At 67.6% G+C, this 461,373-nt stretch carries 385 protein-coding genes, 8 tRNA genes and 1 pseudogene (2 of these 394 running past the window's edge); 190 read left to right on the plus strand and 204 right to left on the minus strand.

What is annotated here, in order from left to right; translation table 11 throughout:
* Positions 1–1,446, minus strand: partial view of an ATP-binding protein gene (locus JI752_RS00285; protein ID WP_216957875.1) — the 5' portion only. The gene continues 750 nt to the left of window position 1, outside the view; the window shows 1,446 of its 2,196 coding nt (coding positions 1–1,446); it begins with the start codon at positions 1,444–1,446; its stop codon lies beyond the left edge, outside the window.
* A gap of 263 nt (positions 1,447–1,709) precedes the next feature.
* On the opposite strand from JI752_RS00285, the gene JI752_RS00290 reads away from it, so the two are divergent.
* The 14 genes from JI752_RS00290 to JI752_RS00355 all read left to right on the plus strand — a co-directional run bounded on the left by JI752_RS00290 (position 1,710) and on the right by JI752_RS00355 (position 18,867).
* Positions 1,710–2,090 carry a response regulator gene (locus tag JI752_RS00290; RefSeq protein ID WP_216957877.1) on the plus strand — a complete coding sequence of 127 codons (381 nt, stop codon included), beginning with the start codon at positions 1,710–1,712 and terminating at the stop codon, positions 2,088–2,090.
* On the plus strand, positions 2,087–2,674 hold the full coding sequence (locus JI752_RS00295) for a DUF3302 domain-containing protein (RefSeq protein ID WP_216957879.1): 588 nt from the start codon (positions 2,087–2,089) through the stop codon (positions 2,672–2,674). Before JI752_RS00290 ends, JI752_RS00295 begins: the two co-directional genes overlap by 4 nt.
* A 3-nt stretch (positions 2,675–2,677) precedes the next feature.
* Positions 2,678–3,859 (plus strand): HlyD family secretion protein, encoded by a 1,182-nt coding sequence (locus tag JI752_RS00300; RefSeq protein WP_216957882.1) that lies wholly within the window; start codon positions 2,678–2,680, stop codon positions 3,857–3,859.
* A 7-nt stretch (positions 3,860–3,866) separates the two neighbouring features.
* Positions 3,867–5,339 (plus strand): efflux transporter outer membrane subunit, encoded by a 1,473-nt coding sequence (locus tag JI752_RS00305; protein ID WP_216957884.1) that lies wholly within the window; start codon positions 3,867–3,869, stop codon positions 5,337–5,339.
* A gap of 13 nt (positions 5,340–5,352) precedes the next feature.
* The gene (gene cax / locus JI752_RS00310) at positions 5,353–6,450 is read left to right on the plus strand and encodes a calcium/proton exchanger (protein ID WP_216957886.1); all 1,098 of its coding nucleotides are present in this window, start codon (positions 5,353–5,355) and stop codon (positions 6,448–6,450) included.
* A 2-nt stretch (positions 6,451–6,452) separates the two neighbouring features.
* Positions 6,453–7,127 (plus strand): potassium channel family protein, encoded by a 675-nt coding sequence (locus tag JI752_RS00315; RefSeq protein ID WP_216957888.1) that lies wholly within the window; start codon positions 6,453–6,455, stop codon positions 7,125–7,127.
* 26 nt (positions 7,128–7,153) lie between these two features.
* The gene (locus JI752_RS00320; protein ID WP_216957889.1) at positions 7,154–7,969 is read left to right on the plus strand and encodes a porin family protein; all 816 of its coding nucleotides are present in this window, start codon (positions 7,154–7,156) and stop codon (positions 7,967–7,969) included.
* Positions 7,970–7,978: 9 nt separating this feature from the next.
* Complete coding sequence (locus JI752_RS00325) at positions 7,979–9,625, plus strand: mechanosensitive ion channel family protein (protein ID WP_216957892.1); 1,647 nt, start codon at positions 7,979–7,981, stop codon at positions 9,623–9,625.
* A 197-nt stretch (positions 9,626–9,822) separates the two neighbouring features.
* On the plus strand, positions 9,823–12,579 hold the full coding sequence (locus JI752_RS00330) for a hypothetical protein (protein ID WP_216957894.1): 2,757 nt from the start codon (positions 9,823–9,825) through the stop codon (positions 12,577–12,579).
* Positions 12,580–12,609: 30 nt separating this feature from the next.
* Positions 12,610–14,310: a hypothetical protein gene (locus JI752_RS00335; protein ID WP_216957895.1), complete on the plus strand. Its 1,701-nt coding sequence runs from the start codon at positions 12,610–12,612 to the stop codon at positions 14,308–14,310.
* Between the two features lie 9 nt (positions 14,311–14,319).
* Positions 14,320–15,699, plus strand: a complete 1,380-nt coding sequence (locus JI752_RS00340; protein WP_216957897.1) for an OprD family outer membrane porin — start codon at positions 14,320–14,322, stop codon at positions 15,697–15,699.
* 30 nt (positions 15,700–15,729) lie between these two features.
* Positions 15,730–17,418, plus strand: coding sequence for a hypothetical protein (locus tag JI752_RS00345; RefSeq protein WP_216957899.1), 1,689 nt, complete (start codon positions 15,730–15,732; stop codon positions 17,416–17,418).
* Between the two features lie 138 nt (positions 17,419–17,556).
* Positions 17,557–18,099, plus strand: coding sequence for a hypothetical protein (locus JI752_RS00350; RefSeq protein ID WP_216957901.1), 543 nt, complete (start codon positions 17,557–17,559; stop codon positions 18,097–18,099).
* Positions 18,100–18,213: 114 nt separating this feature from the next.
* On the plus strand, positions 18,214–18,867 hold the full coding sequence (locus tag JI752_RS00355) for an alternative oxidase (protein WP_216957903.1): 654 nt from the start codon (positions 18,214–18,216) through the stop codon (positions 18,865–18,867).
* A 15-nt stretch (positions 18,868–18,882) separates the two neighbouring features.
* On the opposite strand, the gene JI752_RS00360 is transcribed toward JI752_RS00355, so the two are convergent.
* The 3 genes from JI752_RS00360 to JI752_RS00370 form a co-directional block, all read right to left on the minus strand.
* Positions 18,883–19,635, minus strand: a complete 753-nt coding sequence (locus JI752_RS00360) for a cyclic nucleotide-binding domain-containing protein (protein ID WP_216957905.1) — start codon at positions 19,633–19,635, stop codon at positions 18,883–18,885.
* Between the two features lie 135 nt (positions 19,636–19,770).
* Complete coding sequence (locus JI752_RS00365) at positions 19,771–20,922, minus strand: MFS transporter (RefSeq protein WP_216957907.1); 1,152 nt, start codon at positions 20,920–20,922, stop codon at positions 19,771–19,773.
* Positions 20,919–22,238 (minus strand): hypothetical protein, encoded by a 1,320-nt coding sequence (locus JI752_RS00370; RefSeq protein WP_216957909.1) that lies wholly within the window; start codon positions 22,236–22,238, stop codon positions 20,919–20,921. Before JI752_RS00370 ends, JI752_RS00365 begins: the two co-directional genes overlap by 4 nt.
* A gap of 352 nt (positions 22,239–22,590) precedes the next feature.
* On the opposite strand from JI752_RS00370, the gene JI752_RS00375 reads away from it, so the two are divergent.
* A complete protein-coding gene (locus tag JI752_RS00375) occupies positions 22,591–23,211 on the plus strand; it encodes a hypothetical protein (protein ID WP_216957911.1) in 621 nt (206 codons plus the stop codon).
* A gap of 86 nt (positions 23,212–23,297) precedes the next feature.
* On the opposite strand, the gene JI752_RS00380 is transcribed toward JI752_RS00375, so the two are convergent.
* Positions 23,298–23,939 carry a response regulator transcription factor gene (locus tag JI752_RS00380; protein ID WP_254200115.1) on the minus strand — a complete coding sequence of 214 codons (642 nt, stop codon included), beginning with the start codon at positions 23,937–23,939 and terminating at the stop codon, positions 23,298–23,300.
* 156 nt (positions 23,940–24,095) lie between these two features.
* Here JI752_RS00380 and JI752_RS00385 point away from each other — a divergent pair, with 156 nt between their 5' ends.
* From JI752_RS00385 to cueR, 5 genes are all read left to right on the plus strand, one after another.
* The gene (locus tag JI752_RS00385) at positions 24,096–24,500 is read left to right on the plus strand and encodes a CopL family metal-binding regulatory protein (protein ID WP_216957916.1); all 405 of its coding nucleotides are present in this window, start codon (positions 24,096–24,098) and stop codon (positions 24,498–24,500) included.
* A 95-nt stretch (positions 24,501–24,595) separates the two neighbouring features.
* The gene (locus JI752_RS00390; protein WP_216957918.1) at positions 24,596–26,410 is read left to right on the plus strand and encodes a copper resistance system multicopper oxidase; all 1,815 of its coding nucleotides are present in this window, start codon (positions 24,596–24,598) and stop codon (positions 26,408–26,410) included.
* Positions 26,407–27,312 carry a copper resistance protein B gene (locus tag JI752_RS00395; protein ID WP_216957920.1) on the plus strand — a complete coding sequence of 302 codons (906 nt, stop codon included), beginning with the start codon at positions 26,407–26,409 and terminating at the stop codon, positions 27,310–27,312. Before JI752_RS00390 ends, JI752_RS00395 begins: the two co-directional genes overlap by 4 nt.
* A 140-nt stretch (positions 27,313–27,452) precedes the next feature.
* Complete coding sequence (locus JI752_RS00400; RefSeq protein WP_216957922.1) at positions 27,453–29,855, plus strand: heavy metal translocating P-type ATPase; 2,403 nt, start codon at positions 27,453–27,455, stop codon at positions 29,853–29,855.
* 18 nt (positions 29,856–29,873) lie between these two features.
* Entirely contained in the window at positions 29,874–30,374 is a 501-nt protein-coding gene (gene cueR, locus JI752_RS00405) for a Cu(I)-responsive transcriptional regulator (protein ID WP_216957924.1), read from the plus strand.
* A gap of 126 nt (positions 30,375–30,500) precedes the next feature.
* Here the strand turns inward: cueR and JI752_RS00410 are convergent.
* The 4 genes from JI752_RS00410 to JI752_RS00425 form a co-directional block, all read right to left on the minus strand.
* Positions 30,501–30,576: transfer RNA gene (locus JI752_RS00410), tRNA-Glu, on the minus strand.
* Positions 30,577–30,618: 42 nt separating this feature from the next.
* Positions 30,619–30,694, minus strand: a tRNA-Ala gene (locus JI752_RS00415).
* Positions 30,695–30,739: 45 nt separating this feature from the next.
* Positions 30,740–31,258: a DUF1249 domain-containing protein gene (locus tag JI752_RS00420; protein WP_216957926.1), complete on the minus strand. Its 519-nt coding sequence runs from the start codon at positions 31,256–31,258 to the stop codon at positions 30,740–30,742.
* A 125-nt stretch (positions 31,259–31,383) separates the two neighbouring features.
* Positions 31,384–32,205 carry a pyruvate, water dikinase regulatory protein gene (locus tag JI752_RS00425; protein ID WP_216957928.1) on the minus strand — a complete coding sequence of 274 codons (822 nt, stop codon included), beginning with the start codon at positions 32,203–32,205 and terminating at the stop codon, positions 31,384–31,386.
* A 157-nt stretch (positions 32,206–32,362) separates the two neighbouring features.
* Here JI752_RS00425 and ppsA point away from each other — a divergent pair, with 157 nt between their 5' ends.
* Together ppsA and JI752_RS00435 are read left to right on the plus strand one after the other, a co-directional pair.
* Complete coding sequence (gene ppsA, locus JI752_RS00430) at positions 32,363–34,744, plus strand: phosphoenolpyruvate synthase (RefSeq protein ID WP_216957930.1); 2,382 nt, start codon at positions 32,363–32,365, stop codon at positions 34,742–34,744.
* Between the two features lie 140 nt (positions 34,745–34,884).
* On the plus strand, positions 34,885–35,877 hold the full coding sequence (locus JI752_RS00435) for a mechanosensitive ion channel family protein (protein WP_216957932.1): 993 nt from the start codon (positions 34,885–34,887) through the stop codon (positions 35,875–35,877).
* A 3-nt stretch (positions 35,878–35,880) separates the two neighbouring features.
* On the opposite strand, the gene orn is transcribed toward JI752_RS00435, so the two are convergent.
* The gene (orn, locus tag JI752_RS00440; protein WP_216957934.1) at positions 35,881–36,456 is read right to left on the minus strand and encodes an oligoribonuclease; all 576 of its coding nucleotides are present in this window, start codon (positions 36,454–36,456) and stop codon (positions 35,881–35,883) included.
* An 81-nt stretch (positions 36,457–36,537) separates the two neighbouring features.
* Between orn and JI752_RS00445 the strand changes: the two genes are divergently transcribed.
* Complete coding sequence (locus JI752_RS00445; RefSeq protein ID WP_216957936.1) at positions 36,538–37,023, plus strand: DUF2721 domain-containing protein; 486 nt, start codon at positions 36,538–36,540, stop codon at positions 37,021–37,023.
* Between the two features lie 6 nt (positions 37,024–37,029).
* On the opposite strand, the gene tadA is transcribed toward JI752_RS00445, so the two are convergent.
* Positions 37,030–37,545 (minus strand): tRNA adenosine(34) deaminase TadA, encoded by a 516-nt coding sequence (tadA, locus tag JI752_RS00450; RefSeq protein ID WP_216957937.1) that lies wholly within the window; start codon positions 37,543–37,545, stop codon positions 37,030–37,032.
* Positions 37,546–37,751: 206 nt separating this feature from the next.
* Here tadA and acnD point away from each other — a divergent pair, with 206 nt between their 5' ends.
* The 3 genes from acnD to prpF all read left to right on the plus strand — a co-directional run bounded on the left by acnD (position 37,752) and on the right by prpF (position 42,238).
* Positions 37,752–40,361, plus strand: a complete 2,610-nt coding sequence (gene acnD, locus JI752_RS00455; RefSeq protein ID WP_216957938.1) for a Fe/S-dependent 2-methylisocitrate dehydratase AcnD — start codon at positions 37,752–37,754, stop codon at positions 40,359–40,361.
* 45 nt (positions 40,362–40,406) lie between these two features.
* Positions 40,407–40,856: an SRPBCC family protein gene (locus JI752_RS00460; protein WP_216957939.1), complete on the plus strand. Its 450-nt coding sequence runs from the start codon at positions 40,407–40,409 to the stop codon at positions 40,854–40,856.
* Positions 40,857–41,050: 194 nt separating this feature from the next.
* Positions 41,051–42,238: a 2-methylaconitate cis-trans isomerase PrpF gene (prpF, locus tag JI752_RS00465; protein WP_216957940.1), complete on the plus strand. Its 1,188-nt coding sequence runs from the start codon at positions 41,051–41,053 to the stop codon at positions 42,236–42,238.
* A gap of 164 nt (positions 42,239–42,402) precedes the next feature.
* Here prpF and JI752_RS00470 read toward each other — a convergent pair whose 3' ends face one another.
* From JI752_RS00470 to folD, 4 genes are all read right to left on the minus strand, one after another.
* Positions 42,403–42,903 carry a hypothetical protein gene (locus JI752_RS00470; protein WP_216957941.1) on the minus strand — a complete coding sequence of 167 codons (501 nt, stop codon included), beginning with the start codon at positions 42,901–42,903 and terminating at the stop codon, positions 42,403–42,405.
* A gap of 84 nt (positions 42,904–42,987) precedes the next feature.
* Positions 42,988–44,553 carry a glutamine-hydrolyzing GMP synthase gene (gene guaA, locus JI752_RS00475; RefSeq protein ID WP_216957942.1) on the minus strand — a complete coding sequence of 522 codons (1,566 nt, stop codon included), beginning with the start codon at positions 44,551–44,553 and terminating at the stop codon, positions 42,988–42,990.
* Positions 44,554–44,675: 122 nt separating this feature from the next.
* On the minus strand, positions 44,676–46,133 hold the full coding sequence (guaB, locus tag JI752_RS00480; RefSeq protein WP_216957944.1) for an IMP dehydrogenase: 1,458 nt from the start codon (positions 46,131–46,133) through the stop codon (positions 44,676–44,678).
* Positions 46,134–46,305: 172 nt separating this feature from the next.
* Entirely contained in the window at positions 46,306–47,208 is a 903-nt protein-coding gene (folD, locus tag JI752_RS00485; RefSeq protein WP_216957946.1) for a bifunctional methylenetetrahydrofolate dehydrogenase/methenyltetrahydrofolate cyclohydrolase FolD, read from the minus strand.
* A 166-nt stretch (positions 47,209–47,374) separates the two neighbouring features.
* Here folD and JI752_RS00490 point away from each other — a divergent pair, with 166 nt between their 5' ends.
* Both JI752_RS00490 and JI752_RS00495 read left to right on the plus strand, forming a co-directional pair.
* Positions 47,375–47,686: a DUF1244 domain-containing protein gene (locus tag JI752_RS00490; protein ID WP_216957948.1), complete on the plus strand. Its 312-nt coding sequence runs from the start codon at positions 47,375–47,377 to the stop codon at positions 47,684–47,686.
* Positions 47,687–47,689: 3 nt separating this feature from the next.
* Complete coding sequence (locus tag JI752_RS00495; RefSeq protein ID WP_216957950.1) at positions 47,690–48,460, plus strand: alpha/beta hydrolase; 771 nt, start codon at positions 47,690–47,692, stop codon at positions 48,458–48,460.
* A 213-nt stretch (positions 48,461–48,673) separates the two neighbouring features.
* Here the strand turns inward: JI752_RS00495 and moeB are convergent, their stop codons facing one another.
* The 10 genes from moeB to ndk all read right to left on the minus strand — a co-directional run bounded on the left by moeB (position 48,674) and on the right by ndk (position 58,809).
* On the minus strand, positions 48,674–49,798 hold the full coding sequence (moeB, locus tag JI752_RS00500; RefSeq protein ID WP_216957952.1) for a molybdopterin-synthase adenylyltransferase MoeB: 1,125 nt from the start codon (positions 49,796–49,798) through the stop codon (positions 48,674–48,676).
* Between the two features lie 28 nt (positions 49,799–49,826).
* On the minus strand, positions 49,827–51,044 hold the full coding sequence (glp, locus tag JI752_RS00505; protein ID WP_216957954.1) for a gephyrin-like molybdotransferase Glp: 1,218 nt from the start codon (positions 51,042–51,044) through the stop codon (positions 49,827–49,829).
* A complete protein-coding gene (locus JI752_RS00510; protein WP_216957956.1) occupies positions 51,041–51,640 on the minus strand; it encodes an NTP transferase domain-containing protein in 600 nt (199 codons plus the stop codon). The genes glp and JI752_RS00510 overlap by 4 nt, the downstream gene beginning before the upstream one ends.
* Before the next feature lie 250 nt (positions 51,641–51,890).
* Positions 51,891–53,291 carry a ribosome biogenesis GTPase Der gene (gene der, locus JI752_RS00515; RefSeq protein ID WP_216957958.1) on the minus strand — a complete coding sequence of 467 codons (1,401 nt, stop codon included), beginning with the start codon at positions 53,289–53,291 and terminating at the stop codon, positions 51,891–51,893.
* A 197-nt stretch (positions 53,292–53,488) separates the two neighbouring features.
* Positions 53,489–54,688 (minus strand): outer membrane protein assembly factor BamB, encoded by a 1,200-nt coding sequence (bamB, locus tag JI752_RS00520; protein WP_216957960.1) that lies wholly within the window; start codon positions 54,686–54,688, stop codon positions 53,489–53,491.
* The gene (locus tag JI752_RS00525; protein ID WP_216957962.1) at positions 54,688–55,320 is read right to left on the minus strand and encodes a tetratricopeptide repeat protein; all 633 of its coding nucleotides are present in this window, start codon (positions 55,318–55,320) and stop codon (positions 54,688–54,690) included. The genes bamB and JI752_RS00525 overlap by 1 nt, the downstream gene beginning before the upstream one ends.
* Positions 55,321–55,424: 104 nt before the next feature.
* Entirely contained in the window at positions 55,425–56,231 is an 807-nt protein-coding gene (locus tag JI752_RS00530; RefSeq protein WP_216957963.1) for a RodZ domain-containing protein, read from the minus strand.
* Positions 56,228–57,064, minus strand: a complete 837-nt coding sequence (gene pilW / locus JI752_RS00535) for a type IV pilus biogenesis/stability protein PilW (RefSeq protein ID WP_254200119.1) — start codon at positions 57,062–57,064, stop codon at positions 56,228–56,230. Before pilW ends, JI752_RS00530 begins: the two co-directional genes overlap by 4 nt.
* 19 nt (positions 57,065–57,083) lie before the next feature.
* A complete protein-coding gene (rlmN, locus tag JI752_RS00540) occupies positions 57,084–58,247 on the minus strand; it encodes a 23S rRNA (adenine(2503)-C(2))-methyltransferase RlmN (RefSeq protein WP_216961669.1) in 1,164 nt (387 codons plus the stop codon).
* Positions 58,248–58,383: 136 nt separating this feature from the next.
* Entirely contained in the window at positions 58,384–58,809 is a 426-nt protein-coding gene (gene ndk / locus JI752_RS00545) for a nucleoside-diphosphate kinase (RefSeq protein WP_216957966.1), read from the minus strand.
* A 249-nt stretch (positions 58,810–59,058) separates the two neighbouring features.
* Here ndk and JI752_RS00550 point away from each other — a divergent pair, with 249 nt between their 5' ends.
* The 4 genes from JI752_RS00550 (at position 59,059) to JI752_RS00565 (ending at position 64,077) form a co-directional block, all read left to right on the plus strand.
* Positions 59,059–59,679, plus strand: coding sequence for a TetR family transcriptional regulator (locus JI752_RS00550; protein ID WP_216957968.1), 621 nt, complete (start codon positions 59,059–59,061; stop codon positions 59,677–59,679).
* 29 nt (positions 59,680–59,708) lie between these two features.
* Positions 59,709–62,084 (plus strand): 3-hydroxyacyl-CoA dehydrogenase/enoyl-CoA hydratase family protein, encoded by a 2,376-nt coding sequence (locus JI752_RS00555; protein ID WP_216957970.1) that lies wholly within the window; start codon positions 59,709–59,711, stop codon positions 62,082–62,084.
* A gap of 114 nt (positions 62,085–62,198) precedes the next feature.
* On the plus strand, positions 62,199–63,407 hold the full coding sequence (locus JI752_RS00560; protein WP_216957972.1) for an acetyl-CoA C-acyltransferase: 1,209 nt from the start codon (positions 62,199–62,201) through the stop codon (positions 63,405–63,407).
* Between the two features lie 217 nt (positions 63,408–63,624).
* Positions 63,625–64,077: a glycine zipper 2TM domain-containing protein gene (locus tag JI752_RS00565; protein WP_254200121.1), complete on the plus strand. Its 453-nt coding sequence runs from the start codon at positions 63,625–63,627 to the stop codon at positions 64,075–64,077.
* 67 nt (positions 64,078–64,144) lie between these two features.
* Here the strand turns inward: JI752_RS00565 and JI752_RS00570 are convergent, their stop codons facing one another.
* The 10 genes from JI752_RS00570 to cmk form a co-directional block, all read right to left on the minus strand.
* The gene (locus tag JI752_RS00570) at positions 64,145–64,480 is read right to left on the minus strand and encodes a tRNA-binding protein (protein ID WP_216957974.1); all 336 of its coding nucleotides are present in this window, start codon (positions 64,478–64,480) and stop codon (positions 64,145–64,147) included.
* Complete coding sequence (locus JI752_RS00575) at positions 64,477–65,823, minus strand: FAD-binding oxidoreductase (protein ID WP_254200123.1); 1,347 nt, start codon at positions 65,821–65,823, stop codon at positions 64,477–64,479. The genes JI752_RS00570 and JI752_RS00575 overlap by 4 nt, the downstream gene beginning before the upstream one ends.
* Before the next feature lie 40 nt (positions 65,824–65,863).
* Entirely contained in the window at positions 65,864–66,763 is a 900-nt protein-coding gene (gene galU, locus JI752_RS00580) for a UTP--glucose-1-phosphate uridylyltransferase GalU (RefSeq protein WP_216957976.1), read from the minus strand.
* Positions 66,763–68,673 (minus strand): nucleoside-diphosphate sugar epimerase/dehydratase, encoded by a 1,911-nt coding sequence (locus tag JI752_RS00585; RefSeq protein WP_216957977.1) that lies wholly within the window; start codon positions 68,671–68,673, stop codon positions 66,763–66,765. The genes galU and JI752_RS00585 overlap by 1 nt, the downstream gene beginning before the upstream one ends.
* Positions 68,674–68,713: 40 nt before the next feature.
* Complete coding sequence (locus tag JI752_RS00590) at positions 68,714–69,682, minus strand: lipopolysaccharide biosynthesis protein (RefSeq protein WP_216957979.1); 969 nt, start codon at positions 69,680–69,682, stop codon at positions 68,714–68,716.
* Between the two features lie 4 nt (positions 69,683–69,686).
* A complete protein-coding gene (gene lapB / locus JI752_RS00595; protein ID WP_216957982.1) occupies positions 69,687–70,865 on the minus strand; it encodes a lipopolysaccharide assembly protein LapB in 1,179 nt (392 codons plus the stop codon).
* A 3-nt stretch (positions 70,866–70,868) separates the two neighbouring features.
* Entirely contained in the window at positions 70,869–71,132 is a 264-nt protein-coding gene (locus JI752_RS00600; RefSeq protein WP_216957984.1) for a lipopolysaccharide assembly protein LapA domain-containing protein, read from the minus strand.
* A gap of 97 nt (positions 71,133–71,229) precedes the next feature.
* Positions 71,230–71,550 (minus strand): integration host factor subunit beta, encoded by a 321-nt coding sequence (locus JI752_RS00605; RefSeq protein WP_216961677.1) that lies wholly within the window; start codon positions 71,548–71,550, stop codon positions 71,230–71,232.
* A 93-nt stretch (positions 71,551–71,643) separates the two neighbouring features.
* Positions 71,644–73,332, minus strand: a complete 1,689-nt coding sequence (gene rpsA, locus JI752_RS00610) for a 30S ribosomal protein S1 (RefSeq protein ID WP_216957986.1) — start codon at positions 73,330–73,332, stop codon at positions 71,644–71,646.
* A gap of 182 nt (positions 73,333–73,514) precedes the next feature.
* On the minus strand, positions 73,515–74,192 hold the full coding sequence (gene cmk / locus JI752_RS00615; RefSeq protein WP_305799227.1) for a (d)CMP kinase: 678 nt from the start codon (positions 74,190–74,192) through the stop codon (positions 73,515–73,517).
* A 186-nt stretch (positions 74,193–74,378) separates the two neighbouring features.
* Here cmk and ykgO point away from each other — a divergent pair, with 186 nt between their 5' ends.
* The 10 genes from ykgO (at position 74,379) to JI752_RS00665 (ending at position 82,041) form a co-directional block, all read left to right on the plus strand.
* Positions 74,379–74,504: a type B 50S ribosomal protein L36 gene (gene ykgO / locus JI752_RS00620; RefSeq protein ID WP_010342887.1), complete on the plus strand. Its 126-nt coding sequence runs from the start codon at positions 74,379–74,381 to the stop codon at positions 74,502–74,504.
* A gap of 206 nt (positions 74,505–74,710) precedes the next feature.
* On the plus strand, positions 74,711–75,040 hold the full coding sequence (locus tag JI752_RS00625; RefSeq protein WP_216957990.1) for a hypothetical protein: 330 nt from the start codon (positions 74,711–74,713) through the stop codon (positions 75,038–75,040).
* Between the two features lie 4 nt (positions 75,041–75,044).
* Positions 75,045–76,082 carry an agmatine deiminase family protein gene (locus tag JI752_RS00630; RefSeq protein WP_216957992.1) on the plus strand — a complete coding sequence of 346 codons (1,038 nt, stop codon included), beginning with the start codon at positions 75,045–75,047 and terminating at the stop codon, positions 76,080–76,082.
* 120 nt (positions 76,083–76,202) lie between these two features.
* A complete protein-coding gene (locus JI752_RS00635; protein WP_216961680.1) occupies positions 76,203–77,090 on the plus strand; it encodes a carbon-nitrogen hydrolase in 888 nt (295 codons plus the stop codon).
* 80 nt (positions 77,091–77,170) lie between these two features.
* Positions 77,171–78,028, plus strand: a complete 858-nt coding sequence (locus tag JI752_RS00640; RefSeq protein ID WP_216957994.1) for an SDR family oxidoreductase — start codon at positions 77,171–77,173, stop codon at positions 78,026–78,028.
* Between the two features lie 38 nt (positions 78,029–78,066).
* Positions 78,067–78,633, plus strand: coding sequence for a GNAT family N-acetyltransferase (locus JI752_RS00645; protein WP_216957996.1), 567 nt, complete (start codon positions 78,067–78,069; stop codon positions 78,631–78,633).
* Positions 78,634–78,840 carry a hypothetical protein gene (locus JI752_RS00650; RefSeq protein ID WP_216957997.1) on the plus strand — a complete coding sequence of 69 codons (207 nt, stop codon included), beginning with the start codon at positions 78,634–78,636 and terminating at the stop codon, positions 78,838–78,840.
* Positions 78,841–79,131: 291 nt separating this feature from the next.
* The gene (locus JI752_RS00655; RefSeq protein WP_216958000.1) at positions 79,132–79,740 is read left to right on the plus strand and encodes a TetR/AcrR family transcriptional regulator; all 609 of its coding nucleotides are present in this window, start codon (positions 79,132–79,134) and stop codon (positions 79,738–79,740) included.
* Between the two features lie 21 nt (positions 79,741–79,761).
* Entirely contained in the window at positions 79,762–80,688 is a 927-nt protein-coding gene (locus tag JI752_RS00660; RefSeq protein ID WP_342315330.1) for an alpha/beta fold hydrolase, read from the plus strand.
* Between the two features lie 147 nt (positions 80,689–80,835).
* Positions 80,836–82,041: a TraB/GumN family protein gene (locus tag JI752_RS00665; protein WP_216958002.1), complete on the plus strand. Its 1,206-nt coding sequence runs from the start codon at positions 80,836–80,838 to the stop codon at positions 82,039–82,041.
* A gap of 78 nt (positions 82,042–82,119) precedes the next feature.
* Here JI752_RS00665 and JI752_RS00670 read toward each other — a convergent pair whose 3' ends face one another.
* Genes JI752_RS00670 through JI752_RS00680 form a run of 3 tightly spaced genes read right to left on the minus strand, consistent with a single transcriptional unit; the run spans position 82,120 to position 89,872 of the window.
* Positions 82,120–85,230, minus strand: a complete 3,111-nt coding sequence (locus JI752_RS00670; protein WP_216958004.1) for an efflux RND transporter permease subunit — start codon at positions 85,228–85,230, stop codon at positions 82,120–82,122.
* Positions 85,231–85,243: 13 nt separating this feature from the next.
* Positions 85,244–88,720: an efflux RND transporter permease subunit gene (locus JI752_RS00675; protein ID WP_342315328.1), complete on the minus strand. Its 3,477-nt coding sequence runs from the start codon at positions 88,718–88,720 to the stop codon at positions 85,244–85,246.
* A gap of 15 nt (positions 88,721–88,735) precedes the next feature.
* The gene (locus JI752_RS00680; protein ID WP_216958006.1) at positions 88,736–89,872 is read right to left on the minus strand and encodes an efflux RND transporter periplasmic adaptor subunit; all 1,137 of its coding nucleotides are present in this window, start codon (positions 89,870–89,872) and stop codon (positions 88,736–88,738) included.
* Positions 89,873–90,173: 301 nt separating this feature from the next.
* On the opposite strand from JI752_RS00680, the gene JI752_RS00685 reads away from it, so the two are divergent.
* Complete coding sequence (locus JI752_RS00685) at positions 90,174–90,551, plus strand: cytochrome c (protein ID WP_216961687.1); 378 nt, start codon at positions 90,174–90,176, stop codon at positions 90,549–90,551.
* 8 nt (positions 90,552–90,559) lie between these two features.
* Complete coding sequence (locus JI752_RS00690; RefSeq protein WP_216958008.1) at positions 90,560–91,003, plus strand: cytochrome c; 444 nt, start codon at positions 90,560–90,562, stop codon at positions 91,001–91,003.
* A gap of 131 nt (positions 91,004–91,134) precedes the next feature.
* On the opposite strand, the gene JI752_RS00695 is transcribed toward JI752_RS00690, so the two are convergent.
* The 12 genes from JI752_RS00695 to JI752_RS00750 form a co-directional block, all read right to left on the minus strand.
* On the minus strand, positions 91,135–91,851 hold the full coding sequence (locus JI752_RS00695; RefSeq protein ID WP_216958010.1) for an OmpA family protein: 717 nt from the start codon (positions 91,849–91,851) through the stop codon (positions 91,135–91,137).
* 92 nt (positions 91,852–91,943) lie between these two features.
* The gene (locus JI752_RS00700) at positions 91,944–93,362 is read right to left on the minus strand and encodes a wax ester/triacylglycerol synthase family O-acyltransferase (RefSeq protein ID WP_254200125.1); all 1,419 of its coding nucleotides are present in this window, start codon (positions 93,360–93,362) and stop codon (positions 91,944–91,946) included.
* Between the two features lie 114 nt (positions 93,363–93,476).
* Entirely contained in the window at positions 93,477–94,916 is a 1,440-nt protein-coding gene (locus JI752_RS00705; protein ID WP_216958014.1) for a deoxyribodipyrimidine photo-lyase, read from the minus strand.
* Between the two features lie 101 nt (positions 94,917–95,017).
* A complete protein-coding gene (gene alr / locus JI752_RS00710) occupies positions 95,018–96,148 on the minus strand; it encodes an alanine racemase (protein ID WP_216958017.1) in 1,131 nt (376 codons plus the stop codon).
* A gap of 186 nt (positions 96,149–96,334) precedes the next feature.
* The gene (locus JI752_RS00715; RefSeq protein ID WP_216958019.1) at positions 96,335–96,703 is read right to left on the minus strand and encodes a glycine zipper 2TM domain-containing protein; all 369 of its coding nucleotides are present in this window, start codon (positions 96,701–96,703) and stop codon (positions 96,335–96,337) included.
* A gap of 58 nt (positions 96,704–96,761) precedes the next feature.
* Positions 96,762–96,995: a KTSC domain-containing protein gene (locus JI752_RS00720; RefSeq protein ID WP_216958022.1), complete on the minus strand. Its 234-nt coding sequence runs from the start codon at positions 96,993–96,995 to the stop codon at positions 96,762–96,764.
* Between the two features lie 45 nt (positions 96,996–97,040).
* A complete protein-coding gene (locus JI752_RS00725) occupies positions 97,041–98,456 on the minus strand; it encodes a replicative DNA helicase (protein ID WP_216958024.1) in 1,416 nt (471 codons plus the stop codon).
* Positions 98,457–98,664: 208 nt separating this feature from the next.
* Positions 98,665–98,979 carry a hypothetical protein gene (locus JI752_RS00730; protein ID WP_216958026.1) on the minus strand — a complete coding sequence of 105 codons (315 nt, stop codon included), beginning with the start codon at positions 98,977–98,979 and terminating at the stop codon, positions 98,665–98,667.
* A gap of 155 nt (positions 98,980–99,134) precedes the next feature.
* Positions 99,135–99,587 carry a 50S ribosomal protein L9 gene (rplI, locus tag JI752_RS00735; protein ID WP_216958028.1) on the minus strand — a complete coding sequence of 151 codons (453 nt, stop codon included), beginning with the start codon at positions 99,585–99,587 and terminating at the stop codon, positions 99,135–99,137.
* A gap of 151 nt (positions 99,588–99,738) precedes the next feature.
* On the minus strand, positions 99,739–99,969 hold the full coding sequence (gene rpsR, locus JI752_RS00740; protein ID WP_216958031.1) for a 30S ribosomal protein S18: 231 nt from the start codon (positions 99,967–99,969) through the stop codon (positions 99,739–99,741).
* 11 nt (positions 99,970–99,980) lie between these two features.
* On the minus strand, positions 99,981–100,409 hold the full coding sequence (rpsF, locus tag JI752_RS00745) for a 30S ribosomal protein S6 (protein ID WP_216958033.1): 429 nt from the start codon (positions 100,407–100,409) through the stop codon (positions 99,981–99,983).
* 190 nt (positions 100,410–100,599) lie between these two features.
* Positions 100,600–102,399 carry a DUF885 domain-containing protein gene (locus JI752_RS00750; RefSeq protein ID WP_216958035.1) on the minus strand — a complete coding sequence of 600 codons (1,800 nt, stop codon included), beginning with the start codon at positions 102,397–102,399 and terminating at the stop codon, positions 100,600–100,602.
* A gap of 137 nt (positions 102,400–102,536) precedes the next feature.
* On the opposite strand from JI752_RS00750, the gene xth reads away from it, so the two are divergent.
* The 5 genes from xth to JI752_RS00775 all read left to right on the plus strand — a co-directional run bounded on the left by xth (position 102,537) and on the right by JI752_RS00775 (position 108,306).
* Positions 102,537–103,388: an exodeoxyribonuclease III gene (gene xth, locus JI752_RS00755; RefSeq protein WP_345777306.1), complete on the plus strand. Its 852-nt coding sequence runs from the start codon at positions 102,537–102,539 to the stop codon at positions 103,386–103,388.
* A 351-nt stretch (positions 103,389–103,739) separates the two neighbouring features.
* On the plus strand, positions 103,740–104,351 hold the full coding sequence (locus JI752_RS00760; protein WP_216958037.1) for a BON domain-containing protein: 612 nt from the start codon (positions 103,740–103,742) through the stop codon (positions 104,349–104,351).
* A 210-nt stretch (positions 104,352–104,561) separates the two neighbouring features.
* Positions 104,562–106,427: an ABC transporter ATP-binding protein gene (locus JI752_RS00765; protein WP_216958038.1), complete on the plus strand. Its 1,866-nt coding sequence runs from the start codon at positions 104,562–104,564 to the stop codon at positions 106,425–106,427.
* A gap of 76 nt (positions 106,428–106,503) precedes the next feature.
* Entirely contained in the window at positions 106,504–107,700 is a 1,197-nt protein-coding gene (locus JI752_RS00770; RefSeq protein ID WP_216958039.1) for a PQQ-dependent sugar dehydrogenase, read from the plus strand.
* Between the two features lie 171 nt (positions 107,701–107,871).
* Positions 107,872–108,306, plus strand: a complete 435-nt coding sequence (locus JI752_RS00775; protein WP_216958040.1) for a nuclear transport factor 2 family protein — start codon at positions 107,872–107,874, stop codon at positions 108,304–108,306.
* A gap of 77 nt (positions 108,307–108,383) precedes the next feature.
* On the opposite strand, the gene JI752_RS00780 is transcribed toward JI752_RS00775, so the two are convergent.
* Positions 108,384–108,929 carry a DUF488 domain-containing protein gene (locus JI752_RS00780; protein ID WP_254200126.1) on the minus strand — a complete coding sequence of 182 codons (546 nt, stop codon included), beginning with the start codon at positions 108,927–108,929 and terminating at the stop codon, positions 108,384–108,386.
* A gap of 105 nt (positions 108,930–109,034) precedes the next feature.
* On the opposite strand from JI752_RS00780, the gene JI752_RS00785 reads away from it, so the two are divergent.
* Positions 109,035–109,844: a ferredoxin--NADP reductase gene (locus JI752_RS00785; RefSeq protein ID WP_216958042.1), complete on the plus strand. Its 810-nt coding sequence runs from the start codon at positions 109,035–109,037 to the stop codon at positions 109,842–109,844.
* Positions 109,845–109,859: 15 nt separating this feature from the next.
* Here JI752_RS00785 and JI752_RS00790 read toward each other — a convergent pair whose 3' ends face one another.
* The 5 genes from JI752_RS00790 to JI752_RS00810 all read right to left on the minus strand — a co-directional run bounded on the left by JI752_RS00790 (position 109,860) and on the right by JI752_RS00810 (position 119,288).
* Positions 109,860–112,988, minus strand: a complete 3,129-nt coding sequence (locus JI752_RS00790; protein ID WP_216958043.1) for a hypothetical protein — start codon at positions 112,986–112,988, stop codon at positions 109,860–109,862.
* Positions 112,989–113,191: 203 nt separating this feature from the next.
* Positions 113,192–113,584, minus strand: a complete 393-nt coding sequence (locus tag JI752_RS00795) for a hypothetical protein (RefSeq protein ID WP_216958044.1) — start codon at positions 113,582–113,584, stop codon at positions 113,192–113,194.
* A gap of 19 nt (positions 113,585–113,603) precedes the next feature.
* Positions 113,604–114,086 (minus strand): glutathione peroxidase, encoded by a 483-nt coding sequence (locus tag JI752_RS00800; RefSeq protein WP_216958045.1) that lies wholly within the window; start codon positions 114,084–114,086, stop codon positions 113,604–113,606.
* Between the two features lie 316 nt (positions 114,087–114,402).
* Positions 114,403–116,742, minus strand: a complete 2,340-nt coding sequence (locus tag JI752_RS00805; protein WP_216961689.1) for a TonB-dependent receptor — start codon at positions 116,740–116,742, stop codon at positions 114,403–114,405.
* 482 nt (positions 116,743–117,224) lie between these two features.
* Positions 117,225–119,288, minus strand: a complete 2,064-nt coding sequence (locus JI752_RS00810) for an amidohydrolase family protein (protein ID WP_216958046.1) — start codon at positions 119,286–119,288, stop codon at positions 117,225–117,227.
* A 164-nt stretch (positions 119,289–119,452) separates the two neighbouring features.
* Here JI752_RS00810 and JI752_RS00815 point away from each other — a divergent pair, with 164 nt between their 5' ends.
* Positions 119,453–121,654 carry a M3 family metallopeptidase gene (locus JI752_RS00815; protein ID WP_216958047.1) on the plus strand — a complete coding sequence of 734 codons (2,202 nt, stop codon included), beginning with the start codon at positions 119,453–119,455 and terminating at the stop codon, positions 121,652–121,654.
* 259 nt (positions 121,655–121,913) lie between these two features.
* On the opposite strand, the gene JI752_RS00820 is transcribed toward JI752_RS00815, so the two are convergent.
* Positions 121,914–123,230 carry a glycerophosphodiester phosphodiesterase family protein gene (locus JI752_RS00820; RefSeq protein ID WP_216958048.1) on the minus strand — a complete coding sequence of 439 codons (1,317 nt, stop codon included), beginning with the start codon at positions 123,228–123,230 and terminating at the stop codon, positions 121,914–121,916.
* A 382-nt stretch (positions 123,231–123,612) separates the two neighbouring features.
* A complete protein-coding gene (locus tag JI752_RS00825) occupies positions 123,613–128,136 on the minus strand; it encodes a DEAD/DEAH box helicase (protein WP_216958049.1) in 4,524 nt (1,507 codons plus the stop codon).
* Between the two features lie 194 nt (positions 128,137–128,330).
* Between JI752_RS00825 and JI752_RS00830 the strand changes: the two genes are divergently transcribed.
* Positions 128,331–129,182: an NAD-dependent protein deacetylase gene (locus JI752_RS00830; RefSeq protein WP_216958050.1), complete on the plus strand. Its 852-nt coding sequence runs from the start codon at positions 128,331–128,333 to the stop codon at positions 129,180–129,182.
* 168 nt (positions 129,183–129,350) lie between these two features.
* On the opposite strand, the gene JI752_RS00835 is transcribed toward JI752_RS00830, so the two are convergent.
* Positions 129,351–130,790 carry an amino acid permease gene (locus tag JI752_RS00835; RefSeq protein WP_216958052.1) on the minus strand — a complete coding sequence of 480 codons (1,440 nt, stop codon included), beginning with the start codon at positions 130,788–130,790 and terminating at the stop codon, positions 129,351–129,353.
* A 354-nt stretch (positions 130,791–131,144) separates the two neighbouring features.
* On the opposite strand from JI752_RS00835, the gene JI752_RS00840 reads away from it, so the two are divergent.
* The 3 genes from JI752_RS00840 (at position 131,145) to JI752_RS00850 (ending at position 133,599) form a co-directional block, all read left to right on the plus strand.
* Entirely contained in the window at positions 131,145–132,314 is a 1,170-nt protein-coding gene (locus JI752_RS00840) for an MFS transporter (protein ID WP_216958054.1), read from the plus strand.
* Positions 132,315–132,416: 102 nt separating this feature from the next.
* A complete protein-coding gene (locus JI752_RS00845) occupies positions 132,417–132,974 on the plus strand; it encodes a DUF2939 domain-containing protein (protein WP_216958056.1) in 558 nt (185 codons plus the stop codon).
* A 109-nt stretch (positions 132,975–133,083) separates the two neighbouring features.
* Positions 133,084–133,599: a CHRD domain-containing protein gene (locus JI752_RS00850; RefSeq protein WP_216958058.1), complete on the plus strand. Its 516-nt coding sequence runs from the start codon at positions 133,084–133,086 to the stop codon at positions 133,597–133,599.
* Here the strand turns inward: JI752_RS00850 and JI752_RS00855 are convergent.
* Entirely contained in the window at positions 133,596–134,501 is a 906-nt protein-coding gene (locus tag JI752_RS00855) for a 5'-nucleotidase (protein ID WP_216958060.1), read from the minus strand. The genes JI752_RS00850 and JI752_RS00855 overlap by 4 nt on opposite strands.
* Before the next feature lie 157 nt (positions 134,502–134,658).
* On the opposite strand from JI752_RS00855, the gene JI752_RS00860 reads away from it, so the two are divergent.
* Positions 134,659–136,119 (plus strand): DUF1254 domain-containing protein, encoded by a 1,461-nt coding sequence (locus JI752_RS00860; protein ID WP_216958062.1) that lies wholly within the window; start codon positions 134,659–134,661, stop codon positions 136,117–136,119.
* A 579-nt stretch (positions 136,120–136,698) separates the two neighbouring features.
* Here the strand turns inward: JI752_RS00860 and JI752_RS00865 are convergent.
* The 4 genes from JI752_RS00865 to JI752_RS00875 form a co-directional block, all read right to left on the minus strand.
* Entirely contained in the window at positions 136,699–137,472 is a 774-nt protein-coding gene (locus JI752_RS00865) for an NAD kinase (protein ID WP_216958064.1), read from the minus strand.
* Between the two features lie 286 nt (positions 137,473–137,758).
* The gene (locus JI752_RS00870; RefSeq protein ID WP_216958066.1) at positions 137,759–142,792 is read right to left on the minus strand and encodes an NAD-glutamate dehydrogenase domain-containing protein; all 5,034 of its coding nucleotides are present in this window, start codon (positions 142,790–142,792) and stop codon (positions 137,759–137,761) included.
* 60 nt (positions 142,793–142,852) lie between these two features.
* Positions 142,853–142,978 carry a hypothetical protein gene (locus JI752_RS19405; RefSeq protein ID WP_256448094.1) on the minus strand — a complete coding sequence of 42 codons (126 nt, stop codon included), beginning with the start codon at positions 142,976–142,978 and terminating at the stop codon, positions 142,853–142,855.
* Between the two features lie 27 nt (positions 142,979–143,005).
* Positions 143,006–144,211: an acyl-CoA dehydrogenase family protein gene (locus JI752_RS00875; RefSeq protein ID WP_342317273.1), complete on the minus strand. Its 1,206-nt coding sequence runs from the start codon at positions 144,209–144,211 to the stop codon at positions 143,006–143,008.
* Between the two features lie 178 nt (positions 144,212–144,389).
* On the opposite strand from JI752_RS00875, the gene JI752_RS00880 reads away from it, so the two are divergent.
* From JI752_RS00880 to JI752_RS00895, 4 genes are read left to right on the plus strand one after another with little or no spacing between them, the layout of a single operon-like run.
* Complete coding sequence (locus JI752_RS00880) at positions 144,390–145,355, plus strand: metalloregulator ArsR/SmtB family transcription factor (protein ID WP_216958070.1); 966 nt, start codon at positions 144,390–144,392, stop codon at positions 145,353–145,355.
* Positions 145,355–146,452: a homocysteine S-methyltransferase family protein gene (locus JI752_RS00885; RefSeq protein ID WP_216958072.1), complete on the plus strand. Its 1,098-nt coding sequence runs from the start codon at positions 145,355–145,357 to the stop codon at positions 146,450–146,452. Before JI752_RS00880 ends, JI752_RS00885 begins: the two co-directional genes overlap by 1 nt.
* Positions 146,453–146,486: 34 nt before the next feature.
* On the plus strand, positions 146,487–149,177 hold the full coding sequence (gene metH / locus JI752_RS00890) for a methionine synthase (RefSeq protein WP_216958074.1): 2,691 nt from the start codon (positions 146,487–146,489) through the stop codon (positions 149,175–149,177).
* A 2-nt stretch (positions 149,178–149,179) separates the two neighbouring features.
* Positions 149,180–150,328, plus strand: coding sequence for a prephenate dehydrogenase (locus JI752_RS00895; RefSeq protein WP_216958076.1), 1,149 nt, complete (start codon positions 149,180–149,182; stop codon positions 150,326–150,328).
* 79 nt (positions 150,329–150,407) lie between these two features.
* Here the strand turns inward: JI752_RS00895 and JI752_RS00900 are convergent, their stop codons facing one another.
* The 7 genes from JI752_RS00900 to JI752_RS00930 all read right to left on the minus strand — a co-directional run bounded on the left by JI752_RS00900 (position 150,408) and on the right by JI752_RS00930 (position 157,650).
* The gene (locus JI752_RS00900; protein WP_216958078.1) at positions 150,408–151,103 is read right to left on the minus strand and encodes an alpha/beta hydrolase; all 696 of its coding nucleotides are present in this window, start codon (positions 151,101–151,103) and stop codon (positions 150,408–150,410) included.
* Positions 151,104–151,109: 6 nt separating this feature from the next.
* Complete coding sequence (locus JI752_RS00905) at positions 151,110–153,221, minus strand: acyltransferase family protein (protein WP_216958080.1); 2,112 nt, start codon at positions 153,219–153,221, stop codon at positions 151,110–151,112.
* A 43-nt stretch (positions 153,222–153,264) separates the two neighbouring features.
* Positions 153,265–153,939, minus strand: a complete 675-nt coding sequence (locus tag JI752_RS00910; RefSeq protein ID WP_216958082.1) for a DUF2058 family protein — start codon at positions 153,937–153,939, stop codon at positions 153,265–153,267.
* A 136-nt stretch (positions 153,940–154,075) separates the two neighbouring features.
* Positions 154,076–154,321, minus strand: a complete 246-nt coding sequence (locus tag JI752_RS00915) for a SlyX family protein (protein ID WP_254200128.1) — start codon at positions 154,319–154,321, stop codon at positions 154,076–154,078.
* Positions 154,318–155,658, minus strand: a complete 1,341-nt coding sequence (locus tag JI752_RS00920) for a UDP-glucose/GDP-mannose dehydrogenase family protein (protein ID WP_216958085.1) — start codon at positions 155,656–155,658, stop codon at positions 154,318–154,320. Before JI752_RS00920 ends, JI752_RS00915 begins: the two co-directional genes overlap by 4 nt.
* A gap of 128 nt (positions 155,659–155,786) precedes the next feature.
* Complete coding sequence (locus JI752_RS00925; RefSeq protein WP_216958087.1) at positions 155,787–156,575, minus strand: FKBP-type peptidyl-prolyl cis-trans isomerase; 789 nt, start codon at positions 156,573–156,575, stop codon at positions 155,787–155,789.
* Between the two features lie 139 nt (positions 156,576–156,714).
* Positions 156,715–157,650 (minus strand): FKBP-type peptidyl-prolyl cis-trans isomerase, encoded by a 936-nt coding sequence (locus JI752_RS00930; protein ID WP_216958090.1) that lies wholly within the window; start codon positions 157,648–157,650, stop codon positions 156,715–156,717.
* 457 nt (positions 157,651–158,107) lie between these two features.
* On the opposite strand from JI752_RS00930, the gene JI752_RS00940 reads away from it, so the two are divergent.
* The 6 genes from JI752_RS00940 (at position 158,108) to JI752_RS00965 (ending at position 162,640) form a co-directional block, all read left to right on the plus strand.
* A complete protein-coding gene (locus tag JI752_RS00940; RefSeq protein ID WP_216958094.1) occupies positions 158,108–158,518 on the plus strand; it encodes a hypothetical protein in 411 nt (136 codons plus the stop codon).
* 3 nt (positions 158,519–158,521) lie between these two features.
* Positions 158,522–158,890 carry a GntR family transcriptional regulator gene (locus JI752_RS00945; protein ID WP_216958097.1) on the plus strand — a complete coding sequence of 123 codons (369 nt, stop codon included), beginning with the start codon at positions 158,522–158,524 and terminating at the stop codon, positions 158,888–158,890.
* Positions 158,887–159,777, plus strand: coding sequence for an ABC transporter ATP-binding protein (locus JI752_RS00950; RefSeq protein ID WP_216958099.1), 891 nt, complete (start codon positions 158,887–158,889; stop codon positions 159,775–159,777). The genes JI752_RS00945 and JI752_RS00950 overlap by 4 nt, the downstream gene beginning before the upstream one ends.
* Positions 159,774–160,832, plus strand: coding sequence for a hypothetical protein (locus JI752_RS00955; RefSeq protein WP_342315298.1), 1,059 nt, complete (start codon positions 159,774–159,776; stop codon positions 160,830–160,832). Before JI752_RS00950 ends, JI752_RS00955 begins: the two co-directional genes overlap by 4 nt.
* Positions 160,833–161,157: 325 nt before the next feature.
* Positions 161,158–161,928: a DUF4097 family beta strand repeat-containing protein gene (locus JI752_RS00960; protein ID WP_216958101.1), complete on the plus strand. Its 771-nt coding sequence runs from the start codon at positions 161,158–161,160 to the stop codon at positions 161,926–161,928.
* Positions 161,929–161,965: 37 nt separating this feature from the next.
* Positions 161,966–162,640: a YggN family protein gene (locus JI752_RS00965; RefSeq protein WP_216958103.1), complete on the plus strand. Its 675-nt coding sequence runs from the start codon at positions 161,966–161,968 to the stop codon at positions 162,638–162,640.
* Positions 162,641–162,778: 138 nt separating this feature from the next.
* Here JI752_RS00965 and JI752_RS00970 read toward each other — a convergent pair whose 3' ends face one another.
* Entirely contained in the window at positions 162,779–164,203 is a 1,425-nt protein-coding gene (locus tag JI752_RS00970) for a class II fumarate hydratase (protein ID WP_216958105.1), read from the minus strand.
* A gap of 153 nt (positions 164,204–164,356) precedes the next feature.
* Between JI752_RS00970 and purB the strand changes: the two genes are divergently transcribed.
* From purB to JI752_RS01030, 12 genes are all read left to right on the plus strand, one after another.
* Positions 164,357–165,727 (plus strand): adenylosuccinate lyase, encoded by a 1,371-nt coding sequence (purB, locus tag JI752_RS00975; RefSeq protein WP_216958107.1) that lies wholly within the window; start codon positions 164,357–164,359, stop codon positions 165,725–165,727.
* 100 nt (positions 165,728–165,827) lie between these two features.
* Positions 165,828–166,229, plus strand: a complete 402-nt coding sequence (locus tag JI752_RS00980; protein WP_216958109.1) for a VOC family protein — start codon at positions 165,828–165,830, stop codon at positions 166,227–166,229.
* Entirely contained in the window at positions 166,226–167,488 is a 1,263-nt protein-coding gene (locus JI752_RS00985; protein ID WP_216958111.1) for a cupin domain-containing protein, read from the plus strand. The genes JI752_RS00980 and JI752_RS00985 overlap by 4 nt, the downstream gene beginning before the upstream one ends.
* On the plus strand, positions 167,485–168,399 hold the full coding sequence (locus JI752_RS00990) for a GNAT family N-acetyltransferase (RefSeq protein ID WP_216958113.1): 915 nt from the start codon (positions 167,485–167,487) through the stop codon (positions 168,397–168,399). The genes JI752_RS00985 and JI752_RS00990 overlap by 4 nt, the downstream gene beginning before the upstream one ends.
* 304 nt (positions 168,400–168,703) lie before the next feature.
* Complete coding sequence (locus tag JI752_RS00995; RefSeq protein ID WP_216958115.1) at positions 168,704–171,535, plus strand: 2-oxoglutarate dehydrogenase E1 component; 2,832 nt, start codon at positions 168,704–168,706, stop codon at positions 171,533–171,535.
* Positions 171,536–171,617: 82 nt separating this feature from the next.
* Positions 171,618–172,835 carry a dihydrolipoyllysine-residue succinyltransferase gene (gene sucB / locus JI752_RS01000; protein WP_216958117.1) on the plus strand — a complete coding sequence of 406 codons (1,218 nt, stop codon included), beginning with the start codon at positions 171,618–171,620 and terminating at the stop codon, positions 172,833–172,835.
* A gap of 98 nt (positions 172,836–172,933) precedes the next feature.
* Positions 172,934–174,376 (plus strand): dihydrolipoyl dehydrogenase, encoded by a 1,443-nt coding sequence (gene lpdA / locus JI752_RS01005; protein WP_216958119.1) that lies wholly within the window; start codon positions 172,934–172,936, stop codon positions 174,374–174,376.
* A gap of 146 nt (positions 174,377–174,522) precedes the next feature.
* Complete coding sequence (locus JI752_RS01010; RefSeq protein WP_216958121.1) at positions 174,523–175,116, plus strand: TIGR00730 family Rossman fold protein; 594 nt, start codon at positions 174,523–174,525, stop codon at positions 175,114–175,116.
* 154 nt (positions 175,117–175,270) lie between these two features.
* Entirely contained in the window at positions 175,271–175,582 is a 312-nt protein-coding gene (locus JI752_RS01015; RefSeq protein ID WP_254200130.1) for a GIY-YIG nuclease family protein, read from the plus strand.
* A 28-nt stretch (positions 175,583–175,610) separates the two neighbouring features.
* A complete protein-coding gene (locus JI752_RS01020) occupies positions 175,611–176,606 on the plus strand; it encodes a YhdH/YhfP family quinone oxidoreductase (RefSeq protein ID WP_216958123.1) in 996 nt (331 codons plus the stop codon).
* A 90-nt stretch (positions 176,607–176,696) separates the two neighbouring features.
* On the plus strand, positions 176,697–177,062 hold the full coding sequence (gene pilH, locus JI752_RS01025; RefSeq protein WP_216958125.1) for a twitching motility response regulator PilH: 366 nt from the start codon (positions 176,697–176,699) through the stop codon (positions 177,060–177,062).
* 232 nt (positions 177,063–177,294) lie between these two features.
* Entirely contained in the window at positions 177,295–177,816 is a 522-nt protein-coding gene (locus JI752_RS01030; RefSeq protein ID WP_216958127.1) for a hypothetical protein, read from the plus strand.
* A 61-nt stretch (positions 177,817–177,877) separates the two neighbouring features.
* Here the strand turns inward: JI752_RS01030 and JI752_RS01035 are convergent, their stop codons facing one another.
* On the minus strand, positions 177,878–178,777 hold the full coding sequence (locus tag JI752_RS01035) for a DnaJ C-terminal domain-containing protein (protein WP_216958130.1): 900 nt from the start codon (positions 178,775–178,777) through the stop codon (positions 177,878–177,880).
* A 232-nt stretch (positions 178,778–179,009) separates the two neighbouring features.
* Between JI752_RS01035 and JI752_RS01040 the strand changes: the two genes are divergently transcribed.
* Entirely contained in the window at positions 179,010–179,495 is a 486-nt protein-coding gene (locus tag JI752_RS01040; protein WP_216958132.1) for a peroxiredoxin, read from the plus strand.
* 22 nt (positions 179,496–179,517) lie between these two features.
* Here JI752_RS01040 and pbpC read toward each other — a convergent pair whose 3' ends face one another.
* Both pbpC and JI752_RS01050 read right to left on the minus strand, forming a co-directional pair.
* Entirely contained in the window at positions 179,518–181,866 is a 2,349-nt protein-coding gene (gene pbpC, locus JI752_RS01045; RefSeq protein WP_345777307.1) for a penicillin-binding protein 1C, read from the minus strand.
* 110 nt (positions 181,867–181,976) lie between these two features.
* Positions 181,977–186,926 (minus strand): alpha-2-macroglobulin, encoded by a 4,950-nt coding sequence (locus tag JI752_RS01050; protein WP_216958135.1) that lies wholly within the window; start codon positions 186,924–186,926, stop codon positions 181,977–181,979.
* 211 nt (positions 186,927–187,137) lie between these two features.
* Between JI752_RS01050 and JI752_RS01055 the strand changes: the two genes are divergently transcribed.
* Positions 187,138–187,938, plus strand: a complete 801-nt coding sequence (locus tag JI752_RS01055) for an MOSC N-terminal beta barrel domain-containing protein (protein WP_216958138.1) — start codon at positions 187,138–187,140, stop codon at positions 187,936–187,938.
* Positions 187,939–188,022: 84 nt separating this feature from the next.
* On the opposite strand, the gene gyrA is transcribed toward JI752_RS01055, so the two are convergent.
* The 9 genes from gyrA to ugpC all read right to left on the minus strand — a co-directional run bounded on the left by gyrA (position 188,023) and on the right by ugpC (position 203,156).
* Positions 188,023–190,683 carry a DNA gyrase subunit A gene (gene gyrA / locus JI752_RS01060; protein ID WP_216958139.1) on the minus strand — a complete coding sequence of 887 codons (2,661 nt, stop codon included), beginning with the start codon at positions 190,681–190,683 and terminating at the stop codon, positions 188,023–188,025.
* A 409-nt stretch (positions 190,684–191,092) separates the two neighbouring features.
* Positions 191,093–192,154: an S-methyl-5-thioribose-1-phosphate isomerase gene (gene mtnA, locus JI752_RS01065; RefSeq protein ID WP_216958141.1), complete on the minus strand. Its 1,062-nt coding sequence runs from the start codon at positions 192,152–192,154 to the stop codon at positions 191,093–191,095.
* A gap of 57 nt (positions 192,155–192,211) precedes the next feature.
* Positions 192,212–192,979, minus strand: coding sequence for a DUF3011 domain-containing protein (locus JI752_RS01070; RefSeq protein ID WP_216958144.1), 768 nt, complete (start codon positions 192,977–192,979; stop codon positions 192,212–192,214).
* Positions 192,980–193,067: 88 nt separating this feature from the next.
* Positions 193,068–193,790 carry a DUF3011 domain-containing protein gene (locus JI752_RS01075; RefSeq protein WP_216958146.1) on the minus strand — a complete coding sequence of 241 codons (723 nt, stop codon included), beginning with the start codon at positions 193,788–193,790 and terminating at the stop codon, positions 193,068–193,070.
* An 87-nt stretch (positions 193,791–193,877) separates the two neighbouring features.
* Positions 193,878–194,849, minus strand: a complete 972-nt coding sequence (epmA, locus tag JI752_RS01080) for an EF-P lysine aminoacylase EpmA (RefSeq protein ID WP_216958148.1) — start codon at positions 194,847–194,849, stop codon at positions 193,878–193,880.
* A 4-nt stretch (positions 194,850–194,853) separates the two neighbouring features.
* Entirely contained in the window at positions 194,854–197,205 is a 2,352-nt protein-coding gene (gene ligA / locus JI752_RS01085) for an NAD-dependent DNA ligase LigA (RefSeq protein WP_345777308.1), read from the minus strand.
* A gap of 316 nt (positions 197,206–197,521) precedes the next feature.
* Positions 197,522–198,262, minus strand: coding sequence for a cell division protein ZipA (gene zipA / locus JI752_RS01090; protein WP_216958152.1), 741 nt, complete (start codon positions 198,260–198,262; stop codon positions 197,522–197,524).
* Between the two features lie 111 nt (positions 198,263–198,373).
* Entirely contained in the window at positions 198,374–201,877 is a 3,504-nt protein-coding gene (gene smc, locus JI752_RS01095; protein WP_216958154.1) for a chromosome segregation protein SMC, read from the minus strand.
* A 178-nt stretch (positions 201,878–202,055) separates the two neighbouring features.
* Complete coding sequence (ugpC, locus tag JI752_RS01100) at positions 202,056–203,156, minus strand: sn-glycerol-3-phosphate ABC transporter ATP-binding protein UgpC (RefSeq protein ID WP_216958156.1); 1,101 nt, start codon at positions 203,154–203,156, stop codon at positions 202,056–202,058.
* A 141-nt stretch (positions 203,157–203,297) separates the two neighbouring features.
* Here ugpC and JI752_RS01105 point away from each other — a divergent pair, with 141 nt between their 5' ends.
* The 3 genes from JI752_RS01105 to pgl all read left to right on the plus strand — a co-directional run bounded on the left by JI752_RS01105 (position 203,298) and on the right by pgl (position 206,738).
* Positions 203,298–204,683: a GH1 family beta-glucosidase gene (locus JI752_RS01105; protein WP_216958157.1), complete on the plus strand. Its 1,386-nt coding sequence runs from the start codon at positions 203,298–203,300 to the stop codon at positions 204,681–204,683.
* A 284-nt stretch (positions 204,684–204,967) separates the two neighbouring features.
* Positions 204,968–205,957: a glucokinase gene (glk, locus tag JI752_RS01110; RefSeq protein WP_254200132.1), complete on the plus strand. Its 990-nt coding sequence runs from the start codon at positions 204,968–204,970 to the stop codon at positions 205,955–205,957.
* A gap of 40 nt (positions 205,958–205,997) precedes the next feature.
* Positions 205,998–206,738 carry a 6-phosphogluconolactonase gene (gene pgl, locus JI752_RS01115; RefSeq protein ID WP_216958160.1) on the plus strand — a complete coding sequence of 247 codons (741 nt, stop codon included), beginning with the start codon at positions 205,998–206,000 and terminating at the stop codon, positions 206,736–206,738.
* A 7-nt stretch (positions 206,739–206,745) separates the two neighbouring features.
* On the opposite strand, the gene JI752_RS01120 is transcribed toward pgl, so the two are convergent.
* Both JI752_RS01120 and JI752_RS01125 read right to left on the minus strand, forming a co-directional pair.
* Complete coding sequence (locus tag JI752_RS01120) at positions 206,746–207,318, minus strand: hypothetical protein (protein ID WP_216958162.1); 573 nt, start codon at positions 207,316–207,318, stop codon at positions 206,746–206,748.
* A 180-nt stretch (positions 207,319–207,498) separates the two neighbouring features.
* A complete protein-coding gene (locus tag JI752_RS01125) occupies positions 207,499–208,437 on the minus strand; it encodes an AraC family transcriptional regulator (protein ID WP_216958164.1) in 939 nt (312 codons plus the stop codon).
* A 264-nt stretch (positions 208,438–208,701) separates the two neighbouring features.
* Here JI752_RS01125 and JI752_RS01130 point away from each other — a divergent pair, with 264 nt between their 5' ends.
* On the plus strand, positions 208,702–211,911 hold the full coding sequence (locus JI752_RS01130; RefSeq protein WP_216958166.1) for an efflux RND transporter permease subunit: 3,210 nt from the start codon (positions 208,702–208,704) through the stop codon (positions 211,909–211,911).
* Positions 211,908–213,047: an efflux RND transporter periplasmic adaptor subunit gene (locus JI752_RS01135; protein ID WP_216958168.1), complete on the plus strand. Its 1,140-nt coding sequence runs from the start codon at positions 211,908–211,910 to the stop codon at positions 213,045–213,047. Before JI752_RS01130 ends, JI752_RS01135 begins: the two co-directional genes overlap by 4 nt.
* 357 nt (positions 213,048–213,404) lie before the next feature.
* On the opposite strand, the gene JI752_RS01140 is transcribed toward JI752_RS01135, so the two are convergent.
* From JI752_RS01140 to JI752_RS01180, 9 genes and pseudogenes are all read right to left on the minus strand, one after another.
* On the minus strand, positions 213,405–216,581 hold the full coding sequence (locus JI752_RS01140) for a discoidin domain-containing protein (protein ID WP_216961697.1): 3,177 nt from the start codon (positions 216,579–216,581) through the stop codon (positions 213,405–213,407).
* 41 nt (positions 216,582–216,622) lie between these two features.
* Positions 216,623–217,444: a carbohydrate ABC transporter permease gene (locus JI752_RS01145; protein WP_216958169.1), complete on the minus strand. Its 822-nt coding sequence runs from the start codon at positions 217,442–217,444 to the stop codon at positions 216,623–216,625.
* A 1-nt stretch (position 217,445) separates the two neighbouring features.
* Positions 217,446–218,342 carry a sugar ABC transporter permease gene (locus tag JI752_RS01150; RefSeq protein WP_216958171.1) on the minus strand — a complete coding sequence of 299 codons (897 nt, stop codon included), beginning with the start codon at positions 218,340–218,342 and terminating at the stop codon, positions 217,446–217,448.
* Positions 218,339–219,598, minus strand: a complete 1,260-nt coding sequence (locus JI752_RS01155) for a sugar ABC transporter substrate-binding protein (protein ID WP_254200248.1) — start codon at positions 219,596–219,598, stop codon at positions 218,339–218,341. Before JI752_RS01155 ends, JI752_RS01150 begins: the two co-directional genes overlap by 4 nt.
* 82 nt (positions 219,599–219,680) lie before the next feature.
* Positions 219,681–221,159 (minus strand): annotated as a pseudogene (locus JI752_RS01160) (glucoamylase family protein); the annotation flags it as partial.
* Between the two features lie 237 nt (positions 221,160–221,396).
* Complete coding sequence (locus JI752_RS01165; protein WP_216958174.1) at positions 221,397–224,366, minus strand: TonB-dependent receptor; 2,970 nt, start codon at positions 224,364–224,366, stop codon at positions 221,397–221,399.
* Positions 224,367–224,455: 89 nt separating this feature from the next.
* A complete protein-coding gene (locus tag JI752_RS01170) occupies positions 224,456–225,472 on the minus strand; it encodes a LacI family DNA-binding transcriptional regulator (protein ID WP_342315274.1) in 1,017 nt (338 codons plus the stop codon).
* A 166-nt stretch (positions 225,473–225,638) separates the two neighbouring features.
* A complete protein-coding gene (locus tag JI752_RS01175; protein ID WP_345777309.1) occupies positions 225,639–225,932 on the minus strand; it encodes a BolA family protein in 294 nt (97 codons plus the stop codon).
* A complete protein-coding gene (locus JI752_RS01180; RefSeq protein WP_216958178.1) occupies positions 225,929–226,228 on the minus strand; it encodes a YciI family protein in 300 nt (99 codons plus the stop codon). Before JI752_RS01180 ends, JI752_RS01175 begins: the two co-directional genes overlap by 4 nt.
* Before the next feature lie 358 nt (positions 226,229–226,586).
* Between JI752_RS01180 and JI752_RS01185 the strand changes: the two genes are divergently transcribed.
* From JI752_RS01185 to JI752_RS01225, 9 genes are all read left to right on the plus strand, one after another.
* Positions 226,587–227,501 (plus strand): ScpA family protein, encoded by a 915-nt coding sequence (locus JI752_RS01185; RefSeq protein ID WP_216958180.1) that lies wholly within the window; start codon positions 226,587–226,589, stop codon positions 227,499–227,501.
* 148 nt (positions 227,502–227,649) lie between these two features.
* Complete coding sequence (gene scpB / locus JI752_RS01190) at positions 227,650–228,672, plus strand: SMC-Scp complex subunit ScpB (protein WP_216958182.1); 1,023 nt, start codon at positions 227,650–227,652, stop codon at positions 228,670–228,672.
* Positions 228,665–230,404, plus strand: a complete 1,740-nt coding sequence (locus JI752_RS01195; protein ID WP_216958184.1) for a pseudouridine synthase — start codon at positions 228,665–228,667, stop codon at positions 230,402–230,404. The genes scpB and JI752_RS01195 overlap by 8 nt, the downstream gene beginning before the upstream one ends.
* A gap of 264 nt (positions 230,405–230,668) precedes the next feature.
* Positions 230,669–230,971 carry a hypothetical protein gene (locus JI752_RS01200; protein ID WP_216958187.1) on the plus strand — a complete coding sequence of 101 codons (303 nt, stop codon included), beginning with the start codon at positions 230,669–230,671 and terminating at the stop codon, positions 230,969–230,971.
* 51 nt (positions 230,972–231,022) lie between these two features.
* The gene (locus JI752_RS01205) at positions 231,023–231,529 is read left to right on the plus strand and encodes a spore coat U domain-containing protein (RefSeq protein WP_216958189.1); all 507 of its coding nucleotides are present in this window, start codon (positions 231,023–231,025) and stop codon (positions 231,527–231,529) included.
* Positions 231,530–231,533: 4 nt separating this feature from the next.
* On the plus strand, positions 231,534–232,079 hold the full coding sequence (locus JI752_RS01210) for a spore coat U domain-containing protein (RefSeq protein WP_216958190.1): 546 nt from the start codon (positions 231,534–231,536) through the stop codon (positions 232,077–232,079).
* A gap of 51 nt (positions 232,080–232,130) precedes the next feature.
* Positions 232,131–232,850: a molecular chaperone gene (locus JI752_RS01215; protein WP_216958192.1), complete on the plus strand. Its 720-nt coding sequence runs from the start codon at positions 232,131–232,133 to the stop codon at positions 232,848–232,850.
* A 73-nt stretch (positions 232,851–232,923) separates the two neighbouring features.
* Positions 232,924–235,371, plus strand: coding sequence for a fimbria/pilus outer membrane usher protein (locus JI752_RS01220; protein WP_216958195.1), 2,448 nt, complete (start codon positions 232,924–232,926; stop codon positions 235,369–235,371).
* Positions 235,344–236,357: a spore coat protein U domain-containing protein gene (locus JI752_RS01225; protein ID WP_216958197.1), complete on the plus strand. Its 1,014-nt coding sequence runs from the start codon at positions 235,344–235,346 to the stop codon at positions 236,355–236,357. Before JI752_RS01220 ends, JI752_RS01225 begins: the two co-directional genes overlap by 28 nt.
* A 138-nt stretch (positions 236,358–236,495) precedes the next feature.
* Here JI752_RS01225 and JI752_RS01230 read toward each other — a convergent pair whose 3' ends face one another.
* From JI752_RS01230 to JI752_RS01250, 5 genes are all read right to left on the minus strand, one after another.
* Positions 236,496–238,754 (minus strand): hypothetical protein, encoded by a 2,259-nt coding sequence (locus JI752_RS01230; RefSeq protein ID WP_216958198.1) that lies wholly within the window; start codon positions 238,752–238,754, stop codon positions 236,496–236,498.
* A gap of 135 nt (positions 238,755–238,889) precedes the next feature.
* The gene (locus JI752_RS01235) at positions 238,890–239,354 is read right to left on the minus strand and encodes a YbaK/EbsC family protein (RefSeq protein WP_216958199.1); all 465 of its coding nucleotides are present in this window, start codon (positions 239,352–239,354) and stop codon (positions 238,890–238,892) included.
* 205 nt (positions 239,355–239,559) lie between these two features.
* The gene (locus JI752_RS01240; protein WP_254200134.1) at positions 239,560–240,153 is read right to left on the minus strand and encodes an OmpA family protein; all 594 of its coding nucleotides are present in this window, start codon (positions 240,151–240,153) and stop codon (positions 239,560–239,562) included.
* A gap of 399 nt (positions 240,154–240,552) precedes the next feature.
* On the minus strand, positions 240,553–241,383 hold the full coding sequence (locus JI752_RS01245) for an amidohydrolase (RefSeq protein ID WP_216958201.1): 831 nt from the start codon (positions 241,381–241,383) through the stop codon (positions 240,553–240,555).
* 80 nt (positions 241,384–241,463) lie between these two features.
* Entirely contained in the window at positions 241,464–242,612 is a 1,149-nt protein-coding gene (locus JI752_RS01250; RefSeq protein WP_216958202.1) for a pyridoxal phosphate-dependent aminotransferase, read from the minus strand.
* 136 nt (positions 242,613–242,748) lie between these two features.
* Between JI752_RS01250 and JI752_RS01255 the strand changes: the two genes are divergently transcribed.
* From JI752_RS01255 to JI752_RS01330, 16 genes are all read left to right on the plus strand, one after another.
* Entirely contained in the window at positions 242,749–243,219 is a 471-nt protein-coding gene (locus JI752_RS01255; RefSeq protein ID WP_216958203.1) for a DUF3293 domain-containing protein, read from the plus strand.
* Positions 243,220–243,333: 114 nt separating this feature from the next.
* Positions 243,334–243,984 carry a heme ABC exporter ATP-binding protein CcmA gene (ccmA, locus tag JI752_RS01260; protein WP_216958204.1) on the plus strand — a complete coding sequence of 217 codons (651 nt, stop codon included), beginning with the start codon at positions 243,334–243,336 and terminating at the stop codon, positions 243,982–243,984.
* A complete protein-coding gene (ccmB, locus tag JI752_RS01265; RefSeq protein WP_216958206.1) occupies positions 243,981–244,673 on the plus strand; it encodes a heme exporter protein CcmB in 693 nt (230 codons plus the stop codon). Before ccmA ends, ccmB begins: the two co-directional genes overlap by 4 nt.
* 142 nt (positions 244,674–244,815) lie before the next feature.
* Complete coding sequence (ccmC, locus tag JI752_RS01270) at positions 244,816–245,583, plus strand: heme ABC transporter permease CcmC (RefSeq protein ID WP_216958208.1); 768 nt, start codon at positions 244,816–244,818, stop codon at positions 245,581–245,583.
* A complete protein-coding gene (locus JI752_RS01275; RefSeq protein WP_216958210.1) occupies positions 245,580–245,747 on the plus strand; it encodes a heme exporter protein CcmD in 168 nt (55 codons plus the stop codon). Before ccmC ends, JI752_RS01275 begins: the two co-directional genes overlap by 4 nt.
* Before the next feature lie 63 nt (positions 245,748–245,810).
* Positions 245,811–246,290, plus strand: coding sequence for a cytochrome c maturation protein CcmE (gene ccmE, locus JI752_RS01280; RefSeq protein ID WP_216958212.1), 480 nt, complete (start codon positions 245,811–245,813; stop codon positions 246,288–246,290).
* Entirely contained in the window at positions 246,291–248,258 is a 1,968-nt protein-coding gene (locus JI752_RS01285; RefSeq protein ID WP_216958214.1) for a heme lyase CcmF/NrfE family subunit, read from the plus strand.
* A 50-nt stretch (positions 248,259–248,308) separates the two neighbouring features.
* The gene (locus tag JI752_RS01290) at positions 248,309–248,851 is read left to right on the plus strand and encodes a DsbE family thiol:disulfide interchange protein (protein WP_216961702.1); all 543 of its coding nucleotides are present in this window, start codon (positions 248,309–248,311) and stop codon (positions 248,849–248,851) included.
* Complete coding sequence (locus JI752_RS01295) at positions 248,851–249,300, plus strand: cytochrome c-type biogenesis protein (protein ID WP_254200136.1); 450 nt, start codon at positions 248,851–248,853, stop codon at positions 249,298–249,300. Before JI752_RS01290 ends, JI752_RS01295 begins: the two co-directional genes overlap by 1 nt.
* Positions 249,301–249,311: 11 nt before the next feature.
* Positions 249,312–250,319 carry a tetratricopeptide repeat protein gene (locus tag JI752_RS01300; protein ID WP_216961706.1) on the plus strand — a complete coding sequence of 336 codons (1,008 nt, stop codon included), beginning with the start codon at positions 249,312–249,314 and terminating at the stop codon, positions 250,317–250,319.
* Positions 250,320–250,651: 332 nt separating this feature from the next.
* A complete protein-coding gene (locus JI752_RS01305; protein WP_216958215.1) occupies positions 250,652–251,785 on the plus strand; it encodes a homoserine O-acetyltransferase in 1,134 nt (377 codons plus the stop codon).
* A 46-nt stretch (positions 251,786–251,831) separates the two neighbouring features.
* Complete coding sequence (locus JI752_RS01310) at positions 251,832–252,428, plus strand: cysteine dioxygenase family protein (RefSeq protein ID WP_216958217.1); 597 nt, start codon at positions 251,832–251,834, stop codon at positions 252,426–252,428.
* Positions 252,429–252,518: 90 nt separating this feature from the next.
* Entirely contained in the window at positions 252,519–252,977 is a 459-nt protein-coding gene (locus JI752_RS01315; protein WP_216958219.1) for a DUF2214 family protein, read from the plus strand.
* A gap of 43 nt (positions 252,978–253,020) precedes the next feature.
* Positions 253,021–253,104 (plus strand) — tRNA-Leu (locus tag JI752_RS01320).
* A 99-nt stretch (positions 253,105–253,203) separates the two neighbouring features.
* Positions 253,204–254,613 carry a DUF6538 domain-containing protein gene (locus JI752_RS19480; RefSeq protein ID WP_345777310.1) on the plus strand — a complete coding sequence of 470 codons (1,410 nt, stop codon included), beginning with the start codon at positions 253,204–253,206 and terminating at the stop codon, positions 254,611–254,613.
* 411 nt (positions 254,614–255,024) lie between these two features.
* The gene (locus JI752_RS01330; protein ID WP_216958222.1) at positions 255,025–255,600 is read left to right on the plus strand and encodes a hypothetical protein; all 576 of its coding nucleotides are present in this window, start codon (positions 255,025–255,027) and stop codon (positions 255,598–255,600) included.
* A gap of 66 nt (positions 255,601–255,666) precedes the next feature.
* On the opposite strand, the gene JI752_RS01335 is transcribed toward JI752_RS01330, so the two are convergent.
* A complete protein-coding gene (locus tag JI752_RS01335) occupies positions 255,667–256,686 on the minus strand; it encodes a hypothetical protein (protein WP_216958224.1) in 1,020 nt (339 codons plus the stop codon).
* 292 nt (positions 256,687–256,978) lie between these two features.
* Between JI752_RS01335 and JI752_RS01340 the strand changes: the two genes are divergently transcribed.
* From JI752_RS01340 to JI752_RS01350, 3 genes are all read left to right on the plus strand, one after another.
* Positions 256,979–257,758, plus strand: coding sequence for a recombinase family protein (locus tag JI752_RS01340; RefSeq protein WP_216958226.1), 780 nt, complete (start codon positions 256,979–256,981; stop codon positions 257,756–257,758).
* Between the two features lie 18 nt (positions 257,759–257,776).
* A complete protein-coding gene (locus JI752_RS01345; protein ID WP_216958227.1) occupies positions 257,777–258,913 on the plus strand; it encodes a hypothetical protein in 1,137 nt (378 codons plus the stop codon).
* Between the two features lie 645 nt (positions 258,914–259,558).
* Complete coding sequence (locus tag JI752_RS01350) at positions 259,559–260,053, plus strand: hypothetical protein (protein WP_216958228.1); 495 nt, start codon at positions 259,559–259,561, stop codon at positions 260,051–260,053.
* Positions 260,054–260,150: 97 nt separating this feature from the next.
* Here JI752_RS01350 and JI752_RS01355 read toward each other — a convergent pair whose 3' ends face one another.
* The 4 genes from JI752_RS01355 to JI752_RS01370 all read right to left on the minus strand — a co-directional run bounded on the left by JI752_RS01355 (position 260,151) and on the right by JI752_RS01370 (position 261,987).
* Positions 260,151–260,546 (minus strand): hypothetical protein, encoded by a 396-nt coding sequence (locus JI752_RS01355; RefSeq protein ID WP_216958229.1) that lies wholly within the window; start codon positions 260,544–260,546, stop codon positions 260,151–260,153.
* Positions 260,539–260,883: a heavy-metal-associated domain-containing protein gene (locus JI752_RS01360; protein WP_216958230.1), complete on the minus strand. Its 345-nt coding sequence runs from the start codon at positions 260,881–260,883 to the stop codon at positions 260,539–260,541. Before JI752_RS01360 ends, JI752_RS01355 begins: the two co-directional genes overlap by 8 nt.
* Before the next feature lie 8 nt (positions 260,884–260,891).
* Positions 260,892–261,545 carry a hypothetical protein gene (locus JI752_RS01365; RefSeq protein WP_216958231.1) on the minus strand — a complete coding sequence of 218 codons (654 nt, stop codon included), beginning with the start codon at positions 261,543–261,545 and terminating at the stop codon, positions 260,892–260,894.
* 70 nt (positions 261,546–261,615) lie between these two features.
* On the minus strand, positions 261,616–261,987 hold the full coding sequence (locus JI752_RS01370) for a hypothetical protein (protein ID WP_216958232.1): 372 nt from the start codon (positions 261,985–261,987) through the stop codon (positions 261,616–261,618).
* 102 nt (positions 261,988–262,089) lie between these two features.
* On the opposite strand from JI752_RS01370, the gene JI752_RS01375 reads away from it, so the two are divergent.
* The 9 genes from JI752_RS01375 to JI752_RS01420 all read left to right on the plus strand — a co-directional run bounded on the left by JI752_RS01375 (position 262,090) and on the right by JI752_RS01420 (position 272,516).
* The gene (locus JI752_RS01375) at positions 262,090–262,707 is read left to right on the plus strand and encodes a cation transporter (protein ID WP_216958233.1); all 618 of its coding nucleotides are present in this window, start codon (positions 262,090–262,092) and stop codon (positions 262,705–262,707) included.
* A 949-nt stretch (positions 262,708–263,656) separates the two neighbouring features.
* On the plus strand, positions 263,657–264,841 hold the full coding sequence (locus JI752_RS01385; protein WP_216958237.1) for an integrase arm-type DNA-binding domain-containing protein: 1,185 nt from the start codon (positions 263,657–263,659) through the stop codon (positions 264,839–264,841).
* A complete protein-coding gene (locus tag JI752_RS01390; RefSeq protein ID WP_216958239.1) occupies positions 264,838–265,347 on the plus strand; it encodes a hypothetical protein in 510 nt (169 codons plus the stop codon). The genes JI752_RS01385 and JI752_RS01390 overlap by 4 nt, the downstream gene beginning before the upstream one ends.
* A gap of 94 nt (positions 265,348–265,441) precedes the next feature.
* Positions 265,442–265,720 (plus strand): AlpA family phage regulatory protein, encoded by a 279-nt coding sequence (locus JI752_RS01395; RefSeq protein WP_216958242.1) that lies wholly within the window; start codon positions 265,442–265,444, stop codon positions 265,718–265,720.
* A gap of 1 nt (position 265,721) precedes the next feature.
* On the plus strand, positions 265,722–267,284 hold the full coding sequence (locus tag JI752_RS01400) for a DUF3987 domain-containing protein (protein WP_216958244.1): 1,563 nt from the start codon (positions 265,722–265,724) through the stop codon (positions 267,282–267,284).
* An 873-nt stretch (positions 267,285–268,157) separates the two neighbouring features.
* Positions 268,158–269,249 carry a patatin-like phospholipase family protein gene (locus JI752_RS01405; RefSeq protein ID WP_216958246.1) on the plus strand — a complete coding sequence of 364 codons (1,092 nt, stop codon included), beginning with the start codon at positions 268,158–268,160 and terminating at the stop codon, positions 269,247–269,249.
* Positions 269,246–270,307 carry a cyclic GMP-AMP synthase DncV-like nucleotidyltransferase gene (locus JI752_RS01410; RefSeq protein WP_216958247.1) on the plus strand — a complete coding sequence of 354 codons (1,062 nt, stop codon included), beginning with the start codon at positions 269,246–269,248 and terminating at the stop codon, positions 270,305–270,307. Before JI752_RS01405 ends, JI752_RS01410 begins: the two co-directional genes overlap by 4 nt.
* An 80-nt stretch (positions 270,308–270,387) precedes the next feature.
* Positions 270,388–272,007: a ThiF family adenylyltransferase gene (locus tag JI752_RS01415; RefSeq protein ID WP_256448095.1), complete on the plus strand. Its 1,620-nt coding sequence runs from the start codon at positions 270,388–270,390 to the stop codon at positions 272,005–272,007.
* A complete protein-coding gene (locus JI752_RS01420) occupies positions 271,995–272,516 on the plus strand; it encodes a Mov34/MPN/PAD-1 family protein (RefSeq protein WP_216958251.1) in 522 nt (173 codons plus the stop codon). Before JI752_RS01415 ends, JI752_RS01420 begins: the two co-directional genes overlap by 13 nt.
* Before the next feature lie 344 nt (positions 272,517–272,860).
* Here JI752_RS01420 and JI752_RS01425 read toward each other — a convergent pair whose 3' ends face one another.
* Together JI752_RS01425 and JI752_RS01430 are read right to left on the minus strand one after the other, a co-directional pair.
* Positions 272,861–274,354: a dihydrolipoyl dehydrogenase gene (locus JI752_RS01425; RefSeq protein WP_216958253.1), complete on the minus strand. Its 1,494-nt coding sequence runs from the start codon at positions 274,352–274,354 to the stop codon at positions 272,861–272,863.
* 80 nt (positions 274,355–274,434) lie between these two features.
* Positions 274,435–274,875, minus strand: a complete 441-nt coding sequence (locus tag JI752_RS01430; RefSeq protein WP_216958255.1) for a carboxymuconolactone decarboxylase family protein — start codon at positions 274,873–274,875, stop codon at positions 274,435–274,437.
* Positions 274,876–275,482: 607 nt separating this feature from the next.
* On the opposite strand from JI752_RS01430, the gene aceE reads away from it, so the two are divergent.
* From aceE to JI752_RS01475, 9 genes are all read left to right on the plus strand, one after another.
* On the plus strand, positions 275,483–278,182 hold the full coding sequence (aceE, locus tag JI752_RS01435) for a pyruvate dehydrogenase (acetyl-transferring), homodimeric type (RefSeq protein ID WP_216958257.1): 2,700 nt from the start codon (positions 275,483–275,485) through the stop codon (positions 278,180–278,182).
* Positions 278,183–278,193: 11 nt separating this feature from the next.
* On the plus strand, positions 278,194–279,516 hold the full coding sequence (gene nuoF / locus JI752_RS01440; RefSeq protein WP_216958259.1) for an NADH-quinone oxidoreductase subunit NuoF: 1,323 nt from the start codon (positions 278,194–278,196) through the stop codon (positions 279,514–279,516).
* A gap of 88 nt (positions 279,517–279,604) precedes the next feature.
* On the plus strand, positions 279,605–280,177 hold the full coding sequence (locus JI752_RS01445; protein WP_216958261.1) for an NADPH-dependent FMN reductase: 573 nt from the start codon (positions 279,605–279,607) through the stop codon (positions 280,175–280,177).
* Positions 280,178–280,383: 206 nt separating this feature from the next.
* Positions 280,384–280,749 (plus strand): hypothetical protein, encoded by a 366-nt coding sequence (locus JI752_RS01450; protein ID WP_216958263.1) that lies wholly within the window; start codon positions 280,384–280,386, stop codon positions 280,747–280,749.
* A 121-nt stretch (positions 280,750–280,870) separates the two neighbouring features.
* On the plus strand, positions 280,871–282,313 hold the full coding sequence (locus JI752_RS01455; protein ID WP_216958265.1) for an aldehyde dehydrogenase family protein: 1,443 nt from the start codon (positions 280,871–280,873) through the stop codon (positions 282,311–282,313).
* A gap of 109 nt (positions 282,314–282,422) precedes the next feature.
* Positions 282,423–283,340: an NAD(P)-dependent oxidoreductase gene (locus tag JI752_RS01460; RefSeq protein ID WP_216958267.1), complete on the plus strand. Its 918-nt coding sequence runs from the start codon at positions 282,423–282,425 to the stop codon at positions 283,338–283,340.
* Between the two features lie 620 nt (positions 283,341–283,960).
* Positions 283,961–284,449 (plus strand): DUF202 domain-containing protein, encoded by a 489-nt coding sequence (locus JI752_RS01465; RefSeq protein WP_216958269.1) that lies wholly within the window; start codon positions 283,961–283,963, stop codon positions 284,447–284,449.
* Positions 284,450–284,459: 10 nt separating this feature from the next.
* The gene (locus JI752_RS01470) at positions 284,460–285,131 is read left to right on the plus strand and encodes a MarC family protein (protein ID WP_216958271.1); all 672 of its coding nucleotides are present in this window, start codon (positions 284,460–284,462) and stop codon (positions 285,129–285,131) included.
* A gap of 72 nt (positions 285,132–285,203) precedes the next feature.
* Positions 285,204–285,428, plus strand: coding sequence for a hypothetical protein (locus tag JI752_RS01475; RefSeq protein WP_216958273.1), 225 nt, complete (start codon positions 285,204–285,206; stop codon positions 285,426–285,428).
* A 9-nt stretch (positions 285,429–285,437) separates the two neighbouring features.
* Here JI752_RS01475 and JI752_RS01480 read toward each other — a convergent pair whose 3' ends face one another.
* Together JI752_RS01480 and JI752_RS01485 are read right to left on the minus strand one after the other, a co-directional pair.
* Entirely contained in the window at positions 285,438–285,947 is a 510-nt protein-coding gene (locus tag JI752_RS01480) for a DUF1579 family protein (RefSeq protein ID WP_216958275.1), read from the minus strand.
* A gap of 36 nt (positions 285,948–285,983) precedes the next feature.
* Positions 285,984–286,190: a hypothetical protein gene (locus JI752_RS01485; RefSeq protein ID WP_216958277.1), complete on the minus strand. Its 207-nt coding sequence runs from the start codon at positions 286,188–286,190 to the stop codon at positions 285,984–285,986.
* Positions 286,191–286,383: 193 nt separating this feature from the next.
* Here JI752_RS01485 and JI752_RS01490 point away from each other — a divergent pair, with 193 nt between their 5' ends.
* Positions 286,384–287,172: an NRDE family protein gene (locus tag JI752_RS01490; RefSeq protein WP_216958279.1), complete on the plus strand. Its 789-nt coding sequence runs from the start codon at positions 286,384–286,386 to the stop codon at positions 287,170–287,172.
* Between the two features lie 109 nt (positions 287,173–287,281).
* Entirely contained in the window at positions 287,282–288,199 is a 918-nt protein-coding gene (locus JI752_RS01495) for a rhodanese-like domain-containing protein (RefSeq protein WP_216958281.1), read from the plus strand.
* Positions 288,200–288,203: 4 nt separating this feature from the next.
* Here JI752_RS01495 and JI752_RS01500 read toward each other — a convergent pair whose 3' ends face one another.
* The 8 genes from JI752_RS01500 to JI752_RS01535 all read right to left on the minus strand — a co-directional run bounded on the left by JI752_RS01500 (position 288,204) and on the right by JI752_RS01535 (position 295,169).
* Entirely contained in the window at positions 288,204–288,641 is a 438-nt protein-coding gene (locus JI752_RS01500; RefSeq protein WP_254200138.1) for a hypothetical protein, read from the minus strand.
* 75 nt (positions 288,642–288,716) lie between these two features.
* On the minus strand, positions 288,717–288,914 hold the full coding sequence (locus tag JI752_RS01505) for a PspC domain-containing protein (RefSeq protein WP_216958285.1): 198 nt from the start codon (positions 288,912–288,914) through the stop codon (positions 288,717–288,719).
* Positions 288,915–288,961: 47 nt separating this feature from the next.
* A complete protein-coding gene (locus tag JI752_RS01510) occupies positions 288,962–289,285 on the minus strand; it encodes a DUF5329 domain-containing protein (RefSeq protein WP_216961708.1) in 324 nt (107 codons plus the stop codon).
* Positions 289,286–289,349: 64 nt separating this feature from the next.
* The gene (locus tag JI752_RS01515) at positions 289,350–290,084 is read right to left on the minus strand and encodes an SGNH/GDSL hydrolase family protein (RefSeq protein ID WP_216958287.1); all 735 of its coding nucleotides are present in this window, start codon (positions 290,082–290,084) and stop codon (positions 289,350–289,352) included.
* Positions 290,085–290,252: 168 nt separating this feature from the next.
* The gene (locus tag JI752_RS01520; RefSeq protein ID WP_216958289.1) at positions 290,253–291,329 is read right to left on the minus strand and encodes a class III poly(R)-hydroxyalkanoic acid synthase subunit PhaC; all 1,077 of its coding nucleotides are present in this window, start codon (positions 291,327–291,329) and stop codon (positions 290,253–290,255) included.
* Positions 291,329–292,372, minus strand: coding sequence for a class III poly(R)-hydroxyalkanoic acid synthase subunit PhaE (gene phaE, locus JI752_RS01525; protein WP_216958291.1), 1,044 nt, complete (start codon positions 292,370–292,372; stop codon positions 291,329–291,331). Before phaE ends, JI752_RS01520 begins: the two co-directional genes overlap by 1 nt.
* 73 nt (positions 292,373–292,445) lie before the next feature.
* Positions 292,446–293,063: a phosphatidylcholine/phosphatidylserine synthase gene (locus JI752_RS01530; protein WP_216958293.1), complete on the minus strand. Its 618-nt coding sequence runs from the start codon at positions 293,061–293,063 to the stop codon at positions 292,446–292,448.
* Positions 293,064–293,351: 288 nt separating this feature from the next.
* Positions 293,352–295,169, minus strand: coding sequence for a D-(-)-3-hydroxybutyrate oligomer hydrolase (locus tag JI752_RS01535; protein ID WP_216958295.1), 1,818 nt, complete (start codon positions 295,167–295,169; stop codon positions 293,352–293,354).
* Between the two features lie 95 nt (positions 295,170–295,264).
* On the opposite strand from JI752_RS01535, the gene JI752_RS01540 reads away from it, so the two are divergent.
* Positions 295,265–295,930: a response regulator transcription factor gene (locus tag JI752_RS01540; RefSeq protein ID WP_216958298.1), complete on the plus strand. Its 666-nt coding sequence runs from the start codon at positions 295,265–295,267 to the stop codon at positions 295,928–295,930.
* Between the two features lie 403 nt (positions 295,931–296,333).
* Here JI752_RS01540 and JI752_RS01545 read toward each other — a convergent pair whose 3' ends face one another.
* Together JI752_RS01545 and JI752_RS01550 are read right to left on the minus strand one after the other, a co-directional pair.
* The gene (locus JI752_RS01545) at positions 296,334–299,687 is read right to left on the minus strand and encodes a PAS-domain containing protein (RefSeq protein ID WP_216958300.1); all 3,354 of its coding nucleotides are present in this window, start codon (positions 299,685–299,687) and stop codon (positions 296,334–296,336) included.
* A gap of 267 nt (positions 299,688–299,954) precedes the next feature.
* A complete protein-coding gene (locus JI752_RS01550; RefSeq protein WP_254200140.1) occupies positions 299,955–302,201 on the minus strand; it encodes a TonB-dependent receptor in 2,247 nt (748 codons plus the stop codon).
* Positions 302,202–302,537: 336 nt separating this feature from the next.
* Between JI752_RS01550 and JI752_RS01555 the strand changes: the two genes are divergently transcribed.
* On the plus strand, positions 302,538–303,935 hold the full coding sequence (locus JI752_RS01555) for a GntP family permease (RefSeq protein ID WP_216958302.1): 1,398 nt from the start codon (positions 302,538–302,540) through the stop codon (positions 303,933–303,935).
* Positions 303,936–304,086: 151 nt separating this feature from the next.
* On the opposite strand, the gene JI752_RS01560 is transcribed toward JI752_RS01555, so the two are convergent.
* Positions 304,087–306,795 carry a bifunctional acetate--CoA ligase family protein/GNAT family N-acetyltransferase gene (locus JI752_RS01560; protein ID WP_216958305.1) on the minus strand — a complete coding sequence of 903 codons (2,709 nt, stop codon included), beginning with the start codon at positions 306,793–306,795 and terminating at the stop codon, positions 304,087–304,089.
* A gap of 123 nt (positions 306,796–306,918) precedes the next feature.
* Here JI752_RS01560 and JI752_RS01565 point away from each other — a divergent pair, with 123 nt between their 5' ends.
* On the plus strand, positions 306,919–307,284 hold the full coding sequence (locus JI752_RS01565) for an HPF/RaiA family ribosome-associated protein (protein ID WP_216958307.1): 366 nt from the start codon (positions 306,919–306,921) through the stop codon (positions 307,282–307,284).
* 286 nt (positions 307,285–307,570) lie between these two features.
* On the plus strand, positions 307,571–308,680 hold the full coding sequence (dinB, locus tag JI752_RS01570; protein WP_216958309.1) for a DNA polymerase IV: 1,110 nt from the start codon (positions 307,571–307,573) through the stop codon (positions 308,678–308,680).
* Here the strand turns inward: dinB and JI752_RS01575 are convergent.
* The 3 genes from JI752_RS01575 to JI752_RS01585 all read right to left on the minus strand — a co-directional run bounded on the left by JI752_RS01575 (position 308,677) and on the right by JI752_RS01585 (position 312,834).
* Positions 308,677–310,176 carry a helix-hairpin-helix domain-containing protein gene (locus JI752_RS01575; protein WP_216958311.1) on the minus strand — a complete coding sequence of 500 codons (1,500 nt, stop codon included), beginning with the start codon at positions 310,174–310,176 and terminating at the stop codon, positions 308,677–308,679. The two genes, dinB and JI752_RS01575, sit on opposite strands and share 4 nt — an antisense overlap.
* Before the next feature lie 151 nt (positions 310,177–310,327).
* Positions 310,328–312,007, minus strand: coding sequence for a phosphoethanolamine--lipid A transferase (locus JI752_RS01580; RefSeq protein ID WP_216958313.1), 1,680 nt, complete (start codon positions 312,005–312,007; stop codon positions 310,328–310,330).
* Positions 312,004–312,834 carry a phosphatase PAP2 family protein gene (locus JI752_RS01585; protein ID WP_216958315.1) on the minus strand — a complete coding sequence of 277 codons (831 nt, stop codon included), beginning with the start codon at positions 312,832–312,834 and terminating at the stop codon, positions 312,004–312,006. Before JI752_RS01585 ends, JI752_RS01580 begins: the two co-directional genes overlap by 4 nt.
* Positions 312,835–313,039: 205 nt before the next feature.
* Between JI752_RS01585 and JI752_RS01590 the strand changes: the two genes are divergently transcribed.
* Positions 313,040–313,747 (plus strand): response regulator transcription factor, encoded by a 708-nt coding sequence (locus JI752_RS01590; protein ID WP_216958317.1) that lies wholly within the window; start codon positions 313,040–313,042, stop codon positions 313,745–313,747.
* Entirely contained in the window at positions 313,744–315,015 is a 1,272-nt protein-coding gene (locus JI752_RS01595; RefSeq protein WP_216958319.1) for a HAMP domain-containing sensor histidine kinase, read from the plus strand. Before JI752_RS01590 ends, JI752_RS01595 begins: the two co-directional genes overlap by 4 nt.
* Positions 315,016–315,060: 45 nt before the next feature.
* Here the strand turns inward: JI752_RS01595 and JI752_RS01600 are convergent, their stop codons facing one another.
* The 29 genes from JI752_RS01600 to tpiA all read right to left on the minus strand — a co-directional run bounded on the left by JI752_RS01600 (position 315,061) and on the right by tpiA (position 344,080).
* Positions 315,061–315,510 carry a carboxymuconolactone decarboxylase family protein gene (locus JI752_RS01600; protein WP_216958321.1) on the minus strand — a complete coding sequence of 150 codons (450 nt, stop codon included), beginning with the start codon at positions 315,508–315,510 and terminating at the stop codon, positions 315,061–315,063.
* Between the two features lie 91 nt (positions 315,511–315,601).
* On the minus strand, positions 315,602–316,471 hold the full coding sequence (locus tag JI752_RS01605; protein WP_216958322.1) for an RNA polymerase sigma-70 factor: 870 nt from the start codon (positions 316,469–316,471) through the stop codon (positions 315,602–315,604).
* A 110-nt stretch (positions 316,472–316,581) separates the two neighbouring features.
* Positions 316,582–317,001 (minus strand): hypothetical protein, encoded by a 420-nt coding sequence (locus JI752_RS01610; RefSeq protein ID WP_216958324.1) that lies wholly within the window; start codon positions 316,999–317,001, stop codon positions 316,582–316,584.
* Positions 316,998–317,636: a DUF5671 domain-containing protein gene (locus JI752_RS01615; protein WP_216958326.1), complete on the minus strand. Its 639-nt coding sequence runs from the start codon at positions 317,634–317,636 to the stop codon at positions 316,998–317,000. Before JI752_RS01615 ends, JI752_RS01610 begins: the two co-directional genes overlap by 4 nt.
* 158 nt (positions 317,637–317,794) lie before the next feature.
* Complete coding sequence (gene pnp, locus JI752_RS01620; RefSeq protein ID WP_216958328.1) at positions 317,795–319,903, minus strand: polyribonucleotide nucleotidyltransferase; 2,109 nt, start codon at positions 319,901–319,903, stop codon at positions 317,795–317,797.
* Between the two features lie 262 nt (positions 319,904–320,165).
* Positions 320,166–320,426, minus strand: a complete 261-nt coding sequence (rpsO, locus tag JI752_RS01625; RefSeq protein ID WP_216958330.1) for a 30S ribosomal protein S15 — start codon at positions 320,424–320,426, stop codon at positions 320,166–320,168.
* 193 nt (positions 320,427–320,619) lie between these two features.
* A complete protein-coding gene (gene truB, locus JI752_RS01630) occupies positions 320,620–321,576 on the minus strand; it encodes a tRNA pseudouridine(55) synthase TruB (protein ID WP_216958332.1) in 957 nt (318 codons plus the stop codon).
* A gap of 156 nt (positions 321,577–321,732) precedes the next feature.
* Complete coding sequence (gene rbfA, locus JI752_RS01635) at positions 321,733–322,104, minus strand: 30S ribosome-binding factor RbfA (protein WP_216958334.1); 372 nt, start codon at positions 322,102–322,104, stop codon at positions 321,733–321,735.
* Between the two features lie 102 nt (positions 322,105–322,206).
* Complete coding sequence (infB, locus tag JI752_RS01640; RefSeq protein WP_216958336.1) at positions 322,207–324,843, minus strand: translation initiation factor IF-2; 2,637 nt, start codon at positions 324,841–324,843, stop codon at positions 322,207–322,209.
* An 89-nt stretch (positions 324,844–324,932) separates the two neighbouring features.
* Positions 324,933–326,420, minus strand: a complete 1,488-nt coding sequence (gene nusA, locus JI752_RS01645) for a transcription termination factor NusA (protein ID WP_216958338.1) — start codon at positions 326,418–326,420, stop codon at positions 324,933–324,935.
* Between the two features lie 60 nt (positions 326,421–326,480).
* Complete coding sequence (rimP, locus tag JI752_RS01650) at positions 326,481–327,056, minus strand: ribosome maturation factor RimP (protein ID WP_216958340.1); 576 nt, start codon at positions 327,054–327,056, stop codon at positions 326,481–326,483.
* 300 nt (positions 327,057–327,356) lie between these two features.
* Positions 327,357–327,433 (minus strand) — tRNA-Met (locus tag JI752_RS01655).
* Positions 327,434–327,515: 82 nt separating this feature from the next.
* Positions 327,516–328,964 (minus strand): NADH-quinone oxidoreductase subunit NuoN, encoded by a 1,449-nt coding sequence (nuoN, locus tag JI752_RS01660; RefSeq protein WP_254200142.1) that lies wholly within the window; start codon positions 328,962–328,964, stop codon positions 327,516–327,518.
* A gap of 18 nt (positions 328,965–328,982) precedes the next feature.
* The gene (locus JI752_RS01665; RefSeq protein ID WP_216961713.1) at positions 328,983–330,479 is read right to left on the minus strand and encodes an NADH-quinone oxidoreductase subunit M; all 1,497 of its coding nucleotides are present in this window, start codon (positions 330,477–330,479) and stop codon (positions 328,983–328,985) included.
* Positions 330,480–330,530: 51 nt separating this feature from the next.
* The gene (gene nuoL, locus JI752_RS01670) at positions 330,531–332,714 is read right to left on the minus strand and encodes an NADH-quinone oxidoreductase subunit L (RefSeq protein ID WP_216958344.1); all 2,184 of its coding nucleotides are present in this window, start codon (positions 332,712–332,714) and stop codon (positions 330,531–330,533) included.
* Between the two features lie 13 nt (positions 332,715–332,727).
* Positions 332,728–333,030 (minus strand): NADH-quinone oxidoreductase subunit NuoK, encoded by a 303-nt coding sequence (gene nuoK, locus JI752_RS01675; RefSeq protein WP_216961719.1) that lies wholly within the window; start codon positions 333,028–333,030, stop codon positions 332,728–332,730.
* Positions 333,031–333,050: 20 nt separating this feature from the next.
* Positions 333,051–333,689 carry an NADH-quinone oxidoreductase subunit J gene (locus JI752_RS01680; protein WP_216958346.1) on the minus strand — a complete coding sequence of 213 codons (639 nt, stop codon included), beginning with the start codon at positions 333,687–333,689 and terminating at the stop codon, positions 333,051–333,053.
* A 13-nt stretch (positions 333,690–333,702) separates the two neighbouring features.
* Entirely contained in the window at positions 333,703–334,191 is a 489-nt protein-coding gene (nuoI, locus tag JI752_RS01685; RefSeq protein ID WP_216958348.1) for an NADH-quinone oxidoreductase subunit NuoI, read from the minus strand.
* A 12-nt stretch (positions 334,192–334,203) separates the two neighbouring features.
* On the minus strand, positions 334,204–335,286 hold the full coding sequence (gene nuoH / locus JI752_RS01690) for an NADH-quinone oxidoreductase subunit NuoH (protein WP_216958350.1): 1,083 nt from the start codon (positions 335,284–335,286) through the stop codon (positions 334,204–334,206).
* A gap of 15 nt (positions 335,287–335,301) precedes the next feature.
* Positions 335,302–337,530: an NADH-quinone oxidoreductase subunit NuoG gene (gene nuoG, locus JI752_RS01695; protein WP_216958352.1), complete on the minus strand. Its 2,229-nt coding sequence runs from the start codon at positions 337,528–337,530 to the stop codon at positions 335,302–335,304.
* Positions 337,527–338,894 (minus strand): NADH-quinone oxidoreductase subunit NuoF, encoded by a 1,368-nt coding sequence (nuoF, locus tag JI752_RS01700; protein WP_216958354.1) that lies wholly within the window; start codon positions 338,892–338,894, stop codon positions 337,527–337,529. Before nuoF (JI752_RS01700) ends, nuoG begins: the two co-directional genes overlap by 4 nt.
* 11 nt (positions 338,895–338,905) lie before the next feature.
* Positions 338,906–339,433, minus strand: coding sequence for an NADH-quinone oxidoreductase subunit NuoE (gene nuoE, locus JI752_RS01705; RefSeq protein ID WP_216958355.1), 528 nt, complete (start codon positions 339,431–339,433; stop codon positions 338,906–338,908).
* 29 nt (positions 339,434–339,462) lie between these two features.
* Positions 339,463–340,755, minus strand: coding sequence for an NADH-quinone oxidoreductase subunit D (locus JI752_RS01710; protein WP_216961721.1), 1,293 nt, complete (start codon positions 340,753–340,755; stop codon positions 339,463–339,465).
* A gap of 8 nt (positions 340,756–340,763) precedes the next feature.
* Positions 340,764–341,492 carry an NADH-quinone oxidoreductase subunit C gene (locus JI752_RS01715; RefSeq protein ID WP_216961727.1) on the minus strand — a complete coding sequence of 243 codons (729 nt, stop codon included), beginning with the start codon at positions 341,490–341,492 and terminating at the stop codon, positions 340,764–340,766.
* A 1-nt stretch (position 341,493) separates the two neighbouring features.
* Positions 341,494–342,066 (minus strand): NADH-quinone oxidoreductase subunit B, encoded by a 573-nt coding sequence (locus JI752_RS01720; protein ID WP_216958356.1) that lies wholly within the window; start codon positions 342,064–342,066, stop codon positions 341,494–341,496.
* Positions 342,057–342,413, minus strand: coding sequence for an NADH-quinone oxidoreductase subunit A (locus JI752_RS01725; RefSeq protein ID WP_216958357.1), 357 nt, complete (start codon positions 342,411–342,413; stop codon positions 342,057–342,059). Before JI752_RS01725 ends, JI752_RS01720 begins: the two co-directional genes overlap by 10 nt.
* A gap of 164 nt (positions 342,414–342,577) precedes the next feature.
* A tRNA-Leu gene (locus JI752_RS01730) sits at positions 342,578–342,662 on the minus strand.
* A 125-nt stretch (positions 342,663–342,787) separates the two neighbouring features.
* Positions 342,788–343,270 (minus strand): preprotein translocase subunit SecG, encoded by a 483-nt coding sequence (secG, locus tag JI752_RS01735; protein ID WP_216958358.1) that lies wholly within the window; start codon positions 343,268–343,270, stop codon positions 342,788–342,790.
* A 57-nt stretch (positions 343,271–343,327) separates the two neighbouring features.
* Positions 343,328–344,080: a triose-phosphate isomerase gene (gene tpiA, locus JI752_RS01740; protein ID WP_216958359.1), complete on the minus strand. Its 753-nt coding sequence runs from the start codon at positions 344,078–344,080 to the stop codon at positions 343,328–343,330.
* A gap of 92 nt (positions 344,081–344,172) precedes the next feature.
* Here tpiA and JI752_RS01745 point away from each other — a divergent pair, with 92 nt between their 5' ends.
* Positions 344,173–344,724 (plus strand): DNA-deoxyinosine glycosylase, encoded by a 552-nt coding sequence (locus JI752_RS01745; protein ID WP_216958360.1) that lies wholly within the window; start codon positions 344,173–344,175, stop codon positions 344,722–344,724.
* A 4-nt stretch (positions 344,725–344,728) separates the two neighbouring features.
* Here JI752_RS01745 and JI752_RS01750 read toward each other — a convergent pair whose 3' ends face one another.
* Positions 344,729–345,679: a 2-oxoglutarate and iron-dependent oxygenase domain-containing protein gene (locus JI752_RS01750; RefSeq protein ID WP_216958362.1), complete on the minus strand. Its 951-nt coding sequence runs from the start codon at positions 345,677–345,679 to the stop codon at positions 344,729–344,731.
* A 173-nt stretch (positions 345,680–345,852) separates the two neighbouring features.
* On the opposite strand from JI752_RS01750, the gene JI752_RS01755 reads away from it, so the two are divergent.
* Positions 345,853–347,703 carry a sulfatase-like hydrolase/transferase gene (locus JI752_RS01755; RefSeq protein WP_216958364.1) on the plus strand — a complete coding sequence of 617 codons (1,851 nt, stop codon included), beginning with the start codon at positions 345,853–345,855 and terminating at the stop codon, positions 347,701–347,703.
* A 129-nt stretch (positions 347,704–347,832) separates the two neighbouring features.
* On the opposite strand, the gene glmM is transcribed toward JI752_RS01755, so the two are convergent.
* The 4 genes from glmM to trpB form a co-directional block, all read right to left on the minus strand.
* The gene (glmM, locus tag JI752_RS01760; protein ID WP_216958366.1) at positions 347,833–349,173 is read right to left on the minus strand and encodes a phosphoglucosamine mutase; all 1,341 of its coding nucleotides are present in this window, start codon (positions 349,171–349,173) and stop codon (positions 347,833–347,835) included.
* Positions 349,170–350,072 carry an acetyl-CoA carboxylase, carboxyltransferase subunit beta gene (gene accD / locus JI752_RS01765; RefSeq protein WP_216958368.1) on the minus strand — a complete coding sequence of 301 codons (903 nt, stop codon included), beginning with the start codon at positions 350,070–350,072 and terminating at the stop codon, positions 349,170–349,172. Before accD ends, glmM begins: the two co-directional genes overlap by 4 nt.
* 97 nt (positions 350,073–350,169) lie before the next feature.
* Positions 350,170–350,985, minus strand: a complete 816-nt coding sequence (gene trpA, locus JI752_RS01770; protein ID WP_216958370.1) for a tryptophan synthase subunit alpha — start codon at positions 350,983–350,985, stop codon at positions 350,170–350,172.
* A 115-nt stretch (positions 350,986–351,100) separates the two neighbouring features.
* On the minus strand, positions 351,101–352,309 hold the full coding sequence (gene trpB / locus JI752_RS01775; protein WP_216958372.1) for a tryptophan synthase subunit beta: 1,209 nt from the start codon (positions 352,307–352,309) through the stop codon (positions 351,101–351,103).
* An 80-nt stretch (positions 352,310–352,389) separates the two neighbouring features.
* On the opposite strand from trpB, the gene JI752_RS01780 reads away from it, so the two are divergent.
* Positions 352,390–353,280, plus strand: coding sequence for a LysR family transcriptional regulator (locus JI752_RS01780; protein WP_216958374.1), 891 nt, complete (start codon positions 352,390–352,392; stop codon positions 353,278–353,280).
* A gap of 12 nt (positions 353,281–353,292) precedes the next feature.
* On the opposite strand, the gene JI752_RS01785 is transcribed toward JI752_RS01780, so the two are convergent.
* From JI752_RS01785 to prmB, 8 genes are all read right to left on the minus strand, one after another.
* Entirely contained in the window at positions 353,293–353,937 is a 645-nt protein-coding gene (locus tag JI752_RS01785; protein ID WP_216958376.1) for a phosphoribosylanthranilate isomerase, read from the minus strand.
* Positions 353,934–354,737, minus strand: a complete 804-nt coding sequence (gene truA, locus JI752_RS01790; RefSeq protein WP_216961729.1) for a tRNA pseudouridine(38-40) synthase TruA — start codon at positions 354,735–354,737, stop codon at positions 353,934–353,936. Before truA ends, JI752_RS01785 begins: the two co-directional genes overlap by 4 nt.
* Positions 354,738–354,962: 225 nt before the next feature.
* A complete protein-coding gene (locus JI752_RS01795) occupies positions 354,963–356,837 on the minus strand; it encodes a FimV/HubP family polar landmark protein (RefSeq protein ID WP_216958378.1) in 1,875 nt (624 codons plus the stop codon).
* Between the two features lie 152 nt (positions 356,838–356,989).
* A complete protein-coding gene (locus JI752_RS01800) occupies positions 356,990–358,015 on the minus strand; it encodes an aspartate-semialdehyde dehydrogenase (RefSeq protein WP_216958380.1) in 1,026 nt (341 codons plus the stop codon).
* A 72-nt stretch (positions 358,016–358,087) separates the two neighbouring features.
* A complete protein-coding gene (locus tag JI752_RS01805; protein ID WP_216958382.1) occupies positions 358,088–358,447 on the minus strand; it encodes an NIPSNAP family protein in 360 nt (119 codons plus the stop codon).
* A 159-nt stretch (positions 358,448–358,606) separates the two neighbouring features.
* Positions 358,607–359,611 (minus strand): D-glycerate dehydrogenase, encoded by a 1,005-nt coding sequence (locus JI752_RS01810; RefSeq protein WP_216958384.1) that lies wholly within the window; start codon positions 359,609–359,611, stop codon positions 358,607–358,609.
* Positions 359,611–360,708: a chorismate synthase gene (gene aroC, locus JI752_RS01815; protein WP_216958386.1), complete on the minus strand. Its 1,098-nt coding sequence runs from the start codon at positions 360,706–360,708 to the stop codon at positions 359,611–359,613. The genes JI752_RS01810 and aroC overlap by 1 nt, the downstream gene beginning before the upstream one ends.
* Before the next feature lie 333 nt (positions 360,709–361,041).
* On the minus strand, positions 361,042–361,986 hold the full coding sequence (gene prmB, locus JI752_RS01820) for a 50S ribosomal protein L3 N(5)-glutamine methyltransferase (RefSeq protein ID WP_216958387.1): 945 nt from the start codon (positions 361,984–361,986) through the stop codon (positions 361,042–361,044).
* An 89-nt stretch (positions 361,987–362,075) separates the two neighbouring features.
* On the opposite strand from prmB, the gene JI752_RS01825 reads away from it, so the two are divergent.
* Both JI752_RS01825 and asd read left to right on the plus strand, forming a co-directional pair.
* Complete coding sequence (locus JI752_RS01825; protein ID WP_216958389.1) at positions 362,076–362,723, plus strand: SCO family protein; 648 nt, start codon at positions 362,076–362,078, stop codon at positions 362,721–362,723.
* A 69-nt stretch (positions 362,724–362,792) separates the two neighbouring features.
* Positions 362,793–363,638, plus strand: a complete 846-nt coding sequence (asd, locus tag JI752_RS01830; protein ID WP_216958391.1) for an archaetidylserine decarboxylase — start codon at positions 362,793–362,795, stop codon at positions 363,636–363,638.
* 164 nt (positions 363,639–363,802) lie between these two features.
* Here the strand turns inward: asd and JI752_RS01835 are convergent, their stop codons facing one another.
* Genes JI752_RS01835 through JI752_RS01845 form a run of 3 tightly spaced genes read right to left on the minus strand, consistent with a single transcriptional unit; the run spans position 363,803 to position 366,707 of the window.
* Positions 363,803–364,471, minus strand: coding sequence for a lysoplasmalogenase (locus JI752_RS01835; protein ID WP_216958393.1), 669 nt, complete (start codon positions 364,469–364,471; stop codon positions 363,803–363,805).
* Entirely contained in the window at positions 364,447–365,103 is a 657-nt protein-coding gene (locus JI752_RS01840) for a hypothetical protein (RefSeq protein ID WP_216958395.1), read from the minus strand. The genes JI752_RS01835 and JI752_RS01840 overlap by 25 nt, the downstream gene beginning before the upstream one ends.
* 56 nt (positions 365,104–365,159) lie before the next feature.
* A complete protein-coding gene (locus tag JI752_RS01845) occupies positions 365,160–366,707 on the minus strand; it encodes a transglycosylase SLT domain-containing protein (RefSeq protein ID WP_216958397.1) in 1,548 nt (515 codons plus the stop codon).
* Positions 366,708–366,892: 185 nt separating this feature from the next.
* Here JI752_RS01845 and JI752_RS01850 point away from each other — a divergent pair, with 185 nt between their 5' ends.
* The 6 genes from JI752_RS01850 (at position 366,893) to JI752_RS01875 (ending at position 372,381) form a co-directional block, all read left to right on the plus strand.
* The gene (locus tag JI752_RS01850) at positions 366,893–368,419 is read left to right on the plus strand and encodes a helicase HerA-like domain-containing protein (protein ID WP_216958399.1); all 1,527 of its coding nucleotides are present in this window, start codon (positions 366,893–366,895) and stop codon (positions 368,417–368,419) included.
* A gap of 134 nt (positions 368,420–368,553) precedes the next feature.
* A complete protein-coding gene (locus JI752_RS01855; protein ID WP_216958401.1) occupies positions 368,554–369,054 on the plus strand; it encodes a copper resistance protein NlpE in 501 nt (166 codons plus the stop codon).
* Positions 369,055–369,238: 184 nt separating this feature from the next.
* Positions 369,239–369,664 (plus strand): hypothetical protein, encoded by a 426-nt coding sequence (locus tag JI752_RS01860; RefSeq protein WP_216958403.1) that lies wholly within the window; start codon positions 369,239–369,241, stop codon positions 369,662–369,664.
* Between the two features lie 73 nt (positions 369,665–369,737).
* Positions 369,738–370,253 carry a transcription elongation factor GreB gene (gene greB, locus JI752_RS01865; protein WP_216958405.1) on the plus strand — a complete coding sequence of 172 codons (516 nt, stop codon included), beginning with the start codon at positions 369,738–369,740 and terminating at the stop codon, positions 370,251–370,253.
* Positions 370,234–370,707, plus strand: a complete 474-nt coding sequence (locus JI752_RS01870; protein ID WP_216958407.1) for a GNAT family N-acetyltransferase — start codon at positions 370,234–370,236, stop codon at positions 370,705–370,707. Before greB ends, JI752_RS01870 begins: the two co-directional genes overlap by 20 nt.
* A 435-nt stretch (positions 370,708–371,142) precedes the next feature.
* Complete coding sequence (locus JI752_RS01875) at positions 371,143–372,381, plus strand: DUF4010 domain-containing protein (RefSeq protein ID WP_216958409.1); 1,239 nt, start codon at positions 371,143–371,145, stop codon at positions 372,379–372,381.
* A 120-nt stretch (positions 372,382–372,501) separates the two neighbouring features.
* Here the strand turns inward: JI752_RS01875 and rimO are convergent, their stop codons facing one another.
* A complete protein-coding gene (gene rimO / locus JI752_RS01880; protein ID WP_216958411.1) occupies positions 372,502–373,851 on the minus strand; it encodes a 30S ribosomal protein S12 methylthiotransferase RimO in 1,350 nt (449 codons plus the stop codon).
* Positions 373,852–373,995: 144 nt separating this feature from the next.
* On the opposite strand from rimO, the gene JI752_RS01885 reads away from it, so the two are divergent.
* From JI752_RS01885 to JI752_RS01930, 10 genes are read left to right on the plus strand one after another with little or no spacing between them, the layout of a single operon-like run.
* Positions 373,996–374,664, plus strand: a complete 669-nt coding sequence (locus JI752_RS01885) for a dienelactone hydrolase family protein (RefSeq protein WP_216958413.1) — start codon at positions 373,996–373,998, stop codon at positions 374,662–374,664.
* Positions 374,661–375,089, plus strand: a complete 429-nt coding sequence (locus JI752_RS01890) for an HIT family protein (protein WP_216958415.1) — start codon at positions 374,661–374,663, stop codon at positions 375,087–375,089. The genes JI752_RS01885 and JI752_RS01890 overlap by 4 nt, the downstream gene beginning before the upstream one ends.
* On the plus strand, positions 375,086–375,817 hold the full coding sequence (pxpB, locus tag JI752_RS01895) for a 5-oxoprolinase subunit PxpB (RefSeq protein WP_216958417.1): 732 nt from the start codon (positions 375,086–375,088) through the stop codon (positions 375,815–375,817). The genes JI752_RS01890 and pxpB overlap by 4 nt, the downstream gene beginning before the upstream one ends.
* Positions 375,814–376,758 carry a biotin-dependent carboxyltransferase family protein gene (locus tag JI752_RS01900; RefSeq protein ID WP_216958420.1) on the plus strand — a complete coding sequence of 315 codons (945 nt, stop codon included), beginning with the start codon at positions 375,814–375,816 and terminating at the stop codon, positions 376,756–376,758. The genes pxpB and JI752_RS01900 overlap by 4 nt, the downstream gene beginning before the upstream one ends.
* Positions 376,759–376,800: 42 nt before the next feature.
* Positions 376,801–376,965 (plus strand): DUF5668 domain-containing protein, encoded by a 165-nt coding sequence (locus JI752_RS01905; protein ID WP_199244485.1) that lies wholly within the window; start codon positions 376,801–376,803, stop codon positions 376,963–376,965.
* A 20-nt stretch (positions 376,966–376,985) separates the two neighbouring features.
* On the plus strand, positions 376,986–377,741 hold the full coding sequence (locus JI752_RS01910) for a 5-oxoprolinase subunit PxpA (protein WP_216958422.1): 756 nt from the start codon (positions 376,986–376,988) through the stop codon (positions 377,739–377,741).
* Positions 377,738–378,469: a DUF969 domain-containing protein gene (locus JI752_RS01915; protein WP_254200145.1), complete on the plus strand. Its 732-nt coding sequence runs from the start codon at positions 377,738–377,740 to the stop codon at positions 378,467–378,469. Before JI752_RS01910 ends, JI752_RS01915 begins: the two co-directional genes overlap by 4 nt.
* Positions 378,456–379,421 (plus strand): DUF979 domain-containing protein, encoded by a 966-nt coding sequence (locus JI752_RS01920; protein ID WP_216958424.1) that lies wholly within the window; start codon positions 378,456–378,458, stop codon positions 379,419–379,421. Before JI752_RS01915 ends, JI752_RS01920 begins: the two co-directional genes overlap by 14 nt.
* A complete protein-coding gene (pcp, locus tag JI752_RS01925) occupies positions 379,418–380,077 on the plus strand; it encodes a pyroglutamyl-peptidase I (protein WP_254200147.1) in 660 nt (219 codons plus the stop codon). The genes JI752_RS01920 and pcp overlap by 4 nt, the downstream gene beginning before the upstream one ends.
* A gap of 14 nt (positions 380,078–380,091) precedes the next feature.
* Positions 380,092–380,385, plus strand: coding sequence for a hypothetical protein (locus tag JI752_RS01930; RefSeq protein WP_216958426.1), 294 nt, complete (start codon positions 380,092–380,094; stop codon positions 380,383–380,385).
* A gap of 67 nt (positions 380,386–380,452) precedes the next feature.
* Here the strand turns inward: JI752_RS01930 and JI752_RS01935 are convergent, their stop codons facing one another.
* The 3 genes from JI752_RS01935 to apbC all read right to left on the minus strand — a co-directional run bounded on the left by JI752_RS01935 (position 380,453) and on the right by apbC (position 383,069).
* Entirely contained in the window at positions 380,453–381,214 is a 762-nt protein-coding gene (locus tag JI752_RS01935; RefSeq protein ID WP_216958429.1) for a M48 family metalloprotease, read from the minus strand.
* A gap of 133 nt (positions 381,215–381,347) precedes the next feature.
* Positions 381,348–381,917, minus strand: a complete 570-nt coding sequence (dcd, locus tag JI752_RS01940) for a dCTP deaminase (RefSeq protein ID WP_216958431.1) — start codon at positions 381,915–381,917, stop codon at positions 381,348–381,350.
* A gap of 75 nt (positions 381,918–381,992) precedes the next feature.
* Entirely contained in the window at positions 381,993–383,069 is a 1,077-nt protein-coding gene (gene apbC, locus JI752_RS01945; protein ID WP_216958433.1) for an iron-sulfur cluster carrier protein ApbC, read from the minus strand.
* Positions 383,070–383,272: 203 nt separating this feature from the next.
* Here apbC and JI752_RS01950 point away from each other — a divergent pair, with 203 nt between their 5' ends.
* From JI752_RS01950 to rnfB, 4 genes are all read left to right on the plus strand, one after another.
* Positions 383,273–386,095, plus strand: a complete 2,823-nt coding sequence (locus JI752_RS01950; RefSeq protein ID WP_216958435.1) for a TonB-dependent receptor — start codon at positions 383,273–383,275, stop codon at positions 386,093–386,095.
* A 136-nt stretch (positions 386,096–386,231) separates the two neighbouring features.
* Positions 386,232–386,678, plus strand: a complete 447-nt coding sequence (locus JI752_RS01955) for a DUF2147 domain-containing protein (protein WP_216958437.1) — start codon at positions 386,232–386,234, stop codon at positions 386,676–386,678.
* Between the two features lie 122 nt (positions 386,679–386,800).
* Positions 386,801–388,882: a methionine--tRNA ligase gene (gene metG / locus JI752_RS01960; protein ID WP_216958439.1), complete on the plus strand. Its 2,082-nt coding sequence runs from the start codon at positions 386,801–386,803 to the stop codon at positions 388,880–388,882.
* A gap of 77 nt (positions 388,883–388,959) precedes the next feature.
* A complete protein-coding gene (rnfB, locus tag JI752_RS01965) occupies positions 388,960–389,397 on the plus strand; it encodes an Rnf electron transport complex subunit RnfB (protein WP_216958441.1) in 438 nt (145 codons plus the stop codon).
* 20 nt (positions 389,398–389,417) lie between these two features.
* Here the strand turns inward: rnfB and JI752_RS01970 are convergent, their stop codons facing one another.
* The 6 genes from JI752_RS01970 to JI752_RS01995 form a co-directional block, all read right to left on the minus strand.
* A complete protein-coding gene (locus tag JI752_RS01970; RefSeq protein ID WP_216958443.1) occupies positions 389,418–390,425 on the minus strand; it encodes a TraB/GumN family protein in 1,008 nt (335 codons plus the stop codon).
* A 19-nt stretch (positions 390,426–390,444) separates the two neighbouring features.
* Positions 390,445–391,404: a DUF1684 domain-containing protein gene (locus JI752_RS01975; protein WP_216958445.1), complete on the minus strand. Its 960-nt coding sequence runs from the start codon at positions 391,402–391,404 to the stop codon at positions 390,445–390,447.
* On the minus strand, positions 391,405–393,267 hold the full coding sequence (gene mutL, locus JI752_RS01980; protein WP_216958447.1) for a DNA mismatch repair endonuclease MutL: 1,863 nt from the start codon (positions 393,265–393,267) through the stop codon (positions 391,405–391,407).
* 133 nt (positions 393,268–393,400) lie between these two features.
* Positions 393,401–395,026: an N-acetylmuramoyl-L-alanine amidase gene (locus tag JI752_RS01985; protein WP_216958450.1), complete on the minus strand. Its 1,626-nt coding sequence runs from the start codon at positions 395,024–395,026 to the stop codon at positions 393,401–393,403.
* A gap of 87 nt (positions 395,027–395,113) precedes the next feature.
* Positions 395,114–395,590 carry a tRNA (adenosine(37)-N6)-threonylcarbamoyltransferase complex ATPase subunit type 1 TsaE gene (tsaE, locus tag JI752_RS01990; RefSeq protein WP_216958452.1) on the minus strand — a complete coding sequence of 159 codons (477 nt, stop codon included), beginning with the start codon at positions 395,588–395,590 and terminating at the stop codon, positions 395,114–395,116.
* Positions 395,587–397,104: an NAD(P)H-hydrate dehydratase gene (locus tag JI752_RS01995; protein WP_216958454.1), complete on the minus strand. Its 1,518-nt coding sequence runs from the start codon at positions 397,102–397,104 to the stop codon at positions 395,587–395,589. Before JI752_RS01995 ends, tsaE begins: the two co-directional genes overlap by 4 nt.
* 82 nt (positions 397,105–397,186) lie before the next feature.
* Here JI752_RS01995 and queG point away from each other — a divergent pair, with 82 nt between their 5' ends.
* Entirely contained in the window at positions 397,187–398,218 is a 1,032-nt protein-coding gene (gene queG / locus JI752_RS02000; RefSeq protein ID WP_216961736.1) for a tRNA epoxyqueuosine(34) reductase QueG, read from the plus strand.
* A gap of 396 nt (positions 398,219–398,614) precedes the next feature.
* Here the strand turns inward: queG and pgi are convergent, their stop codons facing one another.
* The 6 genes from pgi to pcnB all read right to left on the minus strand — a co-directional run bounded on the left by pgi (position 398,615) and on the right by pcnB (position 404,310).
* Positions 398,615–400,252 (minus strand): glucose-6-phosphate isomerase, encoded by a 1,638-nt coding sequence (gene pgi / locus JI752_RS02005; protein ID WP_345777311.1) that lies wholly within the window; start codon positions 400,250–400,252, stop codon positions 398,615–398,617.
* Positions 400,140–400,520 carry an aspartate 1-decarboxylase gene (gene panD / locus JI752_RS02010; RefSeq protein ID WP_216958458.1) on the minus strand — a complete coding sequence of 127 codons (381 nt, stop codon included), beginning with the start codon at positions 400,518–400,520 and terminating at the stop codon, positions 400,140–400,142. Before panD ends, pgi begins: the two co-directional genes overlap by 113 nt.
* A gap of 141 nt (positions 400,521–400,661) precedes the next feature.
* A complete protein-coding gene (panC, locus tag JI752_RS02015) occupies positions 400,662–401,510 on the minus strand; it encodes a pantoate--beta-alanine ligase (protein ID WP_216958460.1) in 849 nt (282 codons plus the stop codon).
* A 92-nt stretch (positions 401,511–401,602) separates the two neighbouring features.
* Entirely contained in the window at positions 401,603–402,421 is an 819-nt protein-coding gene (panB, locus tag JI752_RS02020; protein WP_216958461.1) for a 3-methyl-2-oxobutanoate hydroxymethyltransferase, read from the minus strand.
* Positions 402,422–402,451: 30 nt separating this feature from the next.
* Positions 402,452–402,985 (minus strand): 2-amino-4-hydroxy-6-hydroxymethyldihydropteridine diphosphokinase, encoded by a 534-nt coding sequence (folK, locus tag JI752_RS02025; protein WP_216958465.1) that lies wholly within the window; start codon positions 402,983–402,985, stop codon positions 402,452–402,454.
* Positions 402,982–404,310, minus strand: a complete 1,329-nt coding sequence (gene pcnB / locus JI752_RS02030; RefSeq protein ID WP_216958467.1) for a polynucleotide adenylyltransferase PcnB — start codon at positions 404,308–404,310, stop codon at positions 402,982–402,984. The genes folK and pcnB overlap by 4 nt, the downstream gene beginning before the upstream one ends.
* 115 nt (positions 404,311–404,425) lie before the next feature.
* Between pcnB and JI752_RS02035 the strand changes: the two genes are divergently transcribed.
* Both JI752_RS02035 and fdxA read left to right on the plus strand, forming a co-directional pair.
* Positions 404,426–404,501, plus strand: a tRNA-Glu gene (locus JI752_RS02035).
* A gap of 147 nt (positions 404,502–404,648) precedes the next feature.
* Positions 404,649–404,972: a ferredoxin FdxA gene (gene fdxA / locus JI752_RS02040; RefSeq protein ID WP_115840725.1), complete on the plus strand. Its 324-nt coding sequence runs from the start codon at positions 404,649–404,651 to the stop codon at positions 404,970–404,972.
* A 107-nt stretch (positions 404,973–405,079) separates the two neighbouring features.
* Here the strand turns inward: fdxA and JI752_RS02045 are convergent, their stop codons facing one another.
* On the minus strand, positions 405,080–405,580 hold the full coding sequence (locus tag JI752_RS02045) for a hypothetical protein (protein ID WP_216958468.1): 501 nt from the start codon (positions 405,578–405,580) through the stop codon (positions 405,080–405,082).
* A 19-nt stretch (positions 405,581–405,599) separates the two neighbouring features.
* A complete protein-coding gene (dapA, locus tag JI752_RS02050) occupies positions 405,600–406,505 on the minus strand; it encodes a 4-hydroxy-tetrahydrodipicolinate synthase (RefSeq protein WP_216958470.1) in 906 nt (301 codons plus the stop codon).
* 242 nt (positions 406,506–406,747) lie between these two features.
* Here dapA and JI752_RS02055 point away from each other — a divergent pair, with 242 nt between their 5' ends.
* The 7 genes from JI752_RS02055 to JI752_RS02085 all read left to right on the plus strand — a co-directional run bounded on the left by JI752_RS02055 (position 406,748) and on the right by JI752_RS02085 (position 413,892).
* Entirely contained in the window at positions 406,748–407,308 is a 561-nt protein-coding gene (locus tag JI752_RS02055; protein ID WP_216958472.1) for a glycine cleavage system protein R, read from the plus strand.
* A gap of 71 nt (positions 407,309–407,379) precedes the next feature.
* Positions 407,380–407,862 (plus strand): peroxiredoxin, encoded by a 483-nt coding sequence (locus tag JI752_RS02060; RefSeq protein ID WP_216958474.1) that lies wholly within the window; start codon positions 407,380–407,382, stop codon positions 407,860–407,862.
* A gap of 175 nt (positions 407,863–408,037) precedes the next feature.
* Positions 408,038–409,435, plus strand: coding sequence for a PhoH family protein (locus JI752_RS02065; RefSeq protein WP_216958476.1), 1,398 nt, complete (start codon positions 408,038–408,040; stop codon positions 409,433–409,435).
* A gap of 115 nt (positions 409,436–409,550) precedes the next feature.
* Positions 409,551–410,231, plus strand: coding sequence for a YoaK family protein (locus JI752_RS02070; protein WP_216958477.1), 681 nt, complete (start codon positions 409,551–409,553; stop codon positions 410,229–410,231).
* On the plus strand, positions 410,228–411,049 hold the full coding sequence (gene thiD / locus JI752_RS02075; RefSeq protein ID WP_216958479.1) for a bifunctional hydroxymethylpyrimidine kinase/phosphomethylpyrimidine kinase: 822 nt from the start codon (positions 410,228–410,230) through the stop codon (positions 411,047–411,049). The genes JI752_RS02070 and thiD overlap by 4 nt, the downstream gene beginning before the upstream one ends.
* A 10-nt stretch (positions 411,050–411,059) precedes the next feature.
* The gene (locus JI752_RS02080) at positions 411,060–411,908 is read left to right on the plus strand and encodes an alpha/beta fold hydrolase (protein ID WP_216958481.1); all 849 of its coding nucleotides are present in this window, start codon (positions 411,060–411,062) and stop codon (positions 411,906–411,908) included.
* A 229-nt stretch (positions 411,909–412,137) separates the two neighbouring features.
* Positions 412,138–413,892, plus strand: coding sequence for a sulfatase-like hydrolase/transferase (locus JI752_RS02085; RefSeq protein WP_216958483.1), 1,755 nt, complete (start codon positions 412,138–412,140; stop codon positions 413,890–413,892).
* 78 nt (positions 413,893–413,970) lie between these two features.
* Here the strand turns inward: JI752_RS02085 and galE are convergent, their stop codons facing one another.
* Entirely contained in the window at positions 413,971–415,056 is a 1,086-nt protein-coding gene (gene galE, locus JI752_RS02090; protein ID WP_216958484.1) for a UDP-glucose 4-epimerase GalE, read from the minus strand.
* Positions 415,057–415,328: 272 nt separating this feature from the next.
* Here galE and JI752_RS02095 point away from each other — a divergent pair, with 272 nt between their 5' ends.
* The 11 genes from JI752_RS02095 (at position 415,329) to JI752_RS02145 (ending at position 427,564) form a co-directional block, all read left to right on the plus strand.
* Entirely contained in the window at positions 415,329–415,949 is a 621-nt protein-coding gene (locus JI752_RS02095; protein ID WP_216958486.1) for an XrtA/PEP-CTERM system exopolysaccharide export protein, read from the plus strand.
* Between the two features lie 11 nt (positions 415,950–415,960).
* Positions 415,961–417,559, plus strand: coding sequence for an XrtA system polysaccharide chain length determinant (locus JI752_RS02100; RefSeq protein ID WP_216958488.1), 1,599 nt, complete (start codon positions 415,961–415,963; stop codon positions 417,557–417,559).
* Positions 417,556–418,326, plus strand: a complete 771-nt coding sequence (locus JI752_RS02105; protein ID WP_216958491.1) for a CpsD/CapB family tyrosine-protein kinase — start codon at positions 417,556–417,558, stop codon at positions 418,324–418,326. The genes JI752_RS02100 and JI752_RS02105 overlap by 4 nt, the downstream gene beginning before the upstream one ends.
* 88 nt (positions 418,327–418,414) lie before the next feature.
* On the plus strand, positions 418,415–419,704 hold the full coding sequence (locus JI752_RS02110) for an outer membrane beta-barrel protein (RefSeq protein ID WP_216958494.1): 1,290 nt from the start codon (positions 418,415–418,417) through the stop codon (positions 419,702–419,704).
* Positions 419,705–419,717: 13 nt separating this feature from the next.
* Positions 419,718–420,875, plus strand: a complete 1,158-nt coding sequence (locus JI752_RS02115) for a glycosyltransferase (RefSeq protein ID WP_216958496.1) — start codon at positions 419,718–419,720, stop codon at positions 420,873–420,875.
* A 7-nt stretch (positions 420,876–420,882) separates the two neighbouring features.
* Entirely contained in the window at positions 420,883–422,037 is a 1,155-nt protein-coding gene (locus tag JI752_RS02120; RefSeq protein WP_216958499.1) for a glycosyltransferase, read from the plus strand.
* Positions 422,018–423,373, plus strand: coding sequence for an O-antigen ligase family protein (locus JI752_RS02125; protein ID WP_216958502.1), 1,356 nt, complete (start codon positions 422,018–422,020; stop codon positions 423,371–423,373). The genes JI752_RS02120 and JI752_RS02125 overlap by 20 nt, the downstream gene beginning before the upstream one ends.
* Positions 423,370–424,404 carry a polysaccharide deacetylase family protein gene (locus JI752_RS02130; RefSeq protein ID WP_216958505.1) on the plus strand — a complete coding sequence of 345 codons (1,035 nt, stop codon included), beginning with the start codon at positions 423,370–423,372 and terminating at the stop codon, positions 424,402–424,404. Before JI752_RS02125 ends, JI752_RS02130 begins: the two co-directional genes overlap by 4 nt.
* A gap of 10 nt (positions 424,405–424,414) precedes the next feature.
* On the plus strand, positions 424,415–425,179 hold the full coding sequence (locus tag JI752_RS02135) for a polysaccharide deacetylase family protein (RefSeq protein WP_216958508.1): 765 nt from the start codon (positions 424,415–424,417) through the stop codon (positions 425,177–425,179).
* Positions 425,176–426,306 carry a glycosyltransferase family 2 protein gene (locus JI752_RS02140; protein WP_216958511.1) on the plus strand — a complete coding sequence of 377 codons (1,131 nt, stop codon included), beginning with the start codon at positions 425,176–425,178 and terminating at the stop codon, positions 426,304–426,306. The genes JI752_RS02135 and JI752_RS02140 overlap by 4 nt, the downstream gene beginning before the upstream one ends.
* 10 nt (positions 426,307–426,316) lie before the next feature.
* Positions 426,317–427,564 carry a glycosyltransferase family 4 protein gene (locus JI752_RS02145; protein WP_216958514.1) on the plus strand — a complete coding sequence of 416 codons (1,248 nt, stop codon included), beginning with the start codon at positions 426,317–426,319 and terminating at the stop codon, positions 427,562–427,564.
* A gap of 323 nt (positions 427,565–427,887) precedes the next feature.
* On the opposite strand, the gene JI752_RS02150 is transcribed toward JI752_RS02145, so the two are convergent.
* Entirely contained in the window at positions 427,888–428,631 is a 744-nt protein-coding gene (locus tag JI752_RS02150) for a YdcF family protein (protein ID WP_216958517.1), read from the minus strand.
* 121 nt (positions 428,632–428,752) lie between these two features.
* On the opposite strand from JI752_RS02150, the gene JI752_RS02155 reads away from it, so the two are divergent.
* On the plus strand, positions 428,753–430,588 hold the full coding sequence (locus tag JI752_RS02155; protein ID WP_216958520.1) for a right-handed parallel beta-helix repeat-containing protein: 1,836 nt from the start codon (positions 428,753–428,755) through the stop codon (positions 430,586–430,588).
* Positions 430,589–431,390: 802 nt separating this feature from the next.
* Here the strand turns inward: JI752_RS02155 and JI752_RS02160 are convergent.
* Genes JI752_RS02160 through JI752_RS02185 form a run of 6 tightly spaced genes read right to left on the minus strand, consistent with a single transcriptional unit; the run spans position 431,391 to position 448,256 of the window.
* Positions 431,391–432,887 carry an oligosaccharide flippase family protein gene (locus JI752_RS02160; protein ID WP_216958523.1) on the minus strand — a complete coding sequence of 499 codons (1,497 nt, stop codon included), beginning with the start codon at positions 432,885–432,887 and terminating at the stop codon, positions 431,391–431,393.
* A 4-nt stretch (positions 432,888–432,891) separates the two neighbouring features.
* A complete protein-coding gene (locus JI752_RS02165; RefSeq protein ID WP_342315193.1) occupies positions 432,892–433,773 on the minus strand; it encodes an alpha/beta hydrolase in 882 nt (293 codons plus the stop codon).
* Positions 433,770–434,579 carry a hypothetical protein gene (locus JI752_RS02170; protein WP_216958530.1) on the minus strand — a complete coding sequence of 270 codons (810 nt, stop codon included), beginning with the start codon at positions 434,577–434,579 and terminating at the stop codon, positions 433,770–433,772. Before JI752_RS02170 ends, JI752_RS02165 begins: the two co-directional genes overlap by 4 nt.
* Entirely contained in the window at positions 434,576–440,704 is a 6,129-nt protein-coding gene (locus JI752_RS02175; protein ID WP_216958532.1) for a non-ribosomal peptide synthetase, read from the minus strand. The genes JI752_RS02170 and JI752_RS02175 overlap by 4 nt, the downstream gene beginning before the upstream one ends.
* Positions 440,701–448,002, minus strand: coding sequence for a polyketide synthase (locus tag JI752_RS02180; RefSeq protein ID WP_254200151.1), 7,302 nt, complete (start codon positions 448,000–448,002; stop codon positions 440,701–440,703). Before JI752_RS02180 ends, JI752_RS02175 begins: the two co-directional genes overlap by 4 nt.
* Positions 447,999–448,256 (minus strand): hypothetical protein, encoded by a 258-nt coding sequence (locus tag JI752_RS02185; RefSeq protein ID WP_216958535.1) that lies wholly within the window; start codon positions 448,254–448,256, stop codon positions 447,999–448,001. The genes JI752_RS02180 and JI752_RS02185 overlap by 4 nt, the downstream gene beginning before the upstream one ends.
* A 153-nt stretch (positions 448,257–448,409) precedes the next feature.
* On the opposite strand from JI752_RS02185, the gene JI752_RS02190 reads away from it, so the two are divergent.
* On the plus strand, positions 448,410–449,105 hold the full coding sequence (locus JI752_RS02190; RefSeq protein WP_216958538.1) for a DnaJ domain-containing protein: 696 nt from the start codon (positions 448,410–448,412) through the stop codon (positions 449,103–449,105).
* A 268-nt stretch (positions 449,106–449,373) separates the two neighbouring features.
* Positions 449,374–449,643 (plus strand): hypothetical protein, encoded by a 270-nt coding sequence (locus JI752_RS02195; protein WP_216958541.1) that lies wholly within the window; start codon positions 449,374–449,376, stop codon positions 449,641–449,643.
* Between the two features lie 107 nt (positions 449,644–449,750).
* On the opposite strand, the gene JI752_RS02200 is transcribed toward JI752_RS02195, so the two are convergent.
* Together JI752_RS02200 and JI752_RS02205 are read right to left on the minus strand one after the other, a co-directional pair.
* Positions 449,751–451,145, minus strand: a complete 1,395-nt coding sequence (locus JI752_RS02200; protein WP_216958545.1) for a TIGR03013 family XrtA/PEP-CTERM system glycosyltransferase — start codon at positions 451,143–451,145, stop codon at positions 449,751–449,753.
* Between the two features lie 136 nt (positions 451,146–451,281).
* Entirely contained in the window at positions 451,282–452,112 is an 831-nt protein-coding gene (locus JI752_RS02205; RefSeq protein WP_216958548.1) for a 4'-phosphopantetheinyl transferase superfamily protein, read from the minus strand.
* Positions 452,113–452,373: 261 nt separating this feature from the next.
* Between JI752_RS02205 and tviB the strand changes: the two genes are divergently transcribed.
* Both tviB and JI752_RS02215 read left to right on the plus strand, forming a co-directional pair.
* Positions 452,374–453,642, plus strand: coding sequence for a Vi polysaccharide biosynthesis UDP-N-acetylglucosamine C-6 dehydrogenase TviB (gene tviB, locus JI752_RS02210; protein WP_254200301.1), 1,269 nt, complete (start codon positions 452,374–452,376; stop codon positions 453,640–453,642).
* Between the two features lie 2 nt (positions 453,643–453,644).
* The gene (locus JI752_RS02215) at positions 453,645–454,706 is read left to right on the plus strand and encodes an NAD-dependent epimerase (RefSeq protein WP_216958554.1); all 1,062 of its coding nucleotides are present in this window, start codon (positions 453,645–453,647) and stop codon (positions 454,704–454,706) included.
* 226 nt (positions 454,707–454,932) lie between these two features.
* Here JI752_RS02215 and JI752_RS02220 read toward each other — a convergent pair.
* The 8 genes from JI752_RS02220 to JI752_RS02255 all read right to left on the minus strand — a co-directional run.
* Positions 454,933–455,009, minus strand: a tRNA-Arg gene (locus JI752_RS02220).
* Positions 455,010–455,214: 205 nt separating this feature from the next.
* Positions 455,215–455,307, minus strand: a tRNA-Ser gene (locus JI752_RS02225).
* A 66-nt stretch (positions 455,308–455,373) separates the two neighbouring features.
* Positions 455,374–455,580 carry a carbon storage regulator CsrA gene (csrA, locus tag JI752_RS02230; RefSeq protein ID WP_216958557.1) on the minus strand — a complete coding sequence of 69 codons (207 nt, stop codon included), beginning with the start codon at positions 455,578–455,580 and terminating at the stop codon, positions 455,374–455,376.
* A gap of 138 nt (positions 455,581–455,718) precedes the next feature.
* Positions 455,719–458,352 carry an alanine--tRNA ligase gene (gene alaS, locus JI752_RS02235; RefSeq protein WP_216958560.1) on the minus strand — a complete coding sequence of 878 codons (2,634 nt, stop codon included), beginning with the start codon at positions 458,350–458,352 and terminating at the stop codon, positions 455,719–455,721.
* A gap of 209 nt (positions 458,353–458,561) precedes the next feature.
* Positions 458,562–459,065, minus strand: a complete 504-nt coding sequence (recX, locus tag JI752_RS02240) for a recombination regulator RecX (protein ID WP_216958563.1) — start codon at positions 459,063–459,065, stop codon at positions 458,562–458,564.
* A gap of 40 nt (positions 459,066–459,105) precedes the next feature.
* Positions 459,106–460,143, minus strand: a complete 1,038-nt coding sequence (recA, locus tag JI752_RS02245) for a recombinase RecA (RefSeq protein ID WP_216958566.1) — start codon at positions 460,141–460,143, stop codon at positions 459,106–459,108.
* Between the two features lie 215 nt (positions 460,144–460,358).
* Entirely contained in the window at positions 460,359–461,015 is a 657-nt protein-coding gene (gene lexA / locus JI752_RS02250) for a transcriptional repressor LexA (RefSeq protein ID WP_216958568.1), read from the minus strand.
* A gap of 75 nt (positions 461,016–461,090) precedes the next feature.
* Positions 461,091–461,373: the 3' portion of a CinA family protein gene (locus JI752_RS02255; RefSeq protein ID WP_216958571.1), read on the minus strand. It continues 218 nt past the right edge of the window; 283 of the gene's 501 nt are visible here — the last part of the coding sequence; its start codon lies beyond the right edge, outside the window; it ends in the stop codon at positions 461,091–461,093.

A 461,373-nucleotide genomic window follows, 5' to 3' on the forward strand; every position in this document is an offset into this window, starting at 1 on the left:
CACCGAGGCCACGACGTGCGGCTGGTTCGCCAACGTGAGCGGGCTCAATCCGACCTCGATGGGAAACTCCGTGCCATCGCGGCGCACGCCCACCGGGTCGATCTCATGCCCCATTTCGCGTGCAATCGGATGCACCGCGTCATGTCGATGGTGCTCGCACTTGCGCAGGTCCGGGCACGTTGGCAACAGCGCATCGACATGCATGCCCACCATGTTCGCGTCTTCATAGCCGAATACGCGCGACGCCTGCAGGTTGGCGTAGCGAATGATGCCCTGCGCATCGGCGAGCAGCAGCGCGCTCGGTGCGGCTTCCAGCAGGATGCGCAGCACTTCCTGCTCGTTCTTCAGCCGCGTCACGTCGCGGGTGACGCCGCGCACCAGCGTCGGCTGACCGTCCGCGGTGGCTTCGACACTGCCGGTTACGCTGACCCAGCGCCGTTCGCCGTCGTCGCGCACGATGGGATACTCCAGCTCCCAGGAAGGCCGGCGCATCGCCTCGGCGAAGCGGCGCTCCAATGCCTCGCGCCCCGGTGAGCCGGTGCGGCCGAACAGCGCCCTGCGCACGTCGAGATCGCCCGGCGCACCGCCGAGAATCTCGCGATTGCTTGCGTTCTCCACGTAGCCGTCGACCGCCACGTCCCACGACCACAGCCCCAGCCCGGGCGCGGACGCCGCCAGTTCCAGGTCCTTCTGCACGCGCTGACGGCGGACTTCGCTCTCCTGCAGCAGATGGGTGAGGCGCTCGGACTTGAACAGATCACGCCCGAGCTGCCAGCTCATCGCCAGCACGACGATGACGAAGCTCGGCGTGGCGGTCAGCGGAATGCGCGGCACGCCCAGCGCCATCAGCAGGGCCGACGACATCATCACCACGATCAGCAGCAACCAGCCGCCGCAGATCACCAGCACCGAGCTGCGGGTCTCCTCGGCGGCCCGGATGCCGCGGAAGATCGTCTGGAGCAGATAGACCAGGAGCAACGCGTTGCTCGCCTGGCTCAGCAGCACCCAGGGGTTGAGCTCACCGATCGGATAGTGCACGGACGCCTGCCACCACTCGGTGCGCGCCACGGCGGTGATGGAGCGGAAGTTGAGGTTGACCGGGCTGGCGAAGTTGACGGCCAGCGCGGCGACACGCAGCGACACCGCGCCCAGCGCCAGCCAGCGCGAGCCCAGCCCGAACGACACATGCACCACGTACACCATCGCCACGACCATCACGGCCACCGGCAGGTGCATCCATCGGATGAGTTCGCCCATGCGCTGGGGCGAGGTGGCGTACAGCGCCGCCATTTCGAGCAGGATCAGCGCGGCGACCGCCACAGCGGCGATGGCGAAGGCCAGATGCACGCCCAGACGCTTCTGGGTCAGCCATACCAGCCCGTGCACGAGTCCCAGCACCAGACTCGCGGCCGCGAGCATCGGCCATGTCAGGGCGACCCAGTTCATCGTCATCCTTGCCTGGAGGGGACGTCGCCGTTTCCTGCGTATCCGCACAACGCGGACGCGACGCGAAAACGGCCACGCAACGCGAGGGCGCGGGTCGGCACGCTTCTTGCCGCGCGGACACTTGATCCGTTTGGGGCAGATGCGCCGAACAATGTACTCCTGTGCGCAATGAAGGGTGTGTTGGGCCAAGGGCCAATTGCGGGGGAAGGACGGCTCGCGCGAGGTTTGCGGCGATGCTCGGACGATCGCTCACCATTGCCGTGGTGGATGACGAAGAAGACGTGCGCCGTGCGCTGCACCGCCTGCTTCGGTCCGCCGGATTCGAGGTCCTGGTCTATGCATCAGGCAACGAATTCCTGCGCCACGCGCAAGACAGCGCGCCCGACTGCGTGGTCCTGGATCTTCACATGCCGGGGCTGAGCGGCTTCGACGTGCAGGACGCGCTCCAGCAACGCAAGCTCAGCGTGCCCGTGGTGGTGCTGACCGGAAACGACACGACCGAGGGCCGCCAGCGTGCGCTCAACGGAGGCGCCGAGGCCTACCTGTGCAAGCCGGTGGACGACGAGTCGCTGATCGGCGCGATCCTGGGAGCGGTGGAACATCGCGGCGGCGTGGCGCCCCGCGACGCGGGGAAAGAGCCATGAATCCGGATAACCGCCATGTCCGCGGGCGCGCTTGCGCGCCGCATTTCGTCCTGCTTGCGCTTGCGACGGCGCCGTCCCTGGCGCACGCCTCGTTGTTGAGCGGCGACGCCCTCGACGCCGCCGCCAATGTCGTCGCCTGGCTGGCGCTGATCATCGTGCCGGTGGTGCTGATCGCGGTGTTCTGGATCGTGCACATCCTGCCGGAGAAGATCGCAGAGAAACGCCGCCATCCGCAGCTGGACGCGATCAAGACGCTGTGCCTGCTGTCGCTGTTCTTCGGCGGCCTGCTGTGGCCCTTGGCCTGGCTGTGGGCCTACACCAAGCCGGTGCTGCACCGCATGGCCTACGGAACCGACGTCGACGACCGCCACGGCCACGGCGGCGATGCGCTCACGCCGCTGCAGGATGCTGAACGCGCCGCGCCACCGGAACCGCAGGCGCCCGTCGTGGATGCTCGCGCCACCGAATCGCAGGCCGAAGTGGATGAATTGCGCCGCCGCATCCGATCGCTGGAGATGGCGATGGCGATGGGCAATGCCAACGCGAAGCCGCAACGGCCCGCTGTGGCCGGCGACGAGGAGTGAATCATGGAGATCATCCTGCTGCTGATCTACTCGTTCTTCGTCTGGCTGATCTTCTTCAAGTTCAAGTGGCTGCCGTGGAATTTCGTCTCGCAGATCATCGTGGTCTCGCTGCCGATCTTCGCGCTGACGGCGATGATCCTGATCCTCAACGTGGTCGCGCCCTCCTCCTCCGACGTGCGCGTGATCAACTACGTGGTGCAGGTGGTGCCGCGCGTGAGCGGGCGCGTGATCGCCGTTCCGCTGGAGCCCAATCGCCCGGTGAAGAAGGGCGAGGTGCTGTTCCGCATCGACCCGGTGCCCTTCCAGCAGGAGCTGGCGGCGCTGGAGGCCAAGCTGCCGGAGATGGAGGCCAAGCTCGATACCGCGCAGGCGTACCAGCGTGAACTGAACGAGCAACTGCGCCAGGCCAGCTCCACGCGCGATGCGCTCAATTCGCGTCTCGCCCTGGCGATCAAGCGCGAACGCCAGACCGCCGAACTCGCCTCCACCGGCGCCGGCTCCAAGTTCGACCACGAGCAGGCGCAGACCGAAGCGGCCAGCCTGCGTTCGGAACTGACCTCCACCACCGCGCAGATGGCGCAGGTGCAGCAGAAGATCTCGGCGAAGACGCCCGGTGGTCAGCTGTCGGAAGTGGCGCAGGCGCGCGCGGCGGTGGAACAGCTCAAGGCGCAGATCATCCAGGCGCGCTGGCAGCTGGAGCAGACCACGGTCTACGCGCCGGCCGACGGCACCGTCATCAACCTGCAACTGCGTGAAGGCTCCTTCGCCGCCAGCCTGCCGCTCACGCCGGTGATGAGCTTCGTGGAGAAGGAGCAGATCGTGCTGGCGATGTTCTCGCAGAACGAACTGGCCAACGTCGCCCCCGGCAACGAGGCGGAGATCGCGCTCAAGACGCACCCCAACCGGATCATCAAATGCGCGGTGGATTCGATCGTCTGGGCCTCGGCCACGGGCCAGCTGCCGATCAGCGGCATGATTCCGCAGAGCGGAACGACGCCGCTTCCGCTGGGCCGCATCGCCGTGCGCCTGCGTCCGACCGGGCGCGACGCCGACACCTTCATCGCGATGGGCGCGCAGGGCCAGGGCGCGATCTACACCGAACGCGGCAAGCTGCTGCACATCATCCGCAAGGTGATCCTGCGGGTGGGCAGCAAGCTCGACTGGCTCGTGCTGAAACTGCACTGAGGCGACGATGAGCCCGCGCCCGGCGAGCCACTGCGCGACCAAGGCGATTCCGCTGGGGCTCGCCTGCGTGCTCACGCTCGCCGCCGGCTGCGCGGTATTGCCCGAGCCCACCGGCGATGAGGTGCGAGAACAGGCGCTGGGCCAGGTCGCCATTCCGCCGAACTGGTCCGCGCAGGTCAGCGCCGCGCGCATCGACGAGGACTGGCTGGCGAGCTTCAACGATCCCACGCTCACCCAGCTCGTGCACGAGGCGCTGGCGAAGAACCCGGACCTGATCATGGCGGCCGCGCGCGTGGAGCAGGCGAACGCGCAGGTCGACATGGCCGAGGCCAACCTCAAGCCGGCGATCGGGCTGATCGGGCGCGGCGGCTCCAAGCCGATCTCCGACCTGGTGCCCCTGCTCAGCGGCGTGATGCTGCGCCTGAGCTGGGAGATCGACCTGTGGGGCCGCATGCGCTACGCGCGCAACGCCGCCCGCGCGGCGCGCGATGCCAGCAGCGCCGATTACCGCTATGCGCAACAGTCGCTGGCCGCGAGCGTGGCACGCGCGTGGTTCGTGGTGAACGAAACGCGCATGCAGGTCGCGCTCGCCGGCGAGATGGCCGATGCCGGCCAGCGGCTGGTCGATCTGTCGGGCGATCGGGTGCGCGTCGGTGCGGGCACGCAGAGCGAGGTCATGATCTCCCAGGCCAACCTCGCCACGTACCAGGACGCGCAGCAGCAGATGGAGCTCGCGCATCGCCAGGCCTTGCGTGCGCTGGAGCTGCTGCTGGGCCGGTATCCGGGCGCGACGCTGGCCGCGCGCGGCACGTTGACGCCCTTCCCTGCGCCGGTGCCGGTGGGGATTCCGATGGACGTGCTGGACCGTCGTCCCGACATGATCGCCGCGCAGCGCCGTGTCGCGGCCGCGTTCGACCGCGTCGGCGAAGCGAAGGCGGCGATGCTGCCCACGCTTTCGCTTTCCGCCGGGTACGGGCGCATCAGCAACAAGGTGGTCGAGACGCGCCAGGATCTGGAAAAGACCATCAGCAGCACCTCCGCCACCGTGATCGCGCCGATCTACACCGGTGGTGCGCTGACGGGCCAGGTGCACCTTCGCACCGCCGAACAGAAGGAAGCCGTGGCCGACTACGCGCGCCGTGCGCTCATCGCGCTGGACGAAGTCGAAGACGCGCTCAACGCCGAACGCGTGCTGGCCGAGCGCGAACGCATCCTGAGTGAGGCCACGCAGGCCAACCGAGACATCACGCGCATGGAGGAATCGGCCTATCGCATCGGCCGCTCCGATCTGCGCGCGGTGAGCCAGCGCCAGCTCGCGGCCTGGTCGGCCGAGATCGCCCTGCTGAGCGTGCAACGCGAACGCCTGAGCCGGCGCGTCGACCTGCACCTCGCCCTGGGCGGCAGCTTCGGTCAGATGCAGGACGTGGCCGCGAACGAAGCGCTACCGAACGAGTCCGCCACACCCGCCACCACCCAGTGAGGAGTCGGTCGAGATGAAATGGCTGCTCATCCTCATGCCGATCGCGATCGCATTGGAGCACTTCGCTCCGGAGCGCTCGCTGCTGATCTTCCTCGTCGCCGGTGCCGGCATCATCCCGCTGGCCTCGCTGATGGCGCAGGCCACCGGCTCGCTTGCCGTGCGTCTCGGGCCGGGCATCGGCGGGCTGCTCAACGCGACCTTCGGCAACGCGGCCGAGCTGATCATCGCGCTGGCGGCGCTGCGCGGCGGCCTGCACGACATGGTCAAGGCGTCCATCGCCGGCACGATCATCGGCAACATCCTGTTCGTGCTCGGCGTGGCGATGGTGGTGGGCGGTGTGCGCCATGGTGAACAGCGTTACGACGCCCGCTCCGCGCGCACGCAGGCGACGATGCTGACGCTGGCGGTGATCGCGCTGATCATGCCCGCCGGCTACGGCGCCATCGTGCCCGACGCCGGGGAAGCGCTGAACTCCATCAGCGCCTGGATCGCAGTGGCGCTGCTGCTGGTCTACGTCGCCAACGTGGGCTATACGCTGGCCGCCGGTCGCGCCGCCAACGCGCGCAAGGCGGCGCAGGCCGCCGATACGGCGTCGTCATCGCACGCAGACGCGGCCCACGCCCATCACGGCCCGTTGTGGAGCCCGAAGAAGGCGGTCATCGTCTTGGCGGCGGTGAGCCTGGGCATCATCTGGCTGAGCGAGATCCTGGTCGGCGCGGTGGAACCGGCGAGCGAGGAACTGGGGCTGTCGGACGCCTTCACCGGCGTGTTCGTGCTGGCGGTGATCGGCGGCGCGGCCGAACAGGCCACGGCGATCGTCTCCGCGCGCCAGAACCGCATGGACCTGGCGATGTCCATCGTGATGGGCGCCAGCGTGCAGCTCGCGCTGCTGGTGGCGCCGCTGCTGGTGCTGCTGAGCTACGTGATGGGGCCGCATCCGATGGGGCTGGTGTTCGGGCCGGGGCTGGTGCTGACGATCGTGTTCTCGGTGCTCATCACCGGGCAGATCACCAGCGACGGACGCACCGACTGGCTGCGCGGCGTGCAGCTGCTGGCGGTGTACCTGATCCTGGCGGCGGTGTTCTTCTATGTGCCGGATGCGTCGGGCTGAGGATGGACACGCCGATCTCCCGCAGCCCGTCCTCATTGCGCCAGCACCGTTACGCGATGCTGTTCTTCTCGCTGCTGCTGACCATCGCCATCGGCCCGTTGCTGGAGGCGATGCGGTTCGGGCGCACGCTCATGGAAGCCTTCCTGGCGGTCAACCTGGTCGCCGCGGTCTTCCCCTCCCTGCTGCTGGGCGAGCGCCGCGTGCTGTGGGGCCTGATCGCCGTGGCCCTGGCCCTGCGCTGGATCTCCACCACCCTGCCCGGCACCGCCCTGCAGGTGGCGGCGGCGATGGCGTGGGGCGCGATCGCGCTGATCGCGGCCTACCGCGCGGTGCGCTATTCCCTTGCCAGCGTGCGCATCCGGGCCGAACGCCTGTACGCGGCGCTCAGCGCCTACCTGCTGATCGGCGTGTGCTGGGGCGTGGTCTATGCGGCGGTGGCGCGGCTGGACCCGGGCTCGCTGTTGGCCGGCGGACTGGTGCCGCCCCGTGGAGTCTCCATGGGAGACGCGATTTATTTCAGCTTCGTCACATTGGCGACGCTAGGCTACGGCGACTTCGCGCCGGCCACGCCGGTGATGAGGGGGTTGGCGGTCTTCGAAGCCATCATCGGGCAGCTCTACCTGGCGATCATGGTCGCGCGCCTGGTCGGGCTGCGCACGGCGGCACAGTCACGTTGAACCACACAATGTCGATGGGAGGCACCATGAACACCCGCATTGCCCTTCCCCTGGCAGTCCTGCTGGCGATGACCTCGATGCAGGCCCGCGCGATCGAGCCGCTGGACACCTTCAGCGCCCGCATCGGCGGCTACATCACCGAGTTCGACACCGAAGTGCGGGCCGACGGCGAGACCGAGTCGGGCACGCGCATCGACCTACAGCGCGACCTCGGCCTGGACGAAAGCAATACCGTCGCGGTCGTCGGCGTCACCTGGCGGCCGTTCGACAACCACGAGTTCGGCCTGTCCTACTACCAGGACGACGCGTCGGCCTCGCGCACGACCAACCGGTCGATCACCTTCGAGGACACGACGTTCGAGGCGCAGAGCACGCTGCGCGCCGAAGTGGACCTGGACGCGTACGACCTCTACTACGTCTGGTGGGGCGTGAACAATGACCGCTGGGCGCTGGGCCCGCGCGTCGGCCTGGTCTGGTACCGGATGAACCTGGAGCTATCGCTGCAGGTGGACGCACAGGGCAACCGCATCGACGGCGCGATCCGCGAGGACGTCGACGCCGACCTGCCCGCCCCCAGCATCGGCGGCAGCTGGCGCTGGGCACCGCTGGACGACTGGCGGTTCTCGGCGGACGTGGGCTATTTCTCGGCCGACATCGACAACATCGATGCGGACATCACCTTCGGCCGCCTGGGCGTGGAGTGGTTCCCGTGGGAGCGGGCCGGTTTGTCGCTGGACTACACCGTGCGCAGGATCGAAGCCGACTCGCGGCGCGATGACTTCATCGGCAACCTCGACTTCACCGACAGCGGCATTCGCCTTGGCGCCGTCTACCGGTTCTGACGACAGCCCATGGAGGCCGGCCACCGCCACGTGATGCGGCATCTCGCGGGGACGATGCTCGGCATCGCCCTGGCCGCGTTCGCCTGCGCCGCGAGTGCGCGCCAGCCCGCCCCCGAGCCCGCACCGCCACCGGCCGCCGCCGCCCCGCCTGCCCACGCACCGGCGACGCTGCGCTACTTCAACCGCGACATCGTGACCTTCCGCGTGCCGTTCTTCGGCAACTCACCGACGCGGCGCGCGGAGGTGGCGCAGGCCAACATCGCGCGCATCGTCGATGAACCCGGCATGGCGAAGGTCGGCTACCAGGCGGTGCCGCAGGGCGTGGCGATCCTCCTGTCGGGACAACTGGTCACGGTGATCGTGCCGGCCGACCGCGACGTGCTGGGCGGCCAGAGCCTGGATCAGCTGCGCGCGCAGACGATCACGCGCCTGGACACCGCGGTGCGCGCGGGCGAACAGGCCCGCATGCCGCAACGCGTTCTGCAGGGCCTGCTCTGGGTGGCGGTGGCCACCGTGGCCGCCATCGCGCTGCTGTGGCTGTTGTACCGGCTGGTGCTGCGCGTGCGCCATCGGGTCGACGCCTGGGTCGTCGCGCGGCTGGCGCAACTCAAGAGCGAATCCGCACGGCAGATGCTCGCCGGGCTCATCGCCAGTGCGCGCGGGCTGGCGCGATTGGCGATGTGGCTGATCGTCGCCCTCACCTTCGAAGAATGGCTGCGTTTCGCCTTCGGCCGCTTCCCTTACACGCAGCCGTGGGCGGCGGCGATGACGGGCTGGATCACCTCGCGCACCGTAAGCCTGGGCAATGCCATCGTTTCCGCGCTGCCGGGGCTGTTCAGCGCGTTCCTCATTTTCATCCTCGCCCGACTGGTGTCGCAGGCGCTGCGCGTGACCTTCCACGGCGTGGAAGCCGGGCGCTTCCAGTTGCTGGGGATCGACCAGCAACTGGCCGAACCCACGCGCAAGATCTTCACCGCGCTGATCTGGCTGTTCGCGCTGGCGATGGCCTACCCGTACCTGCCTGGCGCCGAAACGGATGCGTTCAAGGGCCTGAGCGTGTTCGTCGGCCTGATGATCTCGCTGGGCGCCTCCAGCATCGTCAGCCAGGCGGCGGGCGGCCTGACCCTGCTTTATTCGCGCACGATGACGCCCGGCGACGTGATCCGCATCGACGACACCGAAGGCACCGTGCAGCAGATCGGCCTGTTCACCACGCGCCTGCGCACGCCGCTGGGCGTGGAAGTGAGCTATCCGAACAACGTCGTGCTCGGCGGAAAGTTGCAGAACTTCTCGCGCAATCCCGATGGCCCGGGCATGTGGATCGAGGCCAAGGTGACCATCGGCTACGACGCGCCGTGGCGGCAGGTGCACCGGCTGCTGCTCGATGCCGCGCAGCGCACGCCGGGCGTGCAATCCACGCCGGCCCCGTTCGTCGCCCAGGCGGCGTTGTCCGACTTCTACGTGGAGTACGTGCTGCGCGCGCGCATTCCCGATGTGCAGCAGCGCCTGATCGCACGCAGCACGCTGCACGCCAACATCCAGGACGCCTTCAACGAAGCCGGCGTGCAGATCATGTCGCCCAACTACGAAGCCGACCCGGAGTCGCCAAAAATCGTGCCCAAAGCGCATTGGGACGGGCCCACGCAGGGCGGTTAGCCGACGGGAGGCGGCCGCAGCGCCTTCACACGCACGGCGGTTGTTGGGCCAAGGGCCAATTTTCCCTGCATTTTTCCGGGCATAGGCTTTGGCGAGGATTGCTTTCACTAGCCTGAGCCGTCGTGCTCCACGTGAGCCGCCCGGTCCTGGCCTGCACTGCCAGAAGCTTGTCGCCGCCATGCGTACGGAGCACGGGTATGAACCAGGATCCTTCCCAGAAAGAATCGCCGCGACTTGCCAACGTTCTTGTCGCCGCTTCGCTGCGCGCCGACCAGTGGCGCCACCTCAACGCCGCTGCTCGCGCGTGGGCCGGTGGCGGGGCCAATGCCGCGCAAGGCCGCGAGCGTTGCACCAAGCAGTTCGCTGAAGCCATGCGGCTTGAACAATGCTGGGCCTACCCTGGCGAACGGCTGCTGGCCGCGCTGCGCCAGGCGCTGGCCGACGGCGATGCCGCCCTGTTCGCGCGGCTGGTGCAGAAGGTGTCCTCGGCGATCCTGTCGGGCGATTACCGGCGCGACGAGAACGCCTGGGAGCTGGACGACGATCTGGACCGCAACGTGCTCGATGCGCTGCCGCCCGACATCCTCGGCGTGCAGGACAAGCCCTACTTCGAAGTACTGGTGGTCACGCCGGCCGATCCCGCGCAGTGGTTGCGCTCCAAGGACGAAATGCGGCGCATGCGGCGAGCGGAAGATCCCTTCCACTATGCCGTCGTGCATGCCGGCAGCTTCGAAGACGCTGCGCTGGCGATGATCGTCAACCACGACCTGCAGGCCGTGGTGCTCGTCGACGGCTTCGGATTCTCCTCCCATCACGACATCCCCGATCTCAAGGACTTCGTCTCCCGGCACGTGTCACTGGATGCCGACGACGTGCGGCCGGGCACGATGTCGCTCACGTTGGCCCGCACGATCAAGAACTCGCGGCCCGAACTGGACCTGTACCTGCTGACCGATCGCGCGCCCGAATCGGTCGCCGGCAGCGACGAGGCCGCGCCGCTGCGGCGCGTGTTCCACCACGTCGAAGAGCCGATGGAGATCCATCTGTCGATCATCGACGGCGTCAACGACCGCTACGAAACGCCCTACTTCGACAACCTCAAGAAGTACGCGATGCGGCCCATCGGTACGTTCCATGCGCTGCCCATCGCACGCGGCAAGTCCATCTTCGGATCCAACTGGATCCGCGACATGGGCCACTTCTACGGCACCAACATTCTGTTCGCCGAGTCCTCCGCCACCACCGGCGGGCTCGACAGCCTGCTGGAGCCCACCGGCAACATCAAACGCGCACAGAATGCCGTGGCGCGTGCGTTCGGCGCCAAGCGCGCGTACCTGGGCACCAACGGCACCTCCACGTCCAACAAGATCGTCGTGCAGGCGGTGTGCAAGCCGGGCGACATCGTCATCGTCGACCGCAACTGCCACAAGTCGCACCACTACGGATTCGTGTTGAGCGGCGCGCAGCCTTACTACGTCGAGGCCTTCCCGCTGACGCAGTACTCGATGTACGGCGCGGTGCCGTTGCGCACGATCAAGCAGGCGCTGCTGGACTGCGCCGCCGGCGGCAAGCTGGACCGCGTCAAGGTCGTCGACATGACCAACTGCACCTTCGACGGGCACATGTACAACCCGCGCCGGGTGATGGAGGAATGCCTGGCGATCAAGCCCGACCTGATCTTCCTGTGGGACGAAGCCTGGTTCGGTTTCGCCCGCTTCAACCCGATGCACCGCCGCCGCACCGCGATGGGCGCGGCCGCCGTGCTCACGCAGCGTTACCACAGCCAGGCCTACCGGGACGAATACGCCGCGTGGAAGGCCAAGCGCGGCGAGTTCGACCCGGCCGATCCGGCGCTGCTGGACGAACGCCTGCTGCCGGACCCGGACCGCGTACGCATCCGCGTGTACCAGACCAATTCCACGCACAAGTCGATGTCGGCGTTCCGCCAGGGCTCGATGATGCTGGTGTGGGACGAGGACTTCCATCACGTGGAAGGCCCCTTCGAGGAGGCGTTCTTCGCGCACACCTCGACCTCGCCGAACCTGCAGCTGATCGCGTCCCTCGACCTTGCGCGGCGCCAGATGGAACTGGAGGGCTACGGCCTCACGCTGCGCATGACCGACCTGGCGCTGAAGATCCGCCGTGCGATCAACACGCACCCGCTGATCTCGAAATACTTCCGCGTGGCCACGCCGGAGGACATGATCCCCGCGGAGTTCCGCGAGTCGGGACTGCGGGATTACGGCCCGCCGGATTCGAGCTGGCTGGACGCGATCGAGGCACTGGATCACGACGAGTTCGCGCTCGATCCCACGCGCCTAACGCTGATCTGCGGCGCGGCCGGGTTCGATGGCACGCAGTTCAAGGGGCTGCTCGCCGAACGCTTCGACATCCAGATCAACAAGACCTCGCGCAACAGCGTCCTGGTGCAGACCAACATCAACAACACGCACAGCGATGCGGCGCTGCTGATCAAGGCGCTGGCCGACCTGTCGCGTGAGATCGAATCGCGCCTGGCGCAGGGCGGCGCGCTCGACCGGACGGTGTTCGACGACCGTGTCCGCGCGTTGATGACCGACGTTCCGGACCTGCCGAACTTCAGCCGTTTCCACGACGCGTTCCGCGACCAGCCCGACGGCGCCAGCAACGAAGGCCACATGCGGCCCGCGTTCTTCATGGCCTACGACGAAGACAACTGCGAGTACGTGCGACTGGGCAGCGAGGACATCGACAAGCGTCTGCGCGACGGTCCGGAAATGGTGTCGGCGAACTTCGTCATTCCCTACCCGCCCGGGTTCCCGATCATGGTGCCGGGCCAGGTCATCGGTGCCGACACGATCGCGTTCATGCGCAAGCTGGACGTCAAGGAGATCCACGGCTACCACGCCGCGCAGGGCATCAAGCTGATCAAGCCGTCTGCACTGGCCGGCCGTCGCGCCGGCTCGCTGCACTGACCGACTCAAGGACGCAAGGAGACTGCCGCCATGCAAGGGTTCTTTCAGTTCCTCGCCGACAATCCGTACATCCTGCTGTTCTTCACCGTCGGCATGGCGGTGCTGGTCGGAAAGTTCTCGGTCAAAGGCTACGGCCTGGGCATGGTCGCCGCGGCCGTGGTGGTGGGTGCTGCGCTGGCAACCTGGGCGTCCACTTACGGCGTGAAGCTGCAGCTGGACAACTTCGCCAAGTCGCTCTTCTACTACCTCTTCATGTACGGCGTGGGCCTGCGCGTGGGCCCGGCGTTCTTCAACAGCCTGAAGAAGGACGGCATCACCTTCACCATCCTTGCGGTCATCTGCGCCGTCCTCGGCCTGGTGCTGGTGGTGATCGCCTCGAAGATGCTCGCCCTGCCGGCCGGCGCGGCGGGCGGCATCCTGGCCGGCTCGCAGACGATGTCGGCCGCCATCGGCACCGCCGAGATGGCCGTGGAGCAAGGCGCGTACAAGCTGCCTGCGGGCGTCACGGCCGAACAAGTGTCGGGCATGATCGCCCTCGGCTACGGCGTGACCTACATCTGGGGCACGGTCGGCATCATCCTGATCTGCAAATACCTGCCGCGCTGGTGGGGCGTGGACGCGCGCAAGGCCGCGCGCGAGTACGAACTCAAGCACGGCGTGCGCAACGTCGATGACGCCGCGCTCACCGGTTACCGTGGCGGCGGCCTGCGCGCCTACCGGCTGGACAATGCGCAGACCGCGGGCCAGAGCATCGCCCAGCTGCGCAAGACGTACCCGCAGTATCGCGTCGCCAACGTGCGGCGCGGCGATGAGGTGCTCGGCGCCGCGCCGGACCTCGTACTGCAGCAGGGCGATGTCATCGCACTGGGCGGACGTCTGCAGGACCTCACCGACAACCTGGGGCTCATCGGCGCCGAAGTCGACGACCCGAAGGCCTTGAGCGTGCCGCTCGACCAGGCCGAGATCCTCGTGACGGAGAAGAAGTTCGACGGCCAGCCGCTGCGTGCGCTGGCGGCGGAGGACTTCGCCGGCCAGGTGCAGGTGACGCGCGTGGAACGCTCCGGCGAGCCGCTGCCGTTCGGCGCCGATACGCCGCTCAAGCGCCTGGACGTGATCTTCGTGACGGGCCTGAGGAGCGCTGTCGACAAGGCCGCCGGGCTGCTGGGCAAGGTCGCGCGGCCGAGCACCTCGACCGACCTGCTCACGCTGTCCGCGGGCATGGTGCTGGGCCTGCTGGTGGGCAAGATCAATGTGCCTGTCGGCGATTTCTCCGTGGGCCTGGGCAACGCGGGCGGGTTGCTGCTGTCGGGCATCCTGGTGTCGTCGGTGGTTTCGCGCCTGCGCTATTTCGGCAGCACGCCCAACGCCGCGCGCAACATCCTGGAAGACCTGGGGCTGGTGACCTTCATCGCCATCGTCGGCATCAACGCCGGTGCGACGCTGCTGGAGCAGCTCACCGGTTCGATCGCGGTGAAGATCTTCCTCGCCGGCTTCATCGCCAGCACCATTCCACCGTTCATCACCTGGGCGATCGGCTACCACGTCTTCAAGATCAACCCGGCCGTGCTGATGGGCGGCGTGGCGGGATCGCGTTCGCACTCCGGCCCCGCACGCGAGGCGGCGAAGGAGATCGACAGCACGGTGCCGTGGGTCGGATTCCCCGTGGGCTACGCGGTGTCCGGCGTGCTGTACACCGTGTTCGGTTACTTCGCGATGGTGCTTTCGCAATAAGGAGGAGCCATGGAGGCTTACCGTCTTGTCGCGCGCGCAGCTCCCATGGCGACCTGTGGGCTGCTGTCGATCGCATTGGCCTGCTCCGCGCATGCGCAGACGCAGGCCGCGCCGCCTGCCAGCGTGGAAGACGACGAGTACGTCGAGGCGGAGCCGTCGTCCACCGAACAGGGGCAGACGCCGCTCGACGAGGCGTTCGCCCCGCGCGACCGCGCGGCGTGGATACGCGAGACGCGCCGCAAGGCGTGGCAGGACACCAAATGGGACGTGCAGGCGCGCACGTTCTACCTGGGTCGCGACAAGTACGACAACACCGAAAGCGAAGCGTGGGCGCTGGGTGGCTCGGTCGGCTTCAAGACCGGCTACTTCCGCGAGCGGTTCGCCTTCGGCGCGACGGGTTATACCTCGCAGAAGCTTTACGGCCCCGAGGATAAAGACGGGACGCTGCTGCTGAAACCCGGCCAGGAAGGCTACACCGTGCTGGGCGAGGTCTACGGCGAATTCCTGATCAACGACGACACCCGGCTGAGCCTGGGCCGCCGCGGCATCGACACGCCCTACATCAACCGCAACGACGCGCGCATGACGCCCAATACCTTCCAGGCCATCACCCTGCAGGGCCTCTACGGCGGCGACGAAGGGCGTCCGGAGTGGCGCGTGGGCGGCGGGTATTTCGATGAGATCAAGGAGCGCAACTCCGACGAGTTCGTCTCCATGGCGCAGGACGCGGGCGCGCCGGACGGCGTGGAGCGCGGCGTCTACGCGCTGGGCGCCAACTTCAAGAAAGGCGCCTTCTCGGTGGGTGCGATCGGCTACTACAGCGATGACATCATCCAGATCTTCTACACCGAGGCCCGCTATGGAATTCCGCTGGCCGAGAAGCTGAAGCTGCAGTTCGCGTTGCAGTACTCCGACCAGTCGAGCGCCGGCGACGACCTGTTGCGCGGCACGGACTTCTCCTCAGACCAGTGGGGCGCGAAGGCCGAACTGGGCTACGGCGGCGCGCTGTTCACTGCGGCTTACACGCGCGCTGGCGGCGACACCAACATGCAGAACCCCTGGAGCGGTTACCCCGGTTACACCAGCGTCCAGGTCGAGGATTTCAACCGCGACGGCGAGGACGCCTGGCTGCTGCGCGCCGGCTACACCTTCCAGACCATCAAGGGCGCCAGCGTCTACGCGCTGTACGTGGACGGCTCCGATCCGCAATCGCCGACCGAATACGCCAAGGACGAGTACGACTTCAACTTCCAGTGGGCCATCGGCGATGGCTTCCTGCAGGGCCTGCTGATCCGCCTGCGCTACGCGCACGTGCGACAGGAAGGACCCGTCGAGTCCGACCTGGACGACGTCCGCCTGATGGTGTTCTACGACCCACCGAAGCTGTAAGGGCGCCGCCGCGCGACCGGGGGAGGCCGAATGGAGTGGTTCTCGTCGATCCTGTCGCGCTATCCGGAACTGGCGGTGTACCTAGCGCTGGGCATCGGCTACGCCGTGGGCGGCGTGCGCGTGCGAGGTTTCGTGCTCGGCGGCGTCACCGGATCGCTGCTGGCCGGCATGCTGCTGGGCTGGGCGTTCGAGGTGCCCGTCTCGGCGACCGCGAAGTCGCTGGTGTTCCTGCTGTTCCTGTTCGGCATCGGCTACGAAGTCGGTCCGCGCTTCCTCTCGGCGATGAAAGGCGACGGTTGGCGATTCGCGGCGCTCGCCGTGTTCATGCCGACCGTGGGGTTGCTGGTCGCGTGGGGCGTGGCGAGCGCGCTGCAGCTGGATCCCGGGCTGGCCGCCGGCATGCTGTCGGGGGCACTGACCGAATCGCCTGCGATGGGCACGGCGACCGAGGCCATCCAGGCCTTGCCCATCGACGCGGAAACGAAGGCCCGCTACGTGGCGCATGTCGGCGTCGGCGACGCGCTGTGCTACGTGTCCGGCGCGCTCGGCGTGATCCTGACCTGCACCGTGATCGGGCCGTGGCTGCTGCGAATCGACCTGAAGGCGCACGCGATCGCGCTGGAGGCCCGTTACGGCATCGTGCGTCAGCGCGCCGGCGTCGCATCGGCCTGGCAACCCTTCGAGACACGCGCCTACCGCGTGCCCGCCGACGCGCCCATGGCCGGCCTGGCCATTGCCGCCGCCGAACGCCTGATCGAAGGCGCGCGGCTGTTCGTGTATCGCCTGCGACGCGACGACGTACTGCTGGACGCCGATGCCTCCACCATCGTGCACGCCGGCGACGTGGTGGCCGTCGGCGGCCGGCGCGAGGTGCTGGTGGGCATCCTGGGAGAGCGCGGACGTGAAGTGGATGACGCCGACCTGCTCGACATTCCGATGGCCGCGCACGAGGTCTTCGTGTGCAAGGCGCGCTGGATCGGGCACACGCTGGCGCAGATCGCGCAGTGCGACGAGGTCCGCGCCGTCTTCCTGCGGCGCATCCTGCGCAACGGGCAGCAAATCCCCATCGGCACCGGCACGACGATCGAACGCGGCGACATGGTGCAACTGGTCGGCCCGGAGCAGGCGGTACTGCGCGCGGCCGGCGAACTGGGCGAGATCGTGCGCGCCAGCGACGCCACCGACTTCATCGTCGTGGGCTTCGCGATCTTCCTGGGCGCGGTGTTCGGCCTGCTGGCGGTCGTGCCGGTGGGGCGCATCGACGTCAGCATCGGCACCAGCGTCGGCGCGCTGCTGGCGGGGCTGGTGGTCGGCCACGTCCGCGCGCGTCGCCCGCTGTTCGGCCGCATCCCCGACGCCGCTGTGAAGCTGATGCAATCCTTCGGGCTGGCGGCCTTCGTCGCGATGGTCGGCCTGGGTGCGGGGCCGCATTTCCTGCTGGCCCTGCGCGAGTCGGGCGTGGGGCTGTTCTTCGGCGGCGTGCTGGTCACGATGACGCCGCTGCTGCTGGGGCTCTGGTTCGGCCGGCGCGTGCTGCGGATCGACCCGTTGCTGCTGCTGGGTGCGATCTCCGGCGCGCAGACCTTCACCGCCGCCCTCGCGGCGCTGCAGGAGAAGTCCGACAGCCCGATCGCGGTGATCGGCTATACCGGGTCGGTGGCCGTCGCGCACGTGCTTCTGACCACCTGGGGCACCGTGATCGTGCTGGCGATGGCGTGACTGCGATGGACGTCCGTGCGTCGCCTGCATCGCCCCCCGCCACCACGCGACGGACGCCACGACAACCGGACAGCCGGCAAAGCCAACGCAGGGTGCGCGCGTAGACTGGCTGCGGCCGGCACTCATCCGGAGGGGACCATGCTCACCGCCCTGCCCTTGCTGGACGATGTGCTCGAGCATCATGCCGCGCAGCTCGGCCGCGACTTCGCCGCCTATCGCAACCACGCCTACCGTGTCGCCAATTTCTGCTGCGTGCTGGCGGAGATGCACGGCCGGCGCGTGGACGACGACGTGCTGCGGGCCATCAGCATCGCGGCGGCGTTCCACGACCTGGGGATCTGGACGGACGGCACCTGGGACTACCTGCCGCCGTCGCGCCGACGCGCGCACGATTGGGTGCACGCGCACGGCCACGGCCATTGCGATTGGCAGGTGGACGAGATGATCGGCCAGCACCACAAGCTCACCGCGTACCAGGACGACACGCTGGTGGAGACCTTCCGCTTGGCCGACCTGGCCGACGTCTCGCGCGGCCTGGTTGCCGGCGGCATTCCGCGGGCGTTCCGGCGCGAGGTGTTCGCCCACTATCCCAACGAGGGCTTCCACCGTCGGTTGCTGCACTTCTCCTGCCGGCACCTGCTGCGCCACCCGCTCAATCCCATGCCCATGCTGCGCTGGTGAGACGGCGCCGCCGCCGGCTATCGAAGGGCGGGTTGATGTAGATCAACCGGGTGCCTTGGGCGAGGCGGATCATCACGCCATCGGCCGGCACCCCGCCCGGCCCGGAAGCCCGCCATGAAAGCCGACGTCACCCCGGCGATCCCGATCGAACTCCACCATACGGTGGCCGGCCTGTCCGACCGCATCGCCTACGGCATCACCCGCACCCTGCGTTTCTTCGCCGACACCCTGTTCGCCAAGCGCTACGGCAATCGCGCGATCGTGCTGGAAACGGTCGCCGCAGTCCCGGGCATGGTCGGCGGCGCGCTGCTGCACCTGCGCTGCCTGCGCTGGATGCGCGACGACGAAGGCTGGATCCGCACGCTGCTGGAAGAAGCCGACAACGAGCGCATGCACCTGATGACCTTCATGGAGATCGCGCGGCCGAGCTGGTTCGAACGCATGATGGTGCTGATCGCGCAGGCGCTGTTCTTCACGTTCTACCTGGGCCTGTACATCGTCTCTTCCCGCACGGCGCACCGGTTGGTCGGCTACTTCGAGGAAGAGGCCGTCGTGAGCTACACGCGCTACCTGGAAGAGATCGACGCCGGACGCATCGAGAACGTCGCCGCGCCGGCGCTCGCCATCGACTACTGGCAGCTGCCGCGCGATGCCCGCCTGCGCGACGTCGTCATCGCCGTCCGCCAGGACGAGGCCGGCCATCGCGATGTGAACCACGCCATCGCCAGCCAGTCTTCGAGTGAAGTGCCGGCCACGCATCGGTTGTAAGCGGCCATCGCCGCCTCAGTGATCCAGCAGGGGCGCGGCCAGTTCGTCCATCGGTGCACGGTCGAGCAGTTCGACCTCACGGCCGTGCACCTGGATCCATCCATTGCCCTGCAGGCGCCGGAAGATGCGGCTGAGTGTTTCCGGCGTCATCCGCAGGTGGTTGGCGATGTCGGCGCGCTGCATCGACAGCTGGAAGCGGCGCGGCGAGAACCCGCGTGCTTCGAGCCGGCGCGACAGTCCGATCAGGAACGCCGCGACGCGTTCGTCGGCGCTGGAATCGCCGGCGAGCATCGAGGCATGGCCGATGTCGCGGCTCATCAGGCGGAACAACTGCCGCTGCAACCCCGGCAGGCGCCCGGCCAGCATCGACATCTTCGGGAACGAGAAGCGGCACAGCATGACCGTATCCAGCGCGACCGCGCTGCACGGATAGGTGTTGCCGTCGATGGCGTTCAGGCCGATGACTTCGCCCGGCAGATGGAAACCGAGCACCTGCTCCCGTCCGCTGCGGTCGATCGTCGTGGTCTTCACCGTGCCGGCGCGAACGGCGGCGATGGCGTCGAACGGATCGCCCTGGCGGAACACGAACTCGCCCTCCTGCAAGGGACCAACGTGCTCGACCAGCACGTGCAGTTCCGCCAGCGCGCTCTTGTCCATTCCCTCGGCCAGGCAGGCCTGGGAGAACGCGCAGGTCGTGCAGAACTGCAAGTCGGTTCCATCGTTGGAGAACACCCGCGGGTTCAGCCGGGGAAATACGCTTTGTTCCATCGTCCACACCGGAAGGGATGGCGTGCGCGCGGCGCGCCGTCAGGGATCGTATTCAACCATGCCCGGGCCCATCGCACGACGATAGGACGCTGATGCGCGGCGTGAAGGCGCGCCTGATGCCCTGCGCCCGCACGATCAGGCCGGCGCCCGGCTCCTCCACGCGAACAGCCCGAACGCGGCGCACGCCGCGGCAGCGAACCACGCAAGCCCATCGCGCGAGAGGTGCATCGCCGCACCGGCCAGCAACGGCCCCAGCAGTGCGCCGATGCCGAACGCCACCGACATGCCGGCGTACACCTGCACCAGCTGGCCTTCCGAATAGCGGCTGCCGACGATCGTCACCACCAGCGTGTAGATGCCGACGAACACACCGCCCCACACGAACAGCAGGGCATGCCCGAGCCAGGCGACGCCGATCGCGAACGGCCACAGCAACGCGCCCAGCGCCGACAGCGCACTGAACGCGAGCACCAGGCGGCGACGATCGAACCGATCGCCCAGCCAGCCGATCGGCAACTGCAGCACGATGGCGCCGACGAGCAATGTCGCCACGAGCGCGGTCGCCCCCTGCTCGCTCCAGCCCAGCCGCATCGCGTACATCGGCAGGAACGTGAGGCCGGAGGTTTCCAGCGCGGCATTGAGCGCCGTCGCCGCCATCGCCACGGGCGCATGCCGCAAGAGCCCGACGACACCGCCCGACAACGGCCGATGCGCGAACTGCGGCGACGGCGCGCGGTCGAAGACGACGAACGCACAGGCCGCCATCGCCAGCGCGGCGCCGATCAGGAACGGCACCGCATCGCCGGAGCCCACATGGCCCAGCAGCAGCGGACCGATCGCCAGGCCCACCGACACCGCCGCGGTGTAGATCGCCATGTTCGTCGTGCGCGATGCCTCGTCGCTGAGATGGCTCGTCCAGCTTTCGGTGGTGACCAGCACGCCTTCGGAGCCGATGCCCAGCACGTAGCGCAAGGGAAACCACAGCCATACCCATGCGCTGGCCGGAAACAGCATCAGCACGACACCGACCAGCATCAGCGCCACGATGAGGATCCGCCGCATTCCCCACCGGCTGGCGGCGCGCGGCAGCATCCACGCGACCGTGAGCACGCCCAGCGCATGCATCGCGGCATTCAGGCCGATGAGCACTTCGCCGTGGCCTCGGCGTTGCAGTTCCAGCGCGATCAGCGGAGACGACAATCCGTACGTGATCCCGAACATCGACGCCGCCGCGACGATCGCGATGGCGGTGCGGCGTCGCGAGGGCACGCTGTCCTGCGCCGTCATGCCGCGCGGGCTCCGCGCTGGCGCAGCGCGCCCTGCAGGCGCAGGCGCAGCGGAAGACGGTTCGTGCGGCCCAGGTGCTCGCGTTCGACGACCCGCTTGAGCGCGCGCCCGTAGTCCAGCACGAGGCCGGGCGTCCAGGCCATCGTCACGCCTCGATGGCGCAGCATCGCCGCCAGCCAGAGGTAGGGATCGAGCAGGAGCAGGAAGAACGCGCGCCAGGGATGGCGGTGGCCGACGCTGCCTTCCAGCGCGCATTCCAGTGCGAGCGAAGCCGCGGTGGAGCAACTGCGGCTGGTGAGGTTGTAGGTGCTGTCCTGGCGGTAGTCGAGCCAGAAGCGGCGCAGCGAGGCTTCGTTGTAGCGGCGGAACTTGACGCGACGATCGGGGGCGCGCCAGTTCGCGACCTCGATCTCGTGGGTTTCGTTCCAGCGGCCGGGCACGTCGTTCTCGGTGCCCGCACGCAACAGGCGGGCGAAGTCGTCGGGCGAGTGGTCGATGTCGACCGCCGGGTACAGACTGATGTAGACGTCAGGGTGCAGTTCGAGTGCGGCATGCCCGGTCGATACCACGCCGTTGCGGTCCACCGCCGCGATGTAACGGTTCACCACCGGACGCGGCACGGGCGACTCGATGGAACCCGTCGCGGTCCACACATACAGCGTGAGTTCGCCCTCGCCTACGCGCTGCTCGCCGTCGCGCAGAACGCCTCGCGAATGCCATGGCCGGGACTGGAACATCGGCAGTTCGGTGATCGACGCGCCCGCCGGCAGGTTGCGGAGCTGCAGCCCGAGCCGCACCAGCGTCAGACCCGAGATGATGAGTGCGACGCTCATGCAGTACGGAATCACGTAACGGTGCGGCCAGGGCCAGTCGGTGAGGATCAGCACGGCGAGCACGATCTCGATGCACGCAGCGAAGATCGCCACCGGCCAGCGCCGGAAGCGCACGACCCAGGCCGATGCGATGCGCAGCAATCCATCGGCGCAGAACACCAGGCCGAACAGCACGCTGTCGGAAATGCCGTGGTCGAACGGCACGTCCATGATCATCAGACCGAACAGCAGGAAGGCGAGCGCGCGCGCGACCAGCGGGGCCTTCGCACGGCGCGAGCTGGCCCAGACGCTCGCCAGCACGAGGACGCTTTCCACCACGAACAGGCCGCCGAGCACATCGGTGGCGATCGCGAGCGCGCCGCTGGATACATCCAGGAACACCAGCGCGCCCAGCGCGATCCACAGCGCGCCCAGCAACGGCAGCAGGCGCCATTGGCGCTTCACTGCCTGGGTTCCGATCAGCAGGATGGCGAGCCGGACCATGCGCGTTTCCCGGGGCGTGCAGGCGTCTCCCGCGCCTGCGGCCGACTGTACACGGCCGCGCGCGATGCGACATGGGCCCTGCGGCGTCCGGGCACTCACCGTTGACGCAGACCGAGCGCGCCAGGGCGCCGTTGGACTGACACCGCCGCCCCTCCCCTGCGCGTCGCGCGCAAGGGCCTCCACGATTTCACGCCACGCGGACAGCCCCGCGCGGGATTGGAAACCTGAACATGGCGCAGCGTACATCCCGCCGCGACGCTGCTGCGTTGACGAATCATTGCGCGGTTCTTCACGCGCGCCGGCATGCCCGATTCCTATAACAAGGTCACACCACACGACAGGAAACGAGCACATGGCACGCACGTCGAAGTTCGATGCAGCCCAGGTCCACGAGTTGCTGCTGCAGGCGCTGGAAACCGAGCGTGGCGGCATCCAGATCTACACCGCCGCGATCAAGGCGGCGCAGAACAAGGACCTTCACAAGGAATGGAAGGAGTATCTGGACGAGACACGCACGCACGAGCAGGTGCTCACGCGTGTGTTCGAGCAATTGGGCATGGACACCGAGGAGCAGAGCCCCGGGCGGGCGATCGTCGCGCAGTTGGGCAAGTCGCTGGTCGAGGCAATCGAAACGGCGATGAAGACCGCCGAGCCGGCCGCCGCCGAACTGGTCGCCGCCGAATGCGTGGTGCTGGCCGAAACCAAGGACCATGCGAACTGGGAACTCATCGGCCAGGTCGCGCAGCAGGCGCGCGCCGACTACGCCGGCATTCTCAAGCAGGCGCACGAGGCGGTCGAGAAGGACGAAGACCATCACCTCTATCACACCAAGGGATGGGCACGTGAGCTGTGGATCCAGTCGTTGGGTTTCCCGGCGGTATTGCCGCCGCCCGAAGAGGTGAAGCAGGTGGAAACCGCCATTGGCGCGTCGCGCGCCGAGCAGTCGCGCGAGGAGATGCTCAAGCGCCACTGATCGCGGAGTGCGCATGCGCCGAAACGACGAAGGCGGCCGGTATCGGCCGCCTTCGCATGGATCACAGGGACAGTGATCGGGAAAAGTTACGAACCCAGCCCGTGTTCGCGTGCGTAGGCGTAGAACTCCAGATCGCTCTTCACACCGAGCTTGCGCATCGCCTCGACCTTCTGGCTGCTCACGGTCTTCACGCTGCGGTTGAGCTGCCGGGCGATCTCCGACACCGTATGACCCAGCGCGAACAGACGCATGACCTCGCCCTCGCGTTTGGACAGCGTGGAGGTGGCATCGGCCGCGTCGCCCTGCGCGGATTCAATCTGCTTGCGAACCGTGGAGCTGAGGAAGCTGCGGCCTGCCGTGGCAGCGGTCACGGCCATCGGCAGTTCCTTCATCGCGTCGGACTTGCTCACCACGCCGCGTACGTTCTGCAAGCGCGAAATGTTGTTGAGCACGCCGGGGTTGGCGAGTTGGGTGAGCACGACGACGTGGCGCTCCGGCCAACGCCGGCCGAGCAGCTGCAGCAGGCTCAGGCCGTCCGCGGCCTGTTCACCGGGCATGTTGAAATCGGTGACGACCACTTCGCAGTCGGTGCTTTCCAGGACACGAAGCAGCTCATCGGGCGATGTCGCCTCGGCAACGACACGCAGCCCCGGATGCTGTTCCAGAAGCGCCCGCACGCCACTGGAGACGATGGGGTGGTCATCGGCGAGAACAATCTGGAATACCAAGTGGGCTCCTTGCATCATTCCTGGAATACGGTGGCTTCGCCGCCGCATTCGATGCCGGCGGGGGCCGGCCACTTGCATACGCTGGAGTATATACCTGCCCGTTCAGACAACCGTGAGTGGCTCCCCCCCTCTATTCAGACACGTTAGACTATGAAAATGTCGCATCTCGTACTCCGTGCGCTGCTCTGCTTGATGCTGGTTCTCAACGGAACCGGTTACACGGCGGCTGCCACGCAGATGGGACTTGCGCATCTGGCAATGAGTGCGCCCGGCGAACAGGCCGCCACACCACCTTGTCATGGCGAATCGTCACACGATGAAGTGGCGGCCATGCATGCGCACGCCGATGACGATTGCGCGACCGCGGGCATGGATGATGGTGCTCCGGACTGCTGCCAATCCTCGCACTGCAACTGCGACTGCCTGCAGCATGCGACCGCCGCCATCGCCATTTTTTCCGTTCCGGCCGGTCTTCCGCCGGAGCGCCATAGGGCACAGCCGCGTCAGATCGATCGCCCGTCTCCGCCGCTGCCGCATCTGCTCCGACCACCTATCGGCTGACTCCGTGCACACCGCAAAGGTGTGCTGATCCGACGTTGCGTTCCCGGCCGCCTCGCGGTCGTGGACCGCATCCTCATGATTCACGGAGCCATCCCATGAAGTTCGATCCACTTCGCCAACGCGCGGCCTCGCCGTCGCGTCGACGTTTCGTCACAGGCCTGGCGGCCGGTGGCGTCGCCACAGGCGCGGGCCTGTGGCATTTGCCCGGCTCGGCCGCTGAGTTCCGGGGGCCCCAACCTCAGACTCTTTCCGGCACGCAGTTCGATCTCGCCATCGATGCAGCGCCGGTCAACCTCACCGGGCGCACGCGACCGGCGGTGACCGTGAACGGCTCGCTGCCGGCGCCCGTGCTGCGCTGGCGCGAAGGCGACACCGTCACCCTTCGCGTCGCCAACCGTTTGCCCGTGGCCAGTTCCGTGCATTGGCACGGCATCCTGCTGCCGGCCAACATGGACGGCGTGCCGGGCCTGAGTTTCGACGGCATCCATCCCGGCGAGACGTTCACGTACCGCTTCGACATCCGTCAGTCCGGTACGTACTGGTATCACAGCCATTCGCTGTTCCAGGAGCAGGCCGGGCTCTACGGCGCCATCGTGATCGATCCGCGTGAACCGGCGCCCTTTGCTTTCGATCGGGAGCACGTGGTGCTGCTGTCCGATTGGACCGACCTGGATCCGGCATCGCTGTTCCGGCGCATGAAGAAGATGGCCGAGCACGACAACTTCTACAAACGCACCGTCGGTGACTTCATCGACGACGTCGCCCGCGACGGCATGTCGGCGACGCTGCGGGACCGCGGCCAGTGGGGGCGCATGCGCATGACGCCCACCGACATCTCCGACATCAACGCACACACCTACACCTACCTGCTCAACGGCCATGCGCCGGCGGGCAACTGGACGGGTCTGTTCCGCAGCGGCGAGAAGGTGCTGCTGCGCTTCATCAATGGCTCGGCGATGACGTATTTCGACGTACGCATCCCCGGCCTGAAGATGACCGTCGTCGCCGCCGACGGCCAGTACATCCATCCGGTCACCGTGGACGAGTTCCGCATCGCCGTGGCGGAAACCTTCGACGTGATCGTCGAACCTTCGGGCCAGGACGCCTACGCGATCTTCGCGCAGGACATGGGCCGCACCGGCTATGCACGCGGCACCCTCGCGGTGCGTCACGGACTGGAAGCGCCGCTTCCCGCGCCCGATCCGCGCCCCATCCTGACGATGGACGACATGGGTCATGGCGGCATGAATCACAACGCGCACGGCGCCAAGGGCATGGAGGGCGGCTGCGGCGCGAACATGGGCATGAAAGGCATGGAAGGCGGTTGCGGCGCCAACATGGGGCACGGCACGCACGCGATGGCCGACGGCATGAACGCCATGCCGTCGCATCCGGACAGCGAGCGCAACAATCCGTTGGTGGACATGCAGACGATGTCGCCGGCACCGAAGCTCGACGACCCCGGCATCGGCCTGCGCGACAACGGCCGCACGGTGCTCACCTATGCGGCGATGAAGAGCCTGTTCGACGATCCGGACGGACGCGAGCCTTCGCGCGAGATCGAACTGCACCTCACCGGCCATATGGAGAAGTTCGCCTGGTCGTTCAACGGGCAGAAGTTCATGGATGCCGAGCCGGTCCGTCTCAACTATGGCGAGCGCATGCGCATCGTGCTGGTCAACGACACGATGATGACGCACCCGATCCACCTGCACGGCCTGTGGAGCGACGTCGAGGACGAACAGGGCAACTTCCACTTGCGCAAGCACACGGTCGACATGCCTCCCGGCACCAAACGCAGCTACCGCGTGCGTGCCGACGCGCTGGGCCGCTGGGCCTATCACTGCCACCTGCTGTACCACATGGAAGCCGGGATGATGCGCGAAGTGCGCGTGGAGGAGCGCGCATGAGGCGAACGCACACCCTGCTCGCATTCGTGCTCGCCGCCGGTGCACCGACCGCGTGGGCGCAGCATGCATCCCATGCGCCCACGCCACCGCCGACGACGCACGATCACGATGCGCATCCGGCACCGACCACGCCACCGGCTGATGCGCACGATCACGCGCAGATGGGGCACGCAATGGACGCGCCGCGCGAGCCTGTCGAGCCCATTGCGCCGATCACCGACGCCGATCGCGCCGCTGCGTTTCCTGCGCTCCAACACGACATGCACCATGCCAGCGAGTGGAACAGCTTCGTGCTGATCGATCGGCTGGAAGCCGTCGATCTCGACCACGGCCGAGGCGAAGCCTGGGAAGCACAGGCGTGGGTCGGCACCGATACCGACCGACTGTGGCTGCGCAGCGAAGGCGAACGAGCGCGCGGCGTGACCGAATCGGCCGACCTGGAGGTGCTGTACGGACGCAGCGTCTCGGCATGGTGGGACGTGGTGGCCGGCCTGAAGCACGACTTCAAGCCGGGCGACGCGCGCGACTGGGCGGCGATCGGCGTGCAGGGCATGGCGCCGTACAAGTTCGAAGTATCGGCCACGGCCTATGTGGGCGAGCGCGGCGCCACAGCGGCCCGGCTGGAAGCGGAGTACGAACTGCTGCTGACGAACCGCCTCATCCTGCAGCCGCGCGTCGAGGCGACGCTGTACGGGAAGGACGATCCGGACCGTGGAATCGGCTCGGGGCTGTCCTCGCTGGAAGCGGGCCTGCGACTGCGCTACGAGGTGACCCGCCGCTTCGCGCCCTACGTCGGTGTGGGCTGGGAGCGCGCCTACGGCGACACCGCCGACCACCGCCGCGAGGAAGGCGAGCCGGTCGAGGACACACGCCTGCTCGCCGGCCTGCGGCTCTGGTTCTGACCGATGCCTACCACGACGCGCCACCGGCTTCCCACGCCACCCGCCCCAGGCGGGCGGCGGGGAGTTCGGTGGCGCGTTGACCTTCCCATGGTGGGAAGCCAGATCCTTCGCCCATCCGGACCGATTCCGATGGAGCGAGCATGAATCCCGTCGCCGTATCCCCCGCCCCGCTGCGCCTGCCGATTGCGGGCATGACCTGCGCCTCGTGCGCGGGCCGTATCGAACGCAGCCTGGCCGCGCTGCCGGGCGTGCTGCGGGCCAGCGTCAACCTGGCCACCGAGAGCGCCGACGTCATCACCGACGGCAGCGTCGCCCTGCCCCAGCTCACCGAGGCGGTGGTGCGCAGCGGCTATGCGATCCCCGAGCAGTCGATCGAACTGGCCGTCGGCGGCATGACCTGTGCCTCGTGTGCAGGCCGCATCGAGAAGAGCCTGCGCGCCGTACCCGGCGTGATCGAGGCGAGCGTGAATCTCGCCACGGAGCGCGCGCGTGTCCGCGTGCTGCGACACGTGACCGTCGAAAGCCTCGTCGCGGCCGTGGAGGCCGCCGGTTATCGCGCCCAGCGGCCCGATGCGACCTCCGCCGACGCGACGCCCGCACATGCGCACGGCGACGCGGACGCACGCGAGCGCCGCCACCTGTGGCTCGCCGTGGCGCTCTCCCTGCCGCTGGTGCTACCGATGCTGGCGACGCCGTTCGGCGTCCACTGGATGCTGCCGGGCTGGGTGCAGTTCGCGCTGGCGACGCCGGTGCAGTTCTGGCTCGGCGCGCGTTTCTACCGCGCCGGTTGGCGGGCACTGAAGGCCGGCACCGGTAACATGGACCTGCTGGTGGCCCTCGGCACCAGCGCCGGCTACGGGCTGAGCCTCTACCACCTGCTCACTGGCGGTCCTCACGCAGCGCTGTACTTCGAGGCCTCCGCCGTCGTGATCACGCTCGTGCTGCTGGGCAAGTGGCTGGAAGCACGCGCCAAGCGCCAGACCACCGAAGCGATCCGCGCCCTTCAATCCTTGCGCCCCGCCAACGCACGCGTGCGTCGCGATGGCGTTGAAACGCAGGTGCCGATCGGACAGGTCCGCATCGGCGATTTCGTCGTCGTGCTTCCCGGCGAGCGCATCCCGGTGGACGGCCGCATCGTCGAAGGCCGCACGCATGCGGACGAATCGATGATCACCGGCGAATCGCTGCCGGTCGCACGCTTCGAGGGCGATCGCGTGACCGGCGGTGCGATCAACGGCGAAGGCCGCATCGAAGTCGAAACCACGGCGATCGGCGCGGAAAGCGTGCTGGCGCGCATCATCCGCCTGGTCGAGGACGCACAGGCGAAGAAGGCGCCGATCCAGCGGACGGTCGACCGCATCAGCGCGGTGTTCGTGCCGATCGTGGTCGGGATCGCGCTGCTGGCGCTGCTTGGCTGGGGCCTGTCGACCGGCGACTGGAACCGGGCCATTCTCAACGCGGTGGCGGTGCTGGTGATCGCCTGCCCCTGCGCGCTCGGGCTGGCGACGCCGACGGCGATCATGGCCGGCACCGGCGTCGCCGCGCGCGCCGGGATTCTGATCAAGGACGCCGAAGCGCTGGAAACCGCGCACGGCATCGACGTGGTCGCCTTCGACAAGACCGGCACGCTGACCGAAGGCCGTCCCGTGGTCAGCGAGGCGATCGCGCTGGATGGCGACACGAACGCCCTGCTCGCGCAGGCTGCGGCCGTGCAGCGCGGCAGCGAGCACCCACTGGCCCGCGCCGTCGTGCAGGCCGCGGTCGAACTCCCGCAGATGACCGCGCAGGACGTGCAGGCCCTCCCCGGCCGCGGCCTGCGCGGAACGCTCGAACGCCAGACGGTCCTGATCGGCAGCGCCCGGATGATGCACGAAGCCGGCATCGATACCTCGCCGTTGTCCTCGCGCAGCGAGGAGCTGCTGGCGTCGGGAAACACGCTTTCCTGGATCGCGACGGCCGCGCGCGATGAGCCCCCTCGCCTACGCGGCGTCCTCGCTTTCCGCGACACGCCACGCGCCGGTGCCCGCGAGGCCATCGAACGGCTGCATGCCCTGGGCGTGCGCACCGTGATGATCTCCGGCGACAACGCCGGCGCGGCCCATGCGGTCGCCACGCAGCTCGGGATCGACTCAGTGCGCGCCAACGTCTTGCCGGAGGAAAAGGCAGAGGTCATCGCCACGCTGCGCAGCGATGGCACCGTGGCGATGGTGGGCGACGGCATCAACGACGCCCCCGCGCTGGCGGCGGCCGATGTCGGCATTGCGATGGTCAGTGGCACCGACGTGGCCATGCACGCCGCCGGCGTCACGCTCATGCGTGCGGAGCCGGGCCTCGTCGTCGATGCCATCGCGATCTCGCGCCGGACCACACGCAAGATCCACCAGAACCTCTTCTGGGCCTTCGCCTACAACGTCGTCGGAATTCCGCTGGCGGCGTTCGGCCTGCTCGATCCGGTGATCGCCGGCGCTGCCATGGCGCTGTCGTCGGTCAGCGTGATTTCCAACACTTTGCTGCTGCGCCTATGGCGCGCGCATCACCACTGACGCCGCAAGGAGCCACCGATGCCTCGAATGCCACGACCCGAACTCGCCGACGCCCGGCAACAGGGCCTGCACAACATCGGCGAAGCCGCGCAGCTCAGCGGCGTCAGCGCGAAGATGATCCGTCACTACGAAAGCATCGGCCTCATTCCGCCGCCGAGCCGCACGTTCGCCGGCTATCGCCTCTACAACGAAGCCGACGTGCATCGCCTGGGTTTCGTCCGTCGCGCGCGCAGCCTGGGCTTCTCGATCCGGCAGATCGAAGCCTTGCTCGGCCTCTGGGACGACCGCTCGCGCGCAAGCCTGGAAGTGAAGCGGCTCGCGCAGTCGCATGTGGACGAACTCAGCGCAAAGATCGCCGAGATGCAGGCGATGCAACGCACACTGCAGGAGCTGGCCCGCCGCTGCCATGGCGACGACCGACCGGACTGCCCGATCCTCGACGATCTGGCCAAGCGCGCGCACGAGGCCACCGTCGAGCGCACGGCGCCTGCATCGAAGAATGCGAAGCCCGCACGATGAGCGCCCGGCCCGCCATGCGTCACGCAGAAAGTCGGGCATGCGCCTGGCGGACGTGTCGTTGCTGAAACACGGGCACACAAAACGCAACAGGGCCCCGTTTCCGGAGCCCTGCTGCGTTTCACTATTTGGCGTCCCCACGGGGATTCGAACCCCGGTCGCTACCGTGAAAGGGTAATGTCCTAGGCCTCTAGACGATGGGGACAAAACTGGTTTGTAACTTTGCAGCGGCATCTCCGTGAGGAGATGGTGGAGCCAGCCGGGATCGAACCGGCGACCTCCTGCATGCCATGCAGGCGCTCTCCCAGCTGAGCTATGGCCCCACGTGCTGGAAAGACGAAAATTCTAGCGGGCGTTCAGCGATGTCGTCAAGCGTTCGCTGCCAGATTTTTTTCGTCGGTGCCGCCGGAAATGGTCCCGGCGTCAACGGGGCGCAATGTTGCCACACCATGTCCCCGCTCCGCTAGATACTCGAGCCACTTTCCGAGAAACGTGTTCATCCGCGTGCGGTGATCGAGGACTTCCGCCGCCGGCGGGTACATGCCGATGACGTCCTGCCAGCGGCGGCCGACGTAGCAGTTGGTGACTTCCAGCTGGCGCGCATCGTGATAAAGGCGCAGGAACGCGGAAGGGTCCTGCTGGCCGGTGACCGGATCGCGCAGCGCGTACGTCAAACGCAGCTCGGTCGTGTACGGGTGGCGCTCGATCACGTCCAGTTGCAGATCCAGGCCATCACCGACGCTGGAGTGGTAGCTGCCGACCGCCAGCGCCGCGGACGGGAAAAGCCGCTCGAAGCGGACATGGTTTTCAGCGTACAGCCCCATCAGCCAGCCGAAGCGGCTGATCCTGGGAATGCGTGCGCGGCGGGTGGCGAGAGACTGGGACATGAGCATCGATATGGAGACGATGCTACACGGCACAACCTCTTCGCGGCAGCGTTGACGGGGGCCACGGGTCGGCCTACGGTAAGCATTCCCCGCGACGGTTTTTCCAGGCCTTCCGGCCCGGCTGTTCAGAACATCTCGCGGTGGATCCCCAACGTCGTCAGGACCTTGCTCGAGATCTCCTCGATCGAGGTGTTCGTCGTGCTCAACGTCGAGATGCGCTCGGCACGGAACATCGCTTCGGCGGCCGCAACTTCGCGCTTGCAGGTCTCGAACTTCGCATAGCGCGAGTTCGGCCTGCGCTCCTGGCGGATCTGCTGCAAACGCACCGGGTCGATGGTCAGGCCGAACAGCTTGTTGCGGTAAGGCCGCAGGCGCGGCGGCAGGCGGTCGTGCTCGAGGTCTTCCTCGGTGAGCGGGTAATTCGCCGCACGCACCCCGTAATGCAGCGCCAGGTACACGCAGGTGGGCGTCTTGCCCGCGCGCGACACCGCGACCAGGATCAGGTCGGCTTCGTCGTAATCGATGCTCTGTCCATCGTCATGGGTCAACGCGAAGTTCATCGCATTGATGCGGCGATGGTAGGTGTCGAAGTCCGCCATGCCGTGCGCCTGGCCGATGCGGCGCTCGCGGGTCTGGTGCAGCTCGCGCTCCAGCGGTTCGATGAAGGGCGCGAACACGTCCAGCATCAGCGCCCCGCTCTCGGCCAAGGCCGTGCTCACTTCGGCGTCCATGCAGGAGTTGATGACCACCGGTCGCACGCCGTAGGCCTCGGCTGCGGCCCGGATCTTCTCGCCCACTTCACGCGCCCGCTCCACGCTGTCCACGAACGGGATGCGGTCGGTCACGAAGCGCGTCTGGGTGAACTGGGTCAACAGGCTGTGGCCGATGGTCTCGGCAGTGATACCGGTACCATCGGAGACATAGAACACGGGACGCACGCCTGCCATCGGGTTTTCTCCTGAACTCGCCGTTCACAATACAAAAAACGCCGATGAATCAAGCTTGTATGCCCTCGGCGTGCAGGCGATCATATCCGGATCGCCGCGCACCACGCGCCCGGGTGCGTTGCCGTCCCTCTTACCAGATCGTCTGGAGATCGCCCGCTTGAACGAGAACATCCTCTGGCTGCACGCGTTGCGGCTCACCGATCTGGCCCGCGTCGGCGGCAAGAATTCTTCGCTGGGCGAGATGATCGGCAACCTCGCCGGGCTCGGCGTCTCCGTTCCCGGTGGCTATGCGACCACCGCCGAGGCCTTCAAGTCCTTCATCGACCACAACAACCTGCACCAGCGGATCTACGACAAGCTGGCCACGCTGGACGTCGAGGACGTTCCGGCGCTGACCGCCGCCGGCGCGGAGATTCGCGGCTGGGTCATCGACGCCCCGCTGCAAGCCGACCTCGACGCCGACATCCGCAAGGCCTACAAGCAGCTGTGCGACGAGAACGGCGGCGGCGACGTCGCCGTGGCCGTGCGCTCCTCGGCGACCGCCGAGGACCTGCCCGATGCCTCGTTCGCCGGCCAGCAGGAGACCTTCCTCAACGTCACCGGCGCCGACGACGTCGTGCACAAGGTCAAGGAAGTCTTCGCCTCGCTCTACAACGACCGCGCGATCGCCTACCGCGTGCACCACGGCTTCAAGCACGAGGACGTGTTCCTGTCCGCCGGCGTGCAGCTGATGGTGCGCTCGAACGTCGGTTCGTCGGGCGTGCTGTTCACGCTGGACACCGAATCGGGCTTCCGCGACGTCGTCTTCATCACCTCCAGCTACGGCCTGGGCGAGATGGTCGTGCAGGGCGCGGTGAATCCCGACGAGTTCTACGTCTACAAGCCGACGCTGCTGCAGGGCAAGCAGGCCATCCTGCGCCGCGGCATGGGCGCCAAGCAGCTGCGCATGGTGTATTCCGACCAGCCCGGCGAGCGCGTGCGCACCGAAGACACGCCGGCCGAGCTGCGCAACACGTTCTCCATCAGCGATGAAGACGTGCACGAACTCGCCCGCCAGGCGCTCACCATCGAGAAGCACTACGGCCGCCCGATGGACATCGAGTGGGCGAAGGACGGCGTCAGCGGCAAGCTCTTCATCGTGCAGGCGCGCCCGGAGACGGTGAAGTCGCGCGGCCATGCCACGCAGATCGAGCGCTACCAGCTCACCAAGCGCGGCGACGTGGTGTGCGAAGGCCGCGCCATCGGCCAGAAGATCGGCACCGGCGTGGCGCGCGTGGTGCGCTCGCTGGCTGACATGAACCGTGTGCAGCCCGGCGACGTGCTCGTCGCCGACATGACCGACCCCGACTGGGAGCCGGTGATGAAGCGCTCGGCCGCCATCGTCACCAACCGCGGCGGCCGCACCTGCCACGCGGCGATCATCGCGCGTGAGCTGGGCGTGCCGGCCGTCGTCGGCACGGGCAACGCACTGGACACGATCCAGGACGGCCAGGAAGTCACCGTCAGCTGCGCCGAAGGCGACACCGGCTTCATCTACAACGGCACCCTGCCCTTCGAGCGCCACGTTGCCGATCTCGACAAGATGCCCGAAGCCCCGCTCAAGGTGATGATGAACGTCGCCAACCCCGAGCGCGCGTTCGATTTCGCGATGCTGCCCAACGCCGGCGTCGGCCTGGCGCGCCTGGAAATGATCATCGCCAGCCACATCGGCGTGCATCCCAAGGCGCTGCTCGAATACGACCAGCAGGACGCGGCGACGAAGAAGAAGATCGACGAGAAGATGGCCGGCTACAGCAGCCCGGTCGATTTCTACGTGGATCGCCTGGCCGAAGGCATCGCGACCATCACGGCGTCGTTCGCGCCGCATCCGGTGATCGTTCGTCTGTCGGACTTCAAGTCCAACGAATACGCCAACCTCATCGGCGGTTCGCGCTACGAGCCGCATGAAGAAAACCCGATGATCGGCTTCCGCGGCGCCAGCCGTTACGTCGATCCGAGCTTCAGCGAAGCCTTCGCGCTGGAATGCCGCGCCGTGCTCAAGGTGCGCGAGCAGATGGGCCTGACCAACTGCTGGGTGATGATCCCGTTCGTGCGCACGCTGGACGAAGGCCGCAAGGTCGTCGAAGTCCTGCGCGCCAACGGGCTGGAACAGGGCAAGGGCGGCCTGAAGATCATCATGATGTGCGAAGTGCCGTCCAACGCGTTGCTGGCCGACGAGTTCCTCGACATCTTCGATGGTTTCTCCATCGGTTCGAACGACCTGACGCAGCTCACGCTGGGCCTGGACCGCGACTCGGGCATCGTCGCCAAGCTGTTCGACGAGCGCGATCCGGCGGTGAAGAAGCTGCTGTCGATGGCGATCAAGGCCGCGCGCGCCAAGGGCAAGTACGTCGGCATCTGCGGACAGGGCCCGAGCGATCATCCGGACCTCGCCGAGTGGCTGATGGAGCAAGGCATCGAGTCGGTGTCGCTCAATCCCGATACCGTGGTCGACACCTGGCTGCGATTGGCGAAGGCAAAGGCGAAGGCCGCCGCCTGATGCCGAACGGCGCCATCGCGACCCGCGCCTGAACCATCTGCGACGCCGCGACGCCCCGCTTATGCGGGGCGTCGTATTTTTGAAGGCCTGTATCGTTCACATCGCGCGCCGAGCGGGCGCGTTTGCAAGGAGGTCCCGTTTTGTCCGCGAATCCCAGCCCCCAGCCTCTGCTGCAGGATGCATTGCCCGACTTCACCAAGGAACTCGCGCCGCCGGCCCACATCAGCACGCTGACGGCCGACCAGTTCTGGACGTGGGCGATGGACGTCGGCATCAAGATCGGCGGCGCGCTGCTGGTGTTCTACATCGGCCACCATGTCGCGAAATGGGTCGTGCGCGCGACCGGACGCGCGTTGACGCGGGCGCACGTGGAAACGACCTCGCAACAGTTCATCAGCCGAGTGCTCTACATCGTGCTGGTGATCGTGTTGCTGCTGGCGATCCTGCAGGGATTCTTCGGCCTCGCGCCCACGTCGTTCATCGCCATCCTCGGCGCCGCCGGCCTCGCCATCGGCCTTGCATTGAAGGATTCGCTGTCGAACGTGGCCTCGGGCGTAATGCTGGTGACGCTCAAGCCGTTCCGCGTAGGCGATGTCGTGCAGATCGGCGGCAGCAGCGGCACGGTGGAACAGGTGAGCATCTTCCAGACGCGGCTGCGCGGCGCGGACAACCAGACCATCGTGCTGCCGAACAACCTCATCACGACGGCGCCGATCGTCAACCTCACGCCCGACACCCGCCGGCGCATCGAGCTGATCATCGGCATCGGCTACGAGGACGACATCGACACCGCGCGCGAGGCCATCATGGCCATCATGCGCGCCGACAAGCGCATCCGCGACAAGCCGGCGGCCGACGTGGTCGTGTACGAACTGGCGGACGTGGCGGTGCGCCTGGGCGTGCGCTGCCATGTCAGCAACGCGGACCACTTCGCGACCAAGTGCGATCTCAACGAGCGCATCAAGAAGGCGTTCGACAAGGCGGGCATCAGCATCCAGGCGGCGCAGCGCGACATCCGCGCGCAGCGGCGCATCACCGAGGCCGCCATTCGTAACGATGCATCCAACGACCCTTCGCCGCCACCGGCGCAGTCGCCTTCGCCCGAGCAGCAGACGCCGCCCGAGCTGCGCTGAGCCTCAGGCGTCCGGCAGGCCGCCCAGGCGGCCCATGGAGACGCGGTAGTGGCGCAGCTCCGCGATGGAGTCGCGCACGTCGCTCAGTGCCGTATGGCGGGCGTCCTTGTTGACGCCGGCCAGCACGTCGGGCGCCCAGCGACGGGCGAGTTCCTTGATCGTGCTGACGTCCAGGTTGCGGTAATGGAAGTGCTTTTCCAGCCGCGGCATCAGGCGGTGCAGGAAGCGGCGGTCCTGGCAGATCGAATTGCCGCACATCGGCGATTTCCCCGCCGGCACCCACTGCAGCAGAAACCCCACCGTGCGGGCCTCGGCCTCGGCCACGCTGACATTGCTGTCGAGCACGCGCTGCCACAGGCCCGAGCGACCGTGCTGATTGCGGTTCCATTCGTCCATCGCTTCCAGGCGCGCGAGCGAATGCGAGATGGCGAGCTCCGGCCCTTCGGCAAGCACATTGAGCTGCTTGTCGGTCACCACCGTGGCGATCTCCAGGATGGAGTCGCGGTCGGTGTCCAACCCGGTCATTTCCAGGTCGATCCAGATCAGGTGTTCGTCGTTCGAAGAAGGGACGGCCGCCATGCGCTCGCACTGGAATGAGGTCCGGAGCATCATACAGGCAGCCCATCCCGCGGCTTCGCACCGCACTCACGGAACCCATCGATGCCCTCGCCCGTTCCGATCGACCCTTCGCATTACGCCGTCGTCTCGGCCATGATCACCCCGGCCTTCTTCCTGACGGCCGCCAGTTCGTTGCTGATCTCGTCGAACAACCGCCTGGCGCGCGTGGTGGACCGGATGCGTTCGGACATCGAAGTGCTGCGTGGCCTGCCGCAAGGGCCGGCGCGGGTCGAACAGGAAGCGCGCATCGCGATCCACCGCCGCCGTTCGTACCTCGTGCTGGCCTCCGTGCGCATGCTCTACGCGGCGATCAGCGCCTTCGTCGGCACCAGCCTGGGCATCGCCGTGGATGCGTTCTTCGGCTATCGGCTCGACCTGCTGCCGACCGGACTGGCGGTGATCGGCGTGCTGTTGATGTTCGGCGCGTCGGTCTGCCTCGGGCACGAGGCGAAGCTCGGCCTGCGCATGCTGGACCGCGAGCTCAACGAACAGCTGGCGAAGGACAGGCTGGACGTGCGCGGGGAGTAAGGCGGCCTAGCCGGCCGGCGGAACGTCCACCTTGCCCCGCTTGCGCCGGAAGTACGCCGTCAATCGCGCCCCCGCCTCCTCGCCCAGCACGCCGCCGTCGACGCGCACACGATGGTTGTGGCGCGGATCGGCGAGCAGGTCGAACACGCTGCCGGCGGCGCCCGTCTTGGGATCGCGCGCGCCGTAGACCACGCGGGCGATGCGGGCGTGCACCATCGCCATCGCGCACATCGCGCACGGCTCCAGCGTCACGTACAGCGTCGAACCCAGCAGGCGGTGGTTGCCCAGGCGCTGGCCGGCCTCGCGCATCGCCACGATCTCGGCGTGGGCCGTGGGATCGCGCAGGGTGATATTGCGGTTCCAGCCCTCGCCGAGCACGTCACCGCCGGCCGAGACCAGCACGGCGCCCACCGGGATCTCGTCGTCCTCACGCTCGGCGCGCTCGGCCAGCGCGAGCGCGTGGCGCATCCAGCGCACGTCGTCGTCGCTGATCGGGGCCATGTCGGGCGTTTCCTGAACCATCGCGACAGGATGCCCGACGCGACGCGGCCACGCCACGCTCGACGCGTCCGGGCCGCGTTCCCGCCCCATCCGATCAGCCGGCGAGCGGTCGAAAATGGCAAAATTGGCGTTCCCCGCGTCGAAGCGGACAGCCAGCCACCGACGGCCCCGCGCCACGGCCGCCCGCCAATCTCCAGGACCAGGTCCCCGAACCGATGTCGTCGTCCATGAACACCCAACACCGCAAGCCGCTCCCGGGCACTTCTCTGGAGTATTTCGACGCGCGCGCAGCGGTCGAGGCGATCCAGCCCGGCGCCTACGACGCCCTGCCCTACACCTCGCGCGTGCTCGCGGAGAACCTCGTGCGACGCTGCGATCCGGCCACGCTGGTGGATTCGCTGAAACAGCTGATCGAACGCCGCCGCGACCTGGACTTCCCGTGGTTCCCGGCGCGCGTGGTCTGCCACGACATCCTCGGCCAGACCGCGCTGGTCGACCTGGCCGGCCTGCGCGACGCGATCGCTGATCAAGGCGGCGATCCGGCCAAGGTCAACCCGGTCGTGCCGGTGCAACTGATCGTCGATCACTCGCTGGCCGTGGAATGCGGCGGCTTCGATCCCGATGCGTTCGCGAAGAACCGCGCCATCGAAGATCGCCGCAACGAAGACCGTTTCCACTTCATTGACTGGACCAAACTGGCGTTCGAGAACGTCGACGTGATCCCGCCGGGCAACGGGATCATGCACCAGATCAATCTGGAGAAGATGTCCCCGGTGATCCAGGCGCAGAACGGCGTCGCGTATCCCGACACCTGTGTGGGCACCGACAGCCACACGCCGCACGTCGACGCGCTGGGCGTGATCGCCATCGGCGTCGGCGGCCTGGAAGCGGAGAACGTGATGCTCGGCCGCGCCTCGTGGATGCGCCTGCCGGACATCATCGGCGTCGAACTCACCGGCAAGCGACAGCCGGGCATCACCGCCACCGACATCGTGCTGGCGCTGACCGAATTCCTGCGCAAGGAGAAGGTCGTCGGCGCGTACCTGGAGTTCCGCGGCGAAGGCGCCTCCAGCCTCACGCTGGGCGACCGCGCGACGATCTCGAACATGGCGCCCGAGTACGGCGCGACGGCGGCGATGTTCTTCATCGACGAGCAGACGCTGGACTACCTGCGCCTCACCGGACGCGAAGACGCGCAGGTGAAGCTGGTGGAAACCTATGCGAAGACCGCCGGCCTGTGGGCCGATGCGCTGAAGAACGCGCAGTACGAGCGCACGCTCACGTTCGATCTGTCGAGCGTGGTGCGCAACATGGCCGGCCCGTCGAACCCGCACAAGCGTTTGCCGACCTCCGACCTCGCAGAGCGCGGCATCGCCGTAAACCTGGACGCGGCGAAGGCGCAGGAAGCCGAAGGCCTGATGCCCGATGGCGCGGTGATCATCGCCGCCATCACCAGCTGCACCAACACCAGCAACCCACGCAACGTCATCGCCGCCGCACTGCTGGCGCGCAACGCCAACGCGCACGGTCTCACGCGCAAGCCGTGGGTGAAGTCTTCGCTGGCGCCGGGCTCCAAGGCCGTGCAGCTGTACCTGGAAGAAGCGAAGCTGCTGCCAGAGCTGGAGAAGCTCGGCTTCGGCATCGTCGCGTTCGCCTGCACGACGTGCAACGGCATGTCGGGCGCTCTGGATCCGGCGATCCAGCAGGAAATCATCGACCGCGATCTGTATGCGACGGCGGTGTTGTCGGGCAATCGCAATTTCGACGGACGCATCCATCCTTACGCGAAGCAGGCTTTCCTCGCCTCGCCGCCGCTGGTGGTGGCCTACGCCATTGCCGGCACCGTGCGATTCGACATCGAGCGCGATGTGCTCGGCATCGACGCCGACGGCAAGCCCGTCACGCTGAAGGACATCTGGCCGAGCGATGAGGAAATCGACGCTATCGTTTCCCAGAGCGTGAAGCCCGAGCAGTTCCGCAAGGTCTACGGGCCGATGTTCAATGTGCGCGTCGAACAAGGCGAGCGCGTGAGCCCGCTGTACGACTGGCGCCCGCAGAGCACCTACATCCGCCGTCCGCCGTACTGGGAAGGCGCGCTGGCCGGCGAGCGCACGCTGCGCGGCCTGCGTCCGCTGGCGGTGCTGGGCGACAACATCACCACCGACCACCTGTCGCCGTCCAACGCCATCCTGCGCAGCAGCGCGGCCGGCGAATACCTGGCGAAGATGGGCCTGCCGGAAGAAGACTTCAATTCCTACGCCACGCACCGCGGCGACCACCTCACCGCGCAGCGCGCCACCTTCGCCAACCCGACGCTCGTCAACGAGATGGCGGTGGTCGACGGCGCGGTAAAGAAGGGATCGCTGGCGCGCATCGAGCCGGAAGGCGAAGTGGTGCGCATGTGGGAAGCGATCGAAACCTACATGGACCGCAAGCAGCCGCTGATCATCATCGCCGGCGCCGATTACGGCCAGGGTTCCTCGCGCGACTGGGCCGCGAAGGGCGTGCGTCTGGCGGGCGTGGAGGCCATCGTCGCCGAAGGTTTCGAACGCATCCACCGCACCAACCTGATCGGCATGGGCGTGCTGCCGCTGGAGTTCAAGCCGGGCACGAACCGCCTGACGCTGGGCATCGACGGCACGGAGGCCTTCGACGTCGTCGGCACGCGCAAGCCGCGCGCGGACCTCACGCTCGTCATCCACCGCAGGAATGGCGAGCGCGTCGAAGTGCCCGTCACCTGCCGTCTCGACAGCGACGAGGAAGTGTCGATCTACGAAGCCGGCGGCGTGCTGCAGCGCTTCGCGCAGGATTTCCTGGAGTCCTCCCGCGCGGCGTGAAGCGGCGCCGCGCTCGTTCGTTCCGCACCCAAAAGGAGTAACGACATGCCTGGAACCGTCACCCTGCACCGCGTCATCCGCGCGCCCGCCGACCGCATCTACCGCGCCTTCCTCGATCCGGATGCGATGGTGAAGTGGCTGCCGCCGCACGGTTTCACCGGCAAGGTGCATTCGATGGACGCGCGCGTGGGCGGTGGCTACAAGATGTCGTTCACCAACTTCGGCACCGGTGGAAGCCATTCCTTCGGCGGCACGTACCTGGAACTCGAACCCGGCAAGAAGCTGCGCTACAACGATCAGTTCGACAATCCCGATCTGCCGGGCGCGATGGAAGTCGAAGTCACGCTGACGTCCGGCATGGTCGGCACCGAACTCAACGTCGTGCAGAAGGGCATTCCCGATGCGATCCCGGTGGAGTTTTGCTACCTGGGCTGGCAGGAGTCGCTGGAGATGCTGGCCAAGCTGGTGGAGCCGGAGATTCCGGACGGCGCGTGATCTAAAGCCGTCTCCGTCCTCGCATCCTATGCCGTCATTCCCGCGAAGGCGGGAATCCAACGCGACGCGACATCACCTCTTCCGGAAGGCGTGACACCACGGATGGCTGGATCCCCGCCTTCGCGGGGATGACATCAAACAGCGCGGCAGCTTCAACGACACAACCTCAAACAGAAGCACGGAACGAATACGCCATGCCCCACGCACCCCAGATCCGCATCCCCGCCACCTACATGCGCGGCGGCACCAGCAAAGGCGTGTTCTTCCGCCTGGACGATTTGCCGGACGTCGCGCGCGTAGCGGGCCCCGCGCGCGATGCCTTGCTGATGCGCGTGATCGGCTCGCCCGACCCCTACGGCAAGCACACCGACGGCATGGGCGGCGCGACGTCGAGCACTAGCAAGTGCGTGATCATCTCCAAATCGTCCCAGCCCGGACATGACGTCGACTACCTCTACGGCCAGGTGTCCATCGACACCGCGTTCGTCGACTGGAGCGGCAACTGCGGCAACTTGTCCTCGGCAGTGGGTCCGTTCGCGATCGCCAACGGATTCATCAACGCCGAACGCATTCCGCACGACGGCCACGTCACCGTGCGCATCTGGCAGGCGAACATCGGCAAGACCATCGTCGCGCATGTGCCCGTGAGCAACGGGCAAGTGCAGGAAACCGGCGATTTCGAGCTGGACGGCGTGACCTTCCCGGCGGCGGAGATCGCGCTGGAATTCCTCGATCCGTCCGACGACGGCGAGGACGGTGGCGCGATGTTCCCCACCGGCAACCTCGTCGACGATCTCGAGGTGCCCGGCGTGGGCACGTTCAAGGCGACGATGATCAACGCCGGCATCCCGACGATCTTTCTCGACGCCGCGGAGCTGGGCTTCACCGGTACCGAATTGCAACCGGCCATCAACGACAACCCGAAGACGCTCGCGATGTTCGAAGCCATCCGCGCGCACGGCGCGGTGCGCATGGGCCTCATCGCCGACGTCGCGCAGGCCGCAACGCGACAGCACACGCCGAAGGTCGCCTTCGTCGCGCCGCCGCAGGATTACGTGTCGTCCAGCGGCAAGCGCATCGCGGCCGGCGACATCGACCTGCACGCTCGCGCGTTGTCGATGGGCAAGCTGCACCACGCGATGATGGGCACGGCCGCGGTTGCCATCGGCACTGCGGCGTCGATCCCGGGCACGCTGGTGAATCGCGCGGCCGGTGGCGGCGAACGCGAGGCGGTGCGCTTCGGCCATCCGTCGGGCACGCTGCGCGTGGGCGCGCAGGTGCGCAATGTCGACGGCCAATGGACCGTGACGAAGGCGATCATGAGCCGCAGCGCACGCGTGCTGATGGAAGGCGCGGTGCGCGTGCCGGGCGATTCGTTCTGAGCGCTGCGTAGCGCCCAGCTCTTCGCAAGATGGGTGACCCGCCGCTTCGCGGCGGCGCCCCCTCCCCAACCCTCCCCTGCACTCAGGGGAGGGAGCAACCGGCAACAAAGCAAAGCCCCGCTATTCGCGGGGCTTGCTTGTTCGGCCGGCAACTCGCGTCGCGGTTACTCGCCGCCGTACACCCAGGTCTTCGACTCGCCGCCCTGCGACAGGATCTTGCCGTTACGGCGGATCAGCGTCTCGGTGAAGCGGCTGCGGACCATCGTCATGTCGCCGATCTTCCCGATCGACACGCCCTTCACCGTGGCGCGCTTGTTGCCGTCGCTCAGTTCGATGGAATCGATCTTCTGCTCGAACATGGGATGCAGGATGCCGCCGCTCGCGTTGGAGAGCTTGCCCAGCACGGTCAGCGACTGCTTGATGTCGGCGCAGGCCTCCTCACGCCGCTTCTCGCTGCGCTCGGTAGCGGAACCGTTGAACGACACGTCCTTCACCAGATAGTCGTCGGTCATGAGCTTGCACAGCGGCTCGCCGTCGAGTTCCGCCAGCAGGAGGGTCTGGTCCCCATAGAACTTGCGGACGGACGACTCGTTCATCGTGCGCCCGAAATGGAAATACCACGCTGCCGCGGCGATCAGTGCGACCGCCAGTACGATCTTCTTCATTGTTTCCCCCTGTTGATCCGTCCTGGTTCAACCGACGCATGGCGGGCTTTTCCCCTGCCCGCCAACGCCGTCACGCGAAGCCGCTCATTCCCACTCGATCGTGGCCGGCGGCTTCCCGCTGATGTCATACACGACACGCGACACGCCGCGCAACTCGTTGATGATGCGGTTGGAGACGCGACCGAGGAAATCGTACGGCAGGTGCGCCCAATGCGCGGTCATGAAGTCGATGGTTTCCACCGCGCGCAGCGCGATCACCCATTCGTAGGCGCGCGCGTCGCCCACCACGCCCACCGACTTCACCGGCAGGAACACGGCGAACGCCTGGCTGGTGCGGTCGTACAGATCGGCCTTGCGCAGCTCTTCGATGAAGATGTGATCGGCGCGGGCCAGCAGTTCGGCGTGTTCGCGCTTCACCTCGCCCAGGATGCGCACGCCCAGGCCCGGGCCCGGGAACGGATGGCGGTAGACCATCGCGCGCGGCAGGCCGAGTTCGACGCCCAAGCGACGCACTTCGTCCTTGAACAACTCGCGCAGCGGCTCGACCAGGCCGAGCTTCATGTCTTCCGGCAGGCCGCCCACGTTGTGGTGGCTCTTGATGACGTGCGCCTTGCCGGTCTTGCTGTCGGCGGACTCGATCACGTCGGGGTAGATCGTGCCCTGCGCCAGCCACTTGGCGTTGGCGAGCTTGGCGGACTCTTCGTCGAAGATCTCGATGAAGAGGTTGCCGATGATCTTGCGCTTGGCTTCCGGGTCTTCGACGCCGGCCAGCGCCTTGAAGTAGCGGTCGGCGGCATTCACGCGCACGACCTTCACGCCCATGTGCTCGGCGAACATCGCCATCACCTGGTCGCCTTCGTTCCAGCGCAGCAGGCCGGTGTCGACGAATACGCACGTCAGCTGCGTGCCGATGGCCTTGTGCAGCAGCGCGGCGACGACGGACGAATCCACGCCACCGGACAGGCCGAGGATCACCTCGTCGCTGCCGACCTTCTCGCGCACGCGCTCGATCTGGTCTTCGATGATGTTGGCCGCGGTCCACAGCGTCTTGCAGCCGCAGATGTCGGCGACGAAGCGGCGCAGCAGCGTCTGGCCCTGCTTGGTGTGCGTGACTTCCGGGTGGAACTGCACGCCGTACCAGCGCTTGTCCTCGCGCGCCATCGCGGCGACGGGAATGCGGTCGGTGACGGCGGTGACGGTCCAGCCCGGCGGCGCCTTGGCGACGTGGTCGCCGTGGCTCATCCACACATCGATGCGCGGTTCGCCGTCGTGGTCGGTCAGCCCGCCCAGCAGCGTGTCGTGCGCGACCAGCTCGACTTCGGCGTGGCCGAACTCGCGCGCGTCGGCGGCTTCGGTTGCGCCGCCCAGCTGCGCGGCCAGCGTCTGCATGCCGTAGCAGATGCCCAGGATCGGCAAGCCGCTGTCGAAGACTTCCTGCGGCGCCTTGGGCGCGCCCTGCTCCGTGGTCGACTCCGGGCCACCCGACAGGATGATGCCCTTCGCGCCGAACGCCGCGATCTCGGCCGGATCGTGGTCCCAGGCCCAGATCTCGCAGTAGACGCCGATCTCGCGGATGCGGCGGGCGATCAGCTGCGTGTACTGCGCGCCGAAATCGAGGATGAGGATCTTGTCGCTGTGGATATTGGTCATGGAGCCGGGATTCGGGATTGGAGATTGGAGATTCGCAACAGCGAAGACGATCGTCACCGGACTGGAACCCGGCGGGCTTCTACGAATCCCGAATCCCGAATCCCAAATCCCGTGGGCTAGCGTCAGCCAGCCCGATAGTTCGGCGGTTCCTTCGTGATCTGCACGTCGTGCACGTGGCTCTCGCGCGCGCCGGCGTTGGTGATGCGCACGAAGCTGGGCTTCTTGCGCATGTCCTCGATCGTCGCGCAGCCCACGTAACCCATCGTCGCGCGCAGGCCGCCGGCAAGCTGGTGCACGACGCCGCGCAGCGGGCCGCGGTACGGCACGCGGCCTTCGATGCCTTCGGGCACGAGCTTGTCGGCGTCGCTCGCGTCCTGGAAATAACGGTCCTTGGAGCCCTGCTCCATCGCGCCCAGCGAGCCCATGCCGCGGTAGCTCTTGTAACTGCGGCCCTGGAAGAGTTCGACTTCGCCCGGGGCTTCCTCGGTGCCGGCGAACAGGCCGCCGACCATCACGGTCGATGCACCAGCCACCAGCGCCTTGCCGATGTCGCCCGAATAGCGGATGCCGCCGTCGGCGATCAGCGGGATGCGGTCCTGCAGCGCCTCGGCGACCATCGCCACGGCGGTGATCTGCGGCACGCCGACGCCCGCGACGACGCGCGTGGTGCAGATCGAGCCCGGGCCGACGCCGACCTTCACCGCGTCCGCGCCGTGGTCCATCAGGGCCAGTGCGGCATCGCCGGTGACGATGTTGCCGCCGATGACCTGCAACTGCGGGAAGTTCTTCTTCACCCACAGCACGCGTTCGAGCACGCCCTGCGAGTGGCCGTGCGCGGTGTCGACCACCACCACGTCCACGCCGGCCGCAGCCAGCGCTTCAATGCGCGCCTCGGTGTCGCCGCCCACGCCGACGGCCGCGCCGACCAGCAGGCGTTCGCTGCTGTCGTAGGCGGCGTTGGGGTTGTCGGACTTCTTCTGGATGTCCTTCACGGTGATCAGGCCGCGCAGCTCGAAGCCGTCGTTGACCACCAGCACCTTCTCGATGCGGTGCTTGTGCAGCAGGCTCAGGACCTCCTCGTCGGCGGCGCCTTCGCGCACCGTCACCAGGCGGTCCTTCTTGGTCATGATGTGGCGGACCGGATCGTCCAGCTTCGTCTCGAAGCGCATGTCGCGGCTGGTGACGATGCCGACCAGCTGGCCGCCATCCACCACCGGCACGCCGGAGATGTTGCGTGCGCGGGTGAGCTTGAGCACTTCGGCGATGGTGGTGTCGGGGCCGACGGTGAACGGCTCCTTGATCACGCCCGCTTCGAACTTCTTGACCGAGGCGACCTGCGCAGCCTGGGCCTGCACGCTCATGTTCTTGTGCAGGATGCTGATGCCGCCCAGCTGCGCCATGGCGATGGCCAGGCGGGCTTCGCTGACGGTGTCCATGGCCGCCGACAGGATCGGCAGGCGGATGGTCAGGTCGCGGGTGAGGCGGGTCGAGAGCGAGACGTCCTTGGGCAGGACCGTCGAGTGGGCCGGGACGAGCGAAACGTCGTCGTAAGTCAGTGCTTCAGCCTGGATGCGCAGCATGGGCGGGGGCCGGAGAGGGTGAAGCAAGATATTGTAGCGCGAACAGGCATTCACACGCGCGTTGCGGTGTCGGGACGCGGCGTTCCATGCGCCCTGCCCGTGGCTCGTCGTATCCGCGAAAGCGGGAATCCAGCGACTTCAGCCGCGGTCGACCCGCGGGCCGAAGCCCGCCTCAGCGCGCCTGGGTCCAGCCGCGCCCCGTATCCGCCGCCTCGGCGGCTTCCAGCGTGTTCTGCATCAGCGTGGCGACCGTCATCGGGCCGACGCCGCCGGGGACCGGGGTGATCCAGCTGGCCCGCTGTGCGGCGGCCTCGAAGCCCACGTCGCCCACGAGGCGGCCGTCATCCAGGCGGTTGATGCCCACGTCGATGACGACGGCGCCCGGTTTCACCCATTCACCCGGGATCAGGCCCGGCCGGCCCGCCGCGACGACCAGGATGTCGGCATTGCGGATCGAGGTTTCCAGCACCTGCGGCGGAGTGAACTTGTGGCAGCTGGTGACGGTGCAGCCGGCGATCAGCAATTCCAGCGCCATGGGGCGGCCGACGTGGTTGGAGACGCCGACGATCGTCGCGCTTTGCCCGCGCACCGGGCGGTCGGTATAGGCCAGCAGCGTGGTGATGCCGCGCGGCGTGCACGGGCGCAGGCCGAACTGGCGCAGGGCCAGGTGGCCGACGTTCTCCGGGTGGAAGCCGTCCACGTCCTTGCGTGGGTCGATGCGGTGGATCAGCTCGGTGGCGTCGCGGCGGTCGGGCAGCGGCAGCTGCACCAGAATGCCGTGCACGTCCGGGTCGGCGTTGAGTGCGTCGATCAGCGTCAGCAGCTCGGCGTTGCCGGTGTCGGCCGGCAGGTCGTAGTCGATCGCCCGGATGCCCACTTTCTGCGCTGCACGCCGTTTGTTCTTCACATAGACGCTGGAGGCCGGGTCATTGCCGACCAGCACCACCGCCAGGCCCGGGCGCGACTTGCCCGCCGCCACGCGCGCATCGACCCGGCTCTTGAGGTTGTCGAGCAGGTCCTCGGCAATGCGCTTGCCGTCGAGGATGCGAGCCGGAGGGGTCATGGGTGCAGTCATGCCGTGGCGTGGGGCTGAAGGCGACTGGAGTACAGTCGGGCCGTGCATTATCGCTCAGATGCGGGATTGGGGATTCGGTATTCGGGATTCGCAAAAGCAACGCGCTCCCTTCACGGCAAGGCGCATACGAATCCCTGATCCCGAATTCCCAATCCCAGAGAACCCCATGACCGACACCGATTTCGAAACCACCCAGATCGAAGCCGCCGCATTCCGGCGCCTGCTCCAGCACCTCATGCACGAGCGGCCCGACGTGCAGAACATCGACCTGATGATCAACGCCGGCTTCTGCCGCAACTGCCTGGCCGACTGGTACCGCGAGGCCGCCGAGCAGCGCGGCATCACGATGACCAAGGACGAAGCCCGCGAGGCGATCTACGGCATGCCCTTCGCCCATTGGAAGGCGCAGCATCAGCGCGAGGCCACGCCGGAACAACTCGCCGCATTCGAGGCGGCGCAACGCAAACACGCGGGGTAGCCGATGCGTAAACAGCTATTGGGCTGGGCTGCGTTGCCGATCCTCGGTTACGCAGGGGTGTGCGCGTGGTTGTTCTCCAAGCAGCGCGAGCTGATCTACCTGCCCGAGGGCACGCGGACCGACGTGCCGCAGACGGACTTCGCGCTGGCGCGCGACGACGTGCAACTGCACGGCTGGGTGCTGCACCCGCATGCAGGGCGGCCGGTCATCTACTTCGGCGGCAACGCCGAAAGCATCCACCACCGGCGCGACATGCTCGACCGCCTGCTGCCCGAGCGCAGCGTCTACCTGGTGTCGTACCGCGGCTACGGCGCCAGCGGAGGGCAGCCGACGGAAGCGGCGCTGTTCGCCGATGCCCTTGCCGTCTTCGACGAAGTGAGCTCGCGCCATCCGAACCAGCCGATCTCGGTGATCGGCTCCAGCCTCGGCAGCGGCGTGGCGAGCTACGTCGCCAGCCAGCGGCCGGTGTCGCATCTGGTGCTGGTGGCGCCGTTCGACAGCCTGGCGGCGGTGGCGCAGGTGCACTACCCCGTCCTGCCCGTGCGCTGGATCGTGCGCGATCGCTTCGATTCCGTCGGTCGCCTGCGCGGTTATCAGGGCGAGGTGATGGTCGTGCGCGCCGCGCTCGATACGGTCGTGCCGCCGGCCAACACGAACCGCCTGATCGCCGCGCTGGGCAAGCCACCGAAAGTGGTGGAATTGCCCGGCGCCGGGCACAACACGATCAGCGGTGATCCGGTATTCGAGCAGGCGCTGGCGGATTTCCTGCGCTGACGCGAGTGGTTACCCCTCTCCCCTTGCGGCGACCGAAGGGAGTGCAGAGCTGAGAGGGACAGGCCGCCGAAGGCGGCCAGGGGAGAGGGGTGGGACGTTCGAAGTACGCGCGAAATACGCGCTGCGAGCGTCCCTCTTCCGCCCCCCTCGGGGGCGCCTTCTCCCGCAAGGGGAGAAGGGAACGGCGCGATCAGGCCAGACCGCTCGACAGCCTCACGCCGCGCAGAACTTCGCGTAGTCGATGTAGCCCGGAAACTCCCGTCCCGCCGCGCACACCGGGCAGTCCGGGTCCGCGGGCAGGCGCGTCTCGCGAAAACGCATGCCCATCGCATCGAAATGCAGCAGCCGGCCGGTGAGCGGTTCGCCGGCGCCGAGGATGAGCTTGATCGCCTCCGTCGCCTGCAGCAGCCCGATCACGCCCGGCAGCACGCCCAGCACGCCGGCTTCGGCGCAGTTGGGCGCGGCTTCCGGCGGTGGTGGTTCGGGGAACAGGCAGCGGTAGCACGGCGCGTGGCCGCGCTGGCGGCCGGCATCGAACACGCTCACCTGCCCTTCGAAGCGATGCACGGCGCCGTAAACCAGGGGCTTGCCGAGCTTCACGCAGGCATCGTTGAGCAGATAACGCACCGGGAAGTTGTCGGCGCCGTCGATCACCACGTCGGCGCCTTCGATCAGCCGCTCGACGTTGGCCGCCGTGATGCGCTCGGGGAAGGTCTCGATCGACACGGTGGGATTGAGCGCCGACAGCGCGATGCGCGCCGACTCCACCTTGGGCACGCCGATGCGGTCCTCGGTGTGCAGGATCTGCCGCTGCAGGTTGCTGCGATCGACCACGTCGTCATCGGCCAGCACGATCGTGCCCACACCCGCGGCGGCGAGATAGAACGCGGCAGGCGACCCCAGCCCGCCCGCGCCGACCATCGCGATGCGCGCGGATTGCAGCCGACGCTGCCCCGCTTCGCCGACTTCGGGAAGGCGCAGATGTCGCGAGTAGCGATCGTAGAAATCCAGGTCGCCTTCGGCGCGCGCGATCGGCAGGCCCTCGTCGATCCAGCGCGTGGTGCCGCCCTCGACCGATGCGAGTCGGCGGTAGCCCATCGTCGCCAGCGCCTCCGCGGCCTGCAGCGATCGCCGCCCGCTCTGGCAGATCAGCAGCACGTCGGCATCCAGGTCCGGGAGTGCGGCGCGTGGATCGGCTTCCAGCTCGCCACGGGCGATGCCCAGCGCACCTTCGGCGAATCCGGTGGCGCGTTCGTGCGACTCGCGCACGTCCACGATGAGCGCGCCCTGGCGCTGGCGGCGCAGGGCCTCGGCAGGCGCGATGAGTTCGATGTCCATGCGGGGATTATCGCCCCTCATGCCCGTCTCAGGCGTACCGCAGGACCTCGACCACGGCACCGGCCGCCAAACGCTGTGGTCCATCGGGGATCACGATCAGCGCATTGGACTCGCCCACTGCGCGCAGGCGGTGCGAACCGACGGCGGGGTTCGGGTCGGCGCGCAGGACGCCATGCTCATCGCACGTCACCTGCGCGCGCACGAACTCGCGCCGCGCATGCGACTTCTCCACCGGCGCGACCAACTGCGCACGCTCGACCTGACGCGGCTCGGTGTGGCCCTGCAACGCGTCGATCAAGGCACGGCCGAAGCCGAGGAAGGTCGCAAACACCGACACGGGATTGCCCGGCAGCGCCAGCACGCGGGCCTGGTCGAGGCTGCCGAACAGCACCGGCATGCCCGGCTTCATCCGCACTTTCCAGAAATGCACCTGGCCGAACTGCGCGATGACGGCCGGAATGTGGTCCTTCTCGCCGGCCGAGACCGCGCCGCACGTGATGATCAGATCGAACGCGCAGCCGGCGTCGCGAAGCGCAATCTCAACCTGCTTAGGGTCGTCCGGCAGGCGTGGCCACGCGGTGGGTTCCAACCCTTCGGCGCGCAGAAGACCCATCAGCAGTTCGCGGTTGCTGTCGTAGATTTCGCCCGGTGCCAGCGACAGACCCGGCTCGACCAGTTCGTCGCCACTGCTGAACACCGCCACCGTCGGCTTGCGCACCACCGTCAGTGACGACAGCCCGAGCGACGCGGCGAGCGACACGCGTGCTGGCGTCAATCGCACACCGGCGTGCAGCACGCGTTCGCCGGCCTGCACGTCCTCGCCTGCGCGGCGCACGTTCGCCTCCACTTCCGGCGGCGTGACGACGATGACGCGATCGCCTTCGACGCGCGTGTTCTCCTTGATGACCACCGTATCGGCGCCCGCGGGCATCGGCGCCCCGGTGGTGATGCGCACGCATTCGCCCTCGCCCACCGCGATGTCCCGCGCTCGCCCGGCGAACTGCTCGTCCACCAGCCGCAGTGCGGTTTCGCCCTCCATCAGATCGTCGTGCCGCAGTGCGAAGCCGTCCATCGCGCTGTTGTCGAACGGCGGCAAGGCGATCGGCGCGTCGACGTCGCCGGCCAGGATGCGGCCATGGGTGCGCGAAAGCGGCAGCGTTTCGTTGTCGAGGCGGTGCCGGGCGGCGACGTCGCGAATGATCGCGACGGCATCGTCGAAGAGAAGCTGGATCGGGAAGTCGCTCATGCCTGGGGTTTCGTCTGCGCGACGACGCCGGCTGCGGCGAGGTCGTCGGGCGTGTTGAGGTTGCCGAAGCGTACGCCCTGCAGGCGCACGGATGCCATGCCCAGATCGCGCTGCAATGCATGCACCGCGCCGTTGCCGGCGAGCGCATCGGGCATGGCCCGGCGCAGCGCATCGACGCGCCACAGGGCGACCAGCGGCTGAGGACCGTCATCGTCGACGGCGAAGGCGCCCAGCTCGTGCGCGGCGGCGATGAGCGTGGGCAGCAGGCATTCGTTTACGCCGACCAGGTCGACAGGGAGCGTGAGCAGCCACGGGGTCTCGCATGCGGCCGCGAGCGCGTCGAGGCCGGCGAGCGGGCCGATGTCGCGCCCCGTCCTGTCGGTTACGGCGCGCAGGGTTGCGGCCTCGTAACGGTGCAGATCGCGATTGGCGCTGACAAGCAACGCGGCGGTTTCGTGAGCGAACCGCCGTTGCCAGCGCACGACCTGCGGTACGCCGTCGCGTTCGAGCCAGGCCTTGTCGATGCCGCCGAGCCGCGTCGCTCGGCCACCGGCGAGGAGGCCCAGGGTGATGTCGCTTACGGGAATGGGCGGCATGGGGGCAGTTTACGGCGTCGGCGCGAAGGGACCCGCGCAGGCGCAGACCAACCAGGTCATGGGCGACCAATCACTTCGTCATCCCGGCGAAGGCCGGGACCCAGGCTCGCGTCGCATCAGAAAGATGACGGACACCGGCGAGCCAGTTCTGCGGGAATGTGTCGTCAGGCGGTACGGGCCTGGATCCCGGCCATCGCCGGGATGACGCAGCGGCCAAGGCGCTCGCGTGATGCGCGAGCGCGCTGCTGCGTTACTTGCCCTTCTTCACGTGCCGGATCATGCGCCGCTTCTTCGCGACCTGACGCTCGGTCAGCACGTTCTTCTTGCCTTCATACGGGTTGGTGCCTTCCTTGAAGACGAAGCGTACCGGCGTGCCCACCAGCTTGAAGCGCTTGCGGAAGAAGTTCTCCAGATAGCGCTTGTAGGTGTCGCTGAGCGTGCGCAGGCGCGTGCCGTGCACGACGAAGGTCGGCGGATTGTTCGCCGCCGGATGCGCATAGCGCAGCTTGGCGACGTGGCCGCGCACTGTCGGCGGCGGGTTGGTTTCGTACGCGACTTCCAGCGCCTTGTTGACTTCGCTGGTGCTGAATTCGTGCGTGGCCGACGCGTGCGCGCGGTGGATCGCGCGGAACAGTTCGCGCAGGCCCGAGCCGTGCTTGGCGCTGATGCGCACCGCTTCGGCCCAGTCCACGAAGCCGAGCTTGCGCGCCAGCAGCGCCTCGGTCTGCTGGCGCTGGTAGTCGGTCTGTCCGTCCCACTTGTTCACGGCAACCACGAGCGCGCGGCCTGCGTCCAGCGCATAGCCGAGCACGGTGGCGTCCTGGTCGGTGATGCCCTCGCCGGCGTCGAGCATGATCACGGCGACCTGGCACTGCTCGATCGCCTGCAGCGTCTTGACGATGGAGAACTTCTCCACCGCCTCGTCCACGCGCGACTTGCGGCGCAGGCCGGCAGTGTCGATCAGGCGATACAGGCGGCCGTCGCGCTCCATGTCGATGGAAACCGAGTCACGCGTGGTGCCGGGGACTTCGGAGGCGATCATCCGCTCCTCGCCCAGCAGGCGGTTGACCAGCGTCGACTTGCCCACGTTCGGGCGGCCGATGAAGGCCACGCGGATGCGCGCGGGATCGGCATCCAGTTCGGTGGCCGTGCCTTCTTCCGGCACGCGCGCCAGGACGCTGTCGATCAGCGTGTCGATGCCCTGGCGGTGCGCCGAGGACACGGCGACGACGTCGGTGATGCCGTAGCGGGCGAATTCGTTGATCGCGGACTGCGCGTCGAGGCCGTCGGTCTTGTTCACCACCAGCATCGCCGGGCGCGCGGTCTTGCGCAGCCAGGCCAGGATGTCGTCGTCCAGCGCCGAGGCGCCTTCGCGGCCATCGACCACGAACAGCACCAGGTCGGCTTCCTCTGCCGCCGCGCGCGCCTGCCGCGCCGTGGCGCCGGCCAGCCCCTCGTCCTCGCCGGCGATGCCGCCGGTGTCGACGACGGCGAAGGCACGCTTGCCCTCCGGCCGGGCCACGCCGTAGTTGCGATCGCGCGTGACACCGGGCTGGTCATGGACCAGGGCGTCGCGGGTGCGCGTGAGCGCATTGAACAGAGTGGACTTTCCGACGTTGGGACGGCCAACGAGGGCGACGAGCGGAAGCATGGTGAAAGAGCCGGATTGGAGATGAGGAGTGGGGATTCGCCGGGCGTGGCGCCCTGGATGGCGAATCCTCCGGCGCGCATCGGGACCGATGAGCACCGGGCCGGGGCGGCCATGATGACGGCCCGGGCGTGAAAAGGGAAACGGCCCGGGTTCGTCACCCGGACCGTTGCGTGCCCCGCCGTGCGCCGAGGGCGCGGTTACTGCAGGCGGAAGGCGGTCAGCTCGCCGTTGACGTTCTGCACGATGGCGATGCCGTCGGCGACCACCGGGGCGGCCTTCACCGCCTTGCCGCCGACGCGCTGGCGTGCGGCGAACTCGCCGTTGTCCAGCTTCAGCCAGTGCACGTAGCCATCGAAATCGGCGACCACGGCGAAATCGCCCTGCACCGCCGCGCCGGTCACGTTGCGGCGAACCAGCCCGGGCTGCTGCCACAAGGCGCCACCGCTGTTCTTGTCCAGGCCGAAGACAGCGCCGGTGGAGTCGGTGACCACGATGCGGTCGCTGCCCAGGCCGACGCGGCCGGCGCCACCGTGCTCGGCCGACCACATCGGGCGGCCGCTGGGCGCATCGATCGCCACGGTCTGCTTCTTGAAGCTGGTCGCGAAGAGCATGGTGCCTTCCAGCACCGGCGTTCCGTCGACGTCGGCCATGCGATCCAGTTCGGTTCGACCTTCCGGCTGTGCGACGGCCTGTTCCCACATCGGGCGGCCGTCGGTGGCCGACAGCGCCGAGACCGTGCCGTCATCGTTGCCGATGAAGACATAGCCGGGGCCGAGCACCGGGCCATCGTTGCCGCGTACGGACAGCATCGGCACTTCCTGCACCCAGAACCAGCGGCGTTCGCCGTTGGCGGCGTCGAAAGCGGTGACGCGGCCGTCGTTGGAGCGCACGAACACCGAGCCCATGCCGATGGCCGGCGCCGCGATGACCTCGTTGGGCACCTTGGCCTGCCACTTCAGCTCACCGGTGTTTTCGTCGAGGGCGATGACCTCGCCGTCCAGCCCGCCGATCACGACCAGCCCCTCGCCCACGCCGGGACCACCGGACAGGCGCACGTTGCTCTTCTTTTCGGTGCGGTACTCCCAGACCTGCTTGCCGGTCTGCAGGTCGAAGGCGTGCACGCCGCCTTCGATGGCCGCCGCGAAGACGCGCCCATTGGCCACGATCGGCCCCTGGCGCACGCCGATCCGGCCCTCGCCCTTGCCCGCATTCGCCGACCAGATCTTGGACACCGTCACCGAAGGCGTGATGTCGGTCAGTTCGGTCGGCTCGTTGGGCTTGCCGTCGTCCTTCTTCTTGTCGCCGCCGAACCAGCCCTTGATCGTCGAGCAGCCGGCGAGCGAAGCAGCGCACAACAGCACGACGGAGGTACGCAGCAGCATGGAGCGGTGCTTCATCAGGACTTGGCCTCGGGCTTGGCGGGCGTGCCGCCGACTTCGGTGAGCTTGAGTTCGAGCAGGCGGCGGTGCGGCGAAGCCACGTCGAGCTTGGCCATCGCCTCGGTGTACGCCGTGCGCGCCTGTTCCTTCTGTCCGAGCGCCAGATGGGCGTCGCCGCGAACTTCGATGCCGGACGCGGTATCCGCGTCGGCGACCAGCTTCAGTGCTGCGTCGGCCTGCTTGCTCTCGATCAGCAAGCGTGCGATGCGCAGGTTGACGATCTGCATGATCGCCGGGTCGTTGCTGTGGATGCCGCGCAGCGTGGCCAGGGCGGCGTCGTTCTGCTTCGCGTCGACCTGCGAGCGCGCCAGTTCCAGCGAGGCCAGCGCGTGGTAGCTGCTGCCGTCGGCCAATGCCTTGACCTTGGCATCGGCGCCCTTGTCCTTGGCTTCGATCGCATCCAGCGCGGACTGGTACTGCGTGGCCGTGTCCATGCGCTGCTGCTCGCCGCGGTGTTCCCACCACTTCCAGCCGCCGATCGCCGCCAGACCCAGCGCGATACCACCAATCAGGCCGGCGCCGTTGTTGCGCAGCCACTGCAGGACGCGTTCGCTTTGTTCGTGTTCGTCGAGAAGATCGTCAATCGCCATTCGCTGGCTGCCATGCTCTGTCGCCCGCCACGAAGGCGGGAATCCAATGAGGAACACCGGCCCGCGATGCAGGCCGGTGCGGTGAGGATTTCCCGCGGTGCCGGTCAGTCGCCCGGCGTGAGGGAACCGTCAGAGGATAGCGTAAAGCGCGCCACGTTCGCTCGGCTGAACGGCGTCAGATCGACGGTGCGGCCGGCCTGGCGGACTTGGACCGCCGAAGAATTGCCGAGCACGATGCGCGAGACTTCGCCGACCGTGTAATTGCGCTGCTGACCCGTGCCCAGCTCACCGCTCTCAAGCACGCGGCCGTCAGCGCCACGCACTTCGACCCAGCTGTTGCCGGTGAAAGTGAGCGACAACGCCGGCTGCGTGGCGGCGGGCTGGCTCGGCAACGTCGCCATGGAGGCGACCAGCGGCGTGCGATGTCCCGGCGTCGGCGCGGCCGGCTGGGCATTTGTCGCGTCACCTGCGGGAGCGGTCGCCACGTCCAGCGTCTCGACCTGGGTGTCGTCCTTCTTGAGTTCGCGCGAGGCCATCCAGATCGGCACCGCGATGGCCGCCGTCAGCACGATATAGATCGCGCGCCGGGTGGCCTGCTCGAACACGCGGCGATAGCGTGGCGTGTGCGTGTGGCTGACCAGTTCGGACGGTGCGATCGGGCGGGCGGCCTGCCCCAGCTCTTCCTCGAGGGTGACCCCGAGCAGGCGGGCATAGCTGCGCAGCTGACCACGGACAAAGACCGGTGCGCCGAGCTGACTCGAATCCCCCGATTCGAGTTGCCGGATCACCTTGACCGGAATCTTCAGACTGGCAGCGACGTCCTCCTGCGACAGCCCCGCCTCTTCGCGGGCCTGCTTCAGACGCACGCCTATGCTGGCGCCCATCTCAGGCGCGAGTTGGTTCGAGTTCATCGCTTTCCGTCATCCCCCATGCCGGAGCCCTGCGTCTGCGGGAACTCCGCCCTCATTCGCTGAACGTATCTTGCGGCGGCTACCGTGTCGCCGAGTTTCTCTTCGATCTGTGACGCAAGCTGCAACGCAGCGCGATCGGCTGGTGCAGCCGACAAGCGGCGCTCGGAGAATGCACGCGCTTCGAATGCGTTTCCTTGACGGAACTCAAGCTCCGCGAGCGCCCCGAGCGCAGTCGCGTTCTGCGGGTCGAGCGCGATGGCGCGGCGCAGGTCGCGACCGGCGCGGGCATCCTGGCCGGCGCGAGCTGCGCAACTGCCGGAATTGGCCAGCGCCACCGACGGTGTGGTGTAGCGGGTGTCGGTGAGGGCCTTGTCGAACCAGGCCAGCGACTCGGCGGCCCGGCCCTGGCGGCACAGCCACACGCCGTAGTTGTTCTGCACGGCGCCGTTGCCCGGGGCCAGCTCGGTCGCGCGCAGGTAGTGGCGACCGGCTTCGGCCTGGTCCCCGCGGCGGGTGGCAGCGGCAGCCAGTACGGTCTCGGCGTCGGCGGAATTCGGATCCAGCTTCAGCGCCTTGAGCGCTTCCTTCTCGGCAGCGGCGTAGTCGCCCGCGATCAGTCGCATCTGCGCCAGCTCCAGCGAGCGCGCGGCGGTCACGGCCCCCTTGGTGCGCTCGGTGCCGCTGACGTTGACCTCCGGCGAGGTCCGCTCGAAGTCCTGCCGCTTGAAGTCCTGCTTGATGTACGGCGTGCGGCTGCACGCACCGGCCGCCAGCACTGCGACCGCCATGACGGTCGTGATCGTGAGGTTCAGCGGTCGGCCGCGGACATCCATGCTTAGCGGGCTCCTGACATCACGCCGCCTCGTTGCCGAGGCCCTGCGCCTTCAGTTGTTTCTGGAATTCCGCCTGGCGCCGGGTGCGGTCCATGACCTGCCCCTTGAGCTGACCGCAGGCGGCATCGATGTCGTCGCCGCGGGTGCGGCGCACCGGGGCGATCATCCCGGCCTCGTTGAGCAGCTTCTGGAAGGCACGGATGGCCGCGTCGTCCGGGCGCTCGAAACGGGTGCCGGGGAACGGGTTGAACGGGATCAGGTTGACCTTCGCCGCGTCCTTCATCTGCACGGCGTTGTCGAACTGGCGCAACAGGCGCAGCAACTGGCGCGCGTGCTGCGGCTGATCGTTCACGCCCTTCATGAGCGTGTACTCGAAGGTGACCGACGTGCCGCGCTTGCGCAGCGCATAGCGCACGCAGGCGTCCATCAACTGCTCGATCGGGTACTTCTTGTTGAGCGGCACCAACTCGCTGCGCAGCTCATCGTTGGGCGCGTGCAGCGAGACGGCGAGCGAGACGTCGCTCTCCAGCGCGAGGCGGTCGATCATCGGCACCATGCCGGCGGTCGAGAGCGTGACGCGCTTGTTCGCCAGGCCGTAGCCCAGGTCGTCGCGCATGATGCTCATCGCGCGCACGACGTTGTCGAAATTCGCCAGCGGCTCGCCCATGCCCATCATCACTACGTTGGTGAGTCGGCGCTGCTGATGCGGGACGTTGCCCAGGTGGCGCGCGGCGACCCACACCTGGCCGATGATCTCGGCGGTGGAGAGGTTGCGGTTGAAGCCCTGGGTGGCGGTGGAACAGAACTGGCAGTTGAGCGCGCAGCCCACCTGCGAGGACACGCACAACGTGCCGCGCCCCTTGTCGGGGATGTACACGGTTTCGATGGCGTTCTTGGGATCCATGCCGAGCAGCCACTTGTGCGTGCCGTCGGTGGATGCCTTGTCGAACACCACCTGCGGCACGCGGACTTCAGCGTGCTGCTCGAGCTTGGCGCGCAGCGCCTTGCCCAGATCGGTCATGTCGGCGAAATCGGTGACGTAGCGGTGGTGGATCCACTTCATCACCTGGTGCGCGCGGAACTTCTTCTCGCCGAGCGTCTCTTCGAAGAAACGCTCGAGCGAGGCGCGGTCGAGGTCGAACAGGTTGGTCCGCGCGCCGGCCGAGGCCGGCGCGGGATTCATCGTCGACTCGACCGCGTGCTTGGCGGCCACGCCCGCTTCGACGCGCGCGGCCGAATCCATTGCCGGCGTGTCGCCAGCAAGCTGGAGGTCGATGCGTTCGCGTTGCGTGGTCATGGCCGTTGTCGCGGGATGCGCCTTAGCGACCGAACACGTCGGTGGCCGGGAAGAAGTACGCGATTTCGATCGCGGCGTTCTCCAGGCTGTCCGAACCGTGCACGGCGTTGGCGTCGATGCTGTCGGCGAAGTCGGCGCGGATCGTGCCCGGCGCGGCGTCCTTCGGATTGGTGGCGCCCATCAGGTCGCGGTTCTTCAGCACCGCGCCCTCGCCTTCGAGCGCCTGGATCATCACCGGGCCCGAGATCATGAACTCGACGAGTGCGTTGAAGAACGGACGCTCGCGGTGCACGGCGTAGAAACCTTCGGCTTCCTGCTTCGACAGGTGCTTCATCTTCGAAGCGACGACCTTCAGGCCGGCCTTCTCGAAGCGGGTGTAGATCTCACCGATGACGTTCTTCGCGACGGCGTCGGGCTTGATGATCGAAAGGGTGCGCTCCAGCGCCATGGAATCTCTCCGGGTAGGCGGGCCGCCGAACCAGCCTGGTTCGCGCCCGAGGATAACAGAAAAACCCGCGTCAGGACGCGGGTTTAGCCCACAAGGCTCCGGTAATTCTACCGGATCGCGCGGCGGATTTGCACGGACTTCCGGCGCCTCCGGGACGGGTGTGCGTTGACGGTTCAGGCCATCAAGCACTAGCATCAAACAAGCGTTTGATTCACCCTCCGTCACCACCGCAGCCCCACCGCAGGACCCATGGCCACGACCGCCCATTTCTCCACCAAGGACCGAATTCTTGGCGCTGCCGAAGAGCTGTTCGCCCAGTTCGGCTTCACCGGCACCTCCCTGCGCCAGGTCACCAGCCGCGCGGACGTCAACATTGCCGCGGTCAACTACCACTTCGGCAGCAAGGAGAACCTTGTCAACGAGGTGTTCCGCCGCCGCATGGACGACATGAGCGCGCAGCGCCTGGGCGCGCTGAAAACCGCGCTGGAACAGCATCCGGGCGAACTCGAGCCGATCCTGGCCGCCTTCGTCCAGCCCGCGCTGGCGATGGCCCAGGACCGCCACGGCGGCGGCGCCTTCGTCCGCGTCGTGGCCCGCGCCTATGCCGAAAAGAACGACCGCCTGCGCAAGTTCCTGTCGGACCACTACGGCCACGTGCTGCGCGATTTCGCCAAGGCGATCGCCGGCTGCGTCCCGGGCCTGACCAAGGAAGAGCTGTACTGGCGTTTGGACTTCCTCGCCGGCGCCCTCACCTATGCCATGGCGGATTTCGGGCTGATCAAGCGCCCCGCCGGTGTCAGCGAGGCGACCCATCGCGAACGCGCGGCACGCGAGCTGATCCGCTTCGCCGCGGCCGGTTTCAAATCTTGATTTCTTGCTAAACCAAGGACTTGCATACCATGTCTAATAAACTGCTTGCACGGCGCGTCGCCGTGCTCGGCGCCGGCGTGATGGGCGCGCAGATCGCTGCCCACCTGACCAACGCGGGCGTCGACACCGTCCTGTTCGACCTTCCGGCCAAGGAAGGCGACCCCAACGGCGTGGTCGGCAAGGCCATCGCCAATCTGGCCAAGCTCAGCCCCGCTCCGCTGGCCAGCAAGTCGCTCGCCGAGCGCATCACGCCGGCCAACTACGAGACCGGCCTGGAACAGCTGCGTGGCTGCGACCTGATCATCGAGGCCATCGCCGAGCGGATGGACTGGAAGCAGGACCTCTACAAGAAGATCGCGCCGTTCGTGGCCGAGCACACGATCCTGGCCAGCAACACCTCGGGCCTGGGCATCAACAAGCTGGCCGAAGTGCTGCCGGAACAGCTGCGCCACCGCTTCTGCGGCGTGCACTTCTTCAATCCGCCTCGTTACATGCACCTGGCTGAGCTGATCCCGGCCAAGACCACCGACGCCGATGTGCTGACGGCGCTGGAAACCTTCCTGACCACCACGCTCGGCAAGGGCGTGGTGATCGCCAAGGACACCCCGAACTTCATCGGGAACCGCATCGGCGTGTTCTCGATGCTGGCCGCCATGCACCACACCGAGCAGTTCGGCCTGGGCTTCGACACGGTCGACGCGCTGACCGGCCCGGCCATCGGCCGCCCGAAGTCCGCCACCTACCGCACCGCCGACGTGGTCGGCCTGGACACGATGGCGCACGTCATCAAGACCATGGCCGACACCCTGCCGGACGATCCGTGGCACAAGTACTTCAAGGCGCCCAAGTGGCTGGCGGCGCTGATCGAGAAAGGCGCGCTGGGCCAGAAGACCGGCGCCGGCGTGTACACCAAGCGCGGCAAGGACATCCTCGTGCTCGACCTGGCCGCGCAGGACTTCCGCGCCTCGGCCGGTGAGCTCGATGCCGGTGTCGCCGCCCTACTCAAGGAAAAGGATCCGGCGAAGAAGTTCGCCGCCCTGCGCGCCAGCGAGCATCCGCAGGCGCAGTTCCTGTGGGCGATCTTCCGCGACAGCTTCCACTACAGCGCCTATCACCTTGAATCAATTGCCGAAACTGCGCGCGATGTCGACTTCGCCATGCGCTGGGGTTACGGCTGGTCGCTGGGCCCGTTCGAGACCTGGCAGGCCGCGGGCTGGAAGCAGGTTGCCGACTGGATCGCCGAGGACATCGTGGCCGGCAAGGCCATGAGCAGCGCACCGCTGCCGGACTGGGTGTTCGACGGCCGCGACGGCGTGCACGACAAGGACGGCAGCTACAGCCCCGCGCGCAAGGCGCAGGTGCCGCGCTCGTCGAACCCGGTCTATGCGCGCCAGCGTTTCCCCGACCCGGTGCTCGGCGAGAAGTTCTCGCAGGGCCGCACGGTGTTCGAGAACGACGGCATCCGCATGTGGGCCGACGAAGGCGACGACATCGCCGTCGTCAGCTTCAAGACCAAGATGCACACGGTCAACGACCACGTGCTCAACGGCCTGCAGGAAGCCGTCTCCATCGCCGAGCGCGATTTCGCCGGCCTGGTGATCTGGCAGCCGAAGGAACCGTTCTCCGCCGGCGCGGACCTGGCCGGTGCGCTGGGCCTGTTGCAGGCCGGCGACGTGAAGGGCTTCGAGGCGATGGTCGCCAACTTCCAGGCCACCAGCCAGCGCATCAAGTATTCGCTGGTGCCGGTCGTCGCGGCCGTGCGCGGCCTGGCGCTGGGCGGCGGCTGCGAGTTCCAGATGCACGCGGCCAAGTCCGTGTTCGCGCTGGAAAGCTACATCGGCCTGGTCGAAGCGGGCGTCGGCCTGCTGCCGGCCGGCGGCGGCCTGAAGGAATTCGCCGTGCGCGCCTCCGAAGCGGCCGGCCCGGGCGGCGACGTGTTCGCGCAGCTCAAGACCGCGTTCGAAAGCGTGGCGATGGGCAAGGTGTCCGCGTCCGCGTTCGAGGCGAAGGAACTCAAGCTCGCGCGCGAGGGCGACGCCGTCGTGTTCAACGCCTTCGAACTGCTGCACGTCGCCAAGGCACAGGCGCGCGCACTGGCCGAATCCGGCTACCGCCCGCCCCTGCCCGCACGCCGCATCCAGGTCGCCGGCGACGTCGGCATCGCCACGTTCAAGATGATGCTGGTGAACATGCTGGAGGGCTACTTCATCTCCAAGCACGACTACGAGATCGCCACGCGCATCGCCACCGTGCTGTGCGGCGGCGAAGTCGATCGTGGCGCGCTGGTGGATGAGGAATGGCTGCTCAAGCTCGAACGCGAACACTTCGTCGCGCTGGCGCAGATGCCCAAGACGCAGGAACGCATCGCGCACATGCTCAAGACCGGCAAGCCCTTGAGGAACTGAGATTCGGGACTCGAGATTCGGGATTCGCAATAGCGGCTCCCGAAACTCGCACTTCCCGCTTTCATCGAATCCCCAATCCCGAATCTCGAATCCCGTCACGGGAGAAATCAGACAATGACCAAGCAAATCCAAGACGCCTACATCGTCGCCGCCACCCGCACCCCGGTCGGCAAGGCGCCGCGCGGCGTGTTCCGCAATACCCGTCCCGATGAAATGCTCGCCCACGTGCTCAAGTCCGTGGTCGCGCAGGCACCGGGCATCGACCTGGGCCGCATCGACGACGCGATCATCGGCTGCGCCATGCCCGAAGGCGAGCAAGGCATGAACGTGGCGCGCATCGGCGCGCTGCTGGCCGGCCTGCCCAACACCATCGCCGCGCAGACCATCAACCGTTTCTGCTCGTCCGGCCTGCAGGCCGTGGCGATGGCGGCCGACCAGATCCGTCTGGGCAACGCCGACCTCATGCTCGCCGGCGGCACCGAGTCGATGTCGATGGTGCCGATGATGGGCAACAAGGTCGCGCTCAGTCCGCAGGTCTTCGCAAAGGACGAGAATGTCGCCATCGCCTACGGCATGGGCATCACCGCCGAGAAGGTCGCCGAGGAATGGAAGGTCTCGCGCGAGGAGCAGGACGCGTTCGCGCTCGCTTCGCACCAGAAGGCCATCGCGGCGATCCAGGCCGGTGAGTTCAAGAGCGAAATCACGCCGTATGAAGTGATCTCGCGCATTCCCGACCTGGCCGGCAACCTCGTGCGCGTCAAGAAGTCGATCGTCGAGATCGACGAAGGCCCGCGCCCGGATTCGTCGATCGAAGGACTCGCCAAGCTGCGCCCGGTGTTCCGCAACGGCCAGTTCGGCGGCAGCGTCACCGCGGGCAACAGCTCGCAGATGAGCGACGGCGCGGCCGGCGTGCTGCTGGCGTCGGAACAGGCGATCAAGGACTACGGCCTGACACCGCTCGCGCGCTTCGTCAGCTTCTCCGTCGCCGGCGTACGGCCGGAAGTGATGGGCATCGGCCCGATCGCGGCGATTCCGAAGGCGCTCAAGCAGGCGGGTCTGACGAAGGATCAGCTGGACTGGATCGAGCTCAACGAAGCCTTCGCCGCGCAGGCGCTGGCGGTCATCCGCGACAGCGGCCTGGATCCGTCCAAGGTCAATCCGCTGGGCGGCGCGATCGCACTGGGCCACCCGCTGGGCGCGACCGGTGCGATCCGCACCGCGACCATCGTGCACGGCATGCGTCGCCGCCAGCAGAAGTACGGCATGGTGACGATGTGCATCGGCACCGGCATGGGCGCGGCGGGTATTTTCGAAGCGCTCTGACGCCGCACGCATGCAGTACCCGAACGGGCGGCCGCGAGGCCGCCCGTTTGCGTTGCGGCCTTCTCGCCCTCTTCACGTCGCTGTCGCACCGCTGAGCCGAGCATCACGATGCGCCGTCTCGTTGAAGTCGTGTCGCAGGCAGGCGCCGGGGGCCCCCCTTCCCACGCCGGGAGTCATACGCCCTCGCCCCCGCTCGACCTTCGACAAGGAGAACTCCATGTTCAAGCGCAATCCCGCACGTTCCATGTTGATCGCCATGTTGCTGACGCTGCTCGCGGCGTGCGCCACGACCACACCCGGCTCCATGCAGGGCGCCGTGGAAGTCCGCTCCGGCGTGATCGAGCAGATCACCGACGTCCAGATCTCCAACACCAAGACCCGGGGCCTGGGAGCAGTGGTCGGCGGCGCACTCGGCCTGGGCGTTGGCAGCCTGATCGGCGGCGGCACCGGGCGCGATGTGGCGATGGTGCTCGGCACGATCGGCGGCGCGGTCACCGGCAACCAGGTCCAGCGGCGCAACCAGCAGCCGATTCCGGGTCACGACATCATCGTGCGACTCACCAACGGCGTGCTCGTGTCGGTGACACAGGAGCCGACCAACCTGCGCGTCGGACAGAAGGTCTTCATCCAGGGCAGCGGCGAAGACGCCCGCGTGACGCCGGCGAAGTAAGTCCACTGACGACGGAACGAAAGAAGGCGGCCGCGGCCGCCTTCTTTGCTTGCGGGTCTGCGTGATCTCAGGCCATGCGGGTTCCGTTGGGGACGGGTCGCTCGATGGTGGTGATCACCACGCCCTCGTCCGTCGGGAATCCGGTCAGCAGGAATTCCGAGATGAACGGTCCCACCTGCTTGGGCGGAAAATTGATGACGCCGACGATCTGGCGGCCGACGAGATCTTCGGCGGAGTAAAGATGCCTGACCTGCGCGCTGGTCTTGCGCACGCCATGCGGGCCGAAGTCCACCCACAGTTTCCACGCGGGCTTGCGTGCTTCGGGGAACTCCTCCACGCGCTGCACCGTGCCGGCGCAGAGCATCACCTTCTCGAAGTCGCCCCAGCTGATCGTCTCGCTCATCCTGCCCTCGCCCGCTCCACGCGGTCTTTCCATTCGTCCTGGAGTTCGGCCCACCAGTAGCTCAGTTGCGCGCCGATGAAGCCGACGGGCTTCATCGCCGATACCAGCCCATAGTGGCTCAGTTCGCGCCAGCGTTCGTCGCCCTGCGCGATTGCGCTGGCCAGCAGTTCGCCCGCGAACGTCGTCGGTGCGACTCCGTGCCCACCGAATGCCTGCGCCAACCACAGCCCATCATCGATCGCGCCCAGTTGCGGCATCTGGTGCCGCGCATAGCTCATCAGCCCGGACCAGGCGTGATCGATGCGCACGCCATCCAGTTGCGGGAACACCTTGAGCATGTCGGCGTAGAGCAGCTTCTCCACTTCCGCTGGGGAACGGTCGCGCACCGAAATGCGCCCGCCCCACAGCAGCCGCGTATCGGGCAACGGGCGGTAGTAATCGAAAGCGAAGCGCGTGTCATAAACGGCCGCGCGCATGGTCATGATCTCGTCCAGACGCGCGTCCAGGGGCTGCGTCACCATCACGTAGGTCGCGATCGGCAGCACGCCGGCATCCACTTCCTCACGCAATCCGGCCAGATAGCCGCCACAGGCGAGCACGACCTGATCCGCCTCCACCGCACCATCAGGGGTGCGCACGCGCCATCCCCGACCATTGCGTTCCAGCGCGATGGCGGGCGACTGTTCGTGGATCGCGACACCCTGCGCCATCGCCGCACGGGCAATCCCACGTGCGTACTTCAGTGGGTGGAAATGGAACGCCTGGGGCTCGAAGAGGCCATCGTGGTAGCGCTGCGTCCGCACCCGTGCGCGCAGGTTTTCAGTCGCAACCCATTCCCAATGCACGTCGTAGTTCCGCTGCAGCAGCGCCTGTCGCTCACGCAGCACGCGAGGATCACGGAACCAGTTGGCCCACAGCACGCCCGCGTCGACGCGGTCGCAATCGATGGCGTAACGATCGGTGCGGGCGCGGATCAGTTCGACCGCCTGCGTGGTACCGGTATAGAGGCGGCGCGCGCGATCGGGCCCCAGCTCACGCATCAGGCTGTCCTCGCCGCGCGAGAACCCGCCGAACACGAAACCGCCGTTGCGCCCCGACGCGCCAAAGCCCACCCGGTGCGACTCCAGCAGGACGACATCGCGCACCCCGCGTTCGACCAGGCCCAGCGCGGTGTTGAGGCCGGCGAACCCGCCTCCGACCACGCACACGCTCGCGGAACTCGCGCCACGCAGCTGGCCGAACCCGAGCTCACGCTCGGGGACGGTCGCGGTGTAGTAGTTGGAACTCAGGCCGGTCATCGCCATGGACACCTTCGCGGCCGGCGGATACGCGGCCGCTTGCATCCACACAGTCTAGCGACGCGACGGGCCTTCCTGCGCGGGCTCAGCCCAGCTCTTCGACGCCCAGTTCGGACAGCGCGTTCTGCATCAGCTGACGCGCCGAATCGCTCAGCTTCTCGTGGTCGAGCGCATAGCGGATCGTGGCTTCGATGAGGCCAATGTGCGTGCCGCAGTCGAAGCGCGTGCCCTGGAAGCGGTACGCGTTGACCGCCTCTTCCTGCAGCAGCGCCGCGATGGCGTCGGTCAGCTGGATCTCGCCGCCGGCACCGGGCTGCGTGGACTCCAGCAGCGAGAAAATGCGCGGATTGAGCACGTAGCGGCCTACAACGGCGAGGTTGCTCGGTGCCACTTCGGGCTTGGGCTTCTCGACGATGCCGCGGATGCGACCCTGGCGCGACTGGAACGGGTCGGTAGCCACGATGCCGTAGCTCGCGGTCTGCTCATGCGGAACATCCTGCACGGCGATCATGCTCGCGCCCGTGGCTTCGGCCGCGTCCGCCATCTGCTTGAGTGCACCCGGGCCGCGATTCCAGATGAGATCGTCCGGCAGCAACACGGCGAAGGGCTCATCGCCCACGACCGGCTTCGCGCACAACACGGCATGGCCCAGGCCCAGCGCTTCGGCCTGGGTAACGAACACTGCGCGCACGCCTTCGGGGAGCACGTTGCGCACCAGTTCCAGCTGTTCGGTCTTGCCGCTGCGCTCAAGCTTCTGCTCAAGCTCGTAGGCCTTGTCGAAGTAGTCCGCGACGGCGTGCTTGTAGCGGTTGGTCACGAAGATCAGCGTGTCGCAACCGGCCTCGATGGCCTCATCGACCGCGTACTGGATCAGCGGCCGATCGATGATCGGCAGCATTTCCTTCGGAACCGTCTTGGTGGCCGGGAGAAAGCGGGTCCCCAGACCGGCGACCGGGAAAACAGCCTTGCGAATGCGTGCGGACATCAAACCTTCCTGGCGTTACGTGCGGGAAACGCCACCACGGTGGCCGATTCCTGGTAATCAGGATGTGCACCCACCGGCTGGAACTCCGGCACGGCCATCCGCAGAAGGTGGCCGAGCAGGTCCAGGTCGTAACGGACACTCGCGTCGCGCAGCTGCCCGATCGCGTTGTCGATATGCGCGGCCGAAACATCTCGCGGCTCGGCCTGCAGGATCTTGGGATGTGCCGTTTGACGGTAGCGCTCATCCGCGTGGAAAAGCGTCTCGTGCAATTTTTCACCGGGCCGCAGACCGGTGTAAACCACGGCAATGTCGCGCCCAGGATGCTTGCCAGCCAAGCGGATCATCTGCTCTGCGAGCAGGCGGATCGGCACGGGCTCGCCCATGTCGAGGGTGTAGATGGCTTCATGCGTGCCGATCGCCGAGGCCTGCAGGATCAGCTGGCAGGCTTCGGGGATGGTCATGAAGAATCGCGTGACCTCCGGATCGGTCACGGTGACCGGGCCACCGGCGCGGATCTGTTCGCGGAACAGCGGCACGACGCTGCCGGCCGAATCGAGCACGTTGCCGAACCGCACGGTCACAAAGCGCGTGGCGCGCTGGCCGGCCAGCGACTGGCAGGCCATCTCGGCAAGCCGCTTGGTCGCACCCAGCACGTTGACCGGATCGACCGCCTTGTCGGTGGAGATGAGGACGAAGGTGCCCACGTCCGAGTTACGGCAAGCGCGGGCGACGGTCTCCGTGGCCAACACGTTGTTGCGCACCGCCTCTCGCAACTGCAATTCGAGCAACGGCACCTGCTTGTACGCGGCAGCATGGAATACGGCATCGGGCTCGGCGAGCTTGAGCGCGTGCGCGATCACGGCCGGATCGCCGCAGTCACCGAGGACGGAGATGTACTCCAGGTCCGGGAAGTCGCGCTTGAGCGCGGCCTCGGTCGTGGTCAGCGCAAGTTCGTCGATCTCGATCAGGGCGATGCGACGCGCGCCGTGACGAGCGCACTGACGGCAAAGCTCCGAGCCGATCGAACCACCGGCACCGGTGACCAGCACCGAGCGCGCACCGAGCCAGCCGCGAATCGCCTTCCAGTCCGGAAGCACGGGCTTGCGGCCGAGCAGGTCTTCGATCGCGACTTCCTTGAGCTCGCCCGGCAGCGAACGGCCTTCGAGCACATCCTGGAGCTTGGGCACCATGCGGAACGGCAGGCCGGTGCGTTCGCAGGCGACCACGACGCGCTGCAGCGCATTGGCATCGGCGGACGGCATGGCGATCACCAGCAGCTTCGCCGCGGTTTCGCGGGCGATCTCGGCAACGTCCTGCACGCGGCCCAGCACGGGCACACCTTGCACCTTGCTCCCACGCAGACGCACGGCGTCGTCGAGGAAACCCACCGGCTGATAGGTACCCGAACGGCGCAGGTCGCGCACCAGCGCCTCACCCGCATGCCCGGCGCCGAGAATGAGGATGCGCACCGATGCCTTGGTGGCCGATTCGACGCGGCTGTCCTTCCATGCGCGGTACAGCAGTCGCGGCGCGCCGAGCATGCCCATCAGCACGAGCGGATACAGCACCAGGACGGTGCGCGGGACGGTTCCCAGACGGTTGTAGAGGAACAGGCCCAGGACGATGGCGAACAAGCCCAGGACCGATGCCTTCAGGATGTTCCAAAGGTCGGGAACGCCGGCGAAGCGCCAAAGCCCTCGATACAGGCCGACCTGCCAGAACACCAGGCCCTGGGCCGCGAGGACCAGGGCGATCTCGGCCGACCACAGCGGGATCGCAGGCGCATTGGCCTCGATGCCCCAACGCAGACGATGCAGGGCCTGCCAAACAACCCAGACCATCGCGAGATCGTGCGCAACCACCGCAACGCGCGGCAGGCCGCCTTTCAACCGATCACGCCATGAGCTCATCCTTCGCCCCTTCTTCGTCTTTCGAACTGCCAATATTCAATCAGGAAGCTGCGCCCGAGAATTTCTTCTGCAGGGCAAGCCAAAAAAAAGCGCAGCACATATACCACGCAGCTGTGGTACCGGCGATGAAGAACGCATCACGCGGTGCTACCCCCCAGCCCAGAAGTATGACCAATAGCAAAATGGCTGCATAGGCAAGGGTTACGCGACTGTGACCGGTGCCTCGAGCCCAGGCCTGATAGGCATGCTGTGTATGAGGGGTCCACCAACGCTCGCCTCGCAGGAGGCGACGCAGGAGGGTCAAGCCGGCGTCGACCAGGAACACCGAGACCGGGAGCAGGACCAGTGTCGCCTTGTCGCCAAGGCGCGCGCCCGCCACGGCGCACAAGGCGCCCAGGGCAAAGCCGATCGCACCGCTGCCTACGTCGCCCATGAAGATGCGCGCGCGCGGGAAATTGAAGGGAAGAAAGCCCGCGCAGCCTGCCGCCAGGGCCAGCGCCAACAAGCTCCAGGCCCCGCCGGCCAGTGCGGCCAGTCCCAGGGCCGCGATCAGCGCCTGGCTCGCGGCCAGGCCGTTGATACCGTCCATGAAGTTCCAGACGTTGGTCAGCACCAGCGTTCCGGCGAACGCGGCAACGCCCACCAGCACCGAGTCGTACACATCGCCGATGACCAGCGCGAAAAGCGCCGATGCCAGGACATGGACGCCCAGGCGCAACCACGGTGACAACGGCCGGTGATCGTCCACCCAGCCAATGCCCGCCACGAGCAGCAGCCCGATGCCGAAGGCGAGCATCAAAGGCGCCTGATCCGGATGGCGCACTCCCAGCGCGGCCGCCGCGACCAGCAGCGAGATCACGATCGCGATGCCACCGCCGCGCGGCGTCGCCACGGTGTGGCTGCGCCGCTCACCGGGCTGGTCCACCAGCGCTTGCCGGATCGCGTAACGGCGCGCGAGCCACGTGCCCGCCACCACGATGCAGAAATGCAACACCAGCCATTCGAGCATGCGATCAGACCACCGCGTAGTTCAGCAGCGGCTTGATCGTGCCCCACTCCTTGCAGCTCGGGCACTGCCAGTGGTGGCTGCGCGCACCGAAACCGCAACGGTTGCACCGGTAGCTCGGATTGCGCACGAGCAACTGGTCGGTGATGTGCTTCAGATCGTGCAGCGTGGCCGCAGGATCGGCCCCCTCGGCCAGGGTCAGGTCGATCAGCGCCGCTTCGCCTCGCACCGAAGGACGATCCTTCAGCTGGCGCGCCAGGTATGCGCGTGCCGCCGGCACACCCTCTTCGCCTTCGACCATGCGCGTAAGCGCAAGCACCGGCGCGATGCCGCGGTAGTGCTCGGTCATTTCGGCCAGGAACGCGCGCGCGCCGGTGGCATCGCCCACGCGGGCATAGCAATCCAGCAGCGACGGCAGGATCTCCGGCAGGTAGTCCGGATCCACACGCGCCACGCGTTCGAATGCGCGGATCGCGCCGGCGTCGTTGCCTGCGTCCACTTCCAAACGCCCCTCGATCATGCCGGCACGAACAGAGTTGGCATCGGCCTCGTAGGCGCGCTTGACCGCTTCGCGCGCGGCGTCGGTGTCGCCTGCAACACGATGGCGATCGGCCAGCTCGCATTCGAACTGGGCGATGAGCTTGCCCATGGGCTCGCCCGTGGCCTCTTCGTAGCGGCGAGCATTCTCGATCGCCTTGTCCCAGTCGCGCTCGGACTGGTAGATGCCGATGAGATGACGCAGTGCCAGCGGCGCGCGCATGTCCAGCGCGACCAGATCGGAGAAGACGGTCTCGGCGCGATCGAGCAGACCCGAGCGCATGTAATCCTCGCCCAGCGCGAGCAACGCCTGCACGCGCTGCTGGTCGCTCAGGCCCGGACGCTGCACCAGCGCCTGGTGCAGACGGATCGCGCGATCGACCTCGCCGCGACGACGGAACAGATGGCCGAGCGCGACCTGGGTTTCGAAAGTGTCCTTGTCGAGTTCGGCGATGTGCAGGAATAGCTCGATCGCTTTGTCGGGCTGTTCGTTGAGCAGGTAGTTCAGGCCGCGGAAGTAGGTCGTCGAGAGCCGGCTGACCTGTGTGTCGCTATGCCGCTCGCCGCCACGACGGCCGATGATCCAGCCACTGACCGCCGCGATGGGCAGCAGAAGAAAGAACCAGAACCACTCACTGATGAAAGCCATGCATCAACTTCCGGAAGTGGGCGCGATGTTCGCACCCGGACGTTCGGCGCGCGCCAGGCGACGGCGCAACGGCAGGACCACGCTGGCGCTGATCGCCAGACCACCGATCAGCACGCCCAACAGCAGTGCGACCAGCAGCGACACGCCGAGGTTGGTCGACAACCGCGAGAATCCCAGATCGACCATGACCGGCGCGCGATTCAACGCGCCCACGATGGCACCTGCCGCCAGACACGCGATCGCGATGAGGAAACGGAGCAGGCGCATGACGGCCTCCAGGGACCGCGTTGGTCTGCGTTAGCTTAACGGACCTTGTTCGCAGGTCCAGAGGAAGGACGGCGCCAGGGCGCCGCGATGCCCTGCCCTACTCGGCTTCGTCCAGCGGCACCACGCCGCTGACGCGCTCGCGCAGTTCCTTGCCGGGCTTGAAGTGCGGGACGTGCTTGCCCGGCAGCGCGACGGACTCGCCCGTCTTCGGGTTGCGGCCCAGGCGCGGCGGACGGTAATGCAGGGAAAAACTGCCGAAGCCGCGGATTTCGATCCGCTCTCCGGTGGCGAGCGAGCCTCCCATCATTTCCAGGAGCGCCTTCACCGCCAGATCCACGTCCTCGCCCTTCAGATGGGCCTGACGCTGGGAGAGGATCTCGATGAGTTCGGACTTGGTCATGCACGCTCGGGCTGGAATCGCCGCGCGAAGGCGGCCGGTTGCGAGGGGCTCGTATGTCGAAGGCGGCCCGGACGAGCCGGACCGCCTTCGTTTGCAACGCTACAGCGGGTATTACTCGGACTTGTTGCCCAGCTGCTCGCGCAGCAGCGCGCCCAGCTTGGTCGTGCCGCTGGAGGCATCGGCCGAGGCGCGGTTGTAATCCGCCAGGGCTTCCTGCTGCTCGGCTTCGTCCTTGGCCTTGATCGACAGCTGCATCGAACGGCCCTTGCGGTCCGTGCCGATGATCTTGGCTTCGATTTCCTGGCCGACCTTCAGGTACTGCGAAGCGTCTTCGACGCGCTCCTTGGCGATGTCGCGGGCGGCGATGTAGCCCTCCACGCCATTGTCCAGTTCGACGGTCGCGCCCTTGGCGTCGACTTCCTTCACGGTGCCCTTGACGATGGAGCCCTTGGCGTTGGACGCCACGTACTGGCCCATCGGGTCCTGCTCAAGCTGCTTGACGCCCAGGCTGATGCGCTCGCGCTCCGGGTCCACGGCAAGAACAACGGCTTCCAGCGTGTCGCCCTTCTTGAAGTTGCGGACCACGTCTTCGCCGGTGGTGTTCCAGCTGAGGTCGGACAGGTGCACCAGGCCATCGATACCGCCGTCCAGGCCGATGAAGATGCCGAAGTCGGTGATCGACTTGATCTGGCCCGACACCTTGTCGCCCTTCTTGTGGATGGCGGCGAAGGTTTCCCACGGATTGCTGGTGACCTGCTTCATGCCCAGCGAGATGCGGCGACGCTCCTCGTCGACGTCCAGGACCATGACCTGAACCTCGTCGCCGACCTGCACGATCTTGGACGGGTTGACGTTCTTGTTGGTCCAGTCCATCTCGGACACGTGCACCAGGCCTTCCACGCCCGGCTCGATCTCGACGAACGCGCCGTAATCGGTGACGTTGGAGACCTTGCCGAACACGCGGGTGTTAGCCGGGTAGCGACGGGCGATGTTGTCCCACGGATCCTCGCCCAGCTGCTTCAGGCCGAGGCTGACGCGGTTGCGCTCGCGGTCGTACTTGAGCACGCGGACGTCCAGCTCCTGGCCGACTTCCACGACTTCCGACGGGTGACGCACGCGCTTCCACGCCATGTCGGTGATGTGCAGCAGGCCGTCGATGCCGCCCAGGTCCACGAACGCGCCGTAGTCGGTGAGGTTCTTGACCACACCCTTGAGGATCGCGCCTTCCTGCAGCTTCTCGAGCAGCTGCTCGCGCTCAACGCTGTACTCGCTCTCGACCACCGCACGGCGGGAGACGACGATGTTGTTGCGCTTGCGATCGAGCTTGATGAGCTTGAACTCGAGTTCCTTGCCCTCGAGGTAAGCCGAGTCGCGCACCGGGCGCACGTCGACCAGGGAGCCCGGCAGGAAGCCGCGCACGTCCTTAATGTCGACGGTGAAACCGCCCTTGACCTTGCCGCTGATGCGGCCGGTGATGGTCTCGTTCTTCTCGAGCGCCTGCTCGAGTTCGTCCCACACCATGGCGCGCTTGGCCTTCTCGCGCGAGAGCACGGTCTCGCCGAAGCCGTTCTCGATCGAGTCGAGTGCGACCTTGACTTCGTCGCCCACGCCCACGTCGATCTCACCGGCGTCGTTCCGGAACTGTTCGATCGGCACGATGCCTTCAGACTTCAGGCCGGCGTTGATCACCACCACGTCGCCGCGGACTTCCACGACGACGCCGGTGACGATGGCGCCCGGCTTCAGCTTGGCCAGATTGGTCTGGCTCTGTTCAAACAGTTCGGCAAATGATTCGGTCATTGTTGAAATACTCGGTTGAACACACGGGCCGCACCGGCTGTCAGGGCCATCCACGTTGGAAGGCATCAAGCAGCGCGTGGTCGACCCACCCGTTGTGTGGCGCGATGAAGCCACGCCATGTGTTGTGGTTGAACCATCGCGGGATTGCGATGGCACTTGCTTCTGCAGCGGTCGAAACGCACTCAGCGCGCAGGCAGCAATGCCAGCACGCGTTCGACGACGTCTTCAATGCCGAGACCGGTGGTGTCGATGCGAACGGCGTCATCGGCCGGTCGCAACGGTGCCACCGCGCGACTGGCATCGCGGGCGTCGCGGGCGAGGATCTCCCGCAGCAGACCGTCTAAATTAACGGAAACTCCCTTGTCTTTCAACTGCTTATAGCGCCTTTCCGCTCTTTCTTCGGCGCTGGCGGTCAGAAACACCTTGTAGGGGGCGTCCGGGAAGATCACCGTGCCCATGTCCCGCCCGTCGGCCACCAGGCCCGGGGGCTGCCGGAAGACGCGCTGGCGGTCCTTCAGGGCGGCCCGCACCTCGGGAATGGCCGCAATGGCGGACGCGGCCGCCCCGGCCGTCTCGGTGCGCAGTTCGTCGGTGGCGTCCACCCCGTTCACCACGATCCGCAGCTCGCGGGTGGACGGATCCTCGATGAACTCGATCTGGGTATCGAAGGTGCAGCGCACCAATGCCGCCGGATCGGCCAGATCGACGTCCGCCCAGCCGGCGGCCACGGCGACCGCGCGGTACAGGGCCCCGGAATCCAGGTAGTGCCAACCCTGGCGGGCGGCGACGAGACGGCTGATGGTGCCCTTGCCGGAGCCGGAGGGGCCGTCGATGGTGAGGACGGGAACGCTGTTTTGCAGGTTTGGGCTGTTCATACGAACATTATGCAGCCCCGCCTGCGCGACCCGAAAAGCGGGCGTGCGCCCTGCCTCGACGGCGGGCCACGACAATTCTTTCGTGCAACCACTTGATCGATCGGGAATTTACCGGCTAGAATCGCGGGCTTCGTTCCGTATCCACCTATTTACCTGTAGCCGAGGTCTGTCATGAAGGTCCTGTCCTCTCTGAAGTCGGCGAAGGCCCGTCACCGCGACTGCAAGGTCGTTCGCCGCCGTGGCAAGGTCTTCGTGATTTGCAAGTCGAACCCGCGTTTCAAGGCGCGTCAGCGCTGATCCATCCGTTCGGCGCCCAGGCGCCGGACTGAAACGCGAAGCGGAGGCCGCCCCCGGGCGGCCTTCTGCTTTGTGGCGTCCCCGCGCGAAGAACGGCTCTCGCCGCTTCGATCCAAACCTCCAAAACGTGACGGCCGCGCGCTGCCGGGCCGTCGGGGGTTGTGCGTACAATCCCGCACTACCAAGGGGATTCTAGGGGGCTCGTCATGAAGCATCGCATCGTCGCCGTTCCGCTGTTCGCTGTGCTCGCCCTGTCCGGTGTCGCCTCGGCCGACACCTTGCTGGTCGAGCGCGTCCAGGAAGAAAACCAGGCCGTCCTGCCTGCACGTGGCCAGACCATGGCGCAGGTGGAAGCCAGCTACGGCGCGCCCGCGCAGAAGCTGGAGGCCGAGGGTGGACAGAAGCGCCAGTGGCCGACCATCAATCGCTGGGTCTATCCGTCCTTCACCGTGTACTTCGAGAAGAACAAGGTGATCGACGTGGTGGCCAACAAGGCGAGCGCCGAGGAAATCGGGCCCAAGCCGGCCATCCGATGAGGCTATGAACCAGACCGCACACGCACGCTTTCCCGCCGAGTGGGAACCCCAGTCGGCCGTCCTGATCGCCTGGCCCAATGCCGACACCGACTGGGCCGATCGCCTGGGCGAAGTCGAGGAAACCTACATCGCCTTAGTCGCGGCCATTACCCGCTTCCAGGACGCGATCGTGTGCGTGGCGGACGAGGACGTGGAGGCGTACGCGCGTGCGCGCCTGTCCTCGGCCCGGATCGACATGTCGAAGGTGCGCTTCGTCGAAGCGCCCTACGACGATACGTGGCTGCGCGACTCCGGCCCGATCACCCTGCGCGAGGCCGACAGCTTCCGCCTGCTCGACTTCCGCTTCACCGGCTGGGGCGGGAAGTTCGATGCCAGCCAGGACGACCTGCTGGTCGAGCGCCTGACCGACGCGGGACTTTTCTTCAAGAGTTCGCGCCAATCCATTGATTTTGCTCTGGAAGGCGGCGCGATCGACACCGACGGCGACGGCACGCTGCTGACCACCTGGCAGTGCCTGCACGAGCGCCACCCCGAGGCGTCCCGCGAAGAGCTGACCAGCAAGCTCGCGGACTGGCTCCAGCAGGACCGCGTTCTGTGGCTCGACCACGGCTACCTGGAAGGCGACGACACCGACGCCCACGTCGACACCCTCGCCCGCTTCGCGCCGAACGACGCCATCGTGTTCCAGGCCTGCGACGACGCGTCCGACTCGCACTACGCCGAACTCAAGGCGATGGGCGAAGAGATCGCCGCGCTGCGCACGAAGGACGGCAAGCCGTACCGCCTGTTCCCGCTGCCGTGGGCTCAGCCCATCGTCGACGAAGGCCGCCGCCTGGCCGCCAGCTACGCCAATTTCCTGATCGTCAACGGCGCCGTGCTGATGCCCGCCTATGGCGACGCGGCCGACGCCAAGGCGCAGGCCGTGCTGGCCGAAGCCTTCCCGGGCCGCGAAATCGTGCCGGTGCCCTGCCGATCGCTGATCTGGCAGAACGGCAGCCTGCACTGCATCACGATGCAGTTGCCCGAGGGCGTCGTCGCCTGACCATCTACGGACGGCCCCGCCGTCCGCAGCGTTCCATCCACGTTTTCACGTGCGTCATGCGCGCGGCCTACAATTGCGGGCCGCAGCGCCCTGCGCGCGAACCACGATTCCGGGATGAAGATGAAGAAAACCACCCTCCCCGTAGCGCTGATCCAGGAGCGCAACCACGGCGACGCCGAAGCGAACCTGTCGGTGATCGAGCAGCGCGTGGCCGAGGCCGCCAAGCGTGGCGCCAAGCTCGTGCTGCTGCAGGAGCTGCACAACGGCCCGTACTTCTGCCAGCACGAGGACGTGCGCGAATTCGACCTGGCCGAAACCATCCCCGGCCCGAGCACGCAGCGCCTGGGCCCGCTGGCCAAGCAGCATGGCGTGGTGCTGGTCAGCTCGCTGTTCGAGAAGCGTGCGACCGGTCTGTACCACAACACCGCGGTGGTGTTCGAAGCCGACGGCAGCGTCGCCGGCAAGTACCGCAAGATGCACATTCCGGACGATCCGGGCTTCTACGAGAAGTTCTATTTCACGCCGGGCGACATCGGTTTCGAGCCGATCAACACCTCCGTCGGCCGTCTCGGCCTGATGGTGTGCTGGGACCAGTGGTACCCCGAAGGCGCGCGCCTGATGGCGCTGGCCGGGGCGGAGCTGCTGCTCTACCCGACCGCCATCGGCTGGGACCCGGACGACGAACAGGCCGAGAAGGACCGCCAGCGCAATGCCTGGATCCTCAGCCATCGCGGCCACTCCGTCGCCAACGGGTTGCCCGTGCTCAGTTGCAATCGTGTGGGCCACGAAACCTCACCGCTGGGTACGTCCGGCATCCAGTTCTGGGGCAGTAGCCATGTGCTGGGGCCGCAGGGTGAATTCCTCGCCGAGGCGAAGACGGACGAGCCCGAGATCCTGATGGCCGAAGTCGACATGGAACGCAGCGAACACGTGCGTCGCATCTGGCCGTTCCTGCGCGACCGCCGCATCGACGCGTACGGCGACTTGCTCAAGCGCTATCGCGACTGACCGCCTGCGTGCCGCCTCCACGAGGCGGTCACCCCAGGGTCGCTAATTTCGCCGCTCCAATCCTGATGGGAGCGGCGGGCATGATCTGCATCACCGGTGCCGGTGGCACGCTCGGCAGCGAAGTCCTCGCCCAGTTGCAGGCCGCCGGCGCGCCGATCCGCGCCGCCTTCCATTCCGACGACAAGGCCGACGCCGCCCGCGCCCAGGGCATCGACGTCGCGCTCATCGACTTCGAAGACCCCGATTCGCTGCGCGAGGCGTTCGCCGGCTGCGAGTCGCTGTTCCTGCTCGGGCACAACGCCGTCGACCAGACGGAACTGGAACTGGCCGCCGTCGACGCGGCGCGTTCCGCAGGCATTCGCCACATCGTCAAGCAATCGGTGATGGGCGCGCAGGGCGAGGACTACAGCCTGGCGCAGGTGCATCGGCCGATCGAGATGGCGATAGAGGCCAGCGGCATCGGCTGGACGTTCCTGCGCCCGAACAGCTTCATGCAGAACGTCATGACCTTCATGAGCCCGACGATCCGCACCGAATCGGCGTTCTACAGCGCCAGCGACGACGCGCGGATCAGCCACGTCGACGTGCGCGACATCGCGGCTGTCGCGGTGCAGGCGCTGCTGCACCCCGGCCAGCACGCGGGCCATGCCTACACGCTCACGGGACCTGACGCCTTCACGTACGACGAACTCGCCGAAACGCTATCGCATGCACTCGGCCGCACGATCACGCACGTCGCCCTGCCGCCCAACGAGCTGCGCTACGGCATGGCCGACTGGGGCCTGCCCGACGAGATCGCCGATCGACTGATCGACCTGGAACGCTACTTCCGCAGCGGCGAAGCGGCCCTGGTCACCGGCGACATCGAACGCATCACCGGCCGCGCGCCGCGTCGCTTCGCCGATTACGCACGCGAGGTCGCACCGCTGCTGGGCTGACCAGGCAACCGGCGCCCGCGCCGGTTAGGCTTGTCGGCATGCCCACGCCCGCCTCCGAGTCCGCCGCGCCGCAAGCCGACCTGCGCATCCGCGCTGCAGTCGTCGCCGACCTGCCGGCCATCACCGCGCTGTACGCGCAGGAAGTCCGCGACCACGTCGCCACCTACGAATACGACGAGCCGGACGCGGCAGAGATGGCGCGTCGCTGGCAGGCCGTGGTCGCGCAGGGCTATCCGTATCTGGTGGCGGAGCGCAACGGCGTGTTCGCCGGCTATGCCTACGTCAGCAGCTATCGCACACGCGAGGGCTATCGCTGGACCGTCGAGGACACCGTCTACGTGCACCCCGACCACGTTGGACGCGGCGTCGGACGCGCACTGCTGCAGCGGCTGATCGACGACTGCACGGCGCTCGGCCTGCGGCAGATGGTCGCGGTCGTGGGCGACGTGACCAACCTGGCTTCGATTGCCCTGCACGAGAAGCTTGGCTTCCGTACCGTCGGCGTCTTCCAGGGACTCGGCCGCAAACACGGGCGCTGGCTGGACACGGTGCAGATGCAACGAGCGTTGGGGAAAGGCAACGAAAGCGCCGTCGAGGACGCCTAGATGCGCGAGCGCGTCTTGCGGGTGGCCGTCGTTCTGGCGGCGGCGTTGGCGGCGTCGGGCTGTATCGACGACATGGTCCAGGACGCGTTCTATCCGTCGATGTCCGATGCCGTCGCCGACGGCGCGATCCGCCGCGGCTGGATTCCCGACTGGGTGCCGGCGGGCGCTACCCGCTGCGCGAAGTGCACGAGGTCGACACGAGCATGAGCGCGCTGGCATTCGACCTGCCCGCCGGAGCGGAGGCCGCTTCCGCCTCATTGCAGGCCGATCCATGCCTCGCAGGCCGCTCCGCAACGGCTGGAGCGCCCCTGGTGGCCCGAGCCCCAGGAGATGGCCCGGGACCATGATGTCTTCCAGTGCCAGGCCCCGCCGGGCTCGACCTATGACGAATTCGTCGCCCGCCGCCGGGACGGCGCAGGCGGGCTCCACTGGCGAGGCTGGTCTCCCGGGCCCGACGAACGGTCAAAATAAAACGAACGGCCGTGCTATTTTCCCGCCATGACTGTTCTGACCGCCACCAGCAAAGGCGCCGCCACCCGTGAGGCCATCATCGACCGGGCCTACGGCATCGCCTGCGCGGCCGGGCTGGAAGGCCTGTCGATCGGACCATTGGCGCAGGCGGTGGGCATGTCGAAGAGCGGCGTGTTCGCCCACTTCGGCTCCCGCGAAGACCTGCAACTGGCCGTGCTCGATGCCGCTGGCGAGCGTTTCGTCGACTTCGTCCTGCGCCCCGCGCTGAAGCAACCGCGCGGGCTGGCACGCCTGCGCGCGGTCCTCGAGGCCTGGTACGACTGGGTCCGGCAGTCCGAAGGCAGCTGCCTGCTGCTCAGCGCCGCCAGCGAGTACGACGACCGTCCCGGCCCGCTGCGCGATCGCCTCGTCCAGCATGAACGTCGCTGGCGGGTGGAAGTCGCCCGCGCCGTGGGCCTGGCGATCGAGACCGGCGAGCTTTCCGCCGACACCGACGCCGACCAGATGGCCTTCGAGTTGTACGCCCTGGCCCTCGCCGTCCATCACGATGCCGGCCTGTTCGGTTTCGATACTGCCGCCGACCACGGCCGCCGCGCGCTCGAGCGGCTGTTCCGCTCCTACGCCCCCACCGCCTGACTCCCCCACGGAGGCCCCACCGTGTACCCGCTCATCGCCAAAATTAGCACGACCGTTCGTAAAGTAACCGGATTGTATGGACTGAGGCTGTGGTTCGCGGTCGGCAGTCTGGTGGCGCCGCGGGCGACCCTCGTCCGGGCCGCCCGCCTGTTCTGCACGCCGCTGCCCTCCTCCCGCAGCCGCGCTCTGGCAGCGCCCACCTTCGGCGCGCGCGAGGACAGCATCGAGGTCGACGGCCACACCGTGACCGCCTACGTCTGGGGCGATCCGCGCCGCCAGCCCTACGTGCTTTTCGCGCATGGCTGGTCCAGCCACGGCACGCGCGTCGCCGCATGGCTGCCGCGCCTGCGGCAGGCCGGTTACGCCGTGGTGGCCTTCGATCAGCCCGCACACGGCCGCAGCCCCGGCGATCAGGCGACACTGCCCTGCTTCACCCGTCATCTGCTCGCGGTCGGCGCGCACTTTGGACCGGCGGCAGTCGTGATCGGACATTCGCTCGGCGGCGCGGCGACGGCGAACGCCCTCGCGCGCGGGCTGCAGGCCGAACGCGCCGTCTTGATCGCGCCAGCGGCCGACCCGGTGGCCGCGGCGGAGCGTTTCGCGGACCTGCTGTGGATCGGGCGTTCACTCGTGCAACGCATGTTCGACTACTTCGAAAGCCGCATCGGCCTGACATTCGACGAACAGCAGGCGCACCACACCGCGCCGCTGATCGGCCGGCCCGCGCTGATCGTGCACGACCTGGAGGACCGCGACGTGCCCTGGTCCGAAGGCGAGCGTTATGCCCGTTACTGGCCCGACTCGCGCCTGCTGACCACCCGTGGCCTGGGTCACCGGCGCGTGCTGGAAGACGATGCGGTGATCGCCGCCGTGATGCGCTTCCTGCGCGGCGAAACGGTCGGCGACCGCCTGGTTTCCACGCCGAACCTGCCCTTCGGCGTGGCCTGAGACGCGGGTTCATTGCCCGGTCCCGAATGAGGCCCTAAGCTTCCTGCAACCGATTTCCACCGACGGCGCCCCCGGGGCGCCGTCTTGCTGCAGGACCGCTGATGCACATCCCCGCTCTGCCCTCCACCCGTTCCGTCGGGCGGCCCGATGTCTGAGTCGCTGCAGGCGTTGCTCGAAAGCCAGCCCCACGCCATCGTCGAACGCGACGGCGTCCGCTACACCCTGCTGGGCACCGCACACGTCTCGCTGGCGAGCGTGGAGGCCGTGCGCGATGCCGTGGTCAGCGGCGCCTTCGACGCGGTGGCGGTCGAACTGGACCCGCAGCGCCTGCAGGCGCTGACCGACCCGGATGCGATGGCGCGGATGGACCTGGTCGAGGTCATCCGGAAAGGCAAGACCGCGTTGTTCGCCGCCAACCTCGCGCTGGCCGCCTACCAGCGACGCCTGGCCGAGCAGTTGGGCATCGAGCCCGGCGCCGAGCTCAAGCGCGCCGTGCTGGAAGCGCGCGAACGCGACCTGCCCGTGCACCTGATCGATCGCGACGTCGGCCTGACCTTCAAGCGCGCGAGTGCGGGGCTCGGTTTCTGGGGTCGCATCAAGCTCGCCTCGGGCCTGATCACCGCGCTCTTCGTCGATGAGGAAGTAGGCGAAGCCGACATCGAGAAGCTCAAGCAGGGCGACATGCTCGAATCGAGTTTCAGCGAATTCGCCAGCGACAGCCCGGAACTCTACGAAGCCGTCATCGCCGAGCGCGACCGCTACATGGCCGCGCGCCTGCGCGAAACGCACGGCGACGCGCGCGAAGTATTGGCGGTGGTCGGCGCCGGCCACCTGCAGGGACTGGCCCGTCACCTGCGCGAAGAAACGCGCGATCCCGAAGCGATCCGCACCGAACTGGAATCCGTTCGCAAGAAGAGCCGCACGCCGTGGCTGGGCATCATCGTCGTGGCGCTGATCGCCGCCGGCATCGGCGTGGGCATCTGGCGCGGCGGTTTCGCCATGGGCGCCGATCTGCTGCTGCAATGGGTCGCCTGCACCGCCGGCTTCGCTGCCATCGGCTGCGCGCTGGCGACGGCGCATCCGCTGAGCATCCTGACGGCCGCGGTGTTCGCGCCGCTCAAGCCGTTCCGCCTGGGCGTGCCCACCGGCACCTTCAGCGCACTCACCGAGGCGCGCATCCGCAAGCCGACCTATGCCGACTTCATGTCCCTGCGCGACGACGTGCAGAGCGTGCGCGGCTGGTATCGCAACCGCGTGGCGCGCGTGCTGGTGACGTTCCTGCTGACCAACCTGGGCTCGGCGATCGGCGCATGGGTGGGCGTGTTCCGCATTGGCGGGCGCTTGCTGGGCTGATACGACGCCGCAAGGCTTGCAAGAAAAAGGGCCGGAGCTTCCACTCCGGCCCTTTTCATTTCCGTGCCACTGCGCGAATCAATCCACCGAGAGTGCGGTGATCGTCGCGCCACCGGTCGGACCTTCCACCTGCTTCCCCCGCGCGCGACGGACCATGCGCGCGGTATTGGTGCGCAGATCGTCGAGCATCGCGTAGATCGTCGGCAGGAACAGCAGGCTCACCACGGTGGAGAACGCCAGACCGCCGGCAATCGCGCGCGCCATCGGGTAGTACGCCGGACCGTCGCCACCGATCTGCGTCTGCGTCAGCGAGATCGGCACCATCGCCAGGATCGCCGTGCCCATCGTCATCAGGATCGGGCGCAGGCGTTCCTTGCTGCCTTCCACCAGCGCGTCGGTGCGCGACAGGCCGCGACGCCGCAGGTTGTTGATGTGCTCGATCATCACGATGCCGTTGTTCACCACCACGCCCATCAGCACCAGGATGCCGATGAAGGCCATGATGTTGAACTCCGTGCCGGTGAGCCAGAACAGCCAGAACACGCCGAACACCGAGAACAACACGCCGCTCATGATGGCCGAGGGGAACAGCAGCGACTCGAACACCGCCGCCATCACCACGTAGATCATGATCAGCGCGATCAGCAGGTTGAACATCATCTGCTTGTTCGCTTCGGCCTCGTCCTCGAAGGCGCCGGACTCGAAGGTGAAGTTGTAGCCGGCCGGGAACGCCACCGACTTGAGCACTTCCTCCATCGCCTTGCGCGCTTCGGGCACGGTGACCTTCTCGCCGAGGTTGGCCTGGATGGCGACCGTCGTCTGCCGGTTCGCGCGCTGGATCTGCGTGGCCGACGGTTTGATCGCCACGTCCACCATCGCCAGCAACGGAACGGTGCGGCCGTCCGGCGCGCGCACGGTGAAGCTGGCGACGTCTTCCATGCCGAACTTCTCGGCGCCGGCGAAACGGACCCACACCGGAACCTCGGTGTCGCCGCGACGGAACTCGCGCAGCGGTGCGCCGCGCAGTGCCAGGCCGACGAAGCTCGCCACTTCCTGCGCGCTGAAGCCGAAGGACGCCGCACGCTCACGATCCACGCGCACCGACAGCTCGCTGTTCTGGTCGCCGATGTCCACGCGCACATCGCGCAGTTCCTTGCGCTTGGCGAGAATGGGCACGATGTCGTTGGCCAGCTCGACCAGCGTCTCGGTCGAATCGCCCACCAGCTGCACCTGCACGTTCTGGCCGGGACCGCCGCCACCGCCGCCACCGCCCTGGTTGCCGATGCCGATGTTGGCGCGGGCCGACTTCGGCAGGTCCTTGCGAAGCTGCTCGATGATGCCCTTGGACTCGCTGATCTTGGCGACGTCGAAGGTGATGCGCGTACCACCCCAACCCTGCTCGCTGTAATACGAGTAGATCTGGGTGATGTTGTACTTCTTGCGGTTGCCGTCGAGGAACTTCTCGATCTTGAGGATCTCGTCCGACATCTGCTCCTTGGTGTACGCGCCCTTCCACTGGTAGAAGATGTTCGTCTCGGTGCCGTCGTCGCCACCGAACATGTTCTTCTTGGTCAGCATGAACGGCACGATGCTGACGGCGATGATCAGCAGGATGCCGAGCACGGCCTTGCCGCGGTGTTCCAGCGTCCAGCGCAGGAACGTCGCATAGCGCTTCTGCATGCGCGGGATCAGGCCGTGTTCCGACCTCACCGCCGGCGGCGTCTTCAGTCGCGCGGAGATCATCGGGATCAGGCTCACCGCCACCAGCCACGAGGCCAGCAGCGACACCGAGATCGTGATCGCGATCTGCGACAGGTAGATGCTCAGGAAGTTGCGCTCGCCGAACAGGTTCGGCAGGAACACGATGCAGTGGCACAGCGTGCCCGCCGACAGCGCGATGGCGACGTGCTTGGTGCCCAGGATCGACGCACCCACCGGGTTGTCCGGCATGCGCTCGCGTTCCTGGTAGATGCTTTCCACCACCACGACCGCGTTGTCCACCAGCATGCCCACCGCCAGCAGCAGGCCCATCATCGACAGGATGTTGAGCGTGACGCCGGTGAAGTACATGAAGCCCAGCGTCATCACGAAGCAGATCGGGATGGCCAGGGTCACCATCAGCGTCGACGGCCAGTGGCGCAGGAAGAAGAACAGCACCGCGATCGACAGCAGCAAGCCGATGCCGCCGGCCTCGGCCAGTTCCAGCAGCGACTTGGTGACGTTATCGCCCTGGTTGTCGATGATGATGATGCGGATGTCGCTCAGCTCGGGCTGCTTGCGGATCGCCTCCACTTCCGCCAATGCCTTGCTGGACACATCGACCAGGTTCGCGTTGCGTTCCTTGAAGATGTCCAGGCCGATCGCCGGACGGCCGTCGAGACGGCGCCCGTAATTCATGCGCTGCGGCTTCAGGCGCACCTGTGCGATGTCGCCCAGGCGAACGCCGGCGTTGTTGATGACCAGGTCGCGCAGCTGTTGCAGGTCGGCGATCTCACCCACCGGCTGCACGCGCAGACGGCGACCGCCATCGTCGATCTGGCCGGCGGAGATGGAGAAGTTCACCGCCTTCAGCCGCTCGTTGAGCTCGTTGAGGCTGAGGTTGTGCGCGGTCAGGCGATCGGGATCGATCGCGATCTCCACCTCGTTCGGCGCCGCGCCGGTCACGTCCACGCGCGCCACGCCCGGAATGCGCTCGATGCGGCGCTTGAATTCGCGCTCGATCATGTCGTACGAGCCGGTCAGGTCGCTCTTGCTGGCCAGGCGTACGCGCAGGACCGGCTCGTCGGTCGTGGAAAACTTGAAGACGTTGTAGCGCTGCAGGTCCTCCGGCAGGTCGTCGCGGATCGCGTCGATGCGCTCGCGCGCCTCCGACGCCGCGATCGCCACATCGCGGTTCCAGTCGGAGAACTGCATGAAGATCTCGGCGCCGTCGGCACGGGCGTTCGCGTCCATGCGCTTGATGCCGGTCATCGTCGACAGGGCTTCCTCCACCGGACGCAGCAGCGTGCGCTCCACCTCCTCGGGGGTGGAGCCGGTGTAGGGAACCTGGACGAAGATGAAGGGCGGCGAGACTTCCGGGAAGGCTTCAAGCGGCAGGCGGATCGCCGCGATCAGGCCGATCACGAACAGCGACACGAAGAACATGATCGCCGTGACCGGCCGCTTGATGCTGAGCTCCGCAATGGTCATGTCGGCATGCTCCTCAGACCGGCTCGACCTGGCCGCCGGCGCCTTCCGCCGACTCGCCCGAAGGGACGTGCGTGCGCTTGGCACGCTTGACGTAGTACTCGTCCGGGCGGCGATCCAGCAGGTCGTACACCACCGGGATCACCACCAGCGTCAGCAGCGTGGAGACCAGCAGGCCGCCGATCACGGTGATCGCCATCGGCGAACGCACTTCGGCACCCTCGCCCATGGCCAGCGCCAGCGGCAGGAAGCCGAACAGCGTGCACGTCGTGGTCATGATGATCGGGCGCAGTCGGGAACGCGCGCCTTCCACCAGCGCCTCGCGCTTGGGAACGCCCGCCTCGCGCAACTGGTTCACCTTGTCGACCAGGATGATCGCGTTCTTCACCACCAGGCCGACCAGCAGGATCAGGCCGATGAACACCACCACCGACACCGGCGAGTTGGTGATCAGCAGCGCGAGCACCGCACCGACCAGCGCCAGCGGAATGGTGAACAGGATGACGAACGGATGCAGCAGCGATTCGAACTGCGAGGCCATCACCAGGTACACCAGGAAGACCGCCAGGCCGAACGCGAACAGCAGCGCGTTCACCGATTCGGCCAGTTCCTCGCCCTGCCCGCCGATGTGCATGGTGACGCCGGCACCGATGGGCTGCTTGGACACCATGTCCTGGACTTCGCGCACGGCGGTGCCCAGGTCGATGTCGCGCAGGTTCGCCGAGACGATCGCCACACGCACCTGGTCGGCGCGATGGATTTCGCTCGGGCCTGTGGTCGCGACCACGTCCGCCACCGAGTCCAGCGTGACCGGACGGTTGCTGCCCGGGTTCACGATGAGGCGGCGGATGCTGTCGACGGAGGCACGGTCGGTTTCGCGTGCGCGCACCAGCACGTCGATCTTGCGATCGCGGAAGCTGTAGCGCGTGGCGACGTCGCCGCGCACCTTCTTCACCACCACGTCGGCGATCTGGCGCGTGGTCAGGCCGAGCGCACCGGCGCGGTCCTGGTCGAAGCGGATCTGGATCTCCGGGAAGCCCTCTTCCACCGTCGACTTCACGTCGGCGTAGTGCGGGTTGGCGCGCAGCAGTGCGGCCATGCGCTGGCCGGCCTGCTGGATGCCTTCCAGGTCCTGACCGCGCAGCTCGATTTCCAGCGGCGTGGAGAAGCTGAAGAGCTCCGGACGGGCGAAGTCGACCTGCGCGCCCGGATGCGACTGCATCGTCGTACGCAGGCGTTCGGTTTCGGCCGCTTCCACCGCCTTGCTGCCGCCGTTCTCCATCACGACGGTGAGCTTGCCGATGTTCTCGCCGCTTTCGGTCGGATTGGCGTCCAGTCGCGTGCCACTGCCGCTCACGCCGTACAGCGCGCGGATGCCGTCGTCCTTGGCGTGCTTCTGCTGCAGTTCGCGCACCAGTGCATCGGTGTCGCGCAGCGGCGTGCCGGGCGGGAGCTTCACGGTCATCTCGAAGCGGTCCTGCGCCAGCTGCGGGATCAAGTCCGCGCCGAGCAACGGCACCGCCAACAGCGTCAACGCGAACGCCACCGCGGCAGAACCCAGCACCAGCGTCGGACGCTTCAACGCGCTCGGCAGCAGCTTCAGATAGCCGCGTTCGGCGCGGCCGTACGGCGCCATCGCCAGATCGCTCGCGGCGCGCATGACCGGGCCGACCACGGCGACCAGGCCACGCCACGCGCGCACGATCAACCACGCGATACCGAAGAAGAACGTGCGCAGGGTCCAGCCGATGCCGCGCTGCGTGTAGGCCAGCGGCATGCCGATCTTCGACTTGGGCTCCCAGCGCGGATGCGGCGCTTCCTCCGGGAAGGCCATCGGCGGACGTCCCTTGAGCGCGCTCAGCATCGGGATCAACGTCATCGACACGATCAGCGAGATGCCGATCGCGAGCGCCACGGTCAGCGCCTGGTCGCGGAACAGCTGCCCAGCGATGCCCTGCACGAACACCAGCGGCAGGAACACCGCGATGGTGGTCAGCGTGGACGCGACCACGGCCATGCTCACTTCACGCGTGCCGGCGATGGCGGCTTCCAGCACGCCCAGGCCGCGTTCGCGCGCCTTGGCGATGCTTTCCAGTACGACGATGGAGTCGTCCACCACCAGGCCGGTCGCCAGCGCCAAGCCGCCGAGCGACATGACGTTGAGGCTCAGGCCCATCTGGCCCATGAAGAAGAACGTCGTGATGATCGACACCGGCAGCGACAGGCTGATAACGAACGTGCTCCAGCCATCGCGCAGGAACAGGAAGATGATCAGGATTGCCAGCGCGCCGCCGATCACCGCGTCGAACTTGACGTCGCTGATGGCGTGACGGATGAAGGTCGACTGGTCGTCGATGGTCGTCAGCTCGACGTCCGGCGGCACCTGTTCCTTGATTTCGTCCAGGCGCTTCTGGATGGCGTCGGCAGTGGCGACGGTGTTCGCATCGCCTTCCTTGTAGATCGCCAGTTCGACCGCTTCCTTGCCCGCCAGGCGGATGATCGCCTCGCGTTCCTTGAAGCCCTGGCGCACGTCGGCGACGTCCTTCAGGCGCACGGGCATGCCACCGGCGACAGTCGCGCCGCCGGCGGAGTTGGCGCTCTGCACCGAGGCCGCCGCGGCCATCGCTTCGGCCGAACCGGTCTGCGCCGCGATCGCGGCCATCTGCGCCGCCGCGCTCGCGGCCGCGCCGTCGCCGCCGCTCTGCGTGGTGACGAGCATCTCGCGGATCTCGGGCACGTTGGCGAACTGGTTCACCGTGCGCACGAGGTAACGCTGCGAGCCTTCTTCCAGGCGGCCGCCGGAGATGTTGATGTTCTCCTGCTGCAGACGCTGGATGACGGTGTCGATCGGCAGGTTCAGCTGCGCGATCTTCTGCTGGTCGATGTCGACCTGGATTTCATCTTCCAGGCCGCCGCCGACCTTCACCGCAGCCACGCCCTCGACCGGCTCGAGCTTCTTCTTCAGGTCGTCGTCGGCATAGCGGCGCAGCGCGGTGAGCTGGCGCATGGCTTCGGTGTCGCTCGTCGCCTCGGTCTTGGGCGACAGCGCGATGCGCAGAATCGGCTCGGTCGACGGATTGAAGCGCAGCAGCACCGGGGCCTTGGCCTCCAGCGGCAGCTGCAGCACTTCCATCTTGTCGCGGACTTCCAGGCTGGCCTGGTCCATGTCGGTGCCCCAGGCGAACTCGAGCACGACATCGCTCTGCCCGGTGCGCGAAACCGACTTGAGCTTGCGCAGCCCCTTGACCACGCCGACGGCCTCTTCGACCGGCTCGCTGATCAAGGTCTCGATTTCCGACGGCGCGGCACCGGTGTATTCGGTGCGCACCGTCAGCGTGGGGTAGCTCAGGTCAGGCAGCAGGTTGACCTTGAGGTCGCCCAACGCGATGAATCCGAAGAGCACGAAGGTGAGGGTCACCATCATCACCGTCACTCGACGGCGCGTGGAGAACTCCACCAGGTTGAAACCAGGTGTGTGCGCAGGTTGCGTCACGTTCGCTCTCCGCGATTACTGCTTGTTGTCGGACTTGGCGACCGAGGCGACTTCGGGCTTCTTCGCCTGCGGCTGGCCCAGCACCTGCACCACCGAGCCGTCGCGCAGCGCGGTCTTGCCCGCGATCACGACCTGCTCGCCTTCCTTCACGCCTTCGCGGACTTCGGCCCACGAACCGTCCATGTAACCCAGCTTGACCGGCACGCGCTTGGTCTTGTCGCCGGTGACCACGAACACCGCCGGGTCGCCGTCGTCTTCCAGCAGCGCCACGCGCGGTACGACGAGGGCGTCGGCGCGCTGGTCGTAGTCGATCTTGATGCGGCCGAACATGCCCGGCTGCAGGATGCCGTCGCCCTTGAACGCGCACACGACGCGGAAGGTGCCGCTGCCCGAATCGACCACCGGCGAAACGCGATCCACCGTGCCCTGGAAGGTCTTGCCCGGCAGGGCGTCGACGACCAGCGCGACCGGGAGGCCGGCCTTGAGCGTCACCAGCTCGCGCTCGGGCACGTTGAGCGTGGCCTCCAGGCGCGAGGTGTCGACGATGCGGAAGATCGGCGTGTTGATCTGGACGAAGTTGCCGGTCTTGATCGAACGCGAGGCGATCACGCCGGAGATCGGCGCTTCGACGCTGGCGTAGGACAGCTCCAGGTTCGCCATGCGATTGGCGGCGCGGGCTTCTTCAAGATCGAAACGGAGCTGGTCGTTGTCGTTGGCGCTGAGCAGCTTCTGGTCGGCCATCTGCTTGGCGCGGGCGTAGTTGGCCTCGAGCTTGCGCATCTGCGCGGCGGTCTGCGCGGCGGCCAGCTCGGAGCGGGCCGAATCCAGACGCACCAGGCTCTGGCCGGCGCGGACCTGCTGACCTTCCTCGACCATCACGTTGAGGGCAACGCCCGAGGTCTTGGCGACCACCTGCGACTCGGCCACCGGCTCCAGCGGCGCGGTGCCGGTGTAGCTGGCGGCGACGGCGCGACGGGAGGCCTTGGCGACCTCGACCGGCACGGCTTCGGGACCCTTCTTGTCCTCCCCGGCCTTGGCCTGGGCCTCGCCTTCGCCCCCGCCCTTGCAGGCGCTGAGCAGCAACAGGCACGGCAACAGGACGACAGCGGCGCGGGCGAGACCACGGCTGCGATTTCGGGTGAAGTGACGCATGAATTGGACCCCAAGGTGGCTGATGACCGGCCTTTGTGCCGGTGTTGTATATAGGTATATCACCGCCCCAGAAACCCTCCATCCGCCGAAGGTCATGGTGACTGGAGCCACGTCGTGCGTTAGCCGATCGAACATCGCAATGCGGCACGCACCCATCTTCGATGCAGTAAGGGGCGACTTCGTTGCAATGGGATCGCAGGCTATACTTGCCGACTTATGTGCGGCAGGCTTAACAGGGCGCCGCGCGCAGCCAGCTTCAGAAACCTTTCGCTAGCCATTCGAGATTGCGGACTACGACATGATGCGACCGCTGATGATCGCCGCCTGCTTCGTCCTGACCACCGCCGCGTTCAGCGCGTCGGCACAGGATGCCCAGGCTCCCGCCGCTGCTGCCGCTCCGGCCGCGACGACGACCCCGGCCCCGCTCAAGGGCGACGCTGCCAGGGGCAAGCAGTTGACCTATACCTGCCAGGGCTGCCACGGCGTCACCGGCTACAAGAACGCGTATCCGAACTACCACGTCCCGAAAATCGGCGGGCAGTCGGAGCTGTACCTGACCAACGCGCTGACCGAATACAAGAAGGGAACGCGCAAGCATCCGACGATGCAGGCCCAGTCGCAGAGCTTCTCCGACCAGGACATCGCCGACATCGCCGCTTTCCTTTCGACCGTGAAGTGAGCACGACCATGACGAACAAGATCCTCGCCATCGCCCTGCTCGCTTCCATTGCGCTCGTCGGCTGCTCCGGCGGCGACACGCCGGCCGAGCATTCGGCGGCCGACCGCGCCGAAGGCCACACCTCCTCGTCCGCCGGCCTGCCGGCCGGTCATATCGCCTCCGGCGAGAAGCTGGCCCAGACCAAGGGCAAGGCCACCGGCCAGTCCTGCGTGGACTGCCACGGCGCCGAAGGCAACGCCCCGATCGACGAGACCTACCCCAAGCTCGCCGGCCAGTACTACGACTACATCGCGCACTCGCTGCAGGCCTACCGCGACGGCGACCGCGAACACGCGCTGATGTCGAGCCAGGCGAAGGAACTGACCGACCAGCAGATCGCCGACCTCGCCGCCTACTTCGGCTCGCGCGAGAGCAAGCTGCGCGATCTGCACGACGTGCACAGCCACAACTGATCGAACGCTCCACCGTTCGAATGAAGAAGCCCGCGAAAGCGGGCTTTTTCTTTATCGCCGGACCGCTCCGCCCCCGCACAAAGAAAACGGGCCGCTCGTGCGGCCCGTTCCTTGTTCGATTGCGGTTCGGATCAGGACTGGATCGGCACCAGCGTGATCTCGACGCGGCGGTTCTGCGCGCGGCCGGCTTCGGTGTCGTTGCTGGCGATCGGACGGGTCTTGCCGGCGCCGACGACGATGAAGCGCTCGCGATTCAGGCCGCGGCTCTGCAGGTAGCTGGCGACCGAGTTGGCGCGCTGCTCCGACAGCTTCTGGTTGTAGGCATCGCTGCCGATGCTGTCGGTGTGGCCGGCGACCTCGATGACGGTCTGGTTGTATTCCTGCAGCGTGCGCGCGACGTTGTCGAGCACCGGATAGAACTCCGGCTTCAGGTTCGACTTGTCGAAGTCGAAGGTGATGCCGCTGGGCATGTTGAGCGTGATGTTGTTGCCCTGGCGGACCACGTCGACGCCGGTGCCGGCGGTCTGCTGGCGCAGCGCGGCTTCCTGGCGATCCTGGTAGTTGCCGATGGCCGCACCGGCCAGGCCGCCGACGCCTGCACCGACCAGCGCGCGTTGACGACGCTCGGTGGCGTCATCGCCGCTGAGCAGGCCGGCGGCGACACCGGCGAGCGCGCCGATGATCGCGCCCTTGCTGGTCTTGCTCATGCCCTGCTGCTGACCCTGCGGCTGCGGCTGCTGTTGCTGCGGATACGGCTGACCGTAATAGCCGCCACCGCCGGTGGCACAGCCCGCGAGCAGCGCAGTGGTGACGACGGCGACGCAGGCGGCCTTGAGGAAATTCTTCATATGTCGATCCTTGGAAGACGAATGGTGGAACTGAACGCGGCACAAGCTAACCACGTTCACGTCTTTTAGGAGTGATCGACCGCACAGCTTATTCAGTTTGCGGCAGGCATCAATGCTTCGGCGGCGTCGGCATCCAGGCGCGTGTCCCAGTTCCCCATCAGCGACAGATACAGCAGCTTCTCGAATTCCGCACCGAAGCGGCGAATCACTGCGTCGGGATCGGGGATCAATCGACCATCTGCGATCAGACCAAAATGCACGCGACCGTTGTAGCTCAGGATCGAAATGCCCACGCCGATCGAACCGGTCTGCGGCACCCAGAACATCATCTCGCGCAGCATGCAGCCGGCCAGATAAAGCGGCTGCTGCGGGCCAGGCACGTTGGTCGCTACCGCCGTGGCCTTGCGGCTGAAAAGCTCCAGCGCGAGCCCCTGCACCGACGCCGGCGCCATGCCCAACGCGGCGAGCAGCCCGTAGGCAACGATGGCCTGGCGCGATTGTTTGAGGTCTTCCATGCACTGCGCGACCCGTTCCAGTCGACGGATCGGATTGCCCTCGCCCACCGGCAGGTCGAGGAACACCAGCCCGAAGTGATTGCCCAGCTTGCGTGCATGTTCGAGCGGCCGCAGGTTCACCGGCACCGTGGCGCGCAGCGTGAGGCCATCGACGTGGTCACCTCGCTCGATCATGTAACTGCGCAGCGCGCCGGCGGCGGTGGCCATCAGCACATCGTTGACGGTGCAGTCACACGCGCGTCCGACGGCTTTCACTTCCTCCAGGTCCAGCGGCTCGGCCCAGGCCACGCGCTTGCTCACGCCCAGGCGACCGCGCAGCAACGACGGTGGATCGTCCGAAAGCGCCAGCGCATTGAGCAGCTCGCGTGCGATCTCGCCGCCTTCCTTCGCCAGCACCGCGGCGAGGGTCGGATCGCGGTACATCTCCAATCCCTTTTCGACGACCTTGCTTCCCAGTTGCACGTAGCGGTCCACGGCACCGACGCGACGCGCCACCCCGGCATGCTGCTGCTTGAGCCAGGTGCGCGGCAGCTCGGTGCCGTCGTCGGCATCGGGGCCGGTGTCGGTCAGCGAGAGCAGCACCTGCACCAGCGCGATGCCGTCGGCATAGCTGTGATGGATGCGCGCTACCAGCGCCGAGCCACCACCCTCATAGCGTTCGACCAGATGAAACTGCCAGAGCGGGCGATCGTGGTTGAGCGCCGAAGACGCCAACTGGCTGACGAACCGTTCCAGCGTGCGCTTGTCGCCCCGGCCCGGCAACGCGGCATGCTGGACGTGCCAGTCCAGGTTGAAGTTCAGATCGGTTTCCCACTGTGCGCCGGACGGGGTGACCACGGCCTTTTGGCGGAAGCGCCGGTACGACAGGAAGCGCTGCTTCACCACGCGCTTGAGGCGCTCCAGCGACATCGGCTCGGCGAACATCAGCACGCCGGTGATCATCATCGGATTGGTCGGCCGCTCCATGCGCAGCCAGGCGGTATCCACCCGCGACATCGGTTCCCGGCGACCGCGCCGGCGTGCCCTTGCTCGCGTCTGCGCCATGGCCATCCGTTCTCCTGTGCGTCCTCGTTCGAGTGAATCACGCCCCTGCAAGCAGCGTCAACGCGATCATCCGGCGCGCAGCTTGCGATAGGCCGCCAACGCCGCGTCGCGACCGGCGCCCATGTCCACCAGTGGTTGCGGCGGATAGTCCGGGGCGACGCGCCGAAGGGCCGCCGGGTCCTGCCACGGTGCGAAGCGCAGTGGCACCGGCAGCCCGGCCAGTTCGGGCAGCCAGCGCGCGATGTAACGGCCATCGGGATCGAACTTCGACGCCTGCAGCACCGGATTGAACACACGAAAGTACGGCGCGGCATCCGCTCCCGTGCCGGCGACCCATTGCCAGCCGAGCGTGTTGTTGGCCAGATCCGCGTCGACCAGCGTGTCCCAGAACCAACGCGCGCCGTGCCGCCAGTGGTAGCGAAGGTGCTTGGTCAGGAAGCTCGCCACGATCATGCGCACGCGGTTGTGCATCCAGCCGGTGGCCCACAGTTCGCGCATGCCGGCATCGATGATCGGAACGCCGGTGGCCCCGCGTTGCCAGTCGGCCATGCGGGCCTCCGATGCGTTGGCCCACGGGAAGTCGTTGAACCGCGCGTCGAAGTTGTGATCCGGCGTTTCCGGGAAGTGGTGCAGCAGGTGGTAGGCGAATTCGCGCCAGCCCAGTTCGCGCAGGTAGGCGTCGACATCGCCGCCATTGGCGGCGCTGCGCTCGCGCTCCAGCACGGACGCCACCCGCCAGGGCGCGATCTCGCCGAAGTGAAGGTGCGGCGACAGGCGCGACGTGCCGACGCGGTCCGGGCGATCACGCTGCTCGCCGTAACCGCGCAGCGCGCCGTCGACGAAGGTTTCCAGCGCGGCGCGCGCGCCCTCCTCGCCCGGCGTCCATTCGTTCCAGAAGGCGCGATCCCAGTCGCGTTCCGGGGCCAGGTGGAGCGCATCCAATGGCACGCCGGACGGCCCCTCTTCGCTCGAGGGCAGTCGGCCCGCCGCATCGGAGCACAAGCCCAGCTGCCACTGCGCCAGCAGCGCCTTCCAGAACGGCGTGAACACCTTGAACGGCTGCCCCTGCTTGTTGCGCACCATCCACGGCTCGAACAACAACGCGGCATTGAAGCTCTCCGCGCGCAGGCCCTGCTGGCGCAGCGTGGTCTTGATGTTCGCATCGCGGCGCTCGTAGGCCGGTTCGTAGCGACGGTTCCAGAACACCGCCTCGGCACCCGTGGTCGCGATCAGCGACTGCAGCGTCGCCAGGCTCGGACCGAAGAAGTAGCGCAGGTGCGAGCCGCGCTTGCGCAGCGCGCCGTCCAGCGCGGCCAGCGAGCGATGCCGCCATGCGTCGGAGGCCGCACCGGGCTTCCAGTCGCCGCCTTCGTCCGGCGCATGGATGTAGACCGGGATCGGCACGTAGCCGTTGTCGAGTGCGGCCTGCAAGGCGGGGTTGTCGTCCAGCCGCAGGTCATTGCGGAACCAGACCAGCGCCAGCGCTGTCGACTCGCTTGCGGACATCACGGCACCCGGGATCGGAAGGCGACCTCGCCGCGATCAGTATGCCCAAGGCCGGCGTGAATGCAGCGGCGATCGCGCTGCATCCCCGGCTTGCCACGGGGTCAGCCCGGCCCGCCCCGGTACTCGCGCGGAATGCGGTCGTTGAGGCCGACGAGGATTTCGTAGGGGATGGTCCCGGCCAGCGCAGCGACGTCCTCGGCACGGATGGCCTCGTCGCCCTGCCGGCCGATGAGGACGACTTCGTCCTCGTTCCAGGCGCTGTCTTGACCGATGTCGACCATGAACTGGTCCATGCACACGCGCCCGACGATGGGATAACGCTGCCCGCGGATCAGCACCTCACCGCGCGAGGACAACGAACGCGGGAAACCGTCGCCATAGCCGATCGGCACGGTGACCACGCGGGTGTCGTGGTCGCAGCGCCAGGTCGCCCCGTAGCTGACGGTGTTGCCCGCCTTCACCACCTTGAAATACACGACCTGCGAGCCGAGCGTCATCGCCGGCTTCACATCAATGGTGCGTTGCGACGCCGGGTCGGGCAGCACGCCGTAAAGCACGATGCCGGGACGCACCATGTCCAGCCAGGTCTGCGGGAAATGCAGCACACCGCCGGAGTTGGCCAGGTGCCGCAGCGGCATCGGCGCGCCGGCGCGTTCGATGTGCGAGCAGGCGTCGTGGAAGCGCTCGACCTGCTGCAACGTCATCGGCGAAGCCGGGTCGTCCGAGCATGCCAGGTGCGAATAGATGCCCTTGAGCTCGCACCACTTCGAACCCACCGCCGCCTCGATGAACGGCCGCGACGAATAGCTGTGCACGCCGATGCGCTCCATCCCGGTGTCGATCTTGAGATGGATCACCGCACGGCGCTCCATCGCCTCGGCCGCGGCTTCGACCTGACGCAGCTTGTCGAGCGAGGAAACGGTGATCTCCAGATCGTGCGCGATGAACTGCGCCACCTGCGGGCCGAAGATGCCGCCCAGCACCAGCACCGGCGCGGTCACGCCCGCACGTCGCAGGGCGATGCCCTCCTCCACGAACGCCACGCCCAACTGCTCCACCCCCTGCGCCTGCAGATGCAGCGCCACCGGCACGAGCCCGTGGCCGTAGGCGTTGGCCTTGACGATGCCCATGACGGGCACGCCGACGTGCGCACGGATGGTGCGCAGGTTGTGGGAAAGGTGGTCCAGGTCGACCGTGATGCGAGTCGGACGCTCGCTGACGGCCGGGGGCATGCCGGGCGTTTGCTGCACTTCGGTCCCGATGCGGAGGGGATGCGGGGCTTCATTCTAAGCAGAAGCAGCGCCCACGAATGCGCTACGGGCGCAATGCAAGGCGCCGTTCCCGCTCGGCCGGCATCACGCGGACGTCCGGGGATTCCGGCCTAAACGCGCGAGACGGGACTGGCAGGATGCCGGGCGCTATGGATCGCAGCGCCGCTCGACCACCGTTTCGGTCTTCTTCTGCTGGTTGTCCTGGATCTTGCGACCGGCGAACGCGCCGCCGACGGCACCGGCCGCCGTGGCGATCTTCTTGCCGCTGCCCCCGCCCACCTGGTTGCCGAGCAGGCCGCCGGCGAGGCCACCGACCACCGTGCCGGTGATCTTGTGCTCGTCCTTGACCTCCTTGGGCTTCTCGACTTCGACGTCGTAGCAGCGCGGTTGCTTGGTGCTCGCGCTGCTCTTGGCGGCAGTGGAACTCTTGGTCTGCCAGGCGGCAGCGTTAGACGTCAGCGCCAGGCCGAGCGCGCCCAGGATCAGGGCGGGAACGAATGTGCGGGAACGACGCATGGTGACGACTCCGATGGGACCATGCCCCAACGCTGCACCGTCGTTCGTTAGGGCGACGTCAATCCGCGCCTTCGTCGCTGTCCATGCGGATGTAGTCGAATCCCGCGTCGCGCAGGTACTGCGCGAAGAACCGACCTTGCGACGGTGCCGTCATCATCCCGGCATGCAGTTCGGGGGGCACATCGAAGTAACGGTAGACGGCGCCGCCTTCGAACTCGACCTCCAGCAGCCGCCGGTCCGGGTCGTAACCGACGCTGACGATCGCCTGAGATTCCACATGCTCGCGCTCCATGCGGCGCAGCGTAGGTGCTGCGCCGTGAGCCGTGCGTCGTCGCGCTTACTCGAAACTTCCGACCGAATCGTGCGAGAGGTTGTCGAAGCGCGTGTACTCGCCGAAGAACTTGAGCTTGCACGAACCCGTCGGGCCCGAACGCTGCTTGCCGATGATGACCTCGGCCAGTCCCTTGTCCGGCGAGTTCTCCTTGTTGTAGTAGTCGTCGCGGTAAATGAACATGATCATGTCCGCATCCTGCTCGATGGCGCCCGATTCGCGAAGGTCGGCCATGACGGGGCGTTTGTCGGTACGCGTTTCCAGCGAGCGGTTGAGCTGCGAGAGCGCGATCACCGGCACCTGCAGTTCCTTGGCCAGGCCCTTGAGCGAGCGCGAGATCTCGGAGATTTCCGTCGCGCGGTTTTCGCTGTTGCCAGGCACGGACATCAGCTGCAGGTAGTCGATGACGATCAGGCCCAGGCCGCCGTGCTCGCGCTTGAGGCGACGCGCCTTGGCGGCCAGCTTCACCGGCGACAGGCCGGGCTCGTCGTCGATGAAGATCTTCACCTCGCGCAACTGGCGGATCGCGCCGGTGACGCGGCTCCAGTCCTCGTCTTCCAGCTGGCCCGTACGCAGGCGCTGCGCGTTGACGCGACCGACCGAGGAGATCAGTCGCATCGCCAGCTGCGAGGCCGACATTTCCATCGAGAACACCGCCACCGGCAGCTTGCTGCGGAAGGCGGCGGTCTCGGCCATGTTCAGCGCGAGCGTGGTCTTGCCCATCGCCGGACGCGCCGCGAGGATGATCAGGTCGGTCTTCTGCAGGCCGGCCGTCATCATGTCGAGCTCGGTATAGCCGGTCGACAGGCCCGTCACGCCGCCGCCGTTGGTGTAACGCGTCTGCAGGGTGTCGAAGGCCTCCGACAGCGCCTTGGTCACCGGAGTGAAATCGGTCTTGCCGGTCGAGCTGGCCTGGGCAATCGCCAGCACCTGGCGCTCGGCCTCTTCCAGGATCTCGCTGGAGTCGCGGCCGTCGGGCTGGAAGCCGTCGTTGACGATGCCCGTGCCCACGTCGATCAGCTGCCGCAGGATCGCCTTGTCGCGGACGATCTCGGCGTAGGCGACGATGTTGGCGGCCGAAGGCGTGGTGCTGGCCAGCTCGATCAGGTAGGCGCCACCGGCGACCTGTTCGCTCAGGCCCTGCGATTCGAACCATTCGCCCAGCGTGACCGCGTCGAACGGCCGGTTCTTGTCGGCCAGTTCGCGGATCGCGCGGTAGATGAGCTGGTGGTCGCGACGGTAGAAGTCGTTGTCGTGAAGCTGGTCGGCGATCCGGTCCCAGGAATCCGGCGCCAGCATGAGGCCGCCGAGCACCGCCTGCTCCGCTTCGATCGACTGGGGCGGCACGCGCAACTGGTCGACCCGCTGCTCGCTGCGCGTCTCGAACCGCTTCTCACCGCGAAAACCAGTTCGTGCGCTCATGCCCTCAGTCACCCCTTCCCTGCGCCGTGATGGCGGACATGTCGTTGTCGCGGGTCGGGCATCGTAGACGCGGAACGCGTCGGAGCGTTGCAGATAAGTCTGTGGATATCGCGTGGATACTCATGCGCCGCATGAGCGCACAGGCGTGTCGCACACGATGAGACGACGGACGGTAGGCAAGCTGCGCCCCACGCAAGGGCGCAGGGACTCAGTTCGCGCTGGCCTGCGCCCCGATGCGGGCGCACAGGCCGGGCGAGATGACGGAGAGCAGCTCGTCCAAGGCCTCGTCGCGCCAGCGGCCGACACGTCGCGTCTGGCCGGTGCCGGCGATGTGCTGGTCGATCAGGCGGGCGATGATCGGAAAGAGCGCGTCGCCATCCGCCTCGCAGGCTTCGCGCAGGCTGGCGGCGATCAGGTCGGGGAAGGACGGCGCGACCTGGCGGGCGGGTGTGCAGGTCTGCAGGCCGGAGGGAGTCAGATCCAGTGACGGGTCGAACGAGAAAACGTCAAGGCTCTGGTCCATGGCGGCAACGTCAGGGTGGGTAGCGCGACTCTGTCACGCACGCGCCCACTACCCTATCGGAAGAATCCGAAAACGCTCCAGACCTTTCCGAACGCCTCAAAGAGAAAGGGCGCCCTGGGGCGCCCTTTCCATGAAGCCTTGGTGCAGTAACCGGATCAGGCGACTTCGCCGACCACGATGACCTTGACGGTGGCTTCGATGTCGGCGTGCAGGTGCACAACGACTTCGTGCTCGCCGGTGCGACGCAGCGGGCCTTCGCCCAGCACGACTTCCGACTTCTCGACCTTGTGGCCCAGCTTGGTCAGCGCCTCGGCGATATCGCGCGGGCTGATCGAGCCGTACAGCTTGCCTTCGGTGGAGGCGTTGGCCGAGATGGTCACCTCGACGCCGTCCAGCGCGGCCTTGCGGCCTTCGGCACCCTCGAGGGAGGCCTTGGCCTTGGCTTCGTACTCGGCGCGGCGCGCCTCGAACTCGGCCAGGTTGGCCGGGGTCGCCGGGGCGGCCTTGCCGTACGGGATCAGGTAGTTGCGGCCGAAGCCCGGCTTGACGCTGACCTTGTCGCCGAGCTTGCCGAGGTTCTGCACGTTCTGCAGGAGGATCAGTTGCATGGTGTTGCTCCGTATTCGTTAGCGAGCCTCGAGGCCCGCAGCGGGTTGCGCTGTCCGAAGACCGCGGCGTCTTTCCCTCGCCCCTGCCCTCTCCCGGCAGCGGGAGAGGGGGACAAGGTGTTTCCTCCCAGCGGGAGGAAACGACGTCGCCTTAGGCGTTGTGGTTGTCGGTGTACGGGATCAGAGCCAGGAAGCGGGCGCGCTTGACGGCGGCCGACAGCTGGCGCTGGTACTTCGACTTGGTACCGGTCACGCGGCTCGGCACGATCTTGCCGGTCTCGGTGAGGTACTGGCGCAGGGTGTTGAGATCCTTGTAGTCGATCTCCTTCACACCCTCGGCGGTGAACTTGCAGAACTTGCGGCGACGGAAGAACTTGGACATTTGGGTGATCCTCAGGCGGCTTCGGCGTTGTCGTCGGCGTTGTCATCGGCGGTGCCGACGCTCTCGCCTTCCTCGTCACGGCGACGGCGTTCGCCGCGCTCGGGCTTGTCGCCCTTCTCGTCCTTGTACTTCATGATCAGCGACTGCTCGGTGTCCGGGCCGTCGCGCTTGATCACGAGGTGGCGCAGGACGGCGTCGTTGAAACGGAAACCGTCGACCAGCTCGTTGAGCACGTTCTGGGTGCACTCGATGTTGAGCAGGACGTAGTGGGCCTTGACCAGGTTCTCGATCGGGTAGGCCAGCTGACGGCGGCCCCAGTCCTCGAGACGGTGGATCTTGCCTTCGCCGCCTTCGATCAAGCCCTTGTAGCGCTCGATCATGGCCGGCACCTGCTCGCTCTGGTCCGGATGGACCAGGAACACGACTTCGTAATGACGCATGGTGTGATTCCTTGTGGATGATGGCCGGGCGGGAACGTCATTCACCGCGCGTCCGGATCAGCCCCCCGGGCCCGGAAGTGGGCGCAGTGGAGCAAGGTCTCCCGGCGGCCGGAGCCGCGGGAGCCGGAAATTATGGCCGATTCAATGGCTTGGGCGCAAATGTGCGTGCGCCCTGCCCCGCGGCCCCGCCTCAGGCCGCCTTCTGGGCCTCGATCCAGGCGTCGATGTGCGCTTCCAGGGCCTCCAGCGGCACGGACCCGGTCTCCAGCACCGCATCGTTGAAGGCGCGCAGGTCGAACTTCGGCCCCAGCTGCTTCGTCGCCTTCTCACGCAGTTCGGAGATCTTGAGCTGGCCGATCTTGTAGGCCAGCGCCTGGCCCGGCCAGCCGATGTAGCGGTCGATCTCGTTGACCACGTCCTGGCGGGTCTTGGGCGCGTTGTCCATGAAGAAGGCGATGGCCTGGTCCCGGCTCCAGCCCTTGCTGTGCATGCCGGTGTCCACCACCAGGCGCACCGCGCGCCACATGTCGTAGGCGAGCTGGCCCATGCGGTCGTAGGGATCGTCGTACAGGCCCATGTCGTAGCCCAGGCGCTCGGCATACAGACCCCAGCCCTCACCGTAGGCGACGAAGTAACCCACGCGACGGAACATCGGCACATCCGGCAGTTCCATGCCACGCGCGAACTGGAAGTGGTGCCCGGGCACGGCTTCGTGCAGCGACAGCGCCATCATTTCCCACTTCGGCCGGACCTCGGGCTTGTAGAGGTTCACGTAGTAGAAGCCGGCGCGGGTGCCGTCCACGGCGCCTGGCTGGTAGTAGGCCGTCGTGGTGTCGGGGGCGATGTTGTCCGGGATCGGCCGCACGCCGTACGGCAGGCGCGGGATGGTCTTGAAGACCTTCACCAGTTCCGGGTCGATCCGCTTGGAGATCGCCTCGTACCCGGTGAACAGCTCCTGCGGTGTCTTGTAGAAGAACTTGGGATCGGTGCGCAGGTGGTCGAAGAACTGCGCCAGCGTGCCCTTGAAGCCGACCTCCGCCTTCACCTTCCCCATCTCGCCACGAATGCGCGCGACTTCCTTCAGGCCGATGTTGTGGATCTGGTCGGCCGTCAGGTTCGTCGTCGTGAAATAGCGGGCCACGAAGTCGTAGTACGCCTTGCCGTCGGGCAGATCGACCGCAGCGATCGACTCGCGCGTCTTGGGCAGGTAGTCGTTCTTGAAGAAGGCGTCGAACTGACGGTAGGCCGGCACGACGCTCTCGGCGATGACCTGCTTCGCCTCGCTCTGCAACGCCACGCGGTCGGCCTCGCCGATCGCGTCCGGGAATTTCGCAAACGGCTTGTAGAACGGACTCTTCGTCGGATCGTCGACCAACTGGGACTGGATCTGCGCCGGCACGCGCTCCATCAGCACGCGCGGCGGCGTGTTGCCGGCGGCGATGCCTTCGCGCATCAGCGCCTGGTTCTGTTCGAGCAGCGCCGGCAGGGCGCGCATGCGTGCCAGCCAGTCGCGATAGTCCTTGACGCTGGCGAACGGCAGCACCTCGGCGATGCCCTCCGCGTTCTGCACGCCACCGCGCTGGCTGATCGGGCGCAGGTATTCGCGGTACTTCTGCCGCTCGACGGCCTTCTCCAGATCCCAGGCGAAGACGTCGTAGTTCAGTCGATCCGCTTCGCTCAGTGCATTGCGGTCGATCGCCTTCAAGCGCTGCAGCGCCTGGCGGTCGCCGTCCATGCGCTGCTGGATCGCGGCCATCGACATGTCGGTCCAGCGATCGTTGTAGCGCTTGTCGCCGCGCCAGCTCGCCTCCTCCGGGTTTTCGCGCATGCCGCGTTCCCATTCCTCGGCAAACAACGCGTGCAGCGCCTGCGCGGCCGAACTGGCGGGTTGGGCCTGCGTGGACGGCGTGCGGGTGGGCGCCTGCGCCCATGCGAGCGGCGCGGACAGACCGGCGGCGACGACCGCGGCGAGCAGTGCGTGACGGAGCATCGTGTCGTTCCCCTGGAAAGCGGAAGCCGAGTCTAGCCGTCGGCGCGCGGATGCGGGACCTGTCGGACGTCGGGAACCGGGCCTTCACGAGTGCCGGGATAGCGTGGCGCCTTCGTGCGGACGGAGCCCGATGCGGCGTGAAGATCGCCACGTTCAACATCAACGGCGTGAACACCCGGCTGGACGCGCTGCTCGCGTGGCTGCGCAAGGAACAGCCGGATGTGGCCTGCCTGCAGGAACTGAAAGCCCCGCAGGACGCCTTCCCCGCCCAGGCCATCGCCGACGCCGGCTACGGCGCGATCTGGCACGGCCAGAAATCGTGGAACGGCGTGGCGATCCTCGCCCGTGACGCGGAACCGGGGGAGATCGGCCGCGGCCTGCCGGGCGATCCCGAGGACAGCCAGAGCCGCTACATCGAGGCGGCCGTGGATGGCATCGTCGTGGTCTGCCTGTACCTGCCCAACGGCAATCCGCAGCCCGGGCCGAAGTTCGACTACAAGCTGGCGTGGATGGACCGCCTGTTGGTGCGCGCGCAGCAGTGGTACGACAGCGGCCAGCCGGTGGTCATCGCCGGCGACTACAACGTCGTGCCCACCGACGAGGACATCTACGACCCCAAGTCCTGGCGCAAGGACGCGCTGCTCCAGCCGGAAAGTCGCGAGCGTTACGAACGGCTGCTCGCGATGGGGTGGCTGGATTGCCTGCGGCACGTCTTCGGCGAGGAGCGCGTGTACACGTTCTGGGACTACTTCCGCCAGCACTGGGAACGCAACGCCGGGCTGCGCATCGATCACCTGCTGCTCAACGCGGAACTGGCCCCGCGCTTGCGTGCGGCCGGCGTGGATCGATGGGTCCGGGGACAGCCCAAGCCCAGCGACCATGCGCCGACTTGGATTGAGTTGGGGCCGGGGAAGGCGGTGAAGAAGCGAGTGAAGAAGGCAGTGAAGACGGTGAAGAAGCCCGGAAAGCCCTCCACCAAGACAACCTGAGCCACAGGTTGATTGCAGCTCTTCCCGTTGCCGTCATCCCGGCGAAGGCCGGGACCCAGGCTGTCACGCTGTCGCGGACACATCCCGTCATTCCAGCGAAAGCTGGAATCCATCTTGCTCTATGGAACCGACGCCGCCGCCTCAGACAGAAGCCAAATGGATTCCAGCTTCCGCTGGAATGACGCGGTGAAGTGCGATCACGGGCGAATGCGCGATTGGCCTGGATCCCGGCCTTCGCCGGGATGACGGAGTAGGAAAACACATCGGAACAAAGCGATCACAACCCGTTGCCACCCCGCTAACCGCGACTTCCCCAGCATCGTGGTCCCCACACGACTCCCGGAGCCCGCCATGGCCAGACACCGCGACGACGACCGCGACCGCGAACAACGCCACCGCGACGAGCTCTACCGCGGCCTGCCCTCGGTCACCAACCGCGTCTGGGGCCCCACGCGCGAAGACGACGGGTTCGGCTATCCGGGCCAGGGCGGCTTCGGCGATTTCCGGCAGCCGCCCCGCGACACCGTCGCCAGACCCGAACACGCGCCCCGCATCGGCGGGCATCGCGGGCGCGGCCCGCGCAACTTCACGCGCTCTGACGAGCGCATCGCCGACGACCTGATCGAACGCCTCACCCGCGACGACGACATCGACGCGCGCGAGATTCTCATCGCCGTCGAGTCCGGCGTCGTCACCCTGACCGGCGAAGTGCCCGAGCGTCGCATGAAGCATCTGGCCGAAGACCTCGCCGTCGCCGTGCAGGGCGTGCGCGACGTGCACAACCGCCTGCACGTCGATCGCGGCGCGCATTCGTTCGGCCCGCCCGGCCAGGCCGTGCGCAGCGGTTTCGATCAGCAAGGCAGCGGTTTTTCCAGTTCCTCGTACGACCAGCGCGACGACATCGAAGACCGCGATCGCGACGAGAATCGCCGACGGCCCATGCGGCAGCCGCGGGAGCATTAGGCGCACTTCCTGCTGTCATGCCCTTCCCGCTGTCATCCCCCTTCTTGCCGTCATCCCCGCGAAGGCGGGGATCCAACTCTTCGCTTCATCACCCTTCGCCAGGCATGCAACGCCTGAAAGATGGATCCTCACCTTAGGCGGAGATGACAACCGGGACGTCATCGCCCCCGATGACACCGGCTGCGCACGCACTCAGGGCACAATCGCCACATGAGCGATCCCCACGCGGCCCGTCCCGCCTCCCACCCCAGCCTGCGCGAACGCTTCGACGCGCTGCGCAATCTGCCGCCGTTTCTGCGGCAGATCTGGGCCACCAGCCCGGGACTCACGCTGGCGACGATCTCCCTGCGCGTCGTGCGCGCGTTCCTTCCGGTCGCCACGCTCTACGTCGGCAAACTCATCATCGACGAAGCGGTGCGGCTGGTCGCGGCCGGCAAGGGCTTCGACTCCATCGCGCAGGCCTGGCACGGCGGGCAGCTGGACACGCTGTTCGCGCTGCTGGCATTGGAGTTCGCCCTGGCCATCGGTTCGGACCTGTTGGGCCGCATCGTCAGCTACGGCGATGCGCTGCTGTCGGAGCTGTTCACCAACGCCACCAGCGTGCGCCTGATGGAACACGCGGCGATGCTCGACCTGGAGGACTTCGAGGACCCCGACCTGCAGGACAAGCTCGATCGCGCACGTCGCCAGACGATGGGCCGCATGAACCTGATGAGCCAGTTGTTCGGCCAGGTGCAGGATGCGATCACCGTCGTCAGTTTCGCCGCCGGCCTGCTCGTCTTCGCGCCGTGGCTGATCGTGCTGCTGGCGATCGCGCTGGTGCCGGCGTTCGTCGGCGAAGCGCATTTCAACGCGCTGGGCTACTCGCTCAACTTCGCCTGGACGCCGGAGCGCCGTCAGCTCGAGTACGTGCGCCAGATGGGCGCCAGCGTGGAAACGGCGAAGGAGGTGAAGATCTTCAACCTCCACCGCTTCCTCATCGCCCGCTATCGCGAACTGGCCGAGAAGTTCTTCCGCGCCAACCGCGCCCTCGCCCGCCGCCGCGCCTTCTGGGGCACGCTGCTGGCAGCGCTGGGCACGCTGGCGTACTACATCGCCTACGCCTACATCGCCTGGCGCACGGTGAAGGGCGATTTCAGCATCGGCGACCTCACCTTCCTCGCCGGCAGTTTCCTGCGCCTGCGCCAACTGCTCGAAGGTTTGCTGGTGGGCTTCTCGCAGGTCGCCGGACAGGCGTTGTACCTGGACGACCTGTTCTCGTTCTTCGAGATCGAGCCGGAGATCGTCTCCCCGCCCGATGCGTTGCCGGTGCCGCGCCCGATCGCGCGCGGGTTCGTTTTCGAAAACGTCGGCTTCCGTTATCCGGACGCCGAGAAGTGGGCGCTGCGCGGGCTCGATTTCGAACTGCGCGCCGGTGAAGTGCTGGCGTTGGTCGGCGAGAACGGCGCCGGCAAGACCACCCTGGTGAAACTGCTCGCACGTCTGTACGACCCGGACGAAGGCCGCATCCTGCTCGACGGCCGCGACCTGCGCGAGTACGACCTGGACGACCTGCGCGGCAACGTCGGCGTGATTTTCCAGGACTTCGTGCGCTACCACCTCACCGCCGGCGAGAACATCGGCGTGGGCCGCATCGAAGCGATGGACGACGCCGCGCGCATCCGCGAGGCCGCGCGCCGCGCGGCGGCCGACGAGATGATCGAAAGCCTGCCGCTGCGTTACGACCAGTTGGTCGGCCGGCGCTTCAAGACCGGCGTGGACCTGTCCGGCGGGCAATGGCAGAAGATCGCCATTGCGCGCGCCTACATGCGCGATGCGCAGGTGATGATCCTCGACGAGCCGACGGCGGCGCTGGATGCGCGCGCCGAGTTCGAGGTTTTCCAGCGCTTCAAGGACCTCTCGCGCGGCAAGACCGCGGTGCTGATCTCCCACCGCTTCAGCAGCGTGCGCATGGCCGACCGCATCCTCGTGCTCGCCGAAGGCCGGCTGGAGGCCAGCGGCACCCATGCGGAGCTGCTGGCGCAGGGCGGCCGCTATGCGGAATTGTTCGAACTTCAGGCGGCCGGTTATCGTTGAGCCCCCGGCCGCGACTTTGTCGCTGCGCCCCTCGCCCCATCCTTCGACTGCACATCCGGACAGGAGCCCTGCCCCCATGCGCCATGCCCTGCACTGCACCACGCTCGCCCTCGCCCTTTCGATGACGCTCGTCGCCTGCCAGGCGCGCCAGGGCGAAGGCGACGCCGCCCCGGCCAAGCCCGCCACCGCCGCACCCAAGGCGCTGTCGACGCAGACCGTCGCCAGCCAGAACGGCCAGGTGACGGTCACCACCCTCGCCGGCGGGCTGGAGCACCCGTGGAGCGTCGCCCTGCTGCCCGACGGCGGCTTCCTCGTCACCGAGCGCCCGGGCCGCCTGCGCCATGTCTCTACCGACGGCGCGGTATCCGCGCCCATCACCGGCGTGCCGACCGTCTGGGCCGAAGGCCAGGGCGGCCTGCTCGACGTGGTGCTCGCGCCCGACTTCGCCACCAGCAAGCGCCTCTTCCTGAGCTATTCCGAACCCGGCCCGGACGGCAGCGCCGGCACGGCGGTCGCCACCGCCACGCTCGGCGACGGCGCGCTCACCGACGTGAAGGTGTTCTATCGCCAGGAGCCCAAGCTGGTCGGGCCGAACCACTTCGGCTCGCGCATCGTCTTCGACGGCAAGGGCCATGTCTTCATCAGCCAGGGCGAGCGCAACGACCGTCCGACCTCGCAGAAGCTGGACATGCTGCAGGGCAAGCTCGTGCGCCTGAACCTGGACGGCAGCGTTCCGGCCGACAACCCCTTCGTCGGCCGCAAGGACGCGCGTCCGGAAATCTGGAGTTACGGCCACCGCAACATGCAGTCGCTGGCGCTGGATCCGCGCACCGGCAAGGTGTGGGAAGCCGAACACGGCCCGAAGGGCGGCGACGAGATCAACATCCCCGAGCCGGGCAAGAACTACGGCTGGCCGATCATCACCCACGGCATCAACTACTCCGGCCTGAAGATTCCCGAAGCCGTCGGCACCTCGGCGCCGGGCATGGAGCAGCCGTATCACGTGTGGGAAGTGTCGCCGGGCCTGTCGGGCATGGCCTTCCTCACCGGGCAGCCGGGTTCGAAGTGGAACGACAGCCTGTTCCTGGGCGCATTGGCGGATGGCAGCCTGATCCGCCTGTCGCTCAACGGCGACACGATCACCGGCGAGGAGCGTCTGCTTAAGGACGTCGGCGCGCGCATCCGCGACGTACGCGTAAGCGCCGACGGCAAGGTCTACGTGCTCACCGACGAGACCGACGGCAAGCTGCTGCGACTGGATCCGCCGAGGTGATGGTTCCCTGCTGAATCCCGGCCCCTCTCCTGCTCAGGAGAGGGGTTCGATCAGCCATGTCGCCTTTCCCGTACCCAAGTGCTGTCATTCCCGGATCCCCGCCTTCGCGGGGATGACGGCTTCAGATGCCGCACGATGTTTCGGCGGCCGATCCACACGCAGGGCCACGCCATGATCCGGACGATCCTCCTCACGCTCGCGCTGCTCGCCTCACCGACGGCCTTCGCGTTCGAACGCGATGCCGACCTGCTCGCCATGGACGCCACCTGGAACGAGATGCGCATGAAGCCCGATGTCGAAGGGCTCGAACGCATCCTCGCCGAAGACTGGATGCTCACGCACTCCGACGGCCGCGTGCAGCACAAGGCCGACTATCTCGACGAACTGCGCACCGCCACACGCCGCAACCAGGGCATCGGCAACGAGGACCTGCGTGTCCGCCGCTACGGCGATACGGTCGTGGTCACCGGCACGAGCGTGCAGTCGGGCATCAGCAACGGCCAGCCGTGGAGCGGCCGCTTCCGCTTCACGCGCGTGTGGGTGCAGCGCGATGGCGCGTGGAAGATGATCGCCTCGCACTCCTCGCGCATCGCCGAGGCGAAGTAGCCATCAGTAGGTAGCCCGGGTAAGCGAAGCGCACCCGGGGCACACCTCGCCGCACCGTCCGAACCTGTCGCCTCCGCTTAAAACAGGTCGCCCTGCGCCGTTACCTCATCGGCGCCGTAATCGAGCCGACCGTCGCGGATGCGCGCCGCCTTCGTGTATGGATGCACCTCGCTGCGATCGGGCGCGATGAGGTGGATCACCTCCCTGCCGCGAGATTTCAGGTTGTCGCTGATGAGCGCTCGGTGGCACTGCGTCCAGTGCGCCTCGGCGCACATCACCGCCGTGCGTCGTTGCGCAGCCAGACGCTCCAGGCGATCGCGCGCGTGCTGGAACTCGTCCGTTTCCATGTAGTCCGCGTAGCCGCGGAAGGACGCATTGCGCCATGCAGTGTTGTGCGAATTCGTGCGCGCCGTACGCCGGCCGCCGAGTTCCACCATCGGCACGTACTCGATGCCCGCCTCCAGTAACGCGGCCGCGAGGTACGCGGCGTCGAACTGCGGGTGCCGACGCGAGGCCGGATAGCGCCGCACGTCGGCCACGGCCTGGATTCCGGCCGGCAGCAGCAGATCGACGAAATCGCGCCATTCACGCGTGGAATGGCCCACGGTCCATACGGTTCGCATGGGCCGGAGCATAGTCCGCGCCCGGTCGCCCAGATGAGAATCAATATTGGGTGAAGCCCCCTGGGCTACAATGGCGCCCGATTCCGCCGCTGCCCCACTCCCCCGATGTCCTCCGCGTTTGGCACCGAGACGGTGCTGGATGTCCGTCACTGGACGGACGACTACTTCAGCTTCACCACCACCCGCGATGACGGCTTCCGTTTCGAGAACGGCCAGTTCGTCATGATCGGCCTGCAGGTCGAACAGCCCGACGGTTCGCACAAGCCCTTGCTGCGTGCGTATTCCATCGCCAGCGCGAACTGGGAAGAGCAGCTGGAGTTCTTCAGCATCAAGGTGCCGAACGGCCCGCTGACCTCGCGCCTGAAGTCGATCCAGCCCGGCGATCAGATCCTGATCGGCCGCAAGCCCACGGGCACGTTGCTGATCCACGACCTGCATCCGGGCCGCAACCTGTACCTGCTGGGCACCGGCACGGGACTGGCGCCGTGGCTGGCGGTGATCAAGGATCCGGAAACGTACGAGCGTTTCGACAACGTCATCCTCACGCACGGCGTGCGCAATGCGCAGGACCTGGCTTACCGGGATTACTTCCTCAACGAGTTGCCGCACCACGAGTTCCTCGGCGAGCAGATCGCCGCCAAGCTCAAGTACTACCCGGCGGTGACGCGCGAGGCGTTCGAGTTCGACGGTCGCGACCAGCGCGGCCGCCTCACCGAGCTGTTCGACAGCGGCCGGATGATGGAACACCTGGGCCTTCCATCGCTGGATCCCGAGCACGACCGCGCGATGATCTGCGGCAGCCCGCAGATGCTCGCCGACTTCCGCACGATCCTCGACGGCCGCGGATTCACCGCCGCACCGCGCATCGGCACGCCGGGGCATTACGTGTTCGAGCGGGCGTTCGTGAAGAAGTGAGGACTACGTGGGTCTTCAACCAAGCGAGTTGATCGATCGCACCAGGGTGTGGAGCGCGGTCCATACGTCCGGCAGCACCAGCGGGAGCAGCACCGCGCCCATCGCCAGGAACTTCGGCCATAGGGCCCGCAACGCGCCGCCGAAGCTGAGGTCATCGCCATGCCGGGTGAACATCGCGCCGAGCATCGGGTCCTTCTCCAGGCGCAGCACCGCAACGACGATGATGGCAAAGCTCGCCAGGAGCAGCCCGATCGACATCGTCCTGAGCCAGCGCTCGTATATCGGCGGGTACGCCGTCATCGCCAGCAGAACCGCCAGCGGCGCGGCCAATGCGCACCAGGCCGAGAACCGGATGGCGACCACAAGCAGCTTGAGCTCGGCGACCAGCTGACGTTGCCACGCATCGAACGTGGAAGCATGGGGTGGATACACGCCGTTTCCGTCGATGATGAGCCTCCCTTCGAGGATCCACGCCCGCAGCGGTCGCGACTTCAGGGCCGCAACGTCCTTTCGCCGCAACTCCAGGTTGAACGGCGTCTGGATGGTCTCCTGCAAGGCCTGCGGCGAGGGCCAGTCCTTCATGCCCTTGCGCGCCTGGACGGACGGAATGCTTCTGGACAGCCACAGCGTGACGCGGCCGAGTTGGCGCAGGTGCGAAGCCAGCGTCACCAGGAAAGCCACGCTGCACAACAGGGCAAGCATCGCGAACAACCAGGGATTGCGCGCATCCACGCTCACCGGCCGGGTGTCGGTGAAGTAGAACGTGAAGACCACGATCAGCAGGATGCCCACCGGAATCAGCCAGGGCCGCCTGCTCTGCACGGCATCGGGCCAGTCGAGGGACCGGCCATACACCTCGTAGCGTCGTCCCGCGATGCTCAGGCGCACCACGCCCACGATCGCGAAACAGGCATAAAGACCCCACAGGCAGTACACGGCCCACAGATCGCGGCCATGGGCCAGGTCGAAGGACGCGTCCAGACCGCCCCACCGACCGATCTGACCCAAACGCACCACCGCGACCAACGCCACCACACCGGCGATGACGGTCAGCCCCCAAAGCAGCGCGCGTCCAAGCGTCGCGAGAGACTCCACGGCCTCCGGGTCCTCCACGGGCGCCGGCCGCGAACGGTCCGAAGACGTCGTATCGCGGGCCAGGAACCAGCGGGTGAGCCATCGCGAGTCGGTGACGAGGTGTCCGGCGAAGTTCGACATTACGCTCCCGCCCGGCGTGCCGCGCACCATCCAGACACCGGCCGCGAAAAGGAAGATCGCCAATAGCGCCATCGCCAGGTACCAGGGCCGCTGCAACGCCATGCGCGAATCGGCGGCGACCATGGTGCTTCGGCGCTCCTCGTCCAGGCTCGCGAATCCGGCCAGGGTCGCCACGTACAGCTTGGGATCGCAGGGGCCGCCGGGGCACATCGCACCCATGACGTATTCGGAAAGACCGCCGTCGCGATAACCCGCGGCCCGTTCGCGATAACCGACCATGAGGTGAACGGCGCGAAGCATGTTGGCGGCGTGGTCGGTCGAGAACGGGATGCGCATCGCCTTGTCACGCGCCTCGCCCCGTTGCTTCAGGTTGGAACGGTCACTTCCGCGCCGTCGTGCGCAAGCGTCCACTTCGCCGTCCCGCAAGCAGACGATGGGGTCCAACGCGGGCACGATGACGGCGCCACGACTGGTCGCGCGGTAGTCGGGATGCACCATGAGATAGTCCATTTCCAGCATCACCGGCAACGCCGCCGGCAACGCCTTGCGCACTTCACTGAGCAGGAAGAGGCGGTCGCGCACATCGGTGGCGACGATCACCACCACATCCGGCTTTCCCCATACCCGCATCGAATCGAACATGCGGTGCAGCATGAGTTCGTCAGAGCGGGAGCTCAGCGCCGGCTGGTACGGAGGCGGACGGTCGACGCCCGCCTCCGTGCTGGCCATGTCCAGTTCCAGCAACCGTCCCGAACTACCCGTCGCCTGCTGGCGCGCCGCCAGTTCCGCCTTGCGCAGACGCGAGTGCTCGGCACGTATGGACGAGATGTTCGGCGAGAACGGTTTGACCTGGAACCTAAGGCTTCCCTTGCCCGGGCAACGCGGAGGGTCGTCGTCCAGTCGGTTCGCAAGGTCCCGGGCCCCTCGTCCGAAGGTGGATTCCTCTGCCAGAAACACGATCCTGCGCTCGTGCAGCAGGTCGTTGTCGCACAGGTATCGGGTGAGCGACTGCATCTGCCTGTCGAGCGTCCAGGCCAGTGAGCCGTACTCCACCTTGATGCCGTGGACAAAGCCATGTTGAACGATCCACTGATTGGTCGACACCGACGCCGTGGGACTGATCAGGTTCACTTTGAGATCGCCCGGCCGCCCCGAGCCGTCGCACGTTTCGCCCCCACAGCCGAGCCGGCCTATGGCGACCGCCAGCGACTGCATCGAACCGGAAAAGGAAGGCCCGATCACGTTCAAGGTCTTGCTGCCTGGCGATGGTCGCCGGTTGCAGGGCTCCGCGGGCGACAACGCACTCACCGTCGCCCTGACGTCGTTGAACAGCAGCGCGCACTGGGCAGCCACCGCGAACGCACGCGGCTGGACCCCGTAGCTTGGCGAGTCGCCGACCAGATAGACCAGGTCGTACGCGACGTCGGCGGCGCCCAGGGCCAGTTCGCGACCACGCGCTGCCTCGGCACCCGGTTTTCCGTGTTCCCGCCACACATCCTTTCGGAACAGAAGCAGGCTGGGCATGCCACGATGCTTGCCATCGTAGCTGGCGGTCCCCTGCACGCCTGCAGTGGGCAGAGCATCGGGCTTCCTCGGTTCCCACGAGAAGGCGAAACCGTCCAACTCGTAACCCTTTGCCTGGTAGGCACTCAGCACCGCCGCCACGGCCATGTCGAACGATTTGCCCATCGTCGTTTCGACCGGGTCGGGCACCGTGACCACCGACGCGTGCAGCACGACCTCGCCATCGGGCGGCAGATGGCGCAGGGGTGTGAGCGCGTTCTGCAACTGCGGCGTGGTGATGAAGTACGGGTTGCTCGGGGGTGACACGAGTGCAGGTGCGGATGCGGATGCAGGCTCACCAGGCGCAGGCGCGGCCGAGGATAGGCCGAGCTGGCAGGCCAGGGTCAGTCCAGCCATCCAGTTCATGATGCGGTGGCATGAGCGCTCTCCCGCCGCCATGCGCTGTACGCAGCCTCGCGACCATCCCCGCCCCGAATTCACGTCCCTGCCCATCGGATACCTCCGACGGTGCCAACGCCGGCCTTTCCGGTGACCGGCCAGCGACACGACGATCGCCGGTCGTCAGCCCACGTGAAATCCCAGCGCGACGTGACGATCGTGCGTCGGGATCAGTCGCTGCCTTCGCGCAACCACCTCTGAGCGGCGACCACGTCAACGAACACGCGCGCATCGATCCCGTGGGCGCGCGCGTAGAGTTCGCAATACTCCACTTCCTGCAAGCCGCGAGGCTTCACGTGTGCGATCTTCAGGCGGCGCATCTGCTCCGGATCTGTGCGCACGACCAGCTCAAGCCATTGCGCTTCCGACAGCGGCCCTCCATGCAACTCGTCGACAAGCAGCACCGCACTGGCTCCCGTCTCATGCGCCGCGCGAAGGATCACATGCCAATATGCGATGGCATTGCCCAGGGTTTCCGCACCATGGACGTCCACGCGCAAGCCCAGCGCATGCGGCGCGACCTCGACCTGCAGCGACGACTCGGAGGAAGTGTCGTGCGTCATGGCGGGCTCGGCGGTCGGCTCAGCTCAGCGCGGCCTCGATATCCTTCGCGATCGATTCCGGCTTGTCGGTGGGCGCATAGCGCTTGAGCACGCGGCCGTCTCGGCCGACCAGGAACTTGGTGAAATTCCACTTGATGCCGTCGATGCCGAGGAACCCGCCCTTCTCGTCCTTCAACCACTTCCACAGCGGATGCGCGGCGTCGCCGTTGACGTCGATCTTGGCGAACATCGGGAAGGTCACGTCGTAGGTGAGCGAGCAGAAGTTCTTGATCTCCGCTTCATCGCCCGGCTCCTGGTGGCCGAACTGGTCGCAGGGGAAACCCAGCACGTCGAAGCCGCGATCGGCGTAGTCGCGCTGCAGCTTCTCCAGGCCCGTGTACTGCGGGGTGAAACCGCACTTGGAGGCGACGTTGACGATCAGCAGCGCCTTGCCTTTGAACTCGTCCAAGGGACGCGGTGCGCCGTCGATGTCGGTGGCGGTGAAGTCGTAGGCGGTGGTCATGGCGGTGCTCCGGTGACGGGTTCAAGGAAGGATAGCGCGGACCGGTGAACGACCCGCGCGCGCCGGAGCCGTCATCCCGGCGAAGGCCGGGACCCAGGCCAATTCACCTTCCGAAGGGCGGCGGCGTTGCCTCAAGAACCTGCGATACGGGCCTGGGTCCCGGCCTTCGCCGGGATGACGGTGTGGATTCGTCTCGATGACGGCTTCGGATTTGCTGCCACGACGGCATCGAAACCGCGACCACGATGCCCACCGCACAAACAACAACGCCGGGACAAGCCCGGCGTCGTCGCTCATGCGTTGGAACAGGCAACCATCAGAACGAAGCGCGGAACTCCATGCCCAGCGTGCGCGGCTCGTTGATCATGCCGGTGAGGTTGTTGAAGTCGATCGCGCCCACCACCTGCACTTCGTCGGTGATGTTGCGGCCGAACAGCGCCAGGTCGTACTTGCCGTAGTCCCAGCTGTAGCCCACGCGCAGGCCGCCTTCGGTCAGCGACTTGCCGGTGAATTCCACCGAGTCGTACAGGAAGAAGTTCACGTCGCTGCGGTACACCCAGTCGGTGAAGACGTAGAACTCGTTGCCGTCGTTCATCGGGATGCCCCAACGCGCGGTCAGGTTATGCGTCCACTTCGGCGCCTGCGGCAGGGCATTGCCGTTGATGTTGGCGCTGAACGAGCCGGTGACGGGGTTGAACGTGGTCGGATCGGTCACGGTGCAGTTCGGACGCGCCGGATTGATGCTGTTCGCGCAGGTGGCCACGATCAGGTTCGGATCCTTGATTTCCGTGTCGTTGTAGCTGCTGCCCAGCGTCACCAGCACGTTGTCGGTCACGTAGGCCTGGAAATCCATTTCGAAGCCCTGGCCACGGGTTTCGGCGGCATTGAGCAGGATGTTCGCGTTGCCCTGCGCGCCGCCGACGGCGGTGAGCTGCTGGTCGTCGACCTCGTAGTAGAAGACGTTCGCGTTGATGCGCGCGCGGTTGCCCCACAGGTCGGCCTTCACGCCGAACTCGTAGGAGGTCGAGGTTTCCGGCGTGGCGACGGACTTGGCGTTGAACGCGCCGGCGGACTGGATGCTGCTGCCGCGATAGCCGGTGGCGACGCGCGCGTAGAGGTTCACGTCGTCGTTGATCTCGTACGTCGCCGCGAGGTCCCAGCTGAACTTCTTGTCCTTCGGCGAGGCCGACAGATCGCCGTCGGGCTCCTGCGCCGCCAGCTGCTCCAGCGTGCACTTGCCCAGCAGGACGCACGGCACGAAGCCGGTGTTCCAGTATTCCTCGACGGTCAGTTCCTTCTCGTCCCAGGTGTAGCGCGCGCCGGCGCGCAGTTCGAGCGCGTCGGTGGCCTGCCACGTCGCGGCACCGAACACCGCCCACGAATCGTTGGTCTGGCGAATGCGCTGGTAGCCGTCCGGCGTACCGCCGGCCAGGGAGTCGTAGCTGAAGCTTTCGACGTCGTAGTCTTCGTTGAAATAGAACACGCCGCCCTGCCAGTTCCAGGCAGTGCCGGTGTTGGACTCGATGCGGAATTCCTGCGTGTACTGCGCGTGGCTCGGAATGCCGTCGGCCGTTTCCGAGGCGAACGGAATCACGCCCGGACCGGACAGGCCCGGCGGCAGGAACACGGCGCCGTAGCCGCCGTCGATGTCGCCGCGGCTGTAGGTTTCCACCGACTCGTAGCCGGTGATCGCATACAGCGTGTAGGTGTCGCTGAGGTTCCAGCTCAGGCGCGCGCTGGCACCCTTGCTGTCCAGCTCGGAATGGTTGAGGCCGTCGAGGGTGACGCTGTCCTCGTCGAAGCCGTCGACCAGGTCGTTGGTGCCCGGCTTGATGATGTTGGCGCGGAACAGGCGCGCGGTGCCGTTGAGGTGGCGCGCGTGGACGTTGAGCAGCAGGTCCCAGTCGCCGCCGTCGTACAGGGCCTGCACGCGGGCCGCGGACTCGTCGTAGCCTTCGAAGCCGTCATTGGGGCCGTCGAAATCGTTGGTGACCCAGTCGTCGCGACGCTGGAACAACGCCGAGGCGCGCGCCGACCAGTTCTCGCTGATGCCGCCGCCGACGGCGCCTTCGAAGTTCACCATGTTGTCGGTGCCGACGCCGAGCTTGCCGTAGCCGCTGAACTCCTGCGCCGGACGCGCCGACTCGAACTTCACCACGCCCGCCGGGCTGTTACGGCCGAACAGCGAACCCTGCGGGCCGCGCAGCACTTCCACGCGGTCCAGGTCGAACACCGGGAAGCCCTTCAGGATCGGGTTTTCCTGCACGACGTCGTCGTACACCAGCGACACCGGCTGCGAGGTATTGAGGCGGAAGTCCGTGTTGCCGTAGCCGCGGATGTAGAAGCGCGGGAACGCGCGGCCGAACGAGGATTCGATGTTCAGGCTCGGCACGCGGCCGGACAGGAAGCGCACGTCGGTGCCGCCGGAGCCCAGGACATCCAGCTCCTGCGCGTTGATCGTGCTGACCGAAACCGGCACGTCCTGCAGGTTCTCGACCCGGCGCTGCGCGGTCACCTGCACGGTGTCCAGCGTGGTGGCGGAGGATCCGGTCGTCGTGGGCTGCGCATCCTGCGCGAAGGCGGCCTGGCCCGGCAGCATCAGTGCGATGGCGACGGTCAGGGCGTGGCGGGGAAGCTTGCGCGAAGCTTGCGGCATGGAAGGCATGGAAACGGTCTCGATGGGTGGCGCCAGGCGATAGACGGCGCCAAGGGTTCGAAGGCCGACGCATCGATGCCCCTCTCCGACATGCGATGCGGCGATGCAAAGGGTCAGACCGTCCCTTGACGGCCTCGGCGCGGACCCGGTCCCGCGCCATGGCAGCTCGACATGACGGGCGAATGTTACCAGAGTGTTAAAGGCCCGTACCGGGCCGTATTTGGCGCTGTCCGTTCCTTGCCTTCTCCCCATGCGGAAGAAGGTGCCCGAAGGGCGGTTGAGGGGAGCACGCCAGCATCGTAGCCCGGGTAAGCGCAGCGCACCCGGGGTGCGGTCGCATTCCCGGAGGTCGCGTTCCCGGGTGCGCTGCGCTTACCCGGGCTACGCGGCTGGCGTGCTCGACAGGCACCACCGCCGTCCATGGCGATGCGCCTGGGCTCCGGATCGCCCTGCCCGGCCCTCCTTGGCCGGTCGCCGCAGGCCTAGCGGCCCACCTTCACCGCCGGCGCGAACGGCTTGATCCCCAGCGCCTCATGGATCTCCGCCGGGTAGTAAGCCGTGTCGCCCTTCAGCACCAGCGCCACCTTGCGGATATCGGCGATGTTCTTCGTCGGATCGCCGTCGATCAGCACCAGGTCCGAACGCTTGCCCGGCGTGATCGAGCCCCGCTCGGCCAGCGTGCGGCTGTACTTGGCGCCGTTCCAGGTCGCGACCTGCAGTGCCTGCGCCGGCGTCAGGCCGGCCTGGACATACAGCTCCAGCTCGCGCTGCAGGGTGAAGCCAACCATCTCGTCGGTGCCCGCCACCATCGGCACGCCGGCCTTGTAGGCGCGACCGACGAACTCGACCATCTTCGCGTACGAGCGGTTGTACTTCGCCGCCGTGGCGTCGTCGGGGATGTTCATCTCCGCCGCGCGGCGACCGCGCTGCACGTCCGGCGGCAGGTGGTCGGCGACGTCGGCCACGATCGGCGACATCTCGCCCTCGCGCTGGTGCAGGAACTCGAACGTCGCCAGCGTCGGGTCGATCACCACCTGCTTAGCTGCCAGCGTCTGGATGAAGTCCTGCACCGGCTTGCTGTCCAGGTCCAGGCCGTCGGTCTTGTCGGCGGGCAGGTAGAAGCGCGCCAGCGTGCGCGTGTCGGTCTTGTCGTCGACGAAGAAGTTCAGCATCAGCTGATTGATGTGCTGGATCTCGTCGAAGCCGTCGTCCACCACGTCCTGCGCGCGCAGGAACGCCGGCACGTGGCCGCTCACCCGCATGCCCTTGGAATGCGCGTAGGCGACGGTGTCCTTGAGGATGTCCTTGGGGAACGAGTTGTAGATCTTGATCTGCGGATAGTGGTGCGCCGCATACCAGTCCACCGCCTTCTTCGCGTCGTCCAGGTTCTTGACCACGAAGCCGTTGCGCGCGGAGAACTTGCTCTCGCCTTCGATGAAACCGGCCGGCACGACATCCGGCGACATCAGCGTGCCGTCCTTGATCTCGCCCATCATCTGCTGGAGCGTGGCGTTGTCGTTGCCCATGTCGCGCACGGTGGTGACGCCGGCGGCGAGGTTGAGCCCACCGTCCCAGCGGCCGACATGGCCGTGCATGTCGAACAGGCCCGGCAGCAGCACCTTGCCGTTGGCGTCGATGACGTGGTCGGCGGCCGCAGCCTTCTTCGAGGCGGGAATGATGGAGACGATCTTCCCGTCCTTCACCAGCACGTCGCTGGCGGCGCCGAGCGTGGCCTTCTCGCTGTCGAACACACGCGCATTGCGGATCAGCGTGGTGCCCGCGAGCGGATGACCCAGGCGCTGGGCCAGTTCGACCAGCGCCTGGCCTTCGGCCTTCTTCTGGCGCGTTTCCAGATCGTTCGCGGCGGCCTGGCAGCCGTCCTCGATCAGCTGCAGGAAGCCCGGATAGATGTAGGCGAACAGGCGCGGGTTCTCCCCGGTCGTCGCCCAGGCGAACGTCGGCACCAGACCGACGCCGGTCATCGCCACCAGTTGCACGTCGCGCGTCTGGGTCCCGCACTGCACCTGCGTCTGTTCCACCTTGCGCGAGGTGAGCGTGCCGCTGGGGATCATCGGCAGCTTGCCGTCCGGCCGCTGCGAGAGCGCGTTGAAGGCGACCGAGAAGCTCGCCGGTGAACCGCCCAGCGGCTGGTAGAGCGCCGTGCCCGTGACCGTCTGCGTGCCCTGGTCGGAGGTGGACTTCCACTGCGCCTGATCGCCGTCGCGGCGGAAACTCTCGTTGATCTTCGCGCCGAAGGTGGACGTGCCCTGCACCTGATAGGTCTGGTACGTGCCGTCGGGCGCGAGAGTGAACGCCTCCTTCAGCTCCGGCCCGCGGCCGTTGTCCTTGAAGATGAAATCGACCTTGGTCGTGCCGTCGGCCTCACGGGTCACGATCTGATGGCCGGCCTGCTTGCCCCCGTCCACCAGGGCGACATAGCGCAGCGTCTCCGCCGCCAAAGCATGCGGTGCGAGGGCCAGCAGCCCCAGGGCCAGCGATCCGGCCAGCGCGGCGCGCGCCCGCGTCTGGCGAGTAGTCGTGTTCATGTCCATCTGTGTCCCGGTGTGGCCCGGACCGGCGGTCCGGTGTTCCCGGAGTGTAGCCAGCCTGTGCCCGTACAGGCCGTTCATCTCCCCATGCCTTTCGTCATGGGTCCGCCCGAGGCCCTTCGGGTAGGCTTCGGGCTCCCTTTGACGAGGTTTCCGTACCCATGAAGCACCCTCTCGCCCTGGCGTTGGCCGTGGCTTTGGCCGCAACCGCCCCCACCTATGCCAAAACCCCCAAGGCAGACACCGCCGTGAGTGCGCAAGCCGCGAACCCGTTCTTCGCCGATAGCCCGCTGTCCCTGCACTACCCGCAGTTCGACAAGATCAAGGACACCGATTTCGCCCCCGCCTTCGACGCCGGCATGGCCGAGCAGTTGAAGGAGATCGACGTGATCGCCAACAACACCGCCAAGCCGACCTTCGACAACACCATCATCGCGATGGAGAAGTCCGGCCGCACGCTGAGCCGCGCGACGGCGGTGTTCTACAACCTGGTCGGCACCGACACCAATCCCGCGCGCGAGAAGCTGCAGGGCGACTACGCGCCGAAGTTCTCCGCGCACCGCGACGCGATCAACCTCAACGGCAAGCTGTTCGCCCGCGTGAAGGCGCTGTACGACACGCGCGACTCGCTGGGCCTGGACGCGCAGGGCGTGCGCCTGATCGAGCGCTACTACACCGACTTCGTCCGCGCCGGCGCCAACCTGTCCGACGCCGACAAGACCAAGCTCAAGCAGATCAACTCGCAGCTGGCCGCGCTGGGCACCAAGTTCAGCCAGAACGTGCTGGCCGAAGTGAATGCCTCCGCCGTCGTGGTGGACACGAAGGAAGAACTCGACGGCCTGTCCGACGAGCAGATCGCCGCCGCCGCCGAAGCGGCCAAGGCGCGCAAGCTCGAGGGCAAGTACGTCATCGCCCTGCTCAACACCACCGGCCAGCCGCCGGAGTCCTCGCTGACCAACCGCGCCCTGCGCGAGCGCATCCACAAGGCGTCGGTCGCCCGTGGCGCGCGCGGCAACGAGTTCGACAACACCGGCATCGTCGCCCAGGTCACCAAACTGCGCGCCGAGCGCGCGAAGATGATGGGCTACCCGAACTACGCCGCCTACGTGCTGGAAGACGAAACCGCCAAGACGCCGCAGGCCGTCAACGCGATGCTCGGCCAGCTCGCCCCGCCGGCCGTGGCCAACGCCAAGCGCGAAGCCGCCGACCTGCAGGCGATGATCGACGCCGAGCAGAAGGCCAAGGGCCAGCCGACGTTCAAGCTGGAGCCGTGGGACTGGTCGTTCTACACCGAGAAGGTTCGCCAGCAGAAGTACAGCTTCGACGAGTCGCAGCTCAAGCCGTACTTCGAGATGAAGAACGTGCTGGAGAACGGCGTGTTCTTCGCCGCCGGCCAGCTGTACGGCCTGAAGTTCAAGGAGCGCACCGACCTTCCGAAGTACCACCCGGACACCTGGGTGTACGACGTGTTCAACGAGGACGGTTCGCAGCTGGCGATCTTCATCTTCGACCCGTATGCGCGTGCGTCCAAGCGCGGCGGTGCGTGGATGAACTCCTACGTCGACCAGTCGGGACTGATGGGCTTCAAGCCGGTCGTGGCCAACCACCTCAACGTTCCCAAGCCCAGCGACGGCAAGCCGACGCTGCTGACCTGGGATGAAGTGACTACCGCGTTCCACGAGTTCGGCCATGCGCTGCACGGCATGTTCTCGAACGTCGAGTACCCCTACTTCAGCGGCACCAGCGTCCCGCGCGACTTCGTCGAGTACCCCTCGCAGGTCAACGAGATGTGGGCCGACTGGCCGTCGATCCTGGCCAACTACGCCAAGCACTACCAGACCGGCGCGCCGATGCCGAAGGAACTGCTGGACAAGGTGCTGGCCAGCTCGAAATTCAACCAGGGCTTCGCGACGACCGAGTACCTCGGCGCGGCGATGCTCGACCAGAACTGGCACCAGGCCACCGAAGGCCAGCTGCCGGCCGCCAACGGCGTGATGGGCTTCGAAGCCACCGCGCTGAAGAAGGACGGCGTGGACTTCTACGCGGTGCCGCCGCGTTACAAGACGCCGTACTTCAGCCACATCATGGGCGGCTACGCGGCCGGCTACTACGCCTACATCTGGTCGGAAGTGCTCGACGCCAACTCGGTGCAGTGGTTCAAGGAGAACGGCGGCCTGACCCGCAAGAACGGCGACCACTTCCGCCAGTCGCTGCTCTCGCAGGGCGGCAGCACGGATGCGCTGCAGCTGTTCCGCAACTTCGCCGGCCACGATCCGAAGATCGAGCCGCTGCTGGAGAAGCGCGGCCTGACCGCCGCTCCGGCCGCTGCGCAGCCGACGGGCAAGGCGGCTTCGAAGAAGTAAGCGCTTCGAAGCTCGCGTGAAACGAAAGGCCGCCCGGGAAACCGGGCGGTTTTTTTATGGCTGTCGCATCGACCCGCCATTGCCACCTGGCACTGCCACCTGCCGCCGTTCGCCCTGAGCGTAGCGGCGCAGCCGCGAAGTCGAAGTGTGAGCGGGCCGCAGCGCCCAGCCCGTCCATCCTTCGACTTCGCTTCGCTACGCTCAGGACGAACGGTGACAGGCTGGCGTCGTCCCACTCCGGGTCACGGTGGGGCGTTGCTCACCTTCCCCGAACCCCATTCACCTCAAGAAAAATCTCCCGCGCGAGCACGCCCTGATCTGGCTGGTCGATGAAGAACCCCTGCGCGCCGAGCCCATACAACTGCAACGCTTCGGCAACGACCGACTGCGGCACGCCACCCGGCGTCTGCGCGAGGTAGGTTTCCTCCGCGCGCAAGGTATACGGATGCACCTGCAGCCCTGCCTTCAACGCCCAGCCCAGCATCGGATGGACGATCCCCGTGCCCTGCCCCGTCAGTTCCGCCTTGCCGTCGCCGTCGGCGTCCACCGGCGCGGCCAACGTCGTGCGCGGCAACAGACTGCCCTTCCACGGGCCGACGCCGCTGGCGTAGTTCGCCTTCATCCATGCGAGCACGGCTTCGTTCGCGAACGCACCGTAACGCGTGGCGGCATTCAATCCGCCCGGCACCTGCTGCGCGAGGCCGCCGTAGAGCGCCGCGAGATCGGCGCCGTGGGCCACGTTGTAAGCCACGTCGTAGGGCGTTGCACTGACGAAGTCGTCGTAGAGCTGCACCAGCGGCAGGTCGATGCCCGCCGCCGGCATCAGTTTCGTCTTCAGCTCGATCAGGTTCTCGAACTCGAAGCTCTGCACGTAGATGCGACGCGGGTCGGTGAAGCCTTCGGCGACCAGCGTCTCCACCAGCTTCGCGCCGAGCGAGGTGTGGATCGGCGTGCCGTCCAGACGCCGACCTTCACGCGCGAAGTACGTTGGATGCTTGGTTTCCGGATAGATGCCGATGCGACGTCCGTTGCGGCTTTCGCGCTTCACCAATGCGATGACTTCGGCCAGTGTGGGAATCGCATACAGCCCGTCGAAGCGCGTGTTGCCCGGGCGTATCGCCGGGATCCGCTCCTTCGCACGCAGCGTCTTCAGCTCGGCGAGCGTGAAGTCCTCGGTGAACCAGCCGGTCATCGTCACGCCGTCGATGGTCTTGGTCGCGCGGCGATTGGCGAACTGCGGATGCGAGGCGACGTCGGTGGTGCCGGAGATTTCGTTCTCGTGACGCGCCACCAGCACGCCGTCCTTCGTGGCGACCAGATCGGGCTCGATGAAATCCGCACCCTGGCGGATCGCCAGGCGATAGGCCTCCAGCGTGTGTTCGGGCCGGTAGCCGCTGGCGCCGCGGTGGGCGATGACGATCAAGCCCTGGCGGCCGGGTGGGTCCGACGGACGGTGGCGGTCATGGGTCATCGCCGCATCATCGGCGAAAGCGGTGGGCGTGGCGATGCAGCAGGCAAACAAGGTGACGGTGACGGCGGCGACACGGGCCAGGCGCCCGGACAACAACGTATGCATGGTGCGCTCCTTGCGTTCAGGGGACGCCGGCTCCCCCGTGCAACCGGCCGCGTCATGCTCGTCGTTCAAGATTGCGTGACGTTGACGGTGGTGCGTCAGGCGAATGGTCTTGCATCGGCGCGGCAAAGTGCGTGACGACGTCGCTACTTCCCGCCCGCCAAGCACAGCGGACATTCTCGCGAAGGCGGGAATCCAACGGTCGGGCGCGTCACGTCCTTCGAAGGCCGTGCAGGCTCGCATGCATGGATCCCCGCCTTCGCGGGGATGACGGCATTGGGGCGGATGACGAGATGGCCTGGGTCCCGGCCTTCGCCGGAATGACGGGCTGTTGCCAGAACGAGGGACTGCTCCCCAGCTGTCGGCCCGGAACCTGCGCGCCAGCTCAATGCGTCGTACGCACCACCGGCGCCAGCGACGGCAGCGTGACCGGCGCGGCGAAGCCAGCGATCGAACGCTCCGGTTCGCGCAACAGCACGCGGCGGACCGTGGCTTCCTCGTCGTTGGGCAGTTCGGCGAGCAGGTTCACCTCGCCCGACACCAGCGTCGCCAGCGGCACGCCGTCGCGATACAGGACGCGCGCCCCCGCCAGCCGCGGCACCTTTTCGCCGGACACGACGGTTCCGACGAGATTGAGCGGATCCACCGCCGAGACGACCACCATCGCCCCGTCGTGTGCGCGCTGGCGCACCTGGCGCATCAGGCCGATCGCCTCCGGCAGCGCGAACTGCTCGCCCGACAGGCCCGAGATGAAGCGACCACCGCGAATCTCGCCGCGCGCTTCGAGCCGGTGGTAGACGCGCACCAGATCGCGCCACGCCGGCAGCCACGGCGCTTCGCGTTCGAGCAGGCGCCAGCACACCACGCCGTAGCGGCGCAGCAAGGTGCGCGCGACGTGTTCGACATCCTCCGGCGTGCGCGCTGCATCGCCCGATGCGTTGCGGCGGATCAGCGCCCAGCGGCCCGCATCCTCGATGCCGAACAACGCCGCGCGACGGCGTCGGCCCGGGTTCGCACTCGGGCGCTTCGACGCGGGCACCAGCAAGGCGCGCAATCCGGCGTAGCTGTCGCAATGCACACGGCCGCGCGCGACGAGTTCGGCCAGCACGTCCTCCAGTTCGGTTCGCAGCAGGTGCGCGCCGATGACCAGTTCATCGAAGAACGAAGCGCCGTGCTCGCCGAGGTAGTCGACCACCTTCTGCGCGCGCGAAGACAAGGCCTCGTCGGCCGCGGGCGGCGGCGCGAGCCGTGTCCACACGCCGGCATCGCGGCGCGGCAGCAACACGACCGGCGTGGCGCGCACCGGCGTGCTGCCACGCGTGTTCGTGCTGTCGGCAGTGCCGGCGCGCAGACGCGTCCACAGCGTGCGGCCCGCGGTGCACAGGTCGTCGAGCCAGGTGATCGAATAGTCGTTCACGCGCGCGGGCAGCAGCTCGCTTTCCCACGCGGCGGCCGGTGCTTCGAAGCCTTCCATCTGCGCAAGCACGCCGGCCAGCGCCTCCGGTCCGTTGACGCGCGCCAAGGGCGCCACGCGCTGCCAGTCGAACAGGAAGCGCATGAAGTCGCGCGGCGCGACCGGTTCGATCTCGCGGCGCAGGCGCTTGAGCGTATAGCGATGGATGCGCGCCAGAAGGTGCCGCTCGCACCATTCGTCCACGCCGATGCCGGGCGTGAAGCGGCCCTGCATCACGTAGCCTTCGTTCTGCAGGCGCAGCAGCGCCAGCTCGACATCGGCCTTCGTCAGCGACAGGTCGTCCGCGATCACCTGCGCCGGCAGCGGCCCAAGTCCCGTCAGGCGCGAGCGCAGCAGTTCGACCAGCGCATCCTCGCGATCCCACGGCTGCGCGGCGTATTCGGCAGGCGCTTCGATCGGCGGGTGCATCGCGACATCGGCGAACACCGCCTGCAACTGCGGCAACCGCTCGGCCGCGACCCACAGGCCGTTGCCGTCGGGATTGCGCTGACCCACGGGCTTGTCGAGCGCCGGCGGTTGCAGCTGCGTGGCGCGGTGCGCCTTGACCAGCCGCTGCAGCCAGTCGGCCCAGCCGTTCTCGCGCACTTCGCGGATCGTGACCACGCCCAGGCCCATCAGCGCTTCGTGCATCTCGTCGGCGCTGCGCACCTGCGGCCAGCATTCCTCGCGCACGGCATCGATGGCGTCTGCGTCCAGGCGGCCCAGGTCGTCGGCGCTTTGCGCGTCGGTGTAGCGGCGCGTCTGCACGGCCTGCGTGCGGCGCTCTTCCAGAGGCGCGTCATCGAGGAAGGCGTAGGGCCGCGCGTTGAGGATCTCTGCCGCGAACGGCGACGGCGCGCTGAGATCGCGCGCGACCACCTGCACTTCGCCGGCCTCCATCGCACGCAGCACGTCGAGCCAGCCGTCGAGGTCCATCGCTTCGTGCAGGCAATCGTGCAGGGTCTGCGCGACCAGCGGATGATCGGGGACTTCGCGCTCGCCGACGAGGTTCTCCGCGCACGCGACCTGGTCCGGGAAGACGGTGGCGAGCAGGTCTTCGGACTTCATGCGCTGCAACTGCGGCGGCACCTTCTTGCCGCCCACGAAGCGTGGCAGCGCCAGCGCGGTGGTCGCCACCCAGCGCCAGCGCACGCCGAACAGCGGCGCATCGAGCAACGCCTGGATCAGCACGTGCTCGGCGGAGGACGAATGCAGGTAGCTGGCCACTTCGATCAGCGGGAAGCTGTGGCTGGTCGACAGCGAGAGGATGATCGCGTCTTCCGTCGCCGCCGCCTGCAGTTCGAAGTTGAACTTGCGGCAGAAGCGCTTGCGCAGCGCCAGGCCCCAGGCGCGGTTGATGCGGCTGCCGTAGGGCGTGTGGATGATGAGCTGCGTGCCGCCGGACTCGTCGAAGAAGCGCTCCAGCACGAGCGTGTTCTGCGTCGGCATCGCGCCGAGTGCGGCGGCGGTGCTGGCAAGGTACTCGATGATCTGTCGCGCGGCTTCGGGAATGAGCTTCACCTCGTCGGTGAGCCAGGCGAAGGCGCCGCTGCCTTCGATGTGCGCCAGGTGCTGCGCACGCGCCTGCTCCTCCTCCGGGGTTGCCTCGATGGGGTCGTCCTGCATCGGCGATGACGCCAGCATCGGCGCCACGCGCGCGGTGACCTCCTCGCGCAGGCGCGATACCGCGAAGGACAACTCATCCGTCCGGCCCGGCGCTTCGCCCAGCCAGAACGGAATGCTCGGCGGCTGGCCCTGCGCGTCTTCCACGCGCACCTTGCCGGGCTCCACGCGCAGGATGCGGTAGCTGGCGTTGCCGAGCTGGAAGATGTCGCCGGCCATGCTTTCGACGGCGAAGTCCTCGTTCACCGTGCCGATGAACACCGACTCCGGTTCCATGACGACCGAGTAATCGGCCGTATCCGGAATCGTGCCGCCCGACATCAGCGCGGTGGTGCGTCCGCCCTTGCGGCCGCGCACGACGCGATTGACCGCATCGCGATGCAGATAGCCGGCGCGGATGCCGCGCCGCGTGGTGAAGCCGTCGGCGAGCATGCGCACGATGGCGTTGAAATCCTCGCGCTTGAGCTGCGCATACGGCCATGCGCGGCGGACCCAGTCGAACAGCGCGTCCTCGTCCCACTCGCGGCAGGCGGCCTCGGCGACGATCTGCTGCGCCAGCACGTCCAGCGGCGCGTCTGGCATGACCAGCGCGTCGAGTTCGCCGCGCTGCACGCTGTCGAGCAACGCCGCGCATTCGATCAGTTCGTCGCGTGTCTGCGGGAACAACCGACCCTTCGGCGTACCGCCGACGGCATGGCCGGAACGCCCCACGCGTTGCAGGAAGGCGGCGATCGAACGCGGCGAACCGAGCTGGCACACCAGGTCCACGTCGCCGATGTCGATGCCCAGCTCCAGCGATGCGGTGGCGACCAGCACGCGCAGTTCGCCGCGCTTGAGCCGCTGCTCCGCGTCCAGGCGCAGCTCTTTCGACAGGCTGCCGTGGTGCGCGGCCACCGCGTCCTTGCCGAGCTTCTCGCCCAGGTGGTGCGCGGCGCGCTCGGCCATGCGGCGCGTGTTCACGAAGACCAGCGTGGTGCGGTGCTGCTCGACCAGTTCGGCCACGCGCGTGTAGACCTGCTCCCACTGGTCGCTCGACATCACCGCGCTGAGCGGCGTGGGCGGCAGTTCCAGGGCGAGATCGCGCTTGCGGGTGTAGCCGATGTCGACGATCTCGCAGTCGGGCGTGCCGTCGCTGGCGACGGCGGCGGAACCGACGAGGAATCGCGCGACCTCTTCGATCGGCTTCTGCGTCGCCGACAGGCCCACGCGCGTGAGCCTGCGCCCGCACAGCGCTTCCATGCGCTCCAGCGAGAGCGTCAGGTGGCTGCCGCGTTTGCTTGCGGCGACGGCGTGGATTTCATCGACGATGACCGTGCGCACGGTTGCCAGCATCGCGCGGCCGGACTCGGAGCCCAGCAGCACGTACAGCGATTCGGGCGTCGTGACGAGGATGTGCGGCGGCTTGCGGCGGTTGGCGGCGCGCTCGGCCTGCGGGGTGTCGCCGGTGCGCACGGCGGTGCGGATGTCCACGTCCGGCAGGCCCATCGCGGCCAGTTCCTCGCGGATGCCGGCCAGCGGGGCTTCCAGGTTGATGCGGATGTCGTTCGACAGCGCCTTCAATGGCGAGATGTAGACGACGGAGGTTTCGTCCGGCAGGCCCGCGGGGGCGTCGAACAGGGCATCGCCGCCGGCATGCTCCAGGCCCTGACGGACGAGCGTGTCGATCGCGGTCATGAACGCGGTGAGCGTCTTGCCCGAGCCCGTGGGCGCGGCGACCAGCGTGTTGCGGCCGCTGCGGATCGCCGGCCATGCCTGCACCTGCGCCGCCGTGGGCGCGGGGAAGGCCTTGGCGAACCAGGCCGAGACGGCGGGATGGAAGGCGCTCAGGGGCATCGGAGGATGGTGATGGGGCGGTGTCTCATTCCGTGAGACGAGGATGGGGCACGTCGCGCGCGTTTATCGCGACTGTTCATTGGGGAACGCAAAACGGGGGTCTTGTCCCTCTTCCGCAGGCGCCGGGGCCGCCTTCGTTCATCTTGCCGCAGCCCCTTGCGACGCGGCATTCGGTGCATACCTAAGATGGGGTCATGTCCGCCCTCGCCAACTCCCCTGCCCCTGCCCCGTCCCCGGCCGCCGAGCGCCTGCGCGCCTGGCTGGCGCCGTTCCGACGCGTGTTCGTGCTCACCGGCGCCGGTTGCAGCACCCGTTCCGGCATTCCCGATTACCGCGATGCCGACGGCCAGTGGAAGCGCACGCCGCCCGTCACCTACCAGGCCTTCACCGGCGATGCGCGCGTGAACGCGCGTTACTGGGCGCGCAGCTTCATCGGCTGGCCGCGCATCGACGAAGCGCAACCGAACGCGGTGCACCACGCCTTGGCCGATTGGGGTGCGCGCGGCGGCATCTCCGCGCTGCTCACGCAGAACGTCGACGGCCTGCACCAGCGCGCCGGCAGCCAAGGCGTGATCGACCTGCACGGCCGGCTGGACGGCGTGGTCTGCCTGTCGTGCCGCTCGCATTCCGCGCGCGCCGACCTGCAAACGCGGCTGGCCGATGCGAACCCCGACTGGGCCGGGCTGGAAGCCACCACGGCGCCCGACGGCGACGCGGACCTGGACGGCCTGGACTTCACCCGCTTCCACGTGCCGGCCTGCGAAATTTGCGGCGGCATGCTGAAACCGGACGTCGTGTTCTTTGGTGAAAACGTGCCGCGCGAACGCGCCGTGCAGGCCGGCGATGCCTTGAAGGCTTCCGACGCGATGCTGGTCGTGGGTTCGTCGCTGATGGTGTATTCGGGCTTCCGCTTCGCGCGGATGGCGGCGGAAGCGGGAATCCCGCTGGCGATCCTCAATCGCGGGCGCACGCGGGCGGATGAGCTGGCTGCGTTGAAGGTCGAGGACGAGGCCGGCGCGGCGCTTGCTGCGGCGCTGGGCGGTTGAGGCAGCGGCGCGCCGGTACCAATACCGTCATTCCCGCCTTCGCGGGAATGACGACTGAAAGCGTGATGGCTGGACGGGCGATTCAAACGCTGGAAGGGCGAAAGTGCATGGCCCAAAAAACGAAAGGCGCCACCCGGCGCCTTTCGCAATTCAAGCGTGGACGAAAGATCAGGCTTCCTGTCCCTTCGCCAGCAGGCTCGCGCGGCGGCTGTAGGCCAGGTACACCACCACGCCCACGACGTTCCACGCCAGGAACCACAGTTGCGTCTTGTGCGGCAGGCTCCAGAACAGATACAGGCAGCCCAGGATCGCCAGCGGCCCCACTACCCACGCCATCGGCGTGCGGAACGTGCGCGGACGGTTCGGATCGCGCACGCGCAGCACGAGCAGGCACACCGCGACCGCGATGAAGGCCACCAGCGTGCCGGCGTTGGCCAGCGCGGCGATCTCGTCCAGACGTGCCACGCCCGCCAGCGCCGCGACCAGCACGGCGGTGAACACGGTGATGGCGACCGGCGTGCCGGTGCGCGGGTTCACCTTCGACAGGCTGCGCGGCAGCAGGCCGTCGCGCGACATCACGAAGAAGATGCGGCTCTGGCCGTAGAAGAACGCCAGCAGCACGGTCGGCAACGCGATCACCGCGACGATACCGATCACCAGCGCCGCGGTGCCGTGGCCGAGCTCGCGCATGATCAGCGCCAGCGGTTCGGCGCTCTTGCTGAAGACGCTGAAGCTCATCGCGCCCACGGCAGCCAGCGCGACCAGCACGTAGATGATCGTGCAGCCGATCATCGAGCCGATGATGCCGATGGACAGGTCGCGGCCGGGGTTCTTGGTTTCCTCGGCGGCGGTGGAGATCGCGTCGAATCCGTAGAAGGCGAAGAAGATGATGGCCGCCGCCGCCATCACACCGCGCTCCATGCCGTCGGCGCCGGTGGACTTGGAGAAGCCATACGGCATGAACGGCTGCAGGTTGCTGCTGTCGAACGCCGGCAGCGCCACGGCGATGAACACGCCCAGCGCGATCAGCTTGAACACCACCAGGAATGCGTTGAGCGTGGCGCTCTCGCGCGTACCGGCGATAAGCATGCCGGCGACGAGGAAGGTGATGACGATGGCCGGCAGGTTGATCACGCCGCCCGCGTGCGGCCCGGCGGCCAGTGCCGCGGGCAGGGTCACGTCCCAGCCTGTGTTTTGCGATACCCATTGCAGGAAGCCGGCAAAGTAGCCCGACCAGCCCACCGCCACGGTGCTCACCACCAGCGAGTACTCCAGGATGAGGCTCCAGCCGACGACCCAGGCGATGGCTTCGCCCAGCACCGTGTAGCTGTAGGTGTAGGCGCTGCCGGCCGCCGGCATCATCGTCGACATCTCGGCGTAGGCCAGCGCGGCGCAGGCGCAGACCATGCCGGCGACGATGAAGGACAGCAGCACGGCCGGGCCCGCCTTGTCCGCGCCCACGCCGATCAGCGTGTAGATGCCCGTGCCGACGATGGCGCCGATGCCCAGCGCGACCAGGTGCGGCCACCCCAGGGTGGGCACCAGCCGCCGCCCTTCCTCATGGACGGTGACCTTGTCGATGTCCTTGCGCCGGAGCCATGACTGCATGGAAGTACCTCGTGTGGAGCGGCTGGGAAGGCGCACATACTGAGCCATCGCACGGTCGGATGCGATGTGCGGTGCAGCTTGCGCGGGAACCGCCCGATGGTGCACGGCACGCCTCGGGCGCGCCGGCGCCGCGAAACGCTCGCAGTTGGAGCCCCGCTCCCGTTCGGGAGAGAGGGGGTGGGGTTAGGGGCGACGTTGCGGCAAGGTCCCTGCCCTCATCCGCCTGCCGGAGAGGGTGCACGAGCCCTCTCCCGCGAGCGGGAGAGGGGTTGGGGTGAGGGCCGACGTTGCGGCAACGTCCGCACTCTCACGCGCGCCCTCATAATCCGCGTTCCCACGCCGCAGGCCGCTCGTTTGTCCCCCGCCGATTTCCGCCGCTACGCGCTGTTCTATCTGGGCTACTACGGCGCGTTGGGCGCCTACACGCCCTACATCGGCCGCTGGGTCGCGGCCAACGGTCACGGCGGCTACGTTGTGGGCGCGATGCTGGCGCTGTGGTACGGCGGGCGCATCGTCGCGCCGCCGACCTGGGCGCGCATGAGCGCGCGCAGCGCCACGCCGGGCCATTGGCTGGTCGCCGGCTGCGCGCTCGCGCTGCTGGGCTTCGCGGCGTTCGCCGGCTTCGACCATGGCGTGATGCTGTTCGTGGCGATGGCGTGGTTCGGCGTGTTCTTCAACGCGGTGATGCCGCAGTTCGAGGCGATGACGCTCTCCGCGCTGGGCGCGCGCAACCACGACTACGGCCGCATCCGCATGTGGGGCTCGATCGGCTTCCTCGTGGTCGCCGGCACCTACGGCTGGCTGCTCGATCGCCTGGGCAACGACGCCTTCGTCTGGCTCACCCTGCCCTGGCTGGCGCTCACGGTCGCGGCGGCCTGGCTGCACCGGGAAGATCGCCCGGTCCCGCAACCGGCCGCGGAAACCACCGTGCGCGGCGAACTGTGGCGCCGCCCCGGCGTGCGCCACCTGCTGGTGACGGCGCTGCTGATGCAGCTGGGCTTCGGGCCGTTCTACGTGTTCTACACCCTGCACCTGCAGGCCCACGGCCACGACGGCTTCGCGGTCGGCGTGCTGTGGGCGATCGGCGTGAGTTGCGAGATCGCGATGTTCTGGCTTGCCCCGCGTCTGGTGCAGCGCTACGGCGCGCACCGGCTGATGACCGCCTGCCTGCTGGCGACCATCGCGCGCTGGACGATCGTGGCGCTGTTCGGCGGCTCGTTCGCGTGGATGGCGCTTGCACAGAGCGGCCATGCGCTGAGCTTCGCCGCCTTCCACGCCGGCTGCATGCGGCGCATGGCCGAGCTGTTCCCACAGCGTCGCGACATGGCCGCCGCGCAGGGGTTGCTGTACGGCTTCAGCGGCGGCATCGGCGGCGTGGCCGGTGCGGGCGTGGCGGCGGTCATGTGGCAACTGGGCGCGGGGCGTTGGGCGTTCCTCGCCGGTGCGGCCATCGCCTGCGTCGCGCTTGCGGCCCATGTGCTGCCGGCACGCGAGCGGCGCGAGGCCGCGGTCGGCGACGCCTGATCGAAGCAAATCTGCCATGCAAGCCACCGCGGTGAGGGCGGCTTCATCCACGCGCGCGCCACCGCCCGTACCATCGCGCTTCGTCCCGTCGAGAACGCACGCATGAAGAAGTGGATCGCCCTGGTCGTCGTCGTGCTGCTGGCCTTGGCGGGTTGGATCGCGGCCGGTCCTTTCCTCACGATCAATTCGATCCGCGAGGCGGTCGCGCAGGAAGACACGGCGGCGCTGTCGCGGCATGTGGATTTCGACGCCGTGCGCAGCAGCCTGCGCGCGCAGGTGGAAGACACGCTGGCGCGCAATGCGGGCGCCGGGATGCAGGACAACCCGCTGGGCGCGTTCGCGCTGGGCCTGGCGAACCGCGCCGCCGGTGGCATCGTCGACATGCTCGCCACGCCCGCCGGCATCGGCGCGGTGCTGCAGGGACGGGGGCTGCTCCATCGCATCAGCGGCGGCGGTGTCGATCCCAACGACGGCCTCGCGCACACCCCGCCTCCCGATCCGCTGCGCGATGCCCGCTATCGCTTTGAATCGCCCTCGCGTTTCACCGCCACGGTGCACAACGCCGACGGCGACCCGGTGGTGTTCGTGCTGACGCGCGACGGCTTGCGCTGGAAGCTGACCGACATCCGCCTGCCGCTGCAGGCCCTGATCGGGCCGTGACCGCCCGTCGCCCGGGCGCGGCGCCAGGGCCGGATTTCACCGTCCGATAACCGCGCCGGGACCACCGTCCGCTCGGCGTGATCCGCGCCGCGTTCCGCAGGTGAACGTCATGATCCGCACCGCACTGCTCGGAGTGGCCGTGCTCTTGTCGGCGGCCGCATTCCCCGCGTCCGATGCCCGCGCCGAAAACCGTCAGATCCGGGCCGTCCTGGAAGGCAGCGAAGAAGTCCCGGCCCTGTCCACCGACGGCCGCGGCAGCTTCCGCGCCCGCATCGCACCCGGCGGCGGCGCGATCCACTACGAGCTGGCCTACGCCGACCTGGAAGGCACCGTCACCCAGGCGCACATCCACATCGGCCAGAAGGGCGTGAACGGCGGCATCGCCGCGTTCCTGTGCACCAACCTCGGCAACGGCCCGGTCGGCACGCAGGCCTGCCCTGCAGCCCCGGGGCGCATCACCGGCGTGATCGTCGCCTCCGATGTCATCGGTCCGAACGGCCAGGGCGTGGCCGCCGGCGAACTGGACGAAGTGGTACGCGCGCTACGCGAAGGCTATGCCTACGCCAACGTGCACAGCACGCTCTATCCGGGCGGCGAGATCCGCAGCCAGCTCGGCGACGACTAGCGGTTGGCGATCCCGTGCGGCACGTGCCCGGCGGCGACGTGGTCGCGCGCCGACAGGATGTTGTGCTCGGAATCGTCGAAGAAGATGTCCGCGCCGAAGGCGTCCAGGAACGGCCCCTTCGCGCGGCCACCGAGGAACAGCGCCTCGTCCAGGCGGATGTCCCACTGGCGCAGCGTGCGGATCACGCGTTCGTGCGCGGGGATCGAGCGCGCGGTGACCAGCGCGGTGCGGATCGGCGAGCCCTGCCCGGTCGGGAAGGCCTGCTGCAAGCGGTGCAGCGCGTCGAGGAAACCGCGGAACGGCCCGCCCGACAGCGCCTGCCCGGCGTGGCTGCGCTCGTGTTCGGTGAAGGCCGCCAGGCCGCCTTCGCGCGAGACGCGCTCGCCTTCGTCGTCGAAGATCACCGCGTCGCCGTCGAAGGCGATGCGCAGTTGGTCGTGGCGCTTTTGTGGCGCCTTCGCCGGCAACAACGTCGCCGCGGCGACGCCGGCGGCCAGCGCGCTGCGCACGTCCTCGGCGTTGGCCGAGAGGAACAGGTCGGCGCCGAACGGACGGATGTACGGATACGGCGGTGCGCCGTTGCTGAAGGCCGCACGCTTGATCGCCAGCCCGTGGTGGGCGATCGAATTGAAGATGCGCAGGCCGCTGTCGGCGGAGTTGCGCGAGATCAGGATGACCTCCACGCGCGGCGCGTCCGGCGGCGCGCCCTCGTTGAGCGCAAGCAGCTTGCGCACCAGCGGGAAGGCGATGCCGGGCGCGAGCAGGTCGTCCTCGTGGGCACGCTGGAATTGCGCGTAGGAATCGATGCCCTCGCGCTCGAACAGCGCGTGGCTTTCTTCCATGTCGAACAGGGTTCGCGAGGAAATCGCGACGATCAACGGATCGGCATCACGGTCGGGCATGGGCCTATTGTGCCCCAAGCCGCCACCGCGGACCGGGCCCGGTCCGCCTTGATGCATCCCTTGCATCCGGGGGAGTAGTGTCCGCGGCAACGGGTCACGCGACGCGGTCCGGCGCGGGGCCGCCGGCTTGTGCCAGTCGAACCGCAAGGAGGACACCATGTCCGCCAGGCCGATCCAGAACGCGGTGCTCCTGGGTGCGCTGCTGCTCCCCGCGTTCCTGCTGCCGGGTTGCCGGCGCGATGCGCCCGATCCCGCTCCCGCATCGGGCACCGCCGTCACCGCCACGCCGGAGGAAGCGCGCAAGATCGCGCGCGATGCCTACGTCTACGGGTATCCGATGGTCGAGATGTACCGGATCATCCACGCCTACAGCATCGACAAGGCGAACCCGCTGTATCGCGGGCCGTTCAACACGCTGCTGAACTTCGATCGCGTGTTCACGCCGGACGACACCGCCATCGTCACGCCCAACGCCGACACGCCCTACACGCTGGCCAACCTGGACCTGCGCCGCGAACCGGTGGTGTTGAGCGTTCCGCAGATGGACCCGAAGCGCTACTTCGTGTTCCAGCTCATCGACCTGTACACGTTCAACTTCGATTACATCGGCAGTCGCGCCACGGGCAGCGGCGGCGGCCACTTCCTGATCGCCGGCCCGGACTGGGAGGGCCAGCCGCCGCCGGGCATCGACAAGGTGATCCGCTCCGAGACGCAGCTGGTGATGATCGGCGGGCGCACGCAGTTGTTCGGCGCGGACGACATGGCGAACGTGCGCAGAATCCAGGCCGGTTACCAGTTGCGGACGCTGTCGGCCTTCACCGCGACTACGCCGCCGCAACCGCCGCCGAAGATCCAGTGGATCGCGCCGTTGTCGCCGCAGGAGACGCGGACCTCGCCGGAGTTCTTCAACCAACTCGCCTTCCTGCTGCAGTTCGCGCCGGTGCATCCGTCCGAGCAGCATCTGCGCGATGGCTTCGCGCGGATCGGTGTCGTGCCGGGCGGCACGATCGATATTGCGGCGCTGGCGCCCGCCGTGCGTCAGGCGCTGGCCGACGGCATGGCCGACGGGCAGAAACAGATCGACTCGCGCCGCGCCGCGGCGACGGGCCGCGCCGACCAGATGTTCGGCACGCGCGAGGAGTTGAACAACGACTACATCGCCCGCGCCACCGCCGCGCAGGTGGGCATCGGCGGCAACTCGCGCGCCGAGGCGATCTACCGCCGGTACGAGATGGACAGCAACGATGAGCTCCTCGACGGCAGCCGCAACCGTTACGTGCTGCGTTTCGCCAAGGGCCAGCTGCCGCCGGTGAACGCGTTCTGGTCGGTCACCGCGTACACGCTGCCGCAGCAGTTGCTGGTGCGCAATCCGAAGGAGCGCTACCTCATCGGCTCGACGATGCTGCAAGACCTGAAGACCGACGCCGACGGCGGCATCACGATCCACCTGCAGAAGGACTCGCCGGGGCCCGCGCTGGAATCCAACTGGCTGCCCGTCCCGGACGGCCCCTTCATGCTGGTGCTGCGCAGCTATTGGCCGCAGAAGGCGATGCTGGAGTACGAGTGGTCGGCGCCGAAGGTGGAGCGGGTGCGGGGTGGAGCGGGTGCGCAAGGGTGATGGCGTCGTAGGCGGGCATGCGATCGCCTCGCACGATTCGCCATTCCGGCGAAGGCTGGGATCCAGGCCGTCATCCGATCTGCTGCATCACGCCTCATGAATCCTGTCATCACGGCGAAGGCCGGGATCCAGGCCGTCACCCGGTCTGCTGCATCACGCCCCATGAATCCTGTCATCCCGGCGAAGGCTGGGACCCAGGCCGTCATCCGGTCTGCTGCATCACGCCCCATGAATCCTGTCATCCCGGCGAAGGCCGGGATCCAGGCCATCACGCGCTCCGCGTCTATCGCGTCATTCCAGCGGAAGCTGGAATCCATTTGCTGTTGCTGTGCCGCTGACAAGCCACTGGTGAAAACGTGAAACGTCCCGGGATTCCCGCTTTCGCGGGAATGACGGGATGGAAAGGCATGAAGGGAATCGCGAAGCTGTGACACGCGTGTCAACGTTTGCAAGCGCTACGTCAGCAGGCGTCGACATGCCATCCATGGCGCAACGCAATCGGCTTCGGAACGCCCGGCCCGGCCATCCATGGCCGGGCGTTCGGCAGGCCGCGCGGCAGTGCCGCGCAAGCGGCCTGCCTCACCCAGCGATGAACTGCTCCGCCAGCATCCGCTCTTCCAGGTTGTGCTCCGGATCGAACAGCAACGTGACCGTGCGGTCGTGCGATTCGCGGATGGTCACTTCGACCACGTCGCGCACTTCGTGCGAGTCGGCGGTGGCGCTGACCGGGCGCTTGTATGGATCGAGCACGCGGAAGCGCACTTCGGTGTCGGCCTTGAGCACGGCGCCGCGCCAGCGACGCGGGCGGAATGCGGCGATCGGCGTCAGCGCGACCACGTTCGCGCCCAGCGGCAGGATCGGCCCGTGCGCGGAGAAGTTGTAGGCGGTGCTGCCGGCCGGCGTGGCCAGCAGCACGCCGTCGCAGATCAGCTCGTCCAGACGCGTCTCGCCGTTGAGGTCGATGCGCAGGTGCGCGGCCTGGCGGGTCTGTCGCAGCAGCGAGACTTCGTTGTAGGCCAGTGAGCCGACGGTGGCACCGGACTCGGTCTGCGCGACCATCTCCAGCGGGCGCAGCACGGCCGGTTCGGCCGCATGCAGGCGCGCGTGCAGGCCCTCGCCGTCGTGATGGTTCATCAGGAAACCGACGGTGCCCAGCTTCATGCCGTACACCGGTTTGCCCAGGCCGCCGTAACGGTGCAGCGTGGCGAGCATGAAGCCGTCGCCGCCCAGCGGTACAAGGATGTCGGCGTCTTCGGGTGCGTGCTGGCCATGGCGCGCGGTGAGCGAATGCAATGCGCGCTGCGCCTCTTCGGCGTTGCTGGCGAGGAAAGCGATGCGGGGCGTCGATGTCATCGGCGGCTCCAGGGTGACGGGGGGAGCATAACCGACGAGGCATGACGTTCGGATTGCCTTGGGACGCAGGCGGCCCGTCCATCCTTCGACTTCGGCCCTACGCTCAGCACGAACGGGGGCGGTCGCGTTGGCTCAGGCGGCAGCGATCGAGCATCACCGTCCGTCCTGAGCGTAGGCGCGCAGCGCCGAAGTCGAAGGATGGACGGGCCGGCGCCGCGCGTTCAATCCACGCAAAAGAAAAAGCCCGGCACCAGGCCGGGCTTCTTCATTCCACTGCGACGACGGTTTACGCCGCCGACGCAACCTGCGCCAGGCGACGCACCGCCACCGACAGCGTCGGGTAGTCCAGCGCCTTCTGGCTGTGCAGGTCGGCGAACATCGCCAGCGTGAAGCGCAGCGAGGAATCGTCGCGCTTGAGCCAGGCTTCGACCTTCTGCTCCGCCGGCTTCTTGCCGCCTTCGGCGAGGATCTGCGAGACCAGCGAGCGCGCCTGCGTGGCCAGCTCGTCGCGCAGTGCGCCGCGGGCCAGTGCCTGCCAGCGACCGTCGACCGGCAACTGCTCCACCTGCTCGTACAGCCACGGCAGGCTCAGCGCCGCGCCGAGCGAGAAGTAGGCCTTGGCCACTTCCAGCGGCGAGAGCTTGCGGGCCAGCGAGATCTCCACGACATCGCAGCCGAACTCCAGCAGCGGCAGCGCGGCGAGCTGTTCGGCCAACTGTGCCGGCACGCCCTTGCCCTTCCACTCGGCCACGCGCGCGTCGTATGCATCGCGACGCACGCCCGAGAGCACGCCCGGCAGCGCGGCGCGAACGGCGTTGAGGCCGTCGCTGTAACGCGCCATCGCATGCGTGATTTCCGGCATCTTGCCCGGACGCGACAGCAGCCAACGCGACATGGAGCGCAGCAGGTGCCAGATGACCTGCAGCGCATCGACCTGCACCGACTCCGGCACCTTTCCGTCGAGCGCGTCGATCTGCGCCCACAGGTCGCGCGCATCCACCGCCTCGCGGGCGATGGTGTAGGCCTCGGCGACTTCGGCCGGCGTGCGACCGGTGTCCTCGGTCATGCGCAGGGTGAAGGTCGCGCCCATGCGGTTGACCATCGAGTTGGTCACCGCCGTGGCGATGATCTCGCGCTTCAGGCGGTGGCCTTCCATCGCCTTGGCGTACTTGGCCTGCAGCGGCTGCGGGAAGTAGCGCACCAGTTCCTTCGACAGGTACGGGTCTTCCGGCACGTTGGAATCCAGCAACTGCTGGAACAGCACGATCTTGCTGTACGACAGCAGCACTGCCAGCTCCGGACGCGTCAGGCCCTGACCGCGCGACTTGCGCTCGGCGATCTCGGCGTCGGACGGCAGGAACTCGATCTGGCGATCCAGCAGCCCCTGCGATTCCAGCGTGCGGATGAAGTGCTGCTTGGAGCCCAGGCGATGCACGCTCATCCGCTCCATCAGGCTGATGGCCTGGTTCTGGCGGTAATTGTCGGTGAGCACCAGCTGGCCGACTTCGTCGGTCATCTGCGCGAGCAGCTTGTTGCGCTCGGGCAGCGTCAGCTTCTTCTTCTGCACTTCGCCGTTGAGCAGGATCTTGATGTTCACCTCATGGTCGGAGGTGTCCACGCCGGCGGAGTTGTCGATGAAGTCGGTGTTGAGCAGCACGCCGTGCTGCGCAGCCTCGATGCGGCCCAGCTGGGTCATGCCCAGGTTGCCGCCCTCGCCCACCACCTTGCAGCGCAGGTCGCGACCGTTGACGCGCAGCGCGTTGTTGGCGCGGTCGCCGACGTCGGCGTTGGTCTCGCTCGTCGCCTTCACGTAGGTACCGATGCCGCCGTTCCACAGCAGGTCGACCGGCGCCTTGAGGATCGCGCTGAGCAGTTCCGCCGGGCTGAGCGCGGTGATCGACGCGTCGATGCCGAGCGCCGTCTTGATTTCCGGCGACAGCATGATCGACTTGGCCGAGCGCGGGAACACGCCGCCGCCCTTGCTGATGAGCGACTTGTCGTAGTCGTCCCAGCTCGAACGCGGCAGCTTGAACATGCGCTCGCGTTCCTTGAACGTCTTCGCGGCATCCGGGTTCGGATCCAGGAAGATGTGGCGGTGGTCGAACGCGGCCAGCAGGCGGATGTGCTTGCTCAGCAGCATGCCGTTGCCGAACACGTCGCCGGACATGTCGCCCACGCCGACGACGGTGAAGTCCGCCTTCTGGCTGTCGCGGCCCATGGCGCGGAAGTGGCGCTTGACCGACTCCCACGCGCCGCGCGCGGTGATGCCCATGCCCTTGTGGTCGTAGCCCACCGAACCGCCCGAGGCGAACGCGTCGTCCAGCCAGAAGCCGTGCGCGCGCGCGATGCCGTTGGCGATGTCGGAAAAAGTGGCAGTGCCCTTGTCGGCGGCGACGACGAGGTACGGGTCGTCGTTGTCGTGGCGCACCACGTTCGACGGCGGCACGACCTTGCCGTTCACCAGGTTGTCGGTGATGTCGAGCAGGCCGTTGATGAAGCGCTTGTAGCAGGCCACGCCTTCGTTGAACCACGCGTCGCGGTCGACGGTGGGATCCGGCAGCTGCTTGGCGAAGAAGCCGCCCTTCGAACCGACCGGCACGATGACGGTGTTCTTGACCATCTGCGCCTTCACCAGGCCCAGCACTTCGGTGCGGAAATCTTCGCGACGGTCGGACCAGCGCAGGCCACCGCGTGCGACCGGGCCGAAGCGCAGGTGCACGCCTTCCACGCGCGGACCGTAGACGAAGATCTCGCGATACGGACGCGGCTTCGGCAGGTCCGGAACCTTCGACGAATCGAACTTGAAGCTGATGTAGTCGGCCGGGCCGCCGTCGGCGCGCAGGCCGTCCTTGTACTGGATGTAGTAGCTGGTGCGCAGCGTCGCATCGATCACGCCGATGAAGCTGCGCAGGATGCGGTCTTCGTCCAGGCTGGCGACGCGGTCGAACAGACCCTTGAGCGCATTGCGCGTGGCTTCGACCTGCACGTCGCGCTTGCCGGCGCGGGCTTCGATCGCCGGCTCCAGCGTGGCGAGCGTGGCTTCGTCGCCGTGTGCGAGCGCCTGCAGCTGGGCGCGGAACTGCTCCATGCCGGCCTTGATCTCGGCCTTGGACTCGTTGCCGGTGACCGGATCGAACTTGGCTTCGAACAGCTCCACCAGCAGGCGCGCCAGCAGCGGATAACGGTTGACCGTTTCTTCCACGTAGCTCTGCGAGAACGGCACGCCGACCTGCAGCAGGTACTTGCAGTAGCCGCGCAGCATCGCGACCTGGCGCCACGACAGGTTGGCGGTGAGGATCAGGCGGTTGAAGCCGTCGTTCTCGGCATTGCCGCGCCAGATCTGCGCGAAGGCCTGCTCGAAGTTCTCGTCGAGGTTGGACACGTCCAGGTTCGGATCGTTGGTCTCGACCTCGAAGTCCTGGATGAACACGGTCTGGCCGTTCGCCTGCAGGCGGTACGGGTGCTCGGAGATCACCCGCAGGCCCATGTTCTCCATCATCGGCAGCGCGTCCGACAGCGGGATGTCGTCGTTCTGGCGATAGAACTTGAAGCGCAGGCCGCCGTCGCCGTTGTGCGCGCGGTAGAGGCTCAGGCGTAGGTCGTCCGGACCGCTCAGCGCGGCCAGGTGCTCGACGTCGTCGGCGGCCACGTCGGCGCTGACTTCTTCGATGTAGCCCGCCGGCAATGCGCGACCGTAGGTGTTGGTGAGCGTGAGGCCGCGCTGCTCGCCGTGGCGGGCGACCAGCCTCTCACGCAGGTCGTCCTGCCAGTTGCGCACCAGCTTGGACAGCTCGGCTTCGATCTTCGCGCTGTCGGTCTCGATCGTCTCGCCGGACTTCGGACGTACGATCAGGTGCACCTGCGCCAGCGGCGATTCGCCGCCCAGCGTGACGGAGGAATCCACGTGCTCGCCGTGCAGCTCGCGCTTGAGCATGGACTCGATGCGCAGGCGAACGTCGGTGTTGAAGCGGTCGCGCGGGATGTAGACCAGCACCGAGAAGAAGCGGCCGTAACGGTCGCGGCGCAGGAACAGCTTGCTGCGCACGCGCTCCTGCAGGCCGAGGATGCCGGTCGCGGTGCGCAGCAGTTCCTCTTCGCTGGACTGGAACATCTCGTCGCGCGGCAGCGATTCCAGGATGTGGCGCAGCGCCTTGCCGCTGTGGCTGTCGGGCTTCAGGCCGGACTGCTGCATCACGTAGTTGTGACGCTGGCGCACCAGCGGGATGTCCCACGGGCGACGGTTGTACGCGCTGGAGGTGTACAGGCCAAGGAAGCGCTCCTCGCGCACCGGCTTGCCCTTGGCGTCGAAGCTCAGCACGCCGATGTAGTCCATGTAGCCCGGACGGTGCACGGTCGCGCGCGAGTTGGTCTTGGTCAGGATCAGCGCATCGACCGAACCGGACTGCGGCATGTAATGCGCCGCCAGCGAGGTCAGCAGGCGCGGCTTGCCCACGTCCTTACCACGCAGCAGGCCCATGCCCGAGGACTTCACCGCGCTGAGCACTTCCGCGCCGCCCTTTTCGACGACTTCGTACTCGCGATAGCCCAGGAAAGTGAAGTGGTTGTCGGACGCCCAGCGCAGGAACTCCTGCGCCTCGCGCTTGCCGGCCTCGCTCACGGGCAGGTTGCGCTGCGCCAGTTCTTCGGCGACCTCGCGCATCTTGGCCTGCATCTGCGGCCAGTCGCGCACGGATGCACGCACGTCGGCCAGCACCGCTTCGATCGCCTTGGCGATCTTCGGCATCGCCTCGGCCGGCTGGCGGTCGATTTCCAGATGCATCAGCGATTCGGGCTGGCCTTCGCCGACGGCGAGGATCTTGCCCGTCTTGTCGCGCTGGAACAGCACCACCGGGTGGCCCAGCACGTGCACGCCGATGCCCTGCTCGGCCAGCGCCATCGTCACCGAGTCGACCAGGAACGGCATGTCGTCGTTGGCGATCTGCACGACGGTGTGGGTGGACTCCCAGCCTTCGCCCTTCATCGTCGGGTTGAACAGGCGCACGAGCGCCGAACCGGGCTTGCGTGCGCGGGCGAAGTCGAGGAAATCGGCGGCCAGCTCGGCCCAGCCCTGCGCGTCGTGCTGCGGCAGCTCGTCGCTGCTCATGCGCTTGTAGAAGGCGTTGATGAACGCTTCGGCCTCGGCGTGGCGCGCCTTGGGCAGGTGCTTGCGCATCGCCTCGACGATCGGCGCAAGCGACACGCTGTCGTCCTTGGTGCCGTTCTTCGCAATGGCCTTGGTGGAGGTGCTCTTTGACGACGCGCGTTTGGCCGGCTCGGCCTTGGCGGCAGGTTTGGCAGCAGCGTTACGTTTGGTGCTCATGGCAACGGAAGTTCCAATGGAAGAAGGCCCACGCTCTTCGCGTGGGCCGGGGGATACGGTTCAGTACGGGCTGTTCGCGGGCGCGATCTGGCGCGAGGCCGCGTGTGCGGCGTTCTCGCGCTCACTCCAGTCGCGACCGCGGTCGACAGGGCAGGCGGTGGGACGTGACGATCCGAAACGTTTCATGTCGGTTTCGTGCGTGCCGGCGGCCCGTCAGCGCAGGCCGGTCTCGTTGCGGGCGATCACCAGGCGCTGGATCTCGCTGGTGCCTTCGTAGATCTCGGTGATCTTGGCGTCGCGGAAGTAGCGCTCCAGCGGCATTTCCTTCGAGTAGCCCATGCCGCCGTGGATCTGCACGGCCTGGTGGGTGATCCACATCGCCGCTTCCGAAGCCGTCAGCTTGGCGATGGCCGCCTCGTTGCTGAAGCGCGCGCCGCCCTTGTCGTACTCGCCCTTCTGCCAGGCCGCGCGCAGCGTGAGCAGCGTGGCCGCGTCGAGCTTGCACTTCATGTCGGCGATCTTCGCCTGGGTCATCTGGAACGTGCCGATGGCCGCGCCGAACGCCTTGCGCTCGCGCACGTATTCCAGGGTCCTTTCGTAGGCCGCGCGGGCGATGCCGATGGCCTGGCTGGCGATGCCGATGCGGCCGGCGTCGAGCACGCTCATGGCGATCTTGAAGCCGTGGCCGACGTCGCCGAGCACGTCTTCAGGCTGCGCGACGTAACCGTCGAACTCGATCTCGCACGTGGCCGAGGCGCGGATGCCGAGCTTGGGCTCGGTCTTGCCGCGATGGAAGCCGGCGCGATCGCCGTCGACCATGAACGCGGTGATGCCGCGCGCGCCCTTGTCCGGGTCGGTCATGGCGAACAGGACGAAGTACTTGGCGACCGGGCCGGAGGTGATCCAGCTCTTCTTGCCGTTGATGACGTAGGTGCCGTCGGCCTGCTTCGTCGCCTTGCAGCGCATCGCGGTGGCGTCGGAACCGGACTGCGGCTCGGTCAGCGCGAAGGCGCCGATCTCGCGGCCTTCGGCGATCGCACGCACGTACTTCTGCTTCTGCTCCTCGGTGCCGAACTTGAGGATGCCGTTGCAGAACAGCGAGTTGTTCACCGACATGATGGTGGAGTGCGCGGCGTCGCCCGCCGCGATCTCGATCATCGCCAGCACGTAGCTGATCGGGTCCATGCCGGCGCCGCCGTACTCGGCCGGCACCTCGATGCCCATCAGGCCGTTCTCGCCCAGCGTGCGGATGTTCTCGAGCGGAAACTCGCCCGTCTTGTCGTGGTGCTCGGCGCTGGGAGCAATCTTTTCCTGGGCGATGCGGCGGGCCACATCCTGGATCAACAATTGCTCTTCGGTGAAGCTGAAATCCACGTCGATACCTCGTGCTTGAGTATTTGATCTTGCGAGCCCGCGAATTGTAACTGGCTCGTGTCGGGCGAGGCCATTGCGCGGCGCCGCATGCGCCCCTTCCCGCCCGTTTGCGGAAAACCCCGCTCCCGAACGCGCGGCGTGATACCGCTACCTTCACGTTGCCCTTGACCCTGCGCGCCTTGCGGACGAAACTTATCGCTATATCGCGATAGGTTGATGAAACATGGATCTGGAAGGCTGGTCCTCACGCTTGAAGGTGTTTGCCGACGCCACCCGCGTCCGCCTGCTCGCCCTGCTGGAGCGTGAGGAACTGACCGTGGCCGAGCTGTCCGCCATCACCCGCCTCGCCCAGCCGCGCGTCTCCACCCACCTGGCCAAGCTGAAGGAGGCCGGGCTGGTGCGCGACCGCCGGGCCGGCGTGTCGGCCTATTACCGCTTCGATGACGGCGCCCTGGACCCCGCCCAGCGCGCCCTGTGGCAGACCCTGCGCGAGGGCAGCGACGACCCGCTGCTGCGCCAGGACGCCGAGCGCGTCACTCATGTCCTGGCCTCACGCGCGGCCGACCAGAACTGGGCGGACTCCGTGGCCGGCGACATGGAGCGCCATTACTCGCCCGGCCGCACCTGGGAAGCCATGGCGCGCTCCGCCCTGCCGCTGCTGGAGCCCGGCGACGTGCTCGACGTGGCCTCCGGCGACGGCGTGCTGGCCGAACTGCTCGCCCCGCATTCGAACCGCTACGTCTGCCTGGACTCCAGCACCAAGGTCGTGCTGGCCGCCTCCGAGCGCCTGCGCAAGCTCAAGAACGTCGAAGTGCGTGAGGGCGACATGCACGCCCTGCCCTTCACCGACGCGCACTTCGACCTGGTCGTGCTGATGCACTCGCTCACCTACGCCGAGCACCCCGCCCAGGCCGTGGCCGAGGCGGTGCGCGTGCTGCGCCCGGGCGGCCGCCTGCTGCTGACCAGCCTGGCGCGTCATGAGCACCGCAACGTGGTGGAAGCCTATGGCCACGTGAATCTGGGTTTCAGCGAGAAGGACCTGCTGAAGTTCGCGACCCGGGCCGGCCTCGACGTCACCAGTTGCGAGACCGTGACCCGCGAACGCCGCCCGCCCCATTTCGAAGTGATCGCGCTGATCGGCCGCAAGGGCGGCGACAGTGCGACCCGCAAGACCACGAGGAAGTCCTGATGAGCGCCCTGCCCTGGCTGAACCCCGCGCGTGCCGAAGCGCTGCAGCACCTGCTGCGCGAGCGCATCCTGGTGATCGACGGCGCGATGGGCACGATGATCCAGCAGCACGAGCTGGACGAGGCGGCCTACCGCGGCGAGCGCTTCGCCAGCGGCTACGACCACGCCTACGACCACGTCGAGCACGTGCACGAGGAAAACTGCGGCTGCGCGCGCGACCAGCGCGGCAACAACGATCTGCTCACGCTGACCCAGCCGGACATCATCCGCGGCATCCACGCGCAGTACCTGGACGCAGGCGCGGATCTGGTGGAAACCAACACCTTCAATTCGACGACGGTGTCGCTGGCCGACTACGGCCTGGAGCACCTCGCGCGCGAACTCAACGAAGCCGGCGCGCGCCTGGCCCGCGACGCATGCGACGCGGCCGAGGCGAAAGACCCCTCGCGCCCGCGCTTCGTCATCGGCGTGCTCGGCCCGACCAGCCGCACGGCCTCCCTGAGCCCGGACGTGAACCGCCCCGGCTTCCGCGCGATCACCTTCGACGAACTGCGCACGGCCTACCGCGAGGCCGCCGACGGCCTGATCGACGGCGGCGCCGACGTGCTCATGGTCGAGACGGTGTTCGACACGCTCAACGCCAAGGCGGCGCTGTTCGCCATCGAAGAGGCATTCGATGCGCGAGGCGTGCGCCTGCCGGTGATGGTGTCCGGCACGATCACCGATGCCAGCGGCCGCACGCTTTCGGGCCAGACGGCCGAAGCGTTCTGGTACTCGCTCCGCCACGCACAGCCGCTGGCCATCGGTCTGAACTGCGCGCTCGGCGCAAAGGACCTGCGCCAGCACGTCGACGTGCTCGCCCAGGTCTCCGACGCCTACGTCAGCACGCACCCCAACGCGGGCCTTCCCAACGCGTTCGGCGGTTACGACGAAACGCCGGAGGACATGGCCGCGGTGCTGAGCGAATTCGCGCGCTCGGGGCTGCTCAACCTCGTGGGCGGTTGCTGCGGCACCACGCCGGCACACATCGCGGCGATTGCCCAGGCCGTCGCCGGCGTAGCGCCGCGCGCGTTGCCTGCGCTGGTCGCCGCGGCCTGACGCGCCTGTCGATACACCAAGGAATTCGCAACAGATGAACCTCGCACTACCCCGGCAGACGCGGCTGAGCGGCCTGGAGCCGCTGCAGATCACGCCCGAATCCAACTTCATCAACGTCGGTGAGCGCACCAACGTCACCGGCAGCGCGCAGTTCAAGAAACTCATTCTTGAAGGCCGCCTGGATGAAGCGGTTGTCGTCGCCCGCCAGCAGGTGGAGAACGGCGCGCAGGTCATCGACGTCAACATGGACGAAGGCCTGCTCGATTCCGAGCGCGCGATGGTCGAGTTCCTCAACCTCATCGCCGCCGAGCCGGACATCGCGCGCGTGCCGGTGATGGTGGACAGCTCCAAGTTCAGCGTGATCGAGGCCGGCCTGAAGTGCCTGCAAGGCAAGGGCATCGTCAACTCGATCTCGATGAAGGAAGGCGAAGCCGAGTTCCTGCGCCAGGCGCGACTCGTGCGTCGCTACGGTGCGGCGGTCGTGGTGATGGCCTTCGACGAAGCCGGCCAGGCCGACACGATCGAACGCAAGGTCGAGATCTCCTCGCGCGCCTATCGCCTGCTGACGGAAGAGATCGGCTTCCCGCCGGAAGACATCATCTTCGATCCGAACGTGTTCGCCATCGCCACCGGCATCGAGGAACACAACGACTATGCGGTGGCCTTCATCGAGGCCACGCGCGAGCTGAAGCGGCGCTTCCCCTTCAGCCACATCTCCGGCGGCGTGTCGAACGTCAGCTTCTCCTTCCGCGGCAACGAGCCGGTGCGGCAGGCGATCCACGTCGTGTTCCTGTACCACGCCATCAAGGCCGGCATGGACATGGGCATCGTCAACGCCGGCGCGCTGCCGCTGTACGACGACCTGGACGCCGACCTGCGCGAGCGCGTCGAGGACGTGGTGCTCAACCGCCGCAGCGATGCGACCGAACGCCTGCTGGAGATCGCCGACCGCTACAAGGGCAAGAAGGGCGAGAAGAAGGTCGAGGACCTCGCCTGGCGCGAGAAGCCCGTGCGCGAACGCCTGTCGCACTCGCTGGTGCACGGCATCGATCAGTACATCGAAGCCGACACGGAAGAGGCGCGCGCGCTGTCGACGCGTCCGCTCGATGTCATCGAAGGCCCGCTGATGGACGGCATGAACGTGGTCGGCGATCTGTTCGGCGCCGGCAAGATGTTCCTGCCGCAGGTGGTGAAATCCGCGCGCGTGATGAAGAAGGCCGTGGCCTACCTGCTGCCGTACATCGAAGCCGAGAAGCTCCGCACGGGCGATGTCGGCAAGTCCAACGGCAAGATCGTCATGGCGACCGTCAAGGGCGACGTGCACGACATCGGCAAAAATATCGTCGGCGTGGTGCTGGCGTGCAACAACTTCGACGTGGTCGACCTGGGCGTGATGGTGCCGGCGCAGGTCATCCTCGATCGCGCGAAAGCGGAGAACGCCGACCTGATCGGACTTTCCGGCCTGATCACGCCGTCGCTGGAGGAAATGAGCCACGTCGCGCGCGAGATGCAGCGCCAGGGCTTCCAGGTCCCGTTGCTGATCGGCGGCGCCACCACGTCGCGCGCGCACACCGCGCTGAAGATCGATCCGCATTACAAGTCGCCCACCGTGTGGGTGAAGGACGCCTCGCGCGCGGTCGGCGTGGCGCAGTCGCTGATCAGCCCGGACCTGCGCGGCAACTTCGTCGCCGCCAACGACGCCGACTACGCCGAGATCCGCCAGCGTCACAAGCAGCGCGGCGACGGCAAGCGCCTGGTGTCGCTGGAGAAGGCCCGCGGCCAGCGTTTCGAGGGTGGCTGGAACGATTATGTTCCGCCGGCCCCGAAGCAGCCGGGTCTGCACGTGTTCGACGACTACCCGCTGGCGGAACTGCTCGATTACATCGACTGGACGCCGTTCTTCAACACCTGGGAACTGGCGGGCAAGTTCCCGGCGATCCTCACCGACGAGGTCGTCGGCACGCAGGCCAGCGAGCTCTACCGCGATGCGAAGGCGATGCTCAAGCGCATCGTCGATGAGAAGTGGCTGACCGCGAAGGCGGTGTTCGCGCTGTGGCCGGCCAACGCGATCGGCGATGACGTCATCGTCGATGCGAACGGCACGACCGCCACCCTGCACTTCCTGCGCCAGCAGGTCGACAAGCCGGCCGATCGCCCGGATTTCTGCCTTGCCGATTTCATCGCACCCAAGGACAGCGGCCGCCAGGACTGGATCGGCGGCTTCGCGGTGACGGCCGGCATCGGCATCGAAGAGCACGTCGCACGCTTCGAAGCCGACCATGACGATTACAACGCGATCCTGCTCAAGGCGCTGGCGGACCGCTTCGCCGAAGCATTGGCCGAACGCCTGCACGAGCGGGTACGCAAGCAGTTCTGGGGCTACGCCAGCGCCGAGACGCTCGACAATTCGGCGCTGATCGAGGAAGCCTACGAAGGCATCCGTCCGGCGCCCGGCTATCCGGCCTGCCCGGAACATAGCGAAAAAGGCACGCTGTTCCGCCTGCTCGACGCGGAGCATCATGCGGGTGTGCGCCTCACCGAGAGCTTCGCCATGTATCCGGCCGCTGCAGTCTCCGGTTATTACTTCAGCCATCCGAAGAGCCAGTACTTCGTGGTCGGCCGCGTATCAAAGGAACAGGTCGAGGACTACGCGCGTCGCAAGGGCGTGAGCCTGGCGCAGGCCGAACGCTGGCTGGCGTCTAACCTAGACTACGATCCGGAATAGCCGTGGCGCACGGGCCGTCGCCGGTCATCGGCATCGTGGGCATCCACGGTGCGTACGGCCGCTGGCTGCGCACGTTCTTCGAAGGCCGCATGGGTCTGACGGTCGTGGGCCACGACGTCGTCGGCGACGACACGATGGCGCCCATCGAGTTGGTCCGGCGTGCCGACGTGCTGATCTTCAGCGCGCCCATACGCCGCACGCCGACACTGATCAGCGAGTACGTGACGCTGGCCGACGGTGCCGAGCGTGGGCGTCTGTGGATGGACGTCACCTCCACCAAGGACGCGCCGGTGGCGGAGCTGCTGCGCTCGCAGGCCGAGGTGGCGGGACTGCACCCGATGACGGCGCCGCCGAAGACGCCGACGCTGAAGGGACGCGTGCTGGCCGTTTGCCCGGCCCGCATTGAAGCATGGCGGGAATGGTTCAAAGGCTTCCTTGCGCTGACCGAAGCCGAATGCGTCACCGTCGAACCGGCCGAGCACGACCGCGCCATGGCGCTGGTGCAGGGCCTGGTGCACGCCGCGCACATGGCGCAGGCCGACGTCATCCGTGAGTTCGCCCCGCCGCTGGGCGGTCTCGAACGCCTGCATCCGCTGCGCACGGTCGGATACGAACTCGACCTCACCGTCACCGAGCGTATCCTCTCGGGCAATCCGGCGATCTACGAGGACATCCAGTTCGAGAACCCGCATGTGCTTCCGGCGCTGGATCGCTTCGCGCAGGCCATCGACTTTCTGCGCGCGCGGGTACGTCACGGTGGCGAGGAGGCACGAGGCGAAGTCCGTTCACGCCTGCTCGACGAGGGCGCGGCGTTTTTCGGGACTTCGACCCTGGCGGCCGGCAGCCACGGATTCGAGCGGCTGGGGTATCTGCTTGCCGATCTGGAAAGCCCGAACTATCTCAACGTGTTCCTGCCCGAAGACTGCCCGGGTTCGCTGCGCGCGCTGCTGGCGGTGTTCGAGCGCCGCGGCATCAACCTCGCCTCGATCCACTCTTCGCGCACGCCAGACGGCGAACTGCATTTCCGCATCGGGCTGGATCCTGCGCAGGTTCGCGCGATGTCACCGGACGACGTTTCCACACTCTCCGCCAGCATCCAGGACGAAGGCATCGGCCGTGTTCTGCACGGTCGCGGCTTGCAGCGCGCATAGCGCCGACCGCGGCCAGTACGTCGTCAACGGTCGCGCGTCAGCTGGCGCAAACGGAACGCGAGCCGGCGTTGATCTTCGACTACAACCCGGAGCGAACTTCGCTGACGAAGGTAGCGACCACCTGGGCGCATTCCTCAGCGCGGATCTGCAGCAGGAAGTGCGGCGCGTCGAAGCGATGCACCTGCATCCCGGGCACGATGCCGGCCAGGACCTTCGCCGCAGACTGGCCGATCAGGCGATCCTGGGACGCTTGCAGACATAGAGTAGGCACGGCAACTGTCGCATTGTCGCGTGTCGCATCGACCGATAGCGCCTCGATCGCACGAACGCGGATCACGTCGGAATGCACGTGCGACAGGGCCAGCCTCAACGCGTCTACACGCTCGCGAGTGCGCCAGCGCCCCCATAGCAAGATCGACAGCATGGAAACGGGCGGGCTGCGAAACGGAACGAACGACGCGCAGCGCGACAGCCAAGCCTTGCCGGGCAGGTCTACCCGTGCGAACGATGCGCATAGGACCAGCGCCTTCATTCCAGCGGAGGCCTCACGCGCCAGGGAAAGCGCGATGGGGCCGGAAAAGGATTCCGCGATGAGGACAAACTCGCCCGCCGGAAGCCGGGCTCGCACGAACTCGTGGAGTTGCCGATAGCCAAGCGGCTCGTCCGGCGGATATGCAACCACCTGGACGTCGAAGTGCCGTCCAAGTGATTGCACGAAATCGGAAAGCAACGAGCCCGTTCCATCCATGCCGGGCAGGATGACTGCCTTCAGCATGCGTGCCTACCGGGCCAGATCATCCGGCATCTGGTACTTCTGACCCGCCGAACCAGGCCGCACCGATGACAGGTGCGCCAGAAACGCCGGTGTCAGCTTGCGGTTGGCGTAACCGCTGATGTGGTCCCCGTCGAAGTACAGGGGGCGACCGCCCTCCTCCACGCGGCATGTCGCCTCCGGGCACAGCAGCGGGAATGGATCCCACACGCTCACGCCGGGGACCTGCGCGGCGATCTGCGCGAAGGCATCCATCACCGGCCGGCGCAAGGCCTGCAAGTCTTCGCGCGACATGGTCAGCCCCTCGTTGCACGCCGGATTGCCGCGACTGAACCAGTCGGCGCAACGGTACGGCGGCGAGCGGAAGATCGGCTTGGGCGCCTCGAACACGATGGAGATTCCGCGCTCGCCGAGCGGCTTGAGCAGGCCGCTCGCCATTGCCTCGGCTTCCTGCCGGCTCGCCAAGGCCGCATCGCCGAAGACGGCGTTGCGAACTTCGGCTGGATCGAAACTCGCCCATTGGTCCGCATAACGCGGCAGGCGAAGCGCAGGAAGGAACAGGACGTCGCCCGCCTGCGCACGCCTTTGCACGTCCGCCAGCGCCGCCTCGCCGAATGCGCGGCAATGAGGCAGTCGGTAGTCGCGCGACGGTTGCAGGTTGATGAAGGAACATCCCGCACGCGTATACAGGTAAACGTCGCGCCCGCTCTGCTCGGCGACGCGCGCCATCAAGCCGGCGTACGCCGCCGCGTGCGAGTCGCCGATGACGAACAGCCGCCCGACTTGCGATGGCTGCGCGCAGGATGACTTCGAGTAGATGCGCACGTCGGCATCGGGCACGGTCTCGACGTGACCGACCGCGGCGCAGTCCGGATACACCGGGCGCGTTTCGCGGCCCATCGGGTACCAGTCTTCGGCGTGCCGCGCGATCACGCTCAGCGACAGCTCCGGCTGCATGCGCCCGACTTTCCGGTACACGCCCATGAAGGCGAAGATCGCCACCACACCGACGCCGATGACGGCCAACTTGCGCGCATTGCGGAACACCGCCGCATGACGGAACGGCGTCTCGATGAAGTAGTAGGACAGCGCCGCCATCGCGAACGTGAGTACCAGCGCGAAAGCCTGAATCGACACGGACTCCAGCCCCACCGTCCATCGCAGCAGCACGAACACGGGCCAGTGCCACAGATAGAGGGAGTACGACAGCCTGCCCACCCAGCGAACAGGACCGCTCTGGAGCACGCCACGCAGCGGGCCACCGGCATCGGCCCGATGCAGGAACGCGAGCAGCCCCAGCGTTCCGAGCACGGGCAGCACCGCGTCGGGCCAGGGCGAGTGCCCCGCACGCGCGGTGATCAGTCCATAGCCGAGGGCGAGGAGCGACAGCACCGCGCCGGCCGTGGCAGCCCACGCGGGAATTCGCGAGAGCGCGCCGGGCGCGTTCGAACGCGTGAGCATCTGGAACAGCAGCACACCGGCGGCCAGTTGCCAGAAACGCGTGGTGAGCATGTAGAACGCCAGCGCCGGCTGCGACTGCGCCACCTGCGTGACGTACACCAGCGAAGCCACCAGGCCCAGCGCGAACAGCGCCATCGACCCGTTGCGCCCGCGCCGACCGTAGGCCCAGGCGAAGAACAGCAGCGGGAAGAGCACGTAGAACTGCTCTTCCACGCCCAGCGACCACGTATGCGTATACGGATTGAACTCGACCTTGGGCGAAAAATAATCGCCGTCGGTTCGCAGCAGGACGAAGTTGCTCAGGCCCACGAAGGCCCAGCGACCGACCTCGTTGCTGGTGTCGCTAAGCCATGCCTGCGGAATGAACAACGCGCTCGCCAGCCCGGTGATCATCAGGCACGCCACCAGCGCCGGCGCGATGCGGCGAATGCGACGCGCGTAGAAGTAGCCCAGGTAGTCGAGCAGGCGCGGCCTGTGGAAGTGCGCCATCGATGCGCTCACCACGAAGCCGGAGATCACGAAGAAGACATCCACGCCCGTGAAGCCGCCCGGCAACAGGCGCGGATCGAGGTGGTAGGCGATGACCGAAAGCACGGCCAACGCACGCAGGCCGTCTATGTACGGGAAATAGCGATGGCGCGTGTCGTCCGTGACGTGCATGCGTCGGAAGTTCTCGAAAAATCGTGGGGCCGAATGGCCGCGCCTACCAGACCAGATCGTCGGGCACCTGGTACTGCGGGTCGGCGTAGGGATCGAGCTCGGCAGGCGCGTTCGGATCGATCTTGAGCGCGACGGCCGGCGCGAAGATCGCCTCGGCCTGCGCAAGCAGTTCGGCCGTCACCAGCAGATAGCGTCCGTCCATCTGCAGCACGCCCAGTTCGCCCGCGTTGAGCGCCTTCAGCTGTGCTTCGTTGACGTAGATGCGCTTGATCTTGCCGCCGTACGGAAAATGGCGGGCGATCTCGGCAGCTGCATCGTTCAGCGACTTGTCCTTGACCAGTTCGGCCAGCTTCGAACGCGCCTCGCGACGCTGGCGCGCTTCTTCCTGCTTGGCGGCCTCGGCGGCGATGCGCTCGTCCTTCTCACGCTGGGCGCGGATGGCGTAGGCCTTGGCCAGATCGATGTCCTCGCGGGACTGCGGCCGACCGCCCGGGCGCGGACCGCCGGGCTTGCCACCGCCCGGTTTGCCACCGTGCGGCTTGCGCTGATCGGGTTTGCGAGGATCTGCGCTGCGCGCGTCCGGCCGGCCCTGCGGCTTGCCGGCGTGGCGGTTTTCCGGCTTGCCGCGACGTTCGTCCTTGGCTGGCGCGGTGCGCTCGGGCTTGGGGGCGGGCTTGAAACCCAGGCCCATCAACTGGTCGCGGAGGCTGTTGCTCATCGTGCTACAGGAAGGATGACGGCTGATGCCGAAGTATAGGCAGCCGGCGCCGTCAGCGCTCGGCCGCAGGGACGAATCGTCGGTGTCCAGTCATGCGGCAGCGCCCGGGAAGGCCTCGGCTGCCACCCTGCCCGCCTCAATAATGCGGCGGCGGCGGTTCCTGCGACGCGTCGGCCGAGAACGGGTTGGCCGCCAGCGCGCTGCGCATTTGCTTGAGTTCTTCCAGCACGCGATGCATCACCAGCGCGTTGCGGACTTCCTCGTCGCGCGCGGCAGCCAGCGCGTCGCTCAGCTCGGACAGCGCCTGCTCCTGGAACGCGAGCCGCGTTTCCAGATCGATGATCCGCCGTTCGAGCTCGTCCTGGTTCTGCGCCATCGTCATTCCGACTGGATCGAGCGCCCGCGCCCGATCCCGTAATACGCCAGCCCCGCGGCCTCGACCTCATCGGGGTGATACAGATTGCGCCCGTCGAAGATCGCCGCATCGGCCAGCGATTGCTTCAGTCGCGAAAAATCCGGGCTGCGGAACTGCTTCCACTCCGTCACCACCACCAGCGCATCGGCGTCGGCCAGCGCGGCGCGTGCCGAGTCGCACAGCACCAGGTCGTCGCGATCGCCGAAGATGCGGTGCGCCTCCTCGCTGGCCTCCGGGTCGTACGCGCGCACCTTCGCGCCCGCGTCCCACAGCTGCTGCAGCAGGCGGCGGCTCGATGCCTCGCGCATGTCGTCGGTGTTCGGCTTGAACGCCAGGCCCCACACCGCGAAGGTCTTGCCGGCGATGTCGCCGACGTAATGGCGCTGGATCAGTTCGAACAGATGGCCCTTCTGCCGATCGTTCACGCCTTCCACCGCGCCCAGCAGCTGCGCTTCGTAGCCGTGCTGCTGCGCGGTGCGATGCAGCGCCTGCACGTCCTTCGGGAAGCACGAACCGCCGTAACCCGCGCCGGGATAGATGAAATGCCAGCCGATGCGCGGGTCCGAACCGATGCCCTGTCGCACCATCTCCACGTCCGCGCCCACGCGCTCGGCGATGTTCGCGATCTCGTTCATGAAGCTGATCTTCGTCGCCAGCATCGCGTTGGCGGCGTACTTGGTCAGTTCGGCCGAACGCACGTCCATCACCACGATGCGCTCGTGGTTGCGGTTGAACGGCGCATACAGGCGCTTGAGCCGTTCCACGGCCGTCGTGCTGCTGGCGCCGATGACGATGCGGTCCGGGCGCATGCAGTCGTTGACGGCGTCGCCTTCCTTGAGGAATTCCGGATTGGACGCGACTTCGAACGCCAGGTCGGCGCCGCGCGCGGCCAGTTGCGTCGCGATCTCCGTGCGCACCTTGTCGGCGGTGCCGACCGGCACGGTCGACTTGTTGACGACCACCGACGGCCGCTCCAGGTGCTGGCCGATCGTGCGCGCCACCGCCAGCACGTACTTGAGGTCGGCGCTGCCGTCCTCGTCGGGCGGCGTGCCGACCGCGATGAAGATGACGTCGCCATGCGCGACCGACGCCGCGGCGTCGGTGGTGAAGCTCAACCGGCCCGCGGCGTGGTTGGCCTTCACCATCGGCTCCAGGCCCGGCTCGTAGATCGGAATCACACCGCGGTTGAGGCCGTCGACCTTGGTCTGGTCGATGTCGACGCAGACCACGTCGTGGCCCACGTCCGCCAAACAGGTGCCCGTGACCAGGCCGACGTATCCGGTACCGAAGATGGTGACGCGCATGCGGTTCCTCTGAAGCGAAAGGCGGAGACGGAAAACGGTAGCGACTGGCGGGTGAACGGCATGCGGCCGTCACCCGCCGGAAGCGTCCCTGCGCTATCCGATCGTTCCCGTCGCGCGTTGCGACCGGCTTACTTGCCGGCGCCCGGCTTCACGATGTCGAGCAGTTCGACTTCGAACACGATCGTCGCGTTCGGGCCGATCGGACCGGCACCCTGCTCGCCGTAGGCAAGCTTGCTCGGAATCCAGAAGCGGTACTTGCTGCCCACCGGCATCAGCGGAATGCCTTCCTGCCAGCCCGGCACCATCTGGCTCAGCGGGAAGTTCGCCGGTTCGCCGCGGTCGTAGGAACTGTCGAAGGTCTTGCCGTCGAGCAGCGTGCCCTTGTAATGCGCGGTCACGACATCGTTGACCGTGGGCTTGGGACCCTTGCCTTCGGTGATCACCTGGTACTGCAGGCCCGACGCGGTGGTCACCACGCCCGGCTTCTTGCTGTTCTCGGCGAGGAACTTCTCACCGTCCTCCAGGTTCGTCTTCGCGTCGGCGATCATCTTGTCCATGCGCTTTTGCTGCAGCTTCTTGGCGAAGGCCTCGCGGATCTCGCCGGCCTGCTTCTCGTCCAGCAGCGGCTTCTCGCCGGCGAGCGAGGCCTTGAGCGCCTTGTTCAGCGTGTCCAGGTCGATCTCGTCCTTGACCTGCTCCAGCGAGCGCGCCATGTCCATGCCGATCATGTAGCTGACCTGCTCCTTCTCCGTCGCCAGGCCCGGAATCGCCTTCGCGCCGTCCTTGCCGGCCTGTGCGGCGGCCGCGTCGGTCTTGGCGGCATCGGCCTTGTCGGCGGGCTTGTTGCAGGCGGCGGTCAGCGCGGCGAGCGAGGCGACGGCCAGGACAAGGCCGGTGTGGCGCGGGGTGAACTTCATCGGGCTAAAGCTCCAGTGAGGAAGGATCGCCGGGAGGAATGCCCGTCCCGGCGTTGCGGCCTGACAAACTGCCAGCGCCGAACTGAACCAAAGGCCTACCGCGCGAACTCCGCGCGGCATACCGCGACGCAGTGCCGAATTACAGGATCGCCATCAGTTCGACATCGAACACCAGCGTGGCGTTCGGACCGATCGGGCCACCCGGCGTACCGTTGGCACCGTAGGCGAGATCGCCCGGGATCCAGAAGCGGAACTTGCTGCCCACCGGCATCATGCCGACGCCTTCGGTCCAACCCGCGATGACCTGGTTGAGCGCGAATTCGGCCGGCTGGTTGCGCGCGTAGGAGCTGTCGAACACGGTGCCGTCGAGCAGCTTGCCCTCGTAGTTGACGCGCACGCGGTCGGTGGCCTTCGGACGCGGGCCCGAGCCCTGGCGCAGCACCATGTACTGCAGGCCGGAACCGGTGGTGATCACGCCCTTCTGCGTCTTGTTCTGGGCGAGGAACTTCTCGCCTTCGGCCTTGTTCTTGCCGCCCAGCTCGGCCGCCTGCGCCTGCATCTTCGCCTGCACCTTCTGCTGGAAGGACTGGCGCACGGCGCCCAGCTCGGCCTCGCTCAACAGCGGCTGGCCCTTGTCGAACGAGGTGCGGATCGCCTGGATAACCACCGGCAGTTCAACCTCGTCCTTGATCGGCGCGAGCGAACGACCGACGTCGGCGCCGACCAGATAAGCGACCTTGTCCTTCGGCACGTCCGGCGCCTTGGTGCCGGCCGGCGCCTGGCCGGTGCGCGCGGCGATGCGCTGCATCAGCGCGGGGCCGACGGTCTGCGCTTCGGTCTCGGTGATCAGCGGCTTGCCGCCGTCGAAGGCGTTCTGGATGGCGCGCTGGAATGCGGCCAGGTCGATGTCGGGCGCCAGCGGCGTGAGCGACTGGGCGATGTCGGTGCCCACCATGTAGCTGGTCTTTTCACGTTCGGTCGTCAGCACGGTCTTGTCCTGGGCAGAGGCCGCCGCGCCGATCAGCGTGGCCGCAGTGGTGAGCAACACGGCGGTGCCGCGCAGAAATGCCTTCATCGGGAACCTACTCCGTATGGGTTTGTCGGCCGGCGTTCTGCCGGCAGCTTGCGATGCACGGCACCGACGATAGGCGCGGCGCGCGACACAAGCCGTGCATTGTCGCGGCATGAACGCGTGGCGGCAATCGTCTGCGTGTCTACCCGCGACGTCGGCACAAAGCCGTGAACGCTGCGCCTGGGCGCGACGCAGGTCAGCGCGACGATGCACCTGCACGCATCGCGGGGCGCTGCCGTCCGTCGCCACGCCTGCAATAGACACCCCGGGCAAAGACAAGCCGATCGTGCGGCGGGATGCTGGGAAGTCCGGTGTCTACCTCCGGGCTGAACAGGGACACCCCTCTCCCGAGACCGTTGGTCGGCCTATGCCATCAGTTGGGTAGAAGCCAGTTGACCGGTCGTATTTTGGTGTTATAGTTGCCTACAACACCGGTCTACTAACGAGCAGGACGTTCACCATGAACCGCAGGTTCCAGAACTCGCTCACCGCCCTGCTGGCTTCCGGCTCGGCCCTCGCGCTTTGCCTGGCGCTGGCGATGCCGGCCCCGCACAAGGCGCAGGCCAACCCGGTCGCGCTGCAGTTCGGCCCGATCGACGCCACCTTCACCCCGGCCGACGCCTCGCTCAGCCAGCAGCAGAACATCGACGCGCTGGCCCGCAGCATCGAGCACCGCGCCGACCAGATCGACACCCTTTCCGACGCCGCCACCCTGGCGGCGGAGATCGCCACCGCCGCGGCCTTGGCCCAGGCGGTGAAGGAAGCCCGTGAAACCGCTGATATCGAACCCGAACACAAGGCAAGGACTGCCGCCCGGCATCGCCGGCAAACCCTAGTCATGCCTTATTTCTCATTCGCACCGCGGGGCTGAACCATGACCGCAATCCAATGGAGCGACGGCGCTCCGATCTACCGCCAGCTCAAGGAGCGCGTCATCGCGATGATGCTCGACGGGGTCCTGAAGCCGGGCGACGCACTTCCCTCCGTGCGACAGGTTGCCGCCGAATACCAGCTCAATCCCATCACCGTCTCGCGCGCCTATCAGGAATTGGCGGACGAGGCTCTCGTCGAGAAACGCAGGGGTCTTGGCATGTACGTGACCGAAGAGGCGGCAAAGAAACTGCTGTTCAATGAACGCGAACGCTTCCTGCGCGAGGAATGGCCGCTGGTGCTGGAACGCATCATGCGACTGGGCCTCACGGCAGAAGAGCTGCTGACCCCGGCCCAGGCAGGTACGCAATGAACGCACTCGCCGAAAACATCTCCACCGCCGCGCCGGTCGTCAACGCTCGTGGGCTTCGCAAGGCCTACAAGAACAAGCTTGCCCTGGACGACGCCGCGTTCCAGATCCCGGCCGGCCGCATCGTCGGCCTGATCGGCCCCAACGGCGCGGGCAAGACGACCGCGCTCAAGGCCATCCTCGGCCTGATTCCGTTCGAGGGCGAGCTGCGCGTGCTCGGTCGCGATCCCCGCACCGAGCGCGATGAACTGATGCGCGATGTCTGCTTCATCGCCGACGTGGCCGTGCTGCCGCGCTGGATCCGGGTGAAGGAAGCCATCGAGTTCGTCGCCGGCGTGCACCCGCGCTTCGACCGTGCCAAGTGCGAACGCTTCCTCGCCCACACGCAGCTCAAGCCGCAGATGCGCGTGCGCGAACTGTCCAAGGGGATGATCGTGCAGCTGCACCTGGCGCTGGTGATGGCCATCGACGCCAAGCTGCTGGTCCTCGACGAACCCACGCTGGGCCTGGACATCCTCTACCGAAAGCAGTTCTACCAGCGCCTGCTGGAAGACTACTTCGACGAGGAGAAGACCATCCTGGTCACCACGCACCAGGTCGAAGAGATCGAGCACATCCTCACCGACGTCATGTTCATCCGCGACGGAAAGGTCGTGCTGGACAACGACATGGAGACGCTCGGCGAGCGCTTCACCGAAGTGCTGGTCAACGGCGAGAAGTCCGGCGAAGCGCGCGCGCTCAAGCCGATCGACGAGCGCGCCCTGCCCTTCGGCAAGACGGTGATGCTGTTCGACGGCATTCCGCGCGAACAACTGGCCGGACTGGGCGAGACCCGCACGCCGGGCCTGGCCGACCTGTTCGTCGCCACCATGAAGGGGACCTACGCATGAATGCGATCAACGAATCCCACGAGCTCCCCCGCTCCACCGCCGTGGCCGCGCCGCATCGGACGCATACCTTCAAGATGCTGATGAAGCGCGAGTTCTGGGAGCACAAGGGCGGCTTCCTGTGGGCACCGCTGGTGGCCGGCGGCATCCTGCTACTGCTGACGCTGATGGGCATCGGTGCGGGCGAAGTGCTGCTGCGCAAGGTGCCGGACAAGGCGACGATCAACGTCGAAGGCGGCAGCTTCCAGGTCAACGGCCTGAACCTGTCGCAGCTCACCGCCAACATGAGCCCGAGCGAGCTGCGCGAGTTCGGCGGCGTGATCGACGCCAGCCTCTACATGGCCGCCAGCTGGCCCTTCATCGTGCTGGCCTTCGTGGTGTTCTTCTACTGCCTGGGCAGCCTGTACGACGACCGCCGCGACCGCAGTGTGCTGTTCTGGAAGTCGCTGCCGATCTCCGACCGCGACACCGTGCTGTCCAAGGTCGCCAGCGCGACGCTGATGGCACCGGTCATCGCCGCCCTCGCCGCAATCGCGGTGGTATTCGGATCGATGGTGGTCTACAGCCTGGTCGTGCTGCTGCACGGCGGCAACCCGTACACGATGCTGTGGGGCCCGGCGAGCCCGCTGAAGGTCAGCCTGCACCTGATCGCCTCGATTCCGGTTTACGCACTGTGGGCGCTGCCGACCGTGGGCTGGCTGATGCTGTGTTCGTCGTGGGCGAAGAGCAAGCCGTTCCTGTGGGCGATCATGATCCCGGTCTTCGCCGGCATCTTCGTCAGCTGGTTCGATCTGATGCACCTGTTCGACCTGGAAACCGGCTGGTTCTGGAAGAACGTCGTCGCCCGCAGCCTGCTCAGTGCGGCCCCGGGTTCGTGGTTCGATGCGGCGCAGATCGGCGACATCGACGTCGACGGCCCGCAGGCCATCCACTCGGTCCTGAGCCTGCGCACGATGTACTCGGTGCTGGCGACGCCGCAGCTGTGGGTCGGTGCACTGGCCGGCGCGGCGATGATCTTCGGCGCGATCCGTCTGCGCCGCTGGCGGGATGAGGGGTGAGGCACGCCGCGCGGCACTGCCGCGCGGCGTGCCGAACGCCCGGCCACGGATGGTCGGGCCGGGCGATCCGAAGCCCACAACCTGACGCCACGTACGGCAGCCACAGTTTTTCCGAAGCGGCGCTTTTGAAGATGAAAGCGACCGCAAGCCCCCAGATGGCAGGCCACCCGAGCCTCCACCAAGCACCACAAGCCGCATCCGTCTTCGCCCAAGCAACGCCTTGAAGTCGCAGAACCGAGCCCGCTTCCGCTCGACGCCACGGCCGACGCAACCAACGCCGCCGCGCTTGCATCCAAGTAGGGCCTTTCACGGAGAGACCATCGCAATGCGCACCCTGTCCCTGTTCGCCCTGCCCCTCGTCCTGTTCGCCGGCCAGGCCTTCGCCGACGAATGCAAGCATTCGCAGCCGCACAACCTGCAGCTCGATTTCAACGGCGTGAAGACCATCATGTTCGACATCGGCCCGCACGACCTCGTCGTCAACGCCCAGCGCGGCGCCAAGGGCGGCGTACAGGGCAAGGCCTGCGCGTCCAATCCCGACCGTCTGAAGGAGCTTTCGCTCACCCAACAGCGCGTCGGCGACAAGATCATCGTCAAGGCCGAGCGCGCCGACACCATCAGCATCAGCTTCGGCAGCGCGAACTACGCCTACCTCTCCCTCAACGCGACCGTGCCGGACAACGTGCTGGTGCAGCTGAAGGTCGGCTCGGGCGACGCACGCGTCGTCGGCGCCTCGGCGCTGAGCGCCGACGTCGGCTCCGGTGATGTCGAAGCGCGCGACATCCGCGGCCAGGTCACCGCCGACGTCAACTCCGGCGACATCGAACTGGACACGATCGGCTCCCTGCACATCCTGTCCGTCGGTTCCGGCGACCTGAAGGCGCGTCGCGTCAAGGGCGACGTCGTCATCGGCAGCATCGGTTCGGGCGACGTGGAAGTGCGTGATGTCAGCGGCAGCGTCACGGCCGACAAGATCGGCTCCGGCGACCTCGATGCGCATGCCGTCACCGGCAACCTGACCGTGCGCCGCGTCGGCAGCGGCTCGGTCGATCACAGCGGCGTGTCCGGCCGCGTCGACGTGCCCGTCGACGGCTGACCGACCGCCTTTACTTCCCTTCCAAGGAATCCGCGCCATGAACCTGCGTCCCCTCGCCCTCTCCGCGGTGCTTTCCAGCTTTTGCCTGCTCGCGGCCTGCGGGGCGAATCCCTCCGGCCAGCAGCAGGCGCAGCAGAAGGCCGAACAGACCGGCGGAGTGATCTCCGGCGCGGTGCAGAAGGCCTTGACCGAAGCGAAGAAGGAAATCGCCGAAGGCAACATCAACATCGACAACGGCAAGACCGGCAAGCGCGTCGAACTGTCGCCCAAGGGCGATTTCATCGTCGACGGCAAGCCGGTGCCGGTGACGCCCGAGCAGCGCGCGCTGCTGCTGGAGTACCGCAGCCACGTGGTCGCGGTCGCCACGGCCGGCATGAACATCGGCATGCACAGTGCCGACCTCGCCACGCACGCGGTGACCGAATCGATCAAGAGCGTCTTCACCGGCGGCTCGGACGACATCGACGAGAAGGTGAAGGCGCAGGCGTCGAAGGTGGAAGCGGCGGCGCTGCAGTTGTGCAACGCGCTGCCGGGAATGATGACTTCGCAGGACCGCCTCGCGGCCGCGCTGCCGGACTTCAAGCCCTACGCGAACCTGACGCAGTCGGACATCGACGAATGCGTCGACGAGGCGAAGGAGAAGAGCCACAAGTTGACGGCGGATGCCGCGGCCGAAGCGGCGAAGGCGTCCGAGGCGCCGTCGAAGCAGTAGGTCGGCAAAGCGGCCACGGCATTCGAACACATCGCTGCCGTCCATGGCGGGCCTGGATCGGCCCCGGATCGCCCGGCCCGGCCATCCATGGCCGGGCGTTCGGCAGGCCACGCGGCAGTGCCGCGTAGGCGGCCTGCCTCACCCACCCGCGCCGCCCCCGCCCTCGTGGATCCCGCCCCGCGTCAACGCCGTCGGATCCAGCAGCGCGCGCAGCTGCTTCTCCGATAGCCCGCTGGTTTCCAGCGCCACTTCCAGCACCGGGCGTCCTTCCTTGTAAGCCTGCTTGGCAATCGCCGCCGCTTTCTCGTAGCCGATGATCGGATTGAGCGCGGTCACCAGGATCGGATTGCGGTCCAGCGCCTCACGCACGCGTTCCGGCCGCGCCTTCAGCCCGGCGATCGCGTTGTCGGCCAGCAGCCGCATGACGTTGCCCAGCAGCTGGATCGAATCGAGCAGGTCGTAGGCGATCAGCGGCAGCATCACGTTGAGCTGGAAGTTGCCGCTCTGCCCGGCGACGGTGATCGCGGTGTGGTGGCCCATCACCTGTGCGCACACCATGCAGGTGGCTTCCGGCACCACGGGGTTCACTTTGCCCGGCATGATCGAACTGCCCGGCTGCAGCGCCGGCAATTCGATCTCGCCCAGGCCCGCCAGCGGCCCGGAGTTCATCCAGCGCAGATCGTTGGCGATCTTCATCAGCGCCACCGCCAGCGCACTGAGCTGGCCCGACAGCTCCACCGCGTCGTCCTGCGCGGCGATGCCCTCGAACTTGTCGTCGGCCGATTCGAACTTCGTGCCCGACAACGCCGACAGCGCCTTCGCCATCGCCTTGCCGAAGCGCGGGTCGGCGTTGATGCCGGTGCCGATGGCCGTGCCGCCGATGGGCAGCCGGCGCACGCGCTTGAGTGCGTCCTCGATCCGCGCCTGCGCCGAGGCCAGCTGCGACGCCCAGGCGCCGAACTCCTGCGCGAAGGTCAGCGGCATCGCGTCCATCAGATGCGTGCGGCCGGTCTTGGTGACCTTGCCCAGCGCCCGGCCCTTGCGCTCGATCTCGCGGCGCAGGTGCTTCAGCGCCGGCAGCAGTTGCTCGACGGTGGCGATCTGCGCCGAAACGCGGATCGCGGTGGGAATCACGTCGTTGGAACTCTGGCCGAGGTTGACGTGGTCGTTCGGATGCACCTTCGCCTTGCCGTCGCCGTTGGCGAGCGCGGCGATCACCTCGTTGGCGTTCATGTTGCTGGAGGTGCCCGAGCCGGTCTGGAACACGTCGATCGGGAAATGCACATCGTGCGTGCCGGCCGCCACGTCCAGCGCCGCGGCGCGTATCGCCCGCGACACGCCCTTGCCGAGCAAGCCGAGGTCGCCGTTGACCTCCGCCGCCGCGGCCTTGATCAGGCCCAGCGCGCGGATGAACTCGCGCGGCATCGGCCGGCCGGAAATCGGGAAGTTCTGCACCGCGCGCTGCGTCTGCGCGCCCCACAGCGCGTGAGCCGGGACCTGCAGCTCGCCCATGCTGTCGTGTTCGATGCGGAAGCCGCTGGCGCGGCGGGCCTGCTTCGCCATTGCGTGGTCCTCGGGGGTCGGATGGGCCGAGCTTACGCCCGGCGCATGGCGGGCGTATCACCCGCCCGAGGGAACGCGGTGCGGCATCCGCGACGGGCCGGCCGGGCGTCGGTAGTAGAATCGCGGTTTGCCTTCGCCCCACAGACGCCCGCCATGTCCGTTGAAGCCCAGTTGCTCGCCCTGTCCCCGCTCGATGGCCGCTATGCCGGCAAGGTGGACGCGCTCCGCCCGATCTTTTCCGAATACGGCCTGATCAAGGCGCGCGTGAAGGTGGAGGTGGAATGGCTGCTGGCGCTGGGCGCGGAACCGGGCATCGTCGAGCTCAAGCCCTTCTCCGATGCCGCCGCGGCGCGCCTGCGCGCGCTGGCCGACAAGCTCACGCCGGCCGATGCGGCACGCGTGAAGGAGATCGAGCGCACCACCAACCACGACGTCAAGGCGGTGGAGTACTTCATCAAGGAGCGCCTGAAGGACGACGCCGAGCTCGGCCCGGCGCTGGAGTTCGTGCACTTCGCCTGCACCTCCGAGGACATCAACAACCTCAGCTACGCGCTGATGCTCAACGAGGCGCGCCAGTACGTGCTGCTGCCCAAGCTCGACGAGCTCATCCAGAAGCTGCGCGCGATGGCGCACGAACACGCCGCGCTGCCGATGCTCTCGCGCACGCACGGCCAGACCGCCTCGCCGACCACCGTCGGCAAGGAAATCGCCAACGTGGTCGCGCGCCTGCAGCGCCAGGGCGAAACCCTGGCCGGCGCACGCATGCCGGGCAAGATCAACGGCGCGGTGGGCAACTACAACGCGCACGTCGCCTCTTACCCGGACGTGGACTGGCCGGCGTTCTCCGAACGTTTCGTGCATTCGCTGGGCCTGAACTGGCAGCCGTACACCACGCAGATCGAGCCGCACGACGGCATCGCCGAAGTCTGCGACGCGCAGCGCCGCATCGACACCATCGCCATCGACCTGTGCCGCGACATCTGGGGCTACATCTCGCTGGGCTACTTCAAGCAGGCGGTGAAGGCCGGTGAAGTCGGCTCCTCGACCATGCCGCACAAGGTCAACCCGATCGACTTCGAGAACGCCGAAGGCAACTTCGGCATCGCCAATGCGTTGTTCGAACATTTCGCCGCGAAGCTGCCGATCAGCCGCTGGCAGCGCGACCTCACCGACTCCACCGTGCTGCGTGCGCTGGGCACCGCGTTCGGCCATGCGCTGATCGGTTTCGACGCGCTGCTGCGCGGCCTGGGCAAGCTGAGCGCGAACCCGGACCGCCTGGCCGCCGACCTCGACGCCGCATGGGAAGTGCTAGCCGAAGCGGTGCAGACCGTCATGCGCCGCCACGGCCTGCCGAACCCGTACGAGCAACTCAAGGCGCTCACGCGTGGCCAGGGCATCACCGAGGCCTCGATGCGCGAGTTCATCGGCACGCTCGACCTGCCCGCCGCCGACAAGCAGCGCCTGCTGGAGATGACGCCGGGCTCCTACGTGGGCCTGGCGGAGAAATTGGCGCGCGAGATCTGACCGAAACCGGTCACGGCTTGATCACGCTCAGGCCACGAGCCGCGGCGGAGTGTGAGGATGAGCGCCCGGTGCGTGGTGCGCTGGCCTGGAGACGATGCCCATGAACCTCATGGTCAACCTCGATGTCGACGACCTCGCCCGCGCGCAGGCCTTCTACATCGCCGCCTTCGGACTGACAGCGGCGCGCCGGCTCGGGCCGGACGTGCTCGAAATGCTCGGCGCGCAGGCGCCGATCTACCTGTTGCGCAAGGAGGCCGGCAGCGTGGGCGCCGGCGATTCCAGGCGCGACTATTCCCGCCATTGGACGCCCGTGCACTGCGACGTGGTGGTCGACGACCTGGACGCCGCACTGGCGCGCGTCCTGGCCGCCGGCGCCCGCCAGGAGGGCGAGATTCGCGAAGGCCGATGGGGCCGCACCGTCGCCGTCGCCGACCCGTTCGGGCACGGCTGGTGCCTGGTGCAGTTCCTCGGCCGCGGTTACGACGAGATTGCAGGCACATGACCCGGAAAACCCCCACCCCGACGAAGAAGACCACCGCCTCCAAAAAGGTGCCCGCGCGCAACGCGACGCTGCCGATCGAAATCGACGCGCGCCGCCTGCCGCCGCTGGGCATGCCGCCGGAGGTGTTCCTGCGCGATTACTGGCAGAAGAAGCCGCTGCTGATCCGCAACGCCTTCCCCGACTTCCAGACGCCCGTGCAGCCCGAAGACCTCGCCGGCCTGGCCTGCGAGGAGGCCGCGCTGTCGCGCATCGTCATGCACGATCGCGCCAACGACCGCTGGACGCTGCGACACGGGCCGTTCGAAGAGGACGAGTTCCCCGGCATGCCGCACCAGGACTGGACGCTGCTGGTCCAGGACGTGGACAAGTGGGACGCCGACATCGCCGCGCTGCTGCAGCACTTCCGCTTCCTGCCGCGCTGGCGCATCGACGATGTGATGATTTCCTTCGCCGCGCCGGGCGGTTCGGTCGGTGCGCACATCGACCAGTACGACGTGTTCCTGCTGCAGGCGTACGGCCACCGTCGCTGGCAGATCGACACGCGTCCGAATCCGCCGCTGGAGTTCCGTCCCGACGTCGAGCTCAAGCTGCTGCGCGAGTTCACGCCCACGCACGACTGGGTGCTCGGCCCGGGCGACATGCTCTACCTGCCGCCCGGCGTGCCGCACAACGGCGTGGCCGAAGACGCGTGCCTCACCTTCTCGGTGGGCATGCGCGCGCCGTCGGCGGCGGAACTGCTGGGGGATTTCGTCGACACGCTGGCCGCCGACGCGGACGAGGCTTTGCGCTACCACGACCCGGACCTGACGCCGCCGTCGGATCCCAACGAGATCGACGTCGAGGCGATGAACCGCGCGGTCGAGGCCTTGAACCTGCTGCGCATGAACGATCCGGATCGACTGGGCGACTGGTTCGGTCGCTTCATCACCGTGTATCGCGCGGCCGGCGAAGTGCACGGCGGTGGCGAGGCGCGTTCGCGCATCGAGATCGAATGGGACCTGGACCACGGCGCCGTGCTGCATCGCCATCCGTGGTCGCGCATGGCGTGGCGGCGCGCGCACCGCAAGGGCGAGCCGGCGCGGCTGTTCGTCAGCGGGCAGGACCATCCGCTGCCGCCCGAGGACGCCGCCCGCATCGCCGAGGCGGCGCAACTGGATGGCGAGGCGTATGGCGCCCTGTCCGAAGAAGGGCGCGACCTGGTCCAGAACCTGCTCCAGGCCGGCCACTACAGCCTGGTGCTGCCGGACGAAGAAGAATGAGCGGCCCGGCGGCGACGGAGGCGTTCCAGGTCGAGGCCGTCGCCTTCGACCGGGCCCTGGCCGACCTGCGCGCCGTGCGCGACATCGTGTTCGTGCAGGAACAGGGCGTCCCGGTCGAGCTGGAACGCGACGCGCTGGACCCGCTGTGCCGTCACGTCCTGGCCCGCGACCTGCAGGGCCGGCCGATCGGCACCGGCCGTTTGACCCCAGACCGCCGCATCGGTCGCATGGCGGTGTTGCCGCACTGGCGCAACCGCCGCGTCGGCGAGGCGCTGCTCAAGGCCCTGCTCGTGGAGGCACGCTCACTGGGCTGGCCCGAGGTAAGCCTGCACGCGCAGGTCCCGGCGATGGCGTTCTATGCCCGGCAAGGCTTCCTCCCGTATGGCGAGCGCTTCGTCGAGGCAGGCCTGGACCATCAGTCCATGCGCCTGGCGCTGGACGCGGTCAACCCCGTGCTGCGCCGCGACGGCGGGCTGGCCGCGCTGCTCGGCGTGGCCGAGGGCGCCCGCCGGCAGTTGCTGATCTACAGCCGCGACCTGGACCCGGGCCTGCTGGATCAGCCCGAGGCCCTGAGTGCCCTGCGCCGCCATGGTGTCGGGGGCGGTGAAGTGCGCGTGCTCCTGCACGATCCGGACGCACCCCGGCGAGCGCTCGCGCCGCTGATCGCCCTGGCCCAGCGCCTGCCCAGCGCCTTCGCGTTCCGTGCCATCGAGGAAACGGTGGACCGCGATTACCCGTCCGCCTATGTGGTCAATGACGACAGCGGCTGGTACTTCCGTCCGCTGGGGCACCGATTCGACGGCGAAACGCGCCTGGACGACGGCGCCCGCGCCCGCCAGCTGCGCGCGCATTTTGTGCCCGTTTGGGAACGCGCCCGCCCCTGCACCGAGTATCGCGCGCTGGGCATCTGAGCGACGCCGCGCCGGATTCGTGGCGTGAAGACGCCACGACCACACGCGTTCCCTGCGCCAAACCCCGTGTTTCCGCGCCCGCAACACGCCACCTCTTGAACACGGCGGCGCAGCCCAAACGCTATTCCCGGGCCGCATGACGGCCCACGGGTTTTCGAGATCCGTCCGCTATCCCGTTTCGACGTAAGTGTTAGCCGTTTGCCGGCAGCCAAGGGCTATAATTCCGAATCTTGGCGCCTGAATAGCCGCACGCGTGCAATCCGGGCCCTCTCCGTCTCCCTCACCGAGTTTCCCGATCGCCATCGTGGACAGTCTCCTGAAGCAGTTCTCCCAGTCCTCCCAGCTCGGCGCCAACGCCGCTTTCGTCGAAGACCTGTACGAGCAGTACCTGGTTTCACCCGACAGTGTCGACCCCAAATGGAAGGCGTATTTCGACGGCTTCAAGGGTCGCGAAGCCGGTGACATCCCGCATTCGGCGGTGATCGACCAGATCGCCGAAGCCGGCCGCCAGGCCGCGCGCGGCATGGTGTCCGTGGCCGCCGGTGCCGGCGACGAACGCGAGCGCAACATCGGCCGCCTGATCACGGCCTATCGTTCGCGCGGCCATCTGGGCGCCGACATCGACCCGCTGGGCCTGTGGCAGAAGCCGGAAGCACCGGATCTGGACCTGGCGTTCCACCAGCTCACCAGCAGCGACCTCAACGCCGAGTTCAGCACCGGCGGCGTGGGCGGCTTCGATCGCATGAAGCTCGGCGACCTGCTCGCCCTGCTCAAGGCCACCTACACCGGCCCGATCGGCGCGGAGTTCATGCACATCTCCGACGCCGAACAGCGTCGCTGGATCTACGAGCGCCTGGAGAAGGCCGGCGGCAAGTTCGGCCGCACCGCCGACGACAAGAAGCGCATCCTCGAGCGCCTCACCGCCGCCGATGGCCTGGAGCGTTACCTGGGCACCAAGTACGTCGGCCAGAAGCGCTTCTCGCTGGAAGGCGGCGACGCGCTGATCCCGCTGATGGACACCACGATCCGCCGCGCCGGCGAACAGGGTGCCAAGGACGTCGTCATCGGCATGGCCCACCGCGGCCGCCTCAACGTCCTCATCAACACGCTCGGCAAGCCGCCGCGCCACCTGTTCGACGAGTTCGAGGGCAAGTTCGAGCACGTTCACAGCGATCTGGCCCATCAGGGCGACGTGAAGTACCACATGGGCTTCTCGGCCGACGTCGCCACGCCCGGCGGCCCGGTGCACCTGGCGCTGGCGTTCAACCCGTCGCACCTGGAGATCGTCGACCCGGTGGTCGCCGGCTCCGTGCGTTCGCGCCAGAACCGTCGCGGCGACAAGGGCGCCGAGCAGGTGCTGCCGATCCTGATCCACGGCGACGCGGCATTCGCCGGTCAGGGCGTGGTGATGGAACTGTTCCAGATGTCGCAGGCACGCGGTTTCCGCGTCGGCGGCACGCTGCACATCGTCATCAACAACCAGGTCGGCTTCACCACCAGCGCGATGCAGGACGCGCGTTCGACGCTGTACTGCACGGACGTGGCCAAGATGGTCGGCGCGCCGGTGCTGCACGTGAACGGCGACAACCCGGAAGCCGTGGTGTTCTGCGCCGAGCTGGCGCTGGATTTCCGCAACAAGTTCGGCAAGGACGTGGTCATCGACCTGGTCTGCTACCGCCGCCACGGCCACAACGAGGCCGACGAGCCGGCAGCGACGCAGCCGGTGATGTACCAGGTCATCCGCAAGCACAAGACCCCGCGCGAGCTGTACGCCGCGCAGCTGGCCGCCGAAGGCTCGCTCAGCGCCGACGATGCGCAGGCGCTGGTCGACGGCTACCGCCAGAAGCTGGACGACGGCGTGGTCACCACCGAAGTGGTCGAGGTCAAGCCGGACGAGTTCACCATCGACTGGTCGAAGTACCTGTCGGGCAAGCTGACCGATCCGGTCGACACCACGTTCGACCGCAAGAAGCTCGATCGCCTGGCGACCGTCATCAACGACGTGCCGGCCGATCTGAAGCTGCACCCGCGCGTGGCGAAGATCTACGAAGACCGCCGCAAGATGAGCGCCGGCGAACTCCCGGGCGACTGGGGCTTCGCCGAGAACCTGGCCTACGCCACGCTCGTCGACGAAGGCTACAAGCTGCGCCTGGTCGGCCAGGACTGCGGCCGCGGCACGTTCTTCCACCGCCACGCGATCCTGCACGAGCAGACCAACGACGAGTACGTGTTGCCGCTGCGTCGCCTGGTCAAGAACCCGACCGACGTCACCATCATCGACTCGCTCCTGAGCGAGGAAGCGGTGATGGGCTTCGAGTACGGCTACGCCACCGCCGATCCCATGACGCTGGACATCTGGGAAGCGCAGTTCGGCGACTTCGCCAACGGCGCGCAGGTGGTGATCGACCAGTTCCTGTCCTCGGGCGAAGCCAAGTGGGGCCGTCTGTGCGGCCTGGCGCTGTTCCTGCCGCACGGCTACGAAGGCCAGGGCCCGGAGCACAGCTCCGCGCGCCTTGAGCGCTTCCTGCAGCTGTGCGCGCTGGAGAACATGATCGTCTGCACGCCGACCACGCCGGCGCAGGCGTACCACATGATCCGCCGCCAGATGCGCATGACCACGCGCAAGCCGCTGGTGGTGATGACGCCCAAGTCGCTGCTGCGCCACAAGCTGGCGGTGTCGACGCTGGACGAACTGGCCAAGGGCGAGTTCCAGCACCTGATCCCGGACGCCGCGGCGGACGTGAAGAAGGTCAAGCGCGTCGTCGTCTGCGGCGGCAAGGTCTACTACGACCTGCTGGAAGAACAGCAGAAGCAGGGACTGGACGACGTCGCCATCCTCCGCGTCGAACAGCTGTACCCGTTCCCGCGCGCGATGCTGCAGGCCGAACTCAAGCGCTTCAAGAACGCCACCGATGTCGTGTGGTGCCAGGAAGAGCCGCAGAACCAGGGTGCGTGGTACCAGATCCGCCACCACCTGGCCGCCTGCCTGCAGTCGGGCCAGACGCTGCACTACGCCGGTCGCGCACGTTCGCCCTCGCCGGCCGCCGGCCATCTGGCCGACCACGTCGCCGAGCAGACCTCACTGGTCGCCGACGCTCTGAAGAACCCGCTGCGCGGCGAAATCACTGCCGAATAAGTTGCGTACCTCACGGCCGGCTAACCGCCGGCCGTGGAACCTCACACACGATACGAATCACGTCATCCAGGATGCCCGCCCCATGAGCACCGAGATCAAAGTCCCCGTTCTGCCCGAATCCGTCTCCGACGCCACCATCGCGACCTGGCACAAGAAGGTCGGCGAAGCCGTCAAGCGCGACGAGAACATCGTCGACCTGGAGACCGACAAGGTCGTGCTCGAGGTGCCCTCGCCCGTCGACGGCGTGATCAAGGAAATCAAGTTCAAGGAAGGTGACACCGTCACCAGCCAGCAGCTGATCGCCGTCGTCGAGGAAGGCGCGGCCGCCGCTGCGCCGGCCCCGGCTGCGAAGGCCATCGACGCCAAGAACGATGCCGCCGCCAAGGACGTCGCTGCTCCCGTGCAGCCCAAGGCCGCCGCCGCCGAGGCCCCGAAGGCCGCCGGTGCCGTCGAACAGCTCCCGCCGGGCGCTCGCTTCACCGCCGTCACCCAGGGCATCGACCCGGCGCAGGTGGAAGGCACCGGCCGTCGCGGCGCGGTGACCAAGGAAGACCTCGTCAACTACGCCTCGGGCAAGACCGGCGGCGTCGCCGGCGGCGCGCGTCCGGAAGAGCGCGTTCCGATGACCCGCATTCGCGCCCGCATCGCCGAGCGCCTGATGCAGTCCAAGAACTCCATCGCCATGCTCACCTCGTTCAACGAGGTCAACCTGGGCAAGGTCATGGCCATGCGCAAGGAACTGGGCGAGCAGTTCGAGAAGGCCAACGGCATCAAGCTGGGCTTCATGAGCTTCTTCGCCAAGGCCGCCGCGAACGCGCTGCAGAAGCACCCGGTGGTCAACGCCTCCGTCGACGGCAACGACATCATCTATCACGGCTACGCCGACATCTCGATCGCCGTGTCGACCGACAAGGGCCTGGTCACGCCGGTGCTGCGCAACGTCGAGCGCATGGGCTTTGCCGACATCGAGAAGGCCATCGGCGATTACGCCAAGAAGGCCCGCGACGGCAAGCTGTCGCTGGAAGACCTGCAGGGCGGCACCTTCACGATCACCAACGGCGGCACCTTCGGTTCGCTGATGTCCACGCCGATCGTCAACCCGCCGCAGAGCGCGATCCTGGGCATGCATGCCATCAAGGAGCGCGCGATCGTCGAGAACGGCCAGGTCGTCGCCGCGCCGATGATGTACATCGCGCTGTCCTACGACCACCGCATCATCGACGGCAAGGACGCGGTGCTGTTCCTGGTCGACATCAAGAACCAGCTCGAGAATCCGCACCGCATGCTGCTGGGGATGTGAGCCGGGAATCGGGAATGGAGAGTCGGGAATCGTAGAAAGCCCGCTCCGTTCCCACCCTCCCATTTCCCATTCCCTATCCCCCATTCCCGAGTAGAACCATGAGCGAACAGCAGAACTTCGACGTCATCGTCATCGGCGCCGGCCCGGCCGGTTACCACGCCGCCATCCGCGCGGCCCAGCTCGGCCTGAAGACCGCGTGCATCGACGCCGCGCTCGGCAAGGACGGCAAGCCGGCCCTGGGCGGCACCTGCCTGCGCGTGGGCTGCGTGCCGTCGAAGGCGCTGCTGGACAGCTCGCGCCAGTACTACAACCTGCAACACCTGTTCGGCGACCACGGCATCACGACCAAGGACGCGAAGATCGACATCGGCACGATGATCGGTCGCAAGGACAAGATCGTGAAGCAGTTCACCGGCGGCATCGCGATGCTGTTCAAGGCGAACAAGATCGCCACGTTCTACGGCTTCGGCCAGCTGCAGCCGGGCAACGTCGTCACGGTGAAGCAGCATGACGGCAGCACGGTCGAGCTGAAGGGCACCAACGTCGTGCTCGCCGCCGGTTCGGATTCCATCGAACTGCCGTTCGCCAAGTTCGACGGCGAGAACATCGTCGACAACGTCGGCGCGCTGGACTTCACCGAAGTGCCCAAGCGTCTTGGCGTGATCGGCGCCGGCGTCATCGGCCTGGAACTGGGCAGCGTGTGGAAGCGCCTGGGCAGCGAAGTCACGATCCTCGAAGCGCTGCCGGATTTCCTCGCCGCTGCCGACGCCGAGATCGCCAAGGTCGCCGCGAAGGAATTCAAGAAGCAGAACCTCGACATCAAGCTCGGCGCGAAGGTCAGCAACGCCGAGATCAAGGGCAAGGGCAAGTCGAAGGAAGTCGTCGTCACCTACACCGATGCCGAAGGCGAGAAGACGCTCACCGTCGACAAGCTGCTGGTCTCGGTCGGCCGTCGCGCCGCCACCAAGGGCCTGCTGGCCGAGGGCACCGGCGTGAAGCTCGACGCGCGCGGCATGATCGAAGTCGACGAGCACTGCCACACCGGCGTCAACGGCGTCTGGGCCGTGGGCGACTGCGTGCGCGGCCCGATGCTGGCGCACAAGGGCTTCGAGGAAGGCATCGCGGTGGCCGAGCTGATCGCCGGCCTGCCGGGCCACGTCAACCTCGACACCGTGCCGTGGGTCATCTACACCGAGCCGGAAATCGCCTGGGTCGGCAAGACCGAGCAGCAGCTCAAGGCCGAAGGCACGCCGTACAAGGTGGGCACCTTCCCGTTCGCGGCCATCGCCCGCGCCGTCGCCATGGGCGAGCCGGCCGGCCTGGTGAAGGTCATCGCGCACGAGGAGACCGACCTGATCCTGGGCATGCACCTGGTGGGCGTGGGTGTATCGGAACTGGTGCACGAAGGCGTGCTGGCGATGGAGTTCAAGGGCTCCGCCGACGACCTGGCGCGCATCTGCCACGCGCACCCGACCCTGTCGGAAGCGATCCACGATGCCGCGATGAGCGTGGCTAAGCGCTCGATTCACAAGGTGAACTGAAGGCCGGGATTCGTGAATCGGGATTCGGGATTCGTAAGAGCGGACTCCGATGCCCGACACGCTCCCGCTGCAAGCGACGCCGGGCACGCGCCCGGCGTTTGCTTTTGCGAATCCCGAATCCCGAATCTCCCATCCCGAAAGAAGCCATGAAAACCCTCTGCGTCTACTGCGGCTCCAACCCCGGTTCCCGGCCGATCTACACCGAGCGCGCCATCGCGCTGGGCACGCGTCTGGCGAAGGACGGCATCACCCTGGTCTACGGCGGTGGCAACGTCGGATTGATGGGCGTGGTCGCCGATTCGGTACTCGAGGCGGGCGGTGAAGTGATCGGCGTCATTCCCGAGCAGCTGGTGAACTGGGAAGTCGCGCACAAGGGCCTGACGAAGCTGGAAGTCGTCGGCTCCATGCACGAACGCAAGGCGCGCATGTTCGACCTCTCCGACGGTTTCGTCGCCCTGCCCGGCGGCTTCGGCACGCTGGACGAGATGTTCGAGATGCTGACCTGGCGCCAGCTCGGCATCGGCGACAAGCCCTGCGCGTTCTTCGACGTCGAAGGCTTCTACACGCCGCTGATGGGCATGCTCGACCGCATGGTGGCCGAACGCTTCCTGCATCCCGACCAGCGCGACGATCTGTGGCACGGCGACGACCTCGACGCGATGCTCGCCTGGATGAAGGCCTACACGCCGGCGAAGGCGGACAAGTGGATGGATGAGAAGCGGCGGAAGGCGATGCGGTGAACTCGTGAAGCGGCGGCGGCGTGACACGTTGTGGCGCGTCGCGCGTAAGGCTTCCCTGACTCCTCGAACCGTCATTCCAGCGAAAGCTGGAATCCATTTTCCGCTTTCGGCTTCGCGCACGCGAAAGGCAAGATGGATTCCAGCTTTCGCTGGAATGACGAGCTTCATGCGACGGGAACGAAGTCCTTGCGTTTACCTCCTTGCCAGCGGCCCTCGCGGCACGCTCTACGTCGGAGTGACGTCTGATCTGATCAGGCGCGTCTGGCAACACAAGAGCGCCGAGGCCGAGGGATTCACCAGACGCCACCATGTCCATGTACTGGTCTGGTACGAAGCCCACGAGACGATGGAGTCAGCCATCGCACGCGAGAAGGCCCTCAAGGTTTGGAAGCGGATGTGGAAGATTGAACTCATCGAATCCACCAACCCCCAATGGCGCGACCTCTTCCCGGATATCATCGGCTGACACGAATCGCCGCCCCCAGCGAGGCCCTATGTCCACCGTCCCCGCCACGTTCGACGTCTTCCGCATCCACAACGACGCCAGCGGCTACCGCAGCGGCGTCGAGCAGGTAACGCTCGACGACCTCGCGCCGGGCGAAGTGGTGATCAAGGCCGCCTACTCGTCGGTCAACTTCAAGGACGCGCTGGCCGGCACCGGCGAAGGCAAGATCCTGCGGCGCTTTCCGCTGGTGGGTGGCATCGACGTGGCCGGCCATGTCGTCGCCTCCACCGATGCCGCTTTCAAGGAAGGCGACGAAGTGCTGGTCACCGGGTGCGGCCTGAGCGAAATCCGCGACGGCGGCTACGGCCAGTACGCGCGCCTGGAGTCGAAGTGGGTGATCCCGCTGCCCAAGGGGCTGAGCCTGCGCGAAAGCATGATCCTCGGCACCGCCGGCTTCACCGCCGCGCTGGCGCTGCTGCGCATGCGCGAGAACCGCCAGACGCCCGAGCTCGGCCCGCTGGCCGTGACCGGCGCGACCGGCGGCGTGGGTTCGCTCGCGGTGGACATCTTCAGCCGCGCCGGTTTCGAGGTGCATGCCATCAGCGGCAAGGCCGAACAGGTCGACTACCTCAAGCAGATCGGCGCCTCGCAGGTGCTCGGACGCGACGCGTTGGCCACCACGCGGCCGATGGAATCGGCGCGCTTCGGCGGCGGTCTGGACAACGTCGGCGGGCCGATGCTCGCCAGCCTGCTCGCGCAGACCACGCCCTACGGCAACGTCGCCAGCGCCGGCCTCGCCGCCGCGGCGGACCTGGGGACCACGGTCATGCCCTTCATCATCCGCGGCGTGTCGCTGCTGGGCGTGGCCTCGGCCGGCACCGCACGCGACATCCGTGAAGCCGTCTGGCAGCACCTGGCCGACGACTGGAAGCCGCGCCACCTCGATCGCATCTGCACGCGCGAGGTCGGGCTGGCGCAATTGCCGGACGTCTTCTCCGCCATGCTGGCCGGCGGTTCGCTGGGACGTACGCTGGTCGTGATCTGACGCACGGAATGGAGGCGCGGAAACCGCGCTGCCCGCTGTTGCGGGAACCCTGACGCTGGCTACAATCCCCACACGTTCAGGGGGAAACATATGGCGCGCATTCTCATCGTCGACGACTCGCCGTCGCAGCTCATGGGCATCCGGCGCATCGTCGAGAAACTCGGCCATGAAGCGCTCACCGCCGAGGACGGCGCCGCGGGCGTGGAAGCGGCCAAGCGCGAACTTCCCGACATGATCCTGATGGACGTGGTGATGCCGAACCTCAACGGCTTCCAGGCCACGCGTTCGATCACGCGCGACCCGACCACCTCGCACATCCCGGTCGTGCTGGTCACCACCAAGGACCAGGACACCGACCGCGTCTGGGGCATGCGCCAGGGCGCCAAGGCCTACCTCACCAAGCCCTTCAGCGAGGGCGACCTGTCCGACGTGATCGGCCAGGTCATCAAGCCCTGAGTCGCGCGGTCAGAAGAACAGCCGGTCGATCGCTTCGACCAGGATCGCCACGGCGGTGATCCCGCTCACGCCCCAGAGGAAGCAGATGGCGTTGCGCATCCAGCGCGCGCCTGATGGCAGTTGAGGTCGCATGGGGGAATGGCATCAGAGCCTTCCTCTGCGATCCATCAGAAAACTCTGAAAGCGGCCCACCCCAGGGATGGTCGGACGCCAGTCGAATGCCGGCGCTGGCATGCGCAATTCCGACGAGTCCTATGGAATGCCTCGGGTGCGGCCGAGAGAATCACTGGCTCTCACACCAGTGCCCCTCCCAATGCTTCAGAAAATCCTGTCCTGGCCTGCTGTCCTGCTCGCCTTCGCCGTGGCCGCGATCGTCGGCTTCATGGGCTACACGGAACACTCCGAAATGACCCGCCTGGCCGATCACGGCAAGCAGGCGATCGCGCAGATCGAAGAAGTCGAATGGAAGACGAAGCGCGGCATGGACCGCAACTTCGATCTGACCATTACCTTCGACACCGAGGCGGGCCAGAACGTCAAGGAGAAGCTCCGGGTCGACACCGACACCGGCAAGCGTGCGCGCGACGACGATGAGTTCGTCGAGCTCCCGATCGTCTACCTGCCCGAAAAAACCTCGGTGGTCCGCCAGGCAGGCGAAACCAATGCCTCGATGGGCATGTTCGTGATCGCGGCAATCGCGGCGCTGGCGGGCATCGTCCTGCTGGTCCTGCGACTTCGCTCCAGCAAGGCCTGAGCGGCTTCTCGCCGCTGCGTACCAAGGGGCGCCCTCAGGGCGCCTCTTCGCTTTCAGCGCCTCAGACGCGACGCCAGTCGTCGCCGAACGCCTCGCGCATGCGCTCGTAGGCCTCGCGCTGGTCCTCGTTGTGGATGCGGGGCGCGAGCACTTCCAGCTCGACGAGCTGATCGCCCGGTGGCTGCTTGCCGGTGGGGTCGTTGGGCAATCCGCGCCCGCGCAGGCGCAGCTTCCGACCGGACTCGGAATTGGGCGGGATCTTCAACTCCACCGCGCCGCCCAGCGTCGGCACGCTCACCATGGCCCCCAGCGCCGCTTCCCACGGTGCGATCGGCAGCACGTGGATGACGTTGCGCCCGTCCACTTCGAACTGCGGGTGCGCGGCGTACTCGATCTCCAGCAGCAGATCGCCATGCGCGCCCTGCCCGGCCAGGCGGATCACCTGCCCCGGTCGGATGCCCTTGGGCACGCGCACGTCGAGGGTCTTGTTGTTGACCGAAATGCGCACGCTGCCGCCTTCGTAAACGGTCTCCAGCGAGATGGCGAGCTTGGCGCGCGTGTCGCCGCGCGGCTGCGGCCCCGGGCCGCGCTGGCCGAAGCCGCCCCGACCGAACAGGCTTTCGAAGAAGTCGCTGAAACCGCCACCGGCGCCTCCGCCGGCGAAGATCTCTTCGAAGTCCACACCGCCGTGACCGTTGCCGCCGAAACCGCCCGGCGGCGGCTGCACTTCGTCGCCGGGGCGGTAGCCGCGCGCGCGCAGTTGATCGTAGGCGGCACGCTTGGGCGGATCGCGCAGCGCTTCGTAGGCTTCATTGACGGCCTTGAACTTCTCTTCCGCACCCGGCTCCTTGCTGACGTCCGGGTGGTACTTGCGGGCGAGCCGGCGGTACGCCGTCTTGATTTCGGCATCGCCGGCGCCGGGCTCCACGCCCAAAGTTTCGTAGTAATCCTTGAACTGCATGTATGGTCCGTCCCGAAAGGCTGGCCGGCGGCAGTGCCGCACAGGCCGGGAGGTTAACGCACTCGCGGCGAGGCGGCAGTCTTCGCGAGGAACCTTCGCGCGCCTGCCCGAGCGCGTAGTGATGATCGGAAAGTAGGCGCGCCAGGCAGCGCTTTCAAGCGTGTTGACGCCAGCTTCCCCCGCGCCGTCTAGAATCCGTGAAGGCTTCGACACTCACCCCACAGGAACGGACATGACCATCCAGATCGGCGAACGCATCCCTGAAGTCCCGCTGCAGCGCATCCGCGAGGGTGTCGAAACCATCGACACCAACGCGCTGTTCGACGGACGCCGGATGGTGCTGTTCGCAGTGCCGGGTGCGTTCACCCCGACGTGCTCGGAAAAGCACCTGCCCGGCTTCGTGCAGCACTTCGACGAGTTCCGCAGCCGGGGCATCGAGGTCGCCTGCATGGCGGTCAACGATCCCTTCGTGATGCAGGCGTGGGGCGAAAGCCAGAACGTGCCCGACGGGCTGATGATGCTCGCCGACGGCAACGGCGATTTCACCCGCGCACTCGGCCTGGAACTGGACGCCAGCGCCTACGGCATGGGCCGTCGCGCGCGCCGCTTCGCGCTGTACGCCGACGATGGCGTGGTCAAGCTGCTCAACATCGAAGCGCCCGGCGAGTTCCGCGTGTCCTCGGCCGAACACGTGCTGGAAGAGCTCAAGCACCTGTAAGCGGCTGCGCCCGGCAAATCGCTCAACGCAGGACGCGGAAGCTCAGACGCGACCAGGCACCGCTGTCGGCCAGGGCCGTCAGCGAGTGCTCGCCGGGGTCGGCGAAGTCGTGGACGAAGGCGGCCTCGCCCCGGGATTCGCCGATGAGCCGGCCGTCGAGCAGCCAGCGCACGCGGGCATCACCGCCCAGCGCTCGCAATGACAGCCGAATCGCGCGCTCCCCGCCTGGCGCGGGCGCAAGTGTGGCGCGGTCGGCGACGCCTTCGATGCGCAGTTCCTGCGTGGCCTCGCGACCGTCGGGCGTGCAATCGGACGAAAGCGGCGGCAGTCGCGCCGCCTCGCGTGCCTGGCTCGACAGCCACGGCGAGGCCAGCGCGGGCCAGCGTGCGAGTTCACGGCCCTGGCGCACATGCGGCCGCGTGCAGTCCGCCGATAGTCGCCGTCCGGTTTGCGCGTCCACCTCGAAGCGTTCGATCCCGGCGCTCCACAGCCGTGCATCGCGTTCGGCGAAGGTCGGCGGCACCGAGCCGTCCAGCGTCCACGCCTCGCGCTTCTGGCGGCACAGCTGGGGCGCGGCGGGATCGGGCGGAAGACCCAGCGGCCAGCAGACGTCCGCTTTCGCCACGCCGGCCGGTGGCGGACGCAGGTCGGCGTCGGCGCGCTGGCGCGGCAGGCTGTCGATAACCTCGAACAGCAGCGGCAATGCCGTGATCGCGCCGTACTGGCCCGGCAGCGGCGTGCCGTCCGGGCGGCCGACCCAGACGCCGACGGTGTAGCGCCGCGTACCGCCCAGCGCCCAGGCGTCGCGGAAGCCGTAGCTGGTGCCGGTCTTCCATGCCACGCGCGGCCGACCGCGTGTGTCGAACGTGTCCGCGCTGCTGCCCGGGCGCGGGTTGGCTTCGAGCATCTCGCGCACGATCCATGCCGCGCCGGGCGAAAGCAGGCGCCGGTCCACGCGCGGGGCGTCCGGTGTGTAGCGCACGCGGCCGGCCACGCCCTCGCGATTGAGCGCGGCGTAGGCGCCCACCAGGTCTTCCAGGCGGGCGCCGGTGCCGCCCAGGATCATCGTCAGGTTCGGCGTCGCGCCGCTCGGCCATTGCAGTCGGATGCCGGCATGCGCCAGCCGCGCGGAGAAGCGCGACGGACCGACGCGATCGAGCAGGTCCACCGCCGGCACGTTGAGCGAGAGCCGCAGCGCTTGCGCCGCACCGACCGGCCCGTTGAAAGCGGCGTCGAAGTTGCCCGGCCGGTAATCGCCGAAGGCCTGCGGCGCGTCGACGAGCAGGCTTTCCGAATGGATCAGCCCGTCGTCCAGCGCCAGGCCGTACAGGAACGGCTTGAGCGTGGAGCCCGGTGAACGCCAGGCCTTCACCATGTCGACGTGGCCCAGCCGCGTCGTATCGGCGAACGCCAACGAGCCCACGTATGCGCGCGCCTCCAGCGTGGCGTTGTCGACCACAAGCAGTGCCGCCGAAGTGCGTTCGGGCAATTGCGAGAAGTAGGCGGTGACGCGGTCTTCCAGCGTGCGCTGCAGATCCAGGTCGAGCGTGGACGCCAGCCGCACAGCGTCCGGCCGCTCGAATCGCAGCCGTTGCGCGAGCAATGGGGCCAGCCGCGGCGGTTGCAGCGACCGCGCGACCACGGACTCCACGCGCGCGTCTTCCACCTGCGCGGCCGACCACACCCCCAGTTGCTGCATGCGTGCGAGCACCTTGTCGCGCGCGACGCGGGCGCGCTCGGGCTCGCGATCCGGCCGCAGCCGGCTGGGGGACTGCGGCAGCACGGCCAGCAGCGCGGCCTCGGCGTGCGACAGGCGCGAGGACGGCTTGCCGAGGTAGGCCCAACTCGCCGCCTCCACGCCTTCGACCGTGCCGCCGAACGGCGCGCGATTGACATACAGCGACAGGATCTCGCGCTTGCTCAGGTGCACTTCCAGTTGCACCGCGCGCAGCATCTGCCGCAGTTTGCGCGCGGGTGTGCGCGTGGAGGTGCGTTCATCGGGGTGCGCGTTCGCATCCAGGATGCGCGCGACCTGCATGGTCAGCGTCGAGCCGCCGGACACGACGCGTCCACTGCCGATCCATTGCGCACCCGCCCGCAGCAATGCGAACGGATTGATGCCCGGGTGCCGCCAGAACCAGCGGTCCTCGTAGTTCAGCAGCGCCTGCACGTAGAGCGGCGATACCTGTTCGGGTTCCACCGCGTAGCGCCAGATCCCGCCGGCGTCGGCGAAAGCCCTCAGCGGCGTGCCGTCGGCTGCGGTGACGACGGCGCCACGATCGCGTGCATCGGGCAGCGGAAGCGGGAACGCAAGGTCGGCAAGCATCGCGGCGATCAGCAGCAATTGAGCTGCGAGCAGCGATTTCAGCACCGCTCGGCGGCCTTTCCTGCCGCCCGCAACGGCAGGCAGGATCCCGGCTTGTGCCGGGATGACGACGTTCTTCGCCTGCATTCGCGAGCGCTGCAACACCCCGCCTCCGCCTACTTCGCTCCCGGCTGCACCACCGTCAACGTGGCCGGCGCCACCTTGCCGACGCCCCGCAAGTCCGGTCGGTACATGTCTTCCACCAGCGACGGCGGCACCGTGTACGTGCCCGGCGTGACTGCGCGCACCAGGTAGAACACGCGCGCGGTGTCACCCGGCTCGAGCTTGAGCGCGGCCACGTAACGGTCGTCGCGGAACTCCTCGTGGCGCACTTCGGCCGCGTCGTCGCGATCGCTCAGTTCGATGCCGTCGATCACCACGCCCGCCCACTGCTTGGCGTCGCCGAGGTTGAAGTTCTCGATCTCCAGCCCGGCCGGCAGCAGATCGGTGAGCAGTGCGTCGGGCATCTCCCGCAAGCTGCGCACGCTGACCTGCACGATGAGCGCCTCGCCTTCGGCGAGCGAACCGCCGCTCCACTCCGTGCCCTGGGTCGTGTAGTACTTGCGCACGATGTCGATGACCGAGTTGTCGGGTGCAGGCGCCGTGCGCGGCACGCCGGCCACTTCGAAGCTTGCGTACAGCGGCGGCTCGCCCTTGGGCGCGAAGCTCACACCGCGCGCGACGGCCGCGGCATCGAACAGACGGCCCACCAGCCTCGCCGGACCGGCGTCGCTGGCCGCGTCGCCCACCTTCCATTCGCCCGACACCTGCTTGCCCTGCTCGGCCATCAGCGCCTTGCCCAGACGCGCGAGCGCCACCTGCTCCTGCGTGCTCAGCCACAACCAACCGCTATTGCGACGCGCGTCGAGTTCGCGCCCCAGCGCAACGGCACGCGCGTCGAACTCGGGCTTGTCCAGCTTGTGCTCGTGCACCAGCGCGATCATCAGCGCGTCGTCGCGCAGGCGGCTGCCGTAGTCGCCAAAGTAGCCCGGACGGTCCGCCGAGCCGCGCGTGAAGCCCTCGGCGATCGCCTTCGCGCCGCGCACCTTGTCGCCCTGGAGCGTCAGGGCGATGCCCAGGTGGACCAGCGGCAAACCGGTGAGGGCCTGCTTGCGGTCGTTGTCGTACAGCGCACGCAGCGTGCCCAGCGGCGCGCGGTTGACGCGTGCCAGCGCATAACCCGCGTAGGCCTGATAGGCGAACTTGAGGTTCTCGCGCCGGTCGTAGCCGAAGAACGGCGCGCCGCCGGAGAGGAGATCCTCGTTGAGCACCTTCAACGCCTTCTGCAGCATCGAATCGGGCACGGCGAAACCGGCTTCACGCGCGTCGAGCAGGAACTCCACCACGTACGGCGTGATCAGCGGATTGACGTAGTCGCCGTCGCCCCACATCGAGAAATGCCCGGACCCGATCTGCATCGCCGCGAGGCGACCGAACGCGCCTTCCATGCGCGCGCGCCGCTTGGCCGCGTCCAGGCCGGTCGTGCCGAGCATCTTCGCCGTGGCGTCATCCAGTTCCAGCGCGGCGAAGCCCTTGCTGGTGGTCTGCTCCGCGCAACCGTAGGGATACTCCAGCGCGCCCTGCAGCGCGGTGGCGAACGGAATCGGCGGCAGTGCGCTCACCGACAAGCGTGCGTTGACCGATTCGGGCATCAGGCCCTCGGCCAGCGATTCGTCGAGCGCGATCGTGTCCAGCGAATCGAGCACCCGCGTGCGTGCGCGCACCACCGACGGCCACGCCGGCCGCACCGGCAGGTCATAACGCCGGTCGACCTTGTAGCCGTTTCCGTCCACGCGCACGCGCACCTGCGCCACGGTGTAGCCGGCGCGGGCTTGCAGCGGGAAGGTGTACGTCGTTTTCTCTTCCGCGCCAAGCTGCGCCGTGCGCGCACCTTCGGCGATGGAGATCGGCCCGACTCCCGTCACCTGCACCTTGAACGTGCCGGCGCGTCCGGTGAAGTTCTGCACATCGAGCGTGACATTGCTGCGGTCGCCCGGCGCGAGCACGCGCGGCAGGCTGGCTTCGGCCAGCACGGGCGCGCGCACGATGGTCTCCTGCGCGCGACTGCCGTACGTGTTCGCCGAATACACCAGCGCGGAGACGCGCAGCGTGCCGTTGAAGTCCGGCACCGCCAGGCGCACGCGCGCATTGCCTTTCGCGTCGAGCTTCACGGGCCCGGCGAACAGATCGACCGTCTGTACCTTCGCGGTCGGGCGACGGGCCTGCGGCAGCGCATCTAGCGCCATGTCGCCGCCGAAGCGGATCTTCGCCATCTCGCCTTCGAAGCTTTCGATGACGCGTCCGTACACGTCGTAGGCGTCCACGCCCAGCCGGCGTTGTGCGAAGAAATGCGCCGCGGCGTCCGGCACCGGGAAGCGCGTGATGTTGAGGATGCCCACGTCCACCGCCGACACGGTCACGAACGCCTCCTTCCCCGCAAGCTGCGGCGCGCTCGCGGTTACCGGCAGATCGCGCTCGGGCTGCATCAGCTTGGGAACCGACAGACCCACGGCCACCTTGCGATCGCGCCGATCCATCGACACGAATGCGACACCGACCGCGCGGGCCGGCGTGACCTTGCTCGGCGCGCTGCCGCCGCGGAAGACCAGTGCGGTCACGTAGATGTCGTGGCGCTCCCAGTCCTTCGTCACCGGAATCTCGAACGTGCTCCCCGCCTTGGCGTCGATGTCCTGCACATAGAGCATGCGGTCGCTTTCGACCATCAGCAGGCCCTTGCCCGCGTGCGGCGGCGTCAGCGTCACCTTGAGCATGTCGCCGGCGCGGTACGCGGTCTTGTCGAGCGCGAGCTTGACCTTGTCCGGGCGCGCGTCGAGGCCGCGGTTCTCGTCGTTCCAACTCCAGCCGGCGGTGAAGGGATAACGCGTCGTCAGCTTCGTCGCCGGATCGAACACGTCGAGGCGGTAATCGCCCCATTCGACCGGGAAATCCACGCGCGCGACTGCGGCGCCGGGCTGCACGTTGCGGGTCTGCACGTCTTCGTAGCGACGCGTGAAGTCGTAATCCCAGCCGCCGTCGTCGGAGTGGTTCCAGTGGTAATCGCGATGCTCGCGCACCAGCGTCACGCGCAGCTCCTGGCCCGGGCGCGGCTTGGCGTCGGTGCCCACGCGCGTGATCTCGAAACCGACGGTGGCATTGGCGTCCGCGCCTTCCTTGTCGTCGAACAGCGGGCGCACGCCGACCAGCGCATCGGCCGGCCACAGCACGCGCTTGAGGCTGCGATTGACGCTGCGGCCACCGGTTTCGTACACGCTGCCGGTGACGATGGCGGCGATGGTGCTGGTCGGCTTGGCTTCGGCAGGCAGCGCGATGTCCTGCTGCAATTTGCCTTGCGCGTCGAGCGTGGTGTCGACGACGTCGGCGGCTTCCTTCGGCAGCGTCAGCGTGGGATCACCGAAGAAGTAGCCGGGCAGTTGGTCCAGCGGGTGCTGTTCGACGGCCACCGCGAGCTTCGCGGTGAAACGGTTGCCCGCGGCGGGCGCGCCGTACAGGTACGCGCCGTCCACGCTGAGCTTGAGCGCGTCGCCGGGCTTGAGGACGGGCTGGGCATCCAGGTCGAGCTTGAGCCGTTCGGGCAGGAACTCCTCCACCCGCAGCGTCATGCCCTGCACCGCATCCTTGCTGCCGGGATCGGTGCGGAATTCCACGCGCCAGCGGCCGGTCGCCGCATCCACCGGAATCACCTGGGCATGGCGCACATAGCCCTGAGCGTCGGGCTGCAGGCGCGTTTCGAGGAAGGTCTTGCCGTCCGGCTGCACGTAGCGCAGGAACAGCGGTTGCAGCGACTTGCCCGCCTTCGGCACGACCGGCTGGCCGTCCTGGTCGCGCAGCAGCGCCGACAGGCGCACCGTTTCGCCGGGACGGTACAGGTCGCGGCCGGACCAGGCGAACACATCGAACCACGCCTGCTCGCGCCCGCTCACCGCGAACTCGGACAGGTCCAGCGCGGGCTGGTTGAACGGCAGCATCGACACATCGCGGCCGTGGCTGGCAACCAGCACATGCGCGGCGTCGAGCTTGTAGCGCAACAAGGCGTTGCCGTGCGAATCGGTTTCTCCCTTGAACACCGTCTCGCCCTTGGCATCGAGCACTTTCAGCTCCACGCCCGACACCGAGGCACCGTTGAGCAGCGAAGCGGTGTGGACGAACAGCGTGTCCTTGTACGCGCGCGCATGCAGGCCCAGGTCGCTGACGGTGAAGAACGCCGTCTCGAACTGGTCCTGGAACTGCCCCGCCCGCTTCATCACGGCGAAATAAAGGCCCGGTTCCTGCAGCTCCTTGATGTCCTGCAACGGCAGGTAGGTGAGCACGCGTTCGTTGGGCTTTCCGCCGAGGACGAAGCGGTTGACGTAAACGGGTTCTGCCAGGCGCTCCAGGGGCGTCTTTTCGCTGTACTCGCTGCTGAGTTCCCAACTGCCGCGACGGCCGCCGCGCTGGTACTCGGCGAAGAACTTCGGCAGGTCCTTCTCGCGCACGCGAAGGAACTCGACGTCGACTTCCGGCACGTTGACCGACACGACCGGCAGGCCGCGGCTTTCGCGCGCGGGCAGCACGCTGCCCTGCGAGGCGAAACCGACGACGGGATCGAGCGGACCGGTGTAGACCTGCTTCGTCAGCGGCTGGCCCAGGCGCTCGCCGGACGCGGCGGTGAGGCCGGCCTTGATCGCCACCGAATAATCCTTGCTCGCTTCCACATGCGGAAAGCGCAGCGTCTTCGCATCGTCGGAGAGCACCCAGCTGCCTTTCACCGGGGCGCCGTTCTTGTCGGTGACGGCGATCAGTTCGTCGAACGACTGCGTGCCCACCAGCGGCTTGCTGAAATCCAGCGCGATGGCGAGTTGCTCGTCGCCCTTCTGGTCGGGATACGCGGCCACGAGGGCGAAACCCTTCACCGCCTCGGCCCTCGCCTTCACTGCCTCGCCGCTGGGCGCCGGCAACTGGCCGTCGGCATCGCGCCGGCATCCGGACAACGCCAGCATCGCGATCGCGATGGACGCGATCCAGGTGAGCAGACGGGCGTGGACGATTCCTTCTGCGGCGCGCTTCATGCGATCTCCCCAAGTTTGCGCCGAGTATAGGAGCAGGCGCGCGGGCGCCGCATTGCGAAATTCACGGGGGAAACGGGTTGCGTCATAAGCCGTTGTGCCGCGCGCGGATGAACGTCCGATGGGAGCGCTCACCTTCCGTCCGGGACACCGTCTGTTTACGGCGGCGGCCCGGGCGGTCACGATGACCTGCCCCGTATTCCCGGCCCCGGCCATGACCCTCAGCGAGCTCTACATCTACCCGATCAAGTCCTGCGCCGCCCTGCCCCTCGACGCGACGACCGTCGAAGCGCGTGGTCTGAGCGGCGACCGGCGCTGGATGATCGTCGACGCCGGCGGCCGCTTCATCACCGGGCGGCAGTTCCCGCAGATCACGCTGGTCCAGGCCCGCCCGGTCGACGGCGGCCTGATACTGGAAGCGCCGGGCATGCCGTCGATCCGCGTCGAAGCCCCGCAACCCGCCGCACACGAAACCGTCGAGATCTGGAAGGCGCCGGTCGCGGCCGTCCCCGCCTCCGAGGAAGCCAGCGCCTGGGTCGCCCGTTACCTCGGCACGGACGCGCGACTGGTCTACATGGACGAGTCGGTGCAGCGGCCGGTCAACCCCGTGTACGCGCGGCAGGGCGACATCGTCAGCTTCGCCGACAGTTTCCCGATCATGCTGCTGGGGCGCGGCTCGCTCGACCTGCTCAACACCAAGCTCGACGTTCCGGTCGTGATGACACGGTTCCGCCCTAACTTCGTCGTCGACACGCCCACGCCGCATGCCGAAGACGATTGGGCGCGCGTGGCGATCGGCGAGGTCGAGTTCGACGTGGCCAAGGACTGCACGCGCTGCAATTTCGTCAACGTCGACCCCGCGCTGGGCCGCAAGTCGCACGACGGCGAGCCACTGAAGACGCTGACCGGCTACCGCCGCTTCGACGATGGCGTGACGTTCGGACGGCACCTGATTGCGCGATCGCCGGGCGTCGTGCGGCGGGGCGACGCCGTAACGGTGCTGGCGACGCGGTAACTTTCCCGAACACCGCACGATCACAGCCGCGAAAACAAGAACGCCGCCCGGAGGCGGCGTTCTTGTTCAACACATGGCGATGGCTCAGCTGGCGACCGGACCGGATTCCGTCGCGACCTCGCCCGTCGTGCCGTCCACCGGGACGGCTTCGGTTTCGCTGTCGTCTTCGTCCAGGGAAGCATCGACGCGTTCCAGCGTCTGCAGGCTTTCCTCCGGTGCCATCCGCATCAGCGTCACGCCCTGCGTGTTGCGGCCGACCTGCGAGATCTCCGCCGCGCGCGTGCGCACCAGCGTACCGCCGTCGGAAATCAGCAGCACGTCGTGATGGTCGGACAGCTGCACCGCGCCGATCAGGTTGCCGTTGCGCTCGGTGGTCTTGAGCGCGATCACACCCTGCGTGCCGCGACCCTTGCGCGGGTATTCCTCGAGCGAAGTGCGCTTGCCGTAGCCGCGTTCGCTGGCGGTGAGGATGTCGCCGTCGCCTTCCACCACGATCAGGCTGACCACATGGGCGCCGCCGGTGTTCTTGCCAGCGTCCTCGGCACCCTCTTCGCCTTCCTCGCCCTCGGCCAGGCGGATACCGCGCACGCCGGTGGCCGTGCGGCCCATCGAGCGAACTGCATCCTCGGAGAAACGCACTGCCTTGCCGTTGCTGGCGAACAGCATGATGTCGCGCGAGCCGTCGGTCAGCGCCACGTCGACCAGCGCATCGCCGTCATCGAGATTGATGGCGATCTTGCCACGCTGCAGGCGGAAGGCGAACTCGGTCAGCGGCGTCTTCTTCACGGTGCCGTTGCGCGTGGCGAAGAAGACGAAGCAGTTCTCGGTGTACTCGCGCACCGGCAGCACGGCCTGCACCTGCTCGCCGGCTTCCAGCGGGATCCAGTTGATGATCGGACGGCCGCGCGCGTTCGGGCCGGCGTCGGGCAACTGGTGCACCGGCAGCCAGAACACGCGGCCGGCGCTGGTGAAGGTGAGCAGCGTGTCGTGCGTGTTGACCAGCCACAGGTGGTCGATGAAATCCTCGTCCTTGGTCGCCGCCGCGTTGCGGCCCTTGCCGCCGCGCTTCTGCGCGCGGTAGGTGCTGACCGGCTGGCGCTTGGCGTAGCCGGCGTGCGAGAGCGTCACCACCACGTCTTCCGGCGCGATGAGGTCCAGGATGTCGAGGTCTTCCTCGCTGGCGCGGATCTCGCTGCGGCGCGCGTCGCCGAACTCTTCCTTGACGTTGCGAAGCTCGTTGCGGATCACTTCCAGCAGCACGCGCGGATCCTCGAGGATCTCGATCAGGCCACGGATGGTCTCCAGCAGGAGCTTGTATTCCTCGGTGAGCTTGTCCTGCTCCAGGCCGGTGAGGCGGTGCAGGCGCATTTCCAGGATCTGCTGCGCCTGGGTTTCGGTCAGCTGGTAGCCGCCGTCGACCAGGCCCACGCCCGCCGGCAGGTCTTCCGGACGCGAGGCATCGCTTCCGGCCGCGGCCAGCAGCGCGCCGACCAGACCCGGCTCCCAGCGGCGCGCGAGCATGCGTTCGCGCGCTTCGTTCGGGTTCGCCGAGGTCTTGATCAGTTCGATCATCTCGTCGATGTTGGCCAACGCGACGGTCAGGCCTTCCAACACGTGCGCACGCTGGCGCGCCTTGCGCAGTTCGAAGATGGTGCGGCGCGTGACGACTTCGCGGCGGTGCTTGACGAAGACTTCCAGCAGGTCCTTCAGGTTCAGCAACTTCGGCCGGCCGTCGACGATGGCGACCATGTTGATGCCGAACACCGACTCCATCTGCGTCTGCTGATAGAGGTTGTTGAGCACGACCTCGGCCGACTCGCCGCGCTTGACCTCGATGTAGATGCGCATGCCGTCCTTGTCGGACTCGTCGCGCAGCTCGCTGATGCCTTCGAGCTTCTTTTCCTTCACCAGCTCGGCGATCTTCTCGATCAGCCGCGCCTTGTTGACCTGGTACGGGATCTCGGTGACGACGATCGCCTCGCGGCCGTTGTCGGCCACTTCCACCTCGGCGCGCGCGCGCATGCGCACGCGGCCACGGCCGGTGCGGTAGGCGGTCACGATGCCGGCGGTGCCGTTGATGATGCCCGCGGTCGGGAAGTCGGGGCCCGGGATGTAGTTGATCAGCCCGTCCACGTCGATCGTCGGGTCGTCGATCAGCGCGATGGTCGCGTCGATGACTTCCGACAGGTTGTGCGGCGGGATGTTGGTCGCCATGCCCACGGCGATACCCGCCGAGCCGTTGACCAGCAGGTTCGGCACACGCGTCGGCATGACGGTGGGCTCGAGTTCCTTCTCGTCGTAGTTGGGCTGGAAGTCGACGGTTTCCTTGTCGATGTCGGCCATCAGCTCGTGGCTGATGCGCGACATGCGCGCCTCGGTGTATCGCATGGCCGCGGCGTTGTCGCCGTCGATCGAACCGAAGTTACCCTGGCCGTCCACCAGCATGTAGCGCAGCGAGAACGGCTGCGCCATGCGCACCAGCGTGTCGTACACCGCGGTGTCGCCGTGCGGGTGGTACTTACCGATGACGTCACCGACGATACGCGCCGACTTGTAGTACGGCTTGTTGCTGTGCGCGCCGAGCTCGTTCATCGCGAACAGCACGCGACGGTGCACCGGCTTGAGTCCGTCCCGCGCGTCCGGGAGCGCGCGTCCCACGATCACGCTCATCGCGTAGTCGAGGTAGCTGCGGCGCATCTCGTCTTCGAGATTGACCGGGATGATTTCCTTGGCGAGTTCGGCCATCAGGGTTCCGTTCGTGTGTGTGTCCGCGCAGGTGGCGCGAAGGCATTCCCCAACGAAACCGCCGCCCTGCATGGCCGGTTTCGCGCGCCCTTGGACAGGTCACGAAAACGGCGGGACGGGCCTGTACTGCAGCCCGCCGGAAGCGGCTTCAAAAGGACAGGAAATCATACCACGAAGCGGGGTTTCGAGGCACCCCGATTTTCGGCCAGAAACAAGCACTTGCGGGCGATTTGAACGGCTGTTTCGGAGGCGTTCGCCTGGCGCTCCAGGCCGTCATTCCCGCACAGGCACAATCCGGCCCTCAGGCGTGAAACATCCGCCATGGACGAAGCGATGTCGGCAGGCCTGATCCCCGCCCTTTGCTGGGATTGAAGGGCCGCGCGATGGACCGCAGAGGCTGCGGGAACGCTCAGCCCGCGCCGAACGCGGCCCGCATCGCGGCTTCGTCCGGCCGCTCGATCACGCCGCGCTCGGTCACGATGGCGTCGATCAGCTCGTGCGGGGTGACGTCGAAGACCGGGTTCCAGGCGCCGATCTCGTCGGCCGCCGTGCGCACACCACCGACGGCGAACAGCTCGCCCGGGTCGCGTTCCTCGATGTGGATGGCATCGCCCGATGCTGTCTGCATGTCGACCGTCGACGACGGCGCCACGACCATGAACTTCAGCCCGTGATGGCGCGCGGCGATGGCGAGCTGGTAGGTACCGATCTTGTTGGCGGTGTCGCCGTTGGCGCAGATGCGATCGGCGCCGACGATCACCCACTGCACGTCGCCGGACTTCATCAGATGCGAGGCGGCGGAGTCGGCGATCAGCGTGGGCGAGATGCCGTCCTGCTGCAGTTCCCACACGGTCAGGCGCGCGCCCTGCAGCCAGGGACGGGTTTCGCCGGCGAACACCTTGTCGATGCGGCCTTCGGCCACGCCGGCGCGGATCACGCCCAGCGCGGTGCCGAAACCGGCGGTGGCGAGCGAGCCGGTATTGCAGTGCGTGAGCACGCCGCTGCCCGGTGCGATCATCGCCGCACCCAGCGCGCCCATGCGACGGTTGGCGGCGAGGTCTTCATCGGCGATGGCCTGCGCCTCGCGTTCCAACACCTCACGCCAATCGGCGCCGGCGACTGTCAGGACACGACGCATGCGCGCCAGCGCCCAGGCGAGGTTCACCGCCGTCGGGCGCGCGGCGTTGAGGCGCTGCATCGCCGGTTCCAGTGCGGCTGCGGCGTCCGCGCCGTTGGCGGCTTCGACCGTCCGCGATGCCAGCACCACGCCCCAGGCCGCGGCGATGCCGATGGCCGGCGCGCCGCGCACGGTCAGCGCATGGATCGCCTCGGCGACGGCGTCGCTGTCGGCGCAGGTGACGTACTCGACCACGAACGGCAGCTTGCGCTGGTCCAGCAGTTCCAGGGCCTGCCCGGTCCAGCGGATCGGACGGATGCGGTCGTAGCGGTCGAAATCGATGGCGGTGCTCATTCGGGCGAGTTTACCGGGCGACGTGGACCACGTCGCCCGCCCGTTCCGCCCGGTGGCTCAATACACCTGGAAATCGCCCCGGCAGCCGTTGCTCACCCAGACGCCGTTGTTGTCCCAGCCCCAGCTGCGGCCTTCCACGCACGCGGCCTTCGAGGCCTGCCGCACCAGTCGCGCGTCGCGGCGAACGGTGACGTTGCAGCGGCGCGGGCGATTGTCGTCGGAGCCGCAGTAGAGCGTCTGGCCGGGGTTGTTCCAACCTCCGCCATGGCCGCCACCGTCGCCGCCGCCCCAACCGCCTCCGTTGCCACCGCCCCAGCCACTGCCGCTGGCGAACTCGGCACGGCAACCGTCGTTCACCCACACGAAGCCGCGCCCAACGCCCCAGCTGCGACCTTCGACGCACGGCGACTTGGAGTACTGGCGCACCAGGCGCGCGCCGCGTCCGTCGATGGCGCATTGACGGTAGCGGTTGTCGTTGGAGTCGCAGCGCACGGTGCGGCCATCGCCGCCATTGCCGCCGCCACCGTTCCAGCCGCCGCCGCTGGCGAACTCCGCACGGCAGCCGCCGTTGACCCAGACGAATCCGCGTCCCACGCCCCACGTGCGTCCTTCGACGCAAGCGGACTTGGAGTACTGGCGTACCAGCCGCGCGCCGCGTCCGTCGATGGGGCACTGGCGGTAGCGGTTGTCGTTGGAATCGCAGCGCACGGTCTGCGGCGCGCCGTAGCCTTGCGACTCGTATTGCGCGAAGGCCGACGGCGCCCAAAGCGCAGCCAGCGCCAGCGTCGCAAGAATTCCGAAGCCCCTAAGCGGTTGAGCGGTCATCGCATTCCCCTGTCCGATGAGAGTTTGTCTCAGACTAGCGATGAATCCTTAACGGGCGCCGCACCAGAACGCGTCCGTCCGCGTCGGTTCAGCCGCCGGATTGCTGCCGCTGATGGATCTCGAATTCGGCGCGGCATCCGTCCTGCACCCAGATGCCTTCGTCGTCCACGCCCCAGCTGCGGCCTTCGATGCAGGCCGCACGCGAAAGCTGGCGGAACAGACGCACCCCACCCTTCGTGTCGAGCGGGCAATGGCGATGGCGCTTCTCCACGGAATCGCAGCGGACGATCTCGCCACGCGGCGGTTCGTTGGCGACGTCGACCATCATGCGGAACTCGGCGCGGCACCCGCCGGACACCCAGACGCCGCGCGCGTCGGCGCCCCAGTTCTGGCCGCGCATGCAGGGGTTCTTCGACAGTTGGCGGACCAGTTCGACGCCGGCGCGTGTTTCCGCCGGGCAATGCTGCCAGCGGTTGCTGCGCGACTCGCAGCGGATCACGCGCGACCCCGTGCCGCTGCCCACCGTGCCGCCGTAGCCGAGCACGAAGTCCGCGCGGCATCCGTCCTTCACCCACACGCCCGACGGCGTGACACCCCAGGTCTTGTTCTCGTCGCACTGCGAACGCGAAAGCGTCCGCAACAGGCGCACGCCGCCGCGCACGTCGGCCGGGCAGATGTTGTCGTTCCCGTCCTTGGATTCGCAACGCAGGATGCGATCACCGTAGAAATGCCCGCCCGACTCCTGCGCCATTGCGTCAGGTGCCATCACCGCCCATCCCACCAGCAACGTCGAGACCAACCAGCCGCGCATCATGCACCCCTGTCTTCCAGCCTTCACTGTAAAGGGTCGGGATGTAAACCGGCATCAACGGCCGGCGAAAAGGCGAAAACCGGGACGTCAGGCACGCGCGAAGTCGAACGCCAGCACGTCGGCGATGCGCCCCGTCCCCAGCATGGCCATCATCAGCCGGTCCATGCCCAGCGCGACGCCGGCGCACGACGGGAAGCCCGCCGCCAGCGCCTGCAGCAGGCGTTCGTCGCGCGGCGGTTGCAGGTCCGCGCGCTCGCTGCGGACCTGCAGGTCGCGGTCGAAGCGCGCGCCCTGCTCGGCCGCGTCGGCCAGCTCGTGGTAGCCATTGGCCAGTTCCAGCGGCCCCAGGTAGAGCTCGAAACGTTCCGCCACCGGCACCTCGCCCGTGCGGATGCGCGCCAGCGCGCATTGCGAGGCCGGGTAGTCGTACACGGCCAGCAGCTCATCCGGGCGGAACGAGGGTTGCAGGCGATGCGTCATCAACAGGTCGAGCCAGTCGTCGCGGGTCAGGCCGGTGGGGTCGATCACCACCTCGCCCAGCGCCGCGCGCAACGCGTCGTCGCTCGCGAAGGCGGGATCCAGGCCCAGGCGCTCGCGGTACAGGTCGCGATACGCGATGTACGACAGCGTCGCGCTGCGCCCGACCAGTGCAAGCGCCGCCTGCACCAGCGCCGCCGTTTCCTCCACCAGACGCATGTGATCCCAGCCGAGGCGGTACCACTCCAGCATCGTGAACTCGGGGTTATGGCGGCCGCCGGCCTCGCCATCCCGGAATACCCGACCGAGTTCGTAGCAATCGCCGAACCCCGCCGCCAGCAGGCGCTTGAGCGGGTACTCCGGCGAGGTGCGCAGCCAGCGGGTGCGCGAGGCGCCGTCGGTGCGGCCGCTGAATTCCAGATGGAACGAGGCGATGTTGGGATCGGTGTTGCCGGCCACCGACATCACCGGCGTTTCCACCTCGACGACGTCGCGCTGCGCGAAGAAGGCGCGCACGGTTGCGTTGAGGCGCGCGCGCAGGCGCAGCGCATCGAAGGACGCGGACGGCTGCCAGTCGTTCATGCCGTTACGCGCCATGCTCGGCGAGGAACGCCAGCAGGCGCGCTTCGTCCCACACGTCCACGCCCAGCTCCTGCGCCTTGTCGAGCTTGGAACCTGCGGCCTCGCCGGCGACGACGAAGCTCGTCTTCTTCGACACGCTGCCGGCCACCTTGGCGCCGAGCGCTTCCAGCTTCGCCTTGGCCTCGTCGCGGCTCATCGCCGACAGCGTCCCGGTGAGCACGGCGGTCTGCCCTTCGAGCGGTCCGGTGGCGGCGGTCTCGCCGGCGGGCGTGAGCGCCGCCAGTGTCGCCAGCGACTCGCCCCCGCGCCCCAGCAGGCGCGCATGCTCCGCATCGTCGAGCCATTCGGCCAGCGCCTGCGCGGTGTCGGCCGGCAGGCCGGCGGCGACGAAGTTGTGCTGCGGCGCGTCCAGCAGGGCCTGCGCATCCGGGAACGCGCCGGCGAGTTGGTCGGCCCGCACGCGGGTCACCTTCGGGATTTCCAGGTCGACCAGCAACGTCGCCAAATCCAGGCCGTCGCGCAGCTTCGCGCTGGGCGCATGCGTGTCGGTGATGGTCACGCCGCGCGCGAGCAGGTCGTCGATCACCTGCTGGTTGCCTGGCTGGTCGAAGAAGTGGCCGATCGCGCGGGCCACTTCGCCGCCCACGTCGGGCACGCGCTTGAACAGCGGCCACGGCAACCGGCGGATCAGCGCGATGTCGCCGAACCAGTTCGCCAGCGCTTTGGCCGTGCTCTCGCCCACGTGCTGGATGCCCAGCGCGTAGAGGAAGCGTTCCAGCGTCGTGCTGCGGCTGTGGTCGATCGCCTCGATCAGGTTCTCCGCCCACTTGGTGGCGACCTTGCCGGACTTGACCGTTTCGGGCGTGGTGCCGTCGCGCTCGTCGGCGCGCCGCTTCATCTCCAGCAGGTCGTCGAGTTCGAGCTTGTAGAGATCGGCGACCGATTGCAGGTAGCCCAGGTCCGACAGGTCCTCGATGAAGCGCTCGCCCAGGCCTTCGATGTCCATCGCGCGACGCGAGGCGAAATGGCGGATCGCCTCCTTGCGCTGCGCGGCGCAGGTGAGCTCACCCGAGCAGCGCCAGACCGCTTCGCCTTCCTCGCGCACGATTTCCGAACCGCACACCGGGCACTGCGTGGGCATCTGCCATTCCGGCGCATGCGGATCGCGATACTCGGGAACTACGCGGACGATCTCGGGAATCACGTCGCCGGCGCGGCGCACGATCACGGTGTCGCCGATGCGCACGTCCAGTCGCTTGATCTGATCGGCGTTGTGCAGCGTGGCGTTGGTGACGACCACGCCGGCCACCTGCACGGGCTTGAGCCGCGCCACCGGCGTGGCCGCGCCGGTGCGACCGATCTGGATGTCGATGCCTTCCAGCACCGTGGACTGTTCCTGCGCGGGGAACTTGTGCGCGATGGCCCAACGCGGCGCGCGCGAGACGAAGCCCATCTCGCGCTGGCCTTCGTAGTCGTCGAGCTTGTAGACGACGCCGTCGATGTCGAACGCCAGAGAATCGCGCTTGGCGCCGATCTCGCGGTAGTAACCCAGCAACCCTTCCGCCCCGGAGACGATCGCGTTGAGCGCGCTGACCGGGAAGCCCCAGTCGCGCAGCTTCGCCAGCGTCTGCGAATGCGTCGGCGGCAGCTCGTAACCTTCCACGATGCCCACCGCATAGGCGTAGAACGCCAGCGGCCGCTGCGCAGTCACGCGCGGATCGAGCTGACGCAGCGAACCGGCGGCACCGTTGCGCGGATTGGCGAGCACCTTGCCGCCCTCCTTCACCGCGCGCTCGTTGTAGAGCTTGAACGCGGCCAGCGGCATGTAAACCTCGCCGCGCACTTCCAGCACGGCCGGCCAGTCCTTTCCGCGCAGTTGCAGCGGGATGGCCTTGATCGTGCGCAGATTGGCGGTCACGTCCTCGCCGGTCGCGCCGTCGCCGCGCGTGGCGCCCTGCACGAAACGGCCGTCCTCGTAGCGCAGGCTGATCGCCAGGCCATCGAGCTTGGGTTCCACCGAGAACTTCGGCGCTCTGCGACCGAGTTTCTCCTCGATGCGGCGCTCGAAATCCGCGACTTCCTCGTCGGTGAAGGCATTGCCCAGCGAGAGCATCGGGATCGCGTGGCGCACTTCGGCGAACGTGCCGGACGGTGCGACGCCGACGCGCTGCGTGGGCGAATCCGGCGTGACCAGATCCGGGTGTTCGGCTTCCAGCGACTGCAGTTCGCGCAGCAGCGCGTCCCATTCGGAATCGGGAATGGAGGGATCGTCGAGGACGTAGTAGCGGTAATTGGCGTCGTCGATGCGCTGGCGCAGGTCGGCGATGCGGGCGGAGGGAGTGGAAGTCTTGGCCACGGGCGGTCCTTGGGCCGTCGTCCGGCGGGAGCGCGCATATTCTGCGGGTGTGGGCGTGACGGAGGAAGCGTAGGTCACGTGGCCTTTGCCGAACGCAGCAGGCCGCTCCACGTTATCGGCCGCTCCACACATCAGCCCGCCAGCGCCGTCACTTCTTCTATGCCGTCATCCCGGCGAAGGCCGGGATCCAGGCCATCAACGTTCCCGCGCGACGCTTACTTCCGACGCTACCAGCCTGGATCCCGGCCTTCGCCGGGATGACGGTGATAGATGGCGCCGGCACCGATCAATCAGACGTTCCGCGCCGGAACTGGCCTCACCACCGTGCCGGCTTGGTCAGCGGCGGCGCTTCGCGCTGGCGGTCGTAGGCGCGCAGTTCGTCGCGGATGTGCGCGATGCGCTGGCGGCCGAGCGCGTTGCGCTGTTCGTCCAGCACCACGCCGTCGAGCAGTTCGGCCATGCGCTGCGCGGTGGGCAGCATCATCTCCCACGCGTCCAGCGCGTTGACCGGCGCCGGCAGCGTCAGGAAGAACGCGATCGCCGGCGTCTCCAGGGCCTGGATGTTGGGCATGTCGAAACTGCCCGGCTTCATGATGTTGGCCACGCTGAAGACCGGTCCCCGCTCGGGGTGGTTCTCGACGAGGCGGTGGAACACGCCCATGTGGCCGTAGACCAGGCCGGCCTTCTCGGCGGCGACGACGATGTCCGGACCGTGCAGCTTCTGCCCGGCACGCGCGGCCAGGTAAAGGGTGACGATCTTGTCGAACTCCTCCGTGACGCGGCGGCCGAGCTCGCTGTTGGCGCCGCCTTCCAGCGTGCGGTCGAACAGCTCCAGCTCCGCCTGCGCGGTGGCGTCGCCCGCGGCGCGCCCCTGCGCGGCGTCGCGCTCGATCTGCTCGCCCAGCGTGGGCTCGTGACGGACCGTGTCGCCGGACGGCTCTCGGGTCACCCGCCTGCCCTGCCCCGGCTTGCGCGGGCGGCCGAAGAACACGATCGCGGCGACCAGCACCAGGCCGGCGATCAGGATGCCGATCCGCAGCAGGGTCATGTCGGACATTCGATATCTCCTGAATGATGGGATTGGAGATTCGGGATTCGGGATTCGCAAAGGCGATGACGGCGCGCCGCTTTCATCGAATCCCGAATCTCCATTCCCGAATCCCGGCTCTTACGCCACACCCGCCAGACGCGAGGCTTCGGCCAGGTCGACCGAGACCAGGCGGCTCACGCCCGGCTCGCGCATGGTCACGCCCGACAGCTGCAGCGCGGCTTCCATCGTCGCCTTGTTGTGGGTGACGAACAGGAACTGTACCTGTTCACTCATCTCGCTGACCATCTGAGCAAGTCGCCCGACGTTGGCTTCGTCCAGCGGCGCGTCCACCTCGTCGAGCAGGCAGAACGGCGCGGGATTGAGGCGGAAGATCGCGAACACCAGCGCCACGGCGGTCATCGCCTTCTCGCCGCCGGAGAGCAGCGAGATGTTCGATACGCGCTTGCCCGGCGGACGCGCCATGATCGACACGCCGGTGTCCAGCAGGTCCTCGCCGGTGAGTTCCAGGTAGGCGTGGCCGCCGCCGAACAGGCGCGGGTACAGCTCCTGCACGCCGGAATTGACGCGGTCGAAGGTGTCCTTGAAGCGGCCGCGGGTCTCGCGGTCGATCTTGCGGATGGCTTCTTCCAGCGTTTCCAGGGCGGTGGTGAGGTCGGTGTTCTGGGCGTCGAGGTATTCCTTGCGCTGCTCGGCCTCGGCGTGTTCGGCGATCGCGGCGAGGTTGACCGGCTCCAGGCGGCGCAGCTTCCCGTCCAGTTCGTTGACGGTGCGCTCCCAGACCTGCGCGTCCATGTCGTCGGTGAGCGTGTTGACCACATCCTCCAGCACGAAGCCCGCCTCGACCACGGCCGCGGCCAGCTGCTCGGCCTTGAGCACGAGCGCCTGCTGTTCCAGGCGGCGCTGGCCGATGGCCTCGCGCTGCTGGATGGCCTGGTCGTCGCGCTGGTGGCGGACCTGTTCGAAGCGGCGCAGGTCGTTGTCGATGCCGTCCAGCGTGGTGCGCGCGATGGTGAGGTTCTGCTCGGTGAGCACGCGCTGTTCGAGCGCGACCTGGCGCTGCTCTTCCAGCACGACGACCGGATCGTCGCCGTCGGTCAGCTGCGCGGACAGTTCGCCCAGGCGCGAGTCGAGCTGGCCGCGCTGGCCGCCCATGCGTGCCAGGGCCTGTTCGAGCGCGGTGATCTGGGTGCGCTGCGATTCCAGGGTGAGCGCCAGTGCGTGCGCGGTGTCGCGCGACTCGCGGGCGACGTTGCGCGCCTGCTCGCGGGCCTCGCCGAAACGGCGGCGTTCGCTCTCCAGCGCCTGGCGCGCGTCTTCCAGCTCGGTCATGCGCATGACCGCTTCTTCCTGCAGGTTGCGCGCTTCGCGTGCCTGCTCTTGCGCGGCCTCGAGGTTCTGCGCGATCTGCGCCAGTTCGGTGTCGATCTTCTCGATGCGCGAGCGTGCGCTGTCCAGGCGGCCCTGCTGGCTCTGCAGCTGGCCGGCCAGTTCCGACACGCTGCGATGCGCCATGTACAACGTGCGCTGCGCGTCCTCGCGCAGCTGCTCGGCGGCGAGCGTGCGATCGCGCAGTTGCACCTGCAGCGATTCCAGTTCCTTCTCGCGCGACAGCAGCGTTTCGATCTCGCCGCGCAGCGTCTGGATGTCGCGCTCGCGCAGCAGCGCGCCCTGCTGAGCCGCGCCGGAGCGCAGCACGCGCACCCAGCCGGCGCCCATGCGTTCGCCGTTGCGGGTGATGACGGATTCGCCCTCGCCCAGACGCGCCAGCAGCGCACGCGCCTGGTTCAGATCTTCGGCGGCATGCAGGCGGGCGAGGATGCGGCGGACCGCGATCGGGCCACGCACCTTGGAGGCCAGCGAGGTCGGCGCGAACTCCAACGAATCGTTCTGCGGATCGACCAGCGCCAGCCGCCCTTCGCCGAGTTCGCCGATGGCCTCCACCAGCGTTTCCGGCGACTCCACCAGCACGCCTTCGATCATCTGGCCGAGCGCGCTTTCCACCGCGTTTTCCCAGCCGGCCTCGACCTGCAGCGCCTCGCCCACCCGCGTGGCCGAATCCAGCCCGCGTGCCTTGAGCCAGCTCAACGCCGCGCCCTGCTCCTGGCCGAGCGCGGCGTGCTGCAGGGTTTCCAGCGAGGACAAGCGTCCGCGCGCGGCTTGCGCCTGCTTGCGCACTTCGGCCAGCTCGGTCTGCGTGGCGCGCTGCTGATCCTGCAGATCGCCCAGCGCGCCCTTGCGGGTCTCCAGCTCCTCGCTGAGGCTGTCGATCGAAAACTTCTGCGTTTCGTGCTGTTCCTGCAACGTGGCGAAGGACTCGCTCAGCGCCGTCAGGTCCAGGCCGGAACGCTCGTTGTTGAGCGTCTCGCGGCGGCGGTCGGCGTCCAACACCTGGCGGTCCAGGTGTTCGATGCGCGTGCGTTCCACGTCGGCGGCACGTGCGGCCTCGGCTTGTGCGCGGCTGTGCGCGTCCCAGCGCTGCTGCCAGTCCACGAGTGCGGCTTCCGCATCGCGCAACGCGTCCTGGCGCATTTCATCTTCGTCGCGCAGCTGTTCCAGGCGCGGCTCGGCGTCGGCCACCGCGGCGCGCAGCACGTCGAGCTTGGACTGGTCGCTGCCCATGTGCTCGCCCAGCTCGGCCAGCGCAGCCATCGCCTCGTCACGCGCCTTGTGCAGGCGGTGGGCCATCTCGCGCTGGTGCTGGATCTGCTGCTCGACGCGGGCCAAGGTGCCGCTGACTTCGTAGCTGGCGGCCTGCGCCTTGTTCAGCGCCTCGGCGGCGTCCTCGCGCTTGACGCGGCCGACTTCGATCTCGCGCTCGGCTTCGCGCTGTTCGGCGATGAGCTGCTGCAGGCGGGTTTCCTGCTGGGCCAGCTTCTCGCGCTGGCCCTGCAGCTTCTGGTCCAGTGCGCGATGTTCCAGCGCCTTCCATTCCGCATCCTTGATCTTCCGCTCGGCCTGGATCGCCTGGTACTGCTCGGCCTGACGCGCCTGGCGCTTGAGGTGCTCGAGCTGCTTGCCGACTTCCTCACGCAGGTCGCCCAGACGGTCCAGGTTCTCTCGCGTGTGGCGGATGCGGGTTTCGGTTTCCTTGCGGCGTTCCTTGTACTTGGAGATGCCGGCGGCTTCTTCCAGGTAGACGCGCAGTTCTTCCGGCTTGGCCTCGATGACCTGTGAAATCATGCCCTGCTCGATGATCGAGTAGCTGCGCGGCCCCAGGCCGGTGCCCAGGAACAGGTCGGTGATGTCGCGGCGGCGGCACTTGGCGCCGTTGAGGTAGTACTGGCTGGAGCCGTCGCGGCTGACGGTGCGCTTGACCGAGATCTCGTTGAACGCCGCGTACTCACCGGTGATGGTGTGGTCGGAGTTGTCGAAGATCAGCTCCACCATCGCCTGCGAGACGGGCTTGCGGGCGGAGGAGCCGGCGAAGATCACGTCGGTCAGCGAATCGCCGCGCAGGCGGCTGGCCGAGCTTTCGCCCATCACCCAGCGCACGGCGTCGATGATGTTGGACTTGCCGCAACCATTGGGACCGACGACGCCGGTCATGTTGGTCGGCAAATGCAGCGTGGTCGGATCGACGAAGGATTTGAAACCGGAGAGCTTGATCGTGGACAGACGCATGCGGCGGGCTTGCCTCTGGCGGCGCCTGGGCGCGGCCTTCGAAGTACCAACTGGGATGAGGTTTGTCGTCCAAGTCCTTGAAAGACACGGGCGAGCTACGGCTTTCCAGCCGTTTACAGAGGGAGTATAGCGGGCCGCAACGCGGCGGCGGCCGGGTCTTCGACGGGCGGCTGCGGGTTCAGGCGCGCAGGCTGCGGCCGGTATCCGGGTCGAAGAAGTGCAGGTGGTCGGGGTTGTGGTCCAGGTGGACGGTGTCGCCGACCTTGGGCAGCTTGCGGGGCGGGAGGCGCACGACCATCTCCTCGCCGCCACAGTCCAGATTGAGGAAGGCCTCGTTGCCGACCGGCTCGACCGTTTCCACCCGGGCCGTCAGGCGCCCGGGGCCGGCGTCGGCCAGGGAGAGGTCCTCCGGCCGCAGGCCCACGATCAGCCGCCGGCCGACCTGCCGGCGCAAGGTGCCGAGCAATTCCTCCTCGGCCACCAGAGCGAAGTCCACTCCGTCCTTCAGGCGCAACGCCAGCCCGCCGCCGCGCTCCACCACCTCGCCCTGCAGCAGGTTCATCTTCGGGCTGCCCAGGAACGTGGCCACGAACAGGTTCGCCGGCCGGTTGTACAGCGCCATCGGCGTGTCGATCTGCTGGATGCGGCCTTTGTCGAGCACCACGATCCGCTGGCCCAGCGTCATCGCTTCGACCTGGTCGTGGGTGACATAGATCATCGTCGTGCCGAGCTTGCGGTGCAGGCGCGCGATTTCCACGCGCGTGGATGCGCGCAGCTTGGCGTCGAGGTTGGACAGCGGTTCGTCGAGCAGGAACACCTGCGGCTGCCGCACCAATGCGCGACCGAGCGCGACGCGCTGGCGCTGGCCGCCCGACAGCGCGGCGGGCTTGCGATCCAGCAGCGGTTCCAGTTCCAGCATCTGCGCCGATTCGCGCACGCGACGGGCGACCTCGTCCTTGGACGCGCCGCGCAGCTTCAGTCCGAAGCCGAGGTTCTCGGCCACCGTCATGTGCGGGTACAGCGCGTAGCTCTGGAACACCATCGCGATGTCGCGATCCTTCGGCGCGATGTCGTTCACCACGCGATCGCCGATGCGCAACTCGCCGGAGGTGATCGTCTCAAGCCCGGCGATCATGCGCAGCAGCGTGGACTTGCCGCAGCCGGAAGGACCGACCAGCACCATCAGCTCGCCGTCGCCGATCTCGAAGGTCGCGTCGTCCACGCCCACGTAGCCGTTGGGATACACCTTGCGCAGACGATCCAGCGTGACCTTCGCCATGAATTCCTCGGGAGCCCCTGGGCGGCCTCGACGGACCGTACCGGCATTTTCGACGCGCCGGCGATGCAAATGTCACCGGCGTCCGCTATCCTGCCATGTAACCGTTTTCATGCCTATCCACCCCGTCAGGCCACCGTACCGATGAGTCAAGCGTCCGATCAGTTCGCATTCCCCAAGGGCTTCCTGTGGGGCGCCGCCACCGCCGCCCATCAGATCGAAGGCTCGCCGCTGGCCGATGGCGCCGGCCCGAGCATCTGGACGCGCTTCGCGCACACGCCCGGGATGATGCTCAACGGCGACACCGGCGATGTCGCGTGCGATCACTACAACCGCTGGCGCGACGACGTGAAGCTGATGCGCGAGCTGGGCCTGCAGGCCTACCGCTTCAGCGTGTCGTGGTCGCGCATCCTGCCCGACGGCACCGGCCGCGTGAACCAGAAGGGCCTGGACTTCTATTCGCGCCTGGTCGACGAACTGCTCAACAACGGCATCGAACCGCTGCTCACGCTCTACCACTGGGACCTGCCGGCGGCGCTGGACGATCGCGGCGGCTGGCTCAACCGCGACATCGCCGACTGGTTCGCCGAGTACGCCAGCGTGATGTACCGCGAGCTCGACGGCCGCGTGAAGAAGTGGGTCACACTCAACGAGCCGTGGGTGGTCACCGACGGCGGCTACCTGCACGGCGCGCTGGCGCCGGGCCATCGCAGCAAGTACGAAGCGCCGATCGCCTCGCACAACCTGATGCGCGCACACGGCGCGGCGGTGAAGGCGTATCGCGAGATCGGCAAGCACGAGATCGGCCTGGTGGTGAACATCGAGCCGAAGTACCCGGCGACCGATTCGAAGGAAGACGCCGCCGCCGTTCGCCGCGCGCATGCCTACATGAACGAGCAGTACCTGCACCCCGCCCTGCTCGGCCATTACCCGCCGGAACTGAAGGAGATCTTCGGTGACGCCTGGCCGCAGTGGCCGGCGGAAGACTACGAGCTGATCAAGCAGAAGCTCGACTTCGTCGGCATCAACTACTACACGCGCAGCGTGACCAAGGCCGCCGAGAGCTACCCGCTCAACACCGGCGTCGTGCGCCAGCCGCTGGGCACCTACACCGAGACCGGCTGGGAAGTGTTCCCGCAAGGCCTGACCGACCTGCTGCTGTGGTTCAAGCAGACCTACGGCGACCTGCCGGTCTACATCACCGAGAACGGCGCGGCGTTCTTCGATCCGCCGACCGCGATGGCGGACGACGACGGCAAGCGACGCATCAAGGACCCGCTGCGCACCGATTACCTGCGCAAGCACCTGCGGGCGATCCACGACGCCATCGACGCCGGCGTGGACATCCGCGGCTACATGCTGTGGTCGCTGCTGGACAACCTGGAATGGTCGCTGGGCTATTCCAAGCGCTTCGGCATGATCCACGTGAACTACGCCACGCAGGAGCGCACGCCCAAGGACAGCGCGCTGTGGTACTCGAAGGTGATCGCAAGCCACGGGCGTTCGCTGTCCGATCCGCTGCCCTACTGAGGGCGCGTTTTCGCGACGGGATCCGCTGCCCCATTCCCTCCCTCGGCAGCGGGTCCCGCCGTCTTTGTAGCCCGGGTAAGCGAAGCGCACCCGGGTTCGTCGGCGCATCTGCCCGGATGCGCTTCGCTTCCCCGGGCTACGGGAACCATGTTGCCGCGCGCTGATTTCGTATTCAGTCGCCCGGACATCACCTTGGCGCGCCCGCATCGCAGACAGACGCGTGACGGTCCATTACGCTGCGCGACAACCTGCGCGATGCGCGACGACTCCGCCGTGGTGATGCCTTGAGCGACTCCTCCGCCCCCGAATCCCACGCCCTGCTCGCCGACATCGGCGGCACCAACGCGCGTTTCGCGCTGGCCCGGCACGACGACACCGATCCGCTGCTGATGGACAGCGTGCGCGAGTTCGCCGTCGCGGACTTTCCCTCGCTCGCCGATGCCGCCGCGCACTACCTGGACGTCACCGGCGCGCGTGCGCGCACGGGCGTGTTCGCCGTGGCCGGTCGCGTGGACGGCGATGAGGCGCGCATCACCAACCATCCCTGGGTGATTTCCGCCGCACGCACGGGCGAATCGCTGGGTCTGGAATCGCTGCGCCTGGTCAACGACTTCGCCGCGCAGGCCATGGGCGCCTCGCTGCTGCGTCCGCAGGATGTGGTCGCGCTGGGCGGCATCGGCTGGAATGGACACGATCGCCAGGACCGCACCTTCGCCATCATCGGCGCGGGAACCGGCCTGGGCGTGGGCGGGCTGCTGCGTCGCGGCGGCCGCCATTTCCCGCTGCAGACCGAAGGCGGCCATGTCAGCTTCGCGCCGAACTCGCCGGAGGAGATCGAGATCCTCCAGCAGATGTCGGCCGAGTTCGGTCGCGTGTCGAACGAACGCCTGGTCAGCGGCCAGGGCCTGGTGAACCTGCACCGTGCGCTGAGCAACATCGCCGGCGAAGACCCCGGCCCGCTCACGCCCGCCGACGTCACCGCGCGGGCGAAAGACGGCGACCCGCGCAGCCTGCGCACGATCGACGTCTTTTGCGCGGTATTCGGCGCGGCGGCCGGCGATCTGGTGCTGACGCTGGGCGCATGGGACGGCGTCTTCCTCACCGGCGGGCTGGTGCCCAAGCTGCTGCCGTCGATCGCCCATTCCGGCTTCCGCCAGCGCTTCGAGTACAAGGGCCGGTTCTCGCCGGTGATGGCGCGCATTCCGACCCTGGCGGTGGTGCATCCGCAGCCGGGCCTGCTCGGCGCCGCCGCGCTCGCCCAGGACGTCGCGTAAGCAGACGTCGTCTTGAGGTGGGCTGTGCGAGGATTCGCGCATGGCCGACCGCTCGCCCCTTCCGCGCGACGACGCCGCTGCGGCGTACGTGCTGCACGTGCATCCGAACCACGAGGTCTGGACCTGGGCCGCGGCCGTGGCGATCGCCGCCGAACTGCGCCGCGAACTGAGCCTGCGGCCGCGCGCGCGGCTGCTGCTGTCCGGCGGTGGCACGCCGGGGCCGGTCTATCGCGCTCTGTCGCAGGCACCGCTCGAGTGGGAGCGCGTGGATGTCGGTCTGGTCGACGAGCGCTGGCTGCTGCCCGACGACCCCGACAGCAACGCCTGGCTCGTGCACCGCGACCTGCTGCGCGATCACGCCGCCGTCGCGCATTTCGAACCGATGACGCAGCCCGGCCGCCACATCGAAGGCGCGGTGGCCACCGCCAACGCGCACGCGCGCAACCAGGCGGCCATCGCGGTGCTCGGCATGGGCGAAGACGGCCACGTCGCGTCGCTGTTCCCCGGCATGGAAGGTTTCGACCGCATCCTCGCCAGCCCGCGCGACTACGCGGTCGTGGACGCGCACGATTGCCCGGGCGCGCGCCAGTGGCCGCGCCGCATCAGCCTCACGCCGTACGGTCTGGCGCGCATCCCGCATCGCCTTCTGCTGTTGCAGGGCGAGCGCAAGCGCATGATCTTCGAGCAGGCCGTCGCATCAAACGACCCGCAACGCTGGCCCGTGCTGCTCGCACTGGACAGCAAGCACGGCCGACCCTTGGAAGTGCACTGGTGCGAATGACGCCGGATCAGGCCGGCTCGGAGGCGATCTGCGCCGGTTGCGCCAAGGCAGGCACGGGGCGGCGCGCCATCTCGACCAGCGTCAACGCATAGGCGGCGACCACGACCGCCGCGCAGGCCGTGACCGGCCATTCCGGAAACAGCCACCACGCCGCGAGCAGCCCGAGGGTGCGCACGATCGCGTGCCGGTAACCCAGCGGATGCGCGACGATCCACGAGTACACGACCCAGTGCAGCCCGAGCGCGATTCCCAGGCTCAGCGGCACGAACCGCGGCATCGCGAAGTACAGCGGGATGTGCAGTGCCCACAGCAGGTTGACCATCACCACGCACGCGCCCATCAGCCGTGACAGCGGATTGTCGCGGCCGGTGAGTTCCTCGCCGCGAACGGACGCGACGGCCAGGGCGAGCGGGAAGATCAGCGCCATCGCGAGCACGAGCACGGTGACGCCCGATTTCAGAGGCAGGAACAGTCCGGCGACGCCCGCCACCGACCAGACGATGGTCCCGGCGATCGGCATGGACATGGAACGACGGCTACGGCGTTCGAAATCGATCCTCAGGTCCTGCAACGTGCTCATGGCGCGATCCCCTGTTGGCGTCGGATGCATCGGCGCGTGCCGGCGCGCGTCCAGTCTGACGGCGCCCACGGCCGGCTGTTGTGCCCGAATGAACACAACGCAGCGGGCGCGCCACTCCCCACCGTGGGGATTGGCGCCGACTTCAGGCGGGCGGGCTGGCGCAGCGGCGGCCCGGGAGACCTACACCTGCGGCACACCCCGCGAACGACCCACCTCCGAGCGTGGCGGCGCACCGAACAGGCGCTTGTACTCGCGACTGAACTGCGACGGGCTCTCGTAGCCGACATGGCGCGCGGCGGAGAGCGCCTCCATGCCGCCGGCCATCATCAGGCGCCGCGCTTCGTGCAGGCGCAGATGCTTCTGGAACTGCAGCGGCGACATCGTCGTCACCGCCTTGAACTGGTGGTGGAACGAGGAAGTGCTCATGTGCACGGTGCGCGCGAGTTCATCGATGCTCAGCGGCTCCAGGTAGTCCTCGCGCAGCTTCGCCACGGCGCGCGCGATGCGGCTGGAGCGTGTGTCGGTCATCGCCAGTGCACGCAGGCGGTAGCCGAGTTCGCCGGTGAGCACGCGATAGAGGATCTCGCGCCGCGTCATCGCCGCGAGCATCGCCAGATCGTCCGGCGCGTCGAGCAGGCGCATCAACCGCAACACGGCGTCCATCAGCGGCGCGTTGACGCGCGCGGCGTACAGCCCCGGGTCCACGCCTGAAGGCGGCGGTGCCGGCGACTGCCCGGCGTCCACGAGAAGACTCGCCACGTCGTCCGGGTCGATGTCCAGGCGCAGGCACAGGTACGGCTCATCCGGCGTGGCCTCGATCACCTGCCCCGACACCGGCAGCGTCACCGACACGACGAGGTAGTTGAGCGGGTTGTAGTAGTAGGTCTGCCCCGCCAGCGTCGCGGTCTTGCAGCCCTGCGCGACGATCACCAGACGCGGCTCGTACACGGCCGGCATGCACTCGGTCGGCTGGCTGATGCGGACCACGCTCAGCGGCGCGTACGCGGTGCCATGGACGCCGTCGGACGGCGTCAATCGGGCAATCCGGCCGGCAAGCTCGCGCAGCGCGGGGCAACCGGCATGGTGTTCGGGCGTTGCCGTGGAAACACTGGCATTCATGGCGTTCCGTCACGTTCCTCAACCATGCCGATTATGCCGTCTAGGCCAGAGGTCATGTTGCCGATCCGGTCGATTTGCAGGATCGGGCAATGATTTCGCAGCAATGGACTTTCCAACGCAACCGCCGCGGCGCGACCATAACCGGGACACGAAAGGCCCACGCGTCGTGCCTCACGTCCTGCCGTCCGTCGCGGCGCAGGTCGCGCGGGACGTTGCGGTTGGCGCCGTCTCCAGACGCTTCGCCCCGCAGAGGCCGGCCGCACCATGTGGATTGTCCAGTACGCCCTGAGCCGCCGGTACACCATCGGCGTGCTCGCGATCCTGATCCTGCTGTTCGGCACCCTGGCCGCGCGGCGCATGCCCACCGACATCCTCCCCGAGGTCGGCATCCCCTCGGTCAACCTGGTGTGGACCTACAACGGCCTGCCGGCTGCGGACATGGCCGCCAAGCTCACCTCGTTCTCCGAGGTGGCGATCATGAACACGGTCGATGACCTGAAAGAAGTGCGCTCGGAGACGATCAACGGCGCCAGCATCGTGCGCATCGATTTCCAGCCCACGGTGAGCCTGGATCGCGCACTGGGCCAGATCACCTCGGTCTCGCAGACGATCCTGCGCCGCATGCCGCCGGGCACTTCGCCGCCGCTGGTGATCCGCAACAACGTGTCCTCCACGCCGGTGCTGATGCTGGTGCTGTCCTCGGATTCGCTGACCGAAGCACAGCTGTACGACTACGCGCGCCTGCAATTGCGCTCGCAGATCCAGACGATCCCCGGCATCCGCATGTCGCTGCCCTACGGCGGCGCGGCACGGCAGATCATGGTCGACCTCAACCCGGCGGCGTTGCAGACCTACGGCCTCACGCCGGCCGACGTCACCGGCGCGCTCGAACGCGGCAGCCCCACCCTGCCCTCCGGCGCGATCCGCGAAAACGCGCGCGAGATGCAGATCTCGCTCGACACGAGCCCCGCAACGGCGGCGGACTTCCTCGACATCCCCGTTGCCTCGCGCAACGGCACGCTGGTGTACGTGCGCGACATCGCTTCGGTGCGCGACGGCGGCGCATTGCAGACCAACGTCGCGCGCATGGACGGTTCCAGCGCGGTGGCCGTTGCGCTGATCAAGCTCGGCAACGCATCGGCCGTGGAGCTGGTGCGCTCGGTGCGCGAGCGTCTTCCCGAAATCGAAGCCTCCGCGCCGCCCGGCACGCGCATCCAGCCGATCTTCGACCAGTCGGTGTTCGTCGACAACGCTATCGGCTCGATCCGCCACGAAGCGCTGCTGGTCGGCCTGCTGGTCGCACTGGTGGTGCTGGTGTTCATCGGCTCGTGGCGTTCCAGCCTGATCGTGCTGTCGGCGATTCCGCTGGCGCTGCTCGCCTCCGTCGCGATGCTGAGCCTGCTGGGCTACACCTTCAACGTGATGACGCTGGGCGGCCTGGCGCTGGCGATCGGCATCCTGGTCGACAACGCCGTGGTGGACGTGGAGAACACCAACCGCAACATCGCCCTGGGCAAGGACGTGCGAACGGCGATCCTGGACAGCGCGAAGGAAGTGGTGTTCCCGGAGATGGTGTCCACCATCGCCATCTGCATCGTGCTCACGCCGATCCTGCTGATGACGGGCCTGTCGGCGTGGGTGTTCACGCCACTGGCGCTGGCGGTGATCTTCGCGATGCTCGCCTCGTTCCTGCTCTCGCGCACGCTCATCCCGGTGCTGTGCTACCTGCTGCTGCCGGCGGACATCAAGAGCCGCGCGAACCCGCGCTGGGCGCCCGAGAAGTTGCTGCTCAAGATCAACCACAAGGTCGAGCACACGCTGGATTCGCTGCGCGACCGGCACCATGCGTTGCTGGTGAAGCTGGGCCACCACGGCGGCGTGCTCGCCATTGCCGCGCTGCTGGTGATCGCCATCGGCGGCGTGTCGGCGGTGTCGCTCGGCCGCGAGTACTTCCCGCATGTCGATGCCGGCCAGCTGCGTTTCCAGGTGCGTTTCCCGTCGGGCACGCGTCTTGAGGAAACCGCTGCGCGCGTCACCGACATCCAGCGCGAGATCCGCAAGATCGTTCCGGCCGACGAATTGCAGACCGTCTACGAGCAGATCGGCGTGCCCGACGCCGTGAACCTGTCGCTGGTCGACAGCGCGGTGGTCGGCTCGTTCGAGGCCGAGATCATGCTGCAGTTGAAGACACCGCACGGTCCAAGTCACGAATACCTGTCGAAGATCCGCCACCTCATCGCCCAGAAGTACCCCGACGTGAAGATGTTCGAGCGCCCGCCGGACGCGACCAGCCGCACGCTGGCCGGTTCGGCCGCGGCGGCGTTCGAGGTGCGCCTCATCGGTCGCGACAACGCGGGCAATCTTGCGCTCGCGCGTGAGATCGAACAGCGACTGGGCAAAGTCCCGGGCGCGGTGGACGTCGCGCTGCGCCAGGTGCTCGATCTGCCCGAATACCAGGTGCACATCGACCGCACGCGTGCCGCGCAACTCGGTCTGGATGCGCAGCAGGCCAGTCGCGCCGTGCTCGCCGTGTTGGGCTCCTCCGGCACGGTGACGCCGGTGTACTGGACCGACACCGTCAACGCGCTGGCCTACACCGTGCAGGTGCAGGCGCCGCCGGTGAACATGACCAACATCGACGAACTGCTCAACGCGCCGCTGCGCATCGGCAGCGATGGGCAGGCGGTGCTGCTGCGCAACATCGCCACGGTCACGCCGCGCCGCGTGCCGGCCTCGCTCGCCCGCACGACGCTGGCGCCGACGATCAGCGTGCTGGCCAACGTCGAAGGCACGGACCTGGGCTCGGTCTACGACGCATTGAACGGCATTACCAAGGAACTGGAAGGCCGCCTCAAGCCCGGCAACCGCATCGAGATCGTCGGCCAGGCCGGCGAGATGCAGAGCGCCTACAGCGAACTCGCCGCGGGCCTGCTGATGTCGGCCGCGCTCGTCTTCCTCGTGCTGGTGGTGAACTTCCAGTCGTGGATACAGCCGCTGGTGGCGATGTCCGGCCTGCCCATCGCGATCGCCGGCGCCGCGTTCGCCCTGTTCGTCACCGGCACGCCGCTGAGCGTGCCGGCGCTGATGGGCGTGATGATGGTGATCGGCGTGTCCACCGCGAACAGCGTGCTGGTGACGAGCTTCGCGCGCGGCCTGGTCGCGCAGGGCCACGATCCGGAACTCGCCGCCTACGAATCCGCCGCCGTGCGCCTGCGCCCGGTGCTGATGACCGCAAGCGCCATGGTGCTGGGCATCGTGCCGATGGCGCTGGGCCTGGGCGAAGGCGGCGAGCAGAACGCGCCGCTGGGCCGTGCCGTCATCGGCGGCCTGCTGTTCGGCACGCCGGCCACGCTGATCCTCGTTCCCTCGATCCTCGCGGTGCTCGGCCGGCGCATGCCCGCCGCCGCGCGCCATGCCGCCCATCCCGAAGACGTGCCCGGTGCCGAAGGTGCCGAAGCAGGAGCCACCCCATGACCACCGCCCTCTCCCACGCGCGCTTCACGTCGGCACGGGGTGCCCTGCTCGCCTTCAGCGCGCTGTCGCTCGCGATCGCGCTGACCGGCTGTAACGGCAGCTCGGCCGAAACCACGCCGCCGCAGGTCGTGGCGGAAGTCCTGACCGTGCAGGCCAAGGCCGCCGACAACACCTTCGAACTGCGCCTGCCCGCGCGCGCGCTCGCCGGAGAATCGGCGCAGCTCTTCCCGCGCGCGACCGGCTTCGTCAGCGAACGCCGCGCCGACCTGGGCGACAAGGTCGAAGCCGGCCAGGTGCTGGCGGTGATCTCCGCGCCCGAATCCGACCAGGCCGTGCGCGAAGCCGCCGCCGTGCTCGCCCAGGCCAAGGCCGACCAGGAACTGGCGAAGGTGAACTACGACCGCGCCGAAGTGCTCATCGGCTCCGGCGCGATCTCCAAGGAGCTCTACAGCGACCGCAAGGCCAACTACGACGTGGCCATCGCCGCGCGCGGCGCCGCCGAAGCGCGACTGGCGGCTGCGCGCGAGCGACAGGGCTTCCAGACCGTGCGTGCACCGTTCTCCGGCATCGTCGTCGCGCGCAATGTGGAACGCGGCGATCGCGTGGTCGGCGATGCGGCCAGTGCCGAACCGATGTTCGAGGTGAACGCGCTCGATCCGCTGCGCGTGGTGGTCGACGTTCCGCAGAACGTGGCGCTGCAGGTGCAGGCCGGCGTGGAAGGCGACGTCACCTTCCCCGAACTCCCGGGCCAGACGTTCAAGGCGCAGGTCGTGCGCAGCGCGAATGCCATCTCGCGCGATGCGGGCGTGATGCGTACCGAGCTGCGCCTGCCCAATCCCGACAGCCGCATTCCCGCCGGCATGGTCGGCACGGTCGCCCTGCATCTCGCGCGCGCGGCGCCGGCGATGGTGGTGCCGGTGTCGACGGTGATCCAGCGCGGCAGCGGCGCGCAGGTGGCGACCGTGAAGGACGGCAGGCTCGACTTCCGCGATGTCACCCTGGGGCGCAACCTGGGCAATGACATCGAGATCCTCTCCGGCGTGGCGGCGAACGACACCGTCGTGCTGGCGCCGAACGCGCTGCTGACCGCAGGCAGTCCGGTGAAGGCGCGGGCGTTCGTGGCGGAGAAGAAGTAACCCTCGGCGCTCGCGCGCACCTCGGCCGCAGCGCTGCTCGAGGCGATAAAGACACCGTCATCCCGGCGAAGGCCGGGACCCAGGCACGCAGCCTTGCCGCTGCCATTCCGTCATTCCTGCGGAAGCAGGAATCCATTTTGATCTTCATGGCGCGCGCCAGCGTCACCCGATCGCAAGATCAACATGGATCCCAGCTTTCGCTGGGATGACGCTCGGGTTGTTTCGGCGCTGGGGTTGTTTCGGCGCTGGGGTTGTTTCGGCGCTGCGGTTGTTCGGCGCTTGATAGTTCGAATGCACTGCGCCTGGGTCCCGGCCTTCTCCGGGATGACGGTATAGCTGCTAGACCGAACGGCGGAATCAACGCAGCGCGACTTCGACCTTCGCTCCCGCACGCTCGATCTTCAGCTCGCCCCCCTTCCACTGCGCGGGCTTTCCGTCGATCCGCGTCGCCCCCGGCGCCGTCGCATACGGCCAGGTCAGCACCACACCGCCCGGCGGCACTTTCGTATCGGGCGACAGCGAGAACAGCACACGCCCATCGCGCTCCATCAGCGAATAGCCAAGCGGCCCGTACGTCGTGCGCAGGTTCGAAACGCCGACGCCCTCGCCCGCCAGCCAGCCCGACGGAATGCCCGCGGCGAGCACCAGCGCATCGTCCGCATCGCGCGTGTACGCGAACAGGTCCAACGCCGAACGCACGTAATCCGAAGCAACCCACGCATGCGGCAGATCGCCCACGAAGAACGGCTTGCGCGGCGTGCGCGAGACGACTTCGGCCCATTGGTTCCACGCGCGCGGCTGCTGGTCGGCGAAGAAGAAATCCAGCGCCTCGTGCGCGCGATCGCGCCAGCCCAGGCGGACGAAGGTGCCGATGGTGCGCAGCTCGTACGGCGTGTAGTCCTTCCACTCGCGCGTGCCATCGCGACGGGCCACGAACTCGCGCCAGTAGCGTTCGAACGTGTTCGTCAGCAGGTCCTGCGGCAACCGCCCCTGTTCGCCGCCGGGCGCGAGCGCGATCGTCGTGGAAGTCGCATCGAAATCGCCCAGCTCCGCCGCACCCGGCAGGAAGTCGATGCCGTGCTGCTGCGTCGCCGCGCGCAGCGAGGCGTAGAGATCATCACGGAACTGGTCACGCGCGGCGATGAAGCGCTTCGCATCGTCGTCCTTGCCCAGCCACTGCGCGATCTCCACCGCATCCTTGTAGCCGCGCAGCGCCCAGAAGTTGTCCCAGTACGAGTGCATCGGCTTGGCCGAATAGCCTTCGTGGCTGATCGAGGCCGGCATCATTCCGTAGAACGCGGGATTGCGCGCGCGGTTCGCCTGCGTGCGCTCGCTCAGGCGCAGCTTCTCCATGTACTCGAACGCGCCGACCACGTGCGGCCACATCGATTCGAGCAGGGCGTGGTCGCGGTTGAAGCGGTACACCTCGGCGATGGTGAAGATCAGCTCGCCATGGCTGTCGTTCTCCGGCACCGGATCGCTGCCGCGATCGTCCACGCAGCACGGCACCTTGCCGTTGTCGAATTGATATGGCGCATACCAGCGAAGGAACTCCGTCGCCACGTCTTCGCGGCCCATGCGCAACAGGCCTTCGCCGATCATCGCGCCGTCGCGGATCCACGCGCGCGAATACGAGCGCGTTCCCGGTTGCAGGCGCGGTCCGATGCGGCTGATCAGCATGTGCGCCAGCGCGGTGCGCAGCGTGTCGACGACGTGCTGCCCCTGCGCGGGAACACGCAGTTGCACGCGGTCGAGCTTGCTCCGCCACAGCGCGGCGGTGGCCTCCTGTGCATTGGCGGCGTCGATCGGCGGACGCGGCGGCTGCGGGTCCTTCCCGGTGAGGCGCACGCTCCAGTCGAACTCGCTCGCCTGGCCTGGCGCCAGTTCCACCGAGTACAACAGCGCGCCCGATGCGAGCCCGGTGTCGTCGGACACGCTCGTGGTCGAAGGGCCGACGGCGGCGAACACGTTGCCCGTCTCGCAGCCGTCCGCGCAGAACGAAGACCAGTCCGCGCGCGCCATCCGCGCCACCACGTCGCCCTCGTCGAAACGGCTGGCGAAGGCGGCATGGGACTTGCTCGCGCGCACCGGATTCCGACCCTCGACCAAGACGACGCCTTCGCTCGCGCTGATCGAATGGATCGCACTCACGCCACCGACGGTGCTGAGGAACTGCGTCGGAGGATTCACCTGCATCGGCCGCGCCGCCAGCGCGAAGACGTAACGACGCGGGAGGTCGGACGTGTTGCGCAGGCGATAGCGCGCGGTCAGATGGGAATCGTCGCGCTCGCCGTGCGCGAAGGCGGTGATGTCGAGGGCGAACTCGGCGTGCTGCCAGTGCACCGAGGGAATCGGCAGGTAGCCGTCCTGCAGCGACTGCGTCGTCTTCACGTCCGCCCACGACACGAGCCGGCCGTCGCTCACCACGAACGGCTCGATGCTGAAGGCGCCCTTGCCCACTTCGATGGCGCCATCCTCGCCGATCAGGCCCTGTTCGACGCCGCCGTCCAGGCCGAGGATCGTCCAGTACGGCTGCTCGCCGCTGAAACCGCGCGGGAAATGCCCACGCGGCGCATCCTTCGCGACGGAACGCACGAAGTCGTTCGGCGTCGCCGCGAAGGCCAGCGGCTCGATCACTACGTCCGCAAGCGCGTAGTACGGCGGCGAGTAAGGCTGCGCATCCTGGCCGGCCTCAAATTGCAGGCGCAGGTAACGCGCCTCCGATTCGGGCAGCGCGATCGGGTCCTGGCCGCCATTGCCACTGGATACTTCGCGCACGTCCTGCCAGTCGCGACCGTCGCGAGACAGCGCGATGCGGTACCGCGTCGCCGCGTGACCCGGCGCCCAGCGCAGGGTCAGTCCACCGAACTCACGCAGACGCCCCAGGTCCATTTCCAGCAGTGGCGCGGGCGACACCTCTACCGGCGCGATCCAGGCACTGGCCGCGTCGTCGTCGACGGCGAGCGCCGGAGCGCCGCCGACCATCTCCACGCTGGCGCGTGCCGAAGGACGCGGCGGCGGTGTGGTGTCCACCGGCCGTCGACGGAAGGTTAGCGTGTCCAGGCACACCGTCCCTTTGCCGCCGACGCTGTTGTAGATCGTGAACTCGACCTTGCGACTGTGGCGCAGCGTCGAGTCCGGCGTAGGACCCCATGCACGGCTGATGTGACGTTTCTTGTAGACGACCGGTGTCCACTCCTTGGGAAACTCGAAGCGCGGCTTGTTTACCCACCACACGTTGTCGCCACTGTCGTCGACCAGCTTGAATTGCAGATCGTTGGGCGGCGAGTCGCCACGCACGCGGAAACCGAACTCGTAGTCGTCGGGATAGTCCAGCGGCAGTTCGCGTTGCAGGCCGGCGTAACCGGACACACCGTTGAAATCGTAATCCAGGCACACCGCCTTGCCGTCCGCGCCCGGCACTGTGCGCAGCTTGCCGCTGACCTGGTCGGAGGTGACGACCTGCCACGGCGTCGTGGTTTCGAAGGCGTCCAGCACTCGGATCTCTCCGACGCCCTGCGCCCACGCCATCATCGGAACGAGCACACCGGCCCACGCCAAACGCTTCACCGCTCTCACCCTTTCACGCTCCCGACCAGCAGGCCCTGCAGGTAGTACCGCTGCAACGCCAGGAACAGGATCAACACCGGTAACACCGTCACTACCGACCCGGCCATCATCATCTCGTTGTCCTGCACGTGTTCGCGCGACAGCGAGGCCAACGCGACGGGCAGTGTGAAATGGCCCGAATCGCTGAGCACGATCAGCGGCCACATGAAGTCGTTCCACGCGCCCAGGAACACGAAGATCGCCAGCGTCACCAGAATCGGCTTGAGCACCGGCAGCACGATCTGGAAGAAGATGCGTGTCTCGCTGGCGCCGTCGATGCGCGCCGCCTCCAGCAGTTCGTCCGGGATCGAGCGCGCGTACTGGCGCACCAGGAAAATGCCGAACACGCTCGCCATCAGCGGCACCACCGCGCCGGCGTACGTATTCACCAGCCCCATCTGCTTGAGCATCAGGAATAGCGGCATCATCGTCACCTGCGCCGGGATCACCAGCGCGGCCAGCAACAGTCGGAACACGCGCTCGCGCCCGGCGAACTTCAGCTTGGCGAAGGCGTAACCCGCCATGGTGTTGAGCAGCAGCGCGATGGCCGTGGCGACCGTCGCGATCAGCGTGCTGTTGAGCAGGTAGCGGCCCATGCCGGCACGGGCGAACAGCTCGTGGTAATTCGCCAGCGTGGCGTTGGAAGGCCACAACGGCGGCGGGAAGTGGCTGGCCTCGCCGGGCTGCATGAAGGACACCGACAGCATCCACAGCAGCGGCGCGAGGCTGATCACCGCCAGCGCGATCATCAGGCCGTTGACAATGGCACGGGCCAGGCGCGGGGTCATGTCATTCCGCTCCTTTGCGTCGTGCGAACCACAGCAGGCCGCTGGTCGCCACCGTCATCAGCGCGAACAGCAGGAACGCCACCGCCGACGCATTGCCCAGGTTCCACCACTTGAAGCCCTCGTCGTACATCAGGTACAGCACGCTCACCGTGCTTTGCAGCGGCCCACCCTGGGTGATGACGTAAGGCTCGGCGAACAGCTGGAAATAGCCCGACAGCGTGAGGATGCCGACCATCAGCAGCACCGGCCCCAGCTGCGGCAAGGTGACGTTCCAGAACTGCTGCGCGGGCGTGGCGCCGTCGATGCGCGCGGCTTCGTACAGGTCCTCGGGGATCGACTGCAGGCCGGCGATGAAGATGATCATGTTGTAGCCGAAGTTCTTCCACACGGCGAAGGCGATGATGGTCGGCATCGCCCAGGTGGGATCGCCCAGCCAGTCGATCGGATCCAGCCCGATGGAAGTGAGCCCCCAGTTCACCAGTCCGTAGCGCGTGTGGAACAGGTAGCGCCAGATCACCGCCACCGCGACCACCGTGGTGACCACCGGCGCGAAGAACGCGGTGCGGAAGAACGGCTTGAAAACCGCGACCTTGGAATGCAGCAGCAACGCCGCGCCCAGCGACACCGCGATCGACAGCGGCACGCCGACCACGACGAAGTACATCGTGTTGCCCAGCGCCTTCCAGAACAGCGGGTCCTGCAGCAGGTTCCAGTAATTGCCCAGTCCGACGAAGCGCAGATTCGACAGATCCGCCAGCGAGTAGATGTCGAAATCCGTCAGGCTCAGCGCGAAGGCCGCCAGCACGGGCAATCCGAAGAACAGGCCGATCACCACCAGCGCGGGCGCGGCGAACATCCAGCCGGCGGTGGAGGCGCTGACCCTGGGCGCGATGGTCATCGCGAACCTCCTGCGGCGGCGTCCTGATCCATCATCCAGCGGCGCTTTTCGAGGATGGCGTCGGCGCGGCGGTCGAGTTCCGTCGCCGCTTCATCCACGGTGTAGCGGCCGGCGACCAGCTGCTCGCCGACGATGCGCAGCTCCTGCGCGATGCGTTCCCACTCCGGCACTTTCGGCGCGGGTTTGGCGCGTTCGAGCTGTTCGCGAAACGGCAACGTGTACGGGTCGGTCGCCAGCGCCTGGCTGCTCTCCCACGCACTGCGGCGTGGCGGCAGGTTGCCCGTGAGCGTGTGGAATCGCACCTGCACCTGCGGATCCGACAGGTACGCGACCAGCTTCCACGCCGCGTCCTTGTTCTTCGCCTGCTGGAACACGACGAAGCTCGCGCCGCCGGCGACGGACGCACCCGGGCCGTCCGGACCCGGCAACGGCATCGTGCCCCACTGGCCTTCCATCGACGGCGGCAGGCGCTTGCGGAACTCGGCGATGTTCCAGGGGCCGTTGACGTAGAAGGTGTAGAGGCCGCGGCCGAACTCGTTCCAGACGTTGGAGATCTGGTTGTTGCTGAAGGGCGGCGCCCACTTCTGCACGAAGATGTCGTTGTAGAACGCCAGCGTGCGGCGGAAGCCGTCGCTGCGGAAATTGCCGTAGCGGCCGTCGTCGCGCAGCAGCGGGTCGGGCTGCTGGATGGCGAGGTTCAGCAGCGGCTCGTACTCGTTGAGCGGCAGCAGGATCGCGTAACGCTCGGGCCCGACGTGGCGCTTCACCGCCGCCATCGCCTCGCGCCATTGCGCCCAGGTGCGCGGCGGTTGCTTCACGCCCGCGGCCTCAAGGATGTCGCGTCGATAGAACGGCAAGCGCGTTTCCACGTACCACGGCACCGCGTACACATGACTGCCGATCACGCCGGTGTCCCACGAGCCCCGGAAGTAATCGTCGGGCGACATCGACGGCGTACGCGCGAGGAACGGCTCCAGCGGCGCGACCGCGCGCAGCTCGACAAACTCTGCCAGCCAGGTGTTGCCCAGCCCGCACACATCGGGCAGGCCGTCACCGGCGAAGGCGGTCAGCAGCTTCTCGTGCGCGGCGGTGACCGGCAGTTGCTGCACTTCCACGCGGATGTCGGGATGCAGGCGTTCGAAGTCGGGGATGAGCTGGCGCACCATCTCGCCTTCGAAGCCCATCGCCCAGAAGCGCACCACCTGGCGCGCGTCGCGCTCGCCTCCGCAACCGGCGATGACGAGCGTGGCGAGCATCGCCAGGACGAACATCATCCAGCGCGCGGCTTTCGTGCCGATGCCTGCCGTGCCGGACGCGCGCGCGCGGATCATCGCAGGCTCACTTCGGCTGCGGCTTGGATTCGGGTGCGGGCGGCGGCGTCTGCGATCCGCGGTTCACGCGCGACTCCGCCTCGCCCAGCGCGCGCGCCGTGGCGGCGTCCTTCTCTTCCTTGGTCTGCGGCTTGGGCTGCGTCGATGCGGTCTCGCCCTCCTTCACCGGCTCCAGCCAACCGCCCTTGAAGCCCGCCTTCTGCAATCCGTCGCGGATGTACTTGTTCCGCTTCATCACGTTCCAGACGAAGTCGTTGCGGTAGTTGGCGATCATCGCCAGGATCGGCCCCTGGTCGATGCCGATGTAATCGCTGGCGACCCAGCCCTCGCCCGGCACGAGGCGGCCGGTCTTGAGCGGGATGTCGAAGTCGAAGCTGCGATTGAACGAATCCAGGAAGCCGTAGCTGGAGTACAGGTACTCGCCGTAGCGTTCGTGGATCGCCACGGTGCTGGGAATGACGATCTCCGGCGCGAACGGCAGCGACGCGATGGCCGCCGTCGGCGCGATGGTGCCGTCGTCGAAGGTGTCGCGCAGGCCGGCGCCGCGTGCGGAATAGTGGCGGAACTGGCGCTGTTCGCCGCGGAACTCCTGCAGCGTCTGCTGCGGGCCGTCGCTGGCGGTGAGGCCCCACACTTCCGGGCCGTAGTCCTTCCACTTCATCGGATTGGCGATGGCGTAGGCGCGTTGCGCGTAAGCCGCGCGGCGGCTGTTCTCGAAGTAATCGATGCCGCGCTCGCGCATGTAGTCGTCCTGGATGCCGCGGAAGTCGATCCAGACGTGGCTGTACTGATGGCCGAACAACGGGCCGAACGCGAGGTATTCCTCGCCCTGGTAGACGCCCCAGGAGTCGTTGTAGGTGCGCGTCCACACCTCCCATGCTTCCGGCTCCACCGGATGCGTGGGCGAAGCGAGCGCGAGGATGTAGAGCATCATCGCCTCGTTGTAGCCGGTCCAGTCGTGCTGGATGAAGCCGCTCTCGGGGAACCAGCCCATCGAGATCAACGGCGCGTTGCGCTGCAGCCACGGCCAGTCGACGCGGCGATAGAGCGTGTCGGCGATGTCGCGGATTTCCTTCTCGCGCGGATCGTCGCGGTCGTAGTAACTCTGCGCGAACAGCACGCCCATCATCAGCAGCGCCGTGTCCACGCTGGAGAGTTCGACCCAGCTCTGGTAGCGGTGGCCGGTGTCCATCTCCAGGAAGTGGTAGTAGAAGCCGTGATAGGCGCCCTTGCCTTCCGCCTGCTCGCCGGAGGGAATGTCGCGGAAGAACTTCAGCGTGGTGAGCGTGCGGTCCACCGCCTGGCGGCGGCTGACCCAGCCGTTCTCGATGCCGATCGGGTACGCGGTGAGCGCGAAACCGACCGAGGCGATGCTCGCGAACGGACGCGAGGGATAGCGATCGGGCGTGAGGCCGTTGACTTCGTTCGTCGTGTCCCAGAAGAACTGGAACGTGCGCTTCTCGATGTCGCGGAACAGCGGCGGCAGTTCGAGCTTGGTCGGCTTGAGCGGTTCGACTTCCACCGGAGGCGCGGCTGCGATCGGATAGGTCTGCGATGCCGGCTCGTTACGCCCGCAGCCCGAAATGAACACCAGCACCGCCACCAGCGATGCAGTTCCCCAACTGCGTCGGATCGATTGAAACATCAGCACGCTGTTCATCCAGTAAGAAGACACCCCGAGTCCGCCGACCGCCCCGACGAGGTAGGCGGCCGGCGGACCGGGTCAGAAGTTGAAGCCGAGCGAGAGCTTGAACGTACGGGTCGGGAATGCGACCTGCGAGTTCGGTTCACCGAAGTTGGGGTTCGCCGGGGACCCGAAGTTCCCGGGGAAATCGTCGTAGCCGTCGTAGTTCGCCCAGTCGAAGACGTTCAGGATGTCACCGCGCACCCACATCTTGAAGCCCGAACCGGTGTCGAAGTCCTTCTGCGCCGCCAGATCGACCTGCTTGTAACCGAAGTCGCCATCGGGCTTGTACTGATCGATGAAGCAGTTGTTCGGTCGATCGATGTCGAAGCAGTTGACGAAGTAGCGCGGGATCTTCGACGACAGCGTGATCTTGCCCGAGAGCGTCACGCCCCACGGGCCGTCGTAGAGGCCGGTGGCGACGAGGCGGTGATCGGGCACTTCGGCGTCGTTCCAGCCGTACTGGTTGAGCGTGGGGTAATCCAGCGCGAAGACTTCCGGCGACTCGCGCATCTCCTCCGCGTGGAGGAAGGTGTACGCGATGGTGACGCCCCAGCCGGATTCGGCCGTGTACGGCTTCTCCGCCTTCAGGTACAGCGAACTGGTGCGCGTCTTGAGGCCATTGGTGCCCAGGATCAGGTTGCTGAAACCGTCCAGCCCCTGGTTGAACGGTGAGCCCCACTGGAAGCCGGGCGCGAAGAACGTGCCGTCGTCGCGACGGTTGCCGAGCAACCATGCGAAGCCGTCATGCCCTTCCACGTACGAGATCGTGGCGTCCGTCAGCCATTCGCCCACGGTGTTACGCATGCCCAGGCTGAACTGGTCGGAGTACGGCACCTTCAGATCGTTGTCGAGCAGGAACACCTCACGTCCACCTCCGTCGGGCGACGCGAGCGCGGCCAGCGTCGCCGGATCGAAGAACGCCGGATTCCAGTCCACGCACGGTTCGGTCGCGAGCGGGCACGTACCGTCGCCGCGGCGGAAGTACACGTTGGTGGCCGGGAACGTGGCCTTGGTGACTTCCAGTTGCAGCCAGTCGAAGAGATTGCGGTCGTAGGCGCGTCCCGCACCGCCGTAGATCACGTGGCGCTGGTCGGCGTTGAGGTCGTAGGAGAAACCCACGCGCGGCTGCCAGGCGTCCTTGAACGAGTCGCGGTTGTTGCCGGTGCTGATGTAGTCGTTGATGTTCACGCCGGAGTTCGGCGCGTTGATCGCCGTGGACGCGCGCAGCGCGTCGACCACGTCGGCGGGCGTGACGAAGTTGGTGTAGCTGGGGCTCTTCTCGTAGTCGTAGCGCAGGCCGAGGTTGAGGATCAGGTGGTCGTTGACCTCCCAGTCGTCCTGGAAATAGATGCCGTACTGCTTGTTGCTCGACTCCGCGCTGCCGTCGCCGACACCCGGCAGGGCCGAACCGAACCGCACGTGGATGGGCTGGACGAGGCTGCCGTTGACGTCGTAGGTGAACTGCGGGTTGTACGGCTGGCGCTCGATCGCGCTGACGTCGACATCCTTGAACTTCACGCCCATCTTCATCGTGTGGCCCGTGAGGCCCGTGTAGGTCAGGTCGTCCTGGAAGCCCCAGCCTTTCTGTCCCTTCTCCTGGAAGTCCGAGCCCGCCCCGCTGCGCGTGATCAGGCGCGCGTTGACGTCGCTGCCGTTGAAGTTGATCAGGTTGTACGCCACGCCGTTGTTGAGCGGGCTGGGGTTGAAGCTAGCGTCCTCGTAGGTGATGTGCGCGTCGTTGAGCCAGGCACCATGGGTGAACTGGTAGCGCAGGTCTACGCGCGTTTCCTCGTTGAGCTTGTTGGTGGCGTAACTGGGCAGGTTGGGACCGTTGCCGAGGTTGGTCAGCTCGCTCTCGTCGCGGTACTTGGTGGTGAATTCGAAATAATGGTCCTCACCCAGCAGCCAGTCGATCTTGGCGAAGTACAGATCTTCCTTGAAGGGCGCGATGAACAGTCCGGTACCGGCCTCTTCCTGCAGCGCTGCCGGCAACCGGTCGATGGTGTAGCCCTCGCCCAGCGTCAGCGAGCGCGCCCGGTCGAACTCCTTCGCCTCGTAGGCCAGGAAGAAGTGCGCCGTGTCGCGCAGGATCGGGCCGCCGAACGTGGCGCCGTATTGTTCGGCACCGGTTTCGGCCTTGGTGTCCAGACGCTCCTCGAAGACCGTGCGCGTGCGCCAGTCCTTGGAGGTGCGGTCCCAGAAGAAGCTGCCTTCGAAGTTGTTGGTGCCCGAGCGCGTGGTGGCCACGATCGCTGCGCTGTTGAGCTGGTCGTACTCGGCCTTGTAGTTCTGCGTGATGATCTTGTATTCGCCGATGGCCGATTGCGGGAACGGGTTGCCGCTGGTGGAGTCCTGGCCGCTGATGCCGCCGCGCAGCACGTAATCCTTCTGGCCGACGCCGTCGATGTAGACGTTGATGCCATTGGGAGTGCCGGCGCCGGAGCGGATGCGCGTGGAGCCGTCGGCGCCCTGCTGGAATTCCATGCCCGGCGCCAGATCGACGAAGGACAGGAAGTTGCGCGAATTCTGCGGAAGCATGTCGATCTGCTTGCCGCTTACGTAGGTGGCGATTTCCGATGTCTTCACTTCCGCCAGCGCCACACCGGTGACGGTGACCGTGTCGACCGTCGTGGCGTCTGCGACCGGACCGGTCTCCGCGACGCCGCCGGCCGAAAGATTCAGCGTGGCGGTCTGGCCGACGGCCAGCGTTACGGTCTTGGTCGTGGTCTGCCCGCCGGCGACCGCGTCGATGCGGTACGTGCCGGGCGGGAGGCCGCCGACGTTGTAGGTACCGTTGACGGCCTGCACCTTGCGCGAGAGTCCGGTGGCCGTGTTGGTGGCGGTGATCTGCGCATCGCTCGCGGGGGCCGCGTCGACGGTGATCTGTCCACGGATGGTCGCCGAGGTGCTCTGCGCCATCACCGCGGGGGCGGCGACGGCCAGGCAACTGGCCAGGGCGCAGGCAAGCAGCCTGCGCGACGGAAGGCGGGGGAACCTTGAATTCATATGCTTCCTCTCTCCAAAAGCATGTCGAACCGCATGGAATCGTTTACAGCGAACAGCCACAAGAATCCGTGACGCTCAGCGGGCGTTGGTCACGGAGAACGCGGGGAAGGCGTGGGCGAGCCGCTCGACTCGCGCACGATCAGCTCCGTCGAAAGCACCGACGATTCGCTGGCCGCATCTCCGGCGACCTGCGCGATGAGCAATCGGGCCGCGCGCGCGCCGAGTTCGGCGATGTTGACGCGGATGGTCGTGAGCGCCGGGTGGACGTAGCGCGCCAGAGGAATGTCGTCGAAGCCGGCCACGGCGATGTCGCCCGGCACGTTCACGCCGGCCTGCGCGAAGGCGAACAGGCAGCCCAGCGCCATCATGTCGTTGGCGGCGAACACGGCATCGGGCCGCTGCGCGGCGGCGAGCAACTCGTGTCCGGCACGGTGCCCGGAGGCTTCGGAGAAGTCGCCCTGCAACACCCATTCGGCGGTGCCGGGCAGTCGCTGCGCGAGCGCATCGCGATAGCCGCGCAGACGCTCGTGCGCATCGAAATTGCCGGTGGGACCGGCGATGAAGGCGATGCGACGATGGCCGATGGCGACGAGGTGCTCGACCATCGTCACCGCGCCGCCGTAGTTGTCGACGCCCAGCACGGCGGTGCCGTCGAGTTCGGCCTGGCTGTTGATGAGCAGGGTCGGCAGCGACGGATCGAGGTGTTCGCCCAGGCTCGGCGTTTCGACGAAGGGCGACATGACGATCAGTCCGTCGACGCGTCCGCGCATCGCGCGCAGCGCGGCGCCCTGCTCTTCCGGATTGCCGTGATAGCTGGACACCAGCAGGTGCAGCCGTTGCGCGCGGGCGATCTGGTCGATGCCGCGGATGAGCTCGGAGAAGAATTCGCCGTGCAGGTCCGGCAGGACCACGCCGAGCGTCTGGGTGCGCCGGCTGCTCAGGCTGCGCGCGGCGGCGTGCGGCGTGTAGCGCAGCTCCTGCGCGGCGGCGAAGACTCGGTTGCGGACGTCTTCGGCCACGTTGCCGTGGCCATTGAGCGCGCGCGAAACGGTGGCCACCGATACCTGCGCCACGCGGGCGACGTCTTTAATGGTTACGCTCGACACGCAGGGCCTCCGCGGACAATGCGCGCGGACTGTAATCGTTTTCAAATTCGAGTGTAAAGCAGACGTTATGTCGTTGCGCGAAACGTCGCCAACGTCTGCCTTCCTGCCACCAATCCACGCGACCATTGCTGCGCCGCGACAACGACGCGCAGCCGACTCGCCGGGCTCATTCCGCCTCGGCCGGAGTCCGCGCGCGGATCGCCAATGCGTGGATATCGGTGTCCATCAGGTTGCCGAGCGCGGCGTAGATCGCGCGATGGCGGGCAATCGGCGTGAGCCCGGCGAAGGCCGCGCTGACCACGTCCACCCGGAAGTGCCCTCGCCCGTCCGCCGCGCCGGCATGCCCGGCGTGGCGGTGGCTTTCGTCCTCGATCTCCAGCGAAATCGGGGCCAGGGCCGCCTCCAGCGCAGTGCGGATCGCGGCCGCGCGCTCGGCCCTGGGCAGCGGGCTGCCGCTCACGGCAGCACCTTGCGGAAGGGACGAACCTCCACGCGCTGGTAGACGCCGGCGGCCACGTAGGGATCGGCATCGGCCCAGGCGCGGGCGGCCTGGAGGGACTCGAACTCCGCGATGACCACGCTCCCGCTGAAGCCGGCCGGGCCCGGATCTTCGGCGTCGATGGCCGGGCACGGCCCGGCGAGCAGCAGCCGGCCCTCGTCGCGCAGCGCGGTCAGGCGCGCCAGGTGCTCGGGCCGCGCAGCCAGCCGCTGGGCGAGCACGTCCTTGCCGTCATAACCTTCGATCACGTACCACATGCGCCGTGCGTCCTCGGATTGGGGGAAACGAGCTGAATTGTAGTCGGCAAGCGGCTGGACACGGCCCGGGCGAGGCCGTACCCTTGCCTTCACAAGGCCGGCTGCAGCGGCCCGACGCGACCGGCTCCCCACACCGTCGCCTCGCACGCACCCAGGTGCGCCGCTGCCCCCGACGGCCCCGAGCCCGAAACCCCAAGTCGCCCGCCACGCCCTCGCGTGACGCGCCGGCCATGGCCGTTCGGACCGGGCCCGACGTTCCGACAAGTTCGTCTTAGCAAGTCCGTTGCATCCCCGGTGGCCCCGACGGCCGCCAGCCTGAGCGATATGCAGTGCCGTGGCCCGGAGGGGCCGCCTCCGAATGACCGAAGAACGCGCAGCCGACGCGAGCGATCCGCAACCCGTGGCCGCCCCGGCCCACACCACGCCTCAGCAGCAGGAAATGCGGCTGGCGGTGGTGCACGGCCAGCCCGTGTTGCAGATCCCGCAGGACCTGTACATCCCGCCGGATGCGCTGGAGGTCATCCTCGAGGCGTTCGAGGGCCCGCTCGACCTGCTGCTGTACCTGATCCGCCGGCAGAACCTGGACATCCTCGACATCCCGGTGGCGGACATCACCCGCCAGTACGTCGATTACATCCAGGCCATGCACGAGATGCGCTTCGAGCTGGCCGCCGACTACCTGGTCATGGCCGCCATGCTGGCCGAGATCAAGTCGCGCATGCTGCTGCCGCGCGCACCGAACGAGGAAGGCGAGGAAGAAGACCCCCGCGCCGAGCTCGTCCGCCGCCTGCAGGAGTACGAGCGTTTCAAGAAGGCCGCCGAGGACATCGATTCCCTGCCCCGCCAGGACCGCGACACCGCGCCGGTGCAGGCCTTCGTCCCGGACCGCGCCTCGGTGCGACTGCCGCCTCCGGTGGATCTGAAGGAAATGCTGCTGGCCCTGCACGACGTGCTCAAGCGCGCCGAGCTGTTCACCCAGCACGCGATCAAGCGCGATGCCCTCAGCGTCCGCCAGCGCATGGGCGAGCTGTTGGAACGCTTGAAGGACGGCGCCTTCTATCGCTTCGAAACGCTGTTCACCGCCGAGGAAGGCAAGCTCGGCATCGTGGTCACGTTCCTGGGCATGCTCACGCTGGCCAAGGAGCAACTGGTGGAAATCGTGCAGGAAGCACCGTTCGCACCGATCTACGTGAAGTCGCTCGCGCTGCTCAAGGACGGGGAAGAGATCGAACTGAGCAGCGAGTTCGACGAGCCGGCAGCCAACGATGGCTGACGGCGCCAAGGCGTCATCCCGCAACACCCCGTCGTCCCCGCGAAAGCAGGAATCCGGCGACCTCCGATTCGGCGTCAAACGCTTCCAAGGCACCGGATGCCCGCGTTCGCGGGACTGACGGGCCAAGAGACTGGAAACCGATCGATCCATGGATCAACAACTGATCACCCGCATCGTCGAAGCCGCGCTGCTGGCGGCGAACCAGCCGCTGACGCTGGCGCAGCTGCACGCGTTGTTCCCCGAAGACCAGCCGGCGCCGGCCGACAGCGTCGAGCAGGCGCTGGAAACCCTGCGCGAAGCCTGTGCCGACCGCGGCGTGGAGCTGGTCGAGGTCTCCTCCGGCTTCCGCTTCCAGGTCAAGGCCGACGTCCACTCCTGGGTGGCGCGCCTGTGGACCGAGCGCCAGACGCGCTACACGCGCGCCACGCTTGAGACCTTGGCACTCATCGCCTACCGCCAGCCGATCACGCGCGGCGAGATCGAGCAGGTGCGCGGCGTGGCGGTCAACAGCAACATCATCAAGGCGCTGGAAGAGCGCGAGTGGATCCGCGTCGTCGGCCACCGCGACGTGCCCGGCAAGCCGGCGCTGTTCGGCACCACGAAGGTGTTCCTGGACTACTTCGGCCTCAAGCGCCTGGACGAACTGCCGCCGCTGTCGGAACTGAAGGACATCGGCGAGCTGGAACCGCAGCTGGCGTTCGAAGGCACGCCGGCTCCGATCGCCGCGGGCATCGCGGACGAAGGCGCCGACGCATCCAACCTCGACGGCGCGCAGGCGTCGGATGAGGACGCGGCCGACGACACCGCCGCCGCGAACGACGGCGGCGCCGACGAAGAAAACGCCGCCGGCGCGGCCGAAGGCGAGGCCGACGACACCGGCAGCGACGAAGCCGCCGACGAGAACGCCGGGCACGCGCAGACCGGCGACTCCGTCGACGAAGTCGCCAATGCCGAGGCTGACGAAGACAACACCGAAATCACCGAAGACGAGGTCACCGACCTCGACATCGACGAAACCGAATATGCCCTCCAGGGCGACCCCGAAGCCGCGCCGGGCAAGCGCGCGGCGGACGCGAACGATCACGAGCAAGACAACGCCGTCGAGACGACGACCGTTCCGAATGATGACGAAGCCGAACTGGCCGAGTCGGAGCAACACAAAAATGACTGAAGAAAAGAGCCGCAAGCTCACCCTCAAACGCGCCGCCGATCCGGACGCCACCGAGGCGCCGCGATTGGAAGAGCGCCTGCACAAGGTGCTCGCGCAGGCCGGACTGGGTTCGCGCCGCGCGCTGGAACAGCGCATCGCCGACGGCCTGGTGAAGGTCAACGGCGAGACCGCGCAGGTGGGCATGAGCGTGAAGAGCGGCGACCGCATCGAGATCGACGGACGCCAGTTCGTCGCCAGTGCGCTGACCGAAGCCTCGCGGGTGCTGATGTACAACAAGCCCGAAGGCGAAGTGACCACGCGCGAAGACCCCGAAGGCCGCCCGACGGTGTTCGAGGCCCTGCCCGCGCTGAAGGGCGCGCGCTGGATCGCCATCGGCCGCCTGGACATCAACACCACCGGCCTGCTGCTGCTCAGCACCGACGGTGAGCTGGCCAACGCGCTGATGCACCCGTCCTTCGAAGTGGAGCGCGAATACGTCTGCCGCGTGCGCGCGCCGGAAGGCCAGGACGTCGTGCCGGACAACATCGTCGACCGCCTCGCCCGCGGCGTGGCGCTGGAAGACGGCCCGGCCAAGTTCGACGAGATCGAACGCATCGGCGGCACCGATTCGCACGACTGGTTCCGCGTCGTGGTGAAGGAAGGCCGCAACCGCGAAGTGCGCCGCCTGTGGGAGTCGCAGGGCTGCCAGGTGAGCCGCCTCAAGCGCATCCGTTACGGCGAAGTCGCCCTGCCCCGCGAACTGCTGCGCGGCCAGTCGCGCGAACTCGCCTCCGAGGCGGTGGAATCGCTGCGCAACAAGCTCGGTCTGGAAGACGGCACGCCGTCGGCGCTGACGCTGCAGCCGGTGATCGGCCAGCGCAAGGCCGCCAAGTCGACGATCGACCTGACCGGCAAGGCCCGCTCGCACGGCTACGTCGGCGGCCACAACACGGCCGACGAAGGCCGCGAACTGCGCCGCTTCGACCACGTGCGCGAAGACCGCGGTCGCGGTCGCGGCGGCCCACGCAAGCACGGCGGCCTGACCGTCAGCGGCGAAGCCGCGGCGAAGGCCGGCAACAAGCCGTTCAAGCAGCGCAAGGAAAAGGGTCCCAAGCCGTTGCCGGAAGGCAATCCGGCGGCGTTCCGCACCTGGTACGTGCCCGATGGCGTCGATACCGGCCCGAGCGGTCACCGCAATCCCGATGCACGCGGCCCCCGCAAGCCCTACGGCGACAAGCCGCGCACGGGCGGCGGCGGTCGTGGACCGGGCGGTCCGGGCGGCGGTAGCCGCGGTCCGGGCGGCGGCGGTGCCTACGGCGAACGCGGTCCGCGTCGCGAAGGCGGCTTCGGTGGCGAGCGCAGCGGCGGTGGCGGTTACGGCGAACGCAGCGGCGGTGGCGGTGGCGGCGGCTATGGTGAACGCCGTGGCCCGGGCGGCGGTCAGGGCCAGGGTCAGGGCCAGCGCAGCTCGCGTCCGTACGGCCATCCGGGCAATGCGCCGAGCTTCCCGTCCGATCACGCCAATCCCGGCAGCTTCAACCCGTACGGCGACAAGCCGCGCGCGCCGCGTCCGGGCGGTCGTCCGGGCGGTCCGGGCGGCCCGAAGCCGGCGGGCGGCAAGCCCGGCGGCAACCGTCCGGGCGGCAACCGCGGCCCCGGTGGCGGCGGTCCGCGTCCGGCCGGCGCTGGTCCGCGTCCGGGCGGTCCGCGCGGTGGCGGGCGTCCCGGCGGCGGTCGCGGTCCGCGCGGCTGATCGTTGAAGTAGTGAAAGAAACAGGGCGCCCAGGCGCCCTGTTTCTTTTTGTGGCGACGCGTCCCGTTGCGATGCATTGGTCGCAAGGCGCTTTGCACTCAGGCGCTCGCCGTTCGTCGCCCGGCACGCACCTTCGCGTGCGAATTCACGCCATTTCACCGTCGCTGAACACGCGCGGGGAAAGCATGGGGCGAGGCATACGTGACCGATGCCTCCGCCCTCCCTCACCGGCCGCACACCGGACGACAACCAGGAGCCCGCGCCATGGCGATGGAGTGCACGATTCGTGCGGGCGCGGTCGCAAGCGCGCTCATGCTCGCGTGCGCGGCATCGGCGGCGACGCGGACCGGCTCATTTCAGGTTACCGCCCGGATCGACGCATCGTGCCTGATGCGCGCTCCATCGTCCTTCGACATGATGCCCGCAGCTGCCCGCTCGAACGAGCGTGTGCAGGTGATCTGCTCGCCCGCCGTACCGCACGCGGTGTCGATGACGCCGCGCATCTCCTCCGGCCGTGCGGACCACACGCCCGCGGCTCGCCGACTCATCGTCTTCGTCACTTATTAGTCCGGCCGGGCATCGGGTCCGGTCGCAGCACTGCACATCAGGAGATCCGCCATGCATCCCGTGCTCCTCCTCAAACCGCTGTGCATCGTCACGATCGCCGTCGTTGCGTTCAGCCCGACGACGTCGACTGCCGCTACCAAGACAGCCACGTTCCAGGTATTGGCGACCATGGTCAGCGACTGCACCATCATCAGCGCGCCGAACATCGACTTCGGCACCGTCGGCGTGACAACGGCCAACATCGACACCACCAGCGTGCTGACCGTCGCGTGCACGCCCAGCACGACTTACACCGTTGCACTGGACGCAGGAACCGGCGCAGGTTCGACCATCACCGATCGACGCATGGCCAGCGGTGGCGGTGGCTCGCTGCAGTACCAGTTGTTCCGCGATACTGGCCGCACGCAGAACTGGGGCAACACCACCGGCACCGACACCGTCGGCGGCACCGGCAACGGCAGCAACAACCTGTACACCATCTACGCCCGCATCCCACCGCAGCCGGCACCTGCCGTGGGCAGTTACGCCAGCACGGTGACCGTCACGATCACCTACTGATCCGATGGCGAACACCGGCCACCGGCACGAGGCGGCTCGCATTGCGTCCATCGTGCTGCGCGCGTCTCGCCTTTGCGCCATATCGATCATGGTGTCGGCGTTGGGCATCGCACCGCTGGACGCCGCGACGCGCACCGCTTCGTTCACCGTCAATGCAAGCATCATCAACGACTGCACCATCATCGCCATCCCGAACCTCGATTTCGGCACGATCGGTGTGCAGAACATCGCGTACTACGGCACGAGTAACCTCGTCGTCGCCTGCACGCCCGGCACGGCCTACTCGGTGAGCCTGGACGCCGGATCGGTCGGCGGCTCCACCGTCGCGGTGCGCTCCCTGAGCGGTCCCGGCGGCACCATGACGTTCAACCTCTACCGCGATGCCGGATACACGCAGATCTGGGGCATGACGCCCGGCACCGATACCGCCGGCGGCACGGGCACCGGCAGCAACCAGAGCTACACGATCTACGGCCGCATCTACGCGATGCAGACCACCAAGGCGCCCGGCACCTACACCACCACCATCACCGCCACGATCACCTACTAACCGCGCGGGCACCGTGCCCGTCGGCCTTCACCCGCTGCACGGAGACGCGCCATGAAGTTCACCCAACTGAGCAATGCGCTGCTAGTGACTGCTATGTCGTTCGCCGTTGGCGGCGCAATGGCCGCGTCCATCCACGTCATGCCCACGAGCATCACGCTGGCCCCGGGCAAGGCGACGGCGGTGATGACCATCACCAACGAAGGCGACACGCCGATCAAGGCGCAGGTGCGCGTGTTCGCCTGGGAGCAGCAGGGCAACCAGGATCGCCTCACGCCGACGCAGAAGCTGGTGGCCAGTCCGCCCATGGCGACGCTCGCGCCCAAACAGACCCAGTCGATCCGCGTCGTGCGCGTGGACAAGTCGGCCATCACGACCGAGGAAGCCTATCGCCTGGTCGTGGACGAGATTCCCGATGCGAAGAACGCGCCGAACGTCGGCGTGTCCGTGCAGATGCGCTATTCAGTGCCGGTGTTCGTGCTGCCCAAGGCGACGATGCCGCCGGGCCAGGTCACGATCGCCGCGCACGTCACCGGCAATGCGCTGACGCTCAATGCGCAAAACAAGAGCGACTCGCACGTGCAGGCATCCGAAGTGGTCATCGAACACGCCGGCGGGGCCACCACGCCCGTCGTGGGCGGGCTGCTGGGCTATGTGCTGGCGGGCAGGACGATGCAGTGGACCGTCACGATCCCCGCCAACGCCGCCGCCAAGGGGCGCCCCGTGCGCATGACCGCGATGTTCGACGGACAGCCGCTCAAGGTCGACCTGTAACCGGCAGAGCAGGTTGCGACGACGGCGATGCCTCACGGCGCCGCCCTGCCGCTGCGGAAGGGAGAGGCATTGGATGCGCGCGTACACGCGCACAACGCTGTTCATCTGCATCCTGGGGCTGATGGGCATCGTCTCGCCCACGATTTCGCGCGCGCAAAGCGCCGACGTGCCGCCCGCGTCGTACTACCTGGAGGCCTACTTGAACGGTCGGCCGACCGGGCTGGTTGTGCAGGTGGATCGCACGAACGCCGGCTTGCGCATCTCAGCCGATGAGCTGACCGAGATCGGCGTGCGCGTGGATGACCTCCCGCTCGACGCGGACCGCCAGATCCTGCTCGCCGACATTCCCGGCCTTGCCTTCAACTATGTGGAGGACACCCAGCGCATCGAGTTCACCCTGCCCGAAGCCGGGCTCGTGCCCGAACAACTCGGAGTGCTGCCACCGCCGCCCACGCTGACGCGATCGGGCACCGGACTGGTGCTCAACTATGCTGCGCAACTTCAGAACACGCGGGTGGCGTTCGAAGAGAAACGCCAGGGCCGCCGCTTGCACGTGCCGCTGCTCGGCTCGGCGCGTTACGGCCGGCTTCCTGTCCTGGGCGCAGAGGAGTTCGAAGCGCAGTACGAGCGTCGCAATCGCACGTTCGCACTCAGTACCGAACTGCGCTTCTTCTCGCCCGCGGGCGTGTTCGTCAACACCGGCTACACCACGGTGCAGGCCGGCGAATACGACTACATCCGTCAGGACAGCTACTGGACCTACACCCAGCCCGACGCCCTGCGCACATACACAGCGGGCGATCTGGTGTCCTCGTCACTGACGTGGTCGCGCGCGATCCATCTGGGCGGCTTGAGCGTGTCACGCAATTTCGAAGTGCGGCCGAACCTGGTGACGTTTCCGGTGCCGGCCATCGGCGGCACCGCCGTTGTTCCCACGATGGTGGACCTCTACATCAACGGCCTGCGCCAGTTCACCGGCAACGCCAGCGGAGGCCCGTTCCTGATCGCCGCCCCACCGGCACTGACGGGGGCAGGCATCGCGACGGTGGTGTACCAGGACGCGATGGGGCGCGAGGTCAGCCTCAGTCGCCCGCTGTACATCGATACGCGACTGCTCGGCCGCGGGCTGTACGACTATTCGGTGGAAGTGGGCTATCCACGCCGCAGCTACGGCAGCCGTTCGTTCGACTACGCGGACGATCCGGCGGCCAATGCGTCATGGCGTCATGGCGTGCGCGATGGCTTCACGCTGGAAGCCCACACCGAACTCACGCGCGGCCTCTACAACCTGGGCATCGGTGGCCTGGTGGAACTGGGCAATTACGGCGTGCTCAATGCATCTGCGACGATCAGCGACGGCGACCAGCACGGCATGCAATGGGGCCTGGGTTACCAGTACCAGTCGCCGCATTTCAACATCGACCTGCTGGGCCTGCGCGCGGATGGCGGTTATCGCGACCTGGGCAGTCTGAAGGACGTGACCGTGCCGCAGCGTCAATTGCATGCTTCGCTGGGCGTTCCGCTGGGCCAACGCCATTCGGTCACCCTTGTCTATACGCGCCAGCAAGCCTCGGACCTGGGCGGCTCGCACATCCTTTCGATCGGATACAACGGTTCCTTCGGCCAGCGTTTGAGCGTATTCGCCAACGTGTTCCACGACCGGGACGTGTCCGATTCCCTCGGCATCTACCTCGGCGCATCGCTTTCGCTGGAGCGCCGCGCCAGCGTGGCCAGCAGTGCCAGCCGATACGGCAAGGAGAGTACGGCATCGATCTCGGCGAGCCGTTCGATGGACTACGACCGCGGCGGGTTCGGCTGGAGTGCGCTGCTCGACGGCGGCGATGACGGCTACCGGCACGGCATGGGACGCGTGGACTACCGGGGCACTTACGGCGATGCCTCGCTGCTGCTCGAACACTCCACGCGTGACGATTTCACCTACACCAATGCCACGCTGTTCGCGACCGGCGCACTGGTCTGGATAGACGGCGACCTGCTCGCGTCGCGCACGATCAGTGACGCGTTCGCCGTGGTCTCCACCAACGGCATGGCCGACATCCCCATCCTGCGTGAGAATCGCCTCGTCGGCGCGACCAATCGCGAAGGTCACCTGCTCATTCCGGACCTGCTCTCGTGGCAGAGCAATCGCCTGATGCTGGGAACCGTCGAGCTGCCACCGGACGTGCGCGTGGACGCCGACCGCATGGAAGTGGCGCCGCGCGGGCTGTCGGGCGTGCTGGCTGCCTTCCCGGTGGGGCACTACACCGGCGCCGTCGTCATCCTCGTCGACGAGCGCGGGCAGCCGTTGCCGGTTGGCACGACGGTGACGGTGACCGACTCCGGCCTGACCGCGACGATGGGCTACGACGGCCAGGTGTTCATCGAGCAACTCGGGCCGCGCCAGACTGTTTCGGCCGAAGCGAACGATGCGACGTGCACGGCGGAAGTCCTGTTCGACGCCGCCGACGTGCTGACGACGATAGGCCCCTTCGTGTGCAAATCCTCGCAGGTGCTGCCATGAACCCGACCACACGCAAGCGCCTTTCATCGCTCGCGTTGCAGGCGTGCTTCGCCGCAGCGGTGTGGTTGCTGTCTAGCGGCCTGCCATTGCGCGCGCAGTCGTGCACGGTTCTGATCGACTCCACCTTGAATTTCGGCGATGTGGATCCGGCATCGAACAATCCCACCGATTACGTGGGCACGCTCACCGTCGACTGCAAGAACCTCCACGACCAGTACGTCCGCGCCTGCGTGAACTTTGGACTGGTGACGGGAAGCTGGACCCTGCGGACCATGAAACAGGGGACCAACTCGCTCAACTTCAACTTCTACCAGGACGCGGCCCGCACCTACCTGTGGACCAGCACCTCGGATCCGTCCCGGATGACGTTCATTGCGGATATCTACAACCCGGGCGGGTCGGCGATCCGAACGTACTCCATCTACGGTCGGATACCCGGCGGACAGAAGCCCAATCTGGGCACGTATTCGTCGACCTTCACCACGAACGAAGGCACGGTGCAGGTTGCCGAGTTCAACTCCACCTACGGTCCACCCACCTGCACCTCGTCCACGCCGCCCATCAACTCGCGCTTCTCGTTCACGGTGGTTGCGAACGTCGGCACCAGCTGTTCGGTAAGCGCAACCAACATCGACTTCGGACAGCAAGGCGTCCTCAGCGCGGCCGTCAACGCCACCGGCGTGATCACCACCACGTGCGGCACGGGGACGACGTACAGCCTTGCGTTGAGCGCGGGGAGCGGTGTCGGCGCGACCGTGGGCGCGCGCCGCATGACGCGCTCAGGAGGTAACGAAACGCTCGCCTACGGGCTCTACGTCGATGCCGGGCGAACCCAACCCTGGGGCGATGGCAGCAGCGGGTCGTCCACCGTTGCGGGCATCGGCAACGCCTCGGCACAAACCAACACGGTGTACGCCAAGCTGCCACCGCAAAGCGCGGCGATCGGCACGTACGCCGACACCATCATCGTGACCGTGACGTTCTGACGGCTCCCTGCGGGAAGATACACGCGCGCCGCAACGCCCTCCCATCGTCATGATGTCTCCAGTCGACGGGGAACTGGCCTCTCCGCTTGATGGGGAAGGTGGCGCGAAGGGCGGGATGAGATGCAGCCGCGAAGCGTGTCAGCGCAACAACGCCGGCTGCGCGTCATACCACTCGCGCGCGTGCATCACGTGGAAGTCGCGATTCCCGTTGTTCACCGCCACCGCGGTGCTGAGTACGCCCCAGTGCGCGTACAGGCTGCCGGTGCGGCTCTTCCCGTGCAGGCGCAGGCGCGCCTTGACCTGGTAGCGCTGGTTGTCGGCCTGCACGTTGTCGAGGGTGAGCGTGTCGCCGCTCCACTGCACCTTCGCACTGACCTGCGCCTGCCCGGAGCCGATCAGCTTGAACACCCACTTCGGATAGTCGCGCTGCTTGGAGAACATCGACAGCAGGAAGCCCACGTCCTTCATCGCGACGCGCACGCGTCCATTGATGCTGATCGGCTTGTCCCAGTCCATGTGCGCGCGGTCCAGGTCGATCCGCGTCCACCAGCCGCTGCGCGATTCGCCACCGGGCTCGGTAAAGCTGACGTTATTCAACGAAACCCGGCTGCCGTCGATGGTGAAGTTGCGCCGCTTGATGTCCGCGCGACGCAGGCGCAGGTCGGTGTCCATGTCGGTGCGCAATGCCAGCCCGGCCAGGTGCATGCGCGCGGCCTTCGCATCCACGCCCAGCGTGCCCTGCCCGATCACGCCCGCGCCGTCCAGGGTGAGGTCCCCCGACAGCGTGCCCGAGCCGCCGTCGAAGCGGATGTGCTCGTTGGGCAGGTAGCGGTTGTAGGCGCGCAGATCGGGCACCTTCGCGTTGGCGAAGGTGAGGTGCGCCTTCAACGCGTTGCCGAGCTCCCGCATCGCCCCGGGCTGGCGCATCGCCTCGCGCTCCACGCCCGACAGTGTCTTCAGCGACAGCTGCAGATCGTTGCCTTCGATGTACGGCTGCGACGGCGCATCGTCGGCGGCGACGTTGAAGCGCTGCATGCGCAGGTCGAGGCTGGGCAGCAGTTCGTCGTTCGGACCGGCGTCCAGGCGCGCGTCGGCGCTGGCGCGGCCGCTGATGCGGTTGCCCATGACGTGCGCGATGGCATCGACTTCCGGCACGGTGACGCGACTGCCGCCGGCCACCTTGCCGTCCACCACGCGCACGTCGGCGTCCACCAGCCCCGAGCCGTCCAGCGCCAGCCAGGGCGCATCGCTGAACATGCGCCCCAGCCAACGCAGCGAAGCGAAATGCCAGCGCCCGACGACGTGGCCGGAACTGCGGGGCAGCAACTCGCGCAGGCTTTCGTGCGGCGGCGCCAGCAGAATCTTCGTGCCGCGCACCATCAGGTCCGCGTCGAGCGACACGCGGCCGGTGTGCTGCGCAGGCGTCCTGGCGACCAGATGCATGTCGCGATCCACGTCCAGCGCGACATCGAGCGCGCTGCGGTGCATGGCGCCGGTCGCATCGCGGCCGCTGACGGGTACGTTCCAGCGCACGCGGCTGCCCGGCATCACCTCGCCGCGCGCCAGTCCCAGCTTCACCTGCGCCTTGCCTTCGCCAGGTACGTTGGTCAGCGTCACCTTGCCTTGCGGGTCCACGTCCACCTTGATCGCCGAGGCCTTGCCGTCCAGCTCCAGCGCGGCATCGGTGAGCAGCAGTTTGCGAATGCCGGGCGCCTGCGCGCGCGTATGGCGTGCGATGGCGAAGCGCGCGTCGATGCGGCCGTCGCGCAGCAGCTCTTCCTTGCCCGACTTCAGGCGCGCGTTGTCGAAGTGCGCGGTCGAGGGCATGAGTTCCAGTGCACCGCCGCGCAGCTGCTTGTAGAAGCCGACTTCGGCGCGCCCCTGGCCTTCCAGCACGAGGTCGCCGAAATAACCGCCGCGGATCGAATCGGTGCGGATGCGGTCGAACTGCAACACCCAGCCGCCCGGGCGCGCCTGCGGCGGCGGTGTGCGCTCGCCCTTCATCTGCGCGCCGCCGGTGACGCCTTCGGCGACCACTTCGGGCACGCGCACGGTCTTGCGCAACAACGGCCAGATCGCCACGCGCCCGCTCGCCTTCTCCGCATTGACCGACCAGTACGTGCGGGCGACGTGCCCTTTCATCTTCACGTCGTGCACCGTCGCGCGGCCGGGCCAGAACGTGTAGCCGCCGCCCCACTCGATCTGGAACTTCTCCGGCTTGCGGTTCGCCACCCACTCGCCCAGCGGCGTGTTGATGAACACGTTGCCGGCGATCACGTACAGCGCGTACAGCAACGCCAGCGCGAGTGCGATGCGCGCCACCCAGGTGCGAACGCGGGGCGGCAGGCGTTGCCATGCCTGGCGGGCGGGGCCTGCGTCCTTCGCGGCGCTGTTCATGTGCGCACTAAGCCACAGGGTGGTGCCAAATTCAGGTGAAGAGGCGGTGACGTGGGGCGCTCGCAGGCGCCCTACCCCTCTCCCTGGCCGCCTTCGGCGACCGGTCCCTCTCCCGCAAGGGGAGAGGGCTGGTGCTCAATGCCGCGTCAGCTCCACCACGCGCGGATGCACCAGGCGTTCGAAGTCGCTCCATTCCATGCGCATCAGTTCGCGGTGCGAACCGGCGTTGAATGCGATGCGGCCGTCATCGGCCAGGCTTTCGGCGGCGTACACGTCCATGTTGTAGAGGTTGCCGAACGGCGGCATCGCCCCGACCTCGCATTCGGGGAAGCGATCCTTGAAGTCGGTTTCGCTCGCCAGCGCGACCTCGCGCGCGCCGCTGACCTGCCGCAGCTGCGAAACGTCGAGCCACTCGTCCGAGGGCAGCACGGCCATCGCGAGGCGGCCGTCGAGCTTCACCATCACCGTCTTGGCCATCGCATGGCGGTCGACATGGGCGCGCATCGCCGTTTCCTGCGCGGTGAAGGCGTGCGGGTGCGTCATCGTGTCGTAGCTGACGCGATTGGAGTTCAGGAATTCCTGTAGACGTGGGGACGACATGGCCGGGGGCTCCTCTGCGGTTGCGGGAGGCCGGGCGCGTCGTTCGTCATCGGCGCGGCGCGCGCCGGCATCGGCGGATTCATGGAAACGCGATCATCGAAACGCATTCATCGAAAAGCCGGGCCGCGCGAACGCGGCCCGGCCAGTGTACGCCCGATGCTGCGCTGCGATCCGGACAGCGCGCGTCAGTCCGGATCGCGGTGCGTTACAGCGAGGCGGTCTGCTGCGGCTGCGCATCGCTGCGCGGGCCGGCGTAGTCGACCACCAGCGAGACGCGACGGTTGGCCTGACCGGCTTCGCCCACGGCGCCTGCGTGCACCTGGCGGTTCTTGTCCTCGCCGTAGCTCACCGCACGCACCTGTGCATCGCCCAGGCCCGCGCCGACGAGGTAGTCGCGCACCGCCTGCGCACGGTGCAGGCCGAGGCGGCGGTTGTGCGCTGCCGAACCGGACGGATCGGCGAAGCCTTCCACCGTGATCACGGCCTGCGAATGGCTGTCGCGGATCACGCGGGCGAAGTCGTCCAGCAGCGGCTTGTCCTGCTCGCTGAGCGTGGCGTCGTTGGTGGCGAAGTGCGCGGCGGTGTCCACGCGAGTGCGGCCGGCGAGCTGCGTGACCAGCGCGTCGTGCTTGGCCGAGAGCGCGTCGAGCTGCGACTGCAGTTTCTGATCGGTGGCGCGAAGCTCGGCGATCGTCGCGTCGAACTCATCGCGCTTGATGTACTTGCTGCAGCCGGTGAGCGCGACGGCGCCCAGCGCCACGGCGAAACCGGTGTTGCGGATCAGACGGGTAGAAACCAAGGGATGTCTCCTTTCAATGACCGTGCGCAATGCCGCGCACGCAATGCCTGCGGGACCGGGGGAAGTCGAAACGCAGGCGCTATTGGACGTGTGTCGTGTTGTTGTTCTGCGCGGGGCGCGCGGTCTTGCGTCTTCAGGTTGTTGAGGTGCCGTAATGAATGACACGGCGAACCTTAACGAGCCATTTTCTGAACAGGCGACAGGACGCCACCAAGCGCGAACCCGCGCACGGTTCAGTGATGTCAAGACGATGCTCGCGGGATGCGTACCGCGGCCGTTCATGGAAAAAGCCGGGATTCGGAGTCGGGATTCCGGATTTGAAAAAGCGCGCGACCACCCGGCTGGCACTCCAGGATGAGTTGCGTTGAAGCTGGGCTTCGAAGAAGCGGAAGTCCGCTCTTACGAATCCCGAATCCCGAATCCCGAATCCCCGTTCTTCAGCTCAAACGCATCGGCGTCGAGCATCGCGGGGAAGCGTTCGCGATGCGCCGCGAGATCGGCGGCGGACAGCGTGGCGGTGACCACCGTTTCCACCTCGCCGCATTCGGTGATGGGCTGGCCGACGAAATCGATCACCGCGCTGTCGCCGGCGTAATGCAGGCCGTTGCCGTCGGTGCCCACGCGGTTCACCGCAGCGACGAAGCACAGGTTCTCGATGGCCCGCGCACGCAGCAGCGTCTGCCACGGGTAGCGGCGCGCCGACGGCCAGTTGGCGACGAAGAGCATCAGGTCGAAATCGAGCTCGCCGGCGCGTTCGACATCGAAACGGTTGCGCGAAAACACCGGGAAGCGCAGGTCGTAGCAGACCAGCGGGCAGATGCGCCAGCCGCGCCAGTCGAGCGTGAGGCGGTCGCGACCGGCGGCGTAGCGCTCGTGCTCGCGCGCGTAACGGAACAGATGACGCTTGTCGTAGGTGCTCAGCGCACCGTCGGGCGTGGCGAACAGCAGGCGGTTGTAGACGCCCTCGCCGTCGCGCAGCTGCACGCTGCCGGTCACCGCTGCGTCCAGGCGCGCGGCCTGTTCGCGGATCCACGCGACGGTCTGGCCTTCCATCGTTTCGGCGTTGCCGATGGCGTCGTTGGAAAAGCCGCTGGTGAAGGTTTCCGGCAGGATCACCAGGTCGGTGTTTCCGCGCAGCGGCGCGATCAGGCGGCCGTAGTAGTCGCGGTTGCCGGCCGGATCGTGCCAGCGGGTGTCGCCTTGGACGAGGGTGACGCGCAGGTCGTTCATGGGTGCTCGCGAAGTCAGGGGTTGTTACTTGCCGTCATCGTTTTGTGCCGTCATCCCCTTCGCGGGAACGACAGCTTCGTTCAAAGCTTCTGCAACCGCTCGATCGCCTTGTCCAGCGTCGCCTCGTTCTTGGCGAAGCACAACCGCGCCAGGCGCTGGCCGGACGGTGGCGATTCGTAGAACGGCGAAAGCGGAATCGCGGCGACGCCCTTCTCCGTCGTCAACCAGCGGCAGAACGCGGCATCGTCGAGGTCGCTGACGTCGGAGTAATCCACGAGCTGGAAGTAACCGCCCGGCACGGGCAGCGGCTTCAAGCGCGTGGTGAGCAGCTGCTCGCGGAAGCGGTCGCGCTTGGCTTCGTAGAACGCGCCGAGCTGTTCGTAGTGCTCCGGCTCGGCTTCGATCATCTCCGCGAACGCCCACTGCGCCGGGGCGAAGGTGCAGAAGGTGTTGTACTGGTGCACCTTGCGCAGCTCGGCCGACAACAGCGGCGGCGCGATGCAGTAGCCCAGCTTCCAGCCCGTGCAGTGGTAGGTCTTGCCGAAGCTGGACACGACGAACGCGCGCTCGCGCAGTTCGGGATAGCGCAGCACCGATTCGTGGCGACGGCCGTCGAACACGATGTGCTCGTAAACCTCGTCGGAAAGCAGCCAGATCTGCGTCTCGCGCAGCAGCGCGGTGAGCTGGGCGATGTCGTGCTCGCTGAACATCGCGCCCGACGGGTTGTGCGGCGAGTTGATCATCAACAGTCGCGTCTTCGGCGTGACCGCGGCGCGGATCGCCTGCCAGTCCGGTGCGAACGTGGCCGGGTCCAGTGGCACATGCACGGCGCGACCGCCGGCCAGGTCGATCGCCGGCTCGTAGGAGTCGTAGCACGGGTCGAGCACGATCACTTCCTCGCCCGGCCGCACGACCGCGGCGACGGCGTCGAAGATCGCCTCGCTGGCGCCGGAGACGACGGTGATCTCGGTGTCGGCATCCGGACGGTGGCCGTAGCAGCGCTCGGTCTTGGCGGCGATGGCCTGGCGCAGCGCGGGGATGCCGGTCATCGGCGCGTACTGGTTCTTGCCCTCGCGCATGGCGCGGTCGAGGGCTTCGATCAGGCGCTCGGGGACGTTGAAGTCGGGAAAGCCCTGGCCCAGGTTGACCGCGTCGTGCTCGAGGGCGAGCTGCGACATGACGGTGAAGATGGTCGTGCCGACCTTGGGCAGCTTGGTTTGCAGGGTCATCGCGCGTGGGGACTCGACGTGGGGCGGGAAACCGTTAAGTTTAAGGACGCGGGCGCGGCAACGTCATGACGAACGCTCATCTGCGCATCGCAGGGCCACGATTGCACCCGCCACATCGGATGAGGACACTGCCCCCATGCGCGAGCTGCAGATCGTCGACGCCGCCGAACTGGCCACCGCCTACGCCGCCGCGGAGTACATGGTGGTGCTGGACGGCGATTCCCTGCCGCTGCGCGTGGGCGAGCCCGCGCTGGATCTGGAAGCCTACGCGCCCGCGCCGAGCTACGCCTTCATCACCGCCTGGAATCCGGCCTCGCAGCCGCGCTCGGACACCGCCAACGAAGCCGCTGACGCCCTGCTGGTGGCGCAGCTCGACGGCCTGCGCGCGATCCGCCACGCGGCCTGGGCGCAGGACCTGACGGGCGAGTGGCGCGAGCCGGGCTGGCTGGTGGTCGGACTGGACGACGACACCCTGCTGCGGCTGGCGCTGGAGTTCGGCCAGGCGGCCGTCCTGCACTGGCGGGCGGGCGACCCGGTGCGGCTTCGCATGCTCATGCCCCGCCCGCTCGGCCGTGATGCCGCGCACACCGACTGGGTCGCCGGCTGAGCGAGGCGGTCTGAACCCCGTGGTCGGGCGTCCGCCCGACGCCGGCAAGCGGCGTCCCGCGCCCCTCGCATAAAATGCCGGGCACTCGGCCGACCGGCCGTCCCTGGCCGCCCGATGACGCCCACCGATCGCCCCGCCCCGCCGCTGCTGGCAGCCCGCGGCCTCCGCTTCGCGCGCAATGACGAGCCGGTTTTCGGACCGCTGGATTTCAATGTCGATGCCGGCGAAGCCCTGCTGGTCCAGGGCGACAACGGCGCCGGCAAGACCACGCTGCTGCGCGTGCTGGCCGGCCTGCTGCGCGCCGACGGCGGCGAGATCGACCTGGACGGCCAGCCAGCCGGTCACGCCCGCCGCGCCCGCGCCATCGCCTACCTGAGCCACCTTCCCGGCCTGAAGGCCGATCTGAGCGCGATGGAGAACCTGAACTTCCTGTGCGGCCTGCAGGGCCGCCGCCGGGCGCAACTGCCCGAGAACGCGCTGGCGATCGTCGGCCTGGCCGGCTACGAGGACGCGCTGGCCCGCCAGTTGTCGGCCGGCCAGAAGAAGCGGCTCGGGCTGGCGCGGTTGTGGATGTCGCCGGCGCCGCTGTGGCTGCTCGACGAGCCCTACGCCAACCTCGACCTGGAAGGCATCGAGCTGGTGAATCGCATGGTCCAGGCGCACCTGCGCGAAGGCGGCGCGGCGCTGGTCACCACCCACGGCGCCTACGCCGCGCCACCGGTGCGCACGCGCATGCTGGTGCTGAGCAAGGCCGGTGCGGCATGAGCGCGTCCAACATGCCCAGCCTGATCGGCGCGGCCCGCGCCCTGCTCGCCCGCGACCTGCGCCTGCTCTGGCGCCGACGCGGCGATGCGCTGCAACCGGCGTTGTTCGCGCTGCTGGTGGTGGTGCTGTTCGCCCTGGCGCTGGGCGGCGAGCGGACGGCGCTGGCGAAGGTCGCCGCCGCCGTGCTGTGGCTGTCGATGCTGCTGGCCGGCCTGCTGTCGCTGGACACGCTGTTCCGCGGTGATGCCGAGGACGGTTCGCTCGAACAATGGATGCTGGCGCCGGTGCCGCTGGCCTGGCTGGTCGGCGTGCGCACGTTCATGCACTGGGCCACGACCGCGCTGCCGCTGCTCATCGCCGCGCCGTTCCTGGGCGAGCTGCTGTACCTGCCGCGCGAGCAGTTGCCGGTGCTGATGGCCTCCCTAGCCCTGGGCACGCCGCTGCTGAGCCTCATCGGCGCCGTGGTCGCCGCCCTGACGGTCGGGATGCGGCGCTCCGGTATACTCGTGGCCTTGCTCGCGCTGCCGTTGTACGTGCCGGTGTTGGTGTTCGGCGCGGGCAGCGTGGCTGCCTCGGCGCAGGGGCTGGATCCGATCGGGGCGCTGCTGTTGCTCGGAGCCGGGCTCGCCGTGGCGCTGGTGCTGGCGCCACTGGCGGCCGCCGCCGCGATCCGGATCGCGCTGAGTTGAACCGGTTCGCCCGATCGATGGTTCGAACGGAGCTTCGAGCCGGGCTTTGAGGAAGATCAAAGGCCACCGACCCGGCCGACGCGACAATCCGCCGCAACCCGCCACTGCCCGGACCGAACGCCCGGACGTGGGCTGAGAAACGATGAATCCAATCATCCGCTGGTTCCACAAACTCGGTTCGCCGCCGTACTTCGACCGCTTCGCCGCGCGCTGGGCGCCCTGGGGTTACGGGCTGGGCCTGCTGGTCATGGCCTGGGGCCTGTACGGCGCGCTGTTCCAGGTGCCGGCCGATTATCAGCAGGGCGACAGCTTCCGCATCCTCTACATCCACGTGCCCAGTGCGTGGATGAGCATGGCGGTGTTCGGCCTGATGGCGCTGTACGCGGCCATCGCGCTGGTATGGAGGATCAAGCTGTGCGAGATCCTCGCCATGGCCTGCGCCCCGATCGGCGCCGCCTTCACCCTGATCACGCTCGCCACCGGGTCCATCTGGGGCAAGCCGATGTGGGGCACCTGGTGGGACTGGGATCCGCGCCTGACGACGGAACTCATCCTGCTGTTCCTCTACCTGGGCGTGATCGGCCTGTACAACGCCATCGACGACCGCCGCGCCGCCGCGCGCGCCGCCGGCCTGCTGGCGATCGTCGGCGTGGCGCTGCTGCCGGTGATCCGATATTCGGTGGTGTGGTGGAACTCGCTGCACCAGGGCCAGACGATCAGCCTCTTCGGCGAGTCCAAGATGGACCCGAGCATGTACGCACCGCTGGTGTGGATGATCATCGGCACCAAGCTGTGGTTCGTGGGCGCCCTGCTGTCGCGCGCGCGCGCCGACAACCTGCGCCGCGAGAGCGGCAAGGGCTGGGTCGCCGCGCTTGCAGGCGGGAAGCCTGCGCAGGAGAGGCGCGCGTGAGCTACCAGAACTACGTCGTCGCCGCCTATGCCGTGTTCGTGATCGTGCTGACGTGGGATTACGTCGCCACGAAGCTGCAGATCCGCCGCGAGCTTCGCGGCGCCCGCCTGCGCGCCTCGCGCGAGGCCGCGCGACCGGGCAAGGACGCCGAGCTCAGCCGCTAGACCCGTCCACGTCTTTCCGCACGCCAGCCACCGCCAGCCCGCTTCCGTTCGAGAGTGCCCCCGATGAATCCCGTCCGTCGCCGTCGTCTGCTCTGGGTCATCGCCCTGGTCGTGGCCGCCGGCATCGCCACCGCGCTGGTCGCGATGGCCCTGCAGCGCAACATCGCCTACCTCTACACGCCCAGCGAAGTGCTGCGCGGCGAAGCCGGCGGGCACGCGCGCTTCCGACTGGGCGGCATGGTCGCCGCCGATTCGTTCAAGCGCGCGCCCGGCTCGCTGGAGGCCAGCTTCCTCGTCGACGACGGCGACGCGAAGATGCCCGTGCGCTACACCGGCATCCTGCCCGACCTGTTCCGCGAGAAGCAGGCCGTGGTCGCCACCGGTCGCATGGAAGGCGGCGTGTTCGTGGCCGAGCAGATCCTCGCCAAGCACGACGAGAACTACATGCCCAAGGAAGTCGCCGACAAGATGGGCATGGCGCACAAGAAGCACGACGTGGCGGCGCCCGGCGGCGTCGCACCCGCCGCGCAGGAAGCCAAGTAAGTGCTGGGCGAGATCGGGCAGATCGCGCTGATCCTGGCGCTGCTGGTGGCCGTGCTGCAGGCGGCGCTGCCGCTGGCCGGCGCGCAGCGCGGCGTGGCACCGTGGATGGCGGTGGCGCGACCGGCCGCGTACGCGCAGCTGGCGCTGGTGGCCTTCGCGTTCGTCATTCTCACGCACGGCTTCGTGACGCAGGACTTCTCGCTGCGCTATGTCGCCGAGAACAGCAATTCCCTGCTGCCGTTGATGTACCGCTACACCGCCGTGTGGGGCGCGCACGAAGGTTCGCTGCTGCTGTGGGTGCTGATCCTGGCGCTGTGGACCGGCGCCGTCGCACGTTTCTCGCGCAGCCTGCCGGAGACCGTGGTCGCGCGCGTGCTGGGCGTGATGGGGCTGGTGAGCGTGGGCTTCCTCGCCTTCCTGATCTTCACCAGCAACCCGTTCCTGCGCCTGCTGCCCGCCGCCGCGGAAGGCCGCGACCTGAACCCGCTGCTGCAGGACCCGGGCATGATCATCCACCCGCCGATGCAGTACGTCGGTTACGTGGGCTTCGCCGTGCCGTTCGCCTTCGCCATCGCCGCGCTGCTCGACGGGAAGATCGATTCGCGCTGGCTGCGCTGGACGCGCCCCTGGACCAACGTCGCCTGGGCGTTCCTGACGCTGGGCATCGCGCTGGGTTCGTGGTGGGCGTATTACGAACTGGGCTGGGGCGGCTGGTGGTTCTGGGATCCGGTCGAGAACGCCAGCTTCATGCCGTGGCTCGCTGGCGCGGCGCTGCTGCATTCCCAGGCCGTGACGGAAAAGCGCGGCAGCTTCCGCGGCTGGACGCTGCTGCTGGCCATCGCCGCGTTCTCGCTGTCGCTGCTGGGCACCTTCCTGGTGCGTTCGGGCGTGCTGACCAGCGTGCACTCCTTCGCGTCCGACCCGGCGCGCGGTCTGTTCATCCTGATCTTCCTCGGCATCGTCGTCGGCGGCTCGCTGCTGCTGTATGCGTTGAAGGCGCCGTCCATCGACGAAGCCGGCAAGCCGTTCGAGGTCAGCTCGCGCGAGACGCTGCTGCTGGCCAACAACCTGCTGCTGACCACCGCCTGCGCGATGGTGCTGCTGGGCACGCTCTACCCGTTGCTCGCCGACGCGCTGAACCTGGGCAAGATCTCGGTCGGCCCGCCGTACTTCGCGCTGATGTTCACCTTGCTGATGGCGCCGCTGGTGCTGTTGCTGCCGTTCGGGCCGATCACGCGCTGGCAGCGCGAGCAGGCGTCCAAGCCGCTGGCGATGCTGCTGCCGTGGGCGGTGCTCGCGATCGTGTTGGCCGTCGTCGCGTATTTCATGGCACCGCAGGGGCCGGTGAAAGTCGCCGCCGGTGTGTTCGGTGCGGCGTGGGTGCTGTTCGGCACGGCGCGATTCGTGTGGACGCGCGTACGCAGCCAGACGACGGGCCAGCGCTTCACCGCAGAAATGCTCGGCATGACGCTCGCCCACTTCGGTGTCGCCGTGTTCCTCGTCGGCGCGCTGTTGACCGAAGGCCTGACGACGCAGCGCGAGCTGGCGGTCGCGCCGGGCCAGACCGTCGAACTGGGCCGCTACTCGTTCCGCTTCGACGGCGCCGCGCATTCGCAGGGCCCGAACTACGAAGCCGATCGCGGCACCGTCACCGTGTTCGAAAACGACAAGCCGTTGACCGTGATGCATCCGGAAAAGCGCGCCTACGCCAGCGGCGGCCAGGTGATGACCGAGGCGGCCATCGCGCGCGGTTTCACGCGTGATCTGTACGTCGCGCTGGGCGAACCGCTCGGCGGCGATACCTGGGCCCTGCGCGTGCATATCAAGCCGTTCGTGCGCTGGGTCTGGGCCGGCGCGCTGCTGATGATGCTGGGCGGGCTGGTGACCGCGACGGACAAGCGCTTCCGCCGCACCGCCACCGCAGCCGACACGGTGCCCGCGAACGAACCGACCCCGGAGCCTGCGTGATGAGCGAATCCCCGCCCAACAGCGACGCAACGCGCAACCGCTCTTCGACGATGCGCTGGATTCCGCTGGCGATCGTCGCCGCGCTCGGCGTCCTGCTCTTCGCCGGCGTGATGCTCAGCCGCAATCCGAACCGCGAGGCCCTGCCCTCGCCACTGATCGGCAAGCCCGCGCCCGCGTTCCGCCTGCCGGTGCTGCACGAACCCGGCCGCCTGGTCACCGACAAGGACCTGCGCGGCGCGCCGTATCTGCTCAACGTCTGGGGCAGCTGGTGCCCGGCCTGCCGCGACGAGCACCCGGTGCTCACGCGTTTCGCCGAGACCAAGCGCCTGCGCGTGGTCGGCTTCAACTGGAAGGACGAGCACGCCGACGCGATGCGCTGGCTGGAACAGTTCGGCAATCCGTATTTCATGGTCCTCACCGACTACGAGGGCAAGGCCGCGATCGACTGGGGCATCTACGGCGCGCCGGAGACCTTCCTGGTCGATGCCGGCGGCACAATCCGCTGGAAGTACGTCGGCCCACTTACCGACGCGGTGATCCAAAACGAGCTGCTGCCGCAGATCGCGCGGCTCGACGCGGGCAAGCCGCTGTGATGCGCGCGCTGCTGCTCGCCTTCGCGCTCATGCTGGGCACCGGCTCCGCGCTCGCGCAGGTCGCCACCGACGCCTCGCCACTCACCTTCACCGGCACGGCCGAGGAGAAGCGCTTCCACGCGCTGGTCAGCGAACTGCGCTGCGTGATGTGCCAGAACCAGTCGCTGGCCGATTCCAACGCGCAGATCGCGGTGGACCTGCGTCGCGAAGTGCTGCAACTGATGCGCCAGGGCAAGAGCGACGCGGAGATCAAGGACTTCCTGGTGGCGCGTTACGGCGAGTTCGTGCTGTACCGCCCGCAGGTGGAAAGCAAGACGTGGCTGCTGTGGTTCGGCCCGGCGGTGGTCCTGCTGGCGGGCGGCTTCATCGTGGCCGGCGCGGTTCGCCACCGCTCGCGCCGCTCGGCAACGACGACGCCCGACGAACGCAACGAAGTGCAGGAGTGGTGATGAGCGGTGCGATGTGGGGTTTCGTGATCGCCGGCCTGGTGCTGGCCGTGCTGACGCTCACCTACGTGCTGCGACCGCTGTGGCGCACGCGCCGCGTCGCAGGCGTCGCGGTCATCGTGGGGCTGACGCTGGCGACGGCGCTGGCCTACCTCGCCGTCGGTACGCCCACTGCGCTGGACTTCGCGCAGCGTCGCGCGCCCGAGACGCTGGCCGACGCCATCGCGCAACTGGAAGCCGAACTCAAGCGCGATCCGAACCAGGTCGAAGGCTGGCGCCTGCTCGGCCGCGCGTATGTCGCCGAAGGCAATGCCGCCAAGGCCGCCGACGCGCTCGCGCGTGCGGTGAAGCTGGTGCCGGACGATCCGGACCTGCTGGCCGAAGCCGCCGAGATGCGCGCCCTCGCCGCGCCGGAGCGCCGTTTCGACGCGCAGGGCGTAGCGATGCTGCGCCAGGCGATCGAACTTCAACCCATGCATCAGCGCGCGCGCTGGTTCCTCGGCATCGCGCAGCGTCAGGCCGCGCAACCGGCCGAAGCGGCGAAGACCTGGGAGCCGCTGCTCGCCATCGTCGATGCGGCGGCCGCGGCACCGCTGCGCGCGCAGATCGACGCCGCGCGCGCCGAGGCCGGACTGTCGCCGCTGCCGCCGTCGGCGACGCCTGCTGCGTCGGCGCACGCACAGGGCGGCCTCACCGTGAAGGTAACCATCGCGCCCGAACTGGCTGCGAAGGTGCCGGCGAACGCGAGCCTGTTCGTGATCGCGCGCCAGGCCGGCGGCCCGCCGATGCCGGTTGCCGTCGAGAAGCTGCCGGCGACGGATTTCCCGCGTGAAGTCGTGCTCGACGACGGCGACAGCCCGATGCCGACGATGAAGCTCTCGCAGCTGGATCAGGTCGAAGTGCTCGCGCGCATCTCGGCCAGCGGAAATGCGATGCCGCAGCCGGGCGACCTGGAAGCGAAGGCGAAGCCGTCGGGCAAGTCCGGCGCGATCGAACTGGTGATCGATCAGGTTCGTCCTTGATGTTCAGCCCCTCTCCCGATGGGAGAGCGGCTGGGTGAGGTCGGCGGAGCACTCCGTGCAGTGGACGTCTGTGCAGGAGCCGTCATTCCCGCGAAGGCGGGGGCTTTCGGGCCGCCGAAGGGCGGCACTCTCCAAGGCTCCGCGGGCGCTCCGCTTTCCGAAGCGCGTGATGCCTTCACAGTTGGATCCCCGCCTTCGCGGGGGATGACGGCATGACGCGGATTGGGTGAGTCCCGACAGGGCTCACAGAACCTCGAAGGTTCCCGCACGTGGAACGCTCGACCTCCATCTCCACCGATGCCGATCCGCGCCCTGCCCGTTAAGCTTGCCCCATGACCGAATTCATCCCCCCCGGCACCCGCTGGTTCGACCTGCCCTCCCCGTTCCCGATGAAACGCGGCGGCGAACTGCAGGGCGCGCGCGTGGCTTTCGAAACCTGGGGCACGCTCAACGCCGCGCGCGACAACGCAGTGCTCATCGTCACCGGTCTCTCGCCCGATGCGCACGCGGCCAGCAACGAAGCCAATCCGGAAGCCGGATGGTGGGAAGCGATGATCGGCCCCGGCAAGCCGATCGACAGCGACCGCTGGTTCGTGATCTGCGTGAATTCGCTGGGCAGTTGCAAGGGTTCCACGGGTCCGGCGTCGATCAACCCGATCACAGGCGACCTGTATCGCCTCGACTTCCCCGACCTGTCGGTGGAAGACGGCGCCGACGCCTCGGCGCACCTCGTGCGCGGCCTGGGCATCGAGCATCTGGCCTGCCTCATCGGCAATTCAATGGGCGGCATGACGGCGCTGGCGTTCCTGCTGCGGCATCCGGGCCTGGCGCGCAACCACATCAACATTTCCGGCGCGGCGAAGGCATTGCCGTTCTCCATCGCGATCCGCTCGCTGCAACGCGAGGCGATCCGCCTGGACCCGAACTGGAACCACGGCCAGTACGACGACGCGCACTACCCCGAATCGGGCATGCGCATGGCGCGCAAGCTGGGCGTGATCACTTACCGCTCCGCGCTGGAGTGGGACGGCCGCTTCGGCCGCGTGCGGCTGGATTCCGATCGCGCGGACGAAGATCCGTTCGGACTGGAGTTCGAGGTCGAAAGCTATCTGGAAGGCCACGCGCGCCGTTTCGTGCGCCGGTTCGACCCCAACTGCTACCTCTATCTCAGCCGCTCGATGGACTGGTTCGACATCGGCGAATACGGCGGCGGGCTGGCCAGCATCCGGCTGGAGAAGGCGCTGGCGATCGGCGTGCACACCGACATCCTGTTCCCGTTGCAGCAGCAGGAGGAAATCGCCGACGGCCTTCGTGCCGGTGGCACGGAAGCGACCTTCCTGCCGCTGCCCTCGCCGCAGGGGCATGACGCGTTTCTGGTGGACATCGCCCGGTTCGGACCCGCCGTCGCGGACTTCCTGAACGCACTGCAGGCGCCCTCGGAGGGCGCGCGTACCGACGAGGATTGATGCGACGCAAGAAAGTGCGCGCCGGGGCCGCGATAGAATCGCCCCCATGAACGCCACCGACACGCTTCCCGACTTCGACTTCCCCGGCCACGACAAGCTGGTCGCCGCCATCGACGCCGCCGTGAGCCACGGCGACGAACACGCGGTCACCAGCGCGCTGCGCACCACGCTGTGCAGCATGATCCGCGACCGCGACGTGCGCCTGCCGGAGTGCGTGCACGAACCCATCACCGACCACTACGCCCGCCGCGAGCTCTATCGCAGCCGCGAGCACGGCTACAGCGTGGTCGCGATGACCTGGGGCCCCGGCCAGGGCACGCCGGTGCACGACCACAGCGGCCTGTGGTGCGTGGAAGGCGTGTGGGACGGCGAGCTCGAAATCACCCAGTACGAACTGCTCGAACGCGAAGGCGAGCGTTTCCGCTTCCGCGCCACCGGCGGCATGCACGCCGGCCCGGGCAGCGCCGGCAGCCTGATCCCGCCGCACGAGTACCACACGATCCGCAACGCCAGCGACGACGCCGTCGCCGTGTCGCTGCACATCTACAAGGCGCCGATGGAATCGTGCGCGACCTTCATGCCCGAGCAGGGCGAATGGTTCTCGCGCGTCGCCAAGGTGCTGTGCACCGACGACGTCGACTGAGCCTCGCGCCACAGTCCTGACCTTCGGCACCTTGGCCGCGACGCCCCGCGGCAGTAGCGTGGGCGCTCCCGACGACAGGAGCGCCCACGCGTGCTGATCGATTTCGTCCTTGCTTCCCTGCACCACCTGCTCGTCTTCGGCCTCATCGCCATGCTGGTGGCCGAAGCCAGCCTGCTGCGCGGCACGCTCGACCGCCAGGTCCTGCAACGTCTGGCCGGCATCGACATGGGCTACGGCATCTGCGCGATGCTGCTGATCGTGGTCGGCATCGCGCGCGTGGCGTTCGGCATCAAGGGCCACGATTTCCACCTGCACAACCCCTGGTTCCACGCCAAGGTGGGCGCCTTCTTGCTGGTCGGCCTGCTCTCGGTCCTGCCGACGGTGCGTTTCCTGCGCTGGCGCAAGGCGCTGGCGGCCAACCCCATCTATGTGCCCGACGCGGCGGAGATCGCCAAGCTGCGCGGCATCGTCCGCTTCGAACTGCTCCTGCTGGCGGCGATCTTCGTTCTGGCTGCGGCCATGGCCCGCCACGGCGGCCTGGGCCTTTAACCGGCTGCCATCGACTCCGCCCTCGGCTATACTGCGCGCCCGCGCCGGAATGGCGGAATCGGTAGACGCAGCGGACTCAAAATCCGCCGCCCTTAAAAGCGTGTGGGTTCGAGTCCCACTTCCGGCATGCCGCGACCTTTCAGAGGTCGCAACCCCTTGAAGCCCTTGAAAACAGGGCTTTCGGTGGGCACGATGACCTAGCAGATGACCCAGCTAGTGACCTAACGTGCCCCCTTCGTATCTCAAGAAACGCGGCTCCACCTGGTACGTTCAAGTGCCAGTGCCGAGGCATGCGCAAGCCGTCATCGGCGCCAAGACTCTTCAACGCTCACTGCGAACCGGGTGCGAGAAGACTGCGCACCGCGGTCGCCACAGCGTGATTGCAGAGTTCCAAGGACAGATCGCGAGCGCTGGTAAGCCCGAGCCTCGATGGGAAGCCGCTGACCTCGAGGCCTACGCTCGCCGGCTTGCAGCAGGCATCAGTGCGGGAACGGTTGACCGCGAGCAGGCGGAGATCGACTTCGATGCCACCTTCGAGGGCTTCCTGAGCCGGCGCGCTCAGCGCCTGCCGAAGGATTCCGAGGGTGACCCTATCCTTCCGCCCGCGGAGCTTTCTCAGGTTCGCCGCGCGCACACCATCCTCGGGGGCAGCGAAGCGACCCTGTTGGACGTTGCGATCTCGCGCTGGCTCGAACTTGAGGGAACCAAGAAGATCACTCGCGGAGACCTTCAGGACAAGACGCGCTACCTGAGCATGCTGCGCGAGTTCGTCGGCAGTGATGCTCGACTAGTAGATGTAACGCGCCAGAAGGCGGTCGAGTTCGTCGACAAGGTGCTGACACCTTGGGAGGTCACGCGGAAGACGAAGCTGCGCGCGCTACAGGTAATCGAGGCCTTCTTCATCGCAGCCGAGCTGCGAGGACAGGCCGACACCAACCCCTTCATCAACGTCGGGCGGCTCGTGCAGGACACGACCGCGGGGCGGAAGTCGCTGAACCGGCGGAGTTGGAAGCCTGAAGAAATCCATCAGCTACTTCGCGCGATCCCCGCAACTGACAACGCATGGCCCTTCGCCGCCATCATGGCCTTCACCGGCATGCGCAACAACGAAGTAGCCGCGCTCCGCTGCGAGCACGTGGACCGTCGCCGTTGGTGCTTCACCGTCGTCAAGTCGAAGACCAAGGCGGGCACAGGGCGCGTCGTGCCAGTTCACCCGTCTCTGCAGCCGATTGTGAAGCGCCTGCTTGAGACATCCACAGACGGCTGGCTGGTTCCCGGGCTTGAGGCTTCCGGCGTCGACGGCAAGCGTTCGGTGACGATCTCGAAGCACGTCAACCGGATCAAGGAGGACGCGCACCTGCCCGAGGATCTGGACCTCTACTGCCTCCGCCGCACAGTCGTCACCCAGATGAAGCGGGCCGGGGTCGAAACGTTGCTGCGGAATCAGATCATTGGTCACAAGGGAAGGCAGACAGTCGAGGAAGAACACTACCTCGACCCCGAGACGCTAGAAGCTCGCCGCACCGCCCTCGCCCACATCAGCTATGGGGCGAAGGTCGATGCCCTTATGGCCGAACGTTCCCCTGCCTTCGCGTTCGTCCTGCCACCCAAGCGCAAGTTGAAGCGCACGAAATAGTGCGGCTCTGCACGGTCTGTATCGCCATGTGCGACAGGCCCGGCCGATCCTGTGGTTCCTCGCCACTGGAGCACCGCTCGATGAACAGCACCTCTGATTCTGACCCTCATGGGCATCTGAGCGCATCTTCCGACATGTCCCACATCGCCCCTGCAGGCCTCGCTTGGGGGCACACAGCCAACAGCGGCTCGGGTCAGTCAGAAGAGTGGGCAGCGAGAGAGCGAGCACGTAGAGCCGGCAGGCACCGACGCGAGTGGTGGCTTACTCCACACCCGATGGACCGACCGAAGGATTGCTCCACGGGATAGACCGAAGTCCACCGGCTATCACGCCTCAGGGCCTTCTGGACTCGGTGTCGACGAAGAGGCGGAGCCTGCTACCTTCCATGCACCGCCTACGCCAGGACCGCACATGGCCGCTGAATCCTCGACCGCCGAAGTGTGGAACGTCTTCGTGACAGCTGCCAGCGCCGTCGCTGTCTTCTACCTGGGCTGGAAGGCGAATCAACTAGGCCAATCAGCAAACGCCATCGAGAAGCAGACACAGGAAAGAGCGGATAGCGCCGAGCGTCGCGAGGGCCATGTCCTGCTGATCACCCTGCAGCCTGAGATAGATAACACGCTCAAGAAGGCGCAGCTTCTGTACGACCAAGAAGCGAATGAGCTTGCGCCGACCTTCTACGCTGCCCATCAAAATGTTCGCAGCAGTCTAGCGATGGCGCTGGCTGGAATGCAGCTAAGCGCCGTGGAGAAGAACATGGCTCGACTGCATGTTCCCGGCTCGCCGCTTGCCGAGGCGATCGCCAAGGCCGCTGGCCTGCATCGGCTTGCGCTACTCGAAGCGAATCACGCATCGCACCCAGACAACGCGACACTCATGAGCAACGACCAGCGCGAGGAAGCCCACTTAACTATCACGCGCGCCCTGCTGGGCATGGTCGACAACCTAAGCAAGGCGTCGCTTGCCGCACGTTCGGCGCTGCAATAGGTACCGAGGCTACTTCCTCCACCGCTCGGCGGATCTAGCGGGCACCTCCGGGCACCCGCGACGAGGCTACAACCTATCGAAGCTCGGCTTCGGAGCAATGATCTTGGGCTGCTGCGCCTTGATATGCAGCCAGTCCGGCGCGTTCACCCCGACCAGCTTCGTCTGCACTCCGACGAGGTCTTGTTGAGCCGCCTCATCCAGCGCGCCTTCGATGTCCATCACCGTTGCCGTTGGATACTTCTCCAACTGATGCTGTACGCGCTGCCCTTTCGCGCTTGGCTTCGTGTAGTACGGCGGAGGCTCTTGCTTACCCAATGTGCACATGGCACGCCCCACCGCTAAGTACGCATCGTTGTAGAGCCCTGTGAACCCATTCGGATCAGCCAACGTCACGAGCCACAGGCCGTGCTTCTTGTCGAACGAAATGCCGGGCTTGTGCCCGGTGACGGTGGACTCTGGAACAATGCCGATCTTGAGGCCGCGCCCACCTTCGAGCAGGGCATAGTTCGACTTGACAGTTGCTGCCAAGTACCGCTCATTGCCCGCGCCAGTCAGAAACAGATCCGTCTTCCAGATCTTCTTGATGCGGTCGGTCAGTTCGAGTTCGGCAGCCTCTCCCTTCGCCGCCTTGGCTACCCATGTGTCGAACTTGTACGGTCGACCAGATCCGTCCGGCAAGAGATAGGGCGTATGCCCGGCGGCCTTGATCGTCGCCTCAAGAAATCCGAGGTACTTAGCACGTTCGTAACCGAACAGCAGGGACTCTGGCGTGGAGCCCGTGATCGCTTTCGATGCGCGGCGGATGCCATCGTGCACAAGCTCACACACGCGCGGCTCAGCGCCGGTGATCGCCTCGTGCACGGCCCACTCGAACCCGTCCCCTCGCATCCCCTTGTCGCGATCAAGTCTCACGACCTTGGCAAGCTGCCGCATCGTGACGTCCTTGAGGGGCGAGTTGAGGTCCGTCAGGTCCTCGGCCGACAACGAGTCCAACAGCGCGCGAACAATAGACCGCGCAACCGCATACAAGGCCCGGCCGTACTCATCGATCGGAGCGGTCTGCTGGATGAAAGTGATCTTGGCCAAGCGCTTCCCCTGTGCGTCCTGCATAGCTGACGCGCGATGTTCCCGTTACGACGTTGAGCCCGTCAATGGGTATGTCCTGAGGTAACGCGGGGAGCCGAGGATTTGCTGCAAAAATCTTCGGGCGGGTTTCATGAAAAGGAACCTGGCAGCTCCCCCCTCCCGGGGGGGCGACTGTTTCAGCGCCCAGCCTCGAGGCGGATTCTGTGGCAGACCGCACCACGTGACGCGCAGCACTTCCGACGACAGGCATGAAGAAGACGCGCCTCGGGTGCCCGCCTGAGACCAACGAAGGTTGACCGAAATCTGCGGCGATCGTAATGTCCGGCCTAACGTCCATTGCTCCGGTTCGTACATGCCTCCACGCTTCGTCGCCTACTTCCGCGTGTCCACCGCTGCTCAGGGCCAATCCGGCCTCGGCCTCGATGCCCAGAGATCAGCCTGCGAAGCGGCCGTTGCTGCTACCGGAGGGGTTCTTCTGGATTCCTTCGAGGAAGTCGGTAGCCGCGGCGATGACAACCGCCCTGCTCTCGCCCGAGCCATAGCGTTTGCCAAGCTCACGCGGGCGACACTGATCGCTGCGCGACTGGATCGGTTTGGCGAGGGGCACGCGATCCTGGCAGCGCTTGAGAAGTCTGGGGTGGAGTTCGCAGGCGCGGACGGGCTCCATGACTCCGACCTCGTCAGAGCGATCAAGGCGGCCGTATCGAAGGAGGAACGTCAGAAGATCAAGGCGCGCACCGTGGCGGCACTTGCGGCGAAGCGAGAAGCGCTTGCAGCCCTGAACGTGACAGACGGAGGAGACCGGCGACTGGGTAATCCGAACGGGGCAGCAGCACTCCGCCGAGCCGGCAAGGGCAACGTCGCCTCGAACTCGGTCCAGATCGCTGCGGCAGAGGCTTTCGCCCTCTCCGTACGGCCGTTTCTCGCTCCTCTAGAAGGGCTGTCGATGGCGAAGCAAGCCGCCGCTCTCAACGACAGAGGCATCCTGACGCGGGCGGGGGGACGCTGGTACGCTGCATCGGTTAAGTCCGTACGTGATCGACTTGCATCGTTGGGCACTGCGTCACCCTGATCTTCTTTCGTTCCTCTTATGTCCTCCCGTACCAGTACGATCACCGAAACCGCCTACATCCGCCTGCGCGGCTGGGGCTTCTCCCAAGTACGCGCGGCAACCTTGTGCAAGTCCGAGGCCGAACTTCAGGCCACTGGCGCTCTTGGCAAGCAGGCTCGCGCACGGCTTGAGGCCACAGTTCGCGGACAAGCTGCAGCGGGCACCGTCGAGGCTCGACCCAACAACTACGGTGCGGATGCGCTGGGCCAAGTTCGTTTCAACTACCTGAGCGACGCCACCCTTCGGCACTACGCAGGCGTCGGTCCGGCCACGTCAGAAGTCGAGAAGTACGTCTCGCGAGCCGCGAAGGAGAAGGTAGGCGCCAAGGCGGCGTACCAGCGCGCGCTCCACTGCTCAGAACTCGGCAGCAGCGAGGCTCGTCAAAACGCCCCGTCGGTGCCGCCTCGAGCGAAGGCTACGTTGGCCGAGCATGCAAGGCTCGCGGATCTGTCCTTCGAGCACTCCGTGCGCCTTCGCGAAACCGTGGGGCCACGTCAGCTACCCCTCGGGGTGCTCCTGACGGACGCCTACCAAGCGAAGCTTGAGACCCTGTGGGATCGGCGCCACGTCAAGGCGCGCGCGATCTTCGAGAAGGAGAACTCGACTGAGATTTCCCCAACGGCACGCGCCCGCCTGTTGGAGAGGGCTTATAGGAGGGTCTTGGTGGACGAGTACAAGCTCGATCCTCGACAGCGCCAGCGCCGGGCCAGCGAAATCGCGAAGAGGACTGACCACTACGCAGGAGACCCCAGATGGCGCGCCCACTGCACGACCCCAGAACTCCGGGGGTCGCGCTCGGAGCTGCCTGACCCAGACAAGGTAACGGCGAAGGTGAAGGGGAAACCGGGTCGCCCACGGAAGAAGGACGAGCGGCCATCAACAAACGCTCGCCCCCATGAGGCCCACACGCAGGTTCACCCGCTCCTTGCCGAGGAGTTCGTACCCACGGAGTTCGACATGGACGACTACAGCGCCATCAGCGGTCTCGCCGAAGAGGAGGAAGGCGATAACGAAGAAGACGAAGTCAATGCAGCGTCAGCGCCCGACTTCGACATCTTCGACCACATGTCGGTGGCTGAGTTCGAGGCGTTCTACAGCGAACATGAGTCCGACTGACAGGCGTAGCGCTGGAAGCACTGGGGACTATTGACAGAAAAATGATTCCTCGCTCAGCCGCTTTACAGCAAGCTCTCCGAAGCTGAACCCCTTATAGATGAAGGCAAAGCACTGAAGCTTTCCCCCGAGGGTAACCACAGGTGCGCGCAATGCGCCCCTTCAGACGGGACCTTTCCCGGACTGACCAGACCCAAGTTCAACAACTTCGGCAGGCCGTCGCCGTAGCCAGTGGGACACCGCTGGAAGACGCATCCACCACTGGTCAACGCGACCTCCTCCCAGAGCGCTGGCACGCAGCGTCGACCATCCGTGCACCATTCAACTAAGTGCGGCACATGCCCTGCCTCGGGGCGGCGCCCTCCTGATTGCCCTCCAGCAAGACGCCGACGTCTACCTCCCTCCGTGGTCTCCGTCTCTTGGGGAGGCCTCACCCTGTCCAAGGATTCCATGACCGCGTCCCTCAAGCTCTACCCTAAGGCTCCCCGCGCCCACGTCTACGCAGGCAAGTGCTGTTCGGTCGTTGGCTGCGAGCGTCAGCCCCGCAGCTTTCATTCTATGTGTTCGATGCACGCACTCCGTCTTCGTCGCCAACGCTGCCCTGTGTCCGTGTGGCCGACTAGGCAGGTCTTCACAGAATGGAGGTCGGTGGCCCGATGGGGGCTGCACGAGCGCGGTCTTATTGGTACACCCGCCGCTAAGGCGTGCGCTGCCTGGCTTGAACGGGTCGCGAAGGAAACTTGTGGGGCGCCCCCGAAGCTGCAGTACCACCTCGACAGGCTGTCGATGGCCGGCGTGAGGGGCGAGGACCTTCTCGAAAGAACCCTCACCGTCTACCTGCTCCGATGGCATGCATTCGAAGGTTCGAAGATGCATGGCGAGGCCACGTTCCGCGCCTATCTCGGCAACGTGTTTGTCCGCACGGCCCGTCTCGAGAAGAAGGCGCCTGACTGGATCACCGGCAAGTCGCGGGGTGTCCATCGCCCAAGCGGGACGACGCTGGAGGAGCTGGGCTCAGCGATCAATAGCAAGGCAGGTCCAGTGTTGCTGACGCTCGCGAATCGCATCCGGGAGCTTCAGCTCGAAGCTCAGGACGGGGAAACTGAGTTGGTCCGGGTTCTGCGAGAAAACCCCTTGCCCTGAACCGGTGCTGCCTCATGCGAACCCGTGGTGCTCCTCAGGCTGACGTGCGACTGTCGCCCGCAAGACCGGAGGGGCGAAGCCGCCCCTCCGTCAGGCGTTACACCAGCCCAGGAAGAATGAAGGCGAACGTAGCCCCGACAAGCACACAGGCGAAGGCTACCCACCACAGCGCGATGCTGGCCTTGCGAAGTCGTGCGCAAGAACGAGCCAGCCTCGGATCTGATGGACACGGTAGTCGTCGCGCCCGCCACAACAGCACGCCAGACAATCCGAGCATCGCCGCTGCTGCGCCGAACACCCCCGCCTTGTGTTCGGACAGCCAGACCAACTGAGGCACTGCAGCAACCAATCCAGCCAGTGCTGCACCGGCACCCAACGCGACCATGACCGCGGGTAGAACGCAGCAGACGAGGGTGCCGCTGCTTGCGATCAACGTCAGGAGCGAGACTCCGAGATTGCGTCTGAGCGGCGCTTCCGCGTTGGCCTCAGTCATGGCCCTTGACCCGTTGGCGAATCGCATCGAGCGACTCGTCGGTGCGGCGGATAGCCACGACGGTGTAGCCCGAGTCCGTTATCGCCTTGCGCAGGGCAGCATCATCGATGTCCGTTCCATCCTTGAGGTGCACTGCCACGATGCGGTGCTCCAGACTGACGAAGACGCCCTCCGTCGCTGGGAAGGTCTTGAGAGACTTCTCGATGCCCTGAGCGCAGAACGCACACACCAATCCGTTCACGTCCATCTCAACGGTCGTCGCGGACGCTAGGGAAGCGGCCGCCAGCAGGACGGCCGCGAGAAGAAGCTTGACGGGATTTGTCTTGAAGGAGTTCATGGGGAGTCTCAGAAGTTAAACATGGCCATGGCTTGGAGCTTGCCGTCTGTCGTAGCACCGATCTCAACCCACGTGCCGCCCTTGAAGAATCGGACGAGGAACGCTGTTTCGGTCCCGTCGAACAGTCCTCCGGTGTAACGGCGGCCTTGTACGACAAGCCAGGTCGCGAGCGTGTTGTAGTCGTGCTTGTAAGGCGCCCAGCCAAGCTGAAGCGTGTCGATGCGATGGGAGAAGTGGTCGCTTTCCTGCAAGTCCGAACGGAATGCCCCATACACGCGCCGGGTTTCGTAGTCGGCCTGGAAACCTACGTTGCGCGCGAGGTCGCTACCTTCGAAGTCGCTTCCCGTTGCGCGCCCGAGGCCGCCCCAGACGAATACGTTGGCTTGGGCGGCAGGCATGTTCCAGCGCTTGGCAAGCAGGTTCCCGCGCAGGTAGGTGATGTGCCGCTGCTTGCTCCCATCCTCGCTGTCGAGTTCGAGCCAGCCCCCGCCCACCGAGTACCAGTAGCGAGGGGCATAGAACAGCTGAGCCTCGTTCATGGTGCCAGCGCCGTACTCGACCATGAGGGTCGTGCCCTTGGCGAATGCAATCGGCTTGGCTGTTGCCACCATAGGCAACAGCGCGAGCAGCATCAGGGCCGCCCGCTGTATGTGTATGTTCATGGCAGTTTCTTCGTAATCGCCGCGCACGGCGGCGCAGGGCGCGAATGCGCCCGCTCTTGCTGTGAAGAGATCAGGCGATGGGTGGCCTGAAGGGCGCTTCGATCACGCCCGTGAGAACGGGCGGTTGCCGCCACAGCCCTACATCGACGGCAACAGGAATGGCGGCAACCACGCGGGGCAGCTCCGGAAGGAGACCGGTCGCCAGACACGCCGATAGGTCGCAGGTGCGCGAAACACAGCAGTCGCAGGGCTTCTGCTTCGCGGATGCATTCATGGCGCCGCAGGGATCGTCTGAGTGCTCTACGAACTCCGCCGAGGCTGGGCTTCCGGCCGCCTGCATCGCGTCGGTGAGCAACCGAGCCGGCGCCATGAGGCCTGGAACGGCCAGGAACGCCATCAGCAGCAGGTGCAAGACAATGCGATAGGGCGGACGCCGCGTCATGCCCCCTAGTGTAGTCCTTCTTCTGGCGTGTCCACGGGCCTGTTCAGCAGTCCGCGCACAGTATTCTGTCCGCTCGGTTACGCGAACCAGGTAAGGCCCGAAATGAGTGAGTGCTGCGGGTGCGGGAGCACGATGGATGTGGCTGCGATGCAGGCCAAGCAGCGTCGCGTGCTCAAGACCGTGCTTATCATCAACCTTGCGACCTTCGTGATGATGGTCGGGGCGGCTTGGTACAGCCATTCCTCCTCGCTGCTGTCCGGAGGACTGGACAATCTCGGCGACGCGCTTACGTATGCGCTCAGCCTTGCGGTCATCGGTGCGAGTACCCGGGCCAAGGCACAGGTGTCCCTCTTCAAGGGTGCCCTGATCCTCGTGGCCGCAATCGCTGTCGGTGCGCAGATCCTCTGGCGTCTCGCGAATCCCGCAGTTCCTCTGTTCGAGGGCATGGGCGTTGCCGCGCTTCTTAACCTCGGGGCCAACCTCGTGTGCCTCAAGTTCCTTGCGCCCTACCGCAACGATGATGTGAACCTTGCTTCTGCTTGGGAATGCGCGCGTAACGACATCTTCGAGGGCTTCGCCGTGCTGGGTGCCGCGGTCCTCGTCGGCATCTTCGGAGCTGGTTGGCCAGATCTCGTGATCGCTGCCGCCCTGTTGATCCTGTTCCTCCGTTCTGCCATCCGAGTTTTCGGCGCTTCCTTCCAGTCAATGCGAACGGCGTAGGAGTGCTCAGCGCTCGCAGCGGCGAGCATCTGTCTCGTTGGGGAGGCCCTTCGGTTCGCTGACGGGTCACGACGCCCTCGCTTGACACCCCATCTACCAACTTCAACACTGTAATCACCTGTCCGCCCATCGGCGGCAGGTTGCTTGCGTCCTGCGCAGCGGTACTGCCCGATCGGCTTCTGGCTGTCGGGTTCCCATCGGATCTTCTTTCGAAGTCCGGGGGTTCCCTACAACCACCAGAGAGCCATCCATGGCAAACCTCAAGACTTCTCGTCGACGCTCGTTCGAAGACCAGTGCGCTCGCTGCACCTACTGTGCCGCCCTGATGTGGCTTGACCACCCTGAGGAGTTCGCAGCGCGATTCGGCGTAAGGCCTCGGGCTGTGCGCAACTTCATGGCTACGGCAGAGCATCTGACCGCCAGGTCGGATGGAGGCGGCAACGACCCACGAAACATTGAGGCCGCCTGCTGGACCTGCAATCACCGTCGCCACGCACGGAAGGGCCACTCGCCCACGTTGCATCAGTACAGGTCGCGGGTGCGGAAGCTCAACGCTCGCGGGACTTGGCATCCGTCATGGGCATACGACGTTGGCATTGCATCTAGGCATCAGCCATCACCTATGCATGCACTCATGCCGCACGCATCCGCTGTCGGCGAGGTGACCTAACATCCCGCCCCACAGGTGACCTAACAACCCCTGAGGCGAACCACCTAACCCATTGATTCATCGATGCTTACTGCGATAGATGAAGCTGGCGGCTCGAGTCCCACTTCCGGCACCACAGGACGGTTTCAGGGGGTACCGCAAAACCCCAGCCGTCAAATAAAACCCCACAATTCGTGGGGTTTTCTGTTTTATGTGGGTCCACAAGCTACCATCGCGTCTCAACGCTGGGGGGGTAGTTTTGGGGGTATCCCCCTCCCCGAGCCGAAGTTGGGGGTATCGATGTCGACTGAAAAATTGACCGTCGCAAGGATCAAGACCGCCTCGCCGGGCAAGCACTTCGACGGCGGCGGGTTGCATCTGGACGTACGGCTCAACGGCGCGCGCTACTGGCGCTTGAAGTATCGCCACGGCGGGCGCGAACGGCTGATGGCGTTGGGCGTGTACCCCGAGGTCTCGCTCGCCGAGGCGCGATTGCGCCGCGACGATGCCCGGCGCGCGCTGCGCGACGGCCGCGATCCGATGGTTGACCGCCAGCAGGCCAAGATCGCCGAACGAGCTGCTGTGATCACCTTCGGCCTGGTCTCGGACGAGTGGATCGACCGCCAGCGCGATTCACTCGCTCCCGTCACTCTGGCGAAACTCGAGTGGCTGTTCGGTCTCGTGCCCGACCTACGCGCGGTACCCATCGCCGAACTAACCCCGGCGCGCGTACTGGCAACGGTGCGCAAGATCGAAGCACGCGGGCACCTGGAAACGGCACACCGTCTGAAAGCCAAGATTGGACAGGTGTGTCGCTACGCGGTCGCCACCGGTCGTGCCGAGCGTGACCCGACGGCCGACCTGCGCGGCGCCCTCAAGTCGAAGAGCACACGCAGCCACGCGGCCATTACCACCCCTCGCGAGGTTGCTGAACTGCTGCGCGCGTGCTGGGGATATACAGGTCAGCCCGTCACACTAGCCGCGCTGAAATTGTCGGCTTATCTGTTTCAGCGCCCTGGCGAACTGCGAGCAATGCGCTGGCAGGAGTTGGACATCGACGCGGCGGCGTGGCGACTGCCAGCCACGCGCATGAAAATGAGGCGCGAGCATTTGGTGCCGCTGCCGCCGCAAGCCGTTGTGATCCTGCGCGAGTTGCACTCAATAACCGGTGGCGGCCCATACGTCTTCCCTTCGCTGCGCGGCCAATCTCGCCCCATGTCCGAGAACACACTCAACGCGGCCCTGCGCGCGCTGGGATTCGACGGCGACCGGCACGTTGTACACGGATTCCGGAGTACCGCCAGCAGCCTGCTGCACGAACTCGGCTGGGACAGCGCCGTGATCGAATTGCAGCTCGCACACGTCGACAAGAATCAGGTCCGCGGCGTCTACAACCGTGCCGACCGTCTGCCCGAGCGCACGCGGATGATGGGCGCTTGGGCTGACCATTGCGACCTGCTACGCACCGGGGGCAAGCGCCCATGAGTACTCGAAATGCCAGGAAGCCGGACAAAAAGGTGCGTCCGCCACTGATCGTCAAGCGAGAGGTTAGCGGCTGGATTGACGAGGACCGAAAACCGCCGATCGAAACACTAGACCATGGCGAGTGGCTCGCGCAGGAGTTATTAAGTGCCGCGCGTGCCTATTGCAGTGACAAGCCGCATGAACGCGCGCATGGGGAAAGGCAGCTTCGCCAGGCTGCCACGTTCATCGCCGGCCTGGACGCGGCAGCCTACTTCAAGCACATGGACACCAGAGGTGAGCGCGCGAAGAAAAAGGACCGGGAAGCTGTGATTGCAGCCATGGTGCGACATCGCAGGAATCCGTTGAACACGCTGAAGAGCTTCATCCGCAGGCAGGAGGAGAGCGGCAACCTCGAGGTGAACGAGCTGGACGACGGCAACAAGAAGTACATCTTCTACGACTACCAAGTCGCCAGCCTTGATACCCAATGGGCCGAGGCAGGCAGGAGACTAGAGGCCAAGGGCTGAGTCATGGCCCACAGAACACCTTACGTTCTTCGATTAGGTATCTAACCGTAGGAGCAGGGCTAACCATGGCGGCACCCCTCACGAGGTGCCAAACATGTCCGCCACGTCCCCCTCCCGTCTGCTGCGCTTCGCCGAGGTGAAGCATCGCACGGGCCTATCCCGAACCTCGCTGTTTCGCGCCATCCGCGCCGGCCACTTCCCCGCCCCTATCGCCTTGTCGTTGGGTGAACGCAGCCGCTGCGTGGCCTGGCCGGAATCGAGCGTGGACGCTTGGATCGCATCGCGGATCAAGGTCGCGACGCCGGAGCCCATCGCCCCCGCCAGGCGCAGTCGAAGCGGGCGGCGGAAATCTCCGACAGCAGGGGAGACGTGAGATGACGATCGAATGGCGCAAGGAGTTGGAATTGCGCGCGCTGGTCGACGGCGACGTAGTCGCGGAGGAAGCTTGGCGCGCAACCGCACCGCCCTCCCCCGCCCGTTCGCTGGGAGCGCCCGAGCCGCTCCGCCGCGAGATGCCCGGCCCCGAGCCATTTCCACTACTTGCACTCGGCGAAGTGCTGGAGCCCGCGGCACGCGCGCTCAGAGAGACGGTCCAAGCACCTGATGCTGTAATCGCAGGAGCTTTGCTGGCGGCAGCTTCGCTCGCAGTGCAGGGGCTGGCGGACGTGGAGGCGCCCGACGGTCGCCGAATCCCGCTGTCGCTTTGGCTGATCTCTATTTCCGAATCCGGCGAGCGCAAAAGTTCGGCAGATCGCGAGGCAATGCGCGGTATTGATGATTACGAGCGCATGCTAGAACGCGAGTATGCACATGCCGATCGTCGGCACGCTGCCGAGATGGCCGAGTGGGAGGCTCGATGCTCTGTTGCAAAGAACCGCACCAAGGGTGCCGGGCTTGCTGCCGAGTTGCTGCAGCTCGGCGATAAGCCGCAGGCGCCCTCGCCGCCGTATCGTCGCGTGGCCGACTTCACCGCAGAAGGCCTCTTTCGGTTGTTGAACGCAGGCGTGCCAAGCGTCGGAGTGTTCTCTGATGAGGCCGCACTGGTATTCGGCGGTCACGGCATGTCACAGGAAAGCGTGATGCGCACCGCAGGCACCTTATGCAAGTTGTGGGATCACGGCGCATTGGATCGCGTGCGCTCAGGTGACGGTGCCTTACGCCTACGTGGGCGTCGGTTAGCGCTGCACTTGATGGCCCAACCCGTGATCGCAGGACGCGCACTGTCCGATCCAGTATTGCTGGGGCAAGGCTTCCTCGCTCGGTGTTTGCTGGCGCAGCCTCTTGGCACTGCCGGGACGCGCATGTACGTCGATGCTCCGATCGAATCTCATCCGGCCATGGTGCGGCTCCGCGCCATCTTGCTTGCGAGGCTCCAGGCGCCGTTCTCCTTTAGCACTGATGATCCACACGCACTGGCACCGCCTGCGGTGTTGTTGAGTTCAAGGGCGTTCGCCATCTGGCGCACGTTTCATGACGTGATCGAGCGAGGCATGCTCCCAGAAGGTCAGTTCGCCGACGTGCGCCCTTGGGGCAGCAAAGCCGCCGAGCAAGCACTTCGTCTGGCGGGTGTACTGCGCTTGATGACCGATCAGAACGCGGCGACCCTGGACGAGCTCAGCGTAGGCCGGGGCTGCCAGATCGCCCTGTGGTACCTCTGCGAGGTTCAACGCATCCTCGCCAGCACGCGCGTCTCGCAGGATGTACAGGACGCCGAAGCGATCCTCGCTTGGGCACAGGCGCGGGGTGACGCTGTGGTGACAGTCCGCGCGCTGCTGCAGTACGGCCCCGGCCGACTGCGTGATCGAAACCGGATCACTGTTGCCTTGGCGCGACTGACAGAGGCCGGTCACGTCGTACGACTCGGGGGCGCCGAACTGGCGGCTACGCGCGCCCGTCGCGCTTGGCGGCTTGTGCTTCCGGAGGAGAGCGGCGCGTGAGCCTGCAGCACCTTCGCGAGATGCTGGCCAAAATCGTTCTCGCAGGTGCTACACCTGCTACTCCACGCGGCACTTGTAGCAAGAGTAGCAGTCGTAGCAGCCCCGCCTCCGCTGAAACGAAGGCACGCCCAATCCTGCACTTCCGCCTGCCCAGTCACACTTCCAACGAAGTTGCCACGGCGCTCGGCCGCCCCGGTCAGACCCCCGCCGAACTTGCCGCCAGCTTACGCGAGCGCTGGCCGGCGGTTCGAATTCTTAGGACACCACACCGGACCCTCCGCCCGCGCTAGCCGCGGGCGGCACACAGCCGCGCGCTGCGCCGTTCCAATGGCGTCCCCCGGCGGGGGGCGACTCCGCCAATTCACAGCAACCTACCCCACCGGACGGGGGGCACGCTTCCGCATTCCCGCAGGTAAATGCTGGGGGGGGTCGGAGAAGCGTCGGCGTGACTTAAAGCCGTATGACGGCAGGGGCTCCTCCCTAGCCGAAGCAAGGAACTGCTCGGGGAGCGCCGGTTTTTACTCCAAGCCGAGTCGGGTTCGGTGGATCAGTCGCAGCGCCCTGCCCTCAGCCCCGTCGCCCGCGGCGTAGAACACCTCCACCTGCTACGCGAGCACGCATATCGGCCACGCCTGTCGGGGGGGGCGAAGACGACTCCCTAGCGGTGAGCTGTGCAGACCACGGTGACGACATCGGTTTTGCACCGATGGCTGGCGCATCCGCGTAAAGGCGGCGCGGGCATCCGCCACCCGCGAGACCAGTGAGGCGGGCCGCCAGGAGTTGTAAGCCGAGCGGGCGCCCGAATGGCCACGCTTGAAACCGTGATAGACGCCCCAATCCCGGCGAAAGGGGCCAACAAGAGTGGGGATCAGGATGAAGCCTTTTCGTGTGTTGTGCCTGGATGGCGGGGGCATGCGCGGCGTGTACCAGGCGGCGTATTTGAACTTGTTCGCTCATCGGGTAACCGGTGCGCAGCAGGCACCACTTGATGTCGGCCGCTGCTTCGATTTGATCGTCGGCACGAGTACCGGTGCGATCGTGGCCTGCGCCTTGGCCAAGGGCGCGCCGCTCGCCGAGGTCGAGCAGTTGTACGAACGGCATGGGCCGCAGATCTTCCCCTACCAGCTTGCTCGCAGCTACTGGGGGCTGGGGGCGCTCGTGCGAGGCTTCGGCTTGGGCACGCGCCGGGGCGAAGCCGCGCTGCGGCACGCGCTGGAGGACGCGCTGGGCGACACCACCTTCCTGCAGGTCCAGCAGCAGCGGGGCATTCGCTTGGCCGTGACCGCCGTCGACATGGCGCGCCACGCGTCGGTCGTTTTCAAGACCCGGCACCTTGAGCGGTTGAACGGCCGAGATGACCAGCGAACCCTTGTCGATGCCTGCATGGCTTCGAGTGCCGCGCCCATCTTGCGCGCGCTTGCAGAACTCACCGAGCCGGTCAGCGGCGCGAAAGTCGTCTATACCGACGGCGGACTGTGGGCGAACAACCCCGGCACGATCGGCGCTGTGGAGGCGCACGAGATCCTGTCCACAAGCGGGGAGGTCGAGCGTCCCATCCATTTGTTCATGCTCGGATCGTTGCCGGTGCAAGGCGGAGAGGAGCTTTCGCCCAAGTCGCGCTACCGCGGCGCCGTCGGTTGGCGCGGTGGATTACGCGTGGTCGAAACCAGTTTGAACGCGCAAGCGGTTGGCTACGACTACCTCAGCGGAAAGGTTGCGTCGCTGCGTGGGGAGGGCAACTTTGCCTACCGACTCCCGGCGCAGTGTCCATCCCAGAAACTGCTGGGCTACCTCAAGAACATGGACGATGCCCGACCGGTTGTCCTCAACGCACTGCGACGTCAGGCCGCGTCGGATGTCGACAACGCTTGGGCGGCATCGCAAGACCCAACGTCGAAGCTGGCGCAATTTCGTGCGGCTTTCGCGGACGGCTACAAAACGCAAATGGAGGAGCAAGGTGCATGAGTACACTCGATTGCAGCGATGAGATCGGCAAGTACCACGACGATAAGGTCACGCTTCGCGAGAATGACCGGCGAGACATGCGCGAGCGGCGTGACAACGGCCGTACCCGCTTGGAGAGGGGCCTGACCGAGGCCGAACACCCGCAGCCCAAGATGGTTTGCTCGCAAGGCTCCTATCAGATGCGGACGATGGTGCAGGACGACGATTGCGACTACGACATCGACGACGGCGTCTACTTTCGCCCGGAAGATCTACGAGATGCCGAGGGTCGCGACCTGAGCCCGCGCCAGGCCCGTCAGCGTGTCTGCGATGCCCTAACTCGGGACCAGCGTTTCGCGAGCCCTGCGGAAGTGCACGACAACTGCGTGCGCCAGGAGTACCAGGCGGGGTACCACATCGACATGCCGGTCTATCGCGTGCGCCTCGAAAAGGACGAGGGCGGGAGCGAACGCGAAGTCTACGAACTCGCCAGCGGGGATACCTGGCAGGTGTCGGACGCGCGCGCGGTAACCAAATGGTTCAAGGACGCCGTGCATGACCTCAACGGCGACGATGGACAAGATGGTCTGCAGATGCGTCGGGTGGTGCGCCTGACCAAGATGTTCGCGCGCAGCCGAGGAGAGTGGAAGGCTGAAACCACTAGCGGTATCACGCTCAGCAAGCTGGTGGTCGACGAGTTCCGCCCGTCTGCCGACCGCGACGACGTGGCACTGCGCGACACCTGGAGCGCCATCGCGGCGCGACTGCAGGGTTCGAGCGCCGTCGACCACCCTGTGAACCCCGCGCCGCTCGCCAAAGCGGGGAACGAGAAGGTGGCCTTCTTCCACGACAAGCTGGCCGAAGCGCTGGTGACGTTGGAGGTGCTGGACGAAGACGACTGCACGCGAAATGAAGCCCGCGCCGCATGGGACACCGTCTTCAACAAGACTCACTTCAGCAAGCTGCCGGACCCACGCGAGCCTGAAGGCGGCAAACGGGCGTTCTTCGTCGCCACCGAGAGCAAGTCGGACCGACGCGATGACGGCAACGGTCGCTACGGCGCGGGTGCAAGCCGCTGAACTTCCTGAGCGCACCCGCCCAGGCGATCGAAGCCGAGCTGGCCGCCGTCCGTCCTGACGGATGGCGGCGAGCGCGGCCGATGGAGTACGCAACGTTGCCTCGGCGCGGTGCTTGGGATGCCGCATGGCGGGTAGATCTGCCGCGGCACCGGTTGGCGCATCACGGGGTTGATCACGTCTACCTAGTGCTGGATATCGACTTTCCGCGTTCCGAACCACGGATCATTGCGCCGCAAGCAGCGGCGATTGGAGCCCCGGCGTGGCCACACGTGGAGAAAGGCGGCGTGCTGTGCCTGTCAGCGACCCGCTTTTCGGCGCCGGCCGGGCAGCGGGCGCTGACCGTGCTGCAGGACGCACTTGACGTTCTGGACCTGGATGATGCGGGCCGTGTCGCCGAGTTCCGTCGCGAACTTGCCGCGTACTGGTCGCAGCGCGTCGGTTCGGGAGCGGACACCGGACTGGCGCTGCTGCGGGCTGAGCCGGTAGATCGTGACATTTTCTACCATCGCGGCCCTGGAGCGCGCATCGTCTTCGCCGACACTGAAGACGAGCTTGAGCGGTGGCTGAAAAACCGCGGCGTCGAGTGCCGCCGGCCGCTTCCGCAAACGCGCTTGGCGTGGCCCGCCGGGCTCAGGGGCCCTGATACTTTCCCAAAAACCGGGCGCGACGTGATCGACATGGTCGGCCCGGCGCACCTGGACGGCAAGTTTCCCGCCGGCGGCGAGTTTCCCGTCGTGCTCGGCGCGATGGTCGACGAGGCTCCTATTTTTGTTGGTACCGTTTTACGCGGTGCGCCACAGAAGATGGTGATGAAGGGATTCCGGCCGTCGCGCCCGCGCCCTCAATGGCTGGTGGCCGACCTCTTTCGCGCCCGTGAGATCCACGCGATTAGCATCGAGCGCCTTGATGCAGCATGGATCCACGGGCGTGACGCCAATTCCGCGCTCGGACAGATGCAGGCGGCATCGGTGGCGATCGTAGGCTGCGGCGCACTCGGCGGCTTTCTGGCGCGTGGTCTGGTGCAGGCGGGGGTCGGCTCACTCGTGCTGGTGGATCACGACTCCGTCAAGGCCGCCAACCTCGGTCGCCACGTCCTGGGCGCCGAGTGGCTCGGGCGCTCCAAGGCGAACGCGTTGGCCGAACAGCTCGCCCGCGATTTCCCCCACGCGAAACGGGCAACCGCGCATCATGCTCGCTTCCAGGACCTCTCCTCGGCGCAGTTGCAGGGACTGGCAGACTGCGATGTCGTGGTGCTCGCCGGAGTGGATCTGCCTGCCGAACTGGCGGTGGACCGCTGGAGTGCCACCCTGGAGCATGCGCCGGTTCGGGTGTGGACCTGGACGGAAGAGTTCGCCCTGGCTGGCCAAGCGATCTCCTTGTTTGGCACCGATTCCTTGGAGCCGGGGTTGGACGCGGACGGACGCTTCATCAAGCGCGCGACCTCCCGTTGGGATCCGCGCACTACCACGCTGGGCGAGGCAGGATGCGGCACGTCGTTCCAACCCTATGACGCGGCGGACATGATGCACACGGTATTGATGGGCCAACGCTTGGTGGCCGACGTCCTTCTGGGTAAGGTCGGGGCGTCCTTGCGCCGAACCTGGTTTGGTGATCGGGAGGCCGTGGTCGCGCAGGGCGGCGAACCCAGCGTCGAGTTCGATCGCAGTTTCACTGAGAAAACCTACGCATGGCCGCCGTGATCTCAGAGGACACACTCGTTGCGCAACTGCCAGAGGCCGCCGAGATCATCGTGCTGCGGCCAGGAGTGCTGGCCCATCTAGCGCGTTACCAGCAACGCCACTGGTGGCAGCGGGAAGCGGGCGGACAACTATTTGCTACGCTGACGAACACCTGCCTGGACGTCTCGCTTGCGACCGGTCCCTACCGCGGTGACTTGCGCTCCCGCTTCGGCTACCGGTCCACCCCGGCCTCGGCGCAGCGGGAAATCGAGCGGCAACGCGATCGGGGGCTCTACTACTGCGGCGACTGGCACACACACCCGCAACCGCACCCGCGGGCCTCACCGGAGGACCTCGACACCATCGTGCGGCTGCAGGCGCGTTCCGATCTGCGCCTAGCTTCGGTGCTCATGGTGATCCAAGGCACCGCAGTGGGCGTCGCGGGTGTGGCGGTCTACGTGTGCTGCGACGGACGCACGCTGCAATGCGCGGTGGAATCCGCGGCACCCGAAGTCCTGCCGTGCCCCTGAGGCGCATTCGCGAGTACCCGCAGGGCAATGAAGCCGTCTTCGATGTCCCGAGTAAACTTTGAATGCCCCCTCGCTTCACCCCCTGTTACAGGGGGGAGATTCGGGGGATACATGAAACGAACGATCGTAGAGAGGGTTCTTCGGACCCATCCCTCTTCGGGGCGCTTCCGGGTGACCGCTTTCGGCCAGAAGCGGACGCCCAAGGACAGATAGGAGGACCAAGAGCGTTCGGGGAAGGCCGGAAGGGTCTCAAGTTGGACGTTCCTAGGTGCCCGCTGAGGCTCGCGACGGCCACAGACGCGTGGATCATGGGGCCGTCTCGTTAGCACGGGACATGATAACCGTCAGGCGAACGTCCGCTTCTGACCGAGCCGAGCATCGTTGACGACCTGATCCCTCGCCGGAATGCAATCAAGACATAGCTCGGGCAGAGCCGCACTCAGGGCCAGTCGCTGCTGCAGTTGCCGAAGCGCCGTCCTGAGTCCCTCTTCCACCACCGGATGGTAGAAGGCGCTGTCGAGCATCTGCTGGACCGTGTCTCCGCGTTGGACGCTCCAAGCCAAGAGGTGTCCAATGTGCTCCGCGGACGGGCCGATCATTTCGGCGCCCAGGAAGCGGCCCGTTCCCGCTTCGCCGTACACCCGAATCGCGCCACGGTTCTTCAGCATCACGCGGCTGCGGCCCTGGTCGTCAAACGAAGCTTCTCCCACCATGAATTCCATGCCGGACGCCACGAGCTCCGCATGGGTTTGCCCCGCGAGCATGATCTGCGGATCCGAGAACACGATCGACAGCGGCGCGCGACGGGGCCGTATGCGTACATGCGGATAACGGCCGGCATTGTCACCGGCAATGCGACCGTCGTCCGAAGCCTCGTGCAGGATCTGCCGATCCTCCGCGACGTCGCCGGCGAGGAAGATGTGCGACCGATCGATCTGCCCAGTCCTCCGGTCTACCGTCGGGATGCCGGACGCATCGAGGGCGATGCCCGCATTCTCCAGTCCGAGGCTGCCCACGTTGGCACGACGACCGATGGCGACCAGGACGCAATCAAAGGTGTCCACCACGCCGCTACCATCGGCCATCGTGGCGCGCACCTGCACCCGGCCGGACGAGTCCAATCGTGGCACCAGGTCGCGCACCGGCGACACGACATCCAGCTCCGCTCCCAGCGTTGAACGTGCGACGGCTTGCAGCGCCGGGTCGGTCAAGGGTCCGAGACGATCGCTACGACCGAAGAGCCTCACGCGCACGCCCAGACGGTGCAATGCCTGGGCGATCTCCAGCCCGATGACGCCGGTGCCGACCACGGCAATGGACGCTGGCAAGGTCTTCCATGCGAACACGTCGTCGTTCACGAGCAGTTTGTCGCCGAGCGCCTCGCGCCATCCCGGCGGCACGGCGGGACTGGAGCCCGTGGCGATGACGATGCGATCGGCCACCACCATGGTGTCGGAACCGACCAGGAGTTCGTGCGGCGAGAGGAAGCGCGCGAAGCCGTCCAGTCGATGCGCTTCGGGCCAGCGATGGACGGCGCCGACCACGAAACCGACGAAGCGGTCTCGCTCGCGCCGGACGCGGTCCATTACTTCGACTCCGTCGATGCGAGATGGGCCAGCGTGCACGCCGAAGGCGGCCGCGCCCTGCACCGCGTGCGCCGCGTCCGCCGCGCTGATGAGCAGCTTACTCGGCATGCACCCGACGCGGGCACACGTCGTGCCGTAGTGGCTTCCTTCTATGACCACTAGGTTGGTGGTGTGCTCGGAGGCGGTGCGATACGCACTCATGCCGGCACTTCCGGCACCCAGGATCGCGATGTCTGTCTTGAGGGTCTTCATGGTCTTGCTCTTTGATGAAGTTCGCGCATCTGACTCTCAACGAGCAAGCGCAATGTGTTTGCCCATGGACTCACAGCGAGTCACATTACGGAGACCGAGCGGAATGCCATTTCCAGCCGGTTCCAAGCGTTGACCGTATTGATGGCCACCGTCAGGTCCGCGCGTTGTCGCTCGTCGAAGTGCCTGGACAGCCGTTCGTAGTCGGAGTCCGGCGCGCCGGTGTCCGAGATGCGGGTCAGCGCCTCGGTCCAGGCAAGTGCAGCACGCTCCTCCTCCGTGAAGAAGGGCGACTCGCGCCATACGGCCACGGCATGCAGGCGGCGATCCCTTTCGCCCTGCCGGCGCGCATCCGTGCTGTACACGTCGACGCAGTAGGCGCAACCGTTGAGCTGCGATGCGCGCAGCTTCACGAGTTCAAGCAGGCTGCTTTTCAGGGAGAGCTTGTTGACGGCGGCCTGCATGGCGATCATCGCTTTGGCGGCATCGGGCGAGGCTTTGTAGAAGTCGAGACGAGATTGCATTGGATGTATCCATTGATGTGTGGCGTAAGCGTAGGCGCGCGTTTCGCACGGGAAGGGAGCCAATTCCTGACATGTTCGGAGGCCATGCCAGAAGCAGTGTGTCGAGATGTATAGACGGCGCATTAGCTACGCTCCGTTACAAGCCAGTGAATGTGGCGACGCGTCCACGGGCGTTGCTCGCTCCGGAACTGTGCTTGCTTCATCCGCAGCCCATTAGGGAAGCCACGAGCCTTCCGGGGCCCACGAGCCTGCTATCGCACACGCAAGAGCGATCTGCCTGCCTGACTGCGCCACTTCAGGCGATAGCCCCTATGCCGGGCACCGAGGGTCTGCCCGGCAGCCGCCGGATACTTGCAGTCGGCTCGATCGCGTTCGCTCTATGCCCCACGAATCGGACAAATCTGACCCTGATCTTGGCGAGATGGCTGCGCTTTGCATGCAACTCGGTGCAAGTTATGCGCGCAGCTACCGTTCGTCGGGAATGTGGGAAACGTCCACGCCAACGCGCGTGCCGCGCAACATGCTCCGTTTCACCCGCATGCCTACCGCGAATCCACCCGGGACCACATGACTGCAATCACGTCAGTCCATGTGCAAGGCCACGTCCATGTCCGCTCCCTCCGACCACGCATACGTTCCGCATGACGCCGATCCGACCGAGACCCGCGAATGGCTGGACGCGCTCGGTGCCGTCCTCCATCACGACGGAGCCGATCGTGCCTCATACCTCGTTTCGCAGCTCAATTCGCACGCGCGACGCTCCGGCGGGATCGTCGACTTCAACACCACGACGGATTACGTCAACACCATTCCGGTGGGCCAGCAGGCGCTAAGCCCGGGAGATCCGAAGCTGGAGAAGCGCATCCGCGACATCATCCGATGGAACGCGATGGCGATGGTCGTGCGCGCGAACCGAAAGCCCGGCGAACTGGGTGGACACCTGGCGAGCTTCGCCTCCTCGGCGGTGCTGTATGAAACCGGGTTCAACCATTTCTGGCGCGCGCCGAGCGATGCGCACCCGGGTGATCTGATCTTCACCCAAGGCCACTCCAGTCCTGGGATCTACGCGCGCTCGTTCCTGGAAGGGCGCTTTGACGAAGCGCAGCTCGACCTGTTCCGCATGGAAGTCGAGGGCAAGGGCCGCGGGCTTTCCTCCTATCCGCATCCCTGGTTGATGCCCGAGTACTGGCAGGTGGCCACGGTGTCCATGGGGCTGGGACCGCTGCAGGCGATCTACCAGGCGCACTTCTGGCGCTATCTGGAGCAGCGCGGGCTGATGCCCGCCTCCGACCGCAAGGTGTGGGCGTTGCTGGGCGACGGCGAGATCGATGAACCCGAGACCGTGGGCGCACTGGCGCTGGCCGCGCGCGAGCGACTGGACAACCTCGTTTTCGTCATCAACTGCAATCTGCAGCGGCTCGACGGCCCCGTCCGTGGCAACGGCAAGATCATCCAGGAAGTCGAAGGCGTGTTCCGCGGCGCCGGATGGAACGTCATCAAGACGATCTGGGGCAGCCGCTGGGATCCACTGCTGGCGAAGGACACCGACGGCGAACTGCGCCGCATCATGATGGAGACCGTCGACGGCGAGTACCAGGCTTACAAGACGCTGGGCGGCGCGTACACGCGCGAACACTTCTTCGGCAAGAGCGAATCCACGCGCGCCCTGGTGGAAGGCATGTCTGACCACGATATCGAGATGCTTAACCGCGGCGGCCACGATCCGGTCAAGGTGTACGCGGCCTACGATGCCGCCGTGCGTACGAAGGGCCAGCCCACCGTCATCCTCGCCAAGTCCATCAAGGGCTACGGCCTGGGCGACCAGTACCAGTCGCAGAACGCCAACCATAACAAGAAGAAGATCGACCTCGAAGCGCTCAAGTACATGCGCGACCGCCTCTCCATTCCGATCCCCGACGACCGTCTCGACGAGGTTCCCTATTTCCACCCCGGGCCGGACTCGCACGAAGTGCGGTACCTGCAGGAGCACCGCGCGGCCCTGGGTGGCACCCTTCCGCGCCGCCGCCCACGCTCCAGTGTGGAGCTGACGGCGCCGCCGCTCTCGGCCTTCGACGCGCTGCTGCAGTCGAGCGGCGAGCGCGAGATCAGCACGACCATGGCGATGGTGCGTGCGGTGAACCTGCTGCTGCGCGACAAGGAGATCGGCCCACGGGTGGTGCCGGTGATCGCCGACGAAGCGCGCACGTTCGGCATGGAGGGCCTGTTCCGGCAGGTAGGCATCTATGCGCCATTCGGGCAGAGGTATACACCCAACGATTCGTCGCAGTTGGTCTACTACCGCGAGGCCGCCGATGGCCAGGTGCTGCAGGAGGGCATCAGCGAAGCCGGTGGCATCAGCTCGTGGATAGCAGCCGGAACCAGCTACAGCGTCAACGACGTGCCGATGCTGCCATTCTTCTTCTACTACGCAATGTTCGGCTTCCAGCGCGTGGGCGACCTCGCCTGGGCGGCCGCCGACATGCGCGCGCGTGGCTTCCTCGTCGGAGGCACCGCCGGTCGCACGACGATCAACGGCGAAGGCCTGCAGCACGAGGACGGCCATTCGCACCTGATGTCCGGCGCCATTCCGAACGTGGTGTCGTACGACCCCACGTTCGCCTACGAGGTGGCCGTCATCGTCCGCGAAGGCGTGCGCCGCATGCTGCAGGAGCAGGAAGACGTCTACTTCTACCTGACGGTGATGAACGAGGCATACGCACATCCCGCCATGCCCGAGGGCTCCGAGGAAGGGATCCTGCGCGGCATGTACCTGCTGGCGCCAGCGACGGAACTTCCTGCCGACGCACCGCGCGTGCAGCTCCTGGGCGCGGGCACGATTCTTCGCGAGGCGATCGCGGCGGCGGAGATGCTGCGCAAGGACTTCGGCGTGGCGGCCGATGTCTGGTCTTGCCCGAGCTTCTCCGAGCTGCGCCGGGACGGCTTCCATGCCGAACGCTGGAACCGCCTGCACCCCGGCGAGCCGGAGCGCGTACCCTACGTCACCTCGCTGCTCAACGAGCATCCGGGACCGGTGATCGCCGCCACCGACTACGTGCGCGGCCTCGCCGACCAGATTCGCGCGTTCATCCCGCAAGGCCGGCGCTACACGGTGCTTGGCACCGACGGCTTCGGCCGCAGTGATACCCGCTGGAACCTGCGCGCCTACTTCGAAGTGGACCGCCGCTGGATCGCCCATGCGGCCGTGCTGTCCCTGGCCCGCGATGGCGTGCTGCCGACGTCCGCGGTCGCCAAGGCTGCCGACCTTTACGGCATCGACGCGGACAAGGCCGAGCCCGCGCTCGGCTAGGGGCGACCACCATGCCCTCCGATACCGCCCAGCAGTCGGTGATGCCCCATCAGGTGTCGTACACGACGCACGCGTTCGATCAGCCATGGACCATGCAAAGCTACGAGCGCGTGGGCGGCTGGAAGGCGTGGCGGGAGATCGTGGCCCAGAGACCCGACCCGCGTGAACTCATCGAGCAGATAAAAGCCAGCGCGTTGCGTGGCCGCGGCGGTGCGGGCTTCGGTACGGGCCTGAAGCTCTCCTTCATGCCGCACGGCGAACCGGGTCAGAAGTACGTGCTCTGCAACTCCGACGAAGCCGAGCCGGGCACCTGCAAGGACCGCGAACTGCTGCGCTACAACCCGCACGCGGTGCTTGAGGGCATGGCGATCGCCGCCTACTGCGCCGGCGCTACCGTGGCGTACAACTTCCTGCGCGGTGAGTTCCACCACGAGCCGTACGAGCGGATCGAGCATGCGACCCGGGAGGCGAGTGATGCGGGGCTGCTCGGCGAGAACATCCTGGGCAGCGGCATCGAGGTAACCATCCACAACGTCCTGGGTGCAGGCGCGTACATCGCCGGCGAGGAGACTGGCCTGATGGAAGCGCTGGAAGGAAAGAAGGCCCTTCCCCGATATAAGCCACCTTTCCCGGCGGTGTTCGGTCTTTACGGCCAGCCCACGACGATCTGCAACACCGAAACCTTTGCCTCCCTGCCATCGATCATGCTCAAGGGTGCGCAATGGTTCCTGGATATCGGCAAGCCGAACAACGGCGGCCCGAAGATCTTCTCCGTGAGCGGGCACGTGTCGCGCCCCGGGAACTACGAGGTGCCGCTGGGATTGCCGTTTCGCGAGTTGCTCGCACTCGCGGGTGGCATGCGCAAGGGACGCGCGCTCAAGGCGGTTATCCCGGGCGGCACGACGATGAAGGTGATCCCGGGCGATCGCATGCTGGACATCGCCATGGATTTCGATTCGCTGCGAATGGCCGGGTCGGGGCTAGGATCAGGCGCCGTGATCGTCATGGACGACACCACATGCATGGTGCGCACCTGTCATCGCATATCGCGCTTCTACATGTCCGAGTCCTGCGGACAATGCACGCCGTGCCGTGAAGGCACGGGGTGGATGTACCGGCTGCTGGATCGCATCGTCACCGGCAACGGCACGCAGGGAGACCTGGACCGCCTGGCGGAAGTGTCACGGAACATCGAAGGGCACACGATCTGCGCCTTCGGCGAAGCAGCCGCGTGGCCGGTGCAGGGATTCCTGCAGCACTTCTGGCCGGAATTCGAGTATTTCATTGAACATGGGCGTTCGTTCGTTGAGGCTAGTCGCGGACACCCTTCCTAGTCCCCCACGGGCATTGTCGTGATGGGGCCCTGCCGGAACACCAGCCGAGACCCTCATTTCCCGATGGCCCTCTCACCGGAGTGCAGCGATGAGCACGTACAGCGTTGGCTACTTTGTCGGAAGCCTGGCCAAGGGTTCAATCAATCGCAAGCTGTCCAAGGCACTGATCAAGCTCGCACCGCCAGAGCTGGTGCTGCAGGAGATTCCGATCCGGGACCTCCCCCTGTACAACCATGACCACGATGCGAACTACCCCGAGGTCGCGCAGCGCCTCAAGCAGGCCATCGCTGGCGTGGACGCGGTGCTGTTCGTCACTCCCGAGTACAACCGGTCGATTCCCGGGGCGCTGAAGAATGCGATCGACTGGGCGAGCCGCCCATGGGGCCAGAACTCGTTCGCGCGAAAGCCCTCGGGCGTGGTGGGGACATCGCCGGGCGCAATCGGAACTGCGGTGGCGCAGCAGCACCTGCGTAGCGTGCTGTGCTTCTGCAACTCGCCACTGATGAACACGGTCGAGGCATACATTCAGTTCACACCGGGTCTGATCGATGACGACGGAGTCGTCAACAACGATGAAACGGCTGAGTTCCTTCGCAGCTACATGCAGGAGTACTCCGCCTTCGTGCAGCGCGTCCTGACGGTGTTGCCACGCGCAAGCTGAAGGATGGCGCCGGCGGTACTGGTCGCGGCCGGGTGCGGGATTGTAGCGGCGTGTATCTGCGGCGTGCTTCGCGATGATCTGGTACGAGTTCGCGCGGGTGGCCACCGAATTAAGTTCGAATTGGCATCCTCGAGCGAGCGATCGCGCGTGCAGGATGGGCTCACGCAATCACATGCCCCTCCGCCATGCACTTCCGCATTTCTCCCATGCAACCCTCGGCCGACGCCGTCAGCACCATGCGCTCCATGGAGGACGTGGTCGAGGCCATCGCCCTCGATAGCGTGCTGGTCAAGCTCCTGAGAAGTCGCCTCTCTCCGCGACCCGACGCGGGTCGCGCACAGCCCTTTCCCGCATCACATGTTCGCCCGCTGCTCAGTGAGCGCGAGCGTGCGGCACTGGACTGGGCCGATGTGCTGACGTTCGGAGAACCCGCCGACGTGCTGGAGGCGGAGTACACGAGGCTTCGCAGGCACTTCGACGAAGACGAGATTTCGGAGTTGACCGTCGCGATCGTCGCCTTGAATGAATGGCGTCGGGCAGCACTGCAACTGGAACCGCACATGCTGCTGTAGCTGGCCTCGACACCGACCAGACCTGCTCGATCGTCCACTTACCACGGTCCACGACTCCGCACATACGCACGGCCTCGCGATGGCGGGGTCGCTGGACCACCATTTTCTTCGGTACCACACCATGACCAACACACCAGCGCTTCACTGGATCGACGGCGAATGGCGCGACTCGCATCCGCACCGCCCCTCTGTAAACCCGGCGAACCAGGAGATCATCGGCCAGTACGCCGATGCGGGAGCGGGAGAGGTCCAGGACGCGATCGACGCGGCACGACGCGCGTTCGAACGCTCCGCGTGGCCGCACGACAAGGCACTGCGATCGAAGGGTCTGCATGAGCTGGCCGACGCGTTCGAGCAACATGCCGAGGAGTTGATCGAGCTGCTCTCGCTTGAGAACGGCAAGGTGAAGCCCGAGGCGCGCCTCGAGGTATCGATGGTGCCTTCGAAGCTGCGCTACTACGCCTCGCTGGCGATGACCAGCGAAGGTCGCGCCGTCGAGCCACGCCCGGGCGCGCTCTCCGTCGTGTTGCGTCAGCCGATCGGTGTTGCGGGCATCATCGTGCCGTGGAATGCGCCCGTTGTGCTGATGGTACGTTCGCTGGCGCCGGCACTCGCGGCGGGCACGACGGCCGTGATCAAAATGCCGGCCCAGACCGCGCAGACGAATGCGCTGGTGGCCTGGATCATGAGCCAGGCGTCCTCCATTCCTCGGGGTGTCATCAACCTGTTCACCGAATCCGGAGCGGACGGAGCGCGGCGGCTCGTCGAGTCACCGGACGTTCCGGTACTAAGCTTTACCGGAAGCACGTCTACCGGGCGCGCAATATCCGAGGCCGGCGCGAAGCGCCTCAAGCGCCTGGGCCTGGAACTCGGCGGGAAGACGCCCATGGTGGTGTTCGACGATGCCGATCCGTCCAAGGTGGCACCTGTCCTCGCGAAGGCAGTGACCACATTCGCTGGACAGTTCTGTATGACAGGATCGCGTGTGCTCGTACAGCGTGGAGTCGCCGACGAACTGCGGAAACGACTTGGCCTGGCGATATCGTCCGTGAAAGTCGGCCCGGCGTCGGATGCCTCCAGCGCCATGGGGCCGTTGATCGACAAGGAGAACGTCGAGCGTGTCGATCGCGCAGTGCGCAAGGCGATCGATGCCGGCGCCTTTGCGCTCGTTCGCGGTGGACCGGCTTCGGAGGGCGCGTTGGCGGCTGGGGCGTTCTACCGCCCGACCCTGCTGGAGATCGATGATTCCTCCATGGAAATCGCGCAACAGGAGACGTTCGGCCCCGTGATGACGTTCCAGGTATTCGATTCGGAAGATGAGGCGCTGTCGCTTGCAAACGACAGTGAGTACGGCCTCGCGGCTAGCGTATGGACGCACGATCTGGATCGTGCACTGCGAGTTGCGGGTCGCTTGGATGTAGGGACCGTCTGGATCAACAACTGGGCCGTCGTGCATGACGAGACGGAAGAAGGTGGCTTCAAGCAATCCGGACGAGGACGCCTTAACGGGCCCGCTGCGCTTGAGGACTTCATGGAGTACAAACACGTGGCTTTAGCGCGTTGATCGCGAACTGGGCAGGAGTTACGGACCCCCACCGTGCGAAGGAGTCGATTCGATCATCGGCTCTCGGCTTCATCGCAGCAGACGCCGCGGCGTCAGGAGCGACACACCCATGAAGATTTTCGTAGCGGGCGCCACCGGCGCCCTGGGCCTGCCGCTGGTGCGCGTGTTATGCGCGCTGGGTCACGACGTGACCGGCATGACCCGCGACGGCCCCGGCGTGCACCGCCTGCGCGAACTGGGCGCTGCCGTTTCCCTCGCCGACGCATTCGACGCGCTTGCCGTGCGCGATGCGATCGAAGCAGCGAGCCCAGACGCGATCATCGACCAGCTCACTTGGCTGCCCGCCGATCCCGCCGATCTCATCCGCTCGATGCCCAACGACACGCGCCTGCAACGCGAAGGCCGCGCCCACCTGCTCGCCGCCGCGCGCGCAGCGGGCGTTCGCCGCTACGTGATGCAGTCGCGCGGATTCTACCTGGAGGCGCCGCAGAGGCGACTCGCCGACGAGAACGCCGGCCTGCGCCACGATGCGCCCGGCGTCGTCGGCGAAAGCGCGCGTGCGATCGGCGAGTACGAGCAGCACGTATTGCAGGCACCGTCGATCGACGGAGTGATCCTGCGCTACGGTTTCTTCCACGGGCCCGGCACGTGGTATGCCCCCGATGGCGCTATCGCCGCGCAGGTGCGTGACGGCCTCGCGGGCATCATCGGGGAAGGCGACGCGGTGTGGTCCTTCGTCCACATCGACGACGCGGTCGCGGCGACCGTCGCGTCGCTCACGGCGGAGCCGGGTGTCTACAACGTCGTGGACGACCATCCGTTGCCTGTCGCACAGTGGTTGCCGGCGTTCGCGCGCTGGATCGATGCGCCGCCACCGCCGCGGATCGGCGTGGAGGAGGCGCTGCGGAGTGCGGGCGAGGAAGCAGTCTATTACCACACGCAATTGACCGGCGCGTCCAACCGTCGCGCGCGCGACAAGCTGGGGTTCTCACCGCGACCGCAGCCGTGGATCGCCGTGGAGCGATGAGGTCAGGCACGCCCGGCGCGAAGTGATCGTGACGAGCGACGGGCAGCCCCCAACCGTTCCGTCCTCCGTCACGACCGGTGCGGCGCCCAACGGGCCCGAGGGGCGGCCGCACGTTCGATGTGTCGAAGCGGCCAGACTCCAGCAATACCCAGCCCGAGCACGAGCACGACTAAGGCAATCGGCATGCCTGCGATGAGGCCCGGTCATCGCCGGTTTTGCTCCCTGGTGCCGCGGTCGAATCGCTGCCCTCCCCGTCCGCCATCGGCCAGAAGCGGATGTTCGCCAACGCCTGAGCGGGACGGAGCCGGCCCGTGTCACCTTCCTCACCCACATGGGGTACCTGTGGGGGTACAAGAATTGATCACGCATGCAATAGCCCAATAATTTCCGGTGCATTCAGAATTCTTCGAGTCCCACTTCCGGCACCAGGATTTCGAAAGGCCAGGTCTTACGACCTGGCCTTTTCGTTTTCTTCGGGTCGGCAGGCAGCATCCGATCGCCGTTCGCATCTCACACCACACTAACGAACCGCGCGACATTGTTCGCAGGCCCGGCGCCTGCGTGCCCGGTATCGCACCAATCGCCGTCCACCGTTTCCCGAAAACGCGAGGCCGCATCCGATGAGTGCCGTCGATCCCACCCCTCCCCCGCTTCCTGCGGAACTCGCCGCGCAGATCCAGGACAAGCCCGATGCGGCCACGTCGTCGACGACCTTGTCGATGTACCGCACGCGGCTGTCGGTATATCGCACGCAGGTGTCGAACCTGCGCTCGCACCTGGCCAACGAACGCACGCATCTGAGCTACCTGCGCACGACGGTGTCGCTGGTGGGCTTCGGCATCACGCTCAATCGCTTCAGCATTTACCTCATCCAGCAAGGCAAGGCGCCGGAGGGCACCCGGCCGCTGCTGGAGAACAGCGGGCAGGCCGGCATCGGGATGGTGGTGCTGGGGCTGATCCTGCTGGTGTGGTCGATCTACCGCTACTGGCGCGTCGGGGAAGACATCGAGAAAGGCCAGTACGTGGCGCGCCAGAAGGGCACGATCGTCGCCAGCTTTGGCCTGCTCGTCATGGGCGGGCTGACGGCCGTGTGGTTGTTCCTGTTCTGAGGTTTCGACCATGCCCATCGAACTGCTCACGTTCCTGCAGACCGCCCCGGCCGTCGCCGCGTCGCACACCTACACGTTGAGTGCATCGAAGGTCTTCCTGTTCTTCTTCATCATGCTGGGACCGTTGAAACTGATCGGCCCGTTCTTCATGCAGACCCGCGCGCTCCCGCCGGCGCAGGCGCGGGCGATAGCGTGGAAAGTGTTCGCGATCTCGGTGGCGGCGGTGCTGGTGGCCGCCTTCCTGGGCGCGTCACTGCTGCGGAAATGGCAGATCGCGCCGACCGTGATGCAACTCGCCGCCGGGCTGGTGTTCCTGCTGGTGGCATTGCAGATGGTCTTGTCGCAATACGAGCCGCCGACGCCACCCGCCGACGCGCCGCCGGAGCCGCAATTGATGCGCCTGGTGTTCCCCATCGCGGTCACGCCTTACGGCGTGGCTACCGTGATCGTGCTGATGGCGATCAGCGCGGACATGCAGCGTTCGGTGTCCGTGCTCGGGCTGGCGATCGCGGTGATGGCGCTGAACCTGCTGGCGATGCTGTTCGCACGCACCGTGATGCGCGGCTTCGGCCCGCTCGTGTTGCAGATCCTCGGCGCGGTGCTGGGCATCCTGCAGGTCGCGCTGGCGCTGCAGTTCATCGTGATGTCGCTGGGGCAGATGGGATTGCGCATCGTGACCTGACGGCGCGATGCGCGATCTCAACCGGCGAGACGCCGATACCGGATCGTGTCGGCCGCCCCAGGGGAGCCGATCATGCCGAACGAGACCTTCAGCGCCTACGACGACGCCGGCAATCGCTACACCGTCCATGTGCGCCGCACCTACATCGACACGCGCAGCGCGGCGGGGCAGCGGCGCGTGGAAGGACTGCGTTCGTATCACCTCAGCGACGGCGGCGCGGTGGACCGCATCGATGCGGACTGCTTCGCCATCGTCGCCAACGGCGTCGCGCTGCGGCTGCACCGACAGGGTGTCTGACCGACCGCCTCACACGCCGGCGTTCGTCACCCGGCGATAGCGCACTTCCACGGCTCGCGCCGCTTCGCCCTGGGGCGAGATGTTGGTCATGGTGATGATGAGCTGGTCGGGATCGGGCTGTTCGATCTCGGTGCGCCAGTCCCAGCGCGGACCGCCCTGCCCGTCGCCGTAGCTACCCAGCACGTTGAAATGCTCCGCCGTCGCCGGGCCGGTGGAGAACATGATGCTGGTTCCGGTGCCGAAGCTTTCCACCCACGCGGACTCGTAGGCGTTGTCGTCCAGGTGCAGGCCGTAGAGGGCCAGCCCTTCGATCGGCTCTTCGTCGAAACGCGTGCGGTATTCGTGCAGCAGGAAGCGGCCATCGAGAACGCCGCGGATCGTGCCGCGCTGCGGCGCCTCGCATGCGACGTGGTCGGGCTGGAACCACAGGCGGAACGTCCCTTCCCATTCGCCGATCATCCCCGCCATGCGGCGGTGGGCACCGTTGGCGATGGAGGCTTCGAATTCCTTCTTTCCCATGTCGTGCTCCCGGTTGGGCGGGAGCACGCCCGCCGCTCAGGGCAGCAGCGTACCGAACACGACGCGGGAGCGCTCGTCGTAGATGCGCAGCCACAAGGCCTGCTGGCTTTTTTCGGCGCAGCGTTTGGCCTGCGGCAACACCGCAGCCAGCGCGGCTTCTGCGCTGGTGTAGTCAGCGGACGCTTCGGCAATCTGCTGTTGCATCAGGCCGCCGTCGTGGCGAGATAGTTCGACGCGGTACATGAGGGGCTCCTCCCGGCTGGGGGACGTCCTGTGGGACGTGGGGGGACGGATTCATAGGCTGCCTAGGTTTTCTGCCCGTCACAGTCAGCGCGGGCACTACGGCTTTGTAGGACTATCCCTACACTGCTCCAGCCGGGTCAGCTGAACCCGGTGATGATTCCTCTTGTCGATTTCTCCGTATGTGGCTGATTGCATGTGCCTGATCGCCCTCTCCTGGAAGCACCATCCCCGCTATCGGCTCGCCCTCATCGCCAATCGCGACGAGGCGCATGCCCGCCCGACGTCGCCGGCGGGCGCCGACCCGGACGATTCGACCGTCTACGGCGGCCGCGACCTGCTGGCCGGCGGCGGCTGGCTGATGGCGTCCACGCACGGGCGTCTGGCCGCCGTCACCAACGTGCGGGCCGGTCCGCCGGAGGGCACGATGCCGCGCTCGCGTGGAGCGCTGGTGCGCGGGTTCGCCGCCGGCCGCGCCAGCGCACAGGAGGCCCTCGCCTCCATCGCCCCGCACGCCGCCGAGTACGGCCGCTTCAACACCCTGGCCTATGACGGCCAGGAGCTCGCTTTCGCCAGCAATTACCCGGCCTTTCAGACCCACGCTGTCGCCCCCGGCCTGCACGCCATGTCCAATGGCGCGTTCGATGCGCCGTGGCCGAAGAGCGGGCACGCGACCCGCGCGCTGGAGCGCTGGCTCGCCAGCCCCGCCGCGCTCGACGGCGCCACCGACGACGCGGCCCTGTCCCCGTTGTTCGACGCCCTCGCCGACACCACGGCCGCACCGGACGACACGCTGCCCGACACCGGCGTCGGGCTCGAGCTGGAACGCCTGCTCTCCCCGCCGTTCGTGCGCGGCGAGCGTTACGGCACGCGCTGCAGTTCCGTGGTGCTGATCGAGGACGCGCGCATCACGTTCGTCGAACAGGGCTTCGGCCCGGACGGTGTGCGCCTGGGACGCACGCGCGCGACCTTCCCCATCGCCTGAACACGCCAGCGGTCCATCGGCGGCACGCTGCGATGCACGGACGTGCTATCCGCCGGAAAGCGGCGCGCCTACCATGGCGCCACCGCCCCCACGGCGCCATGGATCGTCCATGGACACCCTCCTCCACCTGATCGCCGTCTACGGCCTGCTGGTCGTCTTCGTCAGCGTGCTGCTCGACCAGGGCGGCATCCCGGTGCCGGCGTATCCGCCCATCATCCTCACCGCCGCCCTCGCCACCGACCAGGGCAAGAGCGTGTGGCCGATCGTGCTCGTGGCCGCGCTCGCCGCGGTGCTCGCGGACTGGCTCTGGTACGTCGGCGGACGCCGCCTCGGCGCGAAACTGCTGCGCCTGATGTGCCGGCTGTCGCTATCGCCGGACTCGTGCGTGCTGATGACGCGCGGCATCTACGGTCGATGGGGACCGCCGTCGCTGATCGTCGCCAAGTTCATCCCGGGTTTCGCCGCCGTGGCGACCACGCTCGCCGGCGAGACCGGTACCCGCCCGGGCCGCTTCCTGTTGTTCGACGGCATCGGCGCCTTGTTGTGGGCGGGCGTGGCGGTCGCGCTCGGCGCAGTATTCCACGAGGCGGTCAACAGCGTGCTCGAACAACTCGAAGCGCTGGGCCGCATGACGGTGCCGGTGGTGCTCGCGCTGATCGCCGCGTTCGTGCTGTGGAAGTACTGGCGACGGGCGATGTTCCAGCGTCAGCTGCGCATGGCCAGGATCACGCCGTCGGAGCTGAAGCAGCTCATGGACGGTGAATCGCCTCCGCTGATCCTCGACGTGCGCCCCGAACCGCAGCGCGCACTCACCGGTTGGATCCCGGGCGCGGTGTTCGTGCAGACGGTCGCCGACGCCACGTTGATGCCGCGCGAGGAAGTGATCGTCTATTGCGACTGCCCGAGCGAGGCGTCGGCCGCCGTGCTGGCGCGCGCGCTCAACAAGCGCGGCTTCAAACGCGTGCGGCCGCTGGCGGGTGGTTTCAGCGCGTGGAAGAGCGACGGGAACCTCGTCGCGTTCGACTGAACCCTCAGGACGCCGACCAGGGCCACCAACCCCGTCCCGTGCTGGCGTAGCGATCGGCCGCGCGCTCGAAGCGGTTACGCACGCTGATGCCGCCCGACAGCAGGTACAGCGGCAGGAACAACGGGCCCAGCGCGAGGTATTGGTAGACATGCGCGCGTTCGTGATCGGCCAGCACGATCGGCGGTTCATCGCCATGGCCGGCCCGGTGCGCGTAGGTGACGCAGGGCGAATCCAGGTCGTCGCCGGTGTGCAGGATCACGTTGCCGAAGGTGATCGCCCCACCCGGCCCCCAGGGCCAGCGGTGGAAGACCAGCGCCATCTCGCGTCCGCGCCAGTGCGCATGCGCGCCGAACGCCAGTCCGAGCGCGCCGAGCAGCAGCCCGACCAGCGTATTGGGCAACGTCCACAGCGCGCCCAGCGCGATGAGCACTCGATGGAGCATGGGCAATCGTCGAAGCATCGGCATGCGCGCAGCCTAGCGCATCGCCTGCGTCTCCCCGGACGCGAACGATCGGACTCAGTCGCCCTCGGGAATGAGCAGCCAGAGGATCAGGTAGACGAGGATGCCGGGGAACGCGGCCGATGCGATGGACACGAGCACGTACAGCGCACGCAGCAGCGTGGAGTTCCAGCCGAAGCGGCGGGCGAAGCCGCCGATGACGCCGGCGACCATGCGGTCGTGACGGGAGCGGTAGAGCGTGCGCGTGGCGTTCATGGCGGCGCGTCCGGTGGCTGGATGCGCCGCCAGTCTAGCGCCCGGCGTCAGGGCGTCGCGTGACGAATCGCCGACAGCCGCGCGCCCAGCCACTGCGCCGACGGCACGGTGCCCTGGCCGGGGCAGCGCACGGCGTACGCCCGGCCGCTCATGCTGCTCTGGGTGCCGGCGCGTTCGATGAACTGCTCGGCGGTGGCGACCATGTCGCGCTTGCGCAGGTAGTCGTACTTGCGCTGCAGGTGCGCGCGCGCCTCGCCGGCCGGGTACCACGTGCCGTTGCGCTGGAACTCGCAGCCGGAGCGGCCCAGTGAGTCGATGAGCTGGCCGATCTCGCGCTGCGCCTGCGGCGGCGGAGCGGCCCAACCGGACATCGCGCCCAGCGCGAATACGAGACCCACCAGCGATGCCTGCAGTGCTCGCGACGCGTTCATGGCATCACTGTAGTCCGGCCAGCCACGGCCGCACGACGCCGGCCCAGATCGCGTAGCCGCTGGCATTCATGTGCAGCCGGTCCTCCACGAACAGTTCCGCACGCGGCTGCCCCTGCGCGTCGAGCATCGGCAGGTAGACGTCGAGGTAATCCACGCCCGGCGCTTTCTGCGCGTACTCGCGCACGAGCGCATTGGCCTCGCGGATCTGCGGCAGCGTGGCTGCGCGCGACGGACTGGGCTTGATCGCCACGAAGCCGATCGTCACGTTCGGCAACTGCGCATGCACCTTCTCGACGAAGGCGGCGAAATCGTCGCGCACCTGCTGCGGGGTGCGGCCTTCCTGCAGGTCGTTGTCGCCGGCGTAGAACACCACGGCCCTGGGCTGGTACGGCGTGACGATGCGATCGGCGTAGTAGGTCGAATCGCGCACGCGCGAACCGCCGAAGCCGCGGTTGATGGTGGCCACGCCGGGGAAGTCGTCCGGCATCGTCTCCCACATCCGGATCGACGAGCTGCCCACGAACACCACGCCGCCCGGCCGGCGCCGCACTACGCTGTCGGCCTGTTCGAAGGCGACGATGTCGGCTTCCCACTGCGAGGAGTCGGCGACGGGAACCGCGGCCGACGGGACGCTGTCGATCGGTTTGTGCGAAGCGCAGGCACCGAGCAGGGCCACGCAGAGAATCAGGGCAATTCGGGTCACGGGACGCGTCCTTCGAGAATCGCGCAAGTCTGACATGCGCGATGTCGAAACCATCTCGTCGGATGCGCGGAAGCAGACCTTCGTCACGCGGCGTGGACGGGTGCGCTTCAGGTGGCGATAGGAACACGTCATGCCGCCGACGGCGCGTGTGTCGTCGACTGCGCGCGGGCGTCCCGCCTGCGCGGGACTCACGGCTTTTGCGCCCTACTTCGCCCGCTGCGCCAACCAGTCGTGGATCGCCTGTGGCACTTCGCGCTGCGCGCGGCTCGACACGTAGATGCCGATGTGGCCGCCACGGAACGACAGCTCGCTGTAGTCGTCGGTGCCGGTCAGTCCTTCCAGTGCCTTCGACGATGCCGGCGGCACGAGGTGGTCCTGTTCGGCGTAGATGTTGAGGATCGGCACCTCGATCTGGCGCAGGTCCACCGCGCGCCCGCCGATGTCGATGCCGCCCTTGATGAAACCGTTGCCCTGGTAGAACTGCTTGATGAACTGGCGGAACGCTTCGCCGGCCTGGTCGGGCGAATCGAAGATCCACTTCTCCATGCGCAGGAAATCCTCCAGCGCCTTCGGATCGTCCAGCACGTCCACCATGCCCACGTACTTCTGCACGAACAGCCGCCACGGCTTGAGCGTGAGGTAGCACCAGTTCATGACATCCGCCGGCACGTTGCCCAGCGTGTCGACGAACAGATCCACGTCCAGCCCGCGCGTCCAGTTGCCCAGCATGTTGTCGCTGGTGTGGAAGTCCACCGGCGTGACCATCGTGATGAGGTTGCGCAGCTTGTGCGGATTGAGCGCGGCGTAGCACAGCGAGAACGCGCCGCCCTGGCAGATGCCCAGCACGTTCACTGCGTCCATGCGGTACTCGCGGCGCAGGTGATCCACCGCGCCGCCGATGTAGCGCTGGATGTAATCCTCCAGCTCGAGATAGCGATCGGAGCGGTCCGGATAGCCCCAGTCGAGCACGTACACGTCCTCGCCGCGTTCGAGCAGGCCGCGCACGATCGACTTGTCGTTCTGAAGGTCCACCATGTACGGCCGGTTCACCAGCGCGTAGACGATCAGCAGCGGAACGCGCGCGGTCGGCGCACGGTCGCCGCGGAAGCGGTACAGCGCGACCTTGCCGTCGCGCCAGACTTCCTCGCGCGCGGTCGCGCCGTAGTCGATGTCGTGCACCTGGTGCAGCGTGTCCAGGCCGGCGCGCAGCTTGGCCTGGAAGCGGAGCGATTCCTGCGCCAGCGTGTCGGGCGTGAAGCCCAGTGGACCGAATCCGTCCATCAGCGCGCCCTCCCCGTCTTGCCGGCGGTCTTGGCAGCGGTCTTCTTCACCGCCTTCTTCGCAGGCTTCGTCGCCGCCGATGCCTTGCGCGGTGCGGCCGGTCGCGGCGGCGGTTCGGCAGGCGCGGCGCGTGGGGCGCGCGGCGCTTCCTCCGACGGCCCGCGCGCGTGCAGCGCATCGCGCAGTCGACGCAGCTCGCGTTCCAGCTCCACGATCTTGCGATGCGCCGAATCCACTTCCGTCCGCGTGGGCATGCCGAACTGCGTGCTCAGCTGCTCGACTTCCTTCTGCATCCGGCCGCGCAGCGTCATCTGTGCGTTGACCAGCGCGGCGTAGGCGTCACGGAAGCGCGGCGACAACGCGATGTCCGCATACGCCTCCTCGGCGGCGTCGATCCACAGGTCGAACAGCGCACGCACGGAGTCCAGCTGCTTGCCCGGCGCGCTGCGCTCCTCCAGCTTTCGCTCGAAGCGCGTGAAGGCGTCCTGCCCGGCCTCGGCCAGCAGCGTCTGGTAGGCCTGGCTCTGCGATTGCATGTCCATCTGCGCCTGGGCGATATGCTGCCAGCGCTCCTGGTGCTCGCGTGCGAAACCGAACGCGGGCAGATCCAGCCACGAGCGCCCTTCGCGCCGCATCGACTGCAGCCACGGTGCGAACGCCTCGAACCATTTCGACGGATCGGTCTGCGCACTGCCCGGCATGCTGGCGAACATCTGCGCGAACGGGTTGGCGCCGTCGCCGCCCAGCGCCTGTTTCCACGCCGATGCGATATCCGCCGCATTCGCCTGGCGCCCGGCGAACTGCGCCGCCAGCTGCTGCATCTGCCCGAACCAGCCCTGCGCCTGCGCGTTGAAGCGCGACACGGCCTCGTCGCCCTGCGGCAGGCCACCGCGCGCGAACTGCGACCACCAGCCGATCGCTTCGTTCCAGCCCGGCATCGCCGTACCGGAGGACTGGGGCTGCGTCGCACGCAGGGCATCGCCCCACGCGCTCCAGTAACGCCGGCCCCACGCTTCAAGATCGTCCACGCCCTGCATCGCCATCACCGCCATCGGGGAAGACGGCGATGGTATCAATGCCGCGACCACGCCCATGTGACAGGCGCCGCGGCGGCGCTCAGGGCTTGGGAATGCGCAGCGTCTTGCTGATCATCAGCGAGCCCGACAGCGCGAACATCAGCACCAGCGGATGGAACTGCCACGGTCCCAGCTGGACCATGCCCAGCCACAGGTTGTCGCCGATCGCGCCTTGCGAGGCGGCGACGGCCAGCACGATCACCAGCGCCAGGCTGGTCGGGATCGGCGTGCCCTCGAAGTACTTCACCTTGTCGTCGCCGCCGGACAGCGCCTCGGCGGTGACGTTGTAGCGCGCCAGGCGGCTCACGCCGCAGCCGACGAAGTAGCTCAGCACGATCCAGTCCCAGCCGCCCTGCAGGCCGCAGGCATAGGCCAGGGCCGCGGGCGCGACGCCGAAGGAGATCACGTCGGCCAGCGAATCCAGCTCGCGCCCGAGCGTGGACGCCGACTTGCGCCAGCGCGCCACGCGTCCGTCCAGCGCGTCGAAGATGAAGGCCAGCGGGATAAGCGCCATGCCGATGAGCAGGTCGTTCACCACCCCGTCCTGCAGGAAGCGCATCGCGGCGAAGATCGCGCCGGTGCCGCAGAAGGCGTTGGCCAGCGTGAACCAGTCGGCGAGGTGGAACTCGCGCAACATCGAGAAATGGCGACGCGGCATGCGGCGCTCCGTGTGCGGGAAGCCCCCAGCGTGCCGCAACGGGTGTGAAGCCAGCAAGAGGCAAAAGGATAAGCACGGGGCTTTCAGACAAAAGCTCCCTCTCAGGCCAGAGCCCCTCTCCCGCTTGCGGGAAAGGGCTTGGGTGAGGGCAACGAAGTCGTTGCACAGGGCAGCGAGTGCCTTACAGCACCGCGCAGCCATCGCGTGAGGCTCCGCCTCCCTCATCCACCCCCGGATCACGTCCCGGGCAGGCTCTTCGGGCCCCTTCTCCCGCAAGCGGGAGAAGGGTCAATCGCGCGGCATCGCCAGATCCGACGCCTGCAACGCCTTCCCCGCCCCGCGCGGCGTCGTTTCGATCACCGCGTCGCTCGGCAACGTACCGCCACCGTCCAGGTGCGCGCTCACCCGATCCAGCGCCGCATACACGTAAGGCAGCAGCGGCACGTAGCGCGCGCCGTAGTCCGGCAATCCCAGGAACGCGTCGAAATGCTGCGCGTTGCGCACCTGCCAGTAGCGCACGTCGCGACCGGCGGCCTGGGCCGCGCGCACGTACGGCACGCTGCTGAAGGCGGGCGGGATCAGGCCGTCGTCGGTGCCGTGGATGACCACCATCGGCACACCATCGCGCGGCAGGCCCGCGCGCGTTTCCGCCACGCCCTGCTTCACCCGCCGGGCGTTGTCGTCGTCGCCGGTCCACAGCCCGCGCAGGCATTGCAGCGTGGTGAGTGGCGAGGTCGGGTTGGGTTCCACGATGTTCACGCCCGCGCCGGGCGGTATGCCGCTGGCGTCCGACCACCAGGCCGCGCGTTCGGCCGCGGTGGCGGCGCGCGGGCTGAAATTGGCATCGAGCGCGCTGTAGCGGTTGCCGCACGGCAGTTCGCCGAAACCGTAGCGACCGTAGGCCGACGCATAGGTCACCGCCACCGCGCGCCACAGATCGAAGCCGACCGACAGCGCACCGGCGCGCAGGGCCTGGTCGGTCCAGCCGGCGGCTTTCATCGCTTCGTACGCCGAGCGCGCCTGCGCCGCGGTGTCGTCGCCCTGGATCGCGCCGCTCGCCTTCAACGCCGCGCAGCGCTGCGCCCACAGCGGCGCGACCTGCGCCGACAACGGCGGCTGCGGCAGGTTCTGCAGGTGGAGCAGCGCGCAGGGCATCAGCAGCGCCGCCTGCGTCGTGTAGTCGTACAGCGGACGCGCGCCTTCGACGTACACGTTCGGCTCGCCCGCCACCACGGCGTCGAGCCAGTCGCCGTCCAGTTCCGCCGCGCGCAGCACCGCGCCGCCGCCGTTGGACAGTCCCACCGCGATCACCCGCGTATTGCCGAAATCGAACGGCGCGGACTGCGGAAATGCCGCGTCCAGCGATTGCAGCGCGAATTGCGCCGCCTGCTTTACGTGGCGGCCCCAATCGGCCTCGGGGTTGTCTTTGGAATGCGCATGCTTGAAGGCCACGCCGGACGACGCCGTGGTCACCGGCTCGAACGCCAGGCCTTCGCCGCGCGCAACGACCGTGCCGTCCGCACGCACGCCCTGCCCCGCATCCAGGTCGAAGTAGTCCGTGCCCGCGCCCTTGTCGGTGTACGCCACCGCGCAACCCTTCGGCAGGCCCCAGGCGCCGGCCACGGCAATCGCGCCGTAGATGCCGCGCGAACCCGACGAAGCCGTGACCACCACGCAGCGCTTGCCCGCATCGAATGCATCGGGAATCTGCACCAGCACGCGGTGCGGCTGGCTCGCACCGGCGACAGTGGCGAACGCGCTGAACTCACGGCCCGGCACCGCGGCGACGCTGCCGTAGAGCTCGCCATAACCGCCGCCCGGCGCGAGGTCGGCGATGCCGCGCCAGTTGGCCCACAGCGCACGACGGCGCAGTTCGGCCGGCGTGGGATGTTCGGCATCGGCGAACGCGGGCGGCGTGATCGCACGCAACCCCGCCAGCCCGAGCCCGCCGGTGAGCAGGTCGTCGTTGCCGCGATGTTCGGTCGTGCGCGATTGCGAGAACACCGGCGCAGCCTCCTTCGCGGTGCGTGGACGGGATGTGGCACAGGCGGCCAGCGCGAGCGCGGCCCCGGCGACGACGGCGATGCGGACGCAGGTCGGGTTCATGCGGCGAGCCTAGCAAGGCCCTGCGCCACGCCCATCGTACTTTCGTACCAGCACGGCGCCGCCCCGGATGCGCGCACGCTTGCTAGGCTGGTGCCATGCCGACCCTGCTGATCGCCGACGACCACCCGCTGTTCCGCGCCGCGCTGCGGCAGGCGGCGATGGAGGCCGTGGCGGAGGCGGAGATCCAGGAAGCCGGCAGCCTCGATGCGGTGCTCGCCGCGCTGGAGGCCGACGGCGGCATCGACCTGGTCCTGCTCGACCTGCACATGCCGGGCAATCACGGCCTGGCCGGGCTGGCGGCGATCCGCGCGCAGTACCCCGGCGTGGCGGTGGTGGTGGTGTCGGCCAACGACGACCCGCGCGTGGTGCGTCGCGCGCTCGACCACGGCGCCGCCGGCTACCTGCCCAAGAGCGCCGGCCTGGACGAACTGCGCGACGCCATCCGCGCCGTGCTCGCCTGCGAGCAATGGCTGCCCGCGTCGCTGCGTGCGGCGGTGGCGCGCATGCAGAGCGACAGCGGCGACGCCGACCTCGCCGCGCGCCTGGCGAGCCTGTCGCCGCAACAGTTCCGCGTGCTCACGCTGGTGGCGCAGGGCCTGCTCAACAAGCAGATCGCCGACCGCCTGGACGTGCAGGAACGCACGGTGAAGGCGCACCTGTCGGCGATCTTCGAACGTCTGGGCGTGCGCAACCGCACGCAGGCCAGTGTCGTGCTGCGCGAACTGGAACTGGCTGATCCGGCGCGGCAGTTGGCGTCCTGATTTTCAGTCCGTTGCAGCCCCTCTATCGCCGTCATCCCGGCGAAGGCCGGGACCCAGGCTGTCACGTCATCCGCTCCATCTCGTCATTCCAGCGAAAGCTGGAATCCATATGGCTGTTCGAGGCCGGGTAAGCAGATGGACAGGCAAGAGCAACATGGATCCCAGCTTTCGCTGGGATGACGGAATGGAAGTCTTCACGCGTGACGGCCTGGGTCCCGGCCTTCGCCGGGATGACGGATTGCGAGAATGTCGGTTCGAGACGTTGAGGGACGCCCCGCCTCACGACAACTCCAACTCCCGCGCCGCCAGCACGTAGCCCGGGTAAGCGCAGCGCACCCGGGTTTCGACCCGTGAGCCGATCTGGAAACCCGGGTGCGCTGCGCTTACCCGGGCTACGAATGCGTCAGGACAACTCGAGCTCCCGCGCCACCAGCGCACGGTCGAGCACCGACTTCAACGCCAGCGGTTTCACAGGTTTGGCGAGCAGCGACAACCCCGCTTCATGCACGGCGCGGCGCACGTCCTCGCCACGATCGGCGCTGAGGATCAGCGTCGGACGCGCGCCGAACTGCGACGCCAACCGCTGCGTCAGCAGTACGCCGGTATCGCCGTCGTCGAGGTGGTAGTCGAACAGCCACAACGCAGCCGGCGCGCGATGCAGCGCGGCCTCCGCTTCCACGCCGTCGAGCGCGGTGACCACGTCATAGCCCCAGCGTTGCAGCACGGTCGCCAGCGCGTCCATCGCCAACGGATCGTTGTCGACCAGCAGCACGCGCAGCGGCCCGTCTTCGCGCATCGCCACGGCGTGCGACGCGGCGGCTGGACGCGCTGCCTGCGCGACGCGCACCGCGAACACCGTGCCCGCGCCGATCCGGCTGCGCAGCGACAGCGGTGCGTCGAGCAGTTGCGCGATGCGCTCGGCGATCGACAGGCCCAGCCCCAATCCCTGCCCCGGCGCGTCTTCGCCGCGACGGAATTCCTCGAAGATCGCCGCCCGCTGGTCGTCCGCGATGCCGGGCCCGGTGTCGTGCACTTCGACGCGCAACCCGTCGCCGTCACGGCGCACGCCCAGCAGCACACTGCCGCGCGGCGTGTAACGCACGGCGTTGGCGAGGAAGTTCTGCAGCACGCGGCGCAGCAGCTGCGGATCGCTGTGCGTCCAGCCGCGCGTGCCGACGAAGCGGAACGCCAACCCACGCGCAGCGGAGATCGCGCGGAACTCCGAAGCCAGCGGCTCCAGCACGTCGGCCAGCGGGAAGGCGCGCGGCTGCGGCACCAGGCCGCCGGCTTCCAGTCGCGACATGTCGAGCAGGCCGGTCAGCAGGTCGTTGGTGGAATCCAGCGCGCCGCCAATCTGCGCCACGGTTTCGCGCTGGCGCGCGTCGTGCACCTGCTGGCCCAGCGCATCGGCGAACAACTGCGCGGCGTGCAGCGGCTGCATCAGGTCGTGGCCGATGGCGGCGAGGAAGCGGCTCTTGGCTTCGTTCGCACGTTCGGCCTCGCGCTTGGCGACTTCCAGATCCGCGGTGCGCTCCACGACGCGCTGCTCCAGCGTCTCGTTCGCCATGATCAGACCGGCCTCGGCGCGGCGGAACGCGGTGACGTCGGTGAAGGTGGCGACGAAGCCACCGCCCGGCATCGGGTTGCCGCGGATCTCGACGATGCTGCCGTCGGGCAGCACGCGCTCGGACAGGTGCAGCGTGCCGGCGCGCATGAAGGCCAGGCGGCGTTCCAGTGCGCGTTCCAGCTCGCGTTCGCTCCAGGCGCGTGCGGGCAGGCGCTGCAATGCCCAGCGCGAGAGTTCGGCGATCGGGCGCCCCACCTGCAGCAGCTCCGGCGGGAAATCGAACAGCTCGGCGTAGCGGCGATTCCACGCGACCAGGCGCAGGTCGGCATCAACCACGCTGATGCCCTGGCTCATGTTCTGCAATGCGGCTTCGAGCACGCGCTGGTTGAAGCGCAGGTCGGCCGAGGCTTCGCCGACGATCGCCGCGACCGTGTCCAGGTCGTGCCCGGTGGCGCGTCGCGCCGCGTCGAGCAGCACACGCGCCGACGCCGAACCCAACACCGCAGCCAGTTCGCGCTCGATGCGCGCTTCGATGGGCGCCGGCACCGGGCCCTCGCCCGGGCCGTCTTCCAGCAGCTGCGTCACGCGCTCGCGCGGCAGGAAGCGCAGGCCGGCGTCGCGCAACGTGCGCACGTCCAGGCCGCGATGCGCGCGACGCGGCGCCTCGCGCCGCCACAACGCCGCCACCACCGTCGCCAGCGTGCCGACGAACAGGCTCGCACCGACCGCGCGCCCCAGGCGACTCCAGCCCGTCAGCCCGAACAGGCCGTCGGGCGCGAGCCAGCCCATGCCGAACGGCCCGGCGTCGATCCACGCCGGCGGCGTGCCGCGCGCTTCGAAGGTCATCGGCAGCAACAGCACCCACGCCCACGCCGCGAAACCCGCCACGATCCCGATCACTGCCGCGCGCGCCGGCGTCTGCGGTCGCCACACCGCGAAGCACAGCACCGGCGCCAGCGTCGCCAGCGCCGAGAACGACACCGCGCCCACGTCGGCCAGCGCGTCGCTGCCCGCGAGCAGGCGGCTGTACGCCCACGCCAGCAGCATGATCGCCACGATGCCGCAGCGACGCAGCGCGATCACGCTTCCGCGCAGATCGCTGCCGTCGTTGCGCGACCACGCACCGCGCAGCAGGCCGGGCGCGAACCAGTGGTTGCCGATCATCAGGCTGAGCGTGAGCGTGCTCACCACCACCATGCCGGTCGCCGCGCTGAGGCCGCCGAGGAAGGCGAACAGCGCCAGGCCTTCCTGCCCCTGCGACAGCGGCAGTGCCAGCACGTACAGGTCCGACGGCACGCCGGTCCCGGCCAGCAAGGCCTGCCCCGCCGTCGCCAGCGGCAGCACCGGCAGCGCGATCAGCACCAGGTACAGCGGAAACTGCCAACGCGCCGTGCGCACGTCGCGCTCGTCGCGGCACTCGACCACGCCGACGTGGAACTGGTGCGGCAGGATGAACATCGCCAGCGCGCCCAGCAGCACCAGCGGTGCGAAGCCATCGGCCGCGCGCGGCGGCGGCGGCGCGGTCGCGCCCTGCGGCAGCTCGCCCAGGCCGAACCAGACGAACGCGCCCAGCGCCAGCATCGCGGCGAGCTTGAACACCGATTCGAACGCCATCGCCAGCACCAGGCCGCGGTTGTGCTCGGCAGCGCTCGCGCGGCGCGTGCCGAACAGCATCGCGAACAACGCCATCGCCAGCGCGACGTACAGCGCGCTGTCCTGCCACGCCGGCGCGGCGGCGCCCTCGGCGGTGCGCGTGGTGAGCATGGCGAAACTCATCGCCACGGCTTTCAGTTGCAGCGCGATGTACGGGATCAGGCCCAGCGCGGCGATCAGCGTCACCGTCGCCGCCAGCCACGCGTCCTTGCCCAGGCGCGTGGCGATGAGGTCGGCGAGCGAGGTCGCATTCGTCTCGCGCGACAGGCGCACGAGCTTCACCATGAAGGCGATCGCCAGTCCGTACAGCAGGATCGCGCCCAGGAAGGTCGGCGGCAGCGGCCAGCCGTAGCGCGCGGCCTGCGTCACGGTGCCGTAGAAGGTCCACGAGGTGCAGTGCACCGCCAGCGAGAGCGCATACACATGGCGCCATTGCCGCGCCAGCACGGTCGGCCGGCGCTCGGCGTACAACGCCGTGCCGAACATCAGCGCCAGCCACGCCAGGCTGGCGAGGGCGACGGTGGTGAAGCTCAGCATGGGCACGCGGTTCGGCTCATGGCTGCAGGATAGCGAAAGCGGCGCGCATTCGATTTCTTCGCCCGCCCTCTCAGAAGATCTGGAGCCCCTCTACCACCGGGAGAGGGGTTGGGGTGAGGGGCAACGGAGTGTCAAGGGACAACCCGCAGTGCAGTAATGCACTGACGGTAAAGACCGTGACGCTTCGTTTCCCCTCATCCGCCTTCGGGCACCTTCTCCCGGAGGGAGAAGGGAAAAGCAGTTGGCGGAGGAAAGAGCCGGTCCGACTCAGAAGTCGTACCGCACCGCCAGGCTGTACTGGCGCGGCGCACCATAGAACCCGGTCAGCACGCCCAGCGCGGCGTTCAGGTTGTAGCCCGTGGTGCGGTATTCCTTGTCGGCCAGGTTGGTGCCCTGCAGCGAGAACGACCAGTTGTCGTCCAGGCGCCAGATCACGCCCGCGTTGATCAGCCCGTAGCCGTCCTGCGTGATCGGCAGCGCGCCGGTGCGGACGATCTCCGTCGTGGCGACCACATCGTCCTGGTAGCTGTAGCCCACCCGCGCGGAGATGTCCCCGCCGTTCGACAGCGGCGTGCGGAATTCCACGTTCAGCGCACCGGAGAACTCGGGCGCGTTGGTGAACTCCTGCTCGTCGGCGATGTTCACACCGGCGTAGATGAACTCGTCGTACTTCGCGTCCAGCCAGGCGACGTTGCCGCTGATCAGCCAGTGCTTGGTCGGCAGCCACTGGTATTCGACTTCCACGCCTTCCACCGTGCCGGAGCCGGCGTTGGTGAAGTCGCCGAAGAACGCGTCGTTCACACCGTCGCCGTTGCTGTCGTAAGACGTGAACACCGACAGCTGGATGTCTTCGTACTTGTTGTGGAACGCGGCCAGGTTGAGGAACAGCGTCTGGTCGAGGAAGGCCATCTTGCTGCCGATCTCGTAGCTGTCGACCGACTCGTCGTCGAACGGCTCGGCCGAACGCGGCACTGCCGTGGCCTGCGCGCGGATGTTGTAGCCGCCCGACTTGAAGCCGCGCGAGGCCAGGCCGTAGATCATGATGTCCGGCGTGATCTGGTAGTCCAGCGAGACCTTCGGCGAGGTGTTCTCGAAGCCGATGCGCTTGTCGAAGTTGGCCGCGATCGGCGTCGGGTTGTTGGCCGCGCAGCGCACCGCCAGCGTGGAGAAGGTGGCATCGGTGTAGCAGCGGTTGAGCACGACGGCATGCTTGCGTTCGTCGGTGTAGCGCGCGCCGACGTCGAGCTTGAGCTTGTCGGTCAGGTCGAACGTCCAGTCCGCGTACAGCGCCCACTGGTCGGTGTAGATCGTGCCCTGCGTGTCGCCGAAGGACGCGTTGAAGAAGTTGTTGAGGACCTGCCCGCCGGCCTGGCCGTCGAAGAAATACAGGCCGACGACACCGCGGCTGCGACCGCCGCCGTCGTAGTTCACCTGCAACTCGTTGCTGACCTGTTCGTCGCTGTAGAACGCCTTCACGTCGGCGATCTTGTTGGGCAGCGTGTCGAAGTCGATGTTGGTCTCGGTGTCGGACTCGCGCTTGGCGAGGATGTACTTCACCGCCCAGTCGTCGTTCACGCGCCAGTTCACCGTGGCCGAAGCGCCCTTCATCTCGGTGTCGTTGACGTTGGGCATGCCGCTGCGGATGTCGTAGCGCGAATCCAGCGGCGCGATGCCCGGCGCGAAGCGGTTGGGCGCGAGCATCTTTGCGCCGCGCACGCCGGACTGGTCGTCCATCCAGTCGAAGGCGAAATGGATGTCGAGGTTTTCGTTCACGTACGCGCCGAGCTGGCCGCGCGCGGCGAGGATTTCCTTGTCGCTCACTTCCTGGCCGCTGAACAGGTTGTCGCCGAAACCATCGCGGTTGAGGCTGGCCACGGCCAGGCGGCCGCGCAGCGCGCCATCGCCCACCGAGCCGCTGGCGGCGGCGCGCACGTCTAGCTGGTTGTAGTTGCCCACCGTCACCGACACCTGGCCGTCCGGCTCCACGCTCAGGCCGCGCGAGATGTACTTGATCGCGCCGCCGATGGTGTTCTTACCGTACAGCGTGCCCTGCGGGCCGCGCAGCACTTCGATGCGCTCCACGTCGAACACGTCCAGCAGCGCGCCCTGCGGACGGGCGATGTAGACATCGTCCATGTAGATGCCCACGCCCGGGTCCACGCCCCACAGCGGATCGGACTGGCCGACGCCGCGGATGTAGGCGGTGATCGTGCTGGACGAGCCGCGCGCGGCGTAGATGGTGAGGTTGGGCACCTGCGCGTCGAGGTCGCTGAGGTCCTCGATGTTGAGCTGGTCCAGCGCGTCGGCGGTGAACGCGGTGACGGCGACCGGCACTTCCTGCAGCGTTTCCTCGCGCTTGCGCGCGGTGACGGTGACGCCGCCGAGCGTGGTGGCTTCCTCGCCCTGCGCGGCGACGGTTTCCTGCGCATGCACGGTCGGGGCCAGCAGCGCGGCAGTGATGGCCATGCCGATGGCGATGCTCAATCCGGTGCGGGTGCTCTTTTGCTTGATCATCTCGACGCTCCTCCCCCAACTCGTTCAAGGACGTCCACCGTGTGTTGCCGGCGGACGAAATGGACGACGGCCCTCCCCGTCATGGAGGCAAGCCTAGAGCGCAAGGTCCAAAGACCGCTCCTGTACCTTCGGACAATGCCAACGATCGGCGGGGCTGCGGAGACTGGCCCCGTCTTCCCACTCACCGGGATGACCGCGGGCCTCCAAGCCCGTCATTCCCGCGAACGCGGGAATCCAGCGACTTGAACGTCGCGCGAAGGCACTGGATCCCCGCGTTCGCGGGGATGACGGATCGGAAGCGACGACCGCAGTACTCCACTGGCTTCGGGGAACCCAATGGCATTTCTGATCGTGCTGGCCGCGCTGTGCTTCCTGATGTTCGTGGCCTACCGCGGCTACAGCGTCATCCTGTTCGCGCCGGTGGCCGCGCTGGGCGCGGTGCTGCTGACCGATCCGTCGCTGGTCGCGCCGATGTTCACCGGCCTGTTCATGGACAAGATGGTCGGCTTCCTGAAGCTGTATTTCCCCGTGTTCCTGCTCGGCGCGGTGTTCGGCAAGCTGATCGAGCTGTCGGGGTTCTCCAAGTCGATCGTCGCCGCCACGTTGCGCCTGTTCGGCGCCGGCCGGGCCATGTTGTCCATCGTGGTGGTGTGCGCGCTGCTGACCTACGGCGGCGTGTCGCTGTTCGTGGTGGTGTTCGCGGTGTACCCGTTCGCAGCGGAGTTGTTCCGCCAGAGCGACATACCCAAGCGCCTGATCCCCGGCACCATCGCGCTGGGTGCTTTCACTTTCACCATGGACGCGCTGCCGGGCACGCCGCAGATCCAGAACATCATCCCGACCACGTTCTTCGGCACCAACACCTGGGCGGCGCCGGTGCTGGGCACGGTGGGCGGTGTGTTCATCCTCATCGTCGGCCTGTTCTACCTGGACTGGCGCCGTCGCGTCGCGCTCGCGCGCGGCGAAGGCTATGGCACCGGCCTGGTCAACGAACCCGCGCCCTTCACCGGCCAGCAACTCGCGCATCCGCTCATCGCGATCGCGCCGCTGGTGCTGGTGGGCGTGTCGAACAAACTGCTGACTTCGGCGATCCCGCGCTTCTACGGCGAGAACCACAGCTTCGATCCGGCCGTCATCGGCGGCGCCGCGCCGGTGGTGCAGGAAGTGTCGAAGATCGCCGCGATCTGGGCCGTGCAGGGCGCGCTGCTGCTGGGCATCCTGGCCGTGCTCGCGTTCGCGTGGAAGCCGGTGATGGCGAGCTTCGTCGAAGGCAGCCGGTCGGCCATCGGCGGCGCACTGCTGGCCTCGATGAACACCGCATCGGAGTATGGTTTTGGCGCTGTCATCGCCGCCCTGCCCGGCTTTCTCGTGGTGGCCAACGCACTGGCTGCCATTCCCGATCCGCTGGTGAACCAGGCCGTCACCGTGACCGCGCTGGCGGGCATCACGGGTTCGGCTTCCGGCGGCATGAGCATCGCGTTGGCGGCGATGTCGGAAACCTTCATCGCCAATGCGAACGCGGCCGGCATTCCGATGGAAGTCCTGCACCGCGTGGCCGCGATGGCGTCCGGCGGCATGGACACGCTTCCGCACAACGGCGCGGTGATCACGCTGCTCGCGGTGACCGGCCTCACCCACCGGCAGGCGTACAAGGACATCTTCGCGATCACGCTGATCAAGACCACGGCGGTGTTCGTGGTGATCGGAGTGTTCTATGCGACGGGATGGGTGTGAGGTTATCGGGCCGCGCCAACGCGTAGCCCGGGTAAGCGAAGCGCACCCGGGTTCAACGTCGCCGCACCGTCGATCCGTGACGCGCCCCGGGTGCGGCCTTCGGCCTTACCCGGGCTACATGGTTGGATCCCGGCTTTCGCCGAGATCACCTCTAAACGGACTTCACCGCATCCGTGATCGGCAAGGACACCGTCACCAGACTCGGATCGTCCGGATGGGTCACCACCGAGAACCCCAGCGCGCGGCACATCTCGATCATCGTGCGGTTCTCCTGCAGCACCTCGCCCTCGATCGAACGCAGGCCGAGCCAGCGCGCGTACTCGATCATGATCTGCATCAGCCGCCAGCCCAGGCCGTGGCCCTTGAGGTCCGATCGCACCAGGATGCCGTACTCGCCCTTGTCGTAGTTCGCGTCCGCATGCAGGCGCACAGCGCCGAGCATTTCGCCCGACGCCGGCTCGATGGCGACCAGCGCGATCGAGCGCGCGTAGTCGAGCTGCGTCAGCTGCGCGATGAACTCGTGACTGAAATGGCGCACCGTCTGGAAGAAGCGCATGCGCAGGTCTTCATCGGAGACGCGGCCGAAGAAGGCGCGGAACATCTCCTCGTCCTCCGGACGCACCGGGCGCACGAACGCCGTCGCGCCATCGGACAGGACGATCTCGCGCTCCCACTCCTTCGGATACGGACGGATCGCGAAACGCGGATGGCCCGGCCCCTTGTGCAGCAGGCGCGAGGGCGACACGCCGATGCGCGCGTCCACCGCGATCAGGCCGTCCTTGTCGGCCAGCAACGGGTTGATGTCGACCTCGCGGATGTCCGGCACGTCGCCGACCAGCTGCGCCAGCTTCACCAGCATCAGCGCGACGGCACGCTCGTCGGCGGCGGGCACGTCGCGGTAGGCCTTGAGGATGCGCGAGACGCGCGTGCGCCCGATCATCTCGTGCGCCAGGCGAAGGTCCAGCGGCGGCAGCGCGAGCGCCTTGTCGTCGATCACTTCCACCGCGGTGCCGCCGCGACCGAACACGATCACCGGGCCGAAGGTCTCGTCGTCCACCATGCCGGCGATCAGTTCGCGCGCCTTGGGGCGGGTGATCATCGGATGCACCGTGACGCCTTCGATGCGCGCGTGCGGACGTGCGTCGCGGGCGCGCGCCAGAATGGACGCGGTGGCCTCGTGCACGGCCTGTTCGCTGAAGAGGTTGAGGCGGACGCCGTCGACGTCGGACTTGTGGTCGATGTCGGGCGAGAGGATCTTCACCGCGACCTGCAGACCCTCGGCGAGCAGCGGCGCCGCCACGCGCGCGGCTTCGTCCGCATCGCGCGCCCGCGCGACCGGCGTGATCGGAATGTCGTAGGCGCGCAGCACACGCGTGACTTCGACCGGATCGAGCCAGCGCCGCCCTTGCGCGATCGCGCCTTCGACGATGGCGCGCGCCGTGGACGTGTCGACGACGAGGTCGTCGGGCAGGCTGGGCGGCGTCTCCATCAGCGTCAGGCGCGCTTCGCGATGGCGCACCAGGTACATGAAGCCGCGCACGGCGTCGGCTTCGGTCGGGTAGTTGGGAATGCGCGCGGCGTTGAGGCGATCGGCGGCCGCATCGTCCGCGCCGAGCCACACCGCGAACACCGGTTTGCGCGCGAGATGGCGCGGCAAGGCATCACGCGCCTGCGCAAGCGCGGCGGCGCGGCTGTCCGCACCGATCAGCGCGGTCGGCACGTTGAGCACGAGCAGCGCGTCGTTGCCCGCATCGGACGCCAGCGCCTGGAACGCGGCCTGGTACGAGGCGTTGTCGACGTCGCCGTAAAAATCCACGGGATTCGTGCCGGGCCAGGCCATCGAGGCGATCGGGCGCATGGCCTCGCGCGCTTCGTCCGACAGCACCGCTAGCGTGCCGCCCATGTCGAGCAGGCGATCGGCGGCGAGCGCGCCGGTGCCGCGGCCGTTGGCCATGATCGCCAGTCGTCGGCCCGGCAGCGTCTCGACGCGGCTCAGGGCTTCGGCCGCGGAGAACAGCTCGTTCAAGGCGCGCACGCGCAACATGCCGGCGCGGTGGAAGGCCGCCGCGTACACGGCGTCGGGCGATGCCAGTGCGGCGGCGTGCGTGCCAGGCGCGGACGGACGCGGCGCGTGCCGCCCGGATTTCACCACCACCACCGGCTTCAGGCGCGCGGCGGCGCGCGCGGCGGACATGAACTTGCGCGCATCGCGGATCGATTCGACATAGAGCAGGATCGCGCGCGAATGGCGATCGCGCGCGAAGTAGTCGAGCAGGTCGGCGAAGTCCACGTCGAGTGCGTCGCCCAGCGCGGCCACCGCGGAGAAGCCGATCGAACGCCCTGCGCCCCATTCGACCAGCGCGGCGGCAATGGCGGCCGATTGCGAGATCAGGGCGATGTCGCCCGGCGGCGGCGTGTGCGCGGCGAAGCTGGCGTTGAGCCTCGCGTGCGGCGCGATCACGCCCAGGCTGCTGGGGCCGGCCAGGCGCAGGCCGTGCTCGCGGGCGATCGCCTGCAGTTCCGCCGCGAGCGAACCCTCGCCCTGCCCGAGCCCCGTGCTCAGCACGACCGCGGCGGATGCGCCGTGTTCGGCCGCCGCCTTCGCGTACTTGGGGACCATCGCGGCGGGCGTGGCGATGACGACCAGCTCCGGCACGAACGGCAGGTCCGCCAGTCGCGCCACGGAGGCGACGCCCTCGATCTCGCGGTGGCGCGGGTTCACCAGTCCGATGGCGCCGGTGAAACCACCGGCCTGCAGATTGCGCAGCACGGCGCGGCCGATGGAACGCTCGCGCGGACTGCCGCCGACCACGGCGACGGAGGCGGGAGCGAACAGCGATTCGAGGGAATAGGTGCTCATCGGGCGTATCGCCAGTCCACCATCATGCACCGCCACCATGCACGCGGCCATGGGGAAGTTTCAAGCTGACATGCCATCGCACGGGCGCGCAAATGGACTTGGGTTCAACACAGCGAGGTCCACATGCGACACGACGTCACGATCCGCTTCGAAGGCATGCCCGTATCCGGGGCACTGCGCGACACCATCCATCGCCATGCGACGAAGTTGTGGCAGTTCGCACCGCAGTTGCAGTCCTACGATGTCGCGGTGCGTCATGCGGAGCACCGGCACCAGCATGGAAACCGGTATGCCGTGCATGTTCACGCAGTGACGTCCGGCGCAACGTTCGAAGCCGGGCGCACACCGCCGAAGGATCATCGCCACGAGGACGTCTACGTCGCCGTGCACGATGCGTTCGAAGCGATGCGGCGGCAGTTGTCGGAACACGCACGCGGTCGCCGCGAAGGCGTTCGCGATGCGGGAGCGGTCTACGCCGAGGTTGTGTAGTCCCGTCTTGAGATGGCCCTATCCGCAAGCAACTGCCCTCCGCCCCTGCCGTCATTCCCGCGCAGGCGGGAATCCAACTGACCGCCGTCATTGCGTCCTCCGGAAGGCGTGATGCCCTCACAGTTGGGTCCCCGCCTACGCGGGGACGACGGCATGGGCGCGGATGCGGCAGGACTCGGCGGCAGGACTCGGCGCCCGATCTAGCCTCCGCCGGGATGACGGGATGCGGGGCGCGCGTTAGTATTTTGACTAACGCGCCCCCGAGGCGCCCCATGCGCTGCCGCCCGTGTCCGTTCCGCCCCGCAAGATCGTGCATGTCGACATGGACGCCTTCTACGCGTCCGTCGAGCAGCGGGACGATCCCTCGTTGCGCGGGCGGCCGGTCGTGGTCGCCTGGCGCGGGGCGCGCTCGGTGGTGTGCGCGGCCAGCTACGAGGCACGCCGCTTCGGGGTGCGCTCGGCGATGCCGGCGATCCGCGCCGAGCGCCTGTGCCCGCAGGCGGTGTTCGTGCCGCCGGACTTCACGCGTTACAAGGCCGTCTCGCGACAGGTGCGCGAGATCTTCGCCCGCCACACGGACCTCATCGAACCGCTCTCGCTCGACGAGGCCTATCTGGACGTGAGCGCGACCAAGACCGGTCTTCCCACCGCCACCGCCACCGCGCAGGCCATCCGCGAGGCCATTCGCGAGGAGACGCACCTCACCGCCTCGGCCGGTGTCGCGCCCAACAAGTTCCTGGCCAAGATCGCCTCCGACTGGCGCAAGCCGGACGGGTTGTTCGTGATCCGCCCGCATCAGGTCGAAGCCTTCCTCGCGCCGCTGCCCGTCGGCCGCCTGCCGGGCGTGGGCAAGGTCATGGAGCAGAAACTGGAGGAACTGGGCATCGCCACCGTCGCCGACCTGCGCGCGCTCGGGGACGCCGAACTGGAATCGCGCTTCGGCCGTTGGGGCCGGCGCCTGCACGAGCTCTCGCTGGGCATCGACCACCATCCGGTCGAACCCGAGCGCCCTACCCTGCAGATCTCCTCCGAAGACACCTTCGAGCGCGACCTGCTTCTGGAGGAAGTGGAGGCGCATATCGAGCGTCTTGCCGGCAAGACCTGGGACGGGTATTCGCGTGAGCTGGAACGCGATCCCGACCGCATCGCGCGCACCATCGTGCTCAAGCTCAAGACGGCCGACTTCCGCATCCTCACCCGCAGCTTCACGCCACCGGAGCGCCCGGCCAGCGTGGAGCAACTCACGCGCATCGCCTGCGATCTGCGCGCGCGCGTGCCGCTGCCCGCGGACACGCGCTATCGGCTGGTGGGAGTGGGCCTGTCGGGGTTCATCGATCGCGACGAGGAAAGCGTCGCGCAGAGCGATCTGTTCGAACCCGCCACCGCGACGCCCTAGCGACGCTCGTTCAGCCCGTCCTTTTCCAGCGCACGCGCCGCCGATTCCAGCGCGGCGCGCTGTGCGGCGTCGAGGCCGGCGCGTCTCGCGAAATCGGCGACATCTGCAAACACGCCCTCCTCGCGCCGGCTGAGCAGTGCGCGCTGCGCGATTGCCGCGTCGATGCCCGGCAAGGTGCGCAGTTGCTCGGCTTCGGCGGTGTTGAGGTTCACCGCTACGTCCTGGGACGGCATGCCCGGCAACTTCACCGGCGTGCGGCCGAGCAGCCACAGGTCCGGTCCGAGCGTGGCGCGCAGCAGCGCCGGCTGCTGCGCCACGCGCGCCTGCAGCTGCGCCATCTGCGCCCGTGCCGGCTTGAGGCCCGCGATGAACCCGGCCATGTCGCCGATGCGTCCGCGCTCGGCCATCGCTTCGGTCGCACGCGGCATGGCGGCATCGGCGGTGGCGCCGTAGGTCGTGTCGAGCACGACGCCGCGCACGCGCGCGCAGTCGGCGGGCACGTCGGCGCAGTAGTGGTCGACGACATCGAGGAACACCGGCGAATCCGAACGGATCGTCCAGCCATCGGAACGCGCAAGCGTGCGGAACAGCTGCGAGTAGCGCGCCACGATCGCCTCGCGCGAGCCCTCGCCCGGCACCAGCCAGCGGTAGAACAGCGTGGCGATCACGCCTTCGGACGACATCATCTGCTGGCCGTTCTTCAGCCGCGCCATGTCGAAGGCGGTGCTTTCGTTGGCGCGCGACCAGGCTTCCGCGTCGCTGCCGGACGGAACCAGTTGCTGCTGCACGAACAGGTTGCGACGCACGCCGTCGATGCGGCCGGCGCGATCGAGATTGCTCAGCCAGAACGGCACGAAGGGCTTCGCGTCCAGGCCCAGCGTCAGGTTCTCCAGGCGCGGATTGCGCGAGTACCGCCGCACCAGTCCCTGGAAATGCGTGGCGAAGCCTTCGTCGAACGCGGTCGGGTAATCGGTGACGCTCATGCTGCTGTGCGGCGTGCGCGACCAGCCGTACGGCAGGCCGGGCATCAGCCGACGCAGGAATACATGGCCCATCTCGTGGGTGAAGATTTCCTCGAAGCCGCCATCGGCCACGATGTCGGCATCGACGACGAGATCGACGAACAATTCGTCAACGAAACGGCGGCGGCCGTTCTCTTCCAGCCAGAAGCCACGGCGCGCGAAGCCGCCGTCCTCGGCCGAGAGATACAACCACGTCGGCACCCGCGTGCGCGCGCCGGCGATGCGCTGCGCGCTTTCGTCCAACGCCAGCACGGTGGCCACGAAGCCGTCGCGAGCCTCGCGCTGCACTTGCTCGTAGAGCGCACCAGACGTGACACGCGTGACCACTGGCGCCGGCCGTCCGGCCGGGTCCGCCTGCACCTGTGGCTGCCCGTCGGCGAGTACGGGCGCGAGTACGCCCAATTCAGCCGCCGCGACCGGGCTCATCGCCAGGGCCAGCAACCCGCCTGCACACCACGCCATCGTCTTCGACATCGTCCGATCTCCTCGATCGTACGCAGGATGGCGCACGGACGCAGGGCCGCACGCCTGCCATGCGGCGGCCCACTGCCGACACTTGCCAGCGGCCACGGTTCGCGCTTGGGCGCCGCGTCATGACGAACGCGACGCGGCGCGGGAGGCGGCCTCAGCCGTGGGGCGTGCAGCGGTCGAACAGGTCCAGCGTCGCGTCGTACTCCGGCGTGCGCACCTGCATCAGGCCGAGCACGGAGTGGAACAGGTTGTCCTGACTCACCGGCTCGTGGCTTTCGCGCTTCATGCAGGCGATGTCGATGTCGCGTTCGGCCGCCATGCCGGGGGAGAGCCACATCACCATCGGCACGTGCGTCTGCGTGTCCGGCGCGATCGCGTACGGCACGCCGTGCAGGTACAGGCCGTTCTCGCCGAGCGATTCGCCGTGGTCGGACACGTAGATCAGCGCGGTGTCGCGCGCGGACTGCTCGGCGAGGAAGCGGATCGTTCGCGCGAGGAAATCATCGGTGTAGAGCACGGAGTTGTCGTAGGCGTTGACGATCTCATCGCGCGTGCAGTCGCCCAGGTCGGCCGTTTCGCAGGTCGGCGTGAAGCGGCGAAGACGCGCGGGATAGCGATGCGCGTAGCTGGGCCCGTGGCTGCCCAACTGGTGCAGCACGACCACCATGTCGCCGGGCCGACGCGCAACTTCCTCCGACAGGCCGTGCAGCATCACTTCGTCGAGGCAACCTTCGGCCGTGCAGGCCGCGGGATCGCGCGCATGCTCGAACGACTGGAACGGCAGCCCCTCGCACACGCCCTTGCAGCCGGTCTGGTTGTCGCGCCAGAGCGTGGCGATGCCCGCGTGATCAAGCACGTTCAGCAGCGACTGTGAATGCTCGATGCGGTCCTTGTCGTAGTGCGCGCGACCATAGGGCGAGAACATGCAGGGCACCGAGACTTCCGTGGCCGAGCCGCAGGACGTCACGTCGGTGAAGTTGATCGGACCGATCGCGCGCAGCTGCGGCGTGGTCTGGCGCGCATAGCCGTTGAGACCCCAGTTCTGCGCGCGGACTGTTTCGCCCACCACCAGCACCACCAGGCGCGGCTTCGCACTGGGCCCGCGACCGACGACGCGCGCGTTCACGCCGATGGGCGCCTTGGGTTCGTGGCGGCGTGCGCCGTCGTGCTGGAGCACGCGCACCAGCGACACGAGGTAATTGCCTGGCGTGATCAGGTGGCGGACTTCCTTGTGATTGCGCATCAGCGCGGACAGATCCTGGAACGAGACCATCATCGCCCCGCACGCCACCAGCAACGAAAGCACGATGCAGGACAACCGCACCAGCACGCCGCGCCCCATCGACCGCGGGCGCAGCCGCACGCGCCACACCAGCAGCGTCGGCACGACCCCCAGCGCCAGCAGGCTCGGCAGCATGCCCAAGGAAAGCAGCTCGCCGGACTCCTTGCCGTCGGTGTGCAGGATGTTGCGCAGCATGTCGGGGTCGAGATAGACCGTGTACTGGCTCATGAAGTGCGCCGCCAGCGCGGTCACCGGCAACAGCACGGTCAACACCGGCCGGAACGTCCAGCGATTGAGCAGCAGGCACAGCAGCAGCATGTTCAGCGCGCCCACCATCAGCACCAGGCTGAGCGCGGTCAGCCAGCCCTTGGGCCCGTGCAGGGTGCCGGTCGCCGCCACCGCGCGGAAGAACGCGCCGTTGCAGAACACGGTGAAGAACGCGGCCACGAGGAAGGCGAGCCGTTCGACCGTCATCTCCGGTCGCAACGACGACAACCGGCGAAGGCCGCGCAGCGCCTCGTCGAAGGGACGGTGGCGGACGATCGAGCTCATGCCGCCGCTCCCGACTGCGTGCCGAAGCAGGCCGCGAGCCAACGCGCCCGCACCAGGCGCGGTCGGAACGCCCACCACGTCGCCAGCGACACCGCCCAGCAGATCGCCGCCGTGCCGATGTCGTGCGAGACGAAATGCGCGCCGCGCAGCTGTTGCGCGATGCCGAACATCAGACCGGCCGCGAATCCGATCGCCAACCCGGCCCAGCGCCAGCGCGGCCGCACCGCGCCGAAGAAGAAGTACAACGCGAACCACGCATATCCACCGCTGGCGTGACCAGCGGGAAAGCACGCGCCGCGCGGCAGGCCGACCGGTCGCACCGTCCACAGTCCGATGTAGGGACGATCGCCGCCGTAGCGCAGCAGGTCCCATGGGCAGTCCATGTTCGACCAGGACTTGATCCACGCCACGCACAGCATCGACAGCGCAGTGGCGACGAGCAGGTACGCCAGCGGATCGCGCAGGTGCGACCAGGCGTCGCGTCGTTGCGAAACCACCCACGCCACCAGCAGCGTCAGCCACAGTGCGATGCCAACGTCGCGCCCCGCGCGGTGCGCGATACCCTGCGTCAGGAAGGCGTCCCGCAGGACCCAGTGCCCACCCTGCAGCGCGTACAACCGATCGGCCAGCCACTGATCGCCACCGCCTGCCATCGCCAGCGCCAGCAGCGCGGCGACCAGCAACGCCGGCAGCACCGCATGCGTCCACACCAGACGCGGACCGTCGCCGGGTTGAAGGCTGGGCAAGGCGGAACGCGGGGTGGGTCGCGGAACCGGCGCGATGCCGGAAGTGCCGAGGGAAAACACGCTGATCATGACTGCACGCATCGAGGGCCGATGGCCGGGAACGGTGCGAATGCTCGGGGGCGCGTCGTCGGAAACCGGTCGGACTTCGCGGCCACGGCACATCGCCGTTCATGCGTCGTTTCGCGATCAGGGCGCGGCATCGGACTCCGACAGGATTCCCACGCGCGAAGGCGCACAATGCCGCCTCGGCGCGCCCGCGCCGTGAATCGCCGAGGACGGATCGCCCATGCGCGTGCTGGTCGTTGAAGACAACCACAACCTGGTCGCCAACCTGTTCGAGTACTTCGACGCGCGCGGCTACACGCTCGATGCCGCGCCCGACGGCCCCACCGGGCTGCACCTGGCGATCACGATGGAATTCGACGTCATCGTGCTGGACTGGATGCTGCCGCGCATGGATGGCCGCGAAGTGCTCAGCCGCCTGCGCGAAGCCGGGCGCGACACGCCGGTGCTGATGCTCACCGCGCGCGACGAACTGCCCGACAAGATCGCCGGCTTCCGCGCCGGCGCCGACGACTACCTCACCAAACCCTTCCATCTGCCCGAGCTGGAAGTGCGGCTGGAGGCACTGGTCGCGCGCGCGCGCGGGCGCGGGCGCAACAAGGTGCTGCAGGTCGGCGACCTGCGCCTGGACACGGGCACGCTGGAGGTCACGCGCGATGGACGCCTGCTGCACCTCTACCCGGCGTGCCGCAAGCTGCTGGAAACGCTGATGCTGGCCAGTCCGGCGGCGGTCACGCGCGACCGTCTCGAACACGCGCTGTGGGGCGACGACCCGCCCGACGGCGACATGCTCCGCTCGCACATCTACGAACTTCGGCGCAGCGTCGACGGCCCGTTCCCGGTGAAGCTGATCCAGACCCTGCCGCGCGTGGGCTATCGCATCGTCGCATCGGCCAGCACCTCCTCCAATGAGCAGGAAGCGCTGCAATGAGCAAGACCCGGTCCGGCCTGCGCCGGCGCATCCTGCTGGCGTTGTTCGGCTATGTGGTGGTGTTGAGCGTCGCGGTGGTCGTGCACGGTTTCGTGGTCAACGAACACGCCGAACGGCTGGTCTGGCAGACGCTGCTCGATTCGGAAATGGACCATCTGCTCGAACTGCGCCGACAGGACCCCGGTTACCGCTGGACGAACACGCGCAGCATCGCGCTCTACGACGGACGCGATCCGCGCGATGTGCCCGCACCGCTGCGCGGCGTCGCGCCGGGCGTGTACGACGAGATCATCCTCGACGGCGTGGAGCGCGTCGCGCTAGTGCGCCAAGTCGATGGACGTCCGCTGATCCTCGCCCTGGACATCACCGACCTGGAGGAACGCGAGTTCGACATGGGGCTGACGGTCGTCGGCTCCGCTGTGACCTTGATCGCGCTGCTCGGCATCGCCATCGCCTGGAGCGTGAACCGCCTCGTCCGCCCCCTTCGCGACATGGCGCAGGCCATCGCGGCACTGCGTCCCGACCAGTCGGGGCAGCGCATCCACGCGTCGCCGTCGGCGAGCTCCGAGCTGGTGGTGATCGCCGACGCGCTCAACGACTACCTGCAGCGCAATGACCGCTTCGTCGAACGCGAGCGCGTGTTCATCGACAGCGCCAGCCACGAGCTGCGCACACCCGTGGCGGTGATCGGCGGCGCGGCGGAGAACGCCTTGCAGCAACCGCACTTGCCCGACGCCGTGCGCGGCCAGCTCATGCGCATCCAGCGCACCACGCGCGAGGTGGAGCAACTGGTCTCGCTGCTGCTGGTGCTGGCGAAGGATCCCGCGCGACTGGCGCGTTCGAACGATCGCGTCGAGCTGGATCAGCTGATTCCCGAGATCGTCGAGGACCATCGCCACCTCACGCGCGACAAGGACCTTCGCCTCGACATCGTCGCCCTGCCCGCGTGTGAGATCCTGGCGCCGCTGCCCATCGTGCAGGCGGCCATCGGCAATCTGCTGCGCAACGCGATCGAGCACAGCGATCGCGGGCGCATCACGATCCGGCTGGAGACGCCGGCAACGGTGATCATCGACGATCCGGGCCACGGCATGACGCCGGAGGAAATCGCGCAGATCTATGCACGCGTCGCGCGCGGCGGCGGACGCGACGGCGGCGGCATCGGCCTGGATCTCATCTCGCGACTGTGCGAACACCTGGGCTGGAAGCTCGACATCGCTTCGGACGAAGGCCGCGGCACCACGACGACGTTGCGGATGGGGAACTGATCTCCCTCCCCCTGCTCGCAGGGGGAGGAAGAACTGCCTCGCGGCTTAGGCCTCCGGCAGCGGCTTGCGCAGACCGACGTTGAGCACGTTCCAGGCGCGGATCGCGGCGACGGCGAAGGTCAGCTCGGACAGCTCACGCTCGTCGAAGTGCGCGCGCACCTGGTCCAGCGCCTCGTCCGGCACCTGCGCGGCACCGATGGCGTTGAGCGTTTCGGCCCAGCCCAGCGCGGCGCGCTCGCGCGCGTCGAACAGCGGGCTCTCGCGCCACGCGGCCAGCGTGTCGAGCTTGCGCTGGCTTTCGCCCATCTTGCGCAGCAGCACGCAATGCATGTCCAGGCAGTACACGCAGCCGTTGATCTGCGACACGCGCAGCGAGACCAGCTCGACCAGCTTGCTGCCCAGCGGGCCCTTGTGCAGGCCGGTGCTGAGCTTGAGCAGATGCTGGAAAGCCTCCGAGGCGTGGACGGTGTAGTCGATATGGGTGGCAGCGTTCATGGTCGTCTCTCATGTTGGCGGCCACGACGGCCGCTTCATGTACAAGGACGAGCGTGGGCTCCGTCCTGTGACAACCCAGGCGAACGATTTCCTAGTGCAATGCACGCAGCTTGTCGGGGTTGAGCACCGACAGCACCTGGTCGATGCGGCCTTCGTCATCGAGCGAGACGGTGATGATCGAATGCAGCACGCCGTTCTCGAAGCGCAGCAGTGCCGGCTCGCCGTTGACGTGGCCCAGGTGCAGGTCGGCCAGGCCTTCGGTGCGGCGCGCGACGGCCCAGAAAAGATCCGCGATGCGCTGCGCGCTCTCCAGAGGACGCGCGACCGCCGTGGCCTTGCCGCCACCGTCGGCCACCATGCGCGCGTCGGCGCGCAGCAGCGCGACGATGGCGTCGCGATCGCCGTGCTGCATGGCGTGCATGAAGCGTTCGAGCATGCGCCGGTGCATGTCCGGTTCGACGCTGAAACGCTGGCGATCGCTTTGCACGCGCGTGCGTGCGCGGCTCACCATCTGCCGGCAGTTCGCCTCGGTGTGTCCGAGCAGTTCGGCGATTTGCGGGTAGTCGTAATCGAACACGTCCTTGAGCAGGAACGCGGCGCGCTCTTCGGGGCCGAGCTTCTCGAGCACGGCGAGATAGGCCAGCGAAACCTGCCCGGCGATGTCGGCCTGCTGCTCCGGGCCGGGCGTGTCGTCGATGGTCAACGGCTCCGGCAGCCAGGGGCCCGGGTAGACCTCGCGCTCCTTGCGCGCCTGGCGCAGGCGGTCGATGCCCAGCCGCGTGGTGGCCGTGACCAGCCACGCCTCCAGGTCGCGGATCTCCGAGCGGTCGGCCTGGTGCCAGCGCAGCCAGGCGTCCTGGACGACCTCCTCGGCGTCGCTGCGGCTGCCCAGCAGCCGGTACGCCAGCGCGAACAGGCGCGGGCGGTGGGTTTCGAAGGCGGTGTCGGGCGTGGCGGACATGGGGGAGTAGAATCGGGGAAGCCTACTTTCAAGGACGGACGAAGGACGGGATCCGTGACATCCACCGCCCGCTCGAGCGGCGATGCTGGGCCGTCCGATGTCCCTGCCCGTCAGGGCTCGACCTTCGCCGGATCGGGAAGCTTCAGGTCGAAGCACTGCCTCCCACGCGGGTGCCGCCACTGGCCGCCCACGTCCCGCTCGGCCGTGTCGCTATCGAACATCGCGCACAGCCGGTAGCGACGGGCGCCCAGCACTTCGTATTCGTACGGCCGCGACGTGAAGGGATCGCGCATCGCCGGACGCGAGCCGGGGCGAGCCAGCGCGGACAAATTCGGCGGCAGCGCCTCGTTCCGCTCGGCCCAGATTTCGATGTCCACCTTCAGGCTGATCAGGTCGCGTTCGCGTCGTTCGTCCTGCCGCAACAGCCGCTGCTGCGCCGGCGTTCCGATCGCCACGATCGCCGCGATCACCGCCCCCGCAACCACCACGCCTGCCCCGACCAGCAGCCAGCGTCCCGCTGCGGCGCTCATGCGTCCACCTCTTCGCGACGCAGGTCGTGCAGGTACCAGGCGAACGCGCTGCCGGCGATCACCGCCACCACCAGCACCTTCAGCACGAAGCGCGTGCTCAGTTCGCCGCCCAGCAGGTTGAAGACCAGGGTGGTCATGTCGCAGATCAGGACCGTCGCCGCCACGAACAACGTCAGGTACGTCAGCCAGCGCCGCACGGGCGAGAGCCGCTTGATCGGATGGCGGGCCACGTCGCGGGCCACGTAGTGGGCGACGTAAGCAAAGACCGGGAAGGTGATGATAAGCGTCGCGGCGGACCAGCGGATCGAGCTGTCGAGTCGCCAGGCGATGGTGTCGGCCGGATCGGGCCAGGCGCGGTTGATCAGGTCGAACAGCAGGCTGCCCAGATGCCAGGCCGTGAAATACAGCGCGACGAACATCACCAGGTACAGAAACGCCTCGCGCGCGGAGACCGAGGCGCGCGGTCGCGGCACCGGCACGACGTAAGGCACGTCGGCGTAGGTGTCGAGCACGCCGCGCGTCTGCTCGTCACGCCATCCCGCCGCCGACAATGCGCGCGCGATGGACTCCTTGGATTCCCCGCGCACCAGCGCTTCATGGACGAAGCGTTCCAGTTCCTGCGATCCCGATGCCATTGCCTGCCCTTTCCGTGTTGAACGGGGGCAAGCCTAGCAAGACGCCGGGCGCGCGCGCGAAGACCGGGGCGCCGCGGGAAACCGGACGCAAAGAAAAAGCGGGCCGAAGCCCGCTTTTTCAAGATCCGGCGATGTCGCCGAAGGGATACGCGCGCGGCTTACTCGGCCGACACGCCCTCGCCTTCCTCGACGGCCTTGATCGACAGGCGGATGCGGCCCTGCTTGTCGACTTCCAGCACCTTCACCTTGACCATGTCGCCTTCCTTGAGCTTGTCGGAGACCTTCTCCACGCGCTCGCTGGAAATCTGCGAGACGTGCACCAGGCCGTCCTTGCCCGGCAGGATCGTCACGAACGCACCGAAGTCCATGATCTTGGCGACCTTGCCTTCGTAGATGCGGCCCGGCTCGACGTCGGAGGTGATCTGCTCGATACGCGCCTTCGCGGCCTGGGCGGCGGCGGCGTTGACCGAAGCGATGACGATGGTGCCGTCGTCCTGGATGTCGATCTGCGTGCCGGTTTCCTTGGTGATGGCCTGGATGGTCGAACCGCCCTTGCCGATCACTTCGCGGATCTTGTCCGGGTGGATCTTCATCGTCAGCAGGCGCGGGGCCCACTCGCTCAGCTCACCGCGCGGCGCGGTGATGGCCTTGGCCATCTCGCCGAGGATGTGCAGACGGCCTTCCTTCGCCTGGGCGAGGGCGACCTTCATGATCTCCTCGGTGATGCCCTGGATCTTGATGTCCATCTGCAGGGCGCTGATGCCCTCGGTGGAACCGGCAACCTTGAAGTCCATGTCGCCCAGGTGATCTTCGTCACCCAGGATGTCGGACAGCACGACGTAGCGGTTGTCTTCCTTCACCAGGCCCATCGCGATGCCCGCGACCGGCGCCTTCACCGGCACGCCGGCGTCCATCAGCGCGAGCGAGGAACCGCACACGGAGGCCATCGACGAGGAGCCGTTGGACTCGGTGATTTCCGACACGACGCGGATCGTGTACGGGAAGGATTCCATCGACGGCATCGAAGCGAGCACGCCGCGCTTGGCGAGGCGGCCGTGGCCGATCTCGCGACGCTTCGGCGCGCCGAAGCGGCCGGTCTCGCCCACCGAGTACGGCGGGAAGTTGTAGTGGAACAGGAAGTGTTCCTTGGACTCGCCCGAGATGGCGTCGATGATCTGGCCGTCGCGTGCGGTGCCCAGCGTGGTGACCACGATGGCCTGCGTCTCGCCGCGGGTGAACAGCGCCGAGCCGTGGGTGCGCGGCAGCACGCCGACCTTGCACTCGATCGGACGGACGGTGGTCAGGTCGCGGCCGTCGATGCGGACCTTGGTGTCCAGCACCGAGTCGCGCATGGTGCGGTACTCGAGGTCGCCGAACTCCTTGGCGTAATCGGCGGCGAGCCAGCCCGAGGCTTCGGCGCGGCCGGCCAGCTGCTCCCAGGTGTCCTTGCGGATGACCGAGATGGCGTCGCGGCGCTCGCCCTTGTTGCGGATCTGGTAGGCCTGCGCCAGCGAGGCACCGGCGGTTTCGGTGATCGCGGCGATCAGCGCGTCGTTCTTCGCCGGAGCGGCCCAGGTCGACGGCTTGGTGCCGGCTTCCACGGTCAGCTCGTTGATGGCGTTGATGACCTTCTGCATCTCGCGATGACCGAACATCACCGCGCCCAGCATCACGTCTTCCGACAGCATGTTCGCTTCGGACTCGACCATCAGCACGGCGTTGGACGTACCGGCGACGACCAGCTCCAGGTCGGAGTCGACCAGCTGCGACACGGTCGGGTTGAGGATGTACTGGCCATCCTTGTAACCGACCTTGGCGGCGCCGATCGGGCCCTGGAACGGCGTGCCGGCCAGCGCCAGCGCGGCCGAAGCGCCGATCAGTGCGGGGATGTCGCCGTCGACGTCCGGATTCGACGACATCACCGTCGCGATGATCTGGACTTCGTTCTTGTATTCCTCGGGGAACAGCGGACGGATCGGGCGATCGATCAGGCGCGAGATCAGCGTTTCCTTCTCGGTGGCGCGACCTTCACGCTTGAAGAAGCCACCCGGGATGCGGCCGCCGGCGTAGAACTTTTCCTGGTAGTCGACCGTGAGCGGGAAGAAGTCCTGCCCTTCGCGCGCGCTCTTGGCGGCGACCGCGGTAACCAGCACGACGGTCTCGTCCATCTTGACGATGACCGCGCCGCTGGCCTGACGAGCGATCTCGCCCGTCTCCAGCGTTACCTGATGGGCGCCGTACTGGAAGGTCTTGGTGATTTTTGCCACGTTGGGTTCCTGTCGTTTCTGATGCGTTCCGGTCGGGGCCCCTGCCCCGCTCCGACCGGCCGACGATGCGGCCTGAATTCGGATGGTCATGCGGCGGACGCGTTGCGTCCGATGCCCGCCGACCTCAGACGGTACGGGGCGTGCTGTGCGCCGTACCGGGTAATGCGAACTTCAATTTGGTACACACGCCAGGCGCCGTACCGGTGCAGCCAACCTCAAAAACGAACCGCGGCGCATCGCTGCGCCGCGGTGGGTATTGCGTTTAGCGACGCAGACCGAGTTTCTCGATCAGGCTCTTGTAGCGCTCGTGGTCCTTGCGCTTGAGATAGTCGAGCAGGCTGCGACGACGGTTGACCATCTGCAGCAGGCCGCGGCGGCTGTGGTGGTCCTGCTTGTGGACCTTGAAGTGGCCGGTGAGCTGCTCGATGCGGGCGGTCAGCAGGGCGACCTGGACTTCCGGCGAACCGGTGTCGTTGGCGCCGCGCTTGTTGTCTTCAATGATCTTGCTGGTGTCGATGGACATCTTTGCCTCGTGATGCGTGGCCTGCAGAAGCGAATCGACCGGAATGAACCGCGCCGACGCACCGCCTGGCCCGCCGTTTGCTGTGGGATGTTGCGAAAGGGAACTGCTTAGGTGCTTGAAAAGCGGCGAAATTGTAACAGCAGGCCCACGCGAATGCGACCCGCCCGAGTGTCTTTCGCGGGAAGACCGGCCTTCACGCGGGCGATCGCGCCGCCTGTTCAGGCTCGCCCGACTGCGCCGCCCAGCGGAACAGGCGCTGCGGCGCGAGCCGCTCCCCGGAACGCTGGCCGATGCCCAGGCAGCGGCCATCGGTCCCGAACACCGCGACCAGCCCCTCTTCACCCGCGGGGCAGTCCACGGCCTGGCCCATGCCCAGCCGACGCGCGGCCTCCGCCTCCAGCTCGACGCGGGGGAACTGGGACAGCCCGGCCTCGATGGGGAGCAGGCACGCCTCCAGCGCTGTCTCACCGCCCTCTTCCAGCAGCGAACGCACCGACTCCAGCGTGTGCATCGCCGGCGCGCGGAAGGGGTCGACCCAGAGCCGGCGCAGCGTGGCGACGTGGGCGCCACAGCCAAGGGTTTCCCCGAGATCTCGGACCAGGCTGCGAACGTAGGTGCCCGAGCCGCACTCCACGTGCAGACGCAGGCGGGGCCCGTCACGGTCGAGGAGTTCGAAGCGGTGTACGACAACGTCCCGCTCGGGCGCCTCGATGGACTCGCCCCGGCGGGCTTTGGCGTAGAGCGGCTCGCCGCCCTGCTTGAGGGCCGAATAGATGGGCGCACGCTGGCGGATCGGGCCGCGCAGCGGGACCAGCGCCGCCTCGATGGCGGCATCGTCCAGGACGGGCACGGGACGTTCCAGCAGCGGCGCGCCGTCGGCGTCGTCGCTGTCGGTGGTCAGGCCGAGCACGGCCGTCGTCTCATAGGCCTTGGCCGAGCCGAGCAGCAAGCCGGCGATCTTCGTCGCCTCGCCGAAACACAGCGGCAGCAGGCCGGTGGCGAGCGGGTCCAGGCTGCCGGTGTGCCCGCCCTTTTCGGCGCGGAACAGGTGGCGCGCCTGCTGCAGCGCCTGGTTGGAGCTCAGGCCCTGCGGCTTGTCGAGCAGCAGGATGCCGTCGAGCGGGCGGAAGCGCGTCTTGGCTTTCGTCATGGATCGTCGCGGGAGTCCATTGGTCGCCACGGTCACCGCGTCACGATCACAAGGTCGCAACGACGGCCTGCCGTGCGAATCCTGCGGGGGATCCGCGGCCAGGGCAATGGGAAACGGAGAAAGACGACGAACGGCGCGGGAGGCTCCCGCGCCGGCTCATTCGTCGGCGTCGGTGTCGGCGACCCGCGGCGTATCGCGCAGCAGGTTGCCGATGCGTTCGCCGCGATCGACCGAATCGTCGTAGTGGAAATGCAGTTCGGGCACGTGGCGCATCTTCACCGCGCGGCCGAGCTGGAAGCGGATCTGCGGGGCCAGTTCCTTCAGCGCCTTGACGGCCTCTTTGGAACGTTCCTGCTGAAGCGCAGTGACGAACACCTTGGCGTGCGCGAGGTCACGCGAGACCTCCACGTCGGAGACGCTGACGGACGGCAGGCCGTGCTCGCGCACGGCCTCGTGCACCAGCGTGCCCAACTCCCTGCGGAGCTGGGCGGAAACGCGATCGGTGCGATGGAACGATTTGCCTGGCACGTGATTTGTGATTCGTGATTGGTGATTCGTGGTGGAACTTGCGTGACCGGGACGCGCTCTTCGCTTCTACGAATCACGAATCCCGAATCACGAATCCCGGCTTCAGAGCGTGCGCTGCACTTCGATACGCTCGAAGCACTCGATCTGGTCGCCCGGCTTGACGTCGTTGTACGCCTTCACGCCGATGCCGCACTCGGTGCCGTTGCGCACCTCGTCGACGTTCTCCTTGAAGCGGCGCAGCGATTCCAGTTCGCCTTCGAAGATGACGGCGTTGTCGCGCAGGACGCGGATCGGCTTGTTCCGCTTGACCACGCCTTCCACGACCATGCAGCCGGCGACGGCGCCGAACTTGGAGCTGCGGAAGACATCGCGAACCTCGGCGGTGCCGATGATCTCTTCGCGGATCTCCACGCCCAGGATGCCGGACGCGACCTGCTTCACCTGGTCGATCACGTCATAGATGATCGAGAAGTAGCGCAGGTCCACGCCGTTGCCTTCGATCACCTTGCGCGCCGATGCGTCGGCACGGACGTTGAAGCCGATGACCGTCGCCTTCGCGGTGAGCGCGGCGTTGGCGTCGGACTCGGTGATGCCGCCCACGCCGGAGCTGATGACGTTGATGCGGATCTGGTCGTTGGACAGCGCGGTCAGCGACTGGCGCAGCGCTTCCACCGAACCCTGCACGTCGGCCTTGACGACGAGGTTGAGGCTCAGCTGGCCCTCGCCCTTGCCCATCTGGGCCATGATGTCTTCCATGCGGTTGCCGGCAGCGGCGACCAGGCGCGATTCACGGCGCTTGGCGTCGCGCTGCTGCGCGACGTCCTTGGCCAGACGCTCGTCGTCGACGACCACGAAGTCGTCGCCCGCGTCCGGCACGCCGGACAGGCCGAGCACCTGCACCGGAATCGACGGACCGGCGCCCTCGACCTGCTTGCCGTTCTCGTCGAACAGCGCACGCACGCGGCCGTACTGCACGCCGCACACGAGGTAGTCGCCCTTCCTGAGTTCGCCCGCCTGCACCAGCACGGTGGCGACCGGGCCGCGGCCCTTGTCGAGCGCGGATTCGATCACCGTACCCGTGGCACGGCCGGTCGGTACTGCGCGCAGTTCGAGCACTTCGGCCTGCAGCGAGATCGCGTCGAGCAGGTCGTCCACGCCCAGGCCGGTCTTGGCCGACAGCTCCACCATCTGGGTATCGCCGCCGAAGTCTTCGGCCACGATGTCCTCGGCGAGCAGGTCGTTCTTGACGCGGCTCGGGTCGGCGTCGGATTTGTCGATCTTGTTGATCGCCACGATCAGCGGCACGCCGGCCGCCTTCGCGTGCTGGATGGCTTCCTTCGTCTGCGGCATGACGCCGTCGTCGGCGGCCACGACCAGCACGACGATGTCGGTCAGCTTGGCGCCGCGTGCGCGCATCGAGGTGAACGCCGCGTGGCCCGGGGTGTCGAGGAAGCTGATGACGCCCTTGTCGGTTTCCACGTGGTACGCGCCGATGTGCTGGGTGATGCCGCCGGCTTCACCGGAGGCCACCTTCGTGCGGCGGATGTAGTCCAGCAGCGAGGTCTTGCCGTGGTCGACGTGGCCCATGATGGTGACCACCGGCGGACGCGCGACCTTCTCGCCCTGCGTCTCTTCGACGTGGGCCAGCAGTGCGTCTTCGGCGCTGGCGGCATCGGCCTTCACGACCACATGGCCCAGCTCTTCGGTCACCAGCGCAGCGGTGTCGTGGTCGATGGACTGGTTGATGGTCGCCATGACGCCCATCTTGAACAGCGCCTTCACCACGTCGCCGCCCTTGAGCGCCATCTTCTGCGCCAGATCGGCGACGGTGATGGTCTCGCCGATGGCGACGTCGCGCACGATCGGCGCGGTCGGTCGGGTGAAGCCGCTGCCCGAACGCGCCTGCTCGGCGTGACGGCGCTGCGGCTTGGCCTTGCCACGCGAGCTGGCGCCACGACGGGCGCGCTCGGAGGCGCTCAGGTGCATCTGGCCGGCGAAGCGGTTGGTGCGGTCGTCGTCCTCGACGGTCGTCACCATCGCGTGCGAGCCACGCGTCTTGTGCGCGGGGGTGCCACGCGGCGCTTCGGCCACGCGCGCCGGAGCGGGCTTGGGGTGACCGTGGCCGTGCGCGGCCGCAGGCTTGGGATGACCGTGGCCGTGGGTGGTCGCAGGCTTGCGCGCGGCCGGCTCCTCGGCGTCTTCGGCGACCACGCTGGCGTCGGCCAGGCGGGCACGCTCTTCTTCCTCGGCCTTCTGGCGCGCGATTTCCTCCGCCTCGCGACGGACCGCATCGGCCTCGTCGGCGCGACGCTTGTCGTCAGCGGCCAGGCGCTGCTGTTCGGCGAGGTTGCGCTGCTTGGATTCCTCCAGCTTGCGCAGGATCTCGGCGCGCTCGTCGCCCTCCGACATCGGCTGGCCTTCGGTCGGCTTCACCAGCGTGACCTTCTTGCGCACCACGACGTCGACGGTCGTCTTGTTCTTGCCGCCGCCGACGGTGATTTCCTGCTTCCGGCTGCGGTTGAGCGTGATCTTCTTCGCCGCGTCCCCCGGTTCGTCGGCCTTGTCGGCCTTGCCGTGGGAGCGCTTGAGGAAGCCGAGCAGCTTGACTTTCTCGATGCTGGTGACGACCTGGTCGGGGCCGCTGAAGGTCATGCCGGCCTCGGCCAGCTGCTCCAGCAACTTCTCGACCGGCGTGTTCACCAGTTCGGCCAGCTTGCGGATGGTGGTTTGCTGCGACATTCGGATTCCGTGTCCTCGTGGCGCGGGGCGGGCCCCGCGCGTGTTGGCGTCATTCTAGCCCGGCGGTGCCGGGCGGGCCGACGCGGTATTCATTCGAACCAGTGCTTGCGCGCTTCCATGATCAGCGCGGCGGCACGGGCCTCGTCGATGCCATCGATATCGGTCAGCTCGTCGGTGGCCATGTCGGCCAGGTCGTCGCGCGTGACCACGCCGCGCGCGGCGAGCGCGTAGGCGGTGGCTTCATCCATGCCGTCCAGCTCGAGCAGGTCGGCCGCCGGCTGGTGCTCGTCGAGCTCCTCCTCGGCCGCCAGCGCCTCGTTGAGCAGGGCGTCGCGGGCGCGCGAGCGCAGTTCCTCGACGATGTCCTCGTCGAAGCCCTCCACCGCGAGCAGCTCGCCGACCGGCACGTAGGCGATTTCCTCGACCGTGCTGAAGCCTTCCGAGACCAGGATGCCGGCGATTTCCTCGTCGACTTCCAGCTTTTCCTGGAACAGCTGGCGGGCGGCGTTCTGTTCGGCCTCCGACTTCGCCGTGACCTGGTCCTGGGTCATCACGTTCAACTGCCAACCCGACAGGCGGGACGCCAGACGCACGTTCTGGCCGCCCTTGCCGATCGCCTGGGCCAGGCGGTCTTCCGCCACGGCCAGATCCATCGAGTGCTTCTCTTCATCGACGATGATCGACTGCACTTCCGCCGGCGCCATCGCGTTGATGACGAACTGGGCCGGGTTGTCCGACCACAGCACGATGTCCACGCGCTCGCCGTTGAGCTCGTTGCTCACCGCCTGCACGCGCGAACCGCGCATGCCGATGCACGCGCCGATGGGATCGGTGCGGTTGTCGTGCGCGACGACGGCGATCTTGGCGCGGTCGCCCGGATCGCGTGCGCAGGCCTTGATCGACACCAGGCCCTGTCCGACTTCCGGCACTTCGAGCTTGAACAGCTCCATCATGAATTCCGGCGCGGCGCGGCTGATGAACAGCTGCGGGCCACGCGGTTCGCTGCGCACGTCGAACAGGTAACCGCGCACGCGGTCGCCGGTGCGCAGCACATCGCGCGGGATGCCCTTGTCCTTCGGGATGATCGCCTCGGCGTTGCCGCCCAGGTCGACGTAGATGTTGCCGCGCTCCACGCGCTTGACCACGCCGGTGACCAGTTCGCCCACGCGATCCTTCCACGCGTCCACGACCTGCTGGCGCTCGGCCTCGCGCACGCGTTGCACGATCACCTGCTTGGCGGCCTGTGCGGCGATGCGGCCGAACTCGGGGTTTTCGATCTGTTCTTCGATGTAGTCACCGACCTCGGCGCCCTCGACCTCGTCGACGGCGTCCATCAGGCGGATCTGGCGATCCGGTGACTCCATCACGACGTCGTCGGCCACGACCTCCATGCGACGGTAGGTTTCGTAGCTGCCGTCCTTCTGGTCGATGGTGACGCGCACCAGCACGTCCTGGTCGTGGTAGCGCTTCTTCGCAGCCGAGGCCAACGCGGCCTCGATGGCCTCGAAGATGACCTCGCGCGGGACGCCCTTCTCATTGGCGACCGCGTCCACGACCAGCAACAGTTCCTTGCTCATCTTTCTAGCTCCGCACGGTCGGCGACTCGCGCCGCCGGCATTGGGTGGTGATGGGGTGGTTTACTTCTTTGCCTTCGAAGCGCCGCCTTTCGGCGCGCCCTTCGACGGCTTGTCTTTGCCCGGCTTGACCGGGGCGAATCCAAGCGCGGCCCAGTCCGGGACCAGGCGCGCCTTGTCGATGTTTCCGAACGGCACGACGAACTCGTTGCCGTCCAGCACGAAGACGACGTTGTCGCCGTCCACGCGCGCAATCTGTCCCTGCAGTCGGCGGCGGCCGTCCTGCGGCAGCTTCATGGCGACCTTGGCGGTCTCGCCTGCGAAGCGCTCGTAGTGGCCCAGCGTGAACAGCGGGCGGTCGATGCCGGGCGAGGAGACTTCCAGCGTGTACTGGCTGCTGATCGGATCTTCCACATCCAGCTGCGCCGACACCTCGCGGCTCACCGCCTCGCAGTCGTCGATGGTCACCGAGCGCGGCTGACCGTCCTCGCCCACGGCCCGGTCGGCCGGCACGTCGATATACAGGCGCAACACGGCGTTGCCGGGGGCTGCAAGGTATTCCGCGCCCAGCAGCTCGACACCCAGCGACGCAACGGTCGGGGCGAGCAGGTTCGCGATTTCCACAGCTTTGTCCGTCACGCGTCAGACTCCCACGAAGCCGGCACGGGACCCATCCCGATGCCGCGCAATGCCAAAAGGAAACGGCCTCGCGAACACGTTCTTCCGAAGCACGCATTCCTGGAGCAGGAACTTCCGAATCACATACCCACGGGCACGAAAACGACAAAGGGCCCTTGCGGGCCCCTTGTCCGTACAGCTGGATGTCGGTGTGATCGCGTGAGCAGTGCGCGATCACCAAGCCCGGCCTTTGGCCCGGGAAAGCCCGGAATCCGGGCTTTCCTCGGATCGTGTCGATGAACGAACGATCCTGGCCGAAGCTGGTAGCGGGGGCAGGATTTGAACCTGCGACCTTCGGGTTATGAGCCCGACGAGCTGCCAGACTGCTCCACCCCGCATCAGGCCGATCATCATAACGGCCGACTAAAATCTGCGCAAGCCCGATTCATGAATTAAATCGGATTCGCGCTAAAACTGCTGTCAGGCGAACGCCCTCTGGCACCACGCCATGATCGGATTCCAGGCCAGACCCAGTGCGAGCAGCGCCAGCGCGTTCACGCCGAAGGCAATGCGCAGCGGACGGTCGTTGCTGGGCTCCATGGGCTCCCCTTCCGGCTCGTCGAAGTACATCGCCTTGATGACGCGCAGGTAGTAGAACGCGCCGACCACGGCAAACACAACGCCGACGAGCGTCAGCCACAGCATGTCGCCCTGCAGCGCGGCGCGCAGCACGGCCAGTTTCGACCAGAAGCCCAGGAACGGCGGCACGCCGGCCAGCGAGGCCATCACGCACAGCACCAGGCCGGCCATCCACGGATTGCGCGCGTTGAGGCCCTTGTAGTCGTCGATGCGGTCGGCTTCGAAGCCGCGGCGCGAAAGCACCACGATGGCACCGAAGGCCGCGGCCGACATGATCGAGTAGCTGATCGCGTAGAACAGCGCCGCGGCGAAGCCCTCACGCCCGCCGCCGGCCAGGCCGACGAACAGGAAGCCCACGTGCGAGATCGTCGAGTACGCCAGCAGGCGCTTGAGATTGGTCTGCACCATCGCGCTGAGGTTGCCGATGGCGAGCGACAGCACCGCGAGGATCGCCAGCATCAGGCGCCACTGCTCTTCGAACGCGGGCGCGCCGACTTCCAGCAGACGGTAGGTCATGCCGAACGCCGCCAATTTCGGCGCCGAGCCGATGAACAGCGTGATCGGCGTCGGGGCGCCGTGGTACACGTCCGGCAGCCACATGTGGAACGGCGCGGCGCCGAACTTGAACGCGATGCCGGCGACGATGAACACCACGCCGGTGATCAGCATCAGCGTCGACTCGCCGGCCTGCAGCTTGTCCTGCGTGACGGCGGCGATCTGGTCCAGCTGCAGCGTGCCCGTGGCGCCGTAAACCAGCGACAGGCCGTACAGCAGCAGGCCCGAGGCGAGCGCGCCCAGGACGAAATACTTGATGGCCGCTTCCGAGGCCAGCGGGCTTTCGCGGTCGACGGCCACCAGCGCGTAGGAGCAAAGCGCCAGCATTTCCAGGCCCAGGTACACCATCACCAGGCTGCCGGAGGACACCAGCAGCATCATGCCGGCGGTGGCGAAGAGCATCAGCACCGACACCTCGCCCTTGTACAGCTCGCGGGCGCGCAGGTACGGCCAGGTGTAGATCATCGCCAGGATGCCGACGACACCGATGGTCACCTTCATCACATCGGCCGCGATGTCGCGGACGAACATCCCGCCGAGCACGGTGCCCTGCCCGCCCACACCGGTGGCGACCATGAAGGTCGCGACCGCGAGCACGGCAATGGCGAACAGGTGGCTGACCACGCGGCGGCGCTCGTCGATGAACAGGTCGATCATCAGCAGCGCGAACGCGCCGAGGATCACCACCAGCTCGGGGAGCAGCGGCATCAGGTCGGCGATGGAACGGACAGGCATGTTCATTGCGCTACGACCTCAGAGCTTCGACGCGGCGATCTGCGTCGCCAGATTCGCGATGGCGGGTTCCATCAGGTCCGTCAGCGGCTTCGGCCACAGGCCCAGGATCAGCACGCCGGCGGCGAACACGCCCAGCACGAAGGCTTCGCGTGCGTTGATGTCTTCCAGTTCGGCAACGTGCGCGTTGGCCACTTCACCCCACATCGTGCGCTTGACCAGCCATAGCGTGTAGGCGGCGCCGATGATCAGCGTGGTGGCCGCGACGAAACCGATCAGCGGGTGCTGCTGGAAGCTGGCGAGGATCACCATGAACTCGCCCACGAAACCCGACGTGCCCGGCAGGCCGGAGTTGGCCATCGCGAACAGCACCATGAACGCGGCGAACCACGGCATCACGTTGGCGACGCCGCCGTAGTCCTTGATCATGCGGGTGTGCATGCGGTCGTAGAGCACGCCGACGCAGGAGAACATCGCGCCCGACACGAAGCCGTGGCTGATCATCTGCACCATCGCACCCTGCAGGCCCAAACGCGCCGCATCGGTGTTGCCCGCATCGCGCACCAGCGCGAACGAGATAAACGTGCCCAGGGTGACGAAGCCCATGTGCGACACGGACGAGTACGCGATCAGCTTCTTCATGTCGTCCTGCGCCAGGGCGACCAGACCGACATAGACCACGGCAATCAGGCTCAGCGCGATGACGAGCCACGCGTACTCGGCGCCGGCATCCGGCACGATCGGCAGCACGAAGCGGATGAAACCGTAGCCACCGATCTTCAGCATGATCGCAGCCAGGATCACCGAACCCGCGGTCGGCGCTTCCACGTGCGCGTCCGGCAACCACGTGTGGACCGGGAACATCGGCACCTTGACCGCGAAGGCCACCAGGAAGCCGAAGAAGATCCACATCTGCTCCGTCGCCGTCAGCGGCTGCGCGTACATGTCGGCCAGCTGCCAGCTACCGCCCTTCAGGTACAGGTAGATCAGGCCCAGCAGCATGAACAGCGAGCCGAGGAAGGTGTACAGGAAGAACTTCACCGATGCGTACACGCGACGCGGGCCGCCCCACACACCGATGATGATGAACATCGGGATGAGCATGCCTTCGAAGAACACGTAGAACAGCATCGCGTCCAGCGCGGCGAACACGCCGACCATCAGGCCTTCGAGGATCAGGAACGCGGCGTAGTACTGCGCCACGCGCTTCTCGACGGAGGTCCACGCGCCGATCATCGCCAGCAGCGTAGTCAGCGTGGTCAGGCCGATCAGCGCGATAGACACACCGTCCACGCCCAGGTGGTAGCGGATGTTGTAGACCGGGATCCACTTGCGGTTCTCGACGAACTGCATGGCCGCGCTGGCCATGTCGAAACCGGTGAACAGCGGGATGCTCGCCAGCAACGTCAACAAGGCGATGCCGGTGGCGAACCAGCGGGCCGCATTGGCGCGCTGGTGGCCAAAGGCCATCGTGGCCAGACCGCCGATGATCGGCAGCCAGATCAAGAGGCTGAGCAGGAAGGAAGTGCTCTGCAAGGGCTCGGAATTCACGTCGGGTCCTTGTCGTAATCAGCGCCAGTAGCGGATCAATGCGGCCAGCAGAACAATCAGGCCGACGATCATCGCGAACGCGTAGTGGTAGAGGTAACCGGACTGCATCCGGCGGGTCAGGCGGGCAACCAGGTCGACGACGCGAGCGCTGCCGTTCACCGCGGCACCGTCGATCACGTGCGTATCGACCGCACGCGAAACCTTGCCCAGCGCCAGGCCACCGCCGGCGAAGCCGCCGATCCAGAGCTTGTCGAAGCCGTACTTCTCCTCGAGCACGCGCACCGGCCAGGCGAACAGCTTGCGCGCCTTCGCGGGCAGCTCAGGCTTCCACAGGTACATGATCGTGGCGAGGATGAAGCCGCCCAGCGTCAGCCAGAACGCCGGCGCCTTGAAGCCGTGCAGCGCGTAAGCCACCGGGCCGTGCCACACCTCGGCGCCCACCTTGGCGACGGTGTCGCGCGCGGCGGCCACGTCGATGGAGCCCAGGAAGAACGGCAGCTGCTTGTGGTGGCCCATCGTGTCGGTGCCGAACAGCATCTGGCCGACGGTGAAGAAGCCGATCACCACCGACGGGATCGCGAGCAGGATCAGCGGCACCGTCACCACCCACGGCGACTCATGCGGCGTGTGCGCGTGGTGGTCGTCATGGCCGTCGTGGCCATGCGCGTCGTGTTTGTGGTGCGCGTCGTGGCCGTGCTGCTCGGCGAGCTGTGCTTCGTGCTCGCTGGAGTCCGCTTCCGGCGCGACGTAGTGGTCCGGCACCGGATCGTGGAAACGCTCCTTGCCGTGGAAGGTCATGTACAGCAGGCGGAAGCTGTAGAACGCGGTGACGAACGCGCCCAGCAGCACGGCCCAGTATGCGTAGGTCGCGACCCAGCTGTGCGCCTCGTGGGCGTGTTCGGCGGCGGCCTCGATGATGGTGTCCTTCGAGTAGAAACCGCTGAAGAACGGCGTGCCGATCAGCGCCAGCGTGCCGATGAGCATCGTCCAGTACGTGATGGGCATGTACTTCTTCAGGCCGCCCATGCGGCGCATGTCCTGCTCGTGGTGCATGCCGATGATGACCGAGCCGGCGCCCAGGAACAGCAGCGCCTTGAAGAAGGCGTGCGTCATCAGGTGGTACACGCCGGCGCTGTACGCCGACACGCCCAGCGCGACCGTCATGTAACCCAGCTGCGACAGCGTGGAGTACGCGACCACGCGCTTGATGTCGTTCTGCACGATGCCGATCAGGCCCGTCCAGAACGCCGTGGTGGCACCGATGAAGAGCACGAACGTCAGCGCCGTTTCCGACAGCTCGAACAGCGGCGACATGCGCGCGACCATGAAGATGCCCGCGGTGACCATCGTCGCGGCGTGGATCAGCGCGGAGATCGGCGTCGGGCCTTCCATCGAGTCCGGCAGCCAGACGTGCAGCGGCACCTGCGCCGACTTGCCCATCGCACCGATGAACAGGCAGATGCAGATGAAGGTCATCAGCGACCAGCCACCGATCGGCGCCAGCCAGCTGCCCGCCTCGGCCAGTGCCGGCCACGCGTTCTGCATTTGCGCGGCGGCCAGAGCCGGCTCGCCCGCACGGGCGAAGACGGTGCCGTAATCCAGGCTGTTGAAGGTGTACAGCACGCCGGCGATGCCGAGCAGGAAGCCGAAGTCACCCACGCGGTTGACCAGGAACGCCTTGAGGTTGGCGAACACCGCGGTCGGGCGCTTGAACCAGAAGCCGATCAGCAGGTACGACACCAGGCCCACCGCTTCCCAGCCGAAGAACAGCTGCAGGAAGTTGTTGCTCATCACGAGCATCAACATCGAGAAGGTGAACAGCGAGATGTAGCTGAAGAAGCGCTGGTAACCGTCGTCCTCGGCCATGTAGCCGATGGTGTAGATGTGCACCAGCAGCGACACGAAGGTGACGACCACCATCATCATCGCAGTCAGCTTGTCGACCATGAAGCCGACGTTGGCCTCGATGCCGCCGACCTGGAACCAGGTGTAGACGTTCTCGTTGAACGGCGACGCGCCCTGCCAGGCAAGCTGCCACAGGACATGGATCGACAGCGCGCAGCTGGCGGCGACACCCAGGATGGTCACCCAGTGCGCACCGGCGCGGCCCACCTGGCGGCGGAATAGGCCGGCGATGATCGCGCCGAACAAGGGCGCGAGCACGATGGCGAGCAGGACGGACTTGGAGATGGCGTGTTCCATTGCGTGCTCCACCTCAGCCCTTCATCGAATCGATTTCGGCCACGTTGATCGTGCGCCGGTTGCGGAACAGCGTGACCAGGATGGCCAGGCCGATGGCGGCCTCGGCGGCCGCGACGGTCAGGATGAAGAACACGAACACCTGGCCGGCCGGGTCGGACAGCTGGCGCGAGAACGCCACGAAGTTGATGTTCACCGCGAGCAGCAGCAGCTCCAGCGACATCAGCAGCATGATCACGTTCTTCCGGTTGAGGAAGATGCCGGCGACGCTGATGCAGAACAGCACCGCGCCGAGCGCGAGGTAGTGGCCGAGCGCCAGCCCGGCGCCGAAGAATTCGCTCACGGCTTGCCCTCCTCTGCCGGGGTTTCCGCCGGGGCCGGTGCTACCGGCTTGACGGCGTCCATCTTGATCACGCGCACGCGGTCGGTGGAGCGCACGCGCGCCTGCGCCGACGGGCTCTGGTGACGCGCACCGACGCGGCGGCGCAGGGTCAGCATCACCGCCGCGATCACCGCGACGGTCAGGATGACCGCAGCGACTTCGAACGGCAGCAGGAACTGCGTGAACAGCGCACGCGCCAGCCACTGCGTGTTGCCCGCCGCCGACGGATCGGCCGGGAACGCGGTGGCGACGTTGGCCTTGACGCCGATCAGGGTGAGCATTTCCACCAGCATGACCACCGCGACCACCAGGCCGATCGGCAGGTAGCGCACGTAGCCTTCGCGCAGCGGGGCGACGTCGATGTCGAGCATCATCACCACGAACAGCAACAGCACCATCACCGCGCCGACGTAGACCAGGATGAGCGCCACGCCGAGGAACTCGGCGCCGGCGATGATCCAGGTGCAGGCCACCGAGAAGAAGGTGAGCACGAGGAACAGCACGGCATGCACCGGGTTCTTCACGCTGATGACCGCAACGGCCGCCATCGTGGCGACGGCTGCGAAGAGGAAGAAGGCAATCTGGGCGAGATCCATGTTCGTCAGGCCCTCAGCGGAAAGGTGCGTCGGCGGCGCGGCGTTCGGCGATCTCCGCCTCGAGGCGGTCGCCGATGGCCAGCAGCTGCGGCTTGGTCAGGATGTTCTGGCCGCGCTTGTCGAAGTGGTACTCGTGCACGTGCGTCTCGACGATCGAGTCGACCGGGCAGGATTCTTCGCAGAAGCCGCAGAAGATGCACTTGAACAGGTCGATGTCGTAGCGCGTGGTGCGGCGGGTGCCGTCCTCGCGCTTGGTCGAATCGATGGTGATCGCCAGCGCGGGGCACACCGCCTCGCACAGCTTGCACGCGATGCAGCGCTCTTCCCCGTTGGGGTAGCGGCGCAGCGCATGCACGCCGCGGAAGCGCGGCGACTGCGGCGTCTTTTCCATCGGGTACATCAGCGTGTACTTCGGCTTGAACAGGTACTTGCCGGTCAGGGCAAGGCCCTGTGCGAGCTCGATGAGCAGCAGGCTCTTGAAGTAGGAAACGATGCGATTCATGCGTGATGCCCCTTACACGCCGGGCTCGAAGATTTTGAAGTACGCCATCAGCGCGACCACGCAGATCCACGCGATGGTGATCGGGATGAAGACCTTCCAGCCCAGGCGCATGATCTGGTCGTAGCGATAACGCGGGAACGAGGCGCGGAACCAGATGAAGCAGCTGGCGAAGAAGAACACCTTCGCGAGCAGCCACCACCAGCCGTTGCCCAGCACAGTGCCCAGCACCGGCACATCGGGGATCCACGACGCGGGAATGGGCGACAGCCAGCCGCCGAGGAAGAAGAGCGAGGTCAGGAAGCTGATCAGGATCATGTTCGCGTATTCGGCCAGGAAGAACAGCGCGAACGCCGAACCCGAATACTCGACCATGTGGCCAGCCACGATTTCCGACTCGCCTTCCACCACGTCGAACGGCGCGCGGTTGGTCTCGGCGACGCCCGAAATGAAGTACACGACGAACAGCGGCAGCATCGGCACCCAGAACCACTCCAGGAAGCCGGAGTTGCCCGACTGCGCCATCACGATGTCCGTGAGGTTGAGGCTGCCGGCGCCGACCATCACGCCGACCATCGCGAAGCCCATCGCGATTTCGTACGAAACCACCTGCGCCGCCGCGCGCATCGCGCCGAGGAAGGCGTACTTCGAGTTCGACGCCCAGCCGGCGAGGATGATGCCGTACACGCCCAGCGAGGTCATCGCCAGTAGGTACAGCAGGCCCGCGTTCGCGTTGGACAGCACGACCTGGTAGTCGAACGGCACCACGGCCCACGCGGCGAAGGCCGGCGCGAGCGCGATCAGCGGCGCGAGCTTGAACAGGAAGTTCTCCGCGCGCGAGGGCTGGATGACTTCCTTGAACAGCAGCTTGAACACGTCCGCGAAGGCCTGGAGGATGCCCCGGCCGACGTACATCGGTCCGTGGCGCACGTGCATCCAGCCGATGAGCTTGCGCTCCCAGACGACGTAGAAGGCCACGGTGATGATCACCGGCATCGCGATCAGCAGGATCTTCAGCACGATCCAGACGATCGCGCCCGTCATGCCGAAGGACAGGAAGAACTCGCGCAGCGGATCGACCACGTGGGTGGTGAACATTCCATTGGTCATCGCTTACGCCCTCCCCGCCTGCACGCGACCCGACATCGGCGCGGTGGCGCCGTGGCCGGTTTCGACCCACACGGTGCCGGGCGCGACCTTGTCGCTGACCGAAACCGGCAGCGTCGCGGTGCCCGCGGCGGTGTTGAACTTGCCCACCACGCCATCCGCGAAGCCCAGTGCGGCGGCGTCCGTCGGATTCAGCACGGCCTTGGGTTCGACGTTGAGCGGGTGCGCCTGCAGGGCCGGCGCGCGACGCACGACCGCATCGCTGCGGTAGATCGCGACGCTGGCAGCCACTTCCAGGCCTTCGCCCGCGACGTTGGGCGCCTTGCCGGCGACGACGTTCACTTCACGCATCTGCATGCTCGCGCGCAGACCGGCCAGATCGACGAACTCGAAGCCCTTGGCTTCCAGTTCGCCACCCAGCGCACGCAGCACGCGCCAGCCGGCGCGCGCCTGACCCGGCAGCTTGCCGCCCGAAACAGTCGCCTGCTGGCGACCATCGAGGTTGGTGAGCGTCGCGTCGATCTCCGGCAGCAGACCGATCGGCAGGATCACATCAGCGACCGCGCGCGTCGAACGGCACGCGAACGTGCTGAACGCCACGACCTGGGCCGCGTTGAGCGCCTTCAGTGCGGTTGCGGTGTCGGCGAAGTCCATGCCCGGCTCGATGCCGTACAGCACATACGCCGAACGCGGATCGGCCAGCATCGCCTGCGCGTCGCGCGAGGTCGGCAGCACGCCGTAGTCGGACAGGCCGACGGCGTTCGCGCCCTGCGGGATGCGATTGAGCGAAGCACCCGTGGCAGCGGCGAAATCGGCGGCGGCCTTGCGGATCTGCGCGGCGTGCGGGCCGTTCTCGGCCAGCGCGCCGACGATGACGACCGCGCGCGTGGCGTTCTTCGCAATGTCGATCAGGCCACTGTCGCCGAGCACGCCGGCGATCTTCGACGGCGCGACGATCGCCTTCTGCGCGATGTCGTAGGTGAAGTCGAAATCGACCGGATTGACGACGTACACCTTGGCGCCGCGGGTCCAGGCCTTGCGCACGCGCTGGTTCACCAGCGGCAACTCATGGCGCAGGTTGGAGCCCACGATGACGATGACGTCGGCGTGGTTGAGGTCGGCGACGGGCGCGGCGAACGTCGTCGCATGCGCGGCGTCGCTCAGGTCGTGCTGGCCGATGCGATGGTCGATATTGCCGGTGCCGAGCGCGTCGGCCAGGCGGGCGAGCAGCGCGCCCTCCTCGTTCGAGGTCGCAGGCCCGACGAGCACGCCGAGCTGGTCGGCGGCGTTGTCGCGCAGGATCTTCGCGGCCTTCGCCAGCGCTTCTTCCCACGAAGCTTCGCGCCACTCACCGTTGTCCTTGACCATCGGCGCGTTCGCACGGTCTTCGGCGTACAGGCTCTGGTGCGAGTAGCGGTCCCGGTCCGACAGCCAGCATTCGTTGACCGCTTCGTTGTCACGCGGCACGGTGCGCAGCACTTCACCGCGGCGCACGTGCAGGAACAGGTTGCTGCCCAGCGCATCGTGGTAACCCAGCGACTCGCGTGCGACCAGCTCCCACGGACGTGCCTTGAACTGGAACACCTTGTTGGTCAGCGCGCCGACCGGGCACACGTCGACGACGTTGCCGGAAAGCTCCGTCGTCAGCGGCTTGCCGTCGTAGGTGCCGATCTGCAGGTTCTCGCCACGGTACATGCCGCCCAGCTCGTAGGTGCCGGCGATCTCCGCGGTGAAACGCACGCAGCGCGTGCACTGGATGCAGCGCGTCATCTCGGTGGCGACCAGCGGGCCGATGTCCTCGTCCGGCACGACGCGCTTGCGCTCGACGAAACGGCTCACGGAACGGCCATAGCCGAGCGACAGGTCCTGCAGTTCGCACTCGCCGCCCTGATCGCAGATCGGGCAGTCGAGCGGATGGTTGATGAGCAGGAACTCCATCACGTTGCGCTGCGACTTCAGTGCCTTGTCGCTGCGCGTGGAGACCTTCATGCCATCCATGACCGGCGTGGCGCAGGCCGGCGCCGGCTTCGGCATCTTCTCCACTTCGACCAGGCACATGCGGCAGTTCGCCGCGATGGCCAGCTTGTCGTGGTAGCAGAAACGCGGGATCGCGATGCCGGCCTTGTCGGCGGCCTGGATGATCATCGAGCCCTTCGGCGCGGCCATTTCGACGCCGTCGATGAAGACGGTGACGTGGTCCGGCGGCAGGTTCGGATTTACGGGCTGTGCGCTCATGCGGCGACCTTCTCCACCACCGTGCCGGCGCGCTGGTCATCGACCAGGAAGCGCTTGTTCACGATCGCGTATTCGAATTCATCCCAGTAGTGGCGCAGGAAGCCCTGCACCGGCCACGCGGCGGCTTCGCCGAAGGCGCAGATGGTGTGGCCTTCGATCTGTCCGGCGGCGGCGCGCAGCATCTGCAGGTCTTCCAGCGTCGCCTGCTTGTCGACGATGCGGGTCAGCATGCGGTACATCCAGCCGGTGCCTTCGCGGCACGGCGTGCACTGGCCGCAGCTTTCCTTGAAGTAGAAGCGCGCGATGCGCTGGCAGGCGCGCACCATGCAGGTCGTCTCGTCCATCACGATGACCGCGCCCGAGCCCAGGCCCGAACCGGCCTTCTGGATCGAGTCGTAGTCCATCGTCAGCGACATCATCACGTCGCCCGGCAGCACCGGCATCGACGAACCACCCGGGATGACGCCCTTGATCTTGCGGCCTTCGCGCATGCCGCCGGCCAGCTGCAGCAGGTCGGCGAACGAAGTGCCCAGACGGATTTCGTAGTTGCCCGGCTTGGCCACGTGGCCGGAGACCGAGAAGATCTTCGGACCGCCGTTGTTCGGCTTGCCCAGGTTGAGGAACCACTCCGCGCCGTTGCGGATGATCGCCGGCACCGAGGCGTAGGTCTCGGTGTTGTTGATCGTCGTCGGCTTGCCGAACAGGCCGAAATTGGCCGGGAACGGCGGCTTGTAGCGCGGCTGGCCCTTCTTGCCTTCCAGCGATTCCATCAGCGCGGTTTCTTCGCCGCAGATGTAGGCGCCGGCGCCGAGCGCGCCGTAGATGTCGATGTCCACGCCGCTGCCGAGCACGTTCTTGCCCAGCCAACCGTGTTCGTAGGCTTCCTTCAGTGCCTGCTCGAAGTGCTCGAACGGCTCGTGATGGAATTCGCCGCGCAGGTAGTTGTACGCAACCGTCGAACCGGTGGCGTAGCAGGCGATCGCCATGCCTTCGACGACCGAATGCGGGTTGTAGCGCAGGATGTCGCGATCCTTCGCCGTGCCCGGCTCGGATTCGTCCGAGTTGCACAGGATGTACTTCTGCGTGCCGCTGCCCTTGGGCATGAAGGACCACTTCAGGCCGGTCGGGAAGCCCGCGCCGCCGCGGCCGCGCAGGCCGGAGCCCTTGACCAGGTCGATGATCGCCGACGGCTCCATCTTCTCGGTCAGGATCTTGCGCAGCGCTGCGTAACCACCGGTCTTGAGGTAGTTCTCGTACGACCACGGAGTGTCGTAGTGCAGCGTCGTGTAGACGACGGTGTGCTCCTGCGGAGCCGGGCCAACCGGACCGTAGCCCTTGGAGTAGTCGTGATGCTCGTGCGCCATGGAGTGAGGCCTCACTTCAGACCGTCGAGCAGCTCGTCCACCTTCGAGGCGTCGAGGTTCTCGTGGTAATGACCGTTGATGACCACCACCGGCGCGCCGCAGCACGCGGCCAGGCACTCTTCCTCACGCTTGAGGTAGACGCGACCGTCGGAGGTGGACTCGCCCAGCTTGCAGCCGAGCTTCTTTTCGGCGTGGCGGACCAGGTCCTCGGCGCCGTTGAGCCAGCAGCTGATGTTGGTGCAGAAAGCGACGTTGTGGCGACCGACCTGTTCGGTCTCGAACATCGAGTAGAAGCTCGCCACTTCGTACGCCCACACGGGCGGCAGGCTCAGGTACTTCGCCACGGCCGCGATGAGCTCGTCGCTCAGCCAACCACCGTTCTGTTCCTGCGCGGCGTGCAGGCCCTGCAGCACGGCCGAACGCTTGCGGTCCGGCGGGAACTTGGCCAGCCAGTGGTCGATGTGCGCGCGCGTCTTGTCAGACAGCGCGACCATCGGGTCGACGTGCTGACAGGCTTCGAAATTTCCGGTCGCCTTCATTTGCCCTTATTCCTCAACGGATCGCCGCCTTAGCGGTCGACCTCGCCGAACACGAGATCGTAAGTGCCGATCATCGCCACGACGTCGGCCAGCATGTGGCCCTTGACGATGGCGTCCATCGACGAAAGGTGCGCGAAGCCCGGCGCGCGCAGCTTCACGCGGAAGGGCTTGTTCGCGCCGTCGGAGACCAGGTAGCAGCCGAATTCGCCCTTGGGCGCTTCAACCGCGGCGTAGGTCTCGCCGGCCGGCACGCAGTAGCCTTCCGAGAACAGCTTGAAGTGGTGGATCAGGGCTTCCATGTCGTCCTTCATGTCCTCGCGCTTGGGCGGAGCGACCTTGAAGTTGTCGACGATGACCGGGCCCGGGTTGGCCTTCAGCCACTTCACGCACTGCTTGATGATGCGGTTGGACTGGCGCATCTCTTCGACGCGTACCAGGTAACGGTCGTAGCAGTCGCCGTTGACGCCCACCGGGATGTCGAAGTCGACCTCGGCGTACTTGGCGTACGGCTGCTTCTTGCGCAGGTCCCAGGCGATGCCCGAACCGCGGATCATCGCGCCGGTCATGCCCCAGGCCAGCGCCTGCTCGGGCGAGACGACACCGATGCCGACGGTGCGCTGCTTCCAGATGCGGTTGTCGGTGAGCAGCGTCTCGTACTCGTCGACGCGCTTGGGGAAGTCGTCGGTGAAGGCGTCGAGGTAATCCAGCATCGAGCCTTCGCGCCATTCGTTGAAGCGCTTGAGCTTGCCGCCCTTGCGCCACGGCGATTCCTTGTACTTGGGCATGCGGTCCGGCAGGTCGCGGTACACACCGCCCGGACGGTAATACGTGGCATGCATGCGCGCGCCGGAGACCGCTTCGTAGCAGTCCATCAGCTCTTCGCGCTCGCGGAACGCGTACAGGAACACCGCCATCGCACCCAGGTCGAGCGCGTTGGAACCGATCCACATCAGGTGGTTCAGGATGCGGGTGATCTCGTCGAACATCGTGCGGATGTACTGCGCACGCTCCGGCGCCTCGATGCCCAGCAGGGTCTCGATCGCGCGCACGTAGGCGTGCTCGTTGCACATCATCGACACGTAATCCAGGCGATCCATGTAACCAATCGACTGGTTGAACGGCTTGGACTCGGCGAGCTTCTCGGTGCCGCGGTGGAGCAGGCCCACGTGCGGATCGGCGCGGTGGATGACCTCGCCGTCCATTTCCAGGATCAGGCGCAGCACACCGTGCGCGGCCGGATGCTGCGGGCCGAAGTTCAGCGTGTAGTTGCGGATCTCGGCACCGCTGCCGAGGCCGGACGTGCTGGACACGCCGTTGGACATCTGGGCGCTCACTTCTTCACCTCGCCGCGCTGCGCGGCCTCGCCCTGCGCGGTCTCGTAGCGGGCGTCGTCACGGATCACGCGCGGCACGGCCACGCGCGGCTCGATCGAAACGGGCTCGTACACCACGCGCTTCTTGTCGGCGTCGTAGCGCACTTCGACGTTGCCGATCAGCGGGAAATCCTTGCGGAACGGATGGCCGACGAAACCGTAGTCGGTCAGGATGCGGCGCAGGTCCGGGTGGCCTTCGAAGACGATGCCGTACAGGTCGAACGCCTCACGCTCGAACCAGTTCAGGCCCGGCCACACCGGCGTCAGCGAATCCACCACCGGCAGCTCATCGTTGTCGGCGAAGGTGCGCAGGCGCACGCGAGCGTTGTGCTGGTACGACAGCAGGTGCGCGACGGCGGCAAAACGGCGCTCCGGTGCGGCCGCGGCGCCGTTTGGCTGCTCGCCCCACACGAAGCGGCCGGCACTCTTGCCTTCCACGCCACGCGAGAAGCCTTCGGAGGACACATCGGTGTCCCACTCGTCGCTGCCGTAGCTGAGGTAGTCGACGCCGCTGATGTCCACGGCCTGCTCGAAGCCGAACTCATCACGCAGGGCCAGCGCGGTGGCAAGCCACTGCGCCGCGGTGACGTCGATGGTGATCTCACCGCGCGGCTGCGCGACGACGATCATGGCATCGGCGAAACGAGCGCCCAGGCGATCGGCAAAGGCTTGTGCGGTCTCGACCATGTCAGCGGACACCCTGCGGGTTTTCGCCGAAGTTGGTGCCGCGACGGATCTTCTTCTGCAGCTGCAGGATGCCGTAGACCAGCGCTTCGGCGGTCGGCGGGCAACCCGGCACGTAGACGTCGACGGGCACGATGCGGTCGCAACCGCGCACCACCGAGTACGAGTAGTGGTAGTAGCCGCCGCCGTTGGCGCAGCTGCCCATCGAGATGACCCACTTCGGGTCCGGCATCTGGTCGTAGACCTTGCGCAGCGCCGGGGCCATCTTGTTGACCAGCGTGCCGGCCACGATCATCACGTCGGACTGGCGCGGCGACGGGCGGAACACCACGCCGTAGCGGTCCAGGTCCAGGCGCGCGGCACCGGCGTGCATCATCTCGACCGCGCAGCAGGCCAGGCCGAACGTCATCGGCCACATCGAGCCGGTGCGCGCCCAGTTCCACAGCGCGTCCATGCTGGTGGTGACGAAGCCGTTCTGCAGCAGCGGGTTGTCGCCCTCGGGGCGCAGGATGTCGTCCAGCCGCCCTTCGGGCAGCGGGTTGTGCATGAGGTCAGAGACGCTCTGGATCACTCCCATTCGAGCGCTCCCTTCTTCCAGACGTAGACGAAGCCGAGCAAGAGCATGCCGGCGAAGATGCCCATTTCGATCAGGCCGACGACACCGAGTTCGCGGAACACGGTGGCCCAGGGCACGATGAAGATGATTTCCAGGTCAAAGATGATGAACTGGATGGCGATGAGGTAATAGCGCACATCGAACTGCATGCGCGCATCCTCGAACGCCTCGAAGCCGCACTCGTAGGGCGCGAGCTTCTCAAGGGTCGGGCGCTGGGGGCCGAGCACTTTGCCCACCACCAGCAGGGCGACGCCGATACCTCCGGCGACGATCAGGAACAGCAGGGTCGGCAGGTATTCGGCCAGCACTCGATGTTCTCTCGCTTCGTTTAGCTCGATCGCGTGAGTCGCGACCTGGCTCGGCGGCAGCCGCCTGGGTGATCCCCGCGCGAGACTCGGCCCGCCGTGCGTGCCGCACCTCGGTCGGTGGTGCTAGTGCTGCAACAGTTCTCTTACAGCAGTGTTGTTCGGTGTGGTGCCCAAGGGGGGACTCGAACCCCCACGACTTACGTCGCTACCACCTCAAGGTAGTGCGTCTACCAATTCCGCCACCTGGGCAATCAAACCTGTTTTGCCGTCCTGACTGCGACCGTGCCGTGTGGGGCTTTGGTCGCTTCCGGTCATCGCTGACCGTACCCGGCAATCCGTGCCGGGCCGATGAAATCAAAGTTTACCGCGTTAGCTCAGCCGCCCGCAGGGGGTTGCGGCTTTGCCGGTTCCGGCGACTGGGCGGCCGGCGCCTGCTCAGGTGAGGCCGGAGTAGCCCCCTGACCCGCAGGAGCCTGCTCTGCCGGAGCCTGCGGAATCGTCGCAGCCGGGGCCGGAGCCTGCGTCGGCGCGGCCGGAATCGCGGCATTGCCGGCGGTCGGCGCGACCGGAACCGCAGGGACCTCGGCCATCACGCCGCTCGGCGTCGGACCGGTGTCGCCGGTGGCCTTGCGCGTGGCCTGCCAGGCCATGAAGAGGCTGATCGCGAAGAACGCGATGGCAAGCCACTTCGTCGCCTTGGAAAGGAAGTTCGCCGAACCGCGCGCGCCGAAGACGGTCGCCGAGGCGCCGCCGCCGAAACCGGAGCCGGCCTGGGCACCCGCGCCGCGCTGCATCAGGATCAACGCAATCATCGCGATCGCGATCAGCACGTAGATGACGTTGAGGATCAACAGCATCGTTGGGTTCTGCTATTCGTCTCGTGAGCGACGTCCGGCGGACGGATCCGCGTTTCGTCAGGGCGCCGCCGCAACTGCGATGGCGTGGAAGTCTTCGGCCACCAGCGAGGCGCCTCCGACCAGGCCGCCATCGACGTCCGGCTGCGCAAACAGCGCGGCGGCATTGTCGGCCTTCACGCTTCCGCCGTACAGGATCGGAAGCGAGCCAGCGATTCTAGCATCGCGCGCAGCGATTTCGCTACGGATGAATGCGTGGGCCTGCTGGGCCTGTTCCGGGGTGGCGGTCCGGCCCGTGCCGATGGCCCAGACGGGCTCGTAGGCGACGATCGCGCCTTCGAACACGTCCTTGCCGCCCAGCGCGAACAGCGGTTCCAGCTGCTCCTGGATGCGCCACTCGGTCTGGTCGTCCTCGCGCTCGGACAGGCTCTCGCCCACGCAAAGGATCGGCGTGAGCCCGGCCGCCTTGCAGGCGAGGAACTTGCGCGCGACCAGCTTGCTGGTCTCGCCGTGGTACTGGCGGCGCTCGGAGTGGCCGACCAGGCCGTAGGTCGCGCCCACGTCCTTGAGCATCTCCGCGGAGACCTCGCCGGTGTAGGCGCCCTTCTGGTTCGCGCTGACGTCCTGCGCGCCGAAGGACAGGCCGCGTTCGCCGTAGCGCGCGACCAGCCCGGCCAGGTACGGCAGCGGCGGCAGGATCAGGCGCTCCACGCCCTGCGGCGCCGACTTCTCGACCAGCGCATCGAGCAACTCCAGCGCGAAGCGGCGATCGCCGTGCAGCTTCCAGTTTCCGGCAACGATTTTGCGGCGCATGGCCACTCCTTCGAGTATTCGGGGATCTACGGCGCGAACGTCCGGCCGCGAGCGGCGGCAAGTTTACTCCACGTCGGCGAGAATCCGGACCCATGAGCACGCACGACGACGCGAACGCGCAACTTCTGAAAGGTTTCCCCACGATCGCCGCACGCGATGCGCGCGTGCTGATCCTGGGCTCCATGCCCGGCGTCGCCTCGTTGCAGGCGCGGCGCTACTACGCACATCCGCACAACCGCTTCTGGCCGATCATGGGCGCGCTGGTGGGCGCCGACCCTGCCCTGCCCTACGCGCGCCGCGTGGCCGCGCTGAAGGCCGCGGGCATCGCGGTGTGGGACGTGCTCGATCGCTGCGAACGCGAAGGCAGCCTGGACTCGGCGATCCGCGACGCGACCGCTCAGGCCAACGATTTCGCCGCGTTCTTCCGCCGCCATCGCCAGGTGCGGGCGGTGCTGTTCAACGGCGCCAAGGCCGAGGCTGCCTACCGCCGCCATGCGCCGCGGCTGGAGGACTTCGGCGTGCGCGCCTGGCGACTGCCTTCCACCAGCCCGGCCAACGCGTCCGTCGCGCCCGCAAAAAAACTGGCCGCCTGGCGCGAAGCGCTGCAGGCGGCCGGTGTCCTCGTCGCGAACGAAGAACGCTGAGGGTTTATTTCAGCTTGATCTCACGCAGGCGCTCTTCCAGGTAGCCGTGCGCGGTGATCGCGTCCGGATAGCGGTTCGGATTCTCGGCCGTGACGCACGAAGGCAGCACGTCGATCAGGAAATCCGGATTGGGGTGCAGGAAGAACGGCGTCGAGTAACGCGGCTGGCGCGCCTTCTCGCCCTGCGGATTGACCACGCGGTGTGTGGTGGACGGATACACGTGGTTGGTCAGGCGCTGCAGCATGTCGCCGATGTTGACCACGATGGTGTCGGCGTTCGCGGTAAATGGCACCCACTCGCCCTTGCGCGAAAGCACTTCCAGGCCCTCGGCGCTGGCGCCGACCAGCAGCGTGATGAGGTTGATGTCCTCATGCGCGCCGGCGCGGACGTTGGGGATGTCGTCGGTGGTGATCGGCGGATAGTGGATCGGGCGCAGGATCGAGTTGCCCGAGTTCGTCTTGTCGGCGAAGTAGGTCTCCGGCAGACCGATGTGCAGCGCCAGCGCGCTCAGCACGCGCGAACCCAGCTGGTCCAGCGATTCGTACAGGCCATAGGCCTGCGCGCGGAACTCGGGAAGCTCCTCCGGCCACAGGTTCGGCGGCATCACGTCGGCGTACTTCGAATCGCGCGGGATCTCGCGCCCGACGTGCCAGAACTCCTTGAGGTCGAAGTGCTTGGAGTCCTTCGCCGTCTCCACGCCGAACGGCGTGTAGCCGCGCGCGCCGCCGCTACCCGCGACGTGGTACTTGCGCTTGACGTCCTCCGGCAGCGCGAAGAAGCGCTTGAACACGTCGTAGACCGCATCGATCTGCGTGTCCGCAATGCCATGGCCGCGAATGCCGGCGAAGCCCCACTCGCGGTACGCCGCACCGAGCTCGGCCACGAAGGCCTCGCGATCGCCCGGACTGGCGGGATCGGTGAAACGACGGATGTCGAGGGTCGGGATGCGGTTCACGGGGGTTCCTGGGACGAAGGTGACGTTAGCCGCACATGATAGCGCCAGGGCGCACCGGCCCAGGGCGAGACCTTCCCGCAGGCCGGTTCAGGTTCGCATGCCTTCCTGCACGGGGACTTGCAGTTGGCGGATAATGGCGCCCTTTTTTCGCCTTGGCTCCCCCCACAAGACGAATGGACACCGTCATCATTCCTCCCCGCCGCCAGCGTGCGCTGGCCTGGCTCACCGGCCTCATCCTCGGCAACGCCGTGCTGGCGGTGCTCATCACGCTGAGCAACATCCCGCTGACCGATGCCGCCAGCCGCTGGCACTCGGCGCTGTTCCTGATGCTCGCCCTGCCCGGCCATTTCATCTTCTTCGGCACGCTGGTTGCGCTGCCGGCGTACCTGCTCGGCCGCTTCGTGCGAAATCCGCGCTGGATGATCGTCGTCGCCGTGACGCTGCAGACGCTGTGGATCTGCCTGTTGCTGGCCGATGCGAAGGTCTTCGCGCTCTACCGGTTCCACCTCAATGCGATGGTGGTGAACATGATCTTCGGCGGCGCGCTGCAGGATCAGGTCACCTTCTCGGCGAAGATGTGGGCGCTGCTCGCGTTCGGCGGCGCGGCGCTGTTGACGCTGCAGGTCGTCGCGGCGCGGCTGTGGTGGAAGGCACTGCGCCGCAAGCCTTCGCTGCTGCGCATCCGCCTGGCGTGGTGGATCGCCGGCGCACTGTTCCTGATCAGCCAGGCGATGGTCGCTTACTCGGATGCTCGCGGCGACCGCGCCGTCATGTCGCAGCTCACCTACATCCCGTGGGCGCAGCCCATCACCCTGAAGAACGCGCTGCACCGCTTCGGCGTGCAGACCGCCAAGGCGGTCGAGCTGCCTGATACGGGCGATCGCCTGGGTTACCCGCGCCGCGCGCCGCAATGCGCGGCCACGCCCGGGTTGAACGTGCTGGTGATCCTGGTCGAATCGCTGCGCCATGACGTGCTCGACCCGGCGGTGATGCCCAACACCTGGCGCTATGCGCAGGACGCGCAGTGGTTCCAGAACCACTTCAGCACGGGCAACGCGACGCGCTTCGGCCTGTTCGGCCTGATGTACGGGCTGCCGGGCGGGTACTGGCAATCGATGCTGGCCGAGCAGCGCGGCCCGGTCCTGATCGACCGCATGAAAGCCGACGGCTACGCGATGCACATCTACGGCAGCGCGCCGCTGTACAGCCCGGAGTTCGACCGCACCGTGTTCTCGCAGGTGCGCGATCGCATCGTCAACGGTCCGTCCAACCTCAAGAGCGCCGAGCGCGACCGCAACGTCGTCTCGCGCATGCAGGCCGACATCCGCAACCATCCGGCAGGCAAGCCGTTCTTCGGCTTCGTATTCCTCGACTCGCCGCATGCGCCCTACCACCTGCCCAACGGCTACCGCGCGCGGTTCGAGCCGATGGCGCAGGAAGTGAACTTCCTCAACCTCGGCCCGGATCACGATCCCACACCGGAGCTCAACCGCTACCGCACGGCGGTCCACTACAGCGACGAGCTGATCGGCGAACTGCTCGAAACACTTGCCGACAGTCCGCTGGCCGCGAACACCGTGGTGCTGATCACCGGCGACCACGGCGAGGAGTTCAACGACCTGCACAAGAACTACTGGGGTCACAACGGCAACTTCTCGGACTACCAGCTGCGCACGCCGTTCGTGCTGCACTGGCCCGGCCGTCCCGCGCGTCGCGTGGACACGCTGACCTCGCACGAGGATTTCGTTCCCACCGTGATGCGTCACGCGCTGGGCTGCAGCAGCGACAGCGCGGACTATTCGACCGGCCTGGACCTCTTCGGCGAGATTCCGGCGAAGCGTCCGCTGCTGGTGGAAAGCTGGTCGCAGCGCGGCATCCGCGATGGCGCGCTGATCTACCTGTTCGACAACTTCGGCTCGGCCAGCGTCGTGGATCGGCACTATGAGCCGATCGAGGACGCACAGGTGTCTGCGGATGCGGTGAGCGAATCGTGGGAAATGCTCACGCGCTTCAAGAAGCGCTGAGTTCCCAGGTGGCGGCGCGGGAGTACGGACCCGCCGCCAAACGGTCGTGGAGGGCGCGCCGCCCTCCTGCGTCTTGTCACGGGAACGCCACCGTGAGCCCTTCTCCCGCGCAGGGAGAAGGAGCGTTCCTCACGCGGCGTCGCGCACCGCCGCTGCGAGCTTGTCCAGCGTGTCCTGCATCAGCACGGCATCGTCGGCTTCGACGGTGACGCGCACCACCGGCTCGGTGCCGGACGGGCGCAGGAAGGCACGTCCGCGACCGGCGACGGCCTGCTCGGCCTGTACCAGCGCGGCCTTCACCGAAGCGGCTTCGGCCGGCCTGGAGCCCGCGGCGAAGCGCACGTTGATCGTCTTCTGCGGCACCTTGCGGAAGCCGTCCAGCGCATCGCGCAGCGACACGCCGCGACGACGCAGCACTTCCAGCACCTGCAGCGCGCTGACGATGCCGTCGCCCGTGTTGGAGCGGTCCAGGCAGAGGATATGGCCCGAAGCCTCGCCGCCGAGCACGCCGCCGTTGTTCACCAGTTGCTGGTGCACGTAGCGATCGCCCACCTTGGCGCGGATGAAGTCGATGCCGCGCTCGGCGAAGGCGCGCTCCAGCGCGTAGTTGGTCATCAGCGTGCCGACGACCGGGCCGCGCAGGCGGCCGGACTGCTGCCAGTCGGTGGCCATCACGTACAGCAGGTCGTCGCCGTCGCAGACCGCGCCGTTGCCGTCGACGAACAGCACGCGGTCGCCGTCGCCGTCGAAGGCGATGCCGATGTCCGCGCCGGTGGCGCGCACGTGCGCAACCAGCGTGTCCGGATGGGTCGAACCGACGCCGTCGTTGATGTTGATGCCGCTGGGGTCGATGCCGATGGCGTCGACACGCGCGCCCAGTTCGCGCAGCACGAGCGGCCCGAGCTGGTAGGCCGCGCCGTTCGCGCAGTCCATCGCGATGCGCAAGCCGCCCAGGTCGAACCCCTTGGGCACCGAGTTCTTGCAGTGTTCGATGTAGCGGCCCAGCGCGTCGCGCGTACGTACCGCCTTGCCGAGCTGTTCGGACGGCACGGTGCGGAAGGGCTGCTCCAGCGCGGCCTCGATGGCCAGTTCGGTGGCGTCGTCGAGTTTCTCGCCCTCGGCGGAGAAGAACTTGATGCCGTTGTCGTGGTGCGGGTTGTGCGAGGCGGAAATCACGATGCCGCCGTCGGCGCGCATCGAGTGAGTCAGGTGCGAGACGGCCGGCGTCGGCATCGGGCCCATCAGCTGCACGTCGACGCCTGCGGCGACCAGTCCAGCCTCGAGCGCCGCCTCGAACATGTAGTTGGAGATGCGCGTGTCCTTGCCGATGATCACCACCGGGTTGCGCCAGTCACGACGCGGCAGTGCGTGGCCGTAGGCATTGCCCAGGCGCAGGACGAAGTCGGCCGAGATCGCCCCCTCGCCCACACGCCCGCGGATGCCGTCGGTGCCGAAGTAACGGCGGCTCACGCGCGGCTCCCCTCGGAGACGGCCTCGTCTTCCTGCGGCTGGGGCTGCTTCATCATCAGGGCGAACAGCGTGGCGAGGCGATCGCGCAGCTCGCGGCGGTCGCAGATCTGGTCGAGGGCGCCGTGTTCGAGCAGAAATTCCGAACGCTGGAAGCCTTCCGGCAGCGTCTCGCGCACCGTCTGCTCGATCACGCGCGGGCCGGCGAAGCCGATCAGCGCTTCGGGCTCGGCCAGGTTGAGATCGCCCAGCATCGCGAAGGATGCGGATACGCCGCCGGTGGTGGGGTGCGTCATCACGGAGATGAAAGGCAGCCCCTTCGCGCGCATGCGGCCCAGCGCGGCCGAGGTCTTGGCCATCTGCATCAGCGAGAACAGGCTTTCCTGCATGCGCGCACCGCCGGTCGCGGTGAAGCAGACCATGGGGCAGCCCAGCTCGACGGCACGCTCGGCGGCGCGGGTGAAGCGTTCACCGACGACCGAGCCCATCGAGCCGCCCATGAAGGCGAAATCGAACGCGGCGGCCACCAGCGGGCGCTGCTTGAGCGTGCCTTCCATCGCGACCAGCGCGTCGCGCTCGCCGGTGGATTTCTGCGCGGCCTTGATGCGGTCGCCGTAACGCTTCTGGTCCCGGAACTTGAGCACATCGGTCGGGCCGAGCTCGGCCGCGATCTCGCGCGTGCTGCCTTCATCCAGCAGCGCCGCCAGGCGGACGCGGGCGCGGATGGGCATGTGGAAGCTGCATTTCGGGCAGACCTCGAGGTTCTCCTCGAGCTCCGGGCGGTAGAGCACGGCGCCGCAGCGATCGCACTTTTCCCACAGACCTTCGGGCACGCTGCGACGCTTGGCGGCGGCGGCGTCGGTGCGGATGCCCGAGGGCATGAGTTTCTTGAGCCAGGACATGCGTTGAGAGTATTCCCGTTCGGCGTGAAGAAAGCCGGAGCGGATCCGGCCGAGCGGGGCAGTTTAGCGCAGCGGGCGGCGGCGGCCGCGCGCCCTCTCAGGCCGGATGGGCGGCGGCCGATACGGTGTCAAGCGCGGCGCGCAGCGGCGCCAGGAACATGCGGGCCTGTATGGCCGGATCGCCGGCCTCGGCCAGGGCCGCCACCAGGGCACTGCCCACCACCACGCCCTCGGCTTCACGGGCCATCGCCGCCGCGCTTTCGGCGTCCTTGATGCCGAAACCGGCGACCACGGGCACGCGGCTGCGCTGGCGGATCGCATGCAGGCGTTCGCTGGCCGCACCGGTATCGAGGCGATCGGCACCGGTCACGCCGGCGAAGCTCACGTAGTAGAGATAGCCCTGCGCATCCGCGCACAGCCGTTCCAGGCGTTCGTCCGTGGTCGTGGGCGAGGCGAGCAGGATCAGCGCCAGCCCGTGCGCATCGAATGCATTTCGGAACTCGGCCGCCTCTTCCGGCGGCAAGTCCACCAGCAGCACACCGTCCACGCCGGCCTCGACCGCGTCGCGGGCGAAGCGTTCGGCGCCGCGTATCTCGACGGGGTTGAGGTAACCCATCAGCACCACCGGTGTGTCGGCGTCGCGCTCGCGGAATTGGCGCACGGCCTCGAACACGAACGCCAGCCCCGCGCCGCGCGACAGCGCGCGCTCGGAACTGCGCTGGATCGTCGGCCCGTCCGCCATCGGATCGGAGAACGGCACGCCCAGTTCGATCACGTCGGCGCCCGCCTCCACCAGCGCGTGCATCACGGGCACGGTGGCCTCCAGCGAGGGATCTCCCGCGGTGAGAAACGGGATCAACGCCTTGCGGCGGGCGGAACGCAGCTGGGTGAAGCGTCGGTCGATTCGGTTCATTGCGAGGCCATGGTCTGGTGCTCCGCTTCAAGGGGAAGGCCCGGAAGGCGTGGGATGGGAGGGAGGGATGGTCCCGCCGCGTCCCCGACCTTCCCCTTGAAGCGCAGCGATGCCGCTAGAGCGAAATGCCTTCGCGCGCGGCGATGGTGTGGACGTCCTTGTCGCCGCGCCCGGAGAGGTTGCACAGCACCATCGCGTCGGCCGGGAGCTCGCGTGCGAGCTTGATGGCCTGCGCGATCGCATGGCTGGACTCCAGCGCCGGCAGGATGCCTTCCGTGCGCGAGAGCCGGTGGAACGCGGACAGTGCCTCGGCGTCGGTCACGCCGACGTACTGCGCGCGGCCGGTGTCCTTGAGGAACGCGTGCTCGGGACCGACGCCGGGATAGTCCAGGCCCGCGGACACCGAGTGCGTCTCGATGATCTGCCCGTCGTCGTCGCACAGCACGTAGGTGCGGTTGCCATGCAGCACGCCGGGGCGACCGGCCGCGAGCGAGGCGGCGTGGTGTCCGGTGGCGATGCCCTCGCCCGCTGCCTCGGCGCCGACCAGGCGCACGTCAGCATCGTTGAGGAAGGCGTGGAAGATGCCGATGGCGTTGCTGCCGCCGCCGACGCAGGCCGTGACGGCATCGGGCAGGCGGCCGTATTCGGCCAGCATCTGCGCGCGCGCCTCGCGGCCGACCACGGCATTGAAGTCGCGCACCATGCGCGGGTACGGATCGGGACCGGCCACGGTGCCGATGATGTAGAACGTATCGCGCACGTTGGTGACCCAATCGCGCATCGCTTCGTTGAGTGCGTCCTTCAGCGTCGCCGAACCGCTGGTCACCGGGATCACGGTCGCGCCCAGCAGCTTCATGCGGTAGACGTTGATCTTCTGGCGTTCGATGTCGGTGGCGCCCATGTAGACCACGCATTCCAGGCCCAGTCGCGCGGCCACGGTGGCGCTGGCCACGCCGTGCTGGCCGGCGCCGGTCTCGGCGATGATCCGGGTCTTGCCCATGCGGCTGGCGAGCAGCGCCTGGCCGATGGTGTTGTTGATCTTGTGCGCGCCGGTGTGGTTCAGGTCCTCGCGCTTGAGCAGGATGCGCGCGCCGCCGACCTCGCGGCTCAGCCGTTCGGCGAAGTAGATCGGACTCGGCCGGCCGACGTAGTGCGCCAGGTCGGCATCGAAGGCGGCGTTGAAGGCGGGATCGACGCGTGCGGCGTCGTAGGCGGCGGCCAGTTCCTCCAGCGGACCGATCAGCGTCTCGGCGACGAAGCGTCCGCCGTAGCGGCCGAAATGGCCGGAGGCGTCGGGGAAGGCGTGGAAGTCGGGACGGGACATGCTCGTGACTTTAGCGAACGACATGACGCCGGAACATGCATAAAATCGGACTGTCCTGTCAGAAAACCTCACACGTCCACATGAGCCGCGACCTACCCCCGCTCAATGCCCTGCGTGCCTTCGAGGCCGTGGCCCGGCTGGACAGCGTCAGTCGCGCCGCCGAGGAGCTGCATGTCACCCATGGCGCGGTGAGCCGCCACCTCAAGTCGCTGGAAGAGGCGCTGGGCACCGCACTGTTCGTGCGCGAGGGCCGGGGGCTGGCGCTGACGCCGGCCGGGCATCGCCTGCACGAGGCCGCCGAGGCGGCGTTCGGGCCGCTGCGCCAGGCCTGGTCCGAACTGCGCCGCCGGCCGTCCCAGGCACCGTTCGTGCTGGGTTGCCCGGGCAGCGTGCTGGCGCGCTGGATGATCCCGCGCCTGGACCGCCTCGCGCGCGAGCGTCCCGACCTGACCCTGCACCTGGCCGCCAGCGACACCGCGCCCGACGCCGCCCTGACGGGGCTGGACGCGGCGCTGCTCATCGCCAGCGGTCCCTGGCCGGCCGACTGGCAGGTCCACGAGCTCGCGCCCGAACGCATCGGCCCGGTCGTGAGCCCGCGCTTCGCCGGTTTCGAACGCCTGCGCGACGCAGCCCCGGAAGCGCTCGCGCACGAATCGCTGCTGCACACGCAGTCGCGGCCGCAGGCGTGGTCGGACTGGGCGGCCCGGTCGGGCGTCGATGCCGGCGCGCTATCGCCGGGCACCGGCTTTCCGCACCTGTACTACCTGCTGGAAGCGGCGAACGCGGGGCTCGGCGTGGCGATCGCACCCGAACCGCTGGTGACGGAAGACCTGGCCGCCGGGCGGCTGGTGGCGCCGTGGGGGTTCGTCGAAACCGACGCACGTTGGGCGCTGGTCGCGCGCAAACGTGGCAACGATCCGCGCGTGGCGGAACTCGCGCAGTGGTTGCGCGGTGCGTTGGCTGAAGGCTGAGACGCTCCGGGCCTACCGGGCCGCCGCGTCGGCGCGAGCGACTTCCTCGACGAACCGCCGCATCTTCGCGCCGTCCTTCTCGCCCGGCGCGGACTCGATGCCGCTGGAGACATCCACGCCCCACGGCCGCACCGCACGCACGGCGTCGAACACGTTGTCCGGATGCAGGCCGCCGGCAAGCAGGAACGGCCGGTCCAGATCATCCGGAATGCGCGACCAGTCGAAGCGGTGGCCGGTTCCGCCCGCCCCGCCCTTCGCGTGGCTGTCCAGCAGCAGGCCGACCGCGCCGGGATGACGCGACAACGCAGCCACGTCGGCATCGCCGCCCATCGCGACCGCCTTGAGATATGGCACGCCGAAGTCCCGACAAAACGCGTCGTTTTCGTCGCCGTGGAACTGGAGCAGCGTCGGGCGTACTTCGTCGATCACGCGCCGGACCAGCGCGGCCTCGTTGCCCATGAACAACGCGACGACCTCCACCAGCGGCAACGCCTGCGCACGCAGCGCGCGGGCCTGTTCAATCTCCAGCCGCCGCGAACTGCGCTGCGCGAAGACGAGTCCAACGGCATCCACGCCGAGCATGCACGCCAGCGCGACATCGTCCGCGCGCGTCATCCCGCAGAACTTGATGCGCGTGCGCAGCGGCGCGCGGTTCACAGCGTCACCTCGGCCGGCAGGTTCCACTGCGCCGGATAGCGCGGGCCGAGGAACACCAGCCCGGTCGGCGGCGCCGTCGGTCCGGCGACGGTGCGGTCGCGCACCTGCAGCAGGTCCGCGATCCAGTGCTCGGGTTTCTCGCCGCTGCCCACCATCAGCAGGCTGCCGACGATGTTGCGCACCATGTGGTGCAGGAAAGCGTTGGCCTGCACTTCGACTTCGACCACTTCGCCGTCGCGCGTCACGCGGATGTCCTGCAGTTCGCGCCATGCGTGCGGCGACTGGCAATGCACGGTGCGGAAGGAGGAGAAGTCGTTTTCGCCCAGCAGGGCCTGCGCGGCACGGTGCATGGCGTCGGCGTCGAGCGGGCGGCGCTCCCAGCTCAGGTACGGACGACCGAGCGCGGCGCGCACCGGGCGGTTGAGGATGCGGTAGCGGTAGCGGCGCGCCCGGGCGGAGAAGCGCGCGTGGAAATCCGACGCCACCGGCCGGCACCAGCGCACCGCGATCTGCGGCGGCAGGCGACTGGTGACGCCGAGCATCCAGCTGCGCGGATCGCGCGCGGCGTGGCTGTCGAAATGCACCACCTGGCAGGAGGCGTGCACGCCGGCGTCGGTGCGCCCGGCGCAGATGGTTTCCACGGGATGTCCGGCGACGAAGGAAATCGCTTCTTCGAGGGCAGCCTGCAGCGTCTGCTCGCCTTCGCGCTCGGGCTCGCCGTGCTTGCTCAGGCGCTGCCAGCCGCTGAAGCCGGTGCCGTCGTACTCCACGCCGAGCGCGAAACGGTTGGTGGGGGCGATGTCGGCTATGGAGGATTCGGCAGGAGTGTTCACGGGAAAGATGTGCGTTCCGGCGCTGCCCGGAATCGGGGGTCGTGCGGCATCGTGCTTCGCGGGGTGTGCGAAGGCAAATCGCGTTCTGAAGAAAACCGGCGCGGTGCGAATGCGGCGATGTGTGTCGTCGCCGCTTCGTTGGCCCTCACCCCAACCCCTCTCCCGCGGGGAGAGGGGCTCAAAACCTCATGCTCAGCCGAGGTCCTGCAGCATCCTCGACGCGGTCTGGCGCGCGGCCAGGTCGCCGTTGATGACGACTTCGCTCAGCAGCTGGCGCGCGCTCTCGCGGTCGCCCAGGTCGATGTAGGCGCGGGCGAGTTCCAGGCGCTCCTGGCCCGGCTGCGTCGCCAGCGTCGGCTCGACGTGACCGCGGCGGCCGTTGCCGCTGGCGGCGACGTGCCAGGCCGGCGCGATCGGGGCGGACGGCGTCGGCGGAGCCGTCGGACGGGCCTGCAGTGCCGGCTGCGGCGTCAGTTCGAAGGCGGGTTCGGCGCGCGCGGGAGACTCCGCGGCGCGCTCGATGACAGGTTCGGGCTCGAGCACCGGCTCGCGTTCGTCGAAGGTCTCGACCTCGCGCATTTCCAAATCGCCCCCCGGCGCGAACGCATCGGAGATGGACGGCGTCGCCGCCGCGCCTTCCGACGGCGCACGGAACACCGGCTTGGTCGGCCTGCGTCCCCACCACCAGCCGCCCAGCAGCGCCAGCAGCAGCGCGCCGCCGCCGATGGCCCACGGCAGCGCGGAGCCGGTCTGCGCGGCCTGCGTGTCGGCATTGCTCTTGGCCAGGCGCTGCTGCGCGGCGGCCAGCTCGCTGTCCTTCATCGCCACCAGTTGCTGCTGCTTCTGCTGCAGCTGCTCCAGCTCGGCGATGCGGCTCTTGAGTTCACGAACCTCGGCGTCGCGCGCGGCGACCGTCTCCTGGCTCGTCTGCAGTTCCTGTCGAAGCATGTCGCCCTCACCACCGGACTCGATGCCGGACTGGGTGCCCGCCTGGGTCGCGCGCGAGGCGTCCGGCGGAACGATTTCCAGACGGGCATCGGCCGTTGCCGCGCCACCCGCCGTTGCATTGTTGTTGGAGGCCGCGGCAGCGGCGGGCGCTGCACTGGCCGCCGAGGCGACGGCTCCTTCCAACGCCGGCTGCGGCACCGCGCGGCGCGCATTACGCCACTGCTGCACCTGCGTGGCGACCAGACGGCGCGCTTCGCCTGCGTCGACGCTGGCCAGCTCGTCGCCGGCCGGCATGTCGAGCACGGCGCCGGCCTTGAGGCGGTTGATGTTGCCGTCGATGAAGGCGTCGGGATTGGCGCGCAGCAGCGCGATCATCGCCTGATCCAGGCTGACCTCGCCCGGCATGCGGCCGGCGATGTCCGACAGCGTGTCGCCGCGGCGGACGGTGTAATCGCCCGACAGTTCGCGTGCGACGTCCGGCACCGGCGCACGCGGCGGCGTGGCGACGGCCACCTGCGGCTGCGGCTCGGGCTGCGGCGCGGCGGGGATGTCGCTGGCGTTCGCGTCGGCTTCGGCCGAGGTGTTCTCCTCGCGCGCCACGGCATTGGCGAGCGCTTCCTCGGGCGTCTGCTCGGGCGGCGCGGGCACCGCGGCGGTTTCGGCCGGGCGCTCGATGGTGTTGGGTTCGGAAACGACGGTCTCTTGGATCGCCGGCTGCAGCGGTGCGGACACCGTGCGCGGGGCATCGACCAGCGCGGCGTACTCGCGCACCAGACGGCCCTGGCCCCAGTCGACCGACACCAGGAAGGTCAGCAGCGGCTCACTGACGGGTTGTTCGGTGGTGACGCGGATGACCGGCCGACCAGCCGCATCCAGCGCCGAGGTGAACTGCAACTGCGCGACCAGCCCCATCGGCGGTTGCAGGCCGACGCGGGCGAAGACCATCGGCGAGGCGAGCTCGGCCTGCAGGTTCTCCAGCTCGGCGGGGTCGTTGGAGATGATCGGGATTTCGGCCAGGAACGGTTGCCCCAGCCGTGACTTGACCTCGATCTGCCCCAACCCCAGCGCCGAAGCGGCGCCACTGGCCACGGCCAAGGCCAGCCCCAGCGCGGTGCGCATGTAGCGTCTGGCGGAGCTTTGTTTGGCAACTTGTTGTTTCACTTCGGATCCCTGCCCTTCCCCGGCGCGACTCTAAGCCCTCGCCGGGGGACGGAGCAACGAAAACCGCCGCCGAATGCGACTTCGGCGGCGGATGGGGCCTTGCGGCGGGGTCAGCCGCGCTCGGCCAGGACCAGTTCGGCCAGCTGGACCGCGTTCAGGGCGGCGCCCTTGCGGATGTTGTCCGAGACGATCCACAGGTTCACCGCGCGCGGGTGCGAGAAGTCGTCGCGGATGCGGCCGACGTACACCGGGTCGTTGCCCGAAGCGTGCGTCACCGGCGTGGGATACCCGCCGGCCTTGGGCTCGTCCACCACTTCCACGCCCGGCGCGGTTTCCAGCAGCTTGCGCACATCCGCCGCGCTGATCTTCTCGCGCGTCTCCACGTTCACCGCCTCGGAGTGGCCGAAGAACACCGGCACGCGCACCGCGGTGGGATTCACCTGGATGCTGTCGTCGCCCAGGATCTTGCGCGTCTCCCACACCAACTTCATTTCTTCCTTGGTGTAGCCGTTGTCCTGGAACTCGTCGATGTGCGGGATCAGATTGAAGGCGATCTGCACCGGGAAGCGCTCCGGGTTGGGCTCCTGGAAGCTCAGCAGCGCGGCGGTCTGCCGGCCCAGCTCCTCCAGCGCCGAACGTCCACCGCCCGACACCGACTGGTACGTCGCCACGTTGATGCGCTCGATGCCGACCTTGCGATGGATCGGCGCCAGCGCGACGAGCATCTGCATGGTCGAGCAGTTCGGGTTGGCGATGATGCCGCGCGGGCGGTTGCCCACCTGCTCGGGGTTCACTTCCGACACGACCAGCGGCACATCGGCGTCGTAACGGAAGGCCGAGGAGTTGTCGATCACCACCGCGCCGGCCGCGGCGAACTTGGGCGCGTATTCCTTCGACACGCTGCCGCCGGCGGAGAACAGCGCGATGTCGATGCCGCTCGGGTCGAACGTCGCCAGGTCCTCCACCACGATTTTTTTCGCGCCGAACTCGATTTTCTCGCCGGCCGAACGCTCGCTGGCCAGCAGGTGCAAGGTGCCAATGGGGAATTTCCGCTCGACGAGGATGCGCAGCATCGCTTCGCCGACGGCGCCGGTTGCACCGACGATGGCTACATTGCAGGAGTTCTTGGCGTTCATTGGTTCCTTCTTCGTGGTTGGAGGAGGTCCGCCGGAACCATTCCGGCGGGTGTTGCGTTGACACGGACGGACTCAGCCAGCCGGGCCCGCGTCGCCGGTGTTACGGCGTCGCAGGTCGTTGATGGCATCCGGAGACAGCCACAGTACCGCATCCAGGTACTGCTGGATCACCGCGAGCACCGTCTCGCGGGGACCTTTTCGCCATTCCGGCGATCCATAGAAGGCATCCTGCCGGGCGTTCAGATCGGCCAGATCGTCGTAGGCGCGAATCAGGTAGTAGGCATCTTCCTTGTGGAGCGACGGCCCGAAGCTGACCACGTCGTGGCCGGCGGCGCGCAACAGCGGCACGGCGGCCTCGACGAATGCGCGGTGGAAGGTCAGCAGCGTGCCGGGCGCGAGCTGGTAGGTGCGGATCTGGATCAGGCGCTGCATGGCGGAATCCGTGAATTGGTAGCCCGGGTAAGCGGAGCGCACCGGGGTGTCGGCGGCGTGTCCGCATTATCCGACGGTGCGGCGAAGACAACGTGTGGCGGCGGTGGCAGCGTGGCCCCCGGTGCGGCCTTCGGCCTTACCCGGGCTACGGGTGCGTCGCTACTTCGACGCGCCCGGTTTTCGGGCATTCACCGGCGTCGGCGGATCGCCTGCGCGGGGGCCATGACCAAGCGCGGCGATCAGGTTCTCGACCGCCAGCGCCACCATCGCCCGGCGCGTGGCGAGGCTGCCGCTGGCGATGTGCGGCGTGAGCACGACGTTGCGCAGCGCGAGCAGGCGCGGGTTGATCGCCGGCTCGCCTTCGTAGACGTCCAGGCCGGCGGCGGCGAGGCGTCCGTGTTCCAGCGCATCGGCCAGCGCGTCCTCGTCGACGATGCCGCCGCGCGCGATGTTGGTCAGCGTCGCGGTCGGTTTCATCTTCGCGATCGCCGCCGCGTCGACGATGTGGTGCACGGCCGGCGAGTACGGCAGCACCAGGATGAGGTGGTCGGCCTGTGCGATGAGCGCGTCGAAATCGACATACGCGGCGTTGCATTCGCGTTCGACTTCGGCCGGCAGGCGCGAACGGTTGTGGTACAGCACGCGCATGCGGAAACCCGCCGCGCGTCGCGCGATGCCCTGCCCGATCCGGCCCATGCCGAGAATGCCGAGCGTCGCGCCGTGCACATCGCCGCCGAGCATCGTCTCGAAGCTCCACTGCCGCCATTGGCCGTCGCGCAGCCAGCGTTCGGATTCGGTGATACGGCGCGCGGCGGCCATCATCAGCGCGAAGCCGAAATCGGCCGTGGTTTCGGTCAGCACGTCGGGCGTGTTGGTGACGAGGATGCCCGCCGCCGTCAGCGCCGGCACGTCGAGGTTGTTGTAGCCCACGCCGACGTTGGCGATGGCGCGCAGGCGCGGCGCGTTCGCCACTTCCGCCGCCCCGATGGGATCGTTGAGCGTGACCAGCGCGCCGTCGCAGGTGGCGAGCGCAGCGGCGATCTCTTCAGACGGATGCTTGCCGACCTGCGCCGTTTCGATCACGTCGAAGTGTTCGCGCAGCCGCCCGACGATGTCGGCGAACAGCGGTTGCGAGACCCAGACGCGCGGGCGGGTTTCGGCCATCAGAGCTGCGCGGGAATGCGCGGCGTCACCTCGCCGACGTCGCCGCACTGCGCGCGATGACGCAGCGCCTGGTCCATCAGCACCAGCGCGACCATCGCCTCGCAGATGGGCGTGGCGCGGATGCCCACGCACGGGTCGTGGCGTCCGGTGGTGACGACTTCGGCGACGTTGCCGTCGGTGTCCAGGCTGTCGATCGGCAGGCGCAGGCTGGAGGTCGGCTTGAACGCGACCGAGCAGCGCAGCGGCTGCCCCGTGCTGATGCCGCCGAGGATGCCGCCGGCGTGATTGCTGGCGAATCCCTGCGGCGTCATCTGGTCGCGGTGTTCGCTTCCCTTCTGCGACACGACGCCGAAGCCGTCGCCGATTTCCACGCCCTTCACGGCGTTGATGCTCATCAGCGCCGACGCCAGTTCGCCGTCGAGCTTGCCGTAGATCGGTTCGCCCCAACCCGGCGGCACATTCGTAGCGATCACGTCCACGCGCGCGCCGACCGAATCGCCGGACTTGCGCAACGCGTCCATGTACAGCTCCAGCTCCGTCACCTGGCGCGTGTCGGGCCAGAAGAACGGGTTGTTCTCCACCGCCGACAGGTCGAAACCGTGCGGCACGATCTCGCCGATCTGCGACAACCAGCCCTGCACGCGCACGTCGAAACGCTCGGCCAGCCACTTCTTCGCGATCACGCCGGCGGCCACGCGCATCGTCGTCTCGCGCGCGGACGAACGCCCACCGCCGCGGGGGTCGCGGATGCCGTATTTCTGCCAGTAGGTGTAGTCGGCGTGGCCGGGGCGGAACTGCTGCGCGATCTTCGCGTAGTCCTTGCTGCGCTGGTCGGTGTTGCGGATCAGCAGCGCGATGGGTGTGCCGGTGGTGAGGCCCTCAAAGACGCCGCTGAGGATCTCGACCTCGTCGGCCTCGTGCCGCTGCGAGGTGTGGCGCGTGCGGCCGGTGGCGCGGCGCTCGAGATCGTGACGGAAGTCGTCCGGCGCGATCGCGATGCCCGGCGGACAGCCGTCGACCACGCAGCCGATGGCCGGGCCATGGCTTTCGCCGAAGGTGGTGACAGTGAGGAGTTTGCCGAAGCTGTTGCTGGACACATGAAGGCCCGTCGGGTGCGGGCATTCACTTTAGCAACCTCGTTTGGTTGCTGCTGGAACCAGCCGGTGCACTCGAAAAACCGTCATCACGGCGAAGGCCTGTCCTGAGCTTGTCGAAGCGCCGGGACCTAGGCCGATTGCGTAGCGGATCGCGGAAGATCGTCATCCCAGCGAAAGCTGGGATCCATTTTGCTTCTAAGGGTAAGGCGCGCACGTCAAAGGCAAGATGGATCCCAGCTTTCGCTGGGATGACGGTGAGGTGCGTGCGACGGTGATGGCCTGGGTCCCGGCCTACGCCGGGATGACGGCTCCGGCGTTACACCCGCGCATCTGTTACGCCCGCGCGTCCGCCAGCTCCTTGATCCGCGCGTGATGCTCCACCAGATCCGCACGCTCCACCACGAAGATGCCCATCTGCCCGACCTTGAACTCCACCCACGCCATGGGCAGCTCCGGCAGCAGTTCGACCAGCGCGTTCTCCGCCTCGCCGACTTCGCAGATCAGCAGGCCGTTCTCGCTCAGGTGATCGGGCGCGTCGCGCAGGATCTTCAGCGCCAGGTCCAGGCCGTCGTCGCCGGCACGCAGGCCCAGTTCGGGCTCGTGCGCGTACTCCTGCGGCAGCGCGTCGGTCTCGTCGTTGGTGACGTACGGCGGGTTGGTGACGATGAGGTCATACACCTGGCCCTGCAGCTGGTTGAACAGGTCCGACTTGCGCAGCGTGACGTTGCCGGCGTGCAGGCGTTCCTTGTTTTCCGCGGCGAGCGAGAGCGCTTCGTCGTTGATGTCCACGCCGTCCACCTGCCAGTGCGGGTGGTAGTGCGCGGTGGCGATGGCGATGCAGCCCGAACCGGTGCACAGGTCAAGCACGCGTTCGATCTCGCGGCCGCCCAGCCACGGCTCGTAGCCGTGCGGAATGAGTTCGGCGATCGGCGAACGCGGCACCAGGGCGCGGCGGTCGCTCTTGAAGCTCAGGCCGGCGAACCAGGCCTCGCCGGTCAGGTAGGCGGCCGGGATGCGCTCGGCGATGCGGCGCTCGAACAGCGCCAGCACCTTGGCCTGCTCGGCCGCGGTCACGCGCGAGGCGCCGTAGACGGGGCTCAGGTCGTGCGGCAGGTGCAGCGCGTGCAGGACCAGCTGCGTCGCCTCGTCCAGGGCGTTGTCGTAGCTGTGGCCGAAGGTCAGGCCGGCCTCGTTGAAGCGGCTGCCGCCGTAGCGGATCAGGTCGATGATCGAGACCTGCTCGAACTGGACGGGGCTGGGGGTCGCGGAGCCGGTCATGGCGAGGCCTTGCAGAGGGGGCGACATTATACGGGCCCCGGCCCGGTATCATGCCCGCGCTCCCGCTCCGAGCCCGACACAGAGCCGCCATGTTCAACCGCACCACGGTCTACATCCTGATTGCCGCCCTGGCCGCGGCCCTGGGCCTGTGGGCTGCCCAGCACTTCTTCGGCCCGTCCATGCAGTCCTCGCTGCCGGCGACCCGCGCCGTGCGCCTGTTCGAGCCCGCCCGCACGCTGCCGGCCTTCACGCTGCGCCAGTCCGACGGCACGCCGCTGATCCCGGGCGAGCTCAAGGGCCACTGGACGCTGGTCTTCCTGGGCTTCACGCATTGCCCGGACGTCTGCCCGACCACCCTGGCCGAAATGGCCAAGGCGCAGAAGCAGTGGGCCGCGCTGCCGGAGGCCACGCGACCGCGCGTGCTGTTCGTCTCCGTCGACCCCGAGCGCGACACGCCCGACCGCATCGGCGAATACGCCCACGCCTTCCATCGCGACACCATCGCCGCCACCGCCGACATCCCGGCGCTGGAGAGCTTCGCCAAGTCGCTGAGCATGGTGTTCGCCAAGGTGCCGGCGCCGGAAGGCGCTCGCGCCGACCAGTACAGCGTCGACCACAGCGCTTCGATGGCCGTGCTCGATCCGCAGGGCCGCATGGCCGGCATCGTGCAGCCGCCGTTCGATCCAGCTGCCATCGCTGCGGACATGATCGCGTTGACACAGGCCTCGCCGAAGTAACCCTACTCTCGCGCAAGGCCGACGCGCCTTCCGCTTCCGCGCGTGCGTGCGCCCGAATCCGATAACGACATGAGCCTCGTCACCGCCCTCACCTACGTCCTGCCGCACCGCCTGCTGTCGTCGATGGCGCGCTCGCTCGCCTATTCCGACAACCCGCGCCTGAAGCAATGGCTGATCGACACGGTGACGCGCCGCTTCGGCGTGAACCTGGGCGAAGCCGCGCAATCGGATCCGACCAGGTACCCCACGTTCAATGCGTTCTTCACCCGCGCGCTGAAACCCGGCGCGCGCATCGCCGACGCCGATCCGCGCTCGCTGGTGATGCCCGCCGACGGCCACGTCAGCCAGTGCGGGCCGATCGAGAACGGCCGCATCTTCCAGGCCAAGGGCCAGTCGTTCACCGCCGCCGAACTGCTGGGCGACGAAGCCGACGCCGCGCCGTTCAACAACGGCCTGTTCGCGACGGTGTATCTGTCGCCGCGCGACTACCACCGCGTGCACATGCCCTGGACCGGCCGCCTGCGCGAAACCGTGCATGTGCCGGGCCGCTTGTTCAGCGTGGGCACCGCGGCCGTGGCGAACGTGCCGCGCCTGTTCGCACGCAACGAGCGGCTGGTGTGCCACTTCGACACCGACTTCGGCCCGATGGCCTGCGTGATGGTCGGCGCGCTGCTCGTCTCGGGCGTGGAAACGGTGTGGAGCGGCGAGGAAATTCCCGCCTACGGCGACCGCATCAACCGCAAGGACTGGCGTGCGGAAAACATCACGATCGACCGCTTCGCCGAGATGGCGCGGTTCAACTACGGCTCGACCGTGATCGTGCTGCTGCCGGCCGGCGTGGCGACGCTGGATCCGTCGCTGCATGCCGAATCGCCGGTGCGTCTGGGGCAGAAGCTGGCTACGCGGATCGGCTGAGCATCTACCTTCCCTCTCCCCTTGCGGGAGAGGGACAGGCCGCCGAAGGCGGCCAGGGAGAGGGAGGCGCGCCGCAGAAGCACGGGCTCCGCGCGCTTCCCTCTTCCGACACTTTGCGCCACCTTCTCCCTCAAGGAGAGAAGGACCCCATCTTTACGGATCGCTCATCGCGGCATCGACCGCGCCAGCCCCCACTGCGCCAGCCAATAGCTCGCCAGCACCGCGAACGCTGCCGCCGCGAACGGCGCAACGAAACGGTCCCACGCCAGCAGCGCGTCGGAGAGCACGAAGCACGCCCCGCCCCACGCGCCGAACAGGCTTGCCGCATCGCGCCGCCGCACCCACACGGCCAGCGCCTGCGCCGCCATCGCCGCCAGCACGACCACGTACACCACGACCGGAACCCGTAGTTCGCCCGGCAGCGTCGGCCACAGCTGGCTGAGCACCAAGCCTGCGACCACCGCATACAGCGCGAACGGCCATGCGGAGGCGAACCAGCGTTCGCGCTGGCGCAAGGCCAGCAGGTACGCCAGGTGGGCCAGCAGGAAACTCGCCAGCCCAGGCACGAAGGCATCCATCGGCAGCATCAGGAACACATCGCCGAGCGTCGACAGCGCCAGCCCCGCGAGCAGCCATGCGCGATAACGCGGCAGCGACGAGGCCATGCGCCACACCGACCAGGCGATCAGCAGCGTCGTCAGCGGCTTGAAGATCCAGTGCAGCCACGGCATCGCCGGCGCGTAGGCACCGGCGATCGCCAGCAGCGCGCTGACGGCGACGGCCGCCGCCAGCGCGATCGGCGCGCGCGTCACAGCGCGAGCCGTCGTTGCCATTGCAGCGGCACCTGGATGCGCTTGCCCCAATCGCCGTTCCAGTCCACCGGCAGGCCGGCGGTGCGCAAGGCGTCGACGATCGTGCGGGCCACGGACAACGCCGCCGCTTCGCCCTCTTCGACCGCCCCGTAGTTGAGACACAGCCCGTAGCCGTCGACGGCGTGCTCGGTGTCCTGCATGTGGAAGAAGGCGTAACCGTGCACGGGACTGCCGCGGTCGCGGGTCGCCGCCATTTCGTCGCCGATCTCCGCCACGCCGCAGGTGCCGCAGCAGGTGAAGTTCTGCCGGCATACCACGCCCTGCGATTCCAGCGTGGCGAAGGCGTGTTCGAGGCGGTCGTGATCGGTCACCTGCGGCCAGTCCGCGGCCTGCGCACGGTAGCTGGCGATCTCTTCCTCGAGGATGCGCCGCGCATGCGCGCGCAGGACATCCTCACCGTGCGACTGCATCTCCAGCACTTCCAATGCGTTGTCGACGATGGTGTCGGGTTCGACGTAACCGCCACGCAGGTCGCGGACGATGTAGCTGCGCAGTTCTTCCAGTTGTTCTTCCAGCGGGAGTGCACCGTGAGCGGCCTGCGCCGCCCGCGCGTCACCCCGCCGGAACAGACCGACGATCTTCTGCCAGAGCATGCCCCACCCCCTCCATCCCTGTGGTGGGCCGAGCATGGACCGTCAGGGCGCGCGACTCAACCGTCGCAGCCGTTGAGCTTGAGCTTCTGCCCGGGCTTGATCGCGAAACGCGGCGCCTTGAGCTTGTTCGCCTTCGCCAGATCGCCGGTGTCGCACTGGAACTTCTGCGCGATGGCGGTCAGCGTCTCGCCGCGCTTTACGGTGTAGGTGGAGGGCTTGGACGGCTTGGCGGGCTTGGCCGGCTTCGGCGCGGCGATCGCGCCCGCCGAGCCCGTACCGGCGCTTTCGGCCTCGTACACGGTGTCGTCCGACACCGGCGTCACCGGCCCGGTGCGCACGATCGCGGAGGACGCATCGCTCAGCACCAGCGTGTGTGCCAGCTCGGCGCGCTGGCCCTGCATGCAGTAGCGGCCGTACAGGCCGACGATCTTGCTCGTCGCGGCCAGCATGGTGCCGGTCGGCAGGTACTGGTCCGCCTGGTAGCGCGGGTTGAGGTTGCGCAGCGCGCGCATGTAGCCCTCGCGCGTGCCGCCGTTGCCCAGGCAGATGGTCAGCTCGTAGATCGAACTGGGCTTGGACAGGCGCAGCGACGCCGGGCGCGCGTCGACCTTGGGCATCGTCAGGCCGTATTCCTTCGGATGCAGGAACAACCACGCCGCGGCGATCACCATCGGCACGTAGTCGCGGGTTTCGGCCGGGAACTGGTTGTAGACCGACTCGTCCCAGAAATTGCGACCGCCGGTGGTGTTGAACACGCGCTGCGCGCGGCCCTCGCCGCCGTTGTAGGCGGCAAGCGACAGCTCGATGCTGCGGTTGAGCGTGCCCAGGCGTTCGTTGAAATACTCCGCGGCGGCCGCGGCGGAGGCGCGCGCGTCGTAGCGCGTGTCGAAGCCCGAGCCGTCTTCGCCCAGCCCGAAGCGGCGGCCGGTGGCGTACATGAACTGCATCGGTCCCGCCGCGCCCGCGCGCGAGGTGGAATGCACGCGGCCGTTGGATTCCTTCGCCATCACGCCGAACAGCAGCGCCTCCGGCAGCCCGGCGCGCTGGAACTGCGGCCACATCGTCTGGCGCAGGTATTGGTAGTTCTCGAAGCTGTCGATCAGCGACGGGCGCATGTCGGTGAGCCAGCGGCGGATGCCTGCCTGCACCGCCGGGTTGTACTGCACCATCTTCACGAACTGCTGGCCGTCGGCGCTGAGCAGCGCGGCGGCGCGCGCGGCTTCGGGCACGTCGGCGGTGAAGCTGCCGGCGCCTTCGTCGTCGTTGTCCTCGGGCACTTCATCGCCGGAGGCGAGGTCGGCGTTCTGCTTCAACAGCCGCTTGTAGGCGGTGAGCATCGTCGTGGGCGAACAGCCCTTCTGCTTCACGCAGGCGGCCATCACGTCTTCCATGTCCTCCAGCGCGGCGTCCACTTCGGTGCGGCCGGCCGGATCGGCGTTGCCGATCTTCACCAGGCCCTGGCGGTAGCGCGTCTCCGCCGCCTGCATGCGCTGGTTGAGGGCATCGACGGCAGCCTGGTCGCGCTTGGAGAGCGCATGGGCCTGCGGCATCAGGACGAGCAGGCCAAGCGCCAGCAGCGCGGCGGAAGAACGGAGTACGGGCATGGACTGCGACAACGTGGACGGGGGCAGCGCAGGGTATCCGGGTGCGAGCAAGCGCGACAAGCCGGAAAGGTCCGAATTTGCATGGCCCGTTTGCATGAACGGCAGAAACACGCCCGGAGTCGCAACATGAACACGGCCGCGCACGACGCCCCCTAGAATCGCCGCAACTCCCCCGAGATCCGTCCATGGACCCCATCCTGCTTGGCAAGGCTGTCACCACGCCGCAATCGCTGCCCGAAACCCAGGGCCATGTCGTCCTGCAACCCAAGTTCGGCAACCGCCACGGCCTGGTCGCCGGGGCCACGGGCACCGGCAAGACGGTGACGCTGATGACGCTGGCGGAAGGCTTCTCGCGCCTGGGCGTGCCGGTGTTCCTGGCCGATGTGAAGGGCGACGTGGCCGGGCTGGCGGTGGCCGGCACGGACAACGAGAAGCTGCAGTCGCGCGTGACCGAGATCGGCCTGGCCGGCTACACGCACGAAGCCAACCCGACGGTCTTCTGGGACCTGTTCGGCAAACTCGGCCATCCGGTGCGCACCACCGTGAGCGAGATGGGCCCGACACTTTTGTCGCGCGTGCTGGAACTCAACGACACGCAATCCGGCGTGCTCGACATCGTCTTCAAGCTCGCCGACGACCGCGGCCTGCTCCTGCTCGACCTGGAAGACCTGCGTGCCCTGCTCGGCCTGGTCGCCGAGGAACGCAAGGACATTTCCACCAGCTACGGCCTGGTCAGCGCGCAATCGATCGGCGCGATCCAGCGTTCGCTGCTGCGCCTGGAGCAGGACGGCGGCGAGATGTTCTTCGGCGAGCCCGCGCTGGAACTCACCGACCTCATGCGCACCACGCCCGACGGGCGCGGCGTGGTCAACATCCTTGCCTCCGAGCAACTGGTGCTGAAGCCGCGCCTGTATTCCAGCTTCCTGCTGTGGCTGCTGTCGGAGCTGTTCGAGACGCTGCCGGAAGTGGGCGACCTGGACAAGCCCAAGCTCGTGTTCGTCTTCGACGAAGCGCACCTGCTGTTCGACGACGCGCCGCCGGCGCTGCAACAACGCGTGGAGCAGGTGGTGCGACTGATCCGCTCCAAGGGCGTGGGCGTGTACTTCTGCTCGCAGTTCCCCGACGACGTGCCCGACGAGATCCTCGGCCAGCTCGGCAATCGCGTGCAGCACGCGCTGCGTGCGTTCACGCCGCGCGATCAGAAGGCGGTGAAGACGGCGGCGGAAACCTTCGTGCCCAATCCCGCGCTGGACGTGGCGAAAACGATCTCGCAGCTCGGCACCGGCGAAGCGCTGGTCTCCACGCTGCAGGACAAGGGCGTGCCGATGCCGGTGGAGAAGACGCTGATCGCGCCGCCGCGCTGCCGCATGGGCGCTATCACCGAGGCCGAACGCGCGCAGGTGCGTAGCACCAGCCCGGTCGGGCACAAGTACGACGAACGCGTGGATCGCGAATCGGCCGCCGAGAAACTGGCCACGCGGGCGCAGGTCGCCACGCAGAACGCCAAGGCGCCGCCCGCACGCACGCGCGAGCAGGACGAAGCCGAAGACAGCGGCTTCGGCCAGTCGGTGAAGGACGCCGTGTTCGGCACCAAGCGCCGCCAGGGCATGGTCGAGACGATGGCCAAGCAGACCGCGCGCACCGTCGGCAACCGCATCGGTCAACAGATCGTTCGCGGGCTGTTGGGCAGCATCTTCGGCGGAAAGCGCTGATCCTGCGCTTCGCGCCGGATCCCCACGATTTGTTGCGCGAACCGCGGGCCTCGTACGCACTTCCAATCCCCGCCCTGCCGGGGCGCCCTCACCAAGGGGGCTCTCCTCCGTCCTGCCAACGCAAGGAGTTCGTCATGCATGAATCCCGTTCGAAGTTTGTAGCGCTCGCATGTGCGCTGCTGTGTGCACTCTCGCTGTCCGCATGCAAGCCGCAGGCGCCTGCGGACCCTCCCGCAGCGCAGCCGGAAGCCGCCGCACCCGCGCCCGCCGCCGATGCCCAGCCCTCGGCGCAAAGCGCGCCGTTCGACGTGAAGGCCTTCGCCGGTACCTTCACCGGCACCCTGCCCTGCGCCGACTGCCCCGGCATCGACACGCGCATCGTGCTGGCCGCCGACGGCACCTACACGATCACCGAGTCGTACCAGGAACGTTCGGCGCCGGAACTGAAAGGCGACGGCACCTGGACCGCCGAAGAGAACAACCAGCGCCTTCGCCTGGACCCGAACAGCAAGAGCGACAACGACCGCCTGTTCGCGATCCTCTCGCACGACGAGATCCGCCAGCTCGACGTGGAAGGCAAGCCGATCGAGAGCGCGCTGCCGTACAACCTGAAGCGCGAAGGCGCCGCGCAGTAACGCATCGGGTGCGGCGCGCCGCCCGTCGGGGCGCCGCGCCGCGTGACCGCTGCCGGCGGCCCGGTGCGTTGTTCCCTGCGTGCTTCAGGACGGGGGCCTGGGTGCAGCGTGTCGACATCGCGGCCGGAGGCGTCGACACGCCCCCGATCCGGCCGACGCGCCTTCAAGGCGCTGGAGAGCCGCCATGTCCCATGCACCCCGTCTGTTCGCCGCCGTCCTGGCCTGCACGGCGAGCCTGAGCTTCGCCGCACCCGCGTTCGCGCAGGACCCGCCCCGTGCCGTCGTGTCCATCTACCGGCCCGCACCGGGCAAGCAGCTCGATTTTCTCAAGTGGATGGCTGCACGCGAAGCGGTTGCGCGCGAGGCCGGGATTCCGGCGCAACAGTGGTACGCGCACATCAGCGGCGACAGCTGGGACTTCCTCGTCATCGGCCCCAACCTGGACGATGCCACGTCCGACAAGGTCGACGCGCTGGAGCGCAAGCGCGGGCTGAAGGTCGGTCCTGCTGCCTCGCTGGAGTTCCGCCAGGTAATGGCCTGGCACACCGACACGCTGGCGGCCGGCCCGATGACGGCGTCGCAGCTCATCGACGCGGCGGGCAAGCCGTAGCGCTTGAGCGCCAGCGGCGACTCTGAGATAACGGCGTCCCATTGCAGTCAACGGCGTGCTTCGCCGCAATCGCATGTCCCGCTGGCGCCCCCCTGGCGAAAAAAGCACCGCGTTGATCACCCGTTCCGGCCACGACCGGCTGAAGGCCGAGCTGGACGAGCTGTGGCGCGTGAAACGCCCGGAAGTGGTCGCGGCCCTCGCCGCGGCCGCCGCCGAAGGCGACCGCTCCGAGAACGCCGAATACACCTACCGCAAGAAGCAGCTCGGCGAGATCGACCGCCGCGTGCGCTACCTGAGCAAGCGCGTGCCCGCGCTGCGCGTGGTGGACACCGTGCCCAGCGATCCGGTAGCGGTGTTCTTCGGCGCGCGCGTGGAGATCGAGGACGTCGCCAGCGGCGAATCGCAGCGCTACCGCATCGTCGGCCCCGACGAGACCGACGCCAAGGCCGGCTGGATCAGCATCGATTCGCCGCTGGCGCGCGCGATGCTGAAAAAGCGCCTGGACGACGAGTTCGAGGCGATGCTGCCGGGCGGCGCGGCGCGGTTCGTGATCGTCGAAGTTTCCTACGATGACGGCCGGGACGGCTGACGGCATCGTCCTGCGCGAGGCCACGATCGCCGACGCTGCGGCGATCAGCACACTGGTGAGCGCGCTGACACGGCGCTGGATCGCCCCGGATTGCGACGAGGACGGGATCGCGCGGCTGCTCGATTCGATGGCGACGCAGCGCATCGAAGAGCGGCTGCGCGAGGGCCATCGCCACGTCGTCGCCGAACGCGACGGGCGCATCGTCGGCGTCGTCGCCCTGCGTTTGCCTTCGCACCTGTACTACCTGTTCGTCGCCGAGAAGGCGCAGCGGCGCGGCGTCGCGCGTGCGCTGTGGGACGCGGTGCGCGTCGCCGCCGATCCGGACGCGCCGGTCACGGTCAACGCCTCGCTGCTCGCGGTGCCTGTCTACCGCAAGCTGGGCTTCGAACCCGCGGCGCCGGAACAACACGATCGCGGGATTCGCTTCGTGCCGATGCGCTGGGTTCCGCGCTGACCGTTGCCCGTCATTCCCGCGAAGGCGGGGCTTTTGGGCCGCCGCACGGCGGCACTCTCCATGGACGTTCCACGCTTCCACCCAAGCACGGCAGACACGACCCCTTGCCCGTCATTCCCGCGAAAGCGGGAATCCAGCGACTTTCCACGCTTTCACCCAGACTCGGCAGACGCGATCCTTTGCTCGTCATTCCCGCGAAAGCGGGGCTTTTGGGCCGCCGCACGGCGGCACTCTCCAGCGACTTTCCACGCTTTCACCCAAGCTCGGCAGACGCGACAACGCCCTCATCAGGCGCTCATACCGGATAGCCGGAGCAAAGGCACTGGATTCCCGCTTTCGCTGGAATGACGTTTTGCAGCGCCCCAACCGTCCCGCTTTCGCGGGAACAACGCCGTCGGTGTTGTAGCGTGTACGCCCCACCAATTCCCCACCCGCATGGACCACGACCAGCTCCAGGGCCTGCTCACCGCACTCGCCATCGGCCTGCTGATCGGCGTGGTGCGCGAGCGCCGCCACGGCGAAGGCCCCGCCGTCGCGGGCATCCGCACGCACGCGATGGTCGCGCTCGCCGCGGCGGTGGCGACGATGCTCGGCGTGGCGGTGCTGGTGGCGGTGACGCTGGCCGTCGGCGTGCTGGCGGTGACGGCCTACCTGCGCACGCGCGGCGCCGATCCCGGCATGACCGGCGAAATGGCGCTGCTGGTCACCACCATGCTCGCCGCGCTCGCGCAATCCGAGGGCTCGCTGGCCGCCGGCCTGGCGGTGATCGCGGCGGTGCTGCTGTTCGCCAAGTCGCCGCTGCACCGCTTCGCGCGCGACATCGTCAGCGAACGCGAAGTGCAGGATGCGTTGCTGCTCGCCGCCGCCGCGCTGGTGGTGCTGCCGATGCTGCCCGACGAGCCCGTCGACCCGTGGGGCGTGCTGGTGCCCTCGAAGCTGTGGAAGCTGGTCGTGCTGGTGATGGCGGTCGGCATGCTCGGCCACATCGCGCTGCGCGCGGTCGGTGCACGCTGGGGATTGCCGGTGGCGGGCTTCTTCTCCGGTTTCGCCTCGTCGACGGCGGCGGTCGCCGGCTTCGGCCAGCGCACGCGCGAGGAAGCGGCGCTGACCGGTGTTTCGGCCTCCGCGGCCTTGCTGGCCAACCTCGCCTCACTGTTGCTGCTGACCGGCATCCTCGCCACCGCCGCGCCCGCGCTGCTGCGGGCCAGTGCGTGGCCGCTGGCCGCGGCCGCCGGCGTGCTGGCGATCACCGCCGCCATCGGCCTGCGCCGCCAGGCCGAAACGCCGGCGCTGCCGCACGAACCGCAAGCGCGCGCGTTCAAGCTCAGCCACGGCCTGTTGCTGGCCCTGATGATCGCCGTGGTGCTGGTGCTGTCGGCGTGGCTGCGCAGTGTGTTCGGCGACATGGGCGCACTGGCGACGGCGGTGCTGGTGGCGCTGGTGGAACTGCACGCGGCGGCGGCGAGCATCGCGCAGTTGTCCTCCGCCGGCGGGCTGACGATGACGCATGCGCAGTGGGGCATCGCCGGGCTGCTGGCCTCCAGCGCGATCGCCAAAACCGTGCTCGCCTTCGCCAGCGGCAACCGGCGCTACGCCTTCTGGGTGGGCGCGGGGCTGGTGGGAATGGCGGTGACGTGCGGCGTCGTGACGGCGCTGGTCACGGCGACGGCCTGACGGCCCGGCGGCGACGTCCGAAGTCCCGCGCGCAACGCGTGATCGCTTGCGCGCAAGCCCGGATGCCTTGCGGCCGGGACGAAACGCCTTGCGCGCGACGCGGCGCGGCGCAAGCGCGTCTTAGTCGTCGAACGCGACCTCGCCGAACAGGTCGTGCTCGTCGGCGCCCATGATCTCCACGTCGACGAACTCGCCCGGCTTCAGCCCGGCCATGAAGCCGTTCTGGATCTGCACCAGGCCGTCGATCTCCGGCGCGTCGTACATCGAGCGGGCGATGGCGAGTTCGCCGTCCAGCGCGTCGACAATGCAGCGCTGCGTCGTGCCGACCTTGGCCTCGAGCCTGGCCGCGGAAATCTCCGCCTGGCGCTCCATGAAGCGCGCCAGGCGCTCCTGTTTCACTTCTTCCGGCACCGGGTCGGGCAGCGCATTGGCCGTCGCGCCGTCCACCGGCGAATAGGCGAACGCGCCCACGCGATCGAGCTGCGCCTCGTCGAGGAAGTCCAGCAGTTCCTCGAACTCGGCCTCGGTCTCGCCCGGGAAGCCGACGATGAAGGTCGAGCGGATGGCGATGTCCGGTGCGATCGAACGCCAGCGCTGGATGCGTTCCAGCGTCTTGTCCACGGCGCCGGGGCGCTTCATCAGCTTGAGCACGCGCGGGCTGGCGTGCTGGAACGGGATGTCGAGGTACGGCAGCAGCTTGGGCATGCCGTTGGAACCCGTTTCCGCCATCAGCGCAATGATGTCGTCCACGTGCGGGTACGGATACACGTAATGCAGGCGCGTCCAGATGCCCAGCTCGCTCAGGCCTTCGCACAGCGCCTTCATGCGCGTCTGGTACGCCTTGCCGCGCCATTCGCGTTCGGCGTACTTCACATCGACGCCGTAGGCGGACGTGTCCTGCGAGATGACCAGCAGTTCCTTCACGCCGCCCATCGCGAGCTTTTCGGCTTCGCGCAGCACCTGATCGACCGGGCGCGACACCAGGTCGCCGCGCATCGACGGGATGATGCAGAAGCTGCAGCGGTGATTGCAGCCTTCGGAAATCTTCAGGTACGCGTAGTGCTTGGGCGTGAGCTTGATGCCCGTGTCGGGCACCAGGTCCAGGAACGGGTCGTGCTTGGGCGGAAGCGCCGCGTGCACGGCGTTCATCACGCTGCCGTAGTCCTGCGGGCCGCTGATGGACAGCACGCCGGGGTGGGCCTCACGGATCTGCTCGGGCTTCTTGCCCAGGCAGCCGGTGACGATGACCTTGCCGTTCTCGGCGATGGCCTCGCCGATGGCGTCCAGCGATTCGGTCACGGCCGAATCGATGAAGCCGCAGGTGTTCACCACCACCACGTCCGCGTCGTCGTAGGTCTGGACGATGTCGTAGCCCTCCACGCGCAGCTGGGTGAGGATGCGCTCGGAATCGACCAGGGCCTTCGGGCAACCGAGGCTGACGAAACCGACTTTGGGATTGGCAAGGGACATGGACGGACCGGAACGAAAGGGCAGCTGGCGGCGGCCCATCACCTTCGCGATGCGAGGGCGACGAGGCTGCGACGGGCGGGAAGGCTGCGGAGTATAGCGTCAGGGATAGAATCGACCTGTCCCCCGACCAAACTGAACAGCGCCATGGCCCACTGGATCGACCTGGAGACCCTGCACGGCCCCGTGCGCGCCTGGCGGGCCGATCCGGCCGGCCCGTCTCACGGTGCCGTGATCGTGTTGCAGGAGATTTTCGGCGCCAATGCGCACATCCGTGCCGTCGCCGAGCGCTTCGCCGCGGCCGGGTTCGTCGCCCTGGCGCCGGCGCTGTACGACCCGGTCGCGCCGGGGATCGAACTGGGCTACGACGAAGCCGGCACGCAGCGCGGCGTCGCCCTGCGCAACGAACTGGGGTTCGACCGCGCGGTGGACATCGTCTCCGCCGCGGCCGAAAGCTTGGGCGAAGAGGGCCTGCGCGTGGGCGCGGTCGGTTTCTGCTGGGGCGGCAGCGTGGCGTTCCTGGCAAACGCACGCCTTGGGCTGCCGGCCGTTTCGTACTATGGCGCGCGCACCCTGCCCTTCCTCGACGAGCCGCTGCGCGCGCCGATGATGTTCCACTTCGGGCAAGCCGACACCAGCATTCCCGCCGACGCCGTCGAACAACACCGCCACAAGCAGCCGCGTGCGACCATCCACGTCTACGCCGGTGCCGGCCACGCCTTCAACCGCGAGGTCGACAACCACGTCTACGATCCGGCCGCGGCGGAAACCGCGTGGCGGCGGACCATCGAGTTCCTCGAGGAGAACCTGCGATGAATCGCAGCGACGCGCACGGCGATTGGCACCTGCACGAGCAGCTCGCGCAGGACACGCACCCGGTCGCGCACCTCGCGCTGAGCGAGCTGCGCCTGATGGACGACGCCAACCACCCGTGGCTGATCGTGGTGCCACGCGTGAACGATGCGGTGGAACTGATCGACCTGGACGGCGCGCAGCAGGCCGCGTTGCTGCAGGAGATCAACCTGGCCAGCCATGCGCTGCGTGCGGTGTTCAAGCCGCACAAGCTCAACGTGGCTGCGCTGGGCAACGTGGTGTCGCAGTTGCACGTGCATGTGATCGCGCGTTTTCCCGACGACATCGCCTGGCCGCGCCCGGTGTGGGGCACGGCGACCGCGCAGCCTTATACGCCCGAGGCGCTGGTCACGCGCATCCAGCAGCTGCAGGGCGCGCTGAAGCAGTGACATCGCGCCCGGCCTGCGACATCGAACCGCTGGCCGACGACGCCTGGCTGCTGCGCTTCGGCGACACGCTAGACACCGGGCTCAACACCGCCGTGCACGCGATGGCCGCGCGCCTGCGCAGCGCCGGCCTGCCCTGGCTGCGCGATCTGGTGCCGGCGTTCGCGAGCCTGGGCGTGTTCTTCGATCCGGCGATGGACCCGGCCGTGGTGCATGCGCGGTTGCTGGCGATGATCGAGGAGGATGCGTCGGGCGGCGAAAACGTAGCTATCCCCCTGCACGAAGGCGTGGGAGCGAACATTGTCGATATCCCCGTGCTCTACGGCGGCGAACACGGTCCCGATCTCGAATCCTCCGCCGCCGAACTCGGCCTGACGCCAAGCGAACTGATTCAACGCCACACCGCCGGCGAATACACCGTGGCGATGATCGGCTTCGCGCCGGGCTTTCCTTACCTGTCGGGCCTGGATCCCGCGCTGGCGTTGCCGCGACTGGCGACGCCGCGCGCCAGCGTCGCCGCGGGCAGCGTCGCCATCGGCGGCGCGCAGACGGGCATCTACTCGCGCGAAAGCCCCGGCGGCTGGCGCGTGCTCGGCCGTACGCCGTTGCGTCTTTTCGACCCCACGCGCGAGCCGCCGACGACGCTGCGACCCGGCGATCGCGTGCGCCTGCGCGCCATCGACGCGGATGAATTCGCGCGCCTCGAACAAACCGACGGAGCACGCGCGTGACGCGTGCCCTGCATGTCATCGCACCCGGCCTGCTCACCACGGTGCAGGACCTCGGGCGTCCCGGCTGGCGACACCTGGGCGTGGCGTACGCGGGCGCGCTCGATGCGGATGCCGCAGCGCTCGCGAATCGGCTCGTGGGGAACACCGCCGGGACCGCCGTGCTGGAACTGACGCTGCGCGGACCGACGCTGCGACTGGACGCACCCGCGCGGATCGCGATCGTCGGCGCGCAGATGGTGGCGAAGCTCGACGGCGAAGCGGTGCCCTGCGGACGTCCGGTCGACCTGCCCGCGGGCACGCTCGAACTGGGCGCGCTGCGCGACGGCGCGCGGGCCTGGCTGGCGATCGACGGCGGGATCGACGTGGCGCCGGTGCTGGGCAGCCGCAGCACCGATCTGCGCGGCGGCTTCGGCGGCGTGGACGGCCGGGCGCTGCGCAGCGGCGACGTCCTGCCGCTGGGCGAGGCCACGGCGCGCGACATCCACACACCGCGCGCACCGAAATGGTGGATCGACCCGTCGCACGACACGCACCTGCCGATCCGCTACCGCCCGTCCGCGCATGCGGCCGCGGCGGCGTTCGCGCGGCGCGGCTGGCGCGTCAGCGCGAGCAGCAACCGCCAGGGTCTGCGCCTGCAGGGCGATGCGCTGGCCGTGCCGACCGCCGACGGCGTGTCCGAGCCCGTCGCGCCGGGCACCATCCAGCTGCCGTCCGACGGCAATCCCATCGTGCTGCTGGCCGACGCCCAGACCGTCGGCGGCTACGCGAAGCTCGGCCACGTCATCGCCGCCGACCTGCCCCGTCTGGCGCAATGCATTCCGGGACAGACGCTCCACTTCGCGCCCTGCGATGCCGCAACCGCCCATCGGCTGGCTTGCGCGGCGCGTGCGCGCCTCGCCAGAATCGGCGTGATGATCGATGCGCGCCTCGCCGCGGTCTGAACCCACTCCCTTCTTTTCAAGCAACCTCCAGGCTCGACTTCCATGAAATCCCATATCGTCGGCGCGCTGGTGCTGGTCGTGATCGGCACCCTGTTCCTGCTCAACAACCTTGGCTTCACCGACATGAGCCTGGGCCGCCTGCTGATGACCTGGTGGCCTGCGATCCTGATCGTGGTCGGCCTGGGCATGCTGTTCAAGCGCGGCTGAGGCCGCGCGGCGACACCGTCGTGGCCGTGCGCATCGACTTCAACTGCGACCTGGGCGAAGGCTGCGGCGACGACGCGGCGATCCTGCCGCATGTCACGTCCGCCAGCATCGCCTGCGGCGGCCACGCGGGCGACGAGGCGAGCATGCGCGAAACGTTGCGCCTGTGCCGCGCGCACGGCGTCGCGGCGGGCGCGCATCCCTCGTTCGAGGATCGCGAGCATTTCGGCCGGCGCGTGCTCGACAAAGCGCCGGCTGAAATCGCCCGCACGGTGCGCGAACAGATCGAACGCCTGCGAGCCATCGCCCGCGAGGAAGGCGTCGCGCTCGCGCACGTCAAGCCGCACGGCGCGCTGTACAACGTCGCCGCCGACAACCGCGACGTGGCCAACGCCATCGCCGCAACCGTGGCCGCCATCGACCCGGCGCTGGTGCTGTACGGCCTGTCCGGCTCCGCATTGACGCAGGCCGGTGCCGAACACGGCCTGCGCGTGGCCCACGAAGTCTTCGCCGAGCGCGGCTACGACGCACGCGGCCGCCTGCGCCCGCGCGGCACGCCCGGCGCGGTGATCGAATCGCTGGACGACGCCGTCGCGCAGGTGCGACGCCTCGCGCTGCACGGCGAAGTCGTGGCCGATGACGGACGCGTGGTGCCGGTTCGCGCCGACACGCTGTGCCTGCACGGCGATCGCAGCGATGCGGCGGAATTCGCCCGCGCCGTGCGCGCCGCGCTGGAAGCCGACGGCATCGCCGTGCGCGCATTCGGGGCGGCGGCATGAACGACGCCATCAACTACTGGCCGCTGCTCGGCGTCGCCTGGGTCGTCGTCGGCTTCGTGCTGCGCGCCAACCCGGTGATCGTGGTGGTCAGCGCCGGACTGGTCAGCGGATTGCTGGCCGGCAAGTCGATGGGCGAACTGCTCGCGCTGCTGGGCGAAAGCTTCGTCTCCAACCGCGCGCTGCTGATGTTCGCGATGACGCTGCCGATCATCGGCCTGCTCGAACGCGCCGGCCTGCGCGAGCACGCGCTGCGCTGGATCGCGCGCTGGCGTGGCCTGACGCTGTCGCGGCTGCTCGCCGGTTACCTCGCGGCGCGCCAAGGCTTGAGCATGATCGGCCTGATCGACATCGCCGGACATGCGCAGACCGTGCGCCCGCTGCTGGCGCCGATGGCGGAATCGGCGGCGAACAAGCCCAACGGCCCGGTCTCGCGCGAGGACACGCAGAAGGTGTACGCGCTGGCCGCCGCGACCGACAACGTCGGGCGCTTCTTCGGCGAGGACGTGTTCCTCGCCTTCGGCGCGGTGCTGCTGATCCAGGGCTTCTACGCCGAACACGGCATTCATCTGGAGCCGCTGCAGATCGCGCTATGGGCGATTCCCACCGCCATCGCCGCGTTCGTGATCCACGCCGTGCGCATCGTCTTCTTCCAGCGCGGGCTGGACCGCCGCACCGCCGCGCGCCGCGCCGCGCAGCCTTCCGCGGAGCGCGCCGATGCTGTCGATTGAGCATTTCTATGCACTGCTTGCGCTGTTCCTGCTGTACGCGGGCCTGCGCAACCTGCGCGAGCGACGCTACGCGCACGCGGCGTTCTGGACCCTGATCGCGGTGCTGTTCGCCGCCGGCCGGCCGGTGCTGGATGCCGCGAAGGCCGGCGACAAGCTTCCCGCGCAGTGGGCGGGCGCGGCCGTGATCGCGCTGGCGTTGCTGGCCACGCGCATGCGCCGCGAGCACATCGAGGAAGCGCCGGAAGCGCAGCGGCTGGCATCGGCATTGCGACTGGGCCATCGATTGTTCGTGCCGGCGCTGATCATCCCGGTGGTGACGGTGCTGATCGTGCTGCTCGGGCCGAAGATCGCCATCGGCGGTACGCGGCTGTTCGGCGAAGGCAGCATCACGCTGATCGGGCTGGCCCTGGCCTGCGTGCTGGCGACCTTCGCGGCGATCGCGGTCACGCGCGAGCGCCCCGTCGCCGCGCTCGGCGACGGCCGGCGCCTGCTCGACACGATGGGCTGGGCGGCGCTGCTGCCGATCGTCCTGGCGACGCTGGGCGGCGTGTTCGCGGCCAGCGGCGTGGGCGATGCGGTGGCGTCGATCGTGTCCATGCTGATCCCCGCCGACAGCCGCCTGGCCTGCGTGCTCGCCTACGGGTTGGGCATGGTGTTGTTCACGGTGATCATGGGCAACGCGTTCGCCGCGTTCCCGGTGATGACCGCCGGCATCGGCCTGCCGCTGCTGGTGCAGGAACACGGCGCGGCGCCGGCCATCCTGGGTTCCATCGGCATGCTCACCGGCTACTGCGGCACGCTGATGACGCCGATGGCGGCCAACTTCAACCTCGTGCCGGCCGCGCTGCTGGAGCTGGACGATCCCAACGCCGTGATCCGCGCGCAGTTGCCGACGGCGATTCCACTGCTGCTGGTGAACCTCGCGCTGATGTACTGGCTGGCGTTCCGATGAGCGCGACGCCGATGCCGCATGTGCTGCTGACCGGCTTCGCGCCCTTCGGCGGCGAGACGACGAACCCGAGCTGGGAAGCCGTGCAGGCGCTGGAAGGCGAGGTCGTCGCCGGGCATCGCATCGTCGCGCGTTGCCTGCCGGTGGAGTTCGACGCGTCGCTGCCTGCGCTGCGGCACGCACTGGACGAACTGGCGCCGTCGCTGGTGATCTGCGTCGGCCAGGCCGGCGGACGTGCGCAGCTGTCACTGGAACGCGTGGCGATCAACGTGATCGATGCGCGCATTCCCGACAACGCCGGTGCGCAGCCGGTCGACGAGCCGGTGGTGATCGACGGCCCGGCCGCGTACTTCACCGGGCTGCCGGTGAAGGCGATGCTGGCGGCGCTGCGCAACGCGGGCGTTCCGGCCGAGATTTCGCAGACCGCCGGCACCTACGTCTGCAACCACGTCTTCTACGGACTGATGCACGCGCTGCGCGATGTGCCGGGCACGCGCGGCGGTTTCGTCCACATCCCCTACTCGCCCGCGCAGGCCGCGCTGCACGCCGGTGCGCCGAGCCTGCCGGTGTCCGTCGTCGCGCAGGCGCTGCGCATCGGCGTCGCCATCGCCCTGACCATCGAACACGACGTCCGCATCGGTGCGGGCGCCACCCACTGAAAGGACCTTCGAGAATGCGTAAACCGTTCGCCGCCCTGCTCGCCACGGCGCTGCTGTTCCCCACCCTCGCCTGCGCCGCGTCGCAGTCGTTCTACGACAAGAAGGCCGCCGAAGCCGGCGGCGCCGGCCAGCGCACGGTGAGCCTGTACGTCGACGTCGACCTGGGCGCGCGCAAGAGCGGTTCGGCGGGCGAACTCAACCAGGCGCACAAGGCCTTCAACGCGAACGGCTTCGATGTGGTGAGCGTGGTCGGCTACACCGAGAACGGCGACTTGCAGGGCTTCTTCGTTACCTACGTGCGGCGCTGAGGGACGCAACCCCTCACCCCAACCCCTCTCCCGCAAGCGGGAGAGGGGCTTCACTTCGCGGCGCGCCTCAGCGCTTCTTGCCCGCGATGTACTTCTGCAGCGCCTCGGCGCGCTGCGCCGACGCCGGATGGCTGTCGAGCAGCCCGGTCTTCTGCGCACCGCCCAGCTTCTTCATCGCCTCGACCGCGCCGTTGGGATCGAGATTGTGGCGGAGGAGGAAATCCACGCCGTACTTGTCGGCTTCGGTCTCGTTGCCGCGGCTGAACTTGGCCTTCACCACCGCCTCGCCGAGCGCGCCGAGCTGCGAAGACGCCAGCGCACCGACGTTGCCGCCGGCCGCGGCCGCACCCTTGCGCGCGGCGCTGGTGAGGTAGGTGGTCTTGAAGCGCTCCAGCGAGTGCCCCTTGCGCACGTGCCCGATCTCGTGGCCGATCACCGCCATGAGTTCGTTGTCGTTGGGCATCAGGTCCATCAGGCCGGCGAACACGCGCACGGAACCGTCCGGCGTGGCGAAGGCGTTCACGTCCTTGACCATGTAGACCTTGAAGTTGAGGTCGAGGCCGTCCTCGTGCTCCATGCCCTTGGTCAGCCGCGCCAGCCGCTTGGCGTACTGGCTGCTGGCGGGCGCGACGGTGTTGTCCTTGCCCATCTGCACCACCGACTGGGCGGACAGCTGGCTGACTTCGGCGCTGGACATGGTCAGGCCCTTCACCGCGTCGCCGCCGGCTTCGAGCATCTTGTCGTTTCCGAGCAGGGCGCCGAGCTTGCCGGCGTGGGCGACGCCGATGCACAGCGTGCAGGCGGCAAAAAGCGAAATCAGTCGTTTCATGTCGTTCCTTCAGATGGGCGGGATGAATCACGCGCAAGGCTGCTTGATGCCTTTTTCCGCGGCCATCAGAGAGATTCGCAGGCAAACAAAAGGCCCGCGTTGGCGGGCCTCTCGATGCTTTTCCCGGGCGGGATCAGGTGCGCGGCAGCGTCACGCCGACCTGGCCCTGGTACTTGCCGCCGCGGTCCTTGTAGGAGGTCTCGCAGACTTCGTCGGACTGGAAGAACAGCATCTGCGCCACGCCCTCGTTGGCATAGATGCGCGCGGGCAGCGGCGTGGTGTTGCTGAATTCCAGCGTGACGTGGCCTTCCCATTCCGGCTCCAGCGGCGTCACGTTGACGATGATGCCGCAGCGCGCGTAGGTGCTTTTGCCCAGGCAGACGACCAGCACATCGCGCGGGATGCGGAAATACTCGACCGTGCGCGCCAGCGCGAAGGAGTTGGGCGGGATGATGCACACGTCGCTTTCGATGTCGACGAAGCTGCCGCTGTCGAAATGCTTGGGATCGACGATCGTGGAGTTGATGTTCGTGAACACCTTGAACTCGCGCGAGCAGCGCACGTCGTAGCCGTAGCTGGAGGTGCCGTAGCTGACGATGCGGTGCCCATCGGCGGCGGTCTTGACCTGGCCCGGCTCGAACGGTTCGATCATGCCGTGCTGTTCGGACATGCGACGGATCCAACGGTCGGACTTGATGCTCATGCGGTGCGTGCGGGCTCGGGCGTGGGAACGGCGATTGTGTCAGCCGGGGAAGGCCGGGGCCAGAGGCCCCGGGGTTCAGATCAGCGAGGCCGACAGCGGCGTGGCCACGCGCGGGCGCAGGGCCAGCTCGATCGCCATGCGCCGGGCCGTGGCGCGGTACGCGGCGGCCGCGGCGCTGTCGGGCGCGGCGACGACCACCGGGGTGCCGGCATCGCCCTGTTCGCGGATCGCGATCTCCAGCGGCAGGCTGCCCAGCAGCGGCACGCCGTACTGCGCGGCCATGCGCTTGCCGCCGCCTTCGCCGAACACGTGCTCGGCGTGGCCGCAGTTGGAGCACACGTGCACGGCCATGTTCTCGACCAGGCCCAGCACCGGCACGTTGACCTTCTCGAACATCTTCAGCGCCTTGCGGGCGTCCATCGTCGCCACTTCCTGCGGCGTGGTGACGATGACCGCGCCGGCCACCGGGATCTTCTGCGCCAGGGTGAGCTGGATGTCGCCCGTGCCCGGCGGCAGGTCGACGATGAGGTAGTCCAGGTCGCCGCCGAGCGATTGTCCCCAGCGGGTCTCGCCCAGCAACTGGGTCAGCGCGGAGGTCGCCATCGGGCCGCGCCAGATCATCGGCGTGTCCTGTTCGACCAGCAGACCGATCGACATGGCCTCCACGCCGTGCGCCTGCATCGGCTCGATGCTCTTGCCGTCGGGGCTGTCCGGGCGGCCGCTGAGGCCGAGCATGGTCGGAATGCTGGGGCCGTAGATGTCGGCATCGAGCACGCCCACCCGCGCGCCTTCGCCGGCGAGCGCCAGCGCCAGGTTCACCGCGGTCGTGGACTTGCCGACGCCGCCCTTGCCGGAGCCGATGGCGATGAGGTTGCGCACGTTCGTCAGCGGCGAAAGCTGGGGCTGCACGGCGTGCGAAACGATGCGCGGATGCAGCTCCAGCCGGGCCAGCGTCGCGCCCTGGGCGGCGAGGAGCGCGGTGATCTCGCGCTCCATCCACGGCCGCAGATGGGCACACGGGAAGCCCGGGGCGATTTCGACCACCACGCGACCCTCTGCTTCGACCGCGCGGATGCGCGCGCCGGTCTGGGCCAGGGTGAGGTCGGTGTCTGGGAGCGGGAGCGCAGCGATTCGGTCTTGCAGGGAATCCATCACGAAGACAGCCGGAAAGTAAGACCGCCATTCTACGGGATCGCCGGCCAAGCCAACTTTTGATTGCGCAATGCACCACTCACGGTTGTATTTTCGGATTGTTCCGATTCTTCCCCGCTCCGCGCATTGCGATGGTCCCAGCGCCACGAAGGCGCGCGCCGCGATCCCATCCGCGCCGCGATCAACCATCGCAAGGGGAAAACATGAAGTCGATTCCGCAGTCCGCCGGGCGCACGCGCCTCTGCCTGGCCATCGCCGCACTGCTGGCGCCCGCCTGCGCCCTCGCGCAGACACCGGCGCCCACCGATCTGGACAAGGTCACCGTGACCGGCTCGCTGATTCCACAGACGCAACTGGAGAACTTCACACCGGTGACGGTCGTTTCGGCCGAGGACATCCAGGTACGCGGCTTCACCAGCGTCGCGGACGTCCTGCAGCAGTCCACGTTCCAGACCGGCGGCCTGCAGGGCGGGCAGACCTCGGCCGCCTTCACCCAGGGCGCCGAGGCGGCCGGCATGTTCGGACTGGATCCGGGCTACACCAAGTACCTCATCAACGGCCGTCCGATGGCCAACTACCCCGCGCTCTACAACGGCAGCGACACGTTCAACAACATCAGCGGCATTCCGGTGGATCTGGTGGAGCGCATCGAGATCCTGCCCGGCGGGCAGTCCTCGCTGTACGGCTCCGACGCGATCGCCGGCGTGATCAACATCATCCTGAAGAAGCAGGTCGACGGACTGTCGCTGAACCTGCGCGGCGGCTGGTACGACGAGGGCGGCGGCGACAGCCTGCGCCTGAGCGCGTCCGACGGCTGGAGCGCGATGGACGGCCGCCTGCAACTGCTCGCCGGCCTACAGATGGAAACCCGCGATCCGATCTGGGGCCATCAGCGCGAGCTCACGCGGCAGTACAACCCACGCGGCACCTCCGCGCCGCTGGCCAGCCGCGACTACGTGGTGATCAACGCTTCGGCGCGCAACACCTACCTGTTCCTCGATCCGGCTCAGTGCGGCAACGTCACCGGCCAGTTCGACGGCACCGAAGCGCTGCAGATGCGTCCGGGCTTCGGCGCGTACTGCGGTTCATTCAGCACGCCGGGCTATCGCACGTTGCGCAACGGCAAGGACAGCGCGCAGCTGTACACGCACGCCACCTTCGACGTGAACGACGCCGTCCGCCACTACGCCGACCTGCTCGCCGGCCAGGAAAACGTGGACTACGCCACCGGCTCCAACTACACCTGGTGGGGCACGAGCGCGAAGTACGGCTACTTCTACGATCCCGATCGCCGCGCCCTGCTCAACCTGCAGCGCGCGTTCGCGCCGGAGGACATAGGCGGGCTGGGCTTCGCCGACATCATGAACACCGACCGCAACCGCTCGACCATGATCACGCTGGGCGCGCAGGGCCAAGCCGGCGGGAACTGGGACTGGGACGTCGGCTTCACGCGCAGCGACTACCGCCTGCGCGAACACCAGTGGGCGCGATTCGCCGATCCCATCAACGCCTATTTCGAACAGCACGTCCTGGGACCGAAGCTGGGCATGCGCGGCGCCTATCCGATCTTCCGCCCCAACTACGCCGCGTTCTACCAGCCGATCTCGCCGGCCGACTTCGCCGGCTTCACCGGCTATGTCGACACCGACAGCAGGACCTACGACAACCTGCTGCGCGCGCAGCTGACCAACACCTCGCTGTTCGCGCTGCCCGGCGGCGACGCGGGGCTTGCGGTGGTGGTCGAGGGCGGCACGCAGGGTTGGGAATACCGGCCCGATGCGCGACTGGTGCAGGATCCGGACACGCTGAAGTCCCAGGTGTGGGGCCTAACCTCTGTCAGCGGCGAAGGCGATCGCGATCGCTACGCCGTGACCGGCGAACTGCGCCTGCCGCTGTGGAAGCCGCTGACGCTCACCCTCTCCGGCCGCTACGACGCCTTCGACGCGAACGGCCGCACGATCGACAAGCCCACCTACAGCCTGGGCATCGAATACCGCCCGATCGAAAGCCTGCTGCTGCGCGGCAAGTACGGCACCGCGTTCCGTGCGCCGACGCTGTCGGACATGTTCCAGGGGCCGAGCGGTTACTACAGCTCCACCACCGACTACTACCGCTGCTACCAGCAGGACCCGCGCTACACGCCGGGCAACACCGACGATTGCACTTACGATTCCTCGCAGTTCTTCGGCCAGCAATCGGGCAATCCGGACCTGCGTCCCATCGAGGCGGACGTGTGGAATGCCGGCCTGGTGTGGGCGCCGACGACGCGCCTGTCGATGTCGCTGGACTACTTCGTCTGGGACATCCGCGACGAAGTCGACCAGCAAAGCGCCGACCAGCTCATGCTTGCCGAATTCTTCTGCCGCACCGGTGGCGCCAACACCGCCACGGCGAGTTGCGCGCAGGCGCTGGAGTGGGTCAAGCGTGGCGAGAACGGCGAGATCCAGTCGATCCACACGCCCAAGGTCAACGTATCTCGGCAGAAACTGGAAGCCGTCACCGCCAGTGCGAACTACACCCTCGACCTAGGCCGCCACGGCACGCTGAACTTCGCCGGCCACTACACCAACAACCTCGAGCACACGGTCACGCCGCTGCCGGGCGACGAACCCATCGACCTGCTGCGCGATCCCTACGCCATGTGGCTCTACGACAGCTATGCGAAGACGCGCGCCGACGCCTCGCTGGGCTGGAACATCGGCAAATGGACGACGACCGCCTACGCCAACCGCATCGGCAAGACGCCCAACTACCTGGCCTACAGTTCCAAGTCATGGGACTACGTGCACCCCGGCGGACAGAAGGCCGGCTGGTGGGCGCCCTACACCACCTGGAACCTGAGCCTGAACTACGACGTGAACGACGACATCCGCCTCTCGCTGCTGTTCAACAACGTCCTGGACAAGACGCCGGAGCATCAGGCCGCCAATTACCCGGGCACTTCGGGCACGCCGTTCAACAACTACCTCTACAACCCCTACGGGCGATCCATCTACGCGGAGATGCGCTACGAGTTCGGCCACTGAAACCGCCCTTCCCCGCCACCGGACCGGTGGCGGGGTTCGCGCGCCGAACGCGGCCGAACAGTGCCTACGAGCGCACGCTCCATACGCCATGGGATGCGGTATAACTGGCGCGAACCGAATCCCTGGGAGGGGACACATGCTCACCAAGAAGCCCGCCAAGTTGCTCGCCCTGCTGTTGCTGACGCTGCCGCTGGCCGCGTTCGCGCAGACCTCGCCGGTCGGCCAGTGGACCACCATCGACGACAAGACCCAGAAGCCCAAGTCGGTGGTCGAGATCTACGAGGCGAAGGACGGCAGCCTGGCCGGGCGCGTCACCGAGATCCTGCAGTCCGATCGCGGCCCGAACCCGCTCTGCGACAAGTGCTCCGGCGACCGCAAGAACAAGCCGGTCAAGGGGATGGTGATCCTGTGGGGCATCAAGCAGAAGGGCGAGACCTGGGAAGGCGGTCAGATCCTCGATCCGGCCAGCGGCAAGGTCTACTCGGTGAAGGTCACGCCGGTGGAGGGCGGAAAGAAGCTGGAAGTGCGCGGCTTCATGGGCTTCTCGCTGCTGGGCCGCACGCAGACCTGGTCGCGGCGCTGACGCCGGCACCGCTGCACGTTGCACGACGACGCCCCGGCCTGGCCGGGGCGTTTCGTTTCCGCCACCGGAACGCCGCGGGGCGCATGCGATAATCCCGGGCTCACTTCGCTCACCCATCCCCCATGTCCCGCGAGTTCGTCGTTTCCTGCGCCCTGCCCTACGCCAACGGGCACCTGCACCTGGGCCATCTGGTCGGCTACACCCAGGCCGACATCTGGTGCCGCGCCCAGCGCATGGCCGGCCACAAAGCCTGGTACGTGTGCGCCGACGACACCCACGGCACGCCGATCATGCTCGCCGCCGAAAAGGCCGGGCAGACGCCGGAATCCTTCATCGCCGGCATCCAGGCCAGCCACGAACGCGACTTCGCCGACTTCGGCGTCGCCTTCGACCATTACGACTCGACCAACTCCGAGCGCAACCGCATCCTCACCGAGGCGATCTACGCCAAGCTCGACAACAACGGCCACATCGCCCGGCGCTCGGTCGCGCAGTTGTTCGATCCGGTCAAGGGCATGTTCCTGCCCGACCGCTACGTGAAGGGCATCTGCCCCAACTGCGGCACGCCGGACCAGTACGGCGACAACTGCGAGAACTGCGGCGCGACCTACTCGCCGACCGAACTGAAGGAACCGCGCTCGGTCATCAGCGGCGCCACGCCGGAACTGCGCGAGTCGGAGCACTTCTTCTTCGAAGTCGGTCAGTTTGAGTCGTTCCTGCGTGAATGGCTGTCGGGCGACGTCGCATTGCCGGGCGTGAAGGCCAAGCTGCAGGAATGGCTGGATGCCGAGGGCGGCCTGCGCGCGTGGGACATCTCGCGCGATGCGCCCTACTTCGGTTTCCAGATTCCCGGTCACCCGGGCAAGTTCCTGTACGTCTGGCTGGATGCGCCGATCGGCTACCTGTCCAGCTTCCAGGCGCTGTGCGAGCGCGAAGGCCTGGACTTCTGGTCCTACCTGCGCCGCGACAGCACGGCCGAGCTGCACCATTTCATCGGCAAGGACATCGTCAACTTCCACGGCCTGTTCTGGCCGGCGGTGCTGCATGGCGCGGGCTTCCGTGCGCCGACGCGCCTGCACGTCAACGGTTACCTCACCGTGGACGGCGCGAAGATGTCGAAGTCGCGCGGCACCTTCGTGATGGCGCGCACCTACCTCGATGCCGGTCTCGAACCCGAAGCGCTGCGCTACTACTACGCGACCAAGACCGCCGGCGGCGTCGACGACCTCGACCTGAACCTGGCGGACTTCATCGCCCGCGTGAATGCCGACCTGGTCGGCAAGTTCGTGAACCTCGCCAGCCGCTGCGCCGGCTTCATCGAAAAGCGCTTCGACGGACACCTCGCCGATGCACTGCCGGACGCGGCGATGTACGCGCGTTTCGTCGAGCAGCTCGCACCGATCGCGCAGGCCTACGAACGCAATGAAGCGGCCACCGCGCTGCGCCTGACGATGGCGCTGGCCGACGAAGCCAACAAGTACATCGACGAATGCAAGCCGTGGGTGCTGGCCAAGCAGGACGGCGCGGACGCGCAGCTGCAGGCCGTGTGCACGCAGGGCCTGAACCTGTTCCGCGTGCTCAACGCCGCGCTCAAGCCGGTGCTGCCGCGCGTGACCGCGCAGGCGGAGGATTTCCTCGCCGCGCCGGTGAAGACGTGGAACGACCTCGCCGCACCGCTGCTGTCGCACCGCGTCCAGCCTTACGCACCGCTGTTCACCCGCATTGACCCCAAGCACATCGACACCATGATCGAAGCCTCCAAGGACTCGCTGAAGTCCGAAGTCCCCAAGACCGAAGCCCCGGCCAAGGCCGACACCAAGGCCGCTGCGAAGCCCGCTGCCGCACCTGCGCCCGCCGCGGGCGAAGCGGCGCAGTACATCGGCATCGACGACTTCGCCAGGCTCGACCTGCGCGTGGGCAAGGTGGTGGCGTGCGAGTTCGTGGAAGGCTCCGACAAGCTGCTGCGCTTCGAACTCGATGCCGGCGAGCTGGGCACGCGCCAGATCTTCTCCGGCATCCGCGGTTCCTACGGCGAGCCGGAAAAGCTGGTCGGCCGCAGCGTGGTGTTCATCGCCAACCTCGCGCCGCGCAAGATGCGCTTCGGCGTGAGCGAGGGAATGATCCTGTCGGCGGGCTTCGACGGCGGCTCGCTGCACCTGCTGGACGCCGACGCCGGCGTGCAGCCGGGCATGCCGGTGCGCTGAGCGTCGGGATTCGAGATTAGGGATTAGGGATTCGTAACAGCGATACCACCCGATTCGTCCACGCGAGATCAGATGTCATGCCTTCGCGAATCCCGAATTCCGAATCCCGAATCCCGGAAATCACCGAACGCCTCGACCGCCTCCTCCCGCAGACGCAATGCGGGCAATGCGGTTTCGCGGGTTGCCGTCCGTATGCCGAGGCGATGGCGCGCGGCGAGGCCGATGTCGACCGCTGCCCGCCCGGCGGCGATGAAGGCGCACGTGCGCTGGCGAAACTCCTGGAAGTGCCGGCGAAGCCCTACGACCGCACGCGCGGCGAACACAAACCGCCGCTGGTCGCATTGATCGTCGAGGCCGACTGCATCGGCTGCACCAAATGTATCCAGGCGTGCCCGGTGGACGCGATCGTCGGCGGCTCCAAGCACATGCACACCGTCATCGACCCGCTGTGCACCGGCTGCGAGCTGTGCGTGCCGGCGTGCCCGGTGGACTGCATCGTGATGGTGGCGGCGTAACGGCCGCCACACGCAGCGCCTTACTTCGTCTCGACGACTGCCTTCGTCGCTTCGTCGGCCGCGCAGACCGAGCACACACGCTCGACCGTATACCCCTTCGCGCGCAGTTTCTCGATCACGCCGTCCTCGCCGAGCAGGTGCAGCGCACCGACCACGACGAGCGTCTCGCCCTTCTTCTGCCCGTCGAGCATCTGCTGGATCTGCGGCACCCAGGCGTCGTTGCGCTGCACGTTGACGATGCGGTACGTCTGCGGCGTCTTGTCGCGCATCTCTTCGCGCGCGAGCTTGTCCAGGCGCGCGATGTCGCCAGCGCGCCAGGCGCCGTGAAGGTCTTCGAGCATGCCCGGCATCTCGGTGGGCTTGTCGAGGAACTCCTTCAGCGACGTCACCTGCTCGGCCATCGGCGTGGAATCGAGCACGTTCAACTGCGTGTCCAGCGACTCCAGCCCGCCCGTCGCCTTGCCGCTCGCCAGCGCCTGCTGGATCAGCGTCTGGTCCAGGCCCTTGTCCGGGCGGAACCCCATCTGCTGGGAAATGCCCAGCATCAGCGACAGGTTCACGAACCACGGCTCGTAGCCGTCGAACTGGGCGATCGACGAACCGCGCTGGGCGAGGATGCGGTTGAACTTCTCGCGCATCGCCGCCGGCAGCACCTGGCTGAGCGTGCGGCCATCGGCGTATCCGGCCGCAGCGAGGAATCTCTGCGCGATCGACGGATCCAGCATCTGCTCCGGCGGCACTTCGAACACGACCTTGTCGGACGCTGCGAAGGCCTGGTCGATATCGCCCGACAGCGGATAGTCGCTCTCCCTGAGCAGGTGGAACGACCCCAGCAGATACACCGCGTTGTCACGGTCGGACACCTTCCACAGCAGCGGCACCGGCGGCGTAGCGGCCGGCGCGGCGGCGGCGACCTGCGCCGGCGCGGCCGGCGCCGGGGCATGCGCCTGCTCGACCGCCAGCGCCACCGACATCAGGCCCGCGGCAGCGGCGAGCGAAAGCAACAACAGTTTCAGGCGGCGGCGCATCGGGTCGGTGTTCCTGGTATCACGGAGCGGAATGGGTGTAGGTCTTCTCGCCGGCCTGGATCGCGACATCCAGGCGGTTTTCCGGCGGCGGCAACGGGCAGGTCGCGAAGGCGGTGAACGCGCACGGCGGGTTGCGCGCCTGATTGAAATCCAGCACCACCTTGCCGCCGATGCCGGGCTTGGCGACATCGAGGAAGCGGCCGGCCGGATAGCTGCCGTGCCCGCTGGTGCGATCGGCGAAGACCAGGAACAGCGTTTCCTCGCCCTCGTCCAGCGCTTCGATGCGGTAGGTCTTGCCGTCGCGTTCGAACTCGATCGCGCCCGGATTAGGCACCGCATCGGTGGTGCCGATGATGTTGGCGATCTCCAGCGTCTTGCCCGCCGGGTGCGGAACGAAGCGGCCTTCCACGCGCCAGTCGCGGCTGGTCGGCCAGTACTCCAGGCCGCGGAAGCCGGTGCGGGTGGCGGCATCGGCGTGCTTCACGCGCAGCAGGTAGCGATCGCCGCGCTTGATCACCGTCGCCATACCCTTGCCCTCATCGAAGGCGATCACGCTGGGACCGGTGGGCGCGTCGTCGGCGCGCAGGACGGTGGCGCCGGTGAGCGGCTGGCCGTCGAGCGTCATCGCCGCGCCCTTCTCGGGCACGAAGCGCAGGGTGTTGTTCTGCAGATCGATCATGCCGAAGTGCGACGGCCCCATCGACAGCTTGATGCCGTTACCGGCCGAGGAACCGATGTAGTGCGCGCCCGGCTCGATCCAGTGCAGGCCGATGAGGCTGGTCCAGCCGTCGGCGCGCGTGAGGTCGACGACGCGCTGCTGCCGCACCATGTCCAGCTCGTTCTGGAACGAGGCCTGCGCCGCCTTGGCCTGTTCCGCCGTCGCGGCGTCGTCCTTCTGCGACCCGCAGGCCGCGAGCGTGCCGATCATCATCACTGCGAACATCCTCGAGACGAGCTTCCCCTTCGCCACTGCACTCATTCAACGTCCTCGCAGGAACCAACGGTCGATGTCGGGCAGCGTGAAGCGTGCCCAGGTGGGACGGCCATGATTGCACTGGCCGGAGCGTTCGGTGATTTCCATCTCGCGCAGCAGGGCGTTCATCTCGGGCAGAGTGAGACGCCGGTTGGCGCGCACGGCGCCGTGGCAGGCCATGGTCGCCAGCAGTTCGTCGCGCGCGGCGCCGACGCGGCGCGATTCGCCGTGTTCGCGCAGGTCGGCGAGCACGTCGCGCAGCAACGCTTCGACATCGCCATGGGCGAGCAGCGCGGGCACCGAGCGCAACGTCAGCGACTGCGGGCCGCTGCGCGTCACTTCGAAACCGAGTTCGGCCAGCGTCTGCGCTTCGCGCTCGGCCACTTCGGCCTCGCGCTCGGACACCGCCAGCGTCGCCGGCACCAGCAGCGGCTGCGTGCGCAGGCCTTCGCCGTCGTGTGCGGTCTTGAGTTTCTCGTAGCCGATGCGCTCGTGCGCGGCGTGCATGTCGACGACGATCAGCCCCTCGGCGCTCTCGGCGAGGATGTAGATGCCGTGCAGCTGCGCGATGGCGTAACCCAGCGGCGGCAGCGTGGCGTCTTCGGTGCGTGGCAGCGTGGCGGGCTGTGCGGTCTGCGCGAACGACGGCGCGGCGGTCGCGGCATTTCCACCGCCGTACAGGGCCGCGTAGCCGGCGCGCGTATCCGCAACCTGCATCGGCAACGGTGCCTGGGACGCGCGTTCGAGGTAGCTGTACGACGGCGAGGACGCACCGTATCCGGCGGAGTAAGCGGACGGCGCGCCGGGCCCATCGTTCGCGGGCACGCCGGCGACACCCGCCACGGTGCCGGCGCGCGTTTCCGCCAGCGCGTCCTGCAGCGTGCGGTAGACGAAATCGTGGATCAGGCGCGCATCGCGGAAACGCACTTCGTGCTTGGCCGGATGCACGTTGACGTCGACGCGGCGCGGATCGAGTTCCAGGAACAGCACGTAAGCCGGCTGCCGTCCGTGGAAGAGCACGTCGGCGTACGCCTGCTTGATCGCATGCGCGATGCTGCGGTCGCGCACCGCGCGGCCGTTGACATAGAGGTACTGCTGGTCCGCGCTGGCGCGGTTGTACGCGGGCTGTGCGATCCAGCCGTGCAGGCGCAGGCCCTGTCCGGAGCCCATCGCATGCCCCGCACCGGCGTGGTCGACGCGCAGCGCGTTGCGCGCGAACTCCTCGCCCAGTGCTTCGTGCAGGCGCACTTCGGAAAGCAGGTCGCCCTCGCCTTTCCAGCGCCGCGACGGCTTGCCGTTGTGCGAGACACGCAGCTCGACGTCCGGACGGGCCAGCGCCAGCTGGCGCAGCCATTCCTCGATGTGGCCCAGCTCGGTGCGCTCGGCCTTCAGGAACTTGCGCCGCGCCGGTACGTTGAAGAACAGGTCGCGCACCTCGACCGTCGTCCCCTGCGGATGCGGCTTGGGCGTGATCTCACCGACGCGACCGCCGTCGACTTCCAGCGTCGCGGCGCGGTCGCTGCCGTCGCGGCGGGACGTCAGCGCGAACCGGCTGACCGAGGCGATGGACGGCAGCGCTTCGCCGCGGAAGCCGAGCGTGGCCACGCCTTCCAGATCGTCGAGCGAGGCGATCTTGCTGGTGGCATGGCGCGACACCGCCAGCGGCAGCTCGCCGGGCTCGATGCCCTTGCCGTCGTCGCGGATGCGGATCAGGCGGACGCCGCCTTCTTCCAGGTCGATGTCGATGCGACGCGCGCCCGCGTCGAGCGCGTTCTCGACGAGTTCCTTGACCACCGACGCCGGGCGCTCGATGACCTCGCCGGCCGCGATCTGGTTGATGAGGGTGTCGGGGAGCTGACGGATCGTCACGGTGTGGCGATGCGCTCCGGCATCGTCGAGGGAATCGACAGGAATGATAGCCGACGCAATGCCCGCGGACCCGGCCCGGACAAACAAAAACGCCCGGGAATCCCGGGCGTTGGCGTGTACGAGGGGCAATGGTTCAGAGACTGCCGCCGTTCGCTTCGCTCGTGGCGTACTGCGCGTCGGCGCGCGCCGCGTAGAGCGTTCCCGGCGGCGGCTGGCGGGTGAAGTAGGTGTTGACGCCGTCCAGCACCGCGCGCGCCAGGTTGCGCTGGTGCGTGGGGTCGATGAGACGGCGCTCCTCGTCCGGGTTGGAGATGAAGGCCGTTTCGACCAGCATCGCCGGCATGTCGGAGGTGCGCAGCACGGCGAAGTTCGCGCGCTCGATGTTCGGCTTGTGGTTGGAACCCACGCGCTTGAGGCCATCCAGAACGTGCCCGGCGGCGTCTTCGGACGCCTTCATGTGGCCGCTCTGGGTGAGATCGAGCAGCACGGAGGCCAGCGTGTTGTTGGTCTGCTCCAGGCGCACGCCACCAATGAGGTCGGAGGCGTTTTCCTTGTCGGCCAGCCAACGCGCACGCTGCGACGACGCGCCCTTCAACGAGAGCACGTAGACGGACGAGCCCTTGGCGGAGCGGTTCTCGGCCGCGTCGGCGTGGATCGAGATGAACATGTCCGCCTTGGCCTGGCGCGCCAACTGGGCACGACGCGGCAGCGGGATGAACACGTCGGTATCGCGCGTCAGGTAGGCCTTCAGGCCCGGCGTGCCATTGATCTGGCGTGCGAGTTCGCGGGCGATTGCCAGGGTCACGTCCTTCTCGCGCTTGCCCGACGGCCCGAGTGCACCGGGGTCCTGGCCGCCATGACCGGCGTCGATGGCGATGACGAGCGGGCGCATGCCGCGGCCGCGCATCACGTCCTTCATGGTCTTGACCGGAGCCTGCGTGGTCGCGGGCTCGGCGCCGGAGGCCGTGGCGGCGCCCGGCACGGGGGTCGGGACGCCTGTGGCGATGCGGGTGGGAACGCCGGTCGCGATGGTCGTGGCGACGGGCGCATTGGCGGTCGCCGACCCCGCGGACGCCTGCGGTATCGCCGCCGACGGCACCACCGGCGTGACCGTCGGCATCGCCGAAGGCGGCGCTGCGGTGGTCGCCACGGTGGATGGAGCCGACGTACCGCCATCGTTGCGGGCAACGATCTCGGTGATCAGACGGGTGGTCGCGGCCGAGGATGCGGCCGGATCGAATTTGCTTGGCTCGCCTGCGGCAGGCGCTGCCGGAGCGGCGCCAGTCGTGGGCGCGGTCGCGGAAACAGTTGCCGCCGGTGCAGGCGCAACGGCAGCCACCGCCGTAGAGGGGGCGCCATCACCCGGCCACTCCAGCACCAGTCGCGGTCCGTTGCCGCCCTGCTCGATGCGCGGCTTGAGGACGGCGACCGGCTGGGCCAGATCGAACACGATGCGTGCGGTGCCCGGCGTCGGCTCGCCGGTGCGGACGGCCTTGACCACGCCGGTAGCGCTCGGCATGCGGAAGCCGCGCGCCAATGCCGAGGCCGGCAGGTCGATGACGAGCCGGTCCGGCCCCTTGAGGTTGATGACCTTGAAGTCGGCGGCGCGGTCGAGCGCGATTTCGGCGCGCGTGCCGGTGGCGCCTTCGCTCAACTCCAAGCCTTTGATTTCACTGGCGTGAGCCAGATTCCAGGCGAGTGCCGCGAGCAGCGCGAGGCCGAGCAGACACTTCTGGACGGTGGCGGCCTTGACACGCATGAGCGGTAGTCAAGCACCGGCAAATCAAATTTGCAAGCATTTTTTCCTTACGAATCCGGGACCTGCTGGCGTTTCCTTCAAACCCGTTCAGGAGTCGGCCGCAACTCCGTGCCCGACGGAGACCCGCCCGACCCACGCCTCCCCGGTTCCGGACCCCGCGCGCAGCCGGGCAACCCGCCCGGGACCGCGCATCGCCAGTTCGACCGTAAGGTCCGGCGACGGCAGCGCGCCGACGCCCCGCTCCGGCCATTCGACCAACCACAGCCGCACTTCCGCGCCGTCCAGGCCAAGGAATTCCAGCTCGCCCGGATCGGCGATTCGATACAGGTCCAGATGCCAGGCCTCGCCGCCGTCGGCCAACGGATAGCGCTCGACCAGCGTGTAGGTCGGGCTGCGAATCGCGCCCTGCACGCCGAGCGCGCGCAGCAGTGCGCGCGCAAGCGTCGACTTGCCGGCACCGAGATCGCCGTGCAGATGCACCACGGCCTGCGCGGGACGCGTGATCGCCAGACGCGCACCGAGCGCGTCGGTGGCATCGGCATCGGGCAACCACACTTCGGTCATCGCATCGGCTCCGGGACGTACGGTTCTTGATTGGCGAAATGACGCAACCACGGCATCAGATCGCTGGGCAGCAAGCCGCGCTCGCCGCCGTCATGCGCGGCGGCGTCACCGGCCACCGAATGCAGCAAGGCACCGCAACTGGCCGCATCGAACGCGTCGTTGCCTTGCGCACGCAAGGCCGCGATCACGCCGCTCAGCACATCCCCCATGCCGCCCACCGCCATGCCGGGATTGCCCGCGGCGATCACGCGCGGCGCTTCGTGCGCGGACATGACGATGGTGCCTGCGCCCTTGAGCACAACCACGCACGCATACCGCTCGCACAACGCGCGTGCGGCGGCGAAGCGATCGCGCTGCACGTCGGCGGTACTCACGCCGAGCAGTCGCGCCGCTTCGCCGGGATGCGGCGTGATGACCGCATCGGCAGGCAATGCGAAGGGTTTGGTTGCCAGCAGATTCAACGCATCCGCATCCAGAAGCAGCGCTTTTCCGCTGGCGATCGCGCGTTCGTACAGCGGCGGCCCCCAGTCGTCACGCCCCAGCCCCGGCCCCAGCGCGATCGCATCGGCGCGCTCCAATGCGGCGTGGAAAGCGTAGGTGTCGCCGACTTCGTGCACCATCGCTTCGGGCACGCGCGCGAGCAATGGCGCGATGTGTCGCTCGCGCGTGGCGACTTCCACCAGCCCCGCGCCACTGCGCAGCGCTGCTTGCGCGCACAGCATGATCGCGCCGCCGCTGCCGTGGTCGCCGCCGATGCACAGCACGCGCCCGTTGCGCCCCTTGTGCGTGTCGCGCGGACGCGGTGCGAGCCAACGCGGAAGATCCGTCGCGGACAGGCGCTCGGCGGCGTGCGCGATCCCTTCGAAATCCGCGGCTTCCAGGCCGAGGGATGCAAGCGACAGCGCGCCCGCGTGATCGAGCGCGCTGCCGGTGCGAAGGCCGGCCTTGCCCGCCATGAATTCGAGCGTCCGCGTCGCGATCACGGCGTCGCCGGGCACGCAGCCGCGATCGGAGTCCACGCCACTGGGCACATCGAGCGCGAACACCGGAGCATGCGCGCCGTTGATCGCCGCGATCAGCGCCTGCGTCGACGCGTCGGGCGCACGCGAGAATCCGATGCCGAACACGGCATCGACGATCACCTCGGCGCGCGGCAGAGCTTGTTCGAAGTCAATGACGACTCCGCCGACTGCGGCATAGTCGTCGGCCGCGCGACGGGCCAGTTCGCCGCGTGGCGCGTGCTCGCGCAGGCGCACGACCCGGACTTTGCGCCCGGATTCATGGGCGTGGCGCGCCAACACATAGCCATCGCCACCGTTGTTGCCCGGCCCGCAGGCCACCACGATCCGCTGCGTTTGCGGCCAGTGCGCGAGCAGATCGCGCCATGCGGCCTGGCCGGCACGGCGCATCAGCTCGAAGGCGTCGCCCAGGCGCTGCGCGGCGTGCGTCTCGAGTTGGCGCAGCGCGGCCGCATCGTAGAGCGGATGAACGAAGGGGGCGGCAGCGTGGGCCATCGCGCGATTCTATACTTGGCGCGCCGTGAAACCCGTCGAATCGCCGCCGCTCCCTCCGACCACCGCGCCCGACCTCGAGGCGCTGGCCGACCGCGTGCGCGAACTCGCGCGCGAGTTGGGCTTCCAGCGCTGCGGCATCACCGGCATCGAGCTTGGCGAGGACGAGGCCCACCTGCGCGACTGGCTTGCGCAGGGGCTGTACGGCTCGATGGACTGGATGGCGCGCCACGGCGAACTGCGCGCGCGCCCGCACGAACTGCATCCGGGCACGGTGCGCGTGATCTCCGTCGGCCTGGACTACGGCCGCGACAGCGACGAAGCCTGGGCCACGCTGGACGACAGCGAGCGCGGCTACGTGGCGCGTTACGCACTCGGCCGCGACTATCACAAGCTGATGCGCCAGCGTCTGCAACGATTGGCCGACCGCATCGCCGACGTCGTGGGGCCGTTCGGCCATCGCGTGTTCGTCGACTCCGCGCCGGTGCTGGAGCGCGCGCTTGCGCGCAACGCAGGGCTGGGCTGGATCGGCAAGCACACCTGCCTGATCGACAAGGACGGCGGTTCGTTTTTCTTCCTGGGCGAGATCTACGTCGACCTGCCGCTGCCGATCGACACGCCCGCCAGCGCGCATTGCGGCACCTGCCGGCGCTGCATCGACATCTGCCCGACGCAGGCGATCGTCGCGCCGTACCGACTGGATGCGCGGCGCTGCATCGCGTATCTCACCATCGAGCACGAAGGCGCGATTCCGGAAGAACTGCGCGCCCCGATCGGCAACCGCATCTTCGGCTGCGACGATTGCCAGCTGATCTGTCCCTGGAACAAGTTCGCGCAACGCACGGACGAACCCGATTTCCGTGTCCGAAACAATCTGGACAAGGCCACGCTGGTGGAGCTGTTCGCGTGGAGCGAGGATGAATTCATGCAGCGCACCGAGGGTTCCGCTATTCGTCGCAGCGGCCATGAGCGCTGGTTGCGCAACATCGCCGTCGCGCTGGGGAATGCGCCATCGACGCCGGAGGTGATCGATGCACTGCGCGCAAGGCGCGAAACGTCCAGCCCCGTCCTGCGCGAGCACATCGAATGGGCGCTGCGAAGGCATGGGGCTGGCTGAGGAAGACGCAGCGACGGGATGGCGTGCCGCCATGCGGTAGCGGGAACGGGACCGCCTTCGCAGAAGGTCGAGTGTGTGCCAGAACTGCTGTCATCCCGGCGAAGGCCGGGATCCAGGTTGTCACGCTGTCTGACACCTCACGTCATTCCAGCGGAAGCTGGAATCCATCTTGTTGGTGATGTTCACAGGTAATCGGGAAGGCGTGAAACGTCCCTGGAGAGTACCGCCATACGGCGGCCCAAAAGCCCCGCGTTCGCGGGAATGACGGTGAGGCGGTTTGCCGCAAACGGAGTGCCCGTACGCTGCGGGCCTGGGTCCCGGCCTTCGCCGGGATGACGGTATTTGCGGTGGTTGCGGTGATGGCGGGCCGGCAGCGTGAGCGCTGCGCAGCGAACGCTACACGTCCCCGCGCAAACGCCCCAGCAACTCGCGCGTCACCGGATCATCCGCACCCGCCTGCCCTTCCAGTGCCGGCAACAGACGGCTGGCGACCTGCTTGCCCAGCTCGACACCGAACTGGTCGAACGCATTGATCCCCCACACCAGCGACTGCAGGTAGACGCTGTGTTCGTACAGCGCGAGCAGCGCGCCGAAAGAGAACGGCGTCAGCGCGTCGAGCAGGATCGTCGTGGTCGGCCGCCCACCGGCGTAGTTCCGGTGCGGGTCGTCGCTGTGCTGGCCGTTGGCGAACGCCTCGGTCTGCGCGAGCAGGTTGGCGTGCAGCGCGCGATGGTTCTGCGGATACGGCGCATCGGCACGAACCACGCCGATGAAGTCCGCCGGCACGATCGAGGTGCCCTGGTGCAGCGCCTGGAAGAAGCTGTGCTGCGTGTCGGTGCCTGCACCGCCCCACCACACCGGCACGGTTTCGACGCCGACCGGCGTGCCGTCGGTGCGCACCGACTTGCCCAGGCTTTCCATGACCAGCTGCTGCAGGTAGTTCGACAGCAACTTCAGGCGTTCGTCGTACGGCAACACCGCCTGCGTCGAATACCCCAGGCCGTTTCGGTTCCACACGCTGGTCAAGGCGTGCCACGCGGCGAGGTTGCGTTCCAATGGCGCGCGCAGGACGTGCGCGTCCATCTCGGCCGCGCCCGCCAGCATCTGCTCGAACGCGTCCATGCCGATCGCCAGCGCGATCGGGAAACCCACCGCCGACCATAGCGAATAACGTCCGCCGACCCAGTCCCACATCGGCAGGATGCGCTCGGGCGGGATCGAGAACGCCTGCGCGGCGCGTTCGACGTTCGCCGAGACGGCGTACAGGCGCTCGGTACCGCCCAGCCAGTCGCGCAGGATCGTGCCGTTGAGCAGCGTCTCCTGCGTGCCGAACGTCTTGGAGATCAGCACCGCGGCAGTGCGCGCGGGATCGAGTCCGGCGAGCACGCGCTGTGCGGCATGGCCGTCGACGTTGGAGAGGAAATGCACGCGGAAGCGCCCCGGCGCCGGCCCGCTCAGGGCGTCGACCGCCAGGCGCGGTCCGAGGTCCGAACCGCCGATGCCGACGCTGACGATGTCGGTGACGTCAGTGGCCGCCAGCGCGTCGATCAGCGTGCGCATGCGCTTGCGCGCGTCCAGCGCCTGCGCGTGCGCGGCCTTCGCGACGGGCGCGTCGGACAGATCACTGCGCAGCGCGGTGTGCAGCACCGAGCGGCCTTCGGTCAGGTTGATCTTCTCGCCGTCGAACAGCGCCTTCACGCGCGCCGGCGCATCGACCGACTGCGCGAGGGCGAACAGCGCCTGCAGTGCTTCGCGGTCGTAATGCTGGCGCGCGAAATTCGCGTAGATCGGGCCGACGCGCAGGGCGAAATCCTGCGCGCGTGCCGAGTCGTCGGCGATGAGGGTCTTCAGCGGTTGCTGGAGGGCACGCCCGGCCTGGGCGCGAAGTTGGCTCAGACGGGCGTCGGCACTCATGTCCGGATCAGGCGGCCTGGGCCGGCATGGACCGGTTGGTGTGCGTGAGCGCGTTGTCGCGGTCGACGTAGACCAGCGTGGGCTTGTACTTGGCGGCTTCGGCCTCGTCGCACACGCCATAGGCGCAGATGATGACCAGGTCGCCCGGCTGCGCGCAGTGCGCGGCGGCGCCGTTCACCGAGATCACGCCGCTGCCCTCTTCGCCGCGGATGGCGTAGGTGACGAAACGGTGGCCGTTGTTCACGTTGTAGATGTGGATCTGCTCGTACTCGCGGATGCCGGAGATGTCGAGCAGGCGGCCGTCGATGGCGCACGAGCCTTCGTAGTGAAGCTCGGCGTGGGTCACCGTGGCACGGTGGATCTTGGCCTTGAGGACGTTCAGTTGCATGGTGTTCGGCTCCGACCGCGGGCGCGGGCGTGTGGACGCAATTGGGGAAAGTCTAGCAGCGCATGGCGCGGTGCAACATCACCCCGCCTTCGCCATTGTCGACGGCCATGGAACGGTTAAGCCCGCCCATGGCGGCGGCGTTCAGGCGGTAAATTCGAGGTTGTCGATCAGCCGCGTACGGCCCAGGCGGGCGGCGATCAGGGCGACCCACGGTCCGGCCTCGCCGTCGGCGGGCACGGTCAGGTCGGGGCGACGGACCACGGCGTAATCCGGGACGAACCCTTCGGACACGAGGCCTCCGTGCGCGGCGGCTTCCACCGTTTCGCGCGGCTGCCCGGCCCGCACGGCGTCGGCCATGGCGGACAGGCAGCGGTGGATTCCGGCGGCCTGCGCGCGCTCGTCGGCCGACAGGTACTGGTTGCGCGAACTCATCGCCAGGCCGTTGGCCTCGCGGACGATCTGCGCGCCGACGATCTCGATGGGGAACGCCAGGTCGCGGACCATGTAGCGCACCACGGCCAACTGCTGGTAATCCTTGCGCCCGAACACCGCCACATCCGGCTGCACCTGGTTGAACAGCCGCGAGACCACCGTGGCGACGCCGTCGAAGTGGCCCGGACGGTGCGCGCCTTCGAGCGTCTGCGTCACCTGCGGCACCTGCACGCGCACGGTGGCCTCCACCCCGTAGGGGTACATCGCTTCCACCGTGGGCAGCCACATCGCGTCGCAGCCCGCGGCCTCCAGGCCGCGCGCGTCGGCGTCGGGTGTGCGCGGGTACTGGGCGAAATCCTCGTTCGGTCCGAACTGCGTCGGATTGACGAAGACACTGGCGACCACCCGATCGGCATGCTCGCGCGCGAGCTTCACCAGCGAGAAATGCCCGTCGTGCAGGTTGCCCATCGTCGGCACGAAGGCGACACGCAGGCCGTCGCGTTTCCAGCCGCGGACGCGTTCGCGCAGGCGGGCCAGGTCGGTGAAGGTTTCGATCATGGTGTGAGCGTGGGGATCAGACGCGGAAAGCAGAGGGAGGCAGGTATACGCCGGACGAACCGAGCACGGGCTCGGAAGCGGCCCGCAGGCGCTTAGGCGTAGGAGTGTTCGGCGTCCGGGAAGGAACCGTCGCGCACCGCCTGGGCGTAGGCGGCGAAGGCACCGGCCACCGAACCGCCTTCGACCAGGAAATCCTTCACGAAGCGCGGGCGGCGGTGACCGGAGTGCACGCCCAGCATGTCGTGCAGCACCAGCACCTGCCCGTCGCATTGCGGGCCGGCGCCGATGCCGATGGTCGGGATGTGCAGGTCGGCGGTGATCGCGGCGGCGACCGGCGTCGGCACGCATTCCAGCACCAGCAGGCTGGCGCCGGCGTCCTGCACGGCGCGAGCGTCTTCGCGCAGGCGTCGGGCGGCGAGTTCGTCACGACCCTGCACCTTGTAGCCGCCCAGGCGCAGCACCGACTGCGGGGTCAGGCCGAGGTGGGCGCAGACCGGAATCTCGCGATCGACCAGAAAGCGGATGACCTCGAGCTTGTGGCCCGCGCCCTCCAGCTTGACCATCGCCGCGCCGGCCTGGAGGAATGCGATCGAAGCTCCCAGCGCCCGTTCCGGTGTGGCGTCCGCACCGAACGGCAGGTCGGCGACCAGCAGTGCCTTGTCCAAGCCGCGCGCGACGCACGTCGTGTGATAGGCGATGTCGGCCACGGCCACGGGCAGCGTGCTGTCCTGGCCCTGCACCACCATGCCGAGCGAATCGCCCACCAGCACCAGGTCGACACCGGCGCTGTCCATCGTGCGAGCGAAACCTGCGTCGTAGCAGGTCAGCATCACCAGCTTGCGGCCGTCGCGCTTGGCATCTGCCAGCGCGGGCACGGTCCAGGGCTTCTCGTTCGGAGTTCCGCTGTACATGGGGTCTGAGTTGGCGCCGGCCGAGGAGGCTCAGGCGGGATCGTGGGGGTCCGCATACGTTACCCCCTGCACCTGCGCCGGTGCCATCCCGGCCAGTGCCTGCGCGGCCGTTCCAACGCCGGGAATGCGGGCGTCGGGCGAAATTTCCGCAAGCGGCACCAGCACGAAGGCGCGCTCGTGCAGGCGCGGATGCGGCACGTGCAGGCCCGGCTCGTCGATGCGCTGTTCGCCGTAGAGCAGCAGGTCGAGGTCCAGCGTGCGCGGCCCCCAGCGGTCGCTGCCATCGGCGAGGCGATGGCGGCCGGCATGGCGCTCGATGTCGAGCAGGTCGGCCAGCAGCTGCTGCGGCGCGCGCGATGTGCGCAGCATGGTCACCGCGTTGATGAAATCCGGCTGCTCGGTAACGCCCCACGCGGCGGTCCGGTACAGCCGGGAGGCGCGCACCAGTTGCGTTCCCGGCAGCGCATCCAGCGCGCGCAACGCAGCCCGCAACGTCGCGATGCTGTCGCCCAGGTTGCTGCCCAGGCCAATGAAGGCGACCGGGCGGTCGTCGGTTTCGCTCATTCGCCGCCGTTGACGGGCTTGCGACGACGGCGACGGCGCTTGCGCGGTGCATCGCCCTCCTCGCCCGGTTCCACCTCGTGATGCGCGTGCGCCTCCACGGCCAGCGCCTCACCCGGATGAAGCTGCGCTTCGCGCCAGAACGCCACGTCGTCGGCGTGTTCGTCGGACGCGGCCAGGCGCAGGTTGAGGAAGTCGAACGCTGCCCGGAAGCGCGGATGCGAAAGCAGTCGGAACACCCGCTTGCGCTGGCGCTGCGAGAAGCGCGACTGCAGCAGCCAGATCTCCTGCATCGGCAGCGAGAAACGGCGCGGCAGCGCGATCGTCTCCAACTGGTGCACGGTCACGCGATCGGCAGCGCGACGCTGCGCTTCGGCCGCGTGCACACCCTGCGCCTGCAGCTGCGCCAGGGCACGGCAGTACGCCGGCCACAGCAGCAGCGCGAACAGGAACGCAGGCGATACCGGCTCGTCATTGGCGACGCGCGCGTCCGTGCCGCTCAGGCCTTCCAGCAGCATGCGACGCAGCGCACCGGTGCGGTTGGACTTCAGCGCGGCCGCGGTCTCGGGCAGCAGTGCGGGCAACAGGCCATGGCGTTCCAGGCCGATGAAGCTCTTCACCGCGTGGCCGGACAGGAACAGCTTCAGGCACTCCTCGAACAGGCGCGCCGGCGCTGCTTCGCGCAGCAACGGCGCGAGCTCCGGGATCGGCACCGCGGTGGCTGCTTCGATCTCGAAGTCGAGCTTCGCCGCCAGGCGCACCGCGCGCAGCATGCGCACCGGATCTTCGCGGTAGCGCGTATGCGGATCGCCGATCAGCCGCATCAGGCGGTCGCGCACGTCCTGGTAGCCGCCGGTGTAGTCGCGCACCGAGAAGTCCTCGATCGCGTAATACAGCGCATTGGCGGTGAAGTCGCGACGGACCGCGTCGTCCTCGATCGTGCCGTACACGTTGTCGCGCAGGACGCGGCCGCCCTCGTGCAACTCGCGGTCGCCGCTGCCGTCGTCGCTGTTGGCGCGGAAGGTCGCGACCTCGATGATCTCGCGGCCGTAAACCACATGCGCCAGGCGGAAGCGGCGGCCGATTAGGCGGCAGTTGCGGAACAGCCCCTTGACCTCTTCCGGCGTCGCGTTGGTGGCGACGTCGAAGTCCTTGGGGTGGCCGCCGATGAGAAGGTCGCGCACCGCGCCGCCCACCAGATAGGCGTCGAAACCGCCCTCCCGCAGCCGGTAGAGCACGCGCAGGGCGTTGGGACTGATGTCACGCCGCGAGACGTTGTGCTGGTCGCGCGGGATGATCTGCAGATGGGTTTGGATGTTGGCTTGCATCAGGCGGGCTTGCCGCGGGTCCTTTGAAAGATGGTCGTTGCCTGGGGCTACGGCGGCGCATATACTAGCAAGCCGCGTTGTGTTGAGAGCCTCCGCGGGGTTCACCGCTCCATCCGCTCCCATCGTCTAGAGGCCTAGGACACCGCCCTCTCAAGGCAGTAACACGGGTTCGAATCCCGTTGGGAGTACCAATTCCGAAGCCCGCGCAGCGATGCGCGGGCTTTTTCGTTGCGGCCCCGCCGATCAGCCAAACCCCGGATTGGGACCTGCGGCGGCGAATCGTTAAACTACCTCCCGCGCCACTGCTCACGCGCGCCTTTCCCACGGAAATTCCCGCCATGCCCTTCGTCGTCACCGAGAACTGCATCAAGTGCAAGTACACCGACTGCGTGGAGGTGTGCCCGGTCGACTGCTTCCACGAGGGCCCGAATTTCCTGGTGATCGATCCGGACGAGTGCATCGACTGCACGCTGTGCGAACCGGAGTGCCCGATCAATGCCATCTACCCCGAGGACGACGTGCCGGCCGGCCAGGAAGGCTATGTCGCGCTCAACGCCGAGCTGTCGAAGGCCTGGCCGGTGATCACCACGCGCAAGGACCCGCTGCCGGACGCGAAGGAGTGGGAAGGCAAGCCGGGGAAGCTGGATCTGCTGGAGCGCTGAGCCCGTTTCCCGCGAGAGCGGTTGAGCCGCGCGGATGCTGTCTGGCTGACGCACAAAAAAACGGGCGCCCACGGCGCCCGTTTTTTGTGCTGCCGCGGTGTCGACGCTTACTGCGCGCCCAGCGCCGTGCGCAGCGTGTCGACCAGCTTCTTCGGCGCATCGCCGGTGGCCGGCAGGCCGCGCGGGTCGACGGCCGAAACGTAGGAGCCCGCACCTGCACCGGCCACGCGCACCAGGAAGTTGCTGCCCTCGTAGCCCACGTCGTAGACGCCCAGCGCTTCGGCGCGGCTGGTGATGTTGACGCCCTCCACCGCCGCCAGCGCCTCGCCGACCTTGGCGTAGGCCTCTTCGCGGGCGATCGGCAGCGTGAAGCCGCCGGAGGCCTGGCCGGTGCTGATCGCCTTGGCGGCGGCTGCGGACGGTACGTTCACCGCAGTGTCGGTGCGCGGCTGGTCCAGGTCCGGCGGGACTTCCAGCGGACGCGTTTCCGGGCTCTGGGCGTAGAGGTCGCTGCCCTTGCGGAACCAGCTGCAACCTGAGCCGACCACGATTCCGGCCAGCAACAGGCCGGCCACGGCGGCACGGGTCATCGAAACATTGGGACGCATGTAAGTCTCCTGCAGAGGTTCAGGCCACGAGCGATTCGCGGCATTCCAGTTCGAGTTCGGCCACCAGCGCGGCGATCGCCGTCGCGGTGTCCGTGTGTGCGGCCGAGAGCGACAGCAGCGGCAGACGCAGCCCGTGGCCGATGCCCCTTCCCGCCAGCAGTGCCTTGACCGGGATCGGGTTGGGCTCGACGCCGAGGAAATCGTAGGCCGGTTGCAGACGCGCATCGAGCGCCAGCGCCGCGTCGCGCTTGCCGGCGCGGGACAGGTCGGCCAGGCGACGAAACGCGCGCGGCACGACGTTGGACGCGACCGAGATCACACCGTCGGCGCCGGCGAACATCGCACGGCACGCCGTCGGATCATCGCCGCTGAGCACGGCGAAGCCGTTGTCCTTGAGCGCCAGCAGCGCGGCCATGCGGTCGGGTTCGCTGCGCGCTTCCTTGATGCCGACGATGCGCGGATGCGGCGCGAGTTCGGCCACGGTTTCCGGCAGCAGGTCGCCGCCGGTGCGACCGGGCACGTTGTAGAGCACGAGCGGCAGTGCGCCGTCGTCGGCGATGGCGCGGTAGTGCGCGATCAGGCCGGCCTGGGTCGGGCGCACATAGGGCGGCGTCACGACCAGCGCGGCGTCGGCGCCCAGGCGCGCAACGCGGCGGGTCAGTTCGATGGTCTTGGCGGTGTTCGACAGGCCGGTGCCGGCCAGCACCGGCACGCGGCCGGCCACCCGTTCCACCGCCGTGCGCAGCAGCGTGTCGTATTCGGCGTCGAACAAGGCCGCCGCCTCGCCGGTCGATCCGGCCACCACGAGGCCCTGCGTGCCCGACTCCAGTTGCTCGTCGAGCAGTCGGTTCCAGGCGTCGAGGTCGAGTTCGCCGGACGCGGTGAAAGGCGTCGCCAGCGCGGTGATGCTGCCGGTAAGTCGCAAGGTCTTCAGGGTCCGAGGCCGCGTTTGCTTCTAGGTCCGTGCGATTTCGCACGGGTCGTTGGGCCGGGTCGTCGACCTGCGTCGTCGACTCGGGGCGTTCGAGCGGTGTCGAGCGCGCGCTCAGCGCCTTGCGATGTTACTTGCGGCCCGAAAGCGCGGGCAAGTATGCTCCTCGGCAAGCACGGGCCCCTCACGGGCCACCATTCAGTATCGCAGCTCACGCTCCCGACGCAGGCGCCGCCTTGACCGATTCCGCTTCCCGGCCGTCGCCGAACGAAAACCACCTCCTGATCAACGCCTACACGACGCATCCGGAGTCGCCGCTGCTTTCGGTGACGCGCCGGATCGCCGATTCGGGCTGCAATCTGGTGGACGCGCGCCTGGCCACGGTCGGTCGCGACGTGTCGGTGACCGCGCTGGCGGTGGGTTCCTGGGACTCGGTCGCCAAGCTGGAGGCCATGCTGACCCGCCTGGAGCGGGAAGAAGGCCTGAAGCTGGTGTGGTACCGGACCGGCGCCAAGCAGGCGCAGTCCAACCTGCTGCCGTACGTGGTCGAAGTGGTCGCGGCCGACAAGGCGGGCATCCTGTTCCAGCTGGCCGATTTCTTCGACCGCCAGGGCATCACCATCGAAAGCCTGCATTCCTCGCGCTACCGCGCCATGCAGACGGGCGCGGAGATGTTCTCGGCGCAGATCACCATCGGCGTGCCGTCGAGCATGCACATCGCGGCGCTGCGCGACGACTTCCTGGAGTTCTGCGACCACCTCAACCTCGACGCGATCATGGACCCCATGAAGTTCTGATTGCGAAACGCGCGCGAACGCGGCAAGTTGGTACCCGCAGCGGGCCAGCGCAGGAGCGATGAAGAAGTACGATGCTCGACACCGGCGACCGAATTCCCAAGACCGTTTCCGCCCTGCCCCTGGCGCTGTCCAGCGGTGAAACCGCCTCGCTCAAGGATTTCACCGGCCAGTGGCTGGTCCTGTACTTCTACCCGAAGGACAGCACGCCCGGCTGCACCACCGAGGGCATCGACTTCAACGCCCTGCTGCCGAAGTTCAAGAAGGCCGGCGCCACCGTGCTGGGCGTCTCGCGCGACTCGATCAAATCGCACCAGAACTTCTGCGCCAAGCAGGGCTTCAAGTTCGACCTGGTCAGCGACGGCGACGAAGCGCTGTGCAACGCCTTCGGCGTGATCAAGCCCAAGAAGCTCTACGGCCGCGAGTACGTCGGCGTGGAGCGCAGCACCTTCCTGATCGACCCCAAGGGCGTCATCGCCCAGTCATGGCGCCCGGTCAAGGTGCCCGGCCATGCCCAGGCCGTACTCGACGCGCTCAAGGAACACGCAACGCAGTGACCCCCTCCGCCTGCCCTTCGCGCCGCCGTCCCGCCCCGCGGGCCACGGCGGCGTCGCCGTGCGCGCGCGGTCCGCGTCTTGCATGTGCCGCAGTCAGGTTTCCGAACGCACAACGCAGTAAATCGTTCCATCAGCCACCGTTCTCCACGCTGTCTCACTCGCTCCGGAGTGTTCGATGACCAGAAGCAAGCGGATCTACGTGCTCGACACCAACGTCCTCATGCACGACCCGACCGCGCTGTTCAAATTCGAGGAGCACGATGTCTTCCTGCCGATGCAGGTCATCGAGGAACTCGACAACGCCAAGAAAGGCAACTCCGAAGCCAGCCGCAACGCCCGCCAGGTCAGCCGGTTCCTCAATGAGCTGATCGAAGCGCAGGGCAGCGACAAGATCTCCACCGGCATCCCGCTCAGCCGCCCGCAGGGCCTGCAGCTGCGCGGCGAGCAGAGCATCGGCCGGCTGCGTTTCCAGACGCGCGATTTCGACTCCGGCAAGCGCTTCGGCGCGGTGATCCCGGACAACCACATCCTGGGTTCGATCCTGGCGCTGAAGGAAAGCGAGCCGGGCGTGCCGGTGGTGTTCATCTCCAAGGACATCAACCTGCGCATCAAGGCGTCCATCGCCGGCATCGCCTCGGAGGACTACGAGAACGACCGCGCGCTGGACGACTTCAGCCTGCTGTACACCGGCGCGACCGCGCTGCCGGAAGACTTCTGGCAGCGCTACGGCAAGGACCTCAAGTCCTGGACCGAGAAGGGCCGCACGTTCTACGAAATCTCCCGTCGCGACGAAGACGACTTCCATCCCAACCAGTTCCTCTACCTGCCCGGCGACGAGGAATCCGAACTGAAGGTCGCGCGCGTCACCGACGAGAAGGCGGTGTTGCAGATCGTCGACGACTACCGCCACCACCAGCACGCCGTGTGGGGCATCGCCGCGCGCAACCGCGAGCAGAACTTCGCGCTCAACGCGCTGATGGATCCGGAGATCGACTTCGTCACCCTGCTCGGCACCGCCGGCACCGGCAAGACGCTGCTCGCGCTCGCCGCGGGCCTGGCGCAGACGATGGACCAGCAGCGTTACCGCGAGATCATCATGACCCGCGCGACGGTGAGCGTGGGCGAGGACATCGGCTTCCTGCCCGGCACCGAAGAGGAAAAGATGACGCCGTGGATGGGCGCGCTGACCGACAACCTGGAAGTGCTCACGCACAACCAGGACGGCGGCAGCTGGGGCCGTGCGGCGACCAACGACCTGCTCGCCAGCCGCATCAAGATCCGCTCGCTCAACTTCATGCGCGGCCGCACCTTCCTCAACCGCTGGCTGATCCTGGACGAAGCGCAGAACCTCACGCCCAAGCAGATGAAGACGCTGATCACCCGCGCCGGCCCGGGCACGAAGATCGTCTGCCTGGGCAACGTGGAGCAGATCGACACGCCGTACCTCACCGAGACCACCTCGGGCCTCACCTACGCCGTGGACCGCTTCAAGAACTGGGAGCACAGCGCGCACGTGACGCTGCGTCGCGGCGAGCGCTCGCGCCTGGCGGACTACGCCTCCGAAGTGCTCTGAACCACCGCGTCGAATAAACCCCTCTCCCGCTCGCGGGAGGGGGGTTGGAGTGGGGAGCCTGGTTGCCGTCAGGCACAATGCAACGCATCCACTTCGAACGGGCTGCGTCGCCTCCATGATCAAACGCCTTCCCGCCTGGGTCTGGCTCGGCGCCGCGACGCTCGCTTTGGTGGCGGGCATGGTGAATGTCGTGGGTTACCTGGGTTTCGAACACCAGGCCATCACCCACCTCACCGGCACGACGAGCCTGCTCGGCGCATCGCTCGCACAGGGCGATACCCGCGCTTCATGGCATCTGCTGACCGTGGTGCTGTCGTTCGTCGGCGGCGCGGTGCTGAGCGGGCTCATCATCCAGGACAGCACGCTGCGATTGGGCCGCCGCTACGGTGTGGCACTGGCGATCGAGTCGGCGCTGCTCGTCGCCGCCGTTCCGCTGTTCGAACGCCAGCAGATCGCCGGTGCCGCGCTCGCGGCGATGGCCTGCGGCCTGCAGAACGCGATGACCGCCACCTACAGCGGAACGCTGGTACGCACCTCGCACCTCACCGGCATGTTCACCGACCTGGGCGTCTTCCTCGGCCACCGCCTGCGCGGCGTGCCGGCCGAACCACGCCGGCTGTGGCTGTGCCTGTCGATCATCGGCGGCTTCCTGCTCGGCGGCGTGGTCGGCGCGCTGCTGTTTCCGCACCTGGGCTACCGCGCCTTGTACGTGCCCGCCGCAATCACCGGCGTGACCGGAGTGGCGTACGTCGCCTATCGCCTGCACCGCGGTCCGGCAGGCACACTGTCGCCATGAATCCTGCTTCCCCGCCCATCTGCGCGCTGACCATCGCCGGCTCCGACTCCGGCGGCGGCGCCGGCATCCAGGCCGACCTGAAGACCTTCGCCGCGCACCGCGTGCACGGCCTGAGTGCGCTCGCCGCGCTCACCGCACAGCACACGCGCGGCGTGACCGCGGTGCACGTGCCCGATACCGCATTCCTGCGCGCGCAGATCGACGCCTGTTTCGACGACTTCACCATCGGCGCGGTGAAGCTGGGCATGCTCGCCAACGCCGACGTGATCCACGCCGTCGCCGATGCGCTGGAACACCACCGGCCGCCGCACGTCGTGCTCGATCCGGTGATGGTCTCCACCTCCGGCGCGCGGCTGCTGGAAACCAGCGCGCTGGATGCCCTGCGCGCGCGATTGATCCCACTGGCGACGCTGATCACGCCGAACCTGCCGGAAGCCGAACTGCTCGTCGGCCGCGACATCGGCACGGTCGATGCGATGCGCGAAGCCATCGACGCATTGCGCGGGCTCGGCGCACGCGCCGTGCTGCTCAAGGGCGGTCACCTGCCGGCCGCGGCCTCGCGCGAGGAAGTGGTCGATCTGTTCCGCGACGACAACGGCGCGCACGCCATCGCCCACGCGCGCCTGCAACTGGATGCGCACGGAACCGGCTGCACGCTCGCCTCCGCCGTGGCGGCCAACCTGTGCCTGGGCATGGGCCTGCGCGAGGCCAGCGTCGCCGCCACCGACTACGTGCACGCCGCGCTGCTTGGCGGCTATCGCCCGGGTCGCGGCGATGTGCTGGTGCTGGATCACTTCGGAGCTGCTCCCCGTGGATGACGCAACGCGAATGCAGTCCGTAAAGGCGCTCGACCTCGACGCCCAAAGCGCCGACGGCCATCGCTTCCAGCTGATCGCGCGCATTCCGTCCGCGCCTCACGCAAGTCTGCTGTGGTTGCCGGCGATGGGCATAGGCGCCAAGCACTACCTGCCCTTTGCCGAAGCCCTCGCGCGGCGCGGCGTCGCGGTTTTCCTGCATGAATGGCGCGGCGCGGGCTCCAGCAGCCTGCGCGCCGGGCGCGGCAGCGACTGGGGTTATCGCGAACTGCTCACCCTCGACATCCCCGCCAGCGAGGCACTCGTCGCACAGCACGCGCCCGACACACCGCGCATCCTGGGCGGCCACAGCCTCGGTGGGCAGCTTGCCTGCTGCCGCCTCGGCCTGTCGCCGGAGAGCGCGCAGCGGCTGTGGCTGGTCGGCAGTGGCGCCCCGTACTGGCGCGCCTTTCCGCTACGCACCGCGTGCTGGCTGCCGTTCGTGTATCGATTCCTGGCCTGGCTGGCGCAGTTCCACGGTGCCCTGCCCGGTCGCCGCATCGGCTTCGGAGGCCAGGAAGCGCGCGGCGTCATCCACGACTGGAGCCGCACCGGCCTGTCCGGCCGCTATGCGGCGCAAGGCGTCGATCTGGACCTGGAAGCGGCGATGGCCGCGCTCACGCTGGACGTGCGTGCCGTCGTGCTCGCACAGGACTGGCTCGGGCCGCCGTCCTCGCTGGACTTCCTGTTGTCCAAGCTGCGCCGCGCCAATGCGCGCATCGACGTGCTGAGCGCCTCCGCGCTGGGCGCGCGCGCCGATCACTACGCCTGGATGAAACAGCCCGACGCCGTCGTCGAGGCACTGCTGGATCCCTCGCCCTGACCGTTCGTCCGGGCACGCGACCGACGTCGCCCCCGCCTTGCGTTAGCCCGGAATGAGGCCACCTTCCCTTGTCGAAGGGTCGGCGGCCGGAATCCGGCCGCGCGCCGGGCATACAAGCGGTTTCCGTCCCTCCACTGCCCGCAAGGGACGCTGGAAGGGGTAACGGAGCAACGGGGGGCTCGATCGCATGGGCGGATGGGTATCCAGGTTTCCGGCTGCATGGATCGTGGTGAAGCTGGTCCTGATCGGCATCTATCTGCTTGGCACCAACCGCCTGCTCGCCGAGCGCGTGGCCCACATCGGGCTGCAACCCGGCCTGGCGGTGTTCGCCGCGGTCTGGCTGTTGTGCATCGTCTCGATGCTGGTACTCGCGTTCCATGCGCGTGCGGTCACGCGCCTCGTATGGAGCGCGATCTTCTTCCTCGGCAGCACCTTCACCCTCGCCCACGCGCTGATCGTCTCGCGGCATCTTGGGCTGCTCGAATTCGAACAACTGCTGGGCCTGATCGGCTTCGCCAGCAACCTGAAAGGCTTCCACGACACGCAGGTGCTGCAGGCCGTCGCGTGGTCGGCGCTGGGCGTGATCGCGATCAATCTGCCGCCGTGGCTGGCGCCGCCGAATTCCGCCTCGCTGCTGCGCTGGCCGCAGCGCAATCCGGGGCTGCTCCAGTTCCTGCCGATCCTGGCGATCGGCGCGATCCTGTACCTGCGCGGTGGTGAGGGCTCCAACGGTTTTCCCGGCCAGTACAACACCGCGGCGTTCGCCGGCGTGCTCAGCGCTGAAAAGCTTCTGGCACCTCCCGCACCGGAGCGCGAGGACATCGCGCTGGCGCACCTGGGCCAACGCCCGTTCCGCCACATCGTGTTGGTGATGGACGAAAGCGTGCGCGGCGACTATGTCGATCTCAACGTCGAGGACGGCGTGGAAACGGGACTGCGTCCGTTGGGCCCGGCGCTGTTCAACTTCGGCGTCGCGGCCTCGTCGGCCAACTGCTCGTCCACCTCCAACGCCAGCGTGCGCTACGGCGTCACCCGCGACAGTTACCTCAAGGACCTGCAGATCAACCCATCGTTCTGGCGCTACGCCTCCCGCGCCGGCTACCGCACGGTCTACATCGACGCACAGCGCAACGACGGCAAGTTGCAGAACTTCATGGACAAGCGCGAAGTGGGCGAGATCGACGAGTTCGTCCAGGTCGGCACCGCATACGCGCCGGACGCGAAGGACATCCAGGCCGGCCGCCTGCTCAACAGCGTGCTGCTGCGCGACCGCCCCAGCTTCACCTACGTCAACAAGATGGGTTGCCACTTCCCGTACGAGGGCAAGTATCCGACGGCGAACACGCTGTACTCGCCCACGATGCCGCGCACGTTCCTGTCGAAGGAAGCCGACGACGGCACGGGCTACCGCCTGGCCGAGAACGCCGAACAACGCTGGCGCCAGGTCAACAGCTACCGCAACTGCGTGGCCTGGAACACGCGCGGCTTCTTCCGCGAGGCGCTGGCGAACGTGGATCTGTCGGACACCTTGATCCTCTACACCGCCGACCACGGCCAGAACTTCCACGAAGACGGAAGCCCCGGCGAGCAGACGCACTGCACCCCCGGCCGCGCTTCGGCGGGCGAAGGCCGCGTGCCGATGGCGGCGATCACGCGCAATGCCGAACTCTCGCCGTTGCTGCGCGATGCCGCGCGGCGCAACCAGGACAAGACGACCCATTTCAACGTCTATCCCACGCTGCTGACGCTGATGGGCTATGGCCCGCCGTCGGCACAGGCGAATTTCGAACCGGACCTGATGGCGACTTTGCCCGAAGACCGGCGCGCATTCCTGTCCACTTACTTCGTGCGCTTCGGACGGGATCCGGTGTGGAATTCCATCGGCCGCCCCGCACAACTGCGCGACGGACTCCAGCAGGCCCTGGCCGACGACGATCGACGCCCCCTCGCGGGCGACACGGGCACGGCTGGCGCGGCGCCTTGAGCGCCGTCGTCGCACGTACCACGACAATTTGACGAACGGCTCCCTGCGAGCGCTTACGCGCAAGCGGAGCCGCACGCATCAATACGCATCGGCCACCCGCGCCGCCACGATCTTCGGCCTGCGAACCCGCATGACCGGCGTGCGGCGTACCGACGTGCGGTAACCGTCGGGATTCATCGCCTGCCACCGCCACGCGTCCCGGCACATCGCGTCCACGTCGAACTCCGCGCGCCAGCCCAGCAGTTCCTGCGCCAGCGAGGGATCGGCGAAGACCGATGCCGCATCGCCGGGGCGGCGGTCGACGATCTCGTAGGGAATCCGCCGCCCGCTCGCCCGCTCGAACGCGTGCACCAGTTCCAGCACGCTCACGCCGCGGCCGGTGCCGAGGTTGACGGTCACGCTGCGATCCTCGCGCACCATGCACTCCAGCGCGTCCACATGCGCGCGCGCCAGGTCCACGACATGGATGTAGTCGCGCACGCCGGTGCCGTCCACGGTGGGGTAGTCGCCGCCGAACACGCGCAGTTTCTCGCGAACGCCCACGGCGACCTGGCAGATGTAGGGCATCAGGTTGGTCGGCTCGCCGCAGGGGTCCTCGCCGATGAGGCCGGAGGCGTGCGCGCCCACCGGATTGAAGTAGCGCAGGTTCGCCGCGCGGAAACCGGTGTCGGCAGTGCACAGGTCGCCGATGAGTTGCTCGGCCACCAGCTTGGTGCGTCCGTAGGGGTTCATCACCGACAGCGCCGCGTCTTCGCGAACCGGCACCTGGGCCGGCTCGCCATAGACCGTGGCCGATGAACTGAACACCAGCCGGCGCACGCCCGCCGCCTGCATCGTCTGCAGCAGGACGATGGTCCCGCTGATGTTGTTGTCGAAGTACTCCAGCGGGCGTCGGCAGGAATCGCCCACCGCCTTGAGTGCGGCGAAGTGCAGCACCGCGTCGAAACGGTACGTGGCGAACAGCACCGACAACGCCCCGCGATCGCGCAGGTCGACACGATGCACCGGGACCGGCATGCCGGCCAGGCGACGCAGGCGCGGCACCACGCGCGCGGAACTGTTCACGCCGCTGTCGGCGACGACCACCTGGTGGCCGCGTTCGGCCAGGCTCAGGCAGGTATGGCTGCCGATGTAGCCCGCGCCACCGCAGACGAGGATTCGCATGGACGGTCGATTCCGGAAAGGCCCTCACCGGGCAACGCGTGACGACCGCCCGGGCGGCCGTCACGCACGCGCCGCCGGTGTTTCGTGGCGGCTCCCCCGGACGACGCTGATCCGCCGTCCTGATACCTCCAACGCAAAGTGCGGCCCGCGCCGGGCAGGTCGGAATGGCGTGAAATCCGGCATGCGCCGGCATGCCCCCGGCACGAGCCCAATTGGCCGGATTTCCGCCGTCGCGCCGTTCGCTCAGGACGAATGCAAGGGGGTTGTCCGACATGCGCACGTTCCACTTCGTACTCGTCATTGCTTTGATGGTGTTCGTCTCCGCCTGCGCCTCGTCGGGGCGCTCGGCAAACTCGCCGCCTCCGGCGGAATCGGAAAATCTGGTCGACGCCTACCAGATCGGCATCGACGACATCGTCCAGGTGTCGGTGTGGCGCAACCCGGAACTGGGCATCACCGTGCCCGTCCGGCCCGACGGCAAGATTTCCGTGCCGCTCGTCGGCGACGTGTCGGCCGGCGGCCGCACGCCCAACGCCGTCGCCAAGGAGATCCAGGAGCGCCTGGCCGTCTTCGTCCGCGACCCGCAGGTGGCGGTGATCCTCACCGACCTGCGCAGCCATGAATACCTCTCCCGCGTGCGCGTGACCGGCGCCGTGCGCCAACCGATCTCCATCCCCTTCCGCCAGGGCATGACGGTGCTCGACGCCGTTCTCGCCGCGGGCGGAGTGACCGAGTTCGCCGCGCCCGCCAAGTCCGACCTCTACCGCAAGACCGGCGAAAGCACGCGCAGCTATGCCGTGCGGCTGGACCACATCCTGGAAGACGGCGACCTGACGACCAACTTCAAGGTCGCGCCGGGCGACGTCATCACCGTCCCGGAACGCACACTGTGAACGGGGCATCGATGGACCTGACGGTCCCGGAGACGCGCCCCTCCGCCGTCGCGGCGATGGTGCCGGTGGCCTTCGAGGAATGGCGCCGCCGCCCGGTGATGCTGGCGACGGTGTTCACCCTGATCGCGCTGGGTGCCCTGGTCTTCGGCCTGCTGCTGCCGAAGAAGTACAACTCGCAGACGACGATCCTGGTCGAGGAAAGCAACATCATCAAACCGCTGATGGAAGGCCGCGCCGTGCCGACCAGTGTGGTGAGCCGCGCCGCGATCACGCGCGAGGTCGCCTTCAGCCGCAAGACGATGGAAGAGATCCTCAAGACCGGCGGCTGGCTGGCGAAGAACCCCACGCCGCTGCAGAAGGATCAGATCATCGAGATGATCACCGGCCGCACGATCATCTCCAATCCGCGCGACAACCTCATCCGCGTGTCCTACACCGACACCGATGCGGCGCGCGCGCACGACGTCACCCAGCGCTTCGCCGAACTGATCATCCAGGAAAGCCTGGCGACCAAGGCGAACGAAAGCCGCGACGCCTACGACTTCATCGACTCCCAGGTGCGCGCGTACCACAAGAAACTCACCGACGCCGAGTCCAAGCTCGAGGCCTACCGCAAGTCCAATCCGGACGCGCGCCCGGGCATCGACGGCGACGTGAACTCGCGCATCGGCGAGCTGCGCCGCATGGCCGACACCTCGCGCATGGAGCTGATGGACCTGGAATCGCAGGGCAATGCGCTGCAGGGCCAGCTCAACGGCGAGAACGAAGTCAACGTGGTGCAGACGCGTTCGGGCCAGCTGCTGGCGCGCATGGCCGAACTGGAAGCCGAGCACGACAAGCTGATGATGAACTACACCGAACAGCATCCGGACGTGGTGCGCATCCAGCACCAGATTCGCGACCTGGAAGAAGAAGTCCGCAACGAAGACGCACGCGTGGCCGCGCGCAAGGCCGCCGGTCCCGGCAATTCGTCGGGGCAGGACATGGCCAGCAACGGCACCGCGCTGGGCGGCGTCGCCGGGTTCAACCCGCTGTACGGCGAACTCAAGAGCAAGCTCTCCGAGAACCGCCGCCAGGCCGCCGCGGTGACGTCGCGCATCAACACCAGCCAGGCCCTGCTCGATCAGGAACTGGCGCGCAGCCGCCACATCGCCGCTTCCGAGAGCACGCTCGCCGAGCTCTCGCGCGACTACGAAGTCAACCGCGATCTCTACCAGGACCTGCTCAAGCGCCGCGAGAACGCGCGCGTGTCGATGAGCCTGGACTCCGAGCAGCGCGGCCTGAGTTTCCGCGTGCAGGAACCCGCCAGCTTCCCGCTGCGCGGTGTCGGCCTGCGTCTGGTCCACGTCGCCAGCGCCGGCCTCGGCGCCGCCGCATTGGCGCCGTTGCTGCTGCTGTTCGGCTTCGTCCGCCTGGATCCGCGCGTGCGTTCGCCCTATCAGATCGAAACAGCGGCGGCGCTGCCGGTGCTGGGCTCCGTGCCGCGCTACCAGACCGCGCCTTCGCGCCGCCAGGGCACGCGCCGCTTCGTGATCGCCGCGATGATCTTCCTGGTGGTACCGCTCGTGTACGGCCTGACCCTCGCCCTGAAGATGGTGAACCTGCAATGAGCGCCGCCAATCCCGAACTCGCACCCGAACTCGCACCCGCGCAGGAAGACTCCGCCCACGAAGACGGCCGCGAACGCGACCTTCGCCCCACCATCTCGCGCACGGCGGGCGTTGCCCAGCTCACGCCGACGCAGCTGGAAGACCGCGCGATCATCCACCGCGGCGGCGTGTCGCGTCCGGAGGTCGATGCCTTCCGCGAACTGCGCACGCGCCTGCTTTCGGCGATGGAAGGCAGCTTCGTGGCCCTGGTCGCGCCGGTCAGTGCCGGCAGCGGCGGCAGCTTCGTCGCGCGCAACCTCGCCACCGCGATGGCCTTCGACGAAACCAAGAGCGCGTTGCTGGTCGATTGCGACCTGCGCCATCCCACGCAGGCGCGCACGATGAAGATCGAGACCGAGGCCGGCGGCCTGGTCGAGTACCTGGAAGATCCCGAAGGCGACCTGGGCGATGTCATCTACGAGACCGGCGTGAACGGCTTGCGCCTGATCCCGGCCGGCACGCCGCGTGAAATCGGCGCGGAGTACTTCTCCTCCGTGCGCATGCGCCTGCTGCTGGATTCGATCCGCAGCCGGCATCCGAACTGCTACGTGTTCCTGGACGGACCGCCGGTGCGGGGCACGCCGGACGCACGCATCCTGGCCGACATCGCCGACGTGGTGATCCTCGTCGCCGGCTACGGACGCGACACGGCCGCGTCAATCGCGCAGGCGGCGGCGAATTTCGATCCGGGCAAGTTCGCCGGCGTCGTCTTCAACGAAGGCGTTTGAGAGCCAGCTCAGGGGAGATTCAATGGCCAACGGAAGACTCCATGCGGTCGCGGGCTCGTCCCGTCGATCCGCGCTCTGCATCGCCCTGTTGGCCACGCTTCCGATGGGAGCGAAGGCGGCGCAGATCAACTATTCGATCGGCGGACGCGTCGAGCACAGCGACAACATCGCGCTGACGGAAACCAATCCGCAGGAAGAAAGCACGCTCGCCACCGACCTGGACTTCGACCTCACCCAGACCGGCCGCAACACGGCACTCACCGCACGCGGCGGCCTGGAGTACCTCTACTACACCGGCGATCTCTTCGACGACGACCTGCGCGCCACGATGGTGGGCACCTTCAACTGGAACACGTGGCAGGACCGGCTGAAGTTCATCATCGAGGACTACGCGAACTACGAGCCGATCGACGTACTCGCCGCCGACGCGCCCAACAACCAGCAGCAGGTGAACGTGTTCGTCGCAGGTGCGCAGTTCAACCTGCGACCGGGCGCGGCCACGCGCGTGCGGCTGGACCTTCGCTACAACAACTACTGGGCCGAGGAAACCGACGACTTCAACGGCGACCGCTACAACGCGGCCTTCACCCTGTGGCAGGAACCCAGCGCGACCACGCGCTTCGCCGTGACCGTGGAAGGCAGTGAGGTCAAGTACGACCAGGTCAGCCTCGACACGCTCGGCGCCGACTACCGCCGCCTGGACACCTACGTCACCTGGAACCGCAACCTGGCCAACATCAACGTCGAAGTACGCGCCGGCTATTCGTGGATCGAGCTGACCGACTTCGGCACCAAGGACGACGCGCCGCTGTTCCGCACCGTGTTCACCTGGCGCGCGACACCGCGCAGCACGCTGGACATGGGCCTGTACTACCAGTTCTCCGACGCCGCGCAGGAACTGATGATCAACTCCGGCGACCCGACGCTGGGCGGCACGCCGCTCACGCCGGTGGACACGCCCAGCGCGGATCCGACCGGCGTCACCATCGGGCCGGACCTGTACCGCCAGCGTCGCATCGACATCGGCTACCGCTACAACGGCGAGCGCTTCAACGCCAGCGTTCGCCCGTACTACGAAGACAACGACTACATCGACCCCACCGCCGACAGCGAAGGCAACTACGGCATCGGCGTGGGCATGAGCTGGGCGATCCAGCCCTCGCTGTTCCTGACCGGCTCGATGTCCGCCGGCGTGCGCAGTTTCGACAGTTTCGACCGCGACGACGACGACTTCTCCGTCTACGTCGGCATCCTGAAGGTGCTGACCCGCCACTGGAGCTTCGCCTTCGATCTGCGCCACCAGGAACGCGACTCCAACACTCCCGAAGCGAGCTATGACGAGAATGCCGCCATCTTCAGCGTTCGCTATACCCGCTGAGCCGGCGGCCGCCGTGCGCGCGGGCGATCGGCGCATCCGACTGCTGCTGATCACCGACACGCCGGTGCTCGCGCCCGGCGGCAGCGAACGCTTCCTGCAGAACCTCGCCACGCGCCTTCCGGCCGATGCGTACCGGATCACGCTGGTGCAGCTGCACGAGCAGAAGATGCCCGGCAACCACGGCCATCACCTGCTGAGCCAGCCGCACCTGCGCATGCTGTCGCTGCCGGTGCACGCGGTGTACGACCGCAGCGGCGTGAGCGCCTGGCGCCGCCTGGGCGAGATGCTGCGTCGCGAACGCTTCGATGTGGTGCAATCGCAACACGAGAAGGCCGACGTGCTCAACGCGCTCCTGCCGCGACTGCCGGGCACCGTGTACATCTCCAACCGCCGCGACATGGGCTTCAAGAAGAGCCCGAAGCTGCAATACGCCTTCCGCTGGCTGAATCCGCGCTACGACACCGTCGTCGCACCGGCGCGGCAGATCCTCGCGGGCCTGGCCGATTGCGAGCGTCTGGACCCGCTGCGCATGACCTGGATCCCCAACGGCGTGGACACGCGCCGTTACGCGCCCGCGCCGTTGCAGCGCCGGCTCGATGCGCGCGCCGCGCTGGGGCTGGATTCCGAAGCGATCGTGTTCGGCTGCGTCGCACGCATGACGCCAGTGAAGCGCCACGTCGACCTGATCGAAGCCTTCGCCACCGTGCATCGGGAGCTGCCGCAGGCGCACCTGCTGCTGGTCGGCGACGGCCCCGACCTGCCGCAGGTGCAGGCGAAGATCGCCGAATTCGGCGTGGGCGACGCGGTGACGCTGCTCAGCTTCCGCGACGACGTCGACGACCTGTTGCCGGCGATGGACGCGCTGGTGCTGTGCTCCTCCAGTGAGGGCATGTCCAACGCGATTCTGGAGGCGATGGCCTGCGGCTTGCCGGTCGTCGCCACCGCGGTCGGCGGCAACCTGCACCTGGTGCAGCACGAACAGACCGGCCTGCTGGTTCCGCCGATGGATCCGATCTCGCTGGCCGCTTCGCTGCAATGGCTGGCGCAATCGCCGCACGCGCGCCGCCGCATGGGACTGGCCGCACGCACGCGCATCGAGCGCGAGTTCTCGCTCGACGCGATGGTGCTGGCCTTCGACCAGCTCTACCGGCGCCTGCTGGGCCGTGCCTGAGGCCGCCATGAGCGAACGTCGACCCGTCGCCCTGCAGCTCCGCTCCAGCGCCGGACTCTACGGTGCCGACCGCGTGGTGCTCGCATTGAACCGCGCGCTCGTGCACGCAGGCGCACGCGGCCGGCTGCTCAGCATCAACAACTACCGCATGCAGGAGCAGGCGCTGCACGACATCGCCTCGGCCACCGGCCAGGACGCGGTGCTGCTGCCCTGCCGGGGCCGCGTGGACACGGCGACCGTCGGCGCGCTGGCCGCGCAGATCGACGCCGCGCGCGAACGCGAGGGCCGCGCGCCCGTCGTCCACGTGCACGACTACAAGAGTGCTTTCTACGCCTGGCTGGCGACGCGACGCCAACCGGCGCCGCTGGTCGCCACGCTGCACGGTTGGGTCGAGGGTTCCACCTCGCTGCGTCTGTACACGCGGCTCGAGCTCGCACTGCTGCGCCGCTTCGATACGCTGGTCGTGGTCGCCGGCGAGCAGATCGATCGCCTCGTCCGCGCCGGCGTACCGCGCTCGCGCATCCGCCACGTCGACAACGGCATCGACTGCCCGGTGCGCGACGAGCGCGGCGCCTCCAGTCTGCGCACGGAACTGAGGCTGTCGCCGAAGGCGCGCGTGTTCTCCGCCGTCGCGCGGCTGTCGAGCGAGAAGAACCTGGCGATGCTGCTGCGCGCATTTGCGCCGGTGGCCAATCGTCATCCCGATGCGGTGCTGCTGCTCGCCGGCGACGGCCCGCAGCGGGAAGAACTGCAGGCGCTGGCCGAGCGCCTGTCGCTGGGAACGCGCGTGCGCTTTCTCGGCGTGCGCCACGACATGCCCGCCGTCTACACGCTCAGCGACCACCTCGTACTGCCCTCGCTTACCGAAGGCATGCCGCTGGTGGTGCTGGAGGCGATGGCCTGCGAAGTGCCGGTGATCGCCAGCGCCGTAGGCGACGTCCCGCGCCTACTGGCGCAAAGCGCGCATGGCCGACTGGTGCCGCCGGGCGATACGGACGCGCTGGAGCAGGCGCTCGACGAAGCCGCATCGCAAGCGACTGCGCGCGACACGAGCGCGCGCGATTACGTGCGCGAGCGCCACAGCGCACACGCCATGGCGATGGGATACGTGGACATCTACCGATCGCTTCGGGAGCGGGGCCATGCCCGGCGCGCATCCTGACTCCGGCGGTTCGCGCTTCCCGCTCGCGGCGCGTGCGCTGCGCGGCGGCATGCCGACGGCCACGCGCACGCGTGTGCCGGCCCTGCCCGGCGCCATCAACACCGCTGCGGCCGTGCCCACGGCGGGCCGCGCACCGCGCAACTGGGCGCTGTACCTGTTCCTGATCCTGCTGCCGTTGCAGAACATCACCGCCGGCTACCTGCCCAACATCGGCGGTGGCTTCAACTTCCTCAACGTGATGTTCCTGATCTCGCTGTTCACGGCGATGGCACAGGGCGGGAAGCTGGCACCCAACGAACCCGTCAACCTGTGGGCCGGCCTCTACGCCGGCTACATGGTGCTGTCTCTGCTGGTCGGCTATCACTTCGTCGACGATCCGGCCAACCACTTCAACCAGCTCAAGGATCACCTCGTCGGTCTGTTCGTGGTCTACGTCGTGCAGATGAGCGTGCGCGACTGGAACGGCGTGCGCATGGTCGTCCTGGCGACGCTGTTGCCGCTGCCCTACATCGCCAAGGTGGTGTGGAACCAGCACGTCAGCGTCGCCAGCACGCACTACACCGACGACCTGCGCATCAGCGGCACCTTCGCCCTGCTGGGCGCGAACGAATTCGCCGCGTTCTGCGTGACCGTTGCCGTCGTCCTGTTCGCGCTGCTGCTCGCCTGCCGGATCTCGCGCAAGTGGAAGCTGCTGCTGCTCGGCGGCATCGGCTGCATGATCGTGGGCGTGCTCTACGCCTATTCGCGCACGGCCTACATCAGCCTGATCATGGGCATGGTGGTGGTCATCATGGTCTGGCGCGGGCGGCTGAAGCTGATCCTGCCGCTGTGCCTGGCCGTGGCCGTGGCGCCGGCGGTGCTGCCCAAATCGGTGGTGGAGCGCTTCGACAGCACCACGGTGGAGGAAGGCAAGCGCGACGAGAGCACGGAGCTTCGCATCGAGTACTGGAAGATCGCCTGGTCCAACTTCCTGCGAAATCCCGTGGTCGGAACGGGTTACCACACCTTCCACCACCGCGAGATCAACCCCTACGGCCGCGACACCCACAACCTCTACATCCGCCAGCTGAGCGAGGGCGGCGTGCTGGGGGCGATCGTGCTGCTGGGCATCCTGCTGGCGGTGCTGCGCACGGCCATGCGCGAGGTGGCCCAATCGCGGACAGGCACCTGGCGTTACGCCCTCGCGCTCGGGCTGATGGGCGCGTGGGTGTCGATGATCATCAGCAACCTGTTCGGCGACCGTTTCACGTATTACCCGGTAGTCGCCTACTTCTGGGCCTATGTGGCCCTGGTGATGAAGGCACGCCACCTGCCGCCGGAGGATTCCTCACGATGACCGCCGCACTGCGCGCCTGGATGCGCTACACGCTCGCCCTGTGCAGCCACTACAGCGGGCTGGATGCGCTGTATCGCCGGCTCAGCGGCTCGGGCCTGGTGATCCTGATGCTGCACCGCCTGCGCGATGACCACGACCCCTACCCGCTCAGCGTCTCGCGCGCGCAACTGCGGCAGCTGGTGACGTGGCTGCGCGCGCGCGGCGCGCTGGTCGGGCTGGACGACGGCCTGCGCGCGCTCTCACCCGAACGCGCGCAGCGCATCCACTACGCGCTCACCTTCGACGACGGCTACCGCGACAACCTCGGCCTGATCGACGCCCACCTCGGTCCCGTACCGGCGGTGGTGTACGTCGCCACCGGCCACATCGGCGGCGAGCCCATCTGGGCCTATCGCCTCGTGCACGCGGTGGAATCGCGCAGCCGCAACGCGCTCGACCTCGGCGGCCTGGGGCTGGGGCATTTCGATCTCTCGCTCAGCGACGACCGCGTGCGCCTCTACGAACTGTTGCCGCCGCGCCTGAAGAAACTGGAACCGGCCGAACTGGAAGCCTGGGTCGACCATGTCTGCGAACAGACGCGGCCGCGTCCGCTGCCGCACGAAGATCGCGAGATGCTCGAGTGGAGCGACGTGCGGCGCCTGGCCGACGGCGGCATCGAGATCGGCGGCCACACCTGCAGCCACGCGATCCTCAGCCGCCTGGACGATGCGGCGGCGAGCGAGGAAATCGGTCTCTCGCACGCCAGCATCCTCGCCGCGCTGGGCACGCCGCCGCGCCATTTCGCCTACCCCAACGGCGGGCGCGAAGACTTCGGCGAACGCGACGTGCGCCTGGTGCGCGACGCCGGCTTCGCCACCGCCACCACGTCGATCGAGGGCGTCAACCGCCCCGGCGCGGACCCGTACCGCCTGCTCCGCTTCAACGTGCACGAAGACCGCTTCCGCGCGCCATCCGGCCGACTGTCCAGGGCGCTGTTCTTCAGCGAGACCAGCGGCATGCTCGGCTGGCTGCGCGAGGCGCGAACCGCATGAGGTGCTGCCCGTGAGCACGCTTCCGATCCTGATGTACCACGGCCTGCATCGCGAGACGTCCTCGCGCGGCCGCTTCGATCCGGTGTACAGCGTGCATCCGGAGATGTTCGCCCGCCAGCTCGACTGGCTGCTGCAGCAGGGCCATCGCACGGCGCTGCTCGACGAACTCCCCGCCGGCCGCCGCGACGGACGCGATGTCGTCATCACCTTCGACGACGGCGACGTGTCCAACGTCGAGATCGCCCTGCCGCTGCTCGCCGAACGCGGCCTGCGCGCGGAGTTCTTCGTCACCACCGACTTCGTCGGCCAGTGCGGCATGCTCGCGCCGGACGACATCCGCTGCCTCGCCGCGCACGGCATGGGCATCGGCTCGCACGGATGCACGCACTCGTTCCTCTCCGACCTGGACGTGACCGATCTGATGGCCGAGCTCGACGACAGCCGCTGCCGCTTGCAGGCGATCTGCGGGCGGCCGATCGACTCGCTCGCCCTGCCCGGCGGCCGTGGCGGCGAACGCGAACTGCTCGCCGCGCAGCGACTGGGCTATCGCCACCTGCTCGGCTCGGTGCCCGGACCGAACCGCCGTCTGCGTACCGATGCCTGGTTGCAGCGGTTGCCGGTGACGCGCCAACTCGCGCTCGACGACTTCGCCGCGCTGGTGCACTGGCGCGGAATCCCGCCCCGCTGGATGCAGGCACGCCACGCCGCGCTCGCGCTGCCCAAGCGCGTGCTCGGCAACGGCGGCTACCAGCGCCTGCGCGAGCGCCTGCTGTGAGCGCGGCGCTGCTGTTCTGGTGCTGCATCGCGCTGGTCGCGTACGCCTACGCGGGCTATCCGCTGTTGATGACGCTGCTGGCGGGGCGCTACGGGCACTCGCCGTTCGAGCACGACGACGGCGAACACCTCACCGTCGTCATCGCCGCATTCGATGAAGAGGCGCGCATCGCCGCGCGCGTGCATGACATTCTCGACCAGGACTACCCGGCCGATCGCCTGCGCGTGCTGGTGGTCAGCGACGGCAGCCGCGACGGCACCGCGCGTGCGGCCGCTTCGGTGGACGATGCGCGCGTGGCCGTGCTCGAACTGCCGCGCAATGTCGGCAAGGCCGCCGCATTGAACGCCGCGCTGCGCGAGGTGGACAGCGAACTGGTGGTGTTCACCGACGTCAGACAGCGCTTCGCGCCCGGCGCATTGCGTGCGCTGACGGCGCCGTTCGCCGATCCGTCCATCGGCGCCGTGAGCGGCGAGCTGATGATCGCCGCAGCCGAACACGGCACGGGCGAAGGCGTCGGCCTGTACTGGCGCATGGAGAAACGACTTCGTTCCGACGAAGCACGGCTGGGATGGCTGCACGGCGTGAGCGGCTCGATCCATGCGCTGCGCCGCCGTTTGTTCGTGCCCATTCCTGCCGGCACCGTGCTCGACGACATGTGGATGCCGTTGCAGGTGCTGCGCTCGGGCCATCGGGTCTGGATGGCGCGCGATGCCGTCGCCTTCGACCGCGCCAGCGTCAGCGTCGACGAGGAATTCCAGCGCAAGCTGCGCACACTGGCCGGCAACTGGCAACTGGTGGCGCGTCTGCCGTGGCTGCTCAATCCGTTCGCGAACCCGGTGTTCTTCGCCTGGTGCTCGCACAAGTTCCTGCGCCTGCTGGTGCCGTGGGCGCTGTTGATCGCGCTGGCGGCTTCGGCCTTCGCCGAAGGGACGTTCTACCGCGTTGCCTTCGGCGCGCAACTGCTCGGCTATGGCGGTGCATTGGGTGGTCTGGTGCTGCCGCGACTGGCGGCGCGCATGCCGCTGCTGCCGGCGGCCAGCAGTTTCGTGATGCTCAACTTCGCCGCGCTGCTGTCGCTGCCGGCCTCGCTGGCGATGGATCCGTCGCGTCTATGGAAGAAGCACTGAGAGGGACACGATGGCCCGCATCCTCGCCGTAACCAGCCGCCTGCCATTCCCGCCGCGCGAAGGCCACCAACTGCGCGCCTGGCACGTACTGCGCGCACTGGCTTCACGCCACGAGGTGACGCTTCTCAGCTTCCAGCGCAACGACGACCTGGCCGACGAAGCCGCGCCGCTGCACGCCGCGATGGCGCGCGTGGAGACCTTCCGCATTCCCTGCGAGCGTTCCCGCGCCGCGCTGGCGACCGCCGTGGTGCGCGGCACGATGACGCGCACGCCGTTCCTGGCGGCGAAGTACGACTCGCCCGCACTGCGTTCGCGACTCACCGCGCTGGCGGGCGACGCGGACCTGGTCCACTTCGACATGCTGCCGCTGATGGCGCACGCCGACTGCGTTCCCGACGGCATCCCGGTGACGCTCAATGCGCACAACGTCGAACACGATCTGCTCGCCACGCGCGCGCGCATCGAAACGCGCGCCTGGGCGCGGCGTTTCCTGTCAGGCCAGGTGCAACGGCTCAAAGCGTTCGAGCGCGCGGCCTGCGCGCGTGCCGACGCCGTGCTGTCGTGCTCGGTCACCGATGCGCAGGCACTGCGCGAGCTGGCCCCCGGATGCAAGGTGCACGTCATCGCCAACGGCGTGGACCTGGATGCGAACCGCCCCTCACCGCAGGCGCCCGACCCCGACCGGCTCGTCTTCGTCGGCCAGATGGGCTGGTTTCCGAACCGCGACGGCGTGGAGTGGTTCCTGCGCGAGGTCTTCCCGCGCATCCTCGCGCAGCGCCCGACGACGCGGTTCGAACTGGTGGGCAAGGCGGACGGATTCGAAATACCCGAGGCGGTGCGCGCCAACGTCACCCTCGCCGGTTTCGTCGACGACCTGCGCCCGCACGTGCACGCGGGCTCGGTCTACGTGGTCCCGTTGCGCGCCGGCAGCGGCACGCGGCTGAAGGTGCTTGAAGCGATGGCACTGGGCAAGGCGATCGTCACCACGTCGGTCGGCAGCGAGGGCATCGTGCTTCGCCATGAACGCGATGCGCTGTATGCGGACGATGCGGCGTCGTTCGCCGATGCGGTGCTGGCGCTGCTGGCGTCGCCTTCCCGTGCCGCGGAATTGGGCGTCCTGGCGCGGCAACTGGCCGAAGCCGAGTACGGCTGGGACGCGATCGGCACGCGACTGCTGAACGCGTATGAGCCGCTGCTCACCTCGAACGTGCGCGTGCCGCGGGCGCATGTGGAGACGTTGGGGGCGATTGAGGCTTGAGGGGTGTTACCAGACACCGTCATCCCGGCGAAGGCCGGGACCCAGGCTCGTAGGGCATTGGCACTCCGGTGGCGGCAAACCCTGTCACCGTCATTCCAGCGAAAGCTGGAATCCATTTGCTTTTGCTCCTCAGGACAACAAGGTAGAAGCGAAGAGCGAAAATGGATTCCAGCTTTCGCTGGAATGACGTGATGTGGCTCACCGGTGAAGGAGCGCCCGAACGCAACGGGCCTGGATCCCGGCCTTCGCCGGGATGACGGATTACGAAGACGACCGCGCGCGGCGCCACCGCTTCACTCCGCCTTACTTCACTCCGCCTTACTTCACTCCGCCTTACTCCGCCCCGCCTTCCACCGATAACTCACCGTCCCCGCCAGCTCATACAGCGCCAGCTGCGTCTTCTGCATCGCCGACAACTGCGGCATGAAGTAGCCGGCGCTTCCCATCGGCACGAACGCCGAATCGCTCGCCACCGCACACGGCGTGAACCCCGCCGCACGGAAGGCCACCACCGCACGCGGCAGGTGCGTGGCCGAACTCACCACGCGCACGCGCGCCGGCAGCGTGCCTCGCAGCGCCATCGCGCTCTCCCACGTCGTCGTGGATTGCGTCTCTTCGCGCAGCAGCGTCGCAGGAATGCCCCAATCCTGCGCCAGCCGCGACAGCACCGTGGCTTCCTTGATCGCGAACGGTCCGCCGCCGGCGATGACCATCGGCACCGGCGGCCCGCTGCGCCACAGCGCCACGCCGCCGCGCAGTCGGCGCCAGCTCGCGGGCATCAGCGCGATGTAATCGTCCTGCGCGCGGGGTTCGTCCGCCAGGCCGCCGGACAGCACGACGATCGGGGCGCCCGCATCACCGGCGCCGCATCGCGCGTCGGTGGGCACATGCGATTCCACCACGCGGATCAGCGCGTTCGCGCCCAGCGGCGTGCACAGCAGCACGATGGCCAGCCCCGCGGCGACCAGCACCACGCGCCACCACGCACGCCCGCGTCGCCACGACATCCACGCCACCGCCATCCACAGCAGGGCCCAGGTCATCGGCGAGAGCAGGAGGTGGTGCATGGCCGGCGCAGTCTTGCATGAACAGGCGGGCTGCGCACGCGAAGGCCGAAGCACGGCGTACAACGCGTTCTTCACGGTATCGGGCCCTCGCCCGCTCCCTTTCCCGCGCCCGGTGTTCGCCATGAAGCTTCCGCGCCTTCGCTCCGCCTCCCTCGCCCTGCTCGCATGGTGCGTGCTCGCCCCACTCGCGGGTTCGCTGTCCGCGCAGGCATCGGCAGCGACGTACTACGTGCGCACCGACGGCGGCGACGACGCGCAGTGCAACGGCCGCGCCGACGTGGCGTATCCGGGCAGCGGCAGCAACGTGGATTGCGCGTGGAAGCATCCCAACTACGCCCTGCCCGCCAACGACAAGCCGCGCATCGACGGCGGCGACACGCTCATCATCGGCCCGGGCGAGTACATGATCGGCTGGGATTCGCCGGGGCTTTCGACCAAGAGCCTGCGCTGCGACCGCAGTTCGCCCTACGACTGCTACCCCGCCGCGCCGCCCAGCGGCAAGCCCGATGCGAAGACGCGCATCCTCGGCGCGGGCCACGACACCGGCTGCAAGGCGCCGCCGAAGTTGTGGGGCACCAACCGCGTCGAGCTCGTCTTCAACCTGCAGGACGCCGACAACGTCGAAGTCGGCTGCCTGGAAATCACCGACAAGAGCGACTGCGTGGAATTCCACGCCGACGACGCCGTGCGCTGCGAGCGCGACGCACCGCCGTTCGGGCAATGGGCGTCGATCGGAATCGGCGCCAAGAATTCGAAGAACGTCTACCTGCACGACCTCAACGTCCACGGGCTGTCGGGCCGCGGCATCATGGCCGGCGGCCTGCGCGACTGGACGATCGAGCGCGTGCGCATCGTCGCCAACGGCTGGGCCGGCTGGGATGGCGATGTCGGCGAAGGCGAGAGTTCCAACGACGGCGACATCGTGTTCCGCAATGTCGAGATCGCCTGGAATGGCTGCGCCGAGCGCTGGCAGACCGGCGAACCGTTCGCGTGCTGGGCGCAGGAGGAAGGCGGTTACGGCGACGGACTGGGCACCGGCAAGACCGACGGCCACTGGTTGATCGAAGACTCGCGCATCCACCACAACACCTCCGACGGACTCGACCTGCTCTACACCGACGAATCCAAGACCGCCACCGTCGTCGTGCGCCGCCTCTACGCCGCCGCCAACGCGGGCAACCAGGTGAAGACGGCGGGCAACGCGTTGATCGAGAACTCGGTGATCGTCGGCCAGTGCGCCTACTTCCACGGCAAGTTCGCGATGAGCGACGGCGACATGTGCCGCGCCTACGGCAACGCGCTGTCGATAGGCATCGGCCCGAAACAGACCGCGACCGTGCGCCACAACACCATCACCGGCGAAGGCGACTGCCTGATCCTTACCGCCGGCGGCAACGCGACCTCACGCGTGGACATCTACAACAACGCGCTGATCGGCCAGAAGGACGTCACCGCCAGCGACGGCGACATGCGCAGTTGCGGCCATTACGCCGACGAGAGCACGGCGGTGGTGACCTTCGCCGGCAACGCCTTCTGGGACGTGAAGGACGACATGTGCCCGCCGGGCAACGTATGCGGCCGCGAGCCGAAGATCGCGAGCATGGAGATGGGGAGCTTCGATCCTGCACCGCTCGCCGGCAGCCCGCTGATCGACCATGCGACGCACCAGACCAGCGTGACTTCGGACTTCCTGCGCCAGTCGCGCCCGATGGGTGCGGCACCGGACATCGGCGCGATCGAATACCAGGGTGGACAGGCGAAGGCGACGGGCGCCACGCCCTCCACATCGAAGGCCGCCTCCGGCGATGCGGACGGCACGAAGATCGACCAGACCTCCGGCGCGGCGACGCCGACGCAATCGTCGGGCTGGATGATTGGCACGCTGGCGGCGGCATCGCTGCTGACGGCCGGTGTCGCGGCGGCAATGCGGAAGCAGCGCGGGCGGAAAGGCGCGTAGTTCGCCGGTCATCCCGGCGAGGGCCGGGATCCAGGTCGTCACGCTATCCGTTACATCACGTCGTTTCAGCGAACGCATCAGCACATAAGCGCATTGCCAATGCCGTCATCCCGGCGAAGGCCTGTCCGAGCTGGTCGAAGGGCCGGGATCCAGGCTGTCACGCCATCCGACATGTCACGTCATTCCAGCGGAAGCTGGAATCCATTTTGCTGTTGCTGTTCACAGGCAACAGGCAAGCGTGAAAAGTCCCTGGAGAGTGCCGCCGTGCGGCGGCCCAAAAGCCCCCGCCTTCGCGGGAATGACGGTGAGGGCGTTCACCGCAGAGGGAGTGCCCGGACGCTGAGGGCCTGGGTCCCGGCCTTCGCCGGGATGACGGTGAATTTGCTGTTGCTGTTGCTGTTGCTGTTGCTGTCGAACAGCCTTTCAGATCACTAGCCCCGAAGGGCGCCGCACATGGATGTGCGGCGGTGAGCGCTGAGCCATGGATGGCGAATCGCGAACGCGCCTACTCGCTGTCCGGTCGTGGGATTGGTTTGGGCAAATGGAAGGCCCTTTCTTTTGGTTACTTTTCTTTGGGCAAGCAAAGAAAAGTGACCCGAGCGGCGTAGCCGATCGGAAGCTTTGCTATTGCTCCTTCTTTGAGAAGCCTGAGAAAGCCAAATCAAAATGGATTCCAGCTTTCGCTGGAATGACGGTGACAAGGTTTGCCACTATCGGAGTGCCCACGTACTGCGGGCCTGGATCCCGGCCCTTCGACCAGCTCAGGACAGGCCTTCGCCGGCATGACGGGGACCGCAAGCCCCTACCCCACAACCCCCTCACTCACCCGCCGCTCCACCGCACGCAACTTCGGATACAGCATCGCGCGCAAGCGCCCATCGAGCGTGAGCAACGCCAGCAGATACGGCCCGCCGATCAACATCCCACCGACCAGCATCCGCTGCCAGCCCGGCCGCAGGTCCAGATGCACGGTGATCCACTCGCCCGCCAGCGCCAGCACTCCCGCGCACAACGCCGTCAGCAGCGTGCGTCGATCCGGGAACTGCCGCAGCGCCGGGTTGACCAGCAGGCAGGCCGCGATGCTCGACACCGCCGAGCTCGCCAGCGTCGCATACGCCGCGCCCATCACACCCCAGGCCGGAATCCACCACCAGTTCAGCGCCGCGTTGATCGCCACCGCACCGCACATCAGCACCATCACCGTCTTGGTGCGACGTTCCAGCACCAGGCCGAAACCGCACACCAGCAGCACCGGCAGCACAGCGTTCATCGCGCCCATCAGCTCGAACACCGGCCCCGACGCCGCCTTGCTCGCGCCGCTGAGCGCGATGATCAGATCGGTGCCCAGCGTCCACAACAGCAGCGCCACGCCGATCGCGGCGTAGGTCATCGGCATCAGCATGGTGCGCTTGAGCGCGCGCACGGCGGCCGCGCCTTCGGTCACATAGACGCGATTGGCGGCGGGCGTGAACGACTCGAACACCGTGAGGTTCATGAACATGTGCACCTGCATCGCCAGCGCCGCGCCGACGCTGTAGATGCCCACCACCGCGAAATCGCCCGACAGGCCCTTGAGCATGATCCGGTCGATCGACACCAGCGCGACGGCGAGGATTTCGGTCATCACCAGCGGCATGCCGTAGGCGAACGACTGGCGCATCTCGCCCGCGTTCACCGTATCGCGCGCGAAGTGCAGGTGCCGGCGTGCCCAGCCCAGGTAGAACACCAGGCCGATCACCACCGCCAGCAGCTTGCCGCCGTACGCGGCGGCCGCCGTGTGCTGCACCGCCATCACCGCGCCGAGCATCAGCGCCAGCTGCAACCAGCGCCACGCCACGCGCGTGAACATCACCGTTCGCGATTGCTCGGTCACGCGCAGCACGGTCTCCACCAGGCTGGAATAAACCAGCATCGGCGTCATCACCAATGCCATCCAGAACACCGGCGAATGGCCGTCGCCCGTCGCGTAGCCGTGCACGATCGCCACCGCGCCGACGAACGCCCACAGCACCAGCGAGCCGAGCATCGGCAGGTAGAACAGGTTGGTGGCGAAGGCGCGCATGCGCGCTTCGTCGCCGCCGTGCGGATAGAAGCGCTGGATGGAATGCTGCGCGCCGAGCTTGGCGACCGCCACCGCCATCAGCACCCAGGTCTCGTAGTAGCCCAGGATGCCGTACTGCGTGTTGTCGAGCAGGCGCGTGAGCAGCGGGAACGACACCAGTCCCGCCATCATCACCAGCACGTTGGCGGTGGAATAGCGCAGGTAGTGCTTTGCCAGACCGGGGGAAGACTCGCTCATCGCGTCAATGCGACCCCACTGCGCCGAATTCCGAACGCATCCACGCGCCGATCCGCGCCAGCAGCACGCGCCGGTGCTTGCGCAGGAAGAAGGTGTGGTCGTACTCGCGCCAGAACTCCAGCCTCACCTGCGGCGATGCCGCCGCGCGCCCCAGGCAGGCGGTCAGCTGCGAGCGGTGGTTGAAGTAGTGGTACGCGCCGCCGGTGAACACGAACAGCAGCCTCGCGTCGCGCTCGACCATCTCGGCCAGCATGCGCCGTGCATCCGCGCGCGCGGGCCAGTCGCGGAAATCCGCCAGTGATGGCCCGGCGTTGCGGCGCGACAGCAGGAAGCGCAGCACCTTGCCGAAGTCGAGCAGGCGCGGCAGCGCGTGCCGCACCCAGAAGCCCGGCGTGGGATACGCGACGCCGTCCAGCAGGATCGCACCGGCGATGCGCGGATCACTCGCGCCGACATGGAAGGCGTCGTCCGCGCCGGAACACAGACCGCACAGCACGAAACGCTCCACCCCGGCTTCCTGCGCGAGCAGTCGCATCGCGGCATCGGTCTCGCGATGGCGGCGCTCGCCCGCGGCCTTGCCGGGCAGCGCACTGTCGCCCAGTCCCGACTGGTCGAAACGCAGGACGGCGAAACCCTGCGCCGCCAGCATTCTTGCGAGGTCCACGTGCACGCGGAACGGCCCGGTGTGGCGCGTCAGGCCGGCATTGAGCAGCACGACACCCACCTTCGAGGCCGCGCCCAGCGGACGGGTGACCACGCCGACCAGGCCATCGCCGAAGCGGTGCGCCGTCTCCGTGGCCTCCAGTGCGGGCAGCCCTTCGGCTGCGCGTGCGGAGGGCAGTTCCTGGCGTTGTTCCAGCGCTTTCTCGTCGAGCTGCAGATTCACCACGGCACCTGTTCGGTCATGCGCTGCGCCAGCTGGGCCACGGCGCGTCGCGGAAACACCTGGCCGCCGAAGCGCGACGGCACGGTCCATTCCGGCCGCTCGCCTTCGTCGAGCAGCACGGCCTCCACCGACACGCCGTTGGCGCGCTGCTCGCGCGCGAAGCGGTCGAGTTCCTCGTCCATCTCCCACACCGCCATGCGCACACGGGTGCCGCTCGGCAAGCGCAGCTTCGCCGCGTCCAGGCCTTCCAGCGCCGACAGCAGCGCGTCGTCGACACCGAAGCCGAGCAGCTCGCCGGCATCGGACTCGTGGCGCGCGTTGACGTAGCGCCCGCTTTCGTGAAGTTGCCGCTGGTGCTGCGCTCTCCACTCGCGCACCAGGCGCGCACCGTCGAGTTGCGGATCCCACAGCACCACTTCCGCCGGCTCGGCGCTGCGCTCCAGGTGTGCGAACAGCGGCAACGCGGCGCTGCGCAGCGCCAGCCAGTGCAGGCGCGGTACTTCGCTGCGACGCAGCAGTTCGCTCGATGCCTGCTGCAGATCGTCGAGCATGCCCGGCAGCGTGAGCGCGGTGTCCTCGCCGGCCGAATCGCCCGTGCCGAACCAGTCGAAGGTCAGCGTCGGAACGCCATGCTGACCGACCGCTTCCGCCAGCGCCCACAAGGCTCGATGGCTGCGTATGCCGTCCTGCAACAGCGGCGCGCAGACCAGTAACGCGTGGTCGGTCGACGCCGCGGCGCCGTCGCATTCGTGCAGCAGGCCGAACAGGTGGCGGTCCGCCGCGCCGAAGAAGAAGGGCGCGCTCATTCCACCGTCCCCGGCGTGCGCAGCAGGCGCTTCATCTGCCGCGCCATGCGCGCGCCGACGCCGCCCTTTTCCTCGCGGACGATGTGCTCGGGCAGGTCGGAGGCGATCTGCGCAAGGTTCTGCGCCGCCAGCCGCATCAGCTGGATGCGCACGCCCGTGTCCTTCACCACGCGGCTGGACATCTGCACGGCAAGCATCGAATTGCCTCCCAGGTCGAAGAAGTTGTCGTCGATGCCGACCTCGACACCGAGCAGGTCCTTCCACACGCTGCGCAGGTACTCGGCGCGCGGGTCCTGCGCGGCCACGCCATCGCCCGTTGCGGCGGTTTCGCGCGGTGCGTCCGGCGCGGTCACGGCGACCCGACCCTGCGCGCGCAGGATGGCGTTGCTGAGCTGGGCCACCAGCGACGGCGATTCGATCATCACGCGGTGGTCGCCGGGGATCGAGAGGACGTCCACCGAACCGACCAGACCGTCCCAGCCCAGCGTGGGCTTGTTACGCAGCATCGAGGGTTGATCGCTGGCGCGGAACAGCACCAGCGCGCCCGGATAGGGCTTGACCACGTACTTCCCGTACGCGCGCATGTGCGTGGCTTCCAGCTCCGCATAGCGCACGTTGTGCGGCAGGGCCTCGCCCGCTTCACGCGCGGCCTGCGCCTGCTGGCGCAGCTTGGATGCCTGCAGTCGGCCGTTGACCACACCGCCGATCGTGGCGATGCGTTCGCCCAGCGATTGCCCCTGCATGCGTCGATGCAGTCGCTGCACGCGCGCGGACAGGCCGCGGCGGGCGTCGTCGCGATAGCGCAGGCCGAATTCGGCGGAGGTGTCGACCAGGCCCAGCAGGCCGACCGTCTCACCGGCAGCCATCAACTGCTGCGCCATTTCGTAGGCGATGATGCCGCCCATCGAACCGCCGGCCAGGTGGTACGGGCCGTGCGGCTGCACGCTGCGGATCTCGGCCACGTAACGCTGCGCCATCGCCTCCACGCTTTCCAGCGGTGCGGTGCGGCCGTCCAGACCCAGTGCCTGCAGGCCGTACACCGGGATGCCGGCAGGCATCGCTTCGGCCAGCGGGCGGTAGTTGAGCACGTTGCCGCCCACGGCATGCACCAGGAACAGCGGCTTGGCATCGCCCTGCGCGCGGATGGACACCAGCGGCGCCCACGGATCGCGCTCGCCGCCGTCCAGCGCGTCGGCGTCGTTGCGGGCGCGCTGGTACTCGCGCGCCAGCGCACGCACCGTGCGCGCGGTGAGCAGCGTTGCCAGCGGCAGGTTCACGCCGGTCTCGCGGTTGAAACGGTGGAACATCTGCACGGCCTGCAACGAGTGCCCGCCGAGCGAGAAGAAATCATCGTCCGCGCCGATGTCGGGCTTGCGCAGCAGGTCGCGCCAGATCGCCAGCAGCTGCGTGCCCAGTTCGTCGAGCGGTTCGTACAGTTCGGCGTCCAGCGCCGCCGGGGCCGGCGCAGCCTCGATCGGCGTCGACTCGACGCTGCGGCCGAACTGCAGCGCCTGGCCGTCGTCGAACTGCGTGATCTGATCCAGCGTCAACGACGGATCGCGTCCCAGCGCCTTGAGCACGGCGATGTAACGGTCGCGCAGCAGCGCGGCGGTGTCGTCGAGGAAGATGTCGGCGTTGTAGATGAAGCCGCCCGACAGACCCGTGTCCTGTTCGACGAACCACAGGCCCAGGTCCTGCGTGGACGCGGTCTGGAACACCGGATAACGCTCGTGCGTGAGCGGACCCCATTCGCACACGCGCTGGCGGATGTCCTGGAACGAGAACAGCGCGTGGTAGAGCACGGCGCCCCCTTCGCGGCTGCGTACGCTGAGCTCCCGCACCAGGTCTTCCAGGCGGATGTCGGGGTGCGCGAAGCTGTCGAGCACCACGTCCTTCACCTGCTTGACGGCCTGCGCGAACGTCATGGTCGGATCGATCTCCATCCGAAGCGGCAGCAGGCTGGTGAAGTAACCCATCAGGTTCTCCACCTCGGCCGTGTTGCGACCGCGCACCGGCGTGCCGACGATCAGCTCGCGCAGGCCCGAGGTGCGGCTGATCAACGCGAAGTACGCGGTGAGCAGCACCATGTACAGCGTGGCATCGACCTGCTTGGCGGTGTCGTGCAGCGCTGCCGTCACGTCGTGCGCCACCACGATCCGATGCGTGACGCCCTTGCCCGACATCCCGGGACGACGCGGCATGTCGGTCGGCAACGCTTCGATTCCCCTGGACGCCGGGCCCTGCGCTGTACCGCCGAGGCGCTCGCGCCAGAAGGCCAGTTGCTTGGCGTACTCCGGCCCCTGCAGCCATTCGTGGTGCCAGGCGGAGAAGTCGGCGTAGCTCACCGTCAGTTCCGGCAGCGTCGGCTCGCGGCCTTCGATCTGCGCGGCGTAGAGCTCGGCCATGTCGGTGTACATCAGGTCGAACGACCAGCCGTCCCAGATGAGGTGGTGGGTCATGAAGAACCACACGTGTTCTTCCGGCCCCAGGCGGAACAGGCGCGAGCGGACCAGCGGCGCGCGGTCGAGTTCGAACGGCGTCTGGATCAACGCGTCCATGCGACGCGAGACTTCGGCCTCGCGCTCGTCTTTCGGCAAGTGGCTGACGTCGACGACGTCGGTGATGTCGACATCCACCGCGTCGTGCACGATCTGCATCGGTTCGCCGTCGACCAGACCGATCGTCGTGCGCAGCACGCTCTGGCGCTGGATCATCGCGTCGATCGCGGCCTGGAAGGCATCCAGCTGCAACGGCCCGCGCAGTCGGTGCGCGCTGGGCGTGTTGTAGGTGATCTGGCCCGGATTGAACTGCTCCAGCAGGTACAGGCGTTCCTGCATCACCGACATCGGCCCGCGCGTGCGGTCGGCCAGCGGCTTGATCGGCTCGCGCTTCGGCGCGGCTTCGCCGTCGATGCCCTGCACCATGCGCGCGAGCTTGGCCACGGTCGGGCCGTCGAACAGAGCACGCAGCGACAGCGCGATGCCCAGTTCCTTGTTGATGCGCGAGGTCAGCTGCGCGGCCAGCAGCGAGTGTCCGCCCAGCGAGAAGAAATCATCGTCCACGCCGACTTCGGCCACGCCCAGCACCTGCGCCATCGCCTCGGCGATGGTGCGTTCCAGCGCGTTGCGCGGCGCGACGCGTTCGCCGGCCAGCTTCACCGCCAGGTCCGGCACCGGCAGGGACTTGCGGTCGATCTTTCCGTTGGGCAGCAGCGGGATCGCGTCGAGGAACAGGATGTGCTGCGGGATCATGTAGTCAGGCAGCGAGCCCTTGAGGTAGGACGCGAGCAGCGATTCGCCCTCCCCCGTGGTCAGGCTGTCGGACACCACATAGGCCACCAGCCGCACATCGCCCGGGCGATCCTCGCGCGCCACGACCACGGCGCGCGCGACCTGCGGATGCGCCGCGAGCAGTGCTTCTATCTCGCCCAGTTCGATGCGATAACCGCGCACCTTCACCTGGAAATCCAGGCGGCCCTGGTGCTCGAGCACGCCGTCCGGACGCCAGCGGCCGCGATCGCCGGTGCGATACAGCAGCGCACCGCTCGCGGTGGAGAACGGATCGGGCACGAAGCGCTCGGAGGTGAGTTCGGGGCGGTTGAGATACCCCAGCGTCACGCCGTCGCCGCCGATCCAGATCTCGCCCGGCACGCCGAGCGGGCACAGCTCGCCGCGCGGATCCAGGATCCACACCTGCGTGTTGTCGATCGGCCGACCGATGTGGATGTCGCTTGCCGTCGTCACGCGCGAGCAGGTCGACCACACCGTGGTTTCGGTCGGCCCGTACACGTTCCACAGCGAGCCGCAGCGCTTGAGCAACTGCGCGGCCAGGTCCGGCGGCAGCGCTTCGCCGCCGCACAGGATCTTGAAGTTCGCATCGCCCTTCCATTCGGCGTCCAGCAGCAGCCGCCACGAAGCCGGTGTTGCCTGCATCACGGTGGCGCCACTGGCGGCAATCAGCGCCTTCAGCGCGACGCCGTCGGCGGCGGTGACGCGGTCGGCCAGTACGACGCGCGCGCCCACGCTCAGCGGCAACAGCAGTTCGAGCACGGCGATGTCGAACGATAGCGTGGTCACCGCGACGAGGCGGTCGTCGGCGGACAGCCCGGGCTCTTTCGCCATGCTCGCCAGGAAGTTGCTTACCGCGCGATGCGGCACCTGCACGCCTTTCGGTCGGCCGGTGGAGCCGGAGGTGTAGATCACGTACGCGATCGACTCCGGCTGCGCCGCGCCCTCGTCGCGGCCCAGGCGCGTGGCCGGCAGCGATGCAAGTTCGTCGTGCAGCGTGTCCAGCGACAACACGGGGCGCCCGCGCAGATCGAAATGGGCGGCGTGCTTCGTCGTCGTCAGCAGCGCAGCCAGGCCCGCGTCGCCGGCCATGTAGGCCAGGCGTTCGGCGGGGAAATTGGGGTCCAGCGGCACATAGCCCGCGCCGGCCTTCAACACGCCGAGCAGGCCGGCCAGCATGTCCACGCCGCGATCGAGCACCAACCCGACCAGCGTTCCGCGGTGCACGCCGCGCGCGCGCAACAGGTGCGCGATGCGGTTGGCGCGTGCTTCCAGTTCGTCGTAGCGGATGGACTCGCCGTTGAACTCCACCGCCACGCGCTCCGGCGTGCGATCGCATTGACGTTCGAACGCCTCGTGCATGCGGCACTCGCGGTCGAACGCGACCGCTGCCGGTTGCAGCGCCTGCAGTTCATCGCGCGCGGCATCGGAGACCACCGACAACCGGCCGAACGCAAGCGTGGGCCGTGCCACGGCGGCGCGCAACAGCGTTTCGTACGCGGCCAGCCAGCGGCGGATCGTGGCGTTGTCGAACAGGTCGGTGTTGTACTGGCACTCCAGGCGCATGCCGCCCTGCACCTGCACGGCGTTGACGAACAGCTCGAAGTTCTCGTAGCTGCGTGGGTTGGTGATCAGGCGCATGCCCAGGCCGTGGAAGCCGGTGCTTTCCTGGTCCATCGCCTGGTCGATGTTGAACATCACGCTGCACAGCGGCAGGCGTGCGGGATCGCGCTGCAACGGCAGCTTCTTCAGCAGCGTGCCGAAGGTGTAGCGCTGGTGTTCGATGGCATCCAGCAGCGTGGACTGCGCGGCGCCCAGTGCCTGTTCGAACGGCTGCGCCTGGTCGAGTTCGAAGCGCAGCGGCAGAAGATTCACGCAATGACCGACCAGATGGTCGTGGCCGTCCACCGACTGACCGGCGGCGGGAATGCCGATGACCACGTCGTTCTGCGCGGTCAGGCGCGACAGCAGGCCGGCGAAACCCGCCAGCAACGTCGCGAACAGGCTCGCGCCCTGGCGCGCACCGAGGCGACGCACGGCGGCGACGAGTTCGTTGTCGAGGATGTGGTCTTCGCGGATCGACGCAAACGTGCGGCGCGTCGGCCGCGTGCGGTCGGTCGGAAGATCCAGCACCGGGCCGCCGTCGGCAAAACGCTTGAGCCAGTACGCCTCGTCGGAACGGTACGTCGCACCGTGCGGATGTTCGGCCTCGGCCAGCGCGTAGTCGGCGAAGGATTCGGCGGGCGGCAGCGGCTGCGCGCTCTGGCCCACCGCCTGCGTATACAGCGTGCCCAGTTCGCGCACGATCACCCACCACGACCAGCCGTCGCAGACCAGGTGATGCGCGGTGAGCACGAGGTGGTGATGGTCGTGCGACAGACGCAGCAGTTCGGCGCGCAGCAGTGCGCCGTGGTCGAGATCGAACGGCGTCTCCACGACCTCGCGCGCGTGCGCGGCGATGCGTGCGGCGCGCTCGGCGTCGTCCAGTGCGGACAGGTCGATCAGCGGCAAGTCGATGGCGCGCTCGTCGCCGACGCACAGCGTCTTGCCGTCGGGGCCGAAGTTGGCGCGCAGGATGTCGTGCCGCACCACCAGCCCGGCCAGCGCGGCCTGCAGCGCATCCACGGACAGCGGACCGCGGAAGTCCAGCGAGATCGACTCGTTGTACGCCAGCGAGGCGTCGTTGCCGAGGCTATCGGCCAGCCAGACTTCGCGCTGCGGTTCGGTGGTGGGCGCTACGCGGGAGAGCGGGCCGTCGGCGAACGGATCGTAGTCGACGGCCGTGTCGGTTCCATTCGACTTGTCCAACCTGCCCTTATCGAACACGGCTGCATTCATGCGCTCACCTTCATGTACTTGCCCGGCTCCGCCGGGTTCGGCACGAACCAGGCCGGCGTGCCGTCGGGCTCGCGGCCCAGGCGCGCGCCGGGCACGACGGGCTTGCTCGCGTCCATCACCGTCTTCGGCGTGGCCGCGCGGCGCGGCAGCAGTTCCATGTCCTGCAACTCGCTCACCGATTCCTTGAACGCGGTGGCGATCCGCGCGATGTCCTCGTCGCTGTGCGCCGTGGTGATGAAGCACGGGAAGTTGTCGAGGATGTGGATGCCGCGCAGGCGCATCGCCGCGAACAGCAGGTCCTGCAGCGGGTGGTTCTCGGGCCAGTGGGTCTTCCACACCGACGCGTACTGCTTCACCGACACCGGCGCACCGACATCGGCGCAGTAGGCGTTGATGTCCGCCGCCAGCGCTTCGGCCTTGGCGTTGAGGCGCTTCTGCAACTCGCCGCCGTCGGCCTTGAAGTGTTCGAGCACGGCCTTGGCCGCGACCAGCGCCAGCGGATGGCGCACGAAGGTGCCGGCGAAGTACGTCACGCCCACCGTCGGCACAGAATCGTCGCCGTACTGCCAGTGGCCGCCGTCGAGCGCGTCCATGTATTCGCGCTTGCCGGCAATCACGCCGATCGGGAAACCGCCGCCGACGACCTTGCCGTAGGTCGCGATGTCGGCCTTGATGCCGAAGATCGCCTGCACGCCGCCCGGGTTGGAGCGGAAGCCGGTGACCACTTCGTCGAAGATCAGCAGCGCGCCGTTGTCCTGGGTGAGCTGGCGCAGTTCCTTCAGGAACTCGACCGGACGGAAGTCCAGGCGGCGGCTCTGCACCGGCTCGATCAGCACCGCGGCGATCTCGCCGATGCGCGAGCGGATGATCTCCATCGACTCCGGCGTGCCGTAGTCGAGCACCAGCACGTTTTCGGCCGTGTTGCGCAGAATGCCTGGCGCCGCCGGCACCGCGCGCAGCGACTTGGTGCCGCGCACGATCACTTCGTCGACGATGCCGTGATAGGAGCCGGTGAACAGCACCACCGTGCTGCGCGCCGTCACCGTGCGGGCGATGCGCAGCGCACCGAGCACCGCTTCGGAACCGGTGTTGCACAGCGCGGCGCGGTCGTGGCCGGTGAGCTCGCACACCAGCTGCGCGACTTCGCCGGCGACGGGGTGCTGCGGGCCGATCTCGTAGCCCTTGTCGAGCTGCTCGCGCACTGCGTCGAGCACGAAGTCCGGCTGCCAGCCGAACAGGCTCATGCCGAAACCGTTGAGCGCGTCGATGTACTCGTTGCCGTCGATGTCGAACACGCGTGAACCCTTGGAGCGCTCCACCACGATCTGGTAGACGATCTCCTTGGTCAGCGGACGGAAGCCGTTGACCACGCGCGGATCGGCGAGCTGGGCGCGGTTGGCCTGCGTGTACTCCTTCGACTTGCGCGTGCGCGCGATGTAGCGGTCGAAGAACGTGTCGAGCTTGGCCTTCTGCTGCGGCGAGAGGTCCAGCTCGGCGTTGTTGTCGATGCGTGCGATCGCGCCAAAGGCCTTCTTGACGTCGTACTTCTGCTGCACGGCACCGGTGTCCTCCTCGCCTTCTGCGGGCTTGGGCGCGGCGGCCGGTGCGGATGCGACCGGAACCGGCGCCGCGGCGACGGGCTGCGGTGCGGGCACGGCGACGGGAGCCGTCGCGACCGGCGCGGCGACGCCGCCGGACAACAGCGCCAGCTGCTGCGCCATCAACTGCATCTGCTGGGCGATGACCTGGCGGGTGAAGTCGTTGCCGCCATCGAGCGCAGGCAATGCGACCGGCGCCATCGCGACCGGCGCGTACGCGGCAGGTGCGGCGACGGCCACCGGCGCGGCGGCCACGGGCGCGGGTGCGGCTTCGGCCGGCAGTTCCGCATCGAGCATTCCGGCCAGGCGATCCAGGCTGGCGCAGTCGCCCATCAGCTGGCGGAAGTTCACCGGCACGCCGAATTCCTTCTGCAACTGCACCGCGACCTGGGTCAGCATCAGGCTGTCCAGGCCCAGCTCGATGAAGTTGGTGTCCGCGTCCGCGTCGGTCATGTCGAAGCCGGCGACGTTCTCGAACAGGCCGCGCAGTTGCCCGACCAGGCGCTCGCGACGGCCGGTGGCGGCCGCGGGGGCGACGGGGACGGCGGCGGGCGTGGACTGCGGCATGACGGTCTCCAGTACGGTCGGGGTTCGTGCGGCGGCCGCGACGGCCGGATGGGGAATGACGTTGCTCGGGTTCGCGGGTACTGCCTCCACCCAATAACGTTGTCTCTCGAATGGATAGGTCGGCAGGCGCAGGCGATGGCGAATCGCACGCGTGTCGAAGGCCGCCGGATCCACCGCGGCGCCCTGGCTCCACAGCTTTCCGGCGGCGGCGAGGACATCGCGGCACTCGCTGGCGGGGTTGTCGGTGAGCGTGGCGACGGCGGCGATGCGCTGCTTCTGCACCAGCGGCTGCTGGCGCGCCAGCGCGTTCAGCGTGCCGCGCGGGCCGACTTCGAGCAGCACGCGCCCGGCGTCGGTCTCGCCTTCCAGCAACGCCTGCAGCGCGCTGGAGAAGCGCACGGGCTCGCGGAGGTGACGGGCCCAGTAGTCGGGCGAGGTGGCCTCGTCTGCGTCCAGCGCCGCGCCGGTGACGGTGGAGACGATGGGCCGCGTGGGCGGATTCAGGCGCACGGCGGCCACGGCTTCGCGGAACGGCGCGACCACCGGTTCCATCATCACCGAGTGGAACGCGTGCGAGGTGCGCAGCGCACGGCAGGCGATGCCCTCGCCTTCCAGCTGCGCCTGGAATGCCGCGATGGCATCCGACGGCCCGGCCACCACGCACGCCAGCGGCGAGTTCTCCGCGGCCAGCGACAGCGTTTCGGGCAGGCGCGACTGCACGGCGTCCGCCGGCAGCCGGATCGACAGCATGGAACCGGCCGGCTGCGCCTGCATCAGCGCGCCGCGACGGGCGATGAGATGCAGCGCGTCGCGCAATTCGAACACGCCCGCCAGCGTCGCGGCGACGAACTCGCCGATGCTGTGGCCGATCATCGCCGCCGGCTCGATGCCGCGGCTGATCCACAGCTTCGCCAGTGCGTACTCGATGGCGAACGTCGCCGGCTGCATCACCGAGGTCGGCAGCAGCGCTTCGGGTTCGTCGCCGAACATGCGTTCGCGAAGGTCGAAGCCCAGATCCGTGTGCAGCAGCTGCGCGCATTCATCGAGGGCGGCGCGGAAGACCGGCTCGCTCTCGTACAGGCTGCGGCCCATGCCGGGGTATGTCGCGCCCTGCCCCGGGAACATGAAGACGATGCCGCCCGCGCGCGCCGGTCGGCTGCGTGCGGCTTCGGCCTGCGTGTCGGGCGCGCGCAGCGCGTCGATCGCGCCGGACACGTCGTCGGCCGCGATGGCGATGCGGTGCGCGAATGCCTTGCGGCCCACGGCCAGCGTCCAGGCCACGTCGGCAAGGTTGAGGTCGCGATGCGCGTGGAGATGATCGGCCAGCCGGTTCACCGCCGCGCCCAGCGCCGCCGGCGTGCGTGCGGAGAGCACCAGCAGCTGCGCGCCGACGGCGTCGCCGGATTCGGGCAGTAGCGGCGCTTCCTCCAGCACCGCGTGCGCGTTGGTGCCGCCCAGGCCGAAGGAACTCACGCCTGCGCGGCGCGGCGCGTCGCCCTCGTTGTCCCATGCGCTCATGCGCGCATTGACGACAAAGGGCGTGCTGGCGAAGTCGATGGTCGGGTTGGGTGCTTCGAAATGGATCGTCGCGGGAATGCGCTTCTCGTGCAGCGCCAGCGCAGTCTTGATCACGCCCGCCGCGCCGGCGGCCGTCACCATGTGGCCGACGTTGCTCTTGAGCGAGCCGATGCGGCAGAAGCCGGTGTCGTGCGTGCCGCGACGGAACGCGCGCGTGAGGCCCTCGACTTCGATCGGGTCGCCCAGCGGCGTCGCCGTGCCGTGCGCTTCCACGTAGGAAATGCTGCGCGCGTCGATGCCGGCGCGGTCGTGCGCCAGCGCGATCACCGCCGCCTGCCCTTCACTGCTGGGCGCGGTGAAGCTGGCGCGGTTGGCGCCGTCGTTGTTGAGCGCGGCGCCGCGGATCACGGCGTACACGGGGTTGCCGTCGGCAATCGCATCCGACAGGCGCTTGAGCAGCACCACCGCCGCGCCGTCGCCGAACACCGTGCCCTTCGCGTTCGCATCGAACGTGCGCGTGTGGCCGTCCGGCGACAGCATCGATCCTTCCTGGTACAGATAGCCGCTGCGCGGCGGGCACGTGACCGCGACACCGCCGGCCAGCGCCATGTCGCACTGCCCGGACTGCAGGCTCTCCACCGCCTGCGCGATGGCCACCAGCGAGGTCGAGCACGCCGTGTGCACGCTCACGGCCGGGCCGGTGAGGTTGAGCTTGTGCGCCACGCGCGTGGCGATGTAGTCCTTCTCGTTGCCCAGCATCACCTGCAACGCACCGACGCGGTTCACCAGCTCCGGATGCGCGGAGGCGTGACGCTGGAAATAGGTGGCGTTGTTCATGCCGCCGAAGATCCCGGTGACGGTGGCGCCGGTGGAATCCGGTGCATGGCCGCCGCGCTCCAGGACTTCCCAGCACAGCTCCAGGAAGATGCGCTGCTGCGGATCCATCAACTCCGCCTCGCGCGGGCCGATGCCGAAGAACGCCGCGTCGAACAGCTCCACGTTGTCGATCACGCCGCGTGCGGCGATGTAGGACGGGTCGCTGCGGTCGCTGGCGCTGACTGCCGGATCGAGTTCGTCGATGCGGAACTTCGTGATCGAGTCGCGGCCTTCGCAGAGGTTGTTCCAGAATCCTTCGACATCGTCCGCGCCGGGGAAGCGCCCGGCCATGGCGATGATCGCAATGGGTTCGCGTGCATCGACCGCGCTGCGGCGCGCAGGCGCCTGCGCGGCCTGCACGCCTTCGAGCACGGCCGCGAGCCGCGCGGGCGTCGGGTTCTGGAAGATCGTCGGCGCCGCCACACGCGGGCCGGCGTCGTCGGTCTGCCAGCCTTCGTTGCGGATCTGCTCGGCCAGGCGCACCGCCAGCAGCGAGCTGCCGCCGAGTTCGAAGAAGTTGTCGTCGCGACCGACGCCCTCGATGTCGAGCAACGCGCCGAAGGCTGCGCACAGCTTCGTTTCCAGCGGCGTGACGGGCGGCGCGTGATCGACGGTGAGCTCCGGGCGGCGGCGATCGGGCGCCGGCAAGGCGCGACGGTCGACCTTGGCGTTCGCGGTCAGCGGCAATTCGTCCAGGCGCACGTAGCGCGTGGGCACCATGTACGGCGGCAGGGACGCGGCCAGGTGCGCGCGCAGCTGCGGTGTGTGCGCCTCCACGCCCGTGGGGACGTAGTACGCGACCAGGCGCTTCTCGCCGGGGAAATCCGCGCGCGCCACGACCGCGCACTGCGCGATCGCCGGGTGGCGCGAAAGCACGGTCTCGATCTCGGTCAGTTCGATGCGGTAGCCGCGGATCTTCACCTGCGCATCGGTGCGGCCGACGAACTCGATCAGGCCGTCGTCGCGGTAACGCACCTGGTCGCCGGTGCGGTACAGCACGTCCGCATCGTCGCGATAGGGATTGGCCACGAAGCGGTCGGCATTGAGTTCGGGGCGTTTGAGATAACCGCGCGCCACGCCGACGCCGCCCACGCACAGCTCGCCGATCACGCCGGCCGGCAACGGCTGCAGGCGGCGGTTGAGCACGTAGGCGCTGGCATCCTGCAACGGCCGACCGATCGGGATCGACGCCGTGCCTTCGGGCAGATCGCGCGGGATCTCGTAGGAGGTGCACATGATCGTGCACTCGGTCGGGCCGTAGCCGTTGTGCAGGCGCAACGTCGGCGAGATCGCGTGCATGCGGCGCACGTGGTCGACGGAGAGCGCCTCGCCGCCGATGATCAGGTCGCGCAGGCCGGCAAAGATCGTGGCGTCTTCGTCCACCACGGCATTGAACAGCGCAGCGGCCATGATGCCGGCGTTGACATCGTGGCGCTCGATGGTCTCGCGCAGGCGCGTGGCGGTCGGCGCCACTTCGTCGTGCACCACGATCGTGCCGCCGTTGAACAGCGTGCCCCACAGCTCCAGTCCGGAGATGTCGAAGCCCAGCGGCGCCTGGTGCAGCATGCGCGTTTGCGTGTCGAGGGTGACGTAGTCGATGCCGTGCAGGCGGCGCACCAGTGAGCGGTGGCGGATCTCCACGCCCTTGGGCACGCCCGTGGAGCCGGAGGTAAACAGCACGTAGGCCAGCGAGTCGCCGTCCGTGCCGGGATCGAACGCGGCCGGGGCGTCATCGCCGTGGACGTTCACGCGCGCCGGTTCGCGCGGCAACGCGGAGGCGTCGATGGCGGGGTCTGCCACGAGCGTGCGGACACGCGCGTTGTCGATCATGAAGGCCAGGCGATCGGCGGGCAGCGCAAGATCCAGCGGCAGATACGCGCCGCCGGCCTTGATCACGCCGAGCAGCGCGACGACGGCATCGAGCGAGCGCGGCAGCGCCACGCCGACGATGTCGCCCTTGACGACGCCCGCCGCGCGCAGGCGCGTGGCCAGCGCGGCGGCACGACGATCGAGTTCGGAATACGTGATGTGCGCATCGCGATGCTCCACCGCGACCTTGTCCGGCCATGCCGCCAGTGCCTGTGCGAAGCAGGCGTGCACGGTGTCGTGCAGCGTGCGCGCGGGCGGCGCCACGCCCCACTCCTGCAATTGGCGGGCGCGGTCGACGGGATCGAGTGCGTCGATACGCGAAAGCGGCTGCGCGGGAGCGGATGCGATCGCACGAAGGACACGCGTGGCCGCATCGCCGATCAGCAGCGCGGCCTCGTGCGTGAGCGGTGCGCGGAAGGTGACGTGCAGGCCGCCGTCGTCCAGGTGCCACTGCGATGCGGCGAACGCCGGAAGCGATGCTTCCGGTGCTTCATTCACCGCCCACACGCACGGCTGTGTCGATTCGGCGGCGGCGTTCAATGTCGCACCGACATGCGCGGCGGCGAGCGATGCCGGCGCGATGCGCGCCTGCCGCCATGCATCGCCGCACGACAGCGTCACCAGTACTTCTTCGCTGCCTGAGAGCCAGGATTCCACGGCCGCGAGCGCGGCGGCGAGTGCATGGGCGCGGGTCAGGCCGTGGCCGGCGAGCGCGGACGCGAGGCCGTCATCCACATCCAGCGTCAGCGCACGCGATGCGTCGCCGGCGGCATCGGCGTGCTGCGGCAGCACGTCCAGCAATGCGGAATCGATGGCCGGCGTCGCGCCGGGAATGGCCTGTGCCCGAACCGCTTCAGCCCGCGTACTCATTCCACCTGCTCCTTCTGCAACTGCCGGACGGCGCAGGCGCCGTCGGCAACGATCACGTCCAAACCGGCGACGATCGGCCGCCGGTCATGCGTTGAAAGCCGGTTGTCGGGCCGGCTCGGCGACGTCATTGCGCGCCGATGCGTTGCCCGGCCGATGGCGGGCGTGTCGTTGCGCACAACGTGTCCGGCACCTCGACGCGGGACGCCAGGCCCCTGCGCGAACGGAAATTGCCGGAACTCCACGACATCGCTCACCCCACATGCGGCACGACCGATGCCACCCGGCATCTGTCTCTTCCCTGCCCCTCTCATCAGTCCAAACGGTTCTCGCCGGATCAAACGGCCATTCGCCGGCGACAGTGCGTGACGACGGCCACCGCGCTAGGATGGCGCCGACAAGGGGGGCCCATGAGCCAGGACTTCGCGCTTCTGTACATGCAGCTTGGCCTGCATCCGGACTGCAGCCTCGAAGACCTCAAGCGCGCGTACCGTATCCGCGTGGCCGAACTGCACCCGGATCGCCACCTCGACCGGCCTTCCTCGAACGACGCAAGCGCCCTCACCGAACTCACTGCGCTGTATTCCGGCGCGATCCGCTTCCATCGCATTCACGGGCGTCTTCCGGGATCGACGTTGCGCAGCCCGGTCACGGTGCAGCGAGCGGTTCCCGATGCAGCCACGCCCGCGCAGGCGCAGGCACAGCAGACGCATTCCCGGACGATGTCCGCCACGTCGCACGAAACCCCCACCAGCGCTACGCCGCGCATCGCGGTGCTGAGCGTGCTCGTGCTGGTGGTCGTGATGGTGGTGCTGCACTGGTCCGAGACCGCACAGGTGACGCCGCAGGCCGACGCCAATGGCGCGGTGGCCGAAACCGCCGATCCGGATGCGCCCCGCCTGGAACTGGGCATGGAGGAAGCGGCGGTCGTCGCGATCCAGGGCCCGCCGGAACGCGTGCAGGACGATGTGTGGAACTACGGTTCCTCGTGGGTGCGCTTCGAGGAAGGCCACCTCGTCGACTGGGCAAGCGTGCCGCCGAACCGGCTGATGACGCCCACGCCCAGGCCGCCGACGCCGGAAGAGGACGAGGCGCAGGAGCCCTGAGGGCCGTCCGCGGTGTGTGACGCGCGGCCTTCGAACGAGCATGCGAGTGGGTTCGGACGAGGTCGCCGCTGGGTCGAGCGGGCAACGGAAAGACCTAACGTACCGGGATCAGGCAGCAGGCCGGGCTGTCATTTGAGAATCGTCGCATGTTCACCGCTTCGCAGAGCGTCCATGCTCGCTGGGACAGTAACCGTCCATCTGCTGCTCGTGGCGAGCATCCATCAGGCGTCTTGGAGAGGAAATGCCCTCCGCCCGGTCAATCCCGACTTTGAACAAATGGTTCGGACGCACTGACGCAGTTGCCTGCGCTGTGTTCGTGCTGCTGTTCGGCTGGACGTTCATAACGTCCAGGTCACCTGACGAAGAAGCGTGGATCGTCATCGGTTGGTCAGCGATCATGGCGCTCTGCCTTGGCATTGCCTCCATCCTTAATCTTCGGGGACGAAGAGGAGGCTTTGCGGTGCACTGGATAGCTTGGTCGCTTGTCTCGATTCCGATCGCGATGGCTATCGTCATGTCCAGCTATGAGGCGCGTTGATGTGTCGCAATTGACTCCGCCGACCAGCAACAGTCTTTATGGTGATGCGATCCTCGTTCGAACCCGCTCCTCTCCTCAATAAGGACCGGCGCGGCGGTGCGCGTTGTTTACCGGGACCCGCGCTGGAACAGCACCACCTCGACCGTCTGCAACAGGATGATCAGGTCGAACACCAGGCCGTGATTCTTCACGTAGAACAGGTCGAACTTGAGCTTCTCTTCGGCATCGCGCACCGAAGCGCCGTACGGGTAGCGCAGTTGCGCCCAGCCGGTCAGGCCCGGCTTCACGCAGTGGCGCACGGCGTAGTAGCGGATCTCGCGACTGAGCATGTCCACGAACTGCGGACGTTCCGGACGCGGGCCGACGATGCTCATCTCGCCGCGCAGGATGTTGAACAGCTGCGGCAGTTCGTCCAGCCGCGTGAGGCGGATGAACTTGCCCACGCGCGTGGTGCGATCGTCGCCGCGTTGCGCCCAGCGCGCCACGCCGTCGCCTTCGGCGTCCACGCGCATGCTGCGGAACTTGATCAGCTCGAACGGGCGCCCGCCTTCGCCGATGCGCGTCTGCTGGTAAAGGATGGGACCGCGCGATTCGAGCCGGACCAGCAGCGCGACCACCACCATGAACGGCCAGGCCACCAGCAGCAGCGCGGACGCGGCCAGAACGTCGAACAGCCGCTTGTTCATGCAGCGCGAGGTGGAGTGGTCGAAACCGCCTGAAAACACCAGCCAGGACGGATCGCACAGGTTGGTGGTGACGATGCCCGCCTCGCGCTCGAAGAACGTGGACAGGTCGGTCATCGCCACGCCGCGCTGCACGCAGGTCAGCATTTCTTCCATCGGCAGGCCGCCGCGGCGCTCGTCCGGCGCGACCACCACTTCGCTGATCTGCAAGCGGTGCGCAACTTCCGACAGCCCGTCGGGCGCGACCACCTGCATCGACGTCGGCACGCACGATTCCTGCCCGTTGATCGGCACGAAACCGACCAGCGTGAAGGCGCGTCGGTCGCTGCCGCGGCGCATGCGCGTGTTGATCAGGTCCGCGTTGTGGCCGGCGCCCAGCACCAGCACGCGCCGTCTGAACAGGTCACCGCTGAACACGTGCATCACGCAGAAGCGCAGCAATGCCATCCCGAGCAGGCCCAGTACCATCGCGATCACGATGACGCCGCGGCCGATGTACGCGGTAGGGATCAGGTAGTAAAGCACCATCAGCCCGATGCCGCCGATCGCGAACGACACCAGCAGACGCAGCGCGAATTCGAACCGGTTCAGGCGCACGTGCACCTGGTACAGCCCCAGCGCCGACATCGCGGTGGTGACGAACATCGCCACCAGCGCCGCGCGCAGGGTGAGGTTCTCGGAAAAGATTTCGTGCCCCTCGGGGTCGTTCATGAAGCGCAGCCACGCGGCACCAATGACCGCCGCCATCAGCAGCAGCACTTCGAGCAGCCACAACAGCAGCAGCGCCCGGTTCTTCAGACTCGCCTTGCCGAACGTCATGGACCGCACTCCCACGACGTGCGCACGCGGGCGCACGCACGTCTGTCAAACAACTGGTCGAAGGTTCGGAGGATCCCCGGCCCGGTGGGCCGTGCGTCGCGCGTCATGGACATGACGTTCCCCCTCTGCGACGCCATCACGACAGGTACAACGCCCTCTCGCCGGCCGTCCGGCCAGCGGAGTTCCCAAGCGGGTGCGCAAGCAAACATTCGACCGCGGCCTCACGCGGCGCCGCTACGGCCGCGGTCCATCGCTCGCCTACATCGAGCATGGCCAGGCGCACGCTGCACGCCGCAGGTTCCCGCGCGTGCCCGGCCAGTAAAAACTCCGCGCCGGCAGCGGCGTGGAAACTGCTCATCTCGCGCGCCAGGCCGATGCCTTCGGCCTTGAGCAGGGCTTCCTTGCGCACCCACAGCGCCAGCAGCGCGCGGCTGCAGGCCGGTTCGGGAAAGCCCGCCAGTGACTGCCATTCGTCCGGATGACAGACGCTGGCCGCGATGCCGGGCAATTCGGCCGCGCGGAACGCGGCTTCGATATCCACGCCCACCGGCCCCGCCGCGCACAGCGCGAAGGCCGCCACGCCGTCGGCATGGCTGAGGCTGGTGCGCACGGGCCGGCCGCGCAGGTGCACGCCGGGCAACCACGGGGCGCCTTCGGCATCGCGCGCGATGACGACCGACGCCTCGTCCAGATCCAGCGCCCGCGCCACGAAAAGCCGGTGCAGCGCATACGTCAGCGCCAGCGCTTCACGGTCGGCCGCGAAACGGCGCTGACTCACGCGCTGGCGGTGTGGCGCGTCGAGCATCGCCCAGGCTTGGTCCAGCCAGGGGTGCCAGTCGCGCAGGTCGACGACGGCGGTCGCACAGGCGCCGGGCGCCATCGGCCCGCACGCGAACGCCTCGCGCAGCGAACACGCCGATGCTTCCTGTCGCCATGCGACCGCCACCCTCGCCCCCTGTCCGGTCATGCCGGTTCCGATTCGGATTCAACTGAAGACGAACGCAGCGGTGGCCTGGACGCGGACACGGCCTGTTCCGGGCCCGCGCTGCGTTTGCTGCATCAAGGCGACCGTGGCCGCATGCGGCCGGTCGCCAGCCAACGAACGAGCGAGTGAATGGACACGACCGATTTCGGGGAAAGGCTGGTCCACCGGCCCACACGCGACACCCACCGGCGCGATGCCGACGCGGCAGCGCAAGGCGGAGGCGTCGCCGCATCGCCACCCTCGTTGCAGACGGTGCGCGTGGGCGTGGTCGGCCTGGGGTATGTCGGATTGCCGTTGGCGGTGGCCTTCGGCCGCCAGTACGACACCGTGGGCTTCGACATCAACGCCCAGCGCGTGGCGGAACTGCGCGACGGGCGCGACAGCACGCTGGAAGTGGAACCGGCCGACCTGGCCGAAGCCCGCCGCCTGCGATGCAGCAACGACCTGGACATGTTGCAGCGATGCAACGTCTACATCGTCACCGTGCCCACGCCCATCGACGCGGCCAAGCGCCCGGACCTGGGCCCGCTGGCGCGCGCGAGCGAGGCGCTGGGCAAGGTGCTCAAGCGCGGCGACGTCGTCGTCTACGAATCCACCGTGTACCCCGGCTGCACCGAGGAAGTCTGCGTGCCGATCCTGGAGCGCGCCTCCGGGCTGGTGTTCAACCGCGACTTCTTTGCCGGCTACAGCCCGGAGCGCATCAACCCGGGCGACCGGGAACACCGCCTCACCAGCATCCTGAAGATCACCTCCGGCTCGACACCGCAGGTGGCGGATTTCGTCGATGCGCTGTACGGCTCGATCATCGAGGCCGGGACGCACAAGGCCAGTTCGATCAAGGTCGCCGAAGCGGCGAAGGTGATCGAGAACACGCAGCGTGATCTCAACATCGCGCTGGTCAACGATCTGGCGATCCTGTTCAACAAGCTCGGCATCGACACGCTGGAAGTGCTGCAGGCAGCGGGAACGAAGTGGAACTTCCTGCCGTTCCGGCCGGGGCTGGTCGGTGGTCATTGCATCGGCGTGGACCCCTACTACCTCACCCACAAGGCGCAGGAAATCGGCCACCATCCGGACGTGATCCTCGCCGGCCGCCGCACCAACGACGGCATGGGCGCGTACATCGCCAGCGAGGTCGTGCGACTGATGGTGCGCAAGGGCATCAACCCGGTGCAGGCGCGCATCCTGATCCTCGGACTGGCATTCAAGGAAAACTGCCCCGACCTGCGCAACACGCGCGTGGTCGACATCGTGCATGCACTGCACGGGTACAACGCGCAGGTGGACGTGCACGATCCTTGGGTGAATGGCGGCGATGCCGCGCACGAATACGGCATCACACCGGTTCCCACGCCCGCACAGGGCGGCTACGACGCCGTGATCGTCGCGGTCGCGCACCGCGAATTCGCCGAACTGGGCGGGAACGGCGTGCGCGCATTCGGCAAGCCCGTGTCGGTGGTCTACGACGTCAAGTACGTGCTTCCGCGCGATGCGGTGGACGGCCGGCTGTGAGCATGAAGGTCCTGGTCACGGGTACGGCAGGGTTCATCGGATCGCATGTCGCGCAGGCGCTACTCGCCCGCGGCGACGAGGTGATCGGCTTCGACAACCTCAACGACTATTACGACGTGCGACTCAAGCGCGCACGGCTGGCCCGCTTCGCCGATCATCCCGGCTACACGCACGTGCACGGTGATCTCGCCGATCGTGACGCGGTGGAAGCGCTGTTCCGCGACCATCGCCCCGCGCGCGTCGTGCACCTGGCGGCGCAGGCGGGCGTGCGTTATGCCGCCGAGAATCCGCACGTATACGTGGCGAGCAACGTCACCGGGTTCCTGCATGTCATCGAAGGATGCCGGCATCACGGCGTGGAGCACCTGGTTTATGCATCGACCAGTTCGGTATACGGCGCGAACACCGCGATGCCGTTCTCCGAACACCAGCACACCGAACATCCGCTCACGCTCTATGCCGCGACCAAGAAAGCCAACGAGGCGATGGCGCACAGCTACGCGCATCTGTACGGATTGCCATGCACCGGGCTGCGCTTCTTCACCGTGTATGGTCCGTGGGGCCGGCCGGACATGGCGTTGTTCCTGTTCACGCGCGCGATCCTGGCGAGCGAGCCGATTGCGGTGTTCAACCACGGTCGCCACAAGCGCAGCTTCACCTATGTCGACGACATCGTCGCCGGCGTGGTGCGCGCGCTCGATCGCGTGCCCGGTGTGGATACGCGGTGGGACGGGCATTCGCCCGATCCCGCGAGCAGTGGCGTTGCGCCCTATCGGCTGTACAACATCGGCAGCGGTGAAAGCGTCGAACTGTTGCGCTACATCGAAGTGCTCGAACAATGCCTCGGGCGCAAGGCGACGATGCGCATGCTGCCGTTGCAGGCCGGCGACGTGCCCGCGACCGAAGCCGATTGCACGGATCTCGCACGCGACATGGGCTATGCACCCAGCGTGACGGTGGAAGAAGGCATTGCGCGATTCGTGGCGTGGTATCGCGAGTATTACGGCGATGCGCCGGAGCATGGACGCGAGTCGAACGCCGCAGCGGAAGTGACCGCGGGTTGAGCGTTGTCGGCGATATCGGCCTTCGCGTCGGTCAGGCTTGCGCTTGTCGTGCCGTCATTCCCGCGAAGGCGGGAATCCAACTTTCCAGACTCACGCTTTCCGGACGACACAGCGGCGTTTGCGAGTTGGATTCCCGCCGTCGCGGGAATGACGACTCGAGAGAAAATCCCGAATCGCAGACAAAACAAAAGGGCCGATGCTTTCGCATCGGCCCTTCTGCCTTGTATGGCGCGCCCGGAGAGATTCGAACTCCCGACCACCAAGTTCGTAGCCTGGTGCTCTATCCAGCTGAGCTACGGGCGCTGAGTTGAAAAATTATGAAGGACCGTTTCCGATTCGTCAAACATTTTTCGAACATTTCTGTCGATGCCGTTGAAGGCGATTCGACAGTGCACGGACCGCGCGGATCTCGTGCGACCGCTTCGGATTGCCTGCGCGACGCGGCGTACCGCTTCGTGCAGCGCCAGCATGCCGAAGCATCCTGGCCAATCCGGCCGGTCGATGGAACTGGCGGAGACTGAGGGATTCGAACCCTCGATGGAGCTTTTGACCCCATACTCCCTTAGCAGGGGAGCCCCTTCGGCCTCTCGGGCAAGTCTCCGCGGAACATCAAAACGGTGCGGGCGCAAAGGATAACGGCTCGCCCCGCATACGGCAAACGATTTTCTCAGGCCGCGCCGTGCTTGCCCGAATCGTTGTCCGCAGGCTCCTCGCCGCGCTGGATGCGCTGATAAATTTCTTCACGGTGAACCGCAACATCTTTCGGTGCGGTAATTCCAATGCGCACCTGGTTTCCCTTGACGCCGAGCACGGTGACAGTCACCGAGTCGCCGATCATCAAGGTCTCACCGACGCGACGCGTCAGGATCAGCATCTAAACGTCTCCTATAAGCCGGCTTACGGGTCCGGCATATGGCACTCCCCGGGGAGTGCCGCAGATCACATAAAAACGTAGGCCATCTTAGCGGTGGGCCAAACAGGCCCGCAACCGCAGGTGGCTTGCGTTCACCATTCAGCCAAGCTTGTTTTCCACCCAACGGGCCACTTCGGCAAGTGCCTGGACCAGGGCCGGACCATCCTCGCCGCCTCCCTGTGCCATGTCGGCGCGACCGCCGCCCTTGCCATTGATCCGACTGGCGACATGCGCGAGGAGTTCCCCGGCCTTCACCTTGCCGGCCGCACTGCCGTTCACTCCCGCCACCAGGGCTGCCTTCCCGTCCGCCGCGCCGGCCAGAACGATGACGGCATCGCCGAGTTGCTGCTTCAGGCGGTCCACCGCGTCACGCAGCGCCTTGGCGTCGAAGCCCTCCAACCGCGTCGCCACCACCTTCACACCGTGGACCTGCGTAGCGGAGCCCGCGAGATCGGAGGTCGCGCCGGTGGCGGCCTTGGCCTTGAGCGACTCCAGCTCGCGCTCGAGCTTCCTCTGGCGATCGAGCAGGCTGCGCAACTTGTCGGACACGTCCGCCGCATTGCCTCCCAGCAGGCGGGCCGCATCGTCCAGACGACGCTCTTCCTCGGCCACGAAGTCCAGCGCGCCCTGCCCCGTCAGCGCCTCGATGCGACGTACGCCGGCCGACACGCCGCTTTCGGAGACGATCTTGAACAGGCCGATGTCACCGGTGCGCGAAACGTGGGTGCCGCCGCACAGTTCGGTCGACGCCTCGCCCATGCGCAGCACGCGAACATGGTCGCCGTACTTCTCGCCGAACAGCGCCATCGCGCCGAAATCCAGCGCTTCCTGCATGCCCATGTGGTGCACTTCGGCAGCGTGGTTGTTGCGGATCTCGGCGTTGACGCGGCGCTCGATCTCGGCAAGCTCGCCCGCGCTCATCGGCGCGAAATGCGAGAAGTCGAAACGCAGGCGGTCGGGCGCGACGAGCGAACCCTTCTGGGTGACGTGATCGCCCAGGACGCTGCGCAGCGCGGCGTGAAGCAAATGGGTGGCCGAATGGTTCAGCACGGTCGCTGCGCGGCGCACGCTGTCGACGGTCGCGCGCACGCGTTCACCGCGCTGCAGCGAGCCGCTGGCGAGCGTGCCGACGTGGCCATGGAACTGGCCGGCGAACTTCACCGTGTCGCGCACGGCGAAGCGTGCCGCACCGGCTTCGAGGTCGCCGGTATCGCCGACCTGGCCGCCGCTTTCGGCGTAGAACGGGGTGCGATCGAGAATGACCGCGGCCTCTTCGCCCGCCTCGATGCGGTCGACCGCGCGACCATTTTTCAGCAGCGCGACAATTTCCAAGCCCTCGTCACCCAGTCGCTCGTAGCCGAGGAACTGCGTCGGCGCCAGTTGCGCGGCCAGCTCGGCCGGCATCGTCGCGGCATTGCCGAACTTGCCGGCGGCGCGGGCGGTTTCGCGCTGCTGTTCCATCGCAGCGTCGAAGCCTTCCATGTCCACCGACAGGCCGCGCTCGCGCGCGATGTCGGCGGTCAGGTCGACCGGGAAGCCGTAGGTGTCGTACAGGCGGAACGCGTCCACGCCCGGAATCGTCGTGTTCGAGCGCGAAGCGACTTCGTCGAAGATGCGCATGCCCGAATCGAGCGTCTCGGCGAAACGCTCCTCCTCGGCCAGCAGCGCGCGCTCGACGAACTCACGCTTGGCGGTCAGCTCCGGATAGGCATCGCCCATCACTTCGACCAGCGGCGTCACCATGCGGCTGAAGAACGGGCCCTTCTGGCCCAGCATCCAGCCGTGGCGCAGCGCCCGGCGGATGATGCGGCGAAGCACATAGCCGCGGCCTTCGTTGCTGGGCAGGACACCGTCGACGATGAGGAAGGCGCAGGCGCGGATGTGATCGGCGATCACGCGCAGCGACTTGTTGTCCAGATCGGCGGTGCCGGTGAATTCCGCGGCCTTGGCGATCAGGTGCCGGAACAGGTCGATCTCGTAGTTGCCGTGCACGCCCTGCAGCACGGCGGCCAGGCGCTCCAGGCCCATGCCGGTGTCGACGCACGGCGCCGGCAGCGGTTCGAGCGTGCCGTCGGGCTGGCGGTCGAACTGCATGAACACCAGGTTCCAGATCTCGATGAAGCGATCACCGTCCTCATCGGGCGAACCCGGCGGGCCACCGGCGATGTGGGCACCGTGATCGTAGAAAATTTCTGTGCACGGACCGCAGGGGCCGGTGTCGGCCATCTGCCAGAAATTGTCTGATGCGAACGGCGCGCCCTTGTTGTCGCCAATGCGGACGATGCGCTCGGCCGGCACGCCGATCTTCTTGTTCCAGATCCCGTAGGCCTCGTCGTCGGTGTGGTAGACCGTGACGGTGAGGCGCTCGGGCGCCAAGCCCCAGACCTTGGTCAGCAGTTCCCAGGCCCAGGCGATCGCGTCTTCCTTGAAGTAGTCGCCGAACGACCAGTTGCCGAGCATCTCGAAGAAGGTGTGATGGCGCGCGGTATAGCCGACCTGATCGAGGTCGTTGTGCTTGCCGCCGGCGCGCAGGCATCGCTGCACGTCGGCTGCGCGCACGTAGCCCGGCTTTTCGCTGCCGAGGAAGACGTTCTTGAACTGGACCATGCCCGAGTTCGTGAACAGCAACGTCGGGTCGTTGGCCGGCACCAGCGGTGCCGAGGGCACGATGGTGTGGGCCTTGCTGCGGAAGAACTCGAGGAAATCGCTGCGGATTTCGGTAGTGGTTTTCATGCCTGTCGCGCGAAGTCGGTGACGGGGCCGGAGTGACTCGGACCGGCCCATGCCCTCTTGATTGGGGGCGTCGACTGGAGCAGGCAACCCAGGCCGGAAAGCCCGCTAGCGTAGCAGGCCCCGCGGCGATGCGCTTGGCAAAGTGGCATCGCCGGGTTGGCGGCGCCTTGGCAGTATCCGGCCGCCCTGCGGGGGGCGGCGGGGTCATCTCACTCGTCGTCCGGGTCCCACCGGGTCGCGGCCCGTACGCTGGAGTGGTCGAAACCACGGCGGATCAGGAAGTCCGCCGCCTTGCGACGCTGGGCGATATCGTCCACCGCGGCCCCGAAACGGCGGCGGACCAGATCGCGGGCGTTCTCGGTCCAGTCGCCTTCGAAGGTGTCCATGGCGCGGGCGACGGCCTCGCGATCGAGCCCGTGCGTGGACAACTCGGCACGGATACGCAGCGGCCCGTAGCCACTGGCGGCGCGGTTCCGGACGACTCCCTGGGCGAAACGCTCGTCGTCCTGCCAGCCCTCGCCCGCCAGCCGATCCACCGCGGCCTTGACCTCGCCGGCATCCAGGCCACGCGAGGTCAGCTTCCGGTTCAGCTCCTTGCGGGAGTGCTCGCGCCGGGTCAGCAGGCCCAGGGCACGTTGCACGGGGGTCTGCTCCCGTCCCTTGCGACGGGGCCGGCTCTCGCCGGGCCCGCTGTCGCTCGGATCGTCATGCATGGCGTGATGTCGCCTTCATTGGATCCAGCCCCGTACCGGTTTACTCGTCCTCGGCCGCGTCATTGGCCTCTTCGCGAGAGGCTTCGGCCGGCACGAACTTTTCGCGCAGCGCGGCTTCGAGCCTGGCCGCCACTTGCGGGTTGTCCTTGAGGTACTGGCGGGCGTTCTCCTTGCCCTGGCCGATGCGCTCGTCGTACGCGCTGTACCAGGCGCCCGACTTCTCGACCAGCTTGGCCTCCACGCCCATGTCGATCAGCTCGCCCTCGCGCGAGATGCCCTCGCCGTACAGGATCTCGGTGACGACCTGCTTGAACGGGGGCGCCATCTTGTTCTTGACGACCTTGATGCGGGTCTGGTTGCCGATGATCTCGTCGCCCTTCTTGATCGAACCGATGCGACGGATGTCCAGGCGCACCGAGGCGTAGAACTTGAGCGCATTGCCGCCGGTGGTGGTTTCCGGGCTCTGGCCCGGCATCATCACGCCGATCTTCATGCGCAGCTGGTTGATGAAGATCACCAGGCAGTTGGAACGCTTGATGTTGCCGGTGAGCTTGCGCAGCGCCTGGCTCATCAGGCGCGCCTGCAGGCCCGGCAGCTGGTCGCCCATCTCGCCTTCGATTTCCGCCTTCGGCGTCAGCGCCGCAACGGAGTCCACCACGACCATGTCGACGGCGTTCGAGCGCACCAGCATGTCGGCGATTTCCAGCGCCTGCTCGCCCGTGTCGGGCTGGCTGACCAGCAGGTCGTCGACGTTGACACCGAGCTTGCCGGCGTAGATGGGATCGAGCGCGTGCTCGGCGTCGATGAAGGCGCAGGTGCCGCCGGCCTTCTGGCACTGGGCGATGGCCTGCAGCGTGAGGGTGGTCTTGCCCGAGGATTCCGGACCGTAGACCTCGACCACGCGGCCCTTGGGCAGGCCGCCGATGCCCAGCGCGATGTCGAGCATCAGCGAGCCGGTGCCGATGACCTCCGCGGCCTCGATCGTGCGGTCGCCCATGCGCATCACCGAGCCCTTGCCGAACTGCTTTTCGATCTGGCCCAGTGCGGCCGAGAGGGCGCGCTTCTTGTTGTCGTCCATCGTGGTGGTTCCTTCAGTGTCAGTGGCGGAAGTCGTTGCTTGGGTCGCAATCTAGCGGGCGCGTATCGCACGGGTTGAGACGCGAACGCGGTCGTCGTCAGATTGCATGGGCGATGGCTCGCCGGGCATGAGGGGTGTCCGGGACAGGGGGTGGGAAAACCCCGCACCCTGCCCCGGAACGCCACTGACGCCGGTCCGGCCATTCGCCGGGAAGTTCATCGGTTCGGCCTCACCAGGCCGCAGTACAGGCCTTCGATGGCGAAGTCCTGGCCCGGCTCGACCTCGATCGGTGCGTAGTCGGGATTACGGGGAAGCAGGCGAATGCGGTCCTTGCCGATCTTGAGGAGCTTGACGGTGATCTCCTCGTCGATGCGCGCGACCACGATCTGGCCCGAGCGCGCGTCGTTCGTGCGGTGCACGCCGATGAGATCGCCGTTGAAGATGCCTTCGTCGCGCATGGAGTCGCCCTTCACCTTGAGCAGGTAATCGGGGATGGGCGAGAAGAAGACGCGGTCGAGGAGGACGAAGTTGTCCGAGCCGATGTCGGCGCCAATCGGACGACCGGCGGCGACCTGACCCAGCACCGGCAGGCGCAGCGCATCGTTGGCGGCCTCTTCGGCTTCGACGTGCTTCACCGGGAGTTCGCGGGCGGACAGGTCCGGCACGGCGCACAGACGGATCGCGCGCGCCCGGCCCGGCATGCGCTGGATGGCGCCGGCCTGCTCCAGTGCTTCCAGGTGGTACTGCGCGGCGCGGACGCTGCTGAACCCCATCGCGCGGGCGATCTCCGTCTGCGACGGGGGAACGCCCTCGACCTCGATGCGCTCGGCGATGAGGGCGAGGATGGCGCGCTGGGTGTCGGTGATGTCCATTAGTAGCAATACTACTAACAGACTTTCCGGGGCGTCAACGCCGCTCGTCGGCCCCGGGTGGACTCGGCCGGTGGATCAGGCCATCAGCTCGGCCAGCCCGTGCAGCGCGGCGGCCACGGTCTGGCGGCGCACGGCGTCGCGGTCGCCGTCGAAATGGAACGTGACAGCAGTGGGATAGCCGCCGCGACGCTTCCACGCGATCCACACCGTGCCCACCGGCTTGTCCTCGGTGCCGCCGCCGGGGCCGGCGATGCCGGTCACCGCTACTGCGAGCGTGGCGCCCGAATGCACGAGTGCGCCGGAGACCATTTCGATCACCGTCTCGCGGCTCACCGCTCCATGGGTTTCCAGCGTCTGC

The organism is Lysobacter sp. MMG2 (assembly GCF_016735495.2).
Taxonomy (GTDB): Bacteria; Pseudomonadota; Gammaproteobacteria; order Xanthomonadales; family Xanthomonadaceae; genus Lysobacter_J.

Excerpts from the sequence above, each read along its gene's own strand:
- JI752_RS00295 (WP_216957879.1), top strand. The coding sequence starts at position 2,087 with ATGAATCCGGATAACCGCCATGTCCGCGGGCGCGCTTGCGCGCCGCAT.
- JI752_RS00300 (WP_216957882.1), top strand. The coding sequence starts at position 2,678 with ATGGAGATCATCCTGCTGCTGATCTACTCGTTCTTCGTCTGGCTGATC.
- JI752_RS00305 (WP_216957884.1), top strand. The coding sequence starts at position 3,867 with ATGAGCCCGCGCCCGGCGAGCCACTGCGCGACCAAGGCGATTCCGCTG.
- cax (WP_216957886.1), top strand. The coding sequence starts at position 5,353 with ATGAAATGGCTGCTCATCCTCATGCCGATCGCGATCGCATTGGAGCAC.
- JI752_RS00315 (WP_216957888.1), top strand. The coding sequence starts at position 6,453 with ATGGACACGCCGATCTCCCGCAGCCCGTCCTCATTGCGCCAGCACCGT.
- JI752_RS00320 (WP_216957889.1), top strand. The coding sequence starts at position 7,154 with ATGAACACCCGCATTGCCCTTCCCCTGGCAGTCCTGCTGGCGATGACC.
- JI752_RS00325 (WP_216957892.1), top strand. The coding sequence starts at position 7,979 with ATGGAGGCCGGCCACCGCCACGTGATGCGGCATCTCGCGGGGACGATG.
- JI752_RS00330 (WP_216957894.1), top strand. The coding sequence starts at position 9,823 with ATGAACCAGGATCCTTCCCAGAAAGAATCGCCGCGACTTGCCAACGTT.
- JI752_RS00335 (WP_216957895.1), top strand. The coding sequence starts at position 12,610 with ATGCAAGGGTTCTTTCAGTTCCTCGCCGACAATCCGTACATCCTGCTG.
- JI752_RS00340 (WP_216957897.1), top strand. The coding sequence starts at position 14,320 with ATGGAGGCTTACCGTCTTGTCGCGCGCGCAGCTCCCATGGCGACCTGT.
- JI752_RS00345 (WP_216957899.1), top strand. The coding sequence starts at position 15,730 with ATGGAGTGGTTCTCGTCGATCCTGTCGCGCTATCCGGAACTGGCGGTG.
- JI752_RS00350 (WP_216957901.1), top strand. The coding sequence starts at position 17,557 with ATGCTCACCGCCCTGCCCTTGCTGGACGATGTGCTCGAGCATCATGCC.
- JI752_RS00355 (WP_216957903.1), top strand. The coding sequence starts at position 18,214 with ATGAAAGCCGACGTCACCCCGGCGATCCCGATCGAACTCCACCATACG.
- JI752_RS00360 (WP_216957905.1), bottom strand. The coding sequence starts at position 19,635 with ATGGAACAAAGCGTATTTCCCCGGCTGAACCCGCGGGTGTTCTCCAAC.
- JI752_RS00365 (WP_216957907.1), bottom strand. The coding sequence starts at position 20,922 with ATGACGGCGCAGGACAGCGTGCCCTCGCGACGCCGCACCGCCATCGCG.
- JI752_RS00370 (WP_216957909.1), bottom strand. The coding sequence starts at position 22,238 with ATGGTCCGGCTCGCCATCCTGCTGATCGGAACCCAGGCAGTGAAGCGC.
- JI752_RS00375 (WP_216957911.1), top strand. The coding sequence starts at position 22,591 with ATGGCACGCACGTCGAAGTTCGATGCAGCCCAGGTCCACGAGTTGCTG.
- JI752_RS00385 (WP_216957916.1), top strand. The coding sequence starts at position 24,096 with ATGTCGCATCTCGTACTCCGTGCGCTGCTCTGCTTGATGCTGGTTCTC.
- JI752_RS00390 (WP_216957918.1), top strand. The coding sequence starts at position 24,596 with ATGAAGTTCGATCCACTTCGCCAACGCGCGGCCTCGCCGTCGCGTCGA.
- JI752_RS00395 (WP_216957920.1), top strand. The coding sequence starts at position 26,407 with ATGAGGCGAACGCACACCCTGCTCGCATTCGTGCTCGCCGCCGGTGCA.
- JI752_RS00400 (WP_216957922.1), top strand. The coding sequence starts at position 27,453 with ATGAATCCCGTCGCCGTATCCCCCGCCCCGCTGCGCCTGCCGATTGCG.
- cueR (WP_216957924.1), top strand. The coding sequence starts at position 29,874 with ATGCCTCGAATGCCACGACCCGAACTCGCCGACGCCCGGCAACAGGGC.
- JI752_RS00420 (WP_216957926.1), bottom strand. The coding sequence starts at position 31,258 with ATGTCCCAGTCTCTCGCCACCCGCCGCGCACGCATTCCCAGGATCAGC.
- JI752_RS00425 (WP_216957928.1), bottom strand. The coding sequence starts at position 32,205 with ATGGCAGGCGTGCGTCCCGTGTTCTATGTCTCCGATGGTACCGGTATC.
- orn (WP_216957934.1), bottom strand. The coding sequence starts at position 36,456 with ATGGCGGCCGTCCCTTCTTCGAACGACGAACACCTGATCTGGATCGAC.
- JI752_RS00445 (WP_216957936.1), top strand. The coding sequence starts at position 36,538 with ATGCCCTCGCCCGTTCCGATCGACCCTTCGCATTACGCCGTCGTCTCG.
- tadA (WP_216957937.1), bottom strand. The coding sequence starts at position 37,545 with ATGGTTCAGGAAACGCCCGACATGGCCCCGATCAGCGACGACGACGTG.
- acnD (WP_216957938.1), top strand. The coding sequence starts at position 37,752 with ATGAACACCCAACACCGCAAGCCGCTCCCGGGCACTTCTCTGGAGTAT.
- JI752_RS00460 (WP_216957939.1), top strand. The coding sequence starts at position 40,407 with ATGCCTGGAACCGTCACCCTGCACCGCGTCATCCGCGCGCCCGCCGAC.
- prpF (WP_216957940.1), top strand. The coding sequence starts at position 41,051 with ATGCCCCACGCACCCCAGATCCGCATCCCCGCCACCTACATGCGCGGC.
- JI752_RS00470 (WP_216957941.1), bottom strand. The coding sequence starts at position 42,903 with ATGAAGAAGATCGTACTGGCGGTCGCACTGATCGCCGCGGCAGCGTGG.
- guaA (WP_216957942.1), bottom strand. The coding sequence starts at position 44,553 with ATGACCAATATCCACAGCGACAAGATCCTCATCCTCGATTTCGGCGCG.
- guaB (WP_216957944.1), bottom strand. The coding sequence starts at position 46,133 with ATGCTGCGCATCCAGGCTGAAGCACTGACTTACGACGACGTTTCGCTC.
- folD (WP_216957946.1), bottom strand. The coding sequence starts at position 47,208 with ATGACTGCACCCATGACCCCTCCGGCTCGCATCCTCGACGGCAAGCGC.
- JI752_RS00490 (WP_216957948.1), top strand. The coding sequence starts at position 47,375 with ATGACCGACACCGATTTCGAAACCACCCAGATCGAAGCCGCCGCATTC.
- JI752_RS00495 (WP_216957950.1), top strand. The coding sequence starts at position 47,690 with ATGCGTAAACAGCTATTGGGCTGGGCTGCGTTGCCGATCCTCGGTTAC.
- moeB (WP_216957952.1), bottom strand. The coding sequence starts at position 49,798 with ATGGACATCGAACTCATCGCGCCTGCCGAGGCCCTGCGCCGCCAGCGC.
- glp (WP_216957954.1), bottom strand. The coding sequence starts at position 51,044 with ATGAGCGACTTCCCGATCCAGCTTCTCTTCGACGATGCCGTCGCGATC.
- JI752_RS00510 (WP_216957956.1), bottom strand. The coding sequence starts at position 51,640 with ATGCCGCCCATTCCCGTAAGCGACATCACCCTGGGCCTCCTCGCCGGT.
- der (WP_216957958.1), bottom strand. The coding sequence starts at position 53,291 with ATGCTTCCGCTCGTCGCCCTCGTTGGCCGTCCCAACGTCGGAAAGTCC.
- bamB (WP_216957960.1), bottom strand. The coding sequence starts at position 54,688 with ATGAAGCACCGCTCCATGCTGCTGCGTACCTCCGTCGTGCTGTTGTGC.
- JI752_RS00525 (WP_216957962.1), bottom strand. The coding sequence starts at position 55,320 with ATGGCGATTGACGATCTTCTCGACGAACACGAACAAAGCGAACGCGTC.
- JI752_RS00530 (WP_216957963.1), bottom strand. The coding sequence starts at position 56,231 with ATGAACTCGAACCAACTCGCGCCTGAGATGGGCGCCAGCATAGGCGTG.
- pilW (WP_254200119.1), bottom strand. The coding sequence starts at position 57,064 with ATGGATGTCCGCGGCCGACCGCTGAACCTCACGATCACGACCGTCATG.
- rlmN (WP_216961669.1), bottom strand. The coding sequence starts at position 58,247 with ATGAATCCCGCGCCGGCCTCGGCCGGCGCGCGGACCAACCTGTTCGAC.
- ndk (WP_216957966.1), bottom strand. The coding sequence starts at position 58,809 with ATGGCGCTGGAGCGCACCCTTTCGATCATCAAGCCCGACGCCGTCGCG.
- JI752_RS00550 (WP_216957968.1), top strand. The coding sequence starts at position 59,059 with ATGGCCACGACCGCCCATTTCTCCACCAAGGACCGAATTCTTGGCGCT.
- JI752_RS00555 (WP_216957970.1), top strand. The coding sequence starts at position 59,709 with ATGTCTAATAAACTGCTTGCACGGCGCGTCGCCGTGCTCGGCGCCGGC.
- JI752_RS00560 (WP_216957972.1), top strand. The coding sequence starts at position 62,199 with ATGACCAAGCAAATCCAAGACGCCTACATCGTCGCCGCCACCCGCACC.
- JI752_RS00565 (WP_254200121.1), top strand. The coding sequence starts at position 63,625 with ATGTTCAAGCGCAATCCCGCACGTTCCATGTTGATCGCCATGTTGCTG.
- JI752_RS00570 (WP_216957974.1), bottom strand. The coding sequence starts at position 64,480 with ATGAGCGAGACGATCAGCTGGGGCGACTTCGAGAAGGTGATGCTCTGC.
- JI752_RS00575 (WP_254200123.1), bottom strand. The coding sequence starts at position 65,823 with ATGCAAGCGGCCGCGTATCCGCCGGCCGCGAAGGTGTCCATGGCGATG.
- galU (WP_216957976.1), bottom strand. The coding sequence starts at position 66,763 with ATGTCCGCACGCATTCGCAAGGCTGTTTTCCCGGTCGCCGGTCTGGGG.
- JI752_RS00585 (WP_216957977.1), bottom strand. The coding sequence starts at position 68,673 with ATGAGCTCATGGCGTGATCGGTTGAAAGGCGGCCTGCCGCGCGTTGCG.
- JI752_RS00590 (WP_216957979.1), bottom strand. The coding sequence starts at position 69,682 with ATGCTCGAATGGCTGGTGTTGCATTTCTGCATCGTGGTGGCGGGCACG.
- lapB (WP_216957982.1), bottom strand. The coding sequence starts at position 70,865 with ATGGCTTTCATCAGTGAGTGGTTCTGGTTCTTTCTTCTGCTGCCCATC.
- JI752_RS00600 (WP_216957984.1), bottom strand. The coding sequence starts at position 71,132 with ATGCGCCTGCTCCGTTTCCTCATCGCGATCGCGTGTCTGGCGGCAGGT.
- rpsA (WP_216957986.1), bottom strand. The coding sequence starts at position 73,332 with ATGACCGAATCATTTGCCGAACTGTTTGAACAGAGCCAGACCAATCTG.
- ykgO (WP_010342887.1), top strand. The coding sequence starts at position 74,379 with ATGAAGGTCCTGTCCTCTCTGAAGTCGGCGAAGGCCCGTCACCGCGAC.
- JI752_RS00625 (WP_216957990.1), top strand. The coding sequence starts at position 74,711 with ATGAAGCATCGCATCGTCGCCGTTCCGCTGTTCGCTGTGCTCGCCCTG.
- JI752_RS00630 (WP_216957992.1), top strand. The coding sequence starts at position 75,045 with ATGAACCAGACCGCACACGCACGCTTTCCCGCCGAGTGGGAACCCCAG.
- JI752_RS00635 (WP_216961680.1), top strand. The coding sequence starts at position 76,203 with ATGAAGAAAACCACCCTCCCCGTAGCGCTGATCCAGGAGCGCAACCAC.
- JI752_RS00640 (WP_216957994.1), top strand. The coding sequence starts at position 77,171 with ATGATCTGCATCACCGGTGCCGGTGGCACGCTCGGCAGCGAAGTCCTC.
- JI752_RS00645 (WP_216957996.1), top strand. The coding sequence starts at position 78,067 with ATGCCCACGCCCGCCTCCGAGTCCGCCGCGCCGCAAGCCGACCTGCGC.
- JI752_RS00650 (WP_216957997.1), top strand. The coding sequence starts at position 78,634 with ATGCGCGAGCGCGTCTTGCGGGTGGCCGTCGTTCTGGCGGCGGCGTTG.
- JI752_RS00655 (WP_216958000.1), top strand. The coding sequence starts at position 79,132 with ATGACTGTTCTGACCGCCACCAGCAAAGGCGCCGCCACCCGTGAGGCC.
- JI752_RS00665 (WP_216958002.1), top strand. The coding sequence starts at position 80,836 with ATGTCTGAGTCGCTGCAGGCGTTGCTCGAAAGCCAGCCCCACGCCATC.
- JI752_RS00670 (WP_216958004.1), bottom strand. The coding sequence starts at position 85,230 with ATGACCATTGCGGAGCTCAGCATCAAGCGGCCGGTCACGGCGATCATG.
- JI752_RS00680 (WP_216958006.1), bottom strand. The coding sequence starts at position 89,872 with ATGCGTCACTTCACCCGAAATCGCAGCCGTGGTCTCGCCCGCGCCGCT.
- JI752_RS00685 (WP_216961687.1), top strand. The coding sequence starts at position 90,174 with ATGCGACCGCTGATGATCGCCGCCTGCTTCGTCCTGACCACCGCCGCG.
- JI752_RS00690 (WP_216958008.1), top strand. The coding sequence starts at position 90,560 with ATGACGAACAAGATCCTCGCCATCGCCCTGCTCGCTTCCATTGCGCTC.
- JI752_RS00695 (WP_216958010.1), bottom strand. The coding sequence starts at position 91,851 with ATGAAGAATTTCCTCAAGGCCGCCTGCGTCGCCGTCGTCACCACTGCG.
- JI752_RS00700 (WP_254200125.1), bottom strand. The coding sequence starts at position 93,362 with ATGTCGCGGGTGGATACCGCCTGGCTGCGCATGGAGCGGCCGACCAAT.
- JI752_RS00705 (WP_216958014.1), bottom strand. The coding sequence starts at position 94,916 with ATGTCCGCAAGCGAGTCGACAGCGCTGGCGCTGGTCTGGTTCCGCAAT.
- alr (WP_216958017.1), bottom strand. The coding sequence starts at position 96,148 with ATGCCCCCGGCCGTCAGCGAGCGTCCGACTCGCATCACGGTCGACCTG.
- JI752_RS00715 (WP_216958019.1), bottom strand. The coding sequence starts at position 96,703 with ATGCGTCGTTCCCGCACATTCGTTCCCGCCCTGATCCTGGGCGCGCTC.
- JI752_RS00720 (WP_216958022.1), bottom strand. The coding sequence starts at position 96,995 with ATGGAGCGCGAGCATGTGGAATCTCAGGCGATCGTCAGCGTCGGTTAC.
- JI752_RS00725 (WP_216958024.1), bottom strand. The coding sequence starts at position 98,456 with ATGAGCGCACGAACTGGTTTTCGCGGTGAGAAGCGGTTCGAGACGCGC.
- JI752_RS00730 (WP_216958026.1), bottom strand. The coding sequence starts at position 98,979 with ATGGACCAGAGCCTTGACGTTTTCTCGTTCGACCCGTCACTGGATCTG.
- rplI (WP_216958028.1), bottom strand. The coding sequence starts at position 99,587 with ATGCAACTGATCCTCCTGCAGAACGTGCAGAACCTCGGCAAGCTCGGC.
- rpsR (WP_216958031.1), bottom strand. The coding sequence starts at position 99,969 with ATGTCCAAGTTCTTCCGTCGCCGCAAGTTCTGCAAGTTCACCGCCGAG.
- rpsF (WP_216958033.1), bottom strand. The coding sequence starts at position 100,409 with ATGCGTCATTACGAAGTCGTGTTCCTGGTCCATCCGGACCAGAGCGAG.
- JI752_RS00750 (WP_216958035.1), bottom strand. The coding sequence starts at position 102,399 with ATGCTCCGTCACGCACTGCTCGCCGCGGTCGTCGCCGCCGGTCTGTCC.
- JI752_RS00760 (WP_216958037.1), top strand. The coding sequence starts at position 103,740 with ATGGCCAGACACCGCGACGACGACCGCGACCGCGAACAACGCCACCGC.
- JI752_RS00765 (WP_216958038.1), top strand. The coding sequence starts at position 104,562 with ATGAGCGATCCCCACGCGGCCCGTCCCGCCTCCCACCCCAGCCTGCGC.
- JI752_RS00770 (WP_216958039.1), top strand. The coding sequence starts at position 106,504 with ATGCGCCATGCCCTGCACTGCACCACGCTCGCCCTCGCCCTTTCGATG.
- JI752_RS00775 (WP_216958040.1), top strand. The coding sequence starts at position 107,872 with ATGATCCGGACGATCCTCCTCACGCTCGCGCTGCTCGCCTCACCGACG.
- JI752_RS00780 (WP_254200126.1), bottom strand. The coding sequence starts at position 108,929 with ATGCGAACCGTATGGACCGTGGGCCATTCCACGCGTGAATGGCGCGAT.
- JI752_RS00785 (WP_216958042.1), top strand. The coding sequence starts at position 109,035 with ATGTCCTCCGCGTTTGGCACCGAGACGGTGCTGGATGTCCGTCACTGG.
- JI752_RS00790 (WP_216958043.1), bottom strand. The coding sequence starts at position 112,988 with ATGAACTGGATGGCTGGACTGACCCTGGCCTGCCAGCTCGGCCTATCC.
- JI752_RS00795 (WP_216958044.1), bottom strand. The coding sequence starts at position 113,584 with ATGACGCACGACACTTCCTCCGAGTCGTCGCTGCAGGTCGAGGTCGCG.
- JI752_RS00800 (WP_216958045.1), bottom strand. The coding sequence starts at position 114,086 with ATGACCACCGCCTACGACTTCACCGCCACCGACATCGACGGCGCACCG.
- JI752_RS00805 (WP_216961689.1), bottom strand. The coding sequence starts at position 116,742 with ATGCCGCAAGCTTCGCGCAAGCTTCCCCGCCACGCCCTGACCGTCGCC.
- JI752_RS00810 (WP_216958046.1), bottom strand. The coding sequence starts at position 119,288 with ATGAACACGACTACTCGCCAGACGCGGGCGCGCGCCGCGCTGGCCGGA.
- JI752_RS00815 (WP_216958047.1), top strand. The coding sequence starts at position 119,453 with ATGAAGCACCCTCTCGCCCTGGCGTTGGCCGTGGCTTTGGCCGCAACC.
- JI752_RS00820 (WP_216958048.1), bottom strand. The coding sequence starts at position 123,230 with ATGCATACGTTGTTGTCCGGGCGCCTGGCCCGTGTCGCCGCCGTCACC.
- JI752_RS00825 (WP_216958049.1), bottom strand. The coding sequence starts at position 128,136 with ATGCCCCTGAGCGCCTTCCATCCCGCCGTCTCGGCCTGGTTCGCCAAG.
- JI752_RS00830 (WP_216958050.1), top strand. The coding sequence starts at position 128,331 with ATGTCCGCCCTCGCCAACTCCCCTGCCCCTGCCCCGTCCCCGGCCGCC.
- JI752_RS00835 (WP_216958052.1), bottom strand. The coding sequence starts at position 130,790 with ATGCAGTCATGGCTCCGGCGCAAGGACATCGACAAGGTCACCGTCCAT.
- JI752_RS00845 (WP_216958056.1), top strand. The coding sequence starts at position 132,417 with ATGAAGAAGTGGATCGCCCTGGTCGTCGTCGTGCTGCTGGCCTTGGCG.
- JI752_RS00850 (WP_216958058.1), top strand. The coding sequence starts at position 133,084 with ATGATCCGCACCGCACTGCTCGGAGTGGCCGTGCTCTTGTCGGCGGCC.
- JI752_RS00855 (WP_216958060.1), bottom strand. The coding sequence starts at position 134,501 with ATGCCCGACCGTGATGCCGATCCGTTGATCGTCGCGATTTCCTCGCGA.
- JI752_RS00860 (WP_216958062.1), top strand. The coding sequence starts at position 134,659 with ATGTCCGCCAGGCCGATCCAGAACGCGGTGCTCCTGGGTGCGCTGCTG.
- JI752_RS00865 (WP_216958064.1), bottom strand. The coding sequence starts at position 137,472 with ATGACATCGACGCCCCGCATCGCTTTCCTCGCCAGCAACGCCGAAGAG.
- JI752_RS00870 (WP_216958066.1), bottom strand. The coding sequence starts at position 142,792 with ATGAGCACCAAACGTAACGCTGCTGCCAAACCTGCCGCCAAGGCCGAG.
- JI752_RS19405 (WP_256448094.1), bottom strand. The coding sequence starts at position 142,978 with ATGAAACGTTTCGGATCGTCACGTCCCACCGCCTGCCCTGTCGACCGC.
- JI752_RS00880 (WP_216958070.1), top strand. The coding sequence starts at position 144,390 with ATGGATCTGGAAGGCTGGTCCTCACGCTTGAAGGTGTTTGCCGACGCC.
- JI752_RS00885 (WP_216958072.1), top strand. The coding sequence starts at position 145,355 with ATGAGCGCCCTGCCCTGGCTGAACCCCGCGCGTGCCGAAGCGCTGCAG.
- metH (WP_216958074.1), top strand. The coding sequence starts at position 146,487 with ATGAACCTCGCACTACCCCGGCAGACGCGGCTGAGCGGCCTGGAGCCG.
- JI752_RS00900 (WP_216958078.1), bottom strand. The coding sequence starts at position 151,103 with ATGCTGAAGGCAGTCATCCTGCCCGGCATGGATGGAACGGGCTCGTTG.
- JI752_RS00905 (WP_216958080.1), bottom strand. The coding sequence starts at position 153,221 with ATGCACGTCACGGACGACACGCGCCATCGCTATTTCCCGTACATAGAC.
- JI752_RS00910 (WP_216958082.1), bottom strand. The coding sequence starts at position 153,939 with ATGAGCAACAGCCTCCGCGACCAGTTGATGGGCCTGGGTTTCAAGCCC.
- JI752_RS00915 (WP_254200128.1), bottom strand. The coding sequence starts at position 154,321 with ATGACGATGGCGCAGAACCAGGACGAGCTCGAACGGCGGATCATCGAT.
- JI752_RS00920 (WP_216958085.1), bottom strand. The coding sequence starts at position 155,658 with ATGCGCGTCACCATCTTCGGTACCGGATACGTCGGCCTGGTCACGGGC.
- JI752_RS00925 (WP_216958087.1), bottom strand. The coding sequence starts at position 156,575 with ATGAAGTTCACCCCGCGCCACACCGGCCTTGTCCTGGCCGTCGCCTCG.
- JI752_RS00930 (WP_216958090.1), bottom strand. The coding sequence starts at position 157,650 with ATGAAGGCATTTCTGCGCGGCACCGCCGTGTTGCTCACCACTGCGGCC.
- JI752_RS00940 (WP_216958094.1), top strand. The coding sequence starts at position 158,108 with ATGAACCGCAGGTTCCAGAACTCGCTCACCGCCCTGCTGGCTTCCGGC.
- JI752_RS00945 (WP_216958097.1), top strand. The coding sequence starts at position 158,522 with ATGACCGCAATCCAATGGAGCGACGGCGCTCCGATCTACCGCCAGCTC.
- JI752_RS00950 (WP_216958099.1), top strand. The coding sequence starts at position 158,887 with ATGAACGCACTCGCCGAAAACATCTCCACCGCCGCGCCGGTCGTCAAC.
- JI752_RS00955 (WP_342315298.1), top strand. The coding sequence starts at position 159,774 with ATGAATGCGATCAACGAATCCCACGAGCTCCCCCGCTCCACCGCCGTG.
- JI752_RS00960 (WP_216958101.1), top strand. The coding sequence starts at position 161,158 with ATGCGCACCCTGTCCCTGTTCGCCCTGCCCCTCGTCCTGTTCGCCGGC.
- JI752_RS00965 (WP_216958103.1), top strand. The coding sequence starts at position 161,966 with ATGAACCTGCGTCCCCTCGCCCTCTCCGCGGTGCTTTCCAGCTTTTGC.
- JI752_RS00970 (WP_216958105.1), bottom strand. The coding sequence starts at position 164,203 with ATGGCGAAGCAGGCCCGCCGCGCCAGCGGCTTCCGCATCGAACACGAC.
- purB (WP_216958107.1), top strand. The coding sequence starts at position 164,357 with ATGTCCGTTGAAGCCCAGTTGCTCGCCCTGTCCCCGCTCGATGGCCGC.
- JI752_RS00980 (WP_216958109.1), top strand. The coding sequence starts at position 165,828 with ATGAACCTCATGGTCAACCTCGATGTCGACGACCTCGCCCGCGCGCAG.
- JI752_RS00985 (WP_216958111.1), top strand. The coding sequence starts at position 166,226 with ATGACCCGGAAAACCCCCACCCCGACGAAGAAGACCACCGCCTCCAAA.
- JI752_RS00990 (WP_216958113.1), top strand. The coding sequence starts at position 167,485 with ATGAGCGGCCCGGCGGCGACGGAGGCGTTCCAGGTCGAGGCCGTCGCC.
- sucB (WP_216958117.1), top strand. The coding sequence starts at position 171,618 with ATGAGCACCGAGATCAAAGTCCCCGTTCTGCCCGAATCCGTCTCCGAC.
- lpdA (WP_216958119.1), top strand. The coding sequence starts at position 172,934 with ATGAGCGAACAGCAGAACTTCGACGTCATCGTCATCGGCGCCGGCCCG.
- JI752_RS01010 (WP_216958121.1), top strand. The coding sequence starts at position 174,523 with ATGAAAACCCTCTGCGTCTACTGCGGCTCCAACCCCGGTTCCCGGCCG.
- JI752_RS01015 (WP_254200130.1), top strand. The coding sequence starts at position 175,271 with ATGACGAGCTTCATGCGACGGGAACGAAGTCCTTGCGTTTACCTCCTT.
- JI752_RS01020 (WP_216958123.1), top strand. The coding sequence starts at position 175,611 with ATGTCCACCGTCCCCGCCACGTTCGACGTCTTCCGCATCCACAACGAC.
- pilH (WP_216958125.1), top strand. The coding sequence starts at position 176,697 with ATGGCGCGCATTCTCATCGTCGACGACTCGCCGTCGCAGCTCATGGGC.
- JI752_RS01030 (WP_216958127.1), top strand. The coding sequence starts at position 177,295 with ATGCGCAATTCCGACGAGTCCTATGGAATGCCTCGGGTGCGGCCGAGA.
- JI752_RS01035 (WP_216958130.1), bottom strand. The coding sequence starts at position 178,777 with ATGCAGTTCAAGGATTACTACGAAACTTTGGGCGTGGAGCCCGGCGCC.
- JI752_RS01040 (WP_216958132.1), top strand. The coding sequence starts at position 179,010 with ATGACCATCCAGATCGGCGAACGCATCCCTGAAGTCCCGCTGCAGCGC.
- JI752_RS01050 (WP_216958135.1), bottom strand. The coding sequence starts at position 186,926 with ATGAAGCGCGCCGCAGAAGGAATCGTCCACGCCCGTCTGCTCACCTGG.
- JI752_RS01055 (WP_216958138.1), top strand. The coding sequence starts at position 187,138 with ATGACCCTCAGCGAGCTCTACATCTACCCGATCAAGTCCTGCGCCGCC.
- gyrA (WP_216958139.1), bottom strand. The coding sequence starts at position 190,683 with ATGGCCGAACTCGCCAAGGAAATCATCCCGGTCAATCTCGAAGACGAG.
- mtnA (WP_216958141.1), bottom strand. The coding sequence starts at position 192,154 with ATGAGCACCGCCATCGATTTCGACCGCTACGACCGCATCCGTCCGATC.
- JI752_RS01070 (WP_216958144.1), bottom strand. The coding sequence starts at position 192,979 with ATGACCGCTCAACCGCTTAGGGGCTTCGGAATTCTTGCGACGCTGGCG.
- JI752_RS01075 (WP_216958146.1), bottom strand. The coding sequence starts at position 193,790 with ATGCGCGGCTGGTTGGTCTCGACGTTGCTGGTGGGATGGGCGGTGATG.
- epmA (WP_216958148.1), bottom strand. The coding sequence starts at position 194,849 with ATGAACGACTGGCAGCCGTCCGCGTCCTTCGATGCGCTGCGCCTGCGC.
- zipA (WP_216958152.1), bottom strand. The coding sequence starts at position 198,262 with ATGTCCGACATGACCCTGCTGCGGATCGGCATCCTGATCGCCGGCCTG.
- smc (WP_216958154.1), bottom strand. The coding sequence starts at position 201,877 with ATGCGTCTGTCCACGATCAAGCTCTCCGGTTTCAAATCCTTCGTCGAT.
- ugpC (WP_216958156.1), bottom strand. The coding sequence starts at position 203,156 with ATGGCGAAGGTCACGCTGGATCGTCTGCGCAAGGTGTATCCCAACGGC.
- JI752_RS01105 (WP_216958157.1), top strand. The coding sequence starts at position 203,298 with ATGAGTCAAGCGTCCGATCAGTTCGCATTCCCCAAGGGCTTCCTGTGG.
- pgl (WP_216958160.1), top strand. The coding sequence starts at position 205,998 with ATGGCCGACCGCTCGCCCCTTCCGCGCGACGACGCCGCTGCGGCGTAC.
- JI752_RS01120 (WP_216958162.1), bottom strand. The coding sequence starts at position 207,318 with ATGAGCACGTTGCAGGACCTGAGGATCGATTTCGAACGCCGTAGCCGT.
- JI752_RS01125 (WP_216958164.1), bottom strand. The coding sequence starts at position 208,437 with ATGAATGCCAGTGTTTCCACGGCAACGCCCGAACACCATGCCGGTTGC.
- JI752_RS01130 (WP_216958166.1), top strand. The coding sequence starts at position 208,702 with ATGTGGATTGTCCAGTACGCCCTGAGCCGCCGGTACACCATCGGCGTG.
- JI752_RS01135 (WP_216958168.1), top strand. The coding sequence starts at position 211,908 with ATGACCACCGCCCTCTCCCACGCGCGCTTCACGTCGGCACGGGGTGCC.
- JI752_RS01140 (WP_216961697.1), bottom strand. The coding sequence starts at position 216,581 with ATGATGGCGTGGGCGCAGGGCGTCGGAGAGATCCGAGTGCTGGACGCC.
- JI752_RS01145 (WP_216958169.1), bottom strand. The coding sequence starts at position 217,444 with ATGACCCCGCGCCTGGCCCGTGCCATTGTCAACGGCCTGATGATCGCG.
- JI752_RS01150 (WP_216958171.1), bottom strand. The coding sequence starts at position 218,342 with ATGACCATCGCGCCCAGGGTCAGCGCCTCCACCGCCGGCTGGATGTTC.
- JI752_RS01155 (WP_254200248.1), bottom strand. The coding sequence starts at position 219,598 with ATGCTCGCCACGCTCGTCATCGCCGGTTGCGGAGGCGAGCGCGACGCG.
- JI752_RS01165 (WP_216958174.1), bottom strand. The coding sequence starts at position 224,366 with ATGAATTCAAGGTTCCCCCGCCTTCCGTCGCGCAGGCTGCTTGCCTGC.
- JI752_RS01180 (WP_216958178.1), bottom strand. The coding sequence starts at position 226,228 with ATGTGGTACGTGATCGAAGGTTATGACGGCAAGGACGTGCTCGCCCAG.
- JI752_RS01185 (WP_216958180.1), top strand. The coding sequence starts at position 226,587 with ATGACCGAAGAACGCGCAGCCGACGCGAGCGATCCGCAACCCGTGGCC.
- scpB (WP_216958182.1), top strand. The coding sequence starts at position 227,650 with ATGGATCAACAACTGATCACCCGCATCGTCGAAGCCGCGCTGCTGGCG.
- JI752_RS01195 (WP_216958184.1), top strand. The coding sequence starts at position 228,665 with ATGACTGAAGAAAAGAGCCGCAAGCTCACCCTCAAACGCGCCGCCGAT.
- JI752_RS01200 (WP_216958187.1), top strand. The coding sequence starts at position 230,669 with ATGGCGATGGAGTGCACGATTCGTGCGGGCGCGGTCGCAAGCGCGCTC.
- JI752_RS01205 (WP_216958189.1), top strand. The coding sequence starts at position 231,023 with ATGCATCCCGTGCTCCTCCTCAAACCGCTGTGCATCGTCACGATCGCC.
- JI752_RS01210 (WP_216958190.1), top strand. The coding sequence starts at position 231,534 with ATGGCGAACACCGGCCACCGGCACGAGGCGGCTCGCATTGCGTCCATC.
- JI752_RS01215 (WP_216958192.1), top strand. The coding sequence starts at position 232,131 with ATGAAGTTCACCCAACTGAGCAATGCGCTGCTAGTGACTGCTATGTCG.
- JI752_RS01220 (WP_216958195.1), top strand. The coding sequence starts at position 232,924 with ATGCGCGCGTACACGCGCACAACGCTGTTCATCTGCATCCTGGGGCTG.
- JI752_RS01230 (WP_216958198.1), bottom strand. The coding sequence starts at position 238,754 with ATGAACAGCGCCGCGAAGGACGCAGGCCCCGCCCGCCAGGCATGGCAA.
- JI752_RS01235 (WP_216958199.1), bottom strand. The coding sequence starts at position 239,354 with ATGTCGTCCCCACGTCTACAGGAATTCCTGAACTCCAATCGCGTCAGC.
- JI752_RS01245 (WP_216958201.1), bottom strand. The coding sequence starts at position 241,383 with ATGAACGACCTGCGCGTCACCCTCGTCCAAGGCGACACCCGCTGGCAC.
- JI752_RS01250 (WP_216958202.1), bottom strand. The coding sequence starts at position 242,612 with ATGACCCTGCAAACCAAGCTGCCCAAGGTCGGCACGACCATCTTCACC.
- JI752_RS01255 (WP_216958203.1), top strand. The coding sequence starts at position 242,749 with ATGCGCGAGCTGCAGATCGTCGACGCCGCCGAACTGGCCACCGCCTAC.
- ccmA (WP_216958204.1), top strand. The coding sequence starts at position 243,334 with ATGACGCCCACCGATCGCCCCGCCCCGCCGCTGCTGGCAGCCCGCGGC.
- ccmB (WP_216958206.1), top strand. The coding sequence starts at position 243,981 with ATGAGCGCGTCCAACATGCCCAGCCTGATCGGCGCGGCCCGCGCCCTG.
- ccmC (WP_216958208.1), top strand. The coding sequence starts at position 244,816 with ATGAATCCAATCATCCGCTGGTTCCACAAACTCGGTTCGCCGCCGTAC.
- ccmE (WP_216958212.1), top strand. The coding sequence starts at position 245,811 with ATGAATCCCGTCCGTCGCCGTCGTCTGCTCTGGGTCATCGCCCTGGTC.
- JI752_RS01290 (WP_216961702.1), top strand. The coding sequence starts at position 248,309 with ATGCGCTGGATTCCGCTGGCGATCGTCGCCGCGCTCGGCGTCCTGCTC.
- JI752_RS01295 (WP_254200136.1), top strand. The coding sequence starts at position 248,851 with ATGCGCGCGCTGCTGCTCGCCTTCGCGCTCATGCTGGGCACCGGCTCC.
- JI752_RS01300 (WP_216961706.1), top strand. The coding sequence starts at position 249,312 with ATGTGGGGTTTCGTGATCGCCGGCCTGGTGCTGGCCGTGCTGACGCTC.
- JI752_RS01305 (WP_216958215.1), top strand. The coding sequence starts at position 250,652 with ATGACCGAATTCATCCCCCCCGGCACCCGCTGGTTCGACCTGCCCTCC.
- JI752_RS01310 (WP_216958217.1), top strand. The coding sequence starts at position 251,832 with ATGAACGCCACCGACACGCTTCCCGACTTCGACTTCCCCGGCCACGAC.
- JI752_RS01330 (WP_216958222.1), top strand. The coding sequence starts at position 255,025 with ATGGCCGCTGAATCCTCGACCGCCGAAGTGTGGAACGTCTTCGTGACA.
- JI752_RS01345 (WP_216958227.1), top strand. The coding sequence starts at position 257,777 with ATGTCCTCCCGTACCAGTACGATCACCGAAACCGCCTACATCCGCCTG.
- JI752_RS01355 (WP_216958229.1), bottom strand. The coding sequence starts at position 260,546 with ATGACTGAGGCCAACGCGGAAGCGCCGCTCAGACGCAATCTCGGAGTC.
- JI752_RS01360 (WP_216958230.1), bottom strand. The coding sequence starts at position 260,883 with ATGAACTCCTTCAAGACAAATCCCGTCAAGCTTCTTCTCGCGGCCGTC.
- JI752_RS01365 (WP_216958231.1), bottom strand. The coding sequence starts at position 261,545 with ATGAACATACACATACAGCGGGCGGCCCTGATGCTGCTCGCGCTGTTG.
- JI752_RS01370 (WP_216958232.1), bottom strand. The coding sequence starts at position 261,987 with ATGACGCGGCGTCCGCCCTATCGCATTGTCTTGCACCTGCTGCTGATG.
- JI752_RS01375 (WP_216958233.1), top strand. The coding sequence starts at position 262,090 with ATGAGTGAGTGCTGCGGGTGCGGGAGCACGATGGATGTGGCTGCGATG.
- JI752_RS01385 (WP_216958237.1), top strand. The coding sequence starts at position 263,657 with ATGTCGACTGAAAAATTGACCGTCGCAAGGATCAAGACCGCCTCGCCG.
- JI752_RS01390 (WP_216958239.1), top strand. The coding sequence starts at position 264,838 with ATGAGTACTCGAAATGCCAGGAAGCCGGACAAAAAGGTGCGTCCGCCA.
- JI752_RS01395 (WP_216958242.1), top strand. The coding sequence starts at position 265,442 with ATGTCCGCCACGTCCCCCTCCCGTCTGCTGCGCTTCGCCGAGGTGAAG.
- JI752_RS01400 (WP_216958244.1), top strand. The coding sequence starts at position 265,722 with ATGACGATCGAATGGCGCAAGGAGTTGGAATTGCGCGCGCTGGTCGAC.
- JI752_RS01405 (WP_216958246.1), top strand. The coding sequence starts at position 268,158 with ATGAAGCCTTTTCGTGTGTTGTGCCTGGATGGCGGGGGCATGCGCGGC.
- JI752_RS01410 (WP_216958247.1), top strand. The coding sequence starts at position 269,246 with ATGAGTACACTCGATTGCAGCGATGAGATCGGCAAGTACCACGACGAT.
- JI752_RS01415 (WP_256448095.1), top strand. The coding sequence starts at position 270,388 with ATGGAGTACGCAACGTTGCCTCGGCGCGGTGCTTGGGATGCCGCATGG.
- JI752_RS01420 (WP_216958251.1), top strand. The coding sequence starts at position 271,995 with ATGGCCGCCGTGATCTCAGAGGACACACTCGTTGCGCAACTGCCAGAG.
- JI752_RS01425 (WP_216958253.1), bottom strand. The coding sequence starts at position 274,354 with ATGAAGACCCTCAAGACAGACATCGCGATCCTGGGTGCCGGAAGTGCC.
- JI752_RS01430 (WP_216958255.1), bottom strand. The coding sequence starts at position 274,875 with ATGCAATCTCGTCTCGACTTCTACAAAGCCTCGCCCGATGCCGCCAAA.
- aceE (WP_216958257.1), top strand. The coding sequence starts at position 275,483 with ATGTCCGCTCCCTCCGACCACGCATACGTTCCGCATGACGCCGATCCG.
- nuoF (WP_216958259.1), top strand. The coding sequence starts at position 278,194 with ATGCCCTCCGATACCGCCCAGCAGTCGGTGATGCCCCATCAGGTGTCG.
- JI752_RS01445 (WP_216958261.1), top strand. The coding sequence starts at position 279,605 with ATGAGCACGTACAGCGTTGGCTACTTTGTCGGAAGCCTGGCCAAGGGT.
- JI752_RS01450 (WP_216958263.1), top strand. The coding sequence starts at position 280,384 with ATGCAACCCTCGGCCGACGCCGTCAGCACCATGCGCTCCATGGAGGAC.
- JI752_RS01455 (WP_216958265.1), top strand. The coding sequence starts at position 280,871 with ATGACCAACACACCAGCGCTTCACTGGATCGACGGCGAATGGCGCGAC.
- JI752_RS01460 (WP_216958267.1), top strand. The coding sequence starts at position 282,423 with ATGAAGATTTTCGTAGCGGGCGCCACCGGCGCCCTGGGCCTGCCGCTG.
- JI752_RS01465 (WP_216958269.1), top strand. The coding sequence starts at position 283,961 with ATGAGTGCCGTCGATCCCACCCCTCCCCCGCTTCCTGCGGAACTCGCC.
- JI752_RS01470 (WP_216958271.1), top strand. The coding sequence starts at position 284,460 with ATGCCCATCGAACTGCTCACGTTCCTGCAGACCGCCCCGGCCGTCGCC.
- JI752_RS01475 (WP_216958273.1), top strand. The coding sequence starts at position 285,204 with ATGCCGAACGAGACCTTCAGCGCCTACGACGACGCCGGCAATCGCTAC.
- JI752_RS01480 (WP_216958275.1), bottom strand. The coding sequence starts at position 285,947 with ATGGGAAAGAAGGAATTCGAAGCCTCCATCGCCAACGGTGCCCACCGC.
- JI752_RS01485 (WP_216958277.1), bottom strand. The coding sequence starts at position 286,190 with ATGTACCGCGTCGAACTATCTCGCCACGACGGCGGCCTGATGCAACAG.
- JI752_RS01490 (WP_216958279.1), top strand. The coding sequence starts at position 286,384 with ATGTGCCTGATCGCCCTCTCCTGGAAGCACCATCCCCGCTATCGGCTC.
- JI752_RS01495 (WP_216958281.1), top strand. The coding sequence starts at position 287,282 with ATGGACACCCTCCTCCACCTGATCGCCGTCTACGGCCTGCTGGTCGTC.
- JI752_RS01500 (WP_254200138.1), bottom strand. The coding sequence starts at position 288,641 with ATGCTCCATCGAGTGCTCATCGCGCTGGGCGCGCTGTGGACGTTGCCC.
- JI752_RS01505 (WP_216958285.1), bottom strand. The coding sequence starts at position 288,914 with ATGAACGCCACGCGCACGCTCTACCGCTCCCGTCACGACCGCATGGTC.
- JI752_RS01510 (WP_216961708.1), bottom strand. The coding sequence starts at position 289,285 with ATGTCCGGTTGGGCCGCTCCGCCGCCGCAGGCGCAGCGCGAGATCGGC.
- JI752_RS01515 (WP_216958287.1), bottom strand. The coding sequence starts at position 290,084 with ATGTCAGACTTGCGCGATTCTCGAAGGACGCGTCCCGTGACCCGAATT.
- JI752_RS01520 (WP_216958289.1), bottom strand. The coding sequence starts at position 291,329 with ATGGACGGATTCGGTCCACTGGGCTTCACGCCCGACACGCTGGCGCAG.
- phaE (WP_216958291.1), bottom strand. The coding sequence starts at position 292,372 with ATGGCGATGCAGGGCGTGGACGATCTTGAAGCGTGGGGCCGGCGTTAC.
- JI752_RS01530 (WP_216958293.1), bottom strand. The coding sequence starts at position 293,063 with ATGCCGCGTCGCCATTTCTCGATGTTGCGCGAGTTCCACCTCGCCGAC.
- JI752_RS01535 (WP_216958295.1), bottom strand. The coding sequence starts at position 295,169 with ATGAACCCGACCTGCGTCCGCATCGCCGTCGTCGCCGGGGCCGCGCTC.
- JI752_RS01540 (WP_216958298.1), top strand. The coding sequence starts at position 295,265 with ATGCCGACCCTGCTGATCGCCGACGACCACCCGCTGTTCCGCGCCGCG.
- JI752_RS01545 (WP_216958300.1), bottom strand. The coding sequence starts at position 299,687 with ATGCTGAGCTTCACCACCGTCGCCCTCGCCAGCCTGGCGTGGCTGGCG.
- JI752_RS01550 (WP_254200140.1), bottom strand. The coding sequence starts at position 302,201 with ATGATCAAGCAAAAGAGCACCCGCACCGGATTGAGCATCGCCATCGGC.
- JI752_RS01555 (WP_216958302.1), top strand. The coding sequence starts at position 302,538 with ATGGCATTTCTGATCGTGCTGGCCGCGCTGTGCTTCCTGATGTTCGTG.
- JI752_RS01560 (WP_216958305.1), bottom strand. The coding sequence starts at position 306,795 with ATGAGCACCTATTCCCTCGAATCGCTGTTCGCTCCCGCCTCCGTCGCC.
- JI752_RS01565 (WP_216958307.1), top strand. The coding sequence starts at position 306,919 with ATGCGACACGACGTCACGATCCGCTTCGAAGGCATGCCCGTATCCGGG.
- JI752_RS01575 (WP_216958311.1), bottom strand. The coding sequence starts at position 310,176 with ATGTCGAAGACGATGGCGTGGTGTGCAGGCGGGTTGCTGGCCCTGGCG.
- JI752_RS01580 (WP_216958313.1), bottom strand. The coding sequence starts at position 312,007 with ATGAGCTCGATCGTCCGCCACCGTCCCTTCGACGAGGCGCTGCGCGGC.
- JI752_RS01585 (WP_216958315.1), bottom strand. The coding sequence starts at position 312,834 with ATGCGTGCAGTCATGATCAGCGTGTTTTCCCTCGGCACTTCCGGCATC.
- JI752_RS01590 (WP_216958317.1), top strand. The coding sequence starts at position 313,040 with ATGCGCGTGCTGGTCGTTGAAGACAACCACAACCTGGTCGCCAACCTG.
- JI752_RS01595 (WP_216958319.1), top strand. The coding sequence starts at position 313,744 with ATGAGCAAGACCCGGTCCGGCCTGCGCCGGCGCATCCTGCTGGCGTTG.
- JI752_RS01600 (WP_216958321.1), bottom strand. The coding sequence starts at position 315,510 with ATGAACGCTGCCACCCATATCGACTACACCGTCCACGCCTCGGAGGCT.
- JI752_RS01605 (WP_216958322.1), bottom strand. The coding sequence starts at position 316,471 with ATGTCCGCCACGCCCGACACCGCCTTCGAAACCCACCGCCCGCGCCTG.
- JI752_RS01610 (WP_216958324.1), bottom strand. The coding sequence starts at position 317,001 with ATGAGCGCCGCAGCGGGACGCTGGCTGCTGGTCGGGGCAGGCGTGGTG.
- JI752_RS01615 (WP_216958326.1), bottom strand. The coding sequence starts at position 317,636 with ATGGCATCGGGATCGCAGGAACTGGAACGCTTCGTCCATGAAGCGCTG.
- rpsO (WP_216958330.1), bottom strand. The coding sequence starts at position 320,426 with ATGTCCATCGACACCAGCAAGATCATTGAAGACAACAAGCGCGGCGCC.
- truB (WP_216958332.1), bottom strand. The coding sequence starts at position 321,576 with ATGACGAAAGCCAAGACGCGCTTCCGCCCGCTCGACGGCATCCTGCTG.
- infB (WP_216958336.1), bottom strand. The coding sequence starts at position 324,843 with ATGTCGCAGCAAACCACCATCCGCAAGCTGGCCGAACTGGTGAACACG.
- nusA (WP_216958338.1), bottom strand. The coding sequence starts at position 326,420 with ATGAGCAAGGAACTGTTGCTGGTCGTGGACGCGGTCGCCAATGAGAAG.
- nuoN (WP_254200142.1), bottom strand. The coding sequence starts at position 328,964 with ATGCCTGTCCGTTCCATCGCCGACCTGATGCCGCTGCTCCCCGAGCTG.
- nuoL (WP_216958344.1), bottom strand. The coding sequence starts at position 332,714 with ATGGAACACGCCATCTCCAAGTCCGTCCTGCTCGCCATCGTGCTCGCG.
- JI752_RS01680 (WP_216958346.1), bottom strand. The coding sequence starts at position 333,689 with ATGGATCTCGCCCAGATTGCCTTCTTCCTCTTCGCAGCCGTCGCCACG.
- nuoI (WP_216958348.1), bottom strand. The coding sequence starts at position 334,191 with ATGAATCGCATCGTTTCCTACTTCAAGAGCCTGCTGCTCATCGAGCTC.
- nuoH (WP_216958350.1), bottom strand. The coding sequence starts at position 335,286 with ATGTTCACCACCCACGTGGTCGATCCGCTGCGCGAGTTCTTCCTGTCC.
- nuoG (WP_216958352.1), bottom strand. The coding sequence starts at position 337,530 with ATGAGCGCACAGCCCGTAAATCCGAACCTGCCGCCGGACCACGTCACC.
- nuoF (WP_216958354.1), bottom strand. The coding sequence starts at position 338,894 with ATGGCGCACGAGCATCACGACTACTCCAAGGGCTACGGTCCGGTTGGC.
- nuoE (WP_216958355.1), bottom strand. The coding sequence starts at position 339,433 with ATGAAGGCGACCGGAAATTTCGAAGCCTGTCAGCACGTCGACCCGATG.
- JI752_RS01710 (WP_216961721.1), bottom strand. The coding sequence starts at position 340,755 with ATGTCCAACGGCGTGTCCAGCACGTCCGGCCTCGGCAGCGGTGCCGAG.
- JI752_RS01715 (WP_216961727.1), bottom strand. The coding sequence starts at position 341,492 with ATGGTCGAGACCGCACAAGCCTTTGCCGATCGCCTGGGCGCTCGTTTC.
- JI752_RS01720 (WP_216958356.1), bottom strand. The coding sequence starts at position 342,066 with ATGGGAGTGATCCAGAGCGTCTCTGACCTCATGCACAACCCGCTGCCC.
- secG (WP_216958358.1), bottom strand. The coding sequence starts at position 343,270 with ATGCTGTTGATCCTCAACGTCATCTACGTGCTGATCGCGATCGCGATG.
- tpiA (WP_216958359.1), bottom strand. The coding sequence starts at position 344,080 with ATGCGCCGCAAAATCGTTGCCGGAAACTGGAAGCTGCACGGCGATCGC.
- JI752_RS01745 (WP_216958360.1), top strand. The coding sequence starts at position 344,173 with ATGAGCACGCACGACGACGCGAACGCGCAACTTCTGAAAGGTTTCCCC.
- JI752_RS01755 (WP_216958364.1), top strand. The coding sequence starts at position 345,853 with ATGGACACCGTCATCATTCCTCCCCGCCGCCAGCGTGCGCTGGCCTGG.
- accD (WP_216958368.1), bottom strand. The coding sequence starts at position 350,072 with ATGTCCTGGCTCAAGAAACTCATGCCCTCGGGCATCCGCACCGACGCC.
- trpA (WP_216958370.1), bottom strand. The coding sequence starts at position 350,985 with ATGAACCGAATCGACCGACGCTTCACCCAGCTGCGTTCCGCCCGCCGC.
- trpB (WP_216958372.1), bottom strand. The coding sequence starts at position 352,309 with ATGTCCCGTCCCGACTTCCACGCCTTCCCCGACGCCTCCGGCCATTTC.
- JI752_RS01780 (WP_216958374.1), top strand. The coding sequence starts at position 352,390 with ATGAGCCGCGACCTACCCCCGCTCAATGCCCTGCGTGCCTTCGAGGCC.
- JI752_RS01795 (WP_216958378.1), bottom strand. The coding sequence starts at position 356,837 with ATGCGCACCGCGCTGGGGCTGGCCTTGGCCGTGGCCAGTGGCGCCGCT.
- JI752_RS01800 (WP_216958380.1), bottom strand. The coding sequence starts at position 358,015 with ATGAACGCCAAGAACTCCTGCAATGTAGCCATCGTCGGTGCAACCGGC.
- JI752_RS01805 (WP_216958382.1), bottom strand. The coding sequence starts at position 358,447 with ATGCAGCGCCTGATCCAGATCCGCACCTACCAGCTCGCGCCCGGCACG.
- JI752_RS01810 (WP_216958384.1), bottom strand. The coding sequence starts at position 359,611 with ATGGCCGAAACCCGCCCGCGCGTCTGGGTCTCGCAACCGCTGTTCGCC.
- prmB (WP_216958387.1), bottom strand. The coding sequence starts at position 361,986 with ATGACCGGCTCCGCGACCCCCAGCCCCGTCCAGTTCGAGCAGGTCTCG.
- JI752_RS01825 (WP_216958389.1), top strand. The coding sequence starts at position 362,076 with ATGTTCAACCGCACCACGGTCTACATCCTGATTGCCGCCCTGGCCGCG.
- asd (WP_216958391.1), top strand. The coding sequence starts at position 362,793 with ATGAGCCTCGTCACCGCCCTCACCTACGTCCTGCCGCACCGCCTGCTG.
- JI752_RS01835 (WP_216958393.1), bottom strand. The coding sequence starts at position 364,471 with ATGGCAACGACGGCTCGCGCTGTGACGCGCGCGCCGATCGCGCTGGCG.
- JI752_RS01840 (WP_216958395.1), bottom strand. The coding sequence starts at position 365,103 with ATGCTCTGGCAGAAGATCGTCGGTCTGTTCCGGCGGGGTGACGCGCGG.
- JI752_RS01845 (WP_216958397.1), bottom strand. The coding sequence starts at position 366,707 with ATGCCCGTACTCCGTTCTTCCGCCGCGCTGCTGGCGCTTGGCCTGCTC.
- JI752_RS01850 (WP_216958399.1), top strand. The coding sequence starts at position 366,893 with ATGGACCCCATCCTGCTTGGCAAGGCTGTCACCACGCCGCAATCGCTG.
- JI752_RS01855 (WP_216958401.1), top strand. The coding sequence starts at position 368,554 with ATGCATGAATCCCGTTCGAAGTTTGTAGCGCTCGCATGTGCGCTGCTG.
- JI752_RS01860 (WP_216958403.1), top strand. The coding sequence starts at position 369,239 with ATGTCCCATGCACCCCGTCTGTTCGCCGCCGTCCTGGCCTGCACGGCG.
- greB (WP_216958405.1), top strand. The coding sequence starts at position 369,738 with ATGTCCCGCTGGCGCCCCCCTGGCGAAAAAAGCACCGCGTTGATCACC.
- JI752_RS01870 (WP_216958407.1), top strand. The coding sequence starts at position 370,234 with ATGACGGCCGGGACGGCTGACGGCATCGTCCTGCGCGAGGCCACGATC.
- JI752_RS01875 (WP_216958409.1), top strand. The coding sequence starts at position 371,143 with ATGGACCACGACCAGCTCCAGGGCCTGCTCACCGCACTCGCCATCGGC.
- rimO (WP_216958411.1), bottom strand. The coding sequence starts at position 373,851 with ATGTCCCTTGCCAATCCCAAAGTCGGTTTCGTCAGCCTCGGTTGCCCG.
- JI752_RS01885 (WP_216958413.1), top strand. The coding sequence starts at position 373,996 with ATGGCCCACTGGATCGACCTGGAGACCCTGCACGGCCCCGTGCGCGCC.
- JI752_RS01890 (WP_216958415.1), top strand. The coding sequence starts at position 374,661 with ATGAATCGCAGCGACGCGCACGGCGATTGGCACCTGCACGAGCAGCTC.
- JI752_RS01905 (WP_199244485.1), top strand. The coding sequence starts at position 376,801 with ATGAAATCCCATATCGTCGGCGCGCTGGTGCTGGTCGTGATCGGCACC.
- JI752_RS01915 (WP_254200145.1), top strand. The coding sequence starts at position 377,738 with ATGAACGACGCCATCAACTACTGGCCGCTGCTCGGCGTCGCCTGGGTC.
- JI752_RS01920 (WP_216958424.1), top strand. The coding sequence starts at position 378,456 with ATGCTGTCGATTGAGCATTTCTATGCACTGCTTGCGCTGTTCCTGCTG.
- pcp (WP_254200147.1), top strand. The coding sequence starts at position 379,418 with ATGAGCGCGACGCCGATGCCGCATGTGCTGCTGACCGGCTTCGCGCCC.
- JI752_RS01930 (WP_216958426.1), top strand. The coding sequence starts at position 380,092 with ATGCGTAAACCGTTCGCCGCCCTGCTCGCCACGGCGCTGCTGTTCCCC.
- JI752_RS01935 (WP_216958429.1), bottom strand. The coding sequence starts at position 381,214 with ATGAAACGACTGATTTCGCTTTTTGCCGCCTGCACGCTGTGCATCGGC.
- dcd (WP_216958431.1), bottom strand. The coding sequence starts at position 381,917 with ATGAGCATCAAGTCCGACCGTTGGATCCGTCGCATGTCCGAACAGCAC.
- apbC (WP_216958433.1), bottom strand. The coding sequence starts at position 383,069 with ATGGATTCCCTGCAAGACCGAATCGCTGCGCTCCCGCTCCCAGACACC.
- JI752_RS01950 (WP_216958435.1), top strand. The coding sequence starts at position 383,273 with ATGAAGTCGATTCCGCAGTCCGCCGGGCGCACGCGCCTCTGCCTGGCC.
- JI752_RS01955 (WP_216958437.1), top strand. The coding sequence starts at position 386,232 with ATGCTCACCAAGAAGCCCGCCAAGTTGCTCGCCCTGCTGTTGCTGACG.
- metG (WP_216958439.1), top strand. The coding sequence starts at position 386,801 with ATGTCCCGCGAGTTCGTCGTTTCCTGCGCCCTGCCCTACGCCAACGGG.
- rnfB (WP_216958441.1), top strand. The coding sequence starts at position 388,960 with ATGCCTTCGCGAATCCCGAATTCCGAATCCCGAATCCCGGAAATCACC.
- JI752_RS01970 (WP_216958443.1), bottom strand. The coding sequence starts at position 390,425 with ATGCGCCGCCGCCTGAAACTGTTGTTGCTTTCGCTCGCCGCTGCCGCG.
- JI752_RS01975 (WP_216958445.1), bottom strand. The coding sequence starts at position 391,404 with ATGAGTGCAGTGGCGAAGGGGAAGCTCGTCTCGAGGATGTTCGCAGTG.
- JI752_RS01985 (WP_216958450.1), bottom strand. The coding sequence starts at position 395,026 with ATGCGTGTCAAGGCCGCCACCGTCCAGAAGTGTCTGCTCGGCCTCGCG.
- tsaE (WP_216958452.1), bottom strand. The coding sequence starts at position 395,590 with ATGACCGAAGTGTGGTTGCCCGATGCCGATGCCACCGACGCGCTCGGT.
- JI752_RS01995 (WP_216958454.1), bottom strand. The coding sequence starts at position 397,104 with ATGGCCCACGCTGCCGCCCCCTTCGTTCATCCGCTCTACGATGCGGCC.
- pgi (WP_345777311.1), bottom strand. The coding sequence starts at position 400,252 with ATGGCGTGTGCGACGAGGCCGAAGCCGCCAAGTACAAGCCCACGCTGG.
- panD (WP_216958458.1), bottom strand. The coding sequence starts at position 400,520 with ATGCAACTGAACGTCCTCAAGGCCAAGATCCACCGTGCCACGGTGACC.
- panC (WP_216958460.1), bottom strand. The coding sequence starts at position 401,510 with ATGATCGAAACCTTCACCGACCTGGCCCGCCTGCGCGAACGCGTCCGC.
- panB (WP_216958461.1), bottom strand. The coding sequence starts at position 402,421 with ATGTACAGCGGAACTCCGAACGAGAAGCCCTGGACCGTGCCCGCGCTG.
- folK (WP_216958465.1), bottom strand. The coding sequence starts at position 402,985 with ATGAGCGAAACCGACGACCGCCCGGTCGCCTTCATTGGCCTGGGCAGC.
- pcnB (WP_216958467.1), bottom strand. The coding sequence starts at position 404,310 with ATGCAAGCCAACATCCAAACCCATCTGCAGATCATCCCGCGCGACCAG.
- fdxA (WP_115840725.1), top strand. The coding sequence starts at position 404,649 with ATGCCCTTCGTCGTCACCGAGAACTGCATCAAGTGCAAGTACACCGAC.
- JI752_RS02045 (WP_216958468.1), bottom strand. The coding sequence starts at position 405,580 with ATGCGTCCCAATGTTTCGATGACCCGTGCCGCCGTGGCCGGCCTGTTG.
- JI752_RS02060 (WP_216958474.1), top strand. The coding sequence starts at position 407,380 with ATGCTCGACACCGGCGACCGAATTCCCAAGACCGTTTCCGCCCTGCCC.
- JI752_RS02065 (WP_216958476.1), top strand. The coding sequence starts at position 408,038 with ATGACCAGAAGCAAGCGGATCTACGTGCTCGACACCAACGTCCTCATG.
- JI752_RS02070 (WP_216958477.1), top strand. The coding sequence starts at position 409,551 with ATGATCAAACGCCTTCCCGCCTGGGTCTGGCTCGGCGCCGCGACGCTC.
- thiD (WP_216958479.1), top strand. The coding sequence starts at position 410,228 with ATGAATCCTGCTTCCCCGCCCATCTGCGCGCTGACCATCGCCGGCTCC.
- JI752_RS02080 (WP_216958481.1), top strand. The coding sequence starts at position 411,060 with ATGCAGTCCGTAAAGGCGCTCGACCTCGACGCCCAAAGCGCCGACGGC.
- galE (WP_216958484.1), bottom strand. The coding sequence starts at position 415,056 with ATGCGAATCCTCGTCTGCGGTGGCGCGGGCTACATCGGCAGCCATACC.
- JI752_RS02095 (WP_216958486.1), top strand. The coding sequence starts at position 415,329 with ATGCGCACGTTCCACTTCGTACTCGTCATTGCTTTGATGGTGTTCGTC.
- JI752_RS02100 (WP_216958488.1), top strand. The coding sequence starts at position 415,961 with ATGGACCTGACGGTCCCGGAGACGCGCCCCTCCGCCGTCGCGGCGATG.
- JI752_RS02105 (WP_216958491.1), top strand. The coding sequence starts at position 417,556 with ATGAGCGCCGCCAATCCCGAACTCGCACCCGAACTCGCACCCGCGCAG.
- JI752_RS02120 (WP_216958499.1), top strand. The coding sequence starts at position 420,883 with ATGAGCGAACGTCGACCCGTCGCCCTGCAGCTCCGCTCCAGCGCCGGA.
- JI752_RS02125 (WP_216958502.1), top strand. The coding sequence starts at position 422,018 with ATGCCCGGCGCGCATCCTGACTCCGGCGGTTCGCGCTTCCCGCTCGCG.
- JI752_RS02130 (WP_216958505.1), top strand. The coding sequence starts at position 423,370 with ATGACCGCCGCACTGCGCGCCTGGATGCGCTACACGCTCGCCCTGTGC.
- JI752_RS02145 (WP_216958514.1), top strand. The coding sequence starts at position 426,317 with ATGGCCCGCATCCTCGCCGTAACCAGCCGCCTGCCATTCCCGCCGCGC.
- JI752_RS02150 (WP_216958517.1), bottom strand. The coding sequence starts at position 428,631 with ATGCACCACCTCCTGCTCTCGCCGATGACCTGGGCCCTGCTGTGGATG.
- JI752_RS02155 (WP_216958520.1), top strand. The coding sequence starts at position 428,753 with ATGAAGCTTCCGCGCCTTCGCTCCGCCTCCCTCGCCCTGCTCGCATGG.
- JI752_RS02160 (WP_216958523.1), bottom strand. The coding sequence starts at position 432,887 with ATGAGCGAGTCTTCCCCCGGTCTGGCAAAGCACTACCTGCGCTATTCC.
- JI752_RS02170 (WP_216958530.1), bottom strand. The coding sequence starts at position 434,579 with ATGAGCGCGCCCTTCTTCTTCGGCGCGGCGGACCGCCACCTGTTCGGC.
- JI752_RS02175 (WP_216958532.1), bottom strand. The coding sequence starts at position 440,704 with ATGAATGCAGCCGTGTTCGATAAGGGCAGGTTGGACAAGTCGAATGGA.
- JI752_RS02180 (WP_254200151.1), bottom strand. The coding sequence starts at position 448,002 with ATGAGTACGCGGGCTGAAGCGGTTCGGGCACAGGCCATTCCCGGCGCG.
- JI752_RS02190 (WP_216958538.1), top strand. The coding sequence starts at position 448,410 with ATGAGCCAGGACTTCGCGCTTCTGTACATGCAGCTTGGCCTGCATCCG.
- JI752_RS02200 (WP_216958545.1), bottom strand. The coding sequence starts at position 451,145 with ATGACGTTCGGCAAGGCGAGTCTGAAGAACCGGGCGCTGCTGCTGTTG.
- JI752_RS02205 (WP_216958548.1), bottom strand. The coding sequence starts at position 452,112 with ATGACCGGACAGGGGGCGAGGGTGGCGGTCGCATGGCGACAGGAAGCA.
- JI752_RS02215 (WP_216958554.1), top strand. The coding sequence starts at position 453,645 with ATGAAGGTCCTGGTCACGGGTACGGCAGGGTTCATCGGATCGCATGTC.
- csrA (WP_216958557.1), bottom strand. The coding sequence starts at position 455,580 with ATGCTGATCCTGACGCGTCGCGTCGGTGAGACCTTGATGATCGGCGAC.
- alaS (WP_216958560.1), bottom strand. The coding sequence starts at position 458,352 with ATGAAAACCACTACCGAAATCCGCAGCGATTTCCTCGAGTTCTTCCGC.
- recX (WP_216958563.1), bottom strand. The coding sequence starts at position 459,065 with ATGCATGACGATCCGAGCGACAGCGGGCCCGGCGAGAGCCGGCCCCGT.
- recA (WP_216958566.1), bottom strand. The coding sequence starts at position 460,143 with ATGGACGACAACAAGAAGCGCGCCCTCTCGGCCGCACTGGGCCAGATC.
- lexA (WP_216958568.1), bottom strand. The coding sequence starts at position 461,015 with ATGGACATCACCGACACCCAGCGCGCCATCCTCGCCCTCATCGCCGAG.